This is a genomic window from Ruegeria sp. G12, from assembly GCF_056533565.1.
The window spans coordinates 1-417831 of sequence record NZ_JBQFOO010000004.1 but is presented as its reverse complement, the minus strand read 5'-3'; the positions used below and the strand labels follow the sequence as shown (position 1 = coordinate 417831).

Sequence of the window (417831 nt, the reverse complement as noted above, 5' to 3'; positions counted from 1 at the left end):
TGTTGTGCTGCCACAGGACGCGGTATCCACCGCCGTCGGCTTCGACGTGAATGGCGCTCCATCCGTTGAGGCTGTCTGGCCCCATGGTGGCGCCGTTCCAGGTGATCTCGGTGCTGCCGTCGATCAGATACATGCCGCGTGTTGACGAGGCGAGGGTCGACGATCCTGCATTCTCAATTGGGGTGGTGACATGCCCGATTGTGCCATCGTTATTGAGATCGACACCATAGAACGCTTCCACATCAACGACATTGTTGACGGCGTGACCAGAGAGAAATGCTCCGCTGGAGTCGAGCGTCCACTCCCGGTAGCTACCGTTGGTATGTTGCCACAACATTTTATAGCCGCCAGAAAAACTGGCCTGAACTTGCAAGGCTTGCCAGCTATTGATGGAATTTTCGCCTATTACCGCTCCGTCACGGGTCACAGCAATGTTGGCCGTGCTGCCACCAAGCAGATAAATCCCCTGCGCAGCATGTTGCAATATTGTGCCCGTAGTCTCGATATCCACTATTTGAGTGGCTGCGGTCAAACTCGATATATCATACTTTTGCGATCCGTTTGAGAACTCAAAAAGCTCAACGTCAAATGCGACTGTGAATGTAGTTCGGTCTATGACGTCAAAGAACTCATACTCGAATCCGTTGTTCAGAAATAAATAGCTGCTGGTGGCGCTCACGAACCGAACTGTGTCTGTGCCTGATCCACCTATGAATGATCCGGTGTTGTTTCTGACAACAGCGAGATCGTTTCCTTGGTTGCCGTGTACAGTATCAGCGCCGGAACCGTTGGCCAGGTAAATTGTATCGTTCCCACCCCCACCATTGATCGTGTTGTTATTGGTGCCATTCGAACGTGAATGAATGACATCATTGCCGCCATTGCCATTCAGTGTATTTTGGGCAGCGTTACCAAAGATCGTATCGTTGCCAGAACCACCCGATGCATTTTCTATGATGACGCCAGCAGCAATAGAAAAGCCACCTTTGACACCGTTTACGTGGGACACGCCTCCTGCACCAAGTGTCGTGTAGTCCAAGGTTGCCGGACGTAGATCTATTCGAGCGTTGCTACTGCCGGTATGCTGAATCGTGTCAATTCCGCCCGTGTCCCAAATGGCTTGGTAACCAACGCCGGCCGTGTTGAAGGACGCAAGAGTGTAGGTGTTCGAGCCCCCATTGGTCGAGTTATTCGCTCCATACATTGCCTGCAATGCGGCAATGTCCAGAGCGCCGAACCCAGTAGATCCGCCGTATGTGGCGTCAGTTCTTAGCACGCCATCACGTTGTGTCCATCCGTCGTTGTAAGACATAACAGTGAAGAAGCCTTGGTTCAGGTTACCAGCCCCGAAGGAACCGAACGGTGACGTTACGCCGTTCATTATTGTCGTTCCCAAGCTGTTGTCATGAGGGTGACCTAACCCAAGGGCGTGACCGAGTTCATGAATCAAAGTGGTAAAGAAATAACCACCGGGATCGCCGTTCCCGCCCGGACCGGCCTGCCAATAGCCTGTGTTAAATGCACCTTCCGATGGCAGCGACGACGGTCCGTAATGGTAGCCCAAGGTATTGGGAGAATTAAAAAAGCTGCTTGGATAGGATGCAATCACTGCGTAGATATCGGCGTTTGACCAATCCGAGACTTCGACGAACTGGATATTTGCGACCGCTTCAATGGCGTCAAGTGCTGCCCTGTAGTCCGCTTTGTATGCTGAGGACCAAAATTGGGACCCATTGTATTGGTCAAAATTATAAGTGAGGACAGTAGTGGTATTAGGATTGCCATCCCCGTAAGCTACGTTCCCCTGAATTGAACTGACTGGTGAGGATGAGGGCGGGCTTGGTATATTAACGGTCATTGTGTGGCCTTGAGTGTAATAATCTGTGGCAAAATTCACGCCTAAGTTGTCATTTTTGAGGCACGAACCAAGCCTTTTCGGCGAAATTGGCGACTTCCCTATGGTAAGCCAAAATGGACGAAAATTCTGAAGTCCAGATGTGGCCTCTGCCTTACGGTATTCGTCTGATCCTATCGATACAACCGCACTTTAGGGAGCTATTCTGGCGCGTCACAATTTGTAATCAATTTCGAACGTTTTTTGGTGCCACGCCTGTGTCGCGTTTGCATCGCGAAAGCTCGGTGGACGCGTTTTTCCAAAAAACCCAAGTGTGCTCTTACGGATTAGAATTGACTGAAAACACGCATTTCTCATCCAGAGTTGACTTTCTGATACAGTAAAATAGGCGTGAAAACAATGGGTTCTTACCCCGCCAAGGGCTTATTCGATTGATTGGAACCGAGACATTTCTGGGAACTTGCTGGGTCTCCAGCCAGCAGAAGCAAACTTCGACTTCTAGCAACAGACGCTAACAAGCCACAACCGGGAAAATTTGACTTGCGCGCCTTTGTTTGACGTCCTGCGCGAGGGGCAATACGCTGCGATTTTCGGCACGCGATCCGAGGCGTCTACCATCCGGCAGCAATCGGATAGGCACCGTAGTCTAACTTTTGGATACACCCACGTTAAGCAAATCTCGGACGCAGCGACAGACGCGGGATGTCCGGGTCGGAGCAATTTTCATTTAACCGAAATGGCTGCGGGAAAGGAGATTGCCGTTTTCTCCTAAGCGGTTACGATCAATGGCTGTTTTGTCACATACTCTTCGGGCTCGGTGCTGGAAGCAATGTTGAAACTACTCCCTTCCGTAACCCCGTCACCCTGTTTCTCTCATATCAAAAAGATGCACCGATTGACACGAAGGCGAAAGCCTATAAGGAGTTCCGGCGATAAACGGCAAGATACATTCAGAGGGCATAGAGATGACCACAACCGAAAAGCCTTGGTATTCTCATTTGGCGGCAAAGCTACGGCGCAAAGTGAGGCCCACAGCTTATCGGGTCAAGTCAATCGAGGCTTCGGTAGAAGAACTGAAGGCACTAACTGCCCGCTTGAGTGACGCACCGCCAGCTTTTCGACTGCCATTGTATCACCCACCGGTTGATGGGTATGATTTGCGCAGTATCGCAGAACTCGAGGCCGCTTTTTCGTCGGCAAGGTACCTCAATCGACATCTCAACAAGGCTAAGATGTTTCAAACACTTGATGCTTTTCTGCGCGATTGCGTCGAAGAGGCGGGTGAGCAGGGCATCTATCTGGAGTTCGGTGTGTATCTTGGGCGGTCAATCAACTTGATCGCAGAAAACGCGGCCTCAGATGCCGAAATTTTTGGATTCGACAGCTTTGAGGGTCTTCCAGAGAAGTGGCGCGAAGGTTTCGACAAAGGCCTCTTCTCGCTCGACAATCTGCCGGAGGTCCGTGAAAACATCAAACTTATTGAGGGCTGGTTCGATGAAACTCTGCCGGATTTTGCAGCGTCTCTGAAGCAGAAAATCGGATTTGTCCACATTGACTGTGATCTTTACAGTTCCACTAAAACTATCTTTGATTGCCTGCACCCGCACTTTAAAGATGAGGTCATTCTCGTATTCGACGAATACTTCAATTACTCGGGATGGGAGCAACACGAGTACAAAGCATTCCAAGAGTACATTGAGCGTACTGGGTATCGCTACGAGTATATTAGCTGTGTCCCTGTTCATCAGCAGGTGGCGGTTCGTATGTTCACAACATAGGCAGAAAGCGCACAAGTTTTTCACACCAACAAAGGGCGAGCAGCGTTACCTGAGTTTATTTTACAATTCTCTGATCCCCAAAATAACAGGGTGATGTTGCCAAGATTGGCCGTTTTGGGTTGTGGTCAACAACCTGCAAGATTGGCGTAATTACAAGAGTTGTGACCCGCTCCCCCTGAGATGTCTGGCCTGTCGGGTTAGCCTGTTCTCCAATTGAGGAGACAGACAAAAAAGAAGCCGTTTCAGCGAAGATCAGATTGAAAGAGCATCAAGCTGGTTCGGCGCTCAGAAACTATGTCGCAGACGTGGGATCAGCGATGCGACATTCTACAAGCGGTGGTCCAAATACGGCGGTAGTTAGGTATCCGACGTTGCCAAAATGAGGTCCTTGGTGACGAGAATACCAAGCTCAAGCGGCTACTAGTGGACAAGGTCTAAACGCCCATCGCCTAGTTTGGCTTGGGCGCGTACTCAGCACTTTGATAGAAGTCAGCGTTCTAGTCGCTCAGAAGCCTGACATTTCGGCCAGACCGGACTCTATCACACGGCTCGCAACTCCCGCATTGTTGAACACATATTCAATCATGCGGTTGTTCCGAATGTCAGCAGTGATTTCAAGCTAGGACAGGTCGATCTCAATCTCGGTCTTGCCGTTTGGGCTGATCTGGCCACTGGGATTGATGAGACCGTTCACTTCGCTCACGGTGCCTTTTTGATCGCGCCGCAAGTCATATGCGAGCCGTAGGGGTCGGTGTCCAATCTGTCGATAGAGTGGGGATTTCGAGCATACGCTGCCGTAATCGTTCCCGCTCTCAACAGAAGTTTCATTTCCCTCCCCGAACTTGTATGTCACTCCTTATCGAACGGGCCCGGTCCGTGGCACAAACAGGTCATGTATTGGTCAATGAGCACTAAGATCACTTCCGAACAAGCCGTACGGCGGGCAGTGCAGGCGCATTCGAAACGCGTCTGGCGGTTTGCTCTTGCGTTGTCGGGGGCGTCGGATGTGGCGGATGATTTGGTGCAGGCCACCTGTCTGCGGGCTCTGGAGCGGCACCATCAGGTGACATCGCATGATCGGCTGGATAGCTGGCTGATGACAATTTGCCGCTCAATCTGGCTGAACGAGGTGCGCGCGCGGTCGGTACGGCGGGCGCAGGCGCTGTCGGTGACGCCCGAGGCTGATCTGGTCGCAAGCGGGCCGGATGCCGAGACGAATATTTTCGCGTCTGAAGTGTTTACTCAGGTGATGCACCTACCAGAGGCGCAGCGGGAAACGGTTATGCTCGTGTTTGTCGAAGGATACAGCTACCGCGAGGCCGCCGCGCTGCTGGAGGTTCCCATCGGCACGATCATGAGCCGCCTGTCGAACGCGCGGCGAAAGCTGAAAACCGTGATGCAGCATGAGGCGGCCGGGGCCGCGCAACGGAGTGGCAAATGAAGGTCTCTGACGACACACTTCTGGCCTATCTGGACGGCACGCTGGATGAAGACCAGTGCCGTGCCATCGAGGCTGCGGTTGAGGATGATGCCGAGCTTGAGCAGCGCATGATGGCGCTCGATCCGATTGCCCCGATGGTGCAGCAGGTTTTCGACAAGCTGCCGTCGGAAGTCCCGTTTATCGACCTGCCAGAACCGGAACGCGCCGGGGGTGTCCTTCGATTGGTTGCCGTTGCGGCCTCTGCCGTGATTGCAGCCATCGCGCTGACCTTCTGGGCGACCCGCCCGGCCCCGATGGGGTGGGCCGAACAGGCCGCGATCTATCAATCTCTCTATGCGCCCGAAACGATCGCGGCGCTGGACAGCACGCCTGCCTTGCTGGATGCACAATTCGCGCAGGCGGAGCAGCGGCTGGGCCGGTCCCTGAACCGCGAGACGCTGGAAGGGTTGCCGGGGTTAGAGCTGAAACGGGCGCAGGTTCTGTCGTTCAAGGGCAAGCCTTTGATCCAGATCGTTTTTGCCGACGAACAAGGGCAGCCCTTTGCCTTCTGTGTCATCCGTCAGGGTCCGGCGGCTCCGAACAAGGATGTCAAACACGCGGTTCTCAGCGGGCTGGCAACCGCGACCTGGGCGCAGGACGGGTATGGTTACATGGTCTTGGGGGACGGCGCGCAGGCGGATCTGGGCGGTGAACTGGACGTTTTGATGCAATCCTTCTCGGGCTGACAGAAAACCCCTTGTGAAGCGGCGCAAATGCCCAAAGAATACCGGGCATGAAGTCGAAACGTGTCATGCCCGAACCGGATGACGAGGCCGAGGATCTGGGGCCTCAGAGCATCTATGACACGGACCCATCCGAAGACGACCTTTGGTTTCTGCCCCCCGAGGATGACGAGCCGCAGGACGCGTTTCTGCCGCCGGGGCCACGGGCCGATACCCGGACGCTGTTTGACCCGCGCGACTGGCGTGCAGCTCAGGATGGGCTGTCGGCTGAACTGGCCGATCTTGCCCTGACCTTCGGTGCTCTGGACGAACGGTTGCGGGCGGGGCCCGAGGGGTGGACCCATCGCCTCGCCCTTATGGATGTGTCCGATCTGGGTTGGTGGACAGGCGATCGCATCAGCGTGGATCGCCTGGCACTCTGGACCGGGTTGCGGATCGGCGCGACCGGGGACGATGTACAGGCCCTGTTCCGTGCCGGATGGGCAGTGCGGCGCTTGACCGGCGGAGCGGCGCCCTCCGTCGGTGGGTGGGAGGCCGGACTGACCGCCTTTCTGGACCGGATGGCGCAGGGGATCGAAGAAGTGCCCGAAACCGTAGCCGATCTGGCTGAGGTGATGCGCAATGCAGAAGGTCTGCACCCGGTAACGCAGGCCGCAATCGCCTTTCATGCCTGGCGTGCGCTGTCGCAGGGGATCGGGCAGGATACCGAGGCCGCCATTGTCGCCGCCCGCCACGCAGCTTCGATGGGCCGGGGCGGGGCGCTGTTCATGCCGCTGGCCCTGTCGGGGCCGGGTGCGCTGCGGGGGACCGGTGAGCCCGGCAAAAAGCTGGCGGCCTGGGTGCAGGGGGCAGGGCAGGCGGTTCTGGCGGCTCTGCTGCATCTCGACCGGGTGAGCGCCTGGGAGATCCGCGCGCGCGAAGCGGTGGAAGATCTGAGCGGCCGGACACCGCCACGCCTGATTGATGTTCTGACCGCGTGGCCCATGGTATCGGCCCCGCTGGCCGAGGAACTGACCGGCGCGTCCCGAGCAGCGGTGCAACGCAATATCGACCGTTTCACCCGGCGCAACCTGATCCGCGAGGTGACGGGGCAGGGGCGCTATCGCGTCTGGACTGCGGCGCTGTAGTCCAGCAGCCAATCCCGAAACACCCGCGCCGAGGGTCGCAGAGAGGCGCGCGATGGGTAGATCAGGTGGTAGGCTTCCTGCCCGGACACCTCGACCCCCGGCAGGCAAGGCACGAGCCCTGACAGTTTCATGATCCGGTCTGATGCAGGGGCGCGGGCCAGTGCAATTCCGCTTCCGCTGGCGGCGAGTTCCGCGGCCATCAGCGAATTGTCGGCAAAGAAATACCGCGCCCGCCCTGCGGGCAGTCTCAGGGTTTCGAACAGATGCAACCAGCTTGCGCGGTGGGTGGAAACCTCGATCAGGGTGAATTGAAACAGGTCTTGCGGCGATTTGATTGCAGCCGCGGTATGGGGCGAGGCCACGGGGTACAGACGCTCGCGCAGCAACTCGTCGCCTTCGGTGCCGAACAGCGCCGGGTTGCCAAACACGATCTGCAGATCGGTGAACCGGTTGGCGAAATCCGCGATCAGATTGCCTGTGGACAGCGACAGGTTGATTTGAGGCTGCGCGCGTTGAAATTCCGCTAAACCGCTGGCCAGAATGCCATGCGCGAACAGCAGCACCGACTGCACATAAAGCCGCTGCTCGCGCGTTTCGCCAAACAGCCCGGTCGTCGCCGTTTCAAGCATCAAAAGCGATTGCTGCACCGAGGGCAGATAAGCGCGGCCCGTCTCGGTCAGGGTCACCGCATGGGCGTGGCGATGAAACAATGGCGTGCCAAGCCGGGTTTCCAGCGCTTTGACCTGCTGGCTGACGGCAGCGGCTGACATGTTCAATTGCGTCGCTGCGCGCGAAAAGCTTTCAGTGCGGGCGGCGGCTTCAAACACGCGAAGCCAGTTGAGCGATGGGATGCGGGTGGCCATGCGATCAGGCTAAGCAAAACTTATCCTCACGGGCAAGACAATACGTTCTGAGCCTTCACGCGGCCAGCCTATGATTTCAGTCAGCGATCAGAACGGATGTCATGCCATGCCCCAGCCCGCCCTGCCACCGCGCCCGAAGCGAAAAATCTGGAACTATACGCCTCAACTGCCGATCCAGACCTCACCCTATTGGGACTGGCCGATGAAACCTTTGGCGGCACTCAGGTACCTGCTGCAAAGCTGGAACCCGTTGGCGTTGCGGGCCTTACTGTTTGTCTTTGCCATCATCACATGGACCTTCCTGACACCGTCACTGGCACGGATCGAAACCTTCAGCTGGGACTGGGTGGCAGAGATTTGGTTCCGCAATTTCTGCATCCTGATGGTGGTGGCCGGCGGGTTGCACCTGGCCCTGTGGAAGTTCCGCACCCAGCAGGACGAATACCGCTATGACATGCGCCCGATGATGAAAGGGGCCAAGGTCTTTACCTTCAAAAATCAGGTCTGGGACAACATGTTCTGGACGCTTGGCCCTGCGCTGACTTTCTGGACATTCTGGGAATGCCTGATCCTTTATTCCTACGCCAATGGCTGGGCCACGATGATCACCTTCAACAGCAACCCGGTCTGGTTCGTTGTGATGGTGATCTTTGTGCCGATCTGGGCGGGCTTCCATTTCTACTGGCTGCACCGGCTGCTGCATGTGGGGCCGCTTTATACCAAGGTGCATTCTTGGCATCACCGCAACATCAACACCGGCCCCTGGTCCGGGCTGGCGATGCATCCTGTCGAAAGCTTCTTTCTGATGTTCGACACGATGATCTTCTTCCTGCTGCCCGCCCACCCGATTCACGCGATCTTTCTGCTGTTCCATCACGGGATCGGCGCGCCCACCTCGCACGCGGGGTTTGAACATGTGAAACTGGGCAACAAGGCGAAGTTTCAGCTGGGCGATTTCTTTCACCAGCTGCATCACCGGTTCTTCGACTGCAACTACGGCACGTGGGAGACGCCGTGGGACGAGTGGTTCAACACGTTCCATGACGGGACCGAAGACGGTAATGAACTGGTCAAGGAACGGCGGCGCAAAATCTGGCTGGCGGAATAGGCGGGGCGCGTTCAGCGCCCGACGCCCACATAGGTCTCGAACCCCGAACTCAGCGCTTTGGTTTTCGAGTAGATGTTGCGCAGATCGACCATGCGGGGGGTTCTCATCGCCTCGGACAGGTCGGTCAGCTTCAGGGCGCGGAATTCGTTCCACTCGGTCAGCAGGACCACGACATCCGCGTCCTGCGCTGCGGCATAGGGATCGTCCATCCATTCGACACCGGGCAGCAATGCCTCGCCTTCAGACCGGCCCTGAGGATCGACCACGCGCACTTTTGCGCCGCCCCCGATTAGGGCGGGCACGATGGTCAGAGAGGGCGCGTCGCGCATGTCGTCGGTGTTGGGTTTGAACGTCACGCCCAGCACCGCCACGGTCTTGCCGTTGAAACTGTCGTCGCAGACCTCGCGGATTTTATCGACCATCCGCTTCTTGACCTCGTCATTGACGCGCATGACCGTTTCGGTGATCTGCATCGGATGGGCAAAGTCCTGGCCGATCCGCGCCAGAGCGGTGGTGTCCTTGGGAAAGCACGAGCCGCCATAGCCCGGCCCCGCATGCAGGAACTTGTTGCCGATGCGGCCATCAAGTCCGATCCCGCGCGACACTTCTTTGACATCCGCGCCAACACGCTCGCACAAGCCCGCGATTTCGTTGATGAAGGTGATCTTGGTCGCCAGAAACGCGTTGGCGGCGTATTTGATCATCTCGGCGCTTTCCAGATCGGTGGTCAGGATCGGGAAGTCGCGCAGGTAAAGCGGGCGGTAGATTTCCGCCATCACCTCGGCCGCGCGGTCATTTTCGATGCCGACGACAACCCGGTCCGGGCGCATGAAATCGTCGATCGCTGCGCCCTCGCGAAGGAATTCGGGGTTCGAGGCGACATCGAAATCCGCATCCGGGTTCGCTGCGGCGACAACCTGATGCACCTTGCGGTTCGTCCCCACCGGCACCGTGGATTTGGTCACGATCACGGTGTAGCCGGTCACGGCATTTGCGATCTCTTCCGCGGCGGCCATCACATAGGTCAGGTCCGCATGGCCATCGCCACGCCGTGTCGGTGTGCCCACAGCGATGAACACCGCATCCGCGCCATCCACGGCCGTCGCCAGATCGGTGGTAAAGCTCAGACGCCCGGCAGCAACGTTCTTGGCCATCAGCACATCCAGTCCCGGCTCATAGATCGGAACTTTGCCCGCTTGCAGCATCTGAATTTTCTGGTCGGCCTTGTCGACGCAAATCACCTCATGACCGAAATCCGAAAAACACACGCCCGACACCAAGCCGACATAGCCCGTGCCGATCATCGCAATACGCATTCAACAAAGTCCTTCTTACCAAATACCGCCGACGGCGCGCCTACATTCAAAGAAACCGCCGTCAGTTTCAATGCCCGATAGCGGCCTTGGCTTGCATTCCAACGGTTCTTGCTGTTTTTGAGACACCACATCGGAGCACGGGCTTTTGTGAGGCTAACCATGACCAAGACAGCATTGATCACCGGTATCACCGGGCAGGACGGATCGTACCTGGCTGAGTTCCTTCTGGAAAAAGGCTATGAAGTTCATGGGATCAAGCGGCGGGCCTCCTCGTTCAACACGCAGCGCATCGACCATATCTATCAAGACCCACATGAGCCCAACCCCAAGCTGCGCCTGCACTATGGCGACTTGAGCGACACCTCGAACCTGACCCGTATCATCCGCGAAGTGCAGCCGGATGAAGTGTACAACCTTGGTGCACAATCCCACGTCGCCGTCAGCTTTGAAGCACCAGAGTATACAGCGGATGTCGACGCCATCGGCACCTTGCGCCTGCTCGAAGCCATCCGCTTTCTGGGGCTTGAGGGTAAAACGCGGTTCTATCAGGCCTCAACCTCTGAGCTCTATGGTCTGGTACAGGAAACCCCGCAGCGCGAGACGACACCGTTTTATCCGCGCTCGCCTTACGCGGTGGCCAAGCTGTATTCCTATTGGATCACGGTGAACTATCGCGAGGCTTATGGGATGTATGCCTGCAATGGCATCCTGTTCAACCACGAAAGCCCGCGCCGGGGTGAGACCTTTGTGACCCGCAAGATCACGCGCGGTTTGGCCAATATCGCGCAGGGTTTGGAAGAGTGTCTGTACATGGGCAATATCGACAGCTTGCGCGACTGGGGCCATGCCAAGGACTATGTGCGGATGCAGTGGCTGATGCTGCAGCAGGACACGCCTGAGGATTTTGTGATTGCCACTGGCAAGCAATACTCGGTGCGTCAGTTCATCGAATGGTCGGCGGCTGAGCTTGGTATCTCGTTGGAGTTCACCGGTAGTGGTGTAGATGAGATTGCCACCGTGGCAGCCATCGACGGCGACAGCGCGCCTGCATTGAAGCCAGGGGATGTGATCATGCGCATCGACCCGCAATACTTCCGCCCGGCCGAGGTGGACACGCTGCTGGGTGATCCGAGCAATGCCAAAACCAAACTGGGGTGGGAGCCGGAACTGACAGTTCAGGAAATGTGCGCCGAAATGGTGTCCGCGGACCTCAAAACCGCAAAACGCCACGCGCTGTTGAAAGAGCACGGATTCGCTCTGCCGGTCAGTCTGGAAAACGGCTGAGGGAGGGCGGCATGCGCAAGATATACATAGCCGGCCACCGCGGCATGGTTGGCGGCGCGATCCTACGCCAGTTGCAAAAGCGGCAGGCCGCCGGCGAAGCGCTGGAGCTCGTCACCCGGTCGCACGCCGAACTGGATCTGACTGACCAATCGGCGGTGCGCGATTTTATGCAGGCCGAGCAGCCGGACGTGGTGATTCTGGCTGCTGCGAAGGTCGGTGGCATTCAAGCCAACAACACTTACCCGGCTGATTTCATTTATGAAAACCTGATGATCGAATGCAACGTGATCCATCAGGCGTTTGCGGCAGGTGTGAAGACGCTGCTGCAATTGGGAAGTTCCTGCATCTACCCGCGCGAAGCTGCGCAGCCCATGCGAGAAGACGCCTTGCTGACCGGAATTCTGGAACCCACCAACGAACCTTACGCGGTGGCGAAAATCGCCGGGATTAAGCTGTGCGAAAGCTACAACCGGCAGCACGGGGTCGACTACCGCTCGGTTATGCCAACGAACCTGTATGGGCCGGGCGACAATTTCCACCCGGAAAACAGCCATGTCCTGCCCGCCCTGATCCGCCGGCTCCACGAGGCCAAGCGAGACGGTCTGGACGAAGTGGTCATCTGGGGCACCGGCAAACCCCGGCGCGAGTTCCTGCATGTTGATGACATGGCCGAGGCGTCCCTGTTAGTGCTCGACCTGCCGCGCGATGTCTACGCTGCCAATACGTCACCCATGCTGAGCCATATCAACGTGGGCTGTGGCGAGGATATCTCGATTGCCGAACTTGCAGCGCTGGTGGCGGAAACCGTCGGATTCTCGGGCCGGATTACACAAGACACGAGCAAACCCGACGGAACGATGCGCAAGCTGATGGATGTGTCGCGTCTTGGCGATATGGGATGGCGCGCCAGCATCGGGCTTGAAGACGGACTGCGCGATACCTATGCGTGGTTTCTTGAGCAATCGGATCAGAGTTTACGCGCCAAATAGCCGCCCGACCGCCGGGGGCGGGCGGCTGCGGTGTTCAGAACCAGCGGCCAATCGCTGTGACGGTCGGCGGCTGACTGGTGGAGTCCGACACGGCTGACAAAACCTTGCAGGTCACTTGCGATATCGACGGTGCATCAAAGCCGAGGAACCGCCCGGAAGCCCCGCCACTACCACTAACAGCAGGGGCGGCAGCGAAAGCCGCCGGAAAATCCCATGTTGTTGAAGTGCTGGCAAAAAGCGCACCCTCGCCCGTGGTGCAGGCCACTGCGACCAGTTCGGTGGTGCAGATCAACGTGCCATCCGCAAACCGGACAAACTCGCCATTTGCGTTGCTGCCGCGCTCAATCACGGCACCGGTCGGGGTGCCGGAGGTCTCAGAGACCGACCCCAACAGATTGCCCGGCCCATAGCCATAATCCGCGCGCATCAGACGACCGGTTGTGGTGTCATCCGCGCTGGCCTGTACCGCCGCACCTCTTGCGGTTCCGGTGGTAGGATCGAACGCCAGCGCCTCGGTCCAGTTGCCGCCATCGTGCGAGACTTTGATAGAGAAGCCGGTGCTGCCGGACAGGCCCATCTCGGCATGCCCGGTCCAATTGGACTGAAACAGCAGCGAGGCTGTGTCGCCCGTGTCGGCCTTGTTGATCTTCAACTGATGGCCCGCGCCGTCATGGCTCAGCAGCGTGGCAGGGCTGCGCACCGACAGCCGATTGGCGCTGTCATAGCTGGTGGCGATGCCGACGCCCGCCAGATTTTGGGTTGTAACCGGCGGGTCGATCCATGCGCTTCCATCCCAGACCTTCATCTGACCGCTCGCCTGATCCCAAACACGCCAGCCGGTTCCCGGCGTCACAAAATGCCAGGCGTTGTCCAGCCACGCGGCAAGCTCATTCGGGTGCCCGACCCAATCGCCCGAAGGGGAGGAGCCCAACGCATACAACTCACCCTGATCCGGCGCAGGGGGCGGGGTCGTGCCGTTGGTCGATAGGACGCTCAGTTGCACCACCAGATCCAACCGGCGCAGGGCCTCGTTATGCGTGACATGCTTCTGCGCCTGCGAGGGTTGCAGGAAAGGCAGGTTCAATCGGGGAGAGTTCTGTGACACGGGCGTCCTCCTGTGGCTGTCGGTCCGACATTTCAGTTGCGCGCCAACCTGCAGCGACGCGCATGAATCCTGTCTGACCGGAGAGGACGACCGGGTAAGGTATTGCTAAGAATTGGGGTGCAAACCAGAGGCAAAGACCAGTGCTGTGCGTTTCCCTGCCTCAGCTTCTGGCGTAGATGTCTTCGTATCGGATGATGTCGTCTTCGCCCAGATAGGTACCGGTCTGGACTTCGATCAGCACCATGGGCACCTTGCCCGGATTCTCCATCCGGTGGACAGCGCCAAGCGGGATATAGACCGACTGGTTCTCGGTCACCAGCCGTTCGTCGTCGTCAATCGTGACCTTGGCCGTGCCTTCCACAACGATCCAGTGCTCCGACCGGTGATGGTGCGACTGCAGGCTCAACGATGCGCCGGGATGCACATGGATGCGTTTGACCTGAAAGCGATCCCCGATCACCAGGCTTTCGAACCAGCCCCAGGGGCGGTGATCTACCGGCAGTTCTTCAGCCTGTTTCGCGCCTTTGGCCTTGAGCGCGGCAACCGCCTGTTTGACGTCCTGAGCCTTGTCCATGCTGGCGACCAGAACAGCATCGGGCATGGCCACCGCGACGATGTTCTCGACCCCAAGCGCGACCACCTCTTGCGAGGGCGATTCCGAGCGGACCAGAACGTTGTGGCAGTCAATCGTCGTGACCTCGCCGGTCGTGGCGACGCCGTTGTTGTCGGGGTGGCTGAGCTCCTGAACGGCAGACCAGCTGCCAACGTCGGACCAGCCCGCCGCGTAAGGAACCACGCTGAGATTGCTGGCTTTTTCCATGACAGCATAGTCGATCGAGATATCTGCAACGTTCGCCCATGCGTCGGGGTCAAGCCGCAGGAACCCCAGATCAGCTTTTGCCGCGGCCACGGCCTGCTTCACCGGATCAACCAGGGCGGCGGCGTGCTCTTCAAAAGCGGCGATGATATCCTGCACGCCAAAGAGGAAGATGCCCGAATTCCACAAATAGCTACCGTCTTCAACCATCGTTCCGGCGGTTGCGAGGTCTGGCTTTTCAACAAACCGGTCTAGCGGCACCGCTACGCCGCTAGCGTCCGGCGCATGGCGCAGCTTGAGATAACCGTATCCCGTTTCAGGCCGGTCAGGCGTGATGCCAAAGGTCACAAGATCCCTGCGCGCACCAATGGCCTCAACCCCCTTGGCGACGGCCTGATGGAAGGCAGGTTTGTCCGGTAAGACATGATCGGACGGCGCGACCAGCATCACCGCGTCCGGGTCCGTGGCGGCCAAATGCAGGGCCGCGGCCAGAACGGCGGGTGCGGTATTCCGCCCCTCGGGTTCGATCAGCACCGGGCCGGGGTCGATGCCAATGGCGGTCAACTGCTCGGGCACCACAAAGCGGAAGGCCTCGTTTGTCAGTATCAGCGGCTTTGCGTAGGGCGCAGTGACCGGCCCGCGCATGCGCTCGGCGCAATCTTGTAACAGGCTTGTCTCACCCAACAAGGGGACAAACTGCTTAGGATAGCTTTTGCGGGACAGCGGCCACAAACGGGTGCCCGACCCACCGCATAGAATGACGGGATAGACAGTTTTCATCGTATTGGGACCCCTGCGCTGCTTTGGGCGGGTTTTATCGCTTTAATCGCAGTAAGGAAAACGGGCATTCGGTTATTGCGCCGCTTGCCCTGTTGCAACGACATCGTGCAGAAACTGCCCGAGATCGTCGCGCAGGTCGTCGCGGGCGAGGGCAAAGGCCACGGTTGCCCGCAGAAAACCCGATTTCGATCCGCAGTCAAAGCGCTGCCCGTTGAACTTGTACCCAAAGACCGGAACGTCGTTTTCGATGTCTTTTGCAATCGCATCTGTCAACTGGATCTCCCCGCCGCTTCCAGTCTTCTTTTCGTTCAGGTTGGAGAGAACAGAGGGGCTGAGGATATAACGCCCGATAACGGCCAGGTTCGAGGGCGACTCCTCGGGTTTGGGTTTTTCCACCATTCCGTTGACGCGCAGAACGGGGCCGACCGAGTCGCCAACGTCCAGAACCCCATAAGAACTGGTTTTTTCCGCAGGCACTTCCATCGCGGCGACCATGTTGCCGCCAGTTTCTTCATAGGCTTCGATCATTTGTTGCAGACAGGGCTTGTCTGCCGCGATCACGTCATCCGGCAGCATTACGGCAAAAGGCTCGTCCGCTATCAGCCGCCGCGCGCACCAGACGGCGTGGCCCAGTCCCAGCGCTTTGTGCTGGCGGATGTAAGCGATGGCGCCGCTTTCCATATTTGTTGCGTTTAGCCGTTCCAGCAGCTCGTCCTTGCCCTTGGCTTTCAGTTCCTGTTCCAGCACCAGGTTGTGGTCGAAATAGTCTTCGAGGGCGGATTTTCCGCGCGAGGTGACGAAGATGAATTCCTTGATTCCGGCGGCCCGAGCCTCATCGATGGCATATTGCACCAGCGGGCGGTCGACCAATGTCATGATCTCTTTTGGCACGGATTTCGTTGCCGGAAGGAAACGCGTTCCCAATCCAGCTACCGGGAAAATCGCTTTAGTGACCTTGCGTGTCATGATGCCTCTCAAACTCAATATTCAACCGGAAGGGCAAATAGCATCCGGAACTTCCTAATAGGCTGCGAAGCCTGGTCATTCAACACGGCCCGTGAAACCGGGCACCAATAGGTCAAATCGTGCCATCTGCACGCTTGCGAGTCAAAACCAACCATTAACCTTTGTGGCCGCTTGTTAAATGACGAAGTTCACAGAGCGGAGCCCAGACAAACGCTGCGATTGGTCCTTAAAGGCGGCTTCTGCCTTGGGTGTCATTACATAGCAGAAGCCCCGAAACCGGCGTTTCGGTTTCGGGGCATTCATTCAGGCGGTTCCCATGATCTGTTCCAGCGGATCGTGTTCAGCTACGAAATGGTCGGGCGAGACTTCGGTCAGCTTGGGAACATAGCTGGTTTCGCCCCCTGTCAACCGACTGGGCAGAAAGCGTAAAGCCGCTTTTGGATCCATGGGCGAAGGCAACTCGCCCGGCAGTTTCAGACGCTGACGGTTGCGTTCGACATCCGGGTCCGGGATCGGCACTGCGGAAATCAGGGATTGTGTATACGGGTGGATCGGTTCGGAACAAATCACCTCGCCATCCCCCAATTCCACGATACGGCCCAGATACAAAACCATAATCCGGTTCGAGATCGCGCGAACGACAGACAAATCGTGGCTGATGAAGATCATCGACAACCCGAATTCCTGTTGCAGTTCGCGCAACAATTCAACGATCTGAGCCTGAATGGACACGTCAAGCGCCGAAACCGCCTCGTCACAGATGATCAATTTGGGTTTGTTGATCATCGCCCGTGCGATGCCGACCCGCTGATTCTGCCCGCCGGACAGTTCGTGCGGGTAGCGGTTGATCATGTTCGCATTCAAACCCACACGTTCCATCATCTCGGCGACCATCTCTTTGCGCTCACGCTCGGTCAGGTCGGGGCGATAGGTCTTGAGCGGTTCGGCAATCGAGGCCGAGATCGTCATCCGTGGATCAAGGCTGGCCAGCGGGTCCTGAAAGACGATCTGCAGATCCTTGCGGTACTTGTTCAACTCGGCCCGTTTCAGCCCCACGATGGGATGGCCCAGCCAGCTTACATTGCCCGCACTGGGTTCGATCAGTTGCAGAACCGCCCGTGCCAATGTCGATTTGCCGCAGCCGGATTCTCCGACGATGCCTAAAGTTTCACCTTTGCGGATGCCAAAGCTGACCCCGTCGACCGCTTTCAGCGGCACTTTCTTCCCGAAAAGCCCACCAGAGACATGGATCGGGAAATGCACTTTGACGTCGTCGACCTTAAGCAATGGGTCTTCTACCTTGGCCAGCGCCTTGGGAGCATCACCAGCGTCGATCCGGGGCATCGCCTCAAGCAGCGTCCGGGTATAGTCGTGCTTTGGCGTGCGGAAGATTTCACGCGTATCACCAGCCTCGACAAATTCACCCATGCGCATGACCTGAATGCGGTCGCACATCCGTGCAACCACGCCCATGTCGTGCGTGATAAGGGCAATTGCGGTGCCTTCGTCCTTTTGCAGGCGCACCATCAGGTCCAGAATGTCGGCCTGAACGGTCACATCCAGCGCCGTTGTCGGCTCATCCGCGATCAGCAGCTTGGGGTTGCACAGCATCGACATGGCGATCATCACGCGCTGGCGCATCCCGCCCGACAGCTCGTGCGGATACTGATCCAGACGGCGCGCAGCCTCGGGGATACGCACACGGTTCAGCCAGTCCAGACAACGTTGGCGGGCGGCAGAGCCCTGCAGGCCCTCGTGAATCTGAAGAACCTCGCGCATTTGCTGGCCGACCCGCAAATGCGGGGTCAGTGCGGTCAGCGGGTCCTGAAAGATCATGCCCACATCGGCACCGCGAATCTGGTTCAGCTTGTTTACGGGCAGGTTCAGAATTTCCTGACCGTTCAGAGTGGCGGAACCCAGTGCCCGCCCCGCAGGCGGCAAAAGTCCCATTGCAGCCATGAAGGTCTGGCTTTTGCCCGACCCGCTTTCGCCCACGATGCCAAGGCATTCGCCGGGGTTGATGTCGAAACTGATGCCTTTGACGGCCTCGACCACACCATCGGGGGTGTCGAACTGGACGCTCAGGTCCTTGACGGAGAACAAACTCATATCAGCGATCCTTCGGGTCCAGAGCGTCACGCAGGCCATCGCCGATGAAGAACATCGTGATGATGATGGTGACGTAGAAAGTCAGCGGGTACATCAACTGCCACAAGGTGCCATAGCTCATCGTACCGGCCCCTTCGGCGATCAGACGACCCAGCGAGGTGTAGGGTTCCGAAATGCCAAGTCCCAGGAACGAGATAAAGCTCTCGGTCAGGATCATCTCGGGTACCAGCAGCGAGGCATAGACGATCACCACGCCCAGCAAGTTGGGCAGGATGTGACGGTACATGATGGTGAACTCGCTGACACCGGCGGCGCGGGCGGCCTCGATGAACTCGCGGTTCTTGAGCGTCAGGGTCTGCCCACGCACGATCCGCGCCATGGTCAGCCAGCCCACCGCGCCAAGCGCGATGAACAGCATGAAGAACGACCGCCCCGCCACGACAAGCAGCAGAATGATGACCAGCGTGGCCGGGATTGCTAGCAGAATGTCGACAAAGCGCATCATGACGCTGTCGGTCCGCCCGCCGATATATCCGGCGGCGATGCCATAGCAGGTACCCACGATCAGCGCCGTCGCGGCCCCGATCAGACCCACCAGCAGCGACGTCGTGGTGGCCTGAATGACGCGGCTATACAGGTCACGCCCCAGATCATCGACGCCGAAAAAATGCCCGGTCTCGACCGAGGGCATCCCCATGCCGCGCACGTCACCCATGACGTTCCAATCGATTTCTTCGTTGTTCCAGACCGCAAAATACGGACCGAGGATCGTGAACAGCACGATCATACCGAGGATAAAGACACTCGCCATCGCGGCTTTGTTCCGAACAAAACGCATCCGCGCGTCCTGCCAAAGTGATCGCCCCTGAATGACCGTGTAATCGGTGACATCTTCGGCCAGTTGGGCGGCTTTTTGAGATTTTCCAAGCATTGCCAGCCCCTCAGTAGCGGATTTTCGGATCGAACCAGGCATAGGCCAGGTCGGTCAGCAGGTTCACGATGACGGTCAGCGTGCCATAAAGGATCGTGACCCCCAGCAGCACCGCATAGTCCCGCGCCAGCGCCGAGTTCACATAGGCTTGACCTAGACCACCGGTCGAGAAGTAGATGTCAACAAAGACCGAACCGGTCAGCACGTAGACGAAGACCGGCCCCAGATAGGACACAACCGGCAGCAACGTCGGTTTCAGTGCGTGACGCCAGATCACGGTTCTGGTCGGCAGGCCCTTGGCGCGCGCGGTGCGGATGAAGTTCGAATTCAGAACCTCCAGCATCGACGACCGGGTGATCCGCGCGATCGATCCCATATAGGACGTGGCCAGCGCGATCACTGGCATGACCAGATATTGCCATTGGCCCCCGTGCCAGCCACCGCCCGGCAGCCAACCCAGCCACAGGGTGAAGGTCAGTATCAGGATCGGGCCCATGATAAAGTTCGGCAGCGCTTGCGCGGCGATGCCAAGACCAACGGCGAAGTAGTCGATCCAGGTGTTGTGGCGGATCGCTGCAGCAATCCCCAGCGCGACGCCAATGGCCGTGGCAAACAGAAACGAGAGCGAGCCATAGGTCAGCGAGATCGGAAAGCCTTGTGCGATGATGTCATTCACGTCCCGGTCCTTGAACTTGAAGGACGGGCCAAAGTCGAAATGCACCACGATATTATACAGATAGTCCCAAAGCTGTTTCCACAGCGGCTGGTCCAGCCCGTAGCGCGCCTCGATATTGGCCAGCACCTGCGGCGGCAAGGGCCGTTCCGAGGTGAAGGGCCCGCCGGGCGCGACGTGCATCAGAAAAAAGCAGGCAACGACCAACAAAAGGATCGTCGGAATGGCGACCATCAGCCGCCGGAAACTATAGGCAAGCATTTCATGCCCCCGTGTTTATTGGCTCTGCCCCGGGCGATCCCGGGACAGAGCGTGGTTCAAAGACGATTATTCGGCGAGCTTATAAAGATTCTTCGAGTACCAGTTCTGCTCGACATTGTTGACCGGCCAGTTCCCGACATCGCTGTCCATCATGTAGACACCAGCGTAGTGGTAGATCGGGATCACCGGGGTTTCTTGCGCGATGATGCGCTCGACTTCGGTATAGAGCGGTGCCGGATCATCCGAGGTCTTGGCCTCTTTCAGCAGTTCGTCCACGCGGGCATTGTTGAACTTGCCGTCGTTGTAACCCGAATCCGACTGCAGCAGGTCGAGGAAGGTCGAGGCTTCGTTATAGTCGCCACACCATGCGCCACGGGCCAGCTCAAAGTTCTGGTTGCCGCGCTCTTCCAGGAACACTTTCCATTCCATGTTGGCCAGTTCGACATTTACACCCAGCTTTTGCTTCCACATTTGGCTCAGCGCCACGGCGACCTTCTTGTGGTCTTCCGAGGTGTTGTAGACCATCTCGAAGCTTAGCGGATTGTCGGGGCCGTAGCCTGCCTCGGCCAGCAGTTCCTTGGCCAGTTCGTCACGCTCGGCCTGGCTCATCGACGCCATCTCAACCGCCGGGACGGTAAAGCCTGCAGTTGCTTCGGGCGCAAAGGTGTAGGCTTGCGGCTGACCACCGGCCATAACCTTTTCGGTGATGATCGCGCGGTCTACGGCCAGCGACAGGGCTTGACGGACATTGGGGTCCTTGAACGCCTCGGGGCCGCCTTCGGACAGGTTGAAGGTGTAGTAGTAGTTACACAGGCGCGGGAAGCTGATCGCTTCTTCCGGGTACTCCTGGCTCAGACGCGGGAACTGACCGGCGGGAATTTCGGTACGGTCGAGTTCGCCTGCCAGATAGCGGGTCAGGGCGACGTTTTCATCGTTGATCACCAGCGACACAACCTTGTCGATGATGGTGTTGCTGTTGTCCCAGTACATTTCGTTGCGCTCACGCACCGACCGTTCCTGCGGCAGGTGCTCGGTCAGGACATAGGCACCGTTCGACACGATGTTTTCAGGTTTGGTCCACGCATCGCCAAATTCTTCGATCACTTTCTGCGGGGCCGGGAAGGTGGTCGAGTGTGTGGTCATCTGCGGGAAGTAAGGCAGCGGTGCGCTCAGACGGACTTCCAGCGTTTTGTCATTGATGGCTTTGACGCCCAGATCTTCGACAGAGGCATTGCCCGCGATGATTTCGGCGGCGTTTTCAATCGACATCAGTTCCATGAACCACGCATAGGGCGAGGACAGCGCGGGATCGACGGCACGTTTCCAGGCGAAGACGAAATCGCCTGCAGTCACCGGATCACCATTGGACCATTTGGCATCGTCGCGCAGGGTGAAGGTGTAGACGTCTTTTGCGTCATTGACCTCGAAGCCAGTGGCAACACCGGGCACCAGATTGCCGTCTTCGTCCTGGTTCATCAGGCCTTCGAACAGGTCGCGCACGATTTCAGCGCCAGATACATCTTCAACCACCTGCGGGTCGACCGAGCTGTGCTCGTCCAGAATCCGATAGGTAAAGGTCTGGTCCTCCGCCAGCGCTTCACCGGTTACGGGGTGGGTGCCAGCAGCAAAGGCGGCCCCGGTGATCATGGTCGAGGTCAACAGCCCCGCCAGCGAGGTTCGGATTGTTCTGTTCATGTGTTTACTCCCATTTATTGGTGTCAGAAGCCGCGCCACGGCTGTGGCGGGGGCTCATCTACCTGTGCGTTTCCGGCATCTGCTTAAGCTGCGCTTTGATCTAGATCGCGGACGGGGCAAAAAATTGCGCCCTCAGTCGCAGGTGGTGTCGGAAAATTAGTTGCGAAAGCTATCTTTCACTGCCGCGGAACGTGCCTTTTTTTGGCCAAAGGTAAAGGGTTTTGGGGGTATTTGTGTGGTCAAAGGTCGATTGACACAGAAACGGGTGGCTCTTTCGAAATAAAATTCTGAAACGCTTCATCATCATGACATTTTCGTGAAGCCTGACATATCAGGCGGGATGAATGGGTTCAGAAAAACACCCGCAGGCGGCGAATCAGTTAGGATTCTAGGGGGCGAGTCCGGCCTTCATTCCGGATTCGGGGAAACAGGTGGGCGTCTGGCCCTTCGCCTCTTGCCAGCGCCCGATTGAGCGGCGGGTTTTATAGCCCGGAAGCCCATCGACGCCGCCCACATCGTGCCCCTGTTGGACCAGCGCCTGTTGCATGCGGGCAATGTCCGAGCGGTAAAGTCCGCCCACCTTGCCCCAACGCCCGGAGAAATCGCCGACCCCGTATTGGATGCGATCACCCACATGGCCGACAAACAGCGCGTAAAGGTCGCTCGTGTTGTAATCCTTCAGTACGTAAAAGTTCGGCGTGACTATAAAGGCCGGACCATTGCGGCCCGCTGGCATCATCAGATAGCCCTCAACGCCCCGTTCATGTGCGGGGAAGGGTTTGCCCGATACACGGGTGATCCCCAATTTCGACCAATCACGGATGGGTCGGCCCTGGTCCGGACCCTCCAAAGCGCAGGAAACGGTATCGGGTACCGTCACCTCGAACCCCCAATCTCGCCCTGATACCCAACCATGGCGGGCCAGGTAGTTGCCGATTGAGGCGATGGTATCCTCGGGCGAGCCCCAGATATCCGCCCGCCCATCGCCGTTGCCATCAGCGGCATAGGTCAGGAAACTGCTCGGCATGAATTGCGGCTGCCCCAGCGCACCAGCCCAGCTGCTTTTCATCGCCTTGCCCCGCAGATGGCCCGCCTCGGCAATCTGCAGGGCGGCAATCAGTTCAGCTTCGAAATACGCGGCACGGGTGCTCATGAAGCCCTTGGTGGCCAGAACCTGGAACGCATCGTGCCGGATCGGCACCTGACCATAGCCGCTTTCGCGGCCCCAGATCGCCAGAATTATGCGGGCTGGAACGCCGGTTTCCGCCTCGACCTGCGCCAGAGTGGCCGCATGCCGTTTGGCCATCGTGCGCCCGACCGAGGCCGCCCCCTGCACCGTATTTGCCTTGAAGTACCGGCCCGGAGAGCCGAATTCGGCCTGTCGCTGAGTCTTGGGTGTCTTCGGCGCGCTGCCGGGCGGGACCAGATCGGGCAAGTCCCAGTTCAGCGAAACCCCGCCCAAAGCGGCATCCATGGTCTGGCGCGAGACCCCCTTGGCGCGGGCCTGCGGCCAGACTGTTTTCTGCAGCCAGGTCTGAAACTGCCGCTCGACCGCCGCCCGGTCCTGCGCAAAAGCAGTGCTGGTCAGCAGGGTCAGTCCGAGAAGGAAAAGAAGCGCACGCATGTCAAAATGTCTGTCCCGGTCCAGCAAACAAGTCAACTGAAAGCGGCGAACATACCGTATGCCCGGCAGGCTTAAATTCGAAGTTGAGTGTCCGCCGAATTCGGCAATCACCAGTTACGAAAAGCCCTTGAGAAATTTCCTGTCTCTGCCGATAGTTGGGCGCAACCGGCAGTAGCAGAGGACCGTCAGGCATGGCCACGATCAGAACGTCCCCAGCTTGGGGTCCGATACTGTTGGCTATGATGGTTCTTCTGGCCTCGGTCCAGGGGGCTGGAGCCAGCGACAGTTTCATGGACCCGCAAGGCCCGATTGCGGCGGTGCAGAAAACCCATCTGCTGCGGGCGACGGCCCTGATCATGATCGCCGTTGTGCCGGTTCTGGTTCTGGTGCCGCTGATCGCGCTGCGCTATCGCCGCCGCAAGGGCGGTGGGGCAGCCTACAGACCCAAATGGGATTTCTCGGGCCCATTGGAATTCGTCATGTGGGGCGTGCCGGTCGTGATTGTCGCCATTCTGTCCTTCTATCTGTGGAAGGCCACCCACCGGCTCGACCCCTACACCGCGCCTTTCGGCGAGGAGCCCGCTTTACGGGTGCAGGTCGTCGGTTTGGATTGGAAGTGGCTGTTCATCTACCCCGATCTGGGCATTGCCAGCGTGGGCGAGTTGGGTATTCCCATCAAGCAGCAGGTCGCCATGACTCTGACGACGGACACGGTGATGCAGTCCTTCATGATTCCGGCGCTGGCGGGGCAGATTTATGCGATGCCGGGGATGACCACGCAACTGCATCTGGTCGCGGACGCACCCAAAACCATGCAGGGCGAAAACACGCAATATAATGGCCGAGGTTTCACCAAACAGAAATTTCTGACCCAAGCCATGCAGCCTCAGGACTTCAACGCCTGGGTTGAAAGCGTGCGCACCCACGGCATCCCCCTGACGGATGAGACTTACCGAACGCTCGCCATGCGCACCGACCGGGATGAGGTGCAGGCGGCCTTGGGAACCGAGCTTATGCCGCTGCATGCGCTGTATTTTACGCTGGAAGAGGGGGATTTGTTCCACTCCATTCTGCACCGCTATCACAGCGGCGAACCTCTGCCGCAGGACCAGCAACCCGGAACCACCGCCTATGGGCAGGAGGCTAGCCAATGACCACTGCCGATACCGGTTTCTTTGGCCGCCTGACATGGGATGCGTTTCCCGTCGCGGGTCTGATCCAGAACCCCGGCGCGAATGAGATCATCGCCAACGCCGCCGCTGCGATTGTGATCGTGGGCGTTGTCGCCGTGGTCGGGCTGCTGACATGGTTCCGGTTGTGGGGGCCGCTCTGGCGTGACTGGTTGACCAGCGCAGATCACAAAAAGATCGGCATCATGTATATCGTCTTTGCGATCGTGATGCTGGCGCGGGGTGTGCTGGAGGGCGTGGTCATGCGCGCGCAACAGGCCGCAGGGCCGGGGGATGGGTTCCTTGAACCGGAACATTTCGCCGAACTGTTCAGCACGCATGGCACAATCATGGTGTTCTTCGTGGCCGTCCCTTTTGTCTTTGGCGTGGCGAACTACCTCGTCCCTCTGATGATCGGTGCCCGCGATGTGGCCTTCCCGGTGATGAACCAGATGAGCCTCGGCCTGACCGTCTCGGCAGGCATGATGCTGATGGTGTCACTGGTCGTGGGTGAGTTCTCGACCGGGGGCTGGACTGCCTATCCGCCTTATACCGGAGCAGCTTTCAATCCAGGTGTGGGGCCGGATTACTGGATCTGGGCCATCGTGGTCTCAGGCGTCGGAACGACGCTGACCGGCATCAACTTTGCGGTGACGATCTACAAGCTTCGCGCGCCGGGGATGAAGTTCATGCGGCTGCCGATGTATTGCTGGACAATCATCTGCAGCTCGATCCTGATCATCTTTGCCATGCCGCCGCTTGGCGTCGCCGCACTTTTGCTGGCCGCCGACCGCTATCTGGATTTCCACTTCTTCACCAATGACCTTGGTGGCAACATGATGAACTATGCCAACCTGTTCTGGCTGTTTGGCCACCCCGAGGTCTATCTGCTGGTCCTGCCCGCCTATGGCATCTATTCCGAGGTCTTTGCGACGTTCTCGGCCAAGCGCCTGTATGGCTACAACTCGCTGGTCATTGCCACCATGTCGATTGCGGTGTTGTCATTTACCGTCTGGCTGCACCACTTCTTCACCATGGGCCAAAGCGCGCTGATCAACGCGGTGTTCGGCATCGCGACGATGCTGATTGCCATCCCCACAGGCGTGAAGGTCTATGACTGGATGGCCACGCTCTGGCGCGGGCGCATTCGGTTCTCGGTTCCGATGCTCTACGGGCTGTCCTTCCTGATGCTGTTCGTCATCGGCGGGCTCAGCGGTGTGGTGCTGGCCAATCCGACCGTCGACTATCAGGTGCACAACACCCTGTTTCTGGTGGCCCACTTCCACAACGCGCTTCTGCCCGGCGTGCTGTTTGGCCTGCTCGCGGCGTTCAACTATTGGTTCCCCAAAGCCTTCGGCTTCCGCCTGAACGAGTTCTGGGGCCGCGTCTCGGTCTTCTGCTGGACCGTCGGTTTCCTGCTAACCTTCATGCCGCTTTATTTCGTCGGTCTGATGGGCATGCCGCGCCGGTCGTTCAGTTGGGAGGACCCTAGTTTTCACCCCTATATGATCACCGCCGTCATCGGCGCGCTGGTGATTACCTGCGGGCTCTTCTCGATCCTGATCCAGCTTTGGGTCAGTATCCGCGACCGCGAGAAAACCCGCGTGCCCGTAGGCGATCCGTGGGACGGGCGGACGCTTGAATGGTCGATCCCGTCGCCGCCGCCGCCCTATAACTTCGCGATTATCCCGCAAGTCACCGACCGCGACGACTTTGCCGCCGCCAAGGAACGCGGCACGGCTTACCCAACGCCGGATGCCTATGAGGATATCGAAATGCCCCGGAACACGGGCATTGGCTTCATCCTCTGCGTGCTCAGCGGTGTCTGGATGTTCGCGCTGGTCTGGTGGATCTGGTGGCTGGCGGCGCTGATGACCGTGGCCATGATCCTCGCCATCATCATCTGGAGCTTCGACACCAGCACCGAAATCATCATCCCCGCTGAAGAGGTTCGTAAGGACCACGAAGCCTGGCTGGCGCTGGTCCACAGCACCGCAGCCGTGGACCGCGACCACGAGGCCGCCCCGGAAAACCGCGGCCTTGCCCGCCCGGATATGGAGGCCGTGACATGAGGCGCGCACCCAAGCACAGCTATCCCGGCATCAATCTGGGCGAGGATCACGCCAGCGCCGACAAGGCGTCCGAGGTCGTTACCTTCGGCTTCTGGGTCTTTCTGATGAGCGATCTGGTATATTTCGGCCTGATGTTCGCCATCTACATCACCATGATCGACGCGCAGGCAGGCGGACCGGGGCCGCATGAGCTGTTCGACCTGAAAAGCATCTTTGCCCAGACCATGATCCTGCTGACCAGCAGCCTGACCGTTGGGCTGGCCATGCTGGCGTTAAAATACAACCTGCCCCGCGCACGCATTGTGCTGTGGTTCGGCATAACGTTGCTTCTGGGCCTGAGCTTTCTGGTGCTGGAAATTCGCGATTTCATGGCCATGGCCGAAAAGGGCGGCATCCCGCAGCGTAGCGGATTCCTGTCCGCGTTCTACGGCCTTGTGCCCTTGCACGGCCTGCATGTTGCGGCGGGGTGCCTATGGCTGATCGTCCTGGGGATACAGCTAAGGGTGTTTGGCCTGACCGATCTGTTGATGTCCCGCGTGGTCCGGCTGGCGCTGTTCTGGCACTTCCTTGATCTGATCTGGATCGGCATCATCACCATCGTTTATTTCGGAGGGCTCACCTATGGATAAGCGGACCGAAATGCACCGGCGCGAGCGTCGGAGGTATGTCATCGGCTATGGCGGCTCATTGGTCCTGACCTTGGCGATGTTCGGCATCGCCCATACCTTTGGCATCGAAACAATCGGCGTGTACCTGACCCTCAGCCTGCTGGGGCTGTCGCAACTGATCTTTCAGTTGGTTTACTTCCTGCATATCGACCGCCGCCGCAGCAGCCGCGAGGATCTGGACCTGATCCTGTTTTCGACACTTGTTCTGCTGATCATCATCATCGGGACCGTCTGGATCATGGGCAATCTGGCGATCCGCATGCATATGCACGCGATGTAGCTGGCGGCAGAATGGGGTCAACGCGTCAGGGTCAATCCAAGCCACAGCGCGAACCAGCACAGGGCGAGGCTGATCAGGATGTTGCCGGCCGCCAACGCCAGTGTGCGTTCCCGGCGCAGTTCCAGCGATTGATAGGCAAAACTTGAGAAGGTGGTGAAGCCCCCGCAAAACCCAAAGACCAGCCGTTTTTCTTCCTCGCCCATCTCGACCGGCCCGCCCAGATACCCGATCCAAAGCCCCAGTAATAGGCTGCCCAGCACGTTCACAATCAATGTGGAAAACGGCAGATCGTGGTTGACCTTCAGGGCCAGCCAGTGCCGCAGAACCGCGCCCAGACCGCCCCCGAGGCCAAACATTGCGTGCAGATAAAGCTCGGTCAATCTGCACCTCGTCCGGAATGGAACCGTCGGCCCAGGGCTTCGCCCAGAATCGCTGCGGCAAGGCCAAAGACGATTTCAAACCCCGCAGCGGCTGAGGCGGCCCAGACATGGCTTTCTGCCAGCCGCTCCAACTCGGCCACGAACGAGGAAAAGGTCGATAGCCCGCCGCAAAACCCCACCGCCCCCAGATGCAGCACATGCGCATGCACCCGGTGGCGCACGGAATAAAGCCAGCCCAGTACAAAACAGGCCACCACGTTGATGCCGAAGGTTGCCGTCAGGAACGGCAGGCCGGGCAGTTCCAGCGAGAACGCCTCGCGCAGCAGCGACCCGATGGCTCCGCCGATGAAAACCGCCAGAAACATCAGGGTTCGGCTTTTGAATGCAGGTTCTGCCAACGGGTTCAGCCTTGTTGTGCGTCAGCATCGGCATACCGGTTGCCCTGCGTCGTATCAACCGGGCCCAACCCCTTAACAGCGCTTCACAATTCCGCTGGTCGCAGCAACGCGGTGCACAAACGCTTGCAATCAAACGGCCTGTTGCTTCACGGTGGGCCTGTCAACACAGGCACGCCCATCCGGCGCCCCCAAAAGGAGAACAGGCATGATTGTCCGCAGGCTCTATTATTTCCTGAGTTACGTGTGTCTGCCGCTGGTGGTGATCTGGGGCGTGTTCTGGGCGCCTGCATGGTGGCTGCTGATCTTTCTGGTGCCCTATGCCGTGATCGGCCTTTATGACATGCTGACCACCAAGCATAACGTTCTGAACAACTATCCGGTGCTGGGCCATTTCCGGTACATGCTGGAATTTGTCAGCCCGGAAATCCGGCAGTACTTTGTTGAGACCAACGAAAGCGGTCGTCCGTATAACCGCATTATCCGGGGCTTGGTTTATTCCCGCGCCAAAGGGCAGGTGGATACGCAGGCCTTCGGTACCCAATACGATATCATGACCGTGGGCTATCACCGGGCCAACCACTCTCTGGCCCCCAAGGAAGTGCCCGAAAGCGAAGAGCGTATCCTGCTTGGCGGCCCGCAATGCGAAAAGCCCTATGACGCGTCGCGGCTGAATGTCTCGGCCATGAGCTTCGGGGCGCTCAGCGCCAATGCGATCCGGGCCCTGAACGGCGGGGCCAAGGATGGCGGTTTTGCCCACAATACGGGCGAGGGCGGGTTGTCTCCGCATCATCTGGCCGAGGGCGGAGATATCATCTGGCAGATCGGCACCGGCTATTTCGGCTGCCGCACTGCTGACGGGGGTTTTGACAAGGACGCCTTTGCCGAAAAGGCCAAAAAGGATGTGGTCAAGGCGATTGAGATCAAGCTGTCACAAGGGGCCAAACCCTCGCACGGTGGGGTTTTGCCTGCGGCGAAGGTCGATAAGGAGATTGCCGAAATCCGCGGCGTGCCCGAGCATCAGGATGTCATTTCCCCACCCATTCATAAGGCATTCGAAGGCCCGACCGGCCTGATGCACTTTGTGCAGCATCTGCGAGAGATGTCGGGCGGCAAGCCCATCGGGTTCAAGCTGTGTATCGGCCAACCGTCCGAGTTCATGGCGATCTGCAAAGCCATGTTAGAGACCGGCATTCTGCCCGATTTCATCACCATTGACGGGTCCGAAGGCGGCACGGGTGCTGCCCCCGTCGAATTCACCAACCGTCTTGGTATGCCGCTGAATGAGGCGCTGATCTTTGTGAACAACTGCCTGCGCGGGGTCGGTTTGCGCGACAATATCCGCATCATCTGCTCGGGCAAGGTGGCAACTGGCTATGATATGGTCGAAAAATTCGCCCTTGGGGCGGATATGTGCAACGCGGCGCGGGCCATGATGTTTGCGGTCGGCTGTATTCAGGCCTTGCATTGCAACACGAACCGCTGCCCGTCCGGCGTGGCAACGCAGGACCCGATCCGGGGGCGGGCGGTGAATGTGCTGCAAAAACGCCAGCGGGTGCATCGCTTTCACGACGCCACGCTGGAAAGTTTCCGCGAACTGCTGGGCGCGATGGGTAAGGAAAGGGTCGCAGACCTGCGTCCGGGGGATATCCGCCGCCGCACGGCGGATGAGCGCGAGCGGTCTTACGCTGAACTGTACACCTTCATCGAAGAGGGCGCTTTGTTGTCGGATGCTGTTCCTGACGAATTCGCGGCGGACTGGAATCGGGCCTCGGCAGATCATTTCTGATCCGACGATCCAGATTGAAAGCACCGCTTAACTGGCCGACGAACGCGGATTGTTCGCGGCGTGCGTATTGATTCTGCGAATGCTCCATTCCACCGCGTCCCGCATGGTTTTGCCGAGGGCGATGTCAAAGGCTTCGACCAGATCGTCTGTCTTGTCGCTGGCCGACACCACAAATTCCTGAAATGAATCGGATGCGATGATCTTATCTTCGTATTCGTCGATGATCTTGATGTTCATGCGCACTTCGACCCGTACGGTTTTCGAGTCTGCGTTTTCCCCGACTACGATCCCTTGAAATTCGCGCAGGTCCGGGACAATCACATAATCAGCCCGCAAACCAACGATCGAGCGGCCAACAGCGGCCACTTTCCCGGAATTCTCGTAACTCTCGACCAGCAGCGCCTGAACGATGAGCGGCGCGCGGTCCACCCATCGGGCCTGTGGCAGATACTGTACCTGCAGTGCCGTCGGCTGAATCGCGATCTGATCGGTATTGACCGCCGCCGTTGCCGTCGGTTCCTGCACGACGATCTGCTTCCGAATGCGCGGCAGCGAAGATGAAAACGTGCTTTTGGGCGTCAGCAGATACAGATCATTTGGTTTCGAGGCTTGCCTGAGCGTATCCAGACCGGTACACCCGGCAAGCGCTGCAAACATCAGGAGTATGAGTAGCGGCCTTATCATTGACGGAACTCCGATGCTTGGGTGCCCAGAAGGAAGCGCGCCGGGTCACGCTCGACCTTGTCTACAAGGCGATCAAGGCTGATGACAAGCCGCTGGGATTCTTCGATAAACCGGACGAACTGCGGCAGACCCACGCGCAGGAAATCCGACACCTGACGGCGGTTGGCTTGCACGATACCGTCGATGGTGCCCAAAAGCTCGGATGCCGAGTTCGAGGCGCTGAGCACATTGTCGGAAATCGAATCCAACTTGTCCGTGATGTTCGAAACGGTCTCGGCCACCTGATTGGCCGCATTGCGGATATCTTCTGCCACTGGTGCAACGTCCTCATCAATCACCCGGTTGGCCGTATCAAACGCTTGCTGGGCCGAGGCCAGCGTCGCTTTAGCCGACTCCATCGTCGCGGTGATCGAGCCCAGCGTAGTGTTGGCGTTCAGGACGGTTTCGGTCACCACCCCCAGACTCACGCTGGCTTCGTCCGACAGGCGGGTCAGCCGTTCCGCCAGTTGCGAGCCTTTTTCGATAAAGGGTCGGACGTCTTCGGCGATGACCTGATTGGCCGTTTGCAGCGTTTCCTGAGCCTGATCCAACGCCCCTTTCGCGGACTCTGAAGCTGTCTTGACGCTTTTCAGCGTTTCGGTCCCGGTCTCAAGCGTGGTCTCAGCCGTTTCGATCATTGGCTCCAGGCGTTTCGTGAAATTACCGATATTTTGGGCTGCTTCACTGATATTGCCCGACACGGTCTCAAAATCCGTCATCGTCTTGTCCAGCCGCCCCGTGGCAGAGGCCAAATTGTCCAGAATCTCGGACACCGACTGCCGATTTTTCTCATCCACCACCGAGTTCAGTTTTTCCAGTAGCGAGACCGCTTCATCCAGCACCTTGGGCGCGCCTTCGAACAGGGATTGTATGGTGCTGCGCTTGCTTTTGATCACACTGTCCTGCGGCAGCCGTTCGCCCGAGGCGGACCCGCCCGTCAGTTCCACGTAGCCCACACCGGTCACGCCCAGTGACTGCAATTGGGCAATCGTTTGGTCCGTGATCGGAATATCCGCATCCACTTCGATACGCACCCGGACCTTCGACGGGTCGTCTTCATCCAGATTCAGCGAAATCACCTGTCCGACCGGCAGGCCGTTGAAGCTGACACCGCCAGCGGCGGACAGACCCGAGACATTGTCGAACAGCACGTCGTAATAGGCGTACTGGCGGGTCACCTCGAATTTGACGAGCCACAGGAAAAAGGCGAACACACTCAGAATACCCGCAAGGGTGAACGCGCCGATCAGAATGTAATTCGCCCGGGTTTCCATTGCCTTTACCTGTCCTGCCCCTTCTCTTGCGCCGCGCGGGCGCGGGGGCCTGTGAAGTATTCCTGAACCCAAGGGTGATCGACCTTGGTCATGTCCTCTATCGGACCTTCAACCAGGACGCGTTTTTCTGCAAGTACCGCAATGCGGTCGCAAATCGCATAAAGGCTGTCCAGATCATGCGTGACCATGAAAACCGTCAGGCCAAGCGCGCTTTGCAACTCACCAATCAACTCATCATAGGCGGCTGCCCCGATGGGGTCCAATCCGGCGGTGGGTTCGTCCAGAAACACGATCTCGGGGTCCAAGGCCAGCGCCCGCGCCAGGGCCGCGCGTTTGCGCATGCCGCCGGACAGTTCCGACGGAAATTTGCCACAGCTCAGTTGCGGCAACCCGACCAGACTGATTTTCAGCGCCCCCAGCGCCTCCATCAGCTTCTCGCTGATCCCGGTATGTTCGCGCAGCGGGGCCATGACGTTCTGCAGCACAGTTAGCGAGGAAAACAGCGCCCCATCCTGAAAGGCCACACCCCAGTGCCGTTCGATCCGCCGCCTGTCTGCCTCGGGGCCGTTCAGCACGTCGACGCCCAGAACTTCAATACTGCCCGCAGCCGGTTTGTTCAGCCCTACAATCGTACGCAGCAGCACCGATTTGCCGGTCCCTGATCCACCGACGACGCCCAGCACCTCGCCCCGCCAGACATCGAGATTCAGGTTGTCGTGAACCACCTGCTCTCCGAACTGGTTTCTCAGCCCGCGCACCCGGATCACCGCCTCGCGCTGCGCGTCGGTCTGGGCCGTCTGCTGTTGAACCGTGCCGTCCATATCAGACGCCGATCTCAGAGAAGAAGATCGAAAACAGCGCGTCAATTGCGATCACCATAAAGATCGACTGTACGACCGAAGCGGTGGTTCTTTGCCCCACACTTTGCGACGATCCCTTGACCTGCATCGCCTGCCAACAGGCGATTACACCAATGGTCACCGCAAAAAACGGCGCTTTGATAAGGCCGATTGCCAGTTGCCAGCCATCGGTGTTTTCGTTCAGCCGGGTGATGAACATGCCGGGGCTGACGCCCAGATCAATCCAGCTCATCAATGCGCCGCCGAACAGACCGGCTATGTCCGCGACAAATCCCAGAATGGGCAGAGTGATCAGCAGGGCCAGCACGCGCGGAATGACCAGCACCTCAATCGGGTCCAGGCCAAGGGTGCGCATCGCGTCGATCTCTTCCTGCACCTTCATCGACCCGATTGAGGCGGTAAACGCCGAACCCGACCGGCCCGCGACGATGATGGCGGTCAGCAGGATACCCAATTCCCGCAGGATCGAGATCGAGATCAACTCGACCACAAAAATCTCGGCCCCGAACTGTTTCAACTGCGTGGCCCCCTGAAAGGCCAGTACGACGCCGATCAGAAAGCCCATCAGGGTCACGATGGGCAGGGCTTTGAACCCTGTCTCCTCCATATGTGTGACCAGCGCCGCCCGGCGAAGCCGCCAGGGCATGACAAGAGTGCGCGCCAGCCGGTGGAGCGTTAGGCCCAGAAATTCGAGCATGGACAGAGTGTCTTTCCAGCCCCCGGCCGTTCGCTCGCCAACATGTTCAACCCAGTCGGTAAAGCTGCGCGGCGGGGCGAGGGTTCCGGCGTCGTCGGGGATGTTCTGCGAGACGGTATCGATCAGCGCCGCATGGGCTGGCTGAACGCCTTGAAACTGCAACTGTGCGCCTTTCGCGGTAAACCGCCGCGCCAGATCGGCGACCAGCCAGGCCCCGCCTGTGTCCAGCGTTTCGACATCCGACAAATCGAGCGTGACCTGACCTGTATCAGGGCGCACGGCGGCAAAGGCGGCCTCGACCGAGGCCAGGGATCGCGTCAGCATTTCGCCCGCGATCTGCACGTACGTGCCATCGGTGGTTTGCTCGGATGTGATCGTCGGTGCCGTCATGAGGACATGTGAAGTGAAACACGGTTGCGCTGCAACGGGTTTATGTGGCCCAACCGGGAATTGACCAAACAAGATTGCGTCTGGGCGACACTGGTCAGAGGTCGGGCACCCTTTCGGATGCGCAGTTGAATTACGGTCCGACTATTCTGTTGCGCGGGCGTCGGAACCGCTCCAAAGTCCGCGTCGAAAAAAGGTGCGGAATCGGGGATTTCATGGATCACGCGGGAAATGTTCTGTTCATAATCATCGACCAATTGCGGGCCGATTGCCTGAACGGTGCTTTGGCGGAGCATGTGGAGTTACCCAACCTGCGGGCGTTCATGGACGAGGCTGTCACTTTCACACGCCATTTCTCGGTCACGAACCCCTGCGGCCCGTCGCGCGCGTCGATACTGACCGGACAATATGCGATGAATCACCGGTCTGTGCGCAATGGCACGCCGCTGCGCCACGACACGCCAAACATCGCGACCGAGATGCGCAAGGCCGGGTATTTTCCGATGCTTTTTGGCTATACCGATACCTCGGCAGATCCGCGCGTGCATGATCCGAATGACCCGGTGCTCCGGTCCTACGAACAGCCGATGACCGGCTTTCTCGAAGTCCTCGAAATGCGGCTCGAGGAATCCTATCCCTGGCAGGCCTATCTGATGGACAAGGGATACAGTTTCGACACCTACTGGGACGTCTACAAACCCGTGTCTCCAACAGGCGGTACGCCCAGGTTGAACGATCCCGCGCTGTACAAGGCCGAGCACAGCGACACAGCCTTTCTGACCGACGAGTTCCTGCGCAACATCGCGCCGCGCCGGGGAGAGGGCTGGTTCGCGCACCTCACCTATATCCGCCCCCATCCGCCGCTGGTCGCGCCCGCGCCCTACAACGACATGTATGACCCGGCACAGGTGCCGCTGCCTGCGCGGCTCGGTGAGGAGGAAGAACGCGACCTGCACCCGTTTTTCGGGCCCGCGCTTGATACCCAAACCGCCCGAGACTTCGTGCACGGATTTTCTGAGGTTGACCCGACCGATGACAACATCCGCGCCTTGCGGGCCGTTTATCTGGGTTTGGCGACCGAGGTCGACCACCATATCGGTCGGGTGATCCAGTACCTCAAGGACAGCGGTCAATATGACGACACGCTGCTGGTGATCACGGCGGACCACGGAGAGATGCTGGGGGATCGGCACAGCTGGGGCAAGATGACGGTCTTTGACGCGGCCTATCACACGCCGCTGATGATCCGCATGCCGGGCAATCAGGCGCAGGCCGGGGCCTCGGTCGCGGTGCCGACGGAATCCATCGATATAACGCCCACCATTCTGGACTGGGTGGGCCAGCCGGTCCCGAACGCGATGGATGGACGATCTCTGCTGCCATTACTGCAGGGAAACACACCCGAAGACTGGCGCAGCTATTCCTTCAGCGAACTGGATTTTTCGAAACCTGAAAAGCCGACCTTGTGGCAGCAAAGGCTGGGCACGGGGAACAGCGAGTCCTGTCTGGGCATTCTGCGCGATGACCGCTTCACCCTGATTGAATTCGCCGCCGATCTGCCGCCCATTCTGTTCGACCATCAGGGCAGCGGAGAGTTCGAGAATGTAGCCCAAAAGCCCGAATTTTCCGCAGACCTCGCGCGTTTGGGGCGGCAGATGTTGCGGCACCGGATGCGGAATATGGATCACACCCTGTCGCTGCACTCGATCACCGAGCATGGAGCGACGTTCCGGTCCAGGTATTAGTCGAGGCGTGCGGGCAAACTTGGGCCGAATGGATTTCCTGCCCCGGACCCTCTACACCTGCATCCGTTCTGATGCTACGCCTTGGCCAGCGGAGGGTTGAGTTGAACATCTCTGAGCAGCGTGTGAAGTCGATGACGACCGCCGGTCTGAACCTGATCGGGCAGGCCTTGTCGATCTATGACAGCGATCTGCGCCTTGTTGTCAGCAACCGGCGCTATCAGGAAATGTTTGATCTGCCGGACGCGCTTGTACAGCCCGGAGCGCTGTTTGCCGACACAATACGGCACATCGCGGAGCGTGGCGAATATGGTCGCGACGTAGATGCCGAGGAAATCGTGAATCAGCGCGTCACGCAGGCATTGGCGTTCGAACCGCATTACCTGGAGCGGGTCAGGGCGAACGGGCAGGTTATCTCGGTCGAGGGTGCGCCGTTACCGCAAGGCGGCTGGGTCGCGGTTTACACCGACATTACCCGCACCACACGCGCCGAAGACCTGCTGCGGGCCCGGTCCGAAGAATTATCCGATCGGGTTCTCAGCCACGCCAAGGAGCTTTCGGCGGCCAACAGGCAATTGGCTGCCACCAACGCGGCGCTGGAAGAGGCCAAGCGCGAACTGACCGAAATCGAAGCGCGCACGCGGATGACGACCGAGATGATGCCCGCCCATATCGCCCATCTGGATGAAGAGGGGCGCTATGATTACTCCAATCGTCGCCTCAGTTCGGTTCTGCCAAGCCGTCCTTCGGATATCCTCGGCATGCATATCTCGGACGCATTGGGGGCACATGCCTTTGCGCGGGTCGGGCCGCATTTGCAAAAGGCGTATGACGGTGAAACCTCGGTCTTTGAATTCACCGAAGATCATGACGCGCGGCGCATCCGGGTTTCGTTCACACCCGACGGGGCAGGAGGGGTGTATGTCATGTCGGTGGATATCACCGAAGAAACCCAGGCCCGGGTTGCCCTGCAACAGACCCGCCGTCGCGCGCTGGCGGCGCAGATGACCAGCGGATTGGCGCATGATTTTTCAAACCTGTTGACCATCATATTGGGCATGCAGGCCAGGCTGGACCGTATGGATCTGCCGGAAGATGCGAAAGAACTGATCGCCGCAACACAGCAGACCGCACGGCGCGGAGGGCAACTGCTGAACCGCATCGCGGATATGACGGGAAATCGAACGCCTCAGCCGCAGGCGACCGACATGAAGGGCCTGCTTGAAGATCTGCGGGTTCTTGCGTCCCCGTCCCTTCCGCGCGGCATGGGTTTGTCTGTTGTCAACAACCTGCCTGACCAGGTGCTGATGCTGGATCCCGGTATGCTGCAGGATGCGCTTCTAAACCTTATTCTGAATGCGCGGGATGCCTGCGGGACCACCGGTCAGATTACAATCAGCGCCCATGCCGTCGGAACGATCTGGATCGAGATCGCCGTATCCGATACCGGGCCTGGTTTTTCGTCCGAAGCGTTGGACAAGGCGCTTGACCCGTTCTTCACCACCAAAGGCAGCGAGGGTTCGGGGCTGGGTCTGCCCATGGTTTACGACACGGTCAAGCTGGCTGGTGGAGGCCTGAATATGCGCAACACACCGTCCGGCGCGTCCGTCGTTCTGCGACTGCCCTACCGACCTGCGCCACCGGTGCAGGACGGACTGGTACTGCTGGTCGAAGACGATGCCGACCTGCGCGGTCAGTTCCGGGATATGCTTGTCGAACAGGGCTATTCGGTGATCGAAGCGACATCCGTTGACGAGGCGCTTGCGCTGGCCCGGGATGTGGAAGACATCGTTTTGGTATTGTCCGACGTTCTGTTGGAGGGCAAAGGCACAGGGCTTGATCTGTCGAAATCAATTGGGTCGGGGCTGCCCTGCATCCTGATGACATCGCTGCCGCCCTCGGACCTTCTGTATCGCGAGGCGCTTACCCTTGCGCCAGTGTTGCGAAAACCGTTTACACAGGCGCAGCTATCCGCCCTGATCCGATCCGAGACGATTTCATGACCCAACCGCTGGTGACCATCCTCGACGATGAGCCCGAAATTCGACGGATTCTTACGGATACGCTCGAAGATGCGGGCTTTCGAACACAGAGCTTCTCGCGAGCGCGAGAATTTGAGGCGGCGCTGAACAGCGTCACACCCGATGTGTGTCTGGTTGACCTGTCCCTGCCGGACACGGATGGGCTGGCCCTGGTTCACCGGCTGGCGCTGGAACAAGGGGCTGCGGTCATTATCATTTCCGGTCGCGCTCAGGTGCAGGATCGTGTGACAGGGCTTGAATTGGGGGCGGACGATTACATCACCAAACCCTTTGACCCGGCTGAAGTTGTCGCGCGCATCCGTGCAAGATTGCGCTCGCCGCAGGCGCGGACTGCGCGTTCTGATGTGGCGCAGTTCAATGGTTGGACCGCCCATTTCGACCGGTATGCCCTTGAAAATGAGAATGGGGCCGAAACAACCTTCAGCCATGCAGAAGGCGAAGTTCTGCGGCTGTTTCTGGAAAGCCCCAAAAGGCTGATCAGCCGCGCCCAGATGCAGGAAACACTGGGGGGCGCGGCGGGCGAAAGCTTCGATCGGGCGATGGATGTGCGGATTTCACGCTTACGCACCAAGTTGGGTGAAGATCCCAAAAACCCTCGGTTGATCAAAACTATTTATGGGGCCGGGTATATCTTCCTTGGCGATGTGAAATGGCTTTGAGCAAAGGATCATTGGATGAGGCTGTGCTTCGGCACGCCCGACACGATGAATGGTCCTTGCAACAAGTCAGACCGAGCGAAGCCGGTCAATACTCCCGTCTGTAGGGCACACCTTTTTTGCGCCCGAAAAGCGGAACGGCACGTTGAATGCCGCTCGGTCAGGGGATCATTCCCGCAAGGCCTGATCTTTTATCTTTACAACCGGCTGTATGATGTAATCCAAAACCGATTTCCGCCCAGACAGCATATCGACCTCGGCAATCATGCCTGGAATTATTTCGACCGCGATGCCGTTGCCGTCCAACATCGTGTTGCTGGTTCGGATTTCCACGACAAAGACTTCCTCATCATTGCGTTCTGATCGGGTAATGGTGTCGGCACCGATACGAATGATCTCTCCCTTCAGGCCGCCGTAGCGGGCGAAATCATATGCGGTTATCTTCACTTTGACCTGCTGGCCAGCAAACAAGAATGCGATGTCTTCGGGCCGCACATAGGCTTCGACCAGCAGTGAATCGTCCAGTGGGACAATTTCAATAAGTTCCTCGCCGCTTCGGGCCAATCCTCCGATTGTGGTGCGGTGAATGCGATTGACGATGCCGCGCACCGGGGACCGCACCTGCGCGCGCAAAGCCCGGTCGCGCAAGGCGGGCAGGGTGGGTTGCAGCGCTGCCAATTCTGCTGTTGCCAAGGCCAGATCCGTCAACGCGGCGCTGCGGAACCGGCTGCGGGTGGCCCGAATGCGATCGTCAATCTCGGCCAGACCGGTTTTTAGCCGACTGGTTACGGCTTCGGCCCTGACTTTGCGACCCTTCCACTCAGCCTCACTGCGGCGCAGGGCCAGAAGCGTCGTTGCAGGCTCCATTCGGCTTTCCACAAGCGGAGCCATCATTGCGCGTTCCTCGGCCAGAACCTTGAGCGTCTCCTCGGCTGTGACCTGATCCACCAAACCTTCCTCGAATTCCCGGTGCCGCTGTTGCCGCTGACGTTCCAGGATCGCGATTTCCGCCTGCAGCTCGGCCATGCGCCCCTGAAACAAAGCGGTTTCCGAGCGCACAACCGTCGGCGCGCCTTCGATCAGCCGTGCCTCGAAATGCAACTCAGCGTCGTCAATTTCAGCCTGCAGCCGCTGCACACGCGCCATCAAGCCATACGCCTTTTGCTGTTCTTGATTCAACTGGCTGTCGATCTGGGTGGCATCCAGTTCCATCAACAACGCACCTTTGTCCACAACTTGACCTTCGCGCACATATACGGATTGCAAGACCCCGGGTTCCGTGGCCTCGATCACCTGTATGTCTCCCGAGGGGACGATCCGGCCATCCACGCGCGTGACGTCGTCCAACTCCGTCAGGTGCGCCCAAACCCCCGCACATATCAGGCAGGACAAGATCGCCAGCAATAGGATCGAACCCCGCAAGGGCGAGCGGCCACGCATTTCCCGCGCAAGCGCTGCCAGATCAGGATGCTGCGACATTCAGATGACTCCCTGCCCTGCGTGGGCGTTGCGACAGCAGGCTTTTGGGTCCATCGGCGCAAATTTTTCCGCCCTCAATCACGATGACCCTGTCGACGAGGTCCAGCAAGCTGGTGCGATGGGTGACAATAACCATTGTGCTGTCTTTGGTGGCTTGCTTCAGGCGTTGAACGACCTCTGCCTCGGTCTTGACGTCCATGGCGCTGGTCGGTTCGTCGAACAAAAGAACCGGAGGCCTTCCGACCAGCGCGCGGGCCAGGGCGATAGCCTGTTTCTGACCACCAGAAAGCCCTTCGCCACGCTCGGCAATACTAAGGTCATAGCCGCCGGGGTGCCGGGCGACAAAATCTTCCACGCCTGCAATGCGACCGGCCTCGATCAGGTCTTCATCCCGAGGGCGGATTGTGCCGCTATTGATATTGTCCCTTATCGACCCCGAAAACAGCCAGATTTCCTGCAACACTGATCCGATGTTGCGGCGCAGGTCGCCCGGGTCGATCTGGCGGATATCCACGCCATCAAGCATCACCGATCCGACCCGCGGGGCGTAAAGCCCCAAAAGCAGTCGCGTTATCGTGCTTTTCCCAGACCCGATCTGCCCGAGAATTGCAACTTTCTCACCGGGGTTAATGGTAAAGGAGACCCCATTCAACGTGTCCTCGGACTGATCCGGATATGCGAAATGAACATTGCTGAACGAAATACCGCCCTGGATATTGGACCGGCTTATCCAGCTGCGCCCATCCGGTCTTTCGCTTTCAGCCCGCATCAACGTGTCAAGGTTACGGTAGGCGCTTCGCGCCTGATTGGCGCGGGTCAGCGTTTGGGCGAGTTGCCCCAATGGTGCCAGAGCGCGACCGGTCAGCATGACCGAGGCAACAAGCGCACCCATGCTGGCCTGACCTTCCGTGATCAGAAACACGCCGCAAAAAACAATCAGGACCTGCGCGGCCTGCTGAGTGAAACCCGTTAGATTCAACGCAAACTGAGTGACCGCCCGACTGCGCGCGCCATGCGCGGATTGCCGTTCAATCGCGGTTTTCCACCTGGATCGCATTTGCCGCCCGGCGGCCGTGGTCTTGATGGTTTCAAGGCCCGAAACCGCTTCAACAAGGACCGATTGTTTGGATTGACCATCCGCAAGGCTCTTTTCCGCCATGCGCGATAAAACCGGCTGGACGGCGAGGCCGCTTAGCAAAACAAACGGAACCGCCAGCGCCGGTATCAGGGCAAGCGGCCCGCCGACCAGATAGATGACAAAGATGAAAAGTCCTATGAAGGGCAGATCAACCACCGCGACCAGAGTAGCCGAGGTAAAGAACTCTCGTAGTGTTTCGAACTCGCGAATGGTGCTGGTGATCGCTCCGGTCGATTCCGTGCGTGACTTCATCTGGATGTTCAGCAGCTTGTCAAAAACGCGCTGACCCATGAGCATGTCAGCTCTTTGCCCGGCCCGGTCAATGAACCCAGCCCGTAGCAGTTTTAGGATAAAGTCGAACACAAGTGCCAGACACACCCCGGTCGTCAGCGCGATCAGGGATTCCGTTGCCTCATTTGGCAAAACCCGATCGTAAACCACCATAATGAAGACTGAGGTCGACAGGCTCAACAGATTTGCCAGCGCAGCGGCCAACGCCACCTGAATGTATGACCATCGATTGGCTGCAAGCGCGGACCAAAACCAATGCCCTGGGCCTACGCTTGGTTCCACGACCGCTCCATCGCGATTGTCGCGCCGAAACAGGATGGCGTAGCCGGTATAGGTATCGCTCAGGCTCTGCTCGGAAATCTCGCCTATACCGTCCCCGAGTTCCGGGTCGAAAACAAGCAGCGCACCGGTCGTCGTACGCCCATGATAGACGACGGCCCTGTCGTCTTGCAGAAACAGGATCGCCGGCACCAGAACGTCGTCGAATTTGGCCAGTTTCCGCGCGCCATATGCCGCCTGCAGCCCTGAACGATGGGCCAGCGCAATAATGTCGCGTATTTCTAGGTCGCTTTTGGGCCCCGATTGAACCGCGTGCAACGCCGCCAGAGTCAATGGCCTGTCCAGAGTTGCGGCCACATTCAAAAGGCAGGCCTCGTAGGTGGTTGGTACAGAGGGGTCAGATGCCTCGCAACGTTCGATCATTGAGCCTCTTCCCATTTGGTCAGTGAAATTCCAAGCAGGCCCAGAATGTCGCCTGTCAGGCTCAGCGCGGCATAGTTGGTCAGGAAAAAGTTCTGTTCGGACAGGATCAGGCGTTCTTGTGCGTCGACGTAATCTAGCTGCGCATCCAGAATTTCGATCAGGCTGCGGCGTCCGATTGTGAATTGTGCGCGTGTGGCTTCAAGGCTTTCAGAATTGGCGCGGGCCGCAGAGCGCGCGGCGCGCAATCGTTCGGCCCCGGCTTTCTGGTCCGATCGGATGAAAGCAAGTTCGCGACCTATTTCGCGGACAAGCGTTTCGCGGGCGAATGCGGCCTCATTAACCCGGGCTTCGGCAGCGGCAACGGCAGCGCGACGTTGTCCGGTGCTGTCGATTTCGTAGTTAAAGGCTAGATCCACACCGAAATTGGCATCGTGTCGGTCGTCCTGATTGGCAAAGGCTGCCACGCGGATATCCGGTTGACGGCGGGCCTGTGCTGCCGCCCATTCGGCCTTGGCGGCGACTAACCCAGCATCGGCTCGACGAACCTGTGGGCTTTCAAGCACGATCTGGGAGTCACTGCGTTCAAGCTTTGGGGCTGGTACAGGATCGGAAAGAACACCTGCAGGGGTGCCAAACACCTCGCGGAACCGTGCTTCGGCCCGATCAACCCGCGTTTTTGCGTCGGCGAGCCGGGTGCGGGAATTGGCCATGCGAGAGCGGGCGGTCAAGACATCGGCGTTCGATCCCGCTCCACTCGCCGTGCGGCTTGAAATCTGATGAACCAAATCCTCATGCGCAGCCACATTCTGGGCGGTTATCTTAAGGATTCTTCGACTGTCCTGCACAAGTACGTAAGTTTCAACGGCCGCGAGTGCGGTTGCCGCCGCTGTTTGCAACTGATTGCCACGACTTTCCAGAACCCTAGCCCGCGCGGCGGTCAGATCACCGCGGGCCGCACCGCCGTCGTAGACCAGTTGAGACACGCGCAAGTAGGGTGAGACATCGGCAATGTCAGACTTAATACGCTCCGACCGGGCGTTTATTCCCAGTGAGACTTGCGGAAGAAATGCGCCCTCTGCGGCGAATTGGTTTGCTGTGGCAACCGCGATGCTGGACTCACTTTGGGCCAAAACCGGGCTGGTTTCCACGGCGGCCCGGATTCGTGCGCCAAAATCGCTTTTCGTCAATTCGGCTGAAGGCCTCGTGACCCCGGACCCCGGATGGTCGCCGGAAAAAGACGCTTTTATAGGCCCAAGATCCGGTACTTGAGTGCAGGCAAAGATTTGGCCGGTAAGGATAAGTGCAATAATCAGGCGGAGGGGTTGATTAATCAACTGCATCAAGTTCCTCCAAGCTGAGGCAATTGGCATCCCTTCGATTTGCGTCAGCCATTGCATCCAGAAATCCGGCGACATCAGAAATCCTGTTCTGTTCCGAAGCTAATGATTGCTGGCTCAACCGTTGTTGCGCACGCAGCACCCACGCCCCGTGCAGCAAAGAGAGTTGGTGGGCGTGTATCAAACGCCATGCATCTTTTTGCGTCAAAACTGCCATCTGGGACTGCGACAGTTGCTCCAGTGCGCCCGCGTCGATGGCCAGCAGCCCGATTGGAAACTGAACCCCTTGAACTGACGTCAGTTCCGAGAAAAGACCCAACTTCTTATAGAGAAGACAAAGTTGTCGCGTTTTTTTGGCCGCATATGTCCGGGCCTGAAGAAAGGCTCGTACCTTTTGCAGTTCCGGAGCCAATTGGCCCGATTTGTCAAAAAATGCCTCTCCGTCTTGGTCGTCCGAGACGAGACTCGATGTTTCGTCGACCATCAGTTGAAGCCGTTCTGGCCCGGCAGATTTATCTGCTACTGGAAGCTCCACTTGAAACGGGGGGCATCGCAAGGCAGATGGGACATATGTGGTCAACCACATACCGGCGTCAGAGACAAACGGCGACTCCACTCCGGGCATCATGGACAGCAAAGCCACAGGCTCAGGACCCGTTCTCGAATCCCTGAACGCGATCGGAAAAGTTGCGGCCGCTTGAAATATCTCGGTTTCCACAATGGGACAGTCGGTGCGGTGTCGGGCGAACGCATATGACGTGAATCGCCGCCACGACCTGTGCCTATGCCGGGAAAAGCTGACCGGGTGTAAACTGCTCTGGGTCATTATCGCCTCGCGAAACCTGATTTCAACCTCAGCGGCTTTGTCAGCTCAGGCTGACGCGCCAGTTGGATCAGTGTGAAGGATGTTGTCCGCGGTCAGTCCACCGAGATCGGCCAGGCCATCAAACACAGCCACGGTTTCAACCGAAGCCGTATCCGAGGCCGCGTAGTCGACCTTGACCAGCACGCTATCCGTTCCGTCGGTTGCAAGGACATAGAGTTCGTCGCCCGACTGGACTCCGGCGAAACTCTCGACTGCGGTTTCAATTGTGCCCTGGGTGAGGTCGGAAAGAACTGTGGTCAAGCCGACAAATCCGGTATCCGTTCCAAGCGCGCCGCCGACCGTCATGATCTCCACATCCGTACCGGTCCCGCGCAGAGTTGCGACGTCCAGCCCCCTGAACATCAGCGCGTCTGAGACCTCTGCTGCAGTGCCAAGGGTGAACCCGGTGATGAAATCGACGCCGTTATTCGCGGGGCTGGCCTCAAACACGACGACGTCTCGACCGGCGTCGGAGACATCAATGGCATCGTCGCCATCGCCACCGCGGATAAATGTGTCTGTATCTGCTGCGATCAACGTGTCATCGCGGTCTGTTCCAAGAAAAAACACAGTTGGGCCGCCGTCGGGCGTGGTGAGTGTCAACTCGATCGGCTGGTTGGGGTCTTGAACCGTCATGGTGAACGTGACCAGGGGTTGAGACAGATCGGCGAACGTGGTCGCGGCCCCGGCGAAGTTGATGGTGTCTCCGGCACCCGGGTTGGCCAGGAACAAGTCAAACTCGCTGTTTTCCGTATCCGATCCGATGTCGAAAGTGGCGACAGCCGAGTCAAATTGGAATTCTGCCGTCATGGCCAGACCGTTTGAGATGTCGCGATCTTCGTCCGCGTGAATGGCGAATGTGACGGTCGATCCGCTACGTCCGACTTCCGTCAGCACATAGGCCGCCGGGATGTGCGCCGTTGCATCACTGGAGACAGGCGCGGGATCGGGTCCGCCGGATACCGTCGCCTGGGCGGTGAAGTTCAGGTCGTCACCTGCCTGTGTCCCGGAAAACGCCGACGCAGGTACCGTCGCTGTCCACGAGCCGTCGGCTGCCACCGTCGCGGTGCCTGCAGGAGAACCGTTGAACACTACGTCGACAGATTGTCCCGCAGTCAACCCGGCTGAGGACCCGCTGACCACAACCCCAGCGCTTTGCGCATCCGCTAACGGGACCGCACCGTTTGAGCCGATTGAGTCTAGACTGAGAACAGGGCGGAAATCGGTGGTAAGGGATGTCGTAGATGAAACCACCGTATTCCCCGCAGCATCGTCAACCGTGGCCGTAAGGGTAAAGGTCGTTGCATCTGCCAGCGCGCCCAAATCTGCCGCTGGCACCGTCGTCGTCCAAGCCCCGCCGGAGACGACAGCAGTGTAGGTCTGGCTGCCGAGCGTGACTGAAACGGTTTGTCCGTCTTCCGCAGTGGTGGTTCCTGAAATGCCGAGGTCGACGTCTTTTTCGGCTACATCCAGCACAGCTCCTACGGACAGCGGGTTCACCGAGATACTTGGCGCGGTGAAATCGGTTGCGAAGGCGGCGGTATCCTGATTGTCGTTACCAGCGGCATCCGTGACCGACGCGGCCACGCTGTAGGTTTCCGAATCAATCAGCCCGCTCAGATCCGAGGCGGTTGCGGTGAAGGCCCAGACCCCGCCGGACACAATGGCGGTGCCGCTGAGGTCGACGGTTCCGTCCGACCGCACGATTTGAACCGCGACTACGGTGCCGTCCGGCGCGTCGGATGTTCCGGAGATGGTCAGGTCCGTGCCTTTCTCGGCTGTATTCATGACCGCCCCGTCCGAAAGGTTGGTGATTGCGATGGTCGGCGGCGTGAAGTCGGTGTCAAAACTGTTGCTGGCCTGCGGCGCCGCGTTCCCGGCCGCGTCAGCGACATCCGCCGTGACCGCAACGGTCGCCCCGTCCGACAAGGTCGCGAGGTCCGCCGCTGGTATGGTGACGGTCCAGGTGCCGCCCGTAGCCGTGCCTGTGAATGTTTGACCGATCGCGGAGACAGTCACGATCTGTCCGTCTTCCGCCGTAGTTGAGCCGGAAATGACCAGATCGGTTGCTTGTTCAGCGGCATTTAGGATGGGACCGTCCGAGAAGCCGTCGATGCTCAATGTCGGCGCGCTGACGTCTTTTGCCACCGGCACACTGGCCTGGGGAGCGACAAGTCCGTCGCTGTCCGTCACATCGGCGGTGATGGTGAAACTGCCGCCGTCCGCGAGCGCGCCGAGGTCCAGTGCGGGGACAGTAACGCTCCAACTGCCGCCGGAGACGGTGCCGGTGTAGGTCTGCCCATCCAACGTGACGGTGACTTGCTGGCCATCACCGACATTGGCTGTTGACCCGGAGATTGTCAGGTCTGACCCGACCTCGGCTGCGTTGATCGCCGCCCCGACGGAAATAGGCGCGATTGCGATTGAAGGGCCGGTCAGGTCAACGGGTACTGAGACTGACACAGGAACCGCCGGGTTGCCCGCCGGGTCGTTGACGCTCACCCCGATCGCAGCGGGCACACCTGTGGACAGGCCCGCCAGATCGGCGCTTGGGATGGTGACGCTCCAACTGCCGCCACTGGCCGCGCCGGTATAGGTCTGGCCGTTGAAAACGACGGTCACGGTCTGGCCGTCCCCGGCTGTTGTGGTCCCGGACAGGGTCAGATCGCTGCTCAGATCAATAAGATCAATCGAGCCACCCGCGACCGGGTCGAGCGTCACGGTGGGTGCGGTGAAATCGGTGTCGAAGCTGCCATTGGCTTGCGTCGCGGGATTGCCCGCGCTGTCAGACACATCTGCGGTAACGGAGATTGTGGTGCCATCTGGCAGCGAGGTCAGGTCTGCGGCAGGGACGGTCACGCTCCACTGCCCACCCGCGACGGTGCCGGTATAGGTTTGACCATTAACGGTTACCGTTACGGTTTGCCCGGATTCGGCATCTGTGGTGCCGGTGACGGTCAGATCGGTGCTTTGCTCGGCAGAGTTCAGAACTGCACCATCCGAAAAGCCGGTGATCGACAGGGTCGGAGGCAACGTGTCTATGTCGAACCCGACAGTCTGAACCGAGATTTCCTGACCTGCATCGTCCAGGTTGCGGATCGTCACCGTGGATACGCCCTGCGGCAAGTTTCCGGCTTCGGCTGCCGTCAAAGACAGGCTCCAGCTCCCGTCGGCATTGGGTGTCACTGTTTTGACCAGCGATCCTATAGTCACCTCGACGGTTGATGTGCCTTCGGGCGCAATCGCGTTTGTGCTGCCGCTGTTCAACGCCGCAGATTGCACTTGCGCAAGGTTCAGGCTGGGGTAGCTGGGCGCGGGCTCAGGGTCGTCAGACCCACCTCCGCCACCACCTGCGCCAGCGACTGCGGCCCCGGCCAGCCCAACGCCGCCCAATGCTGCGCCAACGCCGCTGATGCCGCTCGTCGCAGCCGCGCCTCCTGCTTCGGCGACGCTGAGTTGAGCAATTTCACCGACCACCTCTTCCGCGATCATGATTGCGCCGCCTTCGAGGACCTGCACATTTTCTGCCGCCACGATCAAAGTACGGCCGTCCGCCATTTTCAGAAGCACATCGCCGTTCTTGAGCAGTTTTGCAGTCCGCACCCCAGGAATGGCTTCGGCGAACTGAAAGGCATAGAGATCCTCAATCGCGGCCTGAGACAGCGCAGGCAATGCGGTCAGCATGGTTCCAAGCCCACCCAAAACCCCACCTCCGGCCCAGCGGCGAAGTTTGCCGTCAATCCACTTGCGGATATCGTGCTTGTGTTCGGCATACGGTTGATCTGCGGCCGGACGGGTGTTCGAATCGGGTGCTTTAGTCATCTTTCCCTCACATTTGGTTGTTGCAAACTGCCGATGGGGACAGGCTGCCCGGTCAAGGTTCTGTTCATCTGTCTTGCCGTCTGGCGATTGCTGCGATCGGACCAGAAAAAATTGAGTTAAACCGAAACCGAACTCCTTGTTTTCACCACATTTCCGTTTTGGTTTTGGCCGGGGCATCGGATCATCCTGTTTTCAGTGCCAGGGGTGGCGTAGGGGGTGACGGTTATGATGCTTCGGTTCGAAACTGTGATTGCAACGGCTAGCGCGGCGTTCGATTCAGGTATCGGCGATACGGCTTTAAAAACGCTTAACGGGGACACGTATCTCTATTCCGTCTCGGGCCCGCTGGGTGGCGTTGCCGCCTGGCGACTGGTCGAGGGGAACCTGCCGCAACTGGTGGATACCGAGTATTACGGCGGAACGATCACCTTTCAGGTGGGTTGCAGCGCAACGCCGGTCACGCTGGCGGGAACCGATCATCTTGTATTGGATGTAGACACGGCGACAGGGCTGGTCAGCTATGAGCTAAACGCTGACGGCTCCGTCGGCAGTCTGCAGGAAACCGGCACCCTGACGGGCGGCGGGGATATCCCGGCCCTTGTGCAGATTTCACTGGGTGCCACGGATATTCTGGTGGTGGCGCATGAGGATACGGGCCAGATCGGGACCTATTTTGTTAACGGTGACGGGACGCTCAGCCTGGCTGGTTTGGTGGCGGGGCAGGTTGATTCCATCCAGACGGTGCAGGCCGAGTCAGGGCATTTTGTGATTGCGTCTGATGCCGACAGCAACACGATCGCGACCTATCATTTGGATCAGGGGACAGGCACGCTGAGCGCAATCGACAACAGCGCGGCCACGTCCACTTTGGGAATTGCCACGCCCACCGCGTTGGAGGTGGTCGAAGTGTTCGGTCAGTCCTGGGTGATCGTGGCAGGGTCGGATACTCATTCGATCAGCGTCATGAAGCTGGGCAGCAATGGCAGCCTCAGCCCCACGGATCACGTTCTGGACTCCCGCTATACCCGGTTCGAATCGGTGCAGGACATGTCGGTTATCGAAGTGGACGGACGCGCCTTTGTTGTCGCCGGTGGATCGGACGGGGGCGTAACCCTGTTCACCCTCACACCCGATGGTCAGTTGATCCATCTGGACAGTTTTGAGGATACGCTGGCGACCGGTCTGCAAAACATCCAGTCCCTGAGCGTCGCCCATATCGGCGATGAGTTACAGATCTTTGCGGCCTCGCAAACGGAGGCCGGGCTGACACAGCTCACCACCTCGGTCGCGGATCTGGGCATGGTACGCGAGGGGTTTGGCACCGTCACCGGCACGGGCCTTGATGACATGCTGACAGGCGGTGTCCTGAGTTCCACTCTGTTGGGCGGGGCCGGTGACGATATTCTGATCGCAGGCACCGGGGCGACAACCATGACCGGCGGGGCGGGGGCCGATATCTTTGTCATGCAATGGGGCAGCGACTCCACAACGATCACCGATTTCGAGGCCGGCATCGACCGGCTGGACTTGTTCGACTTCATTCTGTTGCGGTCGCCGTCCCAACTGAGTTTCACGAAAACCGCGCAGGGGGCCGACATCGAATATCGCGGACAGACCGTGCATGTTCACTCCGCGACCGGAGGCGGGCTGACCAGCGCCGACATATTCGGGCCCGGCTTTGGCGGCCCCGATCACGTTCCAGTGGATTTCGGAGATTTCGGCGGGTTGGACCCGGACAGCTCCGGAGGCATTCAAGGGGATGTCAGCATCAATTCGGAAACCGCCAATCCGGGGCTCACGGATGCCGAAATCCGCTTTACCCCCGATGGCGGGGGAACGGTCGTGGCCACGGCGGACAGTACCGGCCAGTTCGATCTGGACCTGCCGGACGGCACCTTCCCCGGAGAGTTGGAGATCGTCAAAACCTACTCGACCGCCAGCGGCGAAATCACCGCCCTTGATGCTCTGCAGGTTCTGCGGCTTGCGGTTGGGCTTGATCCAACCTGGGGCACAGCTGAGGCCGAAAATCTGATTGCAGCGGACATCACCCGGGACGGGACGATCAATGCGCTGGACGCTCTGGCGATTTTGCAGGTGGCGGTTGGTCAGTCCACGTCGAACGACGCGGAATGGGTGTTTCTGGACGCCAACGCTGATCTGTCCGGGATCACAAGGAACAACGTCGTCTACGAGACGGGTATGGATGTCGTCGCAATGGATGGTGCGATTTCAGCGGATATGACCTCGATCCTTTTGGGCAATCTCGAAGCCGTCTGAGCCGTGCAAAAAAACTGGCCCTACGGTTACGAGATTTTTAAAGGCCTCTGCTCGGCAATCGCTTCCATCGAGAAATAGGAGGTCACCGCATCCAGTTCGACTGTCGAAATCAGGCGTTGATAGACCTGATCATACGAGTTCATATCCTCGGTGATGACCTTGATCATGTAATCGTAGTCCCCTCCGATCCGAAAAAAATCAACGACGTCGGGGATGAGTAAAACGGCGCGGCGGAATTCATCCAGCCAGTCGGCGGAGTGATGCCGGGTTTTGACCATCATGAAAACGACCAGTCCCAATCCCAGCTTCTGGCGATCCAGAACCACGGTAGAGCCGACGATGATGCCGTTCTCATTCAGCTTCTGCAAACGCCGCCAGCACGCGTTCTGTGACAGGTTGACCCGTTCCGCAAGCTCACGCTGTGACAAGGAACTGTCTTTTTGCAGTTCCTCAATGATCCGTAAGTCTTTCCTGTCCATTTTTTCGGATTGCCCGTTCATTTGACCCATAAACGCGAAAAACTTAGAAGGTTTCTGCATGTAAGGGAAGGACGGGCACGGTCGGTTTTGCGCGTTCAGGCCACTTCCAACGCGTCCGAGGCGATGGCGAATCGCGCGGTGGCCGGGTCGGCCGTATAGTGCGGTTCCAGTTCTTCCAGACGCTTTGTCAGCTCATTCACGCTGTCGATGATGTAGCGCGCTTTGCTGTCATCCATCAGATAGCTGAAGTTCAGGCGGACCCAGCCGGGTTTCAGCAACTCCTTGCCCGCATTCAGGTCATTGAACAGAGCATCCGAATGGGCCCTGTCGATGCCCAGCAACCGGTGCGCATAGGGACCGGCGCAGGCGCAGCCGCCCCGGGTCTGGATGCCGTACACATCGCTGAGCATCCGGGTGAACAACTGGTGATGGAACGGTGACCCGTCGGCGCGGGTGACCCGGAACGAGAAGATGGGAAGCCGGTGCGGATGCTCCGTTCCCAGCAGCGTCAGCTGCGGGTTCTGCGACCAAGCCTGTATGGCCATCTTGTTCATCTCAGCCTCCCGCGCCGAAATGAAAGCCTGCCCTATCGCATCCTTGACGATAAAGGCCAGCGCGGCGCGGATATCGCCGACGACATTGGGCGTGCCTGCCTCTTCCCGGGCGGCGATGTTCGAGGTGTAGCAATGGTTCCAGGGCGAGACGAAAGTCACGGTGCCGCCGCCAGGCCACGATGGGGTTTCCCGGCTAACCGCCGCGTCGCGCACAATCAGCACGCCACTGCCGCCCGGACCACCGGGAAACTTGTGCGGAGAGACGACAACTGCATCCTTCTGCGCGTCGGGGGCCGGGTTCATGTCGATGGGCAGGTAGGGCCCGCCCCCGGCATAGTCCCAGACCACCAGCGCGCCGTGCGACTTGAGCAACCGGGTCACCTCATCGGGTTGCGTGACAATGCCGGTCACGTTGGAGGCGGCGGAAAAGCTGCCGATCTTCACATCCGCATCCGCGTGCTCTTTCAAAGCGGCTTCCAGCGCTTCCAGATCCGGCCCGCCGGTCGCGGCCTCGGGAATTTCGACCACCTCGGCGTTGGATTCGCGCCATGGCAGCAGGTTTGAGTGATGCTCATAGGGGCCGACAAAAACCACTGCTTTCCGGGCTTCATTGACGCCAAACAGGGGAACCAAACGGTTCAGGCCAGCGGTCGCGCCCGAGCCTGCGAAGATCACGCTGCAGCCTTCGGCATTGGTCAGGCGCGAGATTTCCGCGCGGGCCTCGGCGCGCAGCCGGGTCATATAGGCCCCGCAATAAGACGCCTCGGTGTGGCTGTTTGCATAGAACGGCAGCACCGCGTCCCGGATGTAATCTTCGACCTGAGCTAAGGCGCGGCCCGAAGCCACGTAGTCGGCATAGATAAGCGACACGTCCCCAAACAGACCCGGAATGGAAATCCCGTCGCCGATCACACCTTCGCGCAGATCGCGTACGAGGTCTTGGGATTGCAGTGATTGGCGGAATTCAGACAGGGACATCGGGTTTCTCCTTTGAAAGAGAATTTAAGTGCCGAGCGGTAGAAAAGTGACCCAATCTTTGCGTAGTTTCCATAAATGTTGAGTGAATTGAACGAAGAAACTCTGGCTTTTTGGTTGAAAGTATCCAACGATCAACGCATCTGCTTCTTATGCTCCGAAGATGACCAGCTCTCCGTCATAGTCGCAAAGACGATAAACAGTTGAAAGGTCGATCCGAGAGTGCTTCCATCATTCCAAACGATCTGTTCCCGGTCCGTTTGTTGCATTTTCAAGGGTTATGGTAAAAAGGAGCATGATTTGATGATCAGAAAACACCTTGCGGTAGCATGCACATTTTCGATGTTTGCAGTGTCCGCCACCGCGACCGAGCACAACAGTTCGCCCGACATCGCGATTTCCTGCAATCAACACGGCGCGGTTGTAAGAACGGCCAGCGGCGCGACCTATTACCTGGGGAATAGTTGTGACGCGTCGCAGCCAGGCGTTGGGGAAGGCAGATGGTGGTTCGCCGCCTCGGCATTTATCATCGAAATCAACGGCAAATCTGTGCGCTTTGCGCGTGATCTGACCTGCAACGTGCCGTTTTGCCGCCCGTGAGGTCATCGGTCCAAAACACGGTGATCTAATGCGGATGCTGTTTGCAGTGTTTTTGTTATGCGCGCCGCCGGTTGTTGCCGCACCGGATTGCGCTGACGCGCCTGCATCTTTGGTCGCATATGAACCCGCATTTGATGCGGACACGGACCCCGTAAAGGTCATCACCAAAACAGCAGTTACGCGCGGGCCAGAGGTTTTGACCTCGCCAAGGCCGAAGATACGGCCCTGCAAGTTTCGCAAATTCGAGCTTGGGCGTGAAAGAATGCGGGATCGCGGGGCTGTGTGCGGGGATTGGACCATTCTGGGTGAGACGCGCAAACCGATTTCCGGAAAATACCGGGGCTGCGGGATTGCCGACCCGGTTCAAGTGCGCGTGATTTCCGACATCTATCTCAGCCAGCTTGCGCTGATGGATTGCGAGACGGCGGTGACGTACAAGACGTGGATCGAGAATACTGCTAAACCGGCTTTTGCAGGGCAAGGGGGCGGATTGAAGGGGATGCGCCTTGCCGGTCACTATTCGTGCAAGACCCAGAACAATCAGCCCCGGGCGCGCCTGTCGGAGCATGCTCGGGGGCGGGCAATTGATATATCCGCCTTTGTTCTGCAGGACGGCACTCTGATTACTGTCCGCGACGGGTGGGAGGCCGAGGGCACCGCCAATGTTCTGCGCGATCTTCACAGCGGGGCCTGCGGTCTTTTTGGAACCGTGTTGGGGCCCGAGGCGGATCAGTACCACAAAGGGCATTTCCACTTCGACACAGCGCGCCGCAGCAGCGGATCTGTCTGTCGCTGACCGTGCGGTCTCCGGCCTAAGCTGAGTTCTGGTTGAGGTCGGCCCGCGATTTTACTACTCCGCTTTCCACCCAGTCGTCGAACAAGGACAACACGGCATCGCAAAAACCGGCATCGTTGATATGGGCGTCCAGCTCGGTCATCGGGACCCGACCTGACATCACTTTGCGTGCCTCGTCCACCATATCGGCCAGCGCCTGCGGATCGTGAGCCTCTTCGCCCTCCTTATCCCATGCCTCGACACCCTGAACAGGCAGGAAGAAATGAACGGGGCCCGTCGCGGCCTCAAGCCTGTTGGCCAGTTCGCGTATCCAGACGCGTCGCTCGTCGCCAGTGAAGACCGAGCTTTTGATCAGCCGGTTATGTTCGTGAAACGGACGGTCGGCATACTGCTCGGGTATGTCTTGCCAGCCCGCAAAATCCAGCAGGTCCAGCGCGCCGGGGGCAACCATTTGGGGAATGCCCGCACGCCCCGCATTGGTGACGCGATCCTCACCGCTCGAGGCCACAGAACCGGCCATGAGATTGCTGAACTCCTGCATGCAGAAATCCATGACACAGACAAAAGCGCCTTCGCTGGCCAGTTTCTCATAAGCCATCCCGCCCATACCGGTTGAGTGGAACACGGCCACTTCAAACCCACGCTCTTCCAGCGCCGGTTTCAGGGTTTTCATATAGCGCAGGCAGGACGAGCCCAGACTGGTCATCCCAATCAGCGGCTTGCTGCGATCCGGCGCGATGGCGGCCTTTGCCGCGCCGACAACCGCCCCGGCGGCCTGGCTGAGCGAGGATTGGCAAATGGAGTTCATACCATAAAGCCCCCCGGCCCAGAGGATCATCTGGATATCCGGGGCAAGACGGTGTGGCGGGATCAGCGGTGAGAAGCTGACGGTCGAAACGATGTATTTCGGCACACCCATCGGCAGCGCCTGCGCGCAATCCAGTGCCAGATCGGTGCCCATAGTCCCGCCCGTGGCCAGCATCCCGTCAAATCGTCCCTGCGCATAGGCCTGCGCGACCACACTCGCGGCCCCTGCCGACATTACGCGGAAAGCCCTGTTCTCGTCGCCTTGAGCGATGACCTCATCAATTGTCATGCCCGCGGCTGCGGCGACATCGTGCTTCGATACATCGGTGGGCATCTTCGGGTCGCCCAGAACCGAGACATCCATGGTCAAAACCTCCGCCCCCTGCGCCACCACCGCATCTTGGATGAACCGCATTTCGGGTTCTTTTGTGTCATAGGTGCCGATCAGCAGGATGGTTTTCTTTGTCATTGGGTCCTCCCTGATGCCCGCGGTCACAGCTTGATCCACGCCGTTTTCAGATCGAAATATTTCTCAAGCGCGTGCAAGGACTTGTCATGCCCGTTGCCCGATTGGCCCACGCCCCCCAGCGGCACCGTCAGGTCGGACCCGCCATAGGTGTTCACATGCACCACACCGGCGCGCACGCCTGCCACCATGCGATGCGCCCGGCTGAGGTTCGAGGTCCAGACACCGCCCGCCAGACCGTAGACCGTGGCGTTGGCCAGCCGGATCGCTTCGTCTTCGTCTTTAAAGGGCGTGACGGCCAGAACCGGACCGAACACCTCGTTCTGGAACAGGTTGTCGGTTTCTTTCACGCCTGCCATGACGGTTGGGGCCATGTAATACCCGCCGGTCTCAGCTAAGATGCGGTTGCCGCCTGTACGGCGCTCGGAACCTTGGGCCTCGGCTTTGGTGACGAAATCCAGATTGGCCTCCAACTCGGGCAGGCTGTGAACCGCGCCGATCTGGCTGTTCAGGTCCAGCGGGTCGCCAACGCGGAAGGCTTCGGCGTGGCGCGTGATCTCGGCGACGAAATCCTCATAGATATCAGCCTGTACCAGTAGGCGAGACCCGGCGACGCAAACCTGACCTGAATTGCGAAAGATACCCGCTGCCGAGACCTTGGCGGCTTCGGCCAGATCGGGGGTGTCGTTGAAGACGATATTGGCGGATTTGCCACCCAGTTCCAGATAGCAGCGTTTCAGATTCGACCGCGCGGAGTATTCCAGCAACCGCCGCCCCGTCGCACCCGAGCCCGTGAAGACCAAGATATCCACGTCCATCGACAGCGCCAGCGCCTCACCGACGACCGAGCCGCGCCCGGTGACGACATTGAATACGCCGTCCGGCACCCCGGCCTCGGCAGCCAGTTCGGCGATCTTCAACAGGCTGAGCGAGGCGCTTTCTGCTGGTTTCAAAACCACAGAATTACCTGCCGCCAGCGCCGGTGCGATTTTCCAACTGCCAATCATCAGCGGGAAGTTCCACGGCACAATCGCGCCCGCAACGCCCACAGGCGCGTGGTGGATCAGGCCCAGAACATCCGGGGCGGTCGGGGCAACCTGTCCGTAGACTTTATCAATGGCCTCGGCGTAGTAGCGAAAGGTCGCGGCAGCCGAGAGGGCTTCGGCCTTATAGGCCATGTTGATCTCGGTCCCGTTATCGCGCACGCCCAGAACGGTGATCTCCAGCGCGCGGGCTTCGATCAGATCGGCCAGTTTCAGCAACACCTTCTTGCGCGCGGCGGGGGCCATGCGAGACCAACGGCCATCCTCGAAGGCCACCCGAGCCGCGCGGACGGCGTTATCGACATCCGCCGTGCTGCCCTCGGCGATACGGGCCAGCGGCTGACCGTCGATCGGCGAGAGCACCTGATGCTGCGCGCCGGTCTCGGCGGCCTGAAACGCGCCGTTGATGAAGTGGCCGCGCGGGGAAACTTCCTGCGTGCGCAGCCTGTCAATCGCGGACTGATCCATGGGCAGTTATCCTTGCTGGGTTGAATCTTCGTCGAGAACCGGTTGCGGTTTGATACGCTCGCGGTGTTCCTGCACCAGCGTCCGAATGTGCAGCAGTATGATCCCGAGGATCATTACGAACAGGATCGCGGCAACCGGGCGGTCGATGAAATCGAGCGGCGTCTTCACCCGCGCCATGGCGCTGCGCAGTTTCACCTCCATGATGCCGCCCAGAACCATGCCCAAAATGATCGGCACAATCGGCAGGTTCAGGCGTTTCAGGATCAGGCCGAACACGCCGAACCCTGCTGCAATGGCGCAATCCGTGACCGAGTTGCGTAGACTGAACACACCCACAAAAGACAGGATCAGGATCATGACGCCCAGAAACCGCGTGGGGATCTGGATGATCTTCAGCAGCAGGTTGGTCGAGAACAGCAGAAAGACCAGCACGATCACGTTCAGCAGGATCAGCGACATATACAGCGCCATGACGAAATCCAGCTGATCGGCAAACAGTTGCGGGCCGGGGATCACGTTGTGGACGTAAAACACCGACAGCATCATCGCCGTAAGCGCCTCACCCGGTATACCCAGCGCCAGCAGGGGGATCATGGCGGCACCGGGGACAGCATTGTTTGCGGCCTCGGAGGCCACCAGCCCCTCGGGCGAGCCATCGCCGAATTTGTCGGGGTTTTCTGAGGTTTTCTGCGCATAAGTGTAGGACAGGAACTGCGAGGTGAACTCTCCTGTGCCGGGCACCATGCCCATCAGCACACCCAGCGATGAGGATACGGTGGCGATACGTTTCAGGCCCAGCAGCTCTTTGAGGCCCGCGAATATGTTGCCCCGGACATGGGCCTCGCCCGGCGCATGTTCCTTGTCGACCAGCAGCAACAGCGCCTGACTGATCGCAAACAGGCCCAGCACGACCACGATCAGGTCGACACCCGAAGACAGCCAGCTTTGGTCAAAGGTGAAGCGTTTGGTGTATTTCACTGGCTCCAGCCCGACGGTGTTGAGGAATATGCCGAAAAATGCCAGCATCGCGGCAGAGAATGTCTGGCCGCGATGGGCGAGGATCACCAGCAGGATGCCCATGAAGGCGGCTAAGAAAATCTCTCGGCTGCCGAAATGCGGTGCGACCCAGGCCAGAACCGGTGACAGGATGATCAGGCAGAGGATCGAGAAAATACCGCCGAAAAACGACGCTGAATAGGCTAGTGACAGCGCCCGATGACCCTCGCCCCGTTTGGTCATGGGATAGCCGTCATATGTGGTCAGCGCGTTGACCGCTGTGCCGGGCGTGTTGATCAGAATGGCCGGGATTGCGCCGCCATACATGGACGAGCCATAAATCCCCAGCAGCAGGGTCAGGCCGACGATGGGTTGGAACGCAAAGGTTGCAGGCAGCAGGATGGCGATGGCCACTGCGGCCCCGACGCCGGGCAGGGCTCCGATGATGACGCCGCCGACCGAGCCAATGACAAGTGCAACAACCACCTGCCATTGCGCCAGAATCGCGAAACCTGAGATCAGAGTGTCCATGACGCCCTCACAGGTAGGTCAGCGCGAAGATACGCACTGAGTCCGGCAGGTATTCATAAACGCGGCCCGCCGGGATATTCACCTGCAACAAGGCCCGGAAAACGACGGCAACAACCGCCCCGAAGACAAGCGCGATGCTGACGGCTCCGGTTGAGCGGAACCCGGTGCGCAGGGCCAGAAAGGCCGCAAACAGCATTGTGGATGGCAGGTATCCAAGCCACGGCACCGCCACCACATAGATCAGGAAATAGAGGACGTATTCCAGCGACATCAGCCAAAAGGCAATCTCGCGCCAGCGACCGGGGATGCGCGGCGACAGGGCCGAGCCCAGCAGATGCAGAGCGCTGAAAACCACCATGCCCCAGATGGCAATCGTGGGCCAAAGCGATGGTTGGGCGAACCATTTTGTGCGTTTGACCACTTTGGTCTCGGCGCCAAGCTGGCTGAGCAGGAACAGCGCAAATACGAAGAACATCGTGGCAAAGATGATGTCGCCCGGCCGCCGGTAGCGGCGGAACATGTCTTGCAGCGTCTTTGCGATCATCGCGACCTCCTGCCGAAATGAAAAAGGCCCGGCGGAACGCTCCGCCGGGCCAGATTCGGTTTATTCGCCCAGAATCTCTTCGATCTTGGCGAATGAGGCTTTGTCCTGCTCAATCTGCGCGTTGGACGCGTCTGGGTCCTGCCAGTAGACCAGCGCGCCGGTTTCCTTGGCCAGGTCCTTGGCCTTGTCAGATGCCAGCGCTTTTTGCGCCGCTGCAGTGATCTTCTCGCGAGCGTCGGCGGGGGTGTCCTTGTGCACAAACAGCCCGTTCCACAGCGCCAGCGGAAGGTCCGGTTGCATCTCGACGATTGTCGGGGTGTCCGGGATCAGCGAAATCCGCTCGCCCCCGATGCTAGCCAGAACGTTCACCTGATCGAGGCAGGGCAGCACCAGTTGCAGCGTGGTGTTGATCACGTCCACATCGCCCGAGGCCAGCGTGTTGCAATCCAGCGCGTCAAAGGCGGCCTCGCTGGCAAAGTCGAACCCGCTGCTGACCGCTGCGGCAAAGGTGACCTGCGTGGGCGGCAGGACCGATCCGAAATGGCCAAGCGCTACATCATTGTCCTTGCCGTGGGCCGCCAGCTCGTCCCAGGTCGAGAACGGAGCATCCTTGCTGGCCGCGATCACGAAGGGGTAGGTCAGGAAAATGCCAATCGGATCAAACGGGTTCGGGTTCAGTTCAGGGATGCCGATTTCGGGGCCAACCACCGGCACACCTATCACGAAGGAGCCGATCGTGTAGCCGTCCGCCGGGGCGTTTGCCACCTCGACCGCGCCGGGGAAGGGGCCGCCGCCACCGCCGGGCTTGTTCACAACTGCCGCCGGTACGCCATACATCGCCTGAAATTCGTCGGCGATCATGCGGGTCAGCACGTCTTCCAGATCACCCGGAGGCCACGGTACGACAAAAGTCACCGGCTTCTCGGGGTATTCCGCCAAGGCGGCGGTTGCGGTCGCTGCAAAAGCGGCGGCTGTTAGAAATTTCTTCATTGACACCTCCCGTTATGGGTTCATTATTTGAACCACGTTAACAAATATAATGTTGCGTTGTTAACCTTATTCTGTCAAGTATTACCTGAAGCGGAGGATGTGAAACATATGGGTACGGCCCTCAACGCCCTTAAAATGCTGGACTATTTTTCGAACGCTCAACCCGAGATCGGGCTGAGTCACCTCGCGCGGCTGTCCGGTTTGAACAAGGCGACCGCGCTGCGCCATCTGCGCGCGCTCGAGGAATATGGGCTGATCGAACAGAATCCGATGACCAAATCCTACGCAATCGGACCGGCCGCGCTGCGTCTTGCCGCGCTACGCGAGGTTGCCAGACCAGGCATCGAAAGCGCACGTCAGAAGATGCAACTGGCGATGCACCAAGTTGGCGAAAGCCTGCATCTATCGCTGCTGGAAAAGACCGGCTTGCAAACCGCGCTGGTAGTGGAAACCACGCGGCACAGCGTGCGTGTCAGCCTCGACCCAAGCGAGGTCCTTCCCATCAACGCAACCGCCTCGGGCCTGTGTATGCTGAGCTTCGGGCCCAAAACCTTGTTGGAACGTCTGGATCAGGAACAGCAGGCGCGGTTCACGGAAACCACGCTGACCGACCCGGACCAGATCAGGGACAAGGTCGCGCGGGTCTGTAAGGCAGGCTGGGCCAACAGCAACGGCAGCTACGAAGACGGTGTCTTTGGCTATGCCGCGCCGATCTTCGGCATCGATCAGGTGGCGTTGGGCACCATTGCTATCGCTGTCCCAGAGAGCCGCGCCAATGATGATCGGCTGCCGGACATTCTGACCGCTCTGCACAGCCTGTCGATGGACCTGACGGCGAATTTCGGCGGTCAGTTGCCCGACAGATTTCCAACCGAATTCCACCCGTAACCAACGGTGGACGCATTCCCGGAGATACGCGACATGAAAGATTCGAACTTTCTGAAGGAAAACAACGCCCGTCATTTCTGGCATCCCATGGCGCACCCGGCGGACAGCCAGAAGAATCCGCCAACCATCCTGAACGGTGCGGAAGGGGTCAGCATCACCGATGTGGATGGTCACACGGCGATAGACGCGGTGGGGGGCCTGTGGAACGTCAATCTGGGCTATTCCTGCGAACCGGTGAAGCAAGCCATAGCGGAACAGTTGAACGCGTTGCCCTACTACTCGACGTTCCGCGGAACCAGCAACGACAAGGTGATTGAACTGTCCTATGAACTGGCGCAGTTCTTAGAACCGGACGGGCTGACCCGCGCGTTCTTCACCTCGGGCGGGTCGGATTCGGTTGAGATCGCGCTGAAACTGGCGCGCCAGTACCACAAGATACGCGGTGAGGCCGGGCGCACCAAGTTCATCAGTCTGAAACAGGGTTATCACGGGACCCACTTCGCCGCCGCTTCGGTCAATGGAAACCAGAAGTTTCGCGCGGTGTATGAGCCGATGATGCCGGGCTGTTTCCACATCCCCGCCCCATGGACATACCGCAACCCGTTTGACGAGACCGACCCCGAGCGTCTGGCGCAACTGTGCGTCAAAGCGCTTGAGGCCGAGATTGCATTTCAGGGCGCCAACACGGTGGCGGCTTTCATCATGGAGCCGGTTCTGGGGGCAGGGGGCGTGATCCCGCCGCACAAGAGCTTCATGCCCATGGTTAGCGAGGTCTGTTCCAAGCACGGCGTGTTGCTGATTGCGGATGAAATCATCACCGCATTCGGTCGGACAGGCAGCGAAAGCGGTTCGCGGCATTGGGGCGTGCAGCCGGACATCATGGCCACGGCCAAGGCGATTACAAACGGGTATTTCCCGTTCGGGGCCGCGATGATCTCGGGCGCGGTGGCCGAGGTGTTTGAAAAGGACACAACCGGCAAAGGGTCGGTCGATCAGGGATACACCTATTCCGGCCATCCGGTCGGGGCGGCGGCGGCTTTGGCGGCGCTGTCGGAAACCAACCGCCTGCGGATTTGGGAAAACGCAGCCGTGCGCGGGGACGAGCTGTTTGCCGGGCTGCAGAAACTGGCGGAAAAACACGAAGTCATAGGGGATGTGCGCGGGGGAGAGGGTCTGATGTGCGCGTTGGAACTCGTATCGGACCGCACAACCAAATCACCAATTGCGAAACACCTGCCGCTGCAGGTTCAGAAGGCAGCCTATGAAGACGGGGTGATGATCCGCGTGTCGGGCAACAACATCATCCTGTCGCCGCCTCTGATCGTAACGTCAGAGGATGTGGCGAAGATTCTGTCGGCGCTGGATACGGGTCTTGGAACGCTGTGACCCCATCGGGTGCACGAGGGGTCAGACCTTGACGGCCTGCAATTCTTCCAGCAGGTCAAGCAGTTGGTCCAGTTTCTCGCGGCCCATCTGCGCCTCGATATTGTTGGAGATTGCCAGCGAGGTCGTCAGATTGTCTGCCAGAATAAGTCGCCCGGCATCGGTGATCGTGACCATGGTGCGGCGCTTGTCGTCGCTGTCCTGACGCCGGCTGATCTGGCCGTCTGCCTCCATCGTGCGCAGAATGCGGGTCAGGCTGGGCAGCAGCAGGCAGGCCTCGTGCGCGATGGCGCTTTGTTCGACTTCGCCCAACTCGTCCAGAACGCGCAGGATGCGCCATTTCTGCTCGGTCAGCTGGATGCCCTGCAGCATGTCCCGGATCGGAGCCATGACGGTTTCACGGGCGCGTAACAGCGCAATCGGCAGCGAGCGGGAGGTGCTTTTGGTGTGGCTTTGGCTGGTCATGCGGCCTTCTAGAATGCCGTTCTGTAAATTGCAAAGATTAACAAGGCAAGTTCTTGACAGGCGCCTACTCAGTTACTAAACATGTTAATCAATAGGGAGAGACTCATGCCGCATTTCCACGTCGAATACTCTGGGAATCTAGAGGACCATATCGACATGGATGGCCTGTGCGAACGCATCCGTGCGACAGCAGCGGAAATCGAGACCTTTCCAATGCCGGGCATCCGCGTCCGCGCCACGCGGGTAGACCACTATGCCATTGCGGACGGCAACCCTGCGCATGGCTTTGTCGATATCTCGATCCGGCTGCGCGCGGGTCGGAGTGACGAAGTCAAACAAGACGCCACGCAGCGCATTTTTGAGGCGGTCAGGGCCTATCTGGCTCCGGCCTTCGCGCAGCATTCTGTCGCGCTGTCGCTTGAGATGCGCGATATCGACCCCAGGCTTTCGCCCAAGACCGGCACGATCCGGGATCACTTGGCGACAACGCAGGAGACCTGACGCAGTGAGCGCACTGGACACAAATATCGAAAAGTTGACGGGCTTTCTGGCGCGGTTCCGGGACGCGGGCATCAAGAACCGCATCGCGGGCGAGGATCGGGACGGGTCTGCGGGCGTTTTTCAATCTATGTCACCGGTGGACAAATCGGTCATCTGTGACGTTGCCCACGGTACTGCAGACGACATCGACGTGGCGGCCAACGCAGCACATGCGGCCTTTGCGGACTGGCGCGACCTGCCCGCGACCGAGCGCCGCCGCATCCTGTTGAATGTCGCCGACGCCATCGAGGCACGGGCGGAGGAAATCGCCCTGTGCGAATGTTGGGACACCGGACAGACCCTGCGTTTCATGTCCAGAGCGGCGCTGCGCGGGGCCGAGAACTTTCGCTACTTCGCCGATCAGGTGGTGCAGGCGCGGGATGGGCAGCACCTGAAATCTCCGACGCTGATGAATATCACCACCCGCGTGCCAATCGGCCCGGTGGGTGTGATCACGCCGTGGAACACCCCCTTCATGCTGTCGACCTGGAAGATCGCCCCGGCGCTGGCTGCGGGCTGCACGGTGGTGCACAAACCAGCAGAAGATTCGCCCTTGTCCGCTCGCCTGCTGGTGGAAATCGCCGAAGAGGCCGGTCTGCCCAAAGGGGTGCTGAACGCGGTGAATGGCTTTGGCCCGGATGCGGGCAAGGCCCTGACCGAGCATCCGCTGATCAAGGCCATAGCCTTTGTCGGCGAAAGCCGTACCGGCAGTATCATCACCAAACAGGGGGCCGATACGCTCAAGCGGATGCATCTTGAACTGGGCGGCAAGAACCCGGTCATCGTGTTCGACGACGCCGATCTGGACCGGGCGCTGGATGCGGTGATCTTCATGATCTACTCGATCAACGGCGAGCGCTGCACCTCGTCCTCGCGCCTGCTGGTGCAGGACAGCATCAAGGATGAATTCGAGGCCAGGCTTATCGAGCGCGTGAACAGCATCAAGGTTGGTCATCCGCTGGACCCGGCGACCGAGATCGGGCCGCTGGTCACCGAGGAGCATTACAACAAGGTCACCAGCTATTTCGATATCGCTAAACAGGACGGGGCGACCATCGCGGCGGGTGGCGAGAAACTGGGCGATGACGGCTATTTCATCCGCCCAACCCTGTTCACCAATGCCAACAACCAGATGCGCATCGCGCGCGAGGAAATCTTTGGCCCGGTCCTGACCTCGATCCCGTTCTCGACCGAGGAAGAGGCGCTGCAAATCGCCAATGACACCCCCTACGGTCTCACCGGTTATGTCTGGACCAACGATCTGACCCGTGCGTTGCGCTTCACGGACAAGCTTGAGGCCGGGATGATCTGGGTGAACTCGGAAAACGTCCGACACCTGCCCACGCCATTTGGCGGGGTCAAGGCGTCCGGCATCGGCCGGGACGGCGGCGACTGGTCATTTGAGTTCTACATGGAGCAAAAACACATCGGCTTCGCCACCGGTCAGCACAAGATCATGCAGTTGGGCAAGCTCTAACTGCGCCTGTGAGTAGATGATCATTTGAACTCTCAGTTTCGGCACCGTTTTTAGCGCCGCCGCAATCCCGTTTAACAGGAGGTCCTGATGCCCGTTCCAGCCCCCAATCTATACCCCGATTTCAACACGATCCGCCTGAGCCATGTCTGTCTGAACGTCAGCGACTTGGACGCATCGCGACGGTTCTACTCCGAAATTCTGGGGCTCCAGGTTTCGGACGAAACCGACGATCACATCTATCTGCGCGCGATGGAGGAACGGGGCCATCACTGCGTGATCCTGCAGAAATCCGATCAGCCCGGCACTGTTGAGGTCATGGGGTTCAAGACCTTCGACGAACAGGATCTGGACCGGGCCGAGGCCTATTTTCAATCCAAAGGCCGCCCGACTAAATGGGTCGAGCGCCCGTACCAGGGCCGCACTCTGCTGACCTCGGATAACATGGGCATCCCACTCGAGTTTTATCACAAGATGGACAGGCTGGAGCCGATCCACCAGAAATACGCCCTCTATCGCGGAGTGAAGCCGCTGCGGATCGACCATTTCAACTGTTTCTCTACAAACGTGGATGACAGCGTCGCCTTCTACAGCGATTTCGGTTTCCGCGTGACGGAATACACCGAAGACGAAGACAGCAAGCGCCTGTGGGCGGCGTGGATGCACCGCAAGGGCGGTGTGCATGACATGGCCTTCACCAACGGGACCGGTCCGCGCATGCACCACGTGGCTTTCTGGGTGCCAAACCCGCTGAACATCATCGACCTGTGCGATCTGATGGCGACCACCGGCTATGTGGACAGTATCGAACGCGGGCCGGGGCGGCATGGGATTTCCAACGCCTTCTTCCTGTATGTGCTGGACCCTGACGGTCACCGGATCGAGATTTATTGTTCGGACTATCAGACGGTCGATCCCGATCTGGAGCCGATCAAATGGGACCTAAAAGACCCTCAGCGCCAGACGCTGTGGGGTGCGCCCGCGCCGCGCAGCTGGTTCGAACACGGAACCCCGTTTGTAGGCGTTGCGCAGAGTGACTCGGATCTGGCAGCCTCGCCCATAATTGCGCCTTGAGAATGCCGAGGTTGATTGATCCTTGCCCGGAATGCGGGCCATGTTGTGTTGACCGGATTGTCGGAATGCGTGCAGCGAAAAAAGGTGATTGATGGATTGGGACGAGTTTTCACATTGGGGCCAGCACATCTCGAAATGGGCCGCCGATTACCATAAGTCGCTAGCGGACCGGCCCGTTCGGGCGCAGACCGCACCGGGTCAGATCGCGGCTCAACTTGACGGTGTGCCCCCCGAAATCGGCCAGCCGATGGAGGCTATTCTATCCGATTTCGAACGGATCGTGATGCCGGGTATGACCCATTGGCAGCATCCAAGGTTCTTCGCCTATTTTCCGGCCAATGCCGCGCCACCCTCGATGCTGGCCGAGATGCTGGTGACGACCATCGCGGCGCAGTGCATGTTGTGGCAGACCTCACCCGCGGCGACCGAGGTCGAGGGCGTCATGGTCGACTGGCTGCGTCAGGCACTTGGCCTGCCAGATGGTATGACCGGGGTGATACAGGACAGTGCATCCTCGGCCACCTTATCGGCGGTGCTGACCATGCGTGAACGCGCCACGGGGTTCACGGGAAACCGCGATGGCCTGAACACCAAAGGCGCGCTGCGGATTTATTGCTCGGATCAGGTGCACTCATCGATTGACCGCGCCTGCTGGGTTGCGGGGATCGGCCAGAACAATCTGGTCAAGCTGCCCACCCACGGCCCAACTTTCGCAATCGACCCAACCGCGCTAGAGGCAGCGATTCAAGCGGATCTGGCCGCCTGTCATATTCCGGCGGGTATCATTGCGATCACCGGCGGCACCGGGGTAGGGGCCTGCGATGACCTGAACGCTGTGGCGGACATCGGGGCAAAGCATGACCTATACACGCATCTGGATGCCGCATGGGCCGGGTCTGCCATGATCTGCTCCGAGTATCGCGAGGCCCTCTGGCCCGGGGCGGACCGTTACGACAGCATCGTCTTCAACCCGCATAAATGGCTGGGCGCGCAGTTCGACTGCGCCATTCAGTTCCTTCGGGATGCGGCACCCCAGTTAAATACGCTGAAGATCGAACCGGAATACCTGAAGACAACGGGTGCCGAGGTGACCAACTACTCGGAATGGACCATCCCCTTGGGTCGTCGCTTTCGGGCGCTGAAAATCTGGTTCCTACTGCGCTCTTACGGGTTGGAGGGTTTGCGCACACGCATCCGCAATCACGTGGCCTGGGCGCAGGAACTTGCACAGGAAATCGGGAAGATGGAGGGGTTTGAAATAACCACCGGCCCGATCCTCAGCCTGTTTTCCTTCCGCTGCCCCGGCGACGATGCGACGCAGCAACGCTTGGTGGATGCGCTGAACGAAGATGGCCGAATTTATCTGACGCAGGGCATGTTCGACGGTCGCAAGATCATCCGTTTTCAGGTCGGGCAGTTCGACACAACCCGCGATGACGTGCTGATGGCGGCGGATGTAATCCGGGACGTTTGGGAGAAGATCGCATGAAATTCGCAACCTTCACCGCCAAAGGTGAAACGTTTTTCGGCGCAATCACAGACGAGGGTGCGATTGCGCTGAGTGACGAACTGCCGGATCACGCCAGCCTGTATGAGGTCATCGCCGCAGGCGCATTCGATCGGTTGATTAACGCCGCCGAAGGCAAACTGGTGACTCATACCGATTTCTCCTATGACATGGTGATGCCGGATGCTCGCCGTATCCTCTGTGTCGGCGTGAACTTTCCCGACCGCAATGCGGAATATAAGGATGGCAGCGCGCAGCCCAAATACATGTCGCTCTTCCCCCGCTTTGCCAGCGGTTTCACAGGTCATAACCGCCCATTGATCCGCCCACCGGAAAACCACACGCTGGACTACGAAGGCGAGGTGGCCATTGTAATCGGCAAAGCCGGTCGCCGGATCGCGCAAGAGGATGCCTATGATCACATCGCGGCCCTGACGCTGTGTAACGAGGGGACAATCCGCGACTGGGTTCGTCATGCCAAGTTCAACGTCACGCAGGGCAAGAATTGGGACAACTCCGGCGCAATCGGGCCTTGGCTGGTGCCGTTCACCGACGCCGCGCAACTGGATGAGGCGCGTATCCAGACCCGCGTGAATGGCGAGCTGCGTCAGGACGATTTCTTAAGCCGGATGATGTTCCCGATTCGGCGCGAGATCGAATACATTTCGACCTTCATGACCCTTCAGCCCGGTGACATCATCGTCACCGGCACGCCTACGGGGGCAGGGGCCCGGTTCGATCCGCCGAAATACCTGACCCCCGGCGATGTGGTCGAGGTCTCGGTCGAAGGCATTGGCACCTTGCGCAACACGGTCGAGGACGAACAACCATGACACCCGAAGATCACGCCCGCGCAGCCACTGATTTGCTGCAGGCTGAACGCTCGGGCAACCAGATCGGCCTGCTGAGCCAGCGCCACCCCGAGATGGGAATGGATGACGCCTATGCGGTGCAGACAGCCATTTTGCAGCAGAAACAGGCTGAGGGGCGCAGGGTTATCGGATGGAAGATCGGCCTGACCTCGAAAGCGATGCAATACGCGCTGAACATCAACATTCCCGACAGTGGGATTCTGTTCGACGACATGGTTTGTGACAACGCGGCCACGGTTCCCGCTGGTCGTTTCATTCAGCCCCGGATCGAGGCAGAGATTGCCTTTGTCATGAAATCAGCTATCGGCGGCGCGAATGTGACTCGCGACGATATCATTGCGGCTACGGACTACGTGGCCCCCTCGATTGAAATCCTCGACACGCGGATTCAGCGCGTTGATCCGGAAACCGGCAAAACCCGCACGGTGTTCGATACAATCAGCGATAACGCCGCCAATGCGGGTATCGTGCTGGGGACCGAGCGCCATGCCGTCGACGCCTTTGACCTGCGCTGGGTCGGCGCGCTGACTTTCCGCAATGGAGAGATCGAGGAAACCGGGCTGGGCGCAGGTGTGCTGAATGATCCGGTCGAAAGCGTGGTCTGGCTGGCCCGCCGCATGGCGCAGTACGGTCAGAGCATCGAACCGGGGCAGGTGATCCTGTCCGGCAGCTTCATCCGCCCGGTGGAATGCCCTTCTGGCACCGAAATTCATGCGGATTTCGGGACGTTCGGGTCGGTTGATATCGCCTTTGCCTGACAGAGCGAGGTTTGGTTTCGGCGCTGCCGCCTGTCGGTTCCTTATCGACTGGGCTGAACAAGTGCGATACGCCGGGCTTGCGCGCATAAAGCCCTGAACTGGAAAGATCATCATGTCCGAACCCGTCTACGCCATCGGTGATATTCATGGTCAGCTAGAGATGCTTGAACAGGCCCTGTCTCGCATCGAAAAAGATGGCGGGCGGGATGCCAGAATTGTCTTCCTCGGCGACTACACCGACCGCGGCCCGCAAAGCCGCGAGGTTCTGGACCTGTTGGGTCAGGGGCAGGCCGATGGCAGAAACTGGACATTCCTGCTTGGCAATCATGACCGGATGTGCGCCATGTTCCTTGAGGCCTACCCACGCAACGATGCCCGGTTGCTGATTGGCTACCACTGGTTTCACCCTCGGATCGGAGGCGTAGAGACCCTGAAATCCTACGGGGTCGAGGTCACGGACAGAGACCGGATCTTTCAGATCCACGCCGAGGCGAGGCAGGCCGTGCCGAAAGCCCATGTCGATTTTCTGACCCGGTTGCGACCTTATCATCAGCAAGGCGATCTGCTATTCGTTCACGCGGGTATCCGGCCGGACATCGCATTGGAGCATCAGGAAATCGACGATTTAGTCTGGATTCGCGATGAGTTCCTGAATCACAAGGGGCCTCTTCCCTGGCTGATCGTTCACGGCCACAGCCATGTGGCGTCTCCCGAACATCACGGCAATCGCATCAACCTGGACACCGGAGCCGGATATGGCAGGCCGCTGACCGCTGCGGTGTTCGAAGGGCAGAACTGTTGGGTTTTGGAGGATGAGGGCCGACGGCTTTTATCGCCGTGAACTCTATGCGCTCGCAATGCGGGCATCATTTGTATAATCATAGTTATGTTAAAAACATGGTGCGGGTGGAGGGACTTGAACCCCCACGCCTTGCGGCGCCAGAACCTAAATCTGGTGCGTCTACCAATTTCGCCACACCCGCAACCTGGCACCTAAGCGCCGGAATGACGCGCTGATAACAAAGCTTGATCCGGAGCGCGAGAGGGAAAATCGGTCGAAGGCCAAGTTTGTGATCCGGTGCCGACAGATGCGCGGCGGCTGCATCCGGCACCTTGAGCTGTTCGAACTAACGAAACTTGCCGTCCGGAAATGCGCCGTGGATGTTTACCAACTCAGCCGAATGGTTTCTGCGCTAAAACGCGGCCGAAATTTGAGTTCCATCGCTGCACACACGAACAGACGCGCCAATCCGTCCCGCATGCCGACCCACCAACGGAACACCTCAAACACGTAAGGGTTGAGGCGTTCCTGTGAGCACACCTCCACAATCCCGCCACATTTCAAACGCCAAAAAATCTTATTCGCGTCAAATTAACACCGCCTTGAAGGGTCTTGTTTATCGTCAGGAGTTAATGAGTCTTTTTTGCCACTTTGGCACCTTTACGAGTTTTTCGCTCAACTCCAGTACAAGGTTTTCTGCCGTGACCGATCTGAATAACTACGCTGCCCCTGAGCAAGATGCTATCTTCTTTGCTCGCGAAAGTTTTCTAGGTGAACTCAAAACCCTGAACCGGGACTATCCGAATACCGGGTTCGGCATTTCGCTGCGAACCCATTCCGGCCAACACTACCTGCTTGCCAATGCGCGCATGCCGCTGCCTGCCGTAAAGTCCGAGGGCTTTCCGACCGGCCGCCATGTCGCGAGCCTTGAGAATGGCGACCGCTTTAGCTCGATCGAGGTTCTTGCGGATGCGCAGGCCTATGAAAGCATCTCACCCCGGGCCGAAGCAGAAATTCTTGGAAATGCGCTGGATCTGATCGCGCGCATCGACACACTGACCAGCAGTCCCGCCGGGCGACCCCCGCACCGGCCCGCGATTGCAGCGACCGGAACCGGAGGCTGACCATTATGGCGCGAAACGACCACCTTTTGTCTGTAGGCAACGAGGCTTTGGCCCCGATGACGTCGGCGATGTCCTCGCTGACGGCACAGATCGACCAATTGACAGAGGTGGCGGACGCGCGGTCTTCGGCGCGGCTGGCCACATTGAAAACGCGGATGGAGAATTTCACCGCGAGCGTCACGATGGTCGGTCAGGTCAAGGCTGGGAAATCCTCGATCATCAACATTCTGGCGGGCCGCCCTGCCCTGTTGCCATCCGACGTCAACCCATGGACATCTGTGGTCACGACGCTGAACATCAATACCCGCACGCCGGGCGATACCAAGTCCAAGTTCACATTCTTTGAGCAGGAAGAATGGGACAACCTGATGGTTGGCGGCGGTCGCCTGGGGGAACTGGCCAACAGGGCCGGTGCCGATGACGAGATGGACGATATTCGGCGTCAGATCAATGAGATGAAGGCCAAATCTGAGGAACGGCTGGGTAAGCATTTCGACCTCATTCTGGGCCAGAGCCACCAGTACGACTATTTCGACGAGGAACTGATCCAGCGCTATGTCTGTCTGGGGGACGAGGACGATCCGGATATCGACCCCAAGACCGGTCGCTTTGCCGATGTGACGAAATCGGCCGAACTTTTCATGGACATTCCGCAATATCCGATCTCGCTGAAGCTTTGCGATACTCCGGGCGTGAACGATACCTTCATGGTGCGCGAACAGATCACGCTGCGTAGCCTGCGCGGGTCTGAGGTGTGTATCGTTGTTCTGGCTGCGAGCCAGGCGCTGACCACCATGGACATGGCACTGATGCGGATCATTTCTCAGTTCGAGAACAGGCAGATTGTCCTTTTCGTGAACCGCATTGATGAGTTGTCGGACCCGGTTACTCAGGTGCCTGAAATCCGCGACCGGATTCAGGACACGCTGAAACAGAACAATATCGACGCCAATACCAGCGTCGTGTTCGGCAGTGCCCAATGGGCCGAGGCGGCGCTGACCGGCAATCCGGACATTCTGACCGAAGAATCGCGGCAGGCGCTGAACACGTTCTATCTGGCAGCGGGTTTTGGCGATCAGGCCCCGTCGCTTGACAAAATCTGGGCGCTGTCTGGCCTGCCGGACCTTCTGCTTGCGATGAACGAACGCATCGCCGAGGGCGCGGGTGCCCGGTTGCTGGACCGTGTGCGCCATCGCGCCCGCAACATCGCCAGCCAGATCCGCGCCACAGCTGTGGCAAAGAATCTGTCAGGCGGAGACGGCGTTGTGCGCGATCTGGACGGGGTTTCGCCGGAAGAGGCAATTGCCACCGTGACCGCGGAGTATGATAAGAAGGCGGCGGACCTGACCGTGAAGCTGCGCGACAAGGTGCTAGAGCGCCTGAACTCGGCTGAGACCAACTTTGTCAAACGCGCGACGGATTCTCTGATCTCGCATCTGGAACAGAATGGCGAGCAAGGGACGTGGCAGTATGATCCTGCCGGTTTGCGTACCTTGCAAAAGGCCGCCTATTTCAGCTTCGCTCGTTCGATGCGCAAGGAAGCCGGGGCGCTGTATTCTGCCGCTGCTGCCGATGTCGAGGCGCTGTATCACAAAATCCTCGGCAACCATCTGGGTGAATTCAGCATCGAAGCACCCATTGTGCCGCGCGTTCCGCCGCCTTTGGGCATTGGCCGGACCATCGCGCTGGACCTGCAAAGCACCTGGTGGCGACGGTGGTGGCAACGGCGCAAAGGGTTTGAGGCCTACGCTGCCGACTACACCCGCCTGATCGCCTCCGAGGCGAACTCGATCACGAAGGATATCGAGGAAAATCAGGTCGCAGCGGTACTGGAAAACGTCCGGGCAGTCCTGTCGGATTTCATGCGTGAGCAGAAAGAGACGCTGCTGAACATCTCTGCCTCGGCAGAAACGGATGCTGCGCAGAACTCGGCCCTGATGGCGGGGCTGCAGCCCAAGAAATCAAAGGATGAAATCCTTGGCGACATCCTGAAAGACCTAAGCAACGAAGCGGCATAAGTAGAAAAATGGCAAAAGATTCACAAACACGCTTCGTTTCACCTAAGGCATGGGAACGTATCGAGCATTGGTCCCGCCGCAAACCGGTCTTCGCGCTTATGGGAGAGTTCAGCGCCGGGAAATCCACGCTGATGAACTTTCTGCTGCGCAAAAGGGCGCTGCCGACGCAGGTGACTGCAACGCAGCTTCCTCCGATCTGGTTCAGCTGGGGCAATCAGTCCGCCTATGTGAAACGACATGATGGCAGCACGCAGGACATCTCGCTTGATGAGCTTGAGACGGTTGGGGTGAACGATGCGCAGTTCGTGCGCATATTCCTTGAGGCTGACATTCTTGAAGCCGTCGATCTGATCGACACGCCCGGTATTTCGGACCCCAAGATTTCCTCAGATGTCTGGCAACGGGCCGTCGGGCAGGCAAATGGCGTGCTGTGGTGCACCCATGCCACCCAGGCCTGGCGCGAAACGGAACGGGCGACCTGGGTTGCGCTGCCGGAGCGCTTGCAAAGCAACTCACTGCTGCTTGTCACCCGCGCCGATGCGCTGGGGGCGAAGGACCGGCAAAAGGTCCTGCGCCGCGTCAATCGCGAGGCAGGCCATCTGTTCAACCGCTCGATCCTGTTTTCTGCCCGTGATGCAATCACGGCGCGCGACAAGACCGGCGATGCCGAGCTGTGGGCGCGCAGTGGCGGTGGCAAGATGATCGACAGTTTCCTTGAGATCACCGAGCAGATCATGGACACCCGCGCCGATCATCTGGCCCGGTACCAGATCGACAAGGGCCTGTCGGACTCACCCAAGATTCAACCTTTGCGCCCTGAAAGAAAGCCCGAGGTTTCGGAAACCGATCAGGGGACAAAAGAAGCCGAGCCTCTGAAACTGGTTAACCCGGTGGCCGACACCCCCGAGGATGAGGGCACGGACAGTGCAGTCGTCACCAGCTTCCCGGTGCGCCCCGCGCGGGTCGAGCGGCGGTCGGACGATACGGAACGAGCCCGGATCGACGCGGAAGAGGCCGAACGGCTGCGGGCGGAAATGGTGCCCTCGAAAGAATCTACCCCAGTCGATCAGGACACTGATGACGAAGAATTGCGGGCGTTTTTCCGCGACACCTCTAACGATCCTCTGGACCTGACCAGCCTTGCGGCAGACGCGACCGACTTTGACGAATTCGAACTGATTGATGAGTTCGAAGCAGAGGAGGAAATCGACGAAGACATCGCCGCCGAGGGCGACGATCCGGATAAGCTGGAAGCGGAAGAAACGGACAAATCCGACGACGTTCTGACCTCTCTCAGTTCCGCGCTAGCCGAGGCACCTGAGGCCACTGAGGATCAGCCTGCGCCGGACGAGGAGCCAAAGGATCGCAGCATCGAGGTTTCAGTCTCTTCAATCACAGCGCTGATGGCCGAGCAGCCCGGCGGCGACGCCGAGGAATATGAGCCCGAGCCGGAAACAAACGGCATTGTTGAAATCCGCGTGGATTCGCAGCCGGATGCCGCTGATCTTGAAACTCTGGCTGAAGGGTCTGCGGGCGCTCCGCTGAGCGCATGGGCTATGTGGCAGGAGGTTGTGAAAGACGACGAACTGCCTGACGATGTCGAGGGCCTCAAATCGGTGTTCCAGGCGTTTCTGGCCGAGTTCGATCAGATCGTCAGCGAACACGGTGCGCAGCAGACAAAAGAGGCGTTGCGCTCGATCCCAAAAACAAGTGAAAACAGTGGGGCGGAATGGCATGTGTTGTAACGTCCGAATCAACCTAAAGGGCAATTAAAAGGGAAAACAAAGGTTTAAATGTCGATACAGGCCGCATTGACCTCTGCAATTGAAACCATACCCGACTGCATTGCAGCCGGGTATATTGACATGGAAACGGGGATGGTGCTGGGCACCAGCGCATCCGATCCAAAAAATGCAGAGGTTCTGGACACTTTGGCCATCGCCGCCGCCAACCTGTTTCAGGGGCGCGGCGTGGGGGCCTTTGAGGCGCTGTTGCGTCAGGCCGGTACGGAAGAGTTGGACAATCCGGGATTTGGGGAAATCGCGGTGTTCTCGAAGGACCGTCTGCACATTTTCCTGCGGACGCAGGCGTATCCGGACCATGTGGTCTGCTACATCTGCAACAGCAGCGCAAATGTCGGGCTGGCACTAACAAAATCGCATCTCAGTCTGGGGTCCGTCGCGGCTGCAGTCTGATCGGGACCAGAGGGGGTCACGGTATGATGGATACGGACATACTCGACATGCTCGAGGATATCGGGCGGTCGTCGGTTGCCCGATTGTCTCCGGCGGTGGTCATCGCGGGCGAAACCGCTTTGGCGCGCCGCGCCGGTGTTCTGCGGGCCATTCGCGGCACAGTCCTGCCACGCCGTCTGGAGTTTACGGCAGCCAGTGGCGAATGTCTGGCGCTTGAAGTCACCAACTCACGGGTCACAGATGTGTTCCGCGTTCGCTCGGGCCCTGTGCCGGATTTCGAGACCGAGGCTCGGGAAGACCTGATCGGGAAGCTGGCGCAGCTGGTCACGGATATTGCCGATGCCCCTGCCCCGCTGGAATTGGTGTCGCTAAAACCGGACGCAGCGCTCGAGGCGGATGATGTTGGCGTCACGCTGAGCGAAATTGAACAAGCTTGCGCGCAGATTGAACTGCCTGCAGAGCCGATAATGTCGGTCGTACCGGATATTGCGGATGAGGCTGAGACTGACGTCACCGAAAATGACGCCGCATTAGCACAGGCCTTTTTCGACAACTCCGGGCGCTTCGCAACCGGTCGCCTACTGGCCGACAATGCGGACGGCACCGTCTTGCAGGCCGCAGGTGACTTTGCCGCTTCGGGCGCTTTTCATCCGGACAGAAAAATGCTGGCCCGGTTCGCCGCTGATTTGGCCGGGTGGGATGGCGACACCGAAGCCGAACTGGAACACCCGCAATTGATCGTTATGCGCCCATCCGGCGGCAAAGGCGCGGGTCTGGCCGTTCTGCATGATGGAGAACAGATTGCCATCGCCGCGCACGAAGCCCGCAAACTGGGCGCTGTCGTTAACCTTTGGGGCTCTCTTTTGGGGCAGAAAGAATGATCGCCCCCAAAACATTCAAGTTTTCGTCTAATTCAGTCCATTTTTACGAGTGACAAGGTACGTGTTATGAGTGAGTCAAATCGTCGCGAACTTATTCGCATCGCTGAAGAAATGCATGAAACGAGCAATGACGAAACCCGTCAGTTCATTTCGCGCATCATTGGCGATCTTTCGAACCTGAAGCCATCGATTGCCTTTGTCGGGCAGATCAAGGCCGGGAAATCCCGCCTGATCAACGGATTTACGGGACAGGCCGAGTACCTTCCTTCGGATGTGAACCCCTGGACCACGGTGATCACCGATATGCATTTCGGCCACCCCTCGGGCCGTACCCAAGGGGCCGAGTTTCATTTCTTCGACAACCACCAGTGGCAGTCCCTGATCGCCGAGGGCGAAGAACTGCGCAACATGTTCCCCGATGATGAGGACAGCTATAAGCGCGAGATGATCGAAGAGCAGGTCGAGGCGATGAAGACCCGCGCCAAGCTGCGTCTGGGCGAAAGCTACAAGCACCTGCTGGGCCAGCACCACGATCTGGATACCCTGAACACCGACGATCTGGCGCGCTATGTCTGCGCCGGGGATGACCCCACCGAAGGCGAAAGCCCCGACCCAGGCAGCGACCGGGGCCTCTACAGCGACATCACCCGCAAGGCCGAGGTCTATTTCGACATCGGTCATTTCCCGTTTCCCCTGACGGTCACGGATACGCCGGGGGTCAACGACCCGCTGCTGATCCGCGAGGAGATCTCGCGTCAGTACCTCAAGGAATCGGACTTTTTCGTCGTGGTTCTGTCAGCCCACCAGGCCCTGTCGCGGGCCGACCTGAAACTGTTCCGCCTGATGCAGGCGCTGGAACTGGGTCAGATTGTTGTCTTTATCAACCGCGTGGATGAGTTGGGCGGCGGTCCCGAGGATGCCGGGAAAGTGCGTGCCGATGTGGTCGACGGGCTGGAAAAGGCTCTTGGCAACTCGGATATCGACGTGCTGATGGGTAGCGCGCAATGGGCACATTATGCGCTGACCGGCGATGAAACCGGCGTTAACCATGATCAAGTTCTGGCCTGGCTGCGAGCTCATCCCGAACAGATGAAGCAGTATTTGGACGGTGTAGAAGAGATCAAGCAAGGCCCCGGCCCGATTAGCCGCGAGGCGGTTCTGCGGTTCGCAGCAATGATCGCCTCGGGCCTGCCGGATCTGCGCCGCCATGTGACAAAGGCGCTGACCGATGGCCCCCGCAATGAACAGATGCGGATGGCATGGCAGCACCTGAATAGTTTTGCACAGGGTGAGTTGGAGCGGTCTCAAGTCCACCTGCGCGCTTTGGAAGATGAAAGCGCGGCGAATGCGGCCAGCTCGGACGAAAACGACAAGACCCTGACCGACCTGCGGACGCTGATCGCAGGTAAGACGCAAGAGATGACGCAGGATATGGACGATATACTGTCCAACCTTCGCGGCGTCATGGATGACACGGTGTCCGAGGCGGTCTCGGCCGTGGTGCGGGGGCCGAATGGGCAATCTCCGCTGCTGGCCAAGGGGGGTGAGACCGAACTGAACTTCACGCCCCTGCGCGATCGCATGCGGGAACTGACGCAAGGAGCCACGCAGGTTGTGCGCCAGCGTATGCTTAGCGAGCTGTACGCCATCGACATGCAAAGCAACGCCGCCCTGCGTGCCCTGCCCGGCTGGCAGGAGCCGATGGACAACCGCATGAACACCAGCGCGGTACGCTGGTTCCGTCCCGACACTACTGCGCTAACCCGCGGCATCACGGTCGAACTGCGCGTGAACTGGCTGTCGCGTCTGATTTCGCGCAACAGCGTGGTCTCGCGCGCCGAACGGATGATCGTGCAGGAATTCGAGCTGATCGGCGACGATTTGATAGATACCGCCCGCGAAAATCTGTTAGAACGGTTGAATACGGTTCTGGATCACTACCTGGCGTTGTTGGCCGGGCATCTTGAACACAGAGCCGGGACCGGAGAAACCAATGCCAAGGCCGAGGCGCAGGGTGCCTTCGACCGGGCGCGCCGCATCTCGGATGAACTGGGAACAGTTTTTGGCACGGACGCGGTGATTGAACGACAGGCAGAGGCGGCGGAATGATCGAATTTCCCGGAACCGAACAGGAAGTGCATCAGCTTGAGCGCTTTCTGACCGCGACTGAAACCGTGCACTCGGATGCGGCGCTGGACGACATGCGCACGCGCGCGCTGGCCCATGCCGAGCGGCTGTCTAACGCGGTCAATATCGGTTTCGCCGGGGAATTCGGCGCGGGCAAATCCAGCCTCGCCAATATGCTGGCGGGGGCTGACATTCTGCCCACCGGGCCGCAGCACCTGAAACTGCCGCTGGTGATCGTGGCCTATGCCGACGCACCGGAAACGACGGTAGGCTGGTGGGGCAAGGAACCCAAAACCTATTCCGGCATCGCATTGGAAAAGGCTGCTGCTGACAGTCCTGATTTCATTTCGGTCGGGTTGAACACCCCTGCCCTGCGCGAATTCTCTCTGTTCGATCTGCCGGGATCGGGCGCACTGGATGAAAGCTACAAGCCGACGCTGGAGCTGCTGGAATATGTCGATTGCGCCATCTGGTGCACCAACGGCACCAACGCCTGGCGCGAGACTGAGCGGCATCTGTGGACGCAGGTTCCGCAGGAATTGCGCGACAACAGCCTACTGGCTGTAACCCATGCCGACCTGCCCCCGGTGCGCGATGCGCTGGACCGGGTTGTGGCACGTCTGAACAAGGAAAAGGGCGACATGTTCCGCGCGGTGGTCCCAATTGGCACACCGGTCGCTGTCCGGGCTATGGCGCAGGAGCCCGAGCCCGATTTTGAGTTGTGGGAATCCTGCGGCGGCCAGACTCTGGCCGAGCAGGTGCTGGAAGTGGCCTCGACCCGCCGTCAGAACGATCTTGACGCGGCGCGCAGGGATTTGCAGCAGGACTTCCTGCCCTATCTCGAAGCACTGGGTGAAACCGAACCGGAACCCGAGCCTACCGACAGCCCATCGGTACAGTCGGCGCTTGAATCGGCGCTGCCGCCGTTGAGCAACCCGATTCTGGAAGACTGGCTGGCTGCGATTGCCAGCATCTATGATGATCTTCGCGAATCCTCGAACATCGAACCGGCGGCTTTCCTGCAAAGCTGTCAGGAAATTGTCGAGGATTTTGCCGAACGTCTGGAACAGGGCGGCGAGATCGACCCCGACGCGGACTGGATTCCGGCCGAGTTCGAGAAGGCAACTGACTTGCTGCTGCTGCTGCAGTTCGAAAGCGGCGATGCGCCTTTGCAGGATGCGATCAGCATTCTGGCGCAACTCAGCGACAATCTGGCATGGGCTGGCAGCACTGTGGCAACCCTGCAGACCAAAACCGGAACATAACCGTTTCCCGCTGCAATTGAGCTGCACCGCGGCGATTCGAAGCGCTGTGGAATCGCCCCTCTATTGTTTCGCAATCAGAGACCAAGCACCTTGAATCGAGGTGTCAGTCCACATTTTTTGCACCCGTTTAATCTATATATTGTTCTGAAGCCACTCAGATCACTAAATATGGGATTCCTTCAAATTCGATCCTTAGTGAAGCCATGAGGCGGCCCCAATAAAGTCAAATTTGAACCGTCTAACCGTTCTCAAGTGTCCTGCGGTTGTATTTGGTTGTGAGTTTGCGGGTCGTTTGCCCAGTTAAGAAACCGCAAAATGATTAGAACGGGCGAAAAGAAATGAGCCACAACCAGGCTGTCGGCGCAACGCACGACGAACCAAAAATTGAAGGACTGCAGCCGGGCGCGAAGCTTCTGCGCGGGCAGTACGAAATCCTGCGGTATCTCAGCAATGGCGGCTTCGGGATCACCTATCTGGCGCGCGACAGTCTTGAGCGCGATGTCGTCATCAAGGAATGCTTCCCAAGCGCTTTGTGCCGCCGCAATGGGGATTTTGTCGAACCCAACGATCCCGCCTACAAGGACGATCTGCGTTCGATCATCGACCTGTTCATTCAGGAAGCCCGCAACCACGCGCGGTTGGTGCATCCCAACATCGTCGACGTCCACCAGGTATTCGAGGACAACGACACCGCCTATATCGCGATGGACCTGATCCGGGGGTGTGACCTGCTGGATTATGTCGAAAACCCCGACAACGATGGCGGACCGGATTTTATCGTGCAGGTCACTGAAAAGATGCTGTCGGCGGTCTCCTTCATCCACCAAAGCGGGATGCTGCACCGGGACATCTCGCCGGACAACATTCTGATTGATGAAAACGGTGATCCGGTTTTGATCGACTTTGGCGCGGCACGCGAGCAGGCGGCCAACAAGTCGGCGGCTTTGCTGACCTTGCGGGTTATCAAGGATGGATACTCGCCCCATGAATTCTATGTGCGCGGGTCCGAGCAAGGGCCAAGCAGTGACCTCTATGTTCTGGCGGCCACGCTGTACCACGCCATCAGCGGCGAGCGCCCGATTGACGGCCAGACCCGCCTGAACGCGTTCAACAACAGTCAGGACGATCCCTACTCGCCTCTGGCCGGACGCTTCGAAGGCTATCCTGACGGCTTCCTGGAAGCGATCGACAAAGCGATGGAGGTGCATGCCACCGACCGTCTGCAATCGGCGCTCGACTGGCTGCGCATGTTCCGTGGCCCCGGCGTGATGTTCGACACTTTCGCATACCGTCCGGTTTCCGTCATCGTGGGCATGGACCGCGAAGACAAAGAGGCGGAAAAGGCCCGGATCAAGGCTGAAAGCGAAAACGCCGAAGCTGTGGTCACGGCCCTGCTGGCTGGCAATTCCGACCTTGTTCGGGGCGACGCGGACAAGAAAGACGAAGGTCTGGCGAAGATTGCTCCGAAAGAAGAAGCCCCGGTCGCTGTTGACACCGTGGTGCAAAGCGGATCGGGCGGCAGCGGCAAGGCAATCGTCGCGGCGGTGATTGTTCTGGCCGCCCTTGCGGGTGGCGGCTATTTCCTGATGGAAAACGGTCAGTTCAACTTGGGTGCCAAGACCGAGGCAGTTGCTGCTCAAACGCCCGCTCCGACCCCTGAAGAAACAGTGGCGGTCGAGCCTGAAGCGCCCGCACAAGATACAGAAATTTCTCCGGCGAAACCTGTCGAGCAGGCTCAGGCCGAACCTGCGGAACCCGCCACCACAGAAGTGGCCCCCGCAGAACCGGTGATCGCCGAACCCGCAGAGGCCGCAGCGGAGCCCGAAGTGCCCGCTGCCCCTGCGACCCCAGTTGACCTGCTGGAAAATCAGGTCGCCTTTGCCCATTGGGACGTGGAAATTCCGTTTGCAACATCTCTCCGTCGCGCTTCGACCGGTAACATCATTGCGGTGACGGGCCTTGAGGCCGAAACCGATATGACGATCATCGGAGACTGGGTGCAGCGCGGTGTCGCGATTTTTACCCTGAACGGTGAGCCGGTTCGGGCCGATGCGTCGCTGGCGGCGCAGGTTCTGGAAAACCTCATGGTTGATCCGGACGGCTATACCCGCGTGACCGCCCGCTATCGCCCACTGGGCGCAACGCGCGCGCAGAACGGGTTGCTCGCGCTGCCCGCAATCCGGTCGGTTGGGCTTGAGACGGGGTATGCCTTCACCATCCGGGGTACCGGCGAAATGGGATGGAAAACCATTGTTACCGATGTTCCATCAGAAGCTGTTGGCACTCTGCAGCCCGGCGATGTCCTGCTCAGCGAAGCCCAGACCGGAACCGCGTTTGACGGGCCGGAAAGTCTGGATGCCGTACTGTCCGGACTTGTTGCCGAAAACCATCCCGAAGCGCGTCTGACCGTCCTGCGGAACGGGACCGAAACAGATGCGGTCATGCAATTGGCGCAGGAGTAATCAGACCGGTTCACAACAATCTGCCAGCGCGTGTTTGCTGAGGATTACAACATCCTGACGGGAGCCGGACCGTCGCAGTCGTAAAAGTTATCTTTTGTTTTCAGTTTCGTAAGTGCCACTGCAAAGAGTGCAGCGGTTTGTAGCAGCCCCAGGCACAGGTTTTCGTGCCGTCAGTTAAAAAGGTGTCGACACCATGTTCAAATACAAAAGCCCTCTGAGCCGGCTTCTAGAAGGTGCCGGCAAAGCCAAAGAAGAAGATACCGCAGAAGAAACCCCCGCCGTTGCGGAAGAAAAACAGGAGCCCATCGCCGATTTCAACGCCCTGCGCGAGGCGCTGGCGGGTGGGAACATGACGTCCGAGCCCTATGAGGAAACGGACGAGTTGATGCCGGAAGACAAGATGCCCGACTTCGCGGAAGACGAAGCCGAAGTCAGCGCAGAGGAAGAACCGGTTGAGGAATCGCTCTTTGCCGAAGATCCGGTGGAAGCCGATGAGGCCGAAGCTGAGGTGTTGATCCTTGCAGAGGAACCGGAAGGTGAATCCGAGCCGGTTGTGACCTTGCTTCAAACGCCCGAGGTCGACGTACAGGTCGTGCCGGAAGACGTCGTGATTGCTGAACCCGAAGAGACGGCCGAAGCGACCGCAGAGGTTCAGTCAGAGACACCGGAACCGCAACCCGAACCGGACGTATTCGTAACCCCGGAACCGGAAGTTCTTTTAACCCCTGAGCCGGAGGTCGTCGTAACCCCCGAACCGGAACAACCTGCGCCCGCCCCGGCTGAGGATCGCCGTTCTCGTGTGAAAACCACCTTCCTCGGCTTTGAACGCGCGGACACCCATGTTCAGGACCTGATGGAAACGGCTGAACCGGTCGCCAAGACCGAAGCCGCGCAGGAAACCTATCCGGTGGGATGGTTGGTTGTAACCGGCGGTCCGGGCCGTGGTTCGAGCATCACCCTGTCCGAAGGGTTGATGCAGATCGGGCGCAATGACGATCAGGCCATTCAGCTTGACTTTGGTGACACAGGAATTTCGCGCTCGAACCATGCGGTGATCGCCTATGACCCCGAGGATCGCAAATGCTATCTGGGTCACGGCGGCAAGGCCAATCTTGTACGGTTGAACGGCAAGCCCGTTCTCAGCACTGTTGCCTTGGCCAGCGGAGACCTGATCCGCATCAGCGAAACCTCGATCCGGTTCACCGCCTTCTGTGATGAAGGTTTTGATTGGCGGGACTCCTGATAGATGCTGGCGACCCCGGCATATGATATTGCGCTGATCCTGGATCAGGGTCGGCGCGACACGCAGGAAGATGCGATTGCCGCGCATATGTATGACGCGGTGAATGCAGGCTACGTCGTAGTGGCCGACGGAATGGGCGGGCATGATGCGGGCGAAGTCGCCTCGGACATTGTGGTCTCGACCTGGCGCGACGCGCTGGATGCGGAACTCGACGGCGATGAGTTGACCGAGTTCTCGGCCATTGATGCGCTGCCTCTGGCCGCAATGCAGGCCAACGCCGCCATCGCCAATCATAACGAGGCAAAAGGTGCCGGGTTCAACATGGGGTCCACGCTGTTGGGCACCCTGTTGCTGGGGTCGCGGCTCTACTGGATTTCTATCGGAGACAGCCCGCTTTACCTGTTCCGAGACGGTAAACTGGCCCAGATCAACGAAGACCACTCGATGGCCCCGGTGATCGACGCCAAGGTCGCGCAAGGTGAATTGACTGAGGCCGAGGCAAAAGCGCACCCGGACCGCAACCAGTTGACCTCTGTCGTCATGGGCGGGGCCATTCCAAAGGTGGATTGCCCCGAAGCCCCTCTGACATTGACGCCCGCCGATATCCTCGTTCTGGGCAGCGACGGGCTGCAATACCTCAGCGATATCGAAATCCAGTCAATCCTGCAGAACCACAAACAGGCACTGGCGCAAGAGATTGCAGATGCGTTGCTGCAGGCGGTGCAGGCCAAGAACGATCCGGATCAGGACAACCTGTCCATCGCCGTCGTGAAACTGACAAGACCCTAAGAAGGCAAAGCAACAGGACCCATGAGAGCACAACTGATCATATCCAGCCTGGCCCTAGCCGCTGCAGCAGGCGCAGCTACGGCACAAGAGGCATGTTCAACCTACGAGATTCAGCGCGGCGACAGCCTGCGGGAACTGACGATCCAGGTTTATGCAACCGAAGATTTCCGCATCATCTTTGACGCAAACCGCGATGTGATCGGGTCCAACCCGAACATCATCCGCGTCGGTGACGTGTTGACCCTGCCCTGCCTTGAAGAAGTCGGGCGCGCGCCGGTCGAACCTGAAACCGAAGCCGAACGTCTGGCTTCTGAAATGGCGGCTGAGCTGGTCCGGGCCGCGGAAGAGCGCGCCGCAAAGGCCATCGCCGAGGCCGAAACCCGCGTCGCGGAAGCGCAGGCCGAGGCCAAGAAAGCCAGTGAGGATGCGGTGATTGCGGCCAAAGCGGCGGCCAAAGAAGAAATCGAGGCGGCACGCGCCGAAGGGGCCGCGCTGATCCGCGACGCCGACGCCGGAGAACGCCCCGAGATTCGGGATCGCCAGCTTCTGCTCATCACAGGCGGAAACTATGCGCCTTTCACGGATGAGGCCTTGCCGCATCGCGGGCTCTACACGCATCTGGTCGAAACGGCCCTTTTGCGCGCGGCACCGGAACAGTCCTACAAGATCCAGTTCGTGAACGATTGGTCGTCGCATCTGGATCTGTTGATGCCAACCCTGGCTTTTGACGGAACCTTCCCATGGTCCCGCCCAAATTGCGACGAGGCGGCAGCGTTGTCCGAAAAAGACCGCTCGCGCTGTGAGACCTATAACTTCTCGAACCCGTTCTACGAAGTGGTGGATACGTTCTTCGCCCGCGACGGTTCTGGCTATGAAGAAACGCTGACCTATGCCGATTTCGCAGGCACGACGATCTGCCGGCCCGAGGGATGGTCGCTTTCGCATATGGATGCGGTCGGTCTTTATGAGCCTGCCATCACGCTGATGCGCCCCGTGTCCCCGGATGATTGCTTTCATGCAGTCATGGAAGGCACCGCCGATATCGTCGCCGTTGAAGCTCATCTGGCCGTCGAGGCGATTGGGCGGCTGGGCTACAAACACCGCATCATCGAAAACCCCAACCTGGCGGCCATCAAACCGCTTAACATCATGACCCACAAAGATAATCCCGACGGTGAAGCGATCCTTGAGACGCTGAATCAGGGTCTGGCAATCATGCAGCAATCCGGCGAGTGGCGCGACATCGTCTCAACCGCTCTTCGTCATCAAATGGAAAATGGCTAAGGCCCCGAACGGCCTGAAAACCTACAGTCTGGAGGACGTGAACATGTTTGAATTCAACCTTAAGAAAGTCGTGATGTCGGCAAGCGCCGTCACTGCCTTGAGCGCCGGAGCCGCCGCCGCGCAGGAAGCCTGTACAAACTACACCGTCTCGGATGGCGACACGATGGCCACAATCGCCATCGCGGCTTACGGCACCTCGAACTATCAGCCGATCTTCAACGCGAACCGCAACGTGATCACCAACCCAAACGCGCTGGAACCCGGCCTTGTTCTGGCCCTGCCCTGTACCGACGGCAGCTTGCCCAACGGTCAGTCCGCGCAGGAAATCATCGCAGCGGAAGAACAGCGCGCGGCAAGTGTGAAACGCTCGAACGTTTACGCCCCGCCGATCAAAATGGTCGCCGGTAATGGCTGGGAGCCGTTCACGACCGAGGCACTCGGTGGCGGCGGCATCATGACCCGTCTGGCCACCACCAGCCTGCAGCGGGCGGGCAACAGCCGCGACTACTCGGTCAGCTTTGTCGATGATTGGAGCTCGCACTTGGATACGCTGTTGCCACTTGGCGCATTTGATATCTCGATCGCCTGGACGGTTCCGGATTGCACCAACCGTACCTATGAGTGGTCGAAGGAAACTGAGGCCCGTTGCACTCAGTTTGTCGCCTCCGTTCCGGTTTATGACGTCGTCGGCGGTTTCTTCACCCTGCCGGAAAGCGACTACGCAGGCGCAACGGAATTCGCCGATTTTGAAGGCGCAACCGTTTGCCGCATGGCAGGCTGGAGCATGGTTGTTTTGGAAGAAGTTGGCCTTAATCGCACGAATACAACCGTGGTTCAGCCGAACTCGGCCCGCGAATGCCTGGACGCGGTCTTGACTGGCACAGCGGACGTCGCGGCGTTTGAGGTTGAGCTGTACGCATCGACCATGAAAGACATGGGCCTGACTTCGTCCGACATCGTTGAGAACCCGTATGTTTCGACGCTCTCTTCGATGAGCTTCCTGGCCCATCGAACCAACCCATTCGCGCGCGAATATATCGCGATGATGAACAAGGGTCTGAATGAAATGCGTGAATCCGGCGAATGGTACGCGATCATCTCGGACACGCTGCGCGAGCAGAACGAAAAGCTGAACGCGGCATCCAACTGATCCCTCGGTCGAACAGACCAACACTTGGGCCGGTCGCAAGATCGGCCCTTTTTTGGCAACAGATGTTTGTTTTTGACCGCCATCTCGACGAACCGCGTACTCAATTGCCTGTGAATAAGGTACCGTCACAGCAAGTAGCATGACCTGAAGGACACAGGACGCTCATGAACCAGAGCACAGGAGATTTCATCAGCGACGCCTTGGTGACGCCTGAGCTACAGGCGCTTGATATCGCTGTCATCCTGCCCTGCTACAATGAGGCTGTTGCCATCGGCGAAACCGTTTCGCAATTCCAGGCGGCGCTGCCCAATGCGACGGTTTATGTGTTTGACAACAATTCGACCGATGGCTCGATCCAAGCTGCGCGCGCTGCAGGTGCGGTTGTCCGTACCGAGGCGTTGCAGGGCAAAGGGAATGTTGTGCGCCGGATGTTCGCGGATGTTGATGCGGATGTTTATGTCATGGCCGATGGTGACGCGACCTATGACAGCGCTGCCGCGCCGGACCTGATCAAGACGCTGGTCTCGCAGAATCTCGATATGGTGAACGGCGCGCGGGTGAATAAGGAAACACAGGCCTATCGACCGGGACATAAATTCGGCAACGCGCTGTTCTCTGGGTTGGTGAAGCTGTTCTTCAGCAACAATATCGACGATCTGTTGTCCGGCTATCGGGTCTTCAGCCGACGGTTTGTTAAAAGCTTTCCCGCCGCGTCGAACGGGTTCGAGATCGAAACCGAACTGACGGTCCACGCGATGCAAATGCGAATGCCGATCAGCGAAGTCGAAACAAACTATGTCTCGCGCCTGCCGGATTCGAATTCGAAACTTTCGACCTTTAAGGATGGTTGGCGCATTCTCAAGATGATCAGCCTGTTGATCAAAGAGGAAAAGCCGATGTCGTTTTTCCTGTCTCTGGCCCTGTTCGTTTTTGCCCCGTCGCTGCTGGTCTTTATCTCGGTGCTGACCGAGTTTTTTGAGACGGGTCTGGTGGCGCGCTTTCCGTCTCTCATCGTGGCGGCATCCGGATTTGTCGCGACAATGCTCTCGGTGGTGTGCGCGCTTATTCTGGATTCGCTGGCGCGAGGCCGCAGAGAGGCCAGGCGGCTGTCCTACCTGCAATATCCCGGCGTGGCACAGGCGCTGGATCTGAAAACCAAAACCTGATTTTCCAGACCCGGGCTGGCATTTGACAATTCCGGAAAAGTAAATGGCCAGCACCCAAAATGCTGGCCATTTCTTCTGAGTGAGTGGTAGTGCCCCAAGGCGCCACCGGTAGTTATCTCTGGTTGGCTCCAATTTACCAAGACGAGTCAGCGGCGGGTATTGGGGGAATCCCGTAAGTTTTACGGTTTTTTAGTTGGGCGGACGAGTATGTGTTTGTTCTGGGCCGATTGGTTGAACAATAATTGATGGTAACATGCTTTATGTTCAGGCAAATCACAGCCCGGCCAATTCTCGCCGCCAGCGGATATCTGGGACTTTGTTGAAGTTGAATTGGCCCGCGCCCTATTGGCGCGGGCCTATGGATTTAGTCGATGATCGCGTTCAGTGTCGCGCTGGGGCGCATGACCGCTGCGGTCTTGACCGGATCGGTGTGATAGTAACCGCCCAGATCAGCGGCCCCACCCTGCGCGGCAGCCAGTTCTGACAGGATTTGCTCTTCCTTAGTCGCCAGTTCCTGCGCAAGCGGAGCGAACTCGGCAGCCAGTTCCGCGTCATCTGTCTGCGCGGCCAGGGCTTCAGCCCAGTAGCGCGCGAACCAATAGTGGCTGTCGCGGTTGTCGGGCTGGCCGACCTTGCGGCTGGGCGATTTGTTGTTATCCAGAATGCCCTGCGTCGCGGCCTCGGCAGCGGCACCCAGAACACCGGCCTTGGCGTTGCCTTTGCTGTCGGCCAGGAAGTTCAGCGATTCACCCAGCGCACAGAACTCACCCATCGAGTCCCAGCGCAGGTGGTTTTCCTCGACCAACTGCTGCACGTGTTTCGGGGCTGAACCACCCGCGCCCGTCTCGAACAGACCGCCGCCATTCATCAGCTTGACGATCGACAGCATCTTGGCCGAGGTGCCCAGTTCCAGGATCGGGAACAGATCGGTCAGATAGTCGCGCAGCACGTTGCCCGTGATGGCGATCGAGTCCTTGCCCGCCGTGATGGTCTCAAGCGACTGGCGGGTCGCCTCGCGCGGGGCCATGATCAGGAACTTGTCAGCCACGCCAGCCGCCTCAAGCGCCGGTTTGACGTATTTGATCAGTTCCGCGTCATGGGCACGGTTCGCGTCCAGCCAGAAGATCGCCTCGGACCCGGTCAGGCGCTGACGGTCCATCGCCAGCTGAATCCAGTTCTCGATGGGGGCCTTCTTGACGGTGCAGGAGCGCCAGATATCGCCCTGCTCAACCTCATGGGAATGCAGCGTCTCACCATTGGCCAGAACGATGCGGATGGCGCCATCAGCCGGAGCCTGGAACGTGGTCGGGTGAGAGCCATATTCCTCGGCCTTTTGCGCCATCAGGCCAACATTGGCCACGGCCCCGGCGGTGGCCGGGTTCAGCGCACCATTGGCTTTGAAAAACTTGATGGTTTCGTCATAGACCGGCGCATAGCAGCGGTCGGGGATCACACAGTTGGTGTCACCCTTGGCACCGGCCTCATCCCAGCCCTTGCCGCCCGCGCGGATCACCGCAGGCATCGAGGCGTCGATGATCACGTCCGAGGGCACGTGCAGGTTGGTGATGCCCTTGTCGCTGTCGACCATATACATGGACGGACGGTCGCCTTTAATCGCGCCGATCGCTGCCATGATGTCGGCGTTGCCCTGAACCCGTTCCAGCAGATCGCCCAGACCCGAGTTCGGATTCACACCCAGCGCGTCCAATTCCGCGCCCAACTTGTCGAACACAGGGGCCAGCCACGCCTTGACCGCATAGCCAAAGATGATCGGGTCGCTGACCTTCATCATCGTGGCTTTCATATGCAGCGAGAACATGGTGCCGTCTGCCTTGGTGTCTTCGATGGCCTCGGCCAGAAACGCCGACAACGCCTTGACCGACATGAAGGTCGCATCGGCCACGGTGCCTTCGTCCAGCGGCCAGCCGTCTTTCAGAACGGTCGCGCTGCCATCCTTGCCCACGAATTCGATCTTCGCGTCACCGGCCTGCGCGGCAGTGATGGTGGCCGATTTCTCGTTGGCATAGAAATCATTGCCCGACATCGAGGACACTTTGGTCTTGCTGTCCGCCGCCCACGCACCCATCGAATGCGGGTTCTTCTGGGCATAGTTTTTCACCGCCCGCGCCGCGCGGCGATCGCTGTTACCCTCGCGCAGAACCGGGTTCACCGCCGAGCCTTTGATCGCGTCATAACGCGCACGGATCGCCCTTTCCTCATCGGTCGAAGGCTCTTCGGGGTAGTTCGGGATATCATAACCCTGCGACTGCAGTTCTTCGATGGCCGCCACCAGCTGCGGGACCGAGGCCGAGATGTTTGGCAGCTTGATCACGTTGGCATCCGGTGTCTTAACCAACTCGCCCAAAGCGGCCAGATCGTCGGTGATGCGCTGCGCGTCGGTCAGGTTCTCAGGAAAGGTCGCGAGGATGCGGCCCGCAAGCGAGATGTCCTTGGTTCCAACGCTCACCCCTGCTGCCGAGGCAAACTTGCGAATGATGGGCAGGAACGAGGCGCTGGCCAGTTCGGGCGCTTCGTCTACAATGGTATACAATACGTCGAAGTTCGATTTATCTGCCATATTCTTTTACCTTTTTTAAGCCTTTTATGGGCGAACGATCCAAGAGTTAGGGCCACAACATCGCGGCGCGGGAGGGACGTGCTAAGGATACCGCCCCTGGGTGACTCTGTTTTGACAGGGCCTCCCTTAAATCAGGTTTGGGTTGAAATCAATCGTAACCGAGCGCGCAATTTGACACGGGTTGGTTGGTAAGCAGTCTTAACGCTTTGGATCGGGCAACCAAGAAAGTTTCAGGTCGTTGTGGTCCAGATAATAGTCGATCAGATCGTTCACACTTTGATGAGAACCCGCTTCTGGGTCGGCACCGGTGTTTCTTAGAAGTCGTTTCATTTCTTCGGTGCCATCAATCTGAGCAGTTTGAAAATACGTGTGGAAAGCCGCGCGCGCCAGATCACGTCTGCCAAAAACCTCATATGTTTGTGCCCTTCTCACTGAACTGGCTACCAACTCCCAATCTGCGGGTCCGAGCCACAGCCAGTCAATGCGATCCTTCAAACTCCTCTTTGCAGAAGTTTTCTGCAAGACATGTTGAATGTACTGTTCGACATACGCTTTGCCCTCGTTCTCATCCCCAATAGTAAGGTGAACCAAGGCATACCGAAGAAACTCTTCCGTAACGTCGGGTTGTATCTCTTGATACTCTTCGACCGTTTCCAAAGCCGCAGTTAAGTTTTGTGTGTGAATAATATGAAGCGCGCCAAGATGTCCCAATACCCAAGACCTGTCCGCCCAGCGGTCAGCAGGACCTTCAAACAATTCCAACGCCGCTTGATAATCTTTGCGTTCAAGTAAGAGACCGGCGAGGCGCTTTCCCGCTTTTTCGTGGGTGGGATCAAGTTCAATTATCCGTCTATATCCATCCAAAGCAGCTTCTTTTCTACCAATGTTCTGTTCGAACTTGGCCTTGTGAAATAACGCATATGTGTTGCTAGGGTCTGTGCGAAGCGCATTTGCATAGTCCGATGCTGCAGCCTCTTGATCATCCAGCGCATCATGTGCAAAGGCCCGCCTAACAAACGCGGTTGCGTCATTAGGCTGAACAGTCAAAGCGCTGGTGTAGTCAGCAATCGCCAGTTCATACTCTTTGCCGCAATAAAACGCCCAGCCTCGGCTTTTCAGAAGGTTTTGGTGTTGCGTTTCGCTGATCTCATCCGAATCCATAATCGTATTGCAGGCTGCTACCACGTCGGACATGCGCCCCTTATTGCCAAGGCACTTCGCGGTCAGTTCTTTGTGCTGCGTTGCCGATCTGGACGGCGAATTAAACGACAGAACAAGTGTGGCGATGATGATAATCAGGGCAGCAATACGGACGTGCATCCAATCTCCTATGTGTCGGCAATACACACCTTAAAGTGGTGCCCGTCCGCAAACACACAAGAGGCTGCCGCCCCGATCGCTCCGCAGAGATGCAGAAAGGTTACAGTGGCTTACCGGAACCGCTGACCTGTCTCGGGATCGAACACCATTGCACGTTCTGGCTGAACCGAGATGCCGATCCGCTCGCCGTTCTTACTGCGCTGATCGTCGCGTTCTTCGACGATCAGTTTGTCGCCATTAGGGGTCAGAAGATACGAATAAGACACACCGCCGAGCGCCTCGGTCAGGTCAACCGTGCAGGTGTCGGCCGCGCGGTCGATCTGGATGTGTTCGGGGCGCATACCCAGCGTCACTTTGCTCAGACCGGGCGGGACGGTGGCTGAAATGGGCAGAGGCTGGCCGAGCGCCGGGTGGGTCACATGGCCGTCGGCATATTCACATTCCAGAAAGTTCATCGCAGGTGAGCCGATGAACCCCGCGACAAAGCGGTTGTCTGGGTCGCGGTACAGGTCCATGGGCGCGCCGACCTGCTCGATCCGACCGTCGCGCAGCACGACGATCTTGTCTGCCATGGTCATCGCTTCGACCTGATCGTGGGTCACGTAGATCATGGTCGCGCCGATCTCCTGGTGCAGCCGTGCGATCTCGACCCGCATTTCGACGCGCAATTCGGCATCGAGGTTGGACAGCGGTTCGTCGAACAGGAATACCTCGGGGCCGCGCACGATGGCCCGACCAATGGCTACGCGCTGCCGCTGCCCACCGGACAAGGCCTTGGGTTTGCGTTTCAGGTACTGGTCCAGCTTTAGGATATTCGACGCTTCCTGCACCTTGGATTCGATCTCGGGCTTCGCCACGCCGTTCATGCGCAGGCCAAAGCCCATATTCTCGGCAACCGTCATGTGCGGATACAGGGCATAGGTCTGGAACACCATCGCTACGCCGCGCTTTGCGGGGTCCATATGGGTCACGTCCCGGGCACCGATGCGAATCTCACCCTCCGAGGTCTCCTCCAGACCCGCGATCATGCGCAGCAACGTGGATTTGCCACATCCCGAGGGGCCAACGAAGACGCAGAACTCGCCATCTTCGATCTGCAGGTCGATACCGTGGATGACCTGCGTCTGGCCGTACCGTTTGATCGCCTGATTCAGTGTTACACCTGTCATGTCGCTTGCATCCTGTTGTTTCTGGCGTTCGGGCGGGACTCGGGGAACCGCCATGTTTGTGCCTCGGCCCCAATCTGTTCGGCCACGCGGCGAACAAGGGGGATCCATGCTTCTAGTTGTTTCAGATCTATGCGCTCGGTGGATCCGGTCACCGAAATCCCACCCAACACCCTGCCGCCCGATGTCAGGATCGGGCAGGCGATGCAGATAATTCCGGGCTCATGTTCTTCATCATCGACGGCATATCCCCGATGGCGAATTAGGTTGAGATCGTCCCGCAGCGCCTGTTCCGAGGTCAGGGTCTTGTCAGTGAACCGATGGAAGCTTTGCTGCAGGACCGCCTTGTTCAACGCCTCGTCGTCCAGATAGGCCATCATCGCCTTGCCCACGCCCGTGCAATACGCCGGGCCGACCTTGCCCGCCTGCGAATACATCTCGACCGGTTGGGCGGCATTGCGTTTGTCCACATAGAGGACCTGACTGGAATCGAGCTGCGCCAGATGAACCGTCTCGCCGGTCTCGCGGCTGAGCGCATCCAGAAACGGTCGCGCGATCGGTGCCAGAGAGCTTTGCGTCCACGCCGCATGCGCCAGTCGCACCAAGCGCATACCGGGCGCGTAGGTTTGCCGATCTGCGTCGTAAGACAGCATGCCCTGATTGGTCAGGGACTGCAGAAACCGGTAGAGCGTCGCCTTGGGGAAGCTGCTGCAGTCCAGCAATTCCGCAAAGCGAACCGGTCGTTCGAACGCCGCCACCTGGTCCAGCACATCACATGCTTTGCCTATTGTTCCGTCACCTGCCACGGGTGCCTAGTCTCCTCCACTTACCCTGTGGCTGGGCCACGAGGGTCTTGACAACGCTAACCGATTCGATGTGTAGTTTTCAATATGTAAAACACGGTTTCATTATTTGGAACCAATAAATGGAAGCTTAAGGGAGGAAACCATGCATTCCATGTTCAAGCGCACTGCAGCGGCGCTGGCTGCCAGTGTCGCACTTGCTGCGCCTGTTGCTGCCGAATTGACCGGCGAGTTGAGAATTTTCCTTGATACATCGAACCCGGCGCCGCGCGCGACGATGGAAGCGATGATCGAGCAGTTCCAGCAACAGCATCCGGACCTTGCCATCGAGACAACCGTCATCGATCGGGAAGCGTACAAAACTCAGATCCGCAACTTCCTGACAGCGGACACGCCGGACGTGGCAACATGGTATGCGGCCAACCGGATGAAGCCCTATGTAGAGGCCGGATTGTTCGAAGACGTGTCCGACCTGTGGGCCGAACCGGCGATTGCCGAGAATCTGGCCTCGACCAAAGGCGCGATGACCATCGACGGCAAACAGTGGGGCGTGCCCTATACCTACTATCAGTGGGGCGTTTACTATCGCAAAGATATCTTTGACGAACTGGGCCTGACCGAGCCGACCACCTGGGAAGAAGAGCTGGCCAACTGCCAGAAAATCGTGGATTCAGGCCGCGCCTGCTATACCATTGGCACCAAGTTCCTGTGGACTGCCGGCGGCTGGTTCGACTACCTGAACATGCGCACCAACGGCTTCGACTTCCACCAGCAACTGGCCAATGGCGAAGTGAGCTGGGAAGACGAGCGGGTCAAGCAGACCTTCGCCAACTGGAAGCAGCTGATCGACATGGGTGCGTTCATCGACAACCACCAGACCTATAGCTGGCAGGAAGCCCTGCCTTTCATGGTCAACGGTGAGGCGGCGGCCTATCTGATGGGCAACTTCGCGGTGGCACCGCTGCGCGAAGCGGGCCTGACCGACGATCAGTTGGATTTCTATCAGTTCGTCGCCATCAATCCTGACGTTGAACTGGCCGAAGATGCGCCCACCGATACGTTCCACATCCCAGCGAATGCCTCGAACAAGGAAGCCGCGCGCGAGTTCCTGCGTTTCGTCGTCTCGCCCGATGTACAGAGCGAAATCAACAATGGCGCGAACCTTGGCCAGTTGCCGGTGAATGCCAAATCGTCTGTTGATGACGACAAATTCCTGCTGCAGGGCTTTGAGATGCTGTCGTCGAACAGCCCCGGCGGCGTCGCTCAGTTCTGGGATCGTGACGCGCCTGCGGAAATGGCCAAAGTGTCCATGGAAGGCTTCCAGGAGTTCATGGTCAAGCCTGACAATGCCGACAAGATTCTGGCCAAGCTGGAACGGGCGCGCGGGCGCATCTACGACAACTGAACCGCACAGGCTGGGCTGACGTCCGGCCTAAGCGCAACACCGTAGGGCGGGCCCGAGCCCGCCTTACCCCCACCACACCAATCCGAGTGTCCCTATGACCGTTGCCGTCGACGTCCCGGAACAGGAAAGCTGGTTCCACAGAAATCAACAGCGCATTGCACCGTGGCTGTTTCTCGCCCCCGGCCTGCTGTTCTTCATGGTCTATGTGATCATACCGGTATTCCAGTCCTTCAACCTGTCGCTCTATGAATGGGACGGGTTGGGCGCGGCAGAATATGTGGGCTTCCGCAATTATGAGGACCTCTATTGGGAATGGGTCGATCGGGATGCGTTCTACATCTCGCTCAAGAACAACCTGATCTGGCTGATCCTGTATCTGGCTGCGATCCCCGCCGGGCTGTTCATCGCGTTGTTCCTGAACCAGACCGTCTGGGGTATCCGGCTTTATAAGTCTTTGTTTTTCTTTCCGTTTGTGATTTCGCAAGTCGTCGTCGGCCTTGTGTTTACCTGGTTTTACGACCCCACTTTCGGGTTGCTGAACGAATTCTTGGGCTTTTTTGGTCTCGGCCCGCTGAACGTGCTGGGCGACGAACGCTTCGTCACCTACGGCATCATCTTCGCAGGGCTCTGGCCGCAGACCGCCTATTGTATGATCCTGTATCTGACCGGCCTGAACGCCGTGGACCCCGAACAGATCGAGGCCGGGCGTCTGGACGGTGCGAAAGGATGGCGGATGCTGTGGCACATCATCCTGCCGCAACTGCGCCCCGCCACGTTCATCGCCTTTGTCGTGACTATCATCGGCGCGTTGCGCAGCTTCGACCTGATCTCGATCATGACCCAAGGCGGCCCGTTCGGCTCGTCCCGCGTGCTGGCCTATTATATGTTCGAGGTCGCGCTCTCCGAATACGGCTTCCGCATGGGATACGGAGCCGCGATCGCGGTGATCCTGTTCCTGATCATGCTGTGCTTCATCGCCTATTTCCTGTGGTCGATGTATCGCGAAGAAAAGGGGCACTGAGATGTTTCCCAAACCCATCGAAAAACAACCCCGCGCGGCGCAGATCACCTATCAGGCCATGTTGCCCATTGCCCTGTTGCTGTGGCTCGGTCCGCTGCTGGCGGTTGCCCTGTTCTCGGTCAAACCGGCGGCGGATTTCACCAATGCCAACTATTGGGGGCTGCCCTCCAGCTTTGAGGGGGCCTTCAACTACGGGCAGGTGTTCTTCAACTCGGACATGCCACGCTATCTGCTGAACTCGTTCATGATCACCGTTCCGACTGTGATCGGAGCCGTGGCCCTCAGCTGCATGACCGGCTTTGCGCTTGGCATCTACAAGTTCAAATCGAACCTCTGGATCTTTTTCATGTTCGTTGCGGGCAACTTCGTGCCCTTCCAGATCCTGATGGTCCCTGTGCGCGACCTGACGTTGGAATTGGGGCTCTACAACACCAAGACCGGCCTCGTCCTGTTCCACATCGCGTTCCAGACAGGCTTCTGCACCCTCTTCATGCGCAACTTCATCCGCGCCCTGCCGTTTGAACTGATCGAAGCCGCCCGGGTCGAGGGCATCAGCGAGGTTCGCATCTTCTGGTACGTGGTCCTGCCCCTGATGAAGCCCGCGATTGCCGCCCTCAGCGTGCTGATCTTCACCTTCATCTGGAACGACTATTTCTGGGCCGTGGTGCTGACCCAAGGCGCCGAAAGCCAACCCGTCACCGCCGGGATCACCAGCTTCAACGCGCAATTCCGCGCCGCCTATCAGTTGATGAGCGCCGGTTCCATCGTCGCGGCCCTGCCGCCAGTGGCCATGTTCTTCCTGATGCAGAAACACTTTATCGCGGGCCTGACCCTCGGTGCCGTAAAATAACGCCAAACCAAAGGTTTGTCCGATGACCAAGATCACCTTTATCGGCGCAGGCTCCACGATCTTCATGCAGAACATCGTGGGCGACGCCTTGCTGACCCCGGCGCTGGCCGACAGTCACTTTGCGCTGATGGATATCGACCCACAGCGCCTGACTGAGAGCGAAACCGTGGCGCGCGCCATGATCCGCTCGGTCGGCACCGGGGCCTCGGTCTCCACCCATACCGACCGTCGCGCGGCGCTTGACGGGGCCGATTTCGTCATCACCGCCTTTCAGATCGGCGGGTATGATCCCTGCACGGTGACCGATTTCGAAATCCCCAAGCAATACGGTCTGCGCCAGACCATCGCCGACACGCTGGGCGTTGGCGGCATCATGCGCGGCCTGCGCACCGTTCCCGTCCTTTGGGATGTGGCGCAGGACATGATGCAGCTTTGCCCCGACGCCACGCTGTTGCAATACGTCAACCCAATGGCGATCAACACGTGGGCGCTGGCTGAACGGTTCCCGATGCTGAAACAAGTCGGCCTTTGCCATTCGGTGCAGAACACGGTGGAAGAACTGGCCCATGACCTCGACCTGCCCAAAGAGGACTTCCGCTACAGAGTCGCGGGCGTCAATCACGTGGCCTTCTTCCTGAGGCTGGAACATCAGGGCCGCGATCTCTACCCCGCGTTGCGTCAGGGTTACGCCAGCGGCGCGCTGCCCAAACCTCCCCTGCTGATGCCCCGCTGCCCCAACAAGGTGCGGTACGAGGTCATGGATCATCTCGGTTACTTCTGCACCGAAAGCTCGGAACATCTGGCCGAATACGTGCCTTGGTTCATCAAGAATGGGCGCGAGGACCTGATTCAGCAGTTCTCGATCCCGCTCGATGAATACCCCACCCGCTGCGTCGAACAGGTCGCGGGCTGGAAGGAGCAAGCCAAAACCCTGACCGATGGTCGCGATATCGACGTGACCCGCAGCCACGAATTTGCCGCTGACCTGATGAACGCCATCACCACCGATACCCCCTACACGGCCTATGGCAACCTGCCCAACACCGGCCAAATCCCGCAACTGCCGCTGGGTGCGGCGGTTGAGACCCCCTGCTTGGTCGATGCAAACGGCGTGCACCCCTCGGTCGTCAACGACATCCCACCGCAACTGGTGGCGCTGATGCGTACGCAGATCAACGTGCAGGAACTGACCGTCCGCGCCCTGACCGAGGAAAACCCCGACCACATCTACCACGCCGCTATGATGGACCCGCACACCGCCGCCGAGCTGGACCTGCGCCAGATCCGCAGCCTCGTGACCGACCTGCTGACCGCCCATGCCGACTGGCTGCCTGACTGGTGCCGCCCGGCGCGTGCTGCCTGATCTTCATCTTTTCACAAATACTCAAATCCAACCCCAGCCACGAAAAGCACCGCCCGACATGACAAAACGCCGCTCACAGCACTGGTACGGAAAACTCGACAAGGACGGGTTCATTCACCGCTCGTGGATGAAGAACCAAGGCTTTCCCGACCATGCCTTTGACGGCCGCCCCATCATCGGAATCTGCAACACATGGTCGGAGCTGACCCCCTGCAATTCAGGCTTGCGCGATCTGGCCGAGGGCGTCAAACGCGGCGTGTGGGAGGCCGGAGGTTTCCCCGTCGAATTCCCCGTCATGTCGCTGGGCGAGACCCAGATGAAGCCCACCGCCATGCTGTTCCGCAATCTGCTGGCGATGGATGTCGAGGAATCTATCCGCGCCTATGGCATCGACGGCGTCGTGCTGTTGGGGGGCTGCGACAAGACCACGCCGGGGCAGTTGATGGGTGCTGCCTCGGTCGATCTGCCATCCATCGTGGTCAGTTCCGGCCCGATGCTGAACGGCAAGTTCAAGGGCAAGGATATCGGCTCGGGCACGGATGTCTGGAAGTTCTCGGAAGAGGTCCGCGCGGGCGAGATGACCCTGCAGGACTTCATGAACGCCGAATCCGGCATGTCCCGCAGCGCGGGGGTCTGCATGACGATGGGCACGGCGTCCACAATGGCCTCGCTGGTCGAGGCGATGGGCATGTCCCTGCCCACCAACGCCGCCCTCCCGGCAGTTGACGCCCGCCGGATGGCGCTGGCGCATCTGACCGGCAAACGCATTGTCGAGATGGTGGACGAAGACCTTAAACCCTCGGACATCCTGACCAAGGAAGCGTTCGAGAACGCCATTCTGGCAAACGCAGCTGTCGGCGGATCGACCAATGCGGTGGTGCATCTTCTGGCGCTGGCGGGTCGCGTCGGGGTGGATCTGACGCTGAAAGATTTTGAAATCGGGTCCGAAATCCCGCTGCTGGTCAACTGCATGCCCTCGGGCACATACCTGATGGAAGACTTCTGCTACGCCGGCGGCGTGCCGGTTGTTCTGAACGAACTCAAACCGTTCCTGCGCCCGGCCAAGTCGGTTCTCAACAAAGACATCTCGGCGCATTACGAAGAAGCCGAGTGCTATAACTCCGACGTCATCCGCCCCTTCGCCGATCCGGTCAAACCCGCCGCGGGCCTGCGCGTTCTACGCGGCAATCTTGCGCCCAACGGTGCCATCGTGAAGCCTTCGGCGGCGACGGATGAACTGCTGGAAACCGAAGGCGAGGCGTATGTTTTTGAAAGCATCGAAGACCTCAAAGCCAATATCGACCGCGATGATCTGCCTGTCACCGCCGACACTATTCTGGTGCTCAAGGGCTGCGGCCCCAAGGGCTATCCTGGGATGCCCGAGGTCGGCAACATGCCGATCCCCGGCAAGCTGGTGAAGAAAGGTGTGCGCGACATGATCCGCATCTCGGACGCGCGCATGTCAGGCACCGCCTTCGGCACCGTCATCCTGCATGTCAGCCCCGAGGCGCAGGCCGGTGGCACGCTGGCGCTGGTGAAAACCGGCGACCGCATCCGCGTTTCAGCCAGCAAGGGCGAGCTGGAACTTCTGGTGGACGAGGCCGAGCTTGCAACCCGCCGCGCCGCGTGGCAACCGGATGCACCGCATTACACCCGCGGCTATGCCAAGCTTTATATCGACCACGTTCTACAAGCCGATCAGGGGGCCGACCTCGACTTCCTCGTCGGCAAAGACACCCGCCTTGTGACCAGAGAGAGCCACTGATGGACAACCCCGCCACCTTCCACGACCTCGACGGAGCGTCTGTCTATATCACCGGCGGCGGCTCGGGCGTTGGTGCCGCACTCACGGATGGGTTCATGGCCCAAGGTGCCAATGTCGCCTTTATCGGCCGCTCGGATGCCAGCGCCTTTGTCGAACAGATGCGCGACAAACACGGGCGTGCGCCGCTTTTCCTGCAGGGCGACATGACCGACACCGAATTGCTGCACACCACCATGGCCAAAGCCGCCGAGGCGCATGGCCCGATCAAGGTGCTGGTCAACAACGCCGCCAATGACAAACGCCACGCGCTGGACGACACCACGCCCGAATTCTGGGACTGGATGATCGAGGTCAACCTCAAGGCCTATTTCTTTGCCTGCCAAGAGGCCGCGCGGCAGATGAAAGACGGTGGATCGATTATCAATTTCAGCTCGATCAGCTATATGATGGGGAACGCTGGCTATCCGATCTATACCACGTCGAATGCCGGGATCACCGGCATGACCCGCTCGTTGGCGCGCGAGTTGGGGCCACAGAACATCCGCGTCAACGCGCTGGCCCCGGGATGGGTTCTGACGCAGAAACAACTGGATATGTGGGCCACGCCCGAGGATCTGGCCGCACATCTGGACCGCCAGTGCCTGAAGGAACATCTGACGCCCGAGGACATGATCGCACCGACGCTGTTTCTGGCGTCCGAGGCCAGCCGCGCGATGACCGGTCAGTGCATGGCGGTCGATGGCGGCGTTGTGGTGACGGGGTGATGCAATGAACGTGGAATGGATCGCCGTCGATTGGGGAACCTCGTGCCTGCGCGTCTGGGCGATGCAGGGCGACACCGTTCTGGACAGCGCGCAGTCCGACAAGGGGATGGGTGGGCTCGCCAAGGGCGACTTTCAGGCCGCGCTGCTGGATCTGGTCGAAGGCTGGCTGGGCCCTGCCCCGATTGATGTGATCGCCTGCGGCATGGTCGGCGCGCGGCAGGGCTGGGTCGAGGCCCCCTATACCGCCGTGCCCACCGCGCCAGTGCCCGGGGCTCCGATCCGCGTGCCGGACACCGACTCGCGCATACGCGCCTTTGTGGTGCCGGGCCTGAAACAGCCCGATCCGGCGGACGTGATGCGTGGCGAGGAAACGCAGATCGCGGGCTATCTGGCCACGCGTCCCCATTGGGATGGCGTGATCTGCCTGCCCGGGACACATACGAAATGGGCTCAGATCAGCGCCGGAGAGGTCATCAGCTTTCGCACCTTCATGACCGGTGAGATGTTCGACCTGCTGCGTGGCCAATCGGTGCTGCGGCACTCCATCGGCACCGGTTGGGACGATGATGCCTTTGCCGAGGCCGTAAGCGACGCGATGTCCAAACCGGAACAGCTTGCCGCGCGATTGTTCGGTCTGCGGGCGGCGGATTTGCTTCACGGGCAGGAGGGCGACACCGCCCGCGCCCGCCTGTCGGGCCTGCTGATCGGGGCCGAACTGGCAGCAGCCCGGCCCTATTGGCTGGGGCAGCAACTGGCCGTCATCGGGGCCGATGGGCTGTCTGCCGTCTATGCGCAGGCCCTGCAGCAACAAGGCGCGCCGTCCGAGACCATCACCGCAACGCAGGCCACTCTGGCAGGCCTGTCGCAAGCCCGAACCCTGACGAGGCAAACCGCATGAGCCGTCCCATCATCGCCATCCTGCGCGGCCTGCGCCCGACCGAGGCCGCCGCGATGGGCCACGCCCTGATCGACGCAGGCATCGACCGGATCGAGGTGCCGCTGAATTCGCCCGATCCGCTGGACAGCATCGGCATTCTGGCGCGCGAATGCGGCGACCGGGCGCTGATCGGTGCGGGCACCGTTCTGACCCCCGATCAGGTTCAGGCCGTGGCCGATGTGGGCGGCAAGCTGATCGTGTCACCCAACGCCGATACCGACGTGATCCGCCGCACAGCCGCGCTGGGGCTGCAAAGCTGGCCCGGCATCTTCACCCCGACCGAAGCCTTTGCCGCGCTGGCCGCCGGGGCCACCGGCCTGAAACTGTTCCCTGGCTCGATGGCTGGTCCCGCGGGCCTGTCGGCCCTGCGCGCGGTACTGCCAGCGGGCACACAGGTCTTTGCCGTCGGCGGCGCGGGGCCCGAGAATTTCGGCGAATGGCGCGCAGCCAGCGCAGATGGGTTCGGCATCGGCTCGGCGCTTTATAAACCGGGCCTGACGGTGGACGAGGTCGCCGACCGCGCGCGCCGCATCGTCTCTGCCTATGACGAGGCCGCCGCATGACTCAGGTCTTTGACGACCGCCCCTGTGAACTGGGCGAGGGGCCGCTGTGGCATCCCGAACGCAAACAACTGTTCTGGTTTGACATCATCGCCAAACGCCTGATGACCCGCGAGGGCGATGCCGCCCGGGTCTGGCAATTCGACGAGCATGTCTCGGCTGCCGGATGGGTGGATCGGGACACCTTGCTGATCGCCTCGGAAACCGGGCTGTGGCGGTTTGGGCTGACGAATGGCGACCAAACGCTGGTTGCCCCGCTTGAGGCCGACAACCCCGTGACTCGTTCGAATGACGGGCGGGCCGACCCGTGGGGCGGGTTCTGGATCGGGACGATGGGCAAGCAGGCCGAACCGGGCGCGGGCGCGATCTATCGCCTCTGGCGCGGAGAACTGCGGCAGTTGGTGCCGGATGTGACCATCTCGAACGCGATCTGTTTCGCGCCGGACCGGTCCTGCGCCTACTATGCCGACACGGTGACGCAACAGGTGATGCGCCAACAGCTGAACCCGGAAACCGGCTGGCCCGAGGGCCAAGCCTCCGTGCATCTGGACCTGCGCGCCGAGGGGCTGAACCCCGACGGAGCGGTTGTCGACGCGGCGGGTAACCTTTGGGTGGCGCAATGGGGCGCGGCGCGGGTCGCGGCTTATGACCCAACAGGGCAGTTCCTGCGGGCGGTTTCGTTCGAGGCCGCCCATACCTCGTGCCCCGGCTTTGGCGGGGATGATCTGACCACGCTTTTCTGCACCACCGCCCGTCAGGGGCTGGACGCCGAGGCGCTGTCGCAGCAGCCCAGCAACGGCATGACCTTCTCGGCACCCGGTGCGGGGCAAGGTCAGGCAGAACATCGGGTGATATTATGAAACCGGAACTTGGCGTTTGCTATTACCCCGAACACTGGCCCGAAGAGATATGGGCACAGGATGCCGCCCGCATGGTCGAAACCGGCCTGACATGGGTGCGCATCGGCGAGTTCGGCTGGAGCCGGATGGAGCCCACCCCCGGAGACCTGCAGTTCGGCTGGCTGGATCGCGCCATTGAGACGCTGGGCGCGGCGGGGCTGAAAGTGGTGCTGGGCACGCCGACCGCCACGCCTCCGCGTTGGATGCTGGACCGGCACCCCGATATGCTGGCGGTGGATGCGCAGGGGGCCGCGCGCAAGTTCGGCTCGCGCCGGCATTATTGCTTTAGCCACGCCGGTTATATCGAGGAATGCGCCCGCATCGCGCGGCTGATGGGCGAACGCTATGGCCGCAACCCCCATGTCGCTGCGTGGCAGATCGACAACGAATATGCTTGCCACGAGACCACCGTCAGCTATAGCCGCCCGGCGCTGCTGGCGTTTCGGGCGTGGTTGGCGGTGCAGTATGGCACGGTCGAAGACCTGAATGCGGCGTGGGGCAATGTGTTCTGGTCGATGGAGTATAACAGCTTTGACCAGATCGAGTTGCCCAACCAGACCGTGACCGAGGCCAACCCGGCGCATGTGCTGGCCTTCCGCCGGTTCAGCTCGGATCAGGTGGTGGCGTTCAACAAGGCGCAGGTGGACGTGCTGCGCCCACTGACCGACGCGTCGCTGCTGCACAACTATATGGGCCGGGTGCTGGAATTTGACCATTTCGCCGTGGGCGACGATCTGGATATCGCCACATGGGACAGCTATCCCATCGGCTTCCTGTCCGACCGGCTCGAGGCGGACGAGACGCACAAGACCGCCTTTCTGCAGCAAGGCGACCCCGACATGCAGGCCTTTCACCACGATCTGTACCGAGCAGTCGGACGTGGCCGCTGGTGGGTGATGGAGCAGCAGCCCGGCCCGGTGAACTGGGCCCCCTACAACCCCGCCCCCCTGCCCGGCATGGTGCGCCTGTGGTCGCTTGAAGCCGTGGCGCATGGGGCCGAGGTGGTCAGCTATTTCCGCTGGCGGCAGGCCCCGTTCGCGCAGGAACAGATGCATGCGGGGCTGCTGACGCCGAACAACCGCGCAGCGCCGGGCCTTTCCGAAGCGCGACAAACCGCGGATGATCTGGCGGGCTTGGGGTCGGTAAACCCGAAGAATGCCGATGTTGCGATCCTGTTCGACTATGCGTCTGACTGGGCCTGGGCGACGCAGCCGCAAGGGGCCGGGTTTGACTATTTCCGGCTGGTTTTCTCAGCCTACCGCGCATTGCGGCGCGCTGGTTTGTCAGTGGATTTCGTCCCCCCGACGGACATCCCGGCAGGTGGGTACAAACTGATCCTCGCGCCCGGGCTGGCAACGCTGGAAGACGATCTGGCGCAGCGGTTGATTGATGGGTGTGACCTCGCGATCCTCGGCCCCAGAACAGGTGCGATCACGCATGGTTTCCAAATCCCGCAACAGGGCCGCCCCGGTCTGAGTGACTTGGACTGCGACGTCGATCTGGTCGAATCCCTGCCGCCAAACGTGCTGCGCCCAGTCGAGGGCGGCGGTGCTGCACAGCATTGGATTGACCGGGTGTCGGGCGACGCGCCGGACTTATTGTCTTTCACTGATGGGACGACTGCACTCAAAGGCGTAGAGGGCGTCTGGTATCTGGCAGGTTTCCCGGACGAAGCCCTGTGGAACCGTGTTGTTGCGATGGCAGCGCAGGAAACCGGGTTGGATCTGCACCATATGCCAGAGGGGCTTCGGCGCAGGGAAACAGCAGATCATGAATTCCTGATCAACTACAATGCCGATCCGGTCACGTGGAATGGTCACACAATCCAGGGCTGCGACGTGGCTATCCTGAAACCCAACGCGCCCGGACAGGCCTGAGGTCAATCCGGGCGCCTTCTGCGTCGCAATCAGTCGCTTTGCAGAGAGTTGGGATCAAAGGCCCCGCCGAAACCGCCATTGTTTGAAGGCGGGTCTTCGGTTTCCTGGGTTTCTTCCTCATCATCGCCGCTCAGCGCGTTCGGAGAGAACACGTTGCCGAAGCCAGAGTTGTTGCCCTCGGCCTCCGGCTGCGCGTCCTCTTGTGTTGCGCCAGGTTGCAGTTCATCAGGCTCGAACACACCCTCAAAACGTTGCTTGCGCTCTTCCTCGCGCTGTCTGCGCTGCTCTTCGCGCTGCTGACGCAACTCCTGAATACGCTGTTCGGCCTCAAGCTGCTTTTGTTCGCGGACGTCGGCGATACATTGACCCGGATCATAGGCCGTTGCCGTGCCAACCACGGTGATCGTGGCCACAGCGAAAACAACAACCAGAACCGCCGCCATGTTTCCGGCGAAGAAACTGGGCAGTTTGATCTTTCCCGCCAGTTCCTCGACCGTAGCCTCCTTGCGGGCAGCCGCGACCAGTTCCTGACGTTTCAGCTTGGCTTCGTTCAGCAGGGCAAAGAACACGGTCAGCGCCACGATGATAAAGGCCAAAGCCGAAATCGACGGCGTGATGCCATAGCGCACCTTCTGCGCCAGTTCGATGGTCAGCGTCGGGTATTCACCAAAGGTGAAGGTGGTGGTGTTGTAATTCTCGAACGAGGCGAGAAAGGCCAGCACCGCCGCAGACGCAATCGCCGGGCGCATGAACGGCAGTAGGATCTTGCGGAACGCTTGCGCGTGGGATGCGCCAAGGTCCAGCGCGGCCTCGGTCAACGCGATGTCATACCGCTGCAATCGCGCCACCAGAACCAGCATGCAATAGCTGGCGATAAAGGTGGATTGGCCGATCACCGTAAGGAAAATCCCGTTCGACAGAACGCTGTCCGCGCCCAGCCCCAGCATTCGATTGATCCGGTCCCAGAACACCAACGTCGAGATACCAAGCACAACGCCGGGGATCAGGATCGGAGCGATGATGATGGTGTAATAGGTCGCCCGCAGCTTGGGCCAGATCTGCGTCAGCATCAGTGCCCCCGCCAGACCCATTGCAACCGACAGAACGACCGTTCCGGCCCCAATGATCAGCGAGTTCTTGATGCCGTTCAGAATACGCTGATCCTGAAACAGCTCTCCAAACCACTGGAAGGTCAGGCATTCCCACGGCGTCATTCGCGGGAATGAGGATGAGTTGAATGCCGTGACCGACATGATCACCAGCGGGCCCAGCAGGTACAGGAAGAAAATGGCCAGATAGACCCAGATGCTTACACGAAGGAACGACAGGTTCATTTCCCGATATCCCCCATGTTCACCTTGAACAGGCGCATCACCGCCAGCACGAACAGGATGCAGGTCACAAGCAGCACGATGGCGTAGGCGGCCCCCTGCGGCCAGTCATTGTTGTCGTTGAACTGCTGATAGATCAGTTGCGTGAACCACAGGCTGGACGGCCCGCCCAGAATCTGCGGTGCGGCCAGCGCACCCGCGCTTAGCATGAAGACCATTGTGCAGCCCGAGCTGATCCCAGGCTTGGCGTAGGGAATGACCACCCGCCAGTGAATTCGCCACCAGGGCGCGCCCAAATCACGTGCGGCCTCGATCTGGTTTCCGTCCAGGCTTTCGATCACGTTATACATCGGGAAGATCATCAGCAGGATGTAGGCATAGCCCAGCCCGGCATAGAGCGCGATGTCGTTGCGGATAAAGTCAAACGGCGTGTCCCAGATGCCCAGACCCATGAACAGCGTGTTTAGCACCCCGGTCTCGCCAAAGATGATCCGCAGCGCAAAGGCGCGGAGGATTTCGTTGATCCAGTAGGGGATGATCAGCATGATCGCGAAGATGCGGATATGGCTGCCCTTGGACTGGCCCAGATAATAGGCGATGGGGTAGCAGATAATCAGATTGAAGATCGTCACGCAGATCGCAGCCAGCAGGGTGCGGAAAAAGACCCTCAGATCGACCGTATTATAGTCCTGACTGCCGCCTTCGGGGCCGTAGATCAGGTATTTGTAGTTCTCCAGCGTGTAGACGTCTTTCGGCCCGCCAATTTCAGGCGGCGGGAGGTTGGGACGGAAGGAAAAGTCTAGCATCGACAGCTGCGGCAGAATGATCAGGCCAATGGTCCAGAACAGGACCAGACCAAGGATCGCAATCCCCATGCCGGTGCCGTTTCGGTTGAAGAAATCTTTCAGGAACTGGGGCATGCAACCGACCCCCTATTCCGCTGCCAGTTCACCCGCCGGAACCAGAACCGCATTGCGGGTCTCGTATTCCAGCGTGATGTTCTGGCCGGTGTGATCTTCGAACGATTGCCCGAGGTTCGGCAGAGACACCTTGATCTCTTTGCCGCCTTCCCCTTCGGTGAAGATGTTGAAGACGTTGCCCTCGAACTCCTCATGGTTCACGCGCGCGGTAACAAAATGGTCGCCGGTTGCGCCGTCCGGGGCGATGGCAAGGGCCTCGGGGCGGATGAACATCATCGCGTCGTCACCCTCTTTCATCTTGCCCTGATTTGCTGTGGAAATCCGAGCTACAAGATCGCCCGAGCGGTTGGTCTGGATCACCGCTTCATTCCCCATGACGCGTTTGACCTTGCCCCGGAAAACGTTGTTTTCCCCCACAAACGACGCCGCGAAGGCCGTCGAGGGATCGTTGTAGATGGTTTTACCGTCGGCAATCTGATCGATCACGCCTGCACGCATGACGGCGATATTGTCCGACATGGTCAGCGCTTCACCCTGATCGTGGGTGATGTAGATGAAGGTGATGCCGACGCGCTGTTGAATTTCGCGCAGCTCGGTGCGCATGTGCTGACGCAGCTTCAGGTCCAGCGCTGACAGAGGTTCGTCCAGCAGCAGTACATCCGGTTCGGCGCAAAGCGCACGGGCAATGGCCACGCGCTGGCGCTGACCCCCGGACAATTCGCTGGGAAGCTTGTCCCCCTGCCCCGGCAGCGCGATCATGTCCAAAAGCTCGTCCCCGCGCTTGCGGCGTTCCGCAGCGCTGGCGCCTTTGATCTCCATCGAGAAGGTGATGTTTTCCCACACCTTCATCAGTGGGAACAGCGCGAGGTTCTGGAAAATCAGCGCGGTCGGGCGTTTGTTGGGTCCAATCCCCCGCATGTTGTTACCGCCGATCAGGACGTTGCCCTCGCTGGGTTCCAGAAAGCCCGAGACCGCCCGCAGGATCGTGGTCTTGCCGCAGCCCGAGGGGCCCAGAAACGAAAAGAAATCGCCCCCGTTGATGTTGACGTTGGCATCGCGGACGGCGACGAAATCGCCGAAACGGATCCACAGGTTTTCCAGATCTACTCCGACCCCTGCACTCATGGCTGATATCTCCGTATTGGCCGGCCTTCACCGCACCACATTTGGTCCCGACCCGTCCCTGGACGCGCGGGGTTGGAACCCCCCGCATCACTGCGAGGGGCCAGATTGCAAAGCGATCAGGCGCTTTTGAACTTGTTGACGAACTCGGTCCGGGTTTCTGCATACCACGGCGCTTCGGCTGGCCATGGGTTGAGGTTGGCCAGCGAGTCGCCCGGATAGGCCTCGGCAAAGTTCTTTTTGTAGGTGTCGCCCGAATACTGGTCGGCCCCCAAAACAGGCGAGTTGTAGCCATGGCTGTCAATCGCAACACCAGCCGGTTTCGCCTGATAGGCGAAGTCGATAAAGGCGTAGACCTGATCAATATTCGCCGCACCGGTGGGCATCGAGATGCCGTCCACCCATGCCATCGCGCCTTCGACCGGAGCCTGATAGTGCACCGGCTCCCCTGCGGATTTCAGCGCCAGCGGCGGGCCATCCCAGGTTTGACCAACGATCACACCTTCGTTCAGCAGGCCGTTTTTCTGGGTGTCGGCGTCGTTCCAGATCAGTTTGATCCGGTCTTTGCGGGCAATACACCAATCGGTGATCTGGCCCCAGACCTTGCGCATCGTCTCTTCATCACCGTAAGCGGCCCAGACCGAACCCGGGTCCATCTCGCCTGCGCGCTCCATGTAAAGACCGGCACCCAGCATCATGGAATGGGCGCGGCCCATGGTCTTGCCCGCGTTCGCTTCCGACCAGACGTCGCCGTAAGATGGCGCGTCGCCTTCCGGCAACCACAGGTCGGTGCGATAGGCGATGCCTTCGGTGCCCCAGATATGCGGCAGCCAGTGCGAACCACTGCCCCCGAAATCCCAGGCGTCGGTGCCGATCTTGGCCATCGCCGGGTTCACCAGATCAATCGGCACTTTGTTCATGTCGAAGGGCTGCAAAAGCTCTAGCGGCTCCCATTGCAGGGACCGGTTGTTGGTGGGCGAGACGATGTCAAAGCCCTGGCCCTTGGTGGCCTTCATCTTGTTGATGATTTCTTCGTTCGAGCCGATGCCGGTGTAGTTCACCTTGATCCCGGTGAGGGTTTCGAACTCTTGCAGGAAAGTGGGCGGCAGATAGTCCGACCACATCAGGATGTTGATCTCACCCGATGAGGCCAGTGCGCTTTTGCTGTAGAGCGGCGCCGCCAGAGCAGCAGCCCCCGCGCCCTTCAGCACCGTGCGTCTGGATAGAGTTTTGGTGTCAGCCATTATTTTTCCTCCCGATATTGGACTGAGTCTTTTTGTTATTTCTTATTGATAGGACTTTCTGCGCGCGTTGGTCAGCCAAAAAGTGACAGTTGGCGAAATTCATAAGTCCAGTTTGCAGCGGGTCCTTTTAAACAGGCTTAGTCAGATACTGCGTCTGCGTGCCAAATAGCGACGTCATGCGGGGGGAGCGGGTTTTCACCAACAAGCAGTTTTTGCTGTGTGGGCAATGACACTGCGGTGTTTCCAAAGTTGAAAGCAAAGCTCAGGCTGCCGCGCCGGGTTATCCGCAGGTCGGGTCCATGATCCGCCCGTTCCAGGCCGCACCAATTTAGCACGTCCTTAACAATTTCGGACAGTAACGCGCCTTGTGGCACCATCGCCAGATAGGTCGCGCGCTGTGATCGGATCACAGCCGGACTCCCGTTTCTGTACGGGCTGACGAATTGGCCGATAACGTCCTCATCGGTTTCTAGAACCTCTCTCCAGCCGGTGAAGTTCAGGCGAGCGCCGCCAGTCAGTAGTACGTCCTCCTGCGCCAGATCAGGCAAAGATTCCACACGTAGAACCCGAACTCCGGTCAGGTCCGCCAACGGCCCCGGTGCCAGATTGGAGGGCGTGTGCATATCTGGCGTCTTGCTGCCGGATCGGGCTCCGATCAGTAGCTTGGCTTTGCTGTTGCGCAACCGGGCTGCAAGCGCGTCGGTCACAATCATGCTTTGAGGCAGTGCGATCAGAGAATAAGCGCTCAATTCGTCATCGGGGCCGATGAAATCTAGATCAACCCCCATTTGTGAAAAGGTGGCATACCAGTCCCGCAAGATTTGAGCATTCGGGAAATCATCGTCATGCGGCAAGATATGGGCCGCCCAGATTGAGGGGTAATCGATCAACATAGCCACTTTGGCCCGCCCTCGCGTTGCCGGTGGCAAAACCCTGCGGTCTTTCATGATCTGTGCCAGTTCCTCCGCCGCTTGATCCGGGCTGTCATCTGATCTGAACAAGGCCGTATGATACTGTTCCTGAGCGCTTTTCGCCTGCCGCCAGCGAAAGAACATCACCGCCTGCGCCCCGTGCGCGTAGGCGGCCCACGTCCACAGACGCACCATACCGTCGGCAGGCGACGGGTTCTTTTGTGCCCAGTCCACCGGTCCCGGCTGCTGTTCAAGAACCCACATCCGGCCTTTCCCCTGCGCGCGATAGAGGTCGCAGTGAAACCCTTGGTAGTCCGGTGCGCCCGTGCGTAGATATCGGCGTTTTTGGCGCTCGGGCAGCCTTGAACCCAACAGATTACCCAGCGGATAACTGTCAAACCCGACGATATCCAGATTTTCCGCTACGGCGTGGTGGTCGAATTCGAAACTTCCGGCCATGAAGTTGTGGGTGATGTCGCGCCCCGGCGCATATTCGCGCAGGATCGCTGCCTGTGCTTGGTTGAACAGCCGAACCCGATCCGAGGAATAGCGCATGAAATCAAGCGCGTGGGTTGGGTTTGGCGCGGCAACGAGCCCGTTTGGCAACTCGATCTGATCAAAGTCGGTATACACCGCACCCCAGAATGCGGTCCCCCAAGTCCGGTTCAGGTCTTCGATCGATCCGTACCGATCCGCAAGCCAGCGCCTGAACCCCTGCCGGGCCGCCTCGGAGTAACTGAGGACGGTATCGTGGTCATTGTATTCATTGTCGATCTGCCACGCATGAACATGCGGATTCTGGCCATAGCGGCGGGCATATTCAGTGGCGATCCGGCGGGCCTCGGCCAGATAGGTCTCGCTGGAAAAGCAGTAATGCCTGCGGGACCCGAAGCCGCGCACGCGCCCGTCGGGGCCGACCGGTAAAATGTCGGGGTGCGCATCAATCAGCCATTTGGGTGGTGCGGCAGTGGGGGTCGACATCATGATGCGCAACCCGGCCTGCCCCAGAATGTCGATTACCTCGTCAAGCCAGTCCCAGCGGAACGTGCCCCGTTCAGGTTCGATCAGCCCCCAGGTGAATTCGGCAATACGCACCCAGTCCAGCCCCATCCCGACCATCCGCGCGGCATCCTCGCACCATTGGGACGGGTCCCATTGTTCGGGGTAGTAACAGACGCCCAGTTCCAGCCTGTTCATCGGTGGTCCTTTGTGGTGCGGCGTTCGATCCATTTCAGGAAGCTGGCACAACCCAACGTGATGACGACATACAGGATGGCCGCCGTATTGAACGGCGCAAAGGGCAGGAAGCTCGCGGCCTGAAACTCGCGCATGCGCTGGGTCATGTCGCGTACTGACAGGATCGACAGCAGCGAGGTATCCTTGATCATCGCGATGAACTCATTGCCCAGCGGCGGTGTCACAATGCGCAATGCTTGTGGCAATACGATCAGCCGCGCAGTCTGCCAGCGTGACAGGCCTAGCGAGCTTCCGGCCTCCAGTTGTCCCTTGGGGATGGCTTCGATGCCGGATCGGAAAATCTCGGCCATATAGGCGGAATAGCCCACTGAGATCGCGATGATCCCGCGGGTCATATTGGTCATGTCGATGCCCCCGCCAGTGGCATCCTTGACCGCCCCGGCCAGAGGCAGGCCGATATACAGGATGATGACCAGCATCGGGATGCCCCGAATCGTGTCCACAAAGAACTCGGCGCCAACAGCCAGCGGGTGCAGCTTGTGCTGTGCCCCGCCGATGGTCAGGGTCATCAGCAGAAAACCAAAGACCGCGAAGGCAAGCGCCGGGTTGCGATAGCTGTCGGGCAGAAAGCTTGTCTGCCAAAGAATGGGATAGCCCTGTGTGTGTGCTTCGACCGGGACAAACGCGCCCGAGACGCTATCGACCGTTTCAATCTGTTCCAGCGCGCTGGCGGCATCCGTGGCGCTGCGGATGCGGTATTGTTGACCTTCGCCGCCCTCAAACTCGCCGAACCGGATGATGTCCGCCTGCGCTTGCGGCGTGCCGCGAACGATGGCAATCCGCGCCTCTGTACTACCGACCAGAACGTAATTCACCTGAGGTTGCATGAAGAAGAAGGTGGAAACCGCCAACAAGGCCAGGCTGATAGAGCCATAGACGACCGTTGTCCGCGCCTTGGGCTTGAACGATTGCAGACCCACCCAGATCAGTCCGAGAATAGCTGCGAAAATGTAAGCGAAAATCGCTGCCCGAAAGGTGATCGCGACCCCCGTGGCGAACTGCCAATGGGCCATGAACATCAGGTAGAACAGAACCGCTCCGGTCAGGATTTCAAACGCCAATCGCGCATAGTTTCGTGGCTTTGCGGGCAGCCGTCCCGACAGCAAAGACAGGCCAACCAGGCCAGCATAGGCAAGCAGCAAAATTTGAAGCCCCTGCTGAACCTGCGTCACCACCTCGGGGAACAGAACCCAGGTCTGGCTGGATCGGTCGATCAGGGTCGAAGTGTTTTCGCTGAGCGCGTGAAAGAAGACTGACTCGGCGAATGGCATCAATATCTGCGGTGCGAGGAACCCCAGAACAGTCAGCGCGATTGCCGCCGGAAATGCCACCAGTGCCGAAAGGCGCAGCCAGAGGGGTGCCTGCACTGCAAACCGGGCGTGCCGGGCGCAGAGGTAGCCCAGAACGGCCACGATCAGGACCAGCAGGAAGCCCACAAAGATCGGCCCTGCATTGTTGCCGATCCCCAGAATGGCCACCAGCGATCGCAGGTATTTCGACGAGGTGGCGAACAGATAGATGATGAACGGGGCGGCTGCGAGCAACACGAGGTTGCTCGGGCGGATCGAACGTAGGCGAGACATGGAGTTCTCCGCTGGGCTGTGGCTCCGGCGGTGCGAACCGCCGGGCCTGAGAGGATGCTAAAGGGTCACTCAGTGCTCCAGTATTTGCCGACCAGCGCGTCCAGCGTGCCGTCTTCTTTTATCGCTGCCAGTCCTTCGTTGATGGCATCAACAGTCGCGTCGCCTTCCTGGAAGACGATACCCAGCGGGTCAGATTGCAGGCCGGTGATGCCAACGGTCAGCTCGCCTGCAAACTCCTGTTCATAGGCCGAAGCCGAGGTGCCATCGATGATCACACCCTGCACATCCGCGTTCTGCAGTGCCAGAATCGCGGCTGAGAAGTTGTCATACAGGCTGACGTTCTCGCGCCCGACCAGATCCTCGGCCAGTTGCGCATTGGTGGTGCCAGTCTGAGCCGCCAGCTTCTGACCGCCAGCCTTGAAGTCCTCCAAGGTCATATCGGCATTGTCGACCTGCAGCAGGATGGCCTGGCTGACGACGATATAGGGTTCGGAAAAATCCATCGTCTCTTCTCGCTCGGGCGTGATCGACACGCCTGAAATCACAAGGTCAAACTCGCCCTGTTGCAGCGCTGCAAAAATACCGTCCCATGCGGTGTTGACGAAGTTCGGCACGCAATTGACCTTGGCGCAGATCGCATTCATCACGTCGACATCAAAACCGACAATCTTACCCGTCGCCTCATCGACCGTTTCCATCGGCGGATAGGTGGCATCGGTTCCGATCTTGAGCACGCGCCCCTCCAGATCGGCGGCAAAGGCGGCCGGGGCGGTGAGTGCCGCCAGAGTTGCGGCGGCTAGCAGTTTCTTGAACATGTCCGGTTACTCCTGTGTTGGATCACTTGGTTCACGCCAGTGTCGGCGCGGGTTTGTCAGGTTGCCGCTCGATAAAGGTGGCCCTGATCTTTTTCTGGGTCTCGGACGGGTCAGCCCCGTCCAGAGATTTCAGCATGAATTCACCCAGCAGGCGACTGGTTTCGCCAATCGGTACGTAATAGGTGCTGGGTGGAGGGACGAAATACTGGCTGAGCCGTAGGTCGTCAGTGGATATCACGACCACATCGCGCCCGACCTGAATGCCGGACTTGGCCGCAGCCGACAGGGTGCCCAGCGTCATCGCCTCGTTGGCGCAGATGATGGCGGTGGGACGGGAGGGCAATTGCATCAGGGCGTCGAATGCCCGCTTTCCGCTCTGCGCCGTGGTTGGGCCGTTGAAGACCAGGGCCGGGTCGAATGCCACTCCGCTAGCGGCCAGCGCATCAGAATATCCCTGCTGCCGTTGCGCGGCATAAACCAGATCGATCGGAGGATTGACCATAGCAATGCGTCGATGGCCAAGCCGCAGCAACCGGGCCGTGGCCTCCTGTGCGGCGGCCTGACTGTCGAAATCGACGAACGCGTGCGGGATGTCGCTGTCGCTCATGCCATAGGTTACAAAGGGAAAGTCCTGTTCCTGCAGGTAGGAAATGCGAGGATCGTTGTGCCGCGTGCCCGAAAATATGACGCCGTCGGCAAGTCCTTCCTGAACAATGCTGCGCAGGCTCTCCATCGCATTTTGAAGACTGGCCACGCTGAAAACGCTCAGATCATACCGCGAGCCCTGCAGGGCGGCGGCAATCCCGGCCAGAATTTGAGTGAATTCCACCCCCTCCCATTCCTCGGACGCGCCCGCCGAGACACCAACCAGCACGGCAATCCGGTAGGATTTGTTGGTGCGCAGTTTGAGCCCGTCGAGATTTACCCGATAGCCCAGACGGGTCGCCACCTTTTGAATGTCCTCGCGTGTCTCAACTTTGACCGTTTCCGAGCCGCGCAAGGCGTTCGAAACCGTGCCGACGGAATAGCCTGTTAGTTTGGCAATCGATTTGATAGTAGGCCGCGCCATCAAGCGACCCCTTCCAACTGTTCCATCAGGAACTGCCGACCCTTTTCCAGCGTTTGTTTAGGGTCCGGCGAGTCATCATGTTCCACAAAAAGGTCAGTGCAAAGGGTGCCGCGCAGCGACCTGAGAACGCCAGTCCAGTCCATAACCCCATCCCCTGGATCGCGCCAACGCGCGTCTCCATGGTCTGCCGGGTTCACGTCTTTAGCGTGGACGGACAGGATGCGGTCGCCGTAGCGCCGGATATGGCGCGCAGGGTCCAGCCCGGCGGCGACCAGCCAGCCGATGTCAGGCTGCCAGTAGATTATGGGTTGCGACAGGATCAGGTCTAGTGGCGTTTCACTTGTGTCGCCCAACACATCGAAATCGTGATTGTGATAGGCCAGTTTCACCCCCTGCCGGGACAGGCGGTTCGCCCATTCGGATAACTGGCCCGACACTGCTATCCATCCCTTTGCAGTATCGGGCCGCGCCTCGGGCGCCAGCCAAGGCATGACGGCCACTGGGCATTCCAGAAGGCGCAGAACTTCCAATACTTCGGGAAACCGATCTTCGAACTCTTCCCAGTCAAAATGGGCCGAGCGAACGCGCAGGCCGGATTGCCTTACGATACCTGCCATCTCTGGCGCAGAAAGTTCGTGCAAGCCTGTTGTTTCGACATCGGTAAAGCCGCAGGCCACCGCCAGCTGCAACTGATCGCTTAGATCACCGCAGTGCCGGACGGTATAAAGCTGCGCCGAAACCCGCATTTCTCACCATTGAAACGTTTCAATTATGGTGAAACAGGCAGGCCTGCGTTGTCAAGCGCCACAATCTGGCACTAGCGCATGGACATTCCGTTATGGAACAAATGTACTTTCTCGGGGGGGGCGGTGACCGAAACGCTCTGCCCGCGCAGGTTTCGCTGCACGCCGGGCAATTTCGCGATGACCTGATCTGCGCCGCCTGTCTTGGCGAAATACAACAGAGTGACTTCGCCCAGTGCTTCGGTGAAATCTACCTCGCCTGTCAGAATTGCGTTGCTGTCGGTCATCACGAAATCTTCGGGCCGAACGCCGATATTGACCTGTTTGCCCTCATCCGCAGCGGTCGTTGGGATAGTTGAATCGGCGACACCCCCCGCGTCCAGCGCGACGGTTGTTGTTGTCCCCGTTCCGGTAATCTTGCCGGGCAGCAGGTTCATCGCAGGCGAGCCGATGAATTGAGCGACGAATTCGTTATCGGGCGTCTCGTACAGTTCCAGTGGCGTTCCGACCTGCGCGATGCCTTTGTTGGCCAGAACCACGATGCGGCTGGCCAGCGTCATCGCCTCGACCTGATCATGGGTGACGTAGATCATCGTGCTGTCGGGCATCGCCTCTTTCAGCCGCGCGATCTCGATCCGGGTGGCGACGCGCAGGGCTGCATCGAGGTTCGAGAGTGGTTCGTCAAACAGATAGACTTTGGGGTCCCGCACGATGGCGCGCCCGATGGCGACACGCTGGCGCTGCCCGCCTGAGAGGGCTTTCGGCAGACGGTCTAGGAACGGATCAAGCTGCAGGATACGCGCGGCGCGGTCGACGGCGGCGTCAATTTCAGCGGTAGGCAATTTGGCGATTTTCAGCGCAAAGGCCATATTCTCGCGCACCGTCATGTGTGGATACAGCGCGTATGATTGAAACACCATCGCAATGCCGCGTTGAGCGGGTGGCACGTCATTCATGACCTGCCCTTCGATCTCAAGCGTGCCGCCGGTGATCTTTTCAAGCCCTGCAATCATCCGCAACAACGTGGATTTACCACAGCCCGAGGGGCCGACAAAGACGATCAGTTCACCCTGCTTGATGTCCAGATCGATATGTTTCAGGACATCAACCGGCCCATAAGACTTGGCCACATCCGTAAGTTTGAGTTCCGACATGGCTTATCCCTCGTCTTTGACCATCAAGCAAAATCGCGCTGGGTCCAGCGTCACCTTGCCTTGACCCTCAATGCCGCCCAGTTCCTGACCGATGACTCGCCAATTGCCGGTGGGCAATATCACGTCGGCAGCCTCTGACCCGAGGTTAAAGGCGCAGAAAATCTGTTCAGCCGCATCTGCGCGCAGGAACGTCAGCATGGGGCCTGACTGGGTCATTTCCGTCTGCGTACCAGAGGCCAACGCGGGGTGCGCGTGGCGCAGCGCAATGGCCCGGCGATAGTGATGCAGCATTGACTGCGGATCATGCTCCATCCGGTCAACGGCCCGTTCTGCCTGCGGCGAACTGACCGGCAGCCATGGAGCACCCGTGCTGAACCCGGATTGCTCGTCCTGCGCGGCCCAAACCATCGGGGTTCGGCAGCCATCGCGGCCTTTGTACTCGGGCCAGAATTCGATGCCATAGGGGTCCTGCAACTGCTCAAAGGGCACGTCTGCCTCGGGCAGACCCAGTTCTTCACCCTGATACAGGCAGGCCGACCCGCGCAGGCACATCATCAGGACTGCGTGCTGACGAATGGCGGCCTCATCCAAATTCCAGCGCGAGCTATGGCGCTGCACGTCATGGTTCGAAAACGCCCAGCAGGGCCATGCATCGCCGGCCTTGCCTTCAAGCTGATCGAAGACATGCTTGGTGTAAGTCGCCGTCAGTGCGCGCTTTTCGAGGAATTCGAACGCGTAGCACATATGCATCCGCTTATCGCCGGTGGTGTATTCGCCCATGATCTCAAGCCCGCGTTGCGCGTCGCCAATCTCACCCAAACAGGCGCGGCCTTCGTATTTGTCGGTCAGGGTGCGTAGCCGTTCCAGGAACGCGAGGTTTTCGGGCTGGCTTTTGGAATACAGGTGATCCTGGTGGTTATAGGGGTTCACCTGCGGCGCAATCGAGGCGTTGCGCTGGTTCAGCGGCAGCGCGGGATTGTCGCGCAATTGCTTGTCGTGGAAATAGAAGTTGATCGTGTCCAGGCGGAAGCCATCTACGCCCATATCCAGCCAAAACCGTGCCACGTCCAGTAGTGCGTCCTGCACATCCTGGCAATGGAAATTCAGGTCCGGTTGTGAGGTCAGGAAATTGTGCAGGTAATATTGCTGGCGGCGCGAGTCCCACTGCCACGCCGGACCGCCAAAGATCGACAGCCAGTTGTTGGGCGGCGTGCCATCCGGTTTCGGATCGGCCCAGACATACCAGTCGGATTTCGCATTGTCCCGGCTGGCGCGGCTTTGGCCGAACCACGGGTGCTGGTCGGACGTGTGCGACAGCACGAGGTCAATCATCACCTTCAGACCCAGAGCATGCGCCTGATCCAGTAATTCCCGGAAATCGCTCAAAGTACCAAACATTGGATCAACGTCGCGGTAATCGCTGACGTCATAGCCGAAATCCTTCATCGGAGATTTGAAGAACGGCGAAATCCAAATCGCATCGACGCCCAATGAGGCGATGTAGCCGAGACGCTGAGTGATCCCCCTCAGGTCCCCGATCCCGTCGCCATTGCTGTCCTGAAAGCTGCGCGGGTAGATCTGATAGATCACCCCGCCGCGCCACCAGTCCGAGGCGGCTTTGGTTGCGTGGGAAAGCTCTACGGTGTTCTGCACGTTCATCAGACGCCTCTATTTGACGGACCCGGCAAGCAGGCCGCGGACAAGATATTTTTGCATTGCGAAGAATACGACCAGCGGCACTGCAATCGACACGAAGGCCGCGGTGGCAAGGATTTCCCAGTTGCCGCCACGCGTACCCAGCAGTTCGACGATCCGGTTGGTCATAACCGTGGTCTGGCCTGTCGCATCGATCAGGAACACCTTGGCAACCAGCAGGTCATTCCATGTCCAGAGGAACTGGAAGATTGCAAAGGACGCCAGCGCCGGAAAGCTCAGCGGCAGGATCAGTTTGGTGAAGATCTGGAACTCGGTCGCGCCATCCACCCGTGCGTTTTCGATCAGATCACGCGGCAGTCCGGCCATGTAGTTGCGCAGCAGGTAGATCGCCAGCGGCATCCCGAACCCGGTATGGGCCAGCCAGACCCCCAGATAACCTTTGCCGATGCCGATATTCAGGTGGAACTTCAGCAGCGGGATCAGCGCCAGTTGCAGTGGCACCACCAGCAAGCCGACCACCGCAGCGATCAGCAGAGCGCGGCCCGGAAAATCCATCCACGCCAACGCATAAGCGGCGAACGCGGCAACGAGGATCGGAATGATCGTCGCGGGAATCGTCACGGTCAGCGTGTTGAAAAAGGCCTTACCCATGCTGTCGGTACTGCTCTGGTCCAGTAGAACCTTTTGGTAGTTTCCAAAGGTGAACTCTGGCGGCAGTTCGGCGGTCACAAAGATACGCGCGCCGCGATTGCCGCTGAACTCTTCGGTGTTCTCCATGCGGTAGTTGCCTTCGGCATCCACGGTGATCGTGCCGCCCCGGCGGAGCTCGGCAATGTCTCCGGGTACATGAGCGTCAACGTCGCGCGAGCTGATACCCCAACGCGAGATCACGGCCTGCTGGTCACCGTCGAACAGCTGCCCTTCGATCACGTAGACGCCGTTTTCCAGCACCTGCGTTTCGGGCGCAGCACTACGCAGGGTCAGGTTCTGCTCGGACGGGAACAGAGACCGCCACCAACCACTGCCCGAAATCTGATCCGCCGTCCGGAAGGACGAGATCAAAAGCCCCAGCGTCGGAATGATCCACAATACGACCAGAAAAACGACCGAGGCATGGACGACCCAGCGCAGCGCCGGTTTGGTTCCTGCAATATCGCTCATCGCCCCTACTCCATTTCCTTGCGCGCATTGCGCACGTTCCAGACCAGAATCGGAGCCACCAGAAGCATGATCACCATGGCCGAGGCGGATCCCACGCCCCAGTCATTGGCACGGAACAATTTGTCGTACATGTAATTGGCCAGCACCTGCGTCTCCCACTGGCCGTTGGTCATCGCGAACACGATGTCGAAAACCTTGAGCACGGTGATGGTGATCGTGGTCCACACGACCAGAATGGTGGTCTTGATCTGCGGCACCTTGATACGGAAGAAAATCTGGAACGGATTGGCGCCGTCCAGAATTGCGGCTTCGATGGTTTCTTCCGGGATGCCGCGCAGGGCTGCCGACAGGATCACCATGGCAAAGCCGGTTTGAATCCAGATCAGGACGATCATCAGGAAAAAGCTGTTCCAGAACGGAACCGTCAGCCATGTCTGCGGCTCGGTCCCGCCAAAGAAGATGTACAGCGCATTCAGGATGCCGATCTGATCTTGTTCGGCTGGCCGGGCGTCATAGACCAGCTTCCAGATGACCGAAGCCCCCACGAAGGAAATCGCCATCGGCATGAAGATCAGCGACTTGGCGAAATTCCCCCAGCGGATGCGGTCGGTCAGCTGCGCCACCAGCAGGCCAAAGGCGGTGGACATGGCAGGAACGACGATCAGCCAGAACATGTTGTTGCGCATGGCTTCCCAGAATTTCGGCTCAGCCGCCATCTGGGTGTAATTGTCCAGACCGACCCATCTGTACCCGCCGCCGGGCACGCGTTCCGTGAGTGACAGGCGCAAGGTTTCTACAACCGGATAGGCCAGATACAGGCCAAGCGCGGCAAGCGCCGGGAACAGAAACAGCCAGGGCCGGATCATGTTCGCCCGGTTGATGTTGCGGCCTGCATTGGGCCCGCGCGGCGGGAACAGGACTTTGTCCAGAAACTGGTTCGAGAGGTAGAAATAGCCCACGCAGCCCGACACGCCGATGGCGATGGTCAGCAGGCCTTGAAGTGCCGGAGTCATGACGCCCTCGTCCGTTGAAAGGCGGGGCGGCGCGAAGACCGCCCCAATCTTTTGGTTACTTTGCTGCGTCCCACGAAGACTGGATTTCGCTGGCAACAGTCGCCGCGTCCTTCGCGCCCGAGGAATAATCGACCATACCGGTCCAGAACGTTCCTGCACCGACGGCTCCGGGCATCAGGTCCGACCCGTCAAACCGGAACGTGGTTGCGTTGGTCAGAATCTCGCCCTGCCCGCGCTGGGTGTCGTTCGAGTAATTTTCGGGGTTTGCGCCAAGATGCGGGGTCAGGAACCCGTCCTGCGACATCATGATCTCATGCGCGAATGGGGTCTTGAGGAATTCCATGAACGCCTCGGCCGCCGGGTTGGGATTGGTGATCGTGAACAGCGTTCCTGCGCCCAGAACCGGTGTGCCCAGATCCTTTTCGGCATAGGCCGGGAAGTAGAAGAAATCCGCATCCACGCCCAACTCGGTCCCTTCCGGGAAATAGGCCGGAATGAACGAGGCCTGGCGGTGCATCATGCAGGCTGGAGGGCTATCGAACAGGCCTTTGGGGCTGTCGCGGAAGTCGATGGCCGCGGTGTCGTCCGCGCCGCCGACCACGTAGTCGTCGTTGCGGGTAAAGCTGCCATATTCCTCGATCGCGGCGATAACGCGCGGGTCGTCGAACTTCATGTCATTCGACACCCAGTCGTCATAAACCTCGGGTGGCTGGGTGCGCAGCATCAGGTCCTCGACCCAATCCGTCGCCGGCCAGCCGGTCGCGCCACCAGACGCCAGACCGACGCAAAGCGGCGTCTCGCCGTCTTCGACCATCTGATCCATCAGCGCTTTGAAGTCTTCCATCGTCTCGGGGACGTCATAGCCGAAATCCTCGAAGTTTTCGGGGATGTACCAGACCAGAGATTTGACGTTCACGTTGAAGAAAAAACCGTAGAAGCCGTCCGCGCCTTCGGCGTTTTCAAATGTTCCCAGATCGACCCAGGACTGACCGGCGGCGAAGTTTTCCTTGATCCAGTCCGCCGACCCTTCGGGCAGCGGTGTCAGGTAGCCGTTCTTGGCCATATTCGCGGCAAGCCCGGGCTGCGGGAAGACCGTAAGATTGGGTGCAGAGCCAGCAGCAGCGTCGATCAGGATCTGCTGCTCAAGCGAATCCGAGCCCACATAGCTGGAATTCGCCCCCGTCGCCGCGTCGAAATAGGCGACCAGATTTTCGAACGACTTCCCCTCACCCGCCAGCCACGGGCCAAAGATTGTAAGGCTCTCGCCAGACAGGTCGGTTGCATCGGCAAAAGCCTGATAGCCGTCCCAGTCAAAGCTGCCCTCACCCGCGGGGTGGATCAATTCACCCTGTGCCTGTGCCGCCCCTGCCATCAGGGCGAGCGTCGCCGCACCTGCGTAAAGCGCGTGTTTCATGAATAGTCCTCCCGACGATATCTTGCGCATTTGGTTTTTTCAAAGCGCTTTGGATAAACGGTGTTATCCGCTAACATTCACGCCCTGTCAATATTCTGTTTCGGGACGCTCATAGAATTAACATTATGAGCAAAACGGGTTGACGGAACAAGAAATTGCCCACAATACAGAAAAGAGCACGCGTTTGAAGGCGCTTTGAAACCGATATGAACCTGAAACAACTCTCGGAAATCCTTGGCTTGTCGCAGACAACCGTCAGCCGCGCGCTGAACGGCTATCCCGAGGTGAGTGAGGATACGCGGGTTCGCGTTCAAGCCGCAGCCGCCAAACATGGCTATCGGCCGAACAGCCGCGCCAAGGGGCTGGCGACGGGGAAGTCCATGGTGATCGGGCATGTGATTCCCAGTTCCTCCCGGCACGAAATGGTAAACCCGATCTTCGGGGATTTCGTGGCCGGTGCTGCGCGCAAATATGCCGAGCATGGTTACGACATGATGTTCACCAGCGCCGATGACACCTCGATAGAAGAGGCGTATCGCAGCCTGTTTCAACGCGGTGCTGTAGATGGCGTCGTTTTGCAGGGACCGAAAGTGAACGAGCATCGGATTGAGGTTCTGAACCGCATGTCCGTTCCGTTCATCGTGCATGGGCGGTCGACCGGCATCACCGTTCCCTATGACTGGATCGACGTGAACAACAAAAGCTCGTTCTTCCGGGCCACCCGGTTTCTGATCGACCTCGGACATCGCCGCATCGCACTGATCAACGGGCTCGAGGATATGGATTTCGCGCAGCGGAGGCGCGATGGATACCTTGAGGCCTTGCAGCAAAGTGGCGTGGACCCCGACCCGGACCTGATGCGCAGCGCCGAGATGACCGAGGTCTATGGCCATCACGAAACCCGCGACATGCTGCAGTTAGACAACCCGCCGACAGCCATATTGTGCGCGTCCATGATCTCGGCCATCGGGGTGCGCCGGGCGCTGGACGAAGCCGGGCTTCAGATGGGGCGCGATGTGTCGGTCATTGCCCATGACGATGATCTGTCTTACCTCAAAAACGGTCAGGACGTGCCCATTTTCACCGCCACCCGATCCTCGGTCCGGCAGGCGGGCGAATTGGCGGCTGACATGTTGATCGAACGGATAAAGTCGCCGGACGATCCGATCAAAACTAGATTGCTCGAGGCGGAACTGGTAGTTGGCCGATCAACCGGTCCCGCGCCTAACAGGTCCTGAACATGAAATATACCCGTAGTGATTTCCCCAAAGATTTCCTCTTTGGCGTGGCGACCTCTGCCTATCAGATCGAAGGCCACGCGCAGGGCGGCGCAGGGCAGACCCATTGGGATACGTTTGCGGCCTCGCCCGGTAATGTGGTGCGCGGGGAAAACGGGGATCTGGCCTGCGATCACCTGAACCGGTTCGAGCAGGATTTCGATCTGGTGAGTGAGGCCGGTTTCGATTGCTATCGCTTTTCGACCAGTTGGGCGCGTGTTCTGCCCCAGGGGCGCGGGCCGGTCAATCAGGCCGGTCTGGACTATTACGACCGTTTGGCCGACGCCCTGCTGGAGCGCGGCATTCGCCCTTGTGCTACGCTCTACCACTGGGAACTCCCCTCGCCGCTGGCCGATCTGGGCGGCTGGCGGAACCGGGACATCGCCGGTTGGTTTGCCGATTTCGCCGAGGTGATCATGGGGCGCATCGGCGACCGGATGTATTCCGTCGCGCCGATCAATGAGCCCTGGTGTGTCAGCTGGCTCAGCCATTTCGAGGGCCACCATGCGCCGGGCCTGCGCGATATCCGCGCCACCGCCCGCGCCATGCATCACGTTCTGCTGGCCCATGGCCGCGCCATTCAGGCGATGCGCGGGCTGGGCATGTCCAATCTGGGCGGTGTGTTCAATCTGGAATGGGCCGAACCCGCCGATGACAGCCCCGAGGCGCGGCAGGCTGCCGACCTGTATGACGGTATTTACAACCGGTTCTTTCTGGGGGGCGTGTTCAAGAAAGCGTACCCTGAGAACGTGTTGAAGGGGCTGGAGCCTCACCTGCCGTCCGGCTGGCAGGATGATTTCGACACCATCGGAACGCCGGTCGATTGGTGCGGGTTGAACTACTATACCCGCAAGCTGATCGCTCCGGCTGACACCGCGTGGCCTGGACTGACCGAGGTGCCCGGACCGCTGCCCAAAACCCAGATGGGATGGGAGATCGACCCCGCCGCCCTGACCCGTTTCCTTGCGCGGACGTGTCAGGAGTACACCGGCGACCTGCCCCTCTTCGTGACCGAAAACGGCATGGCGAGCCCCGAGAGACAGCAAGATGAGGACCGGATCGACTATCTGAACAGCCATCTGGCTGCCGTTCAGGACGCGTTGGATCAGGGCGTTCCGGTCGACGGCTATTTCATCTGGTCGCTGCTGGACAACTACGAATGGGCCTTCGGGTACGAAAAACGCTTCGGGTTGGTGGATGTGGATTTCGAGACGCTGGAACGGACCCCCAAAGCCTCGTTCCACGCCGTGAAATCAATGCTAGGCGCGGGCAAGGTTTCTCTGCCGTTGGCGCAACCGGCAGGGGCAGTGCATGAACATTGGAATCTGGTTGCGGATATCGGCGGAACAAACACCCGCCTCGGCGTTGTTTCGAACGGAGAGCTGGTCGATCTGCGGAAACATCCGACCGGTACTTTGCCTGATCTGCTTGAGGCGTTCCACAGCCTGCGCGACGACATCGGAACCAATCCCCAGGCGGTTGTGGCCGCCGGGGCCGGGCCGGTGCGAGACGGGGTTATCCGCCTGACCAACGCCCATCTTGACTTGTCCGAGGTCGAACTTGCGCAGGCCACAGGCGCGAAGAATACGTTTGTCATCAATGATTTCACAGCCGCCGCCTGGTCCGTGGCCGAGGTGACACGCGCCGATGTGGCAATTCTGCAGGGGCAGGATACTCCGCCACCCGGAACCCGTCTTGTTGTGGGCCCCGGCACCGGACTGGGCGTTGGTGCGCTGCTGTATTCCGAAGGCCACTATCACACCGCCTCGGGTGAAGGTGGCCATGTGGGTCTGTCGCCGCGCCATCGGGATGAGGTGGACGTGTTCGACGCCGCCCGCCGCATCTCGCCCGAGAGCTTCTTTGATGAAAGTCTGACGCTGGAGGCAGAGATGTTCCTGAGCGGCACGGGCCTGCCGATCCTCTATCAGGCCGTCGGCATGGTAAGCGGCGAAGCCGACACTCTGGTGCGAACGGCAAAGGACATCCTGCAGGATGCCCGCGATGGCTCTGACCCCATCGCTGTCAAAACGGCACAGATGTTCACAACACATCTGGGGGCTTTGATGGGCGATATGGCAGTGACTCTGATGCCGACCGGCGGGGTGTTTCTGGTCGGTGGAGTCGCTGAAAAGAACCGCTGGCTTTTTGGTGATACATTCTGCAAGGCTTTCAACGCGGGTGGGAGGTTCAGCGATCTGCGCTGTTCGATGAATCTTTATGTGTCCGAACAGGCCGAATTTGGCATTGTTGGCGCTAACAATTTCTGCAAAAATGCGCTCGCGCGGTAAACTGGCCGCATGAACTGAATTTCGCGGAAGGAATGCGGGATGATCCTGTGCTGCGGTGAAGCCCTGATCGACATGATCGCCGAGCCCACGATCTCGGGTGCAAGCGGGTTCGTGCCGCATTCGGGCGGGGCTATTTTCAATACGGCGATTGCCCTTGGCCGTTTGGGTGCGCCAGCGGCCATGCTGACGGGTCTGTCCTCGGATATGTTTGGCGATCAACTGGCGCAGGCGCTGAAAGACAGCCACGTGGACACCGCGCATGTGATCCGCTCGGACAGACCGACAACGCTGGCTTTCGTGCAATTGAAGGACGGGCACGCCTCGTACACTTTCGTTGACGAAAACACCGCAGGCCGGATGTTGCGGGCCGAGGATATGCCGGACCAGTTGCCAGCCGTGTCAGCGCTGTATTTTGGCGGTATCAGCCTGGCTTGCGAGCCTTGCGCCGACGCCTATGCCGACCTTCTGGACCGCCACGGCGCGGGTCGTGCGGTCATGCTGGATCCCAATATCCGCCCGGGTTTCATTCAGGACCCGACCCGGTATCGCACGCGGCTTAACCGGATGATCGCGCAGGCGGATATCGTCAAGGTCTCGGACGAGGATCTGGACTGGATCGTGCCGGGCCCGGAACCTCTGGCCGAGAAAGTGCCGCTTTTGCTGCAGGCGGGGCCTTCGGTGGTTATTGTCACCCGAGGCAGCGAAGGGGCCACGGGCTATCTGGCGGACGGAACCGAAGTGTCGGTGCCAGGTCAGCCGGTCGATGTTGTCGATACGGTCGGTGCGGGCGACACGTTCAACGCCGGTGTTCTGGCCGAGTTGCACAAAGCCGGAAACCTGACCAAAGACAGTCTTCAGGCGCTGGGTGTCGACAATCTTCGCGCCGCCTTGTCCTCTGGCGCGGCTGTTGCCGCCGTCACAGTATCCCGCGCCGGGGCGAACCCGCCCTGGGCGCACGAGCTTTAACCCCTAATAAGGGCAATCCCATGAAACGATCCGATATCAACCGCATCAAGGCCGAGGCGCAGGCCTTTATCCATTCTTTCGGCGCTGTGCTGCCCCCTTTTGCCGACTGGTCCCCCGACCAGATGCGCAGCGAAAAGGCGGCTGGCATCCGGGATCGCAGTCTGGGCTGGGACATTACCGACTACGGTCAGGGCAGGTTTGATGAGCTGGGCCTGTTTCTGTTCACCCTGCGCAATGGCGACGCAAATGACCTGAGTCTCGGGCGCGGGATGCTATACGCGGAGAAACTGCTGATCTCGCGCGACAAGCAACTGTCCCCGATGCATCGCCATATCGTGAAGGCCGAGGATATCATCAACCGGGGTGGCGGTGATCTGGTGATGGAGATTTACGCCTCGGACGCAGACGGAGGGATCGACCGGGACACTCCCGTTGTCGTGCCCAGCGACGGTTGCCCCGTGACCATCCAGCCCGGTGAGCTTTTGCGGCTCGCGCCGGGGCAAAGCGTCACGCTCATGCCCGGCATCTGGCACGCCTTCTGGGCGGAACGCGGCGACTGTCTGATTGGCGAGGTCTCGACCGTTAATGACGACCGCACCGACAATGTGTTCGAAGACCCGATCCCGCGCTTCGCCACGATCGAGGAAGACGCCGAACCCGATTTCCTTCTTGTCGCGGATTATTGACCGGCGTCAGCGTGGCGCAGTCGAACCCACGCTCTTGACAAATATTCCGTCCCCGGACTAGCTGCACGGGATGGTTCCCGACGGCGTGCCCGAGGGATGAAAATGGGAATACGGTGCGGCCTTTGTGGGCCAATGCCGTGACTGCCCCCGCAACTGTAGGCGGAGAGCGACGCCAAATCGCCACTGGCCCGAGGGCCGGGAAGGTTGGTCGAGCAACGACCCGCAAGTCAGGAGACCTGCCATCATATGTTCAACCAACCCGGGGCGGGGCGTCCTGGAAGGAGGCTTTGATGGCACGCGTGCGTGTTCAAGATACCGGCAGCATCTGTCTGCATTTGGCATTTTTCGGGGCGAAGAATGCCGAACGATACTGATCACTACGTGCTGATTTGTGAGACCTGTCAGGGGCCTGTTTCGGCGGACGTTGCGAAAGACGTTCTGGACCGCCAGCTTCCTGAAGGTTTCAAAACCCGCCTGATCGCCTGCATGGCAGGGTGTGAACGGCCCATGACCGTGGGCCTGCAGGCACCGGGCAAGGCCCAGTATCTGTTCGGCGATATTCAGACCGAAAAGGACCTGACCGCGCTGGTCGAGTTCGCCTGCCAGTATCGCGACACGCCAGACGGCTGGACCAGTGCCTCGGACCGTCCCCCTGCCCTGCTGACCAAAACCCTATCGCGCCTGCCCCGCCTGCCATCGGAGGATGAGGCATGAGCTTTCTGGTGGCCGAGGGTTTGGAATACTACGCGCTGAACGGGGATGTTCTGTTGCAGGACACGTCCTTTAGTGTCGAAGAGGGTTCGATCCTGGCGATTGCTGGCCCGAATGGTGCGGGCAAGACCACGTTGCTGAAACTTCTCTGCGGGGCCGAACGCCTCGCGTTCGGGGATGTTCGTATTCGCGGTCAAAGCCTGCGCAAACTCTCTGCCACGCAGCGGGCGCGGACGATTGCCGTGGTGGGCCAGCAGGAGTTTCCGGACAGTCGGCTGCGGTTGCGGGAATATGTGGCGTTGGGCCAAATTCCCATCAAAGCGGAAAGATCGGCCAAGGATCATGCAACCGATCTGAAGCGGGTTCTGGATGTCACCGGGCTGTCGCATCTGGCAGAAAAGCCGCTGGGCAGGCTGTCCGGTGGGGAAAGGCAGCGCGCCCATATCGCGCGGGCTTTGGCCCAAAATCCGGATTTGCTGTTCCTGGACGAACCCACCAACCATCTGGACCCTGACGCCAAGGGACACATGCTGTCGCTGGTGGCGGAACTGGGCGTGACCGTCGTCATGATCGTGCACGATCTGGTCATGATCCCCGAATTTGCGACCCATGTAGCCCTGATGAAGGCTACGCGCCTGACCGGCTTTGGACCGGTGAGCGAGGTGCTGACCCCGGACCGCGTCCGCGAAACCTTTGGCGTGGATTACCTGTGCTTTCAGCATGAAGGCCGCGTGATCCCCGCGCTCGATATCCGAAAACGTAAACTGTCACCTTGTGAGGATTTAGGATGAAGCAGAAACTCTGGCCCGTGGCGCTGATCACCGGTCTTGCAAGCGGCGCAGCGGCGCATGAAGTCACGGTCGATAACTGCGGTGAGCCGCTGGTGTTTGACACCCAGCCCGAGCGGCTGGTCGTCCACGACATGAACATGACCGACATGGCCTTTGCGCTTGGTCTGCAGGACAAGATCGTTGGCCTGACCGGCATCACCGGCTGGTACAAGACCAGCCCCGATTTCGACGCGCAGCGCGGCGACATCCCCGAGCTTGCGCCGAAATACCCGACGATCGAGAACCTCGTTGCGGTGGAACCCGACCTGTTCTTCGCGGGCTGGTATTACGGCATGAAACCGGGCGGAGACGTCACGCCGGATACGTTGGCCCCATTCGGCATCAAGACCATGATCCTGTCTGAGAGCTGCGTGCATCTGGACAAGGACCGTCCCGAGGCCAGCATGGACCTGCTGTTTGACGATGTTCTGCGTCTGGGCAAAGTGATGCATGTCGAAGACAGGGCCGAGGCGCTGGTGTCCGGCTGGAAAGAGCAGCTTGCCGCGATCAAAAGCAAAACCGCAGATGTGACCAAGCCGCGTGTCTTCCTGCTGGACGGGCCCGCTGATGCGCCCTTTACAGCGGGTAAATTCGCCATCCCCGACGCGATGATCACGGCTGCTGGCGGTGTGAACGTGACCCATGATCTGGACACAAGCTGGGGCCGTACCTCGTGGGAGGCCGTTGCCGCCGCGAACCCGGAATTCCTGGTGCTGCTGGACTATCAGACCGGCAACGGGGCGGAAGACACGTTCAAATTCCTGCAGGAGCACCCGGTGATGTCGCAAACCGATGCGGTGATAAACAAACGCTGGATCGGCCTGCGTTACGAAGAGCTGACCCCCGGACCGGCCAACATCGACGCCATCGAGAAAATGACAAGGGCCATGCACCCGGTGGGCAACTGATATGGCCCAAACGGGCCGTTTGATACTGCTGGGGGCGGTCGTTCTGATCGCCCTTTTGCTGTTGTCCGTGGTCTACGGAACAACGCCGATCCCGGTTCGGGACGTTATCTCGGCGATTGGCCTTGGCACTGGTCTGACCGATGGTGAGATGTCGCCCATGCACCGGATCGTGTTCGATCTGCGCCTGCCCCGGGCCCTGTTCGCCGCTGTCATCGGGGCCGGGCTTGGTGTTGTTGGCGTAGTTCTGCAAACTACCACGCGCAACGATCTGGCGGACCCGTTTCTGTTTGGCCTGTCCTCGGGTGCTGCGGCGGGTGCGGTTCTGGTGATCACCGTCACCGGGGATGTTCTGGGTATCTGGACCCTGCCGCTGGCGGCGTTCTGCGGCGGCCTGATTGCATCGGGCATTGTCCTTGCGCTGGTCCACAGCCTGCGCACCAGTGCGCCGGAGAAATTAATTCTCGCCGGGCTGGCGGTGTCTTTCCTGTTCTCGGCCATCACCAACTACCTGATCTTCGCCGGAGACAGCCGCGCCGCCCATTCCGTGATCTTCTGGATGCTGGGCGGGCTGGGTCTGGCCCGGTGGGAGACCTTCCCGCTGGTTCTGATCGGCCTCGGTCTGATCCTGAGCTATGCGCTCTACCGCAGTCGATGGTTGGACGCGCTGCTGACCGGGGATTTTACGGCTGCCACGTTGGGCATTCCGGTACAGGGCCTGCGGTTCAGCATGTTCTTTGTCGCCGCGCTTGCAACAGCCAGCTTTGTTTCGGTCGCGGGTGTGATCGGGTTTGTCGGCCTGATGGTCCCCCACATCGCCCGGGGCATTGCCGGAACCCTGCACCGCAACTTGCTGGTGGCCTCAGCAATTGTCGGAGCGATTCTGTTGACCCTGTCCGACATCCTGTCTCGGCTTCTTCTCGCGCCGCAGGAACTGCCCGTGGGGATCGTGACCACCTCCATCGGGTCGCTGTTCGTGTTTTTGTACCTGTTCAAATCGGCACGGAGTGACTGACGTTGTTAATGCGTCCCGCGCGGCACGAAATACGGGTCAATCAACAGCGTTTCACTCTGGCTGGCGGGGTCTTCCAGCCGGCGTTCAAGCAATCGGATGACGTGCTCGACCGACTGGTCTATGGGGTTGTTCACGGTGCTTAAGTTGAACATCGGCCAGCCAGCCATCTCGATGTCGTCAAACCCTACAATCGACAGCGACCCCGGTACATCCACGCCCAACTCGCGCGCTGCCGTCAGGGCTCCAATGGCGCTGGCGTCATTGGCGCAGACAAGCGCGTCCAGATCGTGATCTTGCAGCATCCTCATCGCCGCGCGGTAGCCCGCCTCAACGGTAAATTCTCCGGCCTTTTCCGCGATCAGCGGCAGGCTGGCTTGTTCGAGGGCGGTGATCACCCCCGATCTGCGCTCGGCCGAGGAGGCGAAACAAGACGCCCCGGCGATGTATCCGAATTTCCTGCGGCCCCGCTTGATCAGAGTCTGCGCGGCGAGCCGTGTGCCTTCGGCGTTCTTGCAGCACACATTATCGACGCCCGGTGCGTGAACGATTCGTCCGGACGAAATCATGGGCACACCAAATTTACTGCACTGTGCGACCAGCGCTTCCGGCATGCTGCCGCCCCTCAGAATCAGGGCATCCAGCGGGTAGCGCAGAACCTGATCAATCGCGGCTTCGGCCCGCGTGTCGCCGCCATCAATCAGGATCGGCCACTTGTTTAGAATGTTCAGTTCGCCCACCAGCCGGTTGACGAATTCTGAATCGTAGGTATTGCGCATGTTGCCCACGAAAACCGCCACCAGATGCGACCGACCACCTTTCAGACCCGCTGCCAAAGCGTTGGGCTGATAGCCCATGCGGGTTGCGACCTCATGGATCTTTTTCCGTTTGTTTGCATCAAGATAGGCCCCGGGCGTGAACGCCCGCGAGACCGACGAACGCGACACGCCTGCAGCATCTGCAACAGCTTGCGCCGTTACCCGGCGCGGCCTTTCGGCTGGATTGATCACGTCGTCGCTCACGTCCAAGGCTTCCCCTTTTTTGGTCGAATTTGTCAATATTGCTAGGCAAGTTTCAAAAAACCGTCATATGATGCGCGTATGTGACCACGTGTGCACATCGGGTCTGATTTTCGAATCTCCCGGCGCGCGCAAATGAATTCACTTCTGGGGGGCAGACCTCCCGTAATCTGGCGTGATGACGTGAATTGCGGCATCGCCTGCGCCATTACTGGACCGGAGAATCAACATGACCAATCTCAAGTTCTGCGCAACTGCTGCGGCTTTCGCGTTCACCGCGACTGCGGCCTTTGCCGAAACCGAAATCACCTGGTGGCACGCCCATGGCGGTCAGCTGGGGGAAACCGTCAACAAGGTGGCTGAGAAATTCAACGCCGCGCAAGACGAATACAAGATCACTCCGATCTACAAGGGAAGCTACGAAGAGACGCTGACTGCAGGCATCGCCGCTTTCCGTGCAGGCGAACAGCCAAACATCATGCAGGTGTTCGACGCTGGTGCCGCGACCGTGATCGCTGCCAAGGGCGCAACCGTTCCGGTTCAGGACCTGCTGGCCGACAATGGCGTCGACTTCGATATCAATGACTACATCGCTGGTGTGCGCTACTTCTACGCCGACAGCGACGGCAAGATGATCGGCATGCCGTTCAACTCGTCGACCCCGATTCTGTATTACAACGTGGACGCGCTGGAAGCCGCAGGCGTCACCCCGCCGAAAACCTGGGAAGAGTTCCAGTCGACAACCGCTCCGGCCCTGAAAGACGCAGGCTACATCGCGCTCAGCCAGTCGCACCTGCCCTGGATTTTCACCGAAAACTTCATGTCGCGCCACAACCTGCCGTTTGCGACCAACAACAACGGCTATGACGGCACTGACACCCAAATTCTGGTCAACAATGACGCCATCAAAGCGCATTTCACCGCGGTGAACGATTGGAGGGAAAACGGTCTTTTCGAATGGTACGGGACCGGTTGGGGTGACAACGCGAAGCCGTTCGAAGAAGGAAAAGTGGCCATGTGGCTAGGGTCGTCGGGCTCGTTCGGTGGCCTGCTGCAGAAAGACCTGCCGTTTGAATTCAGCGCCGTTCAACTGCCCTATTGGGAAGCCGTGACCGCCGAGCCGACACAGACCTTCATCGGTGGTGCGGCCCTGTTTGCCATGGCTGGCAAGTCGGATGAAGAGAACAAAGCCACTGCCGAGTTCTTCCGCTTCCTGACCGCGCCCGACACCCAGTATTTCTGGCATCAGGAAACCGGATACGTGCCGATCACCGAAGCGGCCTATGAGGTTGCCAAGAAAGACGGCCACTATGACCGTTATCCGGCTGCCCAAGTTGGTGTGAACCAGCTGCAGGAAAAAGCGGGCGACAACACCAAGGGCTACCGTATGGGTTTCTACGTCCAGATCCGCGACATCATGAACCGCGAATATGGACGTATCCTGACCGGTGAAACCGACGTGGACACAGCGTTCAAGACAATCGAAGAGGAAGCCAACGAACTGCTGGCCCGCTTCGCCAAGACCCAGGGCTAAGCCCCGGATCACCCCCAAGATGGTCGCGCTTTCTGGGCGCGGCCATCCCTCTTTTCTACTGGACGGACCATGAAACGCGCGGGCTTTGACAATATCTGGCTACCGGTGGCGCTGCTGCTGCCGCAACTTATGATCATTGCGATCTTCTTCTACTGGCCCGCAGGCTGGGCGCTGCAATCCTCGTTCTTTCTGCAAGACCCGTTCGGGTTTGGATCGACCTTTGTGGGCGGTGACAACTACACCTCGCTGCTGGGCAACAACCAGTACAAGCGTATCGCTTGGTTTACTGTCGTTTTCTCGGTTCTGGTCACGTTCTTCTCGCTGGCCATTGCCCTGTTGCTGGCCGTCAAGGCCGACAAAGTGATCCGCGGGGCCAAGACCTATCGCACGCTGCTGATGTGGGTCTACGCCATCGCCCCGCCCATTGCCGGGTTCCTGGGCATTCTGTTTTTTGACCAGAGCACTGGCCCGATGACCAAGTTCTTTCAGTCCTTCGGATGGGATTTCCGACTGGGCGTCGACTACAACGCCACCGCGACGGCGATGATCATCGTGTCCGTTTGGAAGCAGATCCCGGTCAACTTCATCTTCTTCCTGTCCGGCCTGCAATCCATTCCGCGCTCGGTGCGTGAGGCCGCAATGATCGACAACCGGTCGGCCACGGGCCGGTTCTGGCAAGTTACCTTCCCGCTGCTGGCCCCGACCGCCTTCTTCCTACTGATCATCAACATCACCTACGCCATGTTCGACACGTTCGGTGTCATCGACGCGCTGATGAAGGGTGAGCCCGGCAACAATCCGATGACCCTGGTCTACAAGGTCTACCTGGATGGGTTCCGGGGCAACGATCTGGGCGGGTCCTCGGCGCAATCGGTTGTTCTGATGGTTCTGGTTCTGATCCTGACCGTTTTCCAATTCCGGCTGGTTGAACGCCGGATTCACTATACGTAAGGGGGCTGGACATGGCTGATACAACACTCGACACCCCTGCCGTTGCCAAACGCACCCGGAAAATCCGCTGGGAGACGATCGGAGACCACTTTGTTCTGATCCTCGGCTCTCTGCTGATGATGTTGCCGCCGCTGCTGGCGTTGACCACAGCCAGCCATGACGCGGTGACGATCCATCGTCAGGGCCTGCAACTGGGGATTGGCGACGATCTGGGTAAGAACTTTCACGCCGCAATGTTCGAAAAAGGCGGTTTTACCCAGACAGTGGACGGCATGCTGATGCTGATGAACTCGTTCATTCTGGGCATCGGCTTTGCGGTGGGGAAAATCATCATCTCGATGATGGCGGCCTATGCCATCGTCTATTTCCGGCTGCGCTTTGCCACGCTGGCCTTCTGGGTCATCTTCACCACCCTGCTGCTGCCGCTTGAGGTGCGGATTCTGCCTTCATACGAAGCGATCCAGAAGCTGGGCCTGACCAACACCTATACCGGTCTGATCGTGCCTTTGATCGCGTCGGCCACCGGTACGTTTTTCTTCCGCCAGTACTTTATGTCGGTGCCGGAAGAACTGGCCGAGGCCGCCCGTATTGATGGCGCAGGCCCGTGGAAGTTCTTCATCGACATCCTTGTTCCGCTGAGCCGGACGATGATCGCGGCGATCTTTATCATCATGTTCGTCTTTGGCTGGAACCAGTATCTGTGGCCGACGCTGATCACCACCGACGAAAGCTTCTTTACGCTGGTGCGCGGGATCAAGCAGATCGTTCTGACCTACACCGACAGTCAGATTCCCGAGCACGGGCAGGCATTGGCGCTGGCCATCGTGGCGATGATCCCGCCCGTGGCCATCGTCATCTTCTTCCAAAACTGGTTCGTCAAGGGCCTTACAGAATCCGACAAATAAGGAATACGCGCATGGCTCAGGTTTCATTAGAGGGCATCCGCAAGGTCTATCCCAACGGCTTTCAGGCGGTCGAGACCACCAGCTTCACAATTCAGGACGGTGAGTTCGTCGTGCTGGTCGGCCCCTCGGGCTGCGGCAAGTCCACCCTGCTGCGGATGATCGCGGGGTTGGAGGACATTACAGAAGGCACGCTCAAAATCGGCGACCGGGTAGTCAACAATGTGGACCCGGCGGATCGGGACATTGCGATGGTGTTTCAGAACTACGCTCTATACCCGCATATGACCGTTCGCAAGAATATCGGCTACGGGCTCAAGAACCGGGGCATGCCAGCGGCTGAAATCGATGCCAAGGTTCAGGAAGCCGCCACCATGCTGAACCTGACCGAGTATGTTGACCGCAAACCGGCGCAGTTGTCCGGTGGTCAGCGGCAGCGGGTTGCCATGGGGCGCGCCGTGGTGCGCGACCCGGCGCTGTTTTTGTTTGATGAACCGCTGTCGAACCTCGATGCCAAGCTGCGCAACCAGATGCGGATTGAGATCAAGGCCCTGCAACGCCGCCTCGGCACCACCGCTGTTTATGTGACCCACGATCAGGTCGAAGCCATGACAATGGCCGACCGCATCATTGTCCTGAATTCGGGCCGGATCGAACAGATCGGCACGCCGTCCGAGATCTACCACAACCCGGCCTCGACTTTTGTCGCCTCATTCATGGGTGCACCGCCGATGAACCTGATCGAAGCGCAGGTGGATCAGGGGCAGGTCCGGATCAACGGGTATGAGGGTCTGATGCCCGCGCCCGAGTCCGCGAATGGCCCGGTCACGCTGGGCATCCGGCCCGAGGATATCGAGTTGGATGATCAGGGCACTGTCCCGTTTCGGGTCGACATCCTTGAAGAGCTTGGCGCTCACCGCCTGCTGCACGGCGCGCTCGGCGGTCAGCCTTTCACCGTGATGGTCAGCAAGGATCACAAGGCGCAGATCGGTGAGACACAGGTCTCGCTTCGGCCCGATGCGGTCCGGCTGTTTGATGCGGAGACGGGGAAAGTTCTTTGATCACAGACGTTTTGGATGATCTGCCCGCCGTGACTCCGGATCAGCGGGCGAGCATCCTGTCCGCCCCCCGCACAACGCAAGCCCATCGCGATCTGCTAGGCAGTATACAGGCAATGAACGCCCTGCAACTGGGTGGTGAGGCAAGCCGGGCTCGCTTGCCTGCTGAGTTCAACGTGGCCGCCTGGAATGTGGAACGCTGCCTGTTCCCCGAGGCGACGGCGGCGCACCTGAGACAGATCGCACCTGAAATTGTCCTGCTGTCCGAGGTCGATCACGGCATGGCCCGCACCGCGCAGCGTCACACCACCGAGGTGATGGCCGCTGAACTGGGCATGGCCTATGCCTTTGGCGTCGAGTTCCACGAGCTTGACCTGGGCGGCCCGACCGAGCGGCATTTCTGTAAGGACGACTTCAACACCCTGGGCTGGCACGGCAACGCGATCCTGTCCTCGGTTCCTTTCCAGCGCACCGCTTTGATCCGCCTGGACGATCACGGACATTGGTTTTGCAGCGATGATGGTACGGTTGACCCGGACCAGCCGCGCGTTGGGGGCCGTATGGCTATTGCTGCAGTCGTGCCGACCGAAAACGGCCCTGTGTGTGTTGTCTCGACCCATCTGGAAAGCAACGCAGGCGCGCCGCACCGTCATGGGCAATTCGAGATCCTGCTGGATGCAATCGACGCCTTTGCACCAGATATGCCGATCCTGATTGGTGGAGACCTGAATACCGGCAACCATTTGCCTCCCGATTTCAATTGGCAACGGGAAACCCTGTTCGATCTTGCAAAAACGCGTGGTTATTCCTGGGACTTCACCGCAGATGGCATGACGACCCGCCCCAGCCTGATCACGCCGCACCCCACGCGCGTGATGAAGCTGGACTGGCTGGCCGGACGAGACCTGAACTGTCAGGGCAAAGGTGTTCTGACCTCAATCTCGGCAGACGGGACGCCGCTATCGGATCATGATTGTGTGTGGTGCACCGTCGGTTGAACCGCCATCAACCCGGGTCTGTTGACAGCAATTCCCGCACCAGCGGATTGGGGAAACGTCGTTTCAATGTGATGGCGTGGAAGTTCTCTCTGATGCGGGGATGCTCTTGCGCTTCGACCAAGCGACCCGAGGACAGTTCGTCCTGAACCACGATTGGGGCCACAAGGGCCAGCCCGATATCCTCGCGGGCCAGCAGACGCATCATGGCCATGTCGTCCACCTCAGCCGCGATTTGTGGACGCACCGACATGCGGCTGGCCATTGCGTCAAACGCGGTGCGGACCGAGTTACTTGTGGTCGGCAGAATGAACGGCTGTTCCTCCAGCAAACTCCGGATCGGGCGGCTGGGGTCCAGTCTGGACGGGGTGCCGACAATGCTGACCGGCTGTTCGGCCAGATGATGTGTTTCAAACCGGGTCAGGCTGTCGCTGGCGGGTTCGTGGTTCATCAGGACAAGGTCGAAATTAAGCGTCTCCAACCCTTCGAGCAACTCGCTGGGGTTGCCGGATCGCAGGATGACCTCGACATCGGACCGTGCCAAAATGGGCCGCAGAAACCCGATCTGAAAGTTCCGTGACAGCGTTGCCTGCGCCCCTACACGCAGCGCTTGCCTGCTTTTCCCTGCGTCCTGCAGGGTCGCCACAAGCTCTTGCCCCGTCGCGAAAATTGCATCTGCGTGGTCCAACGCGATGCGCCCGGCCTCGGTCAGATGCAGCTTGCGCCCACGTCGTTCGAACAGTTGATGGCCCAGCCGCTGTTCCAGCTCCTTGATTTGAACGGACAGCGCGGATTGAGACAGATTCAGACGCTCGGCCGTCCGCGTCAGGTTCCCGTCATGGGCCACGGCCCAAAAGTAGCGGAGGTGGTGATAGTTCAATGGCATAATATTCTAATTAATAGAACGTTATTTGGAGAACAATGAATTTTTATGATGTTGAGCGGTGGAATATGTCATGACCGACGGGCTGGCTCAGCCTGAAAGATCAAGGAGTGTACCCTGTGAACAATCTGCTAATTCCCTTGCTTGGCCCGCTGATTCTTCTAGTCGCGGCATACTATGCTGCGCGCCATCCGGGTTTGCGCCCGGGCAAGCTGCCCAAACGCGCCGAATGGGCCGCATTGGCGGCTTTCGGCATGTCGATGCTGTCTGCCCTGCTCCTGATAACACATGGCGCGGGTACGTCGGCGCTGATTGGTGTCTGGGGCGTCGGCCTGTCGGTTCGGCTGGATGCCGTCAGCGCCACGATGTTGGTGCTGGTCAGCTTCATCGGCTGGGTCGTTCTGCGCTATTCGGCAACATACATGGATGGCGAGGCGCGGCAGGGGGCGTTTACAGGCTGGATGTCGGTGACATTGGCCTCGGTCCTGTTGCTGGTCATGTCCGGTAACCTGATACAGCTGCTGGCGGCGTGGATTGCCACCAGCTTGTCCCTGCATCAACTGCTGCTGTTCTACCCCGGCCGCACAACCGCACAGCGCGCCGCCCGCAAAAAGGCCGTCGTCGCTCGGATCAGCGAAGGCGCACTGACGCTGGCCGTCCTGCTTCTGATCTTGGGGTACGGGACCACCGATATCTCGGCGATCCTGTCCGCCTCGCAACCCGATGCGATGACCATCATTGCCGCGCTGCTGATTGCTGTGGCTGCCATCACCGCCTCTGCCCAGTTCCCGATCCATGGCTGGCTGACCGAAGTGATGGAGGCCCCGACCCCTGTCTCGGCCCTGTTGCACGCAGGGGTCATCAACGCCGGAGGGTTCCTGTTGATCCGCTTCGCCGACGTGATGCTGGTGGCTCCGGGCATCATGGCACTGCTGGTGATGCTGGGCGGGTTCACCGCCTTGTTCGGCGGGCTAGTGATGCTGACACAGCCTGCAGTTAAAACCTCGCTGGCCTGGTCCACCATTGCCCAGATGGCATTCATGATCATGCAATGCGGTCTGGCGCTGTTCCCGCTGGCGCTGCTGCATATCGTTGCCCATTCGCTGTATAAGGCGCACGCCTTCCTCAGCGCAGGTGAGGCCGTGCACAACGTGGCCGCGATCCGGCGGCCCGGACCTGTCGCGGTGCCAAGCGCGCGGAATGTGCTGCTGGCTTTTACGACCGGCATCCTGATCTACGGCGCGGTGGCCGCCATCTTCGGAATTGACGGAAAATCCATGCAGGCCATCGCGTTAGGAGTGATCCTGATCTTCGGCGTCGCCTATCTGCTGGCACAGGGTTTCGCCGATGCGGCACCGGGCGCATTGACCCGACGCACGGTGATCTATGCCGGTTTGACCTCGGTCAGCTATTTCGTCCTGCAGGTTGCGGCCCAGCATCTGACGGCGGGCACGCTGCCCGCAACCCCGGCCCCGGGACCGTTGGAATGGGCGCTGATCGTGCTGGCCCTTATCAGCTTTGGCGCGGTCGCGCTTGCGCAATCAACCTTCCCGCTATGGGCCTCGCACCCTGCGGCGGCGGGTATCCGCGTGCATCTGTCGAACGGGCTTTACGCAAACGCACTCTTTGATCGGCTGCTGGACGGATGGTCCAGACGGCAAACCGCTTAAACGGGGACCTCACATGTATATGAAACACGAAAGCTATCCCGCCGCGCTGCTGGAACTGGTTGCGATTGCCAATGACGCGGTGCGTCAGATCCCGCCGCTGTTCCCTCTGGCCTCGAACGTTGCAGTGAACCCGTTTCTGGGCCAAACGGACGCGCCGCTGGCTGTGACAGCCGCTCGCCTCGCCCGTGTCGCGGGCGCGCGCATCACGCCAGACCGCGCGGCCTTTGCCGACAAGCTGAACGCAGGCGATATTCTGGATGAGGATTTGGCCGACGCGCTGGCCAATGCAGAAAGCCTTTTTGATCTGCCCAGCTTGGAGGAGGTCAAGTCAGCGCTCACCGTCGAGCCAAGCACCCCGCCGCCCCTGCCGACCGTTGCCGATTTGGCGGTCGAGGTGTCCGGCATCGACTGGCCCGGCCTGATTGAAGAGCGCATCGGCGCATGGGCGGCCAGCCATTTCGATCAGGGTCAGGCCCTGTGGCAACCCAGCCGGGCTGGCGGGGCCTATAGCGCGTGGCGCGAGTTCGCCTCGCGCGATCTGACGCTAGAGATTTACGGGCTCAAGGGCTTTGGCGCGTTTGTGGCGGGCACCAACCGGTCGCAATGGCGGGCCATTGGCCGTGCGTCTGAAACGCTTGGTGTGACGCCCGAGGCTGCAGGCACCGCCTTTCACCGCTGGCTGATCACGCTGGGCGGTTGGGCGCAATATGCGCGCTACTTGCTGTGGCAGGCCGAACTGGAGGGCCAAAGCGACACGACTGTTACCGAGCTTCTGGCCATTCGACTGGTGTTCGAAGAGGCCCTGTTCAACCTCTACCGCGACCAGATCGCCGACCGGTGGGCCGAGACCGTTGCACAGCATGAAGCCCCGGTGACACCGACCCGCGATCTGGTGATCGACGCAATTCTGCAGGACGCTACCGAGCGCGCACAGCAGCGCAAGCTGGCGCACACTCTGGCCACGCATCACCCCCGCAAGACCACAGGCCGCCCGCAGGTGCAGGCCGCATTCTGCATCGACGTCCGGTCCGAGGTCTTCCGCCGTGCGCTCGAAGCGCAGAGCGAAGGGATTGAGACCATTGGTTTCGCAGGGTTCTTCGGCCTCGCCAGCGCCCATAAGGCCGCCGGTTCGGACGTGACCGAGTTGCGCGGGCCTGCTCTGCTACGCCCGAACGTCTCATCGAAAGCCGCCGAAGGAACTCAGGCCGATCTCAACCGACGCTACACCGCCCGCGCCAAACGCGCCTGGGGCCGGTTCAAGCTGGCCGCCGTATCCTCGTTTGCCTTTGTCGAGGCAACCGGCCCGGTCTATGCCGGAAAGCTGCTGCGTGACGCGCTGGCGATCAAATCGAAGCCGGTGAAAACCGACCCCGCCCCCCAGCTCGATCCGTCGATTGATCTGCAAACGCGCGTCGGCATTGCGCGGAGCATTCTGTCCGCCATGTCTCTGACTGGTAACTTCGCAAGGATTGTCATGCTGGCGGGTCACGGGGCGGATGTAACCAACAACCCCCACGAAAGCGCACTGCAATGTGGCGCGTGCGGAGGGTATGCCGGTGACGTCAGCGCCCGCCTTTTGGCCGGTCTGCTGAATGACAGGACGGTGCGGGATGGCTTGCGGCAAGAGGGTATTGATGTCCCGTCGGATACGCTGTTTCTGCCAGCCCTGCACCACACCACGACGGACAAGGTGACTCTGTTCGATCAGGATCACCCGGTGGGTCAATGGGCCAAGGACATTGCTCAGCTAAAAGCATGGCTGCAAACGGCCGGGCAAATGGCACGGGCCGAGCGCGCCGACCGCTTGCCGAGGGCTACCGATGCTAGTGACATTGCCCGCCGCGCCCTCGACTGGGCCGAGTTGCGCCCCGAATGGGGTCTTGCGGGATGCCGCGCTTTTATCGCTGCGCCACGCAGCCGGACAAGCGGCACAGGCCTCGCGGGTCAGCCCTTCCTGCACAGCTATGACTGGCGCGCGGATGACGGTTTCGGCGTGTTGGAACTGATCATGACCGCCCCGGTCGTGGTCGCCAGTTGGATCAGCCTGCAATATTACGGCTCGACCGTTGCGCCCGCCCTGTTCGGCGGCGGCAACAAGCTGCTGCACAACGTTGTGGGCGGGATCGGCGTCATCGAGGGCAATGGCGGCGCCCTGCGCCCCGGCCTGCCCTGGCAGTCTGTCCATGACGGAGAGGGCTTTCAACACGACCCGCTGCGCCTGTCGGTCATCATCGAGGCCCCGCGCGAAGCGATGAATGACATCCTGAAACGCCATGCAGGCGTCAAAGAACTGTTCGATAACCGCTGGCTGCACCTGATTGCGATGGATGAGAACGGCGATCTTGCGTGGCGCTACCAGCGCGATCTGCACTGGGTTCCGATGAAGGGCGACGCCAGTGCCAGCCGCGCCATAGCCGCTGAGTAATCCGGCAACTCGCGAGTCCGGCGGCATGCGCCGGACCCACTCGCTCACAGCGCAGTTTTGAACAGCAATGTCAGATTATCCTCGGTCAGTTCAATCGGGTTGCCGCCGCAGGACGGGTCGATAATGGCCCCTTGAACCAGCTCAGGGATGGCGGTCTCAGACACGCCCAGATCGGACAGTCTGCGCGGAATGCCGAGGCTGTCGTTGAACTCCTGCACAAAGGCGCGGAACCCATCAAAACCGCCCTCAATCCCCAGATAAGCGGCGGCTGCTTGGAAGCGATCCGCAATCGCAGGCGCGTTGAAGTCCAGCACGGCAGGCATGCAAACCGCATTCGTGGTGCCGTGATGCGTATTGAACACCGCGCCCACCGGATGGCTCATCGCGTGAATCGCCCCGAGGCCCTTTTGGAACGCCGTCGCCCCCATCGCTGCGGCGCTCATCATCTGGGCGCGCGCCTCGATGTCGCTGCCATCCGTATAGGCGCGCGGCAGGTACTCTTTCACCAGCCGCATGCCCTCCAGCGCGATGCCCTGGCTCATCGGGTGGTAGTGCGGACTGCTGAATGCTTCGACACAATGGGCAAAGGCATCCAGCCCGGTGCCTGCTGTGATGAATTTAGGCATACCCACCGTCAGTTCCGGATCGCAGATCACGACGGTCGGCAGCACCTTGGGGTGGAAGATGATCTTCTTGGCATGGGTTTCGGAGTTGGTGATCACGCTCGCGCGCCCCACCTCGGACCCCGTTCCGGCAGTGGTCGGCACCGCGATTATCGGCGCAATCGCGTCAGCATCTGCGCGGGTCCACCAGTCGCCGATGTCTTCAAAATCCCAGACCGGGCGCGTCTGACCTGCCATAAAGGCGACCATCTTACCCAGGTCCAACCCCGAGCCGCCGCCAAACGCGATCACCCCGTCATGGCCACCGGCATTGTAAGCCGCGACCCCGGCATCAAGGTTCTTTTCATTCGGGTTCGGGTCTACATCGCTGAACAACCCGCGCCCCAGCCCGGCGGCCTCCATAAAATCCAACGTGGCGCTGGTGATCGGAAGATCGGCCAGCCCCTTGTCCGTCACCAGCAAAGGACGCTTCATCCCCGCCGCCGCGCAGGCCTCGGGCAGTTCCCTGATCCGGCCAGCGCCGAACTTAATCGCGGTCGGGTAGGACCAGTTTCCAACAAGGCTCATGATGTTACCTTCTTCAAATGGTAGGATTTGGGGCGCGTCAGGTTGTGATAGCCGATCACCGACAGGCCACCCCCACGCCCGGTATTCTTGCAGCCCGTCCAGCAAAGACCCGGGTCCAGATAATCGGCCCGGTTCATGAACACAGTGCCGGTTTCGATCTGATCGCCGATCCGCGCCGCACGATCCACATCGCGGGTCCAAAGGCTCGCGGTCAGGCCGAACTCGCTGTCATTCATCAGCGCGATTGCCTCGTCGTCCGAGGACACTTTCATGATCCCCACGACAGGCCCAAAGTTCTCATCCCGCATCACGCGCATGTCATGAGTGACATTGGTCAGGATTTGAGGCGTCAGGTACGCGCCACCATCATCCTCGGGGAGTGTTTCGATATGGGCCACCGCACCGTCGGCGACCGCTTCGGCGACCTGCGCGCGGACCTCATCGGCGAAGCGCACATTGGCCATCGGACCGATCGTCGTTTCCGGGTCCAGAGGGTTGCCCAGCTTATACCCCCTCACGATCTCCACCGCTTTGGCGACGAAATCGTCATAGAGGCTCTCATGCACGTAAATCCGCTCGATCCCGCAACAACACTGGCCCGAGTTGAACATGGCTCCGTCGATCAACGTGTCGACCGCCGCCTCCAGATCGGCATCGTCCATGACATAACCTGGGTCCTTGCCGCCCAGTTCGGTGCCAACCCCGGTAAAGGTCCCCGCCGCCGCACGTTCCATCGCCTGCCCGCCGCCGACCGAGCCGGTGAAGTTTACAAAGTCAAACGCCTTTCCCGCGATCAGATCATTGGTCACATCATGGCTCAGGAACACGTTTTGGAACACATCTTTGGGAACCCCCGCCGCATGAAACGCCCGCGCCATCCGTTCCCCCACCAGCAGGGTCTGCGTGGCGTGTTTCAGTACCACCGTATTGCCCGCGATCAGCGCCGGGGCGACGGTGTTAATCGCCGTCATGTAAGGATAGTTCCAGGGTGCCACGACAAATACCACCCCATGCGGGATGCGTTTGATGTAACGCCTGAACGTCTCGTCCTCGCCCACCGCAAGATCGGCCAGAGACGCCTCAGCAATCTCAGCCATGTAGCTGGCGCGCTCATTGAACCCGCCGAACTCACCGCCATACCGCACCGGGCGGCCCATCATGTGGGCCAGTTCCGGCACGATTTCATCGTTCATCGCGCCAACCGCGGCCACGCCAGCCATCACAAGATCAACCCGTTCCTGCAATGGCCGCGCGGCCCAATCCGCCTGTGCCGCCCTTGCCCGCGCGGCAATCCCAAACGCTGCCTCGTACGATAACACTTCGCGTTCCGCAAAAACCGACCCATCAATCGGCGAGACACATTGCAACATCTGCCCCATCTTCTCTCCATTCCCGAAAGAAACAGGATCCCTGCTTCATCTGGCCAATAAATATCCCGGGGAGCGGGAGGGGCTGGCCCCTCGCACCCAACCCATCAAGCTCGCTCAAACCCCCGGGCAATTTCCCAATCCGTAACCACGCGCTCGAATTCTTCAATCTCCACTTCCGCAGCGCGGGAATAGTGATCAACCACATCATCACCCATCGCCGCGCGCAGCATGGCCGATCCATGCAGCGCGTCCCGCGCCGCACGTAGGTTGCCGGGGATCATGCCGGTTTCGCCCTGATACACGTCACCGATCGCCGCGGGCTGCAGATCAAGCCCTTCTTCAATCCCGGCGATACCAGCAGCCAGCATCCCAGCAATAGTTAGATAGGGGTTCATGTCCGAGCCCGGTATCCGGCACTCCACCCGCACCGCCTTTGTACCGTCACCGCACAGGCGGAACCCGGCGGTCCGGTTGTCTACCGACCAGATGATCCGGGTTGGCGCAAAGGTGCCCTTCAGGAAACGCTTATAACTGTTGATGTAAGGTGCCATGAAATAGGTATAATCGGCGGCGTATTTCAGCAGACCGGCCATATAGCTTTTCATCAGCGCCGACATGCCCAGCTCATCGCTTTCGTCATAAAACGCGGGTTGTCCATCTGCCCACAGCGACTGATGGACATGGGACGAGCTGCCCACCTTCTCATGATGCCACTTTGGCAGGAAAGTCGCGGCGTGCCCGTGCTGCCAGGCGATCTCTTTCACCGCGTTCTTGGCGATGGTGTGATATTCGGCCGTGTCCATCGCAGGCGCATATTTGATGTTCAACTCTTCCTGACCGGTCTCGGCCTCACCCTTCGAGTTCTCGACCGGTATCCCCGCCTCCCACAGATGGTTGCGGATCGGGCGCATCACATGCTCTTCCTTGGTGGTCTGAAGGATGTGATAATCCTCATTATAGCCCGAGATCGGCTCCAGATTGCGGAACCCTTCCTTGCGGATCTGATCAAAGCTTTTCTCAAACAGGAAGAACTCCAGCTCCGTGGCGGTCATCGCCTCATAGCCCATGGCCTTTAGGCGATTGACCTGTTTCTTCAGGATCGACCGGGGCGCATGGGGCACCTCTTGGTGAGTGTGGTGATCCAGAACGTCGCACATCACCATCACCGTGCCCTCCAGCCACGGCACTGGGCGCAGCGAGTCCAGATCGGGTTTCATAACGTAATCGCCATACCCCCCTTCCCAACTGGTCGAGGCATAACCGTCCGGCGTGCCCATTTCGAGGTCGGTGGCCAGCAGATAGTTGCAGCAATGGGTCTCTTCCCAGGCGCTGGCAACGAAATGAGCGGCGTGGAACCGTTTCCCCATCAGGCGCCCCTGCATATCGACGATGCAAACGAGAACCGTGTCCACCTCACCGGCAGAAACCTGGGTCTTGAGGTGTTCGAAAGTGAGTGTTGCCGCCACGTTGCTGTCTCCTTGATGTCCCCCGCGGTGCGCTGATGCGGCACCAGAATCTTATCCGCCACCGTGGCGACCTGTGCGCCCAAGCGCAATAGGGTGCGGCGCAGTTCTGTGTGCTGAAAGGTGGTAAGATAGTCCCGTGTACGTCGTTCGCTATCGCTTGCGGGCAATGACCCAGACCGGATGGCAGGTCACCGGGCCAACACAGCCTCGGCGCACGGGCCGACCCGGGTCAGTTCGCGGTACTGTTCGGGTCCGAATCTGGGAATCGCCAGCCATCCGCAGGGTGCGAGCGCGTTTGTCGTTTTGGTCAGCAGTTTGGTCGGGTCTTTGTCCACTGGATCATCGAGGATGAGGCCAAAAGGTCGATTTTCTCCGGCAATGCGATCTCTCGGGCGTCTCTGTCGACAAAGCTTGCCCGTGCCGCGTCCGCAGCTACGCGGGCCTGTGGGGCCAGATCGATCAGGATCAACGTGCCAAAACTGAACGCGCCGCACAAATACCGGGTCAGATGACCGGTGCCGCAGCCCAGTTCGAACGCATGGGCGAAGTTGTCCGGCGCGCAGTGCCGGTACGACTCTGAGACCAGCCGATTGGCGAACCAGGCCTGCTGGCTGGCATTGTTGCTATAGGTGTCGAAGCTTCGGCTAAAACTGCGCTGGACTCTGTCTGCAAACTAAACGGTCACGCCGGCCACTCCGCCCAGCTTTGCTCCGGTTTGAAGGGAACTTGCGGCCCGGAAATGGGTCGGACCTTTTCCTGTTGTGATGCCCATGCTGCATCCTGCGCGGCGGAGGGAATGATGTGGTCGCGATCGGGAATCCAGATCCGGTCCAAGCCCCGGTCCCGGGCGAGTCCGTGTTGGGTGACAGCATCAAGCTCGGCCCAGGCGGCTTCGATGTCCAACGCTGGCGGATTGCGCTTCAACCCGGCGCGGCCGCAGAAATTCGCGAAACTGGGTAGCGAAAGTTGATCCGGCGTTGCGCGGATCAGATCGGGCGCAATCCCATACTCTGCGCTGGCCGGGTGCAACGTGCCACTAACGGCGACCAACCGTTGGGGCCGAAACCCGGATGCGCTCAGTCAGCGGGCAAAAAGGTCTAGACAAAACGCCTCGCGGTTCAGCGGGGCCATCACGTCTCCCCCCACTCCTTCGACGACCAGAGGCCCATCGAGCTGTGGTAGGCTCAGGCGATAGGTTTCGGACAGAACCTCGGCCCCGGACAAGGCGCGGACGATCTCGGTGTCGGTTGCATTCTCCAGCCCGGATTGCACGAGTTTCCAATATTTTGCCACCAGCGCGTGCATGTCGCGGGCTTCGGGTTCGCGTCATGCGGCCCCCATGCAGAACCGGGTTGCACCGCCTTCCTTAGCCTTTTTGGCCTCGGCCAGAACCCGCTAAGCCTCGATCAAGTTCGAGGGGGTCAGAGTCGATCCGTTCCGCTCAGATTGCGAGCAATAGGCGCAGCCGCCGGTTTTGATCGACAGAAGCTTTGAGGTCTGATTCCGCCTCTTAGAAATCCAGCCCCAGATCCGCAGTGCGCACCGAATGCGTCAGTGCTCCGGACGAGATATAGTCCACCCCCGTCGCCGCAATCGAGGCCACCCGGTCCAGCGTGACATTACCACTGGCCTCGGTCTTCATGCGCCCGGCGACCATGGCAACGGCCTCGCGCAGCGTGCCGTTGTCCATATTGTCCAGCAACACGACCGAGGCACCGCCAACCTCTAAAACTTCCGAAAGTTGATCCAGCCGGTCCACTTCGATCTCGACCGCCATCATGTGGCTGGCATGTGCTTTCGCCGCGTCCAGCACCTGACGCACCCCACCGGCAGCGGCGATGTGGTTATCCTTGATCAGGATTGCGTCGGACAGGGAATACCGATGGTTGAAGCCACCGCCGTGCAGAACCGCGAGTTTCTCGACGCTCCGCAATCCGGGCGTGGTCTTGCGAGTGCAGGTGATGCGGGCAGTGGTGCCTTTCGTCTGCGCCACAAATGCGGCTGTCTGGGTTGCGATGCCTGTCAGCCGACCGGCAAAGTTCAGGGCCACCCGCTCGCCGGACAGGATCGAGGCGGCAGAGCCCCGGATGGTCATCAGCGTGCCGCCCCGTTTGCACGCCGCGCCGTCGGTGACATGCGTTTCGACCTCTAGCGCAGGATCGACCAGACGGAAGGCAATGGCTGCCACCTGCATGCCTGAAACAACTGCGTCTTCGCGGGCGTTCAACCGGGCCTCGTATGTGGTGCCCTCGGGGATCACGGCGCGGGTGGTCACGTCGCCATAGCTGCCGAGGTCTTCCATCAGCGCGGCGCGGATCATCGGCTCCAGGACCAAATCAGGCAGGGTGGCAAAACTCATGTCAATTCCTTGCAGGCTTGGGCCCGTATGGCGAGGGCTTCGGACAGATACATCCGCGAGCGTTCGCCGGGGCCTTCGGCGCGATCGGGGAAATCGGAGCGTTCATGCGCGCCACGGCTTTCTTCGCGCAGCAAAGCACTGGCGGCGATCAGGGTGGCGGTTGCGCACATGTTTTGGAAGGACGGGCAGTCGCTGTTCGCCGCTTCCAGCGCCGCGATTTTCTGGAGCGCTTGGGTCAGCCCGGCGCGGTCCCGCACGACGCCGACATGGCGGGTCATGATCTGACGGAGGTCTTGCACCGCCGTCGTTGTATCCGGTGCTTCGGTATTGGCGAACTGAATATCCAACAGGTCGGGCTCTGAAGCCATAACTATGTTGTTCGCGATACCCTCGGCACAAATACGGGCAAAAACTAGAGCCTCTAGCAAACCGTTCGAAGCCAACCGGTTGGACCCGTGCAACCCGGTCGAGGAGGCCTCACCACAGACCCAAAGCCCGTCCAGCGTCGCGCGGCCCTTGGTATCAGTTGCAATGCCGCCCATGTGGTAATGTGCGGCGGGGGCGACCGGGATCGGCTGGGTCACCGGGTCAATGCCATTGCGAGCGCAATACTTGGCAACCGCCGGGAACTCTTGGGTTATGCGTGCGCCCAATGCCGCGCGGGTGTCCAATGCAGGCTGATTGCCCGCCTGCACCTGATCAAAGATGGCGCGGGCCACCACGTCGCGGGGGGCAAGTTCGGCATCCGGGTGGATGGCCTCCATGAACCGCTCGCCCTGCCGGTTGATCAGGATGGCCCCTTCACCGCGCAGCGCCTCGGTCGCCAGCGGCGCGGGGTCTTCGCCAACATCCATCGCGGTGGGATGGAACTGGACAAACTCGGCATCTGCAATCTGTGCCCCGGCCCGCGCCGCCATGCCGATGACCTGTCCCCGGATGCGGGGCGGATTGGTGGTCAGTGCATAAAGCCCGCCGGACCCGCCCCCGGCCAGCAGCACGGCTGGCGCGCGCAACATCACAGTGTCCGAGCCGCCTTCGGCATCCTGTACCGCAACGCCCGTCACACGACCGTCCGAGACATCCAGACCGACGGCAAGAACGCCCTCCAGAACCTGAATAGACGGTGCATCGCGCACCTGTTCGATCAGCGCACCCATGATCTGACTGCCTGCCTGATCGCCCTTTACCCGCACCACCCGCGCAAAGCTATGCGCGGCTTCGCGGGACATGACATAGCCGCCGTCCTGTGTACGGTCGAACGGTGTACCCAACGTGGTCAGATCGAGAATGTAGTCGCGCGCCTCGCCCGTCACCAAATCAGCAACCTCAGCTGACACGGTCCCGGCCCCCGCGTTCACGGTATCCGCCGCGTGGCTTTCCGGGCTGTCGGCATTGTCCATCGCCGCCGCCACGCCACCCTGCGCCCAGGCGGAACTGGCCCCCTGCCCCAGAGGGTCGGGCGAGATGATCACCACTGGCCGCGGTGCCAGTTTCAGCGCCGCATAAAGCGCGCCAATACCAGCCCCCACGATGACAACACGATCCGTGGCGAGGTCTTTCATACGGGATCAGAGACCCAGCTTGCGCGACAGATCAATCATCGCCTGCACTGATTTGCGCGCCTTTACGGCAATGTCTTCAGCGACCTCGACCTGACCCTCCATCGTGTGCAGGGCATAGAGGATCTTCTCCAGCGTGATCTTTTTCATGTACGGGCACATGTTGCAGGGTCCGACGAAATCGACCTCGGGCAGTGCGTCGGCGATGTTCGACGCCATCGAGCATTCGGTGATCAGCATCGCCTTTTCAGGCTTTTCGTCCTGTACATACTTAAGGATACCGCTGGTCGAGCCGGCATAGTCGGCCTCGGCCACCACCTCGGGCGTGCATTCGGGATGCGCGATCAGCCGCGTGCCCGGGTTCCATTCGCGAAAATCGCGCAGGTCCTGTGCCGTGTATTGTTCGTGCACGATGCAGGAGCCGGGCCAGTAAACCACGTTCTTGTCGCTTTTGTTCGCCACGTTCTGTGCCAGATACTGGTCTGGCGTCATGATCACTGTGTCGCTGTCCATCGCGTTGACGATCTGGACCGCGTTGGACGAGGTGCAGCAGATGTCCGAGGCCGCTTTGACCTCGGCCGTGGTGTTCACGTAGGACACAACCGGCGCGCCCGGGTATTTCGCGCGCATCTCGTCGATTCCATCGGCGGTGATTGATTCCGCCAGCGAACATCCTGCGGCCATGTCAGGCATCAGCACGGTCTTTTGCGGGCTCAGGATTTTCGACGTTTCGGCCATGAAATGCACGCCGGCCTGAACAATGACATCGGCCTCCACATCGCTGGCTTTCATCGCCAGTTGGAGGCTGTCGCCGACAAAATCCGAGACACCGTGATAGATTTCCGGCGTCATGTAATTGTGCCCAAGGATCACGGCGTTACGCTCTTTCTTGAGCGCATTGATTGCCCGAACGTAAGGCGCGTAGACCGCCCAGTCCGGTGGGCTGACCACGCGGTCCATTCGGGCGTAAACATCCTGCATCTCGTTGGCTAGCGTGGCCGAGGGCGCAAGGTCGTACTGATCCGCAAGTGCGGAACGAACGTTAGAAAGATCGAGCAACGGTCTAGCTACCTTTTCAGCTATCGTTTGTCAGGCGGGCTGCTTGAGGACGAAGGCCTAGCCGATACATTTCCTTAATAAAACCGGAAAATTTGGCGTTAGCGCTAAGAAACGCAGGCAACTCCGCTGAAAACCGAAAAAGGGCGTGCCGGACTACCCAAGGATACCCGGCAGTCGCAGCCCGTGTTCGCGCGCGCAGTCCTTGGCGATGTCATAGCCCGCATCCGCGTGCCGCCATACGCCCGAGGCGGGATCGTTCCACAACACCCGCTCCAGCCGTTTGGCCGCTTCATCGGTCCCGTCGGCGCAGATCACCACGCCCGCGTGCTGGCTGAAACCCATCCCGACCCCGCCGCCATGATGCAGCGAAACCCATGTCGCGCCCGACGCTGTGTTGACCAGCGCGTTCAAAAGCGGCCAGTCGGATACCGCGTCCGAGCCGTCCTTCATCGCCTCGGTCTCGCGGTTGGGTGAGGCGACCGAGCCGCTGTCCAGATGGTCACGCCCGATCACGACAGGGGCTTTCAACTCGCCCGTGCGGACCATTTCGTTGAAAGCCAGACCCGCGCGGTGGCGATCCCCCAGCCCGATCCAGCAGATGCGGGCGGGCAGGCCCTGGAACGCGATGCGCTCCTGCGCCATGTCGAGCCAGTTGTGCAGATGGGTGTTCTCGGGGAACAGTTCCTTCATCTTGGCGTCGGTTTTGTAGATATCCTCGGGGTCGCCCGACAGGGCGCACCAGCGGAACGGGCCGATGCCGCGGCAGAACAGCGGGCGGATATAGGCAGGTACGAAGCCGGGGAAGGCAAAGGCGTTTTCCAGCCCTTCATCCTGCGCCACCTGCCGGATGTTGTTGCCGTAGTCCAGCGTCGGCACGCCCGCGTTCCAGAAATCGACCATCGCGGCCACATGCTGCTTCATCGAGGCGCGCGCCGCTTTTTCCACCGCTTTCGGGTCGCTTTCGCGCTTGTCTTTCCACTGCGCCATCGTCCAGCCCAGTGGCAGATAGCCGTTCACCGGATCATGGGCGCTGGTCTGGTCGGTGACGATATCGGGGCGCATCCCGCCCGCTTGCATGCGGCGGTAGATCTCGGGGAAAATCTCGGCGGCGTTGCCCAGCAGGCCGACCGATTTTGCCTCGCCCGCTTTGGTCCAGCGGTCGATCATCGCCAGCGCCTCGTCCAGCGTTTCGGCCTTTTCATCCAGGTATTTGGTGCGCAGGCGGAAGTCGATGCTGTCGGGGTTGCATTCGACGGCCAGACAGCAGGCCCCGGCAAAAACAGCGGCCAGAGGCTGCGCGCCGCCCATGCCGCCCAGTCCGCCGGTCAGAATCCACCTGCCGGTCAGGTCGCCGTCATAATGCTGACGCCCGGCCTCGGCGAAGGTCTCATAGGTGCCCTGAACGATGCCCTGCGTGCCGATGTAAATCCACGAGCCAGCGGTCATCTGGCCGTACATCATCAGACCCTTCTTATCGAGCTCGTTGAAGTGATCCCAGTTGGCCCAGTGCGGCACAAGGTTCGAGTTCGCGATCAGCACCCGGGGCGCATCCGTATGCGTCCGCACGATGGCGACCGGCTTTCCGGATTGCACCACAAGCGTTTCATCCTCTTCCAGATCCTTGAGGCTGGCGACGATGGTGTCGAAATCGTTCCATGTGCGCGCCGCACGACCGATGCCGCCATAGACCACAAGTTCATGCGGGTTTTCGGCCACATCCGGGTGCAGGTTGTTCATCAGCATCCGCAAGGGGGCTTCGGTCATCCAGCTTTTGGTGTTCAGTTTGGGGCCGGTGGGCGGATAGATATCGCGGGTGTTCTTGCGGGGGTCGGTCATTGCGGCCTCCATTTGCTCAGCGTTTCGAGAATGGTTTTGAGGTGCGAGCGCAGGCGATCGGCCTTGCGTTGATCATAGGCCCATGGCGTGGCCTCTGCGCTCAGATATGTGGATTGCGCCAGTTCCATCTGGATCGCGTGGACTCCTTCGGCGGGTCGGCCATAGTGACGCGTGGTCCAGCCGCCTTTGAACCGACCGTCGAGCACTGTGGCATAACCCGCTGCCGCCTCGCAGATATCCAGTACAGGTTTTGTGATGTCAGCATCGCATGTCGTGCCCTGATTGGTGCCGATGTTGAAGTCCGGCAGGACGCCATCGAACAGGAACGGGATATGGCTGCGGATCGAGTGGCAATCATAGAGAACCGCAAAGCCGTGCAGCGCTTTGACCCGGTCCAACTCGGCCTCAAGGGCCGCATGATACGGTGCGTGGAAGATCGCGCGGCGGTCCGCAATCTCGGCTTCGGATGGTGGTTGGTTCCAGATTCCCTGCCCATCAAAATCGGTCAACGGCACCAGTGTTGTGGTGTTCTGACCGGGATAGAGCGACACGCCGGACGGATCGCGATTGGCGTCGATTACATAGCGATGGAAAGTGGCGCGCACCGTCGTGGTTCCGGGCAGCAACCCATCGTAAAGCGTATGGATATGCCAGTCGGTATCGTCCAGACCTCTGCCGCGCTCGTTCAGCTTCGCTTCGATCTCGGGCGGAACAAAAGTGCCGGTGTGGGGTAAGCCCAGCACAATGGGGCTGTCGCCCTGTGTGACTTCGACCGGGGCGATCACGTGCCCAGCTCCGGCATTGTGATGCCTGCACAATGGGCGATTTCACCGCTGGCAATCAGGGTCGAGGCGGCCTCGATATCCGGCGCGGTATAGCGGTCGTCGCCCAAGGGCGGCACGATCGCGCGCAACCTGGCCATCACGCCTTGAAGGGCTTCGCTGGTCGGTAGTGGCGCGCGGAACTCGACCCCTTGGGTGGCACAGAGCAGTTCCACGCCCAGAATACGTTCCAGGTTTGTCACCATTTGCCCCAGACGGCGCGCGCCATGGGCGGCCATCGACACGTGATCCTCCTGATTGGCTGAGGTCGGCGTGCTGTCGGTCACGCAGGGATTGGCCAGATGCTTGTTTTCGCTCATCAAGGCTGCCGTGGTGACTTCGGCGATCATCAAGCCCGAGTTCAACCCCGGATTGGGGGTCAGGAACGGCGGCAGATCGAAGCTGAGCACCGGGTCGACGATTAGCGCGATACGGCGCTGCGCGATAGCCCCGATCTCGGCGACTGCCAGCGCGATCATGTCAGCGGCAAATCCCACCGGTTCTGCGTGGAAGTTTCCACCCGAAACGATCAGACCGGCTTCGGTCAGGACCAGAGGGTTATCGGTGGCCGCGTTCGCCTCAATCTCAAGCGTTGTGGCCGCCTGGCGCAGGACATCCATCGCCGCGCCCACGACTTGTGGCTGGCAGCGTATGCAATACGGATCCTGCACGCGGGTATCGCCATCACGGTGACTTTCACGGATAACCGAGCCCGCCAGCAGGGCGCGCATGGCGACCCCGGCCTCGATCTGCCCGCGATGGCCGCGCAGGGTGTGAATCTCGGGCTGTAAAGGCGCGGTCGACCCCATGATGGCGTCCGTGGTCAGCGCCGATGTCACCAGTGCGCTTTGCGCCGCTTGCCACGCGCCGAACAGGCCCGCCAATGCAAATGCGGTGGAAAACTGGGTGCCGTTGATCAGCGCCAGCCCCCCTTTCGGGCCCAGTTCGACCGGTTGCAGGCCCGCCGCCTCCAGGGCTTTGCCGCCGGGCATCACATCGCCGCCAAATTCGGCCTCGCCCTCGCCCATCATGACGGCGGCCATATGTGACAACGGCGCCAGATCGCCTGAGGCCCCGACCGAGCCCTGCGCTGGGATCACCGGCGTGACGCCCTTGGCCAGCATGGCTTCCAGTAGGTCGACCAACTCCAGCCGGACGCCGGATGCGCCGCGGCCAAGGCTTAGTAGTTTCAACGCCATCATCAGACGGGCATGCGCGCGCGGGATCGCAGGCCCGACGCCGCAGCAATGGCTGAGGATCAGGTTGCGCTGCAAGGTCGCGGTATCTTCGGCCGCGATCTTGACGCTCGCCAGCTTGCCGAAGCCGGTGTTGACGCCATAAACCGCCAAATCCCCCGCCGCTGCATCGGCAATCCGCGCATGGGCCGCTTCAATGGCAGGACGACAGGCCAGATCCAGACGTACCGCGCTTTCTTCCCGATAGACCTGTTCCAATTGCTTCAAAGACACCGCACCGGGCGTGAGGGTCAGGGTCGTCAATTCGCACCTCCGAAAAAGCGAGTGTGAAGCGGGTTGAAGCCGACGCGATAGGCAAGCTCGGCCGGGTGCTGCACATCCCAGACCGCCAGATCGGCGCGCAGATCGGCGGCGATCTGGCCACAATCGCTCAGACCCAATGCGCGGGCCGCATGGGTGGTGACACCCTGCAGCGCCTCTTCCGGCGTCATGCGGAACAGGGTGCAGCCCATGTTCATAGTCAAAAGCAACGAGGTCATGGGCGCAGAGCCCGGATTGCAATCCGTCGCCAGCGCCATCGGCACGCCGTGCTGACGCAGCAGGTCGATCGGCGGGGATTGCGTCTCGCGCAGGGTATAGAACGCGCCGGGCAGGATGACGCCGACGGTTCCCGCAGCGGCCATGGCCTGCACGCCCTCTTCATCCAGATATTCGATGTGATCCGCCGATAGCGCGCCATAGCTGGCGGCCATCTTCGCACCGCGAAGGTTCGAAAGTTGCTCGGCATGCAGTTTGACTGGCACACCAAGCTCTTGCGCCACATCGAACAAAGGCACCAGTTGGTCAGGCAGAAAGGCGATGCCCTCGCTGAATGCATCGACCGCGTCCACCAGCCCCAGTTCATGTGCCGCGCGCAGGGTCGGGATGCACACCTCGGCGATATAGGCGTCGGGGCGGTCTTTGTAAGTGTCGGGGATCGCATGCGCGCCCAGGAAACTGGTCACAACCCGAACGGGGCGATGATCCGGCAACGCGCGCGCCGCGCGCAGCATGTTCAATTCGGTCTCGCGATCCAGACCGTAGCCGGATTTGACTTCGATGACCGAAACGCCCTCGGCCAGCATGGCGTCCACACGCGGCAGCGCCTGTGCGATCAGGTCGGCAACACCGGCCTCGCGCGTGGCTTTCACGGTCGAAATAATGCCACCCCCAGCGCGGGCTACTTCCTCGTATGAGGCACCGTTCAAGCGCATCTCAAACTCTACCGCGCGGTGGCCACCATGCACCACATGGGTGTGGCAGTCGATCAGCGCGGGCGTCACAAGGCGGCCATCCAGATCGGTGGTGGGTAGGGAAGCGTAATCGGCGGGCAGTTCAGCCCGTTTCCCGACCCATGCTATTCGTCCGTCTGCGACTACAATCGCCGCGTCTTCGATCAGCCCGTATTTCTCAGGCCCTTCTGCCATCGTGGCAGCCTGCAAATTGAGTAGCACTTGATCGCGGGCTTGCATTCGAATCCCTCTTCCCGAATTTCGCTCTTTTCTAGTACAGTCCAATCTGTATTATGTCTATGCATTATTTTGGAGTCCCATATGACCACCATATTCGCACAGCGCGCCCTTCTTGAGACCGGATGGACAGAAAACCTGCGGCTTGAGATCAGGGATGGCCGGATTGCCTATCTTTCGCCAAACGCCGCGCCGCAGGCAGGCGACGCCCGTGTGGATACCCTGTTGCCTGCGCTGGCGAACCTGCACAGCCATGCCTTTCAGCGCGCGATGGCCGGGATGACCGAATACCGTCTGGCCGGGCGCGACAGTTTCTGGACATGGCGCGACTTGATGTATCGATTCACTGCGCACCTGACGCCTGAGCAGGTTCAGGCCATCGCCGCGCTGGTCTATCTTGAGATGCAAGAGGCCGGGTATGCCTCGGTCGGAGAATTTCACTATCTGCATCATCAGCCGAATGGGCAGCCCTATGACCGCCTGTCCGAAATGTCCGACCGGATCATGGCCGCCGCGGCAGAGACAGGGATTGGCCTGACACACCTGCCGGTGCTCTATTCCTATGCGGGGGTTGGCGAGCAACCGCTGGAGGCGGGCCAGCGGCGTTTCGGCAATGACGTGGACCGCTTCTGCGATCTGGTCGAGCAGGCGCGCGGCCCGTTAGGTGACCTGCCCGGAGATTACCGCGTTGGCATCGCACCTCACTCCCTGAGGGCCACCTGCCCACGTGATTTGGCGCAGGTGGTGGCCGCGCAGGGTGCGGGTCCGATCCATATCCACATCGCCGAACAGCCCAAGGAAGTAGCCGAGGTCCAAGCTGGGTTGGGCGCGCGTCCGGTTGAATGGCTGCTGGACAACGCTGAAGTCGATGCAAGCTGGTGCCTGATCCATGCCACCCACATGACCGAGGCGGAAACCCGTGCGATGGCTGCCAGCGGTGCTGTCGCCGGGCTCTGCCCGATTACCGAGGCCAATCTGGGCGATGGCCCTTTCAACGGCGCGGTGTATCTGGAGGCCGGAGGCGCGTTTGGCGTGGGCTCGGACTCCAACGTCCTGATCTCGCTGACCGAGGAACTGCGCGCCCTGGAATACTCCCAACGCCTCCGCGACTTGTCGCGGAACGTGCTGGTGGTCGGCGAAGGTTCGGTCGGCCAGACCCTCTATCGTGGGGCGGCTGAGGGCGGGGCGCAGGCTTTGGCTCGTCAGGCCGGGAAGATCGCCGAAGGCATGCTGGCCGATCTGGTTGCTATCGACAGCCAGACGCCAGCTCTGTGTGGGCTCAACGCGCCGCAACTTCTGGACGGGCTCGTTTTTGCCGCCAAAGACAGTGTGGTGACGGATGTCTGGTCAGCGGGCCGCCATCAAGTGCAAAACGGGTGCCACGTTGCTCGGGACCGGATCGTTGCCAATTACCGTCAGGCGATGGCAGACCTTATACCGCTGCTTTGACCCAGCCCAGTTGCAATCAAATTAAACGCAGACATAATAAAAATATGACCGAAGCAAATAGGGGCGATCAGTGAACGACCAAAAACCCATCGGGTTTCAGGATATCCGGGATGAGGTTCTGAACCGCATCCAGACCCGCATCTGGCCGCAGGGCAGTTTGCTGCCGACCGAACTGGAGCTTGCGGCTGAATTCGGCTGTGCCCGTGCAACGGTTAACCGGGCGCTGCGCGAGTTGGCCGAACAGGGCATCGTGACCCGCAAACGCAAGGGCGGCACACGCGTTGTCACAACTCCGGTCAAACAGGCCAAGCTGCCGATTGCGGTCGTCCGTCAGACTATCGAGGAGATGAATGCCCAATACCGTTACGCTCTGGTCGGGCGCGCCCTGATGGATTGCCCTGCATGGTTGCAGGCCAAACTGGGCCTGCAGGAGGGCACAAATATCCTGCATCTGCAGTGCATGCACCACGCCGACAACCGCCCGTTCCAGTTCGAGGAACGCTGGATCAACGTGCCCGCAGTTCCGCATGTAGTGGAGGAGGATTTTCTGACCGTCGGTCCGAATGAATGGCTGCTGGCGGAAGTGCCCTTCTCCAACGCCGAAATCGCGTTTTCTGCCGTACCAGCGGCAGGTCAGTTGCAGGAATTCCTGTCGGTCCCGCCGGGAACTCCGCTGTTTCAGATGGAACGCACCACGTGGTTTCAGGAACGCCCCGTTACCTTCGTCAGAATGACCTATCACCAAGGCTATCAGATGCGCACCACGTACTAAGGGTCTCAGACCCCGTAGCGCGCCATGAACATATCCACAGCATGCTGTGCGACCTGGTCTATCTCGGCCTGACTGAACTCGCTTTGAATGCCAAAAGCGGCCCGGGTCCAGACCCGGACCTTGCACAGTTCCGAGAACTGTTCGGCCGCAAACTGGATATCGTCGATCTTCAACTCGCCCCTGGCGACCACCTTTTCCAGATAACTGGCCATGTGGCACTGACCGTTCCGCGGACCAGCCTCATAAAACGCGCGCCCAAGCTCGGGAAAGCGATCCCGCTCGGCAACGCAGACCCTAAAGACCTGCTGCGCGAAATCCGAGATCAGAAACGCCGTAAGCTGCCGGGCGGTAATCATCAATACCTCACGCACAGGTTTGGTCTCATCCACCATCGAGATGACCTGATCCGCCATGCGATTGCACTCGGTCTGCGCGACTTCGACAAACAACAGGCGCTTGTCGGGAAAGTAGCTGTACAGTGTGGCCTTCGAGACACCGGCAGCGCGGGCGATGTCGTCCACGCTTGCCCCTTCGAACCCATCCGCCATGAAAACCTCTCGGGCTCCGCGCAAGACCTGATCGAATTTCCGGCCAGTGCGCAGGATGGTGGCGGTTTGGGTCATGTCGTCTCCTGAGGGGTTGCGTTGGGCAAGGGTATAAACCGTTCAGTTCAGATACAACGATTCGCAGGGCTTTCAAAACAACCGATGGCGCAGAGGCCGTGTTTGTCGCACCGCTTGCCGCGCCCGAAAACCATGCTAGGACAGTGCGCATGGTCGAGATTTTCTTACGCACCCTGCCCTTCTTCGCAATCATCGGCCTTGGCTACTGGGCCGGTCGCACGCGGTTCTTCACCGCCGAGGCGACGGCCTATCTGACCAAGTTCGTCTTCTATTTCGCCCTGTCCGCAATGCTGTTTCGGTTTGCGGCAACCCTGCCCTTTGCGGATATCTTCAATGGACGGCTGATCCTGGGCTATCTGGCCGGAACGCTGGCGGTCTACGCGCTGGCCACCGGCGTCGCCTGGCTGCGCGGGCTCGACATCCCGACCGCTGCGGTCGAGGCCCAATGTGCAGCGATCGGCAATGTCGGCTTTCTGGGTCTGCCGATGCTCGCACTGCTGCTCACCGAAGCGGCCATCGGACCGGTGATGCTGGTTCTGGCGGTGGATCTGGTGGTCTTCTCATCCGTCATTGTGATCCTGATCAACGGCGGGCGGGACGGAAAACTGACACCTGCAACATTTCGGCTGATCGGTCTGGGGTTGTTGAAAAACCCGATGATCGTGTCGATCTCCGCAGGGCTGATCTGGTCGGCGCTGCAAGTACCGGTTCCGGGCCCGCTGAATGACTTCCTGACCATTCTGGGTGGGGCAGCAACGCCCGGAGCCTTGTTCGCGATTGGCGCCTCGCTGGCCGGAAAATCCGCTGAGCGACTGCAGGTCGCAGCGTGGCTGAGCTTTTGCAAACTGGTCGTCCACCCCGCCTGTGTTGCCATCGCTTTGATCTGGCTGGTCCCCATCGACCCTTTTTCGGCAACGGTCGCAATTGCTGCCGCTGCCCTGCCAGTCGCGGGCAATGTCTATATGCTGGCCGCCCACTATGGGGTCGCTCCCCACCGAGCATCTGCGGCGATACTCCTGTCAACAATGATAAGCATTTTGACCGTCCCACTGGTGATCGCCTGGGTTACAACCCCCTGATCTTCACCTTTTTTGAAAAATACTCTCGCCGAAGGCAGCCACACTTTACGTGCGGCTTTCCGGGCGTTAGCCATGGCGCAAACCCAATGTAAGGACAAAGCCAGATGGAAACTCTTTCAGAAAATGCCTGTTTCGGCGGTGTTCAGGGCGTATACCGTCATGCCTCTTCGGCTTGCCAATGCGACATGACCTTCGGCCTGTTCCTGCCGGCCGAGGCCAAGGACGGCCCCGTTCCCATCTTGTGGTATCTGTCCGGCCTGACCTGCACCCATGAAAACGCAATGACCAAGGCGGGCGCTCAGGCCTGGGCGGCAGAGCAAGGCATTGCGGTTGTGTTCCCCGACACCTCGCCGCGCGGCGAAGGCGTGGCCGATCACGAGGATTACGATCTGGGTCAGGGTGCTGGGTTCTACGTGAACGCAACACAAACCCCATGGGCCCCGCATTTCAACATGTGGGATTATGTGGCCGAAGAACTGCCCGCCCTGCTGGGTGAAAACTTTGCCATCGACATGGACCGTCAGGCGATCACCGGCCATTCGATGGGCGGCCATGGCGCGCTGACGCTGGCGATGAACCTGCCGGGTCGGTTCCGGTCGGTCTCGGCCTTTGCGCCGATCTCGAACCCGACCGGGGCAGATTGGGGGCGCAAGCAACTCAGCGCTTATCTCGGGGATGATGAGACCCTGTGGGCCAAACACGACGCCTCGCTGATGATGAAGGAACAGGGTTTCGACGGCCCAATCCTGATCGACACCGGTGCTAGCGACCAGTTCATCGACCTGCTGCGCCCCGAGGCGTTGGCGCAGGCGATTGCCGAACGTCGCCAGCAGGCGATCTTCCGTTTGCAGCCCGGCTATGATCATTCGTATTTCTTTGTGTCGACCTTCATGGAAGACCACATCACCTTCCACGCCGAAGCGCTTTACGGGGACTGAGGCATGAGCAAATACGACTATGACCTGATCATCATCGGGTCCGGCCCGTCGGGGCGCTCGGCGGCGATACAGGCGGGCAAGTTGAAACGGCGGGTATTGGTGGTCGACCGGCATGACCGTTTCGGCGGCGTCTCGGTGCATACCGGCACCATCCCGTCCAAGACCCTGCGGGAAACCGTGCTGAACCTGTCGGGCTGGCGCGAGCGCAGCTTTTATGGCCGCTCGTATAGGGTCAAGGACCAGATCCGCGCCGAGGACCTCAAGGCGCGTCTGCACATGACGCTTGATCATGAGGTCGACGTGCTGGAGCATCAGTTCAACCGCAACCATGTGGAAACTCTAAACGGGCTGGCCCGCTTCATCGGTCCGCACGAGATCGAGGTGGCCACCGACGCGGGCGAGACCACGCGCCTGACCGCCGCCAAATTCCTGATTGCCACGGGCACCAAGACGTACCGCCCGGATTACGTGCCGTTCAACGGCGAGACCGTTGTGGATGGCGACGACTTTCTGGAAATGGCCGAAATTCCCCGGTCGCTCTGTGTTATCGGCGCGGGCGTGATTGGTGTGGAATACGCCACAATGTTCTCGGCGCTCGACGTGCGGGTGACGCTGATCGAGCCGCGGGATACGTTCCTCGACTTCATCGACAGCCGCCTGATCCACGACTTCACCCACCAGATCCGCGAAAACGGCGTTGATCTGCGCTTGGGCTCGGCGGTGGAAAAGATCGAGGATGCGGGCGAGCATGTTGAAATCACCCTCGAAAACGGCCGCCATGTCCGGGCCGAGATGCTTTTGTTCGCTGCCGGGCGGATGGGCGCAACCTCGGCGCTAAATCTGGGTTCGGTTGGGCTGGAAACCGACCATCGCAACCGGATCAAGGTGGATCGCAAGACCTATCAGACATCGGTGCCCCATATCTATGCGACCGGGGATGTGATCGGCCACCCTTCGCTGGCCTCGACCTCGCTACAGCAGGGCCGTGTGGCCGCCTGCCACGCGCTCGACACGCCGACCCTGCCGGAAAGCCCGTGGTATCCCTATGGCATCTATTCTGTGCCAGAGATTTCAACCTGCGGCATGTCCGAAGAGGAATTGCAGGAACGCGGCATCCCATACGAGGTCGGCGTCGCCCGGTTCCGTGAAACCTCGCGCGGGCATATCATGGGGCTGGAACATGGCATGCTGAAAATGCTGTTCTCGCTGAAAACCCGCCGCGTGTTGGGGGTTCAGATCGTCGGCGAAGGCGCGACCGAACTGATTCATATTGCGCAGGCGGTTCTGAACCTGAAAGGCACGGTGGACTACTTCGTGCAGAACACGTTCAACTACCCGACGCTGGCCGAGGCCTACAAGATCGCCGGTCTCGATGCCTTCAACCGCATGCCCATCCCGGACGAGTTCAAGGTGCGCAAGGCACCCGGGAAAAAAGAGGCCAAGAAGGCGTGACCACGCTCTATGTCGACGGCGATGCCTGCCCCGTCAAGGCCGAGGCCGAACGGGTCGCGACCCGGCACAAGGTACCGATGGCGCTGGTGTCGAATGGCGGGCTACGACCCTCGGCCAACCCGCTGGTGCAGGTTGTCATCGTGGCAGAAGGCGCGGATGAGGCGGATAAATGGATAGCCAAGCGCTGCGGTCGGGGCGACGTGGTGATCACCTCTGACATCCCGTTGGCGGCGAAATGTGTCGAGGCCGGTGCGCGCGTCCTGCGCCCGAATGGCGAGGCTTTCACAGCAGCCAATATCGGCCAGCAACTGGCGATGCGCGATCTGATGGCCGACCTGCGTGCCGCCAATCCGCTGGGCGCGGGCGGTGGCGGCAAACCGTTCAGCAAGGCAGACCGGTCCCGGTTTCTGGATGCGCTGGAACGGGAGTTGCGCGCAGCGCTGCGGGGTTGATGCTATCTGACTCTCAGGGCTGTCCACGAATGCCCCGTTTACATCCGGGGTTTTAGAACGCACCTTGCGGTGGAAATCGGACCGCGCGTCTGGACACACGGAGAGTGCTTTATGAATGTCGAAGGCAAACACTACCGATCCATCTGGTGCGACACCGCGGCCGGAGAGGTTCGGATCATTGATCAACGCTGGCTGCCGCACGACTTTCGCATCGCAACGCTGAAAACGTTAGACGAGTTCGCCACCGCAATCCGCGACATGTGGGTCCGGGGCGCACCACTGATCGGCGCGACCGCCGCGTTCGGGATCGCCGAGCAGATGTCGCGCGACGCCTCGGATGCCTCGTTTGAGGCGGCGTATGAGGTGCTGAATGCAACCCGCCCGACGGCAATCAACCTTCGCTGGGCGCTGGATCGGTGCCGGGCGGCGTTGATGCCTCTGGCCCCGGGTGACCGGGGCGATCAGGCTTGGAAACTGGCGCAGGAGATCGCGGATGAAGATGTCGAGATCAACGCCTCAATCGGTCGCCACGGGCTGGACCTGATCAAAAGCATCGCCGCCCGCAAACCCGCAGGCGAACCTGTGCGGCTACTGACCCACTGCAACGCGGGCTGGCTGGCGACGGTGGATTGGGGAACCGCCACAAGCCCGATGTACCACGCGCATGAGGCCGGTATTCCGGTCCATGTCTGGGTGGACGAAACCCGGCCCCGCAATCAGGGGGCGCTGACCTCGTGGGAGTTGGGGGAACACGGCATTCCCCACCGCTATATCGTCGACAACGCAGGCGGGCATCTGATGCAGCACGGGCTGGTGGATGCGGTCATCACCGGCACTGACAGAACCACGGCACAGGGTGATGTGTGCAACAAGATCGGCACCTACCTCAAGGCGCTGGCCGCGCATGACAATGGCGTTCCGTTTTACGTGGCCCTGCCCTCGCCTTCCATCGACTGGACGGTTCGCGACGGGGTGGCGGAAATCCCGATTGAGGAGCGGGATCACACCGAAGTCTCGCACGTGATGGGGATTGATGATCACGGTGCCATAGCCGATGTCCGCGTGACCCCCGACGGAACCGAAGGCGGCAATCCTGCCTTTGATGTGACGCCGAACCGGCTGGTCACTGGGCTGATCACCGAGCGCGGCGTGTGTGATGCGTCGGCCGAGGGGTTGGCTGCTCTGTTTCCGGACCGGGCCGGTTAACCCTTTGTTCACCCGCCGCGACGAAAGTCCGGTCTGGCGGAAAATGCCTGCATCCCATGGCGAAGAATTTGCTGAGAAAACACGATGATTGAAAACTGGTACAAGGCAGATGAGGCCCGCCAATGGCGCGCTCAGGCGGGCGACAATCCCGCCGATCAGGAACTGGGCGAGCGCGTCTATTCCTCGCGGCTGATCGGGCAGAACCCGGATCTGTTGATGCATGGCGGCGGCAATACCTCGGTCAAGTTAGAACGCCCTGATCTGTTCGGCGCACCGCAACGGGTGCTGCACGTCAAGGGGTCGGGTTGGGATCTGGACAGTATTCAGGCTCCGGGCCTGCCGGGCGTCTGGCTGGACCCGCTACTGAAACTGCGCGCGCTGGATCGGCTCACGGATTTCGAGATGGTCAACGTACAGCGCGCCAACCTGCTGGATTCGGGCTCGCCCAACCCTTCGGTCGAGACACTTCTGCACGCTTTCCTGCCGCATAAATACGTCGATCACACCCACGCGACGCCGTTTCTGGTTCTGGCAAACCTGCCCAATGCCGAGGAGGTCTGCCGTGAGATTTTCGGCGACCGGCTGGGCATCGTGCCCTACATCATGCCCGGTTTCGGTCTGGCCAAAAAGGCCGCTGAGGTGTTCGACGAAAACCCGAATGTCGAGGGGCTTTTGCTGCTGAAGCACGGGCATTTCACCTTCGGTGAAACTGCGCAGGAAAGCTACGACAAGATCGTGTCGCATACCAACGAAGTCGCGGCCTATTTTGGCATGGACACAGTGACGCCCATTGGCCAGCGCGAACCTGCCGCAAACCTTGACGTGCTGCCCGCGCTACGGGGCGTCATCGCTGAGGTCTCGGCGGGCCGGGACGATCCCATGCCGGTGTTCGATCTTCGAAACGGGCCAGAGGTCATGAATTTCTTCGGGCGACCTGATATCGAAGACTTGTCCAGTCGCGGCATGGCCTCACCCGACCATGTGCTGCGCACCAAGGGCAGCCCGCTTGTCCTGCGTGCATCCGACCTGACCGGCGGGCGGGCACAACTGAAAGCCAGGGTCGAGGAATTTGCCAAGGCATATCGCGCCTATTTCAACCGGCAAGCGCCGCAGGCGGACGAGCCCAAGACCCTTTTGCCTGCCGACCCCAAACACGCGTGGATCGAAGGCGTCGGGGTGATCGGTATCGGTGCCAATGCCAAAGCGGCCTCGGCTGCGGCGGATCTGGCCGAACAAAACCTGCGGGTGCGCGCCGTGGGTGAGGATGCAGGTGGATTTTACCCCATCAGCGAAAAAGACCGGTTCGATTGCGAATACTGGTCGCTGGAACAGGCAAAGCTTGGCAAATCCGCACCGCCGCCCCTGCAGGGCAAGGTCGTCATGGTGACAGGCGGGGCTGGAGCGATTGGTCTAGCGACTGCGCGGGCCTTTGCCGCGTCGGGTGCGAACATCGTGCTGGTCGATCGGGACGAAGCGGCGCTGTCCGAGGCGCAAAAGGCGCTCGGAAACTGGCATTCCACTTTTGCTTGTGACGTGACCGAAGACGGCGCGGCTGAGGCGGCAATGAATGCGACAATCCACCGTTTTGGCGGGTTGGATATTCTGGTGTCCAACGCCGGATCGGCGACCTCGGGCGCGGTACTGGACCTTGACGACGCTGCGTTTCGCGCTGCGTTTGAGTTGAATTTCTTTGCTCACAAAGCCTTTGCCTCCGCTGCTACCCGAGTAATGCAGGCGCAGGGGCGCGGTGGACAGATTCTGTTCAACATCTCAAAGCAAGCTATCAACCCGGGCCGGAACATGGGCGCATATGGAACGCCCAAGGCGGCCACGATGTTCCTGCTGCGTCAATTGACGCTCGAACTTGCAGGGGACGGTATCCGGGTGAACGGGGTGAACGCCGACCGCATCCGCTCGGGCCTGTTGACCGATGGGTTCATTCAGGAACGCGCCGCGGCGCGTGGTGTCACCGAGGAAACCTATATGGCGGGCAACCTGCTGGGCCGAGAGGTCGAGGCCACCCATGTTGCCGACGCCTTTGTGGCGCTGACGTTGATGGAGCGTACAACTGGCCATGTTGTAACCGTTGACGGGGGAAATACCGAAGCGGAACTTCGCTGAACAAAGTGCGCGGGCTGTCTCAGGCGGCGACGGCGGTTCGGTTCTCGCGGATCGGCAGGTGAACAATGGCGCTGAACGCGCCAATCGCCACTCCGATCCACCAGACGAACGTGTAGTCGCCAAACTGGTCATACATGCGCCCGCCCAGCCAGATACCCAGGAAGCTGCCGACTTGATGGCTCAGGAAGATGATGCCGTAGAGCGTTCCCATGTAGCGCAGGCCGTAGAGATGCGCGACCAGACCGGATGTCAGCGGGATAGTCGCCAGCCACAGGGACCCCATCACCAGCGAAAAGGCGATCACTGAAAGCGGGGTGATTGGGAACATGATGAACAGCGCCGCTGCCAAGGTTCGCCCAGTATAAACAGCCGCCAGAAGGTACTTCTTGGGAAAGTGATTTCCTGCCCAACCGGCCAGCAGCGTGCCGCCGATATTGGCCAGCCCGATGAGAGAGATCGAAACCGCTCCAAGGGCTGAAGTTGTGGTGATGCCGATGGAATGCAACACGCCGCCAGGCTGAATCGGCCCGCACATCTCGGTCACGAAGGCCGGGAAATGCGCTGTTACAAATCCGAGTTGATAGCCGCAACTGAAAAAGCCCAGAAATATCAGCGCGTAGGATGGATCACGAAACGCTTTGCCCAGAATTTGGCTCATGCTTTCTTCCAGCTCGGCTTTGTATATGGCCTGCGGCGCGCGCATAAAGGGCAGCGTCAGCACCAGCGCCAGGATCGCGATTGCGAAGATGATGAACACCAGCTGCCAAGGCAGGAACGACAGTAGCCACTCAGCGGTGGGCGCGCCCAGCACCTGTCCAAAGCTGCCCGCCGCCGTCACGATAGCCAGCGACATCGACCGGTTCTGATCAGACGACGCGCGACCGACCACGGCCAGTACCACGCCGAACCCGGTTCCAGCGATACCGAAGCCGACGAGCCAGGCGTACATCTGGTGCCCGAACGGGGTGACGGACCAGGCCGTCAGAACCATACCGGCTGCATAGGTCAGCGCACCCAGAATGATCGCCTTGCGGTCGCCGACCTTCTCGGCAATCGCGGCAAAGATCGGCTGCCCGATCCCCCAGGCCAGATTCTGGATCGCAATTGCCATCGAGAAATCGGAGCGCAGCCATCCAAATTCGTCCGCAATCGGAATCTGGAACACGCCGAACGAGGCGCGCACAGCGAAGCTGACCGTGACGATAACACATCCGACGATCAGGATCGGGTTCAGCAAGCGGTCGTATTGCGGCATGGGGACCTCAGGGGATTTCGTCCGCCAGACGGTAATGTTTTGGAACCGGGCGTCAATTCAGCAGTTTTGCGGTCACGGATAACGAATTTTGAAGTATCGGCAAAAATGCCCGCTTTTCATGGCGCAAGCCGGAAGGTAAGCCTCGGACCTATGACCGATCTGATTTCGCTTTACGAGGCCCGCATCGCCGAGGGCACCCTGACCCGGGATGATGCGCAAGAGGCCGTTCTGCCGCATTTCGAGCGTATCCGGGCCGCATTGGCCCAGCCGGTCAAACGCGGGCTGTTTCGCAAAGCGCCGCCTGCGCCCAAGGGGTTGTATCTGTGGGGCGGTGTTGGGCGTGGCAAATCCATGTTGATGGATATGTTCGTGGACACGCTGGCAGATACCCCGGCGCGACGCGTTCATTTCCATGCGTTCATGCAGGAAATCCATGCAGGCATGCATAAGGCCCGTCAGGACGGGGTCGAGGATGCGCTGGCCCCGGTGGCGCAGGAGGTGGTGAAGTCTGTCCGCCTGCTGGCTTTTGACGAGATGCAGATCACCGACATCACCGACGCCATGATCGTCGGGCGGTTGTTCGACATGCTGCATGAAGGCGGGGTGGTGGTTGTGACGACGTCAAACCGTCACCCTGATGATCTGTATAAGGACGGGCTGAACCGGCAGTTGTTCCTGCCATTCATCGCCCATATCAAGGAACAGTTGCAGGTCTGGGAACTGATTTCACCCACCGATTACCGGCAGAACAGGTTAAAGGGAGCCCCGGTCTATTTCACGCCAATCGGGCCCGAAGCGCGGCAGAGCCTCCGCTCGGTCTGGAGCGATCTGGCAGGTGGTCCGGCGGGCCCGCTGATCCTGCAGGTCAAGGGACGTGCGGTTGAGCTGCCCGCGTTCCGCAACGGGATTGCGCGCGCTTCATTCTATGATCTGTGCGGCCGCATGTTGGGACCGGCGGACTATCTGGCCATTGCCGAAGAAGTCAAAGTGCTTGTGCTTGAGGACATTCCCCGTCTTTCGCGCAACAACTTCAATGAGGCTAAGCGCTTTGTGACCCTGATCGATGCGCTTTACGAGGGTAAAGTGCGCCTGATCTGTTCTGCCGCTGCTGAGCCCGAGATGTTGTATGTCGAGGGTGAGGGAACCTTTGAGTTCGAACGCACTGCCTCGCGCCTGCGAGAGATGCAGGATCAGGATTGGGGGAAATAGGGGGCTCTGCCCCCGCCGCGCTTTGCGCGTCTCCCCCGGGATATTTTCAGACAGGTGAAAAGCTAGCCGTTTTCGCGCAGGATGTTGCCTGCGAGATAGAGTGAGCCGCAGATCAGGACACGTGCTTGCGGGTCTTTTTGTGTTATCGCGTTCAGGGCGTCGCCCACACTGTTTGCCGTGCTGGCGGGAAGGGCGACTTTGGCGGCTGCGGCTGCGGTATCCTCGGCGCTGAGCGTTGCGGCCTCGCCCGGTATCGAGACGGCTATTAGGCTTTGGGCCTGTGTGGCCAGCGGGGCCAGATAGCCCGTGACATCCTTGGTGTTCAGCATGCCGCAGATCATATGGGTCGGGCGCTTGGGCAGCTTGGCCAGAACATCGGCCAGCGCGATGCCTGCGGCGGCATTGTGGCCCCCGTCCAGCCACAGTTCCGCTTGCGGGGCCAATTGCACCAGCGGTCCGGTTTTCAGGTGTTGCATACGCGCGGGCCATTCGGCTTTGGTCACCGAGGCGTCATAGGCCGCATCGCCGAGGTTCAGATGGCGCAGCACCGCCAGAGCGGAGCCTGCGTTCTGAATCTGATGCGCGCCTAGCAGGTTGGGCGGGGGCAGGTCCAGCAGCCCGGTTTCGTCCTGATAGACCAACCGTCCCCGTTCTTCGTAGACATGCCAGTGCTGCCCGTGGGCGATCAGCGGCGCGCCCAGTTTGGCGGCGGTGCGTTCGATGACCTCCATCGCCTCATCTGGCTGAGGTCCGACGATGCAGGGCACGCCCCGTTTGATGATTCCGGCTTTTTCGGCGGCGATTTTTGCAAGCGTGTCGCCCAGAAACTGTTCGTGATCAATTGAGATCGGCGTGATCACGGTCACAGCGGGCTTTGGGATCACATTGGTCGCGTCCAGACGTCCGCCAAGTCCGACCTCGAGCAAGGTGTAATCGGCCTGCACGCGGGCGAAGGCAAGAAGGGCGGCGCAGGTTGTGATCTCAAAATAGGTGATGTTTTCGCCGCCATTGGCTTCGTAGCATTCATCCAGAACAGCGGTCAGGTTGGGTTCCGAGATCAGCTCTCCGGCCAGTCGAATGCGTTCGTGGAAACGCGCCAGATGGGGTGAGGTATAAGCGTGGGCCGACAGCCTTGCCCCTTCGAGCCCGGCGCGGATCATCGCCTGGGTCGAGCCTTTGCCATTGGTGCCCGCGATGTGGATCACGGGCGGCAGTTTGGCTTGTGGATTGTCCAACGCGGCCAGCAGCTTCCAGACGCGGTTCAGAGTCAGGTCGATGATCTTGGGGTGCAGCGCCATCATCCGGTCGAGGATGGCGTCCGACGTTTGGGCGGTCATTCTTTACCTGCGTCCTCGGCAGGGGTTTCTACCGGTGTTTCTTCGGGTGTCGGGGCGGGCAGATCGCCTTTGACCGCAGGGGGCAGACCCATCAGCATGCGGGTGATGGTGATCAGCTCTTCGCGCATCTCGGTCCGTTTGGTCACGCGATCCAGCATACCGTGATCCAGCAAGTATTCGGCGCGCTGGAACCCCTCGGGGAGTTTCTCGCGAATGGTCTGCTCGATCACACGCGGACCGGCAAAACAGATCAGCGCGTTGGGTTCCGAGATATGCACATCGCCCAGCATCGCGTAAGATGCGGTTACGCCGCCGGTGGTGGGGTGGGTCAGAACGACGATATAGGGCAGGTTTGCCTCTTTCAGCATTTCCACTGCGACGGTGGTACGGGGCATCTGCATCAGGCTGAGGATGCCTTCCTGCATCCGTGCGCCACCCGCAGCCGAAAACAGGATCAGCGGGCGCTTCAGTTTCACCGCTTCCTGCGCGGCGGCGATGATGGCGTTGCCCACAAACATGCCCATCGAGCCGCCCATGAACGAGAAATCCTGCGCGGCGGCCACAATCGGTGTTCGGCCGATCTCGCCCGAGGCGACCAGCATCGCCTCTTTCTCGCCGGTCTTTTTCTGGGCGGCCTTCATGCGATCCGGGTATTTCTTCTGATCGCGGAATTGCAGCGGATCGTCTTTTGGCGCGGGAACGTCGACCTCGGTGAAGATGCCACCGTCGAACAGATGCCGGAACCGCTCGCGCGGGGTGATCGCCATGTGGTGGCCGCACTGGGTGCAGACGTGCTGGTTTTCCGCCAACTCGCGGTGAAACAGCATGGTTCCGCATTCATCGCACTTGTGCCAAAGGTTTTCAGGCACTTCCCGGCGCGAGAAGATCGAGTTGATCCGGGGGCGGACGTAGTTTGTGATCCAGTTCATGTCGGAACCTTGGCTGATGCGGCGTTGACGTCAAATAAGACGCAACGGAAGGAAATGCAATCAGCGCCTGATGGCAAGGCGCGCGGTAAGCCAGCAGACGATCATGACCGCGAAATCCACCAGCAGCCATTGCCGCAGCATGCCGGTGTCTGACATGTCATAGGGCAGCAGAAACAGGGCCAGACCGCTGAGGTTGTCGGGCAATGAGATAAAGAGCAGCGCAACCGCATTGTTGAAGAAATGCAAGGCGATAGCCGGGCCCAGCGTCCCTGCCCGCGCGGTCAGGTCGGCGGCCAGCAGGCCAAAGGCGCAGGACCATGCGGCGACCAGCAGGGCGTTGTCCCCGGCTAGGGCGGGTGCGTAGTGGCCTGCCGCAAACAAGAGGGAGGGTACGCCCATCCAGATCACAGGGGATCGAAATCTAGCGGCCAGAGACTGCTGCAGGTATCCGCGAAACAGGACCTCTTCAGCGCTGGTCTGAATCAGGACGGCGAAGGCTGAGATGGGCAACAGCATCAGCCAGATGCGCAGACTGAGGTTCGCCTGAAGCGGTTCGCCCATGTCATAGGGTGGCAGGACGGCGACGATCGCGCCGAGGATCATCAGGGCGCGCAGCACGCGCCAGAATTGGGCCAGTGTGGGGCCTCGCGCGCCGACAATCGATGGGAAACCGCGCTGTTGAAGCAGGCGCGCGGCGACAGCGACGCCCAGGGTGATGAACCCGAAGCTGCCCAAAAGGACGAACATCGCCAGTGGTGTGCCGCCTTTGAACAGAACGGCGGTCCAGTCATAGGGCGCGATACCGGCAATCGCCGAGAACAGGATCAGGTTCAGTGCGCTGACAAGGACGCCGACCAGAGCGAGCCCGAGCACAATCCGCCACAGTTCGGGCCGGTCGCGGGCGGTCGCGACAAGGCGGTCATGGGCGGCGTAAGCGGCCGGTTCATAGTCACGCATTGTCACCGGCACCCTCAAGGCCCTCGGGCTGGGTCGCGTCCGGGAAGATATCCGCCCCGGCGCTGGCCGCATTGACCCGGTTGGCCAGCGTGGTCAGGTACCCGGCCACGGTCTGCAGCAGTTGTACCGCAACCGTGGCATCGCTTTCGACGACCGCGCGCAGTTCCTCGGCCCCGATCCGCAGGAACGAGCAGTCGTCAATGGCGGTCAGGTCCAGTTGCCGCGCCTCACCGGTGATGATCGACAGATCCCCGATCAGGCGTCCTGGCTCGATGATGGAAACCGTTCGTTTCGCCCCGTCCGGTTCAGACCATTCCAGTTTGGCCTGACCCGCAATGCACAAATACGCGGCATCCGGTATCTGCCCGCGGGAAAAGATCACCTGCCCCGCCGCGGCCTCATACCACTGTGCCGAAAAGGCCAGCAGCCGCTGGTTACGGGCGTCAATGCCGGAAAACAGCTCGGTCGACGCGATGACTTCGATCTTGCGGCTCAGATCGGCCGAGGCCCCTTCGGTGTGCACAGGTTTGGTGCGCGAGACGCCGTCGATCCGCCCGTCTTTGATTTCGACGAACAGGTCATAGGCTTCGGGGTGGGCAAAGTGGTCCTCCATGAAGATCATGACCGAATCCGGAAGCAATTCCCGGAGTTTCAGACGTGTGCGCAGGCGGCTTTCGGAATCGTGGCTGGCCAGCGCTTTGTCGAGGATGAGGATATCCGGGCGCTTTATCCCGGCCCGAGAAAACGCGGCGCGTTCCTGAAAGACCGTCGGCAGGTTGTTTCCGCCCAGACCCGACGGCAGGTCATAGATGATGGCCGCCGCGCGGCGGCGCAGACCGGCCTCGTTCATCGCTTCGGCCACCACGTTTTCTATGTCCTCAGCATGCGCACCTGCCATCAGCGAGACCCGCCCATAGATCGCGTTTTCCATCACCGACAACCGCGGGATGTAAACTTCGGGCGTCACCGGCAGGAACATACCATCCAACGCGCCGCGCAACTGTTCCGCCCGCGCCTTGCGGATGGCCAGAATCTTATCCTTGTATTCTTCCGGAAAATCCGGGCCGATCTGTTCCGCCGTCAGCAGAAACGGAACGGTCAGCAGCGTTGCGCGCTCGTCATCGTTGATCTCGGCATCGCCCTTGGCCTTGCGGCGGTCTTCGATGTCCAGCAGGCGGTGATACATGTCTTTGGACATGCCCAGCCGCAGGAACAGAGGGTGATCCGTACCGTCACGGCCAAAGGCGTGGTTTAACGTCTCCAGAACCGCGTTTGAAATGCTCATCGCGTCCTCGGCAAGGTCATGCGCGCTGAGCATGGACAAGAACCGCCCGTCGCCTGCCAGAATCTCGGGTGAGATGTCGCGGGCCGGGGCCCCGAACAGAAGGTTGCCGCCCAGAGGAACAGCAGGGTTGAACCGGTCGGGGTCGAATCTGTAGACATACTGGTCCAGCCCCTTGGCACGCAGCCTTTCGTTTACCGTCTGGCGCAAATCGACGATCCCCTGCGCCAGGATTGGGTGCAATTCGGGGTCGAACCGCGTGCGCAGAGTGCGGCGGAACATAAACTCGTCGATGCCCATCGCCTCGACCAGTTCGAACCACCAGTCGCGGATGCCTTCGATGTCATCCAGCCCGGCTAAACCGGGGTCAATCCACTCGTCCGATAGCGAATCCGGCGGGTTTCCGGCGCGCACCGCTTCGATCTGTCGCCGCGTGGGGGTTCTTATGGCCTCTGCTTCGTGCCGTGGGTGGGTGCGCAAGGGCATCATCAGGTTGTCGCCCAGAGTGCCGTCAAACAGATAGGGCCGCGAATAGGCATAGCCGATCCGCGCCGCGATGACGGACTGATGCAGCTCGCGTAGATTGTGCCCGGCCAGAACCACCTCACCCTGAACCGGCAGCACCTCGCGAGTCAGCAACTGGGCCAGCGCGTTGCGCTCGGAGGCATGAGTGGACTGAATCGCCACGCGGGCCCCTTCGGGGATGGTCAGGTCAATGTCTTCCAGAACGGTCTTGCCGTCATTGTCCCGGACGGTCACGTTGTGCAGTTCGATATCACCGGTCAGACGGGGGATCGTTTCGGGCTCGCCCGTGAACAGTTGTTCGGGGATCATGTCCGACGGCGCAAAACGCTCGGTCACGATCTCCCACCTCAACGACATGTCCTGCACCTGATTGTAATAGGTCAGAAGGTCTTTCCACGGGCCGCTCAGGTCCTTGTAGGCCCCAAGTGCGGCGACCAAGGCACCCACCGTGACCTCGCCCGTGATCGCAAGATAACCGCCGACCGAATAGAACAGGAAAGGCGTCATCTGAGTGATCAGGTTGTTGAGGAACTTCATGAAGAATTTCTTGTTGTAGATCTGGAACCGGATCTCGAACAAGGTGCCCAGACGGTGGCTGAACTGCGCCAACCGGTAGCGCCAGCCGCCATTGGTGCGCAGGTCGCTGATGCCTGCGGCGCTTTCTCCGATCTCGGAACTCAGTTGCCGGACCTCTTGGATGCGGTCCTTGTTCAGCAGGTTGATCTGGCGCTGCAGCTTGGGGATCAGCCAGGCCTGCAGCGGGATCAGGGCGATACTCGCCAGCCCGAACCAGACGCTTTGCATGAACAAAAAGGTGACGATCGTCATCATCTGCCCGAATTGAAACACCGGCTGCGCGATGGCATCTCCCATCAGCCCGCCCATCGGTTCGGCCTCTGACGTGATCATCGACACCAGTTCCCCCTGGCTGGTGGTGGCGAAGTAGGATTTCGGAAACCGCATCGCGCGGTGAATCAGCGTGAAGCGCAGACGGCGCAGCATGCGCTCGGCCAGAACGCCCTTCATCGTGTTGATGCGCATTTTCATCAGCCCGCTGACGATTACGGTTGCCAGAAAGGCAAAACACAGGATCAGCAGGTATTGCACCTGTGTCACGGTGATCCCGAACACGGTCACCGTGTTGGCGGGCGCACCGATGGCATCGTTGATGATCTGCTTGGGCAGTTCCAGCGAGGCATAGAGGAACGGGAACGACAAAACCGTCAATACCAAAAGAACAAGCTGTTGTTTCTTCGAGTATTTCCAGATGAATGAAAACAGGGTGGGTTCCATGCCTGGGCCTTGTCCGGAGTGTAAGGAACTGCGCCGTTTGCGATGTTCCGCGTGGATCAGATGGCAGACGGTACGCATTGGTCCCGACCATTGCAAGAATGGGCGCGCGTTTCTTGATCGGCCCCGTAGTGACCGCCCGGATTTCGCAAAATTTTATCCGCTCACCCTTAATTCGCCTTTGTCCCTTACCCTCTGTTTGACTAAACAGAAGCAACTTCAGACGATGGGACCATGGGCAGACTTCTGGACCGCTATCTTCACCGCAAACTTCTTGGGCGCTGGCGCAGGGCGGCCGTGCAAGCGGCGGGTGCGGCGCACCCCATATTGCGCCAGCAGCGCGATCAGGCCCGCGCGCTGCGCTCCCATCTGGACCGGTTGATTCACGAGGCGGATAGCCGCTTGAGCCACCCGCTGATCGGATCGGCGCAGTTCCCCAAACCGGTCGGAACGGATTGGAGCTGGCGGCCCGACCTGTGGCGCGGGCCATTGACCCAACCCGGACTGGCATCGCCGGGGCGAAAGGCCGCTCTGGATGGTCAAGTGACGCTGTTTCACGACTGTCCCCGGGCCGAGATTGCGGCACGTCAGATCAGAAACCGCAAGGAGCGGGACCTTGCCCCATACCGTTTGGCGATCGAGGTGTTCAGCTTCGAGGGCTCTTTCCTGTCGCTCTCCGTCGAATTGCCGAAAGACGCCGCGCAGAACCTAACCGGTCAGCATTTGATATGCGTTGACGCTCTGATCGAAAGCGAAAAGCCCGTTGAGATGTTTGCCCGCCTCAACGTCCAGCACGGCCCGAACGCGGAGCAGGTGTTGCGGCAGATGGATATGTCCGGGCCTTCCAACGCGATTGATTTCGATTTGGCCCACTTGCCTCTGAACGAGCGGCGGATTGAGAAAATCTGGCTGGACCTGATCATCGAAAACCCGCGCATGAACCGCATCGTCCTGCGTGACCTGACCATTTGCCGCCACCACCGCGCCGATTTGTGAGACAGCCTGACATGACGCAACCGACCCTAACGCTAACCCGGTTCGAAAACGGCCAATGGCAAGGCCATCTTCAGGCAGATGCGCAACCCAGCATCGAGGTTCGATATCTGGGCGAGGCGCTGGAAGGCGTCGACCTATCCCCCGCTGATACCGGCTGGACCCTGACCGTGCCCGTGCCGGTTACCGCCCTGTCCGAAGGCGTGCACAGCTTTATTGTCGTCGACACCGCCTCGACCCAAAAACTGGCGGATTTCACCGTGATTGCTGGTGCCCCCGCCGCCGACGATCTGCGGGCCGAGGTCGCGCTATTGCGCGCCGAACTGGATATGCTCAAGCGGGCATTCCGGCGGAACTGTAACGCAGCGAATTGAAGCACGCGCTCTAAAGCCCTATCTTTTCAGCCATTTTCATGCATCATTGAAGCATCCACAAAACAGATTGGGTGCAGCAATGGACCGCAGCAGCATCATCAAAGTCATCGCTCTGATGGTGACAGGTTTTGGCATTGGCATCGACTTTACCGGCGCGCTGATTTTGGTTCCGGCCATCGAAAACTCCTTTGATGCCGACATCACCAGCACCCAATGGGTCCTGAACATCTATGCACTGTTCTTCGCCATGACCATGGTTGCCGGGGGGCGTCTTGGCGACATGTACGGCCACCGGAAGGTGATGATCATTGGACTGACGATCTTTCTGTTCTCATCGGTCATGTGTTTCTTCTCACCCAGCCTGGACTTCCTTATCGTTTCGCGGGCACTGCAAGGGATCGGCGCGGGTTGTGTCTGGCCCTGTACCTTGGCTTTTGGGGCCACAAAGGTTTCAAAACCGGAACACCGCGCTTTGGTCATGGGCCTTATTCTGGCCGGTGTGACAACCGGTAACGTCTTTGGTCCGATGATCAGCGGGCTTGCCGTGAACCTTGGTGAATGGCGGTATTTCTTCCTGGCGAATGTGGTGTTTTCGAGCATCTCGATGGCCACCGCCCTGTTGCTGATGAAGCGAGAGACCCATCACAAACAGGGTGAGCACATTGATTTTGCTGGCATGGCCGTCCTGTCCTTTGCCGTTCTGCTGCTGCTTTACGGGCTGGATGTGGGCGCGGATTGGGGTTGGACCTCAGTCCCCCTGCTGCTGCTGTTCTTCGTCAGCGCGTTTTTGTTTCTGCTGTTTCCAAGGATCGAGAAACGGGTCAAAGAACCCTTGCTGCTGCCCCAGATGATGCAGAACCGGGAGTTTCGCATCACGTTGGGCCTGAATATGTTCAACGTCTCGGCGGCGTTTGTCGGGTTGCTGTATTTCCCGCAATACATGCAAAAGGTTCTGGGCTGGTCGACCTTTGAATCGGCCCTGGGCTTGGCACCGTTGACGATGCTGCTGGCGGTCGGTTCCATCGTGTCCGGCACGCTCTACAATGATTTCGGGCCCAAACGGCTGTTGTTCTGGGGCTACCTGATCGCCACCATCGGGTCGGCCAGTATGATCGTGATGCCCAGCGGGTGGGGGTATTTCCGAATTCTGCCCGGCATGGCGATGATCGGGCTGGGCGCGACTCTGACGGTTGGTCCTTCCGGCACTGCGGCTGTCTGTGCTGTCAAACCCGAACGCGCAGGGCTGGTCGGCGGGCTGAGCTTCATGGTTCATCTGGTCTATGGCGCGATCTCAGTCGCCTTCGCCACAGCCATCATGTACGTGGTCAGCCGGTCCAACCTCCAGGAAAACCTAAGCGCGGCTGGTGTCAATCTGTCAGAGGCTGATCAAAGGGCCATCAATGGTGGCACGCTCAGCACCGACTCGGCCCGCGCGGTCCTGCAGAAGCTGGGACCGGAAGAGGTCGAGAAGGTCAAAACCGCCACCGCTGCCGCCTTTGATAGCGGCATGAGCATGGCCTTTGTCTTTTCGACCATCTCGGTTTCGGTCGGCATCCTGCTGGCCCTCATGCTGGATGAGGAAAAGCTGCACAAAGTCGAAAGCTGACCAGAAAAGAAAGGGCCGCGTCATCCGCGGCCCTGTTGTTTTACTGGGACGGGCCGTTCGGGTTGAAGGCCGACAGACCTTTGAGGATGTCGATGGCATAGGCCAACTGGTAATCCTCTTCCCGCAACTCGGCGGTTTCTTCAGCCTTGGCGCGGTCTTCTTCGATCTGGCGGATTTCATCCTCGCTCAGGCTGTCATTGTTCAGACTGCCGCGCAGGTCCGCCTCGGAGCGAGAGGGCCGGTTGGACTCTTCCTCTTCCGCCTCGGGCACCGGGCGCGGTTGTTCGACGATGATGTCGGGGCTGACACCCAGCGACTGGATCGAGCGGCCCGATGGAGTGTAATAGCGCGAGGTGGTCAGGCGCATCGCGCCGTCGCCGCGCAACGGCATGACTGTCTGAACCGAGCCCTTACCAAAGCTCTTTGTCCCCACAACGATAGCGCGGCGGTGATCCTGCAACGCACCGGCCACGATTTCCGACGCCGAGGCAGACCCGCCATTGATCAGAACCACAATCGGCTTGCCTTCGGCCAGATCGCCGGGCGTTGCGTTGTAGCGCTCGCCTTCTTCGGGGTTTCGGCCACGGGTCGAGACGATTTCACCTTCGTTCAGGAACGCGTCCGAAACCTTGATGGCCTGGGTCAGCAGACCGCCCGGATTGTTGCGCAGGTCCAGAACGAAACCGTTGACCTTCTCGATCCCGCCAGCCTCGACGATCTGTTCTTCAAGGCCTTCCTGCAGGTTCGGGAAGGTCTGATCGTTAAATGTGGTAACGCGCAAAACAACGCTGGTGCCCTGCGTGCGGGCGCGCACGGCGGTCAATTTGATCGTGTCGCGGATTATAGTCACGTCGAACGGTTCCGGTTCACCTTCGCGCACAACGGTGATCACGATCTCGGACCCAACCGGCCCGCGCATCAGATCAACCGCCTTGTCCAGTGTCAGGCCCAGAATGCTTTCGCCATCCACATGGGTGATGAAATCCCCGGCTTCGATCCCAGCGGCATCCGCAGGCGTGTCGTCGATGGGAGAGACAACTTTCACAAATCCCTCTTCCTGCGTCACCTCAATACCCAGCCCGCCGAACTCGCCACGCGTCTGCACGCGCATCTGTTCTGCATCATCGGGCGACAGATAGCTGGAATGCGGGTCAAGCGAGGTCAGCATGCCGTCAATGGCAGCTTCGATCAGTTCCTCGGGCTCGACCTCTTCGACATATTGGGCGCGGATGCGCTCGAAGATGTCGCCGAACAGGTCCAGTTGCTGATAGACGCTGGCCTTGCTTGCGGCCTCCTGCGCCAGCAGGGGTCCTGCGATCTGAGTGGTTGCGATGATGCCTGCCACGGTTCCGGCCAAACCGGCCATAACAAATTTCTTCATACTCGTTTATCCATCCTTGCTGGTCCGAAACCACGATTCCGGGTCCACGGGGCTGTTGTCCTGTCTTACCTCTATATAGAGCGTTTCTGACCGGTCAGTTCCAGTGCCATCACTGGTTGTTGACAATATTGCGCCGATTTCCGGCGTTTTGCCGGGCATGAGGCCTACGGGCGTGCCCTCTGGGATCACCTGTCCCGGCTCACCGTAAACCTCTTGCAGGCCTGAAAACACGAATAAAAGGCCGGGTTGAGGTTCCAGGATCACCAGATTGCCCAGATTCAGCAGCGGGCCGCGATAGCGAATCGTGGCTGCGGTGGGCGACGTGACCAAAGCCCGTGGGCGCGTTCCCAACACAAGACCGGGCCGAGTCACGCCCACAGCGTCGGTCTCACCCGCGCCATGCAGCAGGATGCCCTGAACCGGTAGGGGCACGTCACCCTTGCTATCGGTGATGGTCGCGTCGGTCGAGGCGATTTCCCCCTCCGAGATTTCAGCCAGACCACTTGCAAACCCGTCCAGCGTTTCCGTGGACGAGATCAGGATCGCCGTGCGCACAGGGTCTTCAACAAACCGGCGGGGAAGGTCGGAGCGATCGGCTATGGCCTCGCTTAGCCGGGTGCGGGCATCCTGAACGCCGCCCAGACCTTCGGTCAGGGTGTCCGCCGCGTCCTGTTGCAACAGGCGCAGGGTCTGTACTTCGTGCAGGTCTTTTGCCAGCGCTTCGGCCTTGGCGTTCAGGCCCGGCGTGACTTCGGACAGCATCATGCCCGCCCGCGCGGCGCCCAAAGGACCCGAAGGGTGCAGCATCAAGACCGGCGGGGCGGTGGTTTCGATGGTCTGCAAAACGCCCAGCAATTGCGCCACGTCATCCTCGCGTGCGCGCAGTTCAGCGGTCAGTTGCGCCTCGCGCGTGGCGGCCATGCGCAACCCGTCGCGCATTGCGCTGAGACCGGCCTCGTAGGCTTGAATCGTCTCGGTCAGGGCGCGCACCCGGTCGCGGGCACCTTCGGCCTCGGTCAGGGAAACCGAGGCCTGTTCCAGCAGCGCTGCCGCCTCCAGAGCCGCCTGCGAGGGGTCAGCTTGCGCCGGGGCCGCGAGAAGAAGGGAAACAGCCAGCGCCGCAAACCTCATGACAACAGGCTCTCCCCGGTCATCTCAGACGGTTTGGGCAGGCCCATCAGGTCCAGCAGCGTCGGGGCCAGATCCGACAAGCGACCGTTCCGCAGCTGCGCGCCGTCGGGGCCGCCGACCAGAGCCACCGGCACCGGGTTCAATGTGTGCGCCGTATGCGGACCACCGGTTTCGGGATCGACCATCATCTCGCAATTGCCGTGGTCAGCGGTGACGATCATCGCGCCCCCGGCCTCGTTCAACGCGGCGACAACCTGCGCCAAACCCTGATCGACGGCCTCGCAAGCCTTGATAGCTGCTTGCAGATCGCCGCTGTGTCCGACCATATCCGGGTTGGCATAGTTCGTGACGATCAGGTCATAGCCCGCGTTGATGGCTTCGACAAATTTCGCCGTGACCTCGGGGGCGGACATTTCGGGCTGCAGGTCATAGGTCGCTACCTTGGGCGATTTTGGCATGAACCGGTCTTCGCCCTCTTCGGGGGTTTCCTTGCCGCCGTTCAGAAAGAAGGTGACATGAGGATATTTTTCGGTCTCGGCCAGTCGGAACTGGCGCAGGCCTTGTTTGGCGACCCATTCGCCCAGCGTATTCACGATGGCGCGTTTGGGGAACACCGTGGTCATGTAGGCGTTGTGGCCGTCGGAATATTCGACCATGCCGAGCAGCGCGGACAGGTTCGGGCGCGGTCCGGTGTCGAAATCCGAAAAACCCGGCTCGCCAATCGCCCGCAAAATCTCGCGCGCACGGTCGGCGCGGAAGTTGAGGCAGAAGAACCCGTCCCCGTCTTTCAGGCCCGAGTATCCCTCAAGTACCGTAGGCGCGATGAACTCGTCCGTTTCCGACTGGTTATAGGCATGATCCACCGCAAAATGGGCGGTGTTCTCCCCCCTGCCCTGCGCTTTAATCATGGCGTTATAGGCCTCGGCCACGCGATCCCACCGGTTGTCGCGGTCCATGGCAAAATAGCGTCCGCTGACGGTGACGATCCTGGCCCCCTCGGGCAACCGATCTTCAAGCTCTGCGATGTAGGTAAAGGCCGATTTCGGGGCCACATCGCGCCCATCCGTGACCGCATGCAGCGCCACCGGAACGCCCGCATCGGTGATCGCTTTGGCCGCCGCTACGATATGGTTCAAATGCCCATGCACACCGCCATCCGAGACCAGCCCCATCAGATGCGCCGTCCCGCCCGCAGCCTTCACCTTGGCGATGAAATCCTGCAACGCGGCGTTGTCGAAGAAAGAGCCATCCTCGATCGCCAGATCAATCTGACCCAGATCCATCGCCACAACCCGGCCCGCGCCGATATTGGTGTGGCCGACCTCGGAATTGCCCATCTGACCGCTGGGCAGGCCCACATCCGGGCCGTGGGTGATCAGCGTGGCATGCGGCCCGTTGGCCATCATCGCGTCAAAGGTCGGCGTGTTGGCCAAATAAGGCGCGTTGGCCGCGGTATCCTCCGACAGGCCCCAACCATCGAGAATGCACAGGACAACGGGTTTCGGGGCGGTCATTGAAGGTCTCCGGTAACTGCTCTGCGCCCATCTTCTATCCCTTGCCCGCCAGAGGGTGAACCGTCTTTCCCTCGATTGGCGCAGATTTAATCATACGCGCAGCTAGTCCTTCAGATAGCTCTTGTAAGGTCGCGCCTTGCGGTTGCGATACTTGACTGTCAGGTCCAGCGGCGCATCGTTTTCGTCATAGACCCCCAGGACGATGCCCCTGCCCCGGCTTTTTGTCCGCATCTCGATCAGTTGTTGCTCGGACCGCGTGGTGCGCTGCGAGGCCCGGCGGGTCCAGGTGAACAGATGATCGTACATCTCGGCGATGACCTCGGCGTGCTCGGCGCTGTCGCCCAGATCGGTCAGTTCATCCGGGTCGTTTTCCAGATCGAACAGGATGGGCCGGTGGCCGCCCTCACAATGGATCAACTTCCATTTCCTGTTCGCCACCATGAACATCACCGCATCGCGGACCGAGGCGTTCAGCACATCCGCAATCGGCGAGCCTGAGTAGTCGTATTCGCAGATCACCACGTCGCGGGGCAGGTCGTCGGCCTGCCCGTGCAAGATCGGTAGCAGAGAGTGCCCTTCCAGAATATGCGTCGGTACCTCTCCGCCGGCGGTATCAACAAATGTGGGGGCCAGATCGATGGATTCCACCAGCGCGTCGCTGACCGTGCCGCGTGTGGCGTCTGCCTCGGGCGAAGGATCGTAGATGATCAGCGGCATTTTGGTCGAGGCGTCGTGGAAGAAGGTCTTTTCCCCCATCCAGTGATCGCCCAGAAAATCGCCGTGATCCGAGGTTAACACGATCACCGTGTCGTCCATCCGCCCGGCTTTCTCCATCCAGTCAAACAGCCGCCCCATCTGATCGTCCGCCTGTTTGATCAGACCCATATAGGCTGGGATCACCGCCTCGCGTACATCTTCCCGCGAAAACGCCTGCCCGACCTTGGTATCCATGAACGCCTTGAGCACCGGATGTGCGTTCTGTCGTTCCGCCTCGGATCGAACCACGGGCAAAATGTGGTCGGGACCGTACATCGAGGCATAGGGCTCGGGCACGATGTAAGGCCAATGCGGTTTGATTAAGCTCAGATGGCAGCACCAGGGGCCGTCATGGCTTTCCATGAAGTCGATGCCGCGCCCGGTCAGATAGGGGGTTTCGCTGTCTTCTTCGGCGATGTTTGCGGGCTCTTGCGCGTTTTTCAGAAACCAGCCGGACAGAACGTTGCCCTCGGCGTCCAGCCCGGAATTGGCAAAGTCATGCCACGGGTTGTCGCTTTCATAGCCCTTGGCTTTCAGGAACTTGTTGTATTCCTTCGCGCCGTCCGGGTCGTAAAACCCATCCGGCCCCTCGGGCAGCATCCCGTCATCCCGTTCGAACACGTCAAAGCCACACTCGGCAACGCGGGCTCCGATCAGGCTGTCGGGTTCCAGACCCAAGCGGGCCATCCCCTCGGCATCCGCGCGCATATGGGTCTTGCCGACCAGCCAGCACTCCATCCCCGCCTTGCGCAGATGATCGCCCATCGTAATCTCACCAACTTTCAGCGGAATGCCGTTCCACGAGGCACCATGTGAATGCACATAGCGACCGGTATAGGTGGACATGCGGGAACTGCCGCAGATAGGGGACTGGATATAAGCGCGGTTGAAGCGGACGCCCTTCGCGGCCAGCCGGTCGATATTCGGGGTGTGCAGATGCGGATGCCCGTAACAACTTATGTAGTCCCAGCGCAACTGGTCGAACATGATGAACAGGATATTTTTGGCTTTGGCCAATTGTGCCCCTCCCCCAAGTGGTTCGGGGCTATCTAGCCAATTCCTTTCGGGCAGCGCAAATGCGGATTAAGCCTCACGCTCCATCCGGTCCAGCATCTTCTTTGCGCGCTTGCATTGAAGCTGGTCACGCAAGGGGCTGTTCGGATCGACGTCCTTTTTGCAGACCACGCATTTATCCGCACCCGAGATCGCGTTCAGCCCGCCGCAGCTGCCCTTGATGGTCTTGCCCATCAGCATCACACCCAGCGACATGCCCACCATGACGAGGGCTAACAGAATGAAGGCCAGAATAAAGGTGCTCATCTCGGGTTCCGCCGGTCAGTTGCCGCCAAGCGCGTCTTTAAACGCGCTGCTGTGCATCGTAATATACGCATCTTCACCGCCTGTCACATCCCGCGCGATGAAATACACGGCAATTTTATGCTTTTCAGCCAGTTCCATGCCCTTTTCCTGCCCCAGCGCCAGCATCGCCGTCGCCCAGGCATCGGCCATCATGGCGTTTTCCGCCAGAACGGTGACCGAGGTCGTGCGGTGCGTGATTGGCCTCCCGGTTGTCGGGTCAATGATGTGGGAATAACGCACGCCGTCCTTTTCGAAGAAATTCTTGTAGTCGCCGGAACTTGCCATGCCGCGATTGTCCAGCGACACGATCAACTGAACGCTTTGCGCGCCGGGTTCAGGTTTTTCGATCCCGATGCGCCAGGCCTCACCCTGATCGTTTTGACCTTTGGACACCAAATCGCCGCCGATCTCGACCAGATAGTCCTCGATCCCGGCATCGCGCAGGGTCTCAGCCACAGCGTCGATCCCGTAGCCTTTTGCAATGGCGGACAGGTTGATCCCGACTGCGGGGTCGGATTTTGCCAATGTCCCGGCCTCGGTGTCCAGCGTCAGCAACCGGGCCTGCCCCACGCCATTCAGCGCAGCGGTGATGTCTTCATCCGACGGTACCGGGTCTTCCGGTTTGCGCGGGCCGAAGCCCCAAAGTTCGATCAGCGGCCCAAGAGTTACGTCGAAGGTGCCACCGGTCTTTTCGTGCACCTCGTTTGCGGCGGTCATCACCAGCGCGAACTCGGGGGAAACCGGCACGGGGTCGGTGTTTGCGGCGGCGGAGAAGGTCGAGACCTCGGAATTCGGGTCCCAGTTGGACATCTTGGCGTTGACGTCGGCGAGCGTCTGATCAACGGCCTGGGCCAGCGCGTCGGCGTCCAGATCCTCACCAATGGCGGTGATGTTGAAGGTCGTACCCATGGTTTCGCCCGACAGGCGCACGACGTCGGGTTCCTTGTCGAACAAACAGCCGGAAACAAGTGTGACAAAGGCCAGAACGGGCGCAAAACGCATCGGGGGTTCTCCTGGAAAATCCGTGCCCGGCATATGCCAGCGCCCCCGTTCAGAGTCAAACCACCGTCAAAGCTTGAGCGGCAGAAAACCCAGCGCCAACAAGCCAATCCCCGCCGGTACGCCGAACAGCCAGGCCCGTTTGCGCCATCCAGGCGGCTGCTGTTTCCACAGTTTGCGGAAATTATGGCCGCAGACGACCACCACGAAAAAGATCAGCACAGCCAGCGGCGGGGTCAGATAGAGGTCATTCAAAGCCTAGCGTATCCTTGAGAAGCAGCGGAATTCACCGATGCGGGCATTTGCACCCTATACAGATCGTTTAGCTGCGCTAAGGTGAAAGGGAAAGACTTTGAAGTATAAGGAGGAGATTGCCCATGGCCCCAAGCTCTTACCAGTCCCCATCGCGCGGCGACAAGGCTGACAAGACAACCTATAGCCAGTCGACGGAATCGAACCTGTCCTATGCGCAGACGACCGTGGCCAAGCTGCTTGAGGGTAAGGGGGATTCGGTTTTCTCAGTCCGTCCCAACGATACGATCCATTCCGTTGTGAATACCCTCAAGGACAAGCGGATCGGCGCGGTGGTTGTGACCGACCAGAACGGTGCTTTGCAGGGCATCCTGTCAGAACGCGACATCGTGCGGCGCATGGCGGATACGCCGGGCCAGACCCTGCCGCAGGCCGTTGAGGAGTTGATGACGACGGACGTCAAATCCTGCACGCCGGATGATCTGCTGAATGACGTGCTGAAAACCATGACCGAGGGCCGTTTTCGTCACATGCCGGTTTTGAAAGACGGCAACCTGTGCGGCGTGATCACGATTGGTGATGTTGTGCATTTCCGTTTGAAAGAACTGGAATACGAAGCCCTGCGCATGAAGCAGATGATCGTCGGCTGAGCCCGCGATCACTCGGGACTGGCCCATCGGGCCGGTCAACGTGTTGAGATAAACTGAACCCCGCCCGGAAAGATTTCGGCTGCCGTCAGGCGGCCGGTGGCAAAAGCGCCGGTGTCGATTGAGATGACCCCCCGCATAACCCGCGCCTGATCCACGATTGTATGACCGTGCACGACCCATTGCCCGTCTGCCCGGCGCGCCCGCGAATAGTGCGGTCGCCCCCACAGGCAGGTCTGCCGGGACTGATCGTCAATCGGTTTGTCCGGGTCCAACGCCGCATGCACGACCGAGACATTGCCGCTGGTCCAGATCAGAGGGCGGTTCGACAGCCAAGTGACCAGCGTCTCACCCATAGCCTGCCGTAACTGCGCGGCTACGGCGATGGCGTTGTCGTCGGGTTTCACCTCGGTGATCCCGAAAGAGGCCAACGTTTGCAGTCCGCCATTGCGGAACCACAACCCGTTGGCCTGCTCAGGGTCGTCGAGAAAGCGCAGCAGCATTTCTTCGTGATTTCCTAACAGGCAAATAACGCGCCCGTCGGAGGTTTCGCTGAGGTGATGCAAATGGCGCAGCACCTGCGCGCTATAATCGCCCCGGTCGATGTAGTCGCCTACAAAAACAGTGCGGCAATCGCCGTCAATACGGGCAAGAATCGCCTGCAACAGATCGAGACGGCCATGAATGTCCCCAACCGCGTAAAATCGCTCAGCCGGAGCGATTGCGGGCACATCGTCCTCCGCGCCCTGCGTCTGGCGTTTTGCCAAAAGCCGTTTGATCCAGTCCGTCAACATGTGGGCCTATCCCTACCCGGCGCAGGCTGTGGCGACAATTGGCAATCGTTTCGATTGAAGGCCCGTAGGCGTCTGATATGACTGTGATGACGGGCATCATTTGATCAGATCAGCGCGCAGAGGGTTTTATGAAACGGGTTTTGGTTACAGGTACAGCGGGCTTTATCGGGTTTCATCTGGCCCGATTGCTGCTGGCCGAGGGCTTTCGCGTGCATGGCTACGACGGGATGACCGATTACTACGACGTCACCCTGAAGCAGCGGCGGCACCAGATGCTGATGCAGACAGCGGGCTTTTCGGCAACCGAGGACCTGTTGGAAAACCACGACCGTCTGATGCAGGTCGCCGATGAGTTTCGGCCCGATGTCATCGTCCACCTCGCCGCACAGGCTGGGGTGCGCTACAGCCTTGAACATCCGCGCAGCTATATCGACTCGAACGTCGTGGGCACCTTCAACGTGATGGAGGTCGCACGACAGCACAAGGTGGACCACCTGCTGATGGCATCGACCTCATCCATCTACGGTGCCAGCGAGGATATGCCCTTTACCGAGGTTCAGAAGGTCGACAATCAACTGACCATTTACGCCGCGACAAAAAAAGCGAATGAGGCGATGGGGCATTCCTATGCCCATCTGTGGGACCTGCCGACAACGATGTTCCGGTTCTTTACCGTCTACGGCACGTGGGGGCGGCCGGATCTGGCCTATTTCAAGTTCGTTGCCGCCATTCTGGATGGCCGTCCGATTGACATCTACAACCACGGCGACATGTATCGCGACTTCACCCATGTCGAAGATCTTGTGCGGGGCATTCGGTTGTTGATCGACACCCCTCCTGTCCGGCCTGCCAGTAGCGATGAGATCGTGGATGGCGACAGTCTGTCCCCTGTCGCGCCCTATCGCGTTGTCAACATTGGCAACGGAGAGAAAGTCCGCCTGATGGACTTCATCGAAGCCATCGAAGAGGCGGTCGGCCAGAAGGCCATCCGCAATTATATGCCGATGCAGTTGGGCGATGTTCCGGCCACATGGGCCGACAACAACCTGTTGCAACGCCTGACTGGCTATCGCCCGCAGACCGAATTCAAGGACGGGATCCAACAGTTCGTCGAGTGGTATCGCGACTACTACGGGAAGTGAACGGGGCATTCTCGCAAAAGAAAACCAGCGCAGGGTGCGCCGGTTTCTTGTGTCTTACCCGCCGAAATCGTCGAGCATGATGTCTTCGCGGTCCACGCCCAGATCCAGCAGCATGTTGATTACCGACTGGTTCATGATTGGCGGACCACACATGTAGTATTCGCAATCCTCGGGCGCGGGGTGGTTCTTGAGGTATTCCTCGAACAGCACGTTATGGATGAAGCCGGTATAGCCTTTCCAATCATCCTCGGGCTGCGCGTCTGATAGGGCCACGTGCCATTCGAAATTGTCGAACTCTTTGGCCAGCGTGTCGAAGTCTTCGACAAAGAACATCTCTTTCTTCGAGCGGGCACCGTACCAGAAGCTGATCTTGCGGTTGCGGTTCTCAAGGCGTTTGAGCTGGTCGAAGATATGGCTGCGCATCGGCGCCATCCCGGCACCGCCGCCGATGAAGACCATCTCTTTCTCGGTCTCGCGGGCGAAGAATTCGCCAAACGGACCCGAGATCGTGACTTTATCGCCCGGTTTCAGGTTGAAGATGTACGACGACATTTGACCCGGCGGGATACCGTCCGAGCCCGGAGGCGGCGAGGCCACGCGGACGTTCAGCATGATCATGCCCTTCTCGTCCGGGTAGTTCGCCATCGAATAGGCGCGCTCGATCGGCTCACCGACGACGGATTTGTACTGCCACAGATTGAAGCGATCCCAATCCTCGCGGTACTCCTCTTCCACATCGAAATCGGTATAGGCCAACTGGTGCGCGGGCGCTTCGATCTGGATGTAGCCACCGGCGCGGAAGTTCACGTCTTCACCTTCCGGCAGGTCCAACGTCAGGGCCTTGATGAAGGTCGCCACGTTCTCGTTCGACCGGACCGTGCATTCCCATTTCTTGACGCCAAAGACCTCTTCCGGAACCTCGATATCCATGTCCTGCTTGACCGCGACCTGACAGGACAGGCGGTCTCCGCAAGATGCCTCGCGCTTGGTGATATGGCTTTCTTCGGTTGGCAGGATTGACCCGCCGCCGGAATGCACTCGTACCCGGCATTGCGCGCAAGTGCCGCCGCCACCGCAGGCGGAGGGCACGAACAGTTTCTCGGCTGCCAGCGTCTGCAACAGTTTGCCGCCCGCCGGAACGGATACGGTTTTCTCACCGTTGATGGTTATGTTGACGTTACCGGTCGACACCAGACGCGAGCGGGCCGCCATGATGATCGCGACCAGTCCGATCACGATCAGGGTGAAAAGAGCGACGCCCAGGGTAAAGGTTTCCATCGCCGCCTCCTTACAGTTTCACGCCCGAGAAGGACATGAAGGCCATCGCCATCAGCCCTGCGGTGATGAAGGTGATACCAAGACCCTGCAACCCGTCGGGAATGTCTGAGTATTTCAGCTTTTCCCGAACACCCGCCATCGCAGTGATCGCAAGCGCCCAGCCAAAGCCCGAAGACAGGCCATAGGTTGCCGCCTCGGCGAAGTTGTAGTCGCGTTCCACCATGAACAGCGAGCCGCCCAGGATGGCACAGTTCACCGTGATCAGAGGCAGGAAAATCCCCAGCGCGTTGTAAAGCGGTGGGAAGTACTTATCGAGGATCATCTCGAGGATTTGAACCATCGCCGCGATCACCCCGATATACGAGATCAGACCAAGGAAGGTCAGGTCCACATCCGGGAAACCGGCCCAAGACAGCGCACCCGGTTTCAGCAGGTAGTTCAACAGCAGGTTGTTGGTGGGCACGGTGATCGCTTGCACGACCATAACCGAAATTCCCAGACCCAGCGCGGTCGAAATCTTCTTGGACACGGCGATGAAGGTACACATCCCCAGAAAGAAGCTGAGCGCAAGGTTTTCGACAAAGATGGCCTTTACGGCCAGTGAAATCAGACCTTCCATCAGTGCGCCTCTACCTGCTGGATTTTGTATTCACGCTCTTCCACCTGGTTCGGTTTCCATGTGCGGAAGGCCCATATGATCAGACCGATAATGAAGAACGCCGAGGGCGGCAGCAGCAGCATGCCGTTGGGTACGTACCAACCGCCATTGTTGACGGTCTGCAGAATGGTGACGCCAAACAGTGACCCGGCACCGAAAAGCTCGCGAATGAAGCCGACCAGCAGCAGGATCAGGCCGTAGCCCATGCCGTTACCCAAACCGTCTATAAAGGACGCAACCGGAGGGTTCTTCATGGCAAACGCCTCGGCCCGGCCCATCACGATGCAGTTGGTGATGATCAGGCCGACGAAGACCGACAGGGTTTTCGAAATCTCAAATGCATAGGCTTTCAGCACCTGATCCACCAGAATTACCAGCGAGGCGATGATCACCATCTGCACGATGATGCGGATTGACCCGGGGATCTGGTTGCGCAGGCATGAGATAAAGAAGGACGAGAACGAGGTCACAAATGTCACCGCCAGCGCCATCACAAAGGACACCTGCAGCGATGAGGTGACAGCCAGCGCGGAACAAATGCCCAGCACCTGCAGGGTGATCGGGTTGTTGTCGACAAGCGGGTCGACCAGCATCTCTTTCTTGGTCTGAGACATCAGAGTTCTCCTGCTTGCAGTTTGGCCAGGAAGGGACCGTAGCCCGCATCACCCATCCAGAATTTCACCAGGTTATCGACACCAACCGAGGTCAGCGTGGCACCGGCAAGCGCGTCGATATAGAAATCAGGCCCTGCGGCGGGTTGCGATTTGGCGACAGTGATCTGCAACTCGCCCGCGTCATCGCGCAGACGTTTGCCGTTCCACAGCGCTTTCCAGCGCGGGTTGTCCACCTCGGCACCCAGACCGGGCGTTTCGCCATGCTGATAGAACTGCAGGCCGTAGATATCGTTGCCGTTGTTCTCCAGCGCAATAAAGCCATAGAGCGTTGACCACAAACCGTATCCGTGCAGCGGCAGGATCACCTTGTCCAAGTCCCCCGCGTCGTCCCGCAGCAGATAGATCACCCGGAATTTCGACTTTCGGCCAATGCCTGCTGGATCGTTGTCGAGCGCCACGCTCAGCTCAGGGTCGCTGGCGGCGGCGATGTCGTCGAAAGTGACCGGGTCAAACTGGTCGTCCACGAACTCACCAGTGGACAATTCCAGCACATGCGGCTCGAACGCCGCAAATGCCTCGGTCACGTCGATGCCGGGTTCGTACACCCCGGCGACCTGCAGAACGTTGACCTGCTTGTCTTTCAGCCGGTTGGCATCTTGCACCGGACGCAGGCTGACAGCCGCAGCAGACACAACCATCGAGGCCACCAGACAGACGGCGACGGCGATGAAGATCGTCTTGCCGACCGAATCCGGCGAGGCCGCCAGAAACTTGGCCAGAGCGCCCTTCGGTTCGTTGGATTGCGTATCAGACATGGCGACGCGCCCTCCGTTTGATGTTGGCCTGAACGACGAAATAGTCGATCAGCGGTGCAAAGACGTTGCCGAACAGGATAGCCAGCATCATGCCCTCGGGGAAAGCGGGGTTAATGACGCGGATCATCACAACCATGACACCGATCAGCGCGCCATAGATATAGCGGCCCGTGTTGGTGTGGCTGGCCGAAACGGGTTCGGTCACCATGAAGGCCAGACCGAAGGCATAGCCGCCCAGCACGATGTGCCAGTACCACGGCATTGCAAACATTGGATTGGTGTCCGATCCGATCAGGTTCAGCAGCAGGGTAAAGCCGATGGTTCCCGCCAGACAGCCGATGATCAGGCGGTAATTGGCGATCCGCGTGGTCAGCAGGAAGGCCAGACCGATCATGCAGGCGAGCGTTGAGGTTTCGCCAAAGCTGCCCTGAATCTGCCCGAAGAACGCATTCCACCAGGTGATGCCATCCGCCGCCAAAGCCTGATACCCGTCCGAGGCGGAAACCGACAATGCCGTCGCGCCCGAGAACCCGTCGACCGGGGTCCAGACCGTGTCACCGGACATGTTCGCGGGATAGGCGAAATACAGGAACGCCCGGCCCACAAGCGCGGGGTTCAGGAAGTTCTTGCCGGTGCCGCCAAAGACCTCTTTGCCGATCACCACGCCGAAGATAATGCCAAGCGCAACCTGCCAAAGCGGTGCGGTTGCGGGCATGATTAGCGTGTAAAGCATTGAGGTCACAAGAAAACCTTCGTTCACCTCATGGCCACGCACGGTGGCGAATATGACCTCGAATATCCCGCCCGCGACCAGTGTCACGATGTAAATCGGCAGGAAATACATGAGCCCGTGCATCACGTTGGCGAAGATGCTGTCCGGGTTCAGCGATATGCCAAACGCCTGCAGGATCGCAATCCGCCAACCTGTCGCCGACTCTGCGCCCAAAGCGGCAATGGCCGAGTTGGCCTGATAGCCGGTATTATACATTCCCCACAGAATACAGGGGATCGTGGCGATCACGACATAGGTCATGATCCGCTTCATATCCACGTACGACCGCGCATGAGGCGCTGCGGTGGTTACGGTTTTCGGAGTGTAGATGAAGCTTTCCACCATCTCGTAGATGGGGAAGTACTTCTCGTACTTGCCGCCCTTGGTAAAGTTCGGCTCGATCCGATCGAAGAAGCTGCGCAAACCCATTTCGGATCAGCCCTCCTTTTCAATCTTGGTCAGGCAGTCGCGCAGCGCCAGCCCGTATTCATATTTCGCCGGGCAGGCAAAGCCCACAAGGCCCAGGTCTTCTTCATCCAACTCCAGCGCGCCAAGTGCCTGCGCTGTGTCCGTGTCCATCACCAGCAGCGCCCGCAGCAATTGCGTCGGCAGATAATCCTGCGGCATCAGCTCTTCGAAGACGCCCGTGGGCACCATTGCGCGCCGCCCGCCGTTCAGGTTGCTGGTCAGAGCGTAGAGCTTTTTCGCGAAAGCCGAACCCAGCACCGGCTGAACCGAGAATTTCGACGGCATAGGGCGAATCCAGCCCATCGGGATCTGGTCGTGATCCTCGCGGATCACGGTGACCTGACGCGCGAACCGGCCCAGATAGGCGGTTGGCCCCTCGGCAAGCTGTCCTGACAGGATCGAGCCCGAGATGACACGCGGCGTTCCGTCCACATTGATCTCGTCGCGGGTCAGGTCCTCGGTCGAAGCGCCCATGACCGTCCGGATAAGCCGCGGCTGGCGCGCACAGGGGCCGGTGAGGGCCACAACAATGTTCGGGTCCAGATGACCGGTCTGCATCAGGCGGCCAATTGCGATGACGTCCTGATACCCAATCGTCCAGACCTGCTTGTCCCCTGCCAAAGGTTCAAGGAAATGGATATGCGTCCCTGCCAGCCCCGCCGGATGCGGTCCGGAAAACGCAGCAGCCTCGACACCAGCAACGTCCGAGCCGGGAACGGTATCGCCTTCCTTGTGGCACAGATAGGTTTTGCCCTCGGTCAGTTTCGCGATCGCGGCCAGACCTGCTGCAAACGCGTCCCCTGCATCGGCAATGATCAACGCTGCGTCGGCGGCCAGCGGCTCACTGTCCATCGCGGTGACAAAGATCGCTGTTGGTTTTTCCGCAGGCGCAGGCAACTTGGAATAGGGCCGCGTGCGGAATGAGGTCCAAAGACCGGAGGCACACAGCTTTTCGGCCACCCCTTCGGCGCTGTCGCCATTTCCGACGCCCGAGAAATCGATGCCCGCATCGTTGGGATCAGAGACCTCGATCACCACGCTCTGCAGCACACGACGCGCGCCGCGATTGATGGCGACGACCTTGCCGCTTAGGGGGGCGACCATCATCGCCTCGGGCACATCCTTGTGGCAGAACAGCGGCGTGCCGCGCTGAACCGTATCGCCTTCCTGCACCAGCATGCGTGGCTTCAGCCCAAGGTAATCCGACCCCAGAACCGCAACGGTGGAAAACTCAGGCCCCGGCTGGATGGTCTGTTCGGGTGCACCCAGAACCGGCAGTTCCAACCCTTTTTTCAGTTTGAAAGTTTGCATCTTGCTACGGTCTTCCAAGCCTCTTTCCTGCGCCAACTATTGTACGCCATGCGATCATGACGTCCAAATAGCGCGGATCGTTTGGCTTGCCGAGACGCAAATGCATCATAAACCCACCGGAATCCGCTGGCATTATTCCGATCAGGGACCCTTTACGCGCACACGCTGCGAAACGCAAACCTGTTACCGCCAAAACCAACAGCGGCTAGTCACTTTATACTGATCTTATTGCAAAACCCGCGAAACAACCCGGAAAAAGCGTATCGCGCCCGTTTTACTTCCGGTGTAATCAATCGCCATGAACGCATCTGACGAATTTGAGATTTTCCTGGTGGCAACGCCGGGTTTGGAAGCGCCCCTATGTGCCGAAGCCAAGCAGCACGGATTCGGCGGGGCCAGAGTGATCCCCGGTGGTGTCACTTGCAAGGGCAACTGGTCCGAGGTCTGGCGCGCCAATCTGTGCCTGCGCGGAGCCAATAAGGTTCTGGTCCGTTTGGGCAGTTTCCCGGCTGTGCATCTGGCCCAACTGGACAAACGGGCGCGCAAATTCCCCTGGGCGGACTTTCTGCACTCCGATATCCCGGTCAAGGTCGAGGCCACCAGCCGCAAATCCCGCATCTACCACGCGGGCGCTGCGCGTCAGAGGATCGAGCGGGCGATAGCCGAGACGCTCGGCGCACCGATCTCGCCGGACGCCAACCTGCGCGTGCTTCTGCGCATCGAAAAAGACCTGTGCACATTCTCGGTGGATACATCAGGTGAGCCCTTGCACAAACGCGGCCACAAACCGGCGGTCGCCAAAGCCCCGATGCGCGAGACGATGGCCGCCATGTTCCTGCGCGAATGCGGGTTTGACGGATCAGAGCCGGTTCTGGACCCGATGTGCGGATCGGGCACCTTTGTGATCGAGGCCGCCGAGATTGCCCTTGGGCTGCTGCCCGGTCGCTCTCGCCACTTCGCATTCGAAGATTTGGCCGGGTTTGACCCGAAGGCATGGCAGGCCCTGCGCCAGGCACCGCCGGCCCTGACCCCAGAGGGGCGTTTCTATGGCTCCGACAGGAACGCGGGCGCGATTGAGGCCGCCTCAACCAACGCCCAACAGGCAGGCGTCGCTGACGCCACCCGTTTTTCCCAGCGTTCCGTCAGCGACATCAAACCGCCCGAAGGGCCCGCTGGACTGGTTATCGTCAACCCGCCCTACGGCGCCCGGATCGGTGACGAAAAGCGCCTCCGGTCGCTCTATGGCAGCCTGGGCAAGACCCTGATGTCCCGCTTTTCCGGCTGGCGCGTGGGGATCGTGACCAGCAACGCCTCATTGGCCCGCGCAACTCGCCTGCCCCTTCTGCCCCCAGGACCGGTTGTGGACCACGGCGGCACCAAAATCCGCCTGTACCGGACGGATGCCCTGCCCTGACGCCAGAATGGGTCGCGTTATTCCGGATGCGCATGCGCCACAGAATCCCTCTTGCACATCCCATTTCCCGGGTATAGATCACCCGCCACGGTCGGAGTGTAGCTCAGCCTGGTAGAGCACTGTCTTCGGGAGGCAGGGGTCGGAGGTTCGAATCCTCTCACTCCGACCAAAAAATGCCTGTAATTCAATGCACTACAACAGATTTTTCTGTCGATAGCTTTGCGTAAACCTGCGCCGGGCAGCACCTGGGCAGCACGCAAAACCGCCTGCAAACTTGTTGGCTGTGTTGGCTCCCAATCATCTTCATGCGCCATTCAGCAGACAAATTCAATGAATGTGAACTCGCCCTACGGTCGGTGCATGTATTTTTATTGGAGTTTGATTCTTTCCCCACGTCGGATGAGGTAGCGCTAAGTAGCTACGTTGCGAGCTCGATTGTTCTTGGGCAATTCTTTAGTAGCTTCTAGCGGGAAGTTTCGCAAATCGAAGAGAAACTTATGCCAGAGTTCGACTCTTCCTCAAGCTCTTGCCTCAGAAATGCTATACGAGCACAAGCAACATCCCACAAGTCTCCTTCGGGTACACTTGGACGCCAGACTTTCAAAATACCGTCGTAACTACCTGTAGCAATAAGCTCCCCATCGTTTGAAAACGCCGCTACTCTAATGTCTTCTAGCCCGTCCGCTAGTGAGCCGACTACTTCCCTAGTGCGGCCATTCACAATCACTGGGGATCCTGTTGGGCCCCTCCCGATGAATCTATTTTTAACCTGTGAAACATCGGCAAAGCCAAAAAAATAAGCGTCCGAACTTCTGGTTGTGCCTTTCACGGTTCGCAAAAATTGCGAAATCGAAACCGTTCCATCAAAATGAAGGGCTAGAACTTCATTGTCTGCAGCAGAATAGGAAAGCGCTTTAACCCTACTATCAATTGCTTCGAATTGCAGCCCCATTCCTGTCTCGCGGTCAATTCGGAAGACGCTACCTTGGTCGGTTCCTGCAAAAATCTTTCTGCCGTCTTCACTGACTTCCAAGGCAGTGACTTGGTCTTTCAATTTAAAGACCTCCAAAATTTCTAGATCAGGGACTCCAAAGGTGACAACCGCATCCTCTAGACCCAACACAACACTTCGGCCCGTTGGGTCAAATTTGCCCACATACGGAACAGGACCAAACCCGGTCCCGACGCTCTGCAACACTTCGCCTGTCGCATTGTTCCACAGCTTAATGATACCGTCCGTTGACGCGGTTAAGCTCAATTCACCGTTGGGGGAAAAATCCGCCACAAACACTGGAGCTGGATGACTAAAACTTTGCAATTCCTTTCCGCTCTGAGCCTCGATAATCCGAGCGCTACCATCGCCACCGATTTTTTGATCTCCCATACCGACCAAAACCTGAGAGGCATCCGGAGAAAAGACTACGCTCCAAATTGGTTGTTCGAAATCGCGTCTTGCAATTCCTATAATCTGAGAGGAATCCCATACCCGAAGTGTGCCGTCTGCCCCAGTGGTTACGATCTCATTGCCGGGCAAAAAGAATGCCCGCGTAGGTGTACCGAGATGCCCAAGCAGCGAACCTATTCTAAACCTCTGAGATATATCCCAAACTGAATTCGTAAGGTCGCGAGAAGAAGACAGCAGTAACTTTTCGTCATCTGAAAACGTTAAGTTTACAACCCCACCGCGATGACCGCCTATTTCGGAGACAAGCTGCCCGCTTTGTGCACTCCATAACTTGATCGACCCTGACAACTTATCACTTGAAAGCCCAGATGATGCTAGCCAATGGCCCGATGGTGACACGCTTATCGCTGTAACGTCGCTTTCGTGGGCTGTCACTTCGAAAGCTAAATGCCCCGTTGCAAGCTCCCAAGCTTGAATCTTCCCTGATCTATCACCGGCGAACAAAAACGACGAATCACCAGAAAATTCAACAACCTGAAGTTCACTAGGGTATTCGACCGAAAGAATGTTTTCGGGAAGCGAGTTTCCAACTGCCTTGACCACCAATTCACTTCTGTCGGAGTTATTGAAACCGTATGCGACAAGCGAGCCGTCTCGGTTTACATCAAGTGCACGACTGTAGTTGCGTTGCTCTGGGTAATCGTTGAATGAACTAATGATTGTCTCGGAATTAAGGTCCCAAACTGCGACAAATCCTGCTCTTGAACTTGCTACCAATTTCCTGCCATTTTCACTCACTCTAACATTCTGCAACTTTTCCTTATTTTGCGACAATTCTCCGACTACTTCGAGTGTAGCAACGTCTATTAGCTTGATCTTGTCATCAACGGTCAAAGCAATTTTGGTCCGGTCGCCATACAATCCAGCGGCCCAGATTTGGCTCTCAAATTTGTGCCTGCGTTTTTCTTTGAGCTCGTCTAAATACTTCCCTAACTCGGTGATAACTTCTGTCCGGTTTTTTGGGGAATCTGGTGTAGTAAGGCTCAGTGCAGAAAGCGCCAGACTTGTCGCCGCAATCGGTTGGTTATAGAAAAATTCTTGTCGAGACAGTGCAATTCTTGCGTCAGCAAGATTCGCGCTAGCTTCGTCGGCTTTCCTAATCGCCAGGTCGCGTTGATACAAGGCGAAGATCGCCAGACCCACAGTGAGGCAAACTGCGGTTGTCGACAACACCAAACCGCGTCGCAATCTCCGGACTTGCGCCTGCCTACTTAAGCTAATCAATGATAAGACCGAAGCAGTCGGTTTTGGAGCCGACGCCGGTTTTGCATCACGCCACGCTTCTGCAGATGCTATCTCACGCCCACGAAGAAAATGGTCGGCGGGACGGCCAGATGATTCCCATCGTTCGGCGATGTTTGTCAGCCTTGTGTGCTCGCGGACCCACTCTATATTGACCAAAATCGCATGGGCAACCTCGTCAACCTTCGAGACGGCATCGGATACACTTGCGGATTCCAGAAAATTTATTCGAACCAGCTCCGCCGGGATTGTGTTCGTTTCGATTGCACCGATTTTGATAGGGACTAGACGTTTCTCTAGTCGCAACGATTGCTTTAATTCCCAATGGCAGACTTCTGATTGCAAAAATTGGTGGCTGACAAACAACAAGACTGCGTCAGCAGAAATAATCAACTCCTTGAGCCGCGTTCGCCAATCTTCGGCAACAGAGACGTCTCTCGTGTCAACAAGAACTTCTATTCCTCGTTTTTCGAGCAACAAAGTAAACTCGCGCACGTCTTCTTCGTCCTTACGAGAATATGATATGAACGCTCTGGTCATCTAAAATCAGCGTCGTTCCCTTATCTGTGTGAAAAAGTGCGAAGAGTTTTATCTAACGCTTTCGCAAAACTAACACGCAAATTGAAAATCGCGATAGAAATTCCACGTTTAAACTCCCAACACAAAACTATACGCTGGACGACGATCAGTTTATTTCGATTAAGGAATGCAAATCCTCGTCAAAAACGCGCGCTCGCGCGCGTTGAACCGGACAAATGCGTAATTTGAGACCCCAACGAAGAGGCACAATGTAGCTGCATCAAAAGCGCGGTCAGTGCAGGAACCTTGGCAACGGTATGTGGGCATAGACAGGCGGGGGCGGGCGCAGTTGCCCCAAGAGCCGATCGAAGTCCAAGAGACCTCTGGTTTGTGCCAGATAGAAGTTGTGAAGGGTGTTCTGGAAGAAATGTGTGATCGCCAGCGCATCTGTTCGGCTACCCGGACTGAATTCGACACCGTTGTCCTCCCGGCTGCCTGACAGCTTGAAAAGTATCTCCATCTCGGAAAAGGAACGATGCACAAGCTCGGGGTTGAGAAGGTAGGGAAAGCGACGAAGTACGTTCAGTTTCGCGAGAGCAAAACCAAGCAGCAGTTCGTTTTCCAGCGGCACAATGTCGGGCATCTGTGCAAGTAGGGTGCGCGCATCAGCAAAGGCGTAACACAAGTTATAGAGATCGATGCAGAAATCCTTCGGGTTGTCCCATTCGCTGGCGTTGCTGCCATTGAACATTTCAAGCCACATTCTGATGCTCTCGGCTTGTTTTTCGTCCGATCTCAGAAACGCATCCTTTGTCGCATAAAGCATCTGCTCGACCTTTCGCCTGTTTGCTCTTGGCGAATCATTCACAGATGAAATCTTTGAGAAAAATAGGAATGTTTGGGTTGGTTTCTCGAATAAACACGCAGTCGCATTCAAGGCTCGATTTAATTGGTAAGTTTGAAATCTGTGGGTAAAAAATCGTTGCCAACAAAGTGTTTAGACGTCAGTCTGTGCCTAGAGCTAATTTACACAGGCTGTGGCATTTGCAGGCTATCGGTCATCGGCTGTGTCCAAATGATTTTAAGCAGGAGACTGTTCACAATGAACGAACTTTTGGCAATGAACCAGAGTTTAGCGGATCTTGATAAATTGGACCGAAACAGTACTAATAACCTACTGTCAAAGTTCTTGGATGCAGCGAAACCAAGTCGCGCTCCTTCTCCGGAGACATCGCAGGTGACTGTAACTGACGATCAGCCGATCCTTACTTATAAAGACCTTCAGGTAGACGACAAGCTGGACTTTGTTTATTCGGGGAGCGATCCCAATTTCGTCCTAACTATCAATGTAGAGGAGGAGCTCCGCTTCACTCACGGGGGTGAAATCGTAGTGAATTGCCACGCAAATATCCATTGCGGCTATGCAGCGGGCCCAATTTATATTCGAAACGACCATGAAAAACTCAATGGTCAGGATGGGCAAGACTCGATCCAGCGCGCATCGGATGGTGCAAACGGTGCTAATGAAGGGGCTAACGGACCCGATGGCAGGCCAGCTGGGTTTGACTCCAAAGACGCTACGCCCGGCGGTAATGGGGGTAGAGGAGACCATGGCCAACCGGGAACGCCGGGTCATTTTGGGGTCGATGGCAATGACGGAGAACGAGGACCCGATCTTACATTCATTGCGCGAGAGTTTCTAAACGGAGGTTCGGCGGTTGTGAAGTCGATTGGAGGTAATGGCGGTCGCGGCGGGCGCGGCCAGTTAGGCGGCAATGGAGGAAACGGACGCGCTGGTGGCAATGGAGGTAAGGGGGGCGACGCCCGAGTTTTTTACCACAGACCTGCCAAAGGTGGAAATGGCGGCGACGGAGGTAATGCCGGTAGTGGTGGTCGAGGGGGAGATCACGGAAAAAACGGAAGAGGTGGCGATGGCGGAGACGTCACAATTCTATATATCGATCCTAACGGCTTCCCTTTAGGCGGTTCTGCATTAAGCCAGTTTGGCGAAGGCGGACGTAAGCGATTGGTCCCGGCATTTGGTGGCAAACATGGTGAACCCGGAGAAGGTGGCAAAGCCGGCAAGCAAGGCGAACCATTTCCCGGTCGAGGCTGGCCGCCACACGCAGCCGATGGTAGCGACGGTAAGCCTGTCGATGACCCCGATGATAACGGCATAGGTACTCCCGGCGACATCCCTCCTGCCGGGGGAAGAGGCAAAAAAGGGTTGCAAGACGGTCCAAGGGTGATGACCAACAAAGACTCAATATTATTCGTCGGACGTAGCCTGCGCAGTCTTAGGCAATATGATGTTTAGAATCGGATTCGCTGGAAACCTGCCCCCAACCAAGAACTTTCTAAATTACGCTGATGGACATGAGTTCGGGCCAAGGATCGAACTGCATGGAACCTCTGCTGCAATTTTCCACGCCTCCGGTGAGACTCTACGGACGCAGGCGCTCTATGAAAATGTCGGCTTAATGATCGATGACGACACCGGGTATTTTAGCCTTGGGATCCAACTAGACCCAGCTTTTACCAATCTTTCGATGCTATGCAGCGCTTTCCGACGAGGAGGAGAAATGCGTTTATGCAAGAGTGCAGACCCAGAGGATTTGATCGATCAAAGGGATGCTCGCATGTTTACTCCCTATACAGCATATGAATTAGAAGTTCTTAAGGTGCGCCTTTATGACGCCACTCACCTGATGCTTTCAGTTGGAAGTGGGGAGTCTAAGATTTTTGAGCTGACTCTCACGTAAGTCACAAAAAAAACTGGTGTTAGCCTTTCAACTCGATGCCGATTGTAAAAGGCTTAACGCGAGGAAAAGTTCCACACCCGCGCAAATTTCTCCGGGGTCACGACGCAGGCATTCGGCGCGTTTTCGATCTATAGGCCAGGGGGCGGGGGTCGATTGAAGTAGGCCCCGCCCCGGGTGCTAAGTTCAGTGTGTTTCAAACCCGCGTTTCGGACATGGCGCGCTCCAACGCCTCACCCGCTTTGGCACTGATCTCTTCATCGGAAGCTTTTGCAAGCTTGTCTAATTCTCGGAGAGCCTTGATCGCAATTGGATGACGGGCCTGGAAGGCGATGCCCTCAAGATCGTCAATCCATTCCAGAGACAGAGCTGTGTCACCAGTTCTTTTGTAAAGGTTTGCGCCAGTTTTGGCACTTCTGAAGTAGGTTTCTTCGTTATCCGACATCTGTTGCTCCTGTACTGTATCGTACATTCCAACTAGAGCGTCATAGGTGCGTATGTCATGCATTTTGTTGTACAATGACAATGAGTTACAGTGAATTACAGCAGCAGACGTGTAACCCGTTTGCATCGGAGCCGCGAACCAGGCCATTGAAATTACTGTACCTCGTCAACAGACAAATCGGACTACGGAAGATGGTTTAGCAGATTTCGTCATACACGGTTCAAGATTGAATCCACAAAAATTTCTCAGCGAGTGTTTCTTATTTGGGTACACCCCACCAAAACGAAGCGATGAGACATCAAAATTGTCTCAAATAAGTGTCTTGTAATTTCTCAGGTGATTCTTACATCGAGTCTAGAACCAAACGAGACACGGTGTGAGAATGAAAATCGGATATCGCAGAGTCAGCACGACAGATCAGAACTTAGACCGACAGGAACTGGACGGTTGCGAAAAGGTCTTTGAAGAGAAATTGAGCGGCGCCAACCGCGAACGGCCAGCGCTTCGCGATCTGATCGATTTTGCCAGGGAAGGCGACGAGGTCATAGTCCACAGCCTTGATCGCTTAGCCCGAGACCTGCGAGACCTCAAAGGCATCGTTGACGAACTGAACGATAAGGGCATCACGGTCGAGTTCCAGCAGGAACGATTGCGCTTCTCTCCAGATGCTGACGATCCGCTCTCCAAGCTACAACTGCACCTGATCGGTGCATTCGCCGAGTTCGAACGATCCTTGATCCGCAAGCGCCAAGCCGAAGGGATCGCGCGAGCTAAGGCAAAGGGTGTTTATAAGGGACGGAGAGCGACGATAGATCGCGAACGAGTTGCGGAACTGAACGCCGAGGGGATGGGCGCTACAGAGATAGCCAAGGCGCTTGGGATAGGGCGAGCGTCAGTTTATCGTGTCTTAGGAAGCCATTAACTAAATTGAACCATTTGGCTATCATCAGAGCTGTGATCGATCAATATAGTCTGGAAGCTTTGTATCAGCGGAGTAAATCGCAGAACGTATAGCCTCAATGCTGAGGTTTTTGACCCTGGTTAAGTCGACGGACCGTAGATCACAAGATTCCAGACTAGCTGATGCTAAATCCGCTTCACCTAAGTTAGCCCCCCTCAAGTCCGCGTCATCCAAATGTGCTCCCACTAAACACGCATTCCTAAGGTTTGCGCATGCCAGACTTACACTCGTCAAATGCGCACCAGAAAGGTTTGTTCTAACAAAAATTGCTCCGTCGGCCTTTGTGTGGAGAAGATATGCGTAACTTAGGTCAGCATCAGAAAAATCTGCGCCACGTAAGTCTGTGCCGCGCAAATCAACATCACATAGATCCGAATGCCGCAGGATTGAGTGGCGCAAATCAACACTATGCATCCTAGCGTTTCGAAAACATACTTTCCTGATGAGCGCTTCATTCAATTTCGTGCCTAGCATTTCGGAATTACTTAGATTAGCGTCGTCCAAGTTGGCCTTTTGTAGATCGGCTCCTCGCAAGTCGACATCCGATAAGTCTGCGCCCTGTAGTTGTGCCGCAGTTAAGTTGGCTTGGCTAAGATTCGCTTTGCATATTCTTGCATTTTTGAGGCTAGCGTTGGATAGTTGAGCACTATGCATATGAGCTTTAGTAAGGTTCGCATTATCTAGTTTGGCTTCGGCTAGGTTCGCTTCAATCAAGTACGTTTCCTGTAAATCGGCTGCATTTAGCTTCGTTTTGTTCAGGTTTGCATGAAACAAACCAGCGTCGTTCAAGTTTGCCCCGGTAAGGTCTGCTTTTCTTAGGTTTGAACCACTCAAATTTGCGCCATTCAAGTTTGTCCCACTCAAATTCGCCCCAACAAAACTCGCTTCAACCGCAGCTGAGTAGGGAAGGTTAATGTTGGCTAGATTTGCACCTTGAAAATTCAAGCGGGATAAACACTCATTGCTTAACTTTCCGAGCGTGGCACCAATGCGGTGCATCATTTCCGAAGCTTTTGTCCCGTCAAGTTTTAAGTTAACCAAGTGAACTGGCTTCGATCGTTGATCCGAATTTACATCGGGCATAGGTATACTTTGAGCCAAGCCTGACAAGACGGCAAGAAGGGCGACTTCAGCACACTGTTGCCGTGTTTCCAATGTCCTAAACGATAAGTTGCTGTTTTCCTTTGGGATTGGGTACCCATGAATAAGTGCCCAGTTGAACAGCTTTGTTAGGCCAGCGGCTCGATCGATAGTGTCCTCCAAGTCGTTTGAGCCAACGTATTTTGCCTCTCTTCTTAAGAACTCAAAAGACGTGGATGTGAGAGTACCCGTGCCGACAAGAGATACCCATTCTTCCAACACTCTTTCGGGTCGGTTGCTGTCAAGGTAGGTCTTTGCAATTCGCCAGCAATGGGACGTCAACCCTCGCGCAATCAAATACTCACCAAAGGTCCGATGTATGAATTCGTAACCCAGGCCCTGTGTGCCCTTTCGAGTGTGAATATTGATAGCCACCGAGTCTAAGTCGGTTATAGTTTTACCTTCAAACTTTCCTTCTGAGTCAAGGTGAATTGCTCTTGTTTTCACAAAGTCGAAGTTGGTACCAATTCGCCCGTTACCTTTGAATGCCGCTAGCCCCAAGCATTCAAGCAAATCGAAATAGTCGCGTTCTTCTAAGTCCGCTGAGCCAGTTCGACCTTCCTTTTTGTTACGTCGAAAATTCTCCTTCAAAATGTCTTCGTAGACTAGATTCGGGTTTTCTGCGGCTATTTCCCAGTCATCACCTGCAAAGCGCGAGTTGAGCAACAGATTTAGAAGCAAAGGTTCGGAGCATAGTTCAACAAATCCATCTTCGCTTAAGAACTTTGGTGGAGACTTTGCGTCGAGACCTTTCAGATTTGCCCACTTGTTCCAATAGTCTGTTAACTGGCTTTTTCTACCTAAGTCTTTCGGATCCTTGAAGTCATTCAAATCGAAAAAGTACTCAGGTAGCAAACAACTCTTTCTGGTCATAGGGATCAACGAAGCGATGTTCAGCATCACTTTGAGTTCCATGCTTGCCGCATCGAGTGCATCTTCGCAGGCTGCGTTCCGCCCGAGAACCAGGGCTCTTATTGGAGGATCATCAATGTTTAAGCTCCTCAATAGCCGATCGAGTTTCAGCACGAATTCCCGAGAGAGAGTCTTAGCCTCTTCATCGTTCGCAGTAAGTTCATCAAGACCGTCGAATATGAGAAGCAAAGGGATGCTGTCGCCTTTGCGCCAATCCAAGGGGTCGCCTGGCAACCCTCGATTTCCAACCTCTTCGGAGTTCCCATTCCAAGTTTCAAAATAATTGGATACATCGTTTCTTAAGTCGCCGGTCAGTCGCATACGTTGTAGCTGAACAAAGGCAACGCGATGCGATTCTTGTAGTATTACCTTTTTGGCGAAAGCTGCAGCAAAAGAGGACTTACCACTCCCCGGACCTCCGGTAACAATTCGAATTGGCTCTTGGCGAGCGTCGATAGACAGCCATTTTTGAGCGACGTCGGATAGCAGATCGATACTTGCAGTCCTTCGTGTTTCAATATCTCGGCTGTGTGGCCGAATATCTTTGCTCTCTATTTCTTCTTCCTCATTCCAAAAGCAACGGGGCCACTGATACATCGCTGAAATAGGAATCGTTTCCTTTCCGTCCTTTGAGAATATTGGTCGATCCGTAAATTGTGAGATGATCCAATGGTGGTGTTTTGCCCAATCCGCCTCCCTACGAGCAAGTTCACCGGACTCCGATCTGAGCGCGTCTTCCAATGGTTTGAAATATGTCGGGTTCGCACAAAACGTTCGATAGGATGCTTCGTTGAGTGCCTTTCTGAAGCGAATATCTAACGTTTCCAGCTTCAGCTCTTGCGCTGTTGCACCATCAAGAAGCAGCTTTGGAAGTGCCTTGAGTGCAGGCTTAAATGCCCGGGAGTCTAAGGGAGACCTTAAAGTACTTGGCGTGAACTCGGCATCTTCCAGATTCAAAGCTTCAACTAGAAATTCCGAAACAGCTTCCTCGTACTTTGCTGCAAGAGGTCCATCAATTCTTGTTTGGAATAGTATGTCCTTTGTTGCTAGTGACAGAGTTCCAAAGGCCCAAACCCAAGCGCGGTTCTCTATAGAATCTGTGTCTTGGGTTTTAAGTGCAGAAATTGTCTTCCAAGCGTCAATAACAGCGAGAGGATTTGATAGAGCCGCTTTGATAATGAAACCAGTTGCTGACTGTGCGGCAGTTGCAAGGTCGCGAACTTTTTTGGGCTTTTCAAACTTTATCGGCAAATTGGAACACCTACGGTCTGGTCATAACAAAATATCATCAAGTCAACCCGCTGAAACAATTCGAAAAACAGCCGCTCTAAAGTTCAATATCAGTAAACAAGCAGCGCCTTTTCACAGGTGTAGTATTATGGTTGGCATGTGTCTTTGTGTCTATGATCAACTTGAGTTACGAAAACACCCCATCACCGTCAGTCCCCGACGCGGCAGCCCGCATTGATCGCTCCAGGTTGCGAATATGCCGTTGAAGCTGCTCAGGCGTCATTTCGTGAGGCTCCGGCTGCGTTTCGTCGTCTGTGCGGCCGAAGAGGCCCGACGCACGGTAAATTGCGTTGATCGTGGCGCTCTTGGCCTGTGCGGGCGCCTTAGGGTCTCTCAGGAGCGTCAGAGCGGCGTCAGTGGCTGCTTCAAGGCCCTCCGTCCTGATCCTGACCTGGGTGCGTTCCAGGGCTTCCTCGGGCGTGATATCGTCTCTCTCGGTCATTTGAATACCTCTGGCAGTTCTTCTTCGTCGTATTGGTTGGGTCGCAATATTCGAGCCCGGTCTTCCAGTGTTCGGATTTGCGCTTCCAACGCGCTGATCTCGTCGCTGACGGGCGCTTCGTCTTTCCGAAGGTCGGCGATCAGCTTTTTGGCTTTTCGGCCGTCACGGGCGACCTGGCGTTCAGATGGCGTTCCTGGTCGGTTCGCTCTGCGCCTCTTTTCGTGCTTGGCACGTTCCTCGGGCGACATCGCTGCCCGGCGTTCTTCGGCCCTTTGGTCTCGTTTTTTCAATTCACTAAGTTTCTTTTGGAGCCTTGAGATCGAAGCGCCTTTTTTCGGGAACTGCCGACGATGCCAGTCTTTGCCCTTGGGTGTTGAGCCGCCATGGAGGCGGCACCGCTGCCCTTCCTCGGCAACTGGATTTCTGCAAGGCGCACCATCTGCGCGAGTCTTCGCCCCACACTTAGGGCCGTTGGCTTGTTTTGCCCAAGCGTTCTTCAAGCCCCGCATTCGAACTTCCTTGAAATGCGCACTGTTAAGAAAGTCTCGCTGTTTCTTAGTTAGCGACATTTTAGGTACTCCTGCATGGAGTAGTCTGCGTTAGACAAAATGTCCGAAGCCTTAGTTGGCCTTGGGATCTGCGCCACTGGATTATGCTCCAGTAATCTTGACCCTCCGTGCTCCGCTGCTGCGCCGCTGCCTATAAGGCAGTGGCAGTGGCGCAAAGCGTTCGACAGAGCCACCATGTGCGCCACTCGCGCCACTAAAGCGCCACTGAAAATCGTCACTGGCGCAACCCAATTTCCGGACATGTTGTCTGAAATCTTCACCCGAAAACCCCGTCTTCACTTAAAATTCGCTCCGCTAAAGTCATCGAATTTACAAAGATACCCTTCCTGGCTTTGTTCTGTTTCTCTGATTTGTAGTCGCGAACCTCGATAATATTCCCCGCCTTCCAACCTTTAAGTATCTCGTTCGCTTGCGCCCTAGTGCGTCCGAACGATGAGACAAGCAGGTCTCCGGCCCACCTGGCTTTGTCTTGAGTGCGGATAGAATAGCGCTCCCCGTCCTCGGTTCCCCTATCAATCAATTTAAGAGCTTCGGTTTCCGCATCCTCGGAAAGGCCATCCCACGCTTCGGGCAATTCGAACGGTGTCGCGACTTGAACGCTATCACCTCCCGGATAATCCTCATCGCCGTTTCGGAGATGATGGGATTTAAGTTTAATCCATTCCGCGCGTTGAGCGGGTGGCGCCATATTGTTTTTGGCATCGTCAACTCGCACATACAAACGACGCTGTTTCTCGTCGATGCCAAGTTTATTCGCTTCTTCGGCCGACATCTGCGACATCGTTAAAACTGACCGAGCTCCGGCACCTTGTGCAGATCCGCCGCGAAGGCTATCCATGTCACCCGCAACGCCACCTTTCTTCACGTGGTGGACTAGGACAACGCCAGCATTCGTTTTCTCGGCGATCTGAGCATAGAGGCGCATTACTTCGTCCTGGGCCTCATTGTCGTTTTCCCTAACGCGATGAGACCGCAGAAACGGATCGACGATCAGCAGATCGATTTCGTTTCTATTCATTTCGGAGACGACCGCATCAAAGTCTGGCTCAGCGATGTAGTCGCCATCTCTATTCTCGCGCACGATAGAGAAGCCGCGGTCCCGGCCGCTGTTTACCCGCAGTGACTCCAGTACGCCCGGGTCGAGCTCATAGTGTTGCAATGCCGCGCCAATCCGGCGTTTGATCTCCTGCATGTCATCCTCAAGATTCAATATCCAGACCTTGAGAGGTTTGATCGGCATGTCCTGAAGGAGCGCTTCGCCAGAGGCGCAGGCAAGTGCAAGCGCGGTGCAGAACGCGGTCTTCCCTGTACCGCCAGGCGACGCAACGAATGTCGTATATTTTCGGCTGATCTTGTACCCGTAAAGCCATTGTCGCGGCGGGATACTCGTCAGATCGTCGAGTGTGATCCGACCTGCAACAAGAGAATTGTCGGCCTCCTGACCTTTTGCGTTCTGAGACGCAAACATCTCTTTGAGCCTGTCCTCGTTTCGCTGTTGTTGGGCTAATTCTTCCGGATCTACGGGCTTCAGAAAAGATATTGCCGCATGGCGCTGCAGTCTCCTGTAGCCAATCCGAATTGGTGGCTTGGCACGTGCGAAGTTACTTTCGACATAATCCGCATCGTTTTCACCGTCATAGCGTTCGCACCACTCTCGAAACAGCTCCAGTGCGAAACCGTCGTTGTCCGGGCCCGCGGCGCCTTTGATCGCGTATGCAATCTCGATGAAATCGTCGCGATCAGGATATATGGCATGAGAATTTGGAATCTTGGCGACTGTTTCGCGCAACTCTTCAAGACTTGGAGCCATGAGAACTTTTGGATCAGGCGCCGGTCCGTCGTAGTTTCTATGAAACCTATTCGATTTGACCGGAAACTCTTCGAAGACAGCATCAAAAAACGCTTCGACGTTCTCTGGGGCAACCTCGGGAAGCTCCTCGCGTGCTGGAAAACCATTTGGCCATTCATAGGGCTTGTGGGTCTTGGGATGCACGCCATAGATGACAAGGTGTGGACTGTCCGAGATTAGGTCGATTCCAGGCCATTTGCCGTCAACAGGCTTATCATCAAATTTGGCATGGCGCGAAGTGACCGGTGCTGACGAACGGTAGGGCAGCGCCACCTTTGGCCATTGTCCAATCCGCGGGAAGGACTTTCCAAGATGCTGCTCAGCCAATTCCTGCAGTCTGGATGACTTGTCAGGGTCCATATGATCGATGTCGACAAAGAACAATCTATCGTCGCCGCGCAACCCAACGCCCGCGCCCCAATCATTCCATACGTCCAAGTCTTCTTCCCGAGCCTTAGTTTTGTGAAGGTTGCGCCCGATCCAGGTTCCATCTTCTAAGCGCGAGCCGGGCGACTTTCCCTTTGCGGCTGCACTTATTTTGCTGGAGGTTGAAATTTGCGCGTCGGGTGGAATAACAGGGAGAAGTCGCTTGTAACCTTTGCGATGAGCATGGCGAAATGGATTAACACCCCATTCCGAGAGACCCTTTTGGGTTGCTTCAAACTCTTCATTATTGTATTGTTTCTTCACGATAATACCTTTCTGGCGTGCTTGCGGTGGCTTCGCGGCACGCCTTTTCTTTTGTCTTCCTAGGGATTGCTGACGACAAGCCGAACAGGGCGCGTCTTGTGGTGACGCTTTGCCTCCGTTCGGGCCGCCAGTTGAGCTTTCTCTGCTCGTTCGATGAGACGAAGCACACTCTCAACAGTGATTACGATTTGCCGGCCGCCTGGTAGCTTCATAGCATCAAGCTCTTCTAACCCGATCCGGTCATTGAGCGCGCCGGGGCGCAATCCAAGGATGCGGGCTGCGTTTCTCGGAGTGACGTATTCACACTGCTGCCAAGGAACAATTGCGCTTCTAACCTCTGTCATTCGAATCTCCTGTCAGTCTTCCCACAAGCTTTTTCGGCGCGTGGACTTTTGACAAAAAGCGCGATTTTTCTCGTATTTCTCTGACGATTTGTGCTCGTTCCAAAACTCCTCAAAGAACGTTTCGCGCAATCCCAATATGCCGGTGAGCGCGGCATCGTCCCTGCGCTGAACTAAGGAAGAGAAGACGCGCGCGCCGCGCTTGTACGCGCGTCTGATTGTATCCGGCTCGATACCCGGGCCCAGAAGAAGCGAGACGTTTGTGAAAACGCGGTTGTCGCTTAGCTCGGGGCCAAGCTCTTTCTCTTCCAAAACCAAAAACATCACGATTAGGCACAATGTGATGTCTATTCCGCGTTTGCGCTTCCGCTTCGGATTCTGGCTTTCCCATGCCATGCGTAGACATTCGCCAGTGTATGCGACAAGCGCGTTAAACCCGATGCTGTGAAAGGGCCCCAGATCGCTGATTGATACGGCGCCTGCTTTTTCGCGCTCGTTGTCGAGAATGAGCGTCGCAAAGGTATTCCACCATTCGGAGCGAGTTTCCTCGGTGTCGGGGCCAAGCTCGAACCGGTCCACAATTTCAGACAGAGTAGACCCGCCGATAACGGGGTACTCCATAGGTGATATATCCAAATGGCTCATGGTCGTCTTTCCTGTTCTTTGGTTTTGGTCAGTGCTCAATCAGCGAAGATGTGATCGAGCAGGGAGTCGTCTTCGGATGGCTCGCTCTCATCATCGGAAAGCAACTCAGCGATCGCTGGTGCTCGGTTGCCGAGCCAGAGTTTCGCGGAACGGTTCATTGCTGCCACGTTGGCCGGGTTGTGCTCGCGCAGAAGCATTTCGGCGACTTCCGGTTCCAGTAATGCCTTGTCGAGCAGTTCCTCGAATTCCGCGCTCCGGCCTTTAAGGGTTGCCCGCCGCGCCATTGTTGAAATGAGCCGCAAGCCGATAAACGGCAGACCGACCTGACCACGCTGATAGGCGAATGAGTACGCGCCGATCGTTTCGGTGGACGGCAATACGTCGTTGCCCCTGATCGCTTGTGGCGTTCCGGATGAGTTCGGCGCTTTTGCCGTGACCCTCAGATCGACGTCCCGCAGGACGGTGGCTATCTCGTCAATACGGCCCATTTGTTCCGGATCATCCGAATAGAGGCGCTCCATGACTGCGCGCTTTTTCGGGTCTTGCAGGAAGTTGTAGAGTGATTGCGGGCGCCAGGCTTGCTCACCGCCTGGCACACGGGTCGTGAAGCCGCTTGACTTCGCATCCCGTTCCATCAGCTTCCAGAAAGCAGATTTCGCGCCCTCGATCGCCTGGGGTTCGCGACCAGCGAATTGCAACAGTTCGTCGGCTGCCTTGGCCGGGTCTGGAGCGTTCACAACGCCGGCCATCGCGTCGACGGCCCGCTCATCACCGAACTTCAAGTAGCGGCCAACGGTGTTACGACCGGGTTTTGTGTCAGTGCCAAGATCACGCTGTGTCTGGCGGTTCGCGACAGCGGCGTCATTTGCGGTCCGCTTCAACGCGGCGGCGGTGCCAAACTCGTCACGCAGTTCGGGGAATTTGCCGAACACGGCCTTGTGTTGGTCCAGATACGCTTCGAGCTGATCCGGTTTGTCGAGGTACTTCTGAGCACCGGCCCTGATCTGATCCTCGAGCGCAGCGCGCACGTCAGCGGCGTTGCCCGTCTCTTTGAGCAGAGCGTCGATATTCGATGCCTGGCCCTCGTCAGGACGCACGAACTTGCCCGTAACCTCGCTGTCAGGAACGCGCGGCTGACCTTGGTTACGATCGAGCGTCTGTGCAATCGGTGTCGTCGGCCGGGTGAACCGATCGTTGAGATCGCGCGTAACGGCACGTGCCGTCTCCATCTGCTCGACCACATCCGGTGCGGCCTGATCGAGAAAGCCGTCGATCGCGCCGACATACTGATCCAGAACCCGGGCCTTGTTGTGGTCGCCGGCGGAACGCGCTGTCCTGACCTTGTCGGTCAAGGTGCTGCGAAGCGTTGTGACCTCCGACAGTCTCACGCCTTCGCCGGTGATCTGAGCGACGAGCGCAGCATCCTCATCGCCGACTAGTTGGCGCGGGATTGACAGGATGGAATCCTCTCCTGCCACGACTTGGCGCTCAGCCAGCGTCAATCCGTTAGTTATTTCGTCGAACGCGTTGTCGAGGCCTGCGGGATCAATGTTGCCGTCGATGCCCGCCCATGCCGCGCGTTCAGCCTCTTTCGCCTTTGCGAGCGCATCGTCCAATGCGGCGCGGACTGTCTGACCGCGAGCTTCGCCCGACTGCACCGCGGCGAGGTTGTCCGCCGCTTTTTCGAACTCAGTCTGTGCGAGGTACTGTTTTGTCTCGGCTTCGAGCAGAGCGTCATCACGCTTGGCCGAAAGACGCTCGCGAAACGTACCGGGCGTGGAAGAGGGGGCTTGGGCTTCGATAGCGTCGTTCACTGCCCGCGTATTGTCGCCGCGACGTTGAGCGTATTTGCCCGCACCGCTTCCGCTTTGGCGGCTATATTCGAGCGAAGCAACGCCGGGGTTCTGCAGAACGTCGGCGGTAGTGTCCTGATAGCCAGGAATACGTTGCGGTGCGGTTGAGCTGCTTTGAAGGGCATTTGCCAGCCCTTCTGTATCAGGCGCACCGGATGGTGCAATTAGTGCCCTAGAGGCGCGAGCGAGTTCGCCTGTAGCGGCGTCACGAACAACTGTCGAACCGCCTTGGCCACTAACTGACGTCGCGATGTCTTGGGCGGTTCGTCTCAAGGCATCTGCGCTTGCAGTCGCGCCGACACCGGCAAACGAGCCGGCCAAATCGGCGATTGCTTCGGGTGTCGTAGTCGTATTCGGATCGCCGTCTGAGACTATCTCGCGCGCCAAGCCCGCGCCGGTTCCTGCACCGGCTGCGTAAAGCGCCTCTTTGCGCGCAAACCGACCCGGATTCACTTTCGCAGACTCGAGTAGTGAACCAAGCATCCGTTCACCGCGAACAGGAGAAGTCTGCATGGCACGAGCACCCGCTGTACCGATCGTTTGAGCTTTGCTCAATAGTGCCGCGCCGGGGATTGAAGCGGCGACTAACTCGCCAGCTATACGGCCACCCACCCGTTCAACGACGTTCTCAGGTGTGTCATCACCAACCGGAACGCCCATCACGTGCTGCGCAGCATCTCGCGGCTTCGATAGGAGACTCCAGAGATGTTCAGAGCCGCCGACAGGGTTGTCGGAGAACGGCTTCATACCCTGCTCGCCGGGTAACAAATTCAACAACGTCGGGGATACGTTGATAAGGTCCACTGGAGCGCCCAAAACATCAGCGCCCATCTTTGCGCCAGCCTCTGACCAATACCCGAGCGCATTCAAGCCGGTCTCCGCGCCTTCGAATATCGCGGCAAGCAAAGAGTCGTCGTCCTTCCGGACTCCCGACGTAACAAGATCATCGAACATACCTGAATGCGCATGGGGTGTGTTTTGATCGCCAGGAATAAGGTCGTCAAAGGTAATTCTGGGCGCATCTCGCCAGTTCTCTTTTCCGGCTTGTTCGCTTTGTCGCTTGTACTTCTCCCACGGTCCGCCGCGCGGCTGCTTTGGCTCCACGATTGGAGATTCCATCCAATTTGGATCGGCCATTATGCATCTCCCTCAATCCAATCGAGGACATCAGAGACGCGATAACGAGGGCGGTTCTCTAGATAAGTGATACGCGGACCGCGTCCTTCGACCGGCCATCTTTTAAGAGTTCGCTGCGAGAACCCCAAAATTGGCGCCAGTTGAGCGCGCGTTAAGAACGCGGAGTTCGGCAAGGATTGTAGGTCAAGAACTTCGTGGGACGAATGGCAATCAAGCATGCGGTCTTTCCTCTTCGGTCGCACTTAGTGCGCTCGTTTCAGGTAAGACCTCGCTACCGCATCCCATCCGATACACCGTTTCGCCCGTTACATTGCGGCGGGGCAAGGTTATGTCTCAAAATGGGTACAGCGTGTGCAGGAAAAGGTCAAGCGGTGATGAATTTTTATTGTTCAAAAACAAGTGTTTATGTATGTCACTTGTATGGCAGTATTAGAACCTAACTAGCTGCATTTGTTGAATTCTCATGGCAGACACTAGCAATGTGTTCTCCCCAAATTTGATAGGCACTTCTTAAACCAGCTTCGCAATCGTCTCTGTTGTATCGTGCTTCCAAATCTGAACGGGCATGGCCCAACGCCAGTTCCGCAATCTCAGTTTCAACATATAGGCGGGACAACCCTGTTCGGAACGTCCGCCGCAAATCGTGAAAAGTGAACTGGACGCCGCAGGTTTTGACAAACCCCGGAGTGCCCGGCTTTGTTCCTCCCGCGGTTCTCTTGTCTCCCGGATCCATGATCTTGCTCCAGCCGGACATTGGACCATTGGTGCGAGGCGATGGGAAAACAAAGTCCGAAACGAGCTTTTCACCTTTTAACGGGGCAAGTAGTTTTTCGAGCTCGTCCGAAACGTAGACAGTGTGGCCTCTTGCCTGTTTCGTGAAGGTAGCTGGCAACTCGATCCGGCTTGCACCCAAATCCACCATTTTCCAAACAAGTCTGGCTCCTTCGTTTCGGCGACATCCGGTCAAAATCAGAAATCTCACCAGCCGTCCAAACGAGGTTTTCGGGTCAGCTGATCTCCAAATCGCGCAAATCTCGTCGTCACTCAGGGCTCTGCCCATCTCGGATTTCTTGACACGCTCTGACCGAGTATCGCGGCGACGTCGATACCCCGCCAATGGATTGACCTCCAAGACCCGCGCATCGAAGGTACACCAGTTCAAAAATGTTGAGCAGCGTGTTCGAAATGTGCCTCCGGCCGTGCCGCCGCTTTTCTTGTCTAACCGCTCGATAATCTCAGCATATTCCCATGCTTTGATTTCCGATATCTCACGGCCAAGCATAGGGCGCAGCCTACGTTGAAGCAGGCTGATGACATCGGTGCGAGTCACGTAGCCCCTACGCTCCAAGTGCTGGTCATACCTATCCAACATCTCTTTCACAGTTGAGCGAGTACGTCGCTTCTCTTCCGCCCGCTCCGCATTCGGATCGACCCCGGACGCGACCTGACCCAACACCGCCAAGGCCATTCGCCGGGCTTCTTTAACATTGGCAATAGAACCAGGAGAGCCGATCTTGAACCGTTTCGCGTTAGCAGCGCGTCCCTTCCCTAAAGGGCGGTAGACGACCACATAGGACACGCTTTTGCCACGTACCCGGAGCCCGAAACCCGTTACGTCAGTATCCCAAACAACATACTCTGAGCGAGTTTTGTCAGGGCAGATAGAACGTACGAAGGCGTCAGTCAGCTTTCTCTTTTCGGATTTCATACTTCTCTCTCGGGCAGCACCGGGGCAGCACCAAACGTGACACACCATGTCCCCTGAGTGACCCGGGTGTCTCTATAATGTCAAGTAAAACAATTAGTTGTCGATCCTTCTGACATTTCCTGGCACCCATTGTCACCCTAGAGCACTGTCTTCGGGAGGCAGGGGTCGGAGGTTCGAATCCTCTCACTCCGACCAATGAATCCAGATACTTAGTCGGTTTTGTCATGACCCTTATTAAGGGTCGGTCCGGATTTGATCCGGATTATGCGGCTTTTGAGGCGGGTTTCGGTGAGTCCAGCCTCCTCAGAAACCGAAAGGCCGCTGACTGGGCTGGCACCCGCGTCAACGGCCAAATCGAAAAGTTTGCACAGAGTGGATACCAGATCGCGGGCGTGATCGCAATCGCGGGAGGGGCCGATGTCTGAGCTTCTGCCCTTCTGCAAGATCAAGCTGCAATACCTGCTGGAGATGGTCACCGACCACGAACTGGACGACAACGCCCTGCGCGTGGCGCTCTATCTGGCACTGGCACATGCCGATCATGAGACCGGCGAGAGCCGCCCGTCTTTCGAGACCATCGGCGCGGCAATCGGCAAGCACGCCAAGTCGGTCAAGCGAGCGCTGAACAAAGTCGAGGCGGCGGGCTACATGACCATCGAGCGCGGGACCAACAAGGGGAACGCGTCCCGTTATCGCCCGACCGAAGCGGCTCTGAAACGAGCCACGGATCGCCGCCGGGAGGGGGACAAGGTTGTCCCGCCTAGCCGCACCAAAGGGGGACAATCCTATCCACAAAGCGGGACAGACCTGTCCGGGAAAGGGGGACAGGATCGCCCCCCGAACAGAGAACAAGAATTTAGAATAGAACGAGGGCGCGCGTCCGCGCCGGATTTGCCCGATGAAGGGCAATCCGGCGGAACACGCTCAAAACGGGCCCCGGATGGCCAGCACCTGGTCTTCGTCCCGAGGGGCATCTGCTTTGTCCGGGACTGGAACGAGAGGCTGGCCAGGGAAGGTATGACCACGCTGGAACGCAGCCTTCCCCTGTCACCGCATGAACATCATCTGGGCTTCTGGCTTCCAGCGAGAACACCGGCCCCGTTGGGCAGCGCTGAGTGGCAGGACCAGCTCCAATTGCTCAGAGATTTGATCCGCGAGACGTCAGAAAACGCGGAGCACTGTCATGCGGTCTGAGCAAACAGCAAGGCGACCCATGTCATACGCTGGCGCGGATGACACGGGACCTTGCGAGGGGCGGCAAGCCTCCCCTTCGAACCCCACCGGCGCGGGAAAAGCCCGCGCAAAGGAGCCGCTGACGGAGACCTTCGTCTTCCGTTGCACGGCGACCGAGAAGGCCGATCTGCGCTCCAAGGCCGAGGCTGCTGGCCTGCCCGCCGCGACGCTCCTGCGCGAGGCGCTTGGCCTGACTGAGGCGCGCCGCCGCAAGCCCGTGCCGCGCGTCGATCCGGCCCTGGTGCTGGCGGTCGGGCGCATCGGTGGCAACCTCAACCAGATTGCGAGATGGCTGAACCGCGCCATGCTGGTGGGTCGCACCGACCTCGACAGCCTGACCGTCGCGCGCCGCCTGCTGGTGATCGAACGCCAAATTGCTCAGCTCCTCGAAGAGACGCGGCAGTGCTGATCAAGTTCTTCCCCAACGGCAAGGGCGCCGGCGCGGGACCGGTCGGCTACCTCGTGGCCGAGCGCGTGCTGGCCTATGATGGCAATCGCGACCTGATCCGCGATGCCGATGGCCACCCCCTGACCGTGGTGCGCGATCCCTTGCCCGAGGTGCTGCGCGGTGACCCAAGCCGCACCGAGGCGCTGATCGACGCCAGCCCCCACCATTGGACTTACCGTGCGGGCGTGATCAGCTTTGCAGCCGAGGACGCCCCCAGCGAGGCGCAGCAGGCCGAGGTCATGGACGCCTTCGAGCAGCTGGCCTTCGCCGGGTTGGACGGTGAGCAATATGACATGCTCTGGGTCCGCCACAGCCACGAGAACCGCGTTGAGCTGCATTTCTGCACCCCGCGCCTGGAGCTGACCACCGGGCGTAGCCTGAATATCGCTCCGCCAGGCTACCAAGACGCCTATGACAGCCTGCGCGACCTGATGAACCAACGCCGCGGCTGGGCCGATCCGATGGAACTGGAGCGCGTCCAAGAGGTGCGTGACACCATCGAAGCTCCGAACCGCGCCCAAGGCCGCGACGAACTGCATGCGTGGATCCTCGATCAGATTTCCATGGGTCTGATCGAGGATCGTGCAAGCATGATCGAGGCGCTCACCGACGCGGGCTTCGACCTACATCGTGCGGGCAAATCCTACCTGACCGCCCAAGACCCCGAGTCCGGCGAACGCTGGCGCCTGAAAGGAGAGATTTTTCATGAAGACTGGCAAGCCGACCCGGCTGAGCGAGAAACTGAACGCGGAGCTGGACACGATACGCCAAGACTACGCCGCCTCGATGGCATCCCAGCTGGAGAGCTTCAGAACCGATTTGACAGCCATTGTGAACGACGCGCGGCGTACCATCGAGAGCGATACGCGCCACTTCCTGAACGAGAGCAGGAGCTTGTTCGAGACACGGACCGGGCAGATCAGGCGCTGGTTGACGATCTCTCCTTTGGTGATCTCAGGGCTGATCGTGACGGGGATCGCCTCGATGATGGCCGCGAGCTGGTTTTGGATGGTTCTGCTGACACGTTCGGAGCTGAGGGAACTGGGCCTGACGCGGATCGACCAGGGGGAACAGACCTGGCTGACGCTGGACCCCGACCAGACCGAGCTGAAGACCTGCACGATGGCTGGGACGCCGGTCATTTGCATCAAGATCGAGGAGAGATGAATGACAACGCCCCTGACAGCCTTGGAACGCGACTTGCTCGCCTGCGTCGAGCGGTTGGTGACGGCCTGCGAAACCTCAGCCAAAGAATTGAGCGGATTAGAGGCACGCTCGACGAAGAGGCTGCAAGTCCAATTGGATGGTATCGCGGCCTGCACGACGTTGCTCATACGCTCGCAGATCGCGTCAATGAGGGCGTTGCGTGGCTTGCTGAACGAAGAGGCCACTTACAACTCGCTGGACACGAAGTTGAACGAGAGCTTGAGCTTAGTGAAGGCCGCCGAAGAGAAGCTGAAGCAGAGCTGAACGAATCGCAGATCGAACGAGGCCACAGCCATGGTCTGGAACTTTAGCGAGGAAGGGAAACCAGTGAATTTTGCACACGACCACTTCACCATGAGCTACCATCAAGCCCGCGAATACGGCATCGACTATCGCGGTTTTGAAAAGGTGGCCTGCCTTCCAGAAAAGGTTCCGCTTATTGCCGTAGCGGGTGTCTGGGGCGACTACCAGAACATCCGCTGCTTGTTTGTGGACGTTGCTGGAAATGGCTACATGCGAAATATCCGTTGGTGGGGCGATAAAGGTTATCCGATCAAGGAGTTGGGTATCAATGCGAAGGAAATTGCCGTTGGACAGCAATTTCTCCTCGAGGAAACTTAGTGATTTCTGCTCGGCCTTCCCAGCACATCAATGAGTTTGAGTGTTTCCGATTACGAAAATTTTTGGTAATTCTGCAATATTATGGCATGGCAAAATCAGATTTTTGTTATATTGTAGTATTGCAAATCGTGCGAGAGTAACATACCAAAGCATTACAATAAGCACAAATATGCAAAACTATAGGTTGGCAGATGTCCGTTTCAAACGCAAAACAGCGGCAAGCCGAAGGCAAGATAAATCAGGCTAGTCAAGTGGCTCAGGCCTTCGCCAAGCCCCTTGGAGGTTGGATCGCAACCTTCCAGGAAGCCATTGGCATGAGCGCACCAACGCTAGCCGAACGGCTAAGCGTATCCAGGAACAGCGTTTACAGCTCTATCCAGAAGGAAAAAGCTGGAACAATCTCCCTTAACCAGCTGGACAAGATGGCTGAGGCGATGGGCGGTAAACTGGTCTACGCGATCATTCCGCGCAAAGGAGCGGTCGAGGAGATCGTCATGGCTCAGGCTCGCAAGAAGGCCAAACGCATCATACAACGCACCCGCGCGCACATGGCCTTGGAAGAGCAGATCGAAGGCCTGCGCAGCCAGGAAGAGATGATTGAAGAGCTTGCGAAGGAAATCGCACGTGAGATGCCGAGGGATTTCTGGAAGTGACCTTGGAACTGCACGAACCCACCGGCGCAACACCACTGACACCGGACGAGTTGCTTGGCCTTAAGGCCAAGCATATCACCACGCGCGGCGAGCTGAATGAGCTGGAGGGTGAAAACATTATCGAAGGGCTTACCTGGCTAGATCGGAGGCCCAAATCATTTGACGTCCTGACCGACGATGCCGCACGAGAGGTCCACAAGCGATTGTTCGGCCAAGTCTGGGATTGGGCAGGCGTCTATCGCTTGACCGAGAAGAACATCGGCGTGCCGGTCTGGCACATCTCGACCGAGATGCACACATGCTTCGACGACGCCAGATACTGGCGCGACAACGGCACCTACGAGCCGCTGGAAGCCAGCGCACGCTTGCACCACAAACTGGTATGGGTTCACCCCTTCGCCAACGGTAACGGACGCTGGGCTCGGATCATGGCGGATGCCTACCTAACCACGATTGATCCGGACATATTCCTCGACTGGTCAGGCAGTGGGACACTGACTGCGGACGGTGATCACCGCACACGTTACATCGCGGCACTACGGGCTGCTGATGGGTTTGATTTTGAGCCATTGATTGAGTTTGTGGGGGCGCTTAAGGCTGGGGGCGATATAGTACGCTAGCGCCGGAACGGCCATTCATGGTTTGCGCAGAGAAAGTCAGTTGCGGAGCCCAAACTACCGAATGCTACAGCGTGCACCGATGGCTGCGAAGCCCAGCTGAGCTGCCGTTCAAAGCGACAGGTGAGTTTGTCCCGTGATGGATGGTAACGATTTTGAACGTGTTTCAGTTGGTTGCGGGCGGGCGTGTGCAATGTGTGTTCATGTTGTATTCGCGTTATCGCGAAAAATTTCGCGATCTGTTCGGTTTGTGGCATTCGGTATTTGAGTGGTTCTGTTTGGTACGACGGCGGACTTTGCGTTAGAAGGAGGACGAGCGGCTCAGGAAGGCGGTGTCGGACCTGACGCTGGACGAGTTCGTACTTACGGAAGCTGCTAGGGGGAATTTCTGAGCCTGCCCCGCCGTCGAGCCTGCATCAATATGATGCGCGGTCAGCTTTATGTATCGGAACGACGTGTTTGCCGCGGGTTCAGCCAGCATTGTTCCACACAGCGGCGGCAGCCAAACGGGCGTTCAGTGAAGAGTGTCGGGCGGCGGACATGATCGAACTGGCCCGGAAATCTGGCCGCTATGGCTACCGGCCGATCACAGTCCTGCTGCGGCATGCGGGTTGGCAGGTCAGCGATGGCCGTGTCGAGCGGCTGTGGAGACGGGAGTGCCTGGCGATAAAGGACGATCGGAAGCTAAACTCGAACAACGTCAAAGATGCGTTGAGCGACCTGTTTATCTCGCGCGGCGAGGCGGGCTTCATTCGGTCTTACAACAGCCCGGACTTCATCGCGCAGGCAGTGAGAGACTGGATCGTCGCAAAATGAAGAATCTGGGTCGTCAACCACAAATGCGATTGCTAGTATGGACTTAGAGCGGTCTTAGCACGGGGCTTGTTGATGCAGTGGAAGGAAGACTGGGATAGGAAGGGTATTGTGCATGTTCCAGGAGCGCTTAGCACTAGGGCAGTAAACCGTAGCCTCCGGTTGGTAGACGGCTTGTATGACAGGTTCTTAAATAAAGAACTGAACAACTTTTCGATTGGGGAAGAGACAGCGACAACTATGCCTGAACTGTGGACGCGCCTTCTAGCGTCACCTCCTGAAACGCAGACGTTCAAAAAATGGAATATAGTCGCGCTGGAGCCAGGGTTTATCGAAATGATCGACTTGGAGCCAGTGTTTTCAATGATTTTGGAACTCATGGGCAGTAACATTCATGTATTCCGGTCAGAAATCATTGTAGTTCCCGCTGGAGTGACGGAACCTGCCTACATCCATACAGATTCGGGTACTCTTGGAAAATGCTTTGTTGATCCGCGCTTTCCGCCATTAATGGCTTCAGTTCAATACTTCCTCACTGACTTAATCGAAGACAATTGTGGGAACTTTACCTATGTTCCCGGGACTCATTTCACTCCATTTCCGGAGGAAGATGACAATCCTTCGGGAAACCAAGTTAGCGGCTTTGTCCAGGGCCGCACAATAGAGGGACGTGTGCAAGTTCGTGCTAAAGCAGGGGACGCTGTGATTTTTCCGCACAGCCTGTGGCATGGTGCGAGCAAAAACACCGCAGTCTCTGCGCGAAAGTCTATAATAATTGGTTTCTGTCAGGATTTCGTCCGGCCTTACGACTACGTGCAGCAGAGAGTTGAGACACTTGAAGCATGCAGCAACGAACGCCAGCGGCGCCTGCTAGGTGATCTAGGAGGTTGGGCGTACCGTCCAGGATGCCAACATCACCCCGCTCCTGACCAAGACACAATAATGCGCGGCTCAGGTTGAACAACTTTCCGAGCTTCTGGCCAATTCTATCCAAAGTACAGTACTTGAGTCCTCAGCCGACCCGAAAGATCAAATTGTTCGGGCCGGCGTCGGCGTTGATTGGATGGATTCCAAACCAAATTGGCCGTCAGTTTATCCCTATATATCCCGAAGCTTTTGCGGGCCGGGAGTTTTCAATTGCGGGCTGTGCGAAGAGCGGTGCTATTGCGCTACGAATCGTGCTTTTCACATTGACTTTTCCATCCCATCGCACGTCGATTAGCTCGTATGTCCGAGTAAGTGGCGCCGATAGGTTTTCAACACCTTGCCAAACATAGGGCACCGTAGTCATGCCAGTGAGCATCTCGCCGGTTTTGGCCTGCAGTCGGAAGCGGATTGCGGACAAAGCTCTGCCAGGACCATTCGGCACAATGTACTCTTCGACAGGGGTGATGTTTGATGCGATTTCTGGTAGCAGACTAAAACCCTTCATCTGATTGCCGATAACAATTCCGCCGTTTTTTTCCTTTACGACAGACGATACGCTAAGCCCAAGAATCTGTTCGCCCTGTGCGTTGTAAATTGACCCTGAACGAGCTGGCTCAACGGAAAACTGTCCTTTCGCAATCTCAAGAAGTCTTTGGCTTTCATGTTCAGCACGAGCGAAAGGCATGGTTGCAGGTGCATTGCAAATCATAGGACAAGAAATAGGGTCGAAGCCCTTGGGGAACCGGCTGGCCTCGTATTCCATTTTCACGGTCCCTGTCGCCGCATCGCCGTGACCCTGGCCTTCAAACTGGAACTCTTCGCCGTTCACTTCGCACGACATATGCCATTCGATATTTGCCATGTTTGTCTCCATTTCAAAAATATTCCTGCTGGTTCAATAAAGCGATCCCATTTGGATAACGTATCGCTAAAATGAGTATGGTCGCGCGAAGGTTGCTTGTCTACGATGGTGTGAGGCATTTTAAGAATGGAAGCTTGGATGATCAAAGCGGCGAGAGATTTCGTCAATAAGGCACGATTTTGGAGGCACTACCGGCTTGGTTCCCTGCGCGTCTCCAACCCACCACTTGTCATAAATGTTGAGCCAACCAACCATTGTAACCTTCGCTGCCCCTTTTGTCCGGTGTCCCAGCATGTGCATGACCCGAACGTCGCTAGGGGCTTCCTGTCTTTAGACTTAGCTCATCGGCTGGCAAAAGAAGTCGGAGTTTGGCAGCCGATGGTGGCAATGAACTTGGGAGGAGAAAGCGCGTTACACCGCGATCTTGCTGAAGTTATCAGGGTATTTTCAGATGCGGGTTGCTATGTTTTCATGGATACGAATGCTGTGATCTTGAGCCAAGAGAAAGCAGATGCATTGATCGAAAGTGGCCTCAACGAGATTGTTTTCTGCATAGACGGTGAGGGAGACCCAGCCAGTTATGAAAGTATGCGTCGGCGCGGGGACTTGGACAAGGCCGTAGAAAATTCGAGCTATTTCATCAAAAAAGCGCGCTCATCAAATGGGAATGGGCGAACGATAAAGACGGTAGTCAAGAATATCCGCTATTTTGACGAAGCAGCGACGTTTGAGGTTCCGGAAACCTTAGTTAAGCGGTTCAAAGAGGCGGAGCCGGACGTCTTTCGTGCTAGCTGGGCTGACTATTGGCCCGGGGATCACGCAGAAAACCTGACAGAAAGCTACGATATCGAACCGTTTGATGAGGGTCGTTATCAATCCTGCACAAATCTTTGGAAGAAGATGGCTATCTCTTGGGATGGCAAGGTCTTCGCCTGTTGCCTAGACCTGAACAGAACAACAGAGATAGGGGATCTGAATTACCAATCGGTGATGGAGATTTGGAATGGAGAACCGATGCAAAACATGCGCCGAATGCATCGCGAGCGGCGACAAGGAGAGAGTGATCTTTGCCGGTCGTGTACAATGATCCAGCGGTCGCCGACAAGTAGTTGGGCAGGGATGTTCAATCTGCGAGGTGAGCGGTTCACGCCATTTTCCGACAAGCAGGGTAATCTCGCAGATGCGGATTAGAAAATGAGGGTTCGGATAGTCTCGGCCGTTCGTTCTCGTGCTTCTTGGGCAAAGGTGGCTCGCTCCATGACTGTCGCGCTTGACGAGATTGGTGTTCAGGTATGCCTCGTAGAAGATGATGACGGAATTGCCGAGCCGGGGCTGCCACTCGAACCTGCTGTGTTACGGGCGCTCACCCAAAACTCGACACAAGCAGATTGCGACCTCCTGATTACGCGGCCAGAGCGTTTCAAGCATTACAGTCAGTCTCGCATGGTCAGCGGCCTTATGGTTTTTGAGGCGGCACACTGGCCGAAGGAATGGGTCACGATGGCCCAAACCGCACTGGACTTTGTGATCGTCCCGTCTGAGTTTTGTCGCGCGGGCCTCGTTGGTTCAGGCCTTCCTAGGGAACGTGTGTGCATTGTCCCACACGGAGTTGACACTCGTGTTTTCCACAAAGCAGTGAATAGTGCTCACGATGATTTGAGTAAATCTGGTCTCATTCGGACGTTGTTTTTTGGCACGCCAAGCCGCCGCAAGGGGCTTGAGCTTTTGGTAGGCACTATCTTGGAACTACCCGCGGCACTCAGAACTCAAATTTTGCTGACTGTGAAGACAGAAACCTGGCCTAAGCGACCGGATGGAGAGGCTTCGTTGGGCATGCTCTTAGAGGCTTTGAGAGAGTCTGGTGTTTCGGTGACGCATGTTCGAGAATTCCTCGATGAACGCGCCCTTGCCGATCTTATGCGCATGCAGGACGTCGCATGTTTTCCGCACTATGGGGAAGGATTTGGCATGGGCATATTGGAATCCATGGCTTGCGGTCTATCTTCCATTGCCACGGATTGGTCGGGACCGAGGGACTTCTTCGATAGTACGTGTGGGTGGCCGGTCTCGCCAGGCGAGCAAACTCCGGCAGCTGAATTTTTGCCGGACAGCTTCCCGCGGGATGACGCCGCATGGATGCGAGGCCCAGACCAATCGCTTTTCCGAGCCGCACTGATTGAGGCAGTGACTTGTCCAGATCTGCGGCGCGAAAAGGGGCAAGCAGCAAGTGATCGCGCGGCGGCGTTTAGCTGGAAAAGTGCAGCGGAACAATTCTGCATATGCATTGAAGAAATGAATCAATGTGGAGCAGTCGGATGGCTTGGCAAACGCACTATCTGAGTGACATCGGATGCACTGTGGGACAAATGCTCGACCGTTTTCCCTACCATGCTGCTTTGGTCTTGACGGTTCAGGACGACCAAGCGCTTGCTGCACGACGTTTGGAAAACCTCTCGCGCGCATTTGATGCCGAAAAGAACCGTCCAATGCAAGTCGAACATGCGCCTTATCATCTCGTAGTTGATGCTAGCGATATTTGCAACTTGGCCTGCCCACTCTGCGTTCAAGCGACTGATCCGAAGGGGCGTAAACGTACAACCCTTGATATCAACCTTGCTAAAGAGGCATTCTCAGCTTTCGATCAGCTGCCAATCCGGGTCGAGTTATTCAATTGGGGTGAACCACTCCTAAACCCATCCTTCTATGAAATTGTTCGGATGGCACGCGTCCATAATCTCCTGACACGTACATCATCACATCTTAGCTTGCCGCGCCCATTGGATCCCGATGCGCTCATAGATAGCGGATTGCACAGCCTCGTTGTCTCAATTGATGGAGCCAGCCAAGCAACGTACGAACGCTACCGCGTAGGTGGTGATCTAAACTGCGTAATCGAAAATTTGAAGGCGCTCGTTGGTGCCAAGCGCCGTCGAGACGCAGCATTTCCGATTGTCGAATGGCAGTTTCTTTGCTTTCGTTACAATGTGCATGAGGTGAGCAAAGCACGGTCGCTCGCTGAGCAGATCGGAGTCGATATTTTTCGGTGCGGAGGAGCACGCGGGATTATGGCCGAACGAATTAGCGCGGGAGATGAAGAAAATTACTTCGCGTCCACTGAGCATCTTCTGGATGGTGACCACGAATTCAGTGAGTATGACGCAGATGGTTCACGTAGGAATGATTGGGAACGACAAGGGTGTCGCTGGCTCTGGGGAAAAATGGCAGTGCATGCCGATGGCGGTGTGGCACCTTGTTGGACTAGTTGGCGAAGCGGAGAAGATTTTGGCAATGTCCGCAGTGAGAACCTTGATGAGATCTGGGTCGGTCGAAACTATGAAAGCGCAAGGCGCGCAGCTACATCCAGTGGCGGTGGCGAGGGCACAGCGAAAATCTGCGAGAATTGTGCTTCCAAGAGGGCCTTTGTCAACGCGCCGGAGCGGTTTGTAGAATGGCCAAGTCAAGAAGACCTTGACGAAATGCAACTGAATCTTGAACGTTGGGGTTACATACCGAAATCCGGGGTTGGTCATTGATTTTACTTGCGGCGGGTTCTTGGGATTATTGCTGTTACCCGCTGGTCGAATTTCAAAAATATGAAAAAGGGAGTGTAGAAAATGTCGTTGATGAAATGGACGGAAGGCGATTTTTCAGCTGTCTCGTTTGTTCGTTTTGATCGCAGATCTAATTCCGGAAGCGTGGGGGGGAACGATGTTAAGCAAATTGCATCAAAATATCTTAACGAAGCCTTGCCACAAGCGCGTATCCGGCGCGTGCTTGGGGGCGAAGATGACGCTTGCTTTTTGGTGCAAGTGGGACTCGATGCCGACGTACGCCAGTCGTTGAACGAGTTTGTACTTACAATCGATGCTATGCCTTACTTGCTGTCAAGCAAGACAGAACTTGGTCGAGTTGTGTTTGCTGATCCGAGTGGTGACGACGACGGGTTGCTTAACTTCTGTCTTATGGATGGCCCTCTTAGCGTTGGCTTGGAAATGCTTCGCGAAGGCGGCGAAAAAGGCGTGCACGTTCTGGACGCCGTTGAACTGCTTGGACCCAATCCACCCCACTTGATCACGGTTCGTTTAGACCAGGCTTCGACTTATTTTGAGTTGGCCGCCAAGCTTGCTGGTTCTCAGCGGGACGGCGTTTCTGTGAGGGCGGTGTACTACTGAGGAACTTAAATCCCGTTCTTGCAAACAGGCTCAACTGTTGTTGAGAAAATAGCCATTGGGAGAGCTTGGCATTTCGGCGCGTATACCCTATTGCGTTAGACGTTCCCCCAGCAGTTAAAGAACGAAGATGACAAAAGAAAAAACCAGTTCTCAGTCGCCCACAGCCGTTGAGGGCTACCGATTCCCTGAGATTCCAGGCATCAAAGAAATTCCTGTTATCGATGCAGAAATTCTTGATTTTTGGAAGGAAGACAGGACATTCCAGGCGTCGATCGTGGGTCGACCAGAAGACAATCAGTTCGTCTTCTACGACGGACCTCCGTTTGCCAATGGTCTGCCGCACTACGGGCATCTGCTCACTGGATACGCAAAGGACGTGATCCCGCGCTTTCAAACGATGCGCGGCAAGCGTGTTGAGCGTCGGTTCGGTTGGGATACACACGGACTTCCTGCGGAACTGTCCGCTGAAAAAGACCTTGGGATCTCGGGACGCAAAGCGATTCTCGAGATGGGCATCGACAAGTTCAATGATGCTGCGCGCGCTGGCGTCATGAAATATGCTGGTGAGTGGGAGGATTATGTCACCAGACAGGCGCGCTGGGTCGATTTTGATAATGATTATAAGACGCTTGACGTCACGTTCATGGAAAGCGGCATCTGGGCTTTCAAGCAGCTCTGGGACCGCGGTCTGGTGTACAAAGACTATCGCGTTGTGCCGTATTCCTGGGCTGTGGAGTCGTCGCTGTCGAATTTTGAAACGCGTCTTGACGATTCCTACCGCAACCGGACAGACCCAGCGGTGACCGTTGGGCTCGAGATCAATACCGGCCCCGAGCATCTTCGCGGCGCAAGTCTCCTGATCTGGACGACTACGCCCTGGACTCTGCCGTCCAACCTGGCGGCGGCGGTCAATGCCAACATCTCCTATACGATCATGGAGAAGGACGGCCGGCGCTTCATTCTGTCCGTGAACGCGTTGAGCCGCTATAAAAAAGAAATTGAAGGTGCGACCCAAATCGGAACGGTCCAGGGGGCCGAACTTGCAGGCCTGCGCTACACGCCGGCGTTTCCATATTTTCTTGACCACCCGAATGCCTTTCAGATTCTGGTTGAGGAGTTTGTCACCGACGACGACGGTACGGGTGTGGTCCACATGGCACCGGGTTTTGGCGCGGATGACCTTGAGGCATGTCGAAGAGCTGGGATTGAGGTTGTTGTGCCTGTCGATGCCGCAGGGCTATTTACAGCCGAGGTCGAGGATTACGTGGGAATGCTCGTCTTTGAAGCCAACAAGCCGATTATCAGTCGTTTGAAGGAAGAAGGGAAACTCTTCCGCCACGATTCGTACGACCACAACTACCCGCATTGCTGGCGGACCGACGAGCCGTTGATCTACAAGGCGGTGGATTCATGGTATCTGCGCGTATCTGACTTCCGCGACCGGATGGTCGAACTCAATGAAGAGATCAATTGGGTTCCGGGGCACGTCAAAAAGGGTATCTTTGGCAATTGGCTGGCCGGCGCGCAGGATTGGAACATTTCGCGCTCGCGGTTCTGGGGAACACCGCTGCCGATCTGGGTCAGTGACGACCCGGCCTATCCGCGCACGGAGGTCTACGGGTCTATCAAAGAACTGGAGGAGGCCTTCGGTGTCGAGGTCAAGGACCTGCACAGGCCCTATATTGACGAACTTGTTCGGCCAAATCCGGACGATCCCACTGGTCAATCAATGATGCGCCGGGTCGAGGACGTCTTCGACGTTTGGTTCGACTCCGGTTCGATGCCATTTGCCAGCGCGCATTACCCGTTCGAAGGGGAAACATGGCTGGACCAGAATTTCCCGGCAGACTTTATTGTCGAATATGTGGCGCAGACACGTGGTTGGTTTTACACTCTGATGGTTCTTGGCACGATGCTGTTTGACCGACCGCCGTTCAAAAATGCCATTTGTCACGGTGTCGTGCTTGGCGAAAACCGCGTCAAGCTGTCAAAGCGGCTGCGCAATTATCCCGACCCGATGGAGTTTTTTGATCAGTACGGGTCAGACGTTATGCGATGGTTCCTTCTGTCGTCACCGGTTCTGACGGGTGGCGATCTGGTGGTGCCAAAGGAAGGGCGTGAAATCGCAACCGTGCAAAGAGATGCGATTGCCCCTTTGATGAACGCTTATAACTTTTTTGCGCTTTATGCCAATCTGGAAGACCGACAGCCAAGGATTATAGGCGAGTCAAAGCACGCCCTTGACCAATATATCCTTTCTAAGACCGGAGAGCTTTCAAGATCAATTTCGGCAGCCCTTGAGGCGTATGATATTCCTTTGGCCTGTCGCGAAGGTACTGCTTATTTTGATGCGCTTACCAATTGGTATATTCGCCGATCCCGCCCGCGTTTCTGGGGGGAGAGCGACGAAACCTCTCGTGAGGCGGCGTTTGATACACTTTACACGGTGCTCACAAAGGTTTGCCGCATCATGGCGCCGCTCCTGCCAATTGTCACCGAGAAAATCTATAGGTCGCTCACTGGCGAACGTTCGGTGCACCTCGTTGATTGGCCCGAGAAAAACGAGTTTCCGCGCGATGACAATTTGGTCACGGCAATGGACCTTGTTCGCCAAGCGTGTTCGTCAAGCTTGACAGTGCGAGAACGGTTCCGTCTACGGGTGCGTTTGCCATTGAAAACATTGACGATCGTCCACAAGGAGGCCGAACTCCTTCGTCCCTTCGCCGAATTGATTGCCGAAGAAATCAATGTCCGCCAAGTGATCTTTTCCACGGACCTCGCAAAGCATGGAAACTTGCAGATCAAAATCAACCCAAAGATTGGGAAACGGGTCGGGAAAAAGATGAAGAGCATTTTGGCGGCGGCGCGTGAAGGGTCGTTCGTTCTGAATGACGATGGAAGCGCGATTGTGGCTGACGAATATTTGTCGGGCGAAGATTTTTCGCTTCAACTGGCGACCGAGTCCGAAAGCGCGTCCGAATCTTTCGCAAGCGGCGGTACGGTTTTGTTAGATGTTTCTGTCGATAAAGATCAGGAGCGCGAAGGGTTGGCGCGGGACGTTATTCGGTTTATTCAGAATGCCCGAAAAGAAAAAGGATTTGAAGTGTCAGACCGAATTTCTCTTTATATCGAGTTAGACAGTCAGATAATAGAAGATGCCGTTTCGGAGCACAAGGATCTGATTGCAAAAGAGACTTTGGTGACTGAATGGGTGACCAATATGGATGATGGAGTCCAGGTAATGGGAGAGGTGGCGGGAGAGAAAATTATCGTCCGAATGCAAAGGTAGATTTTTTGCCTGTTCTGCTTCATACCCTACGTGAAAATGGTGCTCAATGAGCCGATCTAAGCGAAACACAATTCAGTTGATCACGGTCCTTTAGTAATAGGCAAGCCAGACGGAGACTGTCAGTTAAATCGTATCGAAAAGCGACTATTGATGGTGGGCTGGGGAGGACTTGAACCTCCGACCTCACGCTTATCAGGCGTGCGCTCTAACCACCTGAGCTACCAGCCCCCAAGGACGCGTCTTAGCATCAGAGTTGCTTGCCGTCTACGTAATAAGAACTTAGCTATCTTCGAAGAGGATTTTTTTGGAAAGTTTAGATCTTTTCGAAACAGAGGCTCTTGAAGAGTTGCTTGACGAAGTAGGATCTTGAGCTTGATGCGATGGTGATCGTCCAGTCGCGCTTGCTCTCTGGATGAGTGGACAGACTTTCTCGCTGGTTTAGGGTCGTAGCCACCGGAGGCGCGCAACTCAGGTGCAATCCAAAGTGAAGGTCCGGCAAGCGCACAACGCAGCCTCCTGCGCAAACGCAGCGAATTCGACCTATTTCCGCGCCTTACCCGTTCGCTGAGGCTTACGCGGACGGTAGCGATTTCCGGTGGCTCAAATTCGTGCATCGCGCGGCGGATTCACCGACCGAGCCCGCTTTACCGGATGCTGCGCCGAGCACGAAGGTCAGCTTTTTATACTGGCCTGCTCAGGACAACATACAAGGACTTATGCGACTTGAGCCCAAATTTTGTCGAGATATGAAGTTAGCCTACTATATTTAGAGATTAATTATCGCTATGGGCAATATCGTACTTGCGTATCGCGCCCGGCGACTCTATATTGATTGGCGTGATGAACCTTTCGTATGCAGAACCCGACGAGTCCTGGGGCCAGAGGCCCTGTGAAGGCTTAGTGCCTTCGTCTCTCGCCTGCGTCTCGGCACGGGGGCTGGCCGCGCGCCGCACCCATCCGGGGTTGGGTGCGGCATGTAAAGGGTCAAACGCCGCTGATCTGCTTCCTCATTCCTACGGGGGCCATTTTGGGCCGGAATCGAGGAGTAAAAGACATGCGAAAGAAAGACGTTCAGCACCAGCGGCGGCATCGCAAGAAACCTTCAAAGTGGCGGTTCATTTGGACCGCTCTGGTCACAATTGCTCGCTTGGTGAGCATGGACTGGGACTTCTGGGAATGATCTCGGAGGTATTGCGGGTTGGCGGCGGTGACCCTTTCACAGCCCAAGGGCTGTCTCATGCCTGAGACAAAGAAACCAATGATCAATGAGGCTCTAACGCTTGCTCGTCTCTATTGGGGCTATTCTCAAGTTGAATTGGCCGAGATGCTTGGCATGTCGCAGGCCATGGTGTCGGAAATTGAACGTGGTTCAAAGGCGGTCACTATCGAAACTTTGAACCGGTACAGCGAAGTGTTGGGAGTGAGAAAATCTCAACTCATGTTTTTTGCCGAAGAGATCGAAAGCGAAGTCCCGGTTCGGCGGGGACGACTGATCGTAGCTCGAAAAGCGCTTGATCTCCTCGAAAAGCTAAAGCCTGCGGAGTTCGACATTGCCAAGACGACGAACTCGTAAGTCACATGAACGCTACGACCTAACACGTTCACCCTTTGCGCAAAAGCCAACGCAGAGAGATGTCGCGAAACTCGTCAAGGAAACCAGAGACGATCTGCGAAAGTTTGCCACTCCCCGGTTCAAGGAAGAATTCTTGGTACGACGAGATATCGCGTCCGGCGGAAAGACACGCAAACTCGTCTATCCCGTAGCTGACCTTCGGGCGGTCCACGAGCGTCTAAAATTCCATTTCAACAAGATTATTCAGCCCAGCTATCTAATGAGCCCACGCAAGGATCGCTCGCAACGTGATAACGCCGCCGTCCACTTGGACGCTCAGCAATATCTAACCCTCGATATCAAACAATTCTACCCCTCGACCTCCTTAGGTATGATCCGAAGGTCACTCGTCGATCAGTTTGGGATGGAGGGCGACGTCGCCGGCCTGATCGCTCATGTTGCAACCGCTGACGATCAAGCGTGCTTTGGGTCGCCGTTGACCCCCGTTCTTGCCGCTTTGGTGCACAGGCCGATGTTTGACGCCATTTCTGAACTCTGTGCGGAACATGCTTTGGACCACAGTATATGGGTTGACGACATCACGATCTCTGGGAACTCGCTTCCTGGGAAGTTCACCCACAGGGTTCGCCAAATTATTGCATCTAGTGGCTTGAAATCACATAAATTTCGATACCGAACCGGTAACAAGGTAGTCTTCATTACTGGTATCGGCGTTGTTGGCAGCAATCTCGTGGTCCCTCGGCGAGTTGAATTGCGCTCAAAAGAACTTTGGAACGAGTTCCAACTCGCCGATACCCTTGACCAGATAGATACGGCTTCAACTCGCCTGCTCGCCCACCTCGGGGGAATTCGGCACGTCGTTGGCAGGTCTTCAAAGCGTGGACAGAAGATTTCCAACGAAATGAACTCTATCCGCCAAAAGCGGGAAAAAGCATTTCGTCAGAATACGCAGCGGCTGGCAAGGGAAAGCTCAGGCGCGCGCGTTCTAACTCCAGACGAGCAGGAAGCCCGTAAGGACGAGATTGCCAAAATCCCCTTCTAGCACGGGATTACTGGCTAACGGGACATAAATCATAATTCTCGCACCATTTGGCAATTGCCTTGGACGTCAGCGGGATAAATGATACGCGTCTGAGGATAAAATCTGTGGTCAGAAGGAAAAAAATCACCGCCGAAGACTGCATTCGTTCCCGTCAAATCCTGAACATGATAGTGTGACGACTCGGTGAGCTCTGACCAAAATTCCTCGAGTCTGGCGTGCTCGCTCCCACCGGTGTATTTCCAGCGCGCGATGAACTCGTCGATCTGTGGGGCTTTGCGCACGTGAAGTTAGTTGCTCGAAACGGGAATGCGCTCAGTTAGAAATTGTTCGAAGGTGGCGCTTTCGACCGCATATGCGCTGGTGTCGCGCTTCCGGGTAATAACCTTTTCGATCAAGGCACACAGGCCAAGAACTACCACGCCCGGGAAGAACCAAAGCCCCGTCGCCAATGGCATTTGCTCACTATGGAGCAAAGTTTGGAGAAGAGGCCAAATCAAGAATGGCATGGCAGCCAAGGCTGACCACTTGACTGGTTTCATCTTTTCCTCGGCTTCCGCAGCCAACCGGACATGATTCTCGACCAATTCGCGCTCCCATGCTAGGAATTCGTCCATGACTTGGCCAGCGAGGTAGTGGCCACAACGACAATAATCGCGTGTGATGTACTCAACCTGTCCGCAGGCTGCGCAGCGGACCGCATTGATACTATCCGCTTTCGGGCGCAGGTGTTTCTTCTGACTTTCGCGATCGGGGACTTCTTCAGCCCCGCATACGCCTTCAAGCAGGCGCTCTATATCCTGACCAAGCCGCAGCTTTCGCGGGCGTAGTTTCAGCACTTCATCGGGAAATTCTTCATTCAACATCAGCTTACAAGCCTCAATACGCTGTCGATCCTTGTTGTGTCCGGTTCCCCGCCTTCAATCGTCAGGGCATCGGTGTTCAGGAACCCATCGAAGAGAAATTCGATGGCATCCCACTTCTTTTCAGGTGTCACAGTAAGCCCGCGTTCATTGATCCGGCGCTCGACTGCGATGCCGATCTTACGATAGGCGGCGGCGATCTCTTCGTGCCTTCGGCTCTTGCCGTCTTCCGAGTCGCCTTCGAGCATCCAGAGCGGATCAACGTCGAATTCCTCGTAGACTTTCAACAGTAGTGAAGCCGTCAAATCCCGCTGGCTGCGTTCATAGTACTGGTATGCGCTCCGACTGGCGCCTAGGCGCTGCGCCATCTCCTCTTGGGAGAGGCTTGCCATGTTTCGCACAGCCGCAAGGCGAAGTCCCAAACCGGGAACTGTCATTGAAAACCTTCTTAATGGTTGCATTGACCACGATACTGGTTAATATGAATCACATATGACCATAAATCGTGGCAACGTGCTCGATTCGCGTAAGATCAGCGTATGTTTGTTTCATTCTGAACGCAAAATGAAATCACCTGCCTCGATTTGTGAGCAATGAGTTTGAGGAGGTGAAGCGTGAAAAAGCTCTTGGAAACCCCGAAAGAACTGGCCGAGCGCGTTGGCATTCCTGTGTCCAATATTCGCTACCTGATCCGCGAAGACATGCTGGACCACATCTATACGGCCCCTGGGCGTAGAAATCCGAAAATCCCTTCCGGCGCGTGGGAGCGATACGTTGACAATTTCACGGTGAAAACATGCCCAGAAAGCCATCCCCGCCGCGCCTCGAGCGCGACCGCAAGCGTCCGTCCGAGGGCAACTGGTACATCTACTGGACCGAGGGGGGACGCAGCCGCGAGCACTCGACTGGCACTGGGGATCGCGACCAGGCTGAACTCTACTTCGCAGAGTGGAAGCTAAGGCGCTTTAGGCCAGATCGAGCAGTCGAGCCTTACGAATTCTATGTGGCCGACGCAATTTCGCACTACCTGGCAAAACGGCTTGATGACGTCACCGATCCGGAGCGCTTGGCCAATGCGGCCAAGCCGATCATCCGGTTTTTCGATGGCTATGCCGTTGGCGATATCAATGATGCGCTCATCAAGGAGTATTGCCAGAAGCGACGAAAGGGCCGGGATGAAAAGGGAATCAAGGACGGCACGCTCAGACGAGAACTCAGCCTGTTGTCGACCGCTATCCGGCGCGCCGAAGAAGATCACCTGATCACGCGCAGGATAGCCGTTCGACTTCCACCGAAGCCCGAAGGTCGAATTCGGTTCCTGACGTGCGATGAAGCGATAAAACTGATACAAGCCTCGCGAAGCTTCGATGCCCCTTTGGAAGATGGTGTGCCGACGGAGTCAAAAACCGAACACCTGACTCTGTTTCTCCGTATCGGTTTACTGACGGGCCAGCGGAAGGAAGCGATCCTGTCCTTGCGTTGGTCCGATGTCGATTTCTACAGCAACATCATCTACTGGAACCCGGTCGGACGTCGACGGACCAAGAAGGAGCGCCCGAGCTCAAGGTTGCCCGCGCGCCTGAAGAAACACTTGTTGCGCAGGCGGAGGCGATTTCCGGAAGACAAATTCGTTGTCACCCATCGCGGTAAGTCCCTGCAGAATATCAAGCGTGCATTTCGATCCGCCGTTGTTGCGGCTGGCCTCGAGGGTCAGGGAGACCGGAAAGTCGTGCCGCACACTCTGAGGCACACTTGCGCAACCTGGCTCATGCAGAAGGGTGCGCCAAAGTGGGATGCCTGCGGCTTTCTGGGGATGACCCTCGAGACGCTCGAAAAGAACTATTGGCACCACCACCCAGACCATCAGCGCGGGGCGGCGGATGCCATCTGACATCCGGATCATTTCCGGAAATAGACCATCGCAAACGTGAACAAAGGAGCAGTCAAATGGCAACTCATCATAATAAATACAGGGCGTTAGGCTCCGGCCCGATCCTTCGGGAGGCAGGGGTCGGAGGTTCGAATCCTCTCACTCCGACCAATAAATCCAATCAATCAGCAGATCGGCTAAAGCCCGCTTTTGTGGGCGCTTCAGGTCCGTGCGCAAAATCTCAACGAGTCCTAGATTACGTCAATCCTGACGTTTGGCGCTTCCTTCAAGCTTGCTCAGCGTGGCCATCAGGCTTTTTCGTTCGGACGCGTTCAGGACGCCGAGAATTCGTTCTTCCAATGCGGTTAGATCGGGCGACATCGCCTTGTAAAGGTCCAGACCCTTGGCCGATGGGCTCAGCAATTCGCTTCGGCCATCTTCGGGATTCGGGTGCCTTTCAACCAGTTTCTTGTCTTCCAGCTTGCCCACGGCGCGGCTGACCGTGACCTTGTCGATTGTGGCTGCGGCCACGATTTCGCGGTTGGTGATCTTTCGGTCGCGCACCAGAATGGCCAGCACCCGCCATTCCGCCGAGCTAAGATCGAATTTCTCATGATAAACAGCCCGCAACATCTCGCTGACGGCGGCATAGGTCCGGCGCAGTTGGTAGGGAAAAAACGCGTTCAGATCCAACTCTGTCCCGTTTTCTTCCCCTTGAACGCTTAGGTCTGGTTTCCGTTCCATGCAGTTTCTCCGACCAGGACTTGGATGCCCTTGGTTGTGGTCAGTTAATTTTCGTTGACATTGTTACACATGAAACTAACATCGGCAATATAGTTTCAACGGAAACTAAATAGACGCAGTGGACTGCTATTTCCGGGGAGGAGAATGACATGAACACTATGAAGACCATCGTTGGATCGGCACTGGCTGGCGTTGTACTGACCGCCTCGGTCGCTGCAGCCGAGGAGTTTGTCCTGTCGTCGTGGCTGCCGCCGCAACATCCAGTTGTCACCAGCGTCATTCAGCCCTGGGCGGATTCGGTGGCCGAGGCGACCGAAGATCGCGTCACCGTTCGCATCCTGCCAAAACCGCTCGGTCCGCCCCCGGCGCATTACGATCTGGCGGTGGACGGGGTGGCCGATATCACATACGGCTTGCATTCTTTCACCCGCGACGACCGTTTCCTGCGGTCGCGGATCGGGCAGTTCTCATTTCTGGGTGATTCAGCCGAGGATACTTCGGTCGCGTATTGGAACGTCTATGCAGGCGATCTTGACGCGCAGGCAGAGCATGAAGGCGCAAAGCTGCTGGGCTTGTTCGTGCACGGGCCGGGGATGTTCCACAATAACCAGCGACAGATCGAAACGGCGGACGATTTCTCGGGCCTGAAAATTCGGACACCCGGCGGTTACATCGCCGACCTGTCCGGCGATCTTGGCATCACCACGCAATTCATGGGGCCGGGTCAGGTGTTCGAAAAGTTGTCGACCGGGGTCATCGACGGCGTAACCTTCCCGATCGAGGCACTGAAAGCGTTCAAGCTGACGGATCACATAACGCATTCGATGCGTATTCCCGGCGGTATGTACAATACCTCGTGGTTTCTGGTCATGAACGAAGACCGCTGGGATGAGATTTCCGACGCCGACAAAGCCGCAATCGAGGCCGTATCCGGCGCCGCCTTCGCAGCGCTTGCAGGCCAGACATGGGATGCGGCAGACGCGGCGGGCGCTGACTTCGTCGCCGAAAGCTCGGTTCAGGTCTATGATGCGCCGGATGAGGTTCTGGAGGCGATCAAAGGCTTTGCCGACAAGCATGAGGCCGCATGGGCGGAGGCTGTCGCCGAAACCGGGTTCGACGGTACAGCCGCCCTTGCCGAGATACGCAAACAGGCGGGGCAGTAACCCGGCATGGCCCAACCCGCCGACACTGATCAGCGCCAGAGTGTAACGCTCTGGCGCAAGCTGTTCTATGCCATGGCTGTGGCATCGGTTGTGGTCATGCTGGCGATGATGCTTCTGACCGCCGCAGACGTGGTGGCGCGGTATGTGTTCAACAGCCCGATCAAGGGCGCATTTGAGCTGACCGAGATCGGGCTTGCCCTGCTTGTGTTCCTGGCGATGCCGCTGACCACGGTGTCGAACGAGCATGTGACGGTGGACCTGCTGAAACTGCCCTCGCGAGGGGTGCTGTCCAAAACTTTGCTCATCCTCTCGGTCGTCATTGTAGCGGGCACGTTTGCCATGATGGCGTGGGAGGTGTGGGAGCATGCCGTGAAACTTGAAAAACGCGGTACGGTGACAAACTCGCTTTCAATCCCGCTGTATTTGGTGGCCGGAGTCGTCGCCACGGCCTGCGCCATTTCCGGTTTGGCGGCGGGGATCGGGCTGTTCAAAGGCGATAAGGAATGATCGCCTCGCTTCTGGGCATTGCCGTGTTGTTTGTGCTGGTGTTGGCACGAGTGCCGATCGCCTTTGCCATGATCGCGGTCGGCACCGTCGGCTTTGCGCTGCTGCGCAGTTGGAAGGCCAGTTTTACCCTGCTGGGCAACACGACATTCGACACGGTGCTGTCCTTTACCCTGTCCGTCATCCCGCTGTTCATTCTTATGGGAAACCTGCTGACAGCCTCGGGCGTCAGCCATTCGCTGTTTGCTGCGGCACAGCGCTTGTTGCGTAAGCTGCCGGGCGGTCTGGCGATGGCCACGGTGGTCGCCTGCGGCGGGTTCAGTGCGGTGTGCGGTTCCTCTCTGGCAACTGCTGCGACGATGTCCCGGGTTGCCATGCCGTCGATGCGCAAGGTCGGGTATGCAGACAGCCTTGCGACAGGATCCATCGCAGCCGGTGGGACGCTGGGCATTCTAATCCCACCTTCGGTTATCCTGATCATCTACGGCATCATTACCGAGGCCGACATCGCCAAACTCTTCCTCGCCGGGCTGCTGCCGGGTTTGCTGGGTGTGCTTCTGTACATCGCCGCCGTCTATGCGGCTGTGAAAGTCAGACCCGATCTTGCGCCAGCCGGTTCCGACGATCATCCGTTGACCTCTCGTGATATCGGAGGCGTCTGCGCGGTTGTCGGGCTGTTCGGCCTGATCATGATCGGCATCTACGGCGGGTTCTTTACCCCGTCCGAAGCCGCTGCGGTCGGGGCGTTCCTGTCCCTTGTCATCGCGGTTTTCATGGGGGGCATCGGCCTTCGCGACCTTTTCCGCGTTGGCATTGATACCGTTCGCCCAACCGCCATGATCTTTGCCATCGTCATCGGGGCCGAGGTCTTTTCGAACTTCATCAGCTTCGCCGGTCTGCCGGACGCCATCCTGTCCTTTGTTCAGTCACTGGACGTCAACGCGTTTGTGGTCATGTTCGTGCTGGTGCTGATCTACATCCTGTTGGGCGCGGTGTTAGAGAGCCTTTCGATGATCCTGCTGACCGTGCCCATCTTCTTTCCGATGATCATGTCGCTGGATTTCGGTGATGGCATCCTGTCCAGCCCCGAGGCTGTCGCGATCTGGTTTGGCATCATCGTCGTGGTGGTGACCGAGATCAGCCTGATTTCGCCCCCGATTGGGCTGAATGTCTTTGTGTTGCGCACGATCCTGCCTGACATCCCGATCCGGACGATGTTTGCCGGTATCTTTCCGTTCTGGGTGGCCGATATCCTGCGTCTTGCGCTGCTGATCGCCCTGCCCTCCATCGCCCTGACATTGGCCCTCTAAGATCGGTTCAACTCAGCGCTTGGGCGGTGTCAGCCATTGCGCCGACATTCCGAAATTCGAGGTCTTCAACTCCTGTCTGGCGATGGCCTGCAGATGCACCTCATCCGGGCCATCGGCATAGCGCAGCGCGCGCGCCCAGGTGTAGCTGTCGGCCAGCGGGGTGTCCGGGGTCATCCCCATCGCGCCGAACACCTGCATCGCGCGGTCGGTGACGGCGGCGTGCACGTTGGGTGCGACGACCTTGATCAGTGAGATTTCTCGGAACGCCGCCTTCGCGCCCACTTGATCAATTTTCCACGCGGCTTTCAGCGTCAGCAAACGGGCCTGTTCGATCTCCAAACGCGATTTTGCAATCCACTCGCGAATGACACCCTGTTCCGAGAGTTTCTTGCCAAACGCCACCCTCTCTTGCGCGCGCTCGACCATCAGCGAAAGCGCCATTTCGGCCGCGCCAATCGAGCGCATGCAGTGGTGAATCCGCCCCGGCCCAAGCCGCGCCTGAGCCAGTGCAAAGCCGCTGCCCTCTTCGCCCAGCAGGTTCGCGGAGGGCACACGCACGTCTTTGAACACCAGTTCCGCATGGCCTTCGGGGTCGTGCATGTTCAGGATTGTGGGGTTGCGTACGATCTCGAAGCCCGGCGTGTCTTTGGGCACAAGGACCATGCTTTGCTGTTTGTGCCGGTCCGCGCCGGGATCGGTCTTGCCCATGACGATGAACAGTTTGGTGTTCGGGTGGCAAGCATTGGTGATGAACCATTTGCGGCCATTCAGAACGTATTCATCCCCCTCACGGCGGATCGAGGTTGTGATATTGGTCGCGTCCGAGCTGGCCACATCCGGTTCGGTCATCGCAAAGGCGGACCGGATTTCGCCATTCAGCAACGGTACTAGCCATTGCGCACGCTGTTCGGGCGTGGCGAACATGTGCAAAAGCTCCATGTTGCCAGTATCGGGCGCGCTGCAGTTGAACACTTCCGAGGACCAGCTGACCTGCCCCATGATCTCGGCCAGCGGCGCGTATTCCAGATTGCTCAGCCGCGTGCCGGGCTCATCGTCGCGCAGACCGGGCAGGAACAGGTTCCACAGCCCCTCGGCTCGCGCCAATGCCTTGAGGTCTTCGATGAACGGGACCGGGAAATTGCCCGCCTCCATCTCCTCTTTGTGGTCGCGGATGCGCGAATAGATATGCGCCTCCATAAAGCTTTTGAGCTGGGTACGAAGTTCTTCGGCGCGGGGCGACAGGGCAAAATCCATGATGATCCTTTTCAGATGGCGACGGCCTTTGCTGCCTTCCCGCGCATGTGACGCAAAAAGACACTCAGAGCATTCTCAATTGAAAGGCCGCCCGCAAGGGGCAGGCTGCGTAACCCAGCGTCAAAAAGCTCAGGTCACCCGATTGACCGCCCTGTATTTCGGATTGTCCCAAAGCCGGTTGTCCAAAACATCGGCCAGAATATCCACTGCGGCGACCACATCGTCTTCGTCCAGATAGAGCGGCGTGAAACCAAATCGCATGATGTCGGGCGCGCGGAAGTCGCCGATCACGCCCCGATCAATCAGCGCCTGCATCGCGGCGTAGCCCTGATCGAAAGCGAACGAGACCTGACTGCCCCGGATCGTCGCGTCGCGCGGGCTGGCTAGCGTCAGTTGCGGGCATCGCGCCTCGACTTCGGCAATGAAACGCTCGGACTGGGTCACCGAGGCCGCGCGGACCTCGGCCATGGATACCCCGTCCCAGACCTTCAGCGCCTCTTCCAGCGCGCCCATCTGGATCACCGGAGGGGTGCCCACGCGCATGCGCTCGATATCCGCCGCAGGTCGGTAGTTCAGTTCAAAGGCAAAGGGCGAGCCATGGCCCAGCCAGCCCGCCAGCGCGGGCTGCGTCTGGTCGATCAGATCGGGGCGCACATAGATAAAGGCGGGCGCTCCCGGACCTCCATTCAAGTATTTATAGGTACAGCCAACCGCGAACTCACAGTTGGAACCCGCCAGATCAACCTCGATCGCCCCGGCGCTGTGGGCCAGATCCCAGATCATGACCGCACCCGCTGTGTGGGCCTGTTGGGTGATGTTGTCCATGTCATGAGTGCGCCCGGTGCGATAGTCGACCTCGGTCAGCATCACCGCCGCGACCTTGTCATCGATGGCTTCGGCCACCGCCTCGGGGTCGACGGTCTTCAGCTCAAAGCCCGCGTTTTTCAGCGCAATCAGCCCCTCGGCCATATACAGGTCGGTCGGGAAGTTGCCGTTGTCTGACAGGATGACCTTTCGGCCCGGGCGCATCGCCAGCGCGGCTGATAAGGCCTGAAACACCTTGATGGACAAGGTATCGCCCATCACAACTGACCCATCGGGCGCGCCTATCAGGCGGGCGATGCGGTTACCGACGCGGGCGGGCTGTTCCATCCATCCGCAGCTGTTCCAGCCGCGGATCAGTTCGCCGCCCCATTGGCGCGTGACCACGTCTTGCACGGCAGACGCGACGGATTTCGGCAATGGCCCCAGCGAGTTGCCATCCAGATAGATGACACCTTCGGGGATATCGAACAGGTCTTTTCTGGGTAGCGCCATTCTACAAGCCCCCTCGCAGGTTCCACAGTTCCGGGAACAGTTCCACGTCCAACATCTTGCGCAGGTAGCTGACGCCGCTGGTGCCGCCCGTCCCGCGCTTGAAACCGATCACCCGTTCCACGGTTGTTACATGGTTAAACCGCCAGCGGCGGAAGTAATCCTCGAGGTCCACCAGCTTTTCGGCAAGTTGATACAGCACCCAATGGGTATCCGGTTCCCGGTAGATCCGGGTCCAAGCGGCGATAACCGCATCGTCGGACTGATGCGGGGCGCGCAGACGGTAGACTGCAGGATCAAACGCGGTGCCCAACTCCGCCTCCAGCATCCGCAGCGCGATGTGATAGATTGAGGGCTGCGCCAATTCGTCTTCCAGCTTCTGGTGCAGGTCCGGGCTATGTTCATGCACCTTCATCATCGCAGTGTTCCGGTTGCCCAGAACGTATTCGATCAACCGATACTGATGAGACTGAAAGCCGGACGAGGCACCAAGCGCCTCGCGGAATTTTGTGTAATCGCTTGGGGTCATGGTGCGCAGCACGTCCCAGGCGTTGTTGAGTTGCTCGAATATCCGCGACACCCGGCTGAGCATCTTGAATACCTGATCCGGGCGGCCTTCGATCATCAGCGCGCGGGCGGCCTGCAACTCGTGCAGGGCCAGCCGCATCCACAGCTCGGAAGTCTGGTGCTGAATGATGAACAGCATCTCGTCATGGGCGTCGGACAGCGGGTGCTGTGCCAACAGGATGGCGTCCAGCGACAGGTAGTCGCCATAGCTCATGTCCTTCGCAAAGGACATTTTCGCGCCATCCTGTGACGGATCGTAGCCGTTGCTCATCTTACACCTCGTGCGGTGATGCGCGCCGTCACATGAACGCCTGCAGCCCGGTCTGTGCCCGCCCAAGGATCAGCGCGTGAATGTCATGGGTGCCCTCATAGGTGTTCACCGCCTCAAGGTTCATCACATGGCGAATGACGCCGTATTCGTCGCTGATCCCGTTGCCGCCATGCATGTCGCGGGCCTCGCGCGCGATGGTGATGGCCTTGCCGCAATTGTTGCGCTTCATCAGGCTGATCAACTCGGCAGGTGCGCTGTGCGATTCGAACAGACGGCCCAATTGCAGCGCTCCCAGCAGGCCCAGTGAGATTTCGGTCTGCATATCCGCCAGCTTTTTCTGGATCAACTGCGTGGCGGCCAGCGGCTTGCCGAACTGCTTGCGGTCCATCGTATAGCTGCGGGCGGCATGCCAGCAGGCTTCGGCCGCGCCCATGGCACCCCATGCGATGCCATAACGCGCCCGGTTCAGACAGCCAAACGGCCCCGAAAGGCCGGACACGTTCGGCAGCAGGTTTTCTTCGGGCACAAAAACCTCATCCATCTGGATCATGCCGGTGATCGAGGCGCGCAACGAGAATTTGCCCTCGATCTTCGGCGCGCTCAGGCCCTTCATACCTTTTTCAAGGATGAAGCCCTTGATCTGGCCGTCATGGGCATCCGATTTGGCCCAGATGATGAACACATCGGCAATCGGCGAGTTCGTGATCCAGTTTTTGGCACCAGAGACAAGATACCCGCCATCAACCTTTGTGGCGCGAGTCAGCATACCGCCGGGGTCCGAGCCATGGTCGGGCTCGGTCAGACCAAAACAGCCAACCCATTCGCCCGAGGCCAGTTTCGGCAGGAATTTCTGCCGCTGCTCCTCGGTGCCATAGGCGAAGATCGGGTGCATCACGAGGCTTGATTGCACTGACATGGCCGAGCGATAGCCGGAATCCACACGCTCGACTTCGCGCGCGACAAGGCCGTAGGACACATAGCCTGCGCCCACGCCGCCATATTCCTCGGGGATGGTCGAGCCCAGCAGGCCCAGCTCACCCATTTCGGTCATGATCGCGCGGTCGAAGTTTTCATCACGGTTGGCCATGATCACGCGGCTCGCCAGCTTGTCCTGGCAATAGGCGTGGGCCGTATCCCTGATCATGCGCTCTTCTTCGGTCAGTTGCTGCTCGATCAGGAAAGGGTCCTCCCACGTCATGCGCGGCATCTTCGCGCGCGCGGATTCAGGCGTGGCCGCGTGGTGTTCTTGCGGTTGTGTCAGCATATCGTGCCCTCCCATACTGGCCTCCTTAGTATCCTGGTAATTTTGGGATTGCCACCGCAAGAATGGCCGTTTGCGAAATACTGCGGGTGGATTTCAGTTGGTCGTCCTGAGTGGCCGATACCCCGCGCCGATCAGCCCTATTTCCGGCGGCATAGAGGCTTTTGAGAATCTGGTTCGCGGTAATCGCCGCCTGGTAAAGACGGGACATGATCGGGGCGGTTGGGGCCCTGGCTTGGTCCGTCATGGGCAGAGGCAAATCGTCTGGATCAATCCCCGCAATCAGATCAGCCAAGCAGGTCCCGAAAATCGTGCCGTTTGTTACACTGCGCCAGTAATACCCGGTACCTGTTAGCAGGTTCGGGGTCAGTTGGCAGATGCTGGGCAGGTTGCAACGGGTCTTTGGGTCGGCCAATATTCGGAAAACGTACAGTAACCGGAAGGTTGGAATGGCTGCATTGAAAAAATCGTCTGCGCAGATGGTGCAAGAGGCCCGAGACCGCATTGAAGAGATCGAAACCAGCGATCTGATCGCGATGGTCGACGATCCGAATGTGGTGATTGTCGATATTCGCGACGTGCGCGAACGCCAGCGCACCGGCTTCATTCCCGGTAGCTTTCACGCCCCGCGCGGCATGATCGAGTTCTGGGTCGATCCCGACAGCCCCTATCACAAGGACATCTTTGCGCAGGAAGGCAAGACATATGTCTTTCACTGCGCCTCGGGCTGGCGCTCGGCGATCACCGTGGCCACCCTGCAGGATATGGGGTTTGAGGCGGCGCATCTGAAGGACGGGTTCGGGTCCTGGGAGAAATCGGGCGGGCCGGTCGAACGTTTTGTTGACGAAGACTGACCTGTCAAAGTGACAGGCGCGGCTGATCTAAATTCTCTGAGAGCCCCGGGCTCTTTCCTTTGTTTCCTAGACCCCGCAAGCTACAGTTGCACCAGACCAGTCAGAAGGACTCTGCGATGACGATCCCACCCGTTGATATGGCTGTCAAACCCGAGGTCACCGGGTTCTTTGACGAGATTTCCAACACAATCAGCTACGTGGTCCGCGACCCGTCCAGCACGGCTTGCGCGATCATCGACCCGGTGATGGAGTTCGACCCGGCCGCCGGGCGCCTGACCTTTGACTCTGCGGACCAGATCATCGCGTTTATTCGCTCTCATGGTCTGACGCTGGAATGGATCATCGAATCTCATGTCCACGCCGACCATCTGTCGGCGGCCCCCTATATCCAGCAGGAGCTTGGCGGCAAAATCGGCATTGGCGAGCACGTCCTGACCGTACAGGATACGTTCGGGAAGATTTTCAACGAAGGCACCGAGTTCCAGCGCGACGGATCGCAGTTTGAGGCGCTTTTTGGCGATGGCGATACCTATACAATCGGATCTCTCAGGTGCTTTGCCTTGCACACACCGGGCCATACGCCGGCCTGCATGGTCCATGTCATAGGCGATGCGGCCTTTGCAGGGGACACGCTGTTCATGCCGGATGGCGGCTCGGCGCGTGCGGATTTTCCCGGCGGGGATGCGGGGCAGCTATACGATTCAATTCAGCGCGTGCTGTCCTTGCCCGATGAAATGCGGCTGTTTATCTGCCACGATTACGGCCCCGGTGGACGCGCCATCGCCTGGGAGACTACGATCGGAGAGCAAAAGGCCAAGAACATTCATGTTGGCGGCGGCAAAAGCCGCGACGAGTTTATCAAATTCCGGACCGAGCGGGATGCGCAGCTTGACGTTCCCAAGCTGATCCTGCCCTCTTTGCAGGTGAACATGCGCGGTGGCGAAGTGCCAACGGACGAAGACGGGAACATGATGCTCAAAACGCCGGTCAACAAACTCTGACCCTTGAAGATGCCGAGCCGGTTCCCCGGCCCGGTTTCATTCTATGGTTCAGAACCGCCAGCGCGCGCCCAGAACGACGGTCGACAGGTCATCGAAACTGTCTGACGAGTCGTCATAGGCATAGTCTTGATACGAGAAATAGGCCTCCATGTTCAGGCGATCTATTTCCTGTACCAAACCGATCCCCCAGACATTTGAATCTGAGCCGTCGACGTTAAAGTCGGACCCGTCCCAGTAATGCAGGCCGATACCGGTTTTACCAAAACTGAACCAATCGTCTTGGTACGCAATCTTGGCGTAGAAATAGCTGGGATCGGTTGCGGTGCTGCCGTCTACGTCCCGTTCCCCGGCGGCGATTGTGAAACTCAGGCGCTCGTTCACCAGGATCGAGGCGGACCCAACAAGGTCCTCTCGCCGCGCACTCTGGCTGCCGCCCGGACCGCTGTTGCCACTGCTGCGGACCAGATAGCCAAGCCCGGCGGCAACCTCGATATTGCTGGTCACTTTGTTTCGGTAGTAAATCGCGACGTCATAGTAGTCGCGGTCATCGTCGAAGTCTTCCTCCAAAAGGTTTTGGCCGTAAGAGGCGCTGATTGTGAACCCGTTGAACGATGGGGTGTCATAGCGGATTCGCGCACGGCGCGCGCCGTCAAAACTGTCGGTTGTGCCACTCACGGTCGGACCGGTCAGAACACCGGCGTCATCACGGAACAGGAACGAGGCGTTGGAGTCGGCGGTGAAGGAATACAGAACCAGACCGACCAGCGACAGGTCCTGTTCGGCGACGCTGTCCCCGGACATGCTACCCTGCCCGGCCGAGAACGTGCCCCAGTCACCTTCAAGCGAGAAATCCACGTGGCGGATATCCTCGCGCGTCCAGCCGCTGTAGTCATTGCCGTTCTGGTCGGTTTCCGTGGAATTGGGCAGGCCCAGAGCGGTTTCAAACCGGAACCGGAATGTGTTGTTGCCATATGGCTGTTCCAGACGCAGGCCGACCCGGCTGTTAGAGGCGTCATAGTCGCGAAGGTTGGTTTCCGTTTCCTGGCCGTCATCGACCGAGATTATGGCCGGGTTAAACTGACCGTAGAGGACGACAAAACCGCCCGAATTGTTATCGTATTTCAGTTCGGCAGCCGCCGGAAAGGCGAACGCTGATGCCATCAGTGCAGCCGATGAAGTTGCTATGGTTTTAAATTTCATCTTTACGACCCTCTCGTTTGTCCACACCGCCTGAATCCGGGCCGGGTTATGTGCCAGCAAACATCCCTGTTGATCGCCCGGTGCAGTGCGTTTTGCGTTCCGGTTTCTTAGGTGGGCGTTTCCACTCCTTTCCTGTCGAAATATCTTTGTTCAGAATCGGTAGTTAAATAAACAAACTCGCATATGTAGGATAACACAGATTGCGGCCTGGGCAGCAATTCGTTTTGACGAATGTTGGAATGCGTTTCCAGACACTTGAGCGAAAGGTAGTGATTCAGAGGTCGCAGCCCCTGTGCCAAAGGGAAATTGAAAGCCATAGGCCCGTTTACCGGTCGATCCTGCGCCCAAACTGCCAAATGTTTTCCAGATCGCCGGAACGTCCGATATGTACCATATGCGCGTGGCATCCTGCGGATAGCCGTCCAATCAGATCATTCCGGATCAACGCGGCGGGTAGGCGGCTGACCAGGTCCAAAGCCTTGGTAACCGGTATTCCGGTCACTTCAGACACATTGCGGACGGCATCCAGCAATTCCAGATGCGCGCCTGCCAACGTGCCGTCGGCTAGCGTCAATTTGTTGTGGTTTCTGAGGATTTCACGGCCATTCAACTCAAAGCTTGTGATGTCCGATCCTGCCGTCGCCATCGCGTCACTGACAAGGAAAACGAACCCCGGAGCCTGTTTTGCCTCCATCGCGTTGCGCATGGTGGCCGGGTGAACATGGATTTTGTCAGCGATCAGCCCAGCCGACAGCCCGCCCAAGGCCAGTGCTGCGCCAACGGTGCCGGGCTCGCGATTGCCCATCTGGCTTTGGGCGTTGAACAGATGCGTTACGCAGCTTGCACCCGCCTCAGCTGCGGCCACGCAATCCGCGTAGGACGCATCGGTGTGGCCCAGCGAGACCACGATCTCCGCTTGCGCCATCGCCTTGATCTGCGCGACCGAGACGCTTTCCGGGGCCACGGTGACTTTGAGCACCGGCAGACGCGCTGCCGCCTTTAGAAGCATGTCCAGATCGGACTGTTCCATCGGACGAATAAGGGCTGCGTCATGGGCACCCTTGCGTGACAGGGCGAGGTGCGGTCCCTCAAGATGCAGACCAAGAATGCCAGGAACGCCGTCATGCACGGCTGCAATCGCTGCGTCTAAGGCCTGTTGTGTGACATCCGGCGTGTCCGTGATCAGAGTCGGCAGGATTGAGGTCGCGCCAATCCGCGCATGGGCATCGGACATGCGACGCAACGCCGCAACGTCCGGCTGATTGTTGAACATGACGCCGCCGCCGCCATTGACCTGCAGATCAACGAAACCCGGTGCCAGCAGGCCACCCTCTAGTTCCGTCGGTGCGACCGTCGGGTCAACCTCCGCTTCAGGTACCACCGCTTCGATCCGGCCCTGCCGGTGCAACAGAGCATGACCCTGAACAACTTGCCCGGGCGTCAGAATATCCGCCCCGGTGATTGCCTGAAGCGCGTCGGTCATACCGTTTCCGTCACCTTGTTTAGGTGGCGCGGGGTGTCGGGATCAATGCCGCGCGAGGCTGCAAAAGCCTCGACCATTGAGTAGAACGAGACGATCAGGCTCAGCGCGTCCGTAAGGGGATGCAGCGTGCGCACATGGTCGATCTGCGTGGCTTGTTGCACTTTGGCGGTCGTGGCAAACACACGGGCCCCCTTGGCGCTTATGGCGTCGGACACCTGCGAAAGCGCTGGCTCCGCCGCGTCGGCTGCCGCGAAGCTGAGAACCGGGAAGCCTTCCTCGACAATCGAAACCGGGCCATGGAGAACTTCGGCAGACGAATAGCTTTCCGCGTGCAACTGGCAGGTTTCCTTGAACTTGAGTGCGGCTTCATTGGAGACCGCCAAGGCTTGCCCGCGCCCAAGCGTGAACAGCGAAGGCCGCGCGCCGATTGCGTCGCGCACCTCGGGCCAGTCTATGCGCGCTGCACTTTCCAGATGCTGCGGCAGGGCGCGGATGGCGGACAAAAGGGCCTCATCCCCGCTCCATTCCGCCAGCATCCAAACACCAGCGACCGCCGAACTGACGAATGTCTTGGTCGCCGCCACGCTCAGTTCAGGACCCGCTTGTATGTCTATGGGATGCGCACTGGCTGCGGCCAGCGGGGAACCCGCGTCGTTGGTCAGAGCGACGGTCAGGGCCCCGTCCCGCCGGGCATTGCGGGCCATCGCAAGAATATCCGGGCTTTTGCCGGACTGAGACACCGCCAGACACAGGCTGTTTTGCAGCTTCAGCGGCGCATCATAAATCGACGCGACAGACGGCCCCACGGACGCCACGGGCACGCCAAGAAGGATTTCGGAGGCATATTTCAGATAGGTGCACACATGGTCTGACGAGCCACGCGCGACTGAGGTGATAAAAGTCGGATCAAGGTCGCGCGCAACCGCGGCGACGGCAGAGATGTCCCCTTGGCCCCGGCTCATAAGCCGTTCGATGGCCAGCGGTATTTCGTCGATCTCCCGGCGCATCCGGGTGGTTTGCTGTGGCATAGAATGTCCTAGTTGTTGGCCAAGCGCAGTTCTGCGACAAAGTCATACGCATCACCGCGATAGATTGAGCGGGTAAATTCCACGACCCGTCGGTTGGACAGGTATGAGGTGCGCACGATGCGCAGCCCCGCCGCGCCGGGTTGAACGCCCAGAAGCGCGGCATCCTCGCTTTCCAGATTTATCGCCGAAATGCGCTGCAGGGCGCGGACGGGGCGGTTGCCGCTGCGTTCCAGCACTTCGTACAGTGAGGATTCCACCTGTTGCGGCTTCGGCAGAATGTCGATGGGCAATGAGGCGCGTTCAATCGCCATCGGCTTGTCATTCGCCCGCCGCAGGCGCGATATCCTTGCGACAGCTTCTCCGGACGACAGGGCCAGCGCGATAACTTCTTCCGGAGAGGGCGTGTGAATGCCCCGATCCAGCCACTCGCTGGAGGAATCGAGACCGCGCCGCGACATATCTTCGGTGAATGAGGTCAGCCGGGACAGCGACTGTTCCACTTTCGGCGTTCCGTCCGCAACAAAACTGCCCGAGCCCTGCCGCTGAATGATAATGCCCCGATCGACCAAATCCTGCATCGCGCGGCGCACCGTCACCCGCGACAGGCCGGTCAGGCTGGCGATTTCCCGCTCGGCTGGTAAAGGGGCGCTTTCGCCCAGCACGCCCAGTTCGATGCTTTCTTCGATCCGTTTGCGCAGGCGCACATATCGGGGGCCTGTCGCATCATGCATCCAACCGTTGTCGCCAAGGAAGTTTTCGATGGTTTCCAAAGTCATGCTGCCCCGACCTTTGCCCGTTCCGCCAGTCGCTGCGCCAGTTTCAGCGCCCCGTCGATGGCCGTACCTTTCGGTTCCGTAAGCGCCTGCTGCATCTCCACCTGCAAATAACCCGCATAATGAGGCGCAACGCCGCCCACGGCGCAGATCGGCTCGGCAGCCGACCAGCCGAGCGCGCTTAGCCCGCCGATGATGTAACCGGCGCCCTTTTGCATCAGCGCATCGGCGACCTGGTCGCCCTGTTTCGCGGCCTCGATGATCTGCGGCGCAAGGTCTGCGATCTCCGCAGGGCTTGAGGCACCAGAAAACGCGACAACCTCCATCGGGTTGTTATTGAAACGGGCACTTATGTCCCGGGTCAGAGGGCTGGGCGGCTCAATCCCGTCTGCAGCCAGAAGAACCTGCCGCAGAAGCTGGGTACCCAGCCAGTTGCCCGAGGCCTCGTCCCCGATCAGCGGGCCATAGCCGCCGATGGACCGAATGCTATCGTTCGATTGCCGAGCCAGAAAGGACCCTGTTCCGACGCCAACAAGACACCCATCCCGATCCCCCAGCGCGCCCACAACGGCGGACCGGCTGTCATCCTCGACCTGAACGATCCGGGACGGCAGATGTCGCGCGACTTGCGATGCGGTTTCGGCGTTGGTGACACCAGCAAGGCCCGCGTAGATTGGAATATCAGCCAGCGCGTCTTGCGGCAGGCCCGCTTCGTTCATCAGTGCCTCAAGTCCCGCAACCAGCGTGTTCAGGGCGGCCTCTCGGTTCGAGAACACATTTGCACTGCCAAGGCTGACCGCTATCCGGCGCTTAGGCGTTTCCAGCGCGAACCGGCAGCTTGTGCCACCACCGTCGATTGCGATGAGATATGGGAGAGACTCGGCCATATAGATACCTTTACAATACCTTTGATCCGAAAAAAAGACCTTTGCGCGTAACACGACGTGATTTCTACGTAAATACAGACTAAAACGGAGAAATTCAAACAAAAGGTAGACAAAAGGTATTGTATAGGTATTAGATAAGAGCACCAAAGGGGAATCAAATGCTGCCGCAAACCGAAATGCTGCGTGATGGTGCCGAGGGCCTTGACCTGCGCCCTGATGCCGACATTCTCGCGCGCTTGCTGACTGCGCAGAAAGAGGCATTGGCGGGCCTGGATGCCTGCCTGGCCGACCTGTCGCAGGGGGCCGGGATTCTGACCGCGACCGTTAAAAACAACGGTCGTATTTACTATGCGGCAGCGGGTTCGTCGGGCCTGATGGGGCTTGCGGACGGGGCCGAGTTGCCGGGCACCTACGGTTTGTCGCCGAATTCCATCGCGATCTGCGTGGCGGGGGGAATTCCTTCCGGTGCCGCCATGCCCGGCCACACCGAAGACGATGCCGAAGCGGCCAAGGCAGCCTCGGCCACGGTCAAACCCGGCGATGCGGTGATCGCCATATCAGCCAGCGGCTCGACCCCCTACCCGCTTCATTTCGCACGCAAGGCTCGGGCTGCAGGTGCCAAGACCATCTGTATCGCCAATAACGAAAACGCCCCACTGTTCGATCACGCCGATTGCGCGATTTTCCTGAATACGCCGCCCGAGATCATCGCTGGATCGACCCGGATGGGCGCTGCCACCGCCCAAAAGGTGGCTTTGAACATGATGTCCACGCTGATGGGTATCCGGCTGGGGCATGTGCATGACGGGATGATGGTCAATGTTATCGCCGACAACCTCAAACTGCGGCATCGTGCCGAAGGCATCATAACGAAAATCGCCGGAGTGTCCGAGGCCGAGGCCGGTTTGGCATTGGACCAGACATCGGGCGATCTGAAACAGGCGGTTTTGCTGGCATCGGGGGCCTCTGACATCCGGCAGGCAGAAGAATTGCTGACCCAATCCGACGGGCATCTGCGCCCGGCGCTTCAAGAACTTCAAACAAACTCAAATCAATAGGGAGAAATAACTATGAAAAAGACGTCGCTCAGCGCAATTCTGCTGGCCTCATCGGCTTTGGCCACGACCGCATATGCGGAAACGGAACTGACCATCGAAAGCTGGCGTAACGACGACCTGGCCCTGTGGCAGGACAAGATCATCCCGGCCTTCGAGGCCGAGCATCCGGACATCAAGGTGGTATTCACACCTTCCGCCCCGGCTGAGTACAACGCCGTTCTGAACTCCAAACTCGAAGCTGGCTCCGCAGGCGATCTGATCACATGTCGCCCATTCGACGCTTCGCTGGCGCTTTATGAGGACGGTCACCTGACCGACCTGTCCGATCTGGATGCGATGGGCAATTTCTCGGATGTGGCGAAATCCGCATGGCAGACGGACGACGGCTCGGCCAGCTTCTGCGTGCCGATGGCGTCTGTGATCCATGGCTTCATCTACAACAAGGACGCGTTCAACGAGCTGGGCATCGAAGTTCCGACCACCGAGGCTGAGTTCTTTGCCGCTTTGGAAAAGATCAAGGAAGACGGCACATACATCCCGATGGCCATGGGCACCAATGACCAGTGGGAAGCCGCCACCATGGGCTATAACAACATTGGCCCGAACTACTGGAAAGGTGAAGAAGGCCGCCTTGCGCTGATCAAGGGCGAGCAGAAATTGACCGATTCTCAGTGGGTTGCACCTTATGAGACGCTGGCCAAGTGGGGTGGATATCTGGGCGACGGGTATGAAGCTCAGACCTATCCCGACAGCCAGAACCTATTTACGCTGGGCCGCGCCGCGATCTATCCGGCAGGCAGCTGGGAAATCTCGGGTTTCAACACGCAGGCCGATTTCGAAATGGGCGCCTTCAAGCCGCCGGTCCAGAACGCAGGCGACACCTGCTATATTTCGGACCACACCGATATTGGCATCGGCATGAACGCGGCAAGCGAAAACCAGGAAGCCGCACGCACCTTCCTGGCTTGGGTCGCAAGCCCCGAATTTGCGAGCATCTTTGGCAACGCCCTTCCGGGCTTCTTCCCGCTCTCCAGCACTCCGGTCGAGCTGGAAGACCCGCTGGCCAAGGAAATCGTCGGTTGGCGTGATGAGTGCGAAAGCACGATCCGCTCGACCTACCAGATCCTGTCGCGCGGTACGCCGAACCTCGAAAACGAGACCTGGAACGCCTCGGTCAACGTCATCAAAGGCACGGAAAGCCCTGAAGATGCCGGGAAACGCCTGCAGGACGGCCTGGCCACCTGGTACGCGCCACATCAGTAAGCCACTCACCCCACCAACGGTTCCGGCCCAACGGCCGGAACCACTCTGAACCTTCGAGGCATGTTATGGGCACCAGCCGGATCAAATGGCACATCGTGGTCTTTCTTGCGCCTGCTGTGCTTGTCTACTCGGCCGTCATGGTCTTTCCGCTGTTCAACACTTTGCGGCTTGCGCTGTACACCGAGGTTGATCAGGCGCGCGTTTTTGTTGGCCTCGAAAACTTCCGTACCCTGTTCGGCGACCCGCTGTGGTCTGACGCCTTCTGGAACGCCTTGGGCAATAATTTCTGGTTCTTCTTCATCCATATGCTGGTCCAGAACCCAATCGGCATCGCGTTGGCGGCGATGCTCAGCCATCCGCGACTGAGGTTTGCCGCCTTCTACCGCTCGGCGATCTTCATCCCGACGATCCTTTCTTTCGTCATTGTCGGCTTTGCATGGAAACTGATCCTGTCGCCGATATGGGGCATTGCGCCCGATCTGCTGGCATCCGTTGGCCTCAAATCGCTCTACGCCCCTTGGCTGGGGAAAGAGGAATATGCCCTGACCACGCTGGCGCTGGTTTCGGTCTGGCAGTTCGTGGGCATCCCGATGATGCTGATCTACGCTGCCCTGCTGTCCATCCCAGAAGAGATTCTGGAGGCCGCCGAGGTCGAAGGCATCACCGGCATGGCCGCCTTCTGGAAGATCAAGCTGCCGCTGATCCTGCCGTCGATCGGTATTATATCGATCCTGACTTTCGTGGGCAATTTCAACGCGTTCGACCTGATCTATGCCGCACAAGGCGCGCTGGCGGGACCGGATTATTCGACCGATATTCTGGGTACGTTCATGTACCGCACCTTCTTTGGCTTCCAGTTGCAACTGGGCGACCCGCATATGGGCTCGGCCATCGCGACGGGGATGTTCTTCATCATCTTGACCGGGGTTTGCCTGTACCTGTTCCTGATCCAGACCCGCATCCGCCGGTATCAGTTCTGAGGGGGCGCGAGACATGAACAAAGCCCGCAGAAATCCGTTCAACCTCGCCGCAATGCATGGCGCGCTGATCCTCTACACGCTGATCGCGCTGTTCCCGGTCTTTGTGATCCTGATCAACAGCTTCAAGACCCGCAAAGCGATCTTCCGCGAACCGCTTGCCCTGCCGGACGCCGAGACATTCTCGATGATCGGCTACCAGACGGTGATGAAACAGGGGGATTTCTTCCTGTATTTCCAGAACTCGATGATCGTCACCGTGGCGTCGCTGTTCTTCATCCTGCTGTTCGGGGCGATGGCGGCTTTTGCGCTTAGCGAGTATCGGTTTAAAGGCAACACCCTGATGGGGCTCTATCTGGCTTTGGGTATCATGATCCCGATCCGTATCGGCACCGTGGCGATCCTTGAGATGATGGTGGCGACCGGGCTGGTCAACACGCTGATGGCGCTGATCCTCGTCTATACGGCGCAGGGCCTGCCACTGGCCGTGTTCATCCTGTCCGAGTTCATGCGGCAGGTCAGCGATGACCTGAAGAACGCAGGCCGTATCGATGGGCTAAGCGAATACACCATCTTCTTCCGTCTCGTCCTGCCGCTGGTTCGCCCCGCGATGGCGACGGTGGCAGTATTCAATATGATCCCGATCTGGAACGACCTCTGGTTCCCGCTGATCCTCGCCCCGGCGGAAGAGACAAAAACCCTGACGCTGGGTAGTCAGGTCTTCATCGGCCAGTTCGTGACCGACTGGAACGCGGTTCTGTCTGCGCTAAGCATGGCGATCCTGCCGGTCATGATCCTGTACGTCATCTTCTCGCGGCAACTGATCCGCGGCATCACCTCGGGGGCGGTCAAATGATCCGGGTTCTTGTCGCAGGTCTGGGAAATATGGGGCTGAGCCATGCGGTGGCGCACCATCACCATCCGGACGCCGAGATCGTCGGGTTGGTGAACCGGTCGGGTGAGGTCGGGCATCCTGACCTGCAGCGCTATCCGGTATTCACCGATTTCTACGCAGCTTTGGCCGAAACCAAACCCGATCTGGCGGTCATCGCTACCTATTCCGACAGCCACGCGGATTTTGCCTGCGCCGCGATGGAGGCCGGGGCGCATGTGTTCGTTGAAAAACCCCTGGCAACCACTGTCGAGGATGCGCGCCGTGTGGTCGCCAAGGCGGTCGAGACAAACCGCAAGCTGGTCGTCGGCTATATCCTGCGCCACCACCCCTCGTGGATGCGACTGATCTCGGAGGCGCGCGATCTGGGCGGCCCTTACGTCTTCCGCCTGAACCTGAACCAGCGATCCACCGGCCCGACATGGGAAACGCACAAGGCACTGATGCAAACAACTTCGCCTATTGTCGATTGCGGGGTGCATTACGTGGATGTCATGTGCCAGATCACCGACGCGCAACCCGTCCGCGTAAACGGCATGGGCCTGCGTCTGTCCGACGAAATCGCCCCCGACATGTACAATTACGGCCAGTTTCAGGTCGTTTTCGAGGACGGCTCGGTCGGTTGGTACGAGGCGGGCTGGGGCCCGATGATGTCGGAAACCGCGTTTTTCGTGAAAGACATCGTCTCACCCAACGGGGCCGTGTCGATCACCGAAGGCAACAAGGGCGAGTCGGATGATGTGGACGGGCATACCAAGGTCGGCGGCATTCTGGTGCACAGACCCGATGGCGACACCTTGATCGAGATGCAAGGTGAGCCGGGCCACCAGCAGCTTTGTGATGCGGAACAGGCTTACATGCTGAAAGCCATTGCCGAAGATATCGACCTGACCCGTCACATGAACGACGCCGTGCAATCCCTGCGCATCTGCCTTGCCGCCGATCACAGCATTCGGACCGGCCAGCCGGTCGACCTGAAGGAGACGTAACGTGACCGCCCTGACCCTCTCAAACGTTTGTAAATCCTTCGGGGACGTCGACGTGCTGAAGAACATCGACCTGACCGTCGAGGAGAATGAGTTTGTGGTGTTCGTCGGCCCCTCGGGTTGTGGCAAGTCCACCCTGTTGCGGGTGATTGCGGGGCTCGAGGATGCGACCTCGGGTACGGTGGAAATTGATGGTCAGCAGGTCAATACCGTCCCGCCCGCCAAGCGTGGCATTGCGATGGTGTTTCAATCCTATGCGCTGTATCCACACCTGACGGTACGGGGGAACATGGCGCTGGGTCTGAAACAGGCGGGCCACGCCAAGGACGAAATCTCGCGCCGGATCACCGAGGCCAGCCGGATGTTGTCGCTGGAGGACTATCTGGAACGCCGCCCGGCGGAACTGTCCGGCGGTCAGCGCCAGCGTGTCGCCATTGGCAGGGCGATTGTGCGCAACCCCAAACTGTTTCTGTTCGACGAGCCGCTGTCCAATCTGGACGCAGCCCTGCGCCTGAACACGCGGGTCGAGATCGCCAACCTGCACCGCCAAATCAGCGCCAGCATGATCTACGTGACCCACGACCAGACCGAGGCCATGACGCTTGCCGACAAGATCGTGGTTCTGCGCAGCGGTCGGATCGAGCAGGTCGGCACCCCGATGGAGCTGTATAACAATCCCGCAAACCGGTTTGTGGCCGAATTCATCGGCTCTCCGGCAATGAATTTCGTTCCGGCTGAGATGATTGGTGGCAGCACCGGTACCGTCTTCGGCATCCGCCCGGAATACGCCAGACTGGGTGACGCCGGGCCATTGTCGGGGACTGTCGTGCATGTGGAAAATCTGGGCGCGGATACGAATGTTCTGGTCAATATCGGAACCGACAAACCCTTCACGATACGCGCTTTCGGCCAGCATCGCGTGTCGCCGGGGGCCGAGGTCGGCATCACCTTCGAGCAAACCGATGTGCTTTCCTTTGACGGCGACGGCCAAAGGCTCTGACCTAAGAGAAAACGATTGGACGGGCCGTTCCATCGGACGTATGGGATAGACCAAGCCCAACCGCCTCGCCGAAGGACCTGCCGCATGAAAGCCGTTCTGTTCGAGAAGTTTCAGGAAGCCCCCAAACTGGTCTCGGCGCAGGACCCGACGCCAGAACCCCACGGCGTTGTCCTGAAGGTGGAAGCGACCGGAGTGTGCCGCAGCGATTGGCACGGATGGATGGGACATGACAGCGATATTGACCTGCCGCATGTCCCCGGTCACGAGCTTGCCGGTGTTGTCGAGGCCGTCGGCAAAGACGTCACCAATTGGAGCGTTGGGGATCGGGTGACAGTGCCCTTCGTGTGTGGCTGCGGGTCCTGCGCCGAGTGTCACGCGGGCCATCAGCAGGTTTGTGTGAACCAACAGCAACCGGGATTTACCCATTGGGGCAGCTTTGCCGAATATGTCGGCATCCATCAGGCCGATCTGAATCTGGTGGCCCTGCCGGACGCAATGGATTTTGCCACCGCCGCCAGCCTGGGTTGCCGGTTTGCCACTTCGTTCCGGGCGGTGGTGGATCAGGGCAAAGTCACCGCCGGTCAATGGGTGGCCGTTCATGGTTGCGGTGGCGTGGGTCTGTCGGCTGTGATGATCGCCAGCGCCGCCGGGGCCAATGTGATCGGGATTGACCTAGACCCCGCCAAGCTGAAACTGGCCCATGAGTTGGGCGCGGTCGCCACGGTTTCCGGGGCCGAGGCAGATGTTCCCGAAGCAATTCGCGAGATCACGAAGGGCGGCGCGCATGTGTCGCTGGACGCTCTGGGGCATCCGGTGACCATGACCAACTCGATCCTCGGCCTGCGTCCGCGGAGCAAGCATATTCAGGTCGGTCTGATGCTGGGCGATCACGCCGCGCCCGCAGTTCCCATGCCCAAGATCGTCGGGCAAGAGATCGAATTGCTCGGCTCGCACGGGATGCAGGCCCATCGCTATGGCGCGATGCTGGACATGGTTGAAAGCGGCAAACTTGACCCCGCCCGTCTTGTCGGAGATCGGATCAGTTTAGAAGATGCCCCGAAGGCACTGATGGAGATGAACAAATTCCGATCCATCGGTGCAACCGTGATCACAAGCTTCTAGGTATTCGGCCCGAAACGCCGGTTTTTTGAACGATCTGTGCGGTTATCTGTACGCCCGGATATGTGTTTCGGCAGCAGGACGGGAATACTGGGCGGACCCTCAGTATCGAACGGAGTTCTACCGATGAAAACGTTTCTCGCGGCTATCGCCGCCACTCTTGCCATTGCGGCCCCTGCCACTGCTCAAGAGCTTGCTGATATGAGCGACCTGGAATACGCCCATATCGCTTACACGGCGGACAATATCGACATTCGCTATGCCCATCTGGCGCTGGCCCTGTCGGAAAACCCCGAGATTCATGAGTTCGCCAACACCATGATCCGCGACCATACGGCGGTGAACGAAGCCGCGCTTGGGTTGCTGGACAAGCTGGGCGCAACGGCGCAGGACAACGCATTCAGCCAGACCCTGAACGCAAACGCCGAGAAAATCATCGACAACCTGTCCCAGTTGCGTGGCGCAGAGTTTGACGAGGCCTATGCCGCGAACGAGCTTGCCTATCATCAGGCCGTGAACGAACTGGTCGAAAACACCATGATCCCGAATATCGACAACGCCGAGGTCAAGGCGCTGTTCGAGCAGGGGCTTGAGATTTTCAAAGCCCATGAAGGCCATGCGGAAATGATGGTCGAGTCGCTGAACTGATGCCTCGACCCCTGTCCCGAAGGTCGGTCATTGCCGGGGCGGCGGTCTCCGCAGCCGCTCTGGCAATGCGCTCGCAGGCCTCTGAGCCAACCACGCATGAGGTCAAGATCCGGCGCTTTACGTTCCAGCCAGACCACCTGCAGGTCAGGCCAGGCGACCGGATCATCTGGACAAATCTGGACATTGCTCCGCATACGGCCACTGCGGACGGGAAAAGTTGGGATACGGGTGAATTGACCCAGAACGACAGTGCCGAAATCGTCGTGGAAGACGGCATGGAGCTATCCTATTTCTGCGTCTTTCACCCGCATATGAAAGGCACCATTGAGATCGTTTGAGTTTCAATGGTGCCGTCGACGCCGAGCGGCTTTTACCCGCTGATGCAGAACACTCGCGGTTGTTAAATTCGTCACGTCTGGATGCCAACGGCGATTGTCATCAAACGTTACCTTGCGTTACCTTGCCGGTATGACCGTGACCCGTCTGACCGGCCTGCTGACCGGCGTTCCGAGCATCCTCTTGCTGTGCCTGACATTCTGGGCGACGCAGGCTTACGCCTCGGGCCGGGTGGCATTGCTGATCGGCAATTCCGACTATGCGTCCCCGGACATGGCTCTGCGCAACCCGGTGAATGATGTCACCGCGCTGAGTGCCGCGTTGCAAGAGCTGGGTTTTGCCGTCACAGAGGCCACCGATCAGAACGCAGGAGCGATGCAGCAAGCGCTGGATCAATTCGGCGCGGCAGCGGAAGGCGCTGAGATGGCGGTGTTTTTCTATGCCGGGCACGGCGTTCAGATTGGCGGAGAAAACCATCTGATCGGCACCGATTTTGCGGGCAGCGATCTGCAGGCGCTTAGGCGCAGTTCGTTGACGCTGGACCGGGTGCGGGACGTGATGGCCAAGGCGGGTCCGAAGGTGGGCATCCTGCTGCTCGACGCCTGCCGGAACAACCCTTTCTCGGACAGGGGCATGGTCGAACAGGGCCTGGTCAGAATGCGCGGAGGGGCCGGGCTGCTGATCGCCTATGCCACCGATCCCGGCAACGTGGCGTATGACGGGGTCGGCGACAACAGCGTTTTCACTTCTGGCCTGCTGGATCATATCGCGACGCCTGATCTGGATGTCCGGCTGATGCTGGGCCGGGTGCGTCAGCAGGTGGTTCTGGAAACGGACGGGCGTCAGATTCCCTGGGTCGAGGAATCTGTGCTGGATGAACACAGTTTAGCACCGGGTCTGCCAGCGGAGACCGCTGACGACGAAACCGCCGCCGATCTGGCACATTGGCGCGGCATTGCCTCCAGCGCGGATGCGTCTGATTTCGAAACCTACCTGCAGGCTTACCCCGACGGGCTGTTCGCGGCTTTCGCTAAGGATCGCATTGACGGTCTGAAGGCTGGATCGCCCGGAGCGCTTGCTCCGGTGAACGCCTCGCTGACCGAGGCCAATCCGGAAAAACTCGCGACGGCACTGGTGGCCTTAGGGCATCTGCACGATGGGCAAACTCGTGATCTGGGTCCGGCGCTGGACAGCTATCGCCGTGGGTTATCAGCGCAGGAGGTTGCCTCGGCCGAACGGTTATTTGAAGACGCGGCGCAGGTTTCGGTCTTTCTGGCCGCGACCACCTTGCAGCGTTTGCGCACCGACATCGTGGCCCTGCGCAGCGTTGAGCGCACTCTGGGGATCGCCGAGGACGCGCTGGCGCAGATCGAGGACATCGCCCGTACCAACTCCGACGCCCTGCCCGTTTTGCAGCAGGCGCGGAACGATGTGTACGATATCTACCGCTCGCGCGGCATCATCCTGCGCCGTCTGGACCAAAGCCGCAGTTACTATGACGAAGTGCTGAACCGCTCGGTCGTCTTTTTTCCACCCGACATTGATACGTCGATTATCAGCGCGGCTTCCGGCTCGCGCGACCTGACCTATGCCAATGCGCAACTGAACACGGACGCCGCCCTGTTTCTGCGGCATGTTGCGCAGGCGGAAGATAGCAAAAAAGGAAGTTACCAATGGCTGGCCGATCTCATACCTCCCGACTAAGCGCGGCATTCCTCGTCGTGTCCCTGACCCTGACGGCCTGTGGCGGTGGTAGCAATGAGCCGACCGCCGCGCCCGAGGCAACGCCCGGCGGATCATCACAGGCCGAGGCCGATCTGGCCAAACAGGCCGCTGCTATGCAAAAGACCATCCTGCAAGGCGCGGTTGCAGGCGGTGTGACCGGCGGAGCCATCGGGTTCGGTCTGGGCGGCAGCGACGATGTGGGCACCGGACTTTCCATCGGCCTTGGGGCCGGAGCGCTGGCGGGTACCTATGTGTCATTTGTTCAAAGAAACTACGCGGGGCGGGAATCCCGTCTGCGGCAGATCAAGAAGGATCTGGATCAGAACGCCAGCGAAATGCAGACAACGCTGAACGTCATGAATCAAGTCCTTGCGGCGCAAAAGGCCGAACTTGGCGCGCTGAACGCCGGTGTTGCCGCCGGAACCGTGGAGCCGGCCCAATTGCAGCAGGAACTGGCCGAGGCCAACGGGAACTTGACCCAGATGGAGCTGGCCATCGACGGTGCAACCAAGCGACAGGCTGAGTTCACCGAAGCGCGCAACCTGACCATCTCGCGCGGTCAGACGGCCTCGCCCATTGATGGCGATCTGGCGGCTCTGTCGAACCAGATCACGCAGATGCGCGGGATCGCCGGCGATCTGGCCTCATCGCTGTGACCGGGGGTGACATGATCCGCTTTGCCGTTTTACCCTGCCTTCTGCTGACCGCCTGTCAAACCACCACCGACCCGGCAGAGGGCGGGTTCTTCGCCGGGGTCTCCGGCATTGCCACCGGGGTCTATGACGACCGTATCGAGGCCGCGGAAGGCGATGTTGCCGCCGCGCAGGCCCGAAACGACGCGCTTTCGGCGCAAATCCGGTCCTCGGAATCGGAACTGGCCCAGTTGAAGCTGAAAATCCTGCAGCAACGCGACGCCATAGGCGGGGGCGATGCGGCTACCGCAGCCCGGATCGACAAGGTTCTGAATGACACACCCCAGGGGGCAACGGCCGATGCAAAATTGGCCGCCCTGCAGCGCAGTATTTCCGAGGCGCGCGCGCTGAGCGCCGATCTGGCGAAACTGTCTGGCTAGCCCTGACACCCGCCCAAAGCCCAGCGGCGCATGTTGACCTTTAGCCCGCCGCCATAAGGGTGTTGCTTGGCCACGTTCCCGGCGGCAGGCCGTTTGACATAGGTCTGGGCCTGATCGCACAGCGTCTCTGCCGTCCATTGATGGCAGTTGGAGCATTGCTGGTCTTTCCATAGCTCTTCGGGCAACCCCTCCAGCGGTGGGAATTGCGGGGAACCGGCTACCAGTTCCTTGATCGTCTGGCCGCGCACATACGAGTTCCCGAAGCTGAGCGGGGTATCCAGCGTCAGCGTCTCGTCAGCGGCAATTGTACCATCGGTTTCGGGCTCTGGAATCTTGGCGGTGGGCTCGGCCTTTCGGGTCACTGTCGCTTCCCCGAGGCGCAGCGCAGAAAGCCGTTCAACCGCCTGATTCGAGAACGCCCCGTCCGGGAAGCTGTGCAGATACACCTCGTAGGAATGGATGGAATCATCGGCCAGCGCCAGTTCATACATAAGCCGGTCGGTCTCTGTCGCCTCGGCCACCTGTTCCTGCTGCTCGGGCTGCGTTACGCCCGACGGCGGAGCGGTCCCGAAGGATTCGGCCAGAACGGTTTGCAACAGGTCGCTGGCCTTGTCCGCATGGATACTGTCAGGATAGGCGCGCATGAACAGCATGATCTGCACCGGATCGCGGGAATTGACCGCCTCTTGCCAAAGGTCTTCTTCGCTTTGGTGCTGCACGATCTTCGTTTCCGTCTCGATCGCGAAGGCAAAATCCTGTGTCAGCGAAGACGTGTCCCAAGGGGTTTGAAGGCCGCGGGTTTCTTCCAGTACATCGACACGGACTTTCTTGAACAGCTGCTCAATTGCCATGCCCGGCGTTTCGATATGTTCCGCCAGGCTTAGTGTGAAGGGGCTGTTGCCTACTTCACCGTCCAAGGCAACCCCGCCCGGATCGGTGGCATAGGCCAGAAATGTCCCCGTGGGGGCCTTCATCTCGGCCAGACCGTTGTCATCCATATCGGCAAGTTCTTCGAACGGATTGTTCCGGCAGGCATCCAGAATGACGATGTTGGTCTTGTTATGGGCCGAGGCCATCTGATGCAGGACTGACCGCGCCTCGACCGCCATCAGGTCAAGATCCGCGGGATCGTTCAGCGAAATATCCACCGGCAGAAGGTAGTTCGACCCAAAGGACTGCACGCCGTGACCGGCATAATAAAACAGGCCAACCGCATCCTCGCCGCCCTTGCGCAGGTCTCGGCCGAACTGGGAAATGGCGCGTTTCATCTCGATCTGATTGCTGTCCGACAGGTGACGGACATCGAAGCCGAGGTCGGTCAGCTTTTCACTGATCAGCTTCGCGTCGTTGACCGGGTTGTCCAATGCTGAAACGGACCCATAGGCCGAGTTCCCGATGACCAGCGCAATGCGCGGTTCGGCCACCGCCTGAGCGGTCCACAAAACCCAGATCATCGCAATCAGAACTTTTACTTTGCGAAGCACGTCAGATCCTCTGTTTCCGTCACCCTACCAGCCCCGTGACCTTGGGGCATCATGACGGTTCGAAATTTTCTACCAAGCTTTTTTGGCTTTCTTGTGGCCACCGCCTGACATATCCCGAAATAAGGATCAAGCATAGGAACAGGTTCACACATGGCGCGCTCAACCCCGATGCGAAACTTTTTTGCCATAGCCGGATTGCTGCTGGCGAACAGTGCATGGGCCCAAAGCGCCGATCCGTTCGAGCATGGGTGGAAACTGGATGCCGAGGCTTCGGAACTGCAATTTCTGTCGGTGAAGAAGAACTCGGTGGCGGAAAACAGCGGGTTTGCAACCCTTTCTGGCGTGATCAGTCCCGAAGGCTCTGCCGACATCCGGGTTCAGATGGACAGTGTTGATACCAGCATTGACCTGCGCAACGTGCGCATGCGGTTCCTGTTCTTCGAGACCTTCAATTTTCCCGAGGCGGTCATCACCGCGCAGCTTCCGCCCGAAGAGTTGGTCGATCTGCATCAGACCCGCCACAAGATCATCGACCTGCCTTACACCCTGTCGTTACACGGTGTGACCAAGGACAGCGTTGCGCAGGTCGCTATCACATTGGTCGACAATGACCGGGTGGCGGTAGCAAATACGACCCCGATCGCCATCGCCCTGCCCGACTTCAACCTTGAAGAAGGGCGCGGCAAGCTGGAGGAGGCTGCAGGCGTCGATATCCTGCCTTTCGGCTTTATCAGCTTTGGCTTCGTGTTTGACCGGGCCAAGGCCGGAACTCCGCCGAAGCTGGAGGTCGCATCAGCGGCACCAGGGGCCGCCGCGCTGGAAACCAAGGGTGATTTGGATCGTGAAGCCTGCGAAGGGCGGATGGAGATTCTGTCGCGCACCGGCAACATCTACTTCAACTCGGGCAGCGCCCGCCTGAGCGACGCGTCTATTCCGCTGCTGGCGAACCTGCATGACATCGTCGATCGCTGCCCGGACCTGACCATCGAGATCGGCGGCCATACGGACAGCGACGGCTCTGATGCGGCAAACCGCGCGCTCAGTGAGCGGCGGGCGCAGGCGGTGAACAACTATCTGGTGGATCAGGGCATCGCATCCGAACGGCTTGTGACCGTGGGCTATGGTGAAAGCCGTCCGGTGGTCTCGAACGACACGGCAGAGGGCAAGCGCCGCAATCGCCGGATCGAGTTTATACCGGTGAACTAACCGCCGAAGGTCGATCAGTTCCCGGCCAGAATGATCGGATCAAACCCGCCGCTGCGCCATTGCTGAAGTGCTGATACGAAATTAGGGCCCGGCACACCGTCTATGGCACTTGAATAGTAACCTGCTTTCTGCAGCAGTTTCTGAACCTCCATCACGGTTTCCCGCGACCACTGGTCCGAGGCCAGAGACAGCTGGTTCAGGATCGAACCATCATCTTCGGCGGCCCCCCGCAGCAACATACGTGCGGCCTCCAGTGGATCGCTTGGAACGCCGCGCCCTTCATCCAGCAGGATTGCGGCGGCCAGATATCCCTGATACTCGCCATTCCGTGCGGCTTTCTGGAAATAGCCAAACGCTTGTGCAGGTGCCCCCGCAATGCCGTCCTGTGCGAGAACACCGAGATTGAACGTCGCCTTGGCTGACCCGCCCTCGGCTGCGCTTTGCAGTAACGTGATTGCGCGGGCCTCATCCTTGGGCACAATCTGACCTTCGAACAGGGTGACGGCCAGATTGATCATGGCGTCGAAACTGCCCCCCGCTGCTGCACGTTCGTACAGGTCCATCGCAGCGTTTACGTCCTGTGGCACGCCGGTTCCGCTTTCGTGCAGTTGTGCCAGCGATACCATTGCCCGCAAGTCGCCTTCAGCCGCTGCTTGCTGATACAGCGTGACGGCCCGTTCCACATCACCCGCCGCAATCGTTGCCCGCGCCAGCAAGGCCACGTAGTGCGACAGATCAGGCGTCTGCGCTGCGGCGGCGCTACAGGCCTGGATGGCGGTCAGCGCGTTTTCCTGTAGGCGGCTGAACGGCACGCCGGGAATGCTGGCCGTCCGGTCCCGCGGATGGGTGGCCAGCCGTTCACATATGCCGCCCGGAGTGCTGTCTTCGGGGCGCGGGATCGAAGCAATCAGGCGGCGCGCCTGATCCACATGGTTTCCGCTTGGGTATTGCTCGATATAGAACTCCAGCAAGGGCCGCATCCGGCTGCGTTGCGCTAGTTTCCACAGTCGCTCGGCCTGTTCGTCCTGATCCTCGACTGAAAGGGCGCGGGTCAGCGTCTCGCCCTGCCCGGCCCGGTCCAGAAACGCCACAACCTCGTTCACATGCGCCCCTTGCGGGTAACGGTCCATGTAAAGCTGCATCAGTGAGGCGTCCTGCGCGTTGGCGGCAACCTGCCACAGCAGGGTCTCTTCCGAGGCCGTCACCGGGCTGTTGTCAAACCGGAACTGCCGGGTCAGCGATGAGTTGTCCCACGGAATCTGCCGACCTCCGGTCGAGGCCAGAACATCCTTGCGGACCGAGATCATCAGGTCGGAGATATCCTGCCCCGGCGTGTAGATATGGCTCAGCAGCGCCTCGGTGAAAAAGCTGTTCCGACCGGTGCCGTCATAGGCCACGTTGTCCGGCTGCGTGGCATAGGCAAACATGAAATCCGCCGCACTGCCGACCCGCGCCAGCCCGCCGCCGCCCACATCCAAGCCAGTGCCTTCAAACGGATTGTCGCGGCAGGCGTCCAGAAACACCAGCCGGATACCGTCGGAGCTCTCCATCCTTCCCACGAATTCTTGCATAGGGATGGTTTGGTCCGGGATATCTTCGGGCGCTGAGATTTGCGCATCGACCGGAACCAGATAGTTTTGCCCGCCCACCTGAAACCCGTGCCCGGCGTAGAACAGCAGCGAAACGTCGGAATCCGCTGCAGTGGCACCGTAAGATTCCGCCAACGATAGCATCTCATCGCGCGTCAGATCGGTGCCAAGGAATACCTCGAACCCCAACCCCTCTAGCGCAATAGCCAGGTCCGAGGCGTCGTTGATCGGGTTGTCCAGCGGACTGACCGAGGCGTAGTCCGAATTGCCGATCACCAGCGCGACCCGCTTGTCGGCCAGCGCCGTGCAGGCGCTGAACAGCGTCAGGAAAAGGGCCGCAAGGCAACGGATCACAAACACAGGCAAACTCTCCGACGGATCAAAGGCCGATGGCGCGCGTCAGACCGATTTCGGCTTGTCCGACAGCGGCTACAATCGTGTCTACCTGCTGGTTCTGGATGATGGCAAGTTCCGGATCGCTCGCTCGTATCAATGTGATGGCCTTGCGGATCTCACGCTGGGCCTGGCGGATTTGCTGTCGCGCCTGCTGGACCGCCTCGCGACGGATCGCTGCGCGCTCTTCCGCCGTGGTGGCCAGCGCCAACCGCCGGTTGGCGTCTTCACCGGCTTCGCGAATACCGGCACTGGCCCCGCGAATGATATCCCCGATGGATTCCAGCCCCGGCGGCAAGCCGTCCACGATCTGATCGAGGTCGGAAGCATAATCATCCATCGCATCCGCCAAGCAGGCCAGGTACTCGCTGACATTGTCGCCGCTGCTGGCGCAGGACGAAACCTCACCATCAAAGTCCTGCGACACGTTTTCAACCGTTCCAAGCGCCGTTTCGGCTTCGGTTACGGTGGTGACCGCAGTACCGCCACCGCCGCTTCCGGTAATCGTGGTGTCAACCGTGGGTGTGATGGTGATCTGCGGGAGTGGGGGGACCGGTATGATAGTGGTTCCGCCGCCAATGACCGCAGCGCCGGGCAAGGCCGCAACGGTGAAGGTCTGACTGGCCGAACTGGTCAGGTTGGAGGTATCGACCGTAAAGGTCGTGGCCCCTGCCGAGGTGCTGGCAAAGGTCAGCGTTTGGAAAATCGGCGATGTGTTCAGCGAATCTGACACCGGGCCAAACATGTAAGAGGACGGGCCACCGTAGACGTTCCCTGTTGCGGTGGCGGTCGACGTCGAACCTGCAGGAACCGCCAGGCTGTCCGGTATTGCAAACACCACGGGCGAGGTCGTGTAGTTCGCCGGGTTCGTGCTGCCTGTGCCGGGCGCCCAGGTCGTTGTGAAATCCCAGCCCTGCGCTGATGCCAGCCCATAGAAGGTCGCCGTGTCCTGAAGCTGAGCTGTCGTCAGGCCCTGCCCTCCGGCGCTGGTGGTCAGGCCTGATGTGGACGTGTTCCAGAACGAGCCATTGACCGAGCCGGTGTTTTGGCCGACCAACCCACCAAGCGTTGGAGTATTGCCACCGGAGAAACCGACAGACCCCGTCGAATAGGTCCGGGTTATCGTGCCGCCGTTGTTGTTTCCGACCAGACCACCCAAATTGGCGGGTTCCGTGGTTGAGGACACCATATTGCTGCCAAAGACACTCGCCGTGGAATAGGAATCCCGGATCAGACCCGAATTCCCGCCAACCAGCCCGCCCATGGTGAACCTGATGGCGTCCGCCCCTGTTACGGAACCAGAGCTATTGGATCGGATGATATTTCCCGTGTTCCGTCCGACCAGACCCCCGATGAACGCAGTACTGGATTCGATCGGCACCACCGACACATCTGCGGTCGAATAGCTGTCGATCACGGTTCCGTCGTTGATCCCGACAAGTCCCCCAGCGGGCGCATAACCGCCGCTGAACAGATCCCCCGAGACCATGACGCCCGACACCGTGCCCGAATTGATGGCGGCCAGGATGCCGCCCTCGCCCACTGAGACATCGGCGTTTGTGATGGAAAGATTCTGAACTGTCCCGCTCAGGTTGTCGAAGAGACCCCCGGGATTGAAGTTATCGTTGATGAAAAGCCCGTCGATGGCAAATCTGTTTCCGTCGAGCGTTCCCGAGAAATCCATCGGACTAAAGCCGCGGAACCAACTGTTTGTTGCCGAGGCATCGATGTTGTTCACAAGCTCGTAGTTCAGGTTGGACAGGGCCATACCGCCGATCCCCTGCAGACCGTAGACATCGGTCAACTGGTATGGGTTGCCGCTTGTCCCATTACCGCCGGTCACGCGCAGGAAATTCGCCTGTGGGTCGATATCAAAATCTGCCGCCGCAAAACTGGGCAGACTGGATGATATTTGCCGCCAGAAGCCTGCGACCAGTGAGAAGACCCCAACATTGATGTCACCTCCCGCGCCGGTGGTGATCAGACCCACGCCATCGACGGCCCCGAGCGCCGTCAGAACCAGACCTCCGTTGGGGCCGTTGATCGCACCGTTCAGGGTGATGGCGTTGTCGGCGTTCAGGATAAAATCATTCGTCGAGGTCCAGTCGATATCTGCATTGATCGTGATGTTACCGGCATCTGCCCCAGAGCCCGAGGTGTCCAACGTTACGTTCGCCGTTGAAAGCTGGGCTTCAAGCCCAGCTTCGGTAAATGTGCCCGGGACCGTTATGTTCAAAGGGTCAAACAGCAAATCGCCGGTTTTGCCGTTGGGTGCGCGCAGGTCGGCGAAGCCGCGATAGACCAGATCGGTTTTGCCGGAAACCTCGACAAATCCACCGTCGCCCGACTGCGCGCCGCCGCGGGCCGAGATAGTGCCTGAGAACGTCGTCAGGTCATCCGACCATACGATGATCCGCCCGCCATCGCCGTCGTCGCCGCCATTCGCGGTTAGCGTTGTGTTCGCGTCCGCGCTTGTGGTTTGCGCCGTCTGCAGGTTTCCACTGCCCTGATAGTCGCCGCCAACCCGGATCGTGCCGCCGTCACCGGCCCCCGCCCCGTCTGCGTTCAGCTTGGCCCCGGCCAGAGCGATTGCCTCACCCGTAATCGTGATGGATCCGCCGTCCTGCGCCCGAACCTTGGGCCGGGGCGAAGTGGCGACCAGTGTCTTGCGGGCGGAGGTGTCGATGCTTCCGCTGACCCGCACGCCACCACCGGCGCCGCCCAGTACGACTGCGCCGGATACACCGCCGACGGACCGGGCCTCGATCACGCCTGACATGTTGATCACCTGCCGCGCCGCATTGCGCGCGCTTGCGGCTTTCAGATGGACGACGCCTCCGTCCGCTTCGATGCGCCCGGAATTGGTGACAAGCGCCTCCATCGAGGCATCGTCACTGTTGGACGGCACCGCGACCTGCAGAAACCCGTCACCCGCGACGTCCAGCGTCACCTGCTCTCCGGCACCAAGTCCGACCTTGCCCAGCGGCACCCGGATCAGGCCCGAGTTGGACACTCTGCCGCCGATCAGCGCCGCGTATCCGCCCGGCACGACCGAGATGGTTCCCGCATTCTCGACCGCAGCAGACTGGCCATTGCCGTTGAAGCGATATCGTCCGTTCAGGAAATCATCGTCCGAGATATCCAGCGTCGAGGCCACAAAGCCCGCTGTGTTCACGTGCCCATTCGGACCGATGAAGATGCCGTTCGGGTTCACCAGAAAAACCTGGCCATTTGCGTTCAACTGGCCGTGGATCTGGCTGGTGGTATCGCCGGTCACCCGGTTCAGGATCACGCTTTGCTGACCCGGCTGGTGGATGTTGACGGTTGACCCGGAGCCAATCGAAAACCCGTTCCAGTTCACAATCGCGGACCCGGAGCCCTGCGTGATGTCCAGTTGGGTACCGCTGGGCTGCGTGATCGTCACGTTTCCAGCGGCCACAGTGCCACCGTTCGGCAAGGACTGTGCCAACGCCGTGGTGCCCATCAAAAACGCCGAGGCCGACAGCAGCGCGCCTCGGATAAATGTTTTTGGGCCTTTAGAACCTGCGACTTGCAACGATGCTGAAACGGTTTCCGTCTTCGCCAAGGTCATCGCGTTCCCCTCTCCCATATTCCACTCGCAACGATCCGGACCGATAGGCCGAATCCTCAATCGTGAACAAATCTGCGCCGATGCCATAGGCATAGGCTGTTGTTGTACTTTGCTCAAAAACCGTGGGCTGTTCCAATCCCAACTCGCCATATGCGCCAAAGACATAGGGCTTGAAAATCAGCGGAAAGCCCGCGATCGAAACCTGCTGCGACCGGCCCACTTCGGCGCGCATGACCCACCCGTCGTCACCGCGCAACTCGCCTGCGTCAAAGGCCGAAAGCTCGTTGGAACTGGCGATGCTGAACTGTTCGGACGTGACCAGCGGATCGCCGAAACTGGTCTGAATTCGGCCATTCACGCTCAGCGACCAGTTCGCATTCAGCGGGCGCTGGTATTGCGCCGACAGCACAAGCTTGGTGAACTCGGCGCTGGCCCCCTGCCGCGACAGGGGGGTATCGCCCGGCCCGACCGATGCGCTGGCCCCAAAGGCGTCCAGCCCGCGCGACAGGATGGCGCTGCCACTCAGGAAGGACCCGTTTTCGTAGTTTCGCGTGGCATCCAACGTTGCACGCAATACGCTGAGATCGTCATCATAGATCGGCAGGCGGACCGAGCCCACCAGCAGGTCTTGCGTGTCGCTGACCCGGTCAAGGATCAGTTGCGACGACAAATTGAATTTGCGCGAACGGATCCATGGGTAATAGAGCCGGATCGACAGCCTTTCAAACTCACTTTCGGTCGGCACAAAGTCCGAATCCGGGCGGGCCTTGCTGGACGTGACCTCGACATTGAAGGTCAGGCCATCATAGCCGATCGGAAACACCGTGCCGGCCGCCAGAATCCGATATTCAGCGTCGTCCGAGAAATACCGCGTGGGCGACCCGCCTGCGTTGAAATAAAACGTCTCGCCCATCTCAAGCGCGCCGTTGATCTCAAGCCCAAGGCTCAGGTTCAGAGGGCCGAGGTCGTCCGACAGCGTGTTGTCGAACCCATATGAGCCAGTGATCTCTTTGAACTGACCGTCCAGCGTCAGCACCGTGCCGCCAGCCGCATCACCTGCGGACAGGGTTGATGCCAGACGCAGCCCAAATGTATCGCCTGCCACCAACAGTGCGCGCTCGATCTGCTGCAGCTTGATGCCGCGCTTGCCGATCAGGGGTTTGGTGATCTCAACGACCCGGTCACGGGCTTGTTCGGGCACCTTTTCGGCATCGATCCGTTCTATGAACCCGTCAACGACGACGATACGCAAGGTTCCGCCATCGCGCAGGGTTTGCTGTGGCAGTACCACGCGGCTCAGAACAAATCCGGCGTTGGTATAGGCGCTTTCCAGCCGGTTGGTCGCGGCGAAGATTTCCGACACCGGCACCCGCTTGCCTGACAGTCGTTCGATAAAGGCGGCATTTGCGGCCTCCATCTGCGGCAGCGCGCCTTCAATCTCGACCCGGCCAACGGTTACGAACAGCTGATCCGCCCCTTCCGGGATCGGCGCGCCGGGGTCGCGGGCCACGGTGACGGGCCCCGTACTGCGTTGACTTTGCGGCTGAAATGTCGACGGCGCAAGGTTGGACGCGCTTTGCGCCAGCGCGGTATCCACCATGCCGAAGCTGCTACCGGCGACAAGCGCTGCTATCAATTTGAAACGTCGGGCATGCATCATAGATCAAGGGGGTTTGTCATCATTAACCGACCATGGTGGAAGAGTGGAACAGCGCTTAGCAAAGCGCAGCCCGTATAGCAAAGCAAGATTGTATCGAACATTACCCGGTGCCTGTTGGATTTGTCCCACATCGTATTGAGCGTTTCTGAGCGCGCGTCTGTGTCAGACATCACAAATGCCGATCACATTTGCAGCCGCTACAGAAGACCTTGTTCAAGCCATTCCTCGATCTTGTTGCGGCTGACCTCGAAATGCATCGAATCCTCACGCCCCCAGGCTGCGCCCCAGACCCAACCCTCCTGCCGGAAGAAATCGGCGAGGATTGTCAGACCCAGCTGCGTTTTCCCATCGCCCAGCGTGTCCAGAACGCCGTCGATGTTCAGATCAACGGCCAGACCGTAGGCATGGGCCGAGGCCGAGGATGTTGCGCCACGAATACGGCGCACACATAACGACCCGGCCGTGTTGATGCGCGCATAAAGGTCAGGATCGGTGCGGCGGATGTTCTCGAACACGGCGCGCAGCGAATCAACCGCAGGTTTCAGCATCCGCACCCGGACCGGACCGACCTCTTCCAGAACCAGCTTTTCCTCAAGCCGGGGATTCGTCATCGACTGGCAGTCATCCGTCAGATCCTCGCGCGGCAGGCCGAATGTCTCTTTCAGGAATGAGGACCCCGCCAGTTCGAGGTCCCTGTTCACCTTATCCCGGTTGGCGATCAGAACGACCTGCGCATAGGCGTCGATGATGTCATTGGGCGAGGTGCTGTCATATCCGAAACTGTCCGCATCTTCATTGCCCTGCTGGAAAACAGGCCCGCCGCTTTGCGAACGCGAGATTTCCAGTGACAGTTGTTCCAACTGGTTGCGCATGTCTTCAACTTGCTGGCTGAGCATCTCAATCTCGATCCGCGCGCCCGAGTCGATTGCGGGCCCTTCGAAATTGTCCTCCATCGGAACGATTAGCGGAAACACATACCAGATGATCGGGGCAAGTATGATCGCCACCCCTAATATTATCGCCGGAACGATGCGCATTTGCCTGTTTTTCCTGTTTCCTGCCGCCTTCGGGCGTAAACCTAAAAGGCGCAGGGCGGGATGTCACGCAATTGCCCCAAAATTGTCGTTCACAAGTGTGACTTTCTTCATTGTCGCCCGTCAGACGCAACGGTACTCTTCGTGTCAAACAGGAAGGACTTAGGTTATGTTCGCACTTTCAACTTTGAAATTCATCGGGGCCTCGGCTTTTGCGGTTGTGTGTACAACCCAACTTGCGCTGGCTCAGGAAAATGAACTGACGGCTGACGAGATCACCGACGCGTTCAACAAGCAAAAAACGCGCGGTCTGGTTATCGTGCCCTCGAACAGCGGCACCGCGGCGACGGACGACACGGCTGAAACCACCGTTGCCGCCGCGCCCACCGAATATCAGCCGGTGGATACGGAAGATCAGGTCAACATTCAGATCAGCTTTGATTTTGCTTCGGCTTCGCTGCGGGCCGATCAGAAACCAAAGCTTAGCTCGCTGTGCCAGGCGATGAAAAACGTGGACGTGAACGTTTTCCAGATCATCGGCCACACCGACAGTGCCGGCTCTGCCGAATACAACCAGAACCTGTCGCTGCTGCGCGCGAAAGAGGTCAAACGGTTCCTCGTCAGCGATTGCGGCATTGCCGAAACACGGCTGGAAGTGCTGGGTGTTGGCGAAGCAGAACCTCTGAACAAGGACAATCCGCGCGCGGACGAAAACCGCCGCGTTGAATTCCAGGCTCTCGGCTGATTTAGTATCCGCTAACCACAAAAAACTTCCGAGGGCAGCATGACCGAATCCCGCGCAGGCGACCTGTTTCAGCCGGGCGATCTGGTAAACAATACATATCGGATCGAAGCCATCCTTGGGCGGGGCGGCACATCTGACGTCTACCGGGCCCGCTCCGAAATATCGGGGCGGCTGGCCGCGTTGAAGGTTCTGAAGGCCGAGTTTTCCAGCAATGACGACTACCTCGTCCTGCTGACCCGCGAGGAAGAGATCCGCGACATCCGCCATGACGCGGTTGTGCGCTATTCCGAGAACAATCGCACCGCAGACGGCCATGTCTATCTGGTGATGGACTATGTCGACGGGCCAGGGCTGGATCAGAAGCTCAGCGAAGGGCCGATGTCGGCGGCGGACATTCTGACCGTCTGCAAACGGGTGTGTGAGGGGCTTGAGGCCGCCCATGCCCGCAACATCGTTCACCGTGATCTGAGCCCTGACAACATCATCCTGCGCGACGGTGATCCGGCGCAGGCGGTGATCATTGATTTCGGCATCGCCAAAGACACCAATCCAGGCGCGGAAACCATTGTCGGTGGCGAGTTCGCCGGCAAATACGCCTATGCCGCGCCCGAGCAATTGTCGGGCAAGACCGACCAGCGCACCGATATCTATTCTTTGGGCGCGCTGTTGCTGGCCAATTTCCGGGGCCAAAGGGCGGATGCCGGGCGCAACCTGCTGGAGGTCGTCGAGAACAAGAAAGCGCCGCTGGATACGGCTTCTGTACCTGAGCCGTTGAAAGCGATCCTCGACAAGATGACCGCGCCCAATCCCGATGATCGATATCAGACCGCCAGCGATGTTCTGCGAGCGCTTGCCGCCGCGCGGTCGGGAGCGGTTGAGCAACCGCTAACGAGTATTGACGAAGACGCGACCGTGATTGTGCCCAAAAGCCAATCAGCAGCCCCCGAGCCGGTGATGGCGAAACCGGAACCTTCGCGGGGTTCAGATGCAGCGCAAAAACCGACCCAACCCGACGCGCCCAAGACGTCGCGCGGTGCACTTGTGCCGATCCTTGGCGTTCTTGCCGTCGCGGGCCTCGGGGCCGGTGGTTATTTTGGCGGGGTGTTCGACAGTTTCCTAGGGCCGAACTATCCGGTGGCCGCCCCCTACACGCTGGTGGCCGACAAACGCGACGGGCTGCCCCCGCGCGCCGTGGGCTTCGTTCCCTCCGAATCCGCCCGCGACACCATGACCAGCGAGATCACCGCCGAGGGCGGTGAGGTCGATCTGACGCTGGCCTCCGGCGACATCTCAGAAACATGGGGCAGCGCGGTCACCGATGTGATCGGCTCCGTCATGGAGATGGATGAATGGCGGCTCGTGGTGAACGGGAATGACGCCAAGCTGACAGGCCTTACGACAAACGAGGCCCTGCACGCCGAGTTGGAGCAACTCTATTCCGCCGGTCTGCCCGTCGGACTGCAGGGTACGGTTGAACTGGACCTTGAACCCCTGTTCCTGTCCACCGCCGAGATACGGCCCGTCCTGTCCGGGCTGGCCGATTGCGGTGCGTTGAAACTGGTCGATGCCCCGGCGACCGGGTATGGGCCTGAAAGCCCGATCCGGGTGAGCGGCACGTTGGCCTCGCAGGACAGCATGATCGGGCTCAGAACCGCCCTGACGGCTTTGGCCGGATCGCGGCCTTTGGATTTGGAGCAGGTTGCGCTATTGAACCCGTCGCTGTGCCTCATCGAGAACTTCCTGCCAAGCGCCCCTGCCAGCGATATCTCGATCGCGTTCTATAATGGTGAACAAGGCAACGCACCGAATCCTGCAGGCGATTTTGTCGTTGGGCAGAACCCGGTCATTGATGTCGATCTTCCCGGCGATGTGCAGGACGGGTTCCTGTCGGTGTCGGTACTGGACGTGTCCGGCAACGTGTTCCACCTTCTGCCCAACGTGACGCGCACTGAAAACGACATCGCCGCCCTGCGAGACGGGGAAGCTGGCCCCGTGTCAGTGCGGGTGGCCTATTCGATCCCGGAAAGTCAGGAGAACGGGGGTATCGCTTTTGAGGTCGACGACACTGCTCTGGGCAAAAGCAAGGTCATCGTTCTGCACACCGACAACCAGTTGTTCGACACCCTGCGTCCCACAACGGAATCCGCTGCTGGATATGCCGAGGCCCTGCGCGAGCAGGACCGAAATGTCGACACGCAGATCCTGTCGCTCGACAGCCGTATTCTGACCACCCTGGAACAATAGGAACGGGCTGCGCTGACCCATGCCCTGCTTTTGCAAATCCAACGCGGCGACGCTGCCAAATCTGACGCCAACCGCCAATCTGTCGGTTCAGGCGGTGCCGCCGCAGATGATGAAGCTGCTGTCTCTGCTGGGCCTTCAGGGCAACGCCAGCGGCCACGCACGGGCGGACCTAAAACTGAACGCGATGCTGCCCGCGATGACGCCGGATATGTACCTGCAGGCGACGATGGCGGCGAAGGCGCCCAATATCGCGCTGCCGCCGATCCTGCCCGGCGATGGCGGTGGTGCGATTTCGATGATGATGAAACTGGCGGTTGCCGGTTTCCCTCTGGCCGACCCACGCGCCCTGTTGGCCGAAGTGCAGCAGGCGGTTCTGAGCCTGGCTGCTAATGTTCTGCCGCAGGCACAGGCGATGCCTTCAATCCCGGGGCCGCAGCTGCAGAACATGACGCTGGCCGCAAACATGACCCTTGCGCTGCGCGCGCAGGGCATTTGTCCGATGGCTCTGGCCGGGCTGGATTACTCGTTTGAGGCGTCGATGGAGGCGGGCGAGGCCGGAGGGTCACGTGGCACCTGCTCCGCCGCGCTGAATTTCGCGGCTTCGTTGCCTCGCATCACCCTGCCGCCGTTTGCCCTGCCGCTGCCGAAACTCAATCTCGCGCGGCAACTGGCCCTGCTGGCTCCGGCGGGGACCGCGCCGGCGGCCATGGGGCTGCCGCCGATCTCCGATCCGAACATGATGAAGGCGCTAATGGGTCAACTGGCTGCCCTGTCGACCGTTCCGGTGCCCAACCTGCCCGTCTCGCTCGACGATCTGCAGGCCATGGCGGATCAACTTAAGGACCTTGCCACGATACAAGAGGCCTTCGGCCCCGATGCCCTGACCCCCGCCGGGGTCGCGCGGGTAAACGCAATGCTCAGCTATATCGCCCGCCTGAACGTGCCCATGCCGCTCGAGGCGCAGGCGCTGCAGATGCAACTGGACGCGCTGCCCAAGATCGACGACATCACGCAAGGCGCGCAGGCGGCGCAGAGCGGCGCGGTCAATCTGGCCGCGTCGATGAGCGTTCAGCCACCCGCCGTGCCCATCCTGCCAACGCTGCAGGCGCTGGCGAAACTGGCGAAATCTTTGCCCGGCCTGCCGCTGGGGCCGTGCGACGCGTGCAACACGGATATCGGCTCGGTCAGGGACAGTCTGGCCGGGATGCAGTTGCCGCCTGCCCCACCGCTGCCCGCTTTGCCTTCTTTCCCCTAAGCTACAGGATATCCACCACAACCACGGTGATATTGTCCGCCCCGCCGCCGTCGAGGGCGATCTGGATCAACTGGTCCGCCACCGTCTCAATCGGCATTTGGGACAGGGCCTTTTCCAGCATCGGGAACGTGGCATATTTGCTCAGCCCGTCCGAGCAGATTAGGAAGCGGTCGCCCGGCTGAACTTCGCCCCGGATCTTGTCCAGTTCCAGTTCCTCGCCCACGCCCACCGCGCGGGTGATGGCGTTGGATTGCGGGTGCTGTTCGGCCTCATCCCAGCTCATCTGCCCGGCCAGCACCAGATCGGCGACAACGGAATGATCGGTGGTCAGCATCTGAATCTTGCCGTCGCGCAACAGGTAAATCCGACTGTCCCCGGCCCAAAGCCCGACAAAATGACCGTTGGCCAGCATCATACAGGCGACCGTGGTGCCGATGGTTCCGCCGCCACGCGCCTCGGCCTCTTGCCGGATCACTGCATGGGCCTTGCGGATCACATCGCGCAATGTGCCAAGCCGGTCTGAGGGCGGCAGGCCCGGAGGGATAGCGGCCACCATATCGGCAACAAGGCGGCTGGCGTAATCGCCCGCTTCGTGCCCGCCCATGCCATCCGCCACCAGCCACAGGCTTTCTTCGGGCAGTGCCAGCACCGCGTCTTCGTTGATTTTGCGCTTAAGGCCGACATGGCTGCGGGCACTGTACCGAACGCGGTGACTTGAATTCATATTGGCATTGCCTCGGTCCAGAGAGCGGCGTGTAGGTTGAACAAGCCTTGCATGTTTGCCCCATCCGGTAAACCTTCGCAGACCATCATCCGAGGCACGCCGCCGATTTCGGTGCTCCAGATACTCGGGGTGCGATAACGTTGCGCCATCAGCCCCGCGGCCAGATCGGGCAACAGGCTGTCTGACACTTCGCCACGGGTCAGGACCATCGTCTGGCCACTGGCCCTTACCGGCGCGGTTGGTTGCTGCACGGGGACGGTCAGTTCCGCGAGCGCGCTTTCAAGCCTGTTGCGGGTCATGTCGTCCTCGAGCGCCGCCAGAGCCAAATCTTCGAGCTGATGATAGGTTTCGGACGCCCGGAAATGCGCCAGTATGGCCGAGCCTTCGTTCGAAACCGGCGCAACCAGCGTCAGCGGAAAGCGCCGACCGACGCGATCGACCGAGGGCATCAGAACGCCCAGCATCTTTTGCGGCCCGGCCAGCCCCGGCGACAGGCAGAACCGCCAGATCGGGGCGGACATGTAATGTGCATCCCAGGCCTGCCCCAAAACCTCGGACGCGGCCAGCATGCTGCGCTGAATCCACTCGTCCCAGGGCTGTACAAAGGCCGGAGCGACGCCCAAGCGGAAAAAATCCCCAACCGAAGGCATCTTGCCGAATGCGCCAAACCCGGCCTGCTGCATCAGAACGACTTCGGGCAGCTGAATTTCTGCAGCGCCGGCAGGGCAAATGGGTTGATGACCGAACCTGACTGCAACTGGAAGATCGCGATGCGGCCCCCGACGTTGAAAATCACCTTCTTGCGGTCCGAGACATTGGTGCGCCGCACCTCTGCCGCATCCAATAGGCGGAACCAGGCCCACGGCCCGTCCTTGGACAGCACGCTTTCAATGTTGCGCTTTTCCGGCTCGAAACTGACCCGCGCTAGACCGACCTGCCCCGGCCATGTCACGGCCATGGGCGAGGGCAACCCGCCGCGATGGCGGAAATCCAACGTCTGGCCGTCGATCTCCAGCTTCACGCCTTTGGCTTTGGGATCCAGCGCCTCGGGCATGATCTGAAACTGAATCTGGGGCTGCGGGCCTGCAGCAAAGAACGCCTCTTTGATCTCGGCGGCGTTCTGGAACTGTGTCAGAACCGCCTGACTGATACCCAGATCGGCCTCGTTCACGCCGGATTTCCACGACCAGGGCCGGGTGCGCATATCCACATGTTTGGCGAGGTTTTCGTTGAAAAACGTGTCGATCAGACCCTGAGGGCCGAATAGTTTGCCGAAATCGCCCATCGCCACATCCGCGCCAGACCGGCGATTGAACGGATACCGGTCCGAGACGACCTGCTCGCAGAAGGGCAGCACACTGGCCTGCCAACGCGCATTGATCGACGACCGCGTGCTGTCCGAGGTGATCCCCGACGAGCCGTCGATGATCTGCACGGCCCAGCGTTCCATCGGGCCGGGAATGCGGGCGGCCTCCTGCTGGAATTGCTGCAGCGCCTGCCCGGTTTCACCCCCCGACACGCCGCTGAACGACATCTTGTTCAGCTCTTGATAAACACCGGTCAGGGATCCCATCAGAAGATCAAGCTGCGAGGGCTGGCCCTCCTGACTGTCCACCAGCTCGTGCAGCCATGCGAACCGATCCTCGACATACTGACCCGGCTGCTGAACCGGTTCGCTGACCCCTGCCCCGCTGGACTTGGCCAAAGCCTCCAGCAATATCTGCGTCTGGACCGAGGTCGCCGATTGAAGCTCAAGGCTGGCCGCATCCGACAGCCCCTCGTTCAGCGCGTCGGTGTTTGGCAAAGCGGAACGCTTTTCGGTCAGCTTGGTCTCATCCGAAATCGACGTCAGCACGTTCACGATGGGCGAGGTCGGCCCCGAGAGCACGTTGGTCACTTCGACCGCATGGCTGAGGCTTTCCATCGGCACAATGTCGATATCACCCAGCATCGCGTCATAGCGCGCGATGTAGTCGTTGTAATAGAGGTCCAGAACATCGCGGCTGAGCGCGGCCAGCGCCTGTTCGGTCTGCTCGGCCTCGCCGCGCGGACCCAGCACCCAGCTTTCCTTTTGCACCCGCTTCGCGACGCCCAAAGCCTCGCCGAGGAACACATCGTTGAAGCCCTTATAGGTGAATATCCCCTCAATCCCGGCATTCAGGGGTTTGCCCGAGGACCGGACCAGAACCCGGCCCACAGCAGGACCTCCGACATCGGTGATGCGCCATTCCTGCAATGCTGTTGCCGACGGGCTGGAGACGATACCGTTATAAACCCGCTGCGCCAGCGGCAATTCCGACAGGATGCCCTGAATCTGTTCCACCATCGGCCCGTTCAGCGCAACCTCCTGCATCGGTTGGCTCAGCAGCGCATCCAGATGGTCGTTCAGGTCAGCGCGGAATTCTTCACGCGTGGGTCCGGGGAACGAGACCGTCCAGTCGATATTCATCCATTCCTTGACCAGATTCTGGTTCATCGGCCCCTGCAGGCCCAGCATCAGATAGACCTTGAGCGCCTCGTAGAGGACATCGGGGTTGTTGATGTTGGCGCTCATCTGCTCTTCCAGACGCAGCAAAAGGCGCGGCAGGAAACGCTGGTTCAGCGCGGCGCGATAGGTTTGCGCGGCCTGCGTGCCGATCACTTCGCCCTGATAGAGGCCATAGGTCACGCGCGTTTCCGGCTCGGGGTCCGACAGAGTCGGGTTGGCGGGCAGATCGCGCAGCGTGTTCAGCGCCTGCACCACCGGCACCAGATCGGTATCGCCGACCGGGCTGGGGGGCAGAGTTGCGGCGGCGGCCTGATAGGCGGAAACGCCCTCCTGTGCCTCGGCGATCAACTCGGAATTGCCCATGAAGCTGCGCACCAGCAGCGCGCCGACCGTTACAGCCGCCACAACCGTTGCAGCGACCGAGACCCATTTGGTGATCTTGTAGCGGCGTTCGACCTTGTCGTCGGCGCTGACCAGACCGGCCTCGCGGAAGATCACCTGATCGAACAGGCGTGTCAGGAAATAGGATCGGCCCGAGCCCTGCCCTGACCCGATCGCCTGACGCCCGATCCCGAAGGTTCGCGCCATGCCCAGCATCAGCCGGTCAATCGGTGTGCCCTCTTGCGTGCCCGAGGTGAAATACACCCCGCGCAGCATGTGGCGGTGCTGATAGCGGCTGTCCTGAAACACCTCGGTCAGGAACTCATGCGCCACCTTGCGGACCGAGGCCACCTGCATCGGGAACCCGGCAATCAGCGCGCGGCGCTGCGGGTCAGTTTCCGTCTGCATCCGTTCAAGAGATTGCGCGTTGAGGCGGCCCAGCAGCAGCGCGAATTCCTCGTCGAACGCGGCCACGGGCGATTGTTCGGCGCGGGACTTGTCCAGCGGCAGGGTAAAGCCCCAGACCTGTTCGCGATCTTCCTTGCCCAGATTGTCGTAGAACTCGGCAAAGCCTGCGATCAGATCGGCCTTGGTGAACAGGATGTAAACCGGGAAACGCACGCCCAGCTTCTCGCGCAACTCTTCCAGACGGCGGCGCACGGCCTTGGCGTGTTCTTTCTGCGTGATCTCGTCCTGCAGGGACAGATCGGACAGCGAAATCGCGATCATCGCGCCGTTGATCGGCTGGCGCTTGCGGTACTTCTTGAGCAGGCTCAGGAAACCGATCCAGGCGGCATTATCGACCTGCGCGTCACTTTCCTGCGTCGTGTAGCGACCGGCGGTGTCGATCAGAACCGCGTTTTCGGTGAACCACCAGTCGCAGTTGCGCGTCCCGCCGACGCCGCCAATGGCGGTCTTGCCCATCTCATCGGCCAGCGGAAAGTTCAGGCCGGAATTCACAATGGCCGTGGTCTTGCCCGCCCCCGGCGGGCCGATCATCACGTACCACGGCAACTCGTTCAGATGACGCCGCCCGTTCTTGGACTTGCGCAGCGCCGCCATCGCGGTCTTCAGCTTGCCGCGCAGCTCCGAGATTTCGCTGTCGATCATGTCACCGCCATCGCTGACGGCTTCGGTAATTTCTTCGGTCAGCTTCTTTTCGCGGCGGCGGCGGACGAAGAAGATGGTCAGCGCGATGCTGAGGAAGATAAAGTAGATGACCCCACACCAGATCAAACGCGTGCCAACCCCATCCAGCGGACGCCACTCATCCGAGCCGATCAGGGGCCCAAAGAAATACAGGCACAAGGACAGCGCGGTCGCCGTGAAGAAAAGCACCGTGTAGATCGACAAAAAGATGAATCTTAGAACTCTGAAGAACACGATCAGTTCTCCTCTTGTACCAGCAGGACTTCGATCCGGCGGTTGGTGGCCCGGCCTTCGCGGGTCGAATTGTCGGCAATCGGTTCGCTGTCGGCGCGGCCCTCAGCGCTGAGGCGGTCAGGCGTGGTCATCTCGCCTGCCATCTGGTTCATCACCGATTTCGCGCGCGCCAGCGACAGCGCCAGGTTGGACGGAAAGCGTGAGGACCGGATCGGCACGTTGTCCGAATGCCCGGCCACGATCACGCTGCCCGGTTCTTCGTTCAACGCCACGGCAACCCGGCGCACGGGTTCGCGGAACTTGTCCTGCAGATGATCCGAGCCAGAACCGAACATGCCCGAGCCCTTGATGCGGATGATCAGTGTGTTGCCCTTTTCAAAGACCTCGACCAGCCCTTCGTCAATTTCGGGCTTCAGGAACTCCACGACCTTTTCGACCTGCGGCTGGGGCTGCGGCGGCGGAGGGGGCGGCGGCGGCGCACGGCGCTGCAACTCGGTCACGGGGCCCGCGTCGATCACTGACATCTGCCCCACCAGATTTTCGGTCTTGTTCGACAGCACATAGGACAGCCCGCCAAACTCGATCATCAGCAAAAGCGCAGTGACGCCAAGCGCGATCCAGACCGGTTTCCACATGCTGAGTGCGCGGTACGGCTTGTCTGCACCTTTCCAATGGGGGGCCAGATCCCGTTCAACATCGCCCCGCTGCGCTCGGATGATGCGGGCAAGGCCCTGCCGGATTTGCAGATGCTTGTCGCCCCCCCCCTGTTCCACGCGCAGACGGCCCTCGAACCCCAGAGACAGGCACATATAGACGAATTCCAGCAACTCGATATTGTTCGCCGGGTCCTGTTCCAGACGTGCCAGCAGGTCATAGAACCGGTCGCCCCCCACGGTCTCGCGATGGAACGTTCCCACCAATGATTGGGTCGCCCAGCTGGATTGCCCGCCCCAGGGCGTGTTCAGAACCACATCATCCAGCGTCGCACAGAGCGCATAGCGCGCGACCTTGACCGTCTGGGCCGGAATACCCGCCTGCAGAGCCGCGTTTTCAAAGCTGCGAACCTCGGCCACGACGCTTTGGCGCAGCTTGTCCGGGTCCATGTGTTGCGCCCGGTTACGGATGCGGCTGATCAGTGAAAACAGAGACGCGGCGCAGGCGTTGAGGCGGTTCATACCGGTGGCCGCCACAGTCTCAGCCCCGCCTTGCGCGGGCTGCGATTGTTGAGGTTGCGAGGGCGGCACACCGTACCCGGCGGCGCCAGTGGGTGCAGGCGCGGCAGGCTGCGGCACCTGCAAAGGATCCGGATAGCCCGCAGGTTGCTGGGGCACGGCAGGTTGTTGCGGTGCACCGCCAGCCTGACGCCGCCCGCCCGGATTCGGCCGGATCACCGTCTTGTCTGTATCGTCCGGTTCGGCAAAAGGATCTTTGTCGGACATCGTTTACCTGCTTCCTCAAGGCCCCCGGGTCTGAGTGTGACCCATACGGGCAGCCCTATCAATTCGTTTCGCCGCAGCCAGTGATCGCCTTCACATTCACTGATTGCGGATCGCCCAAAGCTCCATCTGCAGCCCCGGATATTGCCCCGACACATGCACCGCGATGCCGCCCGAAGTGGTCATCTTGCCCCAATACGGGCTGGCGGCGTCCAGTTCGAAATACACTACGCCAGAGTGATAGGGAATCTGGCGCGGCGCGACCGGCAGCGGGCGCAGGGTGATGCCCGGCAGGGCCGAGTTCACCAATTGGCGAATTTCTTCAACCGGGCCGGTCTTGGCCTGACCCGCGAAATGCCGCCGCACGTCCTCGGCCGGGATATCGGCGTTGACGGCCAGCACAAAGCCCGCATTCCCGATCAGCTTGCGGTCGGCGATGACGCCAACGCTGATGCCGTATTTGCGCGGTTCCAGCGGGATCGGAATCGCGGTCTGCTCCAGAACCGAACTCAGGTACTGACGCAGGGTGCGGATTACCGGCGCGAAGGATTCGGTCAGGTTGTCATGCTGATAAGCCGGGAATTGCACCGCTTCCTTTTCGGCGCTCATGAAGGTTGCAAGCTCCCCGGCCAGCGCGACACAGACCCGGTAGGCATGCTCCGGGTGCACGTTTTCGATATTGGCGAAATGGCGCACCAGCGGCAGGTTGCGGTTGATGGTCATCAGCAGCAGGAAATCGGAAATCTCAGCCGCGCCCTTGGCGGGGCCGCCTTCGGACAGCCGCCCGGCCAGCGCCTGCATCCGGTGCGACAGCATACCTTCCAGTTCATTCATGAATCCGGCCAGTGCCGGGGCCGCGCGTACATCCAGGACCGAGGGGATAAAGCCGCGATCCAGAATGATCTCTTTATCCGGACGCACCTCGATGATCCGGGCAATCGGGATGGCCAGCTTGTCGGCCAGATCGTCCACCGCCAGCGCAAATTGCAGCCGCAGCTTGCCGACGCCCAGAGTCACCGGCTTTTTCTGCTGGCTCATCACGTCGGTGATTTCCTGCTCAGCCGGACGCAGACGGCTGACCGATTGCTCAGCTCCGCTCAGGTCGACCTCGGAAGCACCCTGCCGTCGCTGCGGTACCGTCAGGTAGACCACGCAATCCTTGATCGTTTCGGGCACTTCCAGTGCAGGCGGGTGGTCCTCGGCTTGCGGTACACGGAACACCTGCCCGTCCGGCGTCAGGCCCGAGCAGGATTTCAGCGCAAACTGACCGACTTTGAGCACCTCGTCATCAATCTCAAGCGCGCTCAGGCCCCAGGCATAGGGCGTCACACGGCGCGCCAGCCCGGCGACCAGCGCCTCGGTATACCGGTCGGCCTGCTGGAAGTGATGGGGTTGCAGAAACAACCCTTCGGTCCAAAGCACCTTGCTGTCCCAGGACAATGGCTGCCCTCCCTTATTCTTGCCGCCCTCAATCGGGCTTTATTTCAGCTTTTCCAGCTGTTCCTTATAGGCGCGCGCGAATTCCCGGCTGAATAGATCGTGAAAATCATTTTCTGCCTGATCCGAGATATCCGCGTACATCTTCTCATACACTTCCCAGTACTGGGCCTTCTTACCTTTGAAAAGTGACCCAAGTTTGCCGGAATTCTCAATTTTTCCCGCCAATACGTCGGGGTCGAGCTTGGCCAGCACGCCTTTCAGCGCGGCCTCCATCCCGGTCACCATGGCCACCTCGTGCGCCTTGATGTCGTTCAGCGCCTGTTCGGTGGCCTCCTCCGAAGCCAGATAGCCTTTGACCCGTGGTTTCACGAGGGCCTCAATCGCCTGTTCCGGGCTGATCGAGAACTTGAGCGGGTTGTTCCCACCTGCGCTGATCATGGTCTGGTCTATCCGGAATTCTGACTTGATCGAAGTGCGGGTCATCAGGATTTCCCGCAGACCGGTAATCATCGCCCGCAAAACCCGCCCCATCCGGCCCATTGTGGCAGGCAGGTCGGTATCGTCGATCTGCAGATCGTCAACCTCAAGCGCTTCCAGCAGCGCGCGCGCGGCAGAGTGATCCCCTGCGGCCGCAGGTGCAGGTGTAGGAGGCTCCGCCTTGGGCGGTTCCGGCGCCGGCTCGGGTGTCGGCTGAGGCGCTTCGGCCTGACCACCGGGCTTTGGCTTTGGCGGCGGAGGTACTGCAGTTTTGCGAGAGTCGGGCGCGGCAAACGGGTCCGAGCTTGTGCCACCCGAAGGCGACAACAGGTCATCGTCCCAGTCATCCGGGATCAGATTTGCCCCGCCCCCGGCCTGCGGTGCGGAAAACGCGTCCGAGGTTGACGGGTTGTGCGTCGGATCGCTGGCTCCCATATCGGCATGCGCGTCCTTGGGCTTGGCAAAGAACGGATCGTCATCGTCCAGCGGCGGCAGAAGTTCGTCCATCGGGTCGGGCGTGGAAATCTGGCCGGGTCCTTTGGCATCGCCGCCGAGCAGATCATCCAGAAAATCGCCCCCGGGTCCGGCATCGTCCAGCAAGGCCAGCGGGTCCGGCGCATTCTGGGACTGGCCCGGCGACGCCCCGCCCTGCTGCATGGGCTGCGGGATCATCTCCTCGAATGTTGGCAGATCAGCCTCGATCTCGACCACCATCTCGTACCCGCCTGCGGTCAGCACATCGCCATTGTTCAGCGGCGTGGGGGTACGGCCCAAAGCGATCTTGGAATAGTTCAGAAAGGTGCCGTTGGTCGAAAGATCGACGATCACCACATTGCCATTGTGATCTTCAATCACGAAATGGCTTTTGCTCAGCGTCTTTTCGGGATCGGGCAAGACCAGATCATTGGCCGGGCCGCGCCCCACGGTCAAAGAGCCCCCCTGCATCGACACCGGGCGCCCGTCGCCCGGTACGATACCGGTGGATTGGAATTTCAGTGTGACCGTCATGCGTTTGTCTTCATCCTCCGACCAGAACGGTGGGGCAGCACGGCGGTATGATAAGACCCCCGCAGGCGCAGTTATCCGTGACCCGCGCCGCCGGAAGCTTGCTGATCAGCACCGTCGCGGACCCTTTAACGATCGGATGCGGAAAGGCAGGCGTCGCCAGATCGGTTATCCGCGCCGCGGGCAGCTTTGACACCAGAACAGTCGGGCAGCAGGGCGGCATGATCGGCATCGGAACCGGCGCAGGGGGTGGCGGCGCTGGCGGCGGGGCCGGCAGCGTGCACAGATGCATGTCGGTGACGCGGGCTTGTGGAAATCCCATGTCTACTCCTTCGTCTCTGAACCGGCGCTATCGCGGTCCAGCTTACCATTCCCGCCCCGAGCAATATCGACGCCGCGATCGATCAGCAACTGCAGGTATGCGTCAAAATCACCTTCGTGGTTGTCCATCGCAACAACATTCATCGCAAAGGCCAGGGTTTCGGCGGCTCCGGGCGGGGCAGGCATAGTCGCCAGGTCGCCGGTGCCCAGCGTCCCTTCCGAATATAGCACGCCCATTGCGCAGTTAATCGTCTCGTCATCCGGTTCCGCGATATCAACCGTTTCGCCCGCTTTTTCACGGTTTTCTTCGGTCGGGCGGAACACCCATTCCTCGGACGCGGCCAGCGCCGGAGTGTTGTTGTCCGGGGCCTCACCGATGTAGTCGCGCGCCGCCAGACAGGACCACCAGACCCGCTCGCGTGGCGGCAGGGCAACACCCAGCAGGCGCAGTATGTCTATGGCTGCGCCTTTTTCATCAAGCTCACCCAGCACCACGTCGAGGGGAGCACTGGCTGGGGCGTCCAGCTTCGTGCTCAGTCGCGCATTGGCATCCGCGAGCATCCGGGCTGCGGGCACTTGCGGCGTTTTGGTCATATTGGCAAATCGTTCGCTCATCTCACCGCCCCTAGTTGATCATGGTCAGGCCGCCCTTGAGGGTCAGCATCGCATCGCCGTTCACGGTCGTCATCGGGCTTTTCGCATCCAGTTTCGCATTGGCCTGAACCTTAATCATCGTGCTTTTCACAGTGATGCTGGTTGGATCTAGCTTGATCGACGATCCACCCACCTTCAACTCGATCGACTGCATCGCAGTGATGGTGATCTTGCCGGACTTGGCATCGACCTGAATGTTACCGGTGTTCACCGTGGTTGTCTTGTTCCCGGTCTTGATGGTTTCGGCGTTGTTTCCGGTCACGGTGCGGGTGGATTTGCCTTCGATGGTTTCGGTCTGGTCGGTCTTGATTTCAACCGTCTGGCTGCCGGTTTCGATCTTGAAGGTGTGGTCGCCCTCTTTGATCGTCTCATCCACATTCTTCTTGACCACCTGGCTCAGACAGCCGTCGCCGCCGTTGCCGCCTTTGTCCAGCTTGTCATAGCCAACGGTGATGGTGGACTTGTTCTTGACCAGCTTTTCATGGTCCTTCTGCGCCTGAAAGCGCACCAGTTCTTCGCCTTTTTTATCCTCGAACATCAGCTCGTTGAACATCTCGGCGCTGCCGCCTTTTGAGGACCGGGTCTTGATCCCCGTTTGCGTCTGATTGGCGGGAAGCGCATAGGGCGGCATAGTGTCTGCGTTATAGAGCATGCCGGTACAGATCGGTCGATCCGGATCGCCCTCTTCGAACTGGATCACCACTTCCTGACCGATGCGGGGAATGCTGACCATGCCCCAGTTCTTGCCGGACCATGGCGTCACGACGCGCACCCAGCAGGTGGTATTCTCGTCCTTCTTGCCTTCGCGGTCCCAGTGGAACTGCACCTTGATGCGACCATGCTTGTCGGTCCAGATTTCCTCGCCGCTTTTGCCGGTCACAATGGCGGTATGCAGCCCCGAAATCTCGGGCCACGGCGTGGTCAGGGGCGAGCGGTACTTGACCGATTTCGGCTGTGCCTCGAACTCGACCATGAACATCTCACCGCCATCATCGGGGAATTCCAGCGCACCGGTGTCAAGGTCTTGCGAGTTCTTTTCGAACCCGTAGCCCTCGGTCGTCTGCAGGTAATAGGTGGCCCCGGTGATCAGGTAATCGTCGTTTTGCGCCTTTTCGGGATGTTCCTTCAGCGTAAAGGTCTTGCCCACCTCCATCGCCCGGACCGAGGCGCGGCCCCGGCGGCGGTCGAACCGGGCATCTTCTGCCTCCATCCGCACCTGAGCGCGAGTCGTGCCAAGCTTGGTTTCCTTGTAGTAGTGACCGGGCGCATCATAAAGCTCATAGCTTTTGTAGCTGTGAGAGGCCTTGGTCTTGGTGTTTGCCCGCACGTCCAGCTTGGCGTTCGGGGTGGTGAAATCAAAATCCCGCAGCGACACGACGCCCGGCACGACCTCTTGCGAGCTGGCCCATTCCGAGACGCAATCCGGCAAACGCTGCTTGTAGTCATCGCCGGGGCGGTATTCGACCGTCGAGGTGCCTTCGATGGGCTTATGCGCGGAAACATCGTCGCACAGCACCAGCGTTTCCAGCTTGTCCTCGGCATCCGCGTAATCGAAATAGTAATAGATGCCCTCTTCCTGCATCAGGCGCGAGATGAAATCGAAATCGGTTTCCCGGTACTGAACGCAGTATTCCCGCTGCTGATAGCTGGTGCTCAGGCTCTTTTTGAAGTCGGAAAACGCGTATTCGCCGAAGATTTGCTCGATGATCTGAACGGCGGTCATGTTCTGGAAAATGCGGCTGTCCGTGGTCTGATCCAGCATCCAGAACCAGGGGCGCAGTTCCGCAAGCAACTGTACAAAGCCATCGCGTAGCGCCAGACGCTCGACCCGCACAATCGTGCCGGTAAACTTGCGCTCGGCCCCCTTGGCGGCGGCCATGTGGATGGTCATGATCTTGCCCAGCAGCTTGTCCAGCGAGATGGACTTGTCTGGCGACAGAACCTCGACCTGAATATCCGTCAGCTCGCCCAGCTTTTCCGTCACGATCGCGCGCCGGATGACAAGTTCGTCTTCGTCATAGCTGTATGAACCGGTGATCCGAAGGGGCCACTCTTTACTTTGCATACTTTGCGCCATTTACCGTTCCTTCCAAATCTCGTTCGGCACGCCGTTACAGATCAGCCAGCAGGGCAGCCAGTTCCGGGTCCATTTCTTCTTCGCCATCTTCGGACCCATCGCCAAAGTCGACGTCATCATCATCCCCAAAGGACGACAGGAAATCATCCAGATCGTCCCCGTCATCCTCGTCTTCGGCGGCGTCACCGCCGCCCGCCAGATCGGCCATAAGCGCCGCCAGTTCCGGATCGTCCTCGTCGTCATCCGCATCATCGTCGCCGAGGTCGAGATCCGAGGTGTCATCGTCCATATCCAGATCGAAATCATCCTCGTCATCCGATGTATCACTGGCCTCGGGCTCAGGCGGGACATCTGGCGAGGGTTCGGGCACCGGAACACCGGTCCACGGGCCCAGAATCTCCTGCCCGGCGACCGAGTTGAACGAGCCCAGCCGTATCTCATCCCGGCCCTTGACCGACAGCACCGGCATATAGCCGCGCTGAACCGAATGTTCGTGTTTTTCCAGCGTGATATTGCGCTCGGTGCAGGGCAGCGCCACCTGATCGCCGTAGCGGTCGTTGACGAAATGGTAGGGCACGCCGCCAAGGCTCATGACTGAGCCGAGGTTCATCGCCTTGCCGTTTTGCTTGAACGAGCGCGCCAGCAGGATCGTCACCAGCACCGCCGGATTGGCCCAGAGCATGCCGCGCAGGCCTTCGGTTTCGGTGAATTCCTCGAAGTCGAACTCGTAGATCGGTTCGGACTTGGCCCCATAAGGCCGCCGCAGCAGGAACCGGGGCGAGGCAAGACCCACATGCCCGGCCTCGGGCATGGCGCGGAACGTGTCCCAGGCTTTGACCACCAGCGGGTGCCGGTCCTCTTTCTTGATATCCAGATAACCCGGCGTGATGGCGCTGATAAAAGGCGCATCCACATGCGCCGCGACCCGGCCCACCCGGCCCAGCAATTCGGCATGGGGCGGAGTCTCCTCGAACGTATAAAGGCCAATCAGGGCCGAATAGCCGCCGCGCCCGTTTTCTTCGTCCAGCGGTTCCTCGGTCAGCAGGCGCACGAGCCCGGTTTTGGCAAGGTCCTCCTCTGCCGCCAGATCGGCGGCGATTTCTTCGGCGGACACGTCATACAAGATCACGTCCAGCGTATCGTCATCTTCGACACTGCGCGCGATCAGATCGAGGCTGCGCCATTGCGCCTCGACCGACTGGAACTCGGGGTGGTGCAACACCATCCGCATCGCAGCACTCAGCGCTTCATCCACCGCTGACTGCATGGCCGAGACATCCGGGCTGGGCAGTTTGCGGATATGTGGCCCAACCACGCGTTTCAGCAGATCGTCCACCGGAGATGGCTGCGCCAGTTCCCCACCCGTGTCGCCGATGAGCTTCTGAAAATCGCTCAGCTTCAGATCGGCGCGCACGGTATTGCCGCCGGACGTCTTGCGCGGCGGCACCACCGCCTGTCCGAATTCCTCGCCCCAAGCAATCAGTTGCTTTGCTGCGTGATCGGCGGTTGCCCCTGAACCAAGCTGGCTTTTCAGACCGGACAGGCCGTCGAACAATTCCACGTTTTCATAGAGTTCATCCGGGTGTAGATCGTCCAGTTCCTTGAGCTTGACCTCAATCCCCGCGCCATCCTTGCCGATGGGCAGAACCAGATCGGTGGCAAAGCTTGCAATCACATCCTCGACCGTATCCGGGTCCAGCAGGATCGGCTTGCGCGTGGCCAGCGCGTCGCCGGTTTCGATCTGTCCGCGAGCGGACCGTCCGGTGAAATCACCAAAGATCGCAATGCGGAACCGGGTGCGTTTCAACCGCTCGGGGTCGGGCCTGTCGGCACTCATCCGACCAAAGGCCAGCGCAGGCTCTCCGCTCGGTTTCGCGTCTTCCGGCGTGGCGTCCGGTTCCGGGGCTGTGTCGTCCGTTTCGTCATCGGACAACAAGTCATCGAGGTCCAAATCCAGGTCGTCCGTGTCCGCAGAAGCTTCGCTCTCATCCTCCGAGTCGCTCAACAGGTCGTCCAAATCGAGGTCATCGAGATCAATTTCGTCTGCGGCGGAACCCGCGTCATCAGATGTCTCGTCATCACCCAACAGATCGTCGAGGTCCAGATCGTCAAGATCAATGTCAGAGGTTTCTTCGTCCTCATCATCGGACGGCGTGTCACCTTCGAGCAAATCGTCGAGGTCCAAATCCAAATCGTCGGTATCTGCCGAGGGTTCGTCCCCATCATCCGAGTCGTTCAGCAGGTCGTCCAGATCGAGATCATCCAGATCAACCTCTTCGGCGGTAGAGTCCGCCTCATCAGACGGCTCGTCATCCCCAAGCAGTTCGTCGAGATCCAAATCCAGATCGTCGTCTGCGCTCTCGGCCTCTTCGTCCGGGGTTTCGTCGTCCCCCAACAGACCGTCCAGATCCAGATCGTCGACGTCCAATTCATCCGTTTCGGATTCATCCAGTTCAAGGTCACCCAGAACCGAGTCCAGATCATCGTCCGCTTCATCCTCATCCGGTTCTTCATCGGTGAGATCGCCAAGAAGATCATCCAGATCAACGTCATCCTCTTCGGCGTCCTCCGGCGCATCCTCGGCCAGATCGCCCAGCAAGGCCTCAAGATCGTCGTCTTCGCCGTCGTCCTCAGGTGCCGCATCCGCCAGATCACCCAGCACGTCGTCTGACGTGTCCTCGGCTTCGTCCGCGTCCTCCGGAGCGAGATCGGCCAGATCACCCAAAAGGTCATCAAGATCGTCTTCGGCTTCATCGTCCGGTGCGGCCTCGGCGAGGTCCGTCAGGATGTCCGAATGATCCTCTTCGGCGGTTTCTTCAACTTCGGGTAGCGAAGACAGCGCGTCAGCGGCGGATGTATCCTCAACGTCTTCCTCTGGGGCCAAATCGGCGAGGTCGCCCAGCAGATCGTCCAGATCGCTGTCATCGTCACCCTCATCCTCCGGGGCTGCATCGGCCAGTTCCGACAAAACATCCGCATGATCTTCTTCGGCGACGTCCTCGACCTCGGGCAGTGAAGACAGCGCGTCGGTGGCGGATGTATCTTCGACATCTTCCTCGGGGGCCATGTCTGCGAGGTCGCCCAACAAATCGTCCAGTTCGCTGTCGTCTTCGGCTTCCTCGTCCGGCGCGGCCTCGGCCAAGTCGGTCAGAATGTCCGAATGGTCTTCTTCCGCGGTTTCTTCAGCGTCAGGAAGCGAAGACAATGCATCAGCGGTGGATGTGTCCTCACCCTCCTCCTCGGGGGCCATATCCGCGAGGTCGCCCAGCAGATCATCCAGATCACCATCGTCCTCATCCTCGTCCGCTGGTGCGGCCTCGGCCAAGTCGGTCAGGATGTCCGAGTGATCTTCCTCGGCGGTTTCGACCGCTTCGGGGAGCGACGACAAGGCGTCTTCCACCGAATTGTCCTTGGCAACCGGTTCGGGGGCCTGATCTGCAAGACCCGCCAGAATATCGGTGCTTTGATCCTGTTCGTCGCTGTCTTCAACCTCTGGCAATGAAGACAGCGCGTCTATCGCAGAGGTGTCTTCGGCTTCCTCCGGAACCATATCCGCAAGATCGGACAGAACATCTGCCGAGTCGTCTGCGGTTTCCTCAACCGCAACTTCGGGAATCGACGACAGCGCATCTTCGACCGAGCTATCCTGCGGCGCGTCTTCGGGGGCAGCGCTGGCCAGATCGGATAAGACGTCAGAGGTTGTATCCTCAGCCTCCGCCTTGGGGGCGTCTGGCAGGGAGGTCAGAGCATCCTCAAGCGCCGTATCCGCCGGTTCCTCGTCTGGCGCGGCGGCGGCAAGGTCTGACAGCACGTCCGCGGAACTGTCCTGTTCCTCGACCGCCTCAACCTCGGGAACCGAGGCCAGTGCGTCTTCGACAGACCGATCCTCGGGCGCGTCGTCCGGGGTCAGTTCGCGCAGGGCATCCAGCGTCGCCTGCGTGTCGTGCCCCTCGACCGGGCTGCTGGCCAGGGCGCCCAACAGCGCTGGGTCCGCCAATATCTTTTCGATCAGTGCCTCGGCCCCGGCCTTGCCGTCCATATAGGCCATCAGGGTCGACAATTGGGTCCGCGCGTCCAGAAGCTGACGCAGGGGTTCGATTTTGGAGGCGATCTGTGCAGGCGAGAAATCCGCCATCTTCTCGAATGTCAAATCGACCGCCAGATTGCCCTCGCCCGTCAGCGTGTTGGGAACTGCAAATTCGACGCGCGGGGCCATTGCCTTCATCCGGTCGTCGAAATTGTCGACGTCGATCTCAAGGAACTTGCGGTCAGAAACAGCCGGAGTTTCAACCGTCGATTTGCCCGACAGATCGCTGAGCACGCCCATCACAAAAGGCAGTTGCACCTTTTTCTGAGCGCCATAAAGCTCCACATCATATTCGATCTGAACCCTTGGCGCGCGGTTGCGGGCGATGAATTTCTGCGAACTGTCAGCCATCTGCCTGCCCTTTCAATTCCGCCACTTCGCGGCGCAAGGCTTTGACCTCGACCAGCAGTTCCTTGACGCGGTCGTCGACAACGTCGGTTTCGCTGCGAACAAGCTCGCGCAGGTGCGAGAATTCCTCGACAGATTCGTCCTCAACCGCTGATTGCATCGTGTTGACTAGCAGGCCGATGAACAGGTTCAGCACCGAAAACGCAGTGATCACGATGAAGGGTACGAAGAAAATCCATGCGGTTGGGTGAACCTCCATCACTGGGCGCACGATGCCCATTGACCAGCTTTCAAGCGTCATGATCTGGAACAGCGAATAGAGCGACCGGCCCAGCGACCCAAACCATTCAGGGAAATCGGGGCCGTACATGAGTGTGGCCATGACGGCGAATACATAGAACACGATCGAGATCATGATGATCACCGCGCCCATGCCCGGCAGCGCGTCCAACAGCGCCTGCACCACCGCGCGCATCTGCGGGATGACCGACAAAAGCCGCATCGCGCGGATAACCCGCAGACCCCGCAGGGCGGACAGGCCGTCGCGGTTGGGCAACAGGCCCAGCGTCACGACCACAAGGTCAAAGATGTTCCAGGCATTGTTGAAGAAACTCAGACGGTAAGCGTAAAACTTCACCAGCAGTTCGGCGACAAAAATACCCAGGACAATCGTATCAATGACGCGCAGGATATGCCCGACATTGGCCTGAATTGACGGAGACGTCGACAGGCCCAGCGTGATCGCGTTGAAAATGATCACGCCCAGAATCGTGTTGGTCACGGCCTTACGCTCGACAAATTCCCGGGCGCGGTCGCGCAGCGTGGGATCAGGGGCCGTACTGGATTCCAACGGGGTCACTCCTTTGAACGAGACAGGCAGCGCCGGATATCAGACCAGCGCTGCCCGCGATATTCAACTTACTTTACGGCCTTCACGATTTTCGCACCGGATTTTGCCAGCGCCTTGCCCGCGCTGATCATGAAGTTTGCGGTATCTTCGTGATCTTCCGCGAACTTGATTGCCTTGGACAGCTTGCCGCCATCCCAAGTACCCTTGGTTTCAAGGTCCTTGATCACTCTTGCGGCCTCGGCTTTCAGTTCGTCGTATTTCTTCTTTTTGGTTTCGAATTTTTCCAGCTTGTAGGCCATTTCCTTCGCCAGACGTTCCGCCTCGGCGGCTTCGGCCGAGATGGCCTTGTCCGGGTGGCCTTTCATCTTGTCGGCGTTTTCGCGGGCTTCATTTGCTTTTACCAACGCCTCATTCATGTGCTTGCGCATCAGCAGCATGCGCGTCGCGCCATCCTCAAGGTGCTTTTTCAGCGATTTCACATGACCCGAGGTACCGGCCATCAGCAGCTTGACCTTTTCCTTCGGCCCCAGCTTGCGGAATTCCGACGCCTTCTTCTTTTTCTCTTGGTACTCGACGGCCTTGGTGATCGCGTTGATGTCCTTTTCGATCTTGTCCAGGAAGCCCTTGTAGCTGTCATATTCCTTCTTGATCGTCTTGCCGCTGGTAATCAGCGCACCAACTCCGGTGCCGATGGCCGCTGCGATCACAACTGCGGCCACGCCGCCGGTCAGAACCGTTGCTGCGATCGAGGCGGCGGCAACAGCCAGCGTGATCAGTACCAGTGCGGTGATTTTCAGACCCGTCTTGATCTTCTTGCGGGTCATCTTCTTTTTCAGCTTCTTCTCAACATAGTCATAAACCTGTTCCATGCAGGTCGTCGCCAGCGACTGGACCTCGCTCTGGAAGGTCTTGAGACCCTGCTTGATCAGCTGGTTCGCTGTTTCGATGAACTTCTTCAGTTGGTCTTCCGAGTAATCCTTTTTCTCAATGTCTTTTTCGGTGCCGTCCATCGCCTTTTTGAACTCGGCCGAGCGCTTTTTTTCGAGCTTGGTAAAGTTCTTTTCCCACAGCTTGGCGTACGCGGCGCGCAGCAGCTTGGTTTCTGTTTCATCCTCGCCTTCGGGCACGGCATGGGCCACCGTGAACTCGCATTTAGGTTGTTTGAACATCTTGCCCTTGTAGCCAATGTTCAGTTGCGCGCTTGTTGTGAATGCAGCCATCGTCTCTCTCCTGTTGTCCTATGTGCTACGACCGTTGGTTGATCGCCCTTAGTCAAATCCATAAGTGAAGTCGCCGTCTGTGACGTCGATCACGACTTTGGAAACTTCTTGCCCTTCCATCATTCTTTTTAGGAATTCGGCCGAGATATCGGGCAGCATCGTGTTGGTCACGATGGCGTCGATCATGCGCCCGCCGCTGTCGAGCTCCTGACAGCGGTTCACAATCTCATCCACAACGGCATCGGCGTATTCGAAGGGAACACCATGTGCCTGTTGTACCCGTTTCTGGATGCGACCCAGTTGCAGCTTGGTGATCTCGCCCAGCATGTCCGGGCTTAGCGGATAATAAGGGATTGTCACCAGACGCCCCAACAGAGCAGGCGGGAACACCTTGAGCATCGGATCACGCAGCGCCTTGGCCATGCCTTCGGGGTCGGGCATCAAATCGGGATCGGCGCACATGTCCATGATCATCTCGGTGCCGACATTCGAGGTCAGCAGGATCAGCGTATTCTTGAAGTCGATCACGCGGCCCTCACCGTCCTCCATGACACCCTTGTCGAAGACCTGGAAGAAGATTTCGTGCACGTCCGGGTGGGCCTTTTCGACCTCATCCAGCAGAACAACCGAATAAGGTTTGCGCCGCACCGCTTCGGTCAGAACACCGCCCTCGCCATAACCGACATAGCCCGGAGGGGCCCCTTTCAGGCTGCTTACGGTGTGCGCTTCCTGGTATTCCGACATGTTGATGGTAATGACGTTCTGTTCACCGCCATAGAGCACCTCGGCCAGCGCCAGCGCGGTTTCGGTCTTGCCGACGCCGCTGGTGCCCGCCAGCATGAAGACCCCGATAGGTTTATTGGGGTTGTCGAGCCCTGCCCGGCTGGTCTGCACGCGCTTGGCGATCATTTTCATCGCGTGGTCTTGGCCGATCACCCGCTGGGCCAGACGGTCTTCAAGGTTCAGGATCGTCTCGATCTCATCCTTGACCATGCGACCCACAGGAATACCAGTCCAGTCGCCGACAACGCTGGCCACCGCCTGATGATCCACGATTGGAAGAATCAGAGGGCTGTCGCCCTGCACCTCTTCCAGCTCGGCATTCTTGGCTTTGAGTTCTGCCAGCAAAGCCTCACGGTCGATGGGCTGCGCATCCGGCGCCTCCTCGGTCGCGGCTTCACCTTCGGCGGTACCGGTGCCTTCGACCTCCTGCCCGCCAGCGCGCAGCTTGGCCCGCAGGTCGAGGATTTCTTCGACCACTTTTTTCTCGGCTTCCCAACGCCCGTTGAGTTCGGCCAGCCGCGCCTCTTCCGCCTCTTTTGCGGCATTCACCGCTTCGCGTCGGTCGGCCACGTCATAGCCAGCGGTTTCATCGCGTTCGATGATTTCAAGCTCAGTCGTCAAAGCCTCGATCCGGCGCTGGCTGTCATCGACCTCGGCTGGCACCGCATGCTGAGACACTGCGACCCGGGCACAGGCCGTATCCAGCAGGCTGACCGATTTGTCCGGCAGTTGCCGCGCTGGGATGTAGCGGGCTGATAGTGTCACTGCCGCTTCTATCCCCTCGTCCAGCACCTGCACGCGGTGGTGTTTTTCCAGCATCGAGGCGATGCCGCGCATCATCAGAACCGCTTTTGGAATGTCGGGTTCTTCCACATGCACGACCTGGAAGCGCCGGGTCAGGGCCGGGTCCTTTTCGATGTATTTCTTGTACTCGGCCCAAGTAGTCGCGCCGATGGTCCGCAGCGTTCCGCGCGCCAGCGCCGGCTTCAGCAAGTTGGCCGCATCGCCCGTCCCGGCAGCACCGCCAGCACCAACCAGAGTGTGGGTTTCATCGACAAACATCACAATCGGTGTCGGGCTGGCCTGCACCTCGTCAATTACCTGACGCAGACGGTTTTCGAACTCACCCTTCATGGACGCCCCCGCTTGCAGCAGGCCCACATCCAGCACCAGCAGACGCACATCTTTCAGCGCCGGTGGCACATCGCCGCGCGCAATGCGCAGGGCAAAGCCTTCGACCACGGCGGTTTTACCGACGCCCGCCTCACCGGTCAGGATCGGGTTGTTCTGACGACGGCGCATCAATACATCGACGATCTGACGGATTTCCTCGTCGCGACCAACGATGGGGTCAATCTCGCCATTGCGGGCCTGTTCGGTCAGGTCGGTGCAGAACTGCTCCAACGCCTCACCCTTGCCCATCGCGCCGGGGGCCATCGCGCCGCTGGCCTCGCCGGGTTCGGCACCGCCGCCCACGTTCGAGCCATCCTGCGCGCCCAGCGTATCCTCGGGCGAACCATCGGTGGCCTCACCAAAGCTGTCGGCCAGATCATCCGCGCCGATTTTGGCCAGTTCCGGCGACATGCTGGCCAGAATGTTACGCAGCGCGGGTGTCTTGAGCATCCCCAAAATCAGATACCCCGTCCGCACCTTGCTGTCGGAATACAGCAGCGAACCCCAAACCCAGCCGCGTTCCATCGCGTCCATCAGGTGATCGGAAAGGTCCGAGATCGAGGATGCTCCGCGCGGCAGCATGTCCAGCGAACGGGTTAGTTCCGTGGCGATCTTGCCCGGATCCAGATCGTAGTGCTGGATGATGCGGTGAATGTCGCTGTCCTGACCGTTCAGGATCTGATGCAGCCAGTGCTGAATCTCGACATAAGGATTGCCCCGCATCTTGCAGAACACCGTCGCCCCTTCGATCGCCTGATAGCCCAGCTTGTTCAGCTTACCGAACAGCGAAACACGGCTGATTTCCGTCATCTTCAATACCTCTCAGCAAGGGCCGGTTCTTCGGCCTCAAATTCTTGGTTCATGTATCCGGGATAGAGGATCAGATCGTCCGCATCCGGTCGAGTTTCATCGGGGTCGTCGCGGGTCTTGATCCAGCTTGTGTGACCCAGTTGCGTCGTTCCCCCAAGCGAAGCTCGCGGGACCTCATCACCGGCGAGGACCAGATTGACCTCCCAATCCAGCGTGTCGCCGACATAGGTGCGCAGGATCGATTCCAGTCGTTGTTGCGACACACCTCCCGGGAGCAGGCGTTTGTAATCTTCCAAAGACACCGGCCCGATCCGAATTCGGAACTTGGCCGAGCGCGACCAGACCCGGTCGCCGATGCTGGTCGACTGGCCCAGACGCGCGGGGCCGCCCAACTGCCATGTGTCGTCCGGTTCAAGCTCCAGCCACGAGCCTACGAATTGCTGCAGATGCGCTTCGACCCCAAAATAGTCCGAGATGATCGCGATCAGCCCTTCAACCGTCTTGGTGCCTGACCCCAGATGCCCGGCGAAGAACCGGCGCAGCATGTCGGACATCGCGTCGCGGTCGCTGAAATCACCGCCCTTGAACCCTGCCAGCGCCGCCACGCGCTGCTCGAACGGATCGTCGCCCCGGTCAAAGCTGGGCGCGGGTTCAGCCGCCGACCACGCACGGTAGAGCAAGCTCATCATCCGATGGGTCAACATGTCGGCGAAGGCGACAAAGGTCGGATCGCGGTGGTTGCGCTGACGGTCGCGGGCAAATTCGGTCAGGTGCAGGGGTAATGGCCCTTGTGGCCCGAAAAAGCCAAAGAACAAATTGCTCAACTTGCCAGGGCCTGCGTCCGAAGCCGGTTCGAACCGCGTCAGCGTGTTGGGCGGAAAGGCCAGCGACACGTCCTGCCCCAGCCGCACTTTATCCTCGCGCGGACGGCGGGATTCGCCCAAACGCGGCGCATCGTGGTAATGCGCTTCGATCACCCGAAGCGCCTGAAAGACGTGGTGCCTTTCAGGGTCCGCCGCCAGAGCGGCAAGCAGGCTCAGATGATCCTGCCCAGGCCGGCTGCCGGTCGCCATCTGGCAATCTCTCCCCTTCGTTCGGTTTTCAGCACAGTTTCGGTGAAACTGTTGATCGTCGTGTATTTGCGGAAGAACCGTTCCAGCACAGCACCCAGGACGTAAACGCTTGTCCCTTCGTAAAAACTTTCATCAAATCCCAGCGTGATCTCAAGCCCGCGTACGGCGGTGCTGAGCACCTCGTCACTCATGCGGCGCACGATGGGGCGGCTGGTGACGGACACCACGCCCTCTAGCTGTTTCTCGGTCACGCGATTGCCCAAGGGGGCGTAGATGCCCAGCAACTCGCGCAGCGCCCCTGCGCCGCCGTCTTTGCCGTCGCCTGCGATTGACAGGTAGTTCAGGCTCAGATGGCTGATCAGCTTCCACGCTGCATCGCCTTGCGCCAGTGTTGCATGCGGGCGCGTGGGCGTGACGGGTGTGCGCACGGCTTTGACCGGCCCTCCATCGGGCAGGTGGAACACATCATCCCCGCCTGCCGCCAGTAGCATGGGCAGGTCGCGGTTCGAACACAGTGCTTCGACCGCCAACTGATCCAGCGAGCCGGGATAGGGCGCCTGCGCGCGGTCCACCAAAGTCAGGTACACCTCGGAGCCCAGATAAGATGTCCGCACCCCGCGCAACCGTTCCTTCTCGTTCCGCTGCCGCATCCGGCGCTTGATGGTGTAATAGGCCGAGTGATTGTCGCCCGCCGCCGTCAGGTCGGTGTCGCTGTAGAACGGGCGGAAGGGAATATCGCCCTCTTCGTCCGACTGGATGCCCGTCACGCGATTGATCGAGAAAATCTCATAGTCCAGACCCGCCGTCCGGTTCGGCACCACATGGTGCTGGGTGTCCATCTGCGTGATGTGCACCCGGTCGCAGCGGCGGTGGAACAGGTTCACGGCAGGTACCGCGTTCAGCGCAAAGGCTGCGGGCGTTACAGCCGGGGCGACATCGCGCATGCCGTCGCGCAGCAGGATGTAGATATCGACATCATTGCCCGCCGACTGTTTCAGCGCCGGCCTCAAGCCTGTTAGTTCCACAAACAGGAACCGTTCGGGCATTGCGAAATATTCCTGCAGCAGGCGGTAGCCGTCAAAGGATTGGCGCGGGGTTGGCAGCAGTGCCTCCTCGGGCTCGAAGCCTTTGGGGATGACATCCGCATCGGTCAGCCGAGCGGTCCAGTCCGCGCGCCGGTCGGTCGAGCGCCCGGTGAGGCCCACGCACTGGGTGGCCAGCAATTCGTGCAGTGCCCAGGGCTTGCCGCTTTGCGTGTCCAGATGCAGCACTAGGCGGTCCATCTCGAGATCCGCCATCGGCTCACCATCGGTGCGGTTCAAACGCAACCGAATGCCCGCCCGTGCGTCGGTTTCCTTCGCCACGCCCGCCGCGACCAATTCGCCGCGACCGTCAATATATTCGGCCTCGGAAATCTCGATGGGCCAGAGCGTCATATCGGCCGAGGTTGTGAACTCACAGGCCGTCTGCTCACCTTCGGCCAGATGGGCCCGCAGCGTGGTGCCACGCGCAATCGGATAGCCCTCTTTTAGCGCCGCATTGCCCACATCCGGCTCTAGCTGCGCCACCATCATCGACGGGGTCGGGGCCAGATAATGCGGATAGACAATCTCCATCAGGTTTGAGGTGAAGGCCGGGAACTGCATTTCCAGTTCCAGCTGAACCCGCGCCGCCAGAAAGGCGCTGCCTTCCAGCAGTCGTTCCACGTAAGGGTCGACGACCTCGATCCCTTCCATCCCCAGCCGCGAGGCGATCTTGGGATAGGCGCTGGCAAATTCCGCGCCCATTTCGCGCAGAAAAGCCAGTTCGGTTTCGTAGTGCTTGAGCAGCCGCGTATCCATGACTAGCTCCGCTCAATCGCAACTTCGCCGGTGGTCACATCGACCCGGCTGCGCAGGTACAGCTCCAGAGGCATCGGCTGCGCCCACATCACGGCACGAATGTCGAAATCCACATGCATCTCGCCCGACTTTTTTTCGGACCGAAGATCGACCGAGACCGAGCCTTTGACGATCCGGGGTTCGAACACCTCGATAGAATCGGCAATCGACCGCTGAATGCGCTGCGCCTGGTAGAGGGTAGAGAACGACCCCGAGGTTTCCCGGATGCCATAGTTTAACACGGATTTGGCCGCGTATGGATAAATCTCTTCATCAATCAGGTCGGATTGGTCGGTGGTATTCAGCAACATGGACAGATCGCGCTGGATGATTTCCCGAAGACGGCCAACGTCGATCACGCGCGCATCGCGCCCCTCTTTTTTCTGGTCGGGCGCGTCGTCGGTCAGCCGGTCCAGAAGCGAAGGCTGTAATCGTTCGGCAAGTGTCTTCTCAGCCATCTCCTGCCGTTTCCCCGGCCACGTCCAGTACCAGTTCGCGGATATCCAGCAGCGCGACGTCGGATTTGTCGGTGGTCAGCAGGCGCTGGCCAATACCCACAAAGGTCTCAGACCCGGCATCAACCCAACTTGTCGCCCGTGCCAGACGCGCGGCGTCGTCGCCCTGTTCGGTTGTCCCGGCGTAACGGGTCGGGATCAGCGCCGCAATCTCGCCGCCGCTGGCCACCGTCAGCGTGCAGGCGGTCCAGACCGCATCGCGCAAGTCGCTGGGCGCTTCGATGTCCAACTTGACGATCTGCGCAAAGGGCAGCCAGAAATAGCGGCCATTCACGATCACCTCAAGCACAGGGCCCAAACGCATATCCGCATCCGCGATCCATTCGAATGCCTCTCCATTCACCGTTCCGGATGTGGTGGGCGCGGCGTCAAAAGCCTTGGCGCGCATCTCGGCGGCCTGATCAAAATGACCGCCAGCGGTCAGTTTCTGCGCTTCGATCAGATGTGCCAGCCATTCCTCGGGCTCGCCGAAGATCATCGGCGTTTTCTCACCTGCAAAGACCTTTTCGCGGTAGACCTCGCAAATGATCGCCTCGCGATAGGTCTTGGCCATCATCGTGGCCGCTTCATCCATCTCGGCGCTCAGTTTCAACTGGGTGATCGCGCGTTTCCAGTCGCCCATGACACAGAGCAGTTGAAACAGAAAAATCCGCAGCTTGGCGTCTGCGGGATTGGAGCGGATCTTGTCTTGCAACGTGGCCAATGTGGCCGCCAGATCGCCTGATTTAAGATGCTCTTCCGGCGTCATGAAACCCTCGTGCAGTCAGGATGAAAATACCAAAGGCTCTGGCGAGGAAACACGCCAGAGCCATTTTTTCAGGCCGGAAATCAGCTGACGTCGCCGGTTTCCAGGTTCCACTTGAATTCGTTGCAATCGCTGAGCTTGCCGGTCTTGAAGTCGGCAATCTTGTACTTGATCGAGATACCGCGATAGGCAACGGTCCAGCTTTCAGTCGGGATCGATTCTTCGCCGCCTGACACCGAATAGCTGTCCACGATGGCGTCGCGCAGGGTCAGGATCAGATAAGGCTCCATGCCTTTCTTTTCGTCGTCGCCCGACCGGCACAGGTGGATGGTCATCTCGGCATTGGCCTTGCCCGACGCAACATAGGTCATCAGTTTTGCCGATGCTTTGCTCAGCTCGGTGCTCAGTTCCACCTTGCCGAAATTGGCATTGGCATATCCGCGCTGGGTGGTCCCCATGTCGCCCATATCCAATGTCCGTTCCACGTTCCAGCTGATCTCTTTACAGGCGATCCAGTCCGTGTGTCCTTTTTCCCGGGCCTCGCCAGGGAAGTCCATTTTAATGAATACGTTTTCCATTTTCCGTTCCTTTGGTGTGTGTAGCTATGGTTTACGGGAGCCCCGTCCGGGCGGCAGTGAAACGCTTCACATGCCACCAATTTTTTTCGCGAATTATCCGGCTTTTTCTGACGGAAGTTTCGACACGAGACGCAGCGAAACCGACAGGCCTTCCAACTGGTAATGCGGACGCAGGAAGAACTTGGATGTGTAGTATCCCGGGTTCCCTTCAACGTCTTCCACAACCACTTCGGCCGAGGCCAGCGGTTTGCGCGCCTTCTCTGCTTCGGCAGAGATATCGGCGTTGAAGTCCACGTACTGGTTGATCCATTCCTGCAGCCAGGATTCCATGTCCTGACGGCTTTTGAACGAGCCGACTTTGTCGCGCACCATGCATTTCAGGTAATGCGCAAAGCGGCAGGTGGCGAACAGGTAAGGCAGACGTGCCGCCAGGTTGGCGTTCGCGGTGGCATCCGGGTCGTCATACTCGGCCGGTTTGTGCAACGATTGCGCGCCGATGAAGGTCGCCGAATCGCTGTTTTTGCGGTGGATCAGGGGCATCATGCCGTTCTTGGCCAATTCCGCCTCGCGCCGGTCCGAGATCGCGATCTCGGTCGGGCACTTCATATCCACGCCGCCATCATCGGTCGGGAAAGTATGTGCGGGCAGGCCTTCGACCGTACCGCCGCTTTCCACGCCGCGAATGCGCGAGCACCAGCCGTATTCCTTGAAGGAGCGGTTGATGTTCACCGCCATGCCATAGGCCGCGTTGACCCAGCTATAGCTGTCGCTGTTGGCGCCGGTGGTGTCTTCCTCAAAGGCAAACTCTTCGACCGGTTCGGTTTTGGAGCCATAGGGCAGACGACCCAGGAACCGCGGCATCGCCAGACCGACATATTTGGAATCTTCGCTTTCGCGCAGAGACCGCCATGCGGCGTATTCCGGGGTCTGGAAAATCTTGGTCAGATCGCGCGGGTTGGCCAGTTCCGACCAGCTGTCCATCTGGAACAGGCTCGGCTTGGCCCCGGTGATCAGCGGCGCGTGGGCCGCTGCGGCGATCTTGGACATCTCGCCCAGCAGTTCGATATCCTGCGGGCTGTGGTCGAAGTGATAGTCGGCGACCAGCGAGCCATAGGGTTCACCACCGAACTGGCCGAACTCTTCTTCATAGAGCTTCTTGAAGATCGGCGATTGATCCCATGCGGTTCCTTTGAACTTGCGCAGGGTCTTGTGCATGTCTTTCTTCGAGATGTTCATCACGCGGATTTTCAGCATCTCGTCGGTTTCGGTGTTGTTCACCAGATAATGCAGACCGCGCCACGCGCTTTCCATCTGCTGGAAATCGGCATGGTGCAGGATCAGGTTCACCTGCTCGGTCAGCTTCTTGTCGATCTCGGCGATGATGCCTTCGATCGAACGCAGCGCGTCGTCCGAAATCAGGCCGGTATTGGCCAGTGCCTGCTCGGCCAGCGTTTTGACCGCGCTTTCAACGGCGGTCTTGGCCTGATCCGATTTGGGGCGGAACTCTTTCGTCAGCAGCGCTTCGAACTCGGACGATCCAAACGCTGTTGCGCCTTCGGCGGCTTCTACTTGGGCTTCTTCTTCGGCCATCTTTTATTCCTCCTCGGCAGCGTCACCGCCCGGTTTGGGCTGGGCTGCAAGTGTCTTGAGCAGGCTGGGGTCCTGCATGATTTTTGAGATCAGGTCTTCGGCGCCGGTCTTGCCGTCCATATACGTCATCAGGTTCGACAGCTGAGTACGCGCGTCCAGCAATTCCTTGAGCGGCTCAACCTTGGCCGCAATCGCGGCGGGGCTGAAATCGTCCATGCTTTCGAACGTGATATCGACGGCCAGATTGCCCTCGCCGGTCAGGGTGTTGGGCACGGTGAACGCGGCGCGGGGGGCCATCGACTTCATCCGGTCGTCGAAATTGTCGACGTCTATTTCCAGGAACTTCCGGTCGGCAACTGCAGGTTGTTCGACCTCGGATTTACCGGCCAGATCGCTCATGACGCCCATGACAAAGGGCAACTGGACCTTTTTCTCGGCACCATAAAGCTCGACATCGTATTCGATCTGAACTCTCGGAGCCCTGTTCCGGGCTATAAATTTTTGTGAACTGTCAGCCATCTGATGCTCCTCGATTCATCCATCAGTGTTTGTTTTCAATCCGTTATCGGGGGTTGGTTGTTAACGGATCAGTAATCGTCATCGTCGGATTTCAGCCCGCCGATCTGGCGCACCTCATCCAAACCTTCTTTCGCCATATCTTCGATAATCGTCAGAAAATCGGCATTCACAAGCCGCTTGGCCCGTTCCAGCAGAACCGGCAGCGGGCTGGAGGGTTCGCAGCGAGCGTAGTAATCCATGATGCGATCCAGCATCATCGTGACATCCTCGGGCGAGTTGATCGTACCACCGCCGGACGGCGCGGCTGCCGCAGGGGCGGAAGCGGTTGCAGGCGCAGCTCCTTCGCTTGCGTCTTCAACCGGCATCTCACCGACATCTGCATATTGGGCCAGAGCCTGTTTGATACTTTTTAGTGCCTCGGTCAGCGGGTCCAGATTGGGCCCCTCGCCCGGCGTTTTTTCCGAAAAAACTGCGTCGACTGCAGCCACATCCTCGATCGCCGAGGCGACGGCTTCGGCATTGGCGGCCAGAACCTCATCATCGGTATCCTTGAACGCGGCGGCGACGCCGTTGGCGTCGGGAATCTCGTCCAGATCGGCCGGCATGTTGATCCGACCATCGACCACGTCCAGATGGCGCAGAGTCATGCTGCCGAACATGCGGCTGTCGGTCAGGCTGGTGCGGCGCAGCGCGCGTACCATCCGGTCGGTTGAGGCCAGACCACGCACCGCGTTGATCCGCATTGTCGCATCGCCGTCATCTTCGTCCAGTTCGGGATGGCAGGTGTCCCAGAATTCCTCCAGCAGGGATTTCACATAACCAATGGAGGTCGCGAAGGCAGGTAGGCCTTTGGTGTGCAGAACAGCCTCAGCCAGATAAATCGCCGCGCGCAGATCGTGGCTTTTGTCCATGACCTCCAGCGCTTTGGTTTCGACATCGCGCCAGTCCTGTTCCTCGGCGGCAACGACCTCGTCCCCCATCTGACGTTCTTCACCGGGCTGAGCGGCAATCTCAAGCTCGGTGAAGGCCGGATCATACTCCAGATTTTCACCGCTGGGGGGTTCTTCACCCCGGGGTTCCAGATAAGAAGTTAGATCCATGTTCTCCCCAATAACGTGTTGCCCGTTGGCTGTCTGTTGTTCTTGTCGCTTCGCTTAGCGCAGTGTTCACGACCCCGTGTATGAATTACTTCACATGATCGCGGAACTGGCAAACAAATCGCTTCTTCTTCGCAGCCTGTGTGATGAATCAGCCGCATACCCGGGGCAAAGTCAAACCCAATAAATACGTTTTTTTTACGACATGGGTTCCCCGGCGACACCCGCAGGTCAGGTTTCTGTCGGGCCACGCGGCCCAACCCGCGCACATCACCCGATTTTTTTCTTCGCGCTTGGGGTGAGTTGCTGCAATGATCGCAGATAATCGAGCCCGTCAGGGGCCGTTTCGCACGGGCCAGAACGCGGCATCCAAAGCACATGAACAGGGGAAGACGCATGAAAACAGGCATTTTTGGGGCGATAGCACTGGCACTGTCCGCGACCGTCGCGCAAGCGGACGAGGGCAAGCTGTCCATCGAGCTAAACAAGTTCGAAGCCGGAGAGTCGGGCGGGTGCCGCGCATTCTTTCTGTTTCGCAACCAGACCGGCAACAGTTTCGAAGAGTTCGAGATGTCGCTGGCGATCCTCGACACCAACGGCGTGATCGACCGGCTGCTGTCCATCGACGCCGCCCCCCTGCCCGTCCAGCGCACCGTTCTGAAACTGTTCGAAATCCCCGAAATCGACTGTGCGGATATCTCCGAGGTGCTGTTGCACGATCTGCCCGCCTGCAAGCCCCAGAATGCCGAGCCTGTGGATTGCTTCCCGCTGCTGGTGCTGGACAGTAAAACCTCAGCTGGTCTGGCGCAGTAAGCCATGCCGGGGTTGGAAAATCTGGGCACCGGCGGCCCGATCATCGCCGTTTTGGGCCTGCTGTCCGTGTTGTCGCTGACGCTGATCGTGGTCAAAATCATTCAACTCGCCCCGGTTCGGTCCGGCGGGCCCGAGCGGGACGCGGCCTTTGTGAAATGGGCGGGTGGCGACCGCCAGCCTGCGCAGGCTGCGGTGGCGGCGGGTAAATCCCCGGCAGACCGGGTCTGCGCCTATGCGATGCAGGCGCTGATCGACGGGTTCAAGGGGCCTGCGCTGATGGCGGAACTCACGCGGCGCGGCAATCTGGAATTCGCCGCGATGAGCACGTGGATTCGTGTGCTTGAACTGATTGCCATGATCTCCCCCCTCCTGGGCTTGCTCGGCACCGTGACCGGGATGATCCAGTCGTTTCAGGAGCTTGAACTGGCGCAGGGCGCGGCCAATGCGTCGGTCTTGGCGGGCGGCATCTGGCAGGCGTTGCTGACAACCGCTGCCGGACTGCTGGTGGCCATTCCCGCCGCTATCGGAGCGTCACTACTGTCGGGCCGCGCCGAAGCGGGTGCGCAGTCCATCGAAAACGCGGTGGGCCGTCTGATGGTCATTGAAGAGCGCGGCGCGCATTAGGGAATCGTCGATGTCCAGCGAGCTAAGCCTGAGCAGACGTAAGCCGACCCGGCCCATGATCTCGCTGGTGCCGATGATTGACGTGATGCTGATTCTGCTGGTCTTTTTTATGGTCACATCGACCTATCTGAACCTCGACATGATCCCCGCGCTGGCCCCATCCGACCGCCCTGCCCCGACGCAGGGCGCGGTGGGTGAGCAATCATCCGGTGCTCTGCTGATCCGCATCGGTGCCGATGGCGCGCCCTATTATCAGGGTCAACCCATGACCTCGGACGATCTGGCGGTTTTGCTGGCCGACCGCTTGGCGCAGGAACCTGCAACGCAAGTCGTCATCCTGCCCACCGGCAGCGCAGCTTTGCAGTCGCTGGTATCCGTCATGGATGTGGTCACAAGCGCCGGGGTCACCAACATGCGCGTTGTCCGGCTGGAGGCCCGCCCATGAGGATCTCCCGCCCGGCCCCCCGGCATCACCCCGAGACGATCATCGCCCTGATTGATGTGGTGTTCTTCCTTCTGGTCTTTTTCATGCTGATCGGCCGCATGGACGCAACAGCCCCCTTTGACGTTACCCCGCCGACAGCGCAGACCGGCGCGGACATGCCTGCAGGGGGTCTGACCTTGTCCGTCGGGGCAGACGGAACGTTGGCGTTGGATGGGTTGGAACTGTCACCAGATGAAGCCACCCGGCAGGTTCAATCGGTCTTGGAGAATCAGCCCGACACTCTGATCCGGATCAACGCCCATCGCGACGCCGTGCTGCGCAACATCCTGCCCCTGATTGGGCAGTTCGAAGCACTGGGCGCGCGCGAGGTTGTACTGGTCGTGACCCCTCCGGGACCAGCGCGGTGATCCGTGGCCCACTCATATGGGGCGTAGGGCTGATCGGGTCGCTGGCCCTGCATCTGGGGGCCGCTGTCTTTCTGATCTGGACCGTCGAGCCGGAGCCGGTGGTCGAACAACCGGTGCCGGAAACGCGGATGCAGCTATCCGCCCATCAGGTGAAGCAAAGTCAGGCTGTTGAGGCGCGTCCCGACACAGACACAGCCCGCGCCGCAGATGCAACGGGCGCGCGGCTGGATCAGGGTGTTGTCCGTCAATCGACGGCAGTTGCCTCTGAACTACCACAACAGGATCTTGCGACGTCGCAGCCGAGCAGCAACGCGCTGAGCCCCGTAGATCAGACCTCGGAGAGTATTGAGCCGCTGGACGCTGATACCAACAAATTGAAAGAGGTCCCCGATGTGCATCAGACCATTCAGGCAACGGACGCCTCACCAACACTCCTCGCCTCCTCTGCCCTTCAGATAAACCCGGTTGCGTCACAGGTGGCTCCGACGCAGGCAGTTGTGCTTGCGAGCCCGGAGACGGACCGGGCCAAGCCCCTGCAACCCCAACCGGTCGCGCTGACCCAAACCCTGCCCGACATTCCCAAAGCCAGCGCCTCTGAGGTGTTTTCGACCACCGGCGACGGTCCCATCGACCCGGTTTCGCTGGCCGCCATTCAAAGCTTCATGCGACCCGAGGATGCCGGTCAAAGCGCGCAGGATTTGCGAGACGGGATTGACGGGTTGCTGTCGCAAATCCCCTGCTCGCGCCTGCAGGTTCAGTTTCAGCCGGAAACCAATACGCTGGAATTGATCGGACATATACCCGAGGACGGCCTGCGCACGCCCACCCTGAATGCCTTGCAAGCGCAAATGGGCGAGAACATCCGGATCGCCGATAACCTGCTGATCCTGCCGCGCCCGCAATGCGGTGCGCTCAGCGGGATCGCGGATGTCGGACTGCCGCAATCGACCGATCAGATCACCAACCCTCTGCTGATCGGCGAAGACGTGCACGCCCGCGAGTTCCGCTACACGCGGGGCCAGCAACTGGTTCTGGACCTGACCGGTGCTGACTATGACGCCTATGTCTATGTCGACTATTTCGATGCCGAAGGTCAGGTGATCCACCTCAGCCCAAACGCCTCGACACCGCTGGACCTGACCCCGGCGAAAGAAGCATTGCGGGTCGGGGCGGCGGCACCGGGCGATCCCGGCCTCTACATCACGATCGGGCCGCCTTATGGTCAGGAAATCGCCGTCGCATTTGCGGCCTCGGAGCCTTTGTACCAAGGCGACCGCCCACTGATCGAACCTGCGGAGACCTATCTCAGCTTCCTCAAATCCCGCATCTCAGCCGCACGAGCCGAGAACCCGGATTTCAAGGGCGAGTGGGTTTACTTCTTTATCACGACCGCCGAGCAGTAACGGGCCCTTAGAAGACCAAAATCTACTCTGGGTCCAGGAGTTGCCCCAGATCGACGCCCTGATTTGCAGCACTCGCCATCACGGCCTTGCGCAGTGATTTACTGCGCTGGATCAGTCGGCGGAACCTCTCTTCATCCAGAACCAGCAGCGTGGTCGGCGCGATGGCCCGGACCGAGGCCCGGCGTCTTTGGCGCAGCAGCAATTCTGTTTGCCCGAAAATATCGCCCCGACCCAAACGCCAGCTCTGCCCGGCCATCTCAAGCTCGACCGCGCCCGAGGCGATAAAGTAAACGCTTCGGGCCGGTGCGTCTTTCTGGATGATCCGCTCCCCGGCTTCCGCATAACGGGTTTTCAAGGCGCGTGCGAGGCGGCGCAGACCACCCCGGTCCAGATCCGAGAATACAGGCAAACGCCGCACAAGTTCGGTCGCGCGGGGGGCCACATCGATCATCGGGCGTTTTTCCGCTTCGATGCGTTTCTCACTGACGTCATGCAGCAGCACCGAATACAGCTCGGCGCTGATGAAGCCTTCGTCGTACAGTTCAGTATATTCCCGCTCTTCCAGACGCAGGGCGATGCGGCGGATGAAGCGGCGCTGCACCTCGTCCGCGAAACCCGGATACTGAAGCTGAAGACCGTCCAAGGCGGTATCCACAAACTCAGCCCGTCGGTCGATGAGTTCCCTCAGAATCTCGGCGACCCGCCGCCCGTGGATGCGGCGGATGCGCTGGTCGGCGAACCGGTACACGTCACGCAGCACCAGTCGTTGCGCCAGCAGCACCTCGAACCGATGCGCGGTCATGCGGGCAAGGGGGCGGCGCAAACGCAGCCTGTCGTTCAGAAACGCCGCGACCCGAAACAACCGACCATAGGCGACGGTGCGCCGCGCAGCGCGCAAATATCCCGTGCGCCCCTGCAACCGGGTCCCTTCAATAAGCCGGTCAATATCCAGCAGCGCCCGGTCTGCCAGCCGCGTAGAAAGCGATCTGTCGCGCATATGACTAAGGACAAAGTTCCGCTCGGCCCCGGCCAGCGCGATCAGACCAAGGGTCACGCGATCCCTGTCCAGAATGTCCCGACGGGCTTCGGCCGAATGCACCGCCGTATCGAGCCTTTGTCCGAACCGGACGGCCTCGGACCGGATGATATCGGGGTTCAGTTCATAGCTCGCCGTCATGTTCCTGACGTCCTCACGCACGGTCTGCAGCGAAACGGCAACGACCTGCTGCGACAGCGCCTCATCCAGCGTCGAAAGCGCGTCGAGCCCCAGGCGACGGATGACCGGGCGCAAGGTCGGTCCCTGAACCAGCAACGTGAACAAGGTGAACCCGGTTGCCAGGATACCCACCGCTCTTTGCGTTTCCGCGGGAATCTGGGCGTTCTCCGTAACCGCCAGCGCCAGAGCCAGCGTCACCGCCCCACGCATACCACCCCAGAGGATTGCATAGCGAAACGGGCGGTCCACGGATGGAGAAACCCGTATCAAAGTCAGGAAGGGCAGAAAACCGAACAGAATGACGGCCCGGGCGAAAAAAGCGGCAAGTGTAACCACCAGGATCAACCCGAAATCCGTCCATCTCACGCCGCTGAGCAGTTTCGGGATCAAAAGCGCCGCGAGTACAAAGATCAGCGCCCCGGCCCAATGAGCCAGCACGCCCCAGACATCTGAAAGGCGGCTCCAGGCTTGTGGGGTCAGGCGGCCAGGCGCTGACAGGTTCAGGGTGATCCCGGCCACTACAACGGCAATCACACCCGATGCGCCGATGCTTTGTTCGGCGATGACATAGGCCAGATAAGGCAGCGCAAGCGAGATAGAAACCTGCGCCAGTTCAAAGCCTTCGATCAGGGACATAAGCCACAGGCTGGCGCGGGCCAGAAACCAACCCGTGACGGCCCCGCCCAGCAAAAGCAACGGAAACTGAACAAGGGCATCCTGCGGCTGGGGGTCCGGCGCGCCGACCATCACGAACCCGACAAACAGCCCGAATAGGGCAATGGCGGCGGCATCGTTTAGCAGGCTCTCCCCTTCGATGATACGCGACAATCTTTGCGGTGCGGCGATTGAGCGGAAGATGCTGACAACGGCCGAGGGGTCGGTTGTTGAAATAATCGCACCCAGAAGAAGGCAGGCCATCAACGGCAGCGAACTCACGGCAGACAGGGCAAAACCAACAGTGAATGTCGCAACAAACACGGCGACGATAGCCAGCACAAAGATCGGCACCCAGTCGTCCAGCATACGCCGCAGGTTCATGCCCAATGTCGCCTGAAACAGCAGCGTGGGCAGGAACAGGTACAGGAACACATTTGCGCGGATTGGGAAGCCGAGGATGGCTTCGGCCACCGGGTTCATCACCTCGGTCAGGTCGGTTCGCAGGAAAAAGGTCGCGGCGGCCCCGATCACGATTCCCAGAACCGCAAGCACGACGCTGTAGGGAAAACGCAGGCGCGCGGCGACCGGTTCGGCCAGCCCTATGACCACAAAAAGTGATGCAACAACTGTGGTTACAAGAACAATATCCATGCCGCTGTTATAGCCTCAGCTTTACGAGAGACGCACGCACAGTCTCGCAGCCCGGCAGCAAAATTGCCACCAGTTGCCAAGTAAACAGGACGCGACAACGAAGCCGCGCCCGGTGCGGTGTTTTTTTGGGTGCGGCTGGCGCTCAACCCCCAGCGCGCAGGCGTTTGAGCAGCGAGGAGGTATCCCACCGCCCGCCGCCCAGCTTCTGAACGTCCTTGTAGAACTGATCAACCAGCGCCGTGACCGGCAGGCTGGCCCCGGTTTCATTCGCGGTGTTCAGGCAAATCCCCAGATCCTTGCGCATCCAATCCACCGCGAAACCGTGATCGAAATGATCGTCCAGCATAGTTTCGTAACGGTTCGCCATCTGCCAGCTACCGGCGGCCCCCTGACTGATCACCTCGACGACCGAGCGGCAATCCAGACCCGCCTTCTCGGCAAAATGCAGCGCTTCGCTGAGGCCTTGCACCAGCCCGGCGATGGCGATCTGGTTACACATCTTGGTCATCTGACCCGCGCCGCTGTCCCCGATCCGGCGGCAGATTTTCGAATAGACCTGCATGATCGGTTCAGCAGCGTCATACGCGGCCTGTTCACCACCGCACATGATTGAAAGAACAGCGTTTTCCGCCCCGGCCTGACCTCCCGAAATAGGGGCATCAACAAAGGCGAGGTCCTGTTCTTTGGCAGCTTCAAACAACTCACGCGTGACCTTTGCCGATACGGTCGTGTGGTCTACCAGCGTGGCCCCCGCCGACATACCGGCAAAAGCGCCATCCGGCCCGGAGCAGACGCTGCGCAGATCGTCGTCATTGCCAACGCAGGTCATCACGAAGTCTGCGCCGTCGGCGGCTTCTCGCGGAGTGACGCCCATGCTGCCACCATGCTCGGCAACCCAAGCGTCGGCTTTGGCCGAGGTGCGATTATATACCGTCACATCATGGCCCGCGGCCTGAAGGTGGCCCGCCATCGGATACCCCATGACGCCAAGGCCAAGAAATGCAAGTTTTGCCATTCTAATTTCCTTCTACAAAAGATCTCGCGGGGTTTGCCCGGCGAAGAATGCATCCAGGTTGTCCAACGCTCGAAAGCCCATCGCGTCGCGAGTCCGGGTCGTGGCGCTGCCGATATGCGGCAGCATGAAGATATTTTCGTGGGCCGCAAATCCGGGATTACCACCCGGCTCGGTCTTGAAGCAATCGAGACCCGCCGCCGCCAGTTTCCCGCTTTCGACCGCGCGCAACAGCGCGTCCTCATCCACAAGCGCACCACGCGCGGAGTTCACCAATATCGCACCGTCGGGCAGCGCCGCAATCCGTTCGGCGTTCATCAGGTCCAATGTTTCGGGGGTTGCCGGACAATGAAGCGACAGGAAATCGGCGACTGGCAGCAGGCTTTCGACGCTTTCATGATAAACCGCGCCTTGTTCCTGATCGGGCGACAGGCGGGTCCGGTTAAAATAGTGGATTTCCATGTCGAACCCACGCGCTTTCGCCGCAAAGGCGCGACCGACGCGACCCATTCCGATGATCCCAAGACGGGCGCCTGTAACCTGTTTGCCCACCATGAAAGACGGGCTCCAGCTGTCCCACGTGCCGCTGCGCATCAAACGATCGCCCCTAACCGCATGGCGCGCCGCACCCAGCATTAACAGCATCGCCAGTTCAGCTGTTGCGTCGGACAGAACGTCAGGCGTGTTCGTGACCGTGATCCCCCGGGCTGCTAAGGCAGGCAGGTCGCAGTGATCCACGCCAACGGAATGGTTCGCAACGATTTTCAGGCGCGGGTCAAGGCGGGCCACAACTTCGGCCGAGAACGGCTCGGAATGGCAGGGCATCATCGCATCGACCTGCGCGCTCATTGCGACAATCTGATCTGGTGTGCCCGGGGTATCGGCCTCGTTCAGGATCACGTCATAGTCGCGGCGCGCGCGTTCAATGGTGGCGTCAGAAAGCCGACGCGGCAGCCAGAGGACCGGTTTGTCGCTCATGAAATCAGTCCTTTTTGATGGCGTCTTCCCAGAAGTTGTAAAGTGCAAGCGCGATCACGAAGAACGCAATGCACATGAACGGAAAGCCGCCCCAGAACCCGGCGAACCCGGTCGAGATACTGTGTGAAAGGCCCAGAACGAAGATCGTCATCAGGCCGACGCCGATGATACCCATGATGATGTTGGTCAATCGCGACATGTGTTTCCCCTTTTTCCTTAACCCTGCGCCCCAAGACTGCGCTGAACCCACGACGCAGTACGCAGCAGGCGACCATCTTCTTCCACCGCGCCGATCAGTTGCAGGCCAACCGGCAGGTCGTTACCCCCGACCAGCAAAGGCAACGTGACGCACGGAAGCCCTGCCAATGTCCAGGTCAGGCAAAAGACCGAGGCGCCGGTGTGCCCGGCGTCTAGTGACGGAGCCTCACCTGTGGCTGACGGGGCGAGAATGGCGTCAAACTCATTGAAATATTCAGCAAAAAAGCTTTGCGCCGAGGCCATCACTGCCAAAGCGTCCTGATACTGCGCTTCGCTGATCTCGGCCCCGCGACTGATCGCAGATTGCATTTCGATGCTTAGGTCGGCCCCATGATCTTTCGAAATCCCGGTCATGTTCTGACGGATTTCGTAGTCGTAGATCGTTTTGTGTACATTGATCAGATCGGCCAGTTGCGGCGAGGCCGAAAACCGCTCGACCCGTCCTCCCAAGCCGTCGATCACGGCATTTATGCCTTCCACAGTGTCCGGTTCCAGACGGTCATGAAAAGGGAAATCCAGCCACGCGATGTTGGGTTCAACCGGGGCTTCGGCCCGAGCGCCGTCCAACATATGCGCACGAGGCCTTGCAAAACTCACCGGGTCGGTTTGGTCGTAGCCAGACACCGCGTCGGTCAGCAGCGCGATGTCTTCCAGCGAGTTGGCAAAGCCGCCGATGTGATCCAGAGACACGGATGTCCGGAACACTCCGCTGCGTGAAATGGTTCCACGAGTGGGTTTGAAGCCGTAGACACCGCAGAACGAGGCCGGGCGGATCACCGAGCCACCGGTCTGGGTCCCAATCGCCAAAGGCACATGCCGTGCCGCCACCGCCGCCGCCGAACCGCTGGAGGACCCGCCCGGCGTGCGGGTCGGATCAAACGGATTGGTGGTGTCCGTCGGGTGCATGAAGGCGAATTCCGTAGTCTTGGTCTTGCCCATAATGACCGCGCCTGCCTCGCGCAGATGTTCAACGATCCGCGCGTCCGCTTCGGGCTGGCGGCCTGCGAAGATGGGCGTGCCGCGTTGCGTGGGCATGTCTTTCGTGTCCACGATATCCTTCAGGCCCACCGGTACGCCGTGCAGCGTCCCTGTCGCGCGTCCCGCCTTTCGGATGCGGTCCAGTTCCCGCGCCTGATCCAGCGCTACGCCTGCGTCCAGATAGGCCCATGCCTTGACCGTGGCCTCAGTTTCCTCGATCCGCTTCAGGCAGGCCTCGACCAGCGCCTCGGACGTGATGCGCCCTTCACGAATGGCCTCGGCGGATTGAACCGCCGAGAACAGCGACAGATCGTGTTTCGTCATGGCACCCACACACCGAACAGGTAATCCGGCAGCCACAGCGCAATGCCCGGGAACTGGTACATCAGCACCATGCACAGGATCACGATGGCGAGGTACGGCATCAGACCTTTGAAAATCTCCATCAACTGGATCTGATTTTTTAGCACGCCTTTAAGGTAATAGGCCGACATCGCCATGGGTGGCGTCAGGAACGAGGTCTGCAGGTTCAGCGCCACCAGCATCGCGAAGAAATACGGGTTCACGCCAAATGTATCCAGCATCGGCAAAAAGATAGGTACGAAGATGATCAGAATCTCGGACCATTCCAGCGGCCAGCCCAGCAGGAAGATGATCAACTGCGCCAGTACCAGGAACTGCCAGGGCTGCAGGTTCATGCCCACCACCCAATGTTCGATCACGTCATGCCCGCCGAGATATGAGAAGATCGACGCAAAGGTCCACGACCCGACGAATAACCAACACACCATCGCCGTGGCCTTGGCCGTCAGGAAGACGCTTTGCTTGACCTTGTCCCATGTCAGCGAGCGATACAGCACCGCCAGCACCAGACCGCCCAACGCGCCCATAGCTGCCGCCTCGGCCGGAGTCGCCAATCCGCCGAGGATTGAGCCAAGCACCAACATGATCAGCACCGTCAAAGGTACAAAGGACACCAGCAGATCAAGGTAAATCTGCCGCTTGGGAGGGATGTCATCCTCTTGTGGTTTTGGTGCCAGTGACGGGTTTATCCAGACACGGATCATCACGTAGACGATGTAAAGCCCCGCCAACAAAAGTCCCGGGAACACCGCCGCCGCATAGAGCCGCAGAGGCGATAGCTCGGCAATCGCGGCATAGACGATCAGCATGATCGACGGCGGGATGAGAATGCCCAGCGTCCCGCCCGCGCAGATCACGCCCGAGGCAAAGCTGCGCTGATACCCGGCATTGGCCATCGCCGGATAGGCCAGCAGCCCCATCAGCGTGACCACCGCGCCCACAATCCCGGACGCCGTCGAGAACACCGCGCAGGTCAGCAGCGCCGCAATGGCCAGAGACCCCGGCAGGTTCCGCGCAGCCATGTAAAGCGAGAAGAACAGGCGATCGACGATATTCGCCCTTTCCACCACATAGCCCATGAACAGGAATAACGGAATGGCGACAAGCGTGTCATTCTCCATCACCGAATAGGTGTTCTGGTTCAGCAGGTAGAAGATGTTGTTGTTGAAGATGTCCGCGATGCTTTCGGGCGCGGACTGGTAGTAGGCATAGTATCCAAAGCCGACGCCCATCGCCAGCAGCGTGAACGCGATCGGAAAGCCCAGAAGCACCAGCACAATAAACAGGCTGAGCATCATGATGGCGACCTGAGGATCAGTCATTGCTGCGCCCTCCGTCCTTGGTGCCCGTTGGATGGATACGTTCCAGGCTGGCCTCCATCAGCATGTCTTCAGTCTCGCGCACGTCGTCCAGACGGTCGAGCCAGACGCCGTTCTTCATCGCCAGCCAACAGCGTGCCATTTCGGCAAGGCCCTGCAGCATCAGCAAGAACCCGGCGACGGGGATCAGGGTTTTGAAGAAGTAAATCTGAATGCGGGCCGGGCTGTTCCAACTGACCTCTTCATAGCGCCAGCTGTCTTTGGCGATTTCCCAACCGTACCAGAACAGCGCAAACATGCCGGGAAAGAAGAAGAGGATGTACAGGATGAAATCAACGCGCGCCTGCCAGCGGACCGAGAACAACCGGTACAGAACATCGCCGCGCACATGCGCGTCTTGGGCCAGCGCGTAAGCCCCGGCCATCAGGAACAGCGCGCCGTACATCTGGACCATCATGTCGAATGCCCAGACGGTGGGTTTGTTCAGCACGTAGCGGACGAACACTTCGTAAGACACCGAAAGTGTCAGAATGAGGATGCACCATCCGAAGGCTTTGCCGACCCATTGGCTTAGCCCTTCGATGGCGTGGATTGTCTTGATCAAGGTGAATTCCCCGCCTGTTCTGCCCACAGTTCAGGATGCCGCGCGCCGCGCGGCATCCCGTTTTCGGAAGGTTTCAGGCCTCAGCCGAAATAGTGCTTGTATGCCAGCTTGTAGTCAGGCTGGTTCAGGTTGAGGTAGTTCATCACCGTCTGCGCATAGGCTTTCTGGCTTTCGATAACTTTGGCAAAGAACGGGTCTTCGTTCGCGATCCGCTCAACCACAACATCCCACGCGTTCAACTGCGCCTGCATCACGCTGTCAGGTGTGCGGTACACGTTGACGCCCTGCTCGTTGGCCAGCTTCACAAGGTCATCCGCATAGCGCTTGGTGTTGTTCCAATAGAAATTGGAATTCTCGGCCTCGGACGCGTATTTCAGGATCGCCTGAAGCTCGGGTGCAAGCGCGTTATACTTGTCCTTGTTAAAGGTGACCTCGAAGAATTCCTGGCTCTGGTGGAACGAGGCCAGGTGGTAGTGCTTGGACACGTCCTGCATACCAAAGTCACGGTCCGAGGTCGGGTTGTTGAATTCCGCCGCATCGATCAGTCCGGATTTCATCGCGGGCTGAATTTCGCCGCCCGGCAACTGCACAACGGACATGCCCATCTCTAGCAGAACGTCGGCTGCCAGACCAACGGTGCGGTACTTGAGGCCGTTCATCTGATCCGCGGTCGTGATCTCTTCCTTGAACCAGCCAAGCGGCTGCGCCGGCATCGGCGAGTTGAAGAACGACACAACGTTCAGGCCAAGAATGCCCATTAGTTCGTCGAACAGTTCCTGGCCGCCGCCATAGTTCACCCAGCCCAGAACTTCCTGACTGGACCACCCGAAGCATGGGCCGGTGCCGAACAGCGAGGCTGTTTTGGATTTCGAATACCAATAGGCCGGGACGTAATGCGCCGCATCCAGAACGCCGCGGTGAACCGCGTCCTGCATCTGGCTTGTTTTGACCACCGAGTTCACGGGCAACAGTTCAATCGTCAGCTTGCCGCCGGACATCTCGTTGACGCGGTTCACATAGGCTTGCGCGTTTTCAAGAAAGATGCCGCCTCCCCAGGCGGCCTGCATCTTGAAGTTGACTCCTTCATCGGCATGGACAGCGGGTGCAGCAAGCGCACCAGCGCCCACAACAGCCGAGCCACGCAGAAAGCTTCTGCGGTTCAAAGATTTTGTCATGTTTCCTCCCTTGACTGGCCCCTCGCCTCTTTGTTTTCGGCACGGGCACCAATCCGCCCTGCAGCGGATGCGGATAACGATAAGCCAGAAAACAGAATTTGCAAAATTTTTTGGAAAGTCTTTCACGAATAATTCAAAAAATACCGTAATTATATGAAATTGCGTACTTTTTAATTTTCATTTTTTTTGACACGCAGACGGGCTAGAGTCTGTGGATACAAATCCGAGCATTGGTTGCCCCATTATGACCGAACAAATCGCCGCCTCACGCCGGGGTCGTCCGCGCCTTCCGTCAAAACAGGACAAGCCAGGTAAATCACCTGTGCTTGCGCTTGATCGTGGGATTCGCGTGTTGATTCACCTTGCCGAGGCGAAGGCTGCGACTTTGGCAGAGATTGCAAAAGAAACCGCGATTCCGGCGGCAACGGCACATCGGATTCTCAGCACGCTTCAGCATCGTGGCATGGTCGCCCATGACGCCGAGCAAGGCAATTGGCGGATAGGACCGCAAGCCTACCGGATCGGGAACGCGTTTGAAGAGGGGTCGAACCTGCTGGAAGTTGCACCTGCGGTGATGCGAGCGTTGTCCAAAGATACGGGCGAGACCGCGAATCTGGCGGTCGAAGACGGTGGCAAGCTGCTGTATCTTGTTCAGGTCGAGTCGGAAAATCCGATACGGGCTTCAATCAAGAACGGGACCAACGCTTACTTTCATACATCCGGCGTGGGCAAGACCATAATGGCGTTCATGGAAGACGATGACCTTGACAGTTTTCTTGAGCCGCTTTCGCTGCTTCGCCAGACGTCGAACTCAATAACGGACAAACAGCGGCTGAAGGACGAACTGAGAAAGTCCCGGCAACGCGGTTGGGCGCTGGACGATGAGGAACGGTCATTGGGTATGCGCTGTATCGCTGCGCCGGTCTTCGATTCTCTGGGGAACGTTGTCGCGGGCGTTTCGATCTCGGGGCCTATCACGCGGTTTCCAGACGAAAAACTGGACACGCTTGCGATGTCGGTCATTCAGGCTGCGAATGAGATTTCGGAAAGGCTCAGGCATAGGCCCGCAGGGAAATGATTGCGTCGGTGAGCTAGAAACTCGTTCCCAGTGGCAAACGCGCGCACCTGCCGATCTCTGAAACTCGGAAAAGAACTTGTGACGGCGCTTCGCGGAGACGGGCGTCCGTTTTGCGCGCCCCGGCTAATCTCAGCCCCTCCGACCACTTCCACCATCCTGTGGAACATATGCGTGATGGTTCGCGAAATCTGTCATTGAACAGGGTCTGCGCAGCTTTTGCGACTTGGTTGAAGACCAGCTTTTCCCTGCACAAGCGTTGCACCCCAGCCTCCCGGAACTGGTCTTTGGAGTTGCATACACGATCTTTTTCTATTGTATACAGTTTGAATATTTATTATTGCGCCGAAGAAACCTGGCCTTGCAGGCGATTCTATCATCGCCGGTAAGCCGTTGCCTTGGTGGGAGGTTCGGGCATGAAAGACGCCTCGCGGCACAGAAAGACCCAACTCTACGAGCACCTGAAAACGGCGGTGCTGACTCAGATGTTGAAGCCGGGCGAAGACCTGGACGAAACAACCCTGTCGGATCAGTTCGACCTGTCGCGCACACCTTTGCGCGAGGTATTTCGCCAACTGGCCGGTGAGGGCTATCTTGAATTGCGCGAGAACCGGGGCGCGCGGGTGTCCGGCATGTCCTACACCACGCTGCGCGACTTTTTTCTGGCCGCGCCCATGATCTATGGTGCCATTCTGCAGCTTGCCGCCAAGAACGGGAAACCCGACCAGATAGAGCTGCTGAAAGAGGCGCAGGAGACGTTCAAAGCGGCGTTGCGATCTGGCTCGAGCGCGGATCGGGCGATGACCAACAACCGCTTTCACGAGATTACCGGGGATATGGCCGATAACATCTATCTGCTACCGTCGTTCAAGCGGCTGCTGATCGACCATGCGCGGATCAGCATGACGTTCTACCGGCCTCAGGATGCCGCGATGGCCAAGAACCTGCCCGAAGCCAGCGCCCAGCACGACGCCATCATCGCCGCCATCGAGGCGGGCGATGAGGCGGCTGCTGCGCAGCTGGCCATTGACCACTGGAACCTGTCCCGCGACCGGATCGAGCTGTTTGTCACGCCCGACGGGCTTGACGTGCCGCTGGGCTCTGTCGCTCGCAAAACCCCTGCATGAGGATCAACATGACCCCCTTGTTCAAATTCGAAGGGATCTACACACCTGTAGTGACCCCGTATCACGACGATGGCAGCGTCCATTGGGATGCTCTTTCGGACGTGATCGAATACCTGATTGAAAACGGCGTGCACGGCCTGATCTCGGGCGGTTCGACCGGCGAGAACTATTCACAGACCGTGGCGGAACGGCTGGAACTGGCGAAGTTCACCCATGAACGGCTGAAGGGTCGCACGCCTCTGGTCGTCGGTACGGGCGCGATGATGACGCCGGATTCGATTGCGCTGGCGGCGGGCGCGCGCGAGATCGGGGCGGATGCGATCTTGCTGGCCAGCCCCGCCTATTCGGTGCCAACCGACCGCGAGAATGCGCTAAACGCGTTGGCCATCGACAAGGCCGCAGATCTGCCGGTGATGCTGTACAACTACCCGCACCGCACCGGCACAATGATGGGAGAAGAGTTTCTGGATCGCGTCGGTCGCAGCCGGAATTTCTGCGGGATCAAGGAAAGCTCGGGCGATATCAACCGAGTGCACCTGCTGGCGCGGGATTACCCTCATATCCAGCTGGGCTGCGGCATGGACGATCAGGCGCTTGAATTCTTCGCTTGGGGATCGCAGTTCTGGGTCTGTGGTGGGTCGAACTTCCTGCCAGCCGAGCATGCAGCGCTTTACAATGCCTGCGTGATCGAGGGCGACTTCACCAAAGGCCGACGGATCATGAGCGCGATGCTGCCGCTGATGCACACTTTGGAACAGGGCGGCAAGTTCATCCAGACCATCAAGCATGGCGTCACCATGAACGGGATCGACGCAGGCCCGGTACGCCCACCGCTGAAAGGTCTGAACAAGGACGACAAACGCGCGCTGGAACAGGTGACACGGGTTTTGAAACGTACAATCGCCGATATCGTGGCAGAAGGATAAGACACATGGCTCTGCTGACACAGGACGAATACAAATCCACCGCCGCAGGCTTAACCCTGCCCACCGGCGCTTTCATCGACGGCAGCTTCCGCCCGGCGATGTCCGGCGAGACCTTTACCAGCGTCAACCCGGCCACCGGTGAAAAGCTGGCCGAAATAGCCTCATGCGGCTCGGAAGATGTGGACTTCGCCGTCGAAAGGGCGCGCGAGGCTTTTGACGATGGCCGCTGGTCGAAACTGCACCCGTCCGAACGCAAGGACGTGCTGATCCGCCTGTGCAAACTGATCACGCGAAACGCGCATGAGTTGGCGGTGATGGAAAGCATCGACAGTGGCAAGCCCATTTATGATTGCGAAACCGTGGATGTCGCCGAAACCATCCACTGCCTGAAATGGCACGCCGAGGCGATCGACAAAATCTACGATCAGGTAGCCCCTGCCAGCGATGACCACATCGCCATGATCGTGCGTGAGCCCATCGGAGTGGTTGGTCTGGTGCTACCGTGGAACTTCCCGCTGCTGATGCTGGCGTGGAAGATCGGTCCGGCGCTGGCGGCGGGTTGTTCGGTGGTGGTTAAGCCTGCTCAGGAAACCACGCTGACCGCGCTACGGCTGGCGGAACTGGCGATGGAGGCAGGTATCCCGGCGGGCGTCCTAAACATCCTTCCCGGCGGGGGTGCCGAGGTGGGTGAGCCGATTGGCCGTCACATGGATATCGACATGGTGTCCTTCACCGGCTCGACCGCGACCGGGAAGAAATTTCTGACTTATTCGGCGGAATCGAATGCCAAAGAGGTCGTTCTGGAAATGGGCGGCAAGAACCCGGCCATCGTGATGGATGACGCCGAGAATCTGGACCGCGTGGCCCAGCATCTGGTCAACGGCGCGTTCTGGAACATGGGCGAGAACTGCTCGGCCAGCTCGCGCCTGATCGTACACAAGAACGTAAAGGCCGAGCTGCTGGAACGCATCGCCCATCACTCCAAACAGTGGAATATCGGCGATCCGCTGGACCCTGAAACCCGCATGGGTGCGCTTGTGTCCGAGGGTCACTATTCCAAGGTCTGTTCCTATCTGGACAAGGCTGAAAACGTGGTGATCGGCGGCAAGGCGAATAATGGTTTTGTCGAGGCCACGGTGGTTGAGGTTGAAGACAACAACACCTTGCTGGCGCGAGAGGAAATTTTCGGGCCGGTCCTGTCGGTGATCGAGGTTTCGGGCTTTGATGAAGCGATTAAGATGGGCAACGACACGGAATACGGTCTGTGCGCGTCGATCTTCACCGCCAATGTCAAACACGCCATTCGTGGGGCCCGTGCCCTGCGGGCCGGGACCGTCACCGTCAACAGCTTCGGCGAAGGCGACATCTCGACCCCCTTTGGGGGTTACAAGCAGTCGGGCTTTGGCGGGCGGGACAACTCGATCCACGCTCATGATCAATACACCCAGTTGAAAACGATCTGGATTGATCTGGCCGATGATGCGGATGAGGCCGTAAGTTGACGGGGTACACCGCAAAATCTCTGCCGGTCCAGCGGGGGCCGGCAGCCTGGAACGCCATTCTGGGTGATCAGCCCGGCGCAATTGTGCTTGAGGCCGACCAGAATGCCGATTTCGTCATCGTGGGAGGCGGCTTTGCGGGCCTGTCCGCCGCGCGCCGGATCACGCAGCTGCAGCCTGATGCGAAGGTTGTGGTGATCGACGCGGGCCGCATTGCCGAGGGCGCGGCGGGCCGCAACTCGGGCTTTATGATCGACTTGCCGCATGATCTGGCCTCGGACGATTATGCCGGTGAGGGTGATGACCGCAAGATAATCGGGCTAAACCGCCACGCTATCGGTTTCGCGCGCGCGGCGGTGGACGAATACCAGATCGATCCAAATTTCTTCGACCCGGTGGGCAAGGTAAACGGGGCCGCCAGCGAAGGGGCCGAGGCGCGTAACAAAAGCTATGCGCAACACCTGGCATCGCTGGGTGAGGACAGCCAGATGCTGGACCCTCAGCAGATGTACGATCTGACCGGCTCGCGCCACTACATCTCGGGGCTCTATACCCCCGGCACGGTCACGCTGCAGCCTGCGGGCTATATCCGTGGGCTGGCCGCCGGGCTGATCCGGCGAAGGGTGCAGATCTTTGAAAACAGCCCTGTCACAGGTTTTGCCCGCGACGGCGAAGGCTGGCGGGTGCAGGCAGAAAAGGCGGCCATAACCGCGTCAAAGGTCATTCTGACGGTCAACGGCCATCTTGAAAGCTTCGGGATTGAACGCGACCGCCTGATGCAGATTTTTCTGTTTGCCGTCATGACCCCGGAGCTGGACGGGGACGCGCTGAAAAAGCTGGGCGGGCAATCGCGGTGGGGGATTACCCCGTCCGATCCGATGGGCACCACCATGCGCCGTATCGACACCGGGCAAGGCGGCAACCGTATCGTCACCCGCACCTGCGCTGCCATGCGCCCCGGGATGGCCTCCAAAGCCAGCGACCTGAACCGCGCCGCGCGCGTGATGCAACGCAAATTCGATCAGCGGTTTCCGCAACTGGCCGGTATGCAGATGCAATACCAATGGGCGGGCCACTTGTGCCTGAGCCTCAACGGTGTTTCGGTCGCGCGTGAAATCGAGGCTGGAGTCTATTCCGGTTGCGTGCAGAACGGGCTGGGCACCGCGCGCGGCACTCTGACGGGCATCGCCGCCGCGGAGCAAGCCTGTGGCCACAGCTCGGAGATCACCCGGCATTTTGAGGCGGAAGCCCGGCCCAAGCCCCTGCCCCCGCAACCGTTCCGCGAGATTGGCGCAAATGTGGTTCTGCGCTGGAGAGAATGGCGCGCGCGCGAGGATTGATCAGGGCAGGCTCAGCTTGGCCATGCGCCCGCCATCCACGGTGTAAATCTGCCCGGTGATAAAGCTGGCATCGGACGAGGCGAGGAATGCGACCAGCGCCGCGACTTCCTCGGGCTTGCCAGTGCGGGCAACAGGATGGATTTTTGAGATGTCCCTGCGGAACGCGGCGGGATCTTCCATGCTTTCGATAAAATCGAGGTTAAGATCCGTGTCGATCCACCCCGGCGCAACCGCGTTGCAGCGAATGCCCTCGGCCCCGTGATCGACGGCCACAGCTCGGGTCAGGCCGTGCAGCCCGGCCTTTGAGGCGCAATAGGCCGCGTGTCCGGGATTGCTGCCCAGCCCCTCGACCGAGCCAGTGTTCACAATGCTGCCCCGGCTTTGGCGGAGATAGGGCAGCGCGGCTTTGATCATCAGGAAAGGTGCGGTCAGGTTGACCGACAGGTTGCGCTGCCAGTCCTGCAGGCTCATGTCTTCGACCGAGGCTTCCTGCATCATGCCCGCATTGTTAACCAGCACGTCCAACTGGCCGGTGCGGTCGATCACCTCTGACACCACCCGCGCCGGACTGTCAGGATCGGTGAAATCCGCAGCGATACTGTCGAACCGGCTATCTGCGCTCCGCTGCGCGGTAATCACGTGCGCGCCTTCCTGCTGCAACCGCTCGGCGATAGCCCGACCGATTCCGCTGCGCCCGCCTGTGATCAGCGCAACTTTGCCCTTAAATCGGGTCATGACACCGGCTTCCCGCCATTGACCTCGACCAATGAGCCGCAGACATAGCGGGCGGCGTCCGAGATCAGGAACATGACGACATCCGCGATGTCTTCAGGTTCAGCGATGCGGCCCAGCGGGACGGTCTGGCCCAGTTCGACCACCGCCGTATCCGGATCGAACCCGCGCTTTTCAAAGCCCGAGCGCAGCATGGGCGTGTTCACCTCGTTCGGGCAGACGGCGTTGATGCGAATGCCCTGATACGCGTGGTCCATGCCCATACATTGCGTCAGGGATGCGATGGCGGCTTTGGTCATGCAATAGACCGCGTGGTTGGGACCGGGCCGTAGGCCCCAGCATGAGGCGGTATTGACGATGGCCCCGCCGCCCGCTGCCGCCATGATCGGGATCGCGGCACGGCAGATACGGAACGGGGCCTCGACATTGACACCCAGCGAAAGTGACCAGTCCTGATCCGAGGTTTCGGTCACGGACCCGCGAGTGATCACACCGGCATTATTCACCACAATGTCCAAACCGCCAAGCCCGTCCGCCGCTGCCTGGGCCAGCCCGTCTGCATAAGTATGATCCAGCAAATCGCCGGGCAAATGTACCTCGGCCTCAATCCCACTGACGTCGCGATCCGCAACCGCAACGTGCACCCTTGCCTCGCGCAGGCGCGCCGCGATAGACGCTCCGATGCCCCCGGCTGCGCCGGTCACCAGTGCTGTCTTACCTTCTAGGCTCATAGGGGCAACCTCCCGACCCTCATATGATAAAATCGGTGTGTCAGAACGACTGGTTCAACTCATCCGCCGCCGGGATTTCCCGTTCGCGGCGGGCAATATAGTCCAAAAGCGCTTCGTTCTTGCCTTCGTCCAGCTTCGGCTCTTCGTACTCGGCCAGCAGCTTCTTGGCGTGTTTCAACGCACGCTCGGTGATCTCAACGCTGCCTTCGGCGTGCCACTGCTCGATCGAGTTGTTGTCGAACAGATCGGGCATGAAGAAGGCGGTTTGAAAGTTCTCCTGCGTGTGCGGGTGGCCGAGATAGTGCCCGCCCGGACCAACATCCGGAACAGCCCCTAGCGCCTGATCGAAATCGTGCCATTTCGGCCCTTCGGCCATGCGATACGCCATGGCACATTGTTCTGCGTCCACCACGAACTTGGCGACCGAACAGTGCATGCCAGCCTCATTCCAGCCCGCCGAGTGCCAGATATAGTGTGCGCCGGCATGGACAACGGCGCTGAGTGTGGTGGCCGATTCATACCCGGCCTGCGCGTCGAACGTCTTGGCCCCGCCCAGCGTGTTCGAGGTTCGCCACGGCACATCGTAGAACCGCGCCATCTGGCCGATCATGAAGTTCATCAGGCTGATCTCGGGCGTGCCCGCCATCGGCGCGCCGGATTTCATCGACACAGTTGACAGGTAGTGGCCCCAGATCGCCGGACAGCCCTTGCGAACCACCTGCGTATAGGCCAGCGCCGACAGCGCCTCGGCGGTCAGTTGCGCGACGGTGGCGGGGACGGACGCGGGCGTGTTCGCGCCGCCCAGCACGAAAGGCGAGCACAGGACCGGCTGATTTCGGCGGCAAAAGGCGCGCATCGCGCCCAGCATGGTCTCATCCCAGACTAGCGGGCTGTTGCCGTTGCAGTTGCCGGTCGTGACAGGGTTGTTGTCGATGAAGTCATCGCCGAACAGGATCGCGCACATATCCATCACATCCTCGGCGTTCTTGGGCGAGGTGGTCATGCCCATGAACATCTTGTCCGAGTATTTCATCGACGAATACGTGATGCGTAAATGCCGCTGGCTGATCGGATGATCGTAAGGCTCAACGATATGATGGGCTGAGCTGTGCAGCGCGGGCATCATGTGGCTGAGCTTGTGGAACATCGCCAGATCTTCCAGCGTGGGGTTTCGCCGCACATCTTCCAGATCTCGCAGAAAGGGCGCGCCGGTCATCGGCACGAACACCGAGTGCTTGCCGCCCAGCCGGACATTATTGCTAGGGTTTCGCGCGTGATAGGTAAACTGCGCCGGAATGGTCGCGATCAACTCGCGGACCATGTTGCGGTCCAGATAAACCAGTTCTCCGTCCACCTTGGCCCCTGCCCTTTTCCAATCCTCCAATGCAATCGGATCACGGAACTGAACCCCGACATTTTCAAGAATGTCCATCGCGGCGCTGTCGATCATCTCGACCTGACAGCCATCCATGACCTCGCAAAGCGGAAGGTTGCGCGTCAGGCCGGGCAGCATGTCGAATTTCGGGGCGGTGCGTAGGGCGCGGCGGGCAGAGCGCCCTCCGGCACGCGAACGGGTGGGAATTTCAGCGGTCATCGGAATTCTCCTGATTTTCCATGAAAATGCGCGCTATGACCATCGCGCGCCTCTCATTATGCGATGTTTTGTTGAAATAAGCGACACGTCGGAAAGGGCCGTTAAACGTCGGTCCGCCAGATCAACCGATCTTGTTTCGTTGCGCGTGTGGAGACACGCCAAAGCTTGCCTTGAACACTTTCGAAAAATGGCCGGGATTGTCGAAGCCGCAGGCCATGGCAATATCCGTGACGGAGTCTTCGGTTTGAAGCAGCAGTTTCTGGGCGCGCTCCAGCCGCATCTCCATATAGTATTTTTTGGGCGAGGAGTTCAGGTATTTACCGAACAACCGCTCCAACTGGCGGGTCGAAATTCCAAGCTGGGCGGCGATTGAGGATGGCGGGATCGGTTCGTCTATATGCTCTCGCATGACCTGGATCGCCGCCGCTAAATGCTTGTTGCGCATCCCGCTTCGCGATTGCAACGAGACCCGCTGTTTCGCTGTTGCGGCACGCACCGCGTTGTAAACCATCTGATCCGCGACATCGAGCGCCAGCGTGTCGCCGTGATCCTGCCCGATCAGGTGCAGCATCAGATCCGCAGTGGCCGTTCCGCCCGAAGCCGTGATGTGCTTTTCATCCGAAACAAACACGTTTCGCACCAGATTCACCTCGGGGAAGGTCTCCATGAAACTGTCATGATACTCCCAGTGAATTGCTGCTTTCTGATCTTCAAGGAACCCCGCTTCGGCCAAAAGCCAGGCCCCCGAGCACAAGGCCCCGATCCGCGTGCCGCGCGCCCTTTCGCGGCGCAGCGCAGCCAGCAGGGGGCGGCTTGCGTGGGCACGCATATGGATGCCGGACAAAACGAAAAGACGGTCGCATTTCGGGATGGCCCCGAGCCCTCCGTCAACCAGCGTTTTGGTTTCATTGGACGAGATCGCCGTCTCACCGTTTTCGGACAGCAACGTCCATTTGTACAGTTCCTGCTGGCTGAGCAGATTGGCAATCCGCAACGGCTCGACCGCGCAGGAGAAGGCAATGTGCGAGAACTCTTCGACAAGGATAAAGGTGTAGTGCTGCGTCTGAGACATAGCTTTCTCTAGCGCCGATGTTTTTGTGCTGTCCAGAGGGTAAGTGCCGGGCCTTCAAACGGGCTTGCGCGCAGCGAGCAGATCGCGGGCTTCTTTTACGTCCGGTGAGGTCTCTCCGCCGGTGATCTTCGAAAGAACATTTTCCAGATCAGAGATGGCAGAGGGCATTTTCCCGAATTTCCGGCACTGTCTGACATAGTCCACAGCCGTTCGAAGCTCGAACATATGTGCGTGTTGCTGTCGCGCTGTGTCCAGAGCCGCGCGGAACTCGGGCTCAGCGGGCTCGCCCCTCGAGCTTGCGAGGGCGTGAATCCGGTCTGTCTCGGCCTGCGCCCAACCTTCGTTTGTCAGGGCCTGATGCTTGCGGGCGCTTGCCAGAAGGGTCAGCGACCCCTCTCGATCCCCCGTTTTCAGCGTCAGTTCGGCAATCAGGGTCAGGAAGAAAGGTTTGTAGTTCCCCGCACCGCTCGCCCACCACGCTTTGGCCGCGTTGTGCAGCGCGCGGATCGTTTCGGGCCCGGGGTCAATGTAAGCATCCACCCAGCTTCGCCAAAGGGTCGCCGTCAGCGACATGAAGGTAAAGGAATGCTCGGCGGACAGGTCCTCAAGCTGGTCCACGACTTCGACCACTTTTTCGGACTCGCGGCGCAAAAGGTGCAGCATGCACAAGTAAGTGAGCGATTGAGCGATGCTATGGGCGTGCGCAAGCGTTCGTGCGCCTGCAACCGCCCGCTCTTGGATCTCAAGCGCTTTGTCCGGATCGCCGCGCATCCAGATGGCCAGACTCAGGAAACACGATGTGATAGCTGCATGGTCCGACCCGTAGATAAACGCCAGATGCCCGTCACGGTCCGGGTTGTAGAGGTCCAGCGCTTCTTGCAGGTGTTCATAGGCCGGGTCCAGTTCCCCGATATGGAACAGAACCGCCCCCATCGCCCGATGCGCCACCATCCGGTGCTGTGTCTCGCCGGTCGTTTCGGCAAGGTCCAGCAATTGCCCTGCGACCGTACGCGCCAAGTCATACTCGGCCCGGACCAGATGGAAGGAATACAGGCCATTCAGAATCGGGAAAAGATGTTCGGTTTCTTCGACCCGCTCGCACAAGTCCCGGATGCGCGAATAAACCGACCCGGTTTCATCCGCAGCGATTCCCGCCGTTGAGCGCAGGACGCCTGCGCGCAGAACCTGTATCTCAATCTCCCTCCGATCCCGCTCGGGGCTGCGGCCCTGCTGGCTGAGTTGTTCGATTGCCAGACCGAGCTGCGTGTTCGCCTCGATATTGGCGGACCGTTTGACCGCGCGCTGACCGGCAAGGTACCGGCAATCGATTGCCTCGGACGCCATTCCAGCCAGCGTGTAGTGGTGCGCCAGAATCTCGGGGCTGGCATCGCCGATATGGGTGGATTTCTGGTTGAGGGTCTGCGCGACGCGCGCGTGCAGAACCCGGCGTTCGCTTTTCAGAAGGCTGTTATAGGCCGTGTCCCGAATAAGAGCATGACGGTAGCTGAAGGTTTCCAGGTCGTCGGTATCCGAAATCGTGACGATACCCGCGTCGACCAAAAGTTCCAGACCGGCGCGCAGGGCCTTTTCCCCAAAGCGGGACACTTTGGCGATCAGAGGATAGGAAAACTGCGGCCCGATGACGGCCCCGACCTGGGCGACCTCCTTGGCTGAACTCAGACGATCGAGGCGCGCCATCAGCGCATCGTGCAACGTGCTGGGTACCGAACTGGCCGGGGACGCGCCGCCTATCGCAAAAGCATCAGACCCTTCGCTTAGAACCCCGGATTCAACCAGGTCTTTTGTGACCTCTTCGACATAAAGCGGCACGCCATCGGACCGGGCAGCAATCAACTCATACATCTCGTCCGTTATCGCGTTGGATTTGGCGACCTCGTTCACGATGCTTTTGACCTGCCGGAAATCCAGTTGCCGCAATGCAACCTTCGTCAGGTTCGACTGCAAGGCCCAGCCCGGATCAAACTCGGGCCTGAAGGTCATCACCACAAGCACTGGAAGGTCCCTGATCTGATCCACGATCCGGTCCAGCAGCAGTTTCGTGGTCGGATCTACCCAATGCGCGTCTTCGAACAACAGCAGCACAGGTGTTTCCTTGGCCTTGGAAACCAGAGTGTCGATCAGCAGCGCCAGCGTCTGATCCATGACCTGCTGTGGCGTCAGGTCCAAAGGCCCCAGTTGGTCTTCGAAAGGAACCGACAGAAGCAATGCAGCTAGTTTTAAGGTCTCGCTGGTCCCATCCGCCAGAACCGAGGAGATCTTCTTCAGCTTCACATCGTTTGCGTCATCCGCACGCAGGTCTGCAGCCGTTTCAAGCTGGCGAATGGCCGGATAAAAGGCGCTCGCATAGTGGTATGGTGAGCACTGATACCGAATTTGGGTATGCGAGGCCCCGCCTATGTTCCGGCTCAGTTCTTCGACCAGCCGGGACTTGCCAATGCCTGCCTCGCCCGACACCAGCACAACCTGCCCCTGACCGCCAGCGGCCAGCTTCCACCTGTCGTGGAGGGCCTCGTACTCGGTCACACGACCGACCAGCGGACCAAGCGAAACATTATCTGTGGCCATGAACCGGCTGATCTTTTCCCGCGTCCCAGTCACTTGCCAGGCTTCGACTTCCTTGGCGAAACCCTTCAGCTTGAACGCACCGCGCAGAACGTATTCAAAGGCGTTCCCGGCCAGTTGATGCGTGGTCGGGGCGACAATCAGCGTGCCGGGGTCGGCCATGGCTTGCAGACGGGCGGCCAGATTGGGCGTCTCACCCATCGCGGTCCCGTCCTCGAACATCTTTTCGCCGCGCAAATCGCCCACGACGACCAGCCCGGTCGCGATTCCGATGCGAACGTTCAGCTTGGCGTGTGTACGGATTTCAGGGATTTCCTTGATGATCCGCAACCCCGCACGAACGGCGCGTTCCGGATCGTCTTCATGGGCGTGCGGGAAGCCGAAAAACACCATGATCCCGTCGCCATAATAACTGGCGATATGACCATCGAAAGCCGCAACCGAGGCCGCGCAGCTTTCCTTGAACAACCGAAGCACCTCGGCCAGATCTTCCGGATCGACCCGCTGGGACAGCTCGGTCGACCCCACCAGGTCGATGAACATAACGGTCAGTTGCCGCCGCTCGGCCACAATCGATGGCCCCAGAGCGGTGTTTTGTGGGCGGCTATCCCCATCGACACTGGCGCGAACCGCCTTCATGAAACGCCGCCGCGGCCCAAGCGGCAGCCCGATGGTGACAAGGTCTTCGTCGGTCAGTTCGGTTAGATCACCAAGCTCGATTTCGTGTTCAGCAAAGGCCCCGGCATATTTGGACAGCCCGTGTTTCTCAAGCCAGAGCGCTATATCGGACATTCAATTGTTTCCCGTACCGTTGTGGTTAGCCCATCGGGCGTGTCACAACGGCGGGCATCTCCCTGCTTGCATCGTTTTCTCAGGACAGCCGGTGGTTCTGGCCTGCTCTGAGTCAATGAAGAACGACGTCGTGCAGCGGTCAAGGGGTTCAGCCCCTGCTAGCAGATTTCCCTGTGCAGATTTTCGTCAATTGTGGGTTCTGAACACGCCCTGCCCCCGCCGCGCGTGGGCAGGACGCGGGCCGTTAGGCAAAAACAGAATAAAATTCGTCAGGAACCGTTTCGGCCAATGCCTCGACATTTCGCGTCAGGCTCGACGCCTTGGATGTTCCGATCAGTACCGAGGATGTTAATCCATGTGACTTGGCGAATTGCAAGGCAGCGGTGGCCAGGGGCATTCCAAGGGTCTCGGCCTTGTCCTGCAGGGCCCTTACACGTTCCAGAATCTCCGACGACGCGGGCTGGTAATCATAGGTGGCCCCTTCGACCGGACCCGTGGCAAGGATACCCGAATTCAGCACGCCCCCCAGAACAAGGCTTGTGCCCTGCGCGAGACATTGTGCGGTCAGCTCTTCCTCTGCCGAACGGTCCAGAAGGGTCAACCGACCGGCCAGAAGAATGACATCAATCGGCCCATGGCGCATGACGTCCAGACAAACCTCATTCTCATTGACGCCCAAACCGAAGGCACGGATACGGCCCTGCTCTTTCAGCCTGACCAGCCGCTCATAGCCAGAGGCCAGAAACGCCTCCATATGAGGATCGTTGCCCGCCCCGTGCGTGTAGGTACCGATGTCGTGCACAAAAACAATATCGGCATGGGTGGTCTGCAACCGCTCAAGACTGCCTTCCAGCGAGGCTTCGATTCCGTCGCCCGAATAGTCATACCTTACCGCGTTGGGCAGCGGGTTGATGAACCCGTCAGCCTCGGCCATCGGCTGGCCCGGGGACAGAACGCGGCCCACCTTGGTCGAGATCACATAATCCGACCGGGGTTTGCTTGACAGGAATTGCCCCAACCGCTGTTCCGACAGGCCGCGACCGTAATGGGGGGCGGTGTCGAAATAGCGGATTCCGGCATCCCAGGCGGTCGCCAAAACGTTCCGCACATCTTCGTCTGACGCTTCACGGTAAAGGTTGCCGATACTGGCGCAGCCGAAAGACAGTTCGGTCACGTGCAAGTCGGTATTGCCGATTTTATTGGTTTTCATTGGTGTCTCCAGCAAGCGTTCACGGTCTTAGGACCCATAAAGCAGATTGGGCAGCCACGTTACCAGCGAGGGCACAAAGGTCAGCAGCAGCAAAACGCCCAGCAGCGGCACCAGAAACGGCAGCGTGGCGCGGACGCATTGTTCGAACGGCACTTTCGAGACGCGCGACAGCACGAACAGCACCATGCCGACGGGCGGGGTCAGCAGGCCCAACATCAGGTTCAGGATGACGATGATGCCCAGATGCACCGGGTCGATGCCAAACTGCGCGGCCACCGGCATCAGCACCGGAACCAGGATCGAGATCGCGGCAATGGTCTCCATGAACAGGCCGACGATCAGGACCACGGCCATGATCAGCAGCAGGACGACTGCCTTACTATCGGTGAAGGACAGCACGAATTCAGCGAAATGCGCCGCAACCTGATTGGCTGTCAGAATCCAGGCAAAGACCGAGGCCGCGCCCACGATCATCATGATCGCCGCCGTTGTCTCGATAGTTTCCAGCGAGATCACCGCCAGCTTCCGAACCGTCAGAGTGCGATAGACCACGGTCCCCAAGATAAGCGCGTAGGCGGCGGCCCCGATGGCGGCCTCGGTCGGGGTGAAGGCACCCGAGACGATGCCGCCCACGATGATGACCGGTGTCATCAGCGGCAGGAAGGCTGCTTTGAAGCGTGTGGCGATAACCGAGGGGCTGAAACTCACGTCGCGCGGATAGTTACGCGTGCGCGACATCCACCAGATCATGATCGACAACGACAGCGCCATCAGAAGACCCGGCACAATGCCCGCTACGAACAGTTTGCCGATTGAGACCGAGGCCATGACGCCAAAGATCACCAGCGGCAGCGAGGGCGGGATGATCGGCCCAATGGTCGACGAGGCCGCCGTGACGCCGACGCTGAAATCATCGTCATAGCCTGCTTCACGCATGGCTTTGATTTCGATGGCCCCCAGCCCGCCCGCATCTGCAACGGCAGCACCGGACATACCCGCGAAAATGATGCTGGCGCCGACATTCACATGACCCAGACCGCCATGCATCCAACCGACGATGGCGCGGGCGAAGCCGAAGATACGCGCCGTGATTCCAGCGGAATTCATCAGCGCTCCGGCCAGAATGAAGAAAGGGATCGCCAGCAGCGGAAAGCTGTCCATGCCGTTGACCATGTTGTGCATCAACAGCACCGGCGGCAGGCCGGAATAGAGGATGTAGGCAAAGGACGACAGCGCCAGTGAAAACGCGATTGGCACGCGCATCAGCATCAGGCCGAACAGGGATACGAAAAGAATGATCAGGCCCATTTGTTGACGCCTTCTTTAAGCTGCTTCACCCGCGCGACGATCTGATAGGTGACAACCCCCAGATTGCCGACCGCCAGTATCATGACTGCGGTGTGCAGGTAGTATTTCGGGAATGGCAACGAGACCATTTGCTGGAACGAGGTACGCTGGATCAACTCCCAGGCCGACCAGATGATGACGGCAAACAGGATGAACGTCGCGGCCAGTGCAAAGATATGCACCCAGCTCAGCAACCGACCATAGTACTTATCGACGAATTCCAAAACGATATGGCTGCCGACAGCCTGACACCGGATCGCTCCGGCAAAGCCCAGCAGGATCAGCAGATACCGCGCCGCCTCTTCGGTCCAGGCGATTGAATCGTTCAGAACATAGCGGGTAAAAAACTGCAGGAAGACCACTCCGAACAGCAGGCCGAACAGTGCAAGCAAGCCATAGTCCGCCACGGTGATGCGGTAATTCTGAAAATGCGCATCGTCTTCGGCAGCAAGAGCGTCAAAGTCTATTTCGGGCGGGGCATCGGACATCAGGACATACCTCGTGCGTAAAGGCCGGACCCGGAACACAGCCGGGTCCGGTATTGCGAATTATTCCTGGATCGCCTGGAGGCGCTCGAAGGTCTCAGCATCCCACGGAACGGTGTCGCTGATCAGCAAGGGTGCAACAGCTTCCATGAACGGCGCACGGTCCACCTCGTTCACGGTCACGCCCTGCTCACGGAACCAGTCGGCCAGTTCAGACTCGGACTGCACGATTTCGTCCGACGTGGCCGATGCGGCCTCGGCCAGCGCATCCAGCAGCGCCTGACCATCATCACCCATCTTGCCCAGCGTCACGGGCGAGACCACGACGGCAAGCGAGTTGGTGATGTGGCCGGTCAGGTTGATGTTCGACTGCACCTCGTAGAACTTCTTGAACTGGATGGTCGGCAGCGGGTTTTCCTGAGCGTCCACAACACCTTGCTGCAGGGCCAGGTACACTTCGGCAAAGGCCATCGGTGTGGGGTTCGCACCAGTTGCTTCGGGGAACATCTGATAGGCAGGTGCGTTCGGCGTGCGGATCTTCAGACCTTCCATGTCACCGGGCGCAAGGATCGGCTTGTTCGAGGTCACGTGGCGCGCGCCATAATAGGTCATGGTCGCAATCGTGTTGCCAGAGATGTTCTTGTATTCATCGGCCATCTCATCGAACAGGTCCGAATTCACATAGGCCTTCCAGTGATCATAGGACCGCATGGTGAACGGATAATCCGAGATGCTGATCGGGCCATAGGACTGACCCAGGAACGCCACACCGGTATAGATCGCGTCAACGGTACCAAGCGACAGCGCCTCGTTCAGCGCGGCCTCTTTGCCCAGTTGCGAGGCCGGGAAAACCTCCATCTTGTAGCGACCGTCGGTCTTTTCCTCGAGCAGCTCTGCGGCTTTCACAGCAGCCGCGTGATAGGGGGTCGAAGCCTCGTAGACGTGACCGAAGCGCAGCACTTCCTGTGCCAGACCAGCCGTCGCGCTGAGCGCAACAATACAGGCCGCTCCAAAGGCCGTTTTACCAAAGTTGTACATTTTGTCTTTCCTCCAAGGTTGGGTTGAAAGCCGCCCGACTGTTGTTGCCCTTATGGTCAGGCGGCTGGGTTCATTCCGCTGCCAGCTTGGGCAGGAACCGGAAATCTCTGATGCTGTTGGGTTTCATCTCGATTGAAAAACCCGGCTTGTTCGGGGCCATGTAGGCTCCGTTCTGCACGATGCAGGGGTCAAGGAAATGTTCGTGCAGATGGTCGACGAACTCGATCCGCTTACTGTCCTTCTCGCCCGAGATCGCGACGTAATCGATCATCGACATATGCTGAACGTATTCGCACAGGCCCACGCCGCCGGCATGGGGCCAGACCGGCAGATCGTATTTCGCCGCCATCAACATGACCGCCAGCACCTCGTTCAGCCCGCCCATCCGGCAGCTGTCGATCTGAACGATGTCGATCGCGCCTTCCTTGATGAACTGCTTGAAGATGATGCGGTTCTGGCACATCTCGCCGGTGGCCACCTTGACCGGAGCAACACCGTCGCGGATCGCCTTGTGGCCAAACACGTCGTCGGGGCTGGTGGGTTCTTCGATGAAGAAGGGCCGCGCAAAGGACAGGGCCTTGACCCAATCTACGGCTTGATCAACCTCCCACACCTGATTGGCGTCGATCATGATGTTCATGTCTTCACCCAGCACTTCACGCGCAATGGTCAGGCGGCGGATGTCGTCGTCCAGATCGCGGCCCACCTTGAATTTGGTGTGGGTAAAGCCTGCGTCCTTGGCCTCGCGGCACAGGCGGCGCAGCTTGTCGTCGGAATAGCCCAGCCAACCCGCCGAGGTGGTGTAGCAGGGATAGCCCTCGGCCTTCAGCTTGGCGACCCGCTCCTGCTTGCCGGGCTCAGCCGCGCGCAACAGCGCCAGCGCCTCGTCCGGCGTGATCGCATCGGTCAGGTAACGGAAATCGATCAGGCGCACGATCTCTTCGGGGCTCATCTCACCAACCAGTTGCCAGACGGGCTTGCCCGCCTCTTTGGCCCACAGATCCCACGCGGCGTTCACGACCGCGCCGGTTGCCAGATGGATCGCGCCTTTGTCCGGCCCGATCCAACGCAACTGGCTGTCGCCGGTGATATGACGCCAAAACCGACCCATATCTTCAGTGATCCAGTCCAGTTCCAACCCGGTGACCAAAGCACCCAGCGCCTCGATCGCGGCGACGCAGATCTCATTGCCGCGTCCGATGGTGAAGGTCAGGCCGTGGCCCTCATGCGCGCCATCGGTATCCAGCACCACATAAGCCGCCGAGTAATCGGGATCGGGGTTCATCGCGTCCGAGCCATCAAGACTGTCCGAGGTCGGAAAGCGCAGATCTTCGGTGCGAATGCCAGTGATACGGGTCATTTGCTGGCCTCTACGGTTTGGCGCTGAACGCCCAGCCCCTCGATCCCCAGCTCCATGGTGTCGCCGGGCTTCAGATAGGTTTGCGGGTTTTGCCCCAGACCCACGCCTGGAGGCGTCCCGGTCGAGATCACATCCCCCGGCTGCAGCGACATGAACTGCGACAGGTGCGAGATCACGGTCGCCACATCAAAATGCATCGTCTTGGTCGAGCCGTCCTGATAGCGGTGGCCATTGACCTCAAGATACATCGGCAGGTTCTGCGGGTCCGAAACCTCATCCCGCGTCACCAGCCAGGGGCCGATGGGGCCGAACGTGTCGGCGGACTTGCCTTTGACCCACTGGCCCGAGCGGTGCAGTTGGAAGTCGCGCTCGGACAGGTCATTGATCACGCAATAGCCTGCCACATGGTCCAGCGCATCTTCGACCGAGACGTATTTAGTGTGCTTGCCGATCACCACGCCCAGTTCGACCTCCCAGTCGGTCTTGACCGAGTTGCGGGGGATTTCGACGGTGTCATCGGGGCCAATGATGGCCGAGGTCGCCTTGAAGAAGATCACCGGCTCCTCGGGCAGCGCCATGCCGGATTCGGCGGCGTGGTCGGCATAGTTCAGACCGATACAGATGAACTTGCCGACCTGACCGACACAAGCACCGATGCGCGGGGTGCCTTCGACAACGGGCAGAGTGCTAACATCCAGCGCACGCAAGGCGTCCAGCCCGGCATCTGACAAAGCCTCGCCGGCGATATCACCAACGACACCCGACAGATCGCGGATTGCGCCATCATCATCCAGAAGTCCGGGGTTTTCCTGGCCAATCGGGCCGTAACGCAGCAGTTTCATATTTTTATCTCCCTGATCAAACGGTCCAGCCGCCGTCGATGGCGAAGGTCTGTCCGGTGGTAAATGCGGTCTCGTCGCTGGCCAGATAGACGGCCAGGGCGGCAATCTCGTCGGCGTGGCCGATGCGGCCCATGGGTTGGCGCGCGATGAAGTCTTTCATGGCCTGCTCATAGTCGCCGGTGGCGCGCAGACGGTCGTGCAGGCTTGGGCTGTCGACGGTGCCGGGGCAGATCGCGTTGCAACGGACACCCTGCGTGATGAAGTCGGCGGCGATGGATTTAGTCAGGCCGATCACGGCAGCCTTGGACGCGCAGTACGAGAAGCGGTTCGGCACGCCTTTCATCGACGAGGCGACCGAAGACATATTGATGATCGAGCCGCCGCCGTTTTCCAGCATGCCGGGCAGCACCAGCTTCGCCAGCCGGTACATCGCCTTGACGTTCAGATCGAAACTGAAATCCCACTGCGCATCGTCGCACTCAAGGATCGAGCCCGCTCCGACAAATCCAGCGCAATTGAACAGCACATCCAGCGTTCCTGCCCCTGCGACAGCCTGCGCGACGGCATCCGCGTCTGTGACATCCAGTTTCAGCGCGGTGACGCCTTCGAGCTCGGCCAGTTCCGCAAGTGAGGCGTCGTTGATGTCACAGGCGATCACCTGCGCGCCTTCGGCCACATATTTCTCGACACTGGCGCGTCCAATGCCCTGACCGGCTGCGGTCACGAGTGCTTTTTTTCCGGCCAGACGGCCCTGTGCTTTGGTCATGTCGTCCTCAATCCGTGTGGAATACTTCAATCATGGGTGCCCATTTCTCGCCTTCGGCGCGGCTGGGCAGCGGGTTTTGGCAAGGATCGGTGAAACTCCACCATTCCTGCGTTCTGGGGTCTTGTGCCATGCGGGCCATGTCCCCTTCGAAATCGGTGCCGTGATATTCCCAGTAGCCGAACAACAGGTTCTCGGGCTCACGTAGGAAAATCGTGTAGTTGCGGATGTTGCTGTTGGCGATCTGCGCCAGCACGTCCGGCCAGACAGCGGCGTGCAGGCGTTTGTATTCGTCCAGTTTTTCAGGCTTTACCCCGATCACCATACCCATACGTTTCATCATGCGCCCTCGCTGATTGTGATCACCGTGGACTGGGCCGAAATCGCTTGCCAGTCCCATGCGATGCCCAGACCGGGCGCGTCTGACGGAATGGCAAACCCATCCTCGATGCGCATCGCGTCCGTGGTGACGCTGTCAAGCTGCGGGATGTATTCCAGCCATTTCGCGTTCGGTACGGCACAGACCAATGGCAGGTGCAGTTCCATCAGGAAATGCGGGCAGACCATGACGTTATACGCCTCGGCCAGATGCGCCACTTTCAGCCACGGGGTAATGCCGCCGATGCGGGCCACGTCGACCTGCACGATGCTGGCCGCGCCCGCTTGCAGATAGTCCTTGAACTGGCTCAGCGAATACATGCTTTCGCCGACGGCAATCGGCACCGAGGTCCGGCGCGACAGCTCGGCATGGCCTACGACGTCATCGGCGGGCAGAGGTTCCTCGAACCAGCCGATATTATAGTCTTCCAAGACTTGTGCCCGACGGATCGCCTCGGACAGGGTAAAGCCCTGATTGCCATCGGTCAGGATTTCATAGCCCGGCCCAACCGCCTCGCGCACAGCGGACAAACGGGTGGCATCCTCGCTCAGATGGTCGCGGCCGATCTTGATCTTCGAGCCCCGGAACCCCTGCGCCTGCATCGCCAGCGCGTCGTCGACCAAGGCCTGTGTCTCAAGATGCAGCCAGCCGCCCTCGGTCGAATAAAGCGGGATGCGGTCCCGCGTACCGCCCGCGGCTTTCCACAGCGGTAGCCCCTGTTTACGGCAACGCAAATCCCACAGAGCGGTATCAATCGCAGCCAATGCCAGCGACGTAATCGCCCCCACCGCTGTCGCATGGGTCAGGAACAGCAGATCGCGCCAGATGCCTTCGATCCGGTCCGCATCGCGCCCGATCAGCGCGGGCGCCAGCGTTTTCTCAAGCAGCGCCATCACCGACGGGCCACCGGTGCCGATGGTATAGCAGTAGCCCGTACCCTGCGCCCCGTCACTGTCGGTCACGGTCACGATGGGCGTTTCCTGACTGACAAAGGACTGGATGGCATCGACCCGTTTGACCTTGGGGATCAGGTCAATCATGCGCAGTTCGATATGGGTGATGGTGGCCACGGTTGCTTACCCTCTCAGCGCCTCGCCGGTGCCCGCGTCGAAGACGTGGCACTTGTCGAGTACAAGGTGGAATGGCAGCGTTTCCCCGGGATGCACGGGGCGCGGGTTGAACATTTTGGCCTGAACCTCGACCCCCGCCAAATCGGCAAACAGCAGGGTTTCGGTGCCCAAAGGTTCTTCCAGCGCGACAGGCAGTTCCAAATCGACCAGATCGCCCTTTTCCTCGACCGCATGGCCGACCGGCATAAGGTTGTCGGCGCGGAAACCGAACTGCACCGCCTGTCCGGCCCGCACATAGTCGCGCGCGGAGGCCGGAACGGGCACCGTGACCGCATCCTTCAGAACGATGGTTCCCGCGTCGGTGACGACGCCATCCACAAGGTTCATCGGAGGTGAACCGATAAAGGTCGCCGCGAAGGTGTTGACCGGCGTGTTGAACAGCTCAAGCGGGGTGCCGACCTGAACGATATGACCGTCACGCATCAGCACGATGCGGTCGGCCAGCGTCATCGCCTCGACCTGATCGTGGGTCACGTAGACGATAGTGTTGCCGACGCGCTGGTGCAGCTTCTTGATCTCGACCCGCATCTGCGTGCGCAGCTTGGCGTCGAGGTTCGACAGCGGCTCGTCAAACAGGAACACATCCGGGTGGCGCACGATGGCGCGGCCCATGGCGACGCGCTGGCGCTGACCACCGGACAGTTCTGCCGGTTTGCGGTCCATCAACTCGTCGAGCCCAAGGATTGCGGCGGCTTCGGTCACGGCCTTGGTGATCTCGGCCTCGGGGCGCTTGGCGATCTGCAGCGTGAAGCCCAGATTTTCGCGTACCGTCATATGCGGATAAAGCGCGTAGTTCTGGAACACCATCGAGATGTTGCGCTCGCGCGGGGGCAGGTCGTTGACCACCCGGCTGCCGATGGAAATCTCGCCATCCGAGATATCCTCGAGCCCCGCGATCATGCGCAGCGTGGTGGATTTTCCACAGCCCGAGGGGCCGACCAGCACCAGGAATTCACCGTCATGGATGTCCAGATTGATGCCATGCACGGCTTGATGCTTGCCATAGCGTTTGACGACGTTGTTGAGTGTCACTTCGGTCATTTTGTTATCCTTTCACGCCGCCAAAGGTCAGGCCGGCGATCAGGTGCTTCTGCACGATAAAGGTCAGGATCAGGGCGGGCAGGATCATCAGCACGGCCAATGCGCACATACCGCCCCAGTTGATGGTGAATTCAGCGGTGAAATCCAGCAGACCCACAGGCATCGTCTTGGACCCCACCGAGCGGGTCAGCTGCGAGGCCAGCGCGAATTCGTTCCACGAGGTCAGGAAGGCGAAGATCGCCGCCGAGGCCACGCCCGAGCGCGCCACCGGGAACTCGACCCGCCAGAAGGCCTGCCAGCGGGTGCAGCCGTCGATTTCCGCCGCCTCGTGCAGTTCCTTGGGGATCTGGCGGAAGAAGCCATCGGTCAGCCAGATGGTGAAAGGCACGTTCATTGCCACATAGACAAGGATCAGGCCGAAATGGGTGTCGATCAGGCCCGCACGGGCAAAGACGATGAACAGCGGCAGCGACAGGGCCACACCGGGCACGGCGCGGAACAGCATCAGGCCGACGAAATAGCCGTTCTTGAATTTGAATCGATAGCGCGCAAAGGCGTAACCGCCGCCCATCCCGATCAGGATGGCAATCGCGGTCGAGGTGACCGAGACGATCAGCGAGTTGCGGAAGTATTGGAACACCGGCACGCCACCCTCGCCCGCGCCACCGAACATGGCGCGGTAGTGGTCCAGCGTGAAGGTCGGCGTCCAGATCGGCGGTTTTGCCATGATCTCAACCGTCGGACGGAACGAGTTCAGCACGATCCACAGGCCGGGAATACAAATCACGGACATCACCAGAAACAGGCCGGTCAGATGCAGCACTTTCATCAGGCGGCGCTGGTTGCGGTAGGATTGATTACGGTCCATGCGCTTAGCCCCCCATGCCCAGCTCGGCGCGCGCGGCGCTGAGTTTGCGGAAGAAGTAGATGGTGAAGGCAATCGACAGCAGGATCGAGACATAGCCCATCGCATTGGCCAGCCCCATGCGGGCGTCGACATAGCCGGTGCGGCTCATCAGCGTCCACAACAGCTCGGTCCGGCGGGCAGGCCCACCACCGGTCATGATCTGCACGATGTCATAGGCCCGTGCCACGTCCAGCGAGCGGATGGTCATTGCGATATAGATGAACGGCATCAGGAAGGGCAGCGTGATATGGCGGAAGGTCTGCCATGCGGTGCAACCATCGACCTTGGCGGCCTCAAGCGGGTCACGCGGCATGGCGAACAGACCGGCAAGGATCAGGATGGCAAAGACCGATGTGCTCATCCAGACCTCGGCGAAGATGATCGAGAACATCGCCAGCTTGCCATCCACCAGCCATGGCAGCGCGGCATCGGTGAAGCCCAGCGATTGCAGCACATTGTTCACCAGTCCGATGTTGTCGTTGAAGATGAACTTGAACTGAAAGCCCACCAGAATGGGTGAGAACATCATCGGGAACATCAGGATCGTGCGCAGGGTACGCTGACCCCATGTGACCTTGTTCATCATCAGCGCGATGCCCAGCCCCAGCAGCAGTTCCAGGTTCAGCGCGATGGTCAGGAACAGAACGGTACGGCCAAAGGCGGACCAGAACTTCCAGTCTCCAAGGATTTTTTCGTAGTTCGCCGTGCCAATCCAGCGCCACAGCGACGACGGGCGCGTCAGCTTGTAGGGGGTAAAGCTGGAATACAGCGAGAAGAGGAGCGGGATCAGAACAACGGCTGCCATGATGATGAAAGCAGGCAACAGAAGGACAAACCACTCCGGTAAGCGGCGGCGCATAACGTCTTTCCTTGGATTGAGTAGAAGGGTGCGGGGGTGTCAGCCACCCCCGCTTGGGCCGGAGGAGCCCTTAGTAGTAACCGGACTCGCGCATCAGCTCGTCCACCGCCTCGGCGGCGTCATTCAGCGCGTCCTCGACGGATTTGTCACCGACGATGGCGGCCTGCAGTTCGGGGAAGACGATATTGGTGGTCTCACCCCATTCCGGGATCGGCGGAACCGCGAAGGCGTATTCGGCACCGGCGGCAAAGGCAGCCAGAGCTTCGGCGCGGAACGGATCGTCACCGGCTTGCGCTGCGGCCACGTTGGCTTCCCAGACGGCGCTGCGGGTCGGCAGCGAACCGCCCGAGGATTCAGCCAGCTGGCTGTCTTCGCTGGTCAGGAATTTTACAAGCGAGACGGCGGCCTCTTTGTTTTCGCAGTCATTGGTGACCGAGAAACCGTGATGGCCCGACCAGCCGGTACGTGTGACCGACCCCATCGGCTGGATCGCCACGCCGACATTGCCGGCGGCTTTGGAGGATTCAGGATCGTTGAAGAACCCGGCCCAGCCCGGCCAATCCAGGTTCAGCGCGACCGTGCCGCTGGCAAAGCCCTGACCCAGATCGTCCCATACATAGGACGTGGTTCCTGCAGGAACCGCTTGCGCCTCATAGAGGTCAACGAACCACTGCAATGCGCGCTGGCCCGCGTCCGAGTTGAAGATGGGTTTTTTGTTTTCGTCCAGATAGTTGCCACCTTCGGCCACGACCATCTCGTAGAACCGGCCAACGATGGCCTCGTCCTTGCCTGCATATTGTGTGCCATAGAAGTTCGGCGGATCTGCAAAGAAGATCGCCTGATCCTTCACCTGCTCCCATGTTTCGGGAACGGCCAGATCATACCCATATTTCTCTTTGAACTGAGCGGCCTTTTCGGCGTCTTCATAGTTCGACTTGAGGTAATAAAGGACCGAGACGTCGAACTGCGCGCGCGGCAGCATCAGAAGCTCGCCGTTCACGGTCGATGCGCCGATGTTGCCCGGCACGAATTCAGCAACGGTCTCTGCCGGGACCAGCCCGTTCAGATCAACGTATAGGCCTTCATACTGCGGCGCAAAGGACGAGTGGTTCGAGCCAACACACCACGAGGTCGTGCCTGCGGCCATGTCCGATTTAATTTCCTTGTCGATCTCAAAGTGGCTTTTCTTCGAGATGATATCGACCTTCGCCCCAGTGGCTTCTTCCCACTCAGCGATGCGACCATAGAGGCCTTCATACTGTTGTCCGCCGATCAGTTTGGCTTCGACGACGATGTCAGGGAACGATCCCCAATCCGATTCGGCGCTCGCGGCCCCTGCAGCCACCATCGCGCCGCTGGCAAGCAAACCACTGATTATTTTGGATGATTTCATAAGTCTCTTCTCCCTGGCTGCATTTTTGACGATTCTCCCGGACCGCCTGCATTTGTATTTAAAACATTTATTCACTATTAAATCAACATTGACTTTACCTGGCATCTTGAGCCACGATTTCAGGAAACCGGATGCAAACGGTTTGGGAGGATAGATTGACGGCAACCACCGAGAAGTACCGCGCCCCCGCGCTGGAAAAGGGTCTGGACATAATCGAGCTTCTGTCGCAGCACGCCGACGGGCTGGCGCAGGGCGATATCGCGCGCGCGCTGGATCGCTCCCAAAGCGAGATTTACCGTATGCTGACCACGCTGGTCCGGCGCGGTTATGTCATGCGCTCGTCCGAGGATGATCTGTATTCGCTGACCCTGAAGATGTTTGCGATCTCGCAGCGCCACCCCCCTATCGAACGCTTGCTCGAGCTTTCGGCGTCAAAGATGCGCGCTGTCACCCGAAAGGCATGGCAATCCTGTCACATGGGCATGGAAAGCAACGGGGACATCGTTGTGGTTGCCTCGGTCGCCTCGCCCGGCAACTGGGGGCTTGCCCTGCGGGTTGGCACGGTGATCGGTCTGGGCAACACCGGAACCGGCCGCGTTCTGGCAGCTTTTCGCAGCGACGCCGATCTGGATGAACTGCTGGACAAACACCGGCTGGCACAAGGCGAGCCGGAACTGGACCCTGTCGAGTTCAGGGAACATGTTGCCCGCATTCGCGACTGGGGGTACGAACGAATGCCTTCGGCCACCGCCGTCGGGGTCACCAACCTGGCCTACCCTGTGCTGGACCACGAAGGCCGCGCGATCAGTGTGGTGAATTGCCCCTTCCTGGAACGGATCGATCAGTTCGAGGTTCCGGGCCTCGAAGAGGTGCACGAGATGTACAAGGCGCTGGCGGATTATCTGACGGATTTCTACGCGGGCCGACAGGGATGATCGGCGGGGTTGACTTGAGTCACCCCTGCGGATTGACTAGCCTTCCCCGAAGCCACGTTCCCACGCCGGGCTGACGTTATGTAAAACGGTCGGGATCACCGCGACGGAGATACGAATGTATCGTTTCGACGACTTTGAGCTTGATGTTGACCAGTTCGAGCTTCGCCAGTCCGGACGGCCCGTGCATGTCGAACCGCGTGCGCTTGAATTGGTGTGTTTGTTGATTGAAAGCCGTGACCGGGTCATCGACCGGGATGAGATCATCGAAAAACTCTGGGACGGTCGCGCTGTGTCGGACGCCGCTGTGTCTACCTGTTTGAAAAGCGCGCGGCGGGCCGTTGGGGATGATGGGAAAACCCAGGCCCTGATCAAAACGGTGCACGGGCGCGGGTTTCGGTTTGTCGGTCAGGTCGAAGACCAGACGCCCACCGTTTCGCGCCCCGTGTCTGCGGGGGTCTCGGACCTTCCCTCGCTACTCATTCTGCCGATGCAGGTTTTCGGCGACTCTCCGGATCTGCAGGGGGTTGCCGATGGTCTGGTCGAGATGTTGACGACCGTGGTGACCCGCGTGCCGTTTCTGTCGATCATCTCTCGCGCCGCCAGCTTTGCGATGAAGGACAGCCCGATCGACCTTTCCACCGTCCGCGACCGGTTTGGCGTCTGGTACATGCTGGAGGGCAGTCTGCAGGAAACCCCCGCCGGGGTTCGGGCGAATTTCCAGTTGATTGACGTGGCCAGCGGCCATCACCTCTGGGCCCGGCGGATCGAACAGGCGCGCGGTGAGGATATCAGCGAGGGGTTGCTGAACGCGGTGCTGCCAGTGCTGGAACCCCAACTGGTTCGGGCGATGATGAAGGACCTCAGCACCGCAACCGCCGAAGGGTCCGCGCCTGCTCTGACACTCGAAGCCATCGGCGTTCTGTCCCTGAAAGGATGGAACCGCGCGTCGTTCGAGGATGCCCGGCAGTTGCTGGAACGCGCTATCGGGTTGCAGCCTGATCTGGCGCTGGCCCATGCCTATCTGGCTCTGGTTCTGGGCATCGGGCATCGCGTGGGCATTCTGGGTGAGCGCGAGGCATTGTTTGACCGCGTGAACGCCCTGGTGGATACCGCGATGGATATTGACGGGATGGATTCGACCATTCTGGGCATGAGCGGCTGTGCGCTTGCCGACATCGGAGACCGCGACCGGGCATTGCCGATCCTGCGCACGGCGCTTGATTTGAACCCGGACAACGCACAGGCGCGAACGGCGCTTGGGGCCGCGCATCTGCTGGCCGGGAACTTCCCTGAAGCGGTGCGCGAACTCGAAGACGGCATCCGCGTCAGCCCAATGGACCCGCGCCGCGCGGTCTGGGGTGCAGCACTCGCAACGGCAGCCCTGCTGAGCGGTGACGTGGAAAAAGCGCGCACCGAGGCCACAAAGGCCTGCGATGCAGACCACCGCAATCACATCCCACGTGTCGTTCTGGCCGCGACCGGGGTGGTCTGCAAAGACTTGGGGATGGCGCAATCGGCGCTGACCTCGGCTTTCGGGATCAGACCTGATCTGTCCGACACGGAAATCCGGGCGGTCGTCGGCAAAGAGATTCAGATGCACCTGTCCCCGCTGGTCGAGGCTATTCGCGCACACAGCGCATCCTAATCCTCCAGAAGAAACTCGGTAATCAAACGACTGCAGCGCTGCCACGCGGGGTCTGTCTCGGGCAGAATGTGGTTGGAGGTTTCCAGCGGCACAAATCTGGCCCCCGGAATGCCCGCAGCCAGTGCCTGCCCCTGCCGGAAACTGATGGCATTGTCATCGCGCGCGTGCAGAACCAGAGTGGGCACCTGGACCTGACCCAGAATGCCGCGCACATCCACGTCCCCGATCGCTGCGAGAAGCTTTGCCGCGTTGCGCCCGTTCGATGACTGCGCCTGCAACTCGCTGAACCATTTCAGATATTCCGGCGGCGCATTGGGCATGAATGTGCCGCTGAACATCTGCTGCACAGCGCCCGCACCGCCCCAGACGCTTTCGATCAGGGCAATCGCAGCCTCGGTCGCCTTGATCCGCTTTTCGGTGCCATGATGCCGCCACCCGCAAGCATAGCCTGCGTAAAACGCCATCCTTGAGACGCGATCCGGGTTCTTGACGCAATAGGCGACGCTCACCGCCGCCGCCTGCGAAATCCCCAGTATCGGAAACCGGTCGAGGCCAACGGCATTGGCGACCGCTTCCAGATCCTCGACCTGACGCTCCAGCGAGAAATCTTCAACATCCCATTCGCTCAGCCCGTTGCCACGCGGGTCGTAGCGGATAAGCTGATGGGTCTGGGCGAAATGCCGATGAACATGTCTCCAGACCGGGCTGTTCCAGTCCAGTTCCACATGGGTCAGCCAGTGCGAGGTCTTGATCAGCGGCGGACCTTCTCCGGCGATGGAATAGGCAATGCGTGTCCCGTCCTTGCTGTGGCAAAAATAGATATCCTGCTCGGGCTTTTCGTCCGTTTCCGCAACAGGCCTCGCGCCGCTTTCCACGGTAGAGGCAACAAAGCGAAAGCCACGGCCATGGATCGTCTTGACCATGTTCTGCGTTGACCCGCTGTCGCCAACAGCATTGCGCACGGCGTAAATTGCCGAAGACACAGCCGCGTCCGAGATGAAGCGCCCTTCCCAGATCGTATCGATAAGCTCATCCCGCGTGACCACACGGTCGCGGTTTTCGACCAGATAAATCAGGATTTCCAGCACCTTGGGCTCGACGGAAACCGGCGCGCCATCTGCGCGCAACTCTAACCCAGCGGTATCGAGGGTGAACTCACCAAAACTGTAATTCATGCCGCAAGCCTAGCGGCGTGGGCTGGATTTGTCATCTGAGGGCGCTTTTTCTGCGCTTCCCCAAGAAATCCCCAAGAAACCCCAAGATCTTCCTCAAGCTTCGCCACCCCAGGGCCGGTAAGCCGTTGAGCACAGGGCGATCAAGCCCAAACCAGATTGGAGAGTAAGATGAACATGACACAGCAAATGACACCCGCAGACAACGGCGTGAATGTCGAAGCCCTGATGGGGGCTCGCGAAGCGCTGACCGACATGCCCGCAGCCGCCGATTTCACGTGGCGCGCGGAATGCGAATGGATGAACGGGGTACACAGCCGATCAACCGTTAAAGGGTTCTTTGGCCTTGGCGAAGAGCATGAACATGCCGAGACCTTTACCTTTGACGCCGACCACCCGGCCTGTTTCGCCGCCGAGGATCGCGGCGCGACCCCGGTCGAGATCGTCCTATCGGCGCTGGCAAGCTGCCTGTGCGCAGGCGTGGCCTCGGTCGCGCAGAATCGGGGCATCCAGTTGCGATCGGTTGTGGCAAAGGTCGAGGGCGACATGAGCCTGCACGGTATCCTCGGGATCGACCCGGATGTGCGCAACGGCTTCAAAGGCATCCGCGTAGCCTTCGATATTGACGCCGACGCCACGCCGGACGAAATCGCCGCTGTTGTGGCGCAAAGCCAGAAACGCTCGGCCGTTTTCGACATCATCACCAACCCCGGAAACGTGCGGGTGTCTGTCACCTGACAGCACCCCAATCAATGCCGCAAAAAGGAATTTCATTATGTTTACGATCGCCGCTTTTTCAGAAATCGCCGCTGGCCTTGCCGCATTCATCAATACAGTCTCTCGCCCGCGCATGGCCCGCAGACCCGCAAACGTGCTGTGTGACCGGATGCTGACCGATATCGGCCAGAACCAGTATCGCGAGATGCGCGAGGCAGCCTCGACCTTGGCCCATCGCGGCGGTCGCTTTCCCTTGTAAATCTTCGGACCCCGCGCTTCGGGGTCCTCCATTTCAAACCCTTTGCCCCTGAGGCCCAAGATGCTTTCGACAACCACCCTGATCATCGGGGCGGGCCAGTGCGGCCTTGCCATGAGTTTTGAACTGAGCAAACGCTCGATTGACCACCTTGTTCTGGATACCGGGCGCGCCGGGGAAAGCTGGCACAGCCGTCGCTGGGATTCGCTGCGCCTGCTGACACCCAACTGGATGAACACGCTGCCGGGTCAGAGGCTCGGCCCCGGCGATCCTGACGAGTTTGCCACCGCCAAGACCTTTGCCGGTGAAATCGCCAAATGGGTGTCACGCAACGCCCCGCCCTTGCTGCCCAATACGACTGTGAGCGCCCTGACGCGGTTGGGCGACGGGTACCTTGCCGAGACACCCCGGGGGCCGATCCGCTGCCAATCCGTGGTCATCGCAACCGGTGCCTGCGCGCGGCCCAAGGTTCCCGGTTTTGCCAATGCCCTGCCTCATCGCATCGAACAGTTCTCACCGATCTCCTACCGCAGTCCATTGGAGTTGCGCGCGGGAGGTGTGCTGGTGGTCGGGGCCTCGGCCTCTGGCCTGCAGATCGCGCAGGAGCTGGCGTGGTCGGGTCGCAAAGTCACTCTGGCCGTTGGCAGTCATGGGCGTTTGCCGCGCAGCTATCGCGGGGCCGACATTCTGCAGTGGATGCATCTGGCTCGCGTGTTTGATGAGCCTTTCACCAAGGTCGACGATCTGGACCGGGTGCGCCGTACGCCCTCGCTGCCGCTGATCGGAACGCCTGAACGCGCCGACCTGAATCTGGACATTCTGCAGGCGCGGGACGTCGAACTGGTCGGTCGGATGATGGATATCCGCGACGGCAAGGCGCTGTTTTCGGGCGGCTTGTTCAATGCGGTGTCCTCCGCCGATCTGAAAATGAACCGGCTGCTGGACCGGGTAGATCACTGGGTCAGTGACCACGGGTTCGACGATCTTGTTGCACCGGCTGAGCGCTTTGCACCGATTTCAATCCCCTCCGATCCGCGTCTCAGCATTGATCTGTCCGAATTCGACACCGTGATCTGGGCGACCGGGTTCAATCCCGATCATCGCTTTGTCCAGATGCCCGTCTTCGACCGCAAAGGCCGTATCCAACACCACGGTGGGATTGTCGAACCCGGCCTGTATGTGATGGGCCTGCCGTTCCTGCGCACCAGCCGGTCAGTACATATCGACGGCGCGGCGCGCGACGCAAAGGCGCTGGCCCGTCAGATCACCTGTCAACTCAACCAACCTTTGGCCGCATGAAAGGAGCCTGTTATGCAACCGCAGAGATTTGACGCAATTGTAATCGGTGCCCGCGTGGCCGGGGCCTCAACCGCCATGCTGTTGGCACGCGGCGGCGCGCGCGTCCTTTTGGTGGATCGCGAAGCCGAGATCGGGGACACGTTGTCGACCCATGCGCTGATGCGCCCGGCGGTTCACCTGCTGGCGCATTGGGGGGTGCTCGACCGGATCAAAGCCTCGACCCCGGCAGTGATCACGACACAATTTGTCTATGGCGATGAGGTTTTCGATATCCCGGTCAGACCCGACATCGGATATGAGGGGCTTTTTGCGCCCCGCCGCTGGCTGCTGGACAAGACCCTGGGCGATGCCGCGCAGAAGGCCGGTGTTGAGTTCCGGACCGGAACCGTCTGTTGCGACGTTGTTCATAACAACGACAACCGGGTGACCGGTGCAATTCTTATGGGCCGCGATGGCAAAACCTATCAGGTCAACGCCGATCTGGTGGTTGGAGCGGATGGCCGAAATTCGACCCTCGCCAAACTGGTGGGTGCCCGGAATATGACCCGGTCCAACACCCGCTCGGCCTGCGCTTACGCCTATGTCGAGGGGCTTCCAAATGCCGGATACCGCTGGTTCCACGACCATAGTGTTGCGGCGGGCCTGATCCCCACGACCGATGGTCAGCATTGCTTGTTCGCCGCCTGCCGGCCCGAGGACTTCAAGGAACGCTTCGGTGCGGACATCTGCACCACGTTGCGCGATCAATTACGGCGGTGGGATAGTGATGTGGCAGATCAATTGGATCAAAGATCATTCGCCGACAAACCCAGACGTTTTCCGGGCGCGCCGGGCCATATGCGCCAATGCGCGGGCGAAGGATGGGCCTTGGTCGGAGATGCAGGATACTTCAAAGATCCGCTGACCGCCCATGGCATTACCGACGCCCTGCGGGACGCACATTTCCTTGCAGAAACCGCTTTGGCGCAGGGGTTCGGCGATCTGTCCGACTATCAGCGCACGCGCGACGATCTTTCGGCAAAGCTATTCAGCCTCACGGCAAAGATTGCGTCCTTTGACTGGACTCTGGACCAGTTAAAGACCCTGCACATGCACCTGAATGCCGAGATGAAGGCTGAATTTGCCCATCTGGTCGGGTCTCTCGACACATCTGAGCGCGCAGCCGACCCCATGCTTCCGGCAATTGCTCAGGGTCTAGGGACGCCCTGCTACGCGCGCAGCGTACGACCGTGATCAAGCGTGTCACACACCGAGGCCAATTGCCCGAAGCCCGGCCTCGGCGCATTTGATATCGTCGGGGCCAGCGGCACCGGACACGCCAATCGCGCCGATCAGGGTGCCGTTTTCTAATATGGGCATCCCGCCGTCCCAGGCGCACAACTCGGGGCGGTTCGCCAACCCAAGCTGCAACGCAGGGTTTGACAGCATCCGCTCGGCAAAGGCACGGGTGGTTTTGCCCAACACGGCGGTTCGGGCTTTGTCCATGGCGAAGTCCGAGACTGCGGCGGGCGTGTCGTCCATACGCCCTGCGGCAACCATGTGACCGCTGGGGTTCACGACCACAGCCGAAACCTGCCAGCCATTTTCGGCGGCGTGACTTAAAGCCGCCTGAACCGCGATATTGGCCGAGGCATGCGTTATGAAACGTTTGGTTAAGGAAACAGACATCTCGTCCTCATAGTCTCAAACTGTTGCGGCGCGGTGGTCAAAGATCGAAAATCAGCTCATTCGTGCCCTGCTGGACCCTATTATCCTTCTGATTGAAGACATCAAACCGGAAGGAAATGATCCCGCGCCGACCGGACGAGGTTTCGCGTTTGGACACCACATGCAGTTCGGCCCGGATCGTATCCCCGGCAAAAACTGGCTGCTCGAACCGCCAGTTCCACCCAAGGGAGGCAAGCCCATCCGGGCGCGCTTCGGACTGAAACTTCAACCCGTCGACCACCGACAAGATCAGCAGCCCATGCGCCACGCGGGCCTTGTATCCAAGCTGCTTTGCGACCTGATCATCCAGATGCAGCGCGTATTTGTCCCCGGTCAGGTCGGCAAAACCAGCGATCAGGTCTGCCGTGATCTCGGCAGACCCGGTTTTCATCACATCCCCGACCTGCAGGTCATGATAGCCGTATAGTCCTGCGCTCAGTGGGACTGCGTTCATCCTGGAACTGGTGCGTCTTCGCGCAGCAGACCCTTGGCTTTCAGGTCGGCCCAGAACTCTGCCGGGATGTCATGACTGAACCAGTTCAGGTTCTGATCAAGTTGCTCAACCGTGCGAGTCCCCGCCATGAAGGTCGGCACCGCCGGATGCGCGACCACAAACTGCAGCGCTGCCGCTGGCAGGGGCACGTTGTAGTCTGCACAGACCGCCTCGATCTTACGGACCTTGTCCATGATATCGGCAGGGGCCGGGGCGTAGTTGTACTTGGCCCCCTCCTTGGCCCCTGTCGCCAGAATGCCCGAGTTGAAGCCACCACCGACAACCACCGCAGCGCCGTGTTCTTCGCAAAGGGGCAGGAACTTATCCAGCGCGTCCTGTTCCAGCAGGGTGTAGCGGCCAGCCAGCAGGAAGCAGTCGAAATCGCGCTGTTCCAGCGCGGCGTGGCAGACCTCCCACTCGTTCACGCCCACACCGATGGCTTTGACAACGCCCTGATCGCGCAGGCTTTCCAGCGCTTGCCAGGCTCCGTCCATTGCCTGTTTGAACACCTCGGGCTGTTCATCGCCACGGGTAAACACGTCGATGTCGTGGATGAAACAGATATCCATATGCTCCAAAGCCATCCGCTGCAGGCTGTCTTCGAACGAGCGCATGATCCCGTCATAGCTATAGTCGAAATGCATGGTGAAGGGGGCTGCGTTGGTCCAGGGCTCAAAGTTGATGTCCTGACGACGTCCGGGTTTCAGGACGCGGCCCACCTTGGAGGACAGGATAAAGTCATCGCGGTCTTTCCAGCGCAGGCTGTGCCCCGTCCGCATCTCGGACAGACCGTGGCCATACATCGGGGCGGTGTCGAAATACCGGACGCCCTTATCCCAGGCGTGCTGGATCATGGCGTTGGACGTGTCTTCGTCAATCTCGCGAAAGATGTTGCCAATCGGCGCGGTGCCAAAGCCAAAGGCGGATACGTTTAAATCCACCCGGCCAAACTTGTTCAGTGTGTTCGGATTCATGCAAGCCTCCCAAATGCAAACCGGATCGCCGAAATTTTGCGTTCATTAAGTAACTATTTGGTTATTTATAGCATATACCGAAACCGATCAACCCACTTGACGGACCAACCCCGAGACGCGTATTAGTAACTGATTGGTTACAACAAGAGGCGCAGTGATGTTCCTTACGGAAACCCACATTCAGGTTCGTGACATGACCCGTCAGTTCGCCGAGGATGTCATCCGCCCCGCGGCGGAAGAGCTGGATCGGGACTCGCGCTTTCCCGCTGAAATCTATGACCAAATGGCCGAGCTTGGCCTGTTCGGCATCTGCGTTCCAGAAGAGCTTGGCGGGCCGGGATTTGACACCGTCACCTACGCGCTGGTGATGGAGGAACTCTCGCGCGGTTACGCCTCGATCGCAGATCAATGCGGTTTGCTGGAACTGGTCACGACCCTGCTGGTGCGCCACGGCACGCCGGAACAGCAGGGCAAGTGGCTGGGTGATCTGCTGGCGGCCAAACTGCGCCCGGCCTATTGCATCACCGAACCCGAGGCGGGCACCGATGTTTCGGGCATTCGCACCACGGCGGTTCGGGACGGCGACGGATGGGTTCTCAATGGCGGAAAGATCTGGATCCACAACGCGCCGGTCGCGGATGTGGGCTTTGTTTTGGCCCGTACCGACCCCAAGGCCGGGCATCGCGGCATGTCGATTTTCATGGTCGATCTGCACGCCAACGGCGTCACGCGCGGTCCCAAAGAGATCAAGATGGGCCAACGCGCCAGCCAGGTCGGGCCGTTGTCCTTTGACGATGTGCGCCTGCCCGCCGACGCCCTGCTGGGCGCTGAAGGGCGCGGGTTTCACATGATGATGAGTGTTCTGGACAAGGGCCGCGCTGGCATCGCTGCGCTCGCGGTCGGCATCGGTCAGGCGGGTCTCGAGGCCGCGACGGACTATGCTCAGCAGCGCAAGCAGTTCAGCAAACCCATTGCCGATTTTCAGGGCGTCCAGTGGCTGCTGGCTGACATCGCCAAGGATGTCGAGGCCGCCCGTCTGCTGGTTCACTCTGCTGCCCACAAAATCGACACCGGGCAGGATGCCACCAAGGCCTGTTCGATGGCCAAGTGCTTTGCCGGGGACATGGCGGTGCAGCGATCCTCGGACGCGGTACAGGTTTTTGGCGGGTCGGGCTATATTCGCGGGTTCGAGGTCGAGCGCCTGTACCGCGACGCCAAAATCACCCAGATTTACGAAGGCACCAACCAGATTCAGCGCATGATCATCGCCCGAGAACTGTTGTCGAAAGGAGCTGCCGCATGAGCCGCCAAGCTGCGCTTGTTACCGGGTCTTCCCGTGGGATCGGGCTTGCGGCTGCCGTGGCTTTGGCGCGCGAAGGCTTTGCCATTGCCGTAAACGGCCCGCAGATGGACGATGAGTTGCAGGGCGCGCTGGATACCATCCGCGCCCTTGGCGTACCTGCTGTAGCAGCGGGTTTTGACGTCTCGGATATCGCAGCGCATTACGACCAACTGGCCGCGATCGAGGCCGAGATTGGCCCGCTGACAACGCTGGTGAACAATGCAGGCGTCGGCGTAATGCAGCGCGGTGATCTGCTGGAAGTCACCGAGGCCAGCTATGACCGCTGCATGGCCGTGAACACCAAGGCGATGTTCTTCCTGTCTCAGGCTTTCGCCAAACGGCTGATCGCCCGCGACCGCGATACCGGACTGTTTCACAGCATCGTTAACGTGACGTCCTCGAACGCGGTGGCGGTTGCCACCCCCCGCGCCGAATACTGTGCCTCGAAAGCGGCGGCAGCGATGATCTCGAAAACCTTTGCTGTGCGGTTGGGGCAAGAAAACATCGCGGTGTATGACGTCCAACCCGGCCTGATCGCAACCGACATGACCGCCCCGGTGATCGAGATGTATGACCAGCGCGCCAAAGACGGGCTGACCTTGTTCCCCCGCGTGGGCGAGCCCGAGGATATGGGCCGAATCATCGCATCGCTGGCCAGTGGCAAACTTCCCTATACAACCGGCCAGGCCATCTCGGCGGATGCCGGAATGCTTGTTCCCCGTTTCTGAGGTGTTTCGATGAAAATCCGACTGCCTGATACCACCGGACAACTCTACGATTACGCGCTGGTCGGCACGCCGGTTGCCCCGTCGAAGCTGACGCCGAACTCGGCCCGGGTTCTGTATTCCGCCGCCCATGTGGTGGCGGACCCGTTTGGCGATCACGACCCGACCGGCCCGGCCCATATCGACTGGGCCAAAACCATGGAGTTCCGTCGCTATCTAGCGGGCATGGGCATGGGCATTGCCGAGGCGATGGACACTGCCCAACGCGGTATGGGGTTGGATTGGACCGGTGCGCTGGAACTGATCCGCCGCACCCGGGAAGAGCTGCCGGACGCTCTGGTCGGCAATGGCTGTGGCACGGATCATCTGGACCCCGCGGATGCGAAATCACTGGACGATGTGCGTCGTGCCTATCTTGAGCAAGTCGAGGCGATTCAGAAGTTAGGGGGCCGGATCATCCTTATGGCCTCACGCGCGCTGGCGAAAGTGGCGACCGGGCCGGATGACTACATCTCGGTCTACACTGACGTGCTTGCCGCCTGCGATGAGCCCGTCATCCTGCACTGGCTGGGCGAGATGTTCGACCCGCAGCTTGCCGGATATTGGGGAGCCAACAGCTTTGACGACGCGCTGGAAACCGCACTGGCGATCATTGCCGCAAATGTGGACAAGGTGGACGGGATCAAAATCTCGCTGCTCGATGCCGAGAAAGAAATCATCATGCGCCGCCGGTTGCCCGAAGGCGTCAGGATGTATACCGGCGACGATTTCAACTATCCCGAACTGATCCAGGGCGACGAACAGGGCTATTCCCACGCGCTGCTGGGAATCTTCGACCCCCTTGCCCCGGCAGCGGCCTATGCGGTCAGTAAGCTGAGCGACGGCGATGCCAAAACTTTCCGCGATACGCTGGACCCGACGGTGCCGCTGGCCCGCCATATCTTCCGCGCGCCGACTCAATATTACAAAACCGGGGTCGTGTTTCTGGCCTGGCTGAACGGATTTCAGGACCATTTCATCATGCTGAACGGCGCGCAGGCGACGCGGTCCCTGCCCTATTTCACCGATTGCTTCAAAATGGCCGATGAATGCGGGCTGCTGCGCGACCCCGATCTGGCGGTTGAGCGTATGGGGCATATGCTGAAACTCTACGGAGTCTGAGCTTTGCGCGATTTCTCGAACGACCATTCCGCGCTTGCGCTGAACACAGCGACGCTGGGCCATAATCTGGACGGCCACGGCGCGGGCTGGTCGCCCGAGCAGGTGATCGACGCCTGCGCCGCGCGCGGTTATGGCGGGATCACCTTCTGGCGGCGCGAGTTGGATGGGCGTGAGGCCGAGATCGGCCAGCGCGTCCGCGCTTCAGGGATGCAGGTTGTGGGCCTGTGCCGTACACCGTTCCTGACCGGCCCGCTGGCACTGCCGTCGGATCAGGAAATCATGGACGATTTCCACCTGTCCATCGACCAGACCGCCGCGCTGGGAACCGAGGTTCTGACCATCGTGACCGGTGGCCCCGAACCGGGCACCAAGGGCGTTCTGGAAAGCCAGAAAATCCTCGCCGACCGTGTGGCCCGCGCTGCCCCTTACGCGGCGGAGCGCGGAGTGAAACTGGCGCTGGAGCCGCTGAATCCCGCGACCGCGGGCAATCGCACCTGCCTGATGACCGCTGCGGATGCGCTAAATGTTTGTGATGCAGTGGGCGCCGACAACGTGGGCGTTGCGATTGATGTCTATCACGTCTGGTGGGACACGACGCTGGCCGAGACTTTAGCGACCCGCGCCAACGGGCGCATCTATGGTTATCACCTGTGCGACTGGCTGGCCGATACCTCGGACATTCTTTTGGACCGGGGGATGATGGGCGACGGCGTCGCCGACCTGTACGCCCTGCGCGCCACCGTGGAAAACGCAGGTTATGACGGCCTTTGCGAGGTTGAGGTATTCTCAGCCGCAAACTGGTGGAAGCGCGATCCGAACGAGGTTCTGGACGTCATCGTCGACCGGTTCAGAACCTGCTGCTAGGTTCAGACCTCAATATCGCAGACAAAAACGCCGTCCGGGCCACCGACGGTTTTGGCGACGATCCGCCCGCCAATCTCCTGATGGGTTGGATCGACCAGATAGGCGTCCCGCACCGCCGCGTCGCGAAAGTCGAACCAGAACATATCGTTGAAATCGCGCACAAGGTCGGTTTCAACGGACACGTTGCGGCGGCTCTGGAAATCGAGAATGCCGTCGATATGGCCCGACAATCCCTCCAGATCCGCGTAAAGCGCCGACTTTTCAGCCTCGGAGACATCGCTTGCAAAGCGCAGATGCACCAGATGACGTATCATTTCGTTTGTCCTTCCCCGAGGTGATTACCAGAAATCCGCTTTCTTGCGGTCTTTGAACGCAGCCAAACCGACCTGCAATTCGCTATGCGACGCGGCCACCCGGCCTGCCAGAGCCTCGAACACGCGCTCGCGCTCTTCGCCTTCGGCGGCGTTGATCAGCATCTTGGTCAATTCGAGTGCAACCGGCCCGCGATGGCGCATCCGATTGGCCAGTTCTTCGGCTGCGGCAACGCCATGTCCTTGTTCGGCAACCTGATCCACAAGCCCAACCGTGAGCGCGTCACCGGCCGAGAACTGCTCGCCAAAGATTGCCATACGCCGCACCAGTTGCGAGCCGAACCGGCGCACGGTGCGCTGCGTGCCGGACCAGCCGGGAATGATACCAAGCGCCGGTTCCGGCTGCCCGATGCGGATATGCGATTCCGCAATGCGATAATCGGCGCAAGCCGCCAGTTCCAGCCCGCCACCCAACACATGACCGTTCAGAACCGCGATCACTGGCTGGCGCAAACGCGTCAAGGCGTCCAGTGCCTGATGGCCGTCGCGCAACCAGTGCCGCCCGAACCCGTCCGGAGACCGCGCCGCCCAGGCATCAATATCGCCGCCGGCACAAAACGCCTTGCCCGCCCCGGTCAGGATCACAACATGGGCATCCTCGGCGTGTTCGATCTGACGACAAAGGGTCATCAGATCCTCCATCATCGGCTCGGTCAGGGCGTTCAGCCGTTCGGGTCGGTTGACCGTCAGACGGGCGATGCCGTCAGTGATATCCAGCAGAAAATGACCCATCACGCGGCAGGCAGGTTCAAGCCCATCAGCGCCGGATCGAACAGGGCCGCGTCCATCACTCTCAGAGCATCCGAGACCAACAGCGGGGTCGCCGCCTGATCCAGAACGTCCTGCTGCAGATCAAGGCCGGGCGCGATTTCCGTGACCATCAACCCCTGATCGGTCAGTTTGATCACGCAGCGCTCGGTCACATAGGTCACGTCCTGCCCGGTTGCCTTGGCGCGCTTGCCCGAGAAGGAAATCTGGTCGACCTCATCCACAAACTTAGCGACCTTCCCCTCTTGCAGGATTTTGAGTTGGCCGTTTTCGACCGCCATCTTGGCCCCGGCATTAAAATTGCCCGAAAACACGATCTTTCGTGCCCGCGCAGTGATATCGACAAACCCCCCAGCCCCGGCGGTGCGGTGCGGGATGGCGGACAGGCGCGAGACGTTGACCGAGCCGTTTTTGTCCACCTCAAGGAAGGACAGCAACGACGCGTCGAACCCACCCGCTTGGAAATAGCAGAACTGATGGGGCGAGGGCACGAACGCCTCGGCATTGGCCGAGCAGCCGAATTTGAAGTCGAGCAACGGAACCCCGCCCACGGCCCCCTGTTCGATCATCCACGTGACCGAGCCGTGCAGGCCTTCCTCGACCAGAATGCGGGGGACGTTGGCCGAGATGCCAAAGCCGATATTGACAGCCCAACCGTCTTTCAACTCTTGCGCCACGCGACGGGCGATTACCTTGCCGACGTTGAATTCTGCCGTGCGGAAACTTTCGATCGGACGGGTCAGTTCGCCTGAAATCGCCGGGTCGTATTCGGTGGCCGTGGTCTGCAACTGGTCCGGGGCTTCGACGATCGCGTCAACCAGAATCCCCGGTACATGCACGTCATGCGGACGGATACTGCCCGCGGCAGCAATGCGTTTGGCCTGCGCGATCACCACACCGCCATTGTTGCGCGCGGCCAGTGCCATTTCCATCGCGCCCAGATAGGCGCCTTCGTGTTCAAAGCTCAAGTTGCCTTTCTCATCCGCCGTGGTCGCGCGGATGATGGCCACGTTTGGGGCCATGGATTTGAAGTAGAGCCAATCTTCGCCTTCGAACTCCATCCGCTTGACGATGGGCTCAGCCCGCGCGGCTTCATTCATGGCACAGCCTTCGATTTCGGGATCGACGAATGTGTCCATCCCTACCTTGGTCAGAACACCCGGACGCTTGGCAGCCGCTTCGCGCAGCATGTCGAAGATAATGCCCGACGGCACGTTATACGCGCGTACCTGTTCCGCCGTGATCATCTGCCAGACCAGCGGCGGCTCGGCCTTGCTGGGCCCGGACGGGTACGACCCCCCGATAATACGGGTCAGCAGCCCCGGCTTGGCGATATGATCCACCCCTTTGGTGCCGAACATATCGCCAGCGGCGATAGGATGGATCGTCGTTAGATTGCGTGGCGCGCCTTCGTCGTCAAAGCGTTCACCCAGACCTTTGAGAACCGCATCCGGACAGCACAGGCCGCTTGACGAATTCACCGCCACAGTCGCCCCGTCAGGCACAAGATTTGCTGCTTCGCGCGCCGTCATTTGCCTGGCCATGCAATCCTCACATAAGTAACTAAATGGTTATAACTTTATGCCTCGGAGGCCCATCGAAATCAACAGAATTCTACTCAAACACAGAATTGACGCGAGATTAAGTAACCAGTAAGTTACTTGTAAGCTTGTCCTTTGGGAGGATCATAATGAACATCTATTTTCAGAACACCAACCAGCGTACCTTCGGCACATTTCCCCTGACCGGAAGTGACTTGCGCGACGCCATGATGATCGCGGCTGACGTGGGCTATCGGTCTTTCGACACCGCGCAAATGTATGAAAACGAAAAAGAAACTGGCGACGCCTTGGCCGAGCTTGGATTTGCGCGGGATGAGATTTGCGTAACCACCAAGGTTCATCCCGACAATTTCACGGAAGAGGCGTTCATCCCTTCGGTCGAAGAAAGCCTGAAGAAGCTGCAGCTGGATTATGTTGATGTCCTGCTGCTGCACTGGCCCCCGATTGGCGGGGATATTGCGCCTTCGCTGAAACTGTTGGAACAGGCGCACGCAAAGGGGCTGGCGAAGAATATCGGCGTGTCGAACTATACGGCCCAGATGATGCGCGACGCGGTCAAGATCATCGACACACCGCTGATCACAAATCAGGTCGAATTCCATCCGTTGCTGAATCAGGATACGCTGCTGGCAGCGGCGACGGAAACTGGCATCCCCCTGTCTTCCTACTGCTCGGTAGCACGCGGAGAGGTCTTCAAGCACCCGATCTTCGACGAGATCGGCAAGACCTATGGTAAAACAGCGGGTCAGGTCGTTCTGCGCTGGATTTTGCAGAAAGGCGTTTCGATCAACACCATGTCGACCAAACGCGCCAATATCGACGCGAATTTCGACGTTATGGATTTCACCCTGTCCAGCAGCGACATGGATCGGATCGACGCCAAAACCCATACAGGCTTCCGTATCGTGGGTGAGGATCTGGTGCCCTGGGCCCCCAAGTGGGACTGAACAAAGAGGGCGGTGCCGGATGTGGCGCCGCCTTACTAGGGCAAAATCCCAAGTCGTGAGAGCTTGAGTGCTCAGTGATTGCCCCGGATCATATCGGACGCTTTTTCGGCCATCATAATCGTCGGCGCGTTGGTGTTTGACCCGATCAGACTGGGCATTGCCGAACTGTCGCAAATCCGCAAACCGTCGATCCCCCGCACCCGCATCTGAGGGTCGACCACCGCCATCTCATCCACACCCATCTTGCAGGTACAGGTCGGATGATACGAGGTCCGGCCGTATTGGCGCGCATAAGCCTCATAGTCCGCTTGGGTTTTCACGCTATCGTCCGGAAACCGGATTTGCCGGATGTATTTCTGCAGGCTACTCTGGCGGAAAATCTCAACGCTGTGCTTCACCCCCTCGACCGAGGTTTTCAGATCATCCGGATGCCCGAGGAAATTCGGATCGACCAGCGGCATGTCCTCGACCCGGTTTGACCGCAGCCGCACGGTGCCCCGCGCCTTGGGGCGCAGCGTGTAAGAGTTCAGCGTGATGCCCGAACTGCCCTTGGGAACGCTGGGCACACCGGCCTCGGCCCCTGCCCCGGCAAGGAAATGGAACTGAAGGTCAGGCACTGGCGCATTGGGGTCGGCGTACCAGAACGCCCCGCCTTCGACCACGTTCGAGGCGACCGGTCCCGACCCAAACAGGTAGTATTGAATCCCGGCCCACGCGGCCCAATGCGGTTTGTTATACTTGTCGAGGCTTTGGTGCCCGTTCAACTCCGCCACGATGTCGATGCCGAAATGGTCGGTCAGGTTTTCACCGACGCCCGGCAAGTCATGCTTTACCTCGATCCCATGCTCACGCAGATGCGCGGCGGGTCCGACTCCGGACAGCAGCATCAGCTTGGGCGTGCCGATCGCGCCCGAGGTCACGAGAACCTCTTGATCCGCGGTGACGGTCTGAACCTCTCCACCCTTGTCATAAGCGACACCGGTGGCTCGCCCACCTTCGATCACGACCCGGTGCACCTGACACCCGGTCTCAACCGTCAGGTTCGGACGTGACAGAACCGGTTTGAGATACCCGACCGCAGCCGAGCAGCGTTTCGCATTCCACGTTGTCGTCTGATAGACCCCGGCCCCTTCCTGTTTGGGGCCGTTGAAATCGGGATTGTAGGGCAGCCCAGCCTCCTGACAGGAGCGTACAAAGGCGCGGGTCATCTCTTGCGGCTCAAGGTTCGACACCCCCAGCGGGCCGTCGGTGCCGTGCCAGTCACCGGACAGGATTGCGTTGCGTTCAGACCGGATGAAATATTTGCGGATTTCTTCGAAGGACCAGCCATCGCAGCCTTCTTCATTGGCCCAGCGGTCATAGTCGACAGGATTGCCGCGCGTGAACACCTCGGCATTGATCGAGCTGCCGCCGCCCAGAACCCGGCCCTGAGCATAGGGGATTTCGCGGTTGTTGGCATGTGTCTGGGGCACCGTGTCAAAGCCCCAAGTGTGCGGCCCGGCGGTCATTTTGGCGAAACCCACAGGCATGTGAATCAGCGGGTGGCTGTCCTTGCCGCCCGCTTCCAGCATCAGCACCCGAACGCTGCTGTCCTCGGTCAGGCGATTGGCCAGAACGCAACCTGCCGATCCGCCGCCGACGATCACATAGTCATATCCGTTTTTCGCCATTACTCCACCCAATGCGCGCGTTTGCCGATCTCAACATGGATCGACTTGACCTGCGTATATTCCTCGACCCCGTGCATCCCGGCCTCACGCCCCCAGCCCGAGGCCTTGAACCCGCCAATCGGCAGTTCGGGGCCACCGGCCAGCGTCGTGTTCACCCAGAACCGACCCGCCTGCACCCGGCGCGAGATTGTCAGCGCCTTGTCGATATTCTTGGTCCAGACACTGGCCGCCAACCCGTATTCAGTATCGTTGGCAATCGAGATCGCCTCGTCAATCGTATCGAACGGGATCACCACCAGAACGGGGCCAAAAATCTCTTCCCGCGCAATGGCCATGTCGTTGGTCACACCCGTGAACACGACCGGATCAATATACTGCCCGCCCGAGATTTCGGGCGTGGTGCCACCAGTCAGCAGGGTCGCGCCCTCTTCCTGACCCTTCGCGATGTAGGACAGAATGGTGCGGTTCTGCGCATCCGTAGTGATCGCGCCAGCCTGCGTGCGTTCATCGAGCGGATCGCCCACGCGGACTTTGCGCAATTTCTCGGCCACCATTTCGGCAAACCGGTCCGCGACCGAGCGTTCCACCAGCAGCCGCGCGCCCGACACGCAGCACTGACCTGTGTTGAACGCGATGCCAAAGGCCACGCCGTCGGCAGCATCCTCCAGATCCGCATCCGCGAACACGATCTGAGGGTTCTTGCCACCCAATTCCAGCCCCAGCTTCTTGAAATTGCTCTGACCAGCGGCTGCAACCACAGACCGACCCACAGCGGTCGAGCCGGTGAAGGACAGCATGTCCACATCCATATGCTCGGCCAGTTTTTGGCCAATAACGCTGCCCGATCCTGTGACCACGTTGAAGACCCCGTCGGGCAACCCGGCCTCGGACAGGATTTCCGCAAGCAGAAGCGTTGTGGCGCTTGTCACTTCGGACGGTTTCGAGACGATGGTACAGCCCGAGGCGAGAATATATGGCACCCGCTCGCACAGGATCAAGAACGGGAAGTTCCACGGGGTGATCAGCCCGACAACACCAACCGGTTCGCGCGTGACGATACCCATTGCGCCATCACCGCTGTTGTTGAAACTGTCCCCATGCAGCGCCCGCGCCAAACCAGCGGCGAACTCGAACATACCCACACAGCCGCCGACCTCAGCCCGCGCCTGAAAGATAGGCTTACCGTTTTCCAGCGTTTCCCAATAGGCGATCTCATCCGTGCGCTGGCGGATCAGATCCGCCGCTTTCAGCAACACTGCCGCGCGGTCGGCCCCGGACAGGCCACACCAGCGCCGGTCATCAAACGCCGCGCGAGCCGAAGCGACAACGGCGTTCAGATCATCCTCGGTGCAGCGCGGAATTCGCGTGACCGGCACGCCATGCCCGGGCGAAGAGCGTTCGAACACGTCGCGATCCCCGGCGGGCACCCAGTTGCCATCCATGAAGAACCCGAAGGCACGCGGCTCGGATGGGGGTGTCAGAATCTGGCTGTTTTGGTCCATCAGAAAAAGGCTCCGAATTAGGGGGGTGGGCTACGCGGATGCGTCCAGCCCGTCGCGGAAGTCATTCCAACCGCCATCCACAGAAGACGGCGCGTCATGCCATTGATGCAGGACATCACCGGTCGCGGGGTCCTTGTCAGGGATCGGCAGCATCATGATCCGTTTGGAGGCGGCCTGAAACATCTCAGGCGTCAGATACGCCTCTTGAATATTGTCCCAGTCCCGGCCCCCGGCGTAGCCGCCGCACATCATGATATCTTCGGAACGACCGACCATCTCGTGGCTGACGCCTGCGGGCATGACGATAACATCGCCTGCCTCGATCCGGACCCGAGTCCAGCCTTCAACAGACAGGTTGAACTCCATCCAACCTGATGCACAGCCCAGACACTCGTGCGAGGTTGAGTGGAAATGCGGGTACTCATACACACCGGGGTATTCCCAGTTGTTGCCCCAGCCATTTGCTCGGAAGCGGGCTTTGACGGCATCAACCCCACCGCCCGGAATGGCCCCGCGATGGATCAGCAGCGGGAACCGGCTGTTGGGGATCATGCCTTCCGGTTTGGACGTATAGACTTCGACGGTCATGCTGAGCTCCTCCCTCTCTGGCGTTTACGTCATAACAATCTGGGTTTTCAGGTCGGCGGGTCGATCCGGGAAACTGTCGAATGCCTCCTGAATACGATCCAGCGGGTATGTGGCCTGTGTAAAGAATTCGGTCTTGATGCGGCCATGGCTCAGCAGGGTCAGGGAGTCGTGCATATCCTGCCCCATCCCCGCGACAGAGCCCTTGATCGAGTTCTCTTGCAGGATGGTTTGCAGAATGTCGACCGGCAGAGTCTCGCCTGCACCAGTAAGGCCAAAGGCCGCGATATGCCCGCCTTTGCGGATCAGGCGGGTGGCCTGTTCATAAAGCGCAGGAAGCCCGACGCTTTCGATCACCACATCGGCGCCGCGCCCGTCGGTGTGGTGCAGAACCGTTTCTTCCAGTTCTGCCGGGTCGGTTACAGCCACGTCCGCACCAGCCTCCAGCGCCATCTGTACCCGGTCCTCGGACAAATCCGCCACGATGATCGGGGCCGCCCCGATGGTTCGCAGCAATTGCACATGCAGGTTGCCGATGGGCCCCGCGCCCAGAACCACGACAGACTGGCCGAAGGTGATTTTGGCCTTGCGCGCGCAGCGCACCACGCAGGCTAGCGGCTCGGTCAGTGCCAGAACCTCAGCCGAAACCGCGTCAGGTGCCGGGATCACAAGGCGGGCAGGAACCGAGATATATTCGGCAAAAGCCCCGTCCATGGTGATCCCCATCTGCTGCATCTCTGGGCAGTTCAGAATCTCGTTGCGGCGGCACCAATAGCAGGAACCGCAGCCGATATTCATGTCGACCACCACCGGTGCGCCGACCGTCAGACCCGTCACACCCTCGCCCAGCTCGGCGATGGTGCCGGTGAACTCATGGCCCGGTATGAGGGGCAGGTTCTCGGCTGCATAGTGACCGTTGAAGATATGCATATCTGTGCCACAAATACCGACGCGAGAAATACGCACCAGAACCTCATCGCGTCCGGGCTCGGGGCGGGGCACGCCCTGCACCTCAAAACGGCCCGGTTCGACCAAAACGGCGGCTTTCATGGTCTGCGTCATTTCACAACCCTCAGCTTGGTCCGGTCGATGGTCAGCGCAATCGCTCCGATCAGGATCAGGCCGAACACCATCTGCTGCTGGGTGGCATCAACCTCGAAATACAGCATCGAGGATCGGATCACCGCGACGATCAGCGTGCCGATCAGCGTGTTGATCACCCCTCCGACCCCTCCGGTTAGCGGCGTGCCCCCGACCAAAACCGCGACGATTGCAGGCAGCAGGAACCCGTTCGCCAGTGTGGGAGAACCACCGGAGAGTTTCACCGAGAACAGCAGGCCCGCAATCGCCGCCAGCCCGCCGGACAGGGCGAAGGCAATGATCTTGATCCGGTTCACATTCAGGCCCGAGGCAACGGCAGCGGGTTCCCCCGCGCCCACCGCCTTGAGCGCGCGGCCAAAGGTGGTGCGCGATTGCAAAAACCACGCGCCCAGCACCAGCACCGCGGCAATGATCAACTCGGCTGGCAAACCGGCGACCGAGCCGGTCATCCAGCCGAAGGTCGAATCCCGCAGCGTGGCATCCATGAACAGCGCCCGCTGCCCCGACATGTATTGCGCCGCCGAAAAGGCGATACCGCCCACCGCAAGCGTCGAGATGAAGGACGGCACATAAAGTCGCGTCGTCACATAGCCCGAGATACTGCCCAGCACGGCTCCGGACAGGATGCAGATCAGCGCGGTTCCGATCCCGAATGTCGGCAGGGCAATCGTGGCCACAACGGTGGTCATATTCGCCACCGACTGCGCCGATAGATCAATGCCGCCGATATAGATGGCAAAGGTCATTCCCAGCGCCATGATAAACAGCGGTACGATGTCGGCCATCATCGAGATCAGGTTGGCGGGCCGCAGAAAGTTCGCATCCGCCAGACCGACCGCCAGCACAAGCGCCAGCAGCGTGATCCAGGGCAGATGGGGTTTGATGCGTTCAAAACTCATGGGTCCGGCCTCAGATCATGTGGTGGACAAGGTCATAAAGCGACGGCTTGTCGCCGGGGCGGCAATCGAAACGTTTCTGCGCAACGCCATCTTTCAGGACGATGATCGTGTGGCTCAGGCCAATGGCCTCTTCCAGCGTGTCGGCCACCAGAATGATCCCAACACCGTCATCCGACATCTCGCGCACCATGTCATAGACGTCTTCCTTGGCCCCGATATCCAGACCCCGCGTCGGGTGATCCAGCAGGATGATATCCGACCCAGCGGAGCGCCATTTGGCCAGCACCACCTTTTGCTGGTTGCCACCGGACAGACCGCCGCAGTCCTTGTAGACATCGGGTGTCTTGATTGCCAAACGATCGATCCACTGGTTTGCCAGCGACTTTTCCTCGCCAATGCGCAGCACGCCGGAATTGGCGTAGTTGCCCATCTGGCTGAGCGTCATGTTTTCATAAACATTCATCCCCGCCACGATGCCCTCGACCTTGCGCTCGCGCGGGATGTAGCCCACGCCGCTGCTGACACCGGTCTGCGCATTGAACTTGCCAACCGCTTGCCCCTTTAGCTTCACCGTGCCGGAAGTGGGCGTTTCCAAACCAAAGATCGTACGCAGGACCGCCTCGCGGCCTGAACCTTCGGTGCCAACAAGGCAGAGGACCTCTCCGGGATGCAGATCGAAAGAGATGTCCGCGTACTTACCGTCTGCCGAGACCGCGTCAAAAGCCACCAGAGGTTGAGCATCAGACTGAAAAGGCTTCTGCTTTTGCTCGCGGTAATATTCCTTGTCGACGTCGCGACCCACCATCTTGTGCTGGATCGCATCCACGTCTGCCTCGTCATGGGCGACGACGTCAACGACTTCGCCGTCCTTCATCACGTAGATCCGGTCGGACAGGTCCAGAACCTCGTCCATGCGGTGACTGACAAAGATAAAGGATGCGCGTTTGGTCAGTTCGCGCACAAGCGAGAACAGCAGTTCAACCTCTTCTTTGGCCAATACTGAGGTCGGCTCGTCCAGCAATATGACCAGGTCGCCGTCGATCCGTTCCTCCAACGTCAGCACCTTGGCCAGTTCCACAAGCTGCCGCTGTGCGAAGGACAGTTTTGAGGTCGTGGTGCCTGGGTCGATATCCAGCTTGACCTTGGCCAGTTGCGCAGCGGCGGCCTCAGCCATCGCTTTCCAGTTGATCACGCCATAACTGACGAATTGCTGCTCGAACCCCAGAAAGATGTTCTCCATCACGGTCAGGTTGGTGATCAGGGATTGTTCCTGAAACACCATTCCGATGCCATGGTCCATCGCCTGACGTGGGTTCTGGAACCGGACCTTGGTGCCGTCGATGGTTATGTCGCCCCCATCGGGCTGATAGGCGCCATAGATGACCTTCATCAGGGTGGACTTGCCTGCGCCGTTTTCGCCGACCAGACCCACGATCTCACCCCGTCCGATCTTGAAATCCACGGATTTAAGCGCGTGGACGCCGGGGAATTTCTTGTCGACATTGATCAGTTCGTACATCTGCCCGCCCCTATTTCACGAAGGTTACGGATTTACGGTCGGTCGACAGAACCACCGCGGCGATGACCAGAATGCCCAGAACACCGTCCTGTACGTAGCCGGGCAACCCGATCACCACCATGCCGTTGTTGATGACGTTGACGATCAGAACCCCGATCAGAGTGTTCCAAACACCACCGATCCCGCCCCACAGCGCGGTACCGCCAACCACGACCGAAGTGATCGAGACGAACATGAAATTCGACCCCGTCGCAGTCTCGGCGATACCAATACGACCCACGGCCAGCAACGCGCCGACCGCATAGAACATACCCGCCAGCGCAAAGCCCATGATCCGCACGCGATTGACGTTCAGGCCCGAGGCATGGGCCAGTTCCTCACCCCCGCCCACGGCATAGAAGTTGCGGCCCAGCGTCGTGCGCGACTGGATGAACCAGGCGATCAACAGGAACAGCAGCGCGACGTAGCACATGATTGGGAAGCCGAACCAACGCTCGGTCAGAAGGGCGCGGAACAGATCATCCTCGACCCGAATGCGGTCGCCGCCGGTCAGCAGCAGGGCAAAGCCGGTGCCCACAAACCCCATCGCCAGCGAGGCCATGAAGGACGGGATTTTTAGCAACACGTGCACAAGCCCGTTCACAAGCCCGATAGCCGCCCCCACTAAAAGCGCCAGCGGGATGGCCAGCCAGGCCCAGGACGCCAAAGTTCCACCCAGAGCAATAAACGCGAAAGCAAACACCACCGCACAGACCGACACCGTGCCTTCCATCGACAGGTCAATCGACCCCATGATGATGATAAAGGTCACACCAATCGCGACCATCAGGGCCGGTGCCGACGAAATCCCGATCCGTGCAAAGTTGCGCAGTGAAAAGAAACGGGGCTCCATCGTTGTGAAAAACAGGACCAGAACCAAAAGGACGATCAGGGGCGCCCATTTGATCAGCACATCCCGTGTCAGCACATTGCTCACGTGCTTCCTCCCACTGAGTGAATTGGCGGCGTCGCTTATAGCGCAGGCCCGAATGCACGGGCCGGTCGCGACAACCGGCCCGCCTTCACTTTATTTGTACTGGATTTGGCCGTTCGACGTGGACCAGAAATCTTTCCAGTCATAGGTCGGAACACTGTCCAGATACTCGGCCTTGAACGCCTGCGCGTCTTCGGGTTTGACCATGATGGTCGGGCCGTAGAATTCGCGGTGTTCATTGGGCTCATCCGACGGCTTGAAGTGACCGGTGGCCGCGTAATAGGCCAGCGCCGCCGTGATGCCACCGCCCCAATGCGGGTTGGTGAAGACGGTGGCCAGAATCTTGCCCTCGCCGACCAGTTCAACCGCCTGCGGGTTGCCGTCATAGGACACGATGGGCATGTCCTCGATCCCTTCGGCGCGCAGGGCTTCCAGCACACCATAGGCGATGGTGTCGTTGGCACAGTGCACGCCTTTGATGTCGTCGCCGTAGCGGGTGAGGAAGGCGCTCATGACCTGGTTGGCTTTTTGCGTGTCCCAGTCGGCGGGCTCGGCGGCCAACAATTCGGCATTCGGATAGTCGTTCAGCGCGTTCTTCAGACCGGCCAGACGCTCAATTGCCGGGTTGTTCGAAGCGATACCGCCCAGATGCACAACGCCACCCGAACCGCCCATGGCGTCCAGCAGGATGCGCGCGGTCTGCTCGGCCGGGCCTTCGTCGGACCAGCTCATGTGGCTGACATAGTTGTCGCCGAAATCCCACGGATGCAGGTCATCGGTCTTGTTCCAAAGGGTCGAGACATAGGCCCCGGCCTCAACGCAGCTTTCCACCACCGGGCGCGCGTTGGGCGCGTCGTTGGTGTCGATGGCCAGCGCCAATTCGCCATTGGTCTTGGACAGCAGCGCCTTGACATCGGCCAGCGATTTCTCTGACGAACCTTCGTTGATCAGGTGGGTCAGGAAATCCTTGGGCTTGCCTAAGCTTTCCACAAACGCCTCACCACCCGAAACGATTTCGTTCCAGTAAGGGTTCGTCCGGTTGCGATAGGACCATGCAACCGTCGGGTCCGTGATCGCTGCGCGTGCCATTCCACCAAGCATGCTGGAAACCGCGGCACCGCCCACCCCGTAGGCGGATGCGAGCAGTAGGTTACGGCGGGTTATCGTCTCCTGTTCGATGTACTTCTTGATGAATGACATAGTGTCCTCCCTTTTTCACCAACACATGGGATCGAAGGCTCTCGCGCGTCGGCCTCTCCCCGGCGACGATCCCGCACAGCGGCATTGCACGCCCTTAATGCACTAACTAGTTACTTCTTTACGAAACGATGTGTCAAGCGTTAAGACTTGGATAAGAGCGGTCGGAAACAGCCACTGGCAGGGAAGAGTTGAAGAACCTCGGCCTTATGTGCGAAATGCTCTGACCAGACATGCTGCGCCGGGACAACGGCGTGAAAAGGAGGTGGCCGTGGTCGAAAAGCCGACGATCAAAAGGAAAAGGGATGCCGAAGCCACCAAGGCACGCATCCTGCAGGCCGCCAAAAAGGAATTTGCGAAACATGGGCTGGGCGGCGCGCGGGTGGATGAAATCGCCGAACGCGCCAACGCGAACAAGCGCATGTTGTACCACTATTTTGGCAGCAAAGAGGACCTGTTTCGCACTGTTCTGGAAGCCGCCTATCTCGACATCCGAAGCGCCGAGCGCAAACTGAACCTCGAAGCGCTTTCACCTTCCGAGGCGTTGGAATCTCTGGTTCGGTTCACATGGAAATACTACCTGAAAAACCCCGAGTTCATCACGTTGGTCAACAGCGAGAACCTGCACCGTGCCCGCCACATAAAAACGCTGTCCAGCTTGCCTGACACAACCCGTGGGCTGGTCGCGATGGTCGAACACATTCTGAAACGCGGTGAGGACAGCGGCGAGTTTCGAACAGGCATAGATGCAACGCAGTTAAACATCACCATAGCCGCCATCGGTTTCTACTATCTGACCAATCGGTTTACCGGGTCCTACCTGTTTCAACGCGACATGATGGATCAGCAAGCCTTGAACGAACGTCTGGATTTTAACGTCGAGAGCATTATGCGGATTGTTCGAACAGACTAGGCCTGGTAGGGCCTCAAATTCGCCAACCGCTCGCCCGGGTGGGCTTTGGACAATGAAAATGAAGACCGCAAGCTGCGCTCATGCGTCGCTTACAAATCCGAATTCCCGGCTCAGCGCGACGCAGTCCTCGATTCTACGGATACCACTGCTTGCTGTCTCGGACATGATGCAGGACGCCGCCGCGCTTACAGCATAGAGCAGTGATGTTTCAGTGTCGCAGCCTTCATGCAGGCCAAACAGGAAACCCCCGGCAAATGCATCGCCCGCCCCAAGGCCGGATTTGATCCGGTTGTGCGGAAGACCGAGCGCTGGCTGAAGGATGGCAGGTGATTCCCGGGCGACACAGACAGCGCCGCGCTGGCAATGCAGAATGACGGCATTGCGGACCCCCAGACCTAATACCGCGCGCGCCGGTTCCACTAGTGCAGTCAGGTCATGCGACACCGCACTCAATTCCCGCTGCAACAGCCAGCCTGCCTCAAGTTCATTCAGAAACAGATAATCCAACCACGGGGCTGAGCTTGTAACGATGGTCCGGAAATCCGGGTGCGGTCTGCTGACCAAATCCGCCGCCGTAACCATACCCGCTGCGCTGGCACGTTGAAGCGCATGGCTGGCCAGAGTGCGCCCGTCTGCGGCGAACCTGTCCAGCGTCTCAAGCATGGTCAGATAGCCCAGATAGAAAACGCGTGCGTCCGTGGCACTAAAATCCACGTCGCCGAGACTCAGTTCTGCGTTCGCCCCCGGATAGTGAAAGAAGGTTCTGCGCCCCGAGGATACTACGGACATCACATCGGTCCACGAGGTCCCGATATCCGGTGACAGGCCAAGCCCCTTGGTGCAAATCCCATGTTCATTGCAGTCATCAAGTATCCACTGGCCGTCGGCATCATTCCCGATCATGCCCTTGGCCTGCAACGGAAACCGCGCCCCCAAAGCTGCCAGCGCATGCAGCAGGTTGTAAGGACCGCCGCCGTTTGAGTTCGACTGGCTCAGCACCAGCGCCAATTCGTCCTGCTCGGGATAAGCCTCGACGATATTGACATGATCAACGATGAAATTGCCTGCGGCCAGAACGCCGCGCCGCTGTGGCGTACCGATACTCATCAGGAAACCTTATTTTAAAATCGGAATTAAGTCCCGGCAAACTGGCGGCTAACCACATAAACGCGATCAGGTGGCGAAATGAGTCACTCCATAAACTTCCTGTCTGAATGCACCAAATGGGCCAGGTTCCAAAATGGCGCTTCTCACCGTGCCCGGAACCTCATAAGTTTTACCTATGGTTTGGAAGGTATAATCGATTTCTATTGACTGACAAACCTGTCACACTGCTGTCACACGTCCTTCATATGAGAAGCGCCGCGAGAGAATGGCGTTAGTGTCATAAAAAACGCAACAGAGGAAAACATGAAAAAAACCACTTCCAAGTTTGCCGCGGTCGTTGCCGGTGCCCTGATGGCCACCGCAGCCACCGCCGAAACCGAGCTGACTGTTTACACAGCCGTCGAAGCCGAAGACCTGGCTCGTTACGCTGAACAGTTCAACGCCGTTCACCCAGACATCAAAATCAACTGGGTCCGTGATTCCACCGGCATCGTGACCGCAAAGCTGCTGGCCGAGCGTGACAACCCGCAAGCCGACGTGGTTTGGGGTCTGGCGGCGACCTCGCTTCTCCTGCTGAAATCGGAAGACATGCTGGAGCCTTATGCGCCGGTTGGCGTGGAAAAGCTGGATGCGAAGTTCGTCGACAGCGGCGATGTGCCCAGCTGGGTCGGCATGGATGCCTGGGTTGCCTCGGTCTGCTACAACACCGTCGAAGCTGAAAAGCTGGGCCTGACGCCGCCGACCTCTTGGAAAGATCTAACCGACGCGCAGTACAAGGGTCATGTCATTATGCCGAACCCGAACTCTTCGGGCACCGGTTTCCTTGACGTCTCGAGCTGGCTGCAAATGTTCGGCGAAGACGGCGGCTGGGAATACATGGACGCGCTGCACGAAAACATCGCGCGCTACACGCATTCGGGCTCGAAACCGTGCAAGCTTGCCGCTGCCGGTGAGATTCCGATCGGCATCTCGTTTGCGTTCCGCGGCGCCAAGTCCAAAGCCGCAGGCGCACCGCTGGAAATCATCGTTCCAAGCGAAGGCGTTGGCTGGGACATGGAAGCAACCGCAATCGTTGCGGGCACCGACAAACTGGAAGCCGCACAGAAGCTGGTTGATTTCTCGGTCACCAAGGAAGCCAACGAAATGTATAACGTAGGCTACGCGGTCGTCGCGATGCCCGGTGTCGCCAAACCGGTCGAGCACTTCCCCGACGGCCTGCTGGACGCGATGATCGAAAATGATTTCGAGTTCGCCGCCAACAACCGCGCCGCCATCCTGAAGGAATGGCAAGAGCGTTACGACGGAAAGTCGGAACCCAAAGAATAACCACTCAAGACGGAGGGGCTTAACGCCCCTCCGTCCTTTGGTTAACATTTCCTCTACAACACTCGTGAACTGCGCGGCGTAATCTTCGGCCATTCTTTGTCGTGGCCGCTGCGCAAAGCTCAAGGACCGCTCCCAGTGCTTAAGAAAACCTCCCCCGGTGATCTCTATCTGAGTATCCAAGACCTCTGGAAAGCTTTTGGTGATTTTCTGGCTCTCAGGGATATCTCGCTGGACATCAACGAAGGTGAATTCATCTGTTTTCTGGGGCCCTCAGGCTGCGGCAAAACCACGCTGTTGCGCGCCATTGCGGGGCTGGACCTGCAGACCAAGGGGACGGTCATGCAGGATGGCAAGGATGTCTCGAACCTGCCCCCGTCCGAGCGTGATTTCGGGATCGTGTTCCAGTCTTACGCGCTGTTTCCGAACCTGACGATCGAAAAGAACATTGCCTTCGGGCTTGAAAACACGGGCCGCAGTAAATCCGAGATTGCGGTGCGCGTGGCCGAACTGCTGAACCTGGTCGGTCTGCCAGATCAGGGCAGCAAATACCCAGCCCAACTGTCAGGCGGTCAGCAGCAGCGGATCGCACTGGCACGCGCCATTGCCACCAATCCCGGCCTGTTGCTGTTGGACGAACCGCTTTCGGCGCTGGATGCCAAGGTGCGTGTGCATTTGCGTCATGAAATCAAGGAATTGCAGCGCAAGCTGGGCGTGACCACCGTGATGGTGACCCACGATCAGGAAGAGGCGCTGGCCATGGCCGACCGAATCGTCGTCATGAATCACGGCGTGATCGAGCAGGTTGGAACCCCGACGGAAATCTACCGCCACCCTGCGAACCTGTTTGTGGCCGATTTCATCGGTGAGATGAACCAGATTCATTCCGTAGCCGGGGATACGGAAACGCTTGAACTGGGCGGCTCGGTCCTGAAATGCATGGCCCATGATCACAAGAAAGGCACCCGCATCGTCGCAGCGATCCGGCCCGAAGATCTGATTCCACACGGCGAAGGCGCGCGCTCGCCAGGTGCGCCGGACATCATAACAACGCCGGAAAACGCGTTCGAAGTTCTGATCACCGAAATGGAATTTCTGGGCTCGTTCTGGCGCTGCCGCCTGTCGCACAAGATTTTCGGTGATGAGGAACTGATCGCGGATTTCTCGATCAACGCGGTGCGCCGTCTAGGTCTTGAAGAAGGCGAGCAGATGATGATCGAACTGCCCCGCAACCGCCTGATGGCCTTCACCCCGGCGGAGGAGGGCTGATGACCGACACCACCTCTCTGCCCGCGGGCCCGATCATCAAGGGCAAGCTGAGCCGCGATGACCTGATCATGCGCGGCGGCATGATGGTCATCGCGCTGTATCTGGTTGTGACACTGGCCTTTCCGCTTTGGGCGATGCTGTCCAAGTCGTTCTCGACCTATCGGATGGAACTGTCGCAGTACGAATTTCAGGTCAGCGACGACAGCGGCGTGTTTGACGGCACGATCCTGAACGGGGCGCAACTGAACGCCGAGACCGGCGCCTATAGCGATCAAGAGCTTTCGACCGGTTCGGATGGGCGGCTTTCCGTCACACCCTTCTTCCCTGATTTCAGCTTCCGCAGCCCGGTGATGTACCAGATCCGGAATACCGTACCGGATGGTCGGTTTCTGGTCGGATCGAACCTGCAAAAAGGCACCGATTGGGTCGAATTGGATTCCAATACGTTCCGCCGCGTGCAATTGCGCCCGGTGCAATCGACCGGTGCAGACAACTTTGTCAGCTATTTCTCGACCCCAGCCCTGTTCAACTCGATCAAGAACTCGCTTTGGATTTCGGTCGTCAGCACGATCATCACCGTCACGCTGGCCTTCTGGTTCGCCTATGCGCTGAACCGCAGTTGCATGCGCTACAAGGGTGTGTTCCGGCTGATCGCCATGGCCCCGATCCTTGTACCATCGTTGCTGCCCGGCATCGCGCTGGTCTATCTGTTCGGCAATCAGGGCATGCTGAAAGAACTGCTGTTTGGAGCGAGTATCTACGGGCCGATCGGCATCGTGATCGGCTCGGTCTTCTTCACCTTCCCGCATGCGTTCCTGATCATCTCGACGGCCTTGGCAATCTCGGACGCGCGATTGTACGAGGCCGCCTCCAGCCTGCGTTCGACCCCCTGGCGCACCTTCTGGACGGTGACCATTCCCGGCGCGCGCTATGGTCTGATCTCGGCGGCCTTTGTGGTGTTCAACCTTGTGATCACCGATTTCGGCCTGCCGAAGGTGATCGGCGGCCAGTTCAACGTTCTGGCGGTGGACATCTACAAGCAGGTGATCGGCCAACAGAACTTTGAGATGGGCGCCGTTGTCTCGGTTGTTCTGGTGGTGCCCGCGATTCTGGCCTTTGCCATCGACCGTCTGGTGCAGTCGAAACAGGTGGCGCTGCTGTCGGCGCGCTCGGTGCCCTATCAACCGAACCCGAACCCGAAGACCGACCGCATCATGCTGATTTATTGTTCCATGGTGGCACTGTTCATCGTGGGCCTGCTGGCGGTTTGCCAATTTGCGGCGCTGATCAAGTTCTGGCCCTATGATCTAAGCCTGAGCCTGAACAACTATCAGTTTAACAAGATGGATGGCGGCGGCTGGGCCTCCTATTTCAACTCGATCAAACTGGCACTGCTGACGGCGGTGATCGGGACATCTGTCGTGTTCTTCGGGGCTTACCTAGTTGAAAAGTCGAACGGGTTCAAAACCGGACGCGCTTTGTTCCAGATGTTTGCCATGCTACCCATGGCGATCCCCGGGATGGTGCTGGGTCTGGCCTACATCTTCTTCTTCAACAACCCGGCCAACCCGCTGAACGCGATCTATGGCACGATGGCCATTCTGGTGATCTGCACTGTGACGCACTTCTACACGGTGTCTCATCTGACCGCCGTGACCGCGCTAAAGCAGATGGATACCGAGTTCGAATCCGTCTCGGCCTCGCTCAAGCAACCCACTATGAAACTGTTTGCCCGGGTGACGGTGCCGGTCTGTATGCCTGCGATCCTGGACATCTCGATCTACCTGTTCGTCAACGCGATGACGACGGTGTCGGCGGTGGTGTTCCTGTATTCGCCAAAGACAACGCTGGCCTCGATTGCGGTGCTGAACATGGACGATGCGGGCGATATTGCTCCGGCGGCGGCTATGGGGATGATGATCTTCTACACCAATGCGGCGGCCCGTATTTTGCACATGATCGCCTCAAAAGGCGTTCTAAGCCGGACACAGGCCTGGCGAAATCGCTGACCTAAGACGTGAACTGGACCCCTGCTGGAATTATTCGGCGGGGGTTTTTTCTGCGTCCAAAGCCTGTCGCGCAAAATCCATGAAGGCTCGGATGATCTTCACCTCCCGGCGCTGAGATAGGGCCACAAGGCTCTCGTCCATATGCAGGTGGATATCCTTCAACCGGATTTGCCTGAGACGATCATCATGGCTGTATTCCGCCTGCGAAACAAAACCGATACCTGCGCCCGAGGCCACCAGTTCCCGAACGGCCTCCCGCCCTTCGGCAACGATCGCTGGTTTTAGGACAACGCCGCTTTTCTTGGCCTCTTCTTCCAGTTTCTGGCGCGTTTTCGATCCCTGCTCTCGGAAAATAAGCGGCAGGTCGGCCAGTTCCCTAAGCGAGAGGGTCGATTTGGACGGCAACAAGACACCTTGGGCCGCAAAGGCCACGATCTCGGCCGATCCGAGGTTGAGAATACTCATATCCTTGCCGGGCGAAACGCTGCCGACAACGCCAATCTCTGCGTTGTAAGACCTCAGTTCCTCGAGGATTTCTTCGGTATTGCCGGACCGTACTGAAATCTGGGCTCCGGGGTACTTCTTTCGAAAAGGGCCAAGAAACCGGGTCAGGTGATGTGCGGAATCGGCGATGATCCGTAACTCGCCATCAATCACCGCTTTTGTTTCGGACAGGTAATCCTCAATCTGATCCTCGATTTCGAAATACTGCTTCGTGAAACGAAAAAGCCGCTCCCCTTCCGGGGTAAGATGCACGCGTTTACGTTCTCGCAGAAACAGCAGCAGATCATGATCCTGTTCAAGCTTGCGGACCTGCTCCGATATGGCGGGTTGGGTCAGGAAAAGTGCCTCGGCCGCGCGCGAGAATCCGCCGTATTTGGCGACGTAGTGAAAGGCCTTTAATTGGCTATGTCGCATCGTGTCCTTCCCCAAACATCATGCATAAGCTGCACCTATTATTAGATTGATTTTTACAATTTCACATATGGAATTCGTTGCTGCAATTGTATTCTTGAAACGCTGTTCAGGAGCTTGTGCAATGACCCAACCCGACACTGCCTTAGAGCCCCCAAAACTGGGTGAGGCATATCTGCTGACGCCTGGGCCTTTGACGACGTCTTATGCAGTGAAGCAGGCGATGTTGCGGGACTGGGGCAGCTGGGATGATGATTTCCGGGCGATGACGCGGGATATGCGGGCGCGGCTGCTGGCGTTGCTGGGTGAAGGTGCCGAGGCGTTTGACTGTGTTCCGATGCAAGGCTCGGGCAGTTTTGCGGTTGAGGCGATGCTGGCCTCGTTCATCCCGAAGGATGGCAAGGCGCTGGTGCTGGCGAATGGGGCTTATGGGCAACGCTCCGCGCAGACGCTGGAATATCTGGGCCGCGATCATCTGGTGCTGGACAAGGGCGATTACCTGCCGCCACGCGGGTCGGAAGTGGCCGAGATTCTGGCCAAGGACCCTGCGATCACCCATGTGGTTGCGATCCATTGCGAGACGTCCTCGGGCATTCTGAACCCGGTCGAGGAGATTTCCGAGGCCGTCTATGCGGCGGGTCGCAAGCTGCTGATCGATTCGATGTCGGCCTTTGGCGCGATCGAGTTGAAGCCTTCGGAGATTCGGTATGAGGCGATGGTGTCCTCGGCCAATAAATGCATCGAGGGCGTGCCGGGCTTTGGCTTTATCATCGCCCGCAAGGATGAGCTTGAGGCGGCCAAGGGCAACAGCCACTCGCTGTCGCTGGATGTACATGCGCAATGGGCGCATATGGAAAAGACCGGCCAGTGGAGGTTCACGCCGCCGACCCATGTGGTTGCGGCCTTCCTTGAAGCACTCAAGGCGCATGAGGCCGAGGGCGGTGTTGCAGGGCGCGGTGCGCGCTATACCCGCAACCGCGACGTGATGGTCGCGGGCATGCGCGAGTTGGGCTTCGAGACGCTGCTGCAGAACCGCTGGCTGAGCCCGATCATCGTGACGTTTTTCTGCCCTGCGGACGAGAAGTTCGTGTTCTCGCGCTTTTACGATCTGATGAAGGACAAGGGCTTTATCATCTATCCGGGCAAGCTGACGGTTGTGGACAGTTTCCGCGTCGGCTGCATCGGGCAGATGGATGAGCATGTGATGCGGCAGGTTGTTGCTGCCGCCAAGGAAACCCTGGCCGAGATGGGGGTCGCCAGCGCGGCGCCTCCGGCTCTTGCGCTGGAAGAACGCGCCAAACTGGCCGCATAAGAAACGAAGGACCCCCTCAAATGACCATCCAAACCCCCGTGACCGCGAATGAACGCGTCTACCCGGCCCCCAAGGTTCCCGCCATCGCCATCTGTCTGGATGGGTGTGAGCCGGAATATCTGGAAGTGGCCATCGCCAAGGGCCTGATGCCGACGCTCAAGCGCATCCGCGAGACCGGCACCGACCGCCTGGCGCATTCGGTGATCCCCAGCTTCACCAATCCTAACAACCTGTCCATCGCCACCGGTCGCCCGCCGATCGTGCACGGTATCTGCGGCAACTACCTGATCGACCCGGATTCGGGCGAAGAGGTGATGATGAACGACGTACGCTTCCTGCGCGCGCCGACCATCTTCTCGCAGTTCTACGAGGCGGGCTATCGCGTTGCCATGGTCACCGCCAAGGACAAGCTGCGCGCGCTGCTGGGCGCGGGCCTGAAATTCGACGAAGACCGCGCGGTTGCTTTCTCCTCGGAACGCTCGGGTGAGACCACCAAGGCCGAGCATGGTATTGACAATGCAAGTGAATGGCTGGGCATGCCGGTGCCCGAGGTTTATTCGGCAGAGCTGTCCGAATTCGTCTTTGCCGCAGGCGTCAAGCTGCTGAAAGAGTTCAAGCCCGACATCATGTACCTGTCGACCACCGACTATATCCAGCACAAGTTCGCCCCTGAACAACAGGGCGCGCTGGATTTCTACGCCATGTTCGACAAGTACCTCGCGCAACTGGATGAGATGGGCGCAGCCATCGTTGTCACCGCCGATCACGGCATGAAGCCTAAGCACAACACAGCAGGCGAGCCCAACGTGATCTATGCACAGGACCTTATGGATGAATGGCTGGGCGAAGGTCAGGCTCGCGTGATCCTGCCGATTACTGATCCCTACGTGGTTCACCACGGCGCGCTTGGAGCGTTTGCCACCGCCTATCTGCCCGAAGGTACGGACAAGGCTGACATCATGGCAAAGCTGGACGCCCGTGACGAGTTGATCCTTGTGATCGACAAGGAAGAAGCCATCCGCCGCTTTGAACTGCCTGCTGACCGGATCGGTGACATTGTGATGATCTCGGGCGAGAACATGACCATCGGTACCTCGGCAGACCGTCACGATCTGGCTGCTCTGAAGGAACCTCTGCGCAGCCATGGCGGCTTGACCGAGCAGGAAGTGCCCTTCATCGTCAACCGCGTGATCGACCTGCCGGACCAGCCCGAGAAGCTACGCAACTTCGATGCGTTCTTCTATGCCGCCACGGCAGCGGCCCAATAAGCCATGAAGGACCAAACCGTGCCTGAGATCAGAAACGAGGGGATGCGCATCGGCGGCGAGATCGTCTTTACCGACGAGACGGTGCCGGTTCTCTACCCCTACACCAACGAAGTGATTGGCCATGTCCCCGCGGGCAAGGCCGAGCACGCCCGCAAGGCTTTTGAAATCGCAGCGGCCTACAAGCCGAAGCTGACCCGGTACGAGCGCAGCCAGATCCTGCAACGTGCCGGAGAGCTGATCGGCGAGCGCCGCGAATATCTGGCCAAATGGCTGGTGCTGGAGCTGGGCATCTGCCACCAGCACGCGATCTACGAAACCAAGCGCGCGCAGGACGTCTATCAGTTCGCCGCCGCCGAGGCGCTGAAAGATGATGGCGAGGTCTTTTCCTGCGATCTGACCCACAACGGCAAAGACCGTAAGATCTTCACCACCCGCGAACCGGTGGGCGCGATCAGCGCGATCACGCCCTTCAACCACCCGCTGAACATGGTCAGTCACAAGATCGCGCCCTCGATCGCGTCGAACAATTGCATGGTCTGCAAACCGACCGAGCTGACGCCGCTGACGGCGCTGACGCTGGCGGATATCCTGTACGAAGCGGGCCTGCCGCCCGAGATGTTCCAGGTGGTCACTGGCTGGCCGCAGGACATTGGCGAAGAGATGATCGTCAATGACAAGATCGACATCATCACCTTCACGGGCGGTGTTCCGGTGGGCAAGATGATTGCCTCGAAAGCGGTCTATAAACGTCAGGCGTTGGAACTGGGGGGCAATGACCCGCTGATCGTTCTGAACGACCTTTCCGACGCCGATCTGGACAAGGCCGCCACCATTGCCGTGGCCGGAGCGACCGGCAACTCGGGCCAGCGCTGCACCGCGATCAAGCGCATTCTGGTGCAGGAGAGCGTGGTGGATAAATTCGTGCCGCTGGTGCTGGAGAAGGCCAAGAAGATCAAGTTCGGCGACCCGCAGGACCCCGAGACCGAACTGGGCTGCGTGATCCACGACAAAGCCGCCGAGCTGTTCGAGACCCGCGTCTACATGGCCGAGAAAGAGGGCGCAGAAATCCTCTACCACCCCGGTCGTCAGGGCGCGCTGCTGCCGCCCATCGTGGTCGACAAGGTGCCCCATGACAGCGAGTTGGTGATGGAGGAAACCTTCGGCCCCATCATCCCCATCGTCCGCGTGCCCGACAATGATGAAGAGGTGATGCGCATCTCGAACTCCACCGAGTTCGGCCTGTCCTCAGGTGTCTGCACCAACGACCTCAACCGCGCCATCGCCTATATCAACGGGCTCAACGTGGGCACCTGCAACATCTGGGAACAACCGGGCTACCGGATCGAGATGTCCCCGTTTGGCGGCATCAAGGACTCGGGCAACGGCGTCAAGGAAGGTGTCATTGAGGCGATGAAGTTCTTCACCAACGTGAAAACCTATTCGCTGCCCTGGCCTGGCTAAAATTCTTGCCCTACCCGGTTGCGGGCGGGGCATCAAACGATTCCTATGCAATAACTGCGGGCCAGACCGGGTCCGCCGTTTCTGTCGGGCAGAACTTAGAAAGAGAGCCATGTCGCAAATCGTGCATACAGAAGGGGAATCAAACACTTCCGAGGCACGGAGGACGTGGCTGAACACATCCATCGGACCGAAATCTGCACCCTTGCTGAAACGCGATTCAAATGTCTTTTTGCATCAGTCGCTGTCTTCTCCTTGCGTCAGCACGATTGCAAAGGCCGAAGGCATCTGGATCGAGGATAAAGACGGGCGGCGTTACATGGATTTCCATGGCAACTCGGTTCATCACATCGGGTACAGTCATCCCCGGCTGATCGCCGCTATCAAGGCGCAACTGGACGATCTTCCCTTTGCGCCGCGCCGTTTCACCAATGACCCGGCGGTCGAACTGGCCGAAAAACTGGCTGAAATCGCACCCGGAGACCTCGGCAAAACCCTGTTCACCACCGGCGGTTCCGATGCCAACGAAGTAGCCCTGAAAATCGCCCGCGCGGCGACGGGGCGGTTCAAGACGATCAGTTTCTGGGATGCCTTCCATGGTGCGGGTTTCGGGGCCGCAAGCGTTGGCGGCGAGGCGACGTTTCGCAGCCACATTGCTGGCCCTCTACTGCCCGGTGCCGAGCACGTGGCCCCGTTTGCCTGCTATCGCTGCCCGTATAACCACGCGGGGCCCGACACCTGTGGTCTCGCCTGCGCCAAAATGGTCGAATTTGTGCTGGAGCGCGAGGGAGACATCGCAGCCGTCATTGCCGAACCGATGCGCGCGGTTCCCTATGTACCGCCGCCCGGCTTCTGGAAGTCTGTGCGCGAGGCCTGTAACCGGCACGGTGCACTTCTGATCATGGATGAAATCCCCACAGGTCTGGGCAAAACCGGCAAGATGTTTGCCTTTGAACATGACGAAATCATCCCTGACATCGTGACTCTGGGCAAATCCCTCGGCGGAGGCATCCTGCCCATCGCCGCCTGTGTCGCGCGCGCGCAACTGGATGTCTGCGGCGATTTTGCGATTGGGCATTATACGCATGAAAAGAACCCGGTGACGGCCCGCGCGGCGCTGACCACGCTCCAGATTATCGAGGATGAGAGGCTGGTTCAGCGCTCGGACGATCTGGGCAATCACGCAATGGACCGTCTGATGGACGAGCTCCAGAACGTCCCAATCGTCGGAGATATCCGGGGACGGGGCCTAATGTTCGGGGTCGAAATCGTTGAAGACCGTATCGAGAAAACACCCGGTAACGCCCGTGCCGAGCGGATTTACTATGCCTGTCTGGACGCCGGGCTGAGCTTCAAGATCAGCCAAGGCTGTGTGCTGACCCTGTCGCCGCCGCTGACAATCTCGCGCACTGATCTGGACCGGGCCCTCGACATCGTCATTGCAGCAATCAAGGAAGAGATTTGATCGCAAATGTAACCCCAAAGATCTCGCCAAAATGCACTCTCCCTGAATTCAGAAGAAAGGGAGGCGCGGCATGGCAATAGTTACTTTTCTGATCAGCCTCGCCGGTGCGACGATGCTGCTGCTTTATGCGGTGCGCATGGTGCGCACCGGGATCGAGCGCAGCTATGGCGCGTCGTTCCAGCGGGTTATGACGCAGCAGCGCAGTTACCTGCAGGCCTCGCTGGTGGGCGTGATGATGGCGATTGTGCTGCAAAGCTCAGCAGCTGTGGCCCTGCTAAGCTCGGGGTTTGCCGCAAGCGGGATGCTGAGCTTTCCGGCTGGGCTGGCCATCGTGCTGGGCGGCGACCTGGGCTCGGCTTTGATCATTCAGATCCTGTCGTTCAAACTGGACTGGCTTGTGCCGTTGCTGTTGGCCATTGGCGGTTATCTGTTCGTCAAAACCGAAGCCAAAAAAGCCCGGCAGCTTGGGCGTATTCTGATGGGCATCGCCTTTATCCTGATCTCTCTGAGGTTCTTGCGCGAGGCCATGGACCCTATCCGTGACAGTGCGTTTTTGCCTGCGGTGGCCGATTATCTGGCCCGCGACTATATCACCGCCTTCCTTGTCGGCGGAGCTTTGGCCTTTGTGATGCACTCCTCTGTAGCGGCCATCCTCATGTGCGTAACGCTGGTGCAGATCGGTGCAATTCCGTTTGCAGCGGGCATGTCACTGGTCTTTGGCGCGAATTTCGGATCGGCATTTATTCCGGTTTGGCTAACGCGCGGGATGCCTGTCACCGCCCGGCGCATACCCTATGCCAATCTCGCGCTCCGGGGCAGTTGGGCATTGATAGCCCTGTTCGCCGCCAACCTAGCCTTGCGCACCGGGCTTTTGGGCAACCCGCAAGGGGGCCAGATGCTGGTCAACGTGCATCTTGCCTTCAACCTGTCGCTGTTGGTTCTGGCCCTACCATTTTGTGGACGTCTGCAGGGACTGTTCGAGACATTCCTGCCGGATCAGAAGAAAGAGCAGCATGCGCAACCCGCAAAACCGGTTAGCGCGCTGGACATGGAACATGTCGCAACTCCCAATCAGGCCCTGCCAAGTCTCAAGCGCGAGCTGCTGCGGATGAGCGATCTGGTCGAAACCATGTTCCGCCCCGTCCTGGAATTGTACCGCAGCGGCGACAAGCAACAAATCCGGTCCGTTCAGGCCATCGACGAAGACGTAAACGACTGCCTTTCGGGTATTCGCGCCTTTGTCGCCGCGATCCCGCCAGAGCTCTATGCAAAACAGGACGCAAAAACAGCGCGCGATCTAATGGAATTTGCCATCCGTCTGGAAACGGCAGGGGACGTTGTGGCGAAACGCCTGACTGTGCTGGCTGGCGAAATGCGCGCCAAGGGTTCCAGTTTCTCGCAGGAAGGCTGGTCGGAGCTGGTGCAGATGCACGAAGGCATTCTGGCCAATATGAAGCTGGCTTCGAATGTCCTGATCTCAGACGATCTGGAAAGCGCGCGCCTTCTGAGTTTGGAAAAGACCGAAATCAAACGGGTCGAACGTGATAGCCGTAAGCGCCACCTGCGCCGGTTACAGCACGGCTCAACTGAGAGTTTCGAAACGAGCGACATACATCTGGAAACTCTGCGCGCCTTCCGTGAATTCAACAGCCACATCGCGGCCATTGCCTATCCCGTCCTCTACCGGAACGGCCAATTGCTTGAAACGCGGCTGATCAACGAGGTTGCGGACAAGAGCGAGGCCACCTTGAAACCCCACGAAAATACTTAAGGGTTTTAACTGCTCAGCTGTCAGGAACCGCCAGTCCCAAAGGGTACGTCCCGGCTCATTTCCGAAACAGCGCAATTGCGAAGAAAAGCGGAGTTGCACAGGCCTAGGTAATCATTGGATGCTAAATCCAGACCTTTGGACGGGGAGAGACGCCTGAGGCTGTGGCGCGCATCGAGCGATGCTAAATTTCTTTTGATGGCAATCGTCAACATCCATCAGGGTGTAATCGCCTTGAGGTCCGGTATTTGGATGGGCTTCACGGCAGCATCGGCAAACGGGGTTATCGACCAGAGCGTCGACAACAGCAACTCGTCTGACATCCAAGAATTCGCCAGTAACCTGATCCGGTGTGTGGGCGCTTGCGGGCGCTGGTTCCTTCCCTGAAAGGCGGCCCATCTGACGGCTGCATCACGGTAGATTTATCGTTACGCCAGCGCGCCGTACGACCTGCAATAGATTCTGTCTCTTTGAGCATTCTGCGTACAGATCGCTCGTTTAACTTTATCTCACTCACCCCCAACGGAAAGCCACAGCTTGTGTGCTGGAGCAATCAAAAGGAACGCTGCAATGACTCTCTTGAAAGTAATGACCTTGGGCGCTGCAATCGGGGCTTCTGCTTTGGTGTTGAGCCAGTTCGCGCCATCCGTAAACGCGCAGGAGTCGGATGACTGGCAGCCGAAATGGACGGATGATGGCCAATTGATCTTGCCGGAAGGGTATCGCGAATGGGTGTTCCTGGGATCGCCCCTGACCCCGAACGCCCTGAATGGCGGACAGGCCGGGTTCCCCGAATATCATAACGTCTACATGCACCCCACCGCCTATGCGCAATACAAGCAAACAGGCGAGTTCCCCGAGGGCACCATCTTGCTGAAAGAACTGCAACTGACCCAACCGGGCGAGGAAGAGGACGGGTCGCGCCTTGAGGTTTCGGGTCAGGGATATTTCCCGGCCGGATTCAACGGGATCGACATCGCGGTCAAGGACTCGTCGCGTTTTGCCGACAGCAACAACTGGGGTTACTTCAACTTCGGCCACCACGCCCCACCCTACGCGGAAACCGCAGCAGCAGCCCCGATCGAGGCCTGCGCAGCCTGCCATATCGACAACGCGGACGAAGATATGGTGTTTACTCGGTTCTACGCGATCCTGAGCGCCAACTGAGATTTCGCAAGCTCGTGGCCATCACCCCCGTTTCCGGTGATGGCCGCCTTTTCCCCGGGCCATGCAGCTTGGAATTACAAGTCATTTCTGATCAAAGGTAAGACCGATGACCCTTGACCGACTTGTCGAAACTCAATTGGACGCGCTGCGGAGTGACGGAAATTACCGTGAGTTTGCCGAGTTGCAGCGCCACGCCGGTTCTTATCCGGATGCAACACAATACACCACCGATGGTTGCCACGAACGGATAAAGGTTTGGTGTTCAAACGATTATCTGGGCATGGGGCAGCACCCAAAAACGCTTGCGGCGATGACGCGTGCTCTGGCGCAATACGGCGCGGGCGCTGGGGGCACGCGCAATATCTCGGGCACGACGCATCATCACGTCTTGCTGGAACAGGAACTGGCCGATCTGCATCAGAAGCCCGCCGCCCTTGTGTTGAACTCGGGTTATGTTGCGAATTGGGCCAGTCTCGGCACATTGGCCGCCCGGCTTCCCGATTGTGTCGTGTTTTCCGACCAGCTCAATCATGCTTCGATGATCGAAGGAATGCGCCATGCGCGCGTCGAAAAGAAGATCTGGCGGCATAATGATGTTGCCCATCTTGACGCTCTGCTCGGTCAAACCGATCCCGGCTGCACCAAAATCGTCGCCTTCGAATCTGTCTACTCCATGGATGGCGACATCTGCCCGCTAAGCGATATTCTGGATGTTTGTGAAAAGCACAGCGCGATCTCATATCTCGACGAGGTGCATGCCGTTGGTCTGTACGGCCCAAGGGGCGGCGGCATTGCTGAAGCGCATGGGTTGATGAACTGCGTCGATATCATTCATGGAACGCTCGGGAAAGCGTTTGGTGTGATGGGCGGCTATATTGCCGGGTCCTCTTCCGTTATCGACTTTGTGCGATCCTTCGCCTCGGGTTTTATCTTTTCCACAGCTCTGCCACCGGCGATTGCGGCAGGTGCGCGGGCGTCGATCCGTCATCTCAAGACCAGCACGGTCGAGCGTACGGCCCAGCGGCGCGCGGTTCGGATGGTCCGGACTAGGCTGGACCAGATGGGTATTCCGCATCTGGACAATGACAGCCATATCGTTCCCGTCATTGTGGGGGATGCGCATAAATGTAAGTGGATATCCGACATGCTGCTTGCCGACTACGGCATTTACATCCAGCCCATTAACTATCCCACGGTTCCCGAAGGAACCGAACGGCTACGGATCACACCGGGCCCGTACCACTCGGACCAGGACATCGAGGCACTGGCCACAGCGCTTCACCACATCTGGTCGCGCTGCGCATTGTCACGCGATCACATCCGGGCCGCCAAGGCACAGGCTACGGCAGGCTGATGCAATGCGACACAAACGGTTTGAGAGCGTGAGCATGACATCCAAGCACCTAATTTTCATTGGCGTGGCTTGCCTTTGGGCTTCTGTCAGTCAAGCCCAGATGGGTGCGCCCGTGGATCATTGCGCAAGCGAACCCGCGCCAGAGGTGGACTGGCATGGCTGCGACCTGTCGCATCAGGATTTCTCGGGCGCTGATCTGCGTCGCGCCAACCTAAGCGGGGCCAAGATGACGGCTGCCAAACTGCGCGGGGCGAACCTTGCAGGCGCGGACCTGCGCGGAACCATCCTGATCGGAGCCGACCTGCAGCAGGTTGATTTCTCAAACGCGGACCTGTCGGGCGCCTTCATGACCAAGGCGCAACTGGGCCGGAACAAATTTGAAGGGGCCGTGTTCGACGGCGCATATTATAACGACGCACGGCAATGTGCGATCGGGTCGGTCGGCATCTGCAAGTGAACCAGACACGCCACCCTTACCTGTCACGGCGGGAGTGGATCGCCGTTGCCGGAAGCGCAGTCATATCCGTGCTGAGCCATCCCGCAGCGGCGGCCCCCTGCGATCACCATCGGCATCGATCCGATGCGTCTGGCTTCTTCGCCAATGCCTATCTGATCGAAGGCCCCCAAAGCTGTGTACTGATCGACGCGCACCTGAACCTGAACGAGGCACGGGACCTTGCCGCGCTCGCTGCGCGAACCGGCAAACCCGTTACGGCAATCGTCATCACACATCCCCATCCGGATCACTATCTTGGGCTGGAAGTTCTGGGCCCCCTCTTCCCCGACGCCGTGATCGCAAGTTCCGAAACGACGCTACGCTTCATTCGCACCGCAGCAACGGACTGGCCGGGTTTCGCAAATCCGTTTCGCCCCTTGGCAACCGGCACCGTGACATTGGCGGAAACCCGGTTCGACTGCATCGTCATGCCCGATGCAGAAAGCGCCGCTCCGATCATTCTGTTCGACCCCGTCAGACGCACCCTTGTGGCCGGGGATCACGTTCTGAACCGGCAACATTTGTGGCTGGTGGAGGGTCGCGCGGACGCCTGGCGTCAGAATCTGGAATACCTGAAAAAGCTGTCTCCGACGCAGGTCCTGCCTGGTCACGGTGCGGTCGGAGGGGCTGAACTGCTACGATCAACGGACGCTTATCTAAGAGATTTCATGCACTTGAGCGAAAAGTACCCGTCGATCTCTTGCTTTACATCAGCGATGCTGGATGCGTATCCAGATCATGTTTTTCCCACTGCTTTGGATAGAAGCGCACTTGTGTTGAATTAGGCGCGGGCAGCCGGGCACGAATCCTGATTTTTTGATCCTGTTCGGTTCACATTCATGACACCAGTGCCGCCTCCAGAAAATCCGTGAACTCTCGGGCAATTTCCGCAGCACTTGCCTGTAGCAACCGATGCCCGGCTTCCGGCGTCGCCAAAGCGGAATGGGATCCGACCCGACCGTCGGGGAACTCGGCCCGGTGCTGCTCGGGTGGTCCGTGGCGGTCGCGGCTGTGGGTGCGGATGTACTCAGCGCTCAAACGCTCCGGCGGCTCTGCGGCCTCACCGGGCGGCAATGATCCCAGAAGGGCCTGAGTTATGGCCACTTCTGAAGGGGTCGCATGCATGCCCTCCCACGTCCCATAAAGGTTCGCGCGCAACGCGTTCACGCCGGGTGGTTCCCACCAACTGCGAATCCTCAGTTTGTCAGGCGGCAGATTAGACGCAATCCGGTCAAGCGGGTCCAGGTTGGCCCCGTGACCATTCACGACGAATACCCCCGCAAAGCCCTGAGACAGGCACCCAGCGATCACCTCTTGCGCCAAGGCTTGAAACGTCTCCTCGCTCACCGAAACCGTGCCTGGAAACGCAGTGTTGAAGGGGGCTGGCGTATAGGCCAAAGGCGGGGCGACAATAGCATCGCACCGTTCTGCCGCCGCTAAAGCAACTGCGTTGGCACAGATCGTATCCGTTCCGATCCGCCCCATTGGCCCATGTTGCTCGGTCGACCCGACAGGCAGCATGATTGCTGCCCCTTTTTTGATGCGGGCGTCGACGTCATACCAGGTCATATTCTCAAGTTTCATCGTACCTCCGCACGGCGTCTGACGCCGACTGTTCTTTTCCTTTGTGCACGACGGGATTAGGCTGCGCCAATGGAAGATTCACCAATTCTTGAATTGAAGAAGCCACCTTTGGACCAGTTGATCGGTGCGGCGGTCAAAACACATCGCCGACTGGCCGGGCTGACGTTGTCGGAGTTGTCCGCAAGTGCTGGTGTCTCAACCGCGATGATTTCCAAGATCGAACGGGGCCAGGTGTCGGCGTCTCTGGCAACGTTGGAAGCACTGGCCCGAGGAATCGGTGTTCCGCTGATCAACTTTTTCGCAGCAACCGTCGACCGGTCCGACGCATCATTTGTTGCCGCCGGAGAAGGCGTTACCGTTCAGCGGCTTGGCAGCGGGTATGGCCACAGTTACAAGCTGATCGGTCGGGCCGAGGCGAAACATGTCAGTTTTGAAAGCTTCAGCGTTACGCTTGAGGCTCCGCTAGGCACCCGGCCTCTGTATCAACATCAGGGCGTGGAATTCATCCATGTCACGCACGGAGAAATGGTCTATGGCTGCGGCGAGACAAGTTACCACATGCGCCCCGGCGACAGTCTGAGTTTCGACTCGAATGCGGCACACGGACCAGTCGAGCTTAGAACGCCCCGGGTCAGCTTTGTGACGGTCGTTGCCAAGGCTGTGGCCAGCGGACCATGAAAAAGGCCCGACCGATTTGGCCGGGCCTGACTTCTGATCGGGTCAAAGACCCCATTTTTCACGGTTTTGCTCAAAAAAGCCTTGGGCCTTTTTGACTTCGATCCAGTTGTTCACATAGTTGATCCAAACCTGATCACCCTGCGGCAGGATCATTGCGATGGGCGAAGGCGAACGGGGCCCGGCGTTCTTGACGCGCACTACAGGGAACTTGGCCTCAAGCGTTGAACCTTCGATATTCGATGTGATGAACACGTCCGCACGCCCGGCAATGACTTCCTGAAACCCGCGCGCCGGGGCCTCGACAACCTTGATATCCGCGTTCGGGAACCACTCGCGCACGCGCTTTTCGAACGTGGTGCCCAGAGTGGTGGCAACCTTGACGCCCGGCTGGTTGATCGAGTCATACCCGTCGAATTTATCGGCCTTGTCCTTGGTGGTGTAAGGGAACAGTTCGACCGAGATGTAGCTGTCCGAGAACCCGGCAACCTTCATGCGCGGCGGAGAAATCGAAGCCGACCCGGTCAGATGGTACTTGCCAGCGACGACACCGTTGACCAGCGTTTTCCAGTCGGTGGGTACATATTCGACCTCAACCCCAAGATCGGTCGCCAGTTCGTTCATGATGTCGATGTCATAACCCTTGTAGCTGTTGGTTGCCGGATCACGCAGTGACATCGGGTTCCAGTCGCCCGTCGTGCCAACCTTCAAAACGCCGGAATCCAGCACTTCATTCAACGCCGACTGCGCCTGAGCCGCGCCCGAGACGATCAACCCAAGCGCAGCGATCGCCGCGGCTTTGCAAAAACTGTTCATGTATTTCTCCTGTTGGTGATGTTTCGGTCTTGTTGCCATATTCCTTGTTGATTTAAGCGCAAAGCCAAAGATAACCTCAAGAAAATATTCTACTATGAATAAAAAGGGGTAGGTCGGCCCATGTCAGATGCCGCCATCGAGCTTGCAGGCGTGAACAAATGGTTCGGCGACTTTCATGTTCTGAAAGACATCAACCTGACGGTGAATTCCGGTGAAAAAGTGGTTGTTTGCGGCCCGTCCGGATCCGGCAAATCCACGGTTGTGCGCTGTATCAACCAACTGGAAAAACACCAGAAAGGCTCAATCCGGGTCGATGGGGTCGAACTGACGGACGACCCAAAATCGGTCGCCACCATCCGGTCCGAGGTCGGCATGGTTTTCCAGCAGTTTAACCTGTTTCCGCACCTGACCGTGCTTGAGAACCTGACGCTAGGCCCGATCAAGGCGCGCGGTCTTTCCCGCAAGGATGCCGAAGAAAAAGCCCGGCATTATCTGGACCGCGTCCATATCCCCGATCAGGCCAACAAACGCCCCATCCAACTGTCCGGTGGGCAGCAGCAACGCGTCGCCATTGCGCGCTCGCTGTGCATGGAACCGCGTGTGCTTTTGTTTGACGAACCCACCTCGGCGCTGGACCCCGAGATGATTTCCGAAGTTCTGGATGTGATGGTCGAGCTTGCCGAAGAAGGCATGACAATGGTGGTCGTCACCCATGAAATGGGCTTTGCCCGCAAGGTCGCCGACAAGATGATCTTCATGGATGCCGGTGAGATTGTCGAAGAAGGGCACCCCGAGCACTTCTTCACCAACCCGCAATCCGAGCGGTGCCGCCAATTCCTGTCCCAGATCCTGCAGCACTAAGAGGGGCCGATGAAAAAACTGCTTCTGATCGCGCCTTTTCTTTTGTTGGCGGGCTGTTCCTCGTCCCAGACATGGGGCTGGTATGTGATCGACCCGACCACGGCGTCGGGCTGGACCAATGTGAAATTCCTGATCTCGGGCATGTGGGCGACGATCCAGATCTCTCTGATTGCTGCCATTTTGTCGATTGTGCTGGGTCTGATGGTGGCCCTGCCCGGCCTGTCGGAAAAACGCGGCTGGCGCTGGGTTAACCGAATCTATGTCGAATTCATCCGCGCCATTCCCCTGCTGCCGATGCTGTTCTGGGTCTTCTACGGGCTGCCCATTGTGTTCCAGTCGATGGGCATGAACATCCCAATCGATCCGTTCTGGGGCGCGATCATCACGCTGGCAATTTCCGACAGCGCCTTCACCGCTGAAATCTATCGCGCAGGCATCCAATCGATCGCGCGCGGCCAGCGCGAGGCGGCACAGACCATTGGCCTGAACTACGTGCAGACGATGCGCTACGTGATCCTGCCGCAGGCGATCCGGCGCATCCTGCCGCCCCTAGCGAACCAGTTCATCTACATCGTCAAGATGAGCGCCTTTGCCAGCGTCATCGGCATGCAGGAACTGACCCGTCGCGCGAACGAGTTGGTGGTGACCGAATACCGCCCGCTGGAAATCTACACGCTGCTGATCTTTGAATACCTGATCCTTGTTCTGATCATCAGCGCAGGCGTGCGCTGGCTGGAACGCCGGATGGGCGCGGATGAGCGCGGATAAGGAGAACACTATGGACTGGAAAGACTTCATGGCCGAAACGGAGGCCAATATCGGAGCCCTGTCGAAGGAAATCCCCGACACCGCGCGCGGCTTCGGCCTCATGGGCAAGGCGGCCAAGACCGATGGCGCGCTCAGCGAAAAGACGAAAGAGTTCATCGCTCTGGGAATTGCGGTGTCCACGAAGTGCGACAGCTGCATCGGCTTTCACGTCAAATCCCTGATCCGGCTGGGCGCGACCCGCGAAGAGATGTGCGAGGCGCTGGCCATGGCGACCTATATGGGCGGCGGCCCGTCCTTAGGGTACAGCGCCAAGGCGCTCAAGGCATTTGACGTTTTTTCGGAGTAAACCCCATGCGTCCTGATCTGGCCGGAGCCGAAGGGTTCATTCGCAATAGCTGGTACGTGGCCGGACGGTCCGAGGATTTTGCCCGCAACCTGAGCGCGGTTCGCATGCTGGGCGAAGAGATCGTGATCTACCGCGACACGGCTGGCAAAGCCATCGCGCTGGAAGATGCCTGCCCGCACCGCAAACTGCCCTTGTCCCGCGGGACGATCGAGGGCGATCATGTTGTCTGCGGCTACCACGGCCTGACCTTCGGCTGTGGTGGCGAATGCGTTAGTGCTCCGACCCAGTTGGACAACCCGCCGCGCCGCGCCGCTGTCCATGCCTATCCGGCCGAGGACCGCTGGGGGTTTCTCTGGCTGTGGATGGGCGACCCAGCCCAAGCCGACCCGAACGACATCATCGACATTCCGAACTTCGACAACCCGGACTGGGGCAAGACCCAAAAGGGCGCGATGGAGATGGCCTGCCACTATCTTTACATCATCGACAACCTGCTGGACCCCAGCCATGTGGCCTGGGTGCATCTGACCTCATTCGCCGGGGCCGGAACAGACAACCGCCCACTGGATCTGGAAGAAACCGACAACGGCGTCATCGTCTCACGCTGGATCGCGGATGAGCCTGCACCGCCCTACTATGCTCCGATCCTGCCCTTCGGCCCAAGCTGCGACCGCAAGCAGCATTACGAATGCCGCCTGCCCTCGACCGCGATCAACATGTCGGTTTACACCCCGGCTGGCGAAGGCGGTGCGGACCGGCCCAACTCGCCCAATGCGTTCGTCAATATCTCGTACAATTTCATTACCCCGGTTGATGCCGAGACCTCGCGCTATTTCTGGTTCCAGCACCGCAACATGCACGCTGGTGACGCGGCCATGTCGCAACGCATGTTCGACGGCGCAGTCATGGCGTTCAACGAGGACAAAGAGGTGCTGGAACATGTTCAGACCGGCATGGCGCGCCGCAAGAGCGGGTATATCAACCTCGGCCTGGATGCAGGTGCCATGCGGTTCCGCGCGCGCGTTGCGAAACGGATCGCCGAGGATGAGGCCGTGCTAGCCGGCTGACAGCCTTCCATTCGCGCCCTGCCCGACTTGCTGCGCCGGGGCGTCGAACACGGATTTGATGCACGGGTACGTGCCCAGAATTTCAGCGCCTCCGGGGATCATCTCGGGCCGAAACACGCCCTTGTCCCAGACAGCCACGCCGTCAATCCTGATCGTCGGGTCCAGGACATTCAAGGAAATCTCGCCCGGCGCGTAGTGGCCGCAGGTGTGGAAATGCAGCAGGCGAGGATTGCCAAAGGCAGACCCGCTCCACCGTTCGTAGTTTTCATGAGCGGGGGACGTATAGGCGCAGCCCGGATGTATGCCCGCATGCCAGGAATGCATGGTCATGGGGTCCAGACCAAACATCTGGCCCACCTTTTCGTAATGCATCTGCGCGCAATGCACGTCCATCGGATGCCCGGAGAACCCGATCAACCGGCTGTCTTTGAACTCAACGGCCAGAGGTTCCCGCAGATCGCAGCCATAAGGTTCATAGAACTTCGACCCGGTTCCGACCAGAAAGCCGTCCTGCATGACAGTGCCCGAGAACCCGGCGGTTGGGACCGGCGCAAACACCGACATCGGAAAGCGCGTTACGCTGACGTCCGCCCCGGCCTTCGGAAAAGCCGCGCCTGGGCCACTGAAATCCGTTCCCAAGGGACAGGTTACGTGGATATGCGATGCCTTTGCCAAAGCCCGGTTCACCGCGTTTTTCAGGTCAACGAACCCGCTATAGTTCGCGCGGCCAAAGCCGGATTCCAGCATCTCGGTATCCAGCACATAAGACATGATCGGGTGAATATCGGACATGTCCGCGTTAAAGCGAATCTGGTCCCCAGTCCGCGACAGAAACAGCGTATGATCTGCTGCCTTCATCTGGGTGATCAACTCCAAGGGAAGCGCAGCACCCATCGGTTCGAACGGAATGGTTTGAACCGTTGTTCTGACACCATTGGTCTGCGCACATTCCACAATGACATCAGCAAGTTCGCCGCCATAGTACCCATTCTGCGCGCATTCACGCAGCACCAACAGGTGGTCCCCGGATGTCAGCCCGCCGCATCTGAACAGCAGGTTTTCCGCGCCCGCAATGCTGTTGGGAGTGATCATGCCCAAGGCTCCTTGGCTTTTCGCGGTCCTTGATACACGGCTCACGATCCCGTGATCTACATAAAATATCGTGGGAGGAAAATTTTTTACTGAAATCACCCACCCCTTTGCCCATAACAAGAACACAACAGACGCAGGAGGCCCAAAGATGAGCGCTTGGATCGAGATGATTTCGGATGAACAGGCCGAAGGCCGCTTGAAAGAGCTGTTGGACAAAGCCCGCACACCGCATGGAACAGTCGACACGGTGATGCGTGTGCATTCCCTGCGGCCGGAAACGATGAACGGGCATGTCACGCTATACCGCTCGGTCCTGCATTCCGACGACAACCAGCTACCGTTCTGGTTTCTTGAGATCATCGCCAGCTATACGTCGATCCTGAATGATTGCACCTATTCCCTGACGCACCACTTCATGAATGTGCGAAACCTGCTGAAGGACCAGCCGCGCAGTGACCGGATTTTTGTCGCCCTCAAGGCCCACCGCCCCGAGGATGAGTTTCAGGGTAAGGAACTGGCCCTGTTGCGATATGCTGCCAAGCTGACGACCGATGTGGGCCGCATGGTCAAATCAGATTTTGAGGCGCTGAAGATCGCCGGGTGCTCGGACGGAGAAATCCTCGAAGTGAATCAGGTCTGCGCTTACTTCAACTACTCAAACCGGCTGTTGAACGGCTTGGGGGCGACGACCGAGAATGACGTGATCGGCTATTACAAGGCAGAGGATTAATTACTTCCGGCGGTTACTCGGCAAAGTTCACACATCCGCGTACTCATCGTCCGTAGGCATCAGGATCGTGCGCGCACTTTCGGTGAACGTCTCAAGCGACAATTCCCACGACGTTCCGGGCCAATGCAATTCAAGCTGCTTTTTTGCGGGCCGGTAGACGGCGGTGTAAAGCGTGCCGAAGCCGGATTTGAACGCGGTGGAATAAAGCGGCGGGCGCAGGAAGGCGTCGATAAAGCGCTTTTCGCTTTCGGGGTGCTGGTTCAGGCGGTTCAGCAGGAACCGTTCGCGTTCGACGGTTGCCGTGAACCGCGCGTGTTTGGACCATTCCACATGGCCCTGATGGTTTGTCGCCACCGGCACGTCCGAGATTTGCGGGTGCCGGTCGGGGGCAAGATAGACCGTGCTGTGGTTATATTTCGCGTCCAAAACGGTGACGTTGTAACTCATATGGCAGGGTATACGGCAAAGCGCGTCAACCGCTTGGGCCGTGGTCTCGCAGATCTGCAGCACATAGCGCAGGATCAAGGGCACGCCGAACCCGTCGCCGACCTCGCGCCGTCCGCCAAAGGTCAGGGAAACGGTCAAACCGGCATCGTTAATGCCGTCGAGCAGGCCCAGAATACCATCGCTCATCCCGATCACACCGCGCCCGTCCCAGCGGGTTTTTAGCAGGGCAGCATCGAAGGTTTTCGGGTGATAGTCATAGTTGCGCACCAAAAACGGCGTCTTGCCGCGCCAGATCGCCTGGCTGCAACCCGACAGGTATTTCGGTGGGCAATAGAAGCTGAGGAACCGCGCCTGACTGTCGCTGCCGCCGACCAGTTCGACCACCTGTTCATAGAGCGGCATGATCTCGGGCATGTGGTGTTCCAGCGCGCGCAGGCATTCGCGATAGGTGGGGCGGGCCGAATAGCCTTCTTTCGCCCACCATTTGCGGTAGGCGGGCCAGTATTCGGCAAACAGCCCGGCCAGCTTGGGGCCGGGCTGTTCCTCGTCGATTGAGCGAAAAACAAGCGCCATGGGGCTTTCTACATGATTTTGAACGCAGGGTCTTCCATCGGTTGCGCCGCAGGCAGCGGTTCAGCCGCATAAGCCGAGGTGATACCGTGGATCCACTTTTTCGAGTTTTCGGTCAGCTTGAAGCCCTTGGTCATCGACCGGCCGCGCGTGACCAGAATACCCAGATCGGCCCCTTCATAGCGGTAATCGCCGACATTCGAGATGCGCAGGAAAAACGCCTCATTCTCGCCCACCGCGCGGCGGTGATAGTCGAAGCGGTCGAACACGACGCGGCCATCTTCCAGCATCTTGTAGATGCCCGATTGCGGGGCCTGCGTGATGCGGTCGACACTGTCGTCGGTGTGCTTGATCACCATCTGTGACCAACTGTCGATCATATCCGGGTCGGCCCAGCGGGCGTTCAGTTCCTCGACATCCAGCTTGAAGGGTTTCTTGGTGAATTCCAGCAGATGGAACAGGAACAGCGGCGCGTCCGCATGGGCAAAAGCCGCGTGGTTGGTCATGGAGCTGGCCCCGGTGATGCGGGGGTTCAATTCGCCCAGCCACAGCTCGCCGGTCTTCTTGTCGATCAGAAAGTCGAGTTCGAAATAGCCGCGATAGCCGGATTTGCGGAGTTCCTCGCCGAACTGGAACGTCAACTGCCGCGCCTGTTCGCGGGCTTTGGGCGGGAAGGCGGTCGAGAAGATCTCGTTCCCGCACCAGCCGCCGCGATAAGGGGTGAGTTCCTTGAAGCCGACAAGCTCGGTCATCAGCGGGCCCACAATCGTGCCTTCGGACGTGGCACAAGCCTCGATCGCGGCACCGCGGCAGTCGATCCGCTTCATGATCTTGATCTCGCCTTCGCCGACGATCTCGTCCTTGTGCTTGTTGAAATCAGCCTCGGACTTGATGAAGAAGGTGGTGTGGCCGCTGTCGCCAAAGGCCGATTGCAGCACCAGATCGTGGCCCAGCCCGGCCTTGTCGCAGATTTTCTTCAGGTGATCATAGCTTTTGACCACACTCAGAGTGTTCGGCACCGACGGCACGCCCGCCTTGTTGCCAATACGGACCGTTTCGATCTTGTTGTCGCATTTGGTGCGCAGCTTGGCCTTGGGGAACCACAGCTGACCGCCCAATTCCTTGACCAGTTTCTCGGTCGTCTCGTCGAACATCAGGAACACGAACTTGGGCTTGCCGCCGCGCCGTTTGATCAGGTCGATGACCTCTTTGTGCTGCAGCAGATAGTTGTTGATGTCCTCAATCGACTGGAATTCGTCATGCGGCATCTCGGAAGGCACGAACACATTCGGATGCCGCCCGTCAAAGCAATCCATGTAGCAGATATAGGTGAAATTCATCACCCATTCATCCAGTCCCAACAGGTTGAAATTGGTCGCCGACACGAAATAGATCGGGTCCTTGTTGGTGTGGAAATACCGGCGGATTTCCGAGATGTTCTTAAGAACCTTCTTTGGCATTGTGTTCCTCCCAGTCCCTTATTTCTTTTTGACTGATTTCAAAGCGTCTTCGGTAAAGATACGCAGGCCCAGATCGGCGCGGAATCCGTGGATTTCAGACACGTCCAGTTCCTGCATGAATTTCAGAATCTCGGGGCTGATCACCTGCCCCGGCACCAGAATGGGAAAGCCCGGCGGATAGGGGATCACGAAGGTGGCCGAGACCATTTCCTCGCCTGCTTCCAGCCGATCCAGCATGTCCTTGTCGGGCTCCACGTAATCGCAATTATCCTCGTCATAAGACAGGAAGAACGCGGTGCGGATGTCCCCGGCCTCGGTGCCGTCAACACAGCGGAACGCGTCGTGGAAGCGGCTGAAATCCGGCAGCGGCGGGACGTGTTCGCTAAGGTTCTTGACGCGTTTTTCGAAGGCGCGCTTTTCCATCTTGGACGCATCATCCATCAGGTCGTCCAACTCCTTGGCGATCTCGACCAGAACCTCGATCAGATAAGCGACTGAGCTGCGCGTGGTGCCGATATTGGTCATGAACAGCACGGTATTGCGCGAGGTCTTGTTGATCTGGATGCCGTATTTATCCATCAGGATCTTGGTCTTGAACGTATCGCCATCCCAGCCCGTCGCGCCCACATGCAAAGTGATGCGGGTGGCATCCAGAACGAATTCATCCTTGGCCCAGCAATCCCAGACGTCGGCCCAGCCCTGATCGGGATCGAAATAGCTGGTCATCCCGCTTTCGCGGTATTCCTCGGGGATCATGTCGCCCGCGGTGACCAGCCGGAAGTATTTCCTGAGCAATGGATGGGTCGTCACCGCCCGGCGGATCGCCATGGCGCTTTCGACCTGTCGTTGGACGAACTCATAGCCTTCGATCTCGACCTGTCTGCGGCCCACATCCAGCGAGGCGATGATCTGATAGTTGGGCGAGGTTGAGGTGTGGGTCATGTAGGCCTCGTGAAAGGCCTCTTCGACCGCGCCCTTGAACTGCTGGTCGTTGACGTGGATCATCGAGCCCTGCCGCAGCGCGGTCAGCGTCTTGTGCGTCGATTGCGTGGCATAGACCCGCACCCGCGCGTCCGGCGGTGCGATCAGGCGGGTGTTCAGCAGGGTCTCGTCATCCGCGCCCTCCAACTCGGCCTGCTGGGCGGCATAGGCCTCGGCATGTTCGGGGGTGCGGAACCGTTCGCGCAGCAGATTGGCCGAGCGCATGGCGGTGCGGACGCGGGTGTTGGGGGCGAACCGGGCATAGCCGAACCAGGCCTCGTCCCACAGGAATACAAGGTCTTTCTTGATCGCCAGACATTCCTGCATCACCCGCTGGACGTTGTAGACGATGCCATCGAACGTGCAGTTGGTCAGCAGCACCATACGCACCTGATCCAGCTTGCCTTCGGCCTTCAGGGTCAGCAGCTTGTGCTTGATCTCGCGGATCGGCACCGCGCCGTACATCGAGTAATCGTGCAGCGGGTAGCTGTCCATGTAGACCACGCTCGCGCCTGCCAGCACCATGCCGTAATGGTGCGATTTGTGGCAGTCGCGGTCGACCAGCACGATGTCGCCGGGGCGCACCAGCGCCTGCACCACGATCTTGTTGCAGGTCGAGGTGCCGTTGGTGGCAAAAAACGTCTGTTTTGACCCAAACGCACGGGCGGCGGCCTCTTGCGCCTCTTTGATCGGGCCTTTGGGTTCCAGCAGCGAATCCAGCCCACCCGAGGTGGCCGAGGTTTCGGCCATGAAAATGTTCGAGCCGTAAAACGCCCCCATATCCTGAATCCAGTGGCTGCGGCTGATGGATTTGCCGCGGCTGATCGGCATCGCGTGGAACACGCCGGTGGGCTGTTTGGAATACTCTTTCAGCGCGGTGAAGAACGGCGTTTTGTACCGCCGCTGCACCCCGCGCAGGATGTTCAGGTGCAGTTCCAGAAAGTCTTCCTGATTGTAGAACACCCGCCGGCACAAACCCAGATCAAGGCCCGCGATATCCTCGGCAGATCGGTCGGTGATCAGATAGGCGTCCAGCTCGGGCCGCAGCTTGCCGATACGGCGGCAGGTTTCCGGGCCATATTCCGAAGGCGACAGCGCATCCAGATCAGCGCCTTCGCCATAGAGGCTGACATAGCGGCCCAGCACATTGGTTTCGTTCTTGGATTTCAGGCTCAGGCCCGGACGTACGATGACGGCCTGCACATTCTGGTTGAACAGAACCCCGATCAGCGCGTCCTCGACACTGGGGACGACGACGGTTTCGTAGATGAACGGGTCTTCGCTGCGGCGCATCCGTTGCAGGCTGGATTGCAGGAACCGCTCCTGATGTTCGTTGACATTGTCAACGATCATCACCTCGAAATAAGGCCGCCCCAGCGCGCGGGCCTCATGGCTTTGCGCCGCTTCATCCTCAAACTCATCGCCCTCGGTTTCATCCGCGATCAGCGGGATCGAACGGCGCCGATACGCGCCCGAGGTCAGCGCTCGCGACACTCGCCGCACGGCGGTTGCAAAGTCGACGAAATTGCCGTGATCCAGCAATCGGCGCAGATAGTCAAAGGCCGACCCGCCCGGAAAGGCAAAATACATCTCGATCGGAGCCAGCGCCTGCAGCAGGTGCCGCGCACGGTCCCGATCTTTGTCACTGCCGCTCTGGTCAAGGGATTCAGCCGTCTCCCGCAGCGCGCTCCATCGGTCTGCCCTCAGTTGTGAGGCGCTGAAATAGTCCGAGATGGTGTGGAGCTTTTCGCTGTCGGATAAGCCGTGCATGAAATCTGTGTCCTTTCTGCCGATACCGAAAAGCTGCCCCGGTATCAGTCGGTCCCTGAGCGCCCTTTGTAGAGATAGAGATTGTCGGGCTTTTTCGCGGCGTCTTCGCTGTATCCCAGCGCCGTTCTGGGGTCGGATGCGGCAACGCCTGCGGCATCGCCTTTCTGCGGAATGCGCAGCGGGCCCAGCGTGTGCAGATAGGCATCCGCATCGCTGTTGCGGTCATAGACCGGGAATTCCGCCTCGCGGTCGCGGAAGCTTTTGAGGACCTGACCCAGACCTTTCAGCCCGACCTCGCGCTGACGGCGGACCTGATCCAGATCGATCTCGATGGGGAAGATATCCTCTTGCCCCGCCGACTGGTGCAGCACGGTAGCCGAAGGATCGACCACCAGCGAGCGGCCCACGCCACCCGCGGCCAGCCCATTCACGTCGAACACGTAGCACTGGAACTGCGCGGCGGTCGCCTTGGCGATCGACAGTTCGGCCTCGCGGTCGGTGGTGCCGGTCAGGACCGGGTGCAGCAGAACCTCGACCCCTTGGCTGGTCAGGTGGCGGGTGGTTTCGGGGAACCAGATGTCATAGCAGATCGACAGGCCGAACCGGCCCACATCCGGGACATCAAAGATGCAGAATTCGGTACCCGACGAGACCGTTTGTTCGTAGGGCTTGAACGGGAACATCTTGGAATATTTCGAGACGATCTCACCATCCGGGTTGATCACCACAGAGGTGTTGAAAATCCGCCCGTCCTCGTGCTTTTCGAACATCGAGCCGGGGATCAGCCAGATGCCATAGCGCCGTGCCGCGTCCTGAAAACGCGACAGGTCGTCATTGGGAAAGGGCTGGGCGAAACGGTCAAGCGGGCCGTAAGGGGCCAGTTCGCTGAACAGCGCCATCTGGGTCCAGGGGAACCGCGCCATCATTACGTCGATCCGATGCAGCATCGCTTCGACATTCGACTGCAAGGCGCCGACATGCATCTGGATTCCGGTTATCGCAAAGGGGGTCATTTTTCGTGTCTTCTCTTTTTCTTGCCGATTGCGACTGCCGAGGTGATCCGGCGTTCTTCATCGGAACATAAAACCGCGTGTTCGCGCAAGCCCACTGTCCGCAGGCGGTTGATTTATCCGGCCTCTTCCTCGGCAAGGTCTTCGCCGGGTGTTTCCACAAAGTCGATATCGTTGCGCACCCAGAAGAACCGGAAGCCGCAACTGCGCAGCCATTTCTCCAACCGGTCCAGACTGGACCATTCCCGGCGCAAACCGCGCGTGGATTCCACCAGAGCCCATTGGCCGTCGACCAGAAAATAGACCGTCCAGGTGTTGGGATGCGCCGACTGGTTGGCAAAGCCGCCGCTGACCACCTCGCGCGCGGTGCGCACAGCGACCGGATAATCTCCGATCCGGTTTTCGGCGGCGAGGATGGCCAGATCGTTCTGGCGGATCGTGAAGGTAGGAAGGGGTGCGTCGTTCATGATTGGCCTGTTAAAGAACACACCCACTCCGGTACCTCACGATCCGTCCGTGTTTCAAGCCTGGACCGGATCACGCGGCCTCGGTCTGTTCGGTGGCCTCAATGGTTTCGACAACCGCTTCGGCATCCTGATCGTGAATCGCACGGAACAGCGCCTTGCGGCGTTCGCTGATATCTTCGGATTTCAGGTTCTCAATCCGGGTCGCCAGCGTCCAGATATGGCCGAACGGGTCGGCAACGGTGGCGCAACGTTCACCCCAATAGGTGTCGTTTGCGTCTGCAATCAGGGTCGCGCCGTTGTCCAGAGCGGTCGCAAGCGCGGTGTCGGCATTTTCGACATACATATGATGACCCACCGGGATCACAGTGCCCGGAACGGTGGGAACATGCGCGCCCCAGCCGGCGGTGACGAACAGCATCGAATTGCCGATCTTGATGGCGGCAAAACCGGGGGCTTCTTCCGCGTCATAGGCCTGAATCTTGGCGTCAAAGGCTTTTTCGTAAAAGGCCAGCGCTGCGGGCACGTCCGCAACAGCCAGCGATGCGGTGCAGGTGCGATAGCCACGCGGCAGGGTGGCAGGCTTCTTTTTCATAACTCAAATCTCCGAATTGGGCGGGGGTTGCCCGATGAGACATGCGGGGTAAGTCCCGCACTATGCACCATACTGTGGATCAACTCGGTACATATTGCAACACTATGATGCATAGTGCTGAGATTTCTGTGGCTACGGTCAGAATGTCGGGGGCGTACAGGCGCTGACGATCCGACATTTTTCCGGGCCCACCTGCCGGAACCGGTGCGGCGTGCGGCTGTCAAAGTAATAGGCATCGCCCGGCCCCAACACCTTGCGCTGATCGCCCACCGTGACCTCGACCCGGCCCGAGATCACGATGCCGCCCTCTTCGGCCTCGTGCCCGTACATCACGCGGCCTGTGTCCGCGCCCAGATCATAGGTCTCTTGCAGGATCATCATCGCGCGGCCATAGAGGTTCGACCCCACCTGCCGCAGCGACAGCCCGCCCTTGCCGATCTCGGTCAGATCCTCGGCGGCGTAGAACACGGTCTGTTCGCTTTCGATCTCAAACGAGAAGAAGTCGGACATGCTGATCGGAATGCCCTGCAAAATCCGCCGCAGCGCCCCGACCGAAGGGTTCATCTTGCCCGACTCGATCAGCGATATGGTCGAGTTCGGTACGTCCGATTTCTTCGCTAGCGCCCGTTGCGACAGGCCTGCACGCTCGCGCAGCGTCCGCAGACGCAATCCAAGGGTCAGATCATCCTGATTGGCGTTCTTCATGTTCACTATCCGCATCACTTGAGGGGTGCCGGGACCGTAAATCAAGGGCTTATGATTCACAAGAAACAGGCTTTCGCCTGAGGCTGTGGGCATTACAGTCGCGCGGTCAGATTTGCGGGCACGCGCCCGATAACCCGAAAGGACGCAAGATGCTGAATGCTCAGATTGCTGAACGCCGCAACACCTCGATCGCGCAGGGCGTGGGGATGCAGACGCAGGTCTATGTGGACCGCGCCGCAAACTCCGAGGTGTGGGACGTCGAAGGCAAGCGCTATATCGATTTCGCCGCAGGCATCGCCGTTGTGAATACCGGGCATTGCCACCCCAAGGTGATGGAGGCGGTGCAGACGCAGGCCGCGAACTTCACCCATACCTGCCATCAGGTTCTGCCTTATGAGAACTACATCCGTCTGGCCGAGCGTCTGAACGAGAAGGTGCCGGGCGATTTCGCCAAGAAGACTGTCTTTGTGACCACCGGTGCCGAAGCGGTTGAGAACGCCGTCAAGATTGCGCGCGCCGCAACTGGCCGCCCTGCCGTGATTGCCTTTGGCGGCGGTTTCCATGGCCGCACCTTCATGGGCATGTCCCTGACCGGCAAGGTGCAGCCCTATAAGGCGGGCTTTGGCGCGATGATGCCCGACACCTATCACGTCCCCTTCCCGGTCGAACTGCACGGCACCTCGACCGAGGATTCGCTGGGTGCGCTGACCAAGCTGTTCAAGGCCGATCTGGACCCGGGCCGCGTGGCCGCCATCATCATCGAGCCGGTTCAGGGCGAAGGCGGTTTCTACCCCGCGCCAGCCGAACTGATGCGGGGCCTGCGCGCGCTGTGCGATGAACACGGCATCGTGCTGATTGCTGACGAAGTGCAGACTGGTTTCGCCCGCACCGGCAATCTGTTTGCGATGGACGCCTATGACGTGGCCGCCGACATCACCACCATGGCCAAAGGTCTGGCCGGTGGTCTGCCCTTGGCGGCTGTCACTGGGCGCGCCGATCTGATGGATGCGGCGCAACCCGGCGGTCTGGGCGGCACCTATGGCGGCAACCCGCTGGGCATCGCCGCCGCCCATGCGGTGATGGATGTGATCGAAGAAGAAGACCTGTGCGCCCGCGCCAACGAGATGGGCTCGCGCCTGAAACAGCGCCTGGAATCGATCCGCGCCCGCACGCCTGAAATCGTCGACATCCGCGGCCCCGGCTTCATGATCGCGGCCGAGTTCAACACCGCCGACGGCAGCGCCCCGAACCCCGAGATGGCGAACGCCGTGCGCGCCGAGGCACTGACGCGCGGATTGATCCTGCTGACCTGTGGCGTATATGGGAACGTAATCCGTTTCCTCGCGCCGCTGACGGTGCAGGACGAGATCTTCGCCGAGGCGATGGATATCCTCGAAGCCTCGATCGACGCTGTCAAAGGAGCCTGAACATGCTGGATACCAAAGTGACCAAGCTGGAACTGAAAGATCCCAGCCTTCTGGAAACCCGCGCCTATATCAATGGCGAATGGGTCGAGGGTGAGGCGACGTTCCCCGTCCACAACCCCGCCACCGGTGACCTGATCGCCAACGTGACCGATGTCAGCATCGAAGGTACTGCACAGACCATCGACGCGGCTTACGCGGCCAAGAAAGAATGGGCGGCGCAAACCGGCAAGGAGCGCGGTGCGATCCTGCGCAAATGGTTCGATCTGATGGTGGAAAACGCCGACGATCTGGCCACGATCCTGACTGCAGAGATGGGCAAGCCCTGGCCCGAGGCCCGGGGTGAGGTTCTGTATGGCGCGTCCTTCATCGAGTGGTTCTCGGAAGAGGCCAAGCGTGTTTACGGCGACGTTATCCCCGGCCATCAGCGCGACAAGCGCATCGTGGTGCTGAAACAGCCCGTGGGCGTGGTGGGTTCGATCACCCCGTGGAACTTCCCCAACGCGATGATCGCCCGCAAGGTTGGTCCGGCGCTGGCGGTGGGCTGTACCTTTGTGGCGCGTCCCGCAACACTGACACCGCTGTCGGCACTGGCGATGGCCGTGCTGGGCGAGCGCGCGGGTATCCCGGCAGGTGTGTTCAACGTCATTCCGGGCACAGACAGTTCGGGCGTGGGCAATGAGCTTTGCACCAATGACAAGGTTGCCAAGATCACCTTTACCGGCTCGACCCGTGTGGGTCAGATCCTGATGCGTCAGGCAGCGGGCACGATCAAGAAGATGTCACTGGAGCTGGGTGGCAACGCGCCCTTCATCGTCTTTGACGACGCCGATGTGGATGCCGCAGTCGACGGCGCGATGATCGCCAAGTTCCGCAACAACGGCCAGACCTGCGTTTGCGCCAACCGCATCTATGTGCAGGCGGGCGTCTATGACCAATTCGCCGCCAAGCTGGCCGAAAAGACCAAGGGCCTGAACATTGGTGACGGGTTTGCGGACGGGATCACCACCGGTCCGCTGATCAATCAGGCGGCGGTCGACAAGGTCGAGGAACATATCTCGGACGCGGTCTCGAAAGGCGCAACCGTCACTTTGGGCGGTAAGCGATCCGATCTGGGTGGCACGTTCTTTGAACCCACCGTCCTGACCGGCGTGACCTCCGACATGGTGGTGGCAAAGGACGAAACCTTTGGCCCCGTCGCGCCACTGTTCAAGTTCGAGAACGAAGATGACGTGGTCGCCATGGCCAATGACAGTGAGTTCGGCTTGGCCTCATACTTCTACAGCCGCGATCTGGCGCGCGTCTGGCGCGTGGCCGAAGGGCTGGAATCAGGCATGGTGGGTATCAACACGGGCCTGATTTCGACCGAGGTCGCGCCGTTCGGCGGTGTCAAACAATCCGGTCTGGGCCGCGAAGGGTCGAAATACGGGACCGAGGATTTCCTTGAGATCAAATATCTCTGCATGGGCGAGATTTCCTGACCCCCCGGCGTTGGGGCCTAGCCCCAATTGCCACGAAAAGGACCGGGCTTCGCACAGGCCCGGTCCTTTTTGTGAAGCTTCGGGCAAGCCCGAACTCAGGTCGCCAGCAACGCGAAATGCGAGGACGCGACCGCCAGCTTCGACACGCTCAACGCGCCACCTGACCGCAGTTCTGCAATCAGCCGGTCCGTCCGTTGCGCCAGATCCCCGTTCTGGTCCACCCAATGGGCGACGCTGTCCTTGCCAGAGTTCGCCCCGGACAGCACCAACGCCGCGGCCGCAATGTTGGATTGATGCACCCGGATATCCGACATCAGACGGGCCAGCGCGACCCGTTCCCAATGATCGCCAACCGCAACACTTCTGGCACGCGACCGCAGCCAGTCCAGGCTGAACCGGGCTCCGGTTGCAAAATAGCTGGCTGCCACGTCCCGCACCTCAAGCTGCAAGCGCTCCGAGACATCGAAGATGTCCATCGCACCGCCCAGCAACTCAAGCGTCGCAACCTTTGACGCCAGATCGTCCGGCGTGCCCTTTTTAAGCAACTCGTCCGTCCGCTGCTTGAGCCGTTCCAGAGAAAACGCGCTGACTGTAGCTTCGGCCACCGACGCGATTTCAGCGATACCCGGCTGGTAGACCGAGATCGCATCACCAATCGAACGGACATTGTTCTTGATCAGGCGTTGGCACTGGGCTGCGAGCATCTCTGACAGAGCGCGGTGAATTTCGATCTGAACATCTGCCGCAAGCTTGTTGTCCAGCGCGTTGACCTCGGCCGCGGTTTCGGCAAGGCCGAAAATCTCGCGGTCGATGATGAAGGCCTTGACGATTTCGCCCACAGTCGCGCCAGTATCTTCGCGCAGGCGGGCGCAGAAGGTCGGGCCGATTTCGTTGACCAGCATATTGACGACCACCGTCGCGATGATTTCGCGCCGCAGGCGGTGGTTGCGCAGAACCTCAAGATGCGCGGTGCGCAACGGGGTCGGCATGTACTCGATCAGGAACCGTTCCATATACGGATCGTCCAGAACATCAGACTTCACCAGATCCGAGAAGATATCGTTCTTGGCATAGGCCACAAGCACAGCGATCTCGGGCCGGGTCAGGCCGCGCCCCGCGGCGCGGCGCTCGGCGATCTCTTCATCGTCGGGCAGATACTCGACCGCACGGTCCAGTTTGCCTTCGGCCTCCAGCCCCTCCATGAACCGGACATGGTTGTCGAGAAGGGCCGGAGCTGCAGCCTCATCCAGCGAGATTGCGAGGGTCTGGTGGTAATTGGTCTTAAGCACCAGTTCGCTGACCTCATCGGTCATCTTGGCCAGCAACGTGTTGCGCTGTTTTTCCGTCATGTCGCCTGCATCGACAACGGCACCAAGGGCAATCTTGATATTGACCTCGTGGTCCGAACAATCGACCCCGGCCGAGTTATCGACAGCATCGTTGTTGATCTTGACGCCGCCCTGAGCCAGTTGGATTCGGCCCATTTGGCTGACACCCAGATTGGCCCCTTCGCCGACGACCCGCACCCGCACCTCGTTGGCGTTGACGCGGACCTGGTCGTTGGCCCGGTCGCCTGTATCGGCGTGGGATTCCGCAGCGCTTTTGATATAGGTGCCGATGCCGCCGAACCACATCAGGTCCGCCTGCGATTTCAGCAGGGCCCGTATCAGTTCGAACGGAGTGACGGATTTGTCGTCCAACCCGGTCAGCTTTCTGATCTCGGGCGTCAGTTTGATCGATTTGGATGATCGCGAGAACACACCACCGCCTTTCGAGATCAGCTTGGGATCGTAGGATTCCCAACTGGAGCGCGGCAGTTCGAACAACCGCTTCCGCTCGGCAAAGCTTTTGGCCGGATCAGGGTTTGGATCGATGAAGATGTCGCGGTGATCGAAGGCGGCGACCAGTTTGATCTGATCGGACAGCAGCATCCCGTTTCCGAACACATCCCCCGACATGTCCCCGCAGCCGATGACTGTAAAGGGTTGCGTCTGGGTGTCGTGGTCCAGTTCGCGGAAATGGCGCTTTACAGCCTCCCACCCGCCTTTGGCGGTAATCCCCATTCCCTTGTGGTCATAGCCGTTCGAGCCGCCCGAGGCGAAGGCATCGCCCAGCCAGAACCCATATTCCGTAGCCAAGTCATTGGCAAAATCCGAGAAGGTCGCAGTTCCCTTGTCGGCGGCAACAACCAGATATGGGTCGTCAGGATCGCGGCGCACCACCGCGTTGGGCGGGACGATTTCCGAGCCCGAGATATTGTCGGTGATGTCCAACATGCCGGACAGGAAAATCCGATAGCAGCGCACCGCCTCGGCCATCACCTCTTCCCGGGTGCCACCGGCAGGCAGGGTTTTGGGCAGGAACCCACCCTTTGAGCCGACCGGCACGATAACCGCATTCTTGACCTGCTGCGCCTTTACCAGCCCCAGCACCTCGGTCCGGTAATCTTCTTTCCGGTCGGACCAGCGCAAACCGCCCCGCGCCACCGAACCGTAGCGCAAATGCACCCCCTCAACGGACGTCGAGTAGACAAAGATCTCGCGCCACGGGCGCGGCAACGGCAGTTCATCCAGCTTCGAGCAATCGAACTTGAACGACATGTAGGACTTGTCGCGCCCATCCGCCTTGGGCTGAAAGTAGTTGGTGCGCAGCGTCGCCTGAATGGCATTGCGGAACCGGCGCAGGATCTGGTCGAAGTCGAGGCTTGCGACTTTCTCCAGCATGGCTTCGATATCCGCCGCAATCTCTTTTGCCGCTTTTTCCCTTTTCTTCGCATCCCCGGAAGCAGCCGGATCGAACAGGGCCTGAAACAGGTCGACCAGCTTGCGCGCAATGCCGGGATTGGCGATCAGAGCGTCCTGCATATAAGGCACAGAATACGGAATCCGCGCCTGACGCAGGTATCCGCCATAGGCCCGCAGCAGCGCGGTTTCGCGGATCGACAGACCGGCAACCAGCACCAGCCGGTTCAGCGGGTCGTCATCGGCCTCTTGCGCCCAGAGGGTGGAAAACGCTTCCTCAAGATTGCTACGAACTGCCGTGACGTCGATGCTCTGCCCGTCCGAGGACTGCATGTGGAAATCGTGAATCCAGATGGTTTCGTCGCCGCGGTCGATCCGGAATGGATGTTCGGCCAGAATGCGAAAGCCGAGGTTTTCCAGGATCGGAAGACAATCAGACAAGGGCACCGACGGCCCGCGCTTGTAGAGTTTGAAACGCACGCTGTGTTCGGGGTCTTCCAGCCTGCGATAAAACTTTAGCATCAGGTCGATTTCACCGGTCAGCTGTTCCATCTTGTCAATATCGGACACGGCTGAAACGGCCTGAAACTCGTCCCGGTAGGACACGGCGAAGCCATCGCTATAGAGCGCGTGAAGCCGGTTGCCTTCGGATTCGCCCTTGCGTTCGACCAACGCGTCGTGAAGGTGATCGCCCCAACTGCGCACCGCGTCAATTATCCGGGCCTCCAAAGCGGCGGCCTCTTCCTTCGAGGCGACCTTGCCGCTGAGCGCAATGACGAAATGCACCCGTGCCAGCACCTCGTCAAAGGCGGGTTCCCATGTGGCGACGCGGCCTTCGAACTCTTCGGCTAGAATGTTGCCGATTTTGCTCCGCAGCTCGGTATTGTAGCGCTCACGTGGGACGTAAACGAGGCAGGAAACGAACCGCCCAAAGCGATCCGGGCGCAGCAACAACCGCGATCTTGGCCGGATTGTCAGATGCAGCGCGTCAATAGCGTTTTCGAACATCTGGTCGTCCGAGCTCTGGAACAGCTCATCGCGCGGATAGGTTCCCAACACATGCGTCAGCGCCTTGCCGTCATGGCTGTCCGGGGTGAAGCCCGAGCGTTCGATGATCCGCTCGACCTTTTGCCGCAACAATGGGATCGACTTGGGGCTGCGGTTATAGGCAGCGGCGGTGAAATGTCCGATGAACACATGCTCGCCGGTTTGCTTTCCTTTCCCGTCGAACTGCTTGACCCCGATCAGATCGAAATGCGTCGCGCGGTGAACGGTCGAGCGGCGGTTCGCCTTGATGATCATCAGCGGAGAGATGTCGCTGGCAAACGCGTCCATTTCGGGCGAACGATCGGTGAAGTTACCTTTCAGGTCGCGTAGAACGGTGAACTCCGGATCGCTCATCAGGCCGAGCGCTGTTTTGCCGACCTGACGCATAGCACCGGTTTTGCTGTCGGCCGCATATTCGCGGTATCCCAGGAACGTGAAATGGTTTTGCGCCAGCCAATCCAGGAATTCGACAACCTCCGCAGTGACCGCCTTGGATTTCTTGGGGGCATTGCCCTTGAGCATTTCGGTCACGGTGCCCAGACGTTCCATGATGGGCTGCCAATCCTCGACCGAGACGCGCACATCCTTCATGATCTGGGCGATTTCCGCCTCAAGCCGTTCTATCTGTGCCGTGTCCCCGATCTGATCTATCTGAACTTGGATCATCGACTCGGCCCTGCATTCGGCGTCGGATGCGCCGGGTACACCGGTCCGGGTGCCGTCGGGCCCGCGTTTGACCTGTAGCAGCGGATGAATCAAAGAGTGAATCGACAATCCCTGTCCGGCCAGAAAAGACGTGACCGAGTCGACAAGGAACGGCATGTCGTCATTGACGATTTCCAGAACCGTATGACCGCATTCCCACCCGTGTTCCGCCATGCGCGGGTTGTACATCCGCACCCGCGCCGCGCCGGATGGCTTGTGCGCCGCGAATTTCCAAAGCGCCAGAGATGCGCCATACACCTCTTCCGCCGTCCGGCTTTGCAGGTCTTCAAACGAGGAACGGCCAAACAACAGGTCCAGCGCGGCCAGGAAGTCCTCACAATCCGTTTTGTCCAACCGCGCGGAAGCGATGGCGCGGACTTCGTCCAGCAATAGATCGAAAGCGGAGTTTTCAGGTTTTGTCATTGCACTCTCCCAACGGCGGTTGGCCGCCCTTCAATTTCTGTTGGCAGCCGAGTCCAAAACGGATTCGCACGCCCCAGGCCGACACATGCCCTGACACTGACGGTACCTGCGAAATCCGGTTTCGAACAATGCCAAAAAGCTGCAATCCAGTTTTCTAACGCGCCAAGCCACCTGAGTTTCCACGCGCAAAAGGTGCACGGACATGATTACCAAAGTCTTTGCGCGCACACAGAGTTTGACACGCTAAGACATGTTCGAGACCACCTCGCTGAGCGTTTCCGCCCTGCGGATCAGTTCAATCGAAAGCTCTCCGGATTTCGTGCTGACGCCGTAGACCGCGATGCGGGGCAAGCTGTTATAGTCGAAATGGTTACTGAAGTAGTATGCGCCGGTGTCGTAGATCGCCACGTAGTCATTGGGGTCGAGTCGCGGGATCAGCACATCCTTAGCCACCAGATCAGCGGCGAAACAACAGGGCCCGGCCACGTCTGTTTGCACCTTGTCCTCGGTTTTTAGCGCACCGTCGGGCGTGAACCCTTCAACCCGGATTGGCCACGCGGCGGGCAGGAAGGCGGTGCGCGTCATGATCTGCGCGCCCGCATGGGTGGTCGCGATATGCCGCCCTCCGGCATTTTTGGTGTATTCCACCCGCGTCGCCATGAAGCCGTTCTTGGCGGCGATCGCGCGGCCGAACTCGGTCTTCACGCTGTACTTCCCGGTGAACAGCAACGGCACCTTATCTCGCAAGATGTCCGAGTACTCCTTGAAGGTCGGCTTGACCTCGGGCGAGGCGAAGTTGACCGGCAACCCGCCCCCGATATCCAATCGGGTGATCTGTTGCTCACCTTTACGGGCGTTGATCTCTTCGGCGACAGCAACCAGTTCACCGATGCCCTGCGCCATCAGCTCCAGCGGGCAGCCCTGCGATCCGGCATGGGTGTGGATCGATGTCAGCCACGGGTATTTCAGGTAATAGTCGATCAACTTCTCACGATTGCCCGCATCCCCGATGGGATAGCCGAATTTCGACGTATTCGTCGCCGTGCTGGTCGATGAAATCGCGCCCGAGCCGATCTGCGGGTTGATGCGAAAGCCGATGATGGCCTCGGAGTTCGGATAGTCCTCGATCAGTGCGGCGACCCGTTCCAGTTCCTGTTCATTGTCCAGATTAAACGCGATGGAGTGCTTCAGGCACTGGCGCAGGTCATCCATCGTCTTGGCGGGCGAGTCGAAGATGATCTTGCGGACGTCAAAGCCCGCCGATTGCGCCATGGTCAGCTCTCCGGGGCTGGCGACCTCGGCCCCGATGCCGCAATGCGAGATTTTCATCAGCACATGGCGCAACGAGTTCGCCTTGACCGCAAAGGTGTGCTGGAAATTGTCGGGGAAGGCGGCGATCAGATCGTCGATGGATTTGGCCAGACCGTCCAGATCCATAAAGCCTATCACGGTGCTTTCACTGTCCAGAAGCCGGTCTTCGATGGCGCGTTGCAGGATTTCGTGTTCTCGGTTCATGGGTCGGCTCCGGGGGCTTGGTGAATTCACTTTAGCTTAAATGAAAACGGCGGCCCGGGTGAGCCGCCGTTGGTTGGTTTGTCTGGGTTACTCCCCGAGTGCCACACCTTCGCGGCGGGGATCGGCAGCACCGATCAGCTGACCATCCTTGATCAGGATCGCATGCAGGCCCGAGTTCAGGTCGGCGGCCTTGACCTCATGCCCTTTCGCGGCAAGCGCATCGAGGAAATCGGCAGCAGCAGTTTCCTGTTCCACCTCCATGCTCGATCCGTTGCGGTGCACGAAATGGCCGGTCTCGATAGCGTCCTGCGGGTCCATCTCCCAGTCGAGGATCGCGATGATGGTCTTGGCCACATAGTTGATGATGCGGCTGCCACCGGGCGAACCGATCAGCAGATAGGGCTCACCATCCTTCATCACGATGGTCGGCGACATCGAGCTGCGCGGACGCTTGCCGCCCTCGACCCGGTTGGCCACCAGACGGTCCCCATCCTTGGGCGCGCGGTCAAAGTCGGTCAGCTCGTTGTTCAGCAGGAAGCCCCGAACAAAGACACGGCTGCCAAAGAAGGTCTCGATGGTCGTGGTCATCGACAGGGCGTTGCCATACTGGTCGCGGATCACGATATGGCTGGTGCCGGGACGATCGGGGTTCTGCGAGGGCGCAAACAGCGCGGTGTGATCGCGCGGCGGCTCTCCCGCTTTACGCTTTTCACTGGCGGCTGCCGGGTCGATCATTTCCGAGCGCAGTTTCAGGTAGTCCTTGTCCAGCAGACCCTTAACCGGCACATCAACGAAATCGCTGTCGGCCATGTAAAGCGCGCGGTCGGCATAGGCCAGCTTGGCCGCTTCGGCATAAAGGTGCGCCAGTTCAGCGTTCCAGCCGGTGCCCTTGAGGTCAAAGTTGTTCAGGATACCCAGAATCTGACCCACCGTCAGACCACCCGAGGTCGGCGGGCCCATGCCGCAGACGTCATAGCCGCGATAATCGGCGCAGACGGCGGGACGGACCTTGACGCGATAGGCGGCCATGTCTTCCAGCGTGACGTTGTTTTCAACCTTTGATGTCGAATCCACAGCTGCCACGATATCTTCGGCAATCGGGCCGTGATAGAAGGCGTTTGCGCCCTGATCGGCCAGAATACGCAGGGTCTCGGCAAAGTCAGGGTTCTTCAGCAGGGTGCCTTCGGCCAGTGGGCTACCATCGTCGTTAAAGAAGTATTCCTTCGCACCGGGGAAGACGTCCAGATAGCGTTCGCGGTCGATGGTCGACTGGATCGAGTTTGCCATACGCGGCGACACTGCGAACCCGTTCTCGGCCTGTTCGATGGTCGACTGGAACAGCGAGGCCCAGTCTTTCTTGCCGTAAAGGTTATGGGTCACTTCCATCAGACGCAGAATGCCGGGTACACCAACGGCCTGCCCGCCCGAGATCGCCTCGGCAAACGGGATTTTCTCGCCTTCGGCGTTCAGGAACCGCTCGGGCGTGGCTTTGGCGGGAGCCTTTTCGCGCGCGTCGAAGGTGGTCAGCGTCTGGGATTCCGCGTCCCAATACAGCATGAACGCACCGCCACCGATGCCGGACGATTGCGGCTCGACCAGGTTCAGCATCAGCTGCACGGCGATCATCGCATCGGCTGCGGTGCCGCCTGCGGCCAGAACGTCATAGCCTGCCTTGGCGGCAATCGGGTTGGCGGCTGAGACCATGAATTCGGTGCCAGTGACCGAATCCTTGTCCTCCCACCCATAGCCGTATTCCGGCGCGGGGTCCTGTGCGCTGGCCGCGCCGGCGATGACGCCCAGGGCCAGAGCGGCGCTGGTTCTTAGAAATGTCCTCATCATTGAATCCTCCCGGTGATGACGAGATGTTGGGAAACTGTTTGTCACTCGTAACATGAACGTAATTCTACTGAGCCCCTACCTGACGACATAGACGGACACTTGGGAGTGTCTGACCACGCGGGCGGCGTTTGGGCCTAGTAGGTAGTCTTTGAGGTCTGGTTTATG

Annotated in this window: 350 protein-coding genes, 3 tRNA genes, 5 pseudogenes and 1 riboswitch; of the genes and pseudogenes, 165 read left to right on the top strand and 193 right to left on the bottom strand. The window is 59.2% G+C overall.

What is annotated here, in order from left to right:
• On the bottom strand, positions 1 to 1897 hold a 1897-nt coding region (locus ACR0JN_RS12415), incomplete at its 3' end, for a M10 family metallopeptidase C-terminal domain-containing protein (protein WP_480885970.1).
• A gap of 923 nt (positions 1898 to 2820) precedes the next feature.
• Between ACR0JN_RS12415 and ACR0JN_RS12410 the strand changes: the two genes are divergently transcribed.
• The 4 genes from ACR0JN_RS12410 to ACR0JN_RS12395 all read left to right on the top strand — a co-directional run bounded on the left by ACR0JN_RS12410 (position 2821) and on the right by ACR0JN_RS12395 (position 6923).
• Complete coding sequence (locus tag ACR0JN_RS12410; RefSeq protein ID WP_480885969.1) at positions 2821 to 3633, top strand: class I SAM-dependent methyltransferase; 813 nt, start codon at positions 2821 to 2823, stop codon at positions 3631 to 3633.
• Between the two features lie 904 nt (positions 3634 to 4537).
• Complete coding sequence (locus tag ACR0JN_RS12405) at positions 4538 to 5074, top strand: RNA polymerase sigma factor (protein ID WP_480885967.1); 537 nt, start codon at positions 4538 to 4540, stop codon at positions 5072 to 5074.
• On the top strand, positions 5071 to 5799 hold the full coding sequence (locus ACR0JN_RS12400) for a hypothetical protein (RefSeq protein ID WP_480885965.1): 729 nt from the start codon (positions 5071 to 5073) through the stop codon (positions 5797 to 5799). Before ACR0JN_RS12405 ends, ACR0JN_RS12400 begins: the two co-directional genes overlap by 4 nt.
• 47 nt (positions 5800 to 5846) lie before the next feature.
• Positions 5847 to 6923: a helix-turn-helix domain-containing protein gene (locus ACR0JN_RS12395; RefSeq protein ID WP_480885963.1), complete on the top strand. Its 1077-nt coding sequence runs from the start codon at positions 5847 to 5849 to the stop codon at positions 6921 to 6923.
• On the opposite strand, the gene ACR0JN_RS12390 is transcribed toward ACR0JN_RS12395, so the two are convergent.
• Positions 6896 to 7786, bottom strand: coding sequence for a LysR substrate-binding domain-containing protein (locus ACR0JN_RS12390; RefSeq protein ID WP_480885961.1), 891 nt, complete (start codon positions 7784 to 7786; stop codon positions 6896 to 6898). The two genes, ACR0JN_RS12395 and ACR0JN_RS12390, sit on opposite strands and share 28 nt — an antisense overlap.
• Positions 7787 to 7892: 106 nt before the next feature.
• On the opposite strand from ACR0JN_RS12390, the gene ACR0JN_RS12385 reads away from it, so the two are divergent.
• Entirely contained in the window at positions 7893 to 8894 is a 1002-nt protein-coding gene (locus ACR0JN_RS12385) for a sterol desaturase family protein (RefSeq protein ID WP_480885960.1), read from the top strand.
• A gap of 11 nt (positions 8895 to 8905) precedes the next feature.
• On the opposite strand, the gene ACR0JN_RS12380 is transcribed toward ACR0JN_RS12385, so the two are convergent.
• The gene (locus tag ACR0JN_RS12380; protein ID WP_480885958.1) at positions 8906 to 10210 is read right to left on the bottom strand and encodes a UDP-glucose dehydrogenase family protein; all 1305 of its coding nucleotides are present in this window, start codon (positions 10208 to 10210) and stop codon (positions 8906 to 8908) included.
• Between the two features lie 159 nt (positions 10211 to 10369).
• On the opposite strand from ACR0JN_RS12380, the gene gmd reads away from it, so the two are divergent.
• Together gmd and fcl are read left to right on the top strand one after the other, a co-directional pair.
• Positions 10370 to 11494 carry a GDP-mannose 4,6-dehydratase gene (gmd, locus tag ACR0JN_RS12375; protein ID WP_480885956.1) on the top strand — a complete coding sequence of 375 codons (1125 nt, stop codon included), beginning with the start codon at positions 10370 to 10372 and terminating at the stop codon, positions 11492 to 11494.
• A gap of 11 nt (positions 11495 to 11505) precedes the next feature.
• Positions 11506 to 12483 (top strand): GDP-L-fucose synthase, encoded by a 978-nt coding sequence (gene fcl / locus ACR0JN_RS12370; protein ID WP_480885955.1) that lies wholly within the window; start codon positions 11506 to 11508, stop codon positions 12481 to 12483.
• A gap of 34 nt (positions 12484 to 12517) precedes the next feature.
• Here fcl and ACR0JN_RS12365 read toward each other — a convergent pair whose 3' ends face one another.
• The 8 genes from ACR0JN_RS12365 to ACR0JN_RS12330 form a co-directional block, all read right to left on the bottom strand.
• Positions 12518 to 13588 carry a DUF2793 domain-containing protein gene (locus tag ACR0JN_RS12365; RefSeq protein WP_480885953.1) on the bottom strand — a complete coding sequence of 357 codons (1071 nt, stop codon included), beginning with the start codon at positions 13586 to 13588 and terminating at the stop codon, positions 12518 to 12520.
• A 160-nt stretch (positions 13589 to 13748) separates the two neighbouring features.
• On the bottom strand, positions 13749 to 15185 hold the full coding sequence (locus tag ACR0JN_RS12360; protein WP_480885952.1) for a mannose-1-phosphate guanylyltransferase/mannose-6-phosphate isomerase: 1437 nt from the start codon (positions 15183 to 15185) through the stop codon (positions 13749 to 13751).
• Positions 15186 to 15257: 72 nt separating this feature from the next.
• A complete protein-coding gene (gene galU, locus ACR0JN_RS12355; RefSeq protein WP_480816235.1) occupies positions 15258 to 16151 on the bottom strand; it encodes a UTP--glucose-1-phosphate uridylyltransferase GalU in 894 nt (297 codons plus the stop codon).
• A gap of 303 nt (positions 16152 to 16454) precedes the next feature.
• On the bottom strand, positions 16455 to 18260 hold the full coding sequence (locus tag ACR0JN_RS12350) for an ABC transporter ATP-binding protein (RefSeq protein WP_480885950.1): 1806 nt from the start codon (positions 18258 to 18260) through the stop codon (positions 16455 to 16457).
• Between the two features lies 1 nt (position 18261).
• Positions 18262 to 19191: an ABC transporter permease subunit gene (locus ACR0JN_RS12345; protein ID WP_480885949.1), complete on the bottom strand. Its 930-nt coding sequence runs from the start codon at positions 19189 to 19191 to the stop codon at positions 18262 to 18264.
• 10 nt (positions 19192 to 19201) lie between these two features.
• Positions 19202 to 20125, bottom strand: a complete 924-nt coding sequence (oppB, locus tag ACR0JN_RS12340) for an oligopeptide ABC transporter permease OppB (protein ID WP_480816232.1) — start codon at positions 20123 to 20125, stop codon at positions 19202 to 19204.
• Between the two features lie 66 nt (positions 20126 to 20191).
• Positions 20192 to 21820 (bottom strand): peptide ABC transporter substrate-binding protein, encoded by a 1629-nt coding sequence (locus ACR0JN_RS12335; RefSeq protein WP_480885948.1) that lies wholly within the window; start codon positions 21818 to 21820, stop codon positions 20192 to 20194.
• 388 nt (positions 21821 to 22208) lie between these two features.
• Complete coding sequence (locus ACR0JN_RS12330) at positions 22209 to 23444, bottom strand: lytic murein transglycosylase (protein WP_480885946.1); 1236 nt, start codon at positions 23442 to 23444, stop codon at positions 22209 to 22211.
• A 191-nt stretch (positions 23445 to 23635) separates the two neighbouring features.
• Between ACR0JN_RS12330 and ACR0JN_RS12325 the strand changes: the two genes are divergently transcribed.
• The 4 genes from ACR0JN_RS12325 to ACR0JN_RS12310 are packed head-to-tail and all read left to right on the top strand — an operon-like array spanning position 23636 to position 27633.
• Positions 23636 to 24598, top strand: coding sequence for a cytochrome ubiquinol oxidase subunit II (locus tag ACR0JN_RS12325; RefSeq protein ID WP_480885945.1), 963 nt, complete (start codon positions 23636 to 23638; stop codon positions 24596 to 24598).
• The gene (locus tag ACR0JN_RS12320; RefSeq protein WP_480885943.1) at positions 24595 to 26685 is read left to right on the top strand and encodes a cbb3-type cytochrome c oxidase subunit I; all 2091 of its coding nucleotides are present in this window, start codon (positions 24595 to 24597) and stop codon (positions 26683 to 26685) included. The genes ACR0JN_RS12325 and ACR0JN_RS12320 overlap by 4 nt, the downstream gene beginning before the upstream one ends.
• Positions 26682 to 27314, top strand: a complete 633-nt coding sequence (locus tag ACR0JN_RS12315; protein WP_480816227.1) for a cytochrome c oxidase subunit 3 — start codon at positions 26682 to 26684, stop codon at positions 27312 to 27314. The genes ACR0JN_RS12320 and ACR0JN_RS12315 overlap by 4 nt, the downstream gene beginning before the upstream one ends.
• Positions 27307 to 27633, top strand: a complete 327-nt coding sequence (locus tag ACR0JN_RS12310) for a cytochrome o ubiquinol oxidase subunit IV (protein ID WP_480885942.1) — start codon at positions 27307 to 27309, stop codon at positions 27631 to 27633. The genes ACR0JN_RS12315 and ACR0JN_RS12310 overlap by 8 nt, the downstream gene beginning before the upstream one ends.
• Before the next feature lie 17 nt (positions 27634 to 27650).
• Here the strand turns inward: ACR0JN_RS12310 and crcB are convergent, their stop codons facing one another.
• Positions 27651 to 28013 (bottom strand): fluoride efflux transporter CrcB, encoded by a 363-nt coding sequence (crcB, locus tag ACR0JN_RS12305; RefSeq protein WP_480885941.1) that lies wholly within the window; start codon positions 28011 to 28013, stop codon positions 27651 to 27653.
• Positions 28010 to 28411 carry a fluoride efflux transporter FluC gene (locus ACR0JN_RS12300; RefSeq protein ID WP_480885940.1) on the bottom strand — a complete coding sequence of 134 codons (402 nt, stop codon included), beginning with the start codon at positions 28409 to 28411 and terminating at the stop codon, positions 28010 to 28012. Before ACR0JN_RS12300 ends, crcB begins: the two co-directional genes overlap by 4 nt.
• A gap of 205 nt (positions 28412 to 28616) precedes the next feature.
• Here ACR0JN_RS12300 and ACR0JN_RS12295 point away from each other — a divergent pair, with 205 nt between their 5' ends.
• Positions 28617 to 30197, top strand: a complete 1581-nt coding sequence (locus ACR0JN_RS12295) for an FMN-binding glutamate synthase family protein (RefSeq protein ID WP_480885938.1) — start codon at positions 28617 to 28619, stop codon at positions 30195 to 30197.
• A 27-nt stretch (positions 30198 to 30224) separates the two neighbouring features.
• On the opposite strand, the gene ACR0JN_RS12290 is transcribed toward ACR0JN_RS12295, so the two are convergent.
• The 4 genes from ACR0JN_RS12290 to ACR0JN_RS12275 are packed head-to-tail and all read right to left on the bottom strand — an operon-like array spanning position 30225 to position 34141.
• On the bottom strand, positions 30225 to 30854 hold the full coding sequence (locus tag ACR0JN_RS12290; protein WP_480885936.1) for an ABC-type transport auxiliary lipoprotein family protein: 630 nt from the start codon (positions 30852 to 30854) through the stop codon (positions 30225 to 30227).
• Positions 30855 to 30877: 23 nt separating this feature from the next.
• A complete protein-coding gene (locus tag ACR0JN_RS12285; protein ID WP_480885935.1) occupies positions 30878 to 32194 on the bottom strand; it encodes an MlaD family protein in 1317 nt (438 codons plus the stop codon).
• A gap of 5 nt (positions 32195 to 32199) precedes the next feature.
• On the bottom strand, positions 32200 to 33015 hold the full coding sequence (locus ACR0JN_RS12280) for an ABC transporter ATP-binding protein (RefSeq protein WP_480885934.1): 816 nt from the start codon (positions 33013 to 33015) through the stop codon (positions 32200 to 32202).
• A 1-nt stretch (position 33016) separates the two neighbouring features.
• Positions 33017 to 34141, bottom strand: a complete 1125-nt coding sequence (locus ACR0JN_RS12275; protein WP_480885933.1) for an ABC transporter permease — start codon at positions 34139 to 34141, stop codon at positions 33017 to 33019.
• Between the two features lie 212 nt (positions 34142 to 34353).
• Here ACR0JN_RS12275 and ACR0JN_RS12270 point away from each other — a divergent pair, with 212 nt between their 5' ends.
• The 3 genes from ACR0JN_RS12270 to ACR0JN_RS12260 all read left to right on the top strand — a co-directional run bounded on the left by ACR0JN_RS12270 (position 34354) and on the right by ACR0JN_RS12260 (position 38581).
• Positions 34354 to 35883, top strand: a complete 1530-nt coding sequence (locus ACR0JN_RS12270) for an alkaline phosphatase family protein (protein ID WP_480885931.1) — start codon at positions 34354 to 34356, stop codon at positions 35881 to 35883.
• Positions 35884 to 36014: 131 nt separating this feature from the next.
• On the top strand, positions 36015 to 37883 hold the full coding sequence (locus tag ACR0JN_RS12265; RefSeq protein WP_480885980.1) for a PAS-domain containing protein: 1869 nt from the start codon (positions 36015 to 36017) through the stop codon (positions 37881 to 37883).
• The gene (locus ACR0JN_RS12260; RefSeq protein WP_480885929.1) at positions 37880 to 38581 is read left to right on the top strand and encodes a response regulator transcription factor; all 702 of its coding nucleotides are present in this window, start codon (positions 37880 to 37882) and stop codon (positions 38579 to 38581) included. Before ACR0JN_RS12265 ends, ACR0JN_RS12260 begins: the two co-directional genes overlap by 4 nt.
• Before the next feature lie 165 nt (positions 38582 to 38746).
• Here ACR0JN_RS12260 and ACR0JN_RS12255 read toward each other — a convergent pair whose 3' ends face one another.
• Genes ACR0JN_RS12255 through ACR0JN_RS12235 form a run of 5 tightly spaced genes read right to left on the bottom strand, consistent with a single transcriptional unit; the run spans position 38747 to position 48212 of the window.
• On the bottom strand, positions 38747 to 40057 hold the full coding sequence (locus tag ACR0JN_RS12255; RefSeq protein WP_480885928.1) for an HlyD family type I secretion periplasmic adaptor subunit: 1311 nt from the start codon (positions 40055 to 40057) through the stop codon (positions 38747 to 38749).
• Positions 40041 to 42188, bottom strand: a complete 2148-nt coding sequence (locus tag ACR0JN_RS12250) for a type I secretion system permease/ATPase (protein WP_480885926.1) — start codon at positions 42186 to 42188, stop codon at positions 40041 to 40043. Before ACR0JN_RS12250 ends, ACR0JN_RS12255 begins: the two co-directional genes overlap by 17 nt.
• Positions 42185 to 43585: a TolC family protein gene (locus tag ACR0JN_RS12245; RefSeq protein ID WP_480885924.1), complete on the bottom strand. Its 1401-nt coding sequence runs from the start codon at positions 43583 to 43585 to the stop codon at positions 42185 to 42187. The genes ACR0JN_RS12250 and ACR0JN_RS12245 overlap by 4 nt, the downstream gene beginning before the upstream one ends.
• Positions 43515 to 44351 (bottom strand): SapC family protein, encoded by an 837-nt coding sequence (locus ACR0JN_RS12240; RefSeq protein WP_480885922.1) that lies wholly within the window; start codon positions 44349 to 44351, stop codon positions 43515 to 43517. The genes ACR0JN_RS12245 and ACR0JN_RS12240 overlap by 71 nt, the downstream gene beginning before the upstream one ends.
• A gap of 45 nt (positions 44352 to 44396) precedes the next feature.
• Entirely contained in the window at positions 44397 to 48212 is a 3816-nt protein-coding gene (locus ACR0JN_RS12235) for a beta strand repeat-containing protein (RefSeq protein ID WP_480885920.1), read from the bottom strand.
• Positions 48213 to 48437: 225 nt separating this feature from the next.
• On the opposite strand from ACR0JN_RS12235, the gene ACR0JN_RS12230 reads away from it, so the two are divergent.
• Positions 48438 to 50489 (top strand): M10 family metallopeptidase C-terminal domain-containing protein, encoded by a 2052-nt coding sequence (locus tag ACR0JN_RS12230; protein ID WP_480885918.1) that lies wholly within the window; start codon positions 48438 to 48440, stop codon positions 50487 to 50489.
• A gap of 26 nt (positions 50490 to 50515) precedes the next feature.
• Here ACR0JN_RS12230 and ACR0JN_RS12225 read toward each other — a convergent pair whose 3' ends face one another.
• Together ACR0JN_RS12225 and ACR0JN_RS12220 are read right to left on the bottom strand one after the other, a co-directional pair.
• Positions 50516 to 50968 carry an Lrp/AsnC family transcriptional regulator gene (locus ACR0JN_RS12225; protein WP_480885916.1) on the bottom strand — a complete coding sequence of 151 codons (453 nt, stop codon included), beginning with the start codon at positions 50966 to 50968 and terminating at the stop codon, positions 50516 to 50518.
• Positions 50969 to 51063: 95 nt separating this feature from the next.
• Positions 51064 to 52500 carry an aminotransferase class V-fold PLP-dependent enzyme gene (locus ACR0JN_RS12220; RefSeq protein WP_480885914.1) on the bottom strand — a complete coding sequence of 479 codons (1437 nt, stop codon included), beginning with the start codon at positions 52498 to 52500 and terminating at the stop codon, positions 51064 to 51066.
• A 300-nt stretch (positions 52501 to 52800) separates the two neighbouring features.
• Here ACR0JN_RS12220 and ACR0JN_RS12215 point away from each other — a divergent pair, with 300 nt between their 5' ends.
• Together ACR0JN_RS12215 and ACR0JN_RS12210 are read left to right on the top strand one after the other, a co-directional pair.
• Positions 52801 to 53097 carry a hypothetical protein gene (locus ACR0JN_RS12215; protein WP_480885912.1) on the top strand — a complete coding sequence of 99 codons (297 nt, stop codon included), beginning with the start codon at positions 52801 to 52803 and terminating at the stop codon, positions 53095 to 53097.
• A 262-nt stretch (positions 53098 to 53359) separates the two neighbouring features.
• Complete coding sequence (locus ACR0JN_RS12210; protein ID WP_480885910.1) at positions 53360 to 53893, top strand: extensin-like domain-containing protein; 534 nt, start codon at positions 53360 to 53362, stop codon at positions 53891 to 53893.
• A gap of 16 nt (positions 53894 to 53909) precedes the next feature.
• Here ACR0JN_RS12210 and ACR0JN_RS12205 read toward each other — a convergent pair whose 3' ends face one another.
• From ACR0JN_RS12205 to ACR0JN_RS12185, 5 genes are read right to left on the bottom strand one after another with little or no spacing between them, the layout of a single operon-like run.
• Positions 53910 to 55169, bottom strand: a complete 1260-nt coding sequence (locus ACR0JN_RS12205; protein ID WP_480885908.1) for a Tm-1-like ATP-binding domain-containing protein — start codon at positions 55167 to 55169, stop codon at positions 53910 to 53912.
• 23 nt (positions 55170 to 55192) lie between these two features.
• Complete coding sequence (locus ACR0JN_RS12200) at positions 55193 to 56677, bottom strand: aldehyde dehydrogenase (protein WP_480885907.1); 1485 nt, start codon at positions 56675 to 56677, stop codon at positions 55193 to 55195.
• Between the two features lie 6 nt (positions 56678 to 56683).
• A complete protein-coding gene (locus ACR0JN_RS12195) occupies positions 56684 to 58204 on the bottom strand; it encodes a tripartite tricarboxylate transporter permease (protein WP_480885905.1) in 1521 nt (506 codons plus the stop codon).
• Between the two features lie 7 nt (positions 58205 to 58211).
• Positions 58212 to 58748 (bottom strand): tripartite tricarboxylate transporter TctB family protein, encoded by a 537-nt coding sequence (locus tag ACR0JN_RS12190; protein WP_480885903.1) that lies wholly within the window; start codon positions 58746 to 58748, stop codon positions 58212 to 58214.
• 60 nt (positions 58749 to 58808) lie between these two features.
• Complete coding sequence (locus tag ACR0JN_RS12185) at positions 58809 to 59738, bottom strand: tripartite tricarboxylate transporter substrate binding protein (RefSeq protein ID WP_480885901.1); 930 nt, start codon at positions 59736 to 59738, stop codon at positions 58809 to 58811.
• A gap of 108 nt (positions 59739 to 59846) precedes the next feature.
• Between ACR0JN_RS12185 and ACR0JN_RS12180 the strand changes: the two genes are divergently transcribed.
• Both ACR0JN_RS12180 and ACR0JN_RS12175 read left to right on the top strand, forming a co-directional pair.
• Positions 59847 to 60626, top strand: a complete 780-nt coding sequence (locus tag ACR0JN_RS12180; protein WP_480885899.1) for an IclR family transcriptional regulator — start codon at positions 59847 to 59849, stop codon at positions 60624 to 60626.
• 33 nt (positions 60627 to 60659) lie between these two features.
• Positions 60660 to 62012 (top strand): aminotransferase class III-fold pyridoxal phosphate-dependent enzyme, encoded by a 1353-nt coding sequence (locus ACR0JN_RS12175; protein ID WP_480885897.1) that lies wholly within the window; start codon positions 60660 to 60662, stop codon positions 62010 to 62012.
• A 21-nt stretch (positions 62013 to 62033) separates the two neighbouring features.
• Here the strand turns inward: ACR0JN_RS12175 and hpaR are convergent, their stop codons facing one another.
• Entirely contained in the window at positions 62034 to 62474 is a 441-nt protein-coding gene (gene hpaR / locus ACR0JN_RS12170; RefSeq protein ID WP_480885896.1) for a homoprotocatechuate degradation operon regulator HpaR, read from the bottom strand.
• 105 nt (positions 62475 to 62579) lie between these two features.
• Between hpaR and ACR0JN_RS12165 the strand changes: the two genes are divergently transcribed.
• The 7 genes from ACR0JN_RS12165 (at position 62580) to ACR0JN_RS12135 (ending at position 69540) form a co-directional block, all read left to right on the top strand.
• Positions 62580 to 62975 (top strand): 5-carboxymethyl-2-hydroxymuconate Delta-isomerase, encoded by a 396-nt coding sequence (locus ACR0JN_RS12165; protein ID WP_480816197.1) that lies wholly within the window; start codon positions 62580 to 62582, stop codon positions 62973 to 62975.
• Between the two features lie 4 nt (positions 62976 to 62979).
• On the top strand, positions 62980 to 64491 hold the full coding sequence (gene hpaE, locus ACR0JN_RS12160) for a 5-carboxymethyl-2-hydroxymuconate semialdehyde dehydrogenase (protein WP_480885895.1): 1512 nt from the start codon (positions 62980 to 62982) through the stop codon (positions 64489 to 64491).
• 87 nt (positions 64492 to 64578) lie between these two features.
• A complete protein-coding gene (gene hpaD, locus ACR0JN_RS12155; RefSeq protein WP_480885894.1) occupies positions 64579 to 65562 on the top strand; it encodes a 3,4-dihydroxyphenylacetate 2,3-dioxygenase in 984 nt (327 codons plus the stop codon).
• A gap of 91 nt (positions 65563 to 65653) precedes the next feature.
• Positions 65654 to 67051, top strand: a complete 1398-nt coding sequence (locus ACR0JN_RS12150; protein ID WP_480885893.1) for a pyridoxal phosphate-dependent decarboxylase family protein — start codon at positions 65654 to 65656, stop codon at positions 67049 to 67051.
• The gene (locus ACR0JN_RS12145) at positions 67048 to 67902 is read left to right on the top strand and encodes a fumarylacetoacetate hydrolase family protein (protein ID WP_480885892.1); all 855 of its coding nucleotides are present in this window, start codon (positions 67048 to 67050) and stop codon (positions 67900 to 67902) included. Before ACR0JN_RS12150 ends, ACR0JN_RS12145 begins: the two co-directional genes overlap by 4 nt.
• A complete protein-coding gene (gene hpaH, locus ACR0JN_RS12140; protein ID WP_480885891.1) occupies positions 67899 to 68699 on the top strand; it encodes a 2-oxo-hept-4-ene-1,7-dioate hydratase in 801 nt (266 codons plus the stop codon). Before ACR0JN_RS12145 ends, hpaH begins: the two co-directional genes overlap by 4 nt.
• 112 nt (positions 68700 to 68811) lie before the next feature.
• Positions 68812 to 69540, top strand: coding sequence for a metallophosphoesterase family protein (locus ACR0JN_RS12135; RefSeq protein WP_480885890.1), 729 nt, complete (start codon positions 68812 to 68814; stop codon positions 69538 to 69540).
• Between the two features lie 57 nt (positions 69541 to 69597).
• On the opposite strand, the gene ACR0JN_RS12130 is transcribed toward ACR0JN_RS12135, so the two are convergent.
• Positions 69598 to 69682, bottom strand: a tRNA-Leu gene (locus ACR0JN_RS12130).
• 328 nt (positions 69683 to 70010) lie between these two features.
• Here ACR0JN_RS12130 and ACR0JN_RS12125 point away from each other — a divergent pair.
• The 13 genes from ACR0JN_RS12125 (at position 70011) to ACR0JN_RS12065 (ending at position 87184) form a co-directional block, all read left to right on the top strand.
• The gene (locus ACR0JN_RS12125) at positions 70011 to 70604 is read left to right on the top strand and encodes a hypothetical protein (protein ID WP_480885889.1); all 594 of its coding nucleotides are present in this window, start codon (positions 70011 to 70013) and stop codon (positions 70602 to 70604) included.
• 5 nt (positions 70605 to 70609) lie between these two features.
• Entirely contained in the window at positions 70610 to 72622 is a 2013-nt protein-coding gene (locus ACR0JN_RS12120; protein WP_480885888.1) for a dynamin family protein, read from the top strand.
• Positions 72623 to 72630: 8 nt separating this feature from the next.
• A complete protein-coding gene (locus tag ACR0JN_RS12115) occupies positions 72631 to 74367 on the top strand; it encodes a dynamin family protein (protein ID WP_480885886.1) in 1737 nt (578 codons plus the stop codon).
• Positions 74368 to 74415: 48 nt separating this feature from the next.
• Positions 74416 to 74817, top strand: coding sequence for a hypothetical protein (locus tag ACR0JN_RS12110; protein WP_480885884.1), 402 nt, complete (start codon positions 74416 to 74418; stop codon positions 74815 to 74817).
• 23 nt (positions 74818 to 74840) lie between these two features.
• Complete coding sequence (locus ACR0JN_RS12105; RefSeq protein WP_480885882.1) at positions 74841 to 75698, top strand: hypothetical protein; 858 nt, start codon at positions 74841 to 74843, stop codon at positions 75696 to 75698.
• A 66-nt stretch (positions 75699 to 75764) separates the two neighbouring features.
• Positions 75765 to 77807 carry a dynamin family protein gene (locus tag ACR0JN_RS12100; RefSeq protein WP_480885881.1) on the top strand — a complete coding sequence of 681 codons (2043 nt, stop codon included), beginning with the start codon at positions 75765 to 75767 and terminating at the stop codon, positions 77805 to 77807.
• Positions 77804 to 79090, top strand: coding sequence for a dynamin family protein (locus ACR0JN_RS12095; protein ID WP_480885880.1), 1287 nt, complete (start codon positions 77804 to 77806; stop codon positions 79088 to 79090). The genes ACR0JN_RS12100 and ACR0JN_RS12095 overlap by 4 nt, the downstream gene beginning before the upstream one ends.
• A gap of 338 nt (positions 79091 to 79428) precedes the next feature.
• Positions 79429 to 81552 carry a serine/threonine-protein kinase gene (locus ACR0JN_RS12090; protein ID WP_480885878.1) on the top strand — a complete coding sequence of 708 codons (2124 nt, stop codon included), beginning with the start codon at positions 79429 to 79431 and terminating at the stop codon, positions 81550 to 81552.
• Between the two features lie 193 nt (positions 81553 to 81745).
• Complete coding sequence (locus ACR0JN_RS12085) at positions 81746 to 82795, top strand: FHA domain-containing protein (RefSeq protein ID WP_480885876.1); 1050 nt, start codon at positions 81746 to 81748, stop codon at positions 82793 to 82795.
• Positions 82796 to 82798: 3 nt separating this feature from the next.
• On the top strand, positions 82799 to 83584 hold the full coding sequence (locus ACR0JN_RS12080) for a PP2C family protein-serine/threonine phosphatase (RefSeq protein WP_480885875.1): 786 nt from the start codon (positions 82799 to 82801) through the stop codon (positions 83582 to 83584).
• A gap of 21 nt (positions 83585 to 83605) precedes the next feature.
• Complete coding sequence (locus tag ACR0JN_RS12075) at positions 83606 to 84868, top strand: type 2 periplasmic-binding domain-containing protein (protein ID WP_480885873.1); 1263 nt, start codon at positions 83606 to 83608, stop codon at positions 84866 to 84868.
• Between the two features lie 43 nt (positions 84869 to 84911).
• Positions 84912 to 86018, top strand: a complete 1107-nt coding sequence (locus ACR0JN_RS12070) for a peptidoglycan-binding protein LysM (RefSeq protein ID WP_480816179.1) — start codon at positions 84912 to 84914, stop codon at positions 86016 to 86018.
• Positions 86019 to 86182: 164 nt separating this feature from the next.
• Positions 86183 to 87184 carry a glycosyltransferase family 2 protein gene (locus ACR0JN_RS12065; protein WP_480885871.1) on the top strand — a complete coding sequence of 334 codons (1002 nt, stop codon included), beginning with the start codon at positions 86183 to 86185 and terminating at the stop codon, positions 87182 to 87184.
• Between the two features lie 364 nt (positions 87185 to 87548).
• On the opposite strand, the gene ACR0JN_RS12060 is transcribed toward ACR0JN_RS12065, so the two are convergent.
• The 4 genes from ACR0JN_RS12060 to ACR0JN_RS12045 all read right to left on the bottom strand — a co-directional run bounded on the left by ACR0JN_RS12060 (position 87549) and on the right by ACR0JN_RS12045 (position 93054).
• Positions 87549 to 89762, bottom strand: a complete 2214-nt coding sequence (locus ACR0JN_RS12060; protein WP_480885869.1) for an NADP-dependent isocitrate dehydrogenase — start codon at positions 89760 to 89762, stop codon at positions 87549 to 87551.
• Between the two features lie 198 nt (positions 89763 to 89960).
• Complete coding sequence (locus ACR0JN_RS12055) at positions 89961 to 91082, bottom strand: tetratricopeptide repeat protein (protein WP_480885867.1); 1122 nt, start codon at positions 91080 to 91082, stop codon at positions 89961 to 89963.
• Between the two features lie 110 nt (positions 91083 to 91192).
• Positions 91193 to 92251 (bottom strand): ABC transporter ATP-binding protein, encoded by a 1059-nt coding sequence (locus ACR0JN_RS12050; RefSeq protein WP_480885865.1) that lies wholly within the window; start codon positions 92249 to 92251, stop codon positions 91193 to 91195.
• The gene (locus ACR0JN_RS12045; protein WP_480885864.1) at positions 92248 to 93054 is read right to left on the bottom strand and encodes an IclR family transcriptional regulator; all 807 of its coding nucleotides are present in this window, start codon (positions 93052 to 93054) and stop codon (positions 92248 to 92250) included. The genes ACR0JN_RS12050 and ACR0JN_RS12045 overlap by 4 nt, the downstream gene beginning before the upstream one ends.
• A gap of 142 nt (positions 93055 to 93196) precedes the next feature.
• Between ACR0JN_RS12045 and ACR0JN_RS12040 the strand changes: the two genes are divergently transcribed.
• The 10 genes from ACR0JN_RS12040 (at position 93197) to ACR0JN_RS11995 (ending at position 104492) form a co-directional block, all read left to right on the top strand.
• The gene (locus tag ACR0JN_RS12040) at positions 93197 to 94456 is read left to right on the top strand and encodes an ABC transporter substrate-binding protein (RefSeq protein ID WP_480816173.1); all 1260 of its coding nucleotides are present in this window, start codon (positions 93197 to 93199) and stop codon (positions 94454 to 94456) included.
• Positions 94457 to 94550: 94 nt separating this feature from the next.
• Complete coding sequence (locus ACR0JN_RS12035; protein WP_480816172.1) at positions 94551 to 95477, top strand: carbohydrate ABC transporter permease; 927 nt, start codon at positions 94551 to 94553, stop codon at positions 95475 to 95477.
• A 1-nt stretch (position 95478) separates the two neighbouring features.
• Positions 95479 to 96327: a carbohydrate ABC transporter permease gene (locus tag ACR0JN_RS12030; RefSeq protein ID WP_480733432.1), complete on the top strand. Its 849-nt coding sequence runs from the start codon at positions 95479 to 95481 to the stop codon at positions 96325 to 96327.
• 22 nt (positions 96328 to 96349) lie between these two features.
• Positions 96350 to 97690 carry an alpha-galactosidase gene (gene melA, locus ACR0JN_RS12025; protein WP_480885862.1) on the top strand — a complete coding sequence of 447 codons (1341 nt, stop codon included), beginning with the start codon at positions 96350 to 96352 and terminating at the stop codon, positions 97688 to 97690.
• Positions 97691 to 97748: 58 nt separating this feature from the next.
• Positions 97749 to 99455, top strand: a complete 1707-nt coding sequence (locus ACR0JN_RS12020; protein WP_480885861.1) for an IlvD/Edd family dehydratase — start codon at positions 97749 to 97751, stop codon at positions 99453 to 99455.
• Positions 99455 to 100219 (top strand): SDR family NAD(P)-dependent oxidoreductase, encoded by a 765-nt coding sequence (locus tag ACR0JN_RS12015; protein WP_480885859.1) that lies wholly within the window; start codon positions 99455 to 99457, stop codon positions 100217 to 100219. Before ACR0JN_RS12020 ends, ACR0JN_RS12015 begins: the two co-directional genes overlap by 1 nt.
• Positions 100220 to 100223: 4 nt before the next feature.
• Complete coding sequence (locus ACR0JN_RS12010) at positions 100224 to 101117, top strand: 2-dehydro-3-deoxygalactonokinase (RefSeq protein ID WP_480885858.1); 894 nt, start codon at positions 100224 to 100226, stop codon at positions 101115 to 101117.
• Positions 101114 to 101719, top strand: coding sequence for a 2-dehydro-3-deoxy-6-phosphogalactonate aldolase (locus ACR0JN_RS12005; protein WP_480885856.1), 606 nt, complete (start codon positions 101114 to 101116; stop codon positions 101717 to 101719). Before ACR0JN_RS12010 ends, ACR0JN_RS12005 begins: the two co-directional genes overlap by 4 nt.
• A complete protein-coding gene (locus ACR0JN_RS12000) occupies positions 101716 to 102576 on the top strand; it encodes an SMP-30/gluconolactonase/LRE family protein (protein WP_480885854.1) in 861 nt (286 codons plus the stop codon). Before ACR0JN_RS12005 ends, ACR0JN_RS12000 begins: the two co-directional genes overlap by 4 nt.
• Positions 102573 to 104492, top strand: a complete 1920-nt coding sequence (locus ACR0JN_RS11995) for a beta-galactosidase (protein WP_480885852.1) — start codon at positions 102573 to 102575, stop codon at positions 104490 to 104492. Before ACR0JN_RS12000 ends, ACR0JN_RS11995 begins: the two co-directional genes overlap by 4 nt.
• Positions 104493 to 104521: 29 nt before the next feature.
• Here the strand turns inward: ACR0JN_RS11995 and ACR0JN_RS11990 are convergent, their stop codons facing one another.
• The 14 genes from ACR0JN_RS11990 to ACR0JN_RS11925 form a co-directional block, all read right to left on the bottom strand.
• Positions 104522 to 105826: an ABC transporter permease gene (locus tag ACR0JN_RS11990; RefSeq protein ID WP_480885851.1), complete on the bottom strand. Its 1305-nt coding sequence runs from the start codon at positions 105824 to 105826 to the stop codon at positions 104522 to 104524.
• The gene (locus ACR0JN_RS11985; protein ID WP_480816163.1) at positions 105823 to 106743 is read right to left on the bottom strand and encodes an ABC transporter permease; all 921 of its coding nucleotides are present in this window, start codon (positions 106741 to 106743) and stop codon (positions 105823 to 105825) included. Before ACR0JN_RS11985 ends, ACR0JN_RS11990 begins: the two co-directional genes overlap by 4 nt.
• Before the next feature lie 12 nt (positions 106744 to 106755).
• Positions 106756 to 107868, bottom strand: a complete 1113-nt coding sequence (locus tag ACR0JN_RS11980) for an ABC transporter ATP-binding protein (RefSeq protein ID WP_480885849.1) — start codon at positions 107866 to 107868, stop codon at positions 106756 to 106758.
• 116 nt (positions 107869 to 107984) lie between these two features.
• Complete coding sequence (locus ACR0JN_RS11975; protein ID WP_480816161.1) at positions 107985 to 109109, bottom strand: extracellular solute-binding protein; 1125 nt, start codon at positions 109107 to 109109, stop codon at positions 107985 to 107987.
• Positions 109110 to 109246: 137 nt separating this feature from the next.
• Positions 109247 to 111217 (bottom strand): beta-galactosidase, encoded by a 1971-nt coding sequence (locus tag ACR0JN_RS11970; RefSeq protein WP_480885847.1) that lies wholly within the window; start codon positions 111215 to 111217, stop codon positions 109247 to 109249.
• Positions 111214 to 112860: an amino acid ABC transporter permease gene (locus ACR0JN_RS11965; protein WP_480885846.1), complete on the bottom strand. Its 1647-nt coding sequence runs from the start codon at positions 112858 to 112860 to the stop codon at positions 111214 to 111216. Before ACR0JN_RS11965 ends, ACR0JN_RS11970 begins: the two co-directional genes overlap by 4 nt.
• Before the next feature lie 65 nt (positions 112861 to 112925).
• Positions 112926 to 113675: a basic amino acid ABC transporter substrate-binding protein gene (locus ACR0JN_RS11960; protein WP_480885845.1), complete on the bottom strand. Its 750-nt coding sequence runs from the start codon at positions 113673 to 113675 to the stop codon at positions 112926 to 112928.
• Between the two features lie 31 nt (positions 113676 to 113706).
• Positions 113707 to 114744 carry a LacI family transcriptional regulator gene (locus ACR0JN_RS11955; protein ID WP_480885843.1) on the bottom strand — a complete coding sequence of 346 codons (1038 nt, stop codon included), beginning with the start codon at positions 114742 to 114744 and terminating at the stop codon, positions 113707 to 113709.
• A complete protein-coding gene (locus ACR0JN_RS11950) occupies positions 114744 to 115490 on the bottom strand; it encodes a sugar phosphate isomerase/epimerase family protein (RefSeq protein ID WP_480885842.1) in 747 nt (248 codons plus the stop codon). Before ACR0JN_RS11950 ends, ACR0JN_RS11955 begins: the two co-directional genes overlap by 1 nt.
• Before the next feature lie 71 nt (positions 115491 to 115561).
• Positions 115562 to 116641, bottom strand: coding sequence for an ABC transporter ATP-binding protein (locus ACR0JN_RS11945; protein ID WP_480885840.1), 1080 nt, complete (start codon positions 116639 to 116641; stop codon positions 115562 to 115564).
• A gap of 3 nt (positions 116642 to 116644) precedes the next feature.
• Positions 116645 to 118300, bottom strand: a complete 1656-nt coding sequence (locus ACR0JN_RS11940) for an alpha-glucosidase (RefSeq protein ID WP_480885838.1) — start codon at positions 118298 to 118300, stop codon at positions 116645 to 116647.
• Positions 118301 to 118309: 9 nt separating this feature from the next.
• A complete protein-coding gene (locus ACR0JN_RS11935; protein WP_480885836.1) occupies positions 118310 to 119458 on the bottom strand; it encodes a carbohydrate ABC transporter permease in 1149 nt (382 codons plus the stop codon).
• Between the two features lie 5 nt (positions 119459 to 119463).
• Positions 119464 to 120471, bottom strand: coding sequence for a carbohydrate ABC transporter permease (locus tag ACR0JN_RS11930; protein ID WP_480611586.1), 1008 nt, complete (start codon positions 120469 to 120471; stop codon positions 119464 to 119466).
• A 55-nt stretch (positions 120472 to 120526) separates the two neighbouring features.
• Complete coding sequence (locus tag ACR0JN_RS11925; protein WP_480885834.1) at positions 120527 to 121885, bottom strand: ABC transporter substrate-binding protein; 1359 nt, start codon at positions 121883 to 121885, stop codon at positions 120527 to 120529.
• A 206-nt stretch (positions 121886 to 122091) separates the two neighbouring features.
• Here ACR0JN_RS11925 and ACR0JN_RS11920 point away from each other — a divergent pair, with 206 nt between their 5' ends.
• The 9 genes and pseudogenes from ACR0JN_RS11920 to ACR0JN_RS11880 all read left to right on the top strand — a co-directional run bounded on the left by ACR0JN_RS11920 (position 122092) and on the right by ACR0JN_RS11880 (position 130563).
• Positions 122092 to 123123 (top strand): LacI family DNA-binding transcriptional regulator, encoded by a 1032-nt coding sequence (locus ACR0JN_RS11920; RefSeq protein WP_480885832.1) that lies wholly within the window; start codon positions 122092 to 122094, stop codon positions 123121 to 123123.
• 2 nt (positions 123124 to 123125) lie between these two features.
• A pseudogene (locus tag ACR0JN_RS11915) lies at positions 123126 to 124424 on the top strand (GH1 family beta-glucosidase); the annotation flags it as partial.
• A complete protein-coding gene (locus ACR0JN_RS11910) occupies positions 124419 to 125450 on the top strand; it encodes a glucokinase (RefSeq protein WP_480885978.1) in 1032 nt (343 codons plus the stop codon). The pseudogene ACR0JN_RS11915 and the gene ACR0JN_RS11910, both read left to right, overlap by 6 nt.
• Before the next feature lie 39 nt (positions 125451 to 125489).
• Entirely contained in the window at positions 125490 to 126416 is a 927-nt protein-coding gene (locus ACR0JN_RS11905; protein WP_480885831.1) for a carbohydrate kinase family protein, read from the top strand.
• Positions 126417 to 126436: 20 nt separating this feature from the next.
• Positions 126437 to 127102 carry a D-lyxose/D-mannose family sugar isomerase gene (locus tag ACR0JN_RS11900; RefSeq protein WP_480816148.1) on the top strand — a complete coding sequence of 222 codons (666 nt, stop codon included), beginning with the start codon at positions 126437 to 126439 and terminating at the stop codon, positions 127100 to 127102.
• A gap of 54 nt (positions 127103 to 127156) precedes the next feature.
• Positions 127157 to 127360, top strand: a riboswitch (cobalamin riboswitch).
• Between the two features lie 99 nt (positions 127361 to 127459).
• On the top strand, positions 127460 to 127816 hold the full coding sequence (locus tag ACR0JN_RS11895; RefSeq protein WP_480816147.1) for a DUF1636 family protein: 357 nt from the start codon (positions 127460 to 127462) through the stop codon (positions 127814 to 127816).
• Complete coding sequence (locus tag ACR0JN_RS11890) at positions 127813 to 128604, top strand: ABC transporter ATP-binding protein (protein WP_480885829.1); 792 nt, start codon at positions 127813 to 127815, stop codon at positions 128602 to 128604. Before ACR0JN_RS11895 ends, ACR0JN_RS11890 begins: the two co-directional genes overlap by 4 nt.
• Complete coding sequence (locus ACR0JN_RS11885) at positions 128601 to 129551, top strand: ABC transporter substrate-binding protein (protein ID WP_480885828.1); 951 nt, start codon at positions 128601 to 128603, stop codon at positions 129549 to 129551. Before ACR0JN_RS11890 ends, ACR0JN_RS11885 begins: the two co-directional genes overlap by 4 nt.
• Before the next feature lies 1 nt (position 129552).
• The gene (locus ACR0JN_RS11880; protein WP_480816144.1) at positions 129553 to 130563 is read left to right on the top strand and encodes a FecCD family ABC transporter permease; all 1011 of its coding nucleotides are present in this window, start codon (positions 129553 to 129555) and stop codon (positions 130561 to 130563) included.
• Between the two features lie 5 nt (positions 130564 to 130568).
• On the opposite strand, the gene ACR0JN_RS11875 is transcribed toward ACR0JN_RS11880, so the two are convergent.
• A complete protein-coding gene (locus tag ACR0JN_RS11875) occupies positions 130569 to 131582 on the bottom strand; it encodes a LacI family DNA-binding transcriptional regulator (RefSeq protein WP_480816143.1) in 1014 nt (337 codons plus the stop codon).
• Positions 131583 to 131808: 226 nt separating this feature from the next.
• On the opposite strand from ACR0JN_RS11875, the gene ACR0JN_RS11870 reads away from it, so the two are divergent.
• From ACR0JN_RS11870 to ACR0JN_RS11850, 5 genes are all read left to right on the top strand, one after another.
• Positions 131809 to 133113: an extracellular solute-binding protein gene (locus ACR0JN_RS11870; protein ID WP_480816142.1), complete on the top strand. Its 1305-nt coding sequence runs from the start codon at positions 131809 to 131811 to the stop codon at positions 133111 to 133113.
• A 69-nt stretch (positions 133114 to 133182) separates the two neighbouring features.
• Entirely contained in the window at positions 133183 to 134064 is an 882-nt protein-coding gene (locus ACR0JN_RS11865; RefSeq protein WP_480816141.1) for an ABC transporter permease subunit, read from the top strand.
• A gap of 11 nt (positions 134065 to 134075) precedes the next feature.
• On the top strand, positions 134076 to 134969 hold the full coding sequence (locus ACR0JN_RS11860) for an ABC transporter permease subunit (RefSeq protein ID WP_480816140.1): 894 nt from the start codon (positions 134076 to 134078) through the stop codon (positions 134967 to 134969).
• 11 nt (positions 134970 to 134980) lie between these two features.
• Positions 134981 to 136027 carry an ABC transporter ATP-binding protein gene (locus tag ACR0JN_RS11855; RefSeq protein WP_480816139.1) on the top strand — a complete coding sequence of 349 codons (1047 nt, stop codon included), beginning with the start codon at positions 134981 to 134983 and terminating at the stop codon, positions 136025 to 136027.
• Positions 136027 to 137022, top strand: coding sequence for an endonuclease/exonuclease/phosphatase family protein (locus tag ACR0JN_RS11850; RefSeq protein ID WP_480885977.1), 996 nt, complete (start codon positions 136027 to 136029; stop codon positions 137020 to 137022). Before ACR0JN_RS11855 ends, ACR0JN_RS11850 begins: the two co-directional genes overlap by 1 nt.
• A gap of 7 nt (positions 137023 to 137029) precedes the next feature.
• On the opposite strand, the gene ACR0JN_RS11845 is transcribed toward ACR0JN_RS11850, so the two are convergent.
• Positions 137030 to 137905 carry a LysR family transcriptional regulator gene (locus ACR0JN_RS11845; RefSeq protein WP_480885826.1) on the bottom strand — a complete coding sequence of 292 codons (876 nt, stop codon included), beginning with the start codon at positions 137903 to 137905 and terminating at the stop codon, positions 137030 to 137032.
• 116 nt (positions 137906 to 138021) lie between these two features.
• On the opposite strand from ACR0JN_RS11845, the gene ACR0JN_RS11840 reads away from it, so the two are divergent.
• Entirely contained in the window at positions 138022 to 139572 is a 1551-nt protein-coding gene (locus ACR0JN_RS11840; protein ID WP_480885824.1) for a proton-conducting transporter transmembrane domain-containing protein, read from the top strand.
• A gap of 13 nt (positions 139573 to 139585) precedes the next feature.
• Entirely contained in the window at positions 139586 to 141997 is a 2412-nt protein-coding gene (locus ACR0JN_RS11835; RefSeq protein WP_480885821.1) for a YbcC family protein, read from the top strand.
• Positions 141998 to 142041: 44 nt separating this feature from the next.
• Here the strand turns inward: ACR0JN_RS11835 and ACR0JN_RS11830 are convergent, their stop codons facing one another.
• From ACR0JN_RS11830 to hutI, 13 genes and pseudogenes are all read right to left on the bottom strand, one after another.
• Positions 142042 to 143187, bottom strand: coding sequence for an iron-containing alcohol dehydrogenase (locus ACR0JN_RS11830; protein WP_480885819.1), 1146 nt, complete (start codon positions 143185 to 143187; stop codon positions 142042 to 142044).
• The gene (locus ACR0JN_RS11825; protein WP_480885816.1) at positions 143184 to 144566 is read right to left on the bottom strand and encodes an aldehyde dehydrogenase family protein; all 1383 of its coding nucleotides are present in this window, start codon (positions 144564 to 144566) and stop codon (positions 143184 to 143186) included. Before ACR0JN_RS11825 ends, ACR0JN_RS11830 begins: the two co-directional genes overlap by 4 nt.
• Before the next feature lie 95 nt (positions 144567 to 144661).
• Positions 144662 to 146023: a glutamine synthetase family protein gene (locus ACR0JN_RS11820; protein ID WP_480885814.1), complete on the bottom strand. Its 1362-nt coding sequence runs from the start codon at positions 146021 to 146023 to the stop codon at positions 144662 to 144664.
• Positions 146024 to 146330: 307 nt separating this feature from the next.
• A complete protein-coding gene (locus tag ACR0JN_RS11815) occupies positions 146331 to 146552 on the bottom strand; it encodes a class I SAM-dependent methyltransferase (RefSeq protein ID WP_480885976.1) in 222 nt (73 codons plus the stop codon).
• 152 nt (positions 146553 to 146704) lie between these two features.
• A complete protein-coding gene (locus tag ACR0JN_RS11810) occupies positions 146705 to 147052 on the bottom strand; it encodes a hypothetical protein (RefSeq protein WP_480885813.1) in 348 nt (115 codons plus the stop codon).
• Between the two features lie 225 nt (positions 147053 to 147277).
• Positions 147278 to 147571 (bottom strand): annotated as a pseudogene (locus tag ACR0JN_RS11805) (hypothetical protein); the annotation flags it as partial.
• Positions 147534 to 148382: a carboxylating nicotinate-nucleotide diphosphorylase gene (gene nadC / locus ACR0JN_RS11800; RefSeq protein ID WP_480885812.1), complete on the bottom strand. Its 849-nt coding sequence runs from the start codon at positions 148380 to 148382 to the stop codon at positions 147534 to 147536. The gene nadC and the pseudogene ACR0JN_RS11805, both read right to left, overlap by 38 nt.
• Positions 148379 to 149944, bottom strand: a complete 1566-nt coding sequence (locus tag ACR0JN_RS11795) for an L-aspartate oxidase (RefSeq protein WP_480885810.1) — start codon at positions 149942 to 149944, stop codon at positions 148379 to 148381. The genes nadC and ACR0JN_RS11795 overlap by 4 nt, the downstream gene beginning before the upstream one ends.
• Before the next feature lie 6 nt (positions 149945 to 149950).
• Positions 149951 to 151000 (bottom strand): quinolinate synthase NadA, encoded by a 1050-nt coding sequence (gene nadA / locus ACR0JN_RS11790; protein ID WP_480885808.1) that lies wholly within the window; start codon positions 150998 to 151000, stop codon positions 149951 to 149953.
• A gap of 153 nt (positions 151001 to 151153) precedes the next feature.
• Complete coding sequence (gene hutU / locus ACR0JN_RS11785) at positions 151154 to 152836, bottom strand: urocanate hydratase (RefSeq protein ID WP_480885807.1); 1683 nt, start codon at positions 152834 to 152836, stop codon at positions 151154 to 151156.
• Positions 152833 to 153618: an N-formylglutamate deformylase gene (hutG, locus tag ACR0JN_RS11780; RefSeq protein ID WP_480885974.1), complete on the bottom strand. Its 786-nt coding sequence runs from the start codon at positions 153616 to 153618 to the stop codon at positions 152833 to 152835. The genes hutU and hutG overlap by 4 nt, the downstream gene beginning before the upstream one ends.
• On the bottom strand, positions 153618 to 155156 hold the full coding sequence (hutH, locus tag ACR0JN_RS11775) for a histidine ammonia-lyase (protein WP_480885805.1): 1539 nt from the start codon (positions 155154 to 155156) through the stop codon (positions 153618 to 153620). The genes hutG and hutH overlap by 1 nt, the downstream gene beginning before the upstream one ends.
• Positions 155153 to 156319 carry an imidazolonepropionase gene (gene hutI / locus ACR0JN_RS11770; RefSeq protein WP_480885804.1) on the bottom strand — a complete coding sequence of 389 codons (1167 nt, stop codon included), beginning with the start codon at positions 156317 to 156319 and terminating at the stop codon, positions 155153 to 155155. The genes hutH and hutI overlap by 4 nt, the downstream gene beginning before the upstream one ends.
• Positions 156320 to 156445: 126 nt before the next feature.
• Here hutI and ACR0JN_RS11765 point away from each other — a divergent pair, with 126 nt between their 5' ends.
• Complete coding sequence (locus ACR0JN_RS11765; RefSeq protein WP_480885803.1) at positions 156446 to 157810, top strand: formimidoylglutamate deiminase; 1365 nt, start codon at positions 156446 to 156448, stop codon at positions 157808 to 157810.
• A 70-nt stretch (positions 157811 to 157880) separates the two neighbouring features.
• Positions 157881 to 158582, top strand: coding sequence for a GntR family transcriptional regulator (locus ACR0JN_RS11760; protein ID WP_480885801.1), 702 nt, complete (start codon positions 157881 to 157883; stop codon positions 158580 to 158582).
• A gap of 5 nt (positions 158583 to 158587) precedes the next feature.
• Here the strand turns inward: ACR0JN_RS11760 and ACR0JN_RS11755 are convergent, their stop codons facing one another.
• Entirely contained in the window at positions 158588 to 159205 is a 618-nt protein-coding gene (locus ACR0JN_RS11755; protein ID WP_480885799.1) for a TetR/AcrR family transcriptional regulator, read from the bottom strand.
• A 149-nt stretch (positions 159206 to 159354) separates the two neighbouring features.
• On the opposite strand from ACR0JN_RS11755, the gene ACR0JN_RS11750 reads away from it, so the two are divergent.
• The 6 genes from ACR0JN_RS11750 (at position 159355) to ACR0JN_RS11725 (ending at position 166453) form a co-directional block, all read left to right on the top strand.
• The gene (locus ACR0JN_RS11750) at positions 159355 to 160284 is read left to right on the top strand and encodes an AEC family transporter (protein ID WP_480885798.1); all 930 of its coding nucleotides are present in this window, start codon (positions 159355 to 159357) and stop codon (positions 160282 to 160284) included.
• Positions 160285 to 160388: 104 nt separating this feature from the next.
• Entirely contained in the window at positions 160389 to 161222 is an 834-nt protein-coding gene (fghA, locus tag ACR0JN_RS11745) for an S-formylglutathione hydrolase (protein ID WP_480885796.1), read from the top strand.
• A 3-nt stretch (positions 161223 to 161225) separates the two neighbouring features.
• A complete protein-coding gene (gene sthA / locus ACR0JN_RS11740) occupies positions 161226 to 162674 on the top strand; it encodes a Si-specific NAD(P)(+) transhydrogenase (RefSeq protein WP_480885795.1) in 1449 nt (482 codons plus the stop codon).
• Complete coding sequence (locus ACR0JN_RS11735; protein WP_480885793.1) at positions 162671 to 163126, top strand: YaiI/YqxD family protein; 456 nt, start codon at positions 162671 to 162673, stop codon at positions 163124 to 163126. Before sthA ends, ACR0JN_RS11735 begins: the two co-directional genes overlap by 4 nt.
• Before the next feature lie 111 nt (positions 163127 to 163237).
• A complete protein-coding gene (mtnA, locus tag ACR0JN_RS11730; protein WP_480885791.1) occupies positions 163238 to 164332 on the top strand; it encodes an S-methyl-5-thioribose-1-phosphate isomerase in 1095 nt (364 codons plus the stop codon).
• An 84-nt stretch (positions 164333 to 164416) separates the two neighbouring features.
• Complete coding sequence (locus ACR0JN_RS11725; protein WP_480885789.1) at positions 164417 to 166453, top strand: bifunctional aldolase/short-chain dehydrogenase; 2037 nt, start codon at positions 164417 to 164419, stop codon at positions 166451 to 166453.
• 19 nt (positions 166454 to 166472) lie between these two features.
• On the opposite strand, the gene ACR0JN_RS11720 is transcribed toward ACR0JN_RS11725, so the two are convergent.
• A complete protein-coding gene (locus ACR0JN_RS11720; protein ID WP_480816115.1) occupies positions 166473 to 167708 on the bottom strand; it encodes an MFS transporter in 1236 nt (411 codons plus the stop codon).
• A 150-nt stretch (positions 167709 to 167858) separates the two neighbouring features.
• Here ACR0JN_RS11720 and zapE point away from each other — a divergent pair, with 150 nt between their 5' ends.
• Complete coding sequence (gene zapE / locus ACR0JN_RS11715) at positions 167859 to 168917, top strand: cell division protein ZapE (protein ID WP_480885787.1); 1059 nt, start codon at positions 167859 to 167861, stop codon at positions 168915 to 168917.
• A gap of 62 nt (positions 168918 to 168979) precedes the next feature.
• Here the strand turns inward: zapE and ACR0JN_RS11710 are convergent, their stop codons facing one another.
• The 4 genes from ACR0JN_RS11710 to ACR0JN_RS11695 are packed head-to-tail and all read right to left on the bottom strand — an operon-like array spanning position 168980 to position 175240.
• On the bottom strand, positions 168980 to 170254 hold the full coding sequence (locus tag ACR0JN_RS11710) for a bifunctional folylpolyglutamate synthase/dihydrofolate synthase (protein WP_480885785.1): 1275 nt from the start codon (positions 170252 to 170254) through the stop codon (positions 168980 to 168982).
• A complete protein-coding gene (accD, locus tag ACR0JN_RS11705) occupies positions 170251 to 171183 on the bottom strand; it encodes an acetyl-CoA carboxylase, carboxyltransferase subunit beta (protein ID WP_480885784.1) in 933 nt (310 codons plus the stop codon). The genes ACR0JN_RS11710 and accD overlap by 4 nt, the downstream gene beginning before the upstream one ends.
• A gap of 60 nt (positions 171184 to 171243) precedes the next feature.
• A complete protein-coding gene (locus ACR0JN_RS11700; RefSeq protein WP_480885782.1) occupies positions 171244 to 172140 on the bottom strand; it encodes a CPBP family intramembrane glutamic endopeptidase in 897 nt (298 codons plus the stop codon).
• Positions 172133 to 175240 (bottom strand): ABC transporter transmembrane domain-containing protein, encoded by a 3108-nt coding sequence (locus ACR0JN_RS11695; protein ID WP_480885780.1) that lies wholly within the window; start codon positions 175238 to 175240, stop codon positions 172133 to 172135. The genes ACR0JN_RS11700 and ACR0JN_RS11695 overlap by 8 nt, the downstream gene beginning before the upstream one ends.
• A gap of 231 nt (positions 175241 to 175471) precedes the next feature.
• On the opposite strand from ACR0JN_RS11695, the gene ACR0JN_RS11690 reads away from it, so the two are divergent.
• The 3 genes from ACR0JN_RS11690 to ACR0JN_RS11680 all read left to right on the top strand — a co-directional run bounded on the left by ACR0JN_RS11690 (position 175472) and on the right by ACR0JN_RS11680 (position 178210).
• Positions 175472 to 176233 (top strand): DUF6478 family protein, encoded by a 762-nt coding sequence (locus tag ACR0JN_RS11690; protein WP_480885778.1) that lies wholly within the window; start codon positions 175472 to 175474, stop codon positions 176231 to 176233.
• An 11-nt stretch (positions 176234 to 176244) separates the two neighbouring features.
• A complete protein-coding gene (locus ACR0JN_RS11685) occupies positions 176245 to 176604 on the top strand; it encodes a hypothetical protein (RefSeq protein ID WP_480885776.1) in 360 nt (119 codons plus the stop codon).
• A 79-nt stretch (positions 176605 to 176683) separates the two neighbouring features.
• Positions 176684 to 178210 carry an MFS transporter gene (locus tag ACR0JN_RS11680; protein WP_480885774.1) on the top strand — a complete coding sequence of 509 codons (1527 nt, stop codon included), beginning with the start codon at positions 176684 to 176686 and terminating at the stop codon, positions 178208 to 178210.
• Positions 178211 to 178250: 40 nt separating this feature from the next.
• Here the strand turns inward: ACR0JN_RS11680 and ACR0JN_RS11675 are convergent, their stop codons facing one another.
• From ACR0JN_RS11675 to ACR0JN_RS11645, 7 genes are all read right to left on the bottom strand, one after another.
• Positions 178251 to 179591: a S41 family peptidase gene (locus ACR0JN_RS11675; protein ID WP_480885772.1), complete on the bottom strand. Its 1341-nt coding sequence runs from the start codon at positions 179589 to 179591 to the stop codon at positions 178251 to 178253.
• Between the two features lie 6 nt (positions 179592 to 179597).
• Positions 179598 to 180722, bottom strand: a complete 1125-nt coding sequence (locus ACR0JN_RS11670; protein WP_480885770.1) for a murein hydrolase activator EnvC family protein — start codon at positions 180720 to 180722, stop codon at positions 179598 to 179600.
• Entirely contained in the window at positions 180719 to 182236 is a 1518-nt protein-coding gene (gene gpmI, locus ACR0JN_RS11665; protein ID WP_480816104.1) for a 2,3-bisphosphoglycerate-independent phosphoglycerate mutase, read from the bottom strand. Before gpmI ends, ACR0JN_RS11670 begins: the two co-directional genes overlap by 4 nt.
• A 102-nt stretch (positions 182237 to 182338) precedes the next feature.
• On the bottom strand, positions 182339 to 184009 hold the full coding sequence (locus ACR0JN_RS11660) for a sulfatase-like hydrolase/transferase (protein WP_480885768.1): 1671 nt from the start codon (positions 184007 to 184009) through the stop codon (positions 182339 to 182341).
• 66 nt (positions 184010 to 184075) lie between these two features.
• Positions 184076 to 184312 carry a (Na+)-NQR maturation NqrM gene (gene nqrM / locus ACR0JN_RS11655; protein ID WP_480885766.1) on the bottom strand — a complete coding sequence of 79 codons (237 nt, stop codon included), beginning with the start codon at positions 184310 to 184312 and terminating at the stop codon, positions 184076 to 184078.
• Between the two features lie 15 nt (positions 184313 to 184327).
• Positions 184328 to 185353, bottom strand: coding sequence for an FAD:protein FMN transferase (locus tag ACR0JN_RS11650; RefSeq protein ID WP_480885764.1), 1026 nt, complete (start codon positions 185351 to 185353; stop codon positions 184328 to 184330).
• 66 nt (positions 185354 to 185419) lie between these two features.
• Positions 185420 to 185605, bottom strand: a complete 186-nt coding sequence (locus ACR0JN_RS11645) for a hypothetical protein (RefSeq protein WP_480611639.1) — start codon at positions 185603 to 185605, stop codon at positions 185420 to 185422.
• Positions 185606 to 185727: 122 nt separating this feature from the next.
• Between ACR0JN_RS11645 and ACR0JN_RS11640 the strand changes: the two genes are divergently transcribed.
• Positions 185728 to 186252: a CBS domain-containing protein gene (locus tag ACR0JN_RS11640; protein ID WP_480885762.1), complete on the top strand. Its 525-nt coding sequence runs from the start codon at positions 185728 to 185730 to the stop codon at positions 186250 to 186252.
• A gap of 35 nt (positions 186253 to 186287) precedes the next feature.
• Here the strand turns inward: ACR0JN_RS11640 and ACR0JN_RS11635 are convergent, their stop codons facing one another.
• Positions 186288 to 187043, bottom strand: a complete 756-nt coding sequence (locus ACR0JN_RS11635) for a metallophosphoesterase family protein (RefSeq protein ID WP_480885760.1) — start codon at positions 187041 to 187043, stop codon at positions 186288 to 186290.
• A gap of 128 nt (positions 187044 to 187171) precedes the next feature.
• Here ACR0JN_RS11635 and ACR0JN_RS11630 point away from each other — a divergent pair, with 128 nt between their 5' ends.
• Positions 187172 to 188185 carry an NAD-dependent epimerase/dehydratase family protein gene (locus tag ACR0JN_RS11630; protein WP_480885758.1) on the top strand — a complete coding sequence of 338 codons (1014 nt, stop codon included), beginning with the start codon at positions 187172 to 187174 and terminating at the stop codon, positions 188183 to 188185.
• A 54-nt stretch (positions 188186 to 188239) separates the two neighbouring features.
• Here ACR0JN_RS11630 and nqrF read toward each other — a convergent pair whose 3' ends face one another.
• Genes nqrF through ACR0JN_RS11600 form a run of 6 tightly spaced genes read right to left on the bottom strand, consistent with a single transcriptional unit; the run spans position 188240 to position 194101 of the window.
• The gene (gene nqrF / locus ACR0JN_RS11625; RefSeq protein ID WP_480885756.1) at positions 188240 to 189463 is read right to left on the bottom strand and encodes an NADH:ubiquinone reductase (Na(+)-transporting) subunit F; all 1224 of its coding nucleotides are present in this window, start codon (positions 189461 to 189463) and stop codon (positions 188240 to 188242) included.
• 10 nt (positions 189464 to 189473) lie between these two features.
• Positions 189474 to 190082 (bottom strand): NADH:ubiquinone reductase (Na(+)-transporting) subunit E, encoded by a 609-nt coding sequence (gene nqrE, locus ACR0JN_RS11620; RefSeq protein ID WP_170389343.1) that lies wholly within the window; start codon positions 190080 to 190082, stop codon positions 189474 to 189476.
• Entirely contained in the window at positions 190082 to 190735 is a 654-nt protein-coding gene (locus ACR0JN_RS11615; RefSeq protein ID WP_170495196.1) for an NADH:ubiquinone reductase (Na(+)-transporting) subunit D, read from the bottom strand. The genes nqrE and ACR0JN_RS11615 overlap by 1 nt, the downstream gene beginning before the upstream one ends.
• Positions 190735 to 191550, bottom strand: coding sequence for a Na(+)-translocating NADH-quinone reductase subunit C (locus ACR0JN_RS11610; RefSeq protein ID WP_480885754.1), 816 nt, complete (start codon positions 191548 to 191550; stop codon positions 190735 to 190737). The genes ACR0JN_RS11615 and ACR0JN_RS11610 overlap by 1 nt, the downstream gene beginning before the upstream one ends.
• Positions 191543 to 192751, bottom strand: a complete 1209-nt coding sequence (locus ACR0JN_RS11605; protein WP_480816094.1) for an NADH:ubiquinone reductase (Na(+)-transporting) subunit B — start codon at positions 192749 to 192751, stop codon at positions 191543 to 191545. Before ACR0JN_RS11605 ends, ACR0JN_RS11610 begins: the two co-directional genes overlap by 8 nt.
• A gap of 6 nt (positions 192752 to 192757) precedes the next feature.
• Positions 192758 to 194101 (bottom strand): Na(+)-translocating NADH-quinone reductase subunit A, encoded by a 1344-nt coding sequence (locus tag ACR0JN_RS11600; protein ID WP_480885753.1) that lies wholly within the window; start codon positions 194099 to 194101, stop codon positions 192758 to 192760.
• 298 nt (positions 194102 to 194399) lie between these two features.
• Here ACR0JN_RS11600 and ACR0JN_RS11595 point away from each other — a divergent pair, with 298 nt between their 5' ends.
• Positions 194400 to 195515 carry a THUMP domain-containing class I SAM-dependent RNA methyltransferase gene (locus tag ACR0JN_RS11595; RefSeq protein WP_480885752.1) on the top strand — a complete coding sequence of 372 codons (1116 nt, stop codon included), beginning with the start codon at positions 194400 to 194402 and terminating at the stop codon, positions 195513 to 195515.
• A gap of 92 nt (positions 195516 to 195607) precedes the next feature.
• A tRNA-Pro gene (locus ACR0JN_RS11590) sits at positions 195608 to 195684 on the top strand.
• Between the two features lie 294 nt (positions 195685 to 195978).
• Here the strand turns inward: ACR0JN_RS11590 and ACR0JN_RS11585 are convergent.
• Both ACR0JN_RS11585 and ACR0JN_RS11580 read right to left on the bottom strand, forming a co-directional pair.
• A complete protein-coding gene (locus ACR0JN_RS11585) occupies positions 195979 to 198762 on the bottom strand; it encodes a TIR domain-containing protein (RefSeq protein ID WP_480885751.1) in 2784 nt (927 codons plus the stop codon).
• Positions 198763 to 199033: 271 nt separating this feature from the next.
• Positions 199034 to 199567, bottom strand: a complete 534-nt coding sequence (locus tag ACR0JN_RS11580) for a hypothetical protein (protein WP_480885749.1) — start codon at positions 199565 to 199567, stop codon at positions 199034 to 199036.
• 276 nt (positions 199568 to 199843) lie between these two features.
• Between ACR0JN_RS11580 and ACR0JN_RS11575 the strand changes: the two genes are divergently transcribed.
• Complete coding sequence (locus tag ACR0JN_RS11575; protein ID WP_480885747.1) at positions 199844 to 201058, top strand: hypothetical protein; 1215 nt, start codon at positions 199844 to 199846, stop codon at positions 201056 to 201058.
• Positions 201051 to 201503: a hypothetical protein gene (locus ACR0JN_RS11570; RefSeq protein ID WP_480885745.1), complete on the top strand. Its 453-nt coding sequence runs from the start codon at positions 201051 to 201053 to the stop codon at positions 201501 to 201503. The genes ACR0JN_RS11575 and ACR0JN_RS11570 overlap by 8 nt, the downstream gene beginning before the upstream one ends.
• Positions 201504 to 201696: 193 nt before the next feature.
• Here the strand turns inward: ACR0JN_RS11570 and ACR0JN_RS11565 are convergent, their stop codons facing one another.
• A complete protein-coding gene (locus tag ACR0JN_RS11565; protein ID WP_480885743.1) occupies positions 201697 to 201945 on the bottom strand; it encodes a hypothetical protein in 249 nt (82 codons plus the stop codon).
• A 382-nt stretch (positions 201946 to 202327) separates the two neighbouring features.
• Between ACR0JN_RS11565 and ACR0JN_RS11560 the strand changes: the two genes are divergently transcribed.
• Positions 202328 to 202867: a recombinase family protein gene (locus tag ACR0JN_RS11560; protein ID WP_480885742.1), complete on the top strand. Its 540-nt coding sequence runs from the start codon at positions 202328 to 202330 to the stop codon at positions 202865 to 202867.
• Between the two features lie 24 nt (positions 202868 to 202891).
• Here ACR0JN_RS11560 and ACR0JN_RS11555 read toward each other — a convergent pair whose 3' ends face one another.
• The 7 genes from ACR0JN_RS11555 to ACR0JN_RS11525 form a co-directional block, all read right to left on the bottom strand.
• Entirely contained in the window at positions 202892 to 206209 is a 3318-nt protein-coding gene (locus ACR0JN_RS11555) for a pentapeptide repeat-containing protein (RefSeq protein WP_480885740.1), read from the bottom strand.
• A gap of 166 nt (positions 206210 to 206375) precedes the next feature.
• Positions 206376 to 206690, bottom strand: a complete 315-nt coding sequence (locus ACR0JN_RS11550; RefSeq protein WP_480885738.1) for a hypothetical protein — start codon at positions 206688 to 206690, stop codon at positions 206376 to 206378.
• Positions 206687 to 207259: an HGGxSTG domain-containing protein gene (locus tag ACR0JN_RS11545; RefSeq protein ID WP_480885737.1), complete on the bottom strand. Its 573-nt coding sequence runs from the start codon at positions 207257 to 207259 to the stop codon at positions 206687 to 206689. The genes ACR0JN_RS11550 and ACR0JN_RS11545 overlap by 4 nt, the downstream gene beginning before the upstream one ends.
• Positions 207260 to 207515: 256 nt before the next feature.
• Complete coding sequence (locus tag ACR0JN_RS11540) at positions 207516 to 209798, bottom strand: AAA family ATPase (RefSeq protein WP_480885736.1); 2283 nt, start codon at positions 209796 to 209798, stop codon at positions 207516 to 207518.
• Between the two features lie 356 nt (positions 209799 to 210154).
• On the bottom strand, positions 210155 to 210784 hold the full coding sequence (locus ACR0JN_RS11535) for a hypothetical protein (protein WP_480885734.1): 630 nt from the start codon (positions 210782 to 210784) through the stop codon (positions 210155 to 210157).
• 35 nt (positions 210785 to 210819) lie between these two features.
• A complete protein-coding gene (locus ACR0JN_RS11530; RefSeq protein ID WP_480885733.1) occupies positions 210820 to 213774 on the bottom strand; it encodes a hypothetical protein in 2955 nt (984 codons plus the stop codon).
• A gap of 436 nt (positions 213775 to 214210) precedes the next feature.
• The gene (locus tag ACR0JN_RS11525) at positions 214211 to 215482 is read right to left on the bottom strand and encodes a tyrosine-type recombinase/integrase (RefSeq protein WP_480885732.1); all 1272 of its coding nucleotides are present in this window, start codon (positions 215480 to 215482) and stop codon (positions 214211 to 214213) included.
• A gap of 224 nt (positions 215483 to 215706) precedes the next feature.
• Here ACR0JN_RS11525 and ACR0JN_RS11520 point away from each other — a divergent pair, with 224 nt between their 5' ends.
• The 9 genes and pseudogenes from ACR0JN_RS11520 to ACR0JN_RS11480 all read left to right on the top strand — a co-directional run bounded on the left by ACR0JN_RS11520 (position 215707) and on the right by ACR0JN_RS11480 (position 222033).
• A complete protein-coding gene (locus ACR0JN_RS11520) occupies positions 215707 to 215907 on the top strand; it encodes a hypothetical protein (RefSeq protein WP_480885730.1) in 201 nt (66 codons plus the stop codon).
• A complete protein-coding gene (locus ACR0JN_RS11515) occupies positions 215900 to 216676 on the top strand; it encodes a helix-turn-helix domain-containing protein (protein WP_480885729.1) in 777 nt (258 codons plus the stop codon). The genes ACR0JN_RS11520 and ACR0JN_RS11515 overlap by 8 nt, the downstream gene beginning before the upstream one ends.
• Before the next feature lie 19 nt (positions 216677 to 216695).
• The gene (locus ACR0JN_RS11510) at positions 216696 to 217124 is read left to right on the top strand and encodes a plasmid mobilization protein (RefSeq protein ID WP_480885727.1); all 429 of its coding nucleotides are present in this window, start codon (positions 216696 to 216698) and stop codon (positions 217122 to 217124) included.
• Positions 217118 to 218680 (top strand): relaxase family protein, encoded by a 1563-nt coding sequence (locus tag ACR0JN_RS11505; protein ID WP_480885726.1) that lies wholly within the window; start codon positions 217118 to 217120, stop codon positions 218678 to 218680. Before ACR0JN_RS11510 ends, ACR0JN_RS11505 begins: the two co-directional genes overlap by 7 nt.
• Positions 218664 to 218990 (top strand): hypothetical protein, encoded by a 327-nt coding sequence (locus ACR0JN_RS11500; protein WP_480885724.1) that lies wholly within the window; start codon positions 218664 to 218666, stop codon positions 218988 to 218990. Before ACR0JN_RS11505 ends, ACR0JN_RS11500 begins: the two co-directional genes overlap by 17 nt.
• Positions 218991 to 219181: 191 nt before the next feature.
• Entirely contained in the window at positions 219182 to 219643 is a 462-nt protein-coding gene (locus tag ACR0JN_RS11495) for a helix-turn-helix domain-containing protein (protein ID WP_480885722.1), read from the top strand.
• Entirely contained in the window at positions 219640 to 220263 is a 624-nt protein-coding gene (locus ACR0JN_RS11490; protein ID WP_480885721.1) for a mobile mystery protein B, read from the top strand. Before ACR0JN_RS11495 ends, ACR0JN_RS11490 begins: the two co-directional genes overlap by 4 nt.
• Positions 220264 to 220565: 302 nt before the next feature.
• Positions 220566 to 221070 (top strand): annotated as a pseudogene (locus ACR0JN_RS11485) (IS3 family transposase); the annotation flags it as partial.
• A 78-nt stretch (positions 221071 to 221148) separates the two neighbouring features.
• Positions 221149 to 222033: a phytanoyl-CoA dioxygenase family protein gene (locus tag ACR0JN_RS11480; RefSeq protein WP_480885719.1), complete on the top strand. Its 885-nt coding sequence runs from the start codon at positions 221149 to 221151 to the stop codon at positions 222031 to 222033.
• Positions 222034 to 222160: 127 nt separating this feature from the next.
• On the opposite strand, the gene ACR0JN_RS11475 is transcribed toward ACR0JN_RS11480, so the two are convergent.
• Positions 222161 to 222862 carry a hypothetical protein gene (locus ACR0JN_RS11475; RefSeq protein WP_480885717.1) on the bottom strand — a complete coding sequence of 234 codons (702 nt, stop codon included), beginning with the start codon at positions 222860 to 222862 and terminating at the stop codon, positions 222161 to 222163.
• A gap of 138 nt (positions 222863 to 223000) precedes the next feature.
• On the opposite strand from ACR0JN_RS11475, the gene ACR0JN_RS11470 reads away from it, so the two are divergent.
• From ACR0JN_RS11470 to ileS, 5 genes are all read left to right on the top strand, one after another.
• On the top strand, positions 223001 to 224053 hold the full coding sequence (locus ACR0JN_RS11470) for a radical SAM/SPASM domain-containing protein (RefSeq protein WP_480885716.1): 1053 nt from the start codon (positions 223001 to 223003) through the stop codon (positions 224051 to 224053).
• 66 nt (positions 224054 to 224119) lie between these two features.
• Positions 224120 to 225202 (top strand): glycosyltransferase family 4 protein, encoded by a 1083-nt coding sequence (locus ACR0JN_RS11465; RefSeq protein ID WP_480885715.1) that lies wholly within the window; start codon positions 224120 to 224122, stop codon positions 225200 to 225202.
• Positions 225178 to 226395: a radical SAM protein gene (locus ACR0JN_RS11460; protein ID WP_480885713.1), complete on the top strand. Its 1218-nt coding sequence runs from the start codon at positions 225178 to 225180 to the stop codon at positions 226393 to 226395. Before ACR0JN_RS11465 ends, ACR0JN_RS11460 begins: the two co-directional genes overlap by 25 nt.
• A gap of 81 nt (positions 226396 to 226476) precedes the next feature.
• Positions 226477 to 227034, top strand: a complete 558-nt coding sequence (locus tag ACR0JN_RS11455; protein WP_480885711.1) for a hypothetical protein — start codon at positions 226477 to 226479, stop codon at positions 227032 to 227034.
• A 127-nt stretch (positions 227035 to 227161) separates the two neighbouring features.
• A complete protein-coding gene (gene ileS / locus ACR0JN_RS11450) occupies positions 227162 to 230323 on the top strand; it encodes an isoleucine--tRNA ligase (protein ID WP_480885709.1) in 3162 nt (1053 codons plus the stop codon).
• 151 nt (positions 230324 to 230474) lie between these two features.
• On the opposite strand, the gene ACR0JN_RS11445 is transcribed toward ileS, so the two are convergent.
• Positions 230475 to 230551 (bottom strand) — tRNA-Ile (locus ACR0JN_RS11445).
• Between the two features lie 1009 nt (positions 230552 to 231560).
• Between ACR0JN_RS11445 and ACR0JN_RS11440 the strand changes: the two genes are divergently transcribed.
• Together ACR0JN_RS11440 and ACR0JN_RS11435 are read left to right on the top strand one after the other, a co-directional pair.
• On the top strand, positions 231561 to 231896 hold the full coding sequence (locus tag ACR0JN_RS11440; RefSeq protein ID WP_353392142.1) for a helix-turn-helix domain-containing protein: 336 nt from the start codon (positions 231561 to 231563) through the stop codon (positions 231894 to 231896).
• A 133-nt stretch (positions 231897 to 232029) separates the two neighbouring features.
• Positions 232030 to 232938, top strand: coding sequence for a reverse transcriptase family protein (locus tag ACR0JN_RS11435; RefSeq protein WP_480885708.1), 909 nt, complete (start codon positions 232030 to 232032; stop codon positions 232936 to 232938).
• Between the two features lie 287 nt (positions 232939 to 233225).
• Here ACR0JN_RS11435 and ACR0JN_RS11430 read toward each other — a convergent pair whose 3' ends face one another.
• Together ACR0JN_RS11430 and ACR0JN_RS11425 are read right to left on the bottom strand one after the other, a co-directional pair.
• On the bottom strand, positions 233226 to 233801 hold the full coding sequence (locus ACR0JN_RS11430; protein ID WP_480885706.1) for a hypothetical protein: 576 nt from the start codon (positions 233799 to 233801) through the stop codon (positions 233226 to 233228).
• Entirely contained in the window at positions 233801 to 234235 is a 435-nt protein-coding gene (locus tag ACR0JN_RS11425; RefSeq protein WP_480885705.1) for a helix-turn-helix domain-containing protein, read from the bottom strand. Before ACR0JN_RS11425 ends, ACR0JN_RS11430 begins: the two co-directional genes overlap by 1 nt.
• Before the next feature lie 359 nt (positions 234236 to 234594).
• Between ACR0JN_RS11425 and ACR0JN_RS11420 the strand changes: the two genes are divergently transcribed.
• The gene (locus ACR0JN_RS11420; RefSeq protein WP_480885704.1) at positions 234595 to 235689 is read left to right on the top strand and encodes a tyrosine-type recombinase/integrase; all 1095 of its coding nucleotides are present in this window, start codon (positions 234595 to 234597) and stop codon (positions 235687 to 235689) included.
• 240 nt (positions 235690 to 235929) lie between these two features.
• On the opposite strand, the gene ACR0JN_RS11415 is transcribed toward ACR0JN_RS11420, so the two are convergent.
• On the bottom strand, positions 235930 to 236412 hold the full coding sequence (locus ACR0JN_RS11415) for a MarR family winged helix-turn-helix transcriptional regulator (protein ID WP_480885702.1): 483 nt from the start codon (positions 236410 to 236412) through the stop codon (positions 235930 to 235932).
• A gap of 149 nt (positions 236413 to 236561) precedes the next feature.
• Here ACR0JN_RS11415 and ACR0JN_RS11410 point away from each other — a divergent pair, with 149 nt between their 5' ends.
• The 3 genes from ACR0JN_RS11410 to ACR0JN_RS11400 are packed head-to-tail and all read left to right on the top strand — an operon-like array spanning position 236562 to position 239389.
• Positions 236562 to 237575 carry a TRAP transporter substrate-binding protein gene (locus ACR0JN_RS11410; RefSeq protein WP_480885701.1) on the top strand — a complete coding sequence of 338 codons (1014 nt, stop codon included), beginning with the start codon at positions 236562 to 236564 and terminating at the stop codon, positions 237573 to 237575.
• Between the two features lie 6 nt (positions 237576 to 237581).
• Complete coding sequence (locus ACR0JN_RS11405; RefSeq protein ID WP_480885699.1) at positions 237582 to 238082, top strand: TRAP transporter small permease; 501 nt, start codon at positions 237582 to 237584, stop codon at positions 238080 to 238082.
• Positions 238079 to 239389 carry a TRAP transporter large permease gene (locus ACR0JN_RS11400; protein WP_480816089.1) on the top strand — a complete coding sequence of 437 codons (1311 nt, stop codon included), beginning with the start codon at positions 238079 to 238081 and terminating at the stop codon, positions 239387 to 239389. The genes ACR0JN_RS11405 and ACR0JN_RS11400 overlap by 4 nt, the downstream gene beginning before the upstream one ends.
• Positions 239390 to 239401: 12 nt before the next feature.
• Here ACR0JN_RS11400 and ACR0JN_RS11395 read toward each other — a convergent pair whose 3' ends face one another.
• The 5 genes from ACR0JN_RS11395 to ACR0JN_RS11375 all read right to left on the bottom strand — a co-directional run bounded on the left by ACR0JN_RS11395 (position 239402) and on the right by ACR0JN_RS11375 (position 244351).
• Positions 239402 to 240643 carry an acyl-CoA dehydrogenase family protein gene (locus ACR0JN_RS11395; RefSeq protein WP_480885698.1) on the bottom strand — a complete coding sequence of 414 codons (1242 nt, stop codon included), beginning with the start codon at positions 240641 to 240643 and terminating at the stop codon, positions 239402 to 239404.
• A 129-nt stretch (positions 240644 to 240772) separates the two neighbouring features.
• Positions 240773 to 241960: a kynureninase gene (gene kynU, locus ACR0JN_RS11390; protein WP_480885697.1), complete on the bottom strand. Its 1188-nt coding sequence runs from the start codon at positions 241958 to 241960 to the stop codon at positions 240773 to 240775.
• A 1-nt stretch (position 241961) separates the two neighbouring features.
• Positions 241962 to 242795 (bottom strand): tryptophan 2,3-dioxygenase, encoded by an 834-nt coding sequence (locus ACR0JN_RS11385; protein WP_480885695.1) that lies wholly within the window; start codon positions 242793 to 242795, stop codon positions 241962 to 241964.
• A gap of 28 nt (positions 242796 to 242823) precedes the next feature.
• The gene (locus ACR0JN_RS11380; protein WP_480885973.1) at positions 242824 to 244002 is read right to left on the bottom strand and encodes an acyl-CoA dehydrogenase; all 1179 of its coding nucleotides are present in this window, start codon (positions 244000 to 244002) and stop codon (positions 242824 to 242826) included.
• Between the two features lie 82 nt (positions 244003 to 244084).
• On the bottom strand, positions 244085 to 244351 hold the full coding sequence (locus ACR0JN_RS11375) for a hypothetical protein (RefSeq protein ID WP_480885693.1): 267 nt from the start codon (positions 244349 to 244351) through the stop codon (positions 244085 to 244087).
• Between the two features lie 154 nt (positions 244352 to 244505).
• Between ACR0JN_RS11375 and ACR0JN_RS11370 the strand changes: the two genes are divergently transcribed.
• Positions 244506 to 244910: a rhodanese-like domain-containing protein gene (locus ACR0JN_RS11370; RefSeq protein ID WP_480885692.1), complete on the top strand. Its 405-nt coding sequence runs from the start codon at positions 244506 to 244508 to the stop codon at positions 244908 to 244910.
• A 116-nt stretch (positions 244911 to 245026) separates the two neighbouring features.
• On the top strand, positions 245027 to 245911 hold the full coding sequence (locus tag ACR0JN_RS11365; protein ID WP_480816083.1) for an MBL fold metallo-hydrolase: 885 nt from the start codon (positions 245027 to 245029) through the stop codon (positions 245909 to 245911).
• 48 nt (positions 245912 to 245959) lie between these two features.
• Here the strand turns inward: ACR0JN_RS11365 and ACR0JN_RS11360 are convergent, their stop codons facing one another.
• From ACR0JN_RS11360 to ACR0JN_RS11340, 5 genes are all read right to left on the bottom strand, one after another.
• Positions 245960 to 247072, bottom strand: coding sequence for a porin (locus ACR0JN_RS11360; protein WP_480885691.1), 1113 nt, complete (start codon positions 247070 to 247072; stop codon positions 245960 to 245962).
• A 364-nt stretch (positions 247073 to 247436) separates the two neighbouring features.
• Positions 247437 to 248594, bottom strand: a complete 1158-nt coding sequence (gene nagA, locus ACR0JN_RS11355; RefSeq protein WP_480816081.1) for an N-acetylglucosamine-6-phosphate deacetylase — start codon at positions 248592 to 248594, stop codon at positions 247437 to 247439.
• The gene (locus tag ACR0JN_RS11350; protein WP_480885689.1) at positions 248591 to 249622 is read right to left on the bottom strand and encodes an SIS domain-containing protein; all 1032 of its coding nucleotides are present in this window, start codon (positions 249620 to 249622) and stop codon (positions 248591 to 248593) included. Before ACR0JN_RS11350 ends, nagA begins: the two co-directional genes overlap by 4 nt.
• An 8-nt stretch (positions 249623 to 249630) precedes the next feature.
• On the bottom strand, positions 249631 to 250398 hold the full coding sequence (locus ACR0JN_RS11345) for a GntR family transcriptional regulator (protein WP_480816079.1): 768 nt from the start codon (positions 250396 to 250398) through the stop codon (positions 249631 to 249633).
• Complete coding sequence (locus tag ACR0JN_RS11340; RefSeq protein ID WP_480885687.1) at positions 250395 to 251282, bottom strand: glucosamine kinase nucleotide-binding domain-containing protein; 888 nt, start codon at positions 251280 to 251282, stop codon at positions 250395 to 250397. Before ACR0JN_RS11340 ends, ACR0JN_RS11345 begins: the two co-directional genes overlap by 4 nt.
• Before the next feature lie 158 nt (positions 251283 to 251440).
• Here ACR0JN_RS11340 and ACR0JN_RS11335 point away from each other — a divergent pair, with 158 nt between their 5' ends.
• The 12 genes from ACR0JN_RS11335 to ACR0JN_RS11280 all read left to right on the top strand — a co-directional run bounded on the left by ACR0JN_RS11335 (position 251441) and on the right by ACR0JN_RS11280 (position 262358).
• Positions 251441 to 252340, top strand: a complete 900-nt coding sequence (locus ACR0JN_RS11335; RefSeq protein ID WP_480885685.1) for an N-acetylmuramic acid 6-phosphate etherase — start codon at positions 251441 to 251443, stop codon at positions 252338 to 252340.
• 12 nt (positions 252341 to 252352) lie between these two features.
• Positions 252353 to 253603, top strand: coding sequence for an ABC transporter substrate-binding protein (locus ACR0JN_RS11330; protein WP_480885684.1), 1251 nt, complete (start codon positions 252353 to 252355; stop codon positions 253601 to 253603).
• Positions 253604 to 253668: 65 nt separating this feature from the next.
• A complete protein-coding gene (locus ACR0JN_RS11325) occupies positions 253669 to 254583 on the top strand; it encodes a carbohydrate ABC transporter permease (protein ID WP_480816075.1) in 915 nt (304 codons plus the stop codon).
• A 13-nt stretch (positions 254584 to 254596) separates the two neighbouring features.
• Positions 254597 to 255436, top strand: a complete 840-nt coding sequence (locus ACR0JN_RS11320) for a carbohydrate ABC transporter permease (protein WP_480816074.1) — start codon at positions 254597 to 254599, stop codon at positions 255434 to 255436.
• Entirely contained in the window at positions 255433 to 256461 is a 1029-nt protein-coding gene (locus ACR0JN_RS11315; protein ID WP_480885683.1) for a Gfo/Idh/MocA family protein, read from the top strand. Before ACR0JN_RS11320 ends, ACR0JN_RS11315 begins: the two co-directional genes overlap by 4 nt.
• Before the next feature lies 1 nt (position 256462).
• Positions 256463 to 257458 (top strand): ABC transporter ATP-binding protein, encoded by a 996-nt coding sequence (locus ACR0JN_RS11310; RefSeq protein WP_480816072.1) that lies wholly within the window; start codon positions 256463 to 256465, stop codon positions 257456 to 257458.
• 84 nt (positions 257459 to 257542) lie between these two features.
• Positions 257543 to 258580 (top strand): zinc-dependent alcohol dehydrogenase family protein, encoded by a 1038-nt coding sequence (locus tag ACR0JN_RS11305; RefSeq protein ID WP_480885682.1) that lies wholly within the window; start codon positions 257543 to 257545, stop codon positions 258578 to 258580.
• A 123-nt stretch (positions 258581 to 258703) separates the two neighbouring features.
• On the top strand, positions 258704 to 259225 hold the full coding sequence (locus ACR0JN_RS11300; protein ID WP_480885680.1) for a DUF4142 domain-containing protein: 522 nt from the start codon (positions 258704 to 258706) through the stop codon (positions 259223 to 259225).
• A complete protein-coding gene (locus ACR0JN_RS11295) occupies positions 259225 to 259563 on the top strand; it encodes a cupredoxin domain-containing protein (RefSeq protein ID WP_480885678.1) in 339 nt (112 codons plus the stop codon). Before ACR0JN_RS11300 ends, ACR0JN_RS11295 begins: the two co-directional genes overlap by 1 nt.
• Positions 259564 to 259675: 112 nt before the next feature.
• On the top strand, positions 259676 to 261265 hold the full coding sequence (locus ACR0JN_RS11290; protein ID WP_480885676.1) for a caspase family protein: 1590 nt from the start codon (positions 259676 to 259678) through the stop codon (positions 261263 to 261265).
• A complete protein-coding gene (locus tag ACR0JN_RS11285; protein WP_480885674.1) occupies positions 261235 to 261942 on the top strand; it encodes a hypothetical protein in 708 nt (235 codons plus the stop codon). The genes ACR0JN_RS11290 and ACR0JN_RS11285 overlap by 31 nt, the downstream gene beginning before the upstream one ends.
• Before the next feature lie 11 nt (positions 261943 to 261953).
• Positions 261954 to 262358, top strand: a complete 405-nt coding sequence (locus tag ACR0JN_RS11280; protein ID WP_480885672.1) for a hypothetical protein — start codon at positions 261954 to 261956, stop codon at positions 262356 to 262358.
• On the opposite strand, the gene ACR0JN_RS11275 is transcribed toward ACR0JN_RS11280, so the two are convergent.
• Positions 262355 to 263842, bottom strand: a complete 1488-nt coding sequence (locus tag ACR0JN_RS11275) for a caspase family protein (protein WP_480885670.1) — start codon at positions 263840 to 263842, stop codon at positions 262355 to 262357. The two genes, ACR0JN_RS11280 and ACR0JN_RS11275, sit on opposite strands and share 4 nt — an antisense overlap.
• Before the next feature lie 150 nt (positions 263843 to 263992).
• On the opposite strand from ACR0JN_RS11275, the gene ACR0JN_RS11270 reads away from it, so the two are divergent.
• On the top strand, positions 263993 to 265048 hold the full coding sequence (locus tag ACR0JN_RS11270) for an OmpA family protein (protein WP_480885668.1): 1056 nt from the start codon (positions 263993 to 263995) through the stop codon (positions 265046 to 265048).
• A 14-nt stretch (positions 265049 to 265062) separates the two neighbouring features.
• Here ACR0JN_RS11270 and ACR0JN_RS11265 read toward each other — a convergent pair whose 3' ends face one another.
• The 4 genes from ACR0JN_RS11265 to ACR0JN_RS11250 form a co-directional block, all read right to left on the bottom strand.
• Positions 265063 to 266997: a caspase family protein gene (locus ACR0JN_RS11265; protein WP_480885666.1), complete on the bottom strand. Its 1935-nt coding sequence runs from the start codon at positions 266995 to 266997 to the stop codon at positions 265063 to 265065.
• Positions 266998 to 267016: 19 nt separating this feature from the next.
• Positions 267017 to 270622 (bottom strand): two-partner secretion domain-containing protein, encoded by a 3606-nt coding sequence (locus tag ACR0JN_RS11260; RefSeq protein ID WP_480885665.1) that lies wholly within the window; start codon positions 270620 to 270622, stop codon positions 267017 to 267019.
• Positions 270567 to 272258 carry a ShlB/FhaC/HecB family hemolysin secretion/activation protein gene (locus ACR0JN_RS11255; RefSeq protein WP_480885663.1) on the bottom strand — a complete coding sequence of 564 codons (1692 nt, stop codon included), beginning with the start codon at positions 272256 to 272258 and terminating at the stop codon, positions 270567 to 270569. Before ACR0JN_RS11255 ends, ACR0JN_RS11260 begins: the two co-directional genes overlap by 56 nt.
• Before the next feature lie 221 nt (positions 272259 to 272479).
• Complete coding sequence (locus ACR0JN_RS11250; protein ID WP_480885661.1) at positions 272480 to 273289, bottom strand: M15 family metallopeptidase; 810 nt, start codon at positions 273287 to 273289, stop codon at positions 272480 to 272482.
• Positions 273290 to 273485: 196 nt separating this feature from the next.
• Between ACR0JN_RS11250 and ACR0JN_RS11245 the strand changes: the two genes are divergently transcribed.
• The 3 genes from ACR0JN_RS11245 to ACR0JN_RS11235 are packed head-to-tail and all read left to right on the top strand — an operon-like array spanning position 273486 to position 277560.
• Positions 273486 to 274061: an OmpA family protein gene (locus ACR0JN_RS11245; RefSeq protein WP_480885659.1), complete on the top strand. Its 576-nt coding sequence runs from the start codon at positions 273486 to 273488 to the stop codon at positions 274059 to 274061.
• Between the two features lie 39 nt (positions 274062 to 274100).
• Positions 274101 to 276305, top strand: a complete 2205-nt coding sequence (locus tag ACR0JN_RS11240) for a serine/threonine protein kinase (protein WP_480885657.1) — start codon at positions 274101 to 274103, stop codon at positions 276303 to 276305.
• A 19-nt stretch (positions 276306 to 276324) separates the two neighbouring features.
• Positions 276325 to 277560, top strand: coding sequence for a hypothetical protein (locus ACR0JN_RS11235; protein WP_480885655.1), 1236 nt, complete (start codon positions 276325 to 276327; stop codon positions 277558 to 277560).
• A gap of 1 nt (position 277561) precedes the next feature.
• On the opposite strand, the gene ACR0JN_RS11230 is transcribed toward ACR0JN_RS11235, so the two are convergent.
• The 22 genes and pseudogenes from ACR0JN_RS11230 to tssA all read right to left on the bottom strand — a co-directional run bounded on the left by ACR0JN_RS11230 (position 277562) and on the right by tssA (position 307217).
• Positions 277562 to 278284 (bottom strand): PP2C family protein-serine/threonine phosphatase, encoded by a 723-nt coding sequence (locus tag ACR0JN_RS11230; protein WP_480816056.1) that lies wholly within the window; start codon positions 278282 to 278284, stop codon positions 277562 to 277564.
• Positions 278281 to 278967 (bottom strand): type VI secretion system-associated protein TagF, encoded by a 687-nt coding sequence (tagF, locus tag ACR0JN_RS11225; RefSeq protein WP_480885653.1) that lies wholly within the window; start codon positions 278965 to 278967, stop codon positions 278281 to 278283. The genes ACR0JN_RS11230 and tagF overlap by 4 nt, the downstream gene beginning before the upstream one ends.
• On the bottom strand, positions 278967 to 282536 hold the full coding sequence (gene tssM, locus ACR0JN_RS11220) for a type VI secretion system membrane subunit TssM (RefSeq protein WP_480885651.1): 3570 nt from the start codon (positions 282534 to 282536) through the stop codon (positions 278967 to 278969). Before tssM ends, tagF begins: the two co-directional genes overlap by 1 nt.
• A 2-nt stretch (positions 282537 to 282538) precedes the next feature.
• The gene (gene icmH / locus ACR0JN_RS11215; RefSeq protein ID WP_480885649.1) at positions 282539 to 283975 is read right to left on the bottom strand and encodes a type IVB secretion system protein IcmH/DotU; all 1437 of its coding nucleotides are present in this window, start codon (positions 283973 to 283975) and stop codon (positions 282539 to 282541) included.
• Between the two features lie 96 nt (positions 283976 to 284071).
• Positions 284072 to 285412 (bottom strand): type VI secretion system baseplate subunit TssK, encoded by a 1341-nt coding sequence (gene tssK / locus ACR0JN_RS11210; RefSeq protein WP_480885648.1) that lies wholly within the window; start codon positions 285410 to 285412, stop codon positions 284072 to 284074.
• A 39-nt stretch (positions 285413 to 285451) separates the two neighbouring features.
• The gene (tagH, locus tag ACR0JN_RS11205) at positions 285452 to 286897 is read right to left on the bottom strand and encodes a type VI secretion system-associated FHA domain protein TagH (RefSeq protein ID WP_480885646.1); all 1446 of its coding nucleotides are present in this window, start codon (positions 286895 to 286897) and stop codon (positions 285452 to 285454) included.
• Positions 286898 to 286907: 10 nt separating this feature from the next.
• A complete protein-coding gene (locus tag ACR0JN_RS11200; RefSeq protein ID WP_480611688.1) occupies positions 286908 to 287216 on the bottom strand; it encodes a PAAR domain-containing protein in 309 nt (102 codons plus the stop codon).
• A gap of 2 nt (positions 287217 to 287218) precedes the next feature.
• The gene (locus ACR0JN_RS11195) at positions 287219 to 287830 is read right to left on the bottom strand and encodes a DUF6931 family protein (protein WP_480885644.1); all 612 of its coding nucleotides are present in this window, start codon (positions 287828 to 287830) and stop codon (positions 287219 to 287221) included.
• Positions 287831 to 287840: 10 nt separating this feature from the next.
• Positions 287841 to 289946 (bottom strand): type VI secretion system Vgr family protein, encoded by a 2106-nt coding sequence (locus tag ACR0JN_RS11190; protein WP_480885642.1) that lies wholly within the window; start codon positions 289944 to 289946, stop codon positions 287841 to 287843.
• Positions 289947 to 289980: 34 nt separating this feature from the next.
• Positions 289981 to 293196, bottom strand: coding sequence for a type VI secretion system contractile sheath domain-containing protein (locus ACR0JN_RS11185; RefSeq protein WP_480885972.1), 3216 nt, complete (start codon positions 293194 to 293196; stop codon positions 289981 to 289983).
• Positions 293197 to 293883: 687 nt separating this feature from the next.
• Positions 293884 to 294384, bottom strand: a pseudogene (tssB, locus tag ACR0JN_RS11180) (type VI secretion system contractile sheath small subunit); the annotation flags it as partial.
• Positions 294377 to 295231: an ion transporter gene (locus ACR0JN_RS11175; protein WP_480885641.1), complete on the bottom strand. Its 855-nt coding sequence runs from the start codon at positions 295229 to 295231 to the stop codon at positions 294377 to 294379. The pseudogene tssB (ACR0JN_RS11180) and the gene ACR0JN_RS11175, both read right to left, overlap by 8 nt.
• A gap of 68 nt (positions 295232 to 295299) precedes the next feature.
• Complete coding sequence (locus ACR0JN_RS11170) at positions 295300 to 296451, bottom strand: hypothetical protein (RefSeq protein ID WP_480885639.1); 1152 nt, start codon at positions 296449 to 296451, stop codon at positions 295300 to 295302.
• A 48-nt stretch (positions 296452 to 296499) separates the two neighbouring features.
• Positions 296500 to 299217 (bottom strand): type VI secretion system ATPase TssH, encoded by a 2718-nt coding sequence (tssH, locus tag ACR0JN_RS11165; RefSeq protein ID WP_480885637.1) that lies wholly within the window; start codon positions 299215 to 299217, stop codon positions 296500 to 296502.
• A 2-nt stretch (positions 299218 to 299219) separates the two neighbouring features.
• Entirely contained in the window at positions 299220 to 300290 is a 1071-nt protein-coding gene (tssG, locus tag ACR0JN_RS11160) for a type VI secretion system baseplate subunit TssG (protein WP_480885635.1), read from the bottom strand.
• Entirely contained in the window at positions 300254 to 302131 is a 1878-nt protein-coding gene (tssF, locus tag ACR0JN_RS11155; RefSeq protein WP_480885633.1) for a type VI secretion system baseplate subunit TssF, read from the bottom strand. The genes tssG and tssF overlap by 37 nt, the downstream gene beginning before the upstream one ends.
• A 2-nt stretch (positions 302132 to 302133) precedes the next feature.
• Positions 302134 to 302628 (bottom strand): type VI secretion system baseplate subunit TssE, encoded by a 495-nt coding sequence (tssE, locus tag ACR0JN_RS11150; RefSeq protein ID WP_480816043.1) that lies wholly within the window; start codon positions 302626 to 302628, stop codon positions 302134 to 302136.
• Positions 302621 to 303433, bottom strand: coding sequence for a type VI secretion system accessory protein TagJ (locus ACR0JN_RS11145; protein WP_480885632.1), 813 nt, complete (start codon positions 303431 to 303433; stop codon positions 302621 to 302623). Before ACR0JN_RS11145 ends, tssE begins: the two co-directional genes overlap by 8 nt.
• Positions 303434 to 303513: 80 nt before the next feature.
• Positions 303514 to 304008, bottom strand: a complete 495-nt coding sequence (locus tag ACR0JN_RS11140) for an Hcp family type VI secretion system effector (RefSeq protein WP_480611699.1) — start codon at positions 304006 to 304008, stop codon at positions 303514 to 303516.
• Positions 304009 to 304101: 93 nt separating this feature from the next.
• On the bottom strand, positions 304102 to 305598 hold the full coding sequence (gene tssC, locus ACR0JN_RS11135; RefSeq protein WP_480816041.1) for a type VI secretion system contractile sheath large subunit: 1497 nt from the start codon (positions 305596 to 305598) through the stop codon (positions 304102 to 304104).
• A gap of 3 nt (positions 305599 to 305601) precedes the next feature.
• A complete protein-coding gene (gene tssB, locus ACR0JN_RS11130) occupies positions 305602 to 306117 on the bottom strand; it encodes a type VI secretion system contractile sheath small subunit (RefSeq protein ID WP_039526464.1) in 516 nt (171 codons plus the stop codon).
• A gap of 68 nt (positions 306118 to 306185) precedes the next feature.
• Complete coding sequence (tssA, locus tag ACR0JN_RS11125) at positions 306186 to 307217, bottom strand: type VI secretion system protein TssA (protein ID WP_480885630.1); 1032 nt, start codon at positions 307215 to 307217, stop codon at positions 306186 to 306188.
• 393 nt (positions 307218 to 307610) lie between these two features.
• On the opposite strand from tssA, the gene ACR0JN_RS11120 reads away from it, so the two are divergent.
• Genes ACR0JN_RS11120 through ACR0JN_RS11100 form a run of 5 tightly spaced genes read left to right on the top strand, consistent with a single transcriptional unit; the run spans position 307611 to position 310906 of the window.
• Positions 307611 to 308027, top strand: coding sequence for a hypothetical protein (locus ACR0JN_RS11120; RefSeq protein WP_480885628.1), 417 nt, complete (start codon positions 307611 to 307613; stop codon positions 308025 to 308027).
• Positions 308028 to 308030: 3 nt separating this feature from the next.
• The gene (locus tag ACR0JN_RS11115) at positions 308031 to 308651 is read left to right on the top strand and encodes a MotA/TolQ/ExbB proton channel family protein (RefSeq protein WP_480885627.1); all 621 of its coding nucleotides are present in this window, start codon (positions 308031 to 308033) and stop codon (positions 308649 to 308651) included.
• A gap of 10 nt (positions 308652 to 308661) precedes the next feature.
• Positions 308662 to 309096 (top strand): ExbD/TolR family protein, encoded by a 435-nt coding sequence (locus tag ACR0JN_RS11110; protein ID WP_480885625.1) that lies wholly within the window; start codon positions 308662 to 308664, stop codon positions 309094 to 309096.
• A complete protein-coding gene (locus tag ACR0JN_RS11105; RefSeq protein ID WP_480885624.1) occupies positions 309093 to 309503 on the top strand; it encodes an ExbD/TolR family protein in 411 nt (136 codons plus the stop codon). Before ACR0JN_RS11110 ends, ACR0JN_RS11105 begins: the two co-directional genes overlap by 4 nt.
• On the top strand, positions 309500 to 310906 hold the full coding sequence (locus ACR0JN_RS11100) for a DUF4384 domain-containing protein (RefSeq protein WP_480885622.1): 1407 nt from the start codon (positions 309500 to 309502) through the stop codon (positions 310904 to 310906). The genes ACR0JN_RS11105 and ACR0JN_RS11100 overlap by 4 nt, the downstream gene beginning before the upstream one ends.
• Positions 310907 to 310928: 22 nt before the next feature.
• Here the strand turns inward: ACR0JN_RS11100 and ACR0JN_RS11095 are convergent, their stop codons facing one another.
• From ACR0JN_RS11095 to ACR0JN_RS11060, 8 genes are all read right to left on the bottom strand, one after another.
• Complete coding sequence (locus ACR0JN_RS11095) at positions 310929 to 313430, bottom strand: cation:proton antiporter (protein ID WP_480816034.1); 2502 nt, start codon at positions 313428 to 313430, stop codon at positions 310929 to 310931.
• A 142-nt stretch (positions 313431 to 313572) separates the two neighbouring features.
• Positions 313573 to 314445 carry an NAD(P)-dependent oxidoreductase gene (locus ACR0JN_RS11090; protein ID WP_480885621.1) on the bottom strand — a complete coding sequence of 291 codons (873 nt, stop codon included), beginning with the start codon at positions 314443 to 314445 and terminating at the stop codon, positions 313573 to 313575.
• Between the two features lie 12 nt (positions 314446 to 314457).
• Entirely contained in the window at positions 314458 to 315420 is a 963-nt protein-coding gene (locus tag ACR0JN_RS11085) for a 2-hydroxyacid dehydrogenase (RefSeq protein ID WP_480816032.1), read from the bottom strand.
• A gap of 4 nt (positions 315421 to 315424) precedes the next feature.
• On the bottom strand, positions 315425 to 315619 hold the full coding sequence (locus ACR0JN_RS11080) for a hypothetical protein (RefSeq protein ID WP_480816031.1): 195 nt from the start codon (positions 315617 to 315619) through the stop codon (positions 315425 to 315427).
• 17 nt (positions 315620 to 315636) lie between these two features.
• Positions 315637 to 316980 carry an amidase gene (locus tag ACR0JN_RS11075; RefSeq protein ID WP_480885619.1) on the bottom strand — a complete coding sequence of 448 codons (1344 nt, stop codon included), beginning with the start codon at positions 316978 to 316980 and terminating at the stop codon, positions 315637 to 315639.
• On the bottom strand, positions 316977 to 318341 hold the full coding sequence (locus ACR0JN_RS11070; RefSeq protein WP_480816029.1) for a TRAP transporter large permease: 1365 nt from the start codon (positions 318339 to 318341) through the stop codon (positions 316977 to 316979). Before ACR0JN_RS11070 ends, ACR0JN_RS11075 begins: the two co-directional genes overlap by 4 nt.
• Entirely contained in the window at positions 318334 to 318942 is a 609-nt protein-coding gene (locus tag ACR0JN_RS11065) for a TRAP transporter small permease subunit (protein ID WP_480885618.1), read from the bottom strand. Before ACR0JN_RS11065 ends, ACR0JN_RS11070 begins: the two co-directional genes overlap by 8 nt.
• Positions 318943 to 319022: 80 nt before the next feature.
• Positions 319023 to 320117, bottom strand: a complete 1095-nt coding sequence (locus ACR0JN_RS11060) for a TRAP transporter substrate-binding protein (protein WP_480816027.1) — start codon at positions 320115 to 320117, stop codon at positions 319023 to 319025.
• A 244-nt stretch (positions 320118 to 320361) separates the two neighbouring features.
• On the opposite strand from ACR0JN_RS11060, the gene ACR0JN_RS11055 reads away from it, so the two are divergent.
• The 5 genes from ACR0JN_RS11055 (at position 320362) to ACR0JN_RS11035 (ending at position 326084) form a co-directional block, all read left to right on the top strand.
• Positions 320362 to 321195, top strand: coding sequence for an IclR family transcriptional regulator (locus ACR0JN_RS11055; protein ID WP_480885616.1), 834 nt, complete (start codon positions 320362 to 320364; stop codon positions 321193 to 321195).
• A 413-nt stretch (positions 321196 to 321608) separates the two neighbouring features.
• Entirely contained in the window at positions 321609 to 322319 is a 711-nt protein-coding gene (locus ACR0JN_RS11050; protein WP_480885614.1) for a GntR family transcriptional regulator, read from the top strand.
• 8 nt (positions 322320 to 322327) lie between these two features.
• Positions 322328 to 323245 (top strand): dihydrodipicolinate synthase family protein, encoded by a 918-nt coding sequence (locus tag ACR0JN_RS11045; protein ID WP_480885613.1) that lies wholly within the window; start codon positions 322328 to 322330, stop codon positions 323243 to 323245.
• Between the two features lie 5 nt (positions 323246 to 323250).
• On the top strand, positions 323251 to 324747 hold the full coding sequence (locus tag ACR0JN_RS11040; RefSeq protein ID WP_480885611.1) for an aldehyde dehydrogenase: 1497 nt from the start codon (positions 323251 to 323253) through the stop codon (positions 324745 to 324747).
• A complete protein-coding gene (locus tag ACR0JN_RS11035) occupies positions 324744 to 326084 on the top strand; it encodes an NAD(P)/FAD-dependent oxidoreductase (protein WP_480885610.1) in 1341 nt (446 codons plus the stop codon). Before ACR0JN_RS11040 ends, ACR0JN_RS11035 begins: the two co-directional genes overlap by 4 nt.
• Here ACR0JN_RS11035 and ACR0JN_RS11030 read toward each other — a convergent pair whose 3' ends face one another.
• The 18 genes from ACR0JN_RS11030 to ACR0JN_RS10945 all read right to left on the bottom strand — a co-directional run bounded on the left by ACR0JN_RS11030 (position 326085) and on the right by ACR0JN_RS10945 (position 346342).
• On the bottom strand, positions 326085 to 326819 hold the full coding sequence (locus ACR0JN_RS11030) for an SDR family NAD(P)-dependent oxidoreductase (protein ID WP_480885609.1): 735 nt from the start codon (positions 326817 to 326819) through the stop codon (positions 326085 to 326087).
• A complete protein-coding gene (locus tag ACR0JN_RS11025) occupies positions 326816 to 327547 on the bottom strand; it encodes an SDR family NAD(P)-dependent oxidoreductase (protein WP_480885607.1) in 732 nt (243 codons plus the stop codon). The genes ACR0JN_RS11030 and ACR0JN_RS11025 overlap by 4 nt, the downstream gene beginning before the upstream one ends.
• A 40-nt stretch (positions 327548 to 327587) precedes the next feature.
• Positions 327588 to 329141, bottom strand: a complete 1554-nt coding sequence (locus ACR0JN_RS11020) for a trimethylamine methyltransferase family protein (RefSeq protein ID WP_480885605.1) — start codon at positions 329139 to 329141, stop codon at positions 327588 to 327590.
• Between the two features lie 121 nt (positions 329142 to 329262).
• Positions 329263 to 330213, bottom strand: coding sequence for a GlxA family transcriptional regulator (locus tag ACR0JN_RS11015; RefSeq protein WP_480816018.1), 951 nt, complete (start codon positions 330211 to 330213; stop codon positions 329263 to 329265).
• A 54-nt stretch (positions 330214 to 330267) separates the two neighbouring features.
• On the bottom strand, positions 330268 to 333588 hold the full coding sequence (locus tag ACR0JN_RS11010) for an ATP-binding protein (protein WP_480885603.1): 3321 nt from the start codon (positions 333586 to 333588) through the stop codon (positions 330268 to 330270).
• Between the two features lie 244 nt (positions 333589 to 333832).
• Positions 333833 to 334798, bottom strand: a complete 966-nt coding sequence (locus tag ACR0JN_RS11005; protein ID WP_480885602.1) for an aldo/keto reductase — start codon at positions 334796 to 334798, stop codon at positions 333833 to 333835.
• Between the two features lie 27 nt (positions 334799 to 334825).
• The gene (locus ACR0JN_RS11000; RefSeq protein WP_480816015.1) at positions 334826 to 336106 is read right to left on the bottom strand and encodes a TRAP transporter large permease; all 1281 of its coding nucleotides are present in this window, start codon (positions 336104 to 336106) and stop codon (positions 334826 to 334828) included.
• Positions 336097 to 336633: a TRAP transporter small permease gene (locus tag ACR0JN_RS10995; protein WP_480885600.1), complete on the bottom strand. Its 537-nt coding sequence runs from the start codon at positions 336631 to 336633 to the stop codon at positions 336097 to 336099. The genes ACR0JN_RS11000 and ACR0JN_RS10995 overlap by 10 nt, the downstream gene beginning before the upstream one ends.
• A 60-nt stretch (positions 336634 to 336693) precedes the next feature.
• Positions 336694 to 337668, bottom strand: a complete 975-nt coding sequence (locus ACR0JN_RS10990) for a sialic acid TRAP transporter substrate-binding protein SiaP (protein ID WP_480816013.1) — start codon at positions 337666 to 337668, stop codon at positions 336694 to 336696.
• A 70-nt stretch (positions 337669 to 337738) separates the two neighbouring features.
• Positions 337739 to 339028 (bottom strand): L-fuconate dehydratase, encoded by a 1290-nt coding sequence (locus ACR0JN_RS10985; RefSeq protein ID WP_480885598.1) that lies wholly within the window; start codon positions 339026 to 339028, stop codon positions 337739 to 337741.
• Positions 339025 to 339870, bottom strand: coding sequence for a fumarylacetoacetate hydrolase family protein (locus tag ACR0JN_RS10980; protein WP_480885597.1), 846 nt, complete (start codon positions 339868 to 339870; stop codon positions 339025 to 339027). Before ACR0JN_RS10980 ends, ACR0JN_RS10985 begins: the two co-directional genes overlap by 4 nt.
• A 16-nt stretch (positions 339871 to 339886) precedes the next feature.
• The gene (locus ACR0JN_RS10975; protein WP_480885595.1) at positions 339887 to 340636 is read right to left on the bottom strand and encodes an SDR family oxidoreductase; all 750 of its coding nucleotides are present in this window, start codon (positions 340634 to 340636) and stop codon (positions 339887 to 339889) included.
• 7 nt (positions 340637 to 340643) lie between these two features.
• Positions 340644 to 340976 (bottom strand): L-rhamnose mutarotase, encoded by a 333-nt coding sequence (locus tag ACR0JN_RS10970; RefSeq protein ID WP_480885594.1) that lies wholly within the window; start codon positions 340974 to 340976, stop codon positions 340644 to 340646.
• Positions 340973 to 342082, bottom strand: coding sequence for a mandelate racemase/muconate lactonizing enzyme family protein (locus ACR0JN_RS10965; protein ID WP_480885593.1), 1110 nt, complete (start codon positions 342080 to 342082; stop codon positions 340973 to 340975). The genes ACR0JN_RS10970 and ACR0JN_RS10965 overlap by 4 nt, the downstream gene beginning before the upstream one ends.
• A gap of 6 nt (positions 342083 to 342088) precedes the next feature.
• On the bottom strand, positions 342089 to 343183 hold the full coding sequence (locus ACR0JN_RS10960; RefSeq protein WP_480885592.1) for an ABC transporter ATP-binding protein: 1095 nt from the start codon (positions 343181 to 343183) through the stop codon (positions 342089 to 342091).
• 4 nt (positions 343184 to 343187) lie between these two features.
• Entirely contained in the window at positions 343188 to 344051 is an 864-nt protein-coding gene (locus ACR0JN_RS10955) for a carbohydrate ABC transporter permease (RefSeq protein WP_480885590.1), read from the bottom strand.
• A 4-nt stretch (positions 344052 to 344055) separates the two neighbouring features.
• Entirely contained in the window at positions 344056 to 344949 is an 894-nt protein-coding gene (locus tag ACR0JN_RS10950; protein ID WP_480534367.1) for a carbohydrate ABC transporter permease, read from the bottom strand.
• A gap of 70 nt (positions 344950 to 345019) precedes the next feature.
• Positions 345020 to 346342 (bottom strand): extracellular solute-binding protein, encoded by a 1323-nt coding sequence (locus tag ACR0JN_RS10945; protein WP_480885589.1) that lies wholly within the window; start codon positions 346340 to 346342, stop codon positions 345020 to 345022.
• A gap of 155 nt (positions 346343 to 346497) precedes the next feature.
• Here ACR0JN_RS10945 and ACR0JN_RS10940 point away from each other — a divergent pair, with 155 nt between their 5' ends.
• Positions 346498 to 347277 (top strand): IclR family transcriptional regulator, encoded by a 780-nt coding sequence (locus ACR0JN_RS10940; RefSeq protein ID WP_480885587.1) that lies wholly within the window; start codon positions 346498 to 346500, stop codon positions 347275 to 347277.
• Between the two features lie 115 nt (positions 347278 to 347392).
• A complete protein-coding gene (locus ACR0JN_RS10935; RefSeq protein WP_480885585.1) occupies positions 347393 to 348922 on the top strand; it encodes a winged helix-turn-helix domain-containing protein in 1530 nt (509 codons plus the stop codon).
• On the opposite strand, the gene ACR0JN_RS10930 is transcribed toward ACR0JN_RS10935, so the two are convergent.
• The gene (locus tag ACR0JN_RS10930) at positions 348919 to 350097 is read right to left on the bottom strand and encodes an alpha/beta hydrolase (protein WP_480885584.1); all 1179 of its coding nucleotides are present in this window, start codon (positions 350095 to 350097) and stop codon (positions 348919 to 348921) included. The genes ACR0JN_RS10935 and ACR0JN_RS10930 overlap by 4 nt on opposite strands.
• A gap of 186 nt (positions 350098 to 350283) precedes the next feature.
• On the opposite strand from ACR0JN_RS10930, the gene ACR0JN_RS10925 reads away from it, so the two are divergent.
• The 4 genes from ACR0JN_RS10925 to ACR0JN_RS10910 are packed head-to-tail and all read left to right on the top strand — an operon-like array spanning position 350284 to position 353599.
• Entirely contained in the window at positions 350284 to 350832 is a 549-nt protein-coding gene (locus tag ACR0JN_RS10925; protein WP_480885582.1) for an OsmC family protein, read from the top strand.
• 37 nt (positions 350833 to 350869) lie between these two features.
• Positions 350870 to 351070, top strand: coding sequence for a hypothetical protein (locus ACR0JN_RS10920; protein WP_480885580.1), 201 nt, complete (start codon positions 350870 to 350872; stop codon positions 351068 to 351070).
• A gap of 60 nt (positions 351071 to 351130) precedes the next feature.
• Complete coding sequence (locus tag ACR0JN_RS10915; RefSeq protein ID WP_480885578.1) at positions 351131 to 352366, top strand: NAD(P)-binding domain-containing protein; 1236 nt, start codon at positions 351131 to 351133, stop codon at positions 352364 to 352366.
• A 12-nt stretch (positions 352367 to 352378) separates the two neighbouring features.
• Positions 352379 to 353599: an NAD(P)/FAD-dependent oxidoreductase gene (locus tag ACR0JN_RS10910; RefSeq protein WP_480885576.1), complete on the top strand. Its 1221-nt coding sequence runs from the start codon at positions 352379 to 352381 to the stop codon at positions 353597 to 353599.
• Positions 353600 to 353608: 9 nt separating this feature from the next.
• Here the strand turns inward: ACR0JN_RS10910 and ACR0JN_RS10905 are convergent, their stop codons facing one another.
• The 3 genes from ACR0JN_RS10905 to ACR0JN_RS10895 are packed head-to-tail and all read right to left on the bottom strand — an operon-like array spanning position 353609 to position 355540.
• Positions 353609 to 354034, bottom strand: coding sequence for a GlcG/HbpS family heme-binding protein (locus ACR0JN_RS10905; RefSeq protein ID WP_480885574.1), 426 nt, complete (start codon positions 354032 to 354034; stop codon positions 353609 to 353611).
• Positions 354035 to 354071: 37 nt separating this feature from the next.
• Entirely contained in the window at positions 354072 to 354527 is a 456-nt protein-coding gene (locus ACR0JN_RS10900) for a MaoC family dehydratase (protein ID WP_480885573.1), read from the bottom strand.
• A complete protein-coding gene (locus tag ACR0JN_RS10895) occupies positions 354524 to 355540 on the bottom strand; it encodes an aldo/keto reductase (RefSeq protein ID WP_480885571.1) in 1017 nt (338 codons plus the stop codon). The genes ACR0JN_RS10900 and ACR0JN_RS10895 overlap by 4 nt, the downstream gene beginning before the upstream one ends.
• Before the next feature lie 157 nt (positions 355541 to 355697).
• Here ACR0JN_RS10895 and ACR0JN_RS10890 point away from each other — a divergent pair, with 157 nt between their 5' ends.
• From ACR0JN_RS10890 to ACR0JN_RS10875, 4 genes are read left to right on the top strand one after another with little or no spacing between them, the layout of a single operon-like run.
• Positions 355698 to 356843, top strand: a complete 1146-nt coding sequence (locus tag ACR0JN_RS10890; RefSeq protein WP_480885569.1) for an acyl-CoA dehydrogenase family protein — start codon at positions 355698 to 355700, stop codon at positions 356841 to 356843.
• A complete protein-coding gene (locus ACR0JN_RS10885; protein ID WP_480885567.1) occupies positions 356840 to 357610 on the top strand; it encodes a 3-ketoacyl-ACP reductase in 771 nt (256 codons plus the stop codon). Before ACR0JN_RS10890 ends, ACR0JN_RS10885 begins: the two co-directional genes overlap by 4 nt.
• 9 nt (positions 357611 to 357619) lie before the next feature.
• Complete coding sequence (locus ACR0JN_RS10880; RefSeq protein WP_480885566.1) at positions 357620 to 358768, top strand: dihydrodipicolinate synthase family protein; 1149 nt, start codon at positions 357620 to 357622, stop codon at positions 358766 to 358768.
• 3 nt (positions 358769 to 358771) lie between these two features.
• On the top strand, positions 358772 to 359632 hold the full coding sequence (locus ACR0JN_RS10875; RefSeq protein WP_480885565.1) for a sugar phosphate isomerase/epimerase family protein: 861 nt from the start codon (positions 358772 to 358774) through the stop codon (positions 359630 to 359632).
• Positions 359633 to 359634: 2 nt separating this feature from the next.
• Here ACR0JN_RS10875 and ACR0JN_RS10870 read toward each other — a convergent pair whose 3' ends face one another.
• Genes ACR0JN_RS10870 through ACR0JN_RS10860 form a run of 3 tightly spaced genes read right to left on the bottom strand, consistent with a single transcriptional unit; the run spans position 359635 to position 362315 of the window.
• On the bottom strand, positions 359635 to 359946 hold the full coding sequence (locus tag ACR0JN_RS10870) for a Dabb family protein (protein ID WP_480885563.1): 312 nt from the start codon (positions 359944 to 359946) through the stop codon (positions 359635 to 359637).
• Between the two features lie 24 nt (positions 359947 to 359970).
• Positions 359971 to 360735, bottom strand: coding sequence for an enoyl-CoA hydratase/isomerase family protein (locus ACR0JN_RS10865; protein WP_480885561.1), 765 nt, complete (start codon positions 360733 to 360735; stop codon positions 359971 to 359973).
• Positions 360735 to 362315, bottom strand: a complete 1581-nt coding sequence (locus ACR0JN_RS10860; RefSeq protein WP_480885560.1) for an acyl CoA:acetate/3-ketoacid CoA transferase — start codon at positions 362313 to 362315, stop codon at positions 360735 to 360737. Before ACR0JN_RS10860 ends, ACR0JN_RS10865 begins: the two co-directional genes overlap by 1 nt.
• A gap of 146 nt (positions 362316 to 362461) precedes the next feature.
• On the opposite strand from ACR0JN_RS10860, the gene ACR0JN_RS10855 reads away from it, so the two are divergent.
• Positions 362462 to 363280 (top strand): aldo/keto reductase, encoded by an 819-nt coding sequence (locus ACR0JN_RS10855; protein WP_480815986.1) that lies wholly within the window; start codon positions 362462 to 362464, stop codon positions 363278 to 363280.
• Between the two features lie 71 nt (positions 363281 to 363351).
• On the opposite strand, the gene ACR0JN_RS10850 is transcribed toward ACR0JN_RS10855, so the two are convergent.
• From ACR0JN_RS10850 to ACR0JN_RS10815, 8 genes are all read right to left on the bottom strand, one after another.
• Entirely contained in the window at positions 363352 to 364950 is a 1599-nt protein-coding gene (locus tag ACR0JN_RS10850) for a GMC family oxidoreductase (protein WP_480815985.1), read from the bottom strand.
• Positions 364950 to 366452 (bottom strand): aldehyde dehydrogenase family protein, encoded by a 1503-nt coding sequence (locus tag ACR0JN_RS10845; protein WP_480815984.1) that lies wholly within the window; start codon positions 366450 to 366452, stop codon positions 364950 to 364952. The genes ACR0JN_RS10850 and ACR0JN_RS10845 overlap by 1 nt, the downstream gene beginning before the upstream one ends.
• 30 nt (positions 366453 to 366482) lie before the next feature.
• Entirely contained in the window at positions 366483 to 367040 is a 558-nt protein-coding gene (locus ACR0JN_RS10840; protein ID WP_480885558.1) for a hypothetical protein, read from the bottom strand.
• Between the two features lie 24 nt (positions 367041 to 367064).
• Positions 367065 to 368099: a zinc-dependent alcohol dehydrogenase gene (locus tag ACR0JN_RS10835; protein ID WP_480885557.1), complete on the bottom strand. Its 1035-nt coding sequence runs from the start codon at positions 368097 to 368099 to the stop codon at positions 367065 to 367067.
• Positions 368096 to 369037: an ABC transporter permease gene (locus ACR0JN_RS10830; protein WP_480611752.1), complete on the bottom strand. Its 942-nt coding sequence runs from the start codon at positions 369035 to 369037 to the stop codon at positions 368096 to 368098. The genes ACR0JN_RS10835 and ACR0JN_RS10830 overlap by 4 nt, the downstream gene beginning before the upstream one ends.
• A gap of 10 nt (positions 369038 to 369047) precedes the next feature.
• Positions 369048 to 370556, bottom strand: coding sequence for a sugar ABC transporter ATP-binding protein (locus ACR0JN_RS10825; protein WP_480885555.1), 1509 nt, complete (start codon positions 370554 to 370556; stop codon positions 369048 to 369050).
• A 10-nt stretch (positions 370557 to 370566) separates the two neighbouring features.
• Positions 370567 to 371532: an ABC transporter permease gene (locus ACR0JN_RS10820; RefSeq protein WP_480815980.1), complete on the bottom strand. Its 966-nt coding sequence runs from the start codon at positions 371530 to 371532 to the stop codon at positions 370567 to 370569.
• A 90-nt stretch (positions 371533 to 371622) separates the two neighbouring features.
• Positions 371623 to 372729: a sugar ABC transporter substrate-binding protein gene (locus ACR0JN_RS10815; RefSeq protein ID WP_480885554.1), complete on the bottom strand. Its 1107-nt coding sequence runs from the start codon at positions 372727 to 372729 to the stop codon at positions 371623 to 371625.
• A gap of 268 nt (positions 372730 to 372997) precedes the next feature.
• Between ACR0JN_RS10815 and ACR0JN_RS10810 the strand changes: the two genes are divergently transcribed.
• A complete protein-coding gene (locus ACR0JN_RS10810; protein ID WP_480885553.1) occupies positions 372998 to 373639 on the top strand; it encodes a TetR/AcrR family transcriptional regulator in 642 nt (213 codons plus the stop codon).
• 78 nt (positions 373640 to 373717) lie between these two features.
• Here the strand turns inward: ACR0JN_RS10810 and ACR0JN_RS10805 are convergent, their stop codons facing one another.
• A complete protein-coding gene (locus tag ACR0JN_RS10805; RefSeq protein ID WP_480885551.1) occupies positions 373718 to 374746 on the bottom strand; it encodes a carbohydrate kinase family protein in 1029 nt (342 codons plus the stop codon).
• A 303-nt stretch (positions 374747 to 375049) separates the two neighbouring features.
• Between ACR0JN_RS10805 and ACR0JN_RS10800 the strand changes: the two genes are divergently transcribed.
• From ACR0JN_RS10800 to ACR0JN_RS10790, 3 genes are all read left to right on the top strand, one after another.
• Positions 375050 to 376072, top strand: a complete 1023-nt coding sequence (locus ACR0JN_RS10800) for a putative 2-aminoethylphosphonate ABC transporter substrate-binding protein (protein ID WP_480815976.1) — start codon at positions 375050 to 375052, stop codon at positions 376070 to 376072.
• A gap of 135 nt (positions 376073 to 376207) precedes the next feature.
• Complete coding sequence (locus ACR0JN_RS10795) at positions 376208 to 377338, top strand: putative 2-aminoethylphosphonate ABC transporter ATP-binding protein (protein WP_480885550.1); 1131 nt, start codon at positions 376208 to 376210, stop codon at positions 377336 to 377338.
• Positions 377338 to 379347: a putative 2-aminoethylphosphonate ABC transporter permease subunit gene (locus ACR0JN_RS10790; protein ID WP_480885548.1), complete on the top strand. Its 2010-nt coding sequence runs from the start codon at positions 377338 to 377340 to the stop codon at positions 379345 to 379347. Before ACR0JN_RS10795 ends, ACR0JN_RS10790 begins: the two co-directional genes overlap by 1 nt.
• A gap of 30 nt (positions 379348 to 379377) precedes the next feature.
• Here ACR0JN_RS10790 and ACR0JN_RS10785 read toward each other — a convergent pair whose 3' ends face one another.
• Positions 379378 to 380265, bottom strand: a complete 888-nt coding sequence (locus tag ACR0JN_RS10785) for a LysR substrate-binding domain-containing protein (protein WP_480885547.1) — start codon at positions 380263 to 380265, stop codon at positions 379378 to 379380.
• Between the two features lie 121 nt (positions 380266 to 380386).
• Here ACR0JN_RS10785 and ACR0JN_RS10780 point away from each other — a divergent pair, with 121 nt between their 5' ends.
• From ACR0JN_RS10780 to ACR0JN_RS10740, 9 genes are all read left to right on the top strand, one after another.
• Positions 380387 to 381574 carry a 2-aminoethylphosphonate--pyruvate transaminase gene (locus ACR0JN_RS10780; RefSeq protein ID WP_480885545.1) on the top strand — a complete coding sequence of 396 codons (1188 nt, stop codon included), beginning with the start codon at positions 380387 to 380389 and terminating at the stop codon, positions 381572 to 381574.
• Between the two features lie 20 nt (positions 381575 to 381594).
• Positions 381595 to 382842 (top strand): phosphonoacetate hydrolase, encoded by a 1248-nt coding sequence (phnA, locus tag ACR0JN_RS10775; protein WP_480885544.1) that lies wholly within the window; start codon positions 381595 to 381597, stop codon positions 382840 to 382842.
• An 18-nt stretch (positions 382843 to 382860) separates the two neighbouring features.
• Entirely contained in the window at positions 382861 to 384303 is a 1443-nt protein-coding gene (gene phnY, locus ACR0JN_RS10770) for a phosphonoacetaldehyde dehydrogenase (RefSeq protein WP_480885542.1), read from the top strand.
• 109 nt (positions 384304 to 384412) lie between these two features.
• On the top strand, positions 384413 to 385765 hold the full coding sequence (pbfA, locus tag ACR0JN_RS10765) for a (R)-1-hydroxy-2-aminoethylphosphonate ammonia-lyase (protein ID WP_480885540.1): 1353 nt from the start codon (positions 384413 to 384415) through the stop codon (positions 385763 to 385765).
• A 70-nt stretch (positions 385766 to 385835) separates the two neighbouring features.
• A complete protein-coding gene (locus tag ACR0JN_RS10760; RefSeq protein ID WP_480885538.1) occupies positions 385836 to 387536 on the top strand; it encodes a Na/Pi cotransporter family protein in 1701 nt (566 codons plus the stop codon).
• 567 nt (positions 387537 to 388103) lie between these two features.
• Positions 388104 to 388700: a cytochrome P460 family protein gene (locus tag ACR0JN_RS10755; RefSeq protein WP_480885536.1), complete on the top strand. Its 597-nt coding sequence runs from the start codon at positions 388104 to 388106 to the stop codon at positions 388698 to 388700.
• A gap of 106 nt (positions 388701 to 388806) precedes the next feature.
• Positions 388807 to 390054, top strand: a complete 1248-nt coding sequence (gene hemA, locus ACR0JN_RS10750) for a 5-aminolevulinate synthase (RefSeq protein WP_480885535.1) — start codon at positions 388807 to 388809, stop codon at positions 390052 to 390054.
• Between the two features lie 34 nt (positions 390055 to 390088).
• Entirely contained in the window at positions 390089 to 390511 is a 423-nt protein-coding gene (locus tag ACR0JN_RS10745) for a pentapeptide repeat-containing protein (protein WP_480885533.1), read from the top strand.
• Positions 390508 to 391335, top strand: coding sequence for an MBL fold metallo-hydrolase (locus ACR0JN_RS10740; protein ID WP_480885532.1), 828 nt, complete (start codon positions 390508 to 390510; stop codon positions 391333 to 391335). The genes ACR0JN_RS10745 and ACR0JN_RS10740 overlap by 4 nt, the downstream gene beginning before the upstream one ends.
• A 52-nt stretch (positions 391336 to 391387) precedes the next feature.
• Here the strand turns inward: ACR0JN_RS10740 and ACR0JN_RS10735 are convergent, their stop codons facing one another.
• On the bottom strand, positions 391388 to 392134 hold the full coding sequence (locus ACR0JN_RS10735) for a creatininase family protein (protein WP_480885531.1): 747 nt from the start codon (positions 392132 to 392134) through the stop codon (positions 391388 to 391390).
• A 69-nt stretch (positions 392135 to 392203) separates the two neighbouring features.
• Between ACR0JN_RS10735 and ACR0JN_RS10730 the strand changes: the two genes are divergently transcribed.
• A complete protein-coding gene (locus ACR0JN_RS10730; RefSeq protein WP_480885530.1) occupies positions 392204 to 392812 on the top strand; it encodes a helix-turn-helix domain-containing protein in 609 nt (202 codons plus the stop codon).
• A gap of 42 nt (positions 392813 to 392854) precedes the next feature.
• Here ACR0JN_RS10730 and ACR0JN_RS10725 read toward each other — a convergent pair whose 3' ends face one another.
• Positions 392855 to 393625, bottom strand: a complete 771-nt coding sequence (locus ACR0JN_RS10725; protein WP_480885528.1) for a transporter substrate-binding domain-containing protein — start codon at positions 393623 to 393625, stop codon at positions 392855 to 392857.
• Positions 393626 to 393745: 120 nt separating this feature from the next.
• On the opposite strand from ACR0JN_RS10725, the gene ACR0JN_RS10720 reads away from it, so the two are divergent.
• From ACR0JN_RS10720 to ACR0JN_RS10705, 4 genes are read left to right on the top strand one after another with little or no spacing between them, the layout of a single operon-like run.
• Positions 393746 to 394486: an amino acid ABC transporter ATP-binding protein gene (locus ACR0JN_RS10720; protein WP_480815960.1), complete on the top strand. Its 741-nt coding sequence runs from the start codon at positions 393746 to 393748 to the stop codon at positions 394484 to 394486.
• Between the two features lie 9 nt (positions 394487 to 394495).
• On the top strand, positions 394496 to 395254 hold the full coding sequence (locus tag ACR0JN_RS10715; RefSeq protein ID WP_480815959.1) for an amino acid ABC transporter permease: 759 nt from the start codon (positions 394496 to 394498) through the stop codon (positions 395252 to 395254).
• A 10-nt stretch (positions 395255 to 395264) separates the two neighbouring features.
• Positions 395265 to 395600 (top strand): carboxymuconolactone decarboxylase family protein, encoded by a 336-nt coding sequence (locus tag ACR0JN_RS10710; RefSeq protein ID WP_480815958.1) that lies wholly within the window; start codon positions 395265 to 395267, stop codon positions 395598 to 395600.
• A gap of 5 nt (positions 395601 to 395605) precedes the next feature.
• A complete protein-coding gene (locus tag ACR0JN_RS10705; RefSeq protein WP_480885526.1) occupies positions 395606 to 396667 on the top strand; it encodes an aromatic ring-hydroxylating dioxygenase subunit alpha in 1062 nt (353 codons plus the stop codon).
• Here the strand turns inward: ACR0JN_RS10705 and ACR0JN_RS10700 are convergent.
• Positions 396656 to 397759: a hypothetical protein gene (locus tag ACR0JN_RS10700; RefSeq protein ID WP_480885524.1), complete on the bottom strand. Its 1104-nt coding sequence runs from the start codon at positions 397757 to 397759 to the stop codon at positions 396656 to 396658. The two genes, ACR0JN_RS10705 and ACR0JN_RS10700, sit on opposite strands and share 12 nt — an antisense overlap.
• A 148-nt stretch (positions 397760 to 397907) precedes the next feature.
• Here ACR0JN_RS10700 and ACR0JN_RS10695 point away from each other — a divergent pair, with 148 nt between their 5' ends.
• Entirely contained in the window at positions 397908 to 398489 is a 582-nt protein-coding gene (locus tag ACR0JN_RS10695) for a carboxymuconolactone decarboxylase family protein (RefSeq protein ID WP_480885523.1), read from the top strand.
• Between the two features lie 27 nt (positions 398490 to 398516).
• On the opposite strand, the gene ACR0JN_RS10690 is transcribed toward ACR0JN_RS10695, so the two are convergent.
• The 7 genes from ACR0JN_RS10690 to ACR0JN_RS10660 form a co-directional block, all read right to left on the bottom strand.
• Positions 398517 to 399509, bottom strand: a complete 993-nt coding sequence (locus ACR0JN_RS10690) for a C45 family autoproteolytic acyltransferase/hydolase (protein ID WP_480885521.1) — start codon at positions 399507 to 399509, stop codon at positions 398517 to 398519.
• Between the two features lie 8 nt (positions 399510 to 399517).
• Positions 399518 to 400966, bottom strand: a complete 1449-nt coding sequence (locus ACR0JN_RS10685; RefSeq protein WP_480885520.1) for a biotin carboxylase — start codon at positions 400964 to 400966, stop codon at positions 399518 to 399520.
• Positions 400967 to 400984: 18 nt separating this feature from the next.
• Positions 400985 to 403717, bottom strand: coding sequence for an aminotransferase class I/II-fold pyridoxal phosphate-dependent enzyme (locus ACR0JN_RS10680; RefSeq protein ID WP_480885518.1), 2733 nt, complete (start codon positions 403715 to 403717; stop codon positions 400985 to 400987).
• Positions 403718 to 403761: 44 nt separating this feature from the next.
• A complete protein-coding gene (locus tag ACR0JN_RS10675; RefSeq protein WP_480885516.1) occupies positions 403762 to 404730 on the bottom strand; it encodes a carbon-nitrogen hydrolase family protein in 969 nt (322 codons plus the stop codon).
• A gap of 113 nt (positions 404731 to 404843) precedes the next feature.
• Positions 404844 to 405194, bottom strand: coding sequence for a hypothetical protein (locus ACR0JN_RS10670; RefSeq protein ID WP_480815950.1), 351 nt, complete (start codon positions 405192 to 405194; stop codon positions 404844 to 404846).
• 70 nt (positions 405195 to 405264) lie between these two features.
• Positions 405265 to 405786: a VOC family protein gene (locus ACR0JN_RS10665; protein ID WP_480815949.1), complete on the bottom strand. Its 522-nt coding sequence runs from the start codon at positions 405784 to 405786 to the stop codon at positions 405265 to 405267.
• 138 nt (positions 405787 to 405924) lie between these two features.
• Complete coding sequence (locus ACR0JN_RS10660; protein WP_170674640.1) at positions 405925 to 406491, bottom strand: cupin domain-containing protein; 567 nt, start codon at positions 406489 to 406491, stop codon at positions 405925 to 405927.
• A gap of 149 nt (positions 406492 to 406640) precedes the next feature.
• On the opposite strand from ACR0JN_RS10660, the gene ACR0JN_RS10655 reads away from it, so the two are divergent.
• Positions 406641 to 407918 (top strand): 4-aminobutyrate--2-oxoglutarate transaminase, encoded by a 1278-nt coding sequence (locus tag ACR0JN_RS10655; RefSeq protein WP_480885515.1) that lies wholly within the window; start codon positions 406641 to 406643, stop codon positions 407916 to 407918.
• 2 nt (positions 407919 to 407920) lie between these two features.
• Positions 407921 to 409396 (top strand): NAD-dependent succinate-semialdehyde dehydrogenase, encoded by a 1476-nt coding sequence (locus ACR0JN_RS10650; RefSeq protein ID WP_480885513.1) that lies wholly within the window; start codon positions 407921 to 407923, stop codon positions 409394 to 409396.
• A 95-nt stretch (positions 409397 to 409491) separates the two neighbouring features.
• Here ACR0JN_RS10650 and ACR0JN_RS10645 read toward each other — a convergent pair whose 3' ends face one another.
• From ACR0JN_RS10645 to ACR0JN_RS10630, 4 genes and pseudogenes are all read right to left on the bottom strand, one after another.
• Complete coding sequence (locus ACR0JN_RS10645) at positions 409492 to 414312, bottom strand: NAD-glutamate dehydrogenase (RefSeq protein ID WP_480885511.1); 4821 nt, start codon at positions 414310 to 414312, stop codon at positions 409492 to 409494.
• A gap of 243 nt (positions 414313 to 414555) precedes the next feature.
• The gene (locus ACR0JN_RS10640) at positions 414556 to 415827 is read right to left on the bottom strand and encodes a type III PLP-dependent enzyme domain-containing protein (protein WP_480885510.1); all 1272 of its coding nucleotides are present in this window, start codon (positions 415825 to 415827) and stop codon (positions 414556 to 414558) included.
• Between the two features lie 87 nt (positions 415828 to 415914).
• Positions 415915 to 417663, bottom strand: a complete 1749-nt coding sequence (ggt, locus tag ACR0JN_RS10635; protein ID WP_480885509.1) for a gamma-glutamyltransferase — start codon at positions 417661 to 417663, stop codon at positions 415915 to 415917.
• A gap of 78 nt (positions 417664 to 417741) precedes the next feature.
• Positions 417742 to 417831, bottom strand: a pseudogene (locus tag ACR0JN_RS10630) (universal stress protein); the annotation flags it as partial.

Excerpts from the sequence above, each read along its gene's own strand:
- ACR0JN_RS12410 (WP_480885969.1), top strand. The coding sequence starts at position 2,821 with ATGACCACAACCGAAAAGCCTTGGTATTCTCATTTGGCGGCAAAGCTA.
- ACR0JN_RS12405 (WP_480885967.1), top strand. The coding sequence starts at position 4,538 with ATGAGCACTAAGATCACTTCCGAACAAGCCGTACGGCGGGCAGTGCAG.
- ACR0JN_RS12400 (WP_480885965.1), top strand. The coding sequence starts at position 5,071 with ATGAAGGTCTCTGACGACACACTTCTGGCCTATCTGGACGGCACGCTG.
- ACR0JN_RS12395 (WP_480885963.1), top strand. The coding sequence starts at position 5,847 with ATGAAGTCGAAACGTGTCATGCCCGAACCGGATGACGAGGCCGAGGAT.
- ACR0JN_RS12390 (WP_480885961.1), bottom strand. The coding sequence starts at position 7,786 with ATGGCCACCCGCATCCCATCGCTCAACTGGCTTCGCGTGTTTGAAGCC.
- ACR0JN_RS12385 (WP_480885960.1), top strand. The coding sequence starts at position 7,893 with ATGCCCCAGCCCGCCCTGCCACCGCGCCCGAAGCGAAAAATCTGGAAC.
- ACR0JN_RS12380 (WP_480885958.1), bottom strand. The coding sequence starts at position 10,210 with ATGCGTATTGCGATGATCGGCACGGGCTATGTCGGCTTGGTGTCGGGC.
- gmd (WP_480885956.1), top strand. The coding sequence starts at position 10,370 with ATGACCAAGACAGCATTGATCACCGGTATCACCGGGCAGGACGGATCG.
- fcl (WP_480885955.1), top strand. The coding sequence starts at position 11,506 with ATGCGCAAGATATACATAGCCGGCCACCGCGGCATGGTTGGCGGCGCG.
- ACR0JN_RS12360 (WP_480885952.1), bottom strand. The coding sequence starts at position 15,185 with ATGAAAACTGTCTATCCCGTCATTCTATGCGGTGGGTCGGGCACCCGT.
- galU (WP_480816235.1), bottom strand. The coding sequence starts at position 16,151 with ATGACACGCAAGGTCACTAAAGCGATTTTCCCGGTAGCTGGATTGGGA.
- ACR0JN_RS12350 (WP_480885950.1), bottom strand. The coding sequence starts at position 18,260 with ATGAGTTTGTTCTCCGTCAAGGACCTGAGCGTCCAGTTCGACACCCCC.
- ACR0JN_RS12345 (WP_480885949.1), bottom strand. The coding sequence starts at position 19,191 with ATGCTTGGAAAATCTCAAAAAGCCGCCCAACTGGCCGAAGATGTCACC.
- oppB (WP_480816232.1), bottom strand. The coding sequence starts at position 20,125 with ATGCTTGCCTATAGTTTCCGGCGGCTGATGGTCGCCATTCCGACGATC.
- ACR0JN_RS12335 (WP_480885948.1), bottom strand. The coding sequence starts at position 21,820 with ATGAACAGAACAATCCGAACCTCGCTGGCGGGGCTGTTGACCTCGACC.
- ACR0JN_RS12330 (WP_480885946.1), bottom strand. The coding sequence starts at position 23,444 with ATGCGTGCGCTTCTTTTCCTTCTCGGACTGACCCTGCTGACCAGCACT.
- ACR0JN_RS12325 (WP_480885945.1), top strand. The coding sequence starts at position 23,636 with ATGGCCACGATCAGAACGTCCCCAGCTTGGGGTCCGATACTGTTGGCT.
- ACR0JN_RS12320 (WP_480885943.1), top strand. The coding sequence starts at position 24,595 with ATGACCACTGCCGATACCGGTTTCTTTGGCCGCCTGACATGGGATGCG.
- ACR0JN_RS12315 (WP_480816227.1), top strand. The coding sequence starts at position 26,682 with ATGAGGCGCGCACCCAAGCACAGCTATCCCGGCATCAATCTGGGCGAG.
- ACR0JN_RS12310 (WP_480885942.1), top strand. The coding sequence starts at position 27,307 with ATGGATAAGCGGACCGAAATGCACCGGCGCGAGCGTCGGAGGTATGTC.
- ACR0JN_RS12295 (WP_480885938.1), top strand. The coding sequence starts at position 28,617 with ATGATTGTCCGCAGGCTCTATTATTTCCTGAGTTACGTGTGTCTGCCG.
- ACR0JN_RS12290 (WP_480885936.1), bottom strand. The coding sequence starts at position 30,854 with ATGTTTGCAGCGCTTGCCGGGTGTACCGGTCTGGATACGCTCAGGCAA.
- ACR0JN_RS12285 (WP_480885935.1), bottom strand. The coding sequence starts at position 32,194 with ATGGAAACCCGGGCGAATTACATTCTGATCGGCGCGTTCACCCTTGCG.
- ACR0JN_RS12280 (WP_480885934.1), bottom strand. The coding sequence starts at position 33,015 with ATGGACGGCACGGTTCAACAGCAGACGGCCCAGACCGACGCGCAGCGC.
- ACR0JN_RS12275 (WP_480885933.1), bottom strand. The coding sequence starts at position 34,141 with ATGACGGCACCGACGATCACATCCGAGCAAACCACCGATGGCACGTAC.
- ACR0JN_RS12270 (WP_480885931.1), top strand. The coding sequence starts at position 34,354 with ATGGATCACGCGGGAAATGTTCTGTTCATAATCATCGACCAATTGCGG.
- ACR0JN_RS12265 (WP_480885980.1), top strand. The coding sequence starts at position 36,015 with ATGACGACCGCCGGTCTGAACCTGATCGGGCAGGCCTTGTCGATCTAT.
- ACR0JN_RS12260 (WP_480885929.1), top strand. The coding sequence starts at position 37,880 with ATGACCCAACCGCTGGTGACCATCCTCGACGATGAGCCCGAAATTCGA.
- ACR0JN_RS12255 (WP_480885928.1), bottom strand. The coding sequence starts at position 40,057 with ATGTCGCAGCATCCTGATCTGGCAGCGCTTGCGCGGGAAATGCGTGGC.
- ACR0JN_RS12250 (WP_480885926.1), bottom strand. The coding sequence starts at position 42,188 with ATGATCGAACGTTGCGAGGCATCTGACCCCTCTGTACCAACCACCTAC.
- ACR0JN_RS12245 (WP_480885924.1), bottom strand. The coding sequence starts at position 43,585 with ATGCAATGGCTGACGCAAATCGAAGGGATGCCAATTGCCTCAGCTTGG.
- ACR0JN_RS12240 (WP_480885922.1), bottom strand. The coding sequence starts at position 44,351 with ATGACCCAGAGCAGTTTACACCCGGTCAGCTTTTCCCGGCATAGGCAC.
- ACR0JN_RS12235 (WP_480885920.1), bottom strand. The coding sequence starts at position 48,212 with ATGACTAAAGCACCCGATTCGAACACCCGTCCGGCCGCAGATCAACCG.
- ACR0JN_RS12230 (WP_480885918.1), top strand. The coding sequence starts at position 48,438 with ATGATGCTTCGGTTCGAAACTGTGATTGCAACGGCTAGCGCGGCGTTC.
- ACR0JN_RS12225 (WP_480885916.1), bottom strand. The coding sequence starts at position 50,968 with ATGGACAGGAAAGACTTACGGATCATTGAGGAACTGCAAAAAGACAGT.
- ACR0JN_RS12220 (WP_480885914.1), bottom strand. The coding sequence starts at position 52,500 with ATGTCCCTGTCTGAATTCCGCCAATCACTGCAATCCCAAGACCTCGTA.
- ACR0JN_RS12215 (WP_480885912.1), top strand. The coding sequence starts at position 52,801 with ATGATCAGAAAACACCTTGCGGTAGCATGCACATTTTCGATGTTTGCA.
- ACR0JN_RS12210 (WP_480885910.1), top strand. The coding sequence starts at position 53,360 with ATGCGGGATCGCGGGGCTGTGTGCGGGGATTGGACCATTCTGGGTGAG.
- ACR0JN_RS12205 (WP_480885908.1), bottom strand. The coding sequence starts at position 55,169 with ATGACAAAGAAAACCATCCTGCTGATCGGCACCTATGACACAAAAGAA.
- ACR0JN_RS12200 (WP_480885907.1), bottom strand. The coding sequence starts at position 56,677 with ATGGATCAGTCCGCGATTGACAGGCTGCGCACGCAGGAAGTTTCCCCG.
- ACR0JN_RS12195 (WP_480885905.1), bottom strand. The coding sequence starts at position 58,204 with ATGGACACTCTGATCTCAGGTTTCGCGATTCTGGCGCAATGGCAGGTG.
- ACR0JN_RS12190 (WP_480885903.1), bottom strand. The coding sequence starts at position 58,748 with ATGATCGCAAAGACGCTGCAAGACATGTTCCGCCGCTACCGGCGGCCG.
- ACR0JN_RS12185 (WP_480885901.1), bottom strand. The coding sequence starts at position 59,738 with ATGAAGAAATTTCTAACAGCCGCCGCTTTTGCAGCGACCGCAACCGCC.
- ACR0JN_RS12180 (WP_480885899.1), top strand. The coding sequence starts at position 59,847 with ATGGGTACGGCCCTCAACGCCCTTAAAATGCTGGACTATTTTTCGAAC.
- ACR0JN_RS12175 (WP_480885897.1), top strand. The coding sequence starts at position 60,660 with ATGAAAGATTCGAACTTTCTGAAGGAAAACAACGCCCGTCATTTCTGG.
- hpaR (WP_480885896.1), bottom strand. The coding sequence starts at position 62,474 with ATGACCAGCCAAAGCCACACCAAAAGCACCTCCCGCTCGCTGCCGATT.
- ACR0JN_RS12165 (WP_480816197.1), top strand. The coding sequence starts at position 62,580 with ATGCCGCATTTCCACGTCGAATACTCTGGGAATCTAGAGGACCATATC.
- hpaD (WP_480885894.1), top strand. The coding sequence starts at position 64,579 with ATGCCCGTTCCAGCCCCCAATCTATACCCCGATTTCAACACGATCCGC.
- ACR0JN_RS12150 (WP_480885893.1), top strand. The coding sequence starts at position 65,654 with ATGGATTGGGACGAGTTTTCACATTGGGGCCAGCACATCTCGAAATGG.
- ACR0JN_RS12145 (WP_480885892.1), top strand. The coding sequence starts at position 67,048 with ATGAAATTCGCAACCTTCACCGCCAAAGGTGAAACGTTTTTCGGCGCA.
- hpaH (WP_480885891.1), top strand. The coding sequence starts at position 67,899 with ATGACACCCGAAGATCACGCCCGCGCAGCCACTGATTTGCTGCAGGCT.
- ACR0JN_RS12135 (WP_480885890.1), top strand. The coding sequence starts at position 68,812 with ATGTCCGAACCCGTCTACGCCATCGGTGATATTCATGGTCAGCTAGAG.
- ACR0JN_RS12120 (WP_480885888.1), top strand. The coding sequence starts at position 70,610 with ATGGCGCGAAACGACCACCTTTTGTCTGTAGGCAACGAGGCTTTGGCC.
- ACR0JN_RS12115 (WP_480885886.1), top strand. The coding sequence starts at position 72,631 with ATGGCAAAAGATTCACAAACACGCTTCGTTTCACCTAAGGCATGGGAA.
- ACR0JN_RS12110 (WP_480885884.1), top strand. The coding sequence starts at position 74,416 with ATGTCGATACAGGCCGCATTGACCTCTGCAATTGAAACCATACCCGAC.
- ACR0JN_RS12105 (WP_480885882.1), top strand. The coding sequence starts at position 74,841 with ATGATGGATACGGACATACTCGACATGCTCGAGGATATCGGGCGGTCG.
- ACR0JN_RS12100 (WP_480885881.1), top strand. The coding sequence starts at position 75,765 with ATGAGTGAGTCAAATCGTCGCGAACTTATTCGCATCGCTGAAGAAATG.
- ACR0JN_RS12095 (WP_480885880.1), top strand. The coding sequence starts at position 77,804 with ATGATCGAATTTCCCGGAACCGAACAGGAAGTGCATCAGCTTGAGCGC.
- ACR0JN_RS12090 (WP_480885878.1), top strand. The coding sequence starts at position 79,429 with ATGAGCCACAACCAGGCTGTCGGCGCAACGCACGACGAACCAAAAATT.
- ACR0JN_RS12085 (WP_480885876.1), top strand. The coding sequence starts at position 81,746 with ATGTTCAAATACAAAAGCCCTCTGAGCCGGCTTCTAGAAGGTGCCGGC.
- ACR0JN_RS12080 (WP_480885875.1), top strand. The coding sequence starts at position 82,799 with ATGCTGGCGACCCCGGCATATGATATTGCGCTGATCCTGGATCAGGGT.
- ACR0JN_RS12075 (WP_480885873.1), top strand. The coding sequence starts at position 83,606 with ATGAGAGCACAACTGATCATATCCAGCCTGGCCCTAGCCGCTGCAGCA.
- ACR0JN_RS12070 (WP_480816179.1), top strand. The coding sequence starts at position 84,912 with ATGTTTGAATTCAACCTTAAGAAAGTCGTGATGTCGGCAAGCGCCGTC.
- ACR0JN_RS12065 (WP_480885871.1), top strand. The coding sequence starts at position 86,183 with ATGAACCAGAGCACAGGAGATTTCATCAGCGACGCCTTGGTGACGCCT.
- ACR0JN_RS12060 (WP_480885869.1), bottom strand. The coding sequence starts at position 89,762 with ATGGCAGATAAATCGAACTTCGACGTATTGTATACCATTGTAGACGAA.
- ACR0JN_RS12055 (WP_480885867.1), bottom strand. The coding sequence starts at position 91,082 with ATGCACGTCCGTATTGCTGCCCTGATTATCATCATCGCCACACTTGTT.
- ACR0JN_RS12050 (WP_480885865.1), bottom strand. The coding sequence starts at position 92,251 with ATGACAGGTGTAACACTGAATCAGGCGATCAAACGGTACGGCCAGACG.
- ACR0JN_RS12040 (WP_480816173.1), top strand. The coding sequence starts at position 93,197 with ATGCATTCCATGTTCAAGCGCACTGCAGCGGCGCTGGCTGCCAGTGTC.
- ACR0JN_RS12035 (WP_480816172.1), top strand. The coding sequence starts at position 94,551 with ATGACCGTTGCCGTCGACGTCCCGGAACAGGAAAGCTGGTTCCACAGA.
- ACR0JN_RS12030 (WP_480733432.1), top strand. The coding sequence starts at position 95,479 with ATGTTTCCCAAACCCATCGAAAAACAACCCCGCGCGGCGCAGATCACC.
- melA (WP_480885862.1), top strand. The coding sequence starts at position 96,350 with ATGACCAAGATCACCTTTATCGGCGCAGGCTCCACGATCTTCATGCAG.
- ACR0JN_RS12020 (WP_480885861.1), top strand. The coding sequence starts at position 97,749 with ATGACAAAACGCCGCTCACAGCACTGGTACGGAAAACTCGACAAGGAC.
- ACR0JN_RS12015 (WP_480885859.1), top strand. The coding sequence starts at position 99,455 with ATGGACAACCCCGCCACCTTCCACGACCTCGACGGAGCGTCTGTCTAT.
- ACR0JN_RS12010 (WP_480885858.1), top strand. The coding sequence starts at position 100,224 with ATGAACGTGGAATGGATCGCCGTCGATTGGGGAACCTCGTGCCTGCGC.
- ACR0JN_RS12005 (WP_480885856.1), top strand. The coding sequence starts at position 101,114 with ATGAGCCGTCCCATCATCGCCATCCTGCGCGGCCTGCGCCCGACCGAG.
- ACR0JN_RS12000 (WP_480885854.1), top strand. The coding sequence starts at position 101,716 with ATGACTCAGGTCTTTGACGACCGCCCCTGTGAACTGGGCGAGGGGCCG.
- ACR0JN_RS11995 (WP_480885852.1), top strand. The coding sequence starts at position 102,573 with ATGAAACCGGAACTTGGCGTTTGCTATTACCCCGAACACTGGCCCGAA.
- ACR0JN_RS11990 (WP_480885851.1), bottom strand. The coding sequence starts at position 105,826 with ATGAACCTGTCGTTCCTTCGTGTAAGCATCTGGGTCTATCTGGCCATT.
- ACR0JN_RS11985 (WP_480816163.1), bottom strand. The coding sequence starts at position 106,743 with ATGCCCCAGTTCCTGAAAGATTTCTTCAACCGAAACGGCACCGGCATG.
- ACR0JN_RS11980 (WP_480885849.1), bottom strand. The coding sequence starts at position 107,868 with ATGAGTGCAGGGGTCGGAGTAGATCTGGAAAACCTGTGGATCCGTTTC.
- ACR0JN_RS11975 (WP_480816161.1), bottom strand. The coding sequence starts at position 109,109 with ATGGCTGACACCAAAACTCTATCCAGACGCACGGTGCTGAAGGGCGCG.
- ACR0JN_RS11970 (WP_480885847.1), bottom strand. The coding sequence starts at position 111,217 with ATGAACAGGCTGGAACTGGGCGTCTGTTACTACCCCGAACAATGGGAC.
- ACR0JN_RS11965 (WP_480885846.1), bottom strand. The coding sequence starts at position 112,860 with ATGTCTCGCCTACGTTCGATCCGCCCGAGCAACCTCGTGTTGCTCGCA.
- ACR0JN_RS11960 (WP_480885845.1), bottom strand. The coding sequence starts at position 113,675 with ATGTTCAAGAAACTGCTAGCCGCCGCAACTCTGGCGGCACTCACCGCC.
- ACR0JN_RS11955 (WP_480885843.1), bottom strand. The coding sequence starts at position 114,744 with ATGGCGCGGCCTACTATCAAATCGATTGCCAAACTAACAGGCTATTCC.
- ACR0JN_RS11950 (WP_480885842.1), bottom strand. The coding sequence starts at position 115,490 with ATGCGGGTTTCGGCGCAGCTTTATACCGTCCGGCACTGCGGTGATCTA.
- ACR0JN_RS11945 (WP_480885840.1), bottom strand. The coding sequence starts at position 116,641 with ATGTCGGAACTCAAACTTACGGATGTGGCCAAGTCTTATGGGCCGGTT.
- ACR0JN_RS11940 (WP_480885838.1), bottom strand. The coding sequence starts at position 118,300 with ATGAACGTGCAGAACACCGTAGAGCTTTCCCACGCAACCAAAGCCGCC.
- ACR0JN_RS11935 (WP_480885836.1), bottom strand. The coding sequence starts at position 119,458 with ATGAGCGATATTGCAGGAACCAAACCGGCGCTGCGCTGGGTCGTCCAT.
- ACR0JN_RS11930 (WP_480611586.1), bottom strand. The coding sequence starts at position 120,471 with ATGACTCCGGCACTTCAAGGCCTGCTGACCATCGCCATCGGCGTGTCG.
- ACR0JN_RS11925 (WP_480885834.1), bottom strand. The coding sequence starts at position 121,885 with ATGAAACACGCGCTTTACGCAGGTGCGGCGACGCTCGCCCTGATGGCA.
- ACR0JN_RS11920 (WP_480885832.1), top strand. The coding sequence starts at position 122,092 with ATGAACCTGAAACAACTCTCGGAAATCCTTGGCTTGTCGCAGACAACC.
- ACR0JN_RS11910 (WP_480885978.1), top strand. The coding sequence starts at position 124,419 with ATGCTAGGCGCGGGCAAGGTTTCTCTGCCGTTGGCGCAACCGGCAGGG.
- ACR0JN_RS11905 (WP_480885831.1), top strand. The coding sequence starts at position 125,490 with ATGATCCTGTGCTGCGGTGAAGCCCTGATCGACATGATCGCCGAGCCC.
- ACR0JN_RS11900 (WP_480816148.1), top strand. The coding sequence starts at position 126,437 with ATGAAACGATCCGATATCAACCGCATCAAGGCCGAGGCGCAGGCCTTT.
- ACR0JN_RS11895 (WP_480816147.1), top strand. The coding sequence starts at position 127,460 with ATGCCGAACGATACTGATCACTACGTGCTGATTTGTGAGACCTGTCAG.
- ACR0JN_RS11890 (WP_480885829.1), top strand. The coding sequence starts at position 127,813 with ATGAGCTTTCTGGTGGCCGAGGGTTTGGAATACTACGCGCTGAACGGG.
- ACR0JN_RS11885 (WP_480885828.1), top strand. The coding sequence starts at position 128,601 with ATGAAGCAGAAACTCTGGCCCGTGGCGCTGATCACCGGTCTTGCAAGC.
- ACR0JN_RS11880 (WP_480816144.1), top strand. The coding sequence starts at position 129,553 with ATGGCCCAAACGGGCCGTTTGATACTGCTGGGGGCGGTCGTTCTGATC.
- ACR0JN_RS11870 (WP_480816142.1), top strand. The coding sequence starts at position 131,809 with ATGACCAATCTCAAGTTCTGCGCAACTGCTGCGGCTTTCGCGTTCACC.
- ACR0JN_RS11865 (WP_480816141.1), top strand. The coding sequence starts at position 133,183 with ATGAAACGCGCGGGCTTTGACAATATCTGGCTACCGGTGGCGCTGCTG.
- ACR0JN_RS11860 (WP_480816140.1), top strand. The coding sequence starts at position 134,076 with ATGGCTGATACAACACTCGACACCCCTGCCGTTGCCAAACGCACCCGG.
- ACR0JN_RS11855 (WP_480816139.1), top strand. The coding sequence starts at position 134,981 with ATGGCTCAGGTTTCATTAGAGGGCATCCGCAAGGTCTATCCCAACGGC.
- ACR0JN_RS11845 (WP_480885826.1), bottom strand. The coding sequence starts at position 137,905 with ATGCCATTGAACTATCACCACCTCCGCTACTTTTGGGCCGTGGCCCAT.
- ACR0JN_RS11835 (WP_480885821.1), top strand. The coding sequence starts at position 139,586 with ATGTATATGAAACACGAAAGCTATCCCGCCGCGCTGCTGGAACTGGTT.
- ACR0JN_RS11830 (WP_480885819.1), bottom strand. The coding sequence starts at position 143,187 with ATGAGCCTTGTTGGAAACTGGTCCTACCCGACCGCGATTAAGTTCGGC.
- ACR0JN_RS11825 (WP_480885816.1), bottom strand. The coding sequence starts at position 144,566 with ATGGGGCAGATGTTGCAATGTGTCTCGCCGATTGATGGGTCGGTTTTT.
- nadC (WP_480885812.1), bottom strand. The coding sequence starts at position 148,382 with ATGAGTTTTGCCACCCTGCCTGATTTGGTCCTGGAGCCGATGATCCGC.
- ACR0JN_RS11795 (WP_480885810.1), bottom strand. The coding sequence starts at position 149,944 with ATGAAAGACCTCGCCACGGATCGTGTTGTCATCGTGGGGGCTGGTATT.
- hutU (WP_480885807.1), bottom strand. The coding sequence starts at position 152,836 with ATGACCGACCCCCGCAAGAACACCCGCGATATCTATCCGCCCACCGGC.
- hutI (WP_480885804.1), bottom strand. The coding sequence starts at position 156,319 with ATGGCAGAAGGGCCTGAGAAATACGGGCTGATCGAAGACGCGGCGATT.
- ACR0JN_RS11765 (WP_480885803.1), top strand. The coding sequence starts at position 156,446 with ATGACCACCATATTCGCACAGCGCGCCCTTCTTGAGACCGGATGGACA.
- ACR0JN_RS11755 (WP_480885799.1), bottom strand. The coding sequence starts at position 159,205 with ATGACCCAAACCGCCACCATCCTGCGCACTGGCCGGAAATTCGATCAG.
- ACR0JN_RS11750 (WP_480885798.1), top strand. The coding sequence starts at position 159,355 with ATGGTCGAGATTTTCTTACGCACCCTGCCCTTCTTCGCAATCATCGGC.
- fghA (WP_480885796.1), top strand. The coding sequence starts at position 160,389 with ATGGAAACTCTTTCAGAAAATGCCTGTTTCGGCGGTGTTCAGGGCGTA.
- sthA (WP_480885795.1), top strand. The coding sequence starts at position 161,226 with ATGAGCAAATACGACTATGACCTGATCATCATCGGGTCCGGCCCGTCG.
- mtnA (WP_480885791.1), top strand. The coding sequence starts at position 163,238 with ATGAATGTCGAAGGCAAACACTACCGATCCATCTGGTGCGACACCGCG.
- ACR0JN_RS11725 (WP_480885789.1), top strand. The coding sequence starts at position 164,417 with ATGATTGAAAACTGGTACAAGGCAGATGAGGCCCGCCAATGGCGCGCT.
- ACR0JN_RS11720 (WP_480816115.1), bottom strand. The coding sequence starts at position 167,708 with ATGCCGCAATACGACCGCTTGCTGAACCCGATCCTGATCGTCGGATGT.
- zapE (WP_480885787.1), top strand. The coding sequence starts at position 167,859 with ATGACCGATCTGATTTCGCTTTACGAGGCCCGCATCGCCGAGGGCACC.
- ACR0JN_RS11710 (WP_480885785.1), bottom strand. The coding sequence starts at position 170,254 with ATGACCGCCCAAACGTCGGACGCCATCCTCGACCGGATGATGGCGCTG.
- accD (WP_480885784.1), bottom strand. The coding sequence starts at position 171,183 with ATGAACTGGATCACAAACTACGTCCGCCCCCGGATCAACTCGATCTTC.
- ACR0JN_RS11700 (WP_480885782.1), bottom strand. The coding sequence starts at position 172,140 with ATGCGTGACTATGAACCGGCCGCTTACGCCGCCCATGACCGCCTTGTC.
- ACR0JN_RS11695 (WP_480885780.1), bottom strand. The coding sequence starts at position 175,240 with ATGGAACCCACCCTGTTTTCATTCATCTGGAAATACTCGAAGAAACAA.
- ACR0JN_RS11690 (WP_480885778.1), top strand. The coding sequence starts at position 175,472 with ATGGGCAGACTTCTGGACCGCTATCTTCACCGCAAACTTCTTGGGCGC.
- ACR0JN_RS11685 (WP_480885776.1), top strand. The coding sequence starts at position 176,245 with ATGACGCAACCGACCCTAACGCTAACCCGGTTCGAAAACGGCCAATGG.
- ACR0JN_RS11680 (WP_480885774.1), top strand. The coding sequence starts at position 176,684 with ATGGACCGCAGCAGCATCATCAAAGTCATCGCTCTGATGGTGACAGGT.
- ACR0JN_RS11675 (WP_480885772.1), bottom strand. The coding sequence starts at position 179,591 with ATGAAGAAATTTGTTATGGCCGGTTTGGCCGGAACCGTGGCAGGCATC.
- ACR0JN_RS11670 (WP_480885770.1), bottom strand. The coding sequence starts at position 180,722 with ATGAGGTTTGCGGCGCTGGCTGTTTCCCTTCTTCTCGCGGCCCCGGCG.
- gpmI (WP_480816104.1), bottom strand. The coding sequence starts at position 182,236 with ATGACCGCCCCGAAACCCGTTGTCCTGTGCATTCTCGATGGTTGGGGC.
- nqrM (WP_480885766.1), bottom strand. The coding sequence starts at position 184,312 with ATGAGCACCTTTATTCTGGCCTTCATTCTGTTAGCCCTCGTCATGGTG.
- ACR0JN_RS11650 (WP_480885764.1), bottom strand. The coding sequence starts at position 185,353 with ATGCGTTTTGCGCCCGTTCTGGCCTTTGTCACACTTGTTTCCGGCTGT.
- ACR0JN_RS11640 (WP_480885762.1), top strand. The coding sequence starts at position 185,728 with ATGGCCCCAAGCTCTTACCAGTCCCCATCGCGCGGCGACAAGGCTGAC.
- ACR0JN_RS11635 (WP_480885760.1), bottom strand. The coding sequence starts at position 187,043 with ATGTTGACGGACTGGATCAAACGGCTTTTGGCAAAACGCCAGACGCAG.
- ACR0JN_RS11630 (WP_480885758.1), top strand. The coding sequence starts at position 187,172 with ATGAAACGGGTTTTGGTTACAGGTACAGCGGGCTTTATCGGGTTTCAT.
- nqrF (WP_480885756.1), bottom strand. The coding sequence starts at position 189,463 with ATGGAAACCTTTACCCTGGGCGTCGCTCTTTTCACCCTGATCGTGATC.
- nqrE (WP_170389343.1), bottom strand. The coding sequence starts at position 190,082 with ATGGAAGGTCTGATTTCACTGGCCGTAAAGGCCATCTTTGTCGAAAAC.
- ACR0JN_RS11615 (WP_170495196.1), bottom strand. The coding sequence starts at position 190,735 with ATGTCTCAGACCAAGAAAGAGATGCTGGTCGACCCGCTTGTCGACAAC.
- ACR0JN_RS11610 (WP_480885754.1), bottom strand. The coding sequence starts at position 191,550 with ATGTCTGATACGCAATCCAACGAACCGAAGGGCGCTCTGGCCAAGTTT.
- ACR0JN_RS11605 (WP_480816094.1), bottom strand. The coding sequence starts at position 192,751 with ATGGGTTTGCGCAGCTTCTTCGATCGGATCGAGCCGAACTTTACCAAG.
- ACR0JN_RS11600 (WP_480885753.1), bottom strand. The coding sequence starts at position 194,101 with ATGCAAACTTTCAAACTGAAAAAAGGGTTGGAACTGCCGGTTCTGGGT.
- ACR0JN_RS11595 (WP_480885752.1), top strand. The coding sequence starts at position 194,400 with ATGAACGCATCTGACGAATTTGAGATTTTCCTGGTGGCAACGCCGGGT.
- ACR0JN_RS11585 (WP_480885751.1), bottom strand. The coding sequence starts at position 198,762 with ATGACCAGAGCGTTCATATCATATTCTCGTAAGGACGAAGAAGACGTG.
- ACR0JN_RS11580 (WP_480885749.1), bottom strand. The coding sequence starts at position 199,567 with ATGCTTTATGCGACAAAGGATGCGTTTCTGAGATCGGACGAAAAACAA.
- ACR0JN_RS11575 (WP_480885747.1), top strand. The coding sequence starts at position 199,844 with ATGAACGAACTTTTGGCAATGAACCAGAGTTTAGCGGATCTTGATAAA.
- ACR0JN_RS11570 (WP_480885745.1), top strand. The coding sequence starts at position 201,051 with ATGTTTAGAATCGGATTCGCTGGAAACCTGCCCCCAACCAAGAACTTT.
- ACR0JN_RS11565 (WP_480885743.1), bottom strand. The coding sequence starts at position 201,945 with ATGTCGGATAACGAAGAAACCTACTTCAGAAGTGCCAAAACTGGCGCA.
- ACR0JN_RS11560 (WP_480885742.1), top strand. The coding sequence starts at position 202,328 with ATGAAAATCGGATATCGCAGAGTCAGCACGACAGATCAGAACTTAGAC.
- ACR0JN_RS11550 (WP_480885738.1), bottom strand. The coding sequence starts at position 206,690 with ATGACCGAGAGAGACGATATCACGCCCGAGGAAGCCCTGGAACGCACC.
- ACR0JN_RS11545 (WP_480885737.1), bottom strand. The coding sequence starts at position 207,259 with ATGTCGCTAACTAAGAAACAGCGAGACTTTCTTAACAGTGCGCATTTC.
- ACR0JN_RS11535 (WP_480885734.1), bottom strand. The coding sequence starts at position 210,784 with ATGAGCCATTTGGATATATCACCTATGGAGTACCCCGTTATCGGCGGG.
- ACR0JN_RS11530 (WP_480885733.1), bottom strand. The coding sequence starts at position 213,774 with ATGGCCGATCCAAATTGGATGGAATCTCCAATCGTGGAGCCAAAGCAG.
- ACR0JN_RS11525 (WP_480885732.1), bottom strand. The coding sequence starts at position 215,482 with ATGAAATCCGAAAAGAGAAAGCTGACTGACGCCTTCGTACGTTCTATC.
- ACR0JN_RS11520 (WP_480885730.1), top strand. The coding sequence starts at position 215,707 with ATGACCCTTATTAAGGGTCGGTCCGGATTTGATCCGGATTATGCGGCT.
- ACR0JN_RS11515 (WP_480885729.1), top strand. The coding sequence starts at position 215,900 with ATGTCTGAGCTTCTGCCCTTCTGCAAGATCAAGCTGCAATACCTGCTG.
- ACR0JN_RS11510 (WP_480885727.1), top strand. The coding sequence starts at position 216,696 with ATGTCATACGCTGGCGCGGATGACACGGGACCTTGCGAGGGGCGGCAA.
- ACR0JN_RS11500 (WP_480885724.1), top strand. The coding sequence starts at position 218,664 with ATGGTCTGGAACTTTAGCGAGGAAGGGAAACCAGTGAATTTTGCACAC.
- ACR0JN_RS11495 (WP_480885722.1), top strand. The coding sequence starts at position 219,182 with ATGTCCGTTTCAAACGCAAAACAGCGGCAAGCCGAAGGCAAGATAAAT.
- ACR0JN_RS11480 (WP_480885719.1), top strand. The coding sequence starts at position 221,149 with ATGCAGTGGAAGGAAGACTGGGATAGGAAGGGTATTGTGCATGTTCCA.
- ACR0JN_RS11475 (WP_480885717.1), bottom strand. The coding sequence starts at position 222,862 with ATGGCAAATATCGAATGGCATATGTCGTGCGAAGTGAACGGCGAAGAG.
- ACR0JN_RS11470 (WP_480885716.1), top strand. The coding sequence starts at position 223,001 with ATGATCAAAGCGGCGAGAGATTTCGTCAATAAGGCACGATTTTGGAGG.
- ACR0JN_RS11465 (WP_480885715.1), top strand. The coding sequence starts at position 224,120 with ATGACTGTCGCGCTTGACGAGATTGGTGTTCAGGTATGCCTCGTAGAA.
- ACR0JN_RS11460 (WP_480885713.1), top strand. The coding sequence starts at position 225,178 with ATGGCTTGGCAAACGCACTATCTGAGTGACATCGGATGCACTGTGGGA.
- ACR0JN_RS11455 (WP_480885711.1), top strand. The coding sequence starts at position 226,477 with ATGTCGTTGATGAAATGGACGGAAGGCGATTTTTCAGCTGTCTCGTTT.
- ileS (WP_480885709.1), top strand. The coding sequence starts at position 227,162 with ATGACAAAAGAAAAAACCAGTTCTCAGTCGCCCACAGCCGTTGAGGGC.
- ACR0JN_RS11440 (WP_353392142.1), top strand. The coding sequence starts at position 231,561 with ATGCCTGAGACAAAGAAACCAATGATCAATGAGGCTCTAACGCTTGCT.
- ACR0JN_RS11430 (WP_480885706.1), bottom strand. The coding sequence starts at position 233,801 with ATGTTGAATGAAGAATTTCCCGATGAAGTGCTGAAACTACGCCCGCGA.
- ACR0JN_RS11425 (WP_480885705.1), bottom strand. The coding sequence starts at position 234,235 with ATGACAGTTCCCGGTTTGGGACTTCGCCTTGCGGCTGTGCGAAACATG.
- ACR0JN_RS11420 (WP_480885704.1), top strand. The coding sequence starts at position 234,595 with ATGCCCAGAAAGCCATCCCCGCCGCGCCTCGAGCGCGACCGCAAGCGT.
- ACR0JN_RS11415 (WP_480885702.1), bottom strand. The coding sequence starts at position 236,412 with ATGGAACGGAAACCAGACCTAAGCGTTCAAGGGGAAGAAAACGGGACA.
- ACR0JN_RS11410 (WP_480885701.1), top strand. The coding sequence starts at position 236,562 with ATGAACACTATGAAGACCATCGTTGGATCGGCACTGGCTGGCGTTGTA.
- ACR0JN_RS11405 (WP_480885699.1), top strand. The coding sequence starts at position 237,582 with ATGGCCCAACCCGCCGACACTGATCAGCGCCAGAGTGTAACGCTCTGG.
- ACR0JN_RS11400 (WP_480816089.1), top strand. The coding sequence starts at position 238,079 with ATGATCGCCTCGCTTCTGGGCATTGCCGTGTTGTTTGTGCTGGTGTTG.
- ACR0JN_RS11395 (WP_480885698.1), bottom strand. The coding sequence starts at position 240,643 with ATGGATTTTGCCCTGTCGCCCCGCGCCGAAGAACTTCGTACCCAGCTC.
- kynU (WP_480885697.1), bottom strand. The coding sequence starts at position 241,960 with ATGGCGCTACCCAGAAAAGACCTGTTCGATATCCCCGAAGGTGTCATC.
- ACR0JN_RS11385 (WP_480885695.1), bottom strand. The coding sequence starts at position 242,795 with ATGAGCAACGGCTACGATCCGTCACAGGATGGCGCGAAAATGTCCTTT.
- ACR0JN_RS11380 (WP_480885973.1), bottom strand. The coding sequence starts at position 244,002 with ATGCCGCGCATGACGTGGGAGGACCCTTTCCTGATCGAGCAGCAACTG.
- ACR0JN_RS11370 (WP_480885692.1), top strand. The coding sequence starts at position 244,506 with ATGGCTGCATTGAAAAAATCGTCTGCGCAGATGGTGCAAGAGGCCCGA.
- ACR0JN_RS11365 (WP_480816083.1), top strand. The coding sequence starts at position 245,027 with ATGACGATCCCACCCGTTGATATGGCTGTCAAACCCGAGGTCACCGGG.
- ACR0JN_RS11360 (WP_480885691.1), bottom strand. The coding sequence starts at position 247,072 with ATGGCATCAGCGTTCGCCTTTCCGGCGGCTGCCGAACTGAAATACGAT.
- nagA (WP_480816081.1), bottom strand. The coding sequence starts at position 248,594 with ATGACCGACGCGCTTCAGGCAATCACCGGGGCGGATATTCTGACGCCC.
- ACR0JN_RS11350 (WP_480885689.1), bottom strand. The coding sequence starts at position 249,622 with ATGCCACAGCAAACCACCCGGATGCGCCGGGAGATCGACGAAATACCG.
- ACR0JN_RS11345 (WP_480816079.1), bottom strand. The coding sequence starts at position 250,398 with ATGACTTTGGAAACCATCGAAAACTTCCTTGGCGACAACGGTTGGATG.
- ACR0JN_RS11340 (WP_480885687.1), bottom strand. The coding sequence starts at position 251,282 with ATGGCCGAGTCTCTCCCATATCTCATCGCAATCGACGGTGGTGGCACA.
- ACR0JN_RS11335 (WP_480885685.1), top strand. The coding sequence starts at position 251,441 with ATGCTGCCGCAAACCGAAATGCTGCGTGATGGTGCCGAGGGCCTTGAC.
- ACR0JN_RS11330 (WP_480885684.1), top strand. The coding sequence starts at position 252,353 with ATGAAAAAGACGTCGCTCAGCGCAATTCTGCTGGCCTCATCGGCTTTG.
- ACR0JN_RS11325 (WP_480816075.1), top strand. The coding sequence starts at position 253,669 with ATGGGCACCAGCCGGATCAAATGGCACATCGTGGTCTTTCTTGCGCCT.
- ACR0JN_RS11320 (WP_480816074.1), top strand. The coding sequence starts at position 254,597 with ATGAACAAAGCCCGCAGAAATCCGTTCAACCTCGCCGCAATGCATGGC.
- ACR0JN_RS11315 (WP_480885683.1), top strand. The coding sequence starts at position 255,433 with ATGATCCGGGTTCTTGTCGCAGGTCTGGGAAATATGGGGCTGAGCCAT.
- ACR0JN_RS11305 (WP_480885682.1), top strand. The coding sequence starts at position 257,543 with ATGAAAGCCGTTCTGTTCGAGAAGTTTCAGGAAGCCCCCAAACTGGTC.
- ACR0JN_RS11300 (WP_480885680.1), top strand. The coding sequence starts at position 258,704 with ATGAAAACGTTTCTCGCGGCTATCGCCGCCACTCTTGCCATTGCGGCC.
- ACR0JN_RS11295 (WP_480885678.1), top strand. The coding sequence starts at position 259,225 with ATGCCTCGACCCCTGTCCCGAAGGTCGGTCATTGCCGGGGCGGCGGTC.
- ACR0JN_RS11285 (WP_480885674.1), top strand. The coding sequence starts at position 261,235 with ATGGCTGGCCGATCTCATACCTCCCGACTAAGCGCGGCATTCCTCGTC.
- ACR0JN_RS11280 (WP_480885672.1), top strand. The coding sequence starts at position 261,954 with ATGATCCGCTTTGCCGTTTTACCCTGCCTTCTGCTGACCGCCTGTCAA.
- ACR0JN_RS11270 (WP_480885668.1), top strand. The coding sequence starts at position 263,993 with ATGGCGCGCTCAACCCCGATGCGAAACTTTTTTGCCATAGCCGGATTG.
- ACR0JN_RS11260 (WP_480885665.1), bottom strand. The coding sequence starts at position 270,622 with ATGACCTTGGCGAAGACGGAAACCGTTTCAGCATCGTTGCAAGTCGCA.
- ACR0JN_RS11245 (WP_480885659.1), top strand. The coding sequence starts at position 273,486 with ATGTTCGCACTTTCAACTTTGAAATTCATCGGGGCCTCGGCTTTTGCG.
- ACR0JN_RS11240 (WP_480885657.1), top strand. The coding sequence starts at position 274,101 with ATGACCGAATCCCGCGCAGGCGACCTGTTTCAGCCGGGCGATCTGGTA.
- ACR0JN_RS11235 (WP_480885655.1), top strand. The coding sequence starts at position 276,325 with ATGCCCTGCTTTTGCAAATCCAACGCGGCGACGCTGCCAAATCTGACG.
- ACR0JN_RS11230 (WP_480816056.1), bottom strand. The coding sequence starts at position 278,284 with ATGAATTCAAGTCACCGCGTTCGGTACAGTGCCCGCAGCCATGTCGGC.
- tagF (WP_480885653.1), bottom strand. The coding sequence starts at position 278,967 with ATGCAGCAGGCCGGGTTTGGCGCATTCGGCAAGATGCCTTCGGTTGGG.
- icmH (WP_480885649.1), bottom strand. The coding sequence starts at position 283,975 with ATGTCCGACAAAGATCCTTTTGCCGAACCGGACGATACAGACAAGACG.
- tagH (WP_480885646.1), bottom strand. The coding sequence starts at position 286,897 with ATGACGGTCACACTGAAATTCCAATCCACCGGTATCGTACCGGGCGAC.
- ACR0JN_RS11200 (WP_480611688.1), bottom strand. The coding sequence starts at position 287,216 with ATGGGATTTCCACAAGCCCGCGTCACCGACATGCATCTGTGCACGCTG.
- ACR0JN_RS11195 (WP_480885644.1), bottom strand. The coding sequence starts at position 287,830 with ATGAGCGAACGATTTGCCAATATGACCAAAACGCCGCAAGTGCCCGCA.
- ACR0JN_RS11190 (WP_480885642.1), bottom strand. The coding sequence starts at position 289,946 with ATGGCGCAAAGTATGCAAAGTAAAGAGTGGCCCCTTCGGATCACCGGT.
- ACR0JN_RS11185 (WP_480885972.1), bottom strand. The coding sequence starts at position 293,196 with ATGGCCCCCGAGGAGGAGGGTGAGGACACATCCACCGCTGATGCATTG.
- ACR0JN_RS11170 (WP_480885639.1), bottom strand. The coding sequence starts at position 296,451 with ATGGCTGCATTCACAACAAGCGCGCAACTGAACATTGGCTACAAGGGC.
- tssH (WP_480885637.1), bottom strand. The coding sequence starts at position 299,217 with ATGACGGAAATCAGCCGTGTTTCGCTGTTCGGTAAGCTGAACAAGCTG.
- tssG (WP_480885635.1), bottom strand. The coding sequence starts at position 300,290 with ATGGCGACCGGCAGCCGGCCTGGGCAGGATCATCTGAGCCTGCTTGCC.
- tssF (WP_480885633.1), bottom strand. The coding sequence starts at position 302,131 with ATGGATACGCGGCTGCTCAAGCACTACGAAACCGAACTGGCTTTTCTG.
- tssE (WP_480816043.1), bottom strand. The coding sequence starts at position 302,628 with ATGGCTGAGAAGACACTTGCCGAACGATTACAGCCTTCGCTTCTGGAC.
- ACR0JN_RS11145 (WP_480885632.1), bottom strand. The coding sequence starts at position 303,433 with ATGACGCCGGAAGAGCATCTTAAATCAGGCGATCTGGCGGCCACATTG.
- ACR0JN_RS11140 (WP_480611699.1), bottom strand. The coding sequence starts at position 304,008 with ATGGAAAACGTATTCATTAAAATGGACTTCCCTGGCGAGGCCCGGGAA.
- tssC (WP_480816041.1), bottom strand. The coding sequence starts at position 305,598 with ATGGCCGAAGAAGAAGCCCAAGTAGAAGCCGCCGAAGGCGCAACAGCG.
- tssB (WP_039526464.1), bottom strand. The coding sequence starts at position 306,117 with ATGGCTGACAGTTCACAAAAATTTATAGCCCGGAACAGGGCTCCGAGA.
- tssA (WP_480885630.1), bottom strand. The coding sequence starts at position 307,217 with ATGGATCTAACTTCTTATCTGGAACCCCGGGGTGAAGAACCCCCCAGC.
- ACR0JN_RS11120 (WP_480885628.1), top strand. The coding sequence starts at position 307,611 with ATGAAAACAGGCATTTTTGGGGCGATAGCACTGGCACTGTCCGCGACC.
- ACR0JN_RS11115 (WP_480885627.1), top strand. The coding sequence starts at position 308,031 with ATGCCGGGGTTGGAAAATCTGGGCACCGGCGGCCCGATCATCGCCGTT.
- ACR0JN_RS11110 (WP_480885625.1), top strand. The coding sequence starts at position 308,662 with ATGTCCAGCGAGCTAAGCCTGAGCAGACGTAAGCCGACCCGGCCCATG.
- ACR0JN_RS11105 (WP_480885624.1), top strand. The coding sequence starts at position 309,093 with ATGAGGATCTCCCGCCCGGCCCCCCGGCATCACCCCGAGACGATCATC.
- ACR0JN_RS11095 (WP_480816034.1), bottom strand. The coding sequence starts at position 313,430 with ATGGATATTGTTCTTGTAACCACAGTTGTTGCATCACTTTTTGTGGTC.
- ACR0JN_RS11090 (WP_480885621.1), bottom strand. The coding sequence starts at position 314,445 with ATGGCAAAACTTGCATTTCTTGGCCTTGGCGTCATGGGGTATCCGATG.
- ACR0JN_RS11085 (WP_480816032.1), bottom strand. The coding sequence starts at position 315,420 with ATGAGCGACAAACCGGTCCTCTGGCTGCCGCGTCGGCTTTCTGACGCC.
- ACR0JN_RS11080 (WP_480816031.1), bottom strand. The coding sequence starts at position 315,619 with ATGTCGCGATTGACCAACATCATCATGGGTATCATCGGCGTCGGCCTG.
- ACR0JN_RS11075 (WP_480885619.1), bottom strand. The coding sequence starts at position 316,980 with ATGACGAAACACGATCTGTCGCTGTTCTCGGCGGTTCAATCCGCCGAG.
- ACR0JN_RS11070 (WP_480816029.1), bottom strand. The coding sequence starts at position 318,341 with ATGACTGATCCTCAGGTCGCCATCATGATGCTCAGCCTGTTTATTGTG.
- ACR0JN_RS11060 (WP_480816027.1), bottom strand. The coding sequence starts at position 320,117 with ATGACAAAATCTTTGAACCGCAGAAGCTTTCTGCGTGGCTCGGCTGTT.
- ACR0JN_RS11055 (WP_480885616.1), top strand. The coding sequence starts at position 320,362 with ATGACCGAACAAATCGCCGCCTCACGCCGGGGTCGTCCGCGCCTTCCG.
- ACR0JN_RS11050 (WP_480885614.1), top strand. The coding sequence starts at position 321,609 with ATGAAAGACGCCTCGCGGCACAGAAAGACCCAACTCTACGAGCACCTG.
- ACR0JN_RS11045 (WP_480885613.1), top strand. The coding sequence starts at position 322,328 with ATGACCCCCTTGTTCAAATTCGAAGGGATCTACACACCTGTAGTGACC.
- ACR0JN_RS11040 (WP_480885611.1), top strand. The coding sequence starts at position 323,251 with ATGGCTCTGCTGACACAGGACGAATACAAATCCACCGCCGCAGGCTTA.
- ACR0JN_RS11030 (WP_480885609.1), bottom strand. The coding sequence starts at position 326,819 with ATGACCCGATTTAAGGGCAAAGTTGCGCTGATCACAGGCGGGCGCAGC.
- ACR0JN_RS11025 (WP_480885607.1), bottom strand. The coding sequence starts at position 327,547 with ATGAGCCTAGAAGGTAAGACAGCACTGGTGACCGGCGCAGCCGGGGGC.
- ACR0JN_RS11020 (WP_480885605.1), bottom strand. The coding sequence starts at position 329,141 with ATGACCGCTGAAATTCCCACCCGTTCGCGTGCCGGAGGGCGCTCTGCC.
- ACR0JN_RS11015 (WP_480816018.1), bottom strand. The coding sequence starts at position 330,213 with ATGTCTCAGACGCAGCACTACACCTTTATCCTTGTCGAAGAGTTCTCG.
- ACR0JN_RS11010 (WP_480885603.1), bottom strand. The coding sequence starts at position 333,588 with ATGTCCGATATAGCGCTCTGGCTTGAGAAACACGGGCTGTCCAAATAT.
- ACR0JN_RS11005 (WP_480885602.1), bottom strand. The coding sequence starts at position 334,798 with ATGAAAACCAATAAAATCGGCAATACCGACTTGCACGTGACCGAACTG.
- ACR0JN_RS11000 (WP_480816015.1), bottom strand. The coding sequence starts at position 336,106 with ATGGGCCTGATCATTCTTTTCGTATCCCTGTTCGGCCTGATGCTGATG.
- ACR0JN_RS10995 (WP_480885600.1), bottom strand. The coding sequence starts at position 336,633 with ATGTCCGATGCCCCGCCCGAAATAGACTTTGACGCTCTTGCTGCCGAA.
- ACR0JN_RS10990 (WP_480816013.1), bottom strand. The coding sequence starts at position 337,668 with ATGTACAACTTTGGTAAAACGGCCTTTGGAGCGGCCTGTATTGTTGCG.
- ACR0JN_RS10985 (WP_480885598.1), bottom strand. The coding sequence starts at position 339,028 with ATGACCCGTATCACTGGCATTCGCACCGAAGATCTGCGCTTTCCGACC.
- ACR0JN_RS10980 (WP_480885597.1), bottom strand. The coding sequence starts at position 339,870 with ATGAAACTGCTGCGTTACGGCCCGATTGGCCAGGAAAACCCCGGACTT.
- ACR0JN_RS10975 (WP_480885595.1), bottom strand. The coding sequence starts at position 340,636 with ATGACCAAAGCACAGGGCCGTCTGGCCGGAAAAAAAGCACTCGTGACC.
- ACR0JN_RS10970 (WP_480885594.1), bottom strand. The coding sequence starts at position 340,976 with ATGATGAAACGTATGGGTATGGTGATCGGGGTAAAGCCTGAAAAACTG.
- ACR0JN_RS10960 (WP_480885592.1), bottom strand. The coding sequence starts at position 343,183 with ATGACCGAAGTGACACTCAACAACGTCGTCAAACGCTATGGCAAGCAT.
- ACR0JN_RS10955 (WP_480885590.1), bottom strand. The coding sequence starts at position 344,051 with ATGGACCGTAATCAATCCTACCGCAACCAGCGCCGCCTGATGAAAGTG.
- ACR0JN_RS10950 (WP_480534367.1), bottom strand. The coding sequence starts at position 344,949 with ATGCGCCGCCGCTTACCGGAGTGGTTTGTCCTTCTGTTGCCTGCTTTC.
- ACR0JN_RS10945 (WP_480885589.1), bottom strand. The coding sequence starts at position 346,342 with ATGAAATCATCCAAAATAATCAGTGGTTTGCTTGCCAGCGGCGCGATG.
- ACR0JN_RS10935 (WP_480885585.1), top strand. The coding sequence starts at position 347,393 with ATGTATCGTTTCGACGACTTTGAGCTTGATGTTGACCAGTTCGAGCTT.
- ACR0JN_RS10930 (WP_480885584.1), bottom strand. The coding sequence starts at position 350,097 with ATGAATTACAGTTTTGGTGAGTTCACCCTCGATACCGCTGGGTTAGAG.
- ACR0JN_RS10925 (WP_480885582.1), top strand. The coding sequence starts at position 350,284 with ATGACACCCGCAGACAACGGCGTGAATGTCGAAGCCCTGATGGGGGCT.
- ACR0JN_RS10920 (WP_480885580.1), top strand. The coding sequence starts at position 350,870 with ATGTTTACGATCGCCGCTTTTTCAGAAATCGCCGCTGGCCTTGCCGCA.
- ACR0JN_RS10915 (WP_480885578.1), top strand. The coding sequence starts at position 351,131 with ATGCTTTCGACAACCACCCTGATCATCGGGGCGGGCCAGTGCGGCCTT.
- ACR0JN_RS10910 (WP_480885576.1), top strand. The coding sequence starts at position 352,379 with ATGCAACCGCAGAGATTTGACGCAATTGTAATCGGTGCCCGCGTGGCC.
- ACR0JN_RS10905 (WP_480885574.1), bottom strand. The coding sequence starts at position 354,034 with ATGTCTGTTTCCTTAACCAAACGTTTCATAACGCATGCCTCGGCCAAT.
- ACR0JN_RS10900 (WP_480885573.1), bottom strand. The coding sequence starts at position 354,527 with ATGAACGCAGTCCCACTGAGCGCAGGACTATACGGCTATCATGACCTG.
- ACR0JN_RS10895 (WP_480885571.1), bottom strand. The coding sequence starts at position 355,540 with ATGAATCCGAACACACTGAACAAGTTTGGCCGGGTGGATTTAAACGTA.
- ACR0JN_RS10890 (WP_480885569.1), top strand. The coding sequence starts at position 355,698 with ATGTTCCTTACGGAAACCCACATTCAGGTTCGTGACATGACCCGTCAG.
- ACR0JN_RS10885 (WP_480885567.1), top strand. The coding sequence starts at position 356,840 with ATGAGCCGCCAAGCTGCGCTTGTTACCGGGTCTTCCCGTGGGATCGGG.
- ACR0JN_RS10880 (WP_480885566.1), top strand. The coding sequence starts at position 357,620 with ATGAAAATCCGACTGCCTGATACCACCGGACAACTCTACGATTACGCG.
- ACR0JN_RS10870 (WP_480885563.1), bottom strand. The coding sequence starts at position 359,946 with ATGATACGTCATCTGGTGCATCTGCGCTTTGCAAGCGATGTCTCCGAG.
- ACR0JN_RS10865 (WP_480885561.1), bottom strand. The coding sequence starts at position 360,735 with ATGGGTCATTTTCTGCTGGATATCACTGACGGCATCGCCCGTCTGACG.
- ACR0JN_RS10860 (WP_480885560.1), bottom strand. The coding sequence starts at position 362,315 with ATGGCCAGGCAAATGACGGCGCGCGAAGCAGCAAATCTTGTGCCTGAC.
- ACR0JN_RS10855 (WP_480815986.1), top strand. The coding sequence starts at position 362,462 with ATGAACATCTATTTTCAGAACACCAACCAGCGTACCTTCGGCACATTT.
- ACR0JN_RS10850 (WP_480815985.1), bottom strand. The coding sequence starts at position 364,950 with ATGGCGAAAAACGGATATGACTATGTGATCGTCGGCGGCGGATCGGCA.
- ACR0JN_RS10845 (WP_480815984.1), bottom strand. The coding sequence starts at position 366,452 with ATGGACCAAAACAGCCAGATTCTGACACCCCCATCCGAGCCGCGTGCC.
- ACR0JN_RS10840 (WP_480885558.1), bottom strand. The coding sequence starts at position 367,040 with ATGACCGTCGAAGTCTATACGTCCAAACCGGAAGGCATGATCCCCAAC.
- ACR0JN_RS10835 (WP_480885557.1), bottom strand. The coding sequence starts at position 368,099 with ATGACGCAGACCATGAAAGCCGCCGTTTTGGTCGAACCGGGCCGTTTT.
- ACR0JN_RS10830 (WP_480611752.1), bottom strand. The coding sequence starts at position 369,037 with ATGAGTTTTGAACGCATCAAACCCCATCTGCCCTGGATCACGCTGCTG.
- ACR0JN_RS10825 (WP_480885555.1), bottom strand. The coding sequence starts at position 370,556 with ATGTACGAACTGATCAATGTCGACAAGAAATTCCCCGGCGTCCACGCG.
- ACR0JN_RS10815 (WP_480885554.1), bottom strand. The coding sequence starts at position 372,729 with ATGTCATTCATCAAGAAGTACATCGAACAGGAGACGATAACCCGCCGT.
- ACR0JN_RS10805 (WP_480885551.1), bottom strand. The coding sequence starts at position 374,746 with ATGAGTATCGGTACGCCACAGCGGCGCGGCGTTCTGGCCGCAGGCAAT.
- ACR0JN_RS10800 (WP_480815976.1), top strand. The coding sequence starts at position 375,050 with ATGAAAAAAACCACTTCCAAGTTTGCCGCGGTCGTTGCCGGTGCCCTG.
- ACR0JN_RS10790 (WP_480885548.1), top strand. The coding sequence starts at position 377,338 with ATGACCGACACCACCTCTCTGCCCGCGGGCCCGATCATCAAGGGCAAG.
- ACR0JN_RS10785 (WP_480885547.1), bottom strand. The coding sequence starts at position 380,265 with ATGCGACATAGCCAATTAAAGGCCTTTCACTACGTCGCCAAATACGGC.
- ACR0JN_RS10780 (WP_480885545.1), top strand. The coding sequence starts at position 380,387 with ATGACCCAACCCGACACTGCCTTAGAGCCCCCAAAACTGGGTGAGGCA.
- phnA (WP_480885544.1), top strand. The coding sequence starts at position 381,595 with ATGACCATCCAAACCCCCGTGACCGCGAATGAACGCGTCTACCCGGCC.
- pbfA (WP_480885540.1), top strand. The coding sequence starts at position 384,413 with ATGTCGCAAATCGTGCATACAGAAGGGGAATCAAACACTTCCGAGGCA.
- ACR0JN_RS10760 (WP_480885538.1), top strand. The coding sequence starts at position 385,836 with ATGGCAATAGTTACTTTTCTGATCAGCCTCGCCGGTGCGACGATGCTG.
- ACR0JN_RS10755 (WP_480885536.1), top strand. The coding sequence starts at position 388,104 with ATGACTCTCTTGAAAGTAATGACCTTGGGCGCTGCAATCGGGGCTTCT.
- hemA (WP_480885535.1), top strand. The coding sequence starts at position 388,807 with ATGACCCTTGACCGACTTGTCGAAACTCAATTGGACGCGCTGCGGAGT.
- ACR0JN_RS10745 (WP_480885533.1), top strand. The coding sequence starts at position 390,089 with ATGACATCCAAGCACCTAATTTTCATTGGCGTGGCTTGCCTTTGGGCT.
- ACR0JN_RS10735 (WP_480885531.1), bottom strand. The coding sequence starts at position 392,134 with ATGAAACTTGAGAATATGACCTGGTATGACGTCGACGCCCGCATCAAA.
- ACR0JN_RS10730 (WP_480885530.1), top strand. The coding sequence starts at position 392,204 with ATGGAAGATTCACCAATTCTTGAATTGAAGAAGCCACCTTTGGACCAG.
- ACR0JN_RS10725 (WP_480885528.1), bottom strand. The coding sequence starts at position 393,625 with ATGAACAGTTTTTGCAAAGCCGCGGCGATCGCTGCGCTTGGGTTGATC.
- ACR0JN_RS10720 (WP_480815960.1), top strand. The coding sequence starts at position 393,746 with ATGTCAGATGCCGCCATCGAGCTTGCAGGCGTGAACAAATGGTTCGGC.
- ACR0JN_RS10715 (WP_480815959.1), top strand. The coding sequence starts at position 394,496 with ATGAAAAAACTGCTTCTGATCGCGCCTTTTCTTTTGTTGGCGGGCTGT.
- ACR0JN_RS10710 (WP_480815958.1), top strand. The coding sequence starts at position 395,265 with ATGGACTGGAAAGACTTCATGGCCGAAACGGAGGCCAATATCGGAGCC.
- ACR0JN_RS10705 (WP_480885526.1), top strand. The coding sequence starts at position 395,606 with ATGCGTCCTGATCTGGCCGGAGCCGAAGGGTTCATTCGCAATAGCTGG.
- ACR0JN_RS10700 (WP_480885524.1), bottom strand. The coding sequence starts at position 397,759 with ATGATCACTCCCAACAGCATTGCGGGCGCGGAAAACCTGCTGTTCAGA.
- ACR0JN_RS10695 (WP_480885523.1), top strand. The coding sequence starts at position 397,908 with ATGAGCGCTTGGATCGAGATGATTTCGGATGAACAGGCCGAAGGCCGC.
- ACR0JN_RS10690 (WP_480885521.1), bottom strand. The coding sequence starts at position 399,509 with ATGGCGCTTGTTTTTCGCTCAATCGACGAGGAACAGCCCGGCCCCAAG.
- ACR0JN_RS10685 (WP_480885520.1), bottom strand. The coding sequence starts at position 400,966 with ATGCCAAAGAAGGTTCTTAAGAACATCTCGGAAATCCGCCGGTATTTC.
- ACR0JN_RS10680 (WP_480885518.1), bottom strand. The coding sequence starts at position 403,717 with ATGCACGGCTTATCCGACAGCGAAAAGCTCCACACCATCTCGGACTAT.
- ACR0JN_RS10675 (WP_480885516.1), bottom strand. The coding sequence starts at position 404,730 with ATGACCCCCTTTGCGATAACCGGAATCCAGATGCATGTCGGCGCCTTG.
- ACR0JN_RS10670 (WP_480815950.1), bottom strand. The coding sequence starts at position 405,194 with ATGAACGACGCACCCCTTCCTACCTTCACGATCCGCCAGAACGATCTG.
- ACR0JN_RS10665 (WP_480815949.1), bottom strand. The coding sequence starts at position 405,786 with ATGAAAAAGAAGCCTGCCACCCTGCCGCGTGGCTATCGCACCTGCACC.
- ACR0JN_RS10660 (WP_170674640.1), bottom strand. The coding sequence starts at position 406,491 with ATGAAGAACGCCAATCAGGATGATCTGACCCTTGGATTGCGTCTGCGG.
- ACR0JN_RS10655 (WP_480885515.1), top strand. The coding sequence starts at position 406,641 with ATGCTGAATGCTCAGATTGCTGAACGCCGCAACACCTCGATCGCGCAG.
- ACR0JN_RS10650 (WP_480885513.1), top strand. The coding sequence starts at position 407,921 with ATGCTGGATACCAAAGTGACCAAGCTGGAACTGAAAGATCCCAGCCTT.
- ACR0JN_RS10645 (WP_480885511.1), bottom strand. The coding sequence starts at position 414,312 with ATGACAAAACCTGAAAACTCCGCTTTCGATCTATTGCTGGACGAAGTC.
- ACR0JN_RS10640 (WP_480885510.1), bottom strand. The coding sequence starts at position 415,827 with ATGAACCGAGAACACGAAATCCTGCAACGCGCCATCGAAGACCGGCTT.
- ggt (WP_480885509.1), bottom strand. The coding sequence starts at position 417,663 with ATGAGGACATTTCTAAGAACCAGCGCCGCTCTGGCCCTGGGCGTCATC.